Source organism: Bacillus sp. FSL R9-9492 (assembly GCF_038007365.1).
GTDB lineage: Bacteria > Bacillota > Bacilli > Bacillales > Bacillaceae_G > Bacillus_A > Bacillus_A mycoides.
Genome location: NZ_JBBOXC010000001.1, coordinates 3,190,702 through 3,652,074, shown reverse-complemented (window position 1 = coordinate 3,652,074; position 461,373 = coordinate 3,190,702). Strand labels below are relative to the sequence as shown.

Annotated in this window: 408 protein-coding genes, 34 pseudogenes, 4 riboswitches and 1 other annotated feature (2 of these 447 cut by a window edge); of the genes and pseudogenes, 334 read left to right on the top strand and 108 right to left on the bottom strand. The window is 35.0% G+C overall.

The genetic code is table 11. From position 1 onward, the window contains the following. On the bottom strand, positions 1 to 144 hold the 5' end (the start) of the coding sequence (gene plsY, locus MKY70_RS18525) for a glycerol-3-phosphate 1-O-acyltransferase PlsY (RefSeq protein WP_341025481.1). 453 nt of this gene lie to the left of the window's left edge; the window shows 144 of its 597 coding nt (coding positions 1–144); the start codon lies at positions 142 to 144; its stop codon lies off the left edge, out of view. Positions 145 to 369: 225 nt separating this feature from the next. Here plsY (MKY70_RS18525) and MKY70_RS18520 point away from each other — a divergent pair, with 225 nt between their 5' ends. The 8 genes from MKY70_RS18520 (at position 370) to MKY70_RS18485 (ending at position 11,518) form a co-directional block, all read left to right on the top strand. After that, positions 370 to 2,226: an anaerobic ribonucleoside triphosphate reductase gene (locus tag MKY70_RS18520; RefSeq protein WP_341025480.1), complete on the top strand. Its 1,857-nt coding sequence runs from the start codon at positions 370 to 372 to the stop codon at positions 2,224 to 2,226. After that, positions 2,223 to 2,675, top strand: a complete 453-nt coding sequence (nrdG, locus tag MKY70_RS18515) for an anaerobic ribonucleoside-triphosphate reductase activating protein (RefSeq protein ID WP_060750799.1) — start codon at positions 2,223 to 2,225, stop codon at positions 2,673 to 2,675. The genes MKY70_RS18520 and nrdG overlap by 4 nt, the downstream gene beginning before the upstream one ends. A gap of 18 nt (positions 2,676 to 2,693) precedes the next feature. Next, positions 2,694 to 3,371, top strand: a complete 678-nt coding sequence (locus MKY70_RS18510; protein ID WP_002087776.1) for a response regulator transcription factor — start codon at positions 2,694 to 2,696, stop codon at positions 3,369 to 3,371. 203 nt (positions 3,372 to 3,574) lie between these two features. Next, a complete protein-coding gene (locus MKY70_RS18505) occupies positions 3,575 to 4,813 on the top strand; it encodes a S1C family serine protease (protein ID WP_060750798.1) in 1,239 nt (412 codons plus the stop codon). A gap of 70 nt (positions 4,814 to 4,883) precedes the next feature. Next, positions 4,884 to 5,297, top strand: a complete 414-nt coding sequence (locus MKY70_RS18500; protein ID WP_060750797.1) for a CoA-binding protein — start codon at positions 4,884 to 4,886, stop codon at positions 5,295 to 5,297. A 377-nt stretch (positions 5,298 to 5,674) separates the two neighbouring features. Next, positions 5,675 to 7,639 carry a DNA topoisomerase IV subunit B gene (parE, locus tag MKY70_RS18495; protein WP_085312101.1) on the top strand — a complete coding sequence of 655 codons (1,965 nt, stop codon included), beginning with the start codon at positions 5,675 to 5,677 and terminating at the stop codon, positions 7,637 to 7,639. 1 nt (position 7,640) lies between these two features. Further along, positions 7,641 to 10,064 carry a DNA topoisomerase IV subunit A gene (parC, locus tag MKY70_RS18490; protein ID WP_002014315.1) on the top strand — a complete coding sequence of 808 codons (2,424 nt, stop codon included), beginning with the start codon at positions 7,641 to 7,643 and terminating at the stop codon, positions 10,062 to 10,064. A gap of 422 nt (positions 10,065 to 10,486) precedes the next feature. Then, a complete protein-coding gene (locus MKY70_RS18485) occupies positions 10,487 to 11,518 on the top strand; it encodes an oxidoreductase (RefSeq protein WP_341025478.1) in 1,032 nt (343 codons plus the stop codon). Between the two features lie 57 nt (positions 11,519 to 11,575). Here MKY70_RS18485 and MKY70_RS18480 read toward each other — a convergent pair whose 3' ends face one another. Continuing rightward, complete coding sequence (locus MKY70_RS18480) at positions 11,576 to 12,019, bottom strand: VOC family protein (RefSeq protein ID WP_002014318.1); 444 nt, start codon at positions 12,017 to 12,019, stop codon at positions 11,576 to 11,578. Positions 12,020 to 12,078: 59 nt separating this feature from the next. Here MKY70_RS18480 and MKY70_RS18475 point away from each other — a divergent pair, with 59 nt between their 5' ends. Next, entirely contained in the window at positions 12,079 to 13,053 is a 975-nt protein-coding gene (locus MKY70_RS18475; RefSeq protein WP_088031047.1) for a helix-turn-helix transcriptional regulator, read from the top strand. Positions 13,054 to 13,141: 88 nt separating this feature from the next. On the opposite strand, the gene MKY70_RS18470 is transcribed toward MKY70_RS18475, so the two are convergent. Continuing rightward, positions 13,142 to 13,762 (bottom strand): TetR/AcrR family transcriptional regulator, encoded by a 621-nt coding sequence (locus MKY70_RS18470; RefSeq protein WP_341025476.1) that lies wholly within the window; start codon positions 13,760 to 13,762, stop codon positions 13,142 to 13,144. Positions 13,763 to 13,900: 138 nt separating this feature from the next. Here MKY70_RS18470 and MKY70_RS18465 point away from each other — a divergent pair, with 138 nt between their 5' ends. The 12 genes from MKY70_RS18465 to MKY70_RS18410 all read left to right on the top strand — a co-directional run bounded on the left by MKY70_RS18465 (position 13,901) and on the right by MKY70_RS18410 (position 29,702). Further along, positions 13,901 to 14,794 (top strand): ABC transporter ATP-binding protein, encoded by an 894-nt coding sequence (locus MKY70_RS18465; RefSeq protein WP_341025475.1) that lies wholly within the window; start codon positions 13,901 to 13,903, stop codon positions 14,792 to 14,794. After that, positions 14,787 to 15,593 carry an ABC transporter permease subunit gene (locus MKY70_RS18460; RefSeq protein WP_341025474.1) on the top strand — a complete coding sequence of 269 codons (807 nt, stop codon included), beginning with the start codon at positions 14,787 to 14,789 and terminating at the stop codon, positions 15,591 to 15,593. The genes MKY70_RS18465 and MKY70_RS18460 overlap by 8 nt, the downstream gene beginning before the upstream one ends. 280 nt (positions 15,594 to 15,873) lie before the next feature. Continuing rightward, on the top strand, positions 15,874 to 16,431 hold the full coding sequence (locus MKY70_RS18455) for an AAA family ATPase (RefSeq protein ID WP_341074550.1): 558 nt from the start codon (positions 15,874 to 15,876) through the stop codon (positions 16,429 to 16,431). Continuing rightward, complete coding sequence (locus tag MKY70_RS18450; RefSeq protein WP_341074548.1) at positions 16,413 to 18,023, top strand: ATP-dependent nuclease; 1,611 nt, start codon at positions 16,413 to 16,415, stop codon at positions 18,021 to 18,023. Before MKY70_RS18455 ends, MKY70_RS18450 begins: the two co-directional genes overlap by 19 nt. Beyond that, positions 18,005 to 19,963 (top strand): UvrD-helicase domain-containing protein, encoded by a 1,959-nt coding sequence (locus tag MKY70_RS18445; protein ID WP_341074547.1) that lies wholly within the window; start codon positions 18,005 to 18,007, stop codon positions 19,961 to 19,963. The genes MKY70_RS18450 and MKY70_RS18445 overlap by 19 nt, the downstream gene beginning before the upstream one ends. 164 nt (positions 19,964 to 20,127) lie before the next feature. Continuing rightward, entirely contained in the window at positions 20,128 to 20,661 is a 534-nt protein-coding gene (locus tag MKY70_RS18440) for an RNA polymerase sigma factor (protein ID WP_000864747.1), read from the top strand. Positions 20,662 to 20,673: 12 nt separating this feature from the next. Further along, positions 20,674 to 21,672 carry an anti-sigma factor gene (locus MKY70_RS18435; protein WP_341025472.1) on the top strand — a complete coding sequence of 333 codons (999 nt, stop codon included), beginning with the start codon at positions 20,674 to 20,676 and terminating at the stop codon, positions 21,670 to 21,672. A 17-nt stretch (positions 21,673 to 21,689) separates the two neighbouring features. Further along, positions 21,690 to 22,727: an LCP family protein gene (locus tag MKY70_RS18430; RefSeq protein ID WP_088031041.1), complete on the top strand. Its 1,038-nt coding sequence runs from the start codon at positions 21,690 to 21,692 to the stop codon at positions 22,725 to 22,727. 347 nt (positions 22,728 to 23,074) lie between these two features. Further along, complete coding sequence (locus MKY70_RS18425) at positions 23,075 to 24,772, top strand: peptide ABC transporter substrate-binding protein (protein ID WP_002033575.1); 1,698 nt, start codon at positions 23,075 to 23,077, stop codon at positions 24,770 to 24,772. Between the two features lie 281 nt (positions 24,773 to 25,053). Further along, entirely contained in the window at positions 25,054 to 26,769 is a 1,716-nt protein-coding gene (locus MKY70_RS18420; RefSeq protein ID WP_341025470.1) for a peptide ABC transporter substrate-binding protein, read from the top strand. 400 nt (positions 26,770 to 27,169) lie between these two features. Continuing rightward, positions 27,170 to 28,873 (top strand): peptide ABC transporter substrate-binding protein, encoded by a 1,704-nt coding sequence (locus tag MKY70_RS18415; protein WP_002033579.1) that lies wholly within the window; start codon positions 27,170 to 27,172, stop codon positions 28,871 to 28,873. Between the two features lie 109 nt (positions 28,874 to 28,982). Next, a complete protein-coding gene (locus tag MKY70_RS18410) occupies positions 28,983 to 29,702 on the top strand; it encodes a class I SAM-dependent methyltransferase (RefSeq protein ID WP_193652444.1) in 720 nt (239 codons plus the stop codon). Between the two features lie 38 nt (positions 29,703 to 29,740). On the opposite strand, the gene MKY70_RS18405 is transcribed toward MKY70_RS18410, so the two are convergent. Further along, a complete protein-coding gene (locus tag MKY70_RS18405) occupies positions 29,741 to 30,127 on the bottom strand; it encodes a hypothetical protein (protein ID WP_002128474.1) in 387 nt (128 codons plus the stop codon). 136 nt (positions 30,128 to 30,263) lie between these two features. Between MKY70_RS18405 and MKY70_RS18400 the strand changes: the two genes are divergently transcribed. The 9 genes from MKY70_RS18400 (at position 30,264) to MKY70_RS18360 (ending at position 40,986) form a co-directional block, all read left to right on the top strand. Then, positions 30,264 to 30,599 carry a hypothetical protein gene (locus MKY70_RS18400; RefSeq protein ID WP_131245327.1) on the top strand — a complete coding sequence of 112 codons (336 nt, stop codon included), beginning with the start codon at positions 30,264 to 30,266 and terminating at the stop codon, positions 30,597 to 30,599. A 227-nt stretch (positions 30,600 to 30,826) separates the two neighbouring features. Continuing rightward, positions 30,827 to 31,165: a VOC family protein gene (locus MKY70_RS18395; RefSeq protein ID WP_131245328.1), complete on the top strand. Its 339-nt coding sequence runs from the start codon at positions 30,827 to 30,829 to the stop codon at positions 31,163 to 31,165. A 255-nt stretch (positions 31,166 to 31,420) separates the two neighbouring features. Further along, positions 31,421 to 33,517, top strand: coding sequence for a vWA domain-containing protein (locus MKY70_RS18390; protein WP_002128472.1), 2,097 nt, complete (start codon positions 31,421 to 31,423; stop codon positions 33,515 to 33,517). Positions 33,518 to 33,600: 83 nt separating this feature from the next. After that, positions 33,601 to 36,963 (top strand): tubulin-like doman-containing protein, encoded by a 3,363-nt coding sequence (locus MKY70_RS18385; protein ID WP_002087746.1) that lies wholly within the window; start codon positions 33,601 to 33,603, stop codon positions 36,961 to 36,963. Positions 36,964 to 37,020: 57 nt separating this feature from the next. After that, the gene (locus tag MKY70_RS18380) at positions 37,021 to 37,155 is read left to right on the top strand and encodes a hypothetical protein (protein WP_002014348.1); all 135 of its coding nucleotides are present in this window, start codon (positions 37,021 to 37,023) and stop codon (positions 37,153 to 37,155) included. Between the two features lie 73 nt (positions 37,156 to 37,228). Then, positions 37,229 to 37,477: a DUF1294 domain-containing protein gene (locus MKY70_RS18375; protein WP_000871335.1), complete on the top strand. Its 249-nt coding sequence runs from the start codon at positions 37,229 to 37,231 to the stop codon at positions 37,475 to 37,477. A 105-nt stretch (positions 37,478 to 37,582) separates the two neighbouring features. Beyond that, on the top strand, positions 37,583 to 38,524 hold the full coding sequence (gene rarD, locus MKY70_RS18370) for an EamA family transporter RarD (RefSeq protein WP_002014350.1): 942 nt from the start codon (positions 37,583 to 37,585) through the stop codon (positions 38,522 to 38,524). Between the two features lie 80 nt (positions 38,525 to 38,604). Next, positions 38,605 to 39,030 (top strand): divergent PAP2 family protein, encoded by a 426-nt coding sequence (locus tag MKY70_RS18365; protein ID WP_000447809.1) that lies wholly within the window; start codon positions 38,605 to 38,607, stop codon positions 39,028 to 39,030. A gap of 102 nt (positions 39,031 to 39,132) precedes the next feature. After that, positions 39,133 to 40,986: a terpene cyclase/mutase family protein gene (locus MKY70_RS18360; protein WP_341025469.1), complete on the top strand. Its 1,854-nt coding sequence runs from the start codon at positions 39,133 to 39,135 to the stop codon at positions 40,984 to 40,986. Between the two features lie 74 nt (positions 40,987 to 41,060). On the opposite strand, the gene MKY70_RS18355 is transcribed toward MKY70_RS18360, so the two are convergent. Further along, complete coding sequence (locus MKY70_RS18355; RefSeq protein WP_002066466.1) at positions 41,061 to 41,210, bottom strand: YfhD family protein; 150 nt, start codon at positions 41,208 to 41,210, stop codon at positions 41,061 to 41,063. Between the two features lie 133 nt (positions 41,211 to 41,343). Here MKY70_RS18355 and fabG point away from each other — a divergent pair, with 133 nt between their 5' ends. Next, positions 41,344 to 42,084, top strand: coding sequence for a 3-oxoacyl-ACP reductase FabG (gene fabG / locus MKY70_RS18350; protein ID WP_002014354.1), 741 nt, complete (start codon positions 41,344 to 41,346; stop codon positions 42,082 to 42,084). Positions 42,085 to 42,134: 50 nt separating this feature from the next. Here the strand turns inward: fabG and dhaS are convergent, their stop codons facing one another. Beyond that, positions 42,135 to 43,619, bottom strand: a complete 1,485-nt coding sequence (dhaS, locus tag MKY70_RS18345; protein ID WP_341025468.1) for an aldehyde dehydrogenase DhaS — start codon at positions 43,617 to 43,619, stop codon at positions 42,135 to 42,137. Positions 43,620 to 43,891: 272 nt separating this feature from the next. Here dhaS and MKY70_RS18340 point away from each other — a divergent pair, with 272 nt between their 5' ends. From MKY70_RS18340 to MKY70_RS18315, 6 genes are all read left to right on the top strand, one after another. Next, complete coding sequence (locus MKY70_RS18340; RefSeq protein ID WP_002014357.1) at positions 43,892 to 44,170, top strand: YhdT family protein; 279 nt, start codon at positions 43,892 to 43,894, stop codon at positions 44,168 to 44,170. 3 nt (positions 44,171 to 44,173) lie between these two features. After that, a complete protein-coding gene (gene panF / locus MKY70_RS18335; RefSeq protein WP_341074546.1) occupies positions 44,174 to 45,607 on the top strand; it encodes a sodium/pantothenate symporter in 1,434 nt (477 codons plus the stop codon). A gap of 134 nt (positions 45,608 to 45,741) precedes the next feature. Continuing rightward, positions 45,742 to 46,674, top strand: coding sequence for a nucleoside hydrolase (locus MKY70_RS18330; protein WP_044439956.1), 933 nt, complete (start codon positions 45,742 to 45,744; stop codon positions 46,672 to 46,674). 117 nt (positions 46,675 to 46,791) lie between these two features. Then, entirely contained in the window at positions 46,792 to 47,901 is a 1,110-nt protein-coding gene (locus MKY70_RS18325; protein WP_002128464.1) for a serine hydrolase, read from the top strand. Positions 47,902 to 48,002: 101 nt separating this feature from the next. Next, complete coding sequence (argH, locus tag MKY70_RS18320) at positions 48,003 to 49,511, top strand: argininosuccinate lyase (protein ID WP_341025466.1); 1,509 nt, start codon at positions 48,003 to 48,005, stop codon at positions 49,509 to 49,511. Positions 49,512 to 49,577: 66 nt separating this feature from the next. Then, positions 49,578 to 50,411 (top strand): GNAT family N-acetyltransferase, encoded by an 834-nt coding sequence (locus tag MKY70_RS18315; RefSeq protein WP_002014365.1) that lies wholly within the window; start codon positions 49,578 to 49,580, stop codon positions 50,409 to 50,411. A gap of 35 nt (positions 50,412 to 50,446) precedes the next feature. On the opposite strand, the gene MKY70_RS18310 is transcribed toward MKY70_RS18315, so the two are convergent. Then, positions 50,447 to 51,196 (bottom strand): (S)-benzoin forming benzil reductase, encoded by a 750-nt coding sequence (locus MKY70_RS18310; protein WP_341025465.1) that lies wholly within the window; start codon positions 51,194 to 51,196, stop codon positions 50,447 to 50,449. 117 nt (positions 51,197 to 51,313) lie between these two features. Here MKY70_RS18310 and MKY70_RS18305 point away from each other — a divergent pair, with 117 nt between their 5' ends. After that, a complete protein-coding gene (locus MKY70_RS18305) occupies positions 51,314 to 58,786 on the top strand; it encodes a DUF7507 domain-containing protein (RefSeq protein WP_341074545.1) in 7,473 nt (2,490 codons plus the stop codon). Between the two features lie 47 nt (positions 58,787 to 58,833). Here the strand turns inward: MKY70_RS18305 and MKY70_RS18300 are convergent, their stop codons facing one another. Further along, entirely contained in the window at positions 58,834 to 59,391 is a 558-nt protein-coding gene (locus MKY70_RS18300) for a CatB-related O-acetyltransferase (RefSeq protein WP_002128459.1), read from the bottom strand. A gap of 139 nt (positions 59,392 to 59,530) precedes the next feature. Here MKY70_RS18300 and MKY70_RS18295 point away from each other — a divergent pair, with 139 nt between their 5' ends. The 7 genes from MKY70_RS18295 to MKY70_RS18265 all read left to right on the top strand — a co-directional run bounded on the left by MKY70_RS18295 (position 59,531) and on the right by MKY70_RS18265 (position 63,927). After that, complete coding sequence (locus MKY70_RS18295; protein ID WP_044439966.1) at positions 59,531 to 59,872, top strand: ASCH domain-containing protein; 342 nt, start codon at positions 59,531 to 59,533, stop codon at positions 59,870 to 59,872. Beyond that, complete coding sequence (locus tag MKY70_RS18290; RefSeq protein ID WP_341025461.1) at positions 59,869 to 60,264, top strand: NUDIX hydrolase; 396 nt, start codon at positions 59,869 to 59,871, stop codon at positions 60,262 to 60,264. Before MKY70_RS18295 ends, MKY70_RS18290 begins: the two co-directional genes overlap by 4 nt. Before the next feature lie 86 nt (positions 60,265 to 60,350). Further along, complete coding sequence (locus tag MKY70_RS18285) at positions 60,351 to 60,971, top strand: acetate uptake transporter (protein WP_000070943.1); 621 nt, start codon at positions 60,351 to 60,353, stop codon at positions 60,969 to 60,971. 142 nt (positions 60,972 to 61,113) lie between these two features. After that, complete coding sequence (locus MKY70_RS18280; protein WP_001062757.1) at positions 61,114 to 61,557, top strand: flavodoxin; 444 nt, start codon at positions 61,114 to 61,116, stop codon at positions 61,555 to 61,557. Positions 61,558 to 61,573: 16 nt separating this feature from the next. After that, the gene (locus MKY70_RS18275; protein ID WP_061676033.1) at positions 61,574 to 62,473 is read left to right on the top strand and encodes a WD40/YVTN/BNR-like repeat-containing protein; all 900 of its coding nucleotides are present in this window, start codon (positions 61,574 to 61,576) and stop codon (positions 62,471 to 62,473) included. A gap of 218 nt (positions 62,474 to 62,691) precedes the next feature. Next, entirely contained in the window at positions 62,692 to 62,892 is a 201-nt protein-coding gene (gene cspB, locus MKY70_RS18270) for a cold shock-like protein CspB (protein ID WP_001179147.1), read from the top strand. A 189-nt stretch (positions 62,893 to 63,081) separates the two neighbouring features. Further along, the gene (locus tag MKY70_RS18265) at positions 63,082 to 63,927 is read left to right on the top strand and encodes an exonuclease (RefSeq protein ID WP_088031031.1); all 846 of its coding nucleotides are present in this window, start codon (positions 63,082 to 63,084) and stop codon (positions 63,925 to 63,927) included. 291 nt (positions 63,928 to 64,218) lie between these two features. On the opposite strand, the pseudogene MKY70_RS30865 reads toward MKY70_RS18265, so the two are convergent. Then, positions 64,219 to 64,341: pseudogene (locus MKY70_RS30865) on the bottom strand (hypothetical protein); the annotation flags it as partial. Between the two features lie 262 nt (positions 64,342 to 64,603). Between MKY70_RS30865 and MKY70_RS18255 the strand changes: the two are divergent. Further along, complete coding sequence (locus tag MKY70_RS18255; RefSeq protein ID WP_341025459.1) at positions 64,604 to 64,951, top strand: hypothetical protein; 348 nt, start codon at positions 64,604 to 64,606, stop codon at positions 64,949 to 64,951. 460 nt (positions 64,952 to 65,411) lie between these two features. Here MKY70_RS18255 and MKY70_RS18250 read toward each other — a convergent pair whose 3' ends face one another. Both MKY70_RS18250 and MKY70_RS18245 read right to left on the bottom strand, forming a co-directional pair. Further along, entirely contained in the window at positions 65,412 to 66,503 is a 1,092-nt protein-coding gene (locus MKY70_RS18250; protein ID WP_002033604.1) for a DUF3900 domain-containing protein, read from the bottom strand. A 115-nt stretch (positions 66,504 to 66,618) separates the two neighbouring features. After that, positions 66,619 to 66,945, bottom strand: coding sequence for a hypothetical protein (locus MKY70_RS18245; protein WP_002087720.1), 327 nt, complete (start codon positions 66,943 to 66,945; stop codon positions 66,619 to 66,621). A gap of 464 nt (positions 66,946 to 67,409) precedes the next feature. Between MKY70_RS18245 and MKY70_RS18240 the strand changes: the two genes are divergently transcribed. Together MKY70_RS18240 and MKY70_RS18235 are read left to right on the top strand one after the other, a co-directional pair. After that, complete coding sequence (locus MKY70_RS18240) at positions 67,410 to 68,321, top strand: VanW family protein (RefSeq protein WP_341025457.1); 912 nt, start codon at positions 67,410 to 67,412, stop codon at positions 68,319 to 68,321. A gap of 222 nt (positions 68,322 to 68,543) precedes the next feature. After that, entirely contained in the window at positions 68,544 to 69,452 is a 909-nt protein-coding gene (locus tag MKY70_RS18235; protein WP_341025455.1) for a VOC family protein, read from the top strand. 54 nt (positions 69,453 to 69,506) lie between these two features. Here MKY70_RS18235 and MKY70_RS18230 read toward each other — a convergent pair whose 3' ends face one another. After that, complete coding sequence (locus MKY70_RS18230; protein ID WP_060749162.1) at positions 69,507 to 70,025, bottom strand: GNAT family N-acetyltransferase; 519 nt, start codon at positions 70,023 to 70,025, stop codon at positions 69,507 to 69,509. 313 nt (positions 70,026 to 70,338) lie between these two features. Here MKY70_RS18230 and MKY70_RS18225 point away from each other — a divergent pair, with 313 nt between their 5' ends. Next, positions 70,339 to 71,016 carry an MgtC/SapB family protein gene (locus tag MKY70_RS18225; protein ID WP_341025454.1) on the top strand — a complete coding sequence of 226 codons (678 nt, stop codon included), beginning with the start codon at positions 70,339 to 70,341 and terminating at the stop codon, positions 71,014 to 71,016. A 203-nt stretch (positions 71,017 to 71,219) separates the two neighbouring features. Continuing rightward, positions 71,220 to 74,135, top strand: a complete 2,916-nt coding sequence (gene colA / locus MKY70_RS18220; protein ID WP_341025452.1) for a collagenase ColA — start codon at positions 71,220 to 71,222, stop codon at positions 74,133 to 74,135. A 35-nt stretch (positions 74,136 to 74,170) separates the two neighbouring features. Here colA and MKY70_RS18215 read toward each other — a convergent pair whose 3' ends face one another. Then, positions 74,171 to 74,674 (bottom strand): GNAT family N-acetyltransferase, encoded by a 504-nt coding sequence (locus MKY70_RS18215; protein WP_341025450.1) that lies wholly within the window; start codon positions 74,672 to 74,674, stop codon positions 74,171 to 74,173. A 254-nt stretch (positions 74,675 to 74,928) separates the two neighbouring features. Between MKY70_RS18215 and MKY70_RS18210 the strand changes: the two genes are divergently transcribed. From MKY70_RS18210 to MKY70_RS18185, 6 genes are all read left to right on the top strand, one after another. Continuing rightward, on the top strand, positions 74,929 to 75,327 hold the full coding sequence (locus MKY70_RS18210; RefSeq protein WP_002146401.1) for a DUF2871 family protein: 399 nt from the start codon (positions 74,929 to 74,931) through the stop codon (positions 75,325 to 75,327). A 137-nt stretch (positions 75,328 to 75,464) separates the two neighbouring features. After that, positions 75,465 to 76,856 carry an FAD-binding oxidoreductase gene (locus MKY70_RS18205; RefSeq protein WP_088031021.1) on the top strand — a complete coding sequence of 464 codons (1,392 nt, stop codon included), beginning with the start codon at positions 75,465 to 75,467 and terminating at the stop codon, positions 76,854 to 76,856. Positions 76,857 to 76,862: 6 nt separating this feature from the next. Continuing rightward, a complete protein-coding gene (locus MKY70_RS18200; protein ID WP_002146404.1) occupies positions 76,863 to 77,210 on the top strand; it encodes a DUF4260 domain-containing protein in 348 nt (115 codons plus the stop codon). A gap of 24 nt (positions 77,211 to 77,234) precedes the next feature. Next, a complete protein-coding gene (locus MKY70_RS18195; protein ID WP_088031020.1) occupies positions 77,235 to 77,771 on the top strand; it encodes a GrpB family protein in 537 nt (178 codons plus the stop codon). Between the two features lie 212 nt (positions 77,772 to 77,983). Further along, positions 77,984 to 78,589, top strand: a complete 606-nt coding sequence (locus MKY70_RS18190; protein ID WP_088031019.1) for an FMN-binding negative transcriptional regulator — start codon at positions 77,984 to 77,986, stop codon at positions 78,587 to 78,589. 212 nt (positions 78,590 to 78,801) lie between these two features. Next, positions 78,802 to 79,011, top strand: a complete 210-nt coding sequence (locus MKY70_RS18185) for a hypothetical protein (protein ID WP_088031119.1) — start codon at positions 78,802 to 78,804, stop codon at positions 79,009 to 79,011. 46 nt (positions 79,012 to 79,057) lie between these two features. On the opposite strand, the gene MKY70_RS18180 is transcribed toward MKY70_RS18185, so the two are convergent. The 5 genes from MKY70_RS18180 to MKY70_RS18160 all read right to left on the bottom strand — a co-directional run bounded on the left by MKY70_RS18180 (position 79,058) and on the right by MKY70_RS18160 (position 83,618). Continuing rightward, positions 79,058 to 79,246, bottom strand: a complete 189-nt coding sequence (locus tag MKY70_RS18180; RefSeq protein WP_088031018.1) for a Phr family secreted Rap phosphatase inhibitor — start codon at positions 79,244 to 79,246, stop codon at positions 79,058 to 79,060. Beyond that, the gene (locus MKY70_RS18175; protein ID WP_088031017.1) at positions 79,243 to 80,337 is read right to left on the bottom strand and encodes a response regulator aspartate phosphatase; all 1,095 of its coding nucleotides are present in this window, start codon (positions 80,335 to 80,337) and stop codon (positions 79,243 to 79,245) included. Before MKY70_RS18175 ends, MKY70_RS18180 begins: the two co-directional genes overlap by 4 nt. 275 nt (positions 80,338 to 80,612) lie before the next feature. Then, positions 80,613 to 82,079: a protein adenylyltransferase SelO gene (locus MKY70_RS18170; protein WP_088031016.1), complete on the bottom strand. Its 1,467-nt coding sequence runs from the start codon at positions 82,077 to 82,079 to the stop codon at positions 80,613 to 80,615. Between the two features lie 177 nt (positions 82,080 to 82,256). Next, positions 82,257 to 83,255, bottom strand: coding sequence for an NADP-dependent oxidoreductase (locus tag MKY70_RS18165; protein WP_088031015.1), 999 nt, complete (start codon positions 83,253 to 83,255; stop codon positions 82,257 to 82,259). A gap of 18 nt (positions 83,256 to 83,273) precedes the next feature. Then, positions 83,274 to 83,618, bottom strand: a complete 345-nt coding sequence (locus MKY70_RS18160; protein ID WP_088031014.1) for an ArsR/SmtB family transcription factor — start codon at positions 83,616 to 83,618, stop codon at positions 83,274 to 83,276. Between the two features lie 517 nt (positions 83,619 to 84,135). Here MKY70_RS18160 and MKY70_RS18155 point away from each other — a divergent pair. The 9 genes and pseudogenes from MKY70_RS18155 to MKY70_RS18115 all read left to right on the top strand — a co-directional run bounded on the left by MKY70_RS18155 (position 84,136) and on the right by MKY70_RS18115 (position 90,696). Then, positions 84,136 to 85,755, top strand: a complete 1,620-nt coding sequence (locus tag MKY70_RS18155) for an FAD-dependent oxidoreductase (protein WP_341025447.1) — start codon at positions 84,136 to 84,138, stop codon at positions 85,753 to 85,755. A 245-nt stretch (positions 85,756 to 86,000) separates the two neighbouring features. Continuing rightward, positions 86,001 to 86,804 (top strand): hypothetical protein, encoded by an 804-nt coding sequence (locus MKY70_RS18150; protein WP_341025446.1) that lies wholly within the window; start codon positions 86,001 to 86,003, stop codon positions 86,802 to 86,804. Continuing rightward, positions 86,801 to 87,796 carry a WXG100 family type VII secretion target gene (locus MKY70_RS18145; RefSeq protein WP_088031010.1) on the top strand — a complete coding sequence of 332 codons (996 nt, stop codon included), beginning with the start codon at positions 86,801 to 86,803 and terminating at the stop codon, positions 87,794 to 87,796. The genes MKY70_RS18150 and MKY70_RS18145 overlap by 4 nt, the downstream gene beginning before the upstream one ends. Positions 87,797 to 87,812: 16 nt before the next feature. After that, complete coding sequence (locus MKY70_RS18140; protein ID WP_113769616.1) at positions 87,813 to 88,463, top strand: hypothetical protein; 651 nt, start codon at positions 87,813 to 87,815, stop codon at positions 88,461 to 88,463. Between the two features lie 31 nt (positions 88,464 to 88,494). Continuing rightward, on the top strand, positions 88,495 to 88,758 hold the full coding sequence (locus MKY70_RS18135; protein ID WP_088031121.1) for a DUF4176 domain-containing protein: 264 nt from the start codon (positions 88,495 to 88,497) through the stop codon (positions 88,756 to 88,758). 131 nt (positions 88,759 to 88,889) lie between these two features. After that, positions 88,890 to 89,000: pseudogene (locus MKY70_RS18130) on the top strand (type VII secretion protein); the annotation flags it as partial. Positions 89,001 to 89,016: 16 nt separating this feature from the next. Next, positions 89,017 to 89,670, top strand: a complete 654-nt coding sequence (locus tag MKY70_RS18125; RefSeq protein ID WP_341025444.1) for a hypothetical protein — start codon at positions 89,017 to 89,019, stop codon at positions 89,668 to 89,670. After that, positions 89,645 to 90,436 carry a hypothetical protein gene (locus tag MKY70_RS18120; RefSeq protein WP_341025443.1) on the top strand — a complete coding sequence of 264 codons (792 nt, stop codon included), beginning with the start codon at positions 89,645 to 89,647 and terminating at the stop codon, positions 90,434 to 90,436. The genes MKY70_RS18125 and MKY70_RS18120 overlap by 26 nt, the downstream gene beginning before the upstream one ends. Further along, on the top strand, positions 90,433 to 90,696 hold the full coding sequence (locus MKY70_RS18115) for a DUF4176 domain-containing protein (RefSeq protein WP_001088077.1): 264 nt from the start codon (positions 90,433 to 90,435) through the stop codon (positions 90,694 to 90,696). The genes MKY70_RS18120 and MKY70_RS18115 overlap by 4 nt, the downstream gene beginning before the upstream one ends. A gap of 57 nt (positions 90,697 to 90,753) precedes the next feature. Here the strand turns inward: MKY70_RS18115 and MKY70_RS18110 are convergent. The 3 genes and pseudogenes from MKY70_RS18110 to MKY70_RS18100 all read right to left on the bottom strand — a co-directional run. After that, a pseudogene (locus tag MKY70_RS18110) lies at positions 90,754 to 90,993 on the bottom strand (hypothetical protein); the annotation flags it as partial. A gap of 93 nt (positions 90,994 to 91,086) precedes the next feature. Then, the gene (locus tag MKY70_RS18105) at positions 91,087 to 91,575 is read right to left on the bottom strand and encodes a DUF3916 domain-containing protein (RefSeq protein ID WP_341025441.1); all 489 of its coding nucleotides are present in this window, start codon (positions 91,573 to 91,575) and stop codon (positions 91,087 to 91,089) included. 15 nt (positions 91,576 to 91,590) lie between these two features. Continuing rightward, on the bottom strand, positions 91,591 to 92,442 hold the full coding sequence (locus MKY70_RS18100; protein WP_341025440.1) for a LysR family transcriptional regulator: 852 nt from the start codon (positions 92,440 to 92,442) through the stop codon (positions 91,591 to 91,593). 112 nt (positions 92,443 to 92,554) lie between these two features. Here MKY70_RS18100 and MKY70_RS18095 point away from each other — a divergent pair, with 112 nt between their 5' ends. Further along, positions 92,555 to 93,781: an MFS transporter gene (locus MKY70_RS18095; protein ID WP_088032394.1), complete on the top strand. Its 1,227-nt coding sequence runs from the start codon at positions 92,555 to 92,557 to the stop codon at positions 93,779 to 93,781. A gap of 94 nt (positions 93,782 to 93,875) precedes the next feature. On the opposite strand, the gene MKY70_RS18090 is transcribed toward MKY70_RS18095, so the two are convergent. Next, positions 93,876 to 94,103, bottom strand: a complete 228-nt coding sequence (locus tag MKY70_RS18090) for a hypothetical protein (RefSeq protein ID WP_033707062.1) — start codon at positions 94,101 to 94,103, stop codon at positions 93,876 to 93,878. Between the two features lie 281 nt (positions 94,104 to 94,384). On the opposite strand from MKY70_RS18090, the gene MKY70_RS18085 reads away from it, so the two are divergent. The 8 genes and pseudogenes from MKY70_RS18085 to MKY70_RS18050 all read left to right on the top strand — a co-directional run bounded on the left by MKY70_RS18085 (position 94,385) and on the right by MKY70_RS18050 (position 103,657). Next, entirely contained in the window at positions 94,385 to 95,512 is a 1,128-nt protein-coding gene (locus tag MKY70_RS18085) for a serine hydrolase domain-containing protein (protein WP_341025439.1), read from the top strand. A 286-nt stretch (positions 95,513 to 95,798) separates the two neighbouring features. Continuing rightward, positions 95,799 to 96,962: an agmatine deiminase family protein gene (locus tag MKY70_RS18080; RefSeq protein WP_088032389.1), complete on the top strand. Its 1,164-nt coding sequence runs from the start codon at positions 95,799 to 95,801 to the stop codon at positions 96,960 to 96,962. A 133-nt stretch (positions 96,963 to 97,095) separates the two neighbouring features. Beyond that, the gene (gene psiE, locus MKY70_RS18075; RefSeq protein WP_016100895.1) at positions 97,096 to 97,515 is read left to right on the top strand and encodes a phosphate-starvation-inducible protein PsiE; all 420 of its coding nucleotides are present in this window, start codon (positions 97,096 to 97,098) and stop codon (positions 97,513 to 97,515) included. Positions 97,516 to 97,693: 178 nt separating this feature from the next. Further along, positions 97,694 to 98,626 carry a bestrophin family protein gene (locus tag MKY70_RS18070; RefSeq protein ID WP_002087673.1) on the top strand — a complete coding sequence of 311 codons (933 nt, stop codon included), beginning with the start codon at positions 97,694 to 97,696 and terminating at the stop codon, positions 98,624 to 98,626. Between the two features lie 229 nt (positions 98,627 to 98,855). Then, the gene (locus MKY70_RS18065; RefSeq protein WP_088032407.1) at positions 98,856 to 99,833 is read left to right on the top strand and encodes an agmatine deiminase family protein; all 978 of its coding nucleotides are present in this window, start codon (positions 98,856 to 98,858) and stop codon (positions 99,831 to 99,833) included. Positions 99,834 to 99,877: 44 nt separating this feature from the next. Then, positions 99,878 to 100,699: a MerR family transcriptional regulator gene (locus tag MKY70_RS18060; RefSeq protein WP_088032387.1), complete on the top strand. Its 822-nt coding sequence runs from the start codon at positions 99,878 to 99,880 to the stop codon at positions 100,697 to 100,699. 81 nt (positions 100,700 to 100,780) lie between these two features. After that, on the top strand, positions 100,781 to 102,523 hold the full coding sequence (locus tag MKY70_RS18055; RefSeq protein WP_088032385.1) for an amidohydrolase: 1,743 nt from the start codon (positions 100,781 to 100,783) through the stop codon (positions 102,521 to 102,523). Between the two features lie 96 nt (positions 102,524 to 102,619). Then, positions 102,620 to 103,657, top strand: a pseudogene (locus MKY70_RS18050) (agmatine deiminase family protein). A 51-nt stretch (positions 103,658 to 103,708) separates the two neighbouring features. On the opposite strand, the gene pepF reads toward MKY70_RS18050, so the two are convergent. After that, the gene (pepF, locus tag MKY70_RS18045; protein WP_341025436.1) at positions 103,709 to 105,496 is read right to left on the bottom strand and encodes an oligoendopeptidase F; all 1,788 of its coding nucleotides are present in this window, start codon (positions 105,494 to 105,496) and stop codon (positions 103,709 to 103,711) included. A gap of 118 nt (positions 105,497 to 105,614) precedes the next feature. Further along, positions 105,615 to 106,406, bottom strand: a complete 792-nt coding sequence (locus MKY70_RS18040) for an arylamine N-acetyltransferase family protein (RefSeq protein ID WP_088032380.1) — start codon at positions 106,404 to 106,406, stop codon at positions 105,615 to 105,617. Positions 106,407 to 106,622: 216 nt separating this feature from the next. Here MKY70_RS18040 and amyS point away from each other — a divergent pair, with 216 nt between their 5' ends. Further along, the gene (amyS, locus tag MKY70_RS18035) at positions 106,623 to 108,164 is read left to right on the top strand and encodes an alpha-amylase (RefSeq protein WP_088032378.1); all 1,542 of its coding nucleotides are present in this window, start codon (positions 106,623 to 106,625) and stop codon (positions 108,162 to 108,164) included. 92 nt (positions 108,165 to 108,256) lie between these two features. Here amyS and MKY70_RS18030 read toward each other — a convergent pair whose 3' ends face one another. Continuing rightward, a complete protein-coding gene (locus MKY70_RS18030) occupies positions 108,257 to 108,961 on the bottom strand; it encodes an exosporium leader peptide-containing protein (protein ID WP_088032376.1) in 705 nt (234 codons plus the stop codon). Between the two features lie 449 nt (positions 108,962 to 109,410). Between MKY70_RS18030 and MKY70_RS18025 the strand changes: the two genes are divergently transcribed. The 4 genes from MKY70_RS18025 (at position 109,411) to MKY70_RS18010 (ending at position 113,936) form a co-directional block, all read left to right on the top strand. After that, complete coding sequence (locus MKY70_RS18025; protein WP_088032373.1) at positions 109,411 to 110,127, top strand: hypothetical protein; 717 nt, start codon at positions 109,411 to 109,413, stop codon at positions 110,125 to 110,127. 505 nt (positions 110,128 to 110,632) lie between these two features. Next, a complete protein-coding gene (locus MKY70_RS18020) occupies positions 110,633 to 112,534 on the top strand; it encodes an endonuclease MutS2 (protein WP_341025433.1) in 1,902 nt (633 codons plus the stop codon). Positions 112,535 to 112,540: 6 nt separating this feature from the next. Next, positions 112,541 to 113,065: a GNAT family N-acetyltransferase gene (locus MKY70_RS18015; RefSeq protein WP_341025431.1), complete on the top strand. Its 525-nt coding sequence runs from the start codon at positions 112,541 to 112,543 to the stop codon at positions 113,063 to 113,065. Between the two features lie 160 nt (positions 113,066 to 113,225). Continuing rightward, complete coding sequence (locus MKY70_RS18010; protein WP_341025430.1) at positions 113,226 to 113,936, top strand: histidine phosphatase family protein; 711 nt, start codon at positions 113,226 to 113,228, stop codon at positions 113,934 to 113,936. Between the two features lie 65 nt (positions 113,937 to 114,001). On the opposite strand, the gene MKY70_RS18005 is transcribed toward MKY70_RS18010, so the two are convergent. Then, positions 114,002 to 114,967: a quinone oxidoreductase family protein gene (locus MKY70_RS18005; RefSeq protein ID WP_341025429.1), complete on the bottom strand. Its 966-nt coding sequence runs from the start codon at positions 114,965 to 114,967 to the stop codon at positions 114,002 to 114,004. A gap of 122 nt (positions 114,968 to 115,089) precedes the next feature. On the opposite strand from MKY70_RS18005, the gene MKY70_RS18000 reads away from it, so the two are divergent. Further along, positions 115,090 to 115,983 (top strand): LysR family transcriptional regulator, encoded by an 894-nt coding sequence (locus tag MKY70_RS18000; RefSeq protein ID WP_113769628.1) that lies wholly within the window; start codon positions 115,090 to 115,092, stop codon positions 115,981 to 115,983. Positions 115,984 to 116,069: 86 nt separating this feature from the next. Here MKY70_RS18000 and MKY70_RS17995 read toward each other — a convergent pair whose 3' ends face one another. Together MKY70_RS17995 and MKY70_RS17990 are read right to left on the bottom strand one after the other, a co-directional pair. Next, positions 116,070 to 116,603, bottom strand: a complete 534-nt coding sequence (locus MKY70_RS17995) for a GNAT family N-acetyltransferase (RefSeq protein WP_060749130.1) — start codon at positions 116,601 to 116,603, stop codon at positions 116,070 to 116,072. 525 nt (positions 116,604 to 117,128) lie between these two features. After that, positions 117,129 to 117,617 carry a DinB family protein gene (locus MKY70_RS17990; RefSeq protein WP_060749129.1) on the bottom strand — a complete coding sequence of 163 codons (489 nt, stop codon included), beginning with the start codon at positions 117,615 to 117,617 and terminating at the stop codon, positions 117,129 to 117,131. A 194-nt stretch (positions 117,618 to 117,811) separates the two neighbouring features. Here MKY70_RS17990 and MKY70_RS17985 point away from each other — a divergent pair, with 194 nt between their 5' ends. After that, on the top strand, positions 117,812 to 118,267 hold the full coding sequence (locus MKY70_RS17985) for a DinB family protein (protein ID WP_002033453.1): 456 nt from the start codon (positions 117,812 to 117,814) through the stop codon (positions 118,265 to 118,267). Positions 118,268 to 118,546: 279 nt separating this feature from the next. Continuing rightward, positions 118,547 to 119,584, top strand: coding sequence for a DUF4003 domain-containing protein (locus tag MKY70_RS17980; protein ID WP_341025425.1), 1,038 nt, complete (start codon positions 118,547 to 118,549; stop codon positions 119,582 to 119,584). A gap of 189 nt (positions 119,585 to 119,773) precedes the next feature. On the opposite strand, the gene MKY70_RS17975 is transcribed toward MKY70_RS17980, so the two are convergent. Continuing rightward, positions 119,774 to 120,538, bottom strand: coding sequence for a DUF817 domain-containing protein (locus MKY70_RS17975; RefSeq protein ID WP_060749127.1), 765 nt, complete (start codon positions 120,536 to 120,538; stop codon positions 119,774 to 119,776). A gap of 259 nt (positions 120,539 to 120,797) precedes the next feature. Between MKY70_RS17975 and MKY70_RS17970 the strand changes: the two genes are divergently transcribed. From MKY70_RS17970 to MKY70_RS17960, 3 genes are all read left to right on the top strand, one after another. Further along, complete coding sequence (locus MKY70_RS17970; protein ID WP_061675389.1) at positions 120,798 to 121,349, top strand: GNAT family N-acetyltransferase; 552 nt, start codon at positions 120,798 to 120,800, stop codon at positions 121,347 to 121,349. A gap of 79 nt (positions 121,350 to 121,428) precedes the next feature. Next, the gene (locus MKY70_RS17965; RefSeq protein ID WP_061675390.1) at positions 121,429 to 121,788 is read left to right on the top strand and encodes a nuclear transport factor 2 family protein; all 360 of its coding nucleotides are present in this window, start codon (positions 121,429 to 121,431) and stop codon (positions 121,786 to 121,788) included. A 386-nt stretch (positions 121,789 to 122,174) separates the two neighbouring features. Then, complete coding sequence (locus tag MKY70_RS17960; protein WP_002111012.1) at positions 122,175 to 122,402, top strand: hypothetical protein; 228 nt, start codon at positions 122,175 to 122,177, stop codon at positions 122,400 to 122,402. A 170-nt stretch (positions 122,403 to 122,572) separates the two neighbouring features. Here the strand turns inward: MKY70_RS17960 and MKY70_RS17955 are convergent, their stop codons facing one another. Next, positions 122,573 to 123,898, bottom strand: coding sequence for an ArsB/NhaD family transporter (locus MKY70_RS17955; RefSeq protein ID WP_002014220.1), 1,326 nt, complete (start codon positions 123,896 to 123,898; stop codon positions 122,573 to 122,575). 416 nt (positions 123,899 to 124,314) lie between these two features. On the opposite strand from MKY70_RS17955, the gene MKY70_RS17950 reads away from it, so the two are divergent. After that, entirely contained in the window at positions 124,315 to 124,665 is a 351-nt protein-coding gene (locus MKY70_RS17950) for a YojF family protein (protein WP_000407039.1), read from the top strand. Positions 124,666 to 124,680: 15 nt separating this feature from the next. Further along, entirely contained in the window at positions 124,681 to 125,343 is a 663-nt protein-coding gene (gene bshB2, locus MKY70_RS17945) for a bacillithiol biosynthesis deacetylase BshB2 (RefSeq protein ID WP_000439465.1), read from the top strand. Between the two features lie 69 nt (positions 125,344 to 125,412). Here bshB2 and MKY70_RS17940 read toward each other — a convergent pair whose 3' ends face one another. After that, positions 125,413 to 126,645 (bottom strand): MerR family transcriptional regulator, encoded by a 1,233-nt coding sequence (locus MKY70_RS17940; RefSeq protein WP_044438868.1) that lies wholly within the window; start codon positions 126,643 to 126,645, stop codon positions 125,413 to 125,415. 187 nt (positions 126,646 to 126,832) lie between these two features. Between MKY70_RS17940 and MKY70_RS17935 the strand changes: the two genes are divergently transcribed. The 10 genes from MKY70_RS17935 to MKY70_RS17890 all read left to right on the top strand — a co-directional run bounded on the left by MKY70_RS17935 (position 126,833) and on the right by MKY70_RS17890 (position 140,475). Continuing rightward, positions 126,833 to 128,119 (top strand): NAD(P)/FAD-dependent oxidoreductase, encoded by a 1,287-nt coding sequence (locus MKY70_RS17935; protein ID WP_341025422.1) that lies wholly within the window; start codon positions 126,833 to 126,835, stop codon positions 128,117 to 128,119. 13 nt (positions 128,120 to 128,132) lie between these two features. Further along, positions 128,133 to 129,605 carry an aldehyde dehydrogenase family protein gene (locus MKY70_RS17930; protein ID WP_113769632.1) on the top strand — a complete coding sequence of 491 codons (1,473 nt, stop codon included), beginning with the start codon at positions 128,133 to 128,135 and terminating at the stop codon, positions 129,603 to 129,605. Positions 129,606 to 129,650: 45 nt separating this feature from the next. Next, the gene (locus MKY70_RS17925) at positions 129,651 to 131,069 is read left to right on the top strand and encodes an MATE family efflux transporter (protein WP_341025418.1); all 1,419 of its coding nucleotides are present in this window, start codon (positions 129,651 to 129,653) and stop codon (positions 131,067 to 131,069) included. Between the two features lie 50 nt (positions 131,070 to 131,119). Then, complete coding sequence (locus MKY70_RS17920; protein WP_016100916.1) at positions 131,120 to 131,401, top strand: cupin domain-containing protein; 282 nt, start codon at positions 131,120 to 131,122, stop codon at positions 131,399 to 131,401. Positions 131,402 to 131,576: 175 nt separating this feature from the next. Next, the gene (locus MKY70_RS17915; protein WP_044438851.1) at positions 131,577 to 133,037 is read left to right on the top strand and encodes a CoA-acylating methylmalonate-semialdehyde dehydrogenase; all 1,461 of its coding nucleotides are present in this window, start codon (positions 131,577 to 131,579) and stop codon (positions 133,035 to 133,037) included. 30 nt (positions 133,038 to 133,067) lie between these two features. Next, a complete protein-coding gene (locus MKY70_RS17910) occupies positions 133,068 to 134,432 on the top strand; it encodes an aspartate aminotransferase family protein (RefSeq protein ID WP_256486504.1) in 1,365 nt (454 codons plus the stop codon). Between the two features lie 253 nt (positions 134,433 to 134,685). Next, a complete protein-coding gene (locus MKY70_RS17905) occupies positions 134,686 to 136,305 on the top strand; it encodes an amidohydrolase (RefSeq protein WP_088032346.1) in 1,620 nt (539 codons plus the stop codon). A 357-nt stretch (positions 136,306 to 136,662) separates the two neighbouring features. After that, positions 136,663 to 137,862, top strand: coding sequence for a multidrug effflux MFS transporter (locus MKY70_RS17900; protein WP_341025415.1), 1,200 nt, complete (start codon positions 136,663 to 136,665; stop codon positions 137,860 to 137,862). Between the two features lie 137 nt (positions 137,863 to 137,999). Next, complete coding sequence (locus MKY70_RS17895; protein ID WP_088032342.1) at positions 138,000 to 138,548, top strand: hypothetical protein; 549 nt, start codon at positions 138,000 to 138,002, stop codon at positions 138,546 to 138,548. 535 nt (positions 138,549 to 139,083) lie between these two features. Then, complete coding sequence (locus MKY70_RS17890) at positions 139,084 to 140,475, top strand: amino acid permease (RefSeq protein ID WP_113735949.1); 1,392 nt, start codon at positions 139,084 to 139,086, stop codon at positions 140,473 to 140,475. Positions 140,476 to 140,523: 48 nt separating this feature from the next. Here the strand turns inward: MKY70_RS17890 and MKY70_RS17885 are convergent, their stop codons facing one another. After that, entirely contained in the window at positions 140,524 to 141,543 is a 1,020-nt protein-coding gene (locus MKY70_RS17885) for a zinc-binding alcohol dehydrogenase family protein (RefSeq protein ID WP_113735950.1), read from the bottom strand. Positions 141,544 to 141,850: 307 nt separating this feature from the next. Here MKY70_RS17885 and MKY70_RS17880 point away from each other — a divergent pair, with 307 nt between their 5' ends. The 4 genes from MKY70_RS17880 (at position 141,851) to aiiA (ending at position 144,773) form a co-directional block, all read left to right on the top strand. After that, on the top strand, positions 141,851 to 142,180 hold the full coding sequence (locus tag MKY70_RS17880; RefSeq protein ID WP_002165328.1) for a PadR family transcriptional regulator: 330 nt from the start codon (positions 141,851 to 141,853) through the stop codon (positions 142,178 to 142,180). After that, complete coding sequence (locus tag MKY70_RS17875; RefSeq protein WP_088032338.1) at positions 142,167 to 142,730, top strand: HAAS signaling domain-containing protein; 564 nt, start codon at positions 142,167 to 142,169, stop codon at positions 142,728 to 142,730. The genes MKY70_RS17880 and MKY70_RS17875 overlap by 14 nt, the downstream gene beginning before the upstream one ends. After that, positions 142,720 to 143,598: a DUF4097 family beta strand repeat-containing protein gene (locus tag MKY70_RS17870; RefSeq protein ID WP_341025412.1), complete on the top strand. Its 879-nt coding sequence runs from the start codon at positions 142,720 to 142,722 to the stop codon at positions 143,596 to 143,598. The genes MKY70_RS17875 and MKY70_RS17870 overlap by 11 nt, the downstream gene beginning before the upstream one ends. Before the next feature lie 422 nt (positions 143,599 to 144,020). Then, entirely contained in the window at positions 144,021 to 144,773 is a 753-nt protein-coding gene (gene aiiA / locus MKY70_RS17865; RefSeq protein WP_113769640.1) for a quorum-quenching N-acyl homoserine lactonase AiiA, read from the top strand. A gap of 41 nt (positions 144,774 to 144,814) precedes the next feature. On the opposite strand, the gene MKY70_RS17860 is transcribed toward aiiA, so the two are convergent. The 3 genes from MKY70_RS17860 to MKY70_RS17850 all read right to left on the bottom strand — a co-directional run bounded on the left by MKY70_RS17860 (position 144,815) and on the right by MKY70_RS17850 (position 146,323). Further along, positions 144,815 to 145,294, bottom strand: coding sequence for a hypothetical protein (locus MKY70_RS17860; protein WP_341025409.1), 480 nt, complete (start codon positions 145,292 to 145,294; stop codon positions 144,815 to 144,817). 104 nt (positions 145,295 to 145,398) lie between these two features. Next, entirely contained in the window at positions 145,399 to 145,863 is a 465-nt protein-coding gene (locus MKY70_RS17855) for a DMT family transporter (protein WP_113769641.1), read from the bottom strand. A 13-nt stretch (positions 145,864 to 145,876) separates the two neighbouring features. After that, the gene (locus MKY70_RS17850; RefSeq protein WP_060749110.1) at positions 145,877 to 146,323 is read right to left on the bottom strand and encodes a DMT family transporter; all 447 of its coding nucleotides are present in this window, start codon (positions 146,321 to 146,323) and stop codon (positions 145,877 to 145,879) included. 108 nt (positions 146,324 to 146,431) lie between these two features. Between MKY70_RS17850 and yeiL the strand changes: the two genes are divergently transcribed. The 5 genes and pseudogenes from yeiL to MKY70_RS17820 all read left to right on the top strand — a co-directional run bounded on the left by yeiL (position 146,432) and on the right by MKY70_RS17820 (position 149,573). After that, positions 146,432 to 147,124: a transcriptional regulator YeiL gene (gene yeiL, locus MKY70_RS17845; protein WP_088032329.1), complete on the top strand. Its 693-nt coding sequence runs from the start codon at positions 146,432 to 146,434 to the stop codon at positions 147,122 to 147,124. A 13-nt stretch (positions 147,125 to 147,137) separates the two neighbouring features. Further along, a pseudogene (locus MKY70_RS30860) lies at positions 147,138 to 147,641 on the top strand (glyoxalase superfamily protein). 42 nt (positions 147,642 to 147,683) lie between these two features. Continuing rightward, positions 147,684 to 147,861, top strand: a pseudogene (locus tag MKY70_RS17830) (metallophosphoesterase family protein); the annotation flags it as partial. A 131-nt stretch (positions 147,862 to 147,992) separates the two neighbouring features. Further along, positions 147,993 to 149,027, top strand: coding sequence for a flavin-containing monooxygenase (locus tag MKY70_RS17825; protein WP_341025408.1), 1,035 nt, complete (start codon positions 147,993 to 147,995; stop codon positions 149,025 to 149,027). 297 nt (positions 149,028 to 149,324) lie between these two features. Continuing rightward, complete coding sequence (locus tag MKY70_RS17820) at positions 149,325 to 149,573, top strand: hypothetical protein (RefSeq protein ID WP_002087603.1); 249 nt, start codon at positions 149,325 to 149,327, stop codon at positions 149,571 to 149,573. Positions 149,574 to 149,621: 48 nt separating this feature from the next. On the opposite strand, the gene MKY70_RS17815 is transcribed toward MKY70_RS17820, so the two are convergent. Both MKY70_RS17815 and MKY70_RS17810 read right to left on the bottom strand, forming a co-directional pair. Then, complete coding sequence (locus tag MKY70_RS17815) at positions 149,622 to 150,659, bottom strand: serine hydrolase domain-containing protein (protein ID WP_341025407.1); 1,038 nt, start codon at positions 150,657 to 150,659, stop codon at positions 149,622 to 149,624. Positions 150,660 to 150,769: 110 nt separating this feature from the next. After that, positions 150,770 to 150,964 carry a hypothetical protein gene (locus MKY70_RS17810; RefSeq protein WP_002087600.1) on the bottom strand — a complete coding sequence of 65 codons (195 nt, stop codon included), beginning with the start codon at positions 150,962 to 150,964 and terminating at the stop codon, positions 150,770 to 150,772. Positions 150,965 to 151,244: 280 nt separating this feature from the next. Here MKY70_RS17810 and MKY70_RS17805 point away from each other — a divergent pair, with 280 nt between their 5' ends. Then, on the top strand, positions 151,245 to 151,526 hold the full coding sequence (locus tag MKY70_RS17805) for a hypothetical protein (RefSeq protein ID WP_002128376.1): 282 nt from the start codon (positions 151,245 to 151,247) through the stop codon (positions 151,524 to 151,526). A gap of 29 nt (positions 151,527 to 151,555) precedes the next feature. Here MKY70_RS17805 and MKY70_RS17800 read toward each other — a convergent pair whose 3' ends face one another. Further along, a complete protein-coding gene (locus MKY70_RS17800; RefSeq protein ID WP_002190266.1) occupies positions 151,556 to 151,846 on the bottom strand; it encodes a DUF3784 domain-containing protein in 291 nt (96 codons plus the stop codon). 122 nt (positions 151,847 to 151,968) lie between these two features. On the opposite strand from MKY70_RS17800, the gene MKY70_RS17795 reads away from it, so the two are divergent. The 9 genes and pseudogenes from MKY70_RS17795 to MKY70_RS17755 all read left to right on the top strand — a co-directional run bounded on the left by MKY70_RS17795 (position 151,969) and on the right by MKY70_RS17755 (position 160,628). Beyond that, a complete protein-coding gene (locus MKY70_RS17795) occupies positions 151,969 to 152,250 on the top strand; it encodes a MazG nucleotide pyrophosphohydrolase domain-containing protein (RefSeq protein WP_012261329.1) in 282 nt (93 codons plus the stop codon). A 143-nt stretch (positions 152,251 to 152,393) separates the two neighbouring features. Beyond that, positions 152,394 to 153,167 (top strand): BcII family subclass B1 metallo-beta-lactamase, encoded by a 774-nt coding sequence (gene bla2 / locus MKY70_RS17790; protein ID WP_341025404.1) that lies wholly within the window; start codon positions 152,394 to 152,396, stop codon positions 153,165 to 153,167. Between the two features lie 691 nt (positions 153,168 to 153,858). Beyond that, positions 153,859 to 155,145, top strand: coding sequence for a hydroxylamine reductase (gene hcp / locus MKY70_RS17785; RefSeq protein WP_002137545.1), 1,287 nt, complete (start codon positions 153,859 to 153,861; stop codon positions 155,143 to 155,145). 582 nt (positions 155,146 to 155,727) lie between these two features. Beyond that, the gene (locus tag MKY70_RS17780) at positions 155,728 to 156,048 is read left to right on the top strand and encodes a PadR family transcriptional regulator (RefSeq protein WP_002128372.1); all 321 of its coding nucleotides are present in this window, start codon (positions 155,728 to 155,730) and stop codon (positions 156,046 to 156,048) included. A 75-nt stretch (positions 156,049 to 156,123) separates the two neighbouring features. Then, positions 156,124 to 156,465: a DUF1048 domain-containing protein gene (locus MKY70_RS17775; RefSeq protein ID WP_002014108.1), complete on the top strand. Its 342-nt coding sequence runs from the start codon at positions 156,124 to 156,126 to the stop codon at positions 156,463 to 156,465. 168 nt (positions 156,466 to 156,633) lie between these two features. Continuing rightward, positions 156,634 to 157,395: an ABC transporter ATP-binding protein gene (locus tag MKY70_RS17770; protein ID WP_002190261.1), complete on the top strand. Its 762-nt coding sequence runs from the start codon at positions 156,634 to 156,636 to the stop codon at positions 157,393 to 157,395. Further along, positions 157,396 to 158,145, top strand: coding sequence for an ABC transporter permease (locus MKY70_RS17765; RefSeq protein ID WP_002190260.1), 750 nt, complete (start codon positions 157,396 to 157,398; stop codon positions 158,143 to 158,145). An 879-nt stretch (positions 158,146 to 159,024) separates the two neighbouring features. Further along, positions 159,025 to 159,161: pseudogene (locus MKY70_RS17760) on the top strand (L-serine ammonia-lyase, iron-sulfur-dependent, subunit alpha); the annotation flags it as partial. A gap of 147 nt (positions 159,162 to 159,308) precedes the next feature. Continuing rightward, positions 159,309 to 160,628 carry an aromatic amino acid transport family protein gene (locus MKY70_RS17755; protein ID WP_002014103.1) on the top strand — a complete coding sequence of 440 codons (1,320 nt, stop codon included), beginning with the start codon at positions 159,309 to 159,311 and terminating at the stop codon, positions 160,626 to 160,628. Between the two features lie 280 nt (positions 160,629 to 160,908). Here MKY70_RS17755 and MKY70_RS17750 read toward each other — a convergent pair whose 3' ends face one another. Continuing rightward, on the bottom strand, positions 160,909 to 161,871 hold the full coding sequence (locus tag MKY70_RS17750) for a helix-turn-helix transcriptional regulator (protein WP_016105538.1): 963 nt from the start codon (positions 161,869 to 161,871) through the stop codon (positions 160,909 to 160,911). Between the two features lie 110 nt (positions 161,872 to 161,981). On the opposite strand from MKY70_RS17750, the gene MKY70_RS17745 reads away from it, so the two are divergent. The 3 genes from MKY70_RS17745 to MKY70_RS17735 all read left to right on the top strand — a co-directional run bounded on the left by MKY70_RS17745 (position 161,982) and on the right by MKY70_RS17735 (position 163,380). After that, complete coding sequence (locus MKY70_RS17745; protein ID WP_044438798.1) at positions 161,982 to 162,461, top strand: GyrI-like domain-containing protein; 480 nt, start codon at positions 161,982 to 161,984, stop codon at positions 162,459 to 162,461. Then, complete coding sequence (locus MKY70_RS17740) at positions 162,448 to 162,957, top strand: phage tail protein (protein WP_078176688.1); 510 nt, start codon at positions 162,448 to 162,450, stop codon at positions 162,955 to 162,957. The genes MKY70_RS17745 and MKY70_RS17740 overlap by 14 nt, the downstream gene beginning before the upstream one ends. A gap of 165 nt (positions 162,958 to 163,122) precedes the next feature. Then, positions 163,123 to 163,380 (top strand): DUF3963 domain-containing protein, encoded by a 258-nt coding sequence (locus MKY70_RS17735; RefSeq protein WP_033709324.1) that lies wholly within the window; start codon positions 163,123 to 163,125, stop codon positions 163,378 to 163,380. 98 nt (positions 163,381 to 163,478) lie between these two features. On the opposite strand, the gene MKY70_RS17730 is transcribed toward MKY70_RS17735, so the two are convergent. Together MKY70_RS17730 and MKY70_RS17725 are read right to left on the bottom strand one after the other, a co-directional pair. Then, positions 163,479 to 163,703: a hypothetical protein gene (locus MKY70_RS17730; protein WP_002190252.1), complete on the bottom strand. Its 225-nt coding sequence runs from the start codon at positions 163,701 to 163,703 to the stop codon at positions 163,479 to 163,481. A 479-nt stretch (positions 163,704 to 164,182) separates the two neighbouring features. Then, positions 164,183 to 164,941: an NAD-dependent epimerase/dehydratase family protein gene (locus tag MKY70_RS17725; protein WP_061675664.1), complete on the bottom strand. Its 759-nt coding sequence runs from the start codon at positions 164,939 to 164,941 to the stop codon at positions 164,183 to 164,185. Between the two features lie 142 nt (positions 164,942 to 165,083). Between MKY70_RS17725 and MKY70_RS17720 the strand changes: the two genes are divergently transcribed. The 8 genes and pseudogenes from MKY70_RS17720 (at position 165,084) to MKY70_RS17685 (ending at position 172,462) form a co-directional block, all read left to right on the top strand. Further along, positions 165,084 to 165,971: a LysR substrate-binding domain-containing protein gene (locus MKY70_RS17720; protein ID WP_002142572.1), complete on the top strand. Its 888-nt coding sequence runs from the start codon at positions 165,084 to 165,086 to the stop codon at positions 165,969 to 165,971. A gap of 147 nt (positions 165,972 to 166,118) precedes the next feature. Continuing rightward, a pseudogene (locus tag MKY70_RS17715) lies at positions 166,119 to 166,362 on the top strand (GNAT family N-acetyltransferase); the annotation flags it as partial. Between the two features lie 386 nt (positions 166,363 to 166,748). After that, positions 166,749 to 167,423 (top strand): response regulator transcription factor, encoded by a 675-nt coding sequence (locus MKY70_RS17710; protein WP_001142154.1) that lies wholly within the window; start codon positions 166,749 to 166,751, stop codon positions 167,421 to 167,423. Beyond that, positions 167,420 to 168,787 carry a sensor histidine kinase gene (locus MKY70_RS17705; RefSeq protein ID WP_088032320.1) on the top strand — a complete coding sequence of 456 codons (1,368 nt, stop codon included), beginning with the start codon at positions 167,420 to 167,422 and terminating at the stop codon, positions 168,785 to 168,787. The genes MKY70_RS17710 and MKY70_RS17705 overlap by 4 nt, the downstream gene beginning before the upstream one ends. Positions 168,788 to 168,969: 182 nt before the next feature. Continuing rightward, entirely contained in the window at positions 168,970 to 169,950 is a 981-nt protein-coding gene (locus MKY70_RS17700) for an alpha/beta hydrolase (RefSeq protein ID WP_088032318.1), read from the top strand. 293 nt (positions 169,951 to 170,243) lie between these two features. Next, positions 170,244 to 170,339 (top strand): annotated as a pseudogene (locus MKY70_RS17695) (YjcZ family sporulation protein); the annotation flags it as partial. 511 nt (positions 170,340 to 170,850) lie between these two features. Next, positions 170,851 to 171,300: pseudogene (locus tag MKY70_RS17690) on the top strand (lysostaphin resistance A-like protein); the annotation flags it as partial. A gap of 454 nt (positions 171,301 to 171,754) precedes the next feature. Then, positions 171,755 to 172,462: pseudogene (locus MKY70_RS17685) on the top strand (IS6 family transposase). A gap of 243 nt (positions 172,463 to 172,705) precedes the next feature. Here the strand turns inward: MKY70_RS17685 and MKY70_RS17680 are convergent. Beyond that, positions 172,706 to 173,008, bottom strand: coding sequence for a hypothetical protein (locus MKY70_RS17680; protein ID WP_341074542.1), 303 nt, complete (start codon positions 173,006 to 173,008; stop codon positions 172,706 to 172,708). A 413-nt stretch (positions 173,009 to 173,421) separates the two neighbouring features. Here MKY70_RS17680 and MKY70_RS17675 point away from each other — a divergent pair, with 413 nt between their 5' ends. From MKY70_RS17675 to MKY70_RS17650, 6 genes are all read left to right on the top strand, one after another. After that, the gene (locus MKY70_RS17675) at positions 173,422 to 174,636 is read left to right on the top strand and encodes an IS110 family transposase (protein WP_002148946.1); all 1,215 of its coding nucleotides are present in this window, start codon (positions 173,422 to 173,424) and stop codon (positions 174,634 to 174,636) included. A 665-nt stretch (positions 174,637 to 175,301) separates the two neighbouring features. Beyond that, complete coding sequence (locus tag MKY70_RS17670) at positions 175,302 to 175,730, top strand: GNAT family N-acetyltransferase (RefSeq protein ID WP_107888341.1); 429 nt, start codon at positions 175,302 to 175,304, stop codon at positions 175,728 to 175,730. Positions 175,731 to 175,870: 140 nt separating this feature from the next. Then, positions 175,871 to 177,301 (top strand): IS4 family transposase, encoded by a 1,431-nt coding sequence (locus MKY70_RS17665; protein ID WP_341025396.1) that lies wholly within the window; start codon positions 175,871 to 175,873, stop codon positions 177,299 to 177,301. Between the two features lie 329 nt (positions 177,302 to 177,630). Next, positions 177,631 to 178,161 carry an RNA polymerase sigma factor SigX gene (locus MKY70_RS17660; protein ID WP_002190245.1) on the top strand — a complete coding sequence of 177 codons (531 nt, stop codon included), beginning with the start codon at positions 177,631 to 177,633 and terminating at the stop codon, positions 178,159 to 178,161. 3 nt (positions 178,162 to 178,164) lie between these two features. Beyond that, positions 178,165 to 179,142, top strand: coding sequence for a DUF4179 domain-containing protein (locus tag MKY70_RS17655; RefSeq protein ID WP_088032131.1), 978 nt, complete (start codon positions 178,165 to 178,167; stop codon positions 179,140 to 179,142). 800 nt (positions 179,143 to 179,942) lie between these two features. Beyond that, positions 179,943 to 180,380: an NUDIX hydrolase gene (locus MKY70_RS17650; RefSeq protein WP_002066317.1), complete on the top strand. Its 438-nt coding sequence runs from the start codon at positions 179,943 to 179,945 to the stop codon at positions 180,378 to 180,380. A gap of 780 nt (positions 180,381 to 181,160) precedes the next feature. On the opposite strand, the gene MKY70_RS17645 is transcribed toward MKY70_RS17650, so the two are convergent. Next, a complete protein-coding gene (locus MKY70_RS17645; RefSeq protein WP_002035240.1) occupies positions 181,161 to 181,793 on the bottom strand; it encodes a lysozyme family protein in 633 nt (210 codons plus the stop codon). A gap of 1,483 nt (positions 181,794 to 183,276) precedes the next feature. Here MKY70_RS17645 and MKY70_RS17640 point away from each other — a divergent pair. Beyond that, positions 183,277 to 183,438, top strand: coding sequence for a hypothetical protein (locus MKY70_RS17640; RefSeq protein ID WP_162181135.1), 162 nt, complete (start codon positions 183,277 to 183,279; stop codon positions 183,436 to 183,438). A gap of 168 nt (positions 183,439 to 183,606) precedes the next feature. Here the strand turns inward: MKY70_RS17640 and MKY70_RS17635 are convergent, their stop codons facing one another. Continuing rightward, positions 183,607 to 184,863: an ATP-binding protein gene (locus MKY70_RS17635; RefSeq protein WP_088031855.1), complete on the bottom strand. Its 1,257-nt coding sequence runs from the start codon at positions 184,861 to 184,863 to the stop codon at positions 183,607 to 183,609. Positions 184,864 to 185,874: 1,011 nt separating this feature from the next. Between MKY70_RS17635 and MKY70_RS17630 the strand changes: the two genes are divergently transcribed. Continuing rightward, positions 185,875 to 189,156 (top strand): VaFE repeat-containing surface-anchored protein, encoded by a 3,282-nt coding sequence (locus tag MKY70_RS17630; RefSeq protein ID WP_088031854.1) that lies wholly within the window; start codon positions 185,875 to 185,877, stop codon positions 189,154 to 189,156. 513 nt (positions 189,157 to 189,669) lie between these two features. Here MKY70_RS17630 and MKY70_RS17625 read toward each other — a convergent pair. Then, positions 189,670 to 189,924, bottom strand: coding sequence for a SunI/YnzG family protein (locus tag MKY70_RS17625; protein WP_002035246.1), 255 nt, complete (start codon positions 189,922 to 189,924; stop codon positions 189,670 to 189,672). Positions 189,925 to 190,168: 244 nt separating this feature from the next. Between MKY70_RS17625 and MKY70_RS17620 the strand changes: the two genes are divergently transcribed. Both MKY70_RS17620 and MKY70_RS17615 read left to right on the top strand, forming a co-directional pair. After that, entirely contained in the window at positions 190,169 to 190,912 is a 744-nt protein-coding gene (locus tag MKY70_RS17620) for a M15 family metallopeptidase (protein WP_341026404.1), read from the top strand. 1,279 nt (positions 190,913 to 192,191) lie between these two features. After that, positions 192,192 to 192,561: pseudogene (locus MKY70_RS17615) on the top strand (hypothetical protein). Between the two features lie 68 nt (positions 192,562 to 192,629). Here MKY70_RS17615 and MKY70_RS17610 read toward each other — a convergent pair. Further along, on the bottom strand, positions 192,630 to 192,836 hold the full coding sequence (locus MKY70_RS17610) for a hypothetical protein (protein ID WP_000834521.1): 207 nt from the start codon (positions 192,834 to 192,836) through the stop codon (positions 192,630 to 192,632). Positions 192,837 to 193,353: 517 nt separating this feature from the next. On the opposite strand from MKY70_RS17610, the gene sigI reads away from it, so the two are divergent. The 3 genes from sigI (at position 193,354) to MKY70_RS17595 (ending at position 195,891) form a co-directional block, all read left to right on the top strand. Continuing rightward, complete coding sequence (gene sigI / locus MKY70_RS17605) at positions 193,354 to 194,076, top strand: RNA polymerase sigma factor SigI (RefSeq protein ID WP_002128341.1); 723 nt, start codon at positions 193,354 to 193,356, stop codon at positions 194,074 to 194,076. After that, positions 194,069 to 195,463 carry an anti-sigma factor domain-containing protein gene (locus MKY70_RS17600; protein ID WP_341025391.1) on the top strand — a complete coding sequence of 465 codons (1,395 nt, stop codon included), beginning with the start codon at positions 194,069 to 194,071 and terminating at the stop codon, positions 195,461 to 195,463. The genes sigI and MKY70_RS17600 overlap by 8 nt, the downstream gene beginning before the upstream one ends. 161 nt (positions 195,464 to 195,624) lie before the next feature. Beyond that, a complete protein-coding gene (locus MKY70_RS17595) occupies positions 195,625 to 195,891 on the top strand; it encodes an ArsR/SmtB family transcription factor (RefSeq protein ID WP_000661861.1) in 267 nt (88 codons plus the stop codon). A 247-nt stretch (positions 195,892 to 196,138) separates the two neighbouring features. Here the strand turns inward: MKY70_RS17595 and MKY70_RS17590 are convergent, their stop codons facing one another. Continuing rightward, positions 196,139 to 196,462 (bottom strand): winged helix-turn-helix transcriptional regulator, encoded by a 324-nt coding sequence (locus MKY70_RS17590; RefSeq protein WP_002033301.1) that lies wholly within the window; start codon positions 196,460 to 196,462, stop codon positions 196,139 to 196,141. A gap of 124 nt (positions 196,463 to 196,586) precedes the next feature. On the opposite strand from MKY70_RS17590, the gene MKY70_RS17585 reads away from it, so the two are divergent. The 4 genes from MKY70_RS17585 (at position 196,587) to MKY70_RS17570 (ending at position 200,376) form a co-directional block, all read left to right on the top strand. Further along, positions 196,587 to 197,120: an NAD(P)H-dependent oxidoreductase gene (locus MKY70_RS17585; protein WP_088031853.1), complete on the top strand. Its 534-nt coding sequence runs from the start codon at positions 196,587 to 196,589 to the stop codon at positions 197,118 to 197,120. A 134-nt stretch (positions 197,121 to 197,254) separates the two neighbouring features. Next, positions 197,255 to 198,757 (top strand): class I adenylate-forming enzyme family protein, encoded by a 1,503-nt coding sequence (locus MKY70_RS17580; RefSeq protein WP_341025388.1) that lies wholly within the window; start codon positions 197,255 to 197,257, stop codon positions 198,755 to 198,757. 144 nt (positions 198,758 to 198,901) lie between these two features. Next, a complete protein-coding gene (locus MKY70_RS17575; protein ID WP_002190220.1) occupies positions 198,902 to 199,465 on the top strand; it encodes a GNAT family N-acetyltransferase in 564 nt (187 codons plus the stop codon). 11 nt (positions 199,466 to 199,476) lie between these two features. Further along, a complete protein-coding gene (locus MKY70_RS17570) occupies positions 199,477 to 200,376 on the top strand; it encodes a PhzF family phenazine biosynthesis isomerase (protein WP_341025386.1) in 900 nt (299 codons plus the stop codon). A 35-nt stretch (positions 200,377 to 200,411) separates the two neighbouring features. Here the strand turns inward: MKY70_RS17570 and MKY70_RS17565 are convergent, their stop codons facing one another. Continuing rightward, entirely contained in the window at positions 200,412 to 200,621 is a 210-nt protein-coding gene (locus MKY70_RS17565) for a hypothetical protein (RefSeq protein ID WP_000801639.1), read from the bottom strand. Between the two features lie 176 nt (positions 200,622 to 200,797). Here MKY70_RS17565 and MKY70_RS17560 point away from each other — a divergent pair, with 176 nt between their 5' ends. The 5 genes and pseudogenes from MKY70_RS17560 to MKY70_RS17540 all read left to right on the top strand — a co-directional run bounded on the left by MKY70_RS17560 (position 200,798) and on the right by MKY70_RS17540 (position 204,442). Continuing rightward, on the top strand, positions 200,798 to 201,637 hold the full coding sequence (locus tag MKY70_RS17560) for a phosphotransferase (protein WP_078176809.1): 840 nt from the start codon (positions 200,798 to 200,800) through the stop codon (positions 201,635 to 201,637). Positions 201,638 to 201,664: 27 nt separating this feature from the next. Continuing rightward, positions 201,665 to 202,222 carry a DUF7010 family protein gene (locus MKY70_RS17555; RefSeq protein WP_088031848.1) on the top strand — a complete coding sequence of 186 codons (558 nt, stop codon included), beginning with the start codon at positions 201,665 to 201,667 and terminating at the stop codon, positions 202,220 to 202,222. A gap of 29 nt (positions 202,223 to 202,251) precedes the next feature. Next, positions 202,252 to 203,076, top strand: a complete 825-nt coding sequence (locus tag MKY70_RS17550) for an MBL fold metallo-hydrolase (RefSeq protein ID WP_088031847.1) — start codon at positions 202,252 to 202,254, stop codon at positions 203,074 to 203,076. A gap of 16 nt (positions 203,077 to 203,092) precedes the next feature. Beyond that, a pseudogene (locus MKY70_RS17545) lies at positions 203,093 to 203,660 on the top strand (SGNH/GDSL hydrolase family protein). A 305-nt stretch (positions 203,661 to 203,965) separates the two neighbouring features. Beyond that, positions 203,966 to 204,442: a heme-degrading domain-containing protein gene (locus MKY70_RS17540; protein ID WP_002033314.1), complete on the top strand. Its 477-nt coding sequence runs from the start codon at positions 203,966 to 203,968 to the stop codon at positions 204,440 to 204,442. 69 nt (positions 204,443 to 204,511) lie between these two features. Here MKY70_RS17540 and MKY70_RS17535 read toward each other — a convergent pair whose 3' ends face one another. Beyond that, positions 204,512 to 204,685, bottom strand: a complete 174-nt coding sequence (locus MKY70_RS17535) for a DUF1272 domain-containing protein (RefSeq protein ID WP_001162783.1) — start codon at positions 204,683 to 204,685, stop codon at positions 204,512 to 204,514. A 195-nt stretch (positions 204,686 to 204,880) separates the two neighbouring features. Here MKY70_RS17535 and MKY70_RS17530 point away from each other — a divergent pair, with 195 nt between their 5' ends. Continuing rightward, positions 204,881 to 205,702 carry a pentapeptide repeat-containing protein gene (locus MKY70_RS17530; RefSeq protein WP_341025382.1) on the top strand — a complete coding sequence of 274 codons (822 nt, stop codon included), beginning with the start codon at positions 204,881 to 204,883 and terminating at the stop codon, positions 205,700 to 205,702. 108 nt (positions 205,703 to 205,810) lie between these two features. Here the strand turns inward: MKY70_RS17530 and MKY70_RS17525 are convergent, their stop codons facing one another. Further along, on the bottom strand, positions 205,811 to 206,698 hold the full coding sequence (locus MKY70_RS17525) for a DMT family transporter (RefSeq protein WP_341025380.1): 888 nt from the start codon (positions 206,696 to 206,698) through the stop codon (positions 205,811 to 205,813). Positions 206,699 to 207,008: 310 nt separating this feature from the next. On the opposite strand from MKY70_RS17525, the gene MKY70_RS17520 reads away from it, so the two are divergent. The 4 genes from MKY70_RS17520 to MKY70_RS17505 all read left to right on the top strand — a co-directional run bounded on the left by MKY70_RS17520 (position 207,009) and on the right by MKY70_RS17505 (position 210,100). Continuing rightward, positions 207,009 to 207,413 (top strand): MerR family transcriptional regulator, encoded by a 405-nt coding sequence (locus MKY70_RS17520; RefSeq protein WP_012261301.1) that lies wholly within the window; start codon positions 207,009 to 207,011, stop codon positions 207,411 to 207,413. Positions 207,414 to 207,532: 119 nt separating this feature from the next. Beyond that, a complete protein-coding gene (locus MKY70_RS17515; protein ID WP_044443291.1) occupies positions 207,533 to 208,861 on the top strand; it encodes a hemolysin family protein in 1,329 nt (442 codons plus the stop codon). 53 nt (positions 208,862 to 208,914) lie between these two features. Further along, complete coding sequence (locus MKY70_RS17510) at positions 208,915 to 209,328, top strand: ATP synthase subunit I (RefSeq protein WP_002084378.1); 414 nt, start codon at positions 208,915 to 208,917, stop codon at positions 209,326 to 209,328. A 220-nt stretch (positions 209,329 to 209,548) separates the two neighbouring features. Further along, entirely contained in the window at positions 209,549 to 210,100 is a 552-nt protein-coding gene (locus MKY70_RS17505) for a DUF2179 domain-containing protein (RefSeq protein ID WP_002014015.1), read from the top strand. Between the two features lie 143 nt (positions 210,101 to 210,243). Here the strand turns inward: MKY70_RS17505 and MKY70_RS17500 are convergent, their stop codons facing one another. Continuing rightward, positions 210,244 to 210,471: a DUF3923 family protein gene (locus tag MKY70_RS17500; protein ID WP_341025377.1), complete on the bottom strand. Its 228-nt coding sequence runs from the start codon at positions 210,469 to 210,471 to the stop codon at positions 210,244 to 210,246. A 75-nt stretch (positions 210,472 to 210,546) separates the two neighbouring features. After that, a complete protein-coding gene (locus tag MKY70_RS17495) occupies positions 210,547 to 210,927 on the bottom strand; it encodes a hypothetical protein (RefSeq protein WP_002084382.1) in 381 nt (126 codons plus the stop codon). 368 nt (positions 210,928 to 211,295) lie between these two features. On the opposite strand from MKY70_RS17495, the gene MKY70_RS17490 reads away from it, so the two are divergent. Then, positions 211,296 to 212,018 carry a tetratricopeptide repeat protein gene (locus tag MKY70_RS17490; RefSeq protein ID WP_088031841.1) on the top strand — a complete coding sequence of 241 codons (723 nt, stop codon included), beginning with the start codon at positions 211,296 to 211,298 and terminating at the stop codon, positions 212,016 to 212,018. Between the two features lie 82 nt (positions 212,019 to 212,100). Here MKY70_RS17490 and MKY70_RS17485 read toward each other — a convergent pair whose 3' ends face one another. After that, positions 212,101 to 213,297 (bottom strand): MDR family MFS transporter, encoded by a 1,197-nt coding sequence (locus MKY70_RS17485; protein WP_341025375.1) that lies wholly within the window; start codon positions 213,295 to 213,297, stop codon positions 212,101 to 212,103. A 112-nt stretch (positions 213,298 to 213,409) separates the two neighbouring features. Between MKY70_RS17485 and MKY70_RS17480 the strand changes: the two genes are divergently transcribed. The 4 genes and pseudogenes from MKY70_RS17480 (at position 213,410) to MKY70_RS17465 (ending at position 219,937) form a co-directional block, all read left to right on the top strand. Further along, a complete protein-coding gene (locus MKY70_RS17480) occupies positions 213,410 to 213,952 on the top strand; it encodes a CGNR zinc finger domain-containing protein (protein ID WP_140152340.1) in 543 nt (180 codons plus the stop codon). A gap of 41 nt (positions 213,953 to 213,993) precedes the next feature. Next, entirely contained in the window at positions 213,994 to 214,749 is a 756-nt protein-coding gene (locus tag MKY70_RS17475; protein ID WP_044443301.1) for a class I SAM-dependent methyltransferase, read from the top strand. Positions 214,750 to 214,896: 147 nt separating this feature from the next. Continuing rightward, positions 214,897 to 217,404, top strand: coding sequence for a collagen-like protein (locus MKY70_RS17470; RefSeq protein WP_341074540.1), 2,508 nt, complete (start codon positions 214,897 to 214,899; stop codon positions 217,402 to 217,404). A 23-nt stretch (positions 217,405 to 217,427) separates the two neighbouring features. Then, positions 217,428 to 219,937: pseudogene (locus tag MKY70_RS17465) on the top strand (BC_3345 family exosporium-associated protein). 81 nt (positions 219,938 to 220,018) lie between these two features. Here the strand turns inward: MKY70_RS17465 and MKY70_RS17460 are convergent. Together MKY70_RS17460 and MKY70_RS17455 are read right to left on the bottom strand one after the other, a co-directional pair. Next, on the bottom strand, positions 220,019 to 220,162 hold the full coding sequence (locus MKY70_RS17460; protein ID WP_000945246.1) for a hypothetical protein: 144 nt from the start codon (positions 220,160 to 220,162) through the stop codon (positions 220,019 to 220,021). Positions 220,163 to 220,259: 97 nt separating this feature from the next. Next, positions 220,260 to 220,402: riboswitch (cyclic di-AMP (ydaO/yuaA leader) on the bottom strand. A 46-nt stretch (positions 220,403 to 220,448) separates the two neighbouring features. Then, positions 220,449 to 220,901: pseudogene (locus tag MKY70_RS17455) on the bottom strand (GNAT family N-acetyltransferase); the annotation flags it as partial. A 231-nt stretch (positions 220,902 to 221,132) separates the two neighbouring features. On the opposite strand from MKY70_RS17455, the gene MKY70_RS17450 reads away from it, so the two are divergent. Then, positions 221,133 to 221,381: a GlsB/YeaQ/YmgE family stress response membrane protein gene (locus MKY70_RS17450; RefSeq protein WP_060750673.1), complete on the top strand. Its 249-nt coding sequence runs from the start codon at positions 221,133 to 221,135 to the stop codon at positions 221,379 to 221,381. A gap of 64 nt (positions 221,382 to 221,445) precedes the next feature. Beyond that, on the top strand, positions 221,446 to 222,567 hold the full coding sequence (locus MKY70_RS17445; protein WP_002033358.1) for an AI-2E family transporter: 1,122 nt from the start codon (positions 221,446 to 221,448) through the stop codon (positions 222,565 to 222,567). 28 nt (positions 222,568 to 222,595) lie between these two features. Here MKY70_RS17445 and MKY70_RS17440 read toward each other — a convergent pair whose 3' ends face one another. Next, the gene (locus tag MKY70_RS17440) at positions 222,596 to 223,753 is read right to left on the bottom strand and encodes a 1-deoxy-D-xylulose-5-phosphate reductoisomerase (protein WP_113734361.1); all 1,158 of its coding nucleotides are present in this window, start codon (positions 223,751 to 223,753) and stop codon (positions 222,596 to 222,598) included. 135 nt (positions 223,754 to 223,888) lie between these two features. After that, positions 223,889 to 224,095 (top strand) — a binding site (T-box leader). Between the two features lie 44 nt (positions 224,096 to 224,139). Here MKY70_RS17440 and MKY70_RS17435 point away from each other — a divergent pair. Then, positions 224,140 to 225,138 carry a tryptophan--tRNA ligase gene (locus MKY70_RS17435; protein ID WP_341025367.1) on the top strand — a complete coding sequence of 333 codons (999 nt, stop codon included), beginning with the start codon at positions 224,140 to 224,142 and terminating at the stop codon, positions 225,136 to 225,138. Here the strand turns inward: MKY70_RS17435 and MKY70_RS17430 are convergent. Both MKY70_RS17430 and MKY70_RS17425 read right to left on the bottom strand, forming a co-directional pair. Next, positions 225,135 to 225,593 (bottom strand): NUDIX hydrolase, encoded by a 459-nt coding sequence (locus MKY70_RS17430; protein ID WP_088031836.1) that lies wholly within the window; start codon positions 225,591 to 225,593, stop codon positions 225,135 to 225,137. The genes MKY70_RS17435 and MKY70_RS17430 overlap by 4 nt on opposite strands. Before the next feature lie 17 nt (positions 225,594 to 225,610). After that, positions 225,611 to 226,450: a DUF2785 domain-containing protein gene (locus tag MKY70_RS17425; RefSeq protein WP_002013997.1), complete on the bottom strand. Its 840-nt coding sequence runs from the start codon at positions 226,448 to 226,450 to the stop codon at positions 225,611 to 225,613. Between the two features lie 123 nt (positions 226,451 to 226,573). Here MKY70_RS17425 and MKY70_RS17420 point away from each other — a divergent pair, with 123 nt between their 5' ends. From MKY70_RS17420 to MKY70_RS17410, 3 genes are all read left to right on the top strand, one after another. Next, positions 226,574 to 227,296 carry a GNAT family N-acetyltransferase gene (locus tag MKY70_RS17420; RefSeq protein ID WP_002033371.1) on the top strand — a complete coding sequence of 241 codons (723 nt, stop codon included), beginning with the start codon at positions 226,574 to 226,576 and terminating at the stop codon, positions 227,294 to 227,296. Between the two features lie 180 nt (positions 227,297 to 227,476). Next, positions 227,477 to 228,505 (top strand): tyrosine-protein phosphatase, encoded by a 1,029-nt coding sequence (locus MKY70_RS17415; RefSeq protein WP_341025365.1) that lies wholly within the window; start codon positions 227,477 to 227,479, stop codon positions 228,503 to 228,505. Between the two features lie 156 nt (positions 228,506 to 228,661). Then, entirely contained in the window at positions 228,662 to 229,372 is a 711-nt protein-coding gene (locus tag MKY70_RS17410) for a YjjG family noncanonical pyrimidine nucleotidase (RefSeq protein WP_341025363.1), read from the top strand. 426 nt (positions 229,373 to 229,798) lie between these two features. Here MKY70_RS17410 and MKY70_RS17405 read toward each other — a convergent pair whose 3' ends face one another. After that, on the bottom strand, positions 229,799 to 230,296 hold the full coding sequence (locus MKY70_RS17405; protein ID WP_002013992.1) for a DinB family protein: 498 nt from the start codon (positions 230,294 to 230,296) through the stop codon (positions 229,799 to 229,801). Positions 230,297 to 230,832: 536 nt separating this feature from the next. Between MKY70_RS17405 and MKY70_RS17400 the strand changes: the two genes are divergently transcribed. From MKY70_RS17400 to MKY70_RS17385, 4 genes are all read left to right on the top strand, one after another. After that, positions 230,833 to 231,795 carry a tubby C-terminal domain-like protein gene (locus MKY70_RS17400; RefSeq protein ID WP_341025361.1) on the top strand — a complete coding sequence of 321 codons (963 nt, stop codon included), beginning with the start codon at positions 230,833 to 230,835 and terminating at the stop codon, positions 231,793 to 231,795. Positions 231,796 to 232,052: 257 nt separating this feature from the next. Then, positions 232,053 to 232,553, top strand: a complete 501-nt coding sequence (locus MKY70_RS17395; RefSeq protein WP_002013989.1) for a sigma-70 family RNA polymerase sigma factor — start codon at positions 232,053 to 232,055, stop codon at positions 232,551 to 232,553. Beyond that, the gene (locus MKY70_RS17390; protein WP_088031832.1) at positions 232,543 to 233,565 is read left to right on the top strand and encodes an anti-sigma factor; all 1,023 of its coding nucleotides are present in this window, start codon (positions 232,543 to 232,545) and stop codon (positions 233,563 to 233,565) included. Before MKY70_RS17395 ends, MKY70_RS17390 begins: the two co-directional genes overlap by 11 nt. Then, positions 233,547 to 233,858, top strand: coding sequence for a hypothetical protein (locus tag MKY70_RS17385; RefSeq protein ID WP_002128289.1), 312 nt, complete (start codon positions 233,547 to 233,549; stop codon positions 233,856 to 233,858). Before MKY70_RS17390 ends, MKY70_RS17385 begins: the two co-directional genes overlap by 19 nt. Before the next feature lie 174 nt (positions 233,859 to 234,032). Here the strand turns inward: MKY70_RS17385 and MKY70_RS17380 are convergent, their stop codons facing one another. Together MKY70_RS17380 and MKY70_RS17375 are read right to left on the bottom strand one after the other, a co-directional pair. Further along, complete coding sequence (locus MKY70_RS17380) at positions 234,033 to 234,233, bottom strand: helix-turn-helix transcriptional regulator (RefSeq protein WP_002084410.1); 201 nt, start codon at positions 234,231 to 234,233, stop codon at positions 234,033 to 234,035. Beyond that, on the bottom strand, positions 234,221 to 234,580 hold the full coding sequence (locus MKY70_RS17375; protein WP_002066385.1) for a DUF3796 domain-containing protein: 360 nt from the start codon (positions 234,578 to 234,580) through the stop codon (positions 234,221 to 234,223). Before MKY70_RS17375 ends, MKY70_RS17380 begins: the two co-directional genes overlap by 13 nt. Before the next feature lie 334 nt (positions 234,581 to 234,914). Here MKY70_RS17375 and MKY70_RS17370 point away from each other — a divergent pair, with 334 nt between their 5' ends. The 6 genes from MKY70_RS17370 to MKY70_RS17345 all read left to right on the top strand — a co-directional run bounded on the left by MKY70_RS17370 (position 234,915) and on the right by MKY70_RS17345 (position 239,945). After that, on the top strand, positions 234,915 to 235,109 hold the full coding sequence (locus tag MKY70_RS17370) for a hypothetical protein (protein ID WP_002142517.1): 195 nt from the start codon (positions 234,915 to 234,917) through the stop codon (positions 235,107 to 235,109). Between the two features lie 88 nt (positions 235,110 to 235,197). Beyond that, complete coding sequence (locus tag MKY70_RS17365; protein ID WP_002033261.1) at positions 235,198 to 235,923, top strand: ABC transporter ATP-binding protein; 726 nt, start codon at positions 235,198 to 235,200, stop codon at positions 235,921 to 235,923. Further along, positions 235,916 to 237,580 (top strand): putative ABC transporter permease subunit, encoded by a 1,665-nt coding sequence (locus MKY70_RS17360; protein WP_061674351.1) that lies wholly within the window; start codon positions 235,916 to 235,918, stop codon positions 237,578 to 237,580. The genes MKY70_RS17365 and MKY70_RS17360 overlap by 8 nt, the downstream gene beginning before the upstream one ends. A gap of 56 nt (positions 237,581 to 237,636) precedes the next feature. Continuing rightward, a complete protein-coding gene (locus MKY70_RS17355; RefSeq protein WP_002013978.1) occupies positions 237,637 to 238,395 on the top strand; it encodes an SDR family oxidoreductase in 759 nt (252 codons plus the stop codon). A gap of 336 nt (positions 238,396 to 238,731) precedes the next feature. Beyond that, entirely contained in the window at positions 238,732 to 239,418 is a 687-nt protein-coding gene (locus MKY70_RS17350) for a hypothetical protein (RefSeq protein WP_341025358.1), read from the top strand. 374 nt (positions 239,419 to 239,792) lie between these two features. Continuing rightward, positions 239,793 to 239,945, top strand: coding sequence for a hypothetical protein (locus tag MKY70_RS17345; protein WP_002128281.1), 153 nt, complete (start codon positions 239,793 to 239,795; stop codon positions 239,943 to 239,945). Between the two features lie 372 nt (positions 239,946 to 240,317). On the opposite strand, the gene MKY70_RS17340 is transcribed toward MKY70_RS17345, so the two are convergent. Then, positions 240,318 to 240,692 (bottom strand): winged helix-turn-helix transcriptional regulator, encoded by a 375-nt coding sequence (locus tag MKY70_RS17340; protein ID WP_078185441.1) that lies wholly within the window; start codon positions 240,690 to 240,692, stop codon positions 240,318 to 240,320. Between the two features lie 127 nt (positions 240,693 to 240,819). Between MKY70_RS17340 and MKY70_RS17335 the strand changes: the two genes are divergently transcribed. Next, a complete protein-coding gene (locus MKY70_RS17335; RefSeq protein WP_016100992.1) occupies positions 240,820 to 241,500 on the top strand; it encodes an NAD(P)H-dependent oxidoreductase in 681 nt (226 codons plus the stop codon). Between the two features lie 84 nt (positions 241,501 to 241,584). Here the strand turns inward: MKY70_RS17335 and MKY70_RS17330 are convergent, their stop codons facing one another. Next, a complete protein-coding gene (locus tag MKY70_RS17330) occupies positions 241,585 to 243,258 on the bottom strand; it encodes an alkaline phosphatase (RefSeq protein WP_341025356.1) in 1,674 nt (557 codons plus the stop codon). 267 nt (positions 243,259 to 243,525) lie between these two features. On the opposite strand from MKY70_RS17330, the gene MKY70_RS17325 reads away from it, so the two are divergent. Both MKY70_RS17325 and MKY70_RS17320 read left to right on the top strand, forming a co-directional pair. Beyond that, positions 243,526 to 244,578, top strand: coding sequence for a pyruvate kinase (locus MKY70_RS17325; RefSeq protein ID WP_341025354.1), 1,053 nt, complete (start codon positions 243,526 to 243,528; stop codon positions 244,576 to 244,578). A 363-nt stretch (positions 244,579 to 244,941) separates the two neighbouring features. Continuing rightward, positions 244,942 to 245,223: a DUF1292 domain-containing protein gene (locus tag MKY70_RS17320; protein ID WP_002013967.1), complete on the top strand. Its 282-nt coding sequence runs from the start codon at positions 244,942 to 244,944 to the stop codon at positions 245,221 to 245,223. Positions 245,224 to 245,320: 97 nt separating this feature from the next. On the opposite strand, the gene MKY70_RS17315 is transcribed toward MKY70_RS17320, so the two are convergent. Together MKY70_RS17315 and MKY70_RS17310 are read right to left on the bottom strand one after the other, a co-directional pair. After that, positions 245,321 to 245,629: a hypothetical protein gene (locus tag MKY70_RS17315; protein WP_060750686.1), complete on the bottom strand. Its 309-nt coding sequence runs from the start codon at positions 245,627 to 245,629 to the stop codon at positions 245,321 to 245,323. Between the two features lie 167 nt (positions 245,630 to 245,796). Next, positions 245,797 to 247,077: a histidine--tRNA ligase gene (locus tag MKY70_RS17310; RefSeq protein ID WP_088031860.1), complete on the bottom strand. Its 1,281-nt coding sequence runs from the start codon at positions 247,075 to 247,077 to the stop codon at positions 245,797 to 245,799. A 342-nt stretch (positions 247,078 to 247,419) separates the two neighbouring features. Here MKY70_RS17310 and ybaK point away from each other — a divergent pair, with 342 nt between their 5' ends. The 10 genes and pseudogenes from ybaK (at position 247,420) to MKY70_RS17260 (ending at position 255,413) form a co-directional block, all read left to right on the top strand. After that, positions 247,420 to 247,896: a Cys-tRNA(Pro) deacylase gene (gene ybaK / locus MKY70_RS17305; protein WP_088031827.1), complete on the top strand. Its 477-nt coding sequence runs from the start codon at positions 247,420 to 247,422 to the stop codon at positions 247,894 to 247,896. A 506-nt stretch (positions 247,897 to 248,402) separates the two neighbouring features. Further along, positions 248,403 to 248,585: a hypothetical protein gene (locus MKY70_RS17300; protein WP_088031826.1), complete on the top strand. Its 183-nt coding sequence runs from the start codon at positions 248,403 to 248,405 to the stop codon at positions 248,583 to 248,585. A gap of 25 nt (positions 248,586 to 248,610) precedes the next feature. Continuing rightward, positions 248,611 to 249,120: a DUF6141 family protein gene (locus tag MKY70_RS17295; protein ID WP_088031825.1), complete on the top strand. Its 510-nt coding sequence runs from the start codon at positions 248,611 to 248,613 to the stop codon at positions 249,118 to 249,120. Positions 249,121 to 249,507: 387 nt separating this feature from the next. Then, complete coding sequence (locus MKY70_RS17290) at positions 249,508 to 250,083, top strand: TetR/AcrR family transcriptional regulator (RefSeq protein ID WP_341025352.1); 576 nt, start codon at positions 249,508 to 249,510, stop codon at positions 250,081 to 250,083. 49 nt (positions 250,084 to 250,132) lie between these two features. Then, positions 250,133 to 251,353 (top strand): MFS transporter, encoded by a 1,221-nt coding sequence (locus MKY70_RS17285; protein ID WP_088031859.1) that lies wholly within the window; start codon positions 250,133 to 250,135, stop codon positions 251,351 to 251,353. Between the two features lie 127 nt (positions 251,354 to 251,480). Next, positions 251,481 to 251,939 (top strand): DUF2262 domain-containing protein, encoded by a 459-nt coding sequence (locus MKY70_RS17280; protein WP_088031823.1) that lies wholly within the window; start codon positions 251,481 to 251,483, stop codon positions 251,937 to 251,939. 349 nt (positions 251,940 to 252,288) lie between these two features. Then, positions 252,289 to 252,420 (top strand): annotated as a pseudogene (locus MKY70_RS17275) (helix-turn-helix domain-containing protein); the annotation flags it as partial. Then, positions 252,419 to 252,733 (top strand): annotated as a pseudogene (locus MKY70_RS17270) (alpha/beta hydrolase); the annotation flags it as partial. The pseudogenes MKY70_RS17275 and MKY70_RS17270, both read left to right, overlap by 2 nt. 217 nt (positions 252,734 to 252,950) lie before the next feature. Beyond that, a riboswitch (purine riboswitch) is annotated at positions 252,951 to 253,054 on the top strand. A gap of 175 nt (positions 253,055 to 253,229) precedes the next feature. Then, positions 253,230 to 254,111 carry a 5'-methylthioadenosine/S-adenosylhomocysteine nucleosidase gene (locus tag MKY70_RS17265; protein ID WP_088031821.1) on the top strand — a complete coding sequence of 294 codons (882 nt, stop codon included), beginning with the start codon at positions 253,230 to 253,232 and terminating at the stop codon, positions 254,109 to 254,111. Positions 254,112 to 254,585: 474 nt separating this feature from the next. Beyond that, on the top strand, positions 254,586 to 255,413 hold the full coding sequence (locus MKY70_RS17260) for an endonuclease I family protein (protein WP_085311928.1): 828 nt from the start codon (positions 254,586 to 254,588) through the stop codon (positions 255,411 to 255,413). Positions 255,414 to 255,550: 137 nt separating this feature from the next. On the opposite strand, the gene MKY70_RS17255 is transcribed toward MKY70_RS17260, so the two are convergent. After that, the gene (locus tag MKY70_RS17255; protein ID WP_341025350.1) at positions 255,551 to 256,981 is read right to left on the bottom strand and encodes a YfcC family protein; all 1,431 of its coding nucleotides are present in this window, start codon (positions 256,979 to 256,981) and stop codon (positions 255,551 to 255,553) included. A gap of 198 nt (positions 256,982 to 257,179) precedes the next feature. Between MKY70_RS17255 and rraA the strand changes: the two genes are divergently transcribed. The 7 genes from rraA (at position 257,180) to MKY70_RS17220 (ending at position 265,093) form a co-directional block, all read left to right on the top strand. After that, positions 257,180 to 257,665, top strand: coding sequence for a ribonuclease E activity regulator RraA (gene rraA / locus MKY70_RS17250; protein ID WP_341074539.1), 486 nt, complete (start codon positions 257,180 to 257,182; stop codon positions 257,663 to 257,665). Positions 257,666 to 258,171: 506 nt separating this feature from the next. Next, positions 258,172 to 260,025 (top strand): DUF4430 domain-containing protein, encoded by a 1,854-nt coding sequence (locus MKY70_RS17245; RefSeq protein ID WP_341025349.1) that lies wholly within the window; start codon positions 258,172 to 258,174, stop codon positions 260,023 to 260,025. Between the two features lie 123 nt (positions 260,026 to 260,148). Then, positions 260,149 to 260,976: a DUF4430 domain-containing protein gene (locus tag MKY70_RS17240; protein WP_088031818.1), complete on the top strand. Its 828-nt coding sequence runs from the start codon at positions 260,149 to 260,151 to the stop codon at positions 260,974 to 260,976. Positions 260,977 to 260,999: 23 nt separating this feature from the next. Beyond that, a complete protein-coding gene (locus tag MKY70_RS17235) occupies positions 261,000 to 261,878 on the top strand; it encodes an energy-coupling factor transporter transmembrane component T (RefSeq protein WP_033715026.1) in 879 nt (292 codons plus the stop codon). Next, positions 261,851 to 263,512 (top strand): ABC transporter ATP-binding protein, encoded by a 1,662-nt coding sequence (locus tag MKY70_RS17230; RefSeq protein ID WP_140152335.1) that lies wholly within the window; start codon positions 261,851 to 261,853, stop codon positions 263,510 to 263,512. The genes MKY70_RS17235 and MKY70_RS17230 overlap by 28 nt, the downstream gene beginning before the upstream one ends. Then, on the top strand, positions 263,485 to 264,186 hold the full coding sequence (locus tag MKY70_RS17225; protein WP_088031816.1) for an ECF transporter S component: 702 nt from the start codon (positions 263,485 to 263,487) through the stop codon (positions 264,184 to 264,186). The genes MKY70_RS17230 and MKY70_RS17225 overlap by 28 nt, the downstream gene beginning before the upstream one ends. Positions 264,187 to 264,370: 184 nt before the next feature. Next, complete coding sequence (locus MKY70_RS17220) at positions 264,371 to 265,093, top strand: YwiC-like family protein (protein WP_002013933.1); 723 nt, start codon at positions 264,371 to 264,373, stop codon at positions 265,091 to 265,093. A 31-nt stretch (positions 265,094 to 265,124) separates the two neighbouring features. Here the strand turns inward: MKY70_RS17220 and MKY70_RS17215 are convergent, their stop codons facing one another. Further along, on the bottom strand, positions 265,125 to 265,316 hold the full coding sequence (locus MKY70_RS17215; RefSeq protein ID WP_002084448.1) for a hypothetical protein: 192 nt from the start codon (positions 265,314 to 265,316) through the stop codon (positions 265,125 to 265,127). Positions 265,317 to 265,437: 121 nt separating this feature from the next. Then, positions 265,438 to 265,536, top strand: a riboswitch (SAM riboswitch). Positions 265,537 to 265,574: 38 nt separating this feature from the next. Between MKY70_RS17215 and MKY70_RS17210 the strand changes: the two genes are divergently transcribed. The 4 genes and pseudogenes from MKY70_RS17210 to MKY70_RS17195 all read left to right on the top strand — a co-directional run bounded on the left by MKY70_RS17210 (position 265,575) and on the right by MKY70_RS17195 (position 267,478). After that, a complete protein-coding gene (locus MKY70_RS17210; RefSeq protein WP_002110869.1) occupies positions 265,575 to 265,895 on the top strand; it encodes a hypothetical protein in 321 nt (106 codons plus the stop codon). 205 nt (positions 265,896 to 266,100) lie between these two features. Next, positions 266,101 to 266,538, top strand: coding sequence for an SWIM zinc finger family protein (locus MKY70_RS17205; protein ID WP_002066108.1), 438 nt, complete (start codon positions 266,101 to 266,103; stop codon positions 266,536 to 266,538). A gap of 22 nt (positions 266,539 to 266,560) precedes the next feature. Then, positions 266,561 to 267,128: pseudogene (locus MKY70_RS17200) on the top strand (NAD(P)H-dependent oxidoreductase). Further along, a complete protein-coding gene (locus MKY70_RS17195; RefSeq protein WP_341025346.1) occupies positions 267,125 to 267,478 on the top strand; it encodes a group-specific protein in 354 nt (117 codons plus the stop codon). The pseudogene MKY70_RS17200 and the gene MKY70_RS17195 overlap by 4 nt, the downstream one beginning before the upstream one ends. 40 nt (positions 267,479 to 267,518) lie before the next feature. Here MKY70_RS17195 and MKY70_RS17190 read toward each other — a convergent pair whose 3' ends face one another. The 3 genes from MKY70_RS17190 to MKY70_RS17180 form a co-directional block, all read right to left on the bottom strand. Next, complete coding sequence (locus MKY70_RS17190; protein ID WP_002128252.1) at positions 267,519 to 268,865, bottom strand: short-chain fatty acid transporter; 1,347 nt, start codon at positions 268,863 to 268,865, stop codon at positions 267,519 to 267,521. Positions 268,866 to 269,138: 273 nt separating this feature from the next. Beyond that, positions 269,139 to 269,486: a VOC family protein gene (locus MKY70_RS17185; protein ID WP_002033235.1), complete on the bottom strand. Its 348-nt coding sequence runs from the start codon at positions 269,484 to 269,486 to the stop codon at positions 269,139 to 269,141. Between the two features lie 44 nt (positions 269,487 to 269,530). Further along, positions 269,531 to 270,460: a phosphotransferase gene (locus MKY70_RS17180; RefSeq protein ID WP_088031858.1), complete on the bottom strand. Its 930-nt coding sequence runs from the start codon at positions 270,458 to 270,460 to the stop codon at positions 269,531 to 269,533. A 733-nt stretch (positions 270,461 to 271,193) separates the two neighbouring features. Between MKY70_RS17180 and MKY70_RS17175 the strand changes: the two genes are divergently transcribed. Then, positions 271,194 to 272,834 carry a M20 family metallopeptidase gene (locus MKY70_RS17175; RefSeq protein WP_341025343.1) on the top strand — a complete coding sequence of 547 codons (1,641 nt, stop codon included), beginning with the start codon at positions 271,194 to 271,196 and terminating at the stop codon, positions 272,832 to 272,834. A gap of 401 nt (positions 272,835 to 273,235) precedes the next feature. Further along, positions 273,236 to 273,904, top strand: coding sequence for a hypothetical protein (locus MKY70_RS17170; protein WP_003190427.1), 669 nt, complete (start codon positions 273,236 to 273,238; stop codon positions 273,902 to 273,904). A gap of 111 nt (positions 273,905 to 274,015) precedes the next feature. Here MKY70_RS17170 and MKY70_RS17165 read toward each other — a convergent pair. From MKY70_RS17165 to MKY70_RS17155, 3 genes are all read right to left on the bottom strand, one after another. After that, a protein-coding gene (locus tag MKY70_RS17165) for an IS3 family transposase (protein WP_154214651.1) occupies positions 274,016 to 275,211 on the bottom strand; the annotation gives its coding sequence in 2 pieces (ribosomal slippage) (positions 274,016 to 274,905 and positions 274,905 to 275,211; 1,197 coding nt in all). A gap of 284 nt (positions 275,212 to 275,495) precedes the next feature. Next, a complete protein-coding gene (locus MKY70_RS17160) occupies positions 275,496 to 276,059 on the bottom strand; it encodes a GNAT family N-acetyltransferase (protein WP_002142483.1) in 564 nt (187 codons plus the stop codon). A gap of 162 nt (positions 276,060 to 276,221) precedes the next feature. Beyond that, positions 276,222 to 276,371: a hypothetical protein gene (locus tag MKY70_RS17155; RefSeq protein WP_176280917.1), complete on the bottom strand. Its 150-nt coding sequence runs from the start codon at positions 276,369 to 276,371 to the stop codon at positions 276,222 to 276,224. 132 nt (positions 276,372 to 276,503) lie between these two features. On the opposite strand from MKY70_RS17155, the pseudogene MKY70_RS17150 reads away from it, so the two are divergent. The 3 genes and pseudogenes from MKY70_RS17150 to MKY70_RS17140 all read left to right on the top strand — a co-directional run. Then, positions 276,504 to 276,791, top strand: a pseudogene (locus MKY70_RS17150) (uridine kinase); the annotation flags it as partial. A 249-nt stretch (positions 276,792 to 277,040) separates the two neighbouring features. Next, complete coding sequence (locus MKY70_RS17145; RefSeq protein WP_341025341.1) at positions 277,041 to 278,537, top strand: WD40/YVTN/BNR-like repeat-containing protein; 1,497 nt, start codon at positions 277,041 to 277,043, stop codon at positions 278,535 to 278,537. A 263-nt stretch (positions 278,538 to 278,800) separates the two neighbouring features. Further along, positions 278,801 to 279,076, top strand: a complete 276-nt coding sequence (locus tag MKY70_RS17140; protein ID WP_002084476.1) for a hypothetical protein — start codon at positions 278,801 to 278,803, stop codon at positions 279,074 to 279,076. A 385-nt stretch (positions 279,077 to 279,461) separates the two neighbouring features. Here the strand turns inward: MKY70_RS17140 and MKY70_RS17135 are convergent, their stop codons facing one another. Continuing rightward, positions 279,462 to 279,944, bottom strand: a complete 483-nt coding sequence (locus MKY70_RS17135; RefSeq protein ID WP_002128240.1) for a PRK06770 family protein — start codon at positions 279,942 to 279,944, stop codon at positions 279,462 to 279,464. A gap of 245 nt (positions 279,945 to 280,189) precedes the next feature. Between MKY70_RS17135 and MKY70_RS17130 the strand changes: the two are divergent. After that, positions 280,190 to 280,615 (top strand): annotated as a pseudogene (locus MKY70_RS17130) (hypothetical protein). A 169-nt stretch (positions 280,616 to 280,784) separates the two neighbouring features. Beyond that, on the top strand, positions 280,785 to 281,243 hold the full coding sequence (locus MKY70_RS17125; protein ID WP_341025339.1) for a hypothetical protein: 459 nt from the start codon (positions 280,785 to 280,787) through the stop codon (positions 281,241 to 281,243). Positions 281,244 to 281,715: 472 nt separating this feature from the next. Here MKY70_RS17125 and MKY70_RS17120 read toward each other — a convergent pair. Beyond that, positions 281,716 to 281,972, bottom strand: a pseudogene (locus MKY70_RS17120) (IS4 family transposase); the annotation flags it as partial. 366 nt (positions 281,973 to 282,338) lie between these two features. Between MKY70_RS17120 and MKY70_RS17110 the strand changes: the two are divergent. From MKY70_RS17110 to MKY70_RS17095, 4 genes and pseudogenes are all read left to right on the top strand, one after another. Then, the gene (locus MKY70_RS17110; RefSeq protein ID WP_078422362.1) at positions 282,339 to 283,508 is read left to right on the top strand and encodes a serine hydrolase domain-containing protein; all 1,170 of its coding nucleotides are present in this window, start codon (positions 282,339 to 282,341) and stop codon (positions 283,506 to 283,508) included. Between the two features lie 291 nt (positions 283,509 to 283,799). Continuing rightward, positions 283,800 to 284,336, top strand: a pseudogene (locus tag MKY70_RS17105) (thiol-activated cytolysin C-terminal domain-containing protein); the annotation flags it as partial. Positions 284,337 to 284,843: 507 nt separating this feature from the next. After that, on the top strand, positions 284,844 to 286,073 hold the full coding sequence (locus tag MKY70_RS17100; protein ID WP_088035339.1) for a serine hydrolase domain-containing protein: 1,230 nt from the start codon (positions 284,844 to 284,846) through the stop codon (positions 286,071 to 286,073). Positions 286,074 to 286,550: 477 nt separating this feature from the next. Next, positions 286,551 to 287,096, top strand: a pseudogene (locus MKY70_RS17095) (alpha/beta fold hydrolase); the annotation flags it as partial. 391 nt (positions 287,097 to 287,487) lie between these two features. On the opposite strand, the gene plsY (MKY70_RS17090) reads toward MKY70_RS17095, so the two are convergent. Next, a complete protein-coding gene (gene plsY / locus MKY70_RS17090; RefSeq protein WP_098501447.1) occupies positions 287,488 to 288,120 on the bottom strand; it encodes a glycerol-3-phosphate 1-O-acyltransferase PlsY in 633 nt (210 codons plus the stop codon). A 119-nt stretch (positions 288,121 to 288,239) separates the two neighbouring features. Beyond that, positions 288,240 to 288,432: pseudogene (locus tag MKY70_RS17085) on the bottom strand (3-hydroxyacyl-ACP dehydratase FabZ); the annotation flags it as partial. A gap of 67 nt (positions 288,433 to 288,499) precedes the next feature. Here MKY70_RS17085 and MKY70_RS17080 point away from each other — a divergent pair. From MKY70_RS17080 to MKY70_RS17060, 5 genes and pseudogenes are all read left to right on the top strand, one after another. After that, positions 288,500 to 289,489, top strand: coding sequence for a ketoacyl-ACP synthase III (locus tag MKY70_RS17080; RefSeq protein ID WP_341025335.1), 990 nt, complete (start codon positions 288,500 to 288,502; stop codon positions 289,487 to 289,489). A gap of 160 nt (positions 289,490 to 289,649) precedes the next feature. Next, positions 289,650 to 290,297, top strand: a pseudogene (locus tag MKY70_RS17075) (IS4 family transposase); the annotation flags it as partial. A 403-nt stretch (positions 290,298 to 290,700) separates the two neighbouring features. Continuing rightward, the gene (locus tag MKY70_RS17070; protein WP_341025333.1) at positions 290,701 to 290,895 is read left to right on the top strand and encodes a hypothetical protein; all 195 of its coding nucleotides are present in this window, start codon (positions 290,701 to 290,703) and stop codon (positions 290,893 to 290,895) included. A 65-nt stretch (positions 290,896 to 290,960) separates the two neighbouring features. Further along, positions 290,961 to 291,272 (top strand): ArsR/SmtB family transcription factor, encoded by a 312-nt coding sequence (locus tag MKY70_RS17065; RefSeq protein ID WP_002013825.1) that lies wholly within the window; start codon positions 290,961 to 290,963, stop codon positions 291,270 to 291,272. A 120-nt stretch (positions 291,273 to 291,392) separates the two neighbouring features. Further along, positions 291,393 to 292,481 carry a saccharopine dehydrogenase NADP-binding domain-containing protein gene (locus tag MKY70_RS17060; protein WP_060749865.1) on the top strand — a complete coding sequence of 363 codons (1,089 nt, stop codon included), beginning with the start codon at positions 291,393 to 291,395 and terminating at the stop codon, positions 292,479 to 292,481. 316 nt (positions 292,482 to 292,797) lie between these two features. Here MKY70_RS17060 and MKY70_RS17055 read toward each other — a convergent pair whose 3' ends face one another. The 4 genes from MKY70_RS17055 to MKY70_RS17040 all read right to left on the bottom strand — a co-directional run bounded on the left by MKY70_RS17055 (position 292,798) and on the right by MKY70_RS17040 (position 296,322). Next, positions 292,798 to 293,169, bottom strand: coding sequence for a cupredoxin domain-containing protein (locus MKY70_RS17055; protein WP_002013813.1), 372 nt, complete (start codon positions 293,167 to 293,169; stop codon positions 292,798 to 292,800). A 159-nt stretch (positions 293,170 to 293,328) separates the two neighbouring features. Further along, the gene (locus MKY70_RS17050) at positions 293,329 to 294,588 is read right to left on the bottom strand and encodes a serine hydrolase domain-containing protein (protein WP_341025330.1); all 1,260 of its coding nucleotides are present in this window, start codon (positions 294,586 to 294,588) and stop codon (positions 293,329 to 293,331) included. A 99-nt stretch (positions 294,589 to 294,687) separates the two neighbouring features. Continuing rightward, positions 294,688 to 295,887: an MFS transporter gene (locus MKY70_RS17045; protein ID WP_002128166.1), complete on the bottom strand. Its 1,200-nt coding sequence runs from the start codon at positions 295,885 to 295,887 to the stop codon at positions 294,688 to 294,690. A gap of 15 nt (positions 295,888 to 295,902) precedes the next feature. Further along, positions 295,903 to 296,322: a MarR family winged helix-turn-helix transcriptional regulator gene (locus MKY70_RS17040; RefSeq protein WP_002033056.1), complete on the bottom strand. Its 420-nt coding sequence runs from the start codon at positions 296,320 to 296,322 to the stop codon at positions 295,903 to 295,905. Between the two features lie 174 nt (positions 296,323 to 296,496). Here MKY70_RS17040 and phaZ point away from each other — a divergent pair, with 174 nt between their 5' ends. The 10 genes and pseudogenes from phaZ to MKY70_RS16990 all read left to right on the top strand — a co-directional run bounded on the left by phaZ (position 296,497) and on the right by MKY70_RS16990 (position 304,011). Next, positions 296,497 to 297,414, top strand: a complete 918-nt coding sequence (gene phaZ, locus MKY70_RS17035) for an intracellular short-chain-length polyhydroxyalkanoate depolymerase (RefSeq protein ID WP_002013809.1) — start codon at positions 296,497 to 296,499, stop codon at positions 297,412 to 297,414. A gap of 60 nt (positions 297,415 to 297,474) precedes the next feature. Continuing rightward, positions 297,475 to 297,699, top strand: coding sequence for a hypothetical protein (locus tag MKY70_RS17030; RefSeq protein ID WP_044443401.1), 225 nt, complete (start codon positions 297,475 to 297,477; stop codon positions 297,697 to 297,699). A 113-nt stretch (positions 297,700 to 297,812) separates the two neighbouring features. Then, positions 297,813 to 299,009 carry an MFS transporter gene (locus MKY70_RS17025; protein WP_016101024.1) on the top strand — a complete coding sequence of 399 codons (1,197 nt, stop codon included), beginning with the start codon at positions 297,813 to 297,815 and terminating at the stop codon, positions 299,007 to 299,009. After that, a complete protein-coding gene (locus tag MKY70_RS17020) occupies positions 298,993 to 299,193 on the top strand; it encodes an NETI motif-containing protein (protein ID WP_000166302.1) in 201 nt (66 codons plus the stop codon). The genes MKY70_RS17025 and MKY70_RS17020 overlap by 17 nt, the downstream gene beginning before the upstream one ends. Positions 299,194 to 299,387: 194 nt before the next feature. Then, a pseudogene (locus MKY70_RS17015) lies at positions 299,388 to 299,670 on the top strand (DUF817 family protein); the annotation flags it as partial. Between the two features lie 323 nt (positions 299,671 to 299,993). Further along, positions 299,994 to 301,229: a CapA family protein gene (locus MKY70_RS17010; protein WP_063218236.1), complete on the top strand. Its 1,236-nt coding sequence runs from the start codon at positions 299,994 to 299,996 to the stop codon at positions 301,227 to 301,229. 48 nt (positions 301,230 to 301,277) lie between these two features. Beyond that, entirely contained in the window at positions 301,278 to 302,009 is a 732-nt protein-coding gene (locus tag MKY70_RS17005; protein ID WP_341025328.1) for a M15 family metallopeptidase, read from the top strand. 442 nt (positions 302,010 to 302,451) lie between these two features. Beyond that, a pseudogene (locus MKY70_RS17000) lies at positions 302,452 to 302,613 on the top strand (alpha/beta fold hydrolase); the annotation flags it as partial. A gap of 246 nt (positions 302,614 to 302,859) precedes the next feature. Next, positions 302,860 to 303,171, top strand: a complete 312-nt coding sequence (locus MKY70_RS16995; RefSeq protein WP_002190151.1) for a DUF3895 domain-containing protein — start codon at positions 302,860 to 302,862, stop codon at positions 303,169 to 303,171. Between the two features lie 381 nt (positions 303,172 to 303,552). Then, complete coding sequence (locus MKY70_RS16990) at positions 303,553 to 304,011, top strand: hypothetical protein (protein ID WP_088030802.1); 459 nt, start codon at positions 303,553 to 303,555, stop codon at positions 304,009 to 304,011. Positions 304,012 to 304,196: 185 nt separating this feature from the next. On the opposite strand, the gene MKY70_RS16985 is transcribed toward MKY70_RS16990, so the two are convergent. Next, positions 304,197 to 305,429 (bottom strand): MFS transporter, encoded by a 1,233-nt coding sequence (locus MKY70_RS16985; RefSeq protein WP_016101037.1) that lies wholly within the window; start codon positions 305,427 to 305,429, stop codon positions 304,197 to 304,199. 221 nt (positions 305,430 to 305,650) lie between these two features. Here MKY70_RS16985 and MKY70_RS16980 point away from each other — a divergent pair, with 221 nt between their 5' ends. The 10 genes from MKY70_RS16980 (at position 305,651) to MKY70_RS16935 (ending at position 319,185) form a co-directional block, all read left to right on the top strand. Next, the gene (locus MKY70_RS16980; RefSeq protein ID WP_341025326.1) at positions 305,651 to 306,232 is read left to right on the top strand and encodes a TetR/AcrR family transcriptional regulator; all 582 of its coding nucleotides are present in this window, start codon (positions 305,651 to 305,653) and stop codon (positions 306,230 to 306,232) included. A gap of 485 nt (positions 306,233 to 306,717) precedes the next feature. Further along, positions 306,718 to 307,476: a DnaD domain-containing protein gene (locus tag MKY70_RS16975; RefSeq protein ID WP_341025324.1), complete on the top strand. Its 759-nt coding sequence runs from the start codon at positions 306,718 to 306,720 to the stop codon at positions 307,474 to 307,476. A 111-nt stretch (positions 307,477 to 307,587) separates the two neighbouring features. Continuing rightward, positions 307,588 to 311,007 carry a DUF4132 domain-containing protein gene (locus tag MKY70_RS16970; protein WP_341025322.1) on the top strand — a complete coding sequence of 1,140 codons (3,420 nt, stop codon included), beginning with the start codon at positions 307,588 to 307,590 and terminating at the stop codon, positions 311,005 to 311,007. 101 nt (positions 311,008 to 311,108) lie between these two features. Then, on the top strand, positions 311,109 to 313,499 hold the full coding sequence (locus tag MKY70_RS16965) for a penicillin acylase family protein (protein ID WP_341025320.1): 2,391 nt from the start codon (positions 311,109 to 311,111) through the stop codon (positions 313,497 to 313,499). A gap of 137 nt (positions 313,500 to 313,636) precedes the next feature. Further along, positions 313,637 to 314,704: a glycoside hydrolase family 113 gene (locus tag MKY70_RS16960; RefSeq protein ID WP_341025318.1), complete on the top strand. Its 1,068-nt coding sequence runs from the start codon at positions 313,637 to 313,639 to the stop codon at positions 314,702 to 314,704. A gap of 88 nt (positions 314,705 to 314,792) precedes the next feature. After that, a complete protein-coding gene (locus tag MKY70_RS16955) occupies positions 314,793 to 314,984 on the top strand; it encodes a DUF378 domain-containing protein (protein WP_002084566.1) in 192 nt (63 codons plus the stop codon). A gap of 209 nt (positions 314,985 to 315,193) precedes the next feature. Then, the gene (gene serC / locus MKY70_RS16950) at positions 315,194 to 316,276 is read left to right on the top strand and encodes a 3-phosphoserine/phosphohydroxythreonine transaminase (RefSeq protein WP_341025316.1); all 1,083 of its coding nucleotides are present in this window, start codon (positions 315,194 to 315,196) and stop codon (positions 316,274 to 316,276) included. A 12-nt stretch (positions 316,277 to 316,288) separates the two neighbouring features. Beyond that, positions 316,289 to 317,461 (top strand): 3-phosphoglycerate dehydrogenase family protein, encoded by a 1,173-nt coding sequence (locus MKY70_RS16945; RefSeq protein WP_341025315.1) that lies wholly within the window; start codon positions 316,289 to 316,291, stop codon positions 317,459 to 317,461. Between the two features lie 13 nt (positions 317,462 to 317,474). Beyond that, complete coding sequence (locus tag MKY70_RS16940) at positions 317,475 to 318,722, top strand: DUF1015 domain-containing protein (protein WP_113733533.1); 1,248 nt, start codon at positions 317,475 to 317,477, stop codon at positions 318,720 to 318,722. 85 nt (positions 318,723 to 318,807) lie between these two features. Further along, positions 318,808 to 319,185 carry an enoyl-CoA hydratase gene (locus MKY70_RS16935; protein WP_113733534.1) on the top strand — a complete coding sequence of 126 codons (378 nt, stop codon included), beginning with the start codon at positions 318,808 to 318,810 and terminating at the stop codon, positions 319,183 to 319,185. A gap of 230 nt (positions 319,186 to 319,415) precedes the next feature. Here MKY70_RS16935 and MKY70_RS16930 read toward each other — a convergent pair whose 3' ends face one another. Both MKY70_RS16930 and MKY70_RS16925 read right to left on the bottom strand, forming a co-directional pair. After that, positions 319,416 to 319,811, bottom strand: coding sequence for a DUF3224 domain-containing protein (locus tag MKY70_RS16930; protein WP_044443456.1), 396 nt, complete (start codon positions 319,809 to 319,811; stop codon positions 319,416 to 319,418). A gap of 75 nt (positions 319,812 to 319,886) precedes the next feature. Beyond that, positions 319,887 to 320,918, bottom strand: coding sequence for a S66 family peptidase (locus tag MKY70_RS16925; protein WP_341025314.1), 1,032 nt, complete (start codon positions 320,916 to 320,918; stop codon positions 319,887 to 319,889). A 290-nt stretch (positions 320,919 to 321,208) separates the two neighbouring features. Between MKY70_RS16925 and MKY70_RS16920 the strand changes: the two genes are divergently transcribed. After that, complete coding sequence (locus tag MKY70_RS16920; RefSeq protein WP_088030792.1) at positions 321,209 to 321,850, top strand: ATP F0F1 synthase subunit alpha; 642 nt, start codon at positions 321,209 to 321,211, stop codon at positions 321,848 to 321,850. Positions 321,851 to 322,064: 214 nt separating this feature from the next. After that, positions 322,065 to 322,334 (top strand): 2TM domain-containing protein, encoded by a 270-nt coding sequence (locus tag MKY70_RS16915; RefSeq protein WP_000438994.1) that lies wholly within the window; start codon positions 322,065 to 322,067, stop codon positions 322,332 to 322,334. Between the two features lie 700 nt (positions 322,335 to 323,034). Here the strand turns inward: MKY70_RS16915 and MKY70_RS16910 are convergent. Beyond that, complete coding sequence (locus MKY70_RS16910) at positions 323,035 to 324,510, bottom strand: RNA-guided endonuclease TnpB family protein (RefSeq protein ID WP_258397401.1); 1,476 nt, start codon at positions 324,508 to 324,510, stop codon at positions 323,035 to 323,037. Between the two features lie 402 nt (positions 324,511 to 324,912). Here MKY70_RS16910 and MKY70_RS16905 point away from each other — a divergent pair, with 402 nt between their 5' ends. From MKY70_RS16905 to MKY70_RS16890, 4 genes are all read left to right on the top strand, one after another. After that, positions 324,913 to 325,752: a YitT family protein gene (locus MKY70_RS16905; RefSeq protein WP_003190353.1), complete on the top strand. Its 840-nt coding sequence runs from the start codon at positions 324,913 to 324,915 to the stop codon at positions 325,750 to 325,752. A gap of 159 nt (positions 325,753 to 325,911) precedes the next feature. After that, a complete protein-coding gene (locus MKY70_RS16900; protein WP_088030819.1) occupies positions 325,912 to 326,589 on the top strand; it encodes a response regulator transcription factor in 678 nt (225 codons plus the stop codon). 1 nt (position 326,590) lies between these two features. Next, on the top strand, positions 326,591 to 327,967 hold the full coding sequence (locus tag MKY70_RS16895; protein WP_088030820.1) for a sensor histidine kinase: 1,377 nt from the start codon (positions 326,591 to 326,593) through the stop codon (positions 327,965 to 327,967). 237 nt (positions 327,968 to 328,204) lie between these two features. Continuing rightward, positions 328,205 to 328,675, top strand: a complete 471-nt coding sequence (locus MKY70_RS16890; protein WP_002128104.1) for a DinB family protein — start codon at positions 328,205 to 328,207, stop codon at positions 328,673 to 328,675. A gap of 117 nt (positions 328,676 to 328,792) precedes the next feature. On the opposite strand, the gene MKY70_RS16885 is transcribed toward MKY70_RS16890, so the two are convergent. Together MKY70_RS16885 and MKY70_RS16880 are read right to left on the bottom strand one after the other, a co-directional pair. Beyond that, on the bottom strand, positions 328,793 to 330,052 hold the full coding sequence (locus tag MKY70_RS16885) for an MFS transporter (protein WP_088030822.1): 1,260 nt from the start codon (positions 330,050 to 330,052) through the stop codon (positions 328,793 to 328,795). Positions 330,053 to 330,121: 69 nt separating this feature from the next. Beyond that, the gene (locus MKY70_RS16880; RefSeq protein WP_088030823.1) at positions 330,122 to 330,745 is read right to left on the bottom strand and encodes an ArsR/SmtB family transcription factor; all 624 of its coding nucleotides are present in this window, start codon (positions 330,743 to 330,745) and stop codon (positions 330,122 to 330,124) included. A gap of 184 nt (positions 330,746 to 330,929) precedes the next feature. Between MKY70_RS16880 and MKY70_RS16875 the strand changes: the two genes are divergently transcribed. Both MKY70_RS16875 and MKY70_RS16870 read left to right on the top strand, forming a co-directional pair. Beyond that, a complete protein-coding gene (locus tag MKY70_RS16875; protein ID WP_088030824.1) occupies positions 330,930 to 331,994 on the top strand; it encodes an ABC transporter permease in 1,065 nt (354 codons plus the stop codon). Beyond that, the gene (locus MKY70_RS16870; protein WP_088030825.1) at positions 331,994 to 332,665 is read left to right on the top strand and encodes an ABC transporter ATP-binding protein; all 672 of its coding nucleotides are present in this window, start codon (positions 331,994 to 331,996) and stop codon (positions 332,663 to 332,665) included. The genes MKY70_RS16875 and MKY70_RS16870 overlap by 1 nt, the downstream gene beginning before the upstream one ends. Before the next feature lie 73 nt (positions 332,666 to 332,738). On the opposite strand, the gene MKY70_RS16865 is transcribed toward MKY70_RS16870, so the two are convergent. After that, on the bottom strand, positions 332,739 to 333,863 hold the full coding sequence (locus tag MKY70_RS16865) for an LPXTG cell wall anchor domain-containing protein (RefSeq protein ID WP_140152266.1): 1,125 nt from the start codon (positions 333,861 to 333,863) through the stop codon (positions 332,739 to 332,741). A gap of 484 nt (positions 333,864 to 334,347) precedes the next feature. Between MKY70_RS16865 and MKY70_RS16860 the strand changes: the two genes are divergently transcribed. The 5 genes from MKY70_RS16860 (at position 334,348) to MKY70_RS16840 (ending at position 339,183) form a co-directional block, all read left to right on the top strand. Then, positions 334,348 to 335,058: a DsbA family oxidoreductase gene (locus MKY70_RS16860; protein WP_341025311.1), complete on the top strand. Its 711-nt coding sequence runs from the start codon at positions 334,348 to 334,350 to the stop codon at positions 335,056 to 335,058. Positions 335,059 to 335,201: 143 nt separating this feature from the next. Beyond that, a complete protein-coding gene (locus MKY70_RS16855; RefSeq protein ID WP_341026403.1) occupies positions 335,202 to 336,122 on the top strand; it encodes a class I SAM-dependent methyltransferase in 921 nt (306 codons plus the stop codon). A 161-nt stretch (positions 336,123 to 336,283) separates the two neighbouring features. Continuing rightward, positions 336,284 to 337,078, top strand: a complete 795-nt coding sequence (locus MKY70_RS16850; RefSeq protein ID WP_002033099.1) for a MerR family transcriptional regulator — start codon at positions 336,284 to 336,286, stop codon at positions 337,076 to 337,078. A 109-nt stretch (positions 337,079 to 337,187) separates the two neighbouring features. Further along, positions 337,188 to 338,024, top strand: coding sequence for a CPBP family intramembrane glutamic endopeptidase (locus MKY70_RS16845; RefSeq protein ID WP_341025310.1), 837 nt, complete (start codon positions 337,188 to 337,190; stop codon positions 338,022 to 338,024). Further along, positions 337,996 to 339,183, top strand: a complete 1,188-nt coding sequence (locus MKY70_RS16840; protein WP_341025309.1) for an RtcB family protein — start codon at positions 337,996 to 337,998, stop codon at positions 339,181 to 339,183. The genes MKY70_RS16845 and MKY70_RS16840 overlap by 29 nt, the downstream gene beginning before the upstream one ends. A 238-nt stretch (positions 339,184 to 339,421) precedes the next feature. On the opposite strand, the gene MKY70_RS16835 is transcribed toward MKY70_RS16840, so the two are convergent. Next, positions 339,422 to 340,852, bottom strand: coding sequence for an IS4 family transposase (locus MKY70_RS16835; RefSeq protein WP_341026402.1), 1,431 nt, complete (start codon positions 340,850 to 340,852; stop codon positions 339,422 to 339,424). A 233-nt stretch (positions 340,853 to 341,085) separates the two neighbouring features. Here MKY70_RS16835 and MKY70_RS16830 point away from each other — a divergent pair, with 233 nt between their 5' ends. Then, positions 341,086 to 342,006: a Nif3-like dinuclear metal center hexameric protein gene (locus tag MKY70_RS16830; RefSeq protein ID WP_088030830.1), complete on the top strand. Its 921-nt coding sequence runs from the start codon at positions 341,086 to 341,088 to the stop codon at positions 342,004 to 342,006. Between the two features lie 405 nt (positions 342,007 to 342,411). On the opposite strand, the gene MKY70_RS16825 is transcribed toward MKY70_RS16830, so the two are convergent. Beyond that, positions 342,412 to 343,155, bottom strand: coding sequence for a class I SAM-dependent methyltransferase (locus MKY70_RS16825; RefSeq protein WP_341025307.1), 744 nt, complete (start codon positions 343,153 to 343,155; stop codon positions 342,412 to 342,414). 290 nt (positions 343,156 to 343,445) lie between these two features. Here MKY70_RS16825 and MKY70_RS16820 point away from each other — a divergent pair, with 290 nt between their 5' ends. From MKY70_RS16820 to MKY70_RS16785, 8 genes and pseudogenes are all read left to right on the top strand, one after another. Continuing rightward, a complete protein-coding gene (locus tag MKY70_RS16820) occupies positions 343,446 to 344,558 on the top strand; it encodes an aminopeptidase (RefSeq protein ID WP_088030831.1) in 1,113 nt (370 codons plus the stop codon). 399 nt (positions 344,559 to 344,957) lie between these two features. Then, positions 344,958 to 345,158 (top strand): helix-turn-helix transcriptional regulator, encoded by a 201-nt coding sequence (locus MKY70_RS16815; protein ID WP_000903048.1) that lies wholly within the window; start codon positions 344,958 to 344,960, stop codon positions 345,156 to 345,158. 5 nt (positions 345,159 to 345,163) lie between these two features. Beyond that, positions 345,164 to 345,457: a hypothetical protein gene (locus tag MKY70_RS16810; protein ID WP_341025305.1), complete on the top strand. Its 294-nt coding sequence runs from the start codon at positions 345,164 to 345,166 to the stop codon at positions 345,455 to 345,457. Between the two features lie 530 nt (positions 345,458 to 345,987). Further along, a pseudogene (locus MKY70_RS16805) lies at positions 345,988 to 347,528 on the top strand (serine hydrolase domain-containing protein). A gap of 196 nt (positions 347,529 to 347,724) precedes the next feature. Further along, positions 347,725 to 348,963, top strand: a complete 1,239-nt coding sequence (locus MKY70_RS16800) for a DUF4073 domain-containing protein (protein WP_088030834.1) — start codon at positions 347,725 to 347,727, stop codon at positions 348,961 to 348,963. Positions 348,964 to 348,984: 21 nt separating this feature from the next. Next, complete coding sequence (locus MKY70_RS16795; RefSeq protein WP_113709891.1) at positions 348,985 to 349,248, top strand: hypothetical protein; 264 nt, start codon at positions 348,985 to 348,987, stop codon at positions 349,246 to 349,248. Continuing rightward, on the top strand, positions 349,235 to 350,230 hold the full coding sequence (locus tag MKY70_RS16790; RefSeq protein ID WP_088030836.1) for a D-cysteine desulfhydrase: 996 nt from the start codon (positions 349,235 to 349,237) through the stop codon (positions 350,228 to 350,230). The genes MKY70_RS16795 and MKY70_RS16790 overlap by 14 nt, the downstream gene beginning before the upstream one ends. 129 nt (positions 350,231 to 350,359) lie before the next feature. Further along, positions 350,360 to 350,989, top strand: coding sequence for a class I SAM-dependent methyltransferase (locus MKY70_RS16785; protein ID WP_328012164.1), 630 nt, complete (start codon positions 350,360 to 350,362; stop codon positions 350,987 to 350,989). 616 nt (positions 350,990 to 351,605) lie between these two features. On the opposite strand, the gene MKY70_RS16780 is transcribed toward MKY70_RS16785, so the two are convergent. Further along, positions 351,606 to 352,214: a hypothetical protein gene (locus MKY70_RS16780; protein ID WP_341025301.1), complete on the bottom strand. Its 609-nt coding sequence runs from the start codon at positions 352,212 to 352,214 to the stop codon at positions 351,606 to 351,608. Between the two features lie 528 nt (positions 352,215 to 352,742). Between MKY70_RS16780 and MKY70_RS16775 the strand changes: the two genes are divergently transcribed. The 14 genes and pseudogenes from MKY70_RS16775 to MKY70_RS16710 all read left to right on the top strand — a co-directional run. Further along, complete coding sequence (locus tag MKY70_RS16775; RefSeq protein WP_341074537.1) at positions 352,743 to 354,221, top strand: MDR family MFS transporter; 1,479 nt, start codon at positions 352,743 to 352,745, stop codon at positions 354,219 to 354,221. A gap of 554 nt (positions 354,222 to 354,775) precedes the next feature. Next, a complete protein-coding gene (cypD, locus tag MKY70_RS16770; protein WP_341025299.1) occupies positions 354,776 to 357,973 on the top strand; it encodes a bifunctional P-450/NADPH--P450 reductase in 3,198 nt (1,065 codons plus the stop codon). Positions 357,974 to 358,544: 571 nt separating this feature from the next. Then, positions 358,545 to 359,494: pseudogene (bla, locus tag MKY70_RS16765) on the top strand (class A beta-lactamase). A gap of 271 nt (positions 359,495 to 359,765) precedes the next feature. Next, the gene (locus MKY70_RS16760) at positions 359,766 to 360,470 is read left to right on the top strand and encodes a response regulator transcription factor (protein ID WP_341025297.1); all 705 of its coding nucleotides are present in this window, start codon (positions 359,766 to 359,768) and stop codon (positions 360,468 to 360,470) included. Further along, entirely contained in the window at positions 360,470 to 361,456 is a 987-nt protein-coding gene (locus MKY70_RS16755) for a sensor histidine kinase (protein ID WP_341025296.1), read from the top strand. The genes MKY70_RS16760 and MKY70_RS16755 overlap by 1 nt, the downstream gene beginning before the upstream one ends. Positions 361,457 to 361,598: 142 nt before the next feature. Further along, positions 361,599 to 362,369, top strand: coding sequence for an ABC transporter ATP-binding protein (locus MKY70_RS16750; RefSeq protein WP_088030871.1), 771 nt, complete (start codon positions 361,599 to 361,601; stop codon positions 362,367 to 362,369). Continuing rightward, a complete protein-coding gene (locus MKY70_RS16745; protein ID WP_341025294.1) occupies positions 362,344 to 364,314 on the top strand; it encodes an ABC transporter permease in 1,971 nt (656 codons plus the stop codon). Before MKY70_RS16750 ends, MKY70_RS16745 begins: the two co-directional genes overlap by 26 nt. Before the next feature lie 32 nt (positions 364,315 to 364,346). After that, positions 364,347 to 365,084, top strand: coding sequence for a lipoprotein BA_5634 family protein (locus MKY70_RS16740; protein ID WP_341074536.1), 738 nt, complete (start codon positions 364,347 to 364,349; stop codon positions 365,082 to 365,084). A 663-nt stretch (positions 365,085 to 365,747) separates the two neighbouring features. Further along, positions 365,748 to 366,434 carry a response regulator transcription factor gene (locus MKY70_RS16735; RefSeq protein WP_088030845.1) on the top strand — a complete coding sequence of 229 codons (687 nt, stop codon included), beginning with the start codon at positions 365,748 to 365,750 and terminating at the stop codon, positions 366,432 to 366,434. Continuing rightward, the gene (locus MKY70_RS16730; RefSeq protein ID WP_341025289.1) at positions 366,431 to 367,507 is read left to right on the top strand and encodes a HAMP domain-containing sensor histidine kinase; all 1,077 of its coding nucleotides are present in this window, start codon (positions 366,431 to 366,433) and stop codon (positions 367,505 to 367,507) included. The genes MKY70_RS16735 and MKY70_RS16730 overlap by 4 nt, the downstream gene beginning before the upstream one ends. A gap of 250 nt (positions 367,508 to 367,757) precedes the next feature. Continuing rightward, positions 367,758 to 368,519: an ABC transporter ATP-binding protein gene (locus tag MKY70_RS16725; protein ID WP_088030847.1), complete on the top strand. Its 762-nt coding sequence runs from the start codon at positions 367,758 to 367,760 to the stop codon at positions 368,517 to 368,519. Between the two features lie 16 nt (positions 368,520 to 368,535). After that, positions 368,536 to 370,365 (top strand): FtsX-like permease family protein, encoded by a 1,830-nt coding sequence (locus MKY70_RS16720; protein ID WP_088030848.1) that lies wholly within the window; start codon positions 368,536 to 368,538, stop codon positions 370,363 to 370,365. A gap of 165 nt (positions 370,366 to 370,530) precedes the next feature. Then, positions 370,531 to 370,845, top strand: a pseudogene (locus tag MKY70_RS16715) (BBE domain-containing protein); the annotation flags it as partial. A gap of 42 nt (positions 370,846 to 370,887) precedes the next feature. Further along, positions 370,888 to 371,082, top strand: a pseudogene (locus MKY70_RS16710) (alpha/beta hydrolase); the annotation flags it as partial. Between the two features lie 389 nt (positions 371,083 to 371,471). Here the strand turns inward: MKY70_RS16710 and MKY70_RS16705 are convergent. From MKY70_RS16705 to MKY70_RS16695, 3 genes are all read right to left on the bottom strand, one after another. Next, positions 371,472 to 373,259 carry a hybrid sensor histidine kinase/response regulator transcription factor gene (locus MKY70_RS16705; protein ID WP_341025285.1) on the bottom strand — a complete coding sequence of 596 codons (1,788 nt, stop codon included), beginning with the start codon at positions 373,257 to 373,259 and terminating at the stop codon, positions 371,472 to 371,474. 114 nt (positions 373,260 to 373,373) lie between these two features. After that, positions 373,374 to 373,952 carry a sensor domain-containing protein gene (locus MKY70_RS16700; protein ID WP_002168043.1) on the bottom strand — a complete coding sequence of 193 codons (579 nt, stop codon included), beginning with the start codon at positions 373,950 to 373,952 and terminating at the stop codon, positions 373,374 to 373,376. A 203-nt stretch (positions 373,953 to 374,155) separates the two neighbouring features. Continuing rightward, on the bottom strand, positions 374,156 to 375,493 hold the full coding sequence (locus MKY70_RS16695) for an erythromycin esterase family protein (protein ID WP_341026401.1): 1,338 nt from the start codon (positions 375,491 to 375,493) through the stop codon (positions 374,156 to 374,158). A gap of 359 nt (positions 375,494 to 375,852) precedes the next feature. On the opposite strand from MKY70_RS16695, the gene MKY70_RS16690 reads away from it, so the two are divergent. Continuing rightward, complete coding sequence (locus MKY70_RS16690; RefSeq protein ID WP_002128073.1) at positions 375,853 to 376,734, top strand: CPBP family intramembrane glutamic endopeptidase; 882 nt, start codon at positions 375,853 to 375,855, stop codon at positions 376,732 to 376,734. A gap of 1,047 nt (positions 376,735 to 377,781) precedes the next feature. Here MKY70_RS16690 and MKY70_RS16685 read toward each other — a convergent pair. Beyond that, positions 377,782 to 377,925: a hypothetical protein gene (locus MKY70_RS16685; protein ID WP_000132592.1), complete on the bottom strand. Its 144-nt coding sequence runs from the start codon at positions 377,923 to 377,925 to the stop codon at positions 377,782 to 377,784. 480 nt (positions 377,926 to 378,405) lie between these two features. Here MKY70_RS16685 and MKY70_RS16680 point away from each other — a divergent pair, with 480 nt between their 5' ends. The 13 genes from MKY70_RS16680 to MKY70_RS16620 all read left to right on the top strand — a co-directional run bounded on the left by MKY70_RS16680 (position 378,406) and on the right by MKY70_RS16620 (position 399,138). After that, complete coding sequence (locus MKY70_RS16680; protein ID WP_341025282.1) at positions 378,406 to 379,635, top strand: helix-turn-helix domain-containing protein; 1,230 nt, start codon at positions 378,406 to 378,408, stop codon at positions 379,633 to 379,635. Positions 379,636 to 380,985: 1,350 nt separating this feature from the next. Further along, a complete protein-coding gene (gene hblC, locus MKY70_RS16675; RefSeq protein ID WP_341025281.1) occupies positions 380,986 to 382,305 on the top strand; it encodes a hemolytic enterotoxin HBL lytic component L2 in 1,320 nt (439 codons plus the stop codon). Positions 382,306 to 382,366: 61 nt separating this feature from the next. After that, on the top strand, positions 382,367 to 383,587 hold the full coding sequence (gene hblD, locus MKY70_RS16670) for a hemolytic enterotoxin HBL lytic component L1 (RefSeq protein ID WP_002128070.1): 1,221 nt from the start codon (positions 382,367 to 382,369) through the stop codon (positions 383,585 to 383,587). Positions 383,588 to 383,623: 36 nt separating this feature from the next. Next, positions 383,624 to 384,751, top strand: a complete 1,128-nt coding sequence (gene hblA / locus MKY70_RS16665; RefSeq protein ID WP_000591974.1) for a hemolysin BL binding component B — start codon at positions 383,624 to 383,626, stop codon at positions 384,749 to 384,751. A 325-nt stretch (positions 384,752 to 385,076) separates the two neighbouring features. Beyond that, positions 385,077 to 386,474, top strand: coding sequence for a hemolysin BL regulatory component HblB (hblB, locus tag MKY70_RS16660; RefSeq protein WP_341025279.1), 1,398 nt, complete (start codon positions 385,077 to 385,079; stop codon positions 386,472 to 386,474). A 688-nt stretch (positions 386,475 to 387,162) separates the two neighbouring features. Continuing rightward, positions 387,163 to 389,568, top strand: coding sequence for a PAS domain S-box protein (locus MKY70_RS16655; protein WP_341025277.1), 2,406 nt, complete (start codon positions 387,163 to 387,165; stop codon positions 389,566 to 389,568). Between the two features lie 266 nt (positions 389,569 to 389,834). Further along, the gene (locus tag MKY70_RS16650) at positions 389,835 to 392,051 is read left to right on the top strand and encodes a binary toxin-like calcium binding domain-containing protein (RefSeq protein WP_088030857.1); all 2,217 of its coding nucleotides are present in this window, start codon (positions 389,835 to 389,837) and stop codon (positions 392,049 to 392,051) included. 372 nt (positions 392,052 to 392,423) lie between these two features. Continuing rightward, positions 392,424 to 393,137 (top strand): response regulator transcription factor, encoded by a 714-nt coding sequence (locus MKY70_RS16645; RefSeq protein WP_088030858.1) that lies wholly within the window; start codon positions 392,424 to 392,426, stop codon positions 393,135 to 393,137. Next, on the top strand, positions 393,134 to 394,213 hold the full coding sequence (locus tag MKY70_RS16640; protein WP_060749927.1) for a sensor histidine kinase: 1,080 nt from the start codon (positions 393,134 to 393,136) through the stop codon (positions 394,211 to 394,213). Before MKY70_RS16645 ends, MKY70_RS16640 begins: the two co-directional genes overlap by 4 nt. A gap of 76 nt (positions 394,214 to 394,289) precedes the next feature. Continuing rightward, complete coding sequence (locus MKY70_RS16635; protein WP_088030859.1) at positions 394,290 to 394,787, top strand: DM13 domain-containing protein; 498 nt, start codon at positions 394,290 to 394,292, stop codon at positions 394,785 to 394,787. Positions 394,788 to 395,913: 1,126 nt separating this feature from the next. Then, complete coding sequence (gene sdaAB, locus MKY70_RS16630; protein WP_060749929.1) at positions 395,914 to 396,612, top strand: L-serine ammonia-lyase, iron-sulfur-dependent subunit beta; 699 nt, start codon at positions 395,914 to 395,916, stop codon at positions 396,610 to 396,612. 22 nt (positions 396,613 to 396,634) lie between these two features. Further along, entirely contained in the window at positions 396,635 to 397,525 is an 891-nt protein-coding gene (gene sdaAA / locus MKY70_RS16625; RefSeq protein ID WP_002128063.1) for an L-serine ammonia-lyase, iron-sulfur-dependent, subunit alpha, read from the top strand. Positions 397,526 to 397,818: 293 nt separating this feature from the next. Further along, entirely contained in the window at positions 397,819 to 399,138 is a 1,320-nt protein-coding gene (locus MKY70_RS16620) for an aromatic amino acid transport family protein (protein ID WP_341025273.1), read from the top strand. Between the two features lie 105 nt (positions 399,139 to 399,243). On the opposite strand, the pseudogene MKY70_RS16615 reads toward MKY70_RS16620, so the two are convergent. Further along, positions 399,244 to 399,354 (bottom strand): annotated as a pseudogene (locus MKY70_RS16615) (IS6 family transposase); the annotation flags it as partial. 753 nt (positions 399,355 to 400,107) lie between these two features. Between MKY70_RS16615 and MKY70_RS16610 the strand changes: the two are divergent. The 5 genes from MKY70_RS16610 to MKY70_RS16590 all read left to right on the top strand — a co-directional run bounded on the left by MKY70_RS16610 (position 400,108) and on the right by MKY70_RS16590 (position 405,515). Further along, a complete protein-coding gene (locus MKY70_RS16610) occupies positions 400,108 to 401,640 on the top strand; it encodes an alpha/beta hydrolase (protein WP_341025271.1) in 1,533 nt (510 codons plus the stop codon). A 610-nt stretch (positions 401,641 to 402,250) separates the two neighbouring features. Next, on the top strand, positions 402,251 to 403,696 hold the full coding sequence (locus MKY70_RS16605; RefSeq protein WP_113770561.1) for a L,D-transpeptidase family protein: 1,446 nt from the start codon (positions 402,251 to 402,253) through the stop codon (positions 403,694 to 403,696). Between the two features lie 350 nt (positions 403,697 to 404,046). Further along, a complete protein-coding gene (locus MKY70_RS16600; protein ID WP_002017170.1) occupies positions 404,047 to 404,262 on the top strand; it encodes a hypothetical protein in 216 nt (71 codons plus the stop codon). Positions 404,263 to 404,626: 364 nt separating this feature from the next. Beyond that, on the top strand, positions 404,627 to 404,788 hold the full coding sequence (locus MKY70_RS16595) for a hypothetical protein (protein WP_000441003.1): 162 nt from the start codon (positions 404,627 to 404,629) through the stop codon (positions 404,786 to 404,788). A gap of 328 nt (positions 404,789 to 405,116) precedes the next feature. Further along, positions 405,117 to 405,515 (top strand): DUF1259 domain-containing protein, encoded by a 399-nt coding sequence (locus MKY70_RS16590; RefSeq protein WP_341025268.1) that lies wholly within the window; start codon positions 405,117 to 405,119, stop codon positions 405,513 to 405,515. Between the two features lie 236 nt (positions 405,516 to 405,751). Here MKY70_RS16590 and MKY70_RS16585 read toward each other — a convergent pair whose 3' ends face one another. Beyond that, positions 405,752 to 407,125, bottom strand: a complete 1,374-nt coding sequence (locus MKY70_RS16585; RefSeq protein WP_341025265.1) for a sensor histidine kinase — start codon at positions 407,123 to 407,125, stop codon at positions 405,752 to 405,754. Next, positions 407,122 to 407,796: a response regulator transcription factor gene (locus tag MKY70_RS16580; protein ID WP_002128055.1), complete on the bottom strand. Its 675-nt coding sequence runs from the start codon at positions 407,794 to 407,796 to the stop codon at positions 407,122 to 407,124. The genes MKY70_RS16585 and MKY70_RS16580 overlap by 4 nt, the downstream gene beginning before the upstream one ends. Positions 407,797 to 408,092: 296 nt before the next feature. Between MKY70_RS16580 and MKY70_RS16575 the strand changes: the two genes are divergently transcribed. The 3 genes from MKY70_RS16575 to MKY70_RS16565 all read left to right on the top strand — a co-directional run bounded on the left by MKY70_RS16575 (position 408,093) and on the right by MKY70_RS16565 (position 411,141). Continuing rightward, the gene (locus MKY70_RS16575; protein ID WP_002128054.1) at positions 408,093 to 408,563 is read left to right on the top strand and encodes a hypothetical protein; all 471 of its coding nucleotides are present in this window, start codon (positions 408,093 to 408,095) and stop codon (positions 408,561 to 408,563) included. A 20-nt stretch (positions 408,564 to 408,583) separates the two neighbouring features. Beyond that, on the top strand, positions 408,584 to 408,907 hold the full coding sequence (locus MKY70_RS16570) for a PepSY domain-containing protein (RefSeq protein WP_002084636.1): 324 nt from the start codon (positions 408,584 to 408,586) through the stop codon (positions 408,905 to 408,907). 926 nt (positions 408,908 to 409,833) lie between these two features. Then, positions 409,834 to 411,141: a condensation domain-containing protein gene (locus MKY70_RS16565; protein WP_088030865.1), complete on the top strand. Its 1,308-nt coding sequence runs from the start codon at positions 409,834 to 409,836 to the stop codon at positions 411,139 to 411,141. A 227-nt stretch (positions 411,142 to 411,368) separates the two neighbouring features. Here MKY70_RS16565 and MKY70_RS16560 read toward each other — a convergent pair whose 3' ends face one another. Both MKY70_RS16560 and MKY70_RS16555 read right to left on the bottom strand, forming a co-directional pair. Further along, the gene (locus MKY70_RS16560) at positions 411,369 to 411,626 is read right to left on the bottom strand and encodes a hypothetical protein (protein ID WP_412675704.1); all 258 of its coding nucleotides are present in this window, start codon (positions 411,624 to 411,626) and stop codon (positions 411,369 to 411,371) included. A gap of 407 nt (positions 411,627 to 412,033) precedes the next feature. Further along, positions 412,034 to 412,426, bottom strand: coding sequence for a VOC family protein (locus MKY70_RS16555; RefSeq protein WP_001145282.1), 393 nt, complete (start codon positions 412,424 to 412,426; stop codon positions 412,034 to 412,036). A gap of 115 nt (positions 412,427 to 412,541) precedes the next feature. Here MKY70_RS16555 and MKY70_RS16550 point away from each other — a divergent pair, with 115 nt between their 5' ends. Both MKY70_RS16550 and MKY70_RS16545 read left to right on the top strand, forming a co-directional pair. Continuing rightward, positions 412,542 to 414,851 carry an AAA domain-containing protein gene (locus MKY70_RS16550; RefSeq protein ID WP_140152269.1) on the top strand — a complete coding sequence of 770 codons (2,310 nt, stop codon included), beginning with the start codon at positions 412,542 to 412,544 and terminating at the stop codon, positions 414,849 to 414,851. Positions 414,852 to 414,926: 75 nt separating this feature from the next. Continuing rightward, positions 414,927 to 415,028, top strand: a riboswitch (SAM riboswitch). 88 nt (positions 415,029 to 415,116) lie between these two features. Next, positions 415,117 to 416,322: a M20 family metallopeptidase gene (locus tag MKY70_RS16545; protein ID WP_341025261.1), complete on the top strand. Its 1,206-nt coding sequence runs from the start codon at positions 415,117 to 415,119 to the stop codon at positions 416,320 to 416,322. Positions 416,323 to 416,457: 135 nt separating this feature from the next. Here MKY70_RS16545 and MKY70_RS16540 read toward each other — a convergent pair whose 3' ends face one another. Continuing rightward, positions 416,458 to 416,898, bottom strand: a complete 441-nt coding sequence (locus tag MKY70_RS16540; RefSeq protein ID WP_341025258.1) for an Lrp/AsnC family transcriptional regulator — start codon at positions 416,896 to 416,898, stop codon at positions 416,458 to 416,460. A gap of 100 nt (positions 416,899 to 416,998) precedes the next feature. Between MKY70_RS16540 and MKY70_RS16535 the strand changes: the two are divergent. Next, positions 416,999 to 417,205 (top strand): annotated as a pseudogene (locus MKY70_RS16535) (IS6 family transposase); the annotation flags it as partial. 294 nt (positions 417,206 to 417,499) lie between these two features. Here the strand turns inward: MKY70_RS16535 and MKY70_RS16530 are convergent. Both MKY70_RS16530 and MKY70_RS16525 read right to left on the bottom strand, forming a co-directional pair. After that, a complete protein-coding gene (locus tag MKY70_RS16530) occupies positions 417,500 to 419,326 on the bottom strand; it encodes an alpha/beta fold hydrolase (protein WP_341025255.1) in 1,827 nt (608 codons plus the stop codon). 59 nt (positions 419,327 to 419,385) lie between these two features. Further along, positions 419,386 to 419,970, bottom strand: a complete 585-nt coding sequence (locus tag MKY70_RS16525; RefSeq protein WP_060749950.1) for a TetR/AcrR family transcriptional regulator — start codon at positions 419,968 to 419,970, stop codon at positions 419,386 to 419,388. A gap of 673 nt (positions 419,971 to 420,643) precedes the next feature. On the opposite strand from MKY70_RS16525, the gene MKY70_RS16520 reads away from it, so the two are divergent. The 15 genes and pseudogenes from MKY70_RS16520 (at position 420,644) to MKY70_RS30850 (ending at position 435,015) form a co-directional block, all read left to right on the top strand. Further along, positions 420,644 to 421,813 carry a serine hydrolase domain-containing protein gene (locus MKY70_RS16520; RefSeq protein ID WP_341025252.1) on the top strand — a complete coding sequence of 390 codons (1,170 nt, stop codon included), beginning with the start codon at positions 420,644 to 420,646 and terminating at the stop codon, positions 421,811 to 421,813. A 910-nt stretch (positions 421,814 to 422,723) separates the two neighbouring features. Continuing rightward, complete coding sequence (locus tag MKY70_RS16515; protein WP_341025249.1) at positions 422,724 to 423,890, top strand: serine hydrolase domain-containing protein; 1,167 nt, start codon at positions 422,724 to 422,726, stop codon at positions 423,888 to 423,890. Between the two features lie 93 nt (positions 423,891 to 423,983). Beyond that, positions 423,984 to 426,068 carry a serine hydrolase domain-containing protein gene (locus tag MKY70_RS16510; RefSeq protein ID WP_341025246.1) on the top strand — a complete coding sequence of 695 codons (2,085 nt, stop codon included), beginning with the start codon at positions 423,984 to 423,986 and terminating at the stop codon, positions 426,066 to 426,068. Between the two features lie 1,368 nt (positions 426,069 to 427,436). Beyond that, positions 427,437 to 428,057, top strand: a complete 621-nt coding sequence (locus tag MKY70_RS16505) for a DsbA family protein (protein WP_060752024.1) — start codon at positions 427,437 to 427,439, stop codon at positions 428,055 to 428,057. Between the two features lie 292 nt (positions 428,058 to 428,349). Further along, positions 428,350 to 429,171: a cytoplasmic protein gene (locus MKY70_RS16500; RefSeq protein WP_341025243.1), complete on the top strand. Its 822-nt coding sequence runs from the start codon at positions 428,350 to 428,352 to the stop codon at positions 429,169 to 429,171. Between the two features lie 4 nt (positions 429,172 to 429,175). Continuing rightward, positions 429,176 to 429,568: a nuclear transport factor 2 family protein gene (locus MKY70_RS16495; protein WP_341025240.1), complete on the top strand. Its 393-nt coding sequence runs from the start codon at positions 429,176 to 429,178 to the stop codon at positions 429,566 to 429,568. A 141-nt stretch (positions 429,569 to 429,709) separates the two neighbouring features. Further along, positions 429,710 to 430,234 carry a nuclear transport factor 2 family protein gene (locus MKY70_RS16490; RefSeq protein ID WP_341025239.1) on the top strand — a complete coding sequence of 175 codons (525 nt, stop codon included), beginning with the start codon at positions 429,710 to 429,712 and terminating at the stop codon, positions 430,232 to 430,234. Positions 430,235 to 430,607: 373 nt separating this feature from the next. Next, complete coding sequence (gene arsR, locus MKY70_RS16485) at positions 430,608 to 430,913, top strand: arsenical resistance operon transcriptional regulator ArsR (protein WP_000046014.1); 306 nt, start codon at positions 430,608 to 430,610, stop codon at positions 430,911 to 430,913. Between the two features lie 60 nt (positions 430,914 to 430,973). Further along, a complete protein-coding gene (locus MKY70_RS16480; RefSeq protein WP_088031559.1) occupies positions 430,974 to 431,411 on the top strand; it encodes an ArsI/CadI family heavy metal resistance metalloenzyme in 438 nt (145 codons plus the stop codon). Between the two features lie 18 nt (positions 431,412 to 431,429). Then, positions 431,430 to 432,470: an ACR3 family arsenite efflux transporter gene (arsB, locus tag MKY70_RS16475; protein ID WP_113735231.1), complete on the top strand. Its 1,041-nt coding sequence runs from the start codon at positions 431,430 to 431,432 to the stop codon at positions 432,468 to 432,470. A 25-nt stretch (positions 432,471 to 432,495) separates the two neighbouring features. After that, positions 432,496 to 432,900, top strand: a complete 405-nt coding sequence (gene arsC, locus MKY70_RS16470) for an arsenate reductase (thioredoxin) (protein WP_088031557.1) — start codon at positions 432,496 to 432,498, stop codon at positions 432,898 to 432,900. Between the two features lie 278 nt (positions 432,901 to 433,178). Continuing rightward, positions 433,179 to 434,153 (top strand): phosphotransferase enzyme family protein, encoded by a 975-nt coding sequence (locus MKY70_RS16465; protein ID WP_002013620.1) that lies wholly within the window; start codon positions 433,179 to 433,181, stop codon positions 434,151 to 434,153. 63 nt (positions 434,154 to 434,216) lie between these two features. Further along, positions 434,217 to 434,816 carry a DJ-1/PfpI family protein gene (locus tag MKY70_RS16460; RefSeq protein WP_341025233.1) on the top strand — a complete coding sequence of 200 codons (600 nt, stop codon included), beginning with the start codon at positions 434,217 to 434,219 and terminating at the stop codon, positions 434,814 to 434,816. A gap of 17 nt (positions 434,817 to 434,833) precedes the next feature. Continuing rightward, positions 434,834 to 434,980: pseudogene (locus tag MKY70_RS30855) on the top strand (IS3-like element ISBt2 family transposase); the annotation flags it as partial. Then, complete coding sequence (locus MKY70_RS30850; protein ID WP_353825783.1) at positions 434,953 to 435,015, top strand: hypothetical protein; 63 nt, start codon at positions 434,953 to 434,955, stop codon at positions 435,013 to 435,015. The pseudogene MKY70_RS30855 and the gene MKY70_RS30850, both read left to right, overlap by 28 nt. 63 nt (positions 435,016 to 435,078) lie before the next feature. Here MKY70_RS30850 and MKY70_RS16455 read toward each other — a convergent pair whose 3' ends face one another. Beyond that, entirely contained in the window at positions 435,079 to 435,663 is a 585-nt protein-coding gene (locus MKY70_RS16455) for a hypothetical protein (RefSeq protein ID WP_131245547.1), read from the bottom strand. 517 nt (positions 435,664 to 436,180) lie between these two features. On the opposite strand from MKY70_RS16455, the gene menA reads away from it, so the two are divergent. From menA to MKY70_RS16440, 3 genes are all read left to right on the top strand, one after another. Next, the gene (gene menA / locus MKY70_RS16450) at positions 436,181 to 437,092 is read left to right on the top strand and encodes a 1,4-dihydroxy-2-naphthoate polyprenyltransferase (RefSeq protein ID WP_341025231.1); all 912 of its coding nucleotides are present in this window, start codon (positions 436,181 to 436,183) and stop codon (positions 437,090 to 437,092) included. Between the two features lie 379 nt (positions 437,093 to 437,471). After that, positions 437,472 to 438,617 carry a hypothetical protein gene (locus tag MKY70_RS16445; RefSeq protein ID WP_341025229.1) on the top strand — a complete coding sequence of 382 codons (1,146 nt, stop codon included), beginning with the start codon at positions 437,472 to 437,474 and terminating at the stop codon, positions 438,615 to 438,617. A gap of 519 nt (positions 438,618 to 439,136) precedes the next feature. Next, positions 439,137 to 439,847, top strand: coding sequence for an alpha/beta hydrolase (locus tag MKY70_RS16440; RefSeq protein ID WP_341025227.1), 711 nt, complete (start codon positions 439,137 to 439,139; stop codon positions 439,845 to 439,847). 135 nt (positions 439,848 to 439,982) lie between these two features. On the opposite strand, the gene MKY70_RS16435 is transcribed toward MKY70_RS16440, so the two are convergent. Next, positions 439,983 to 440,333 (bottom strand): YxeA family protein, encoded by a 351-nt coding sequence (locus MKY70_RS16435; RefSeq protein WP_341025225.1) that lies wholly within the window; start codon positions 440,331 to 440,333, stop codon positions 439,983 to 439,985. 200 nt (positions 440,334 to 440,533) lie between these two features. On the opposite strand from MKY70_RS16435, the gene MKY70_RS16430 reads away from it, so the two are divergent. From MKY70_RS16430 to ppsA, 3 genes are all read left to right on the top strand, one after another. Continuing rightward, positions 440,534 to 441,799 (top strand): Y-family DNA polymerase, encoded by a 1,266-nt coding sequence (locus tag MKY70_RS16430; RefSeq protein ID WP_341025222.1) that lies wholly within the window; start codon positions 440,534 to 440,536, stop codon positions 441,797 to 441,799. After that, positions 441,796 to 442,137, top strand: coding sequence for a YolD-like family protein (locus tag MKY70_RS16425; protein WP_341025220.1), 342 nt, complete (start codon positions 441,796 to 441,798; stop codon positions 442,135 to 442,137). The genes MKY70_RS16430 and MKY70_RS16425 overlap by 4 nt, the downstream gene beginning before the upstream one ends. Before the next feature lie 130 nt (positions 442,138 to 442,267). Beyond that, positions 442,268 to 444,874 (top strand): phosphoenolpyruvate synthase, encoded by a 2,607-nt coding sequence (gene ppsA / locus MKY70_RS16420; protein ID WP_341025218.1) that lies wholly within the window; start codon positions 442,268 to 442,270, stop codon positions 444,872 to 444,874. A 68-nt stretch (positions 444,875 to 444,942) separates the two neighbouring features. On the opposite strand, the gene MKY70_RS16415 is transcribed toward ppsA, so the two are convergent. Further along, positions 444,943 to 445,560, bottom strand: a complete 618-nt coding sequence (locus tag MKY70_RS16415; RefSeq protein WP_341025216.1) for a TetR/AcrR family transcriptional regulator — start codon at positions 445,558 to 445,560, stop codon at positions 444,943 to 444,945. A 171-nt stretch (positions 445,561 to 445,731) separates the two neighbouring features. Here MKY70_RS16415 and MKY70_RS16410 point away from each other — a divergent pair, with 171 nt between their 5' ends. From MKY70_RS16410 to MKY70_RS16360, 11 genes are all read left to right on the top strand, one after another. After that, positions 445,732 to 446,913 (top strand): YhgE/Pip domain-containing protein, encoded by a 1,182-nt coding sequence (locus MKY70_RS16410; RefSeq protein WP_341025214.1) that lies wholly within the window; start codon positions 445,732 to 445,734, stop codon positions 446,911 to 446,913. 194 nt (positions 446,914 to 447,107) lie between these two features. Continuing rightward, positions 447,108 to 447,542 carry a ferritin-like domain-containing protein gene (locus tag MKY70_RS16405; RefSeq protein WP_341025211.1) on the top strand — a complete coding sequence of 145 codons (435 nt, stop codon included), beginning with the start codon at positions 447,108 to 447,110 and terminating at the stop codon, positions 447,540 to 447,542. 227 nt (positions 447,543 to 447,769) lie between these two features. Further along, the gene (locus MKY70_RS16400) at positions 447,770 to 448,231 is read left to right on the top strand and encodes a DUF2691 family protein (protein ID WP_088031528.1); all 462 of its coding nucleotides are present in this window, start codon (positions 447,770 to 447,772) and stop codon (positions 448,229 to 448,231) included. Between the two features lie 23 nt (positions 448,232 to 448,254). After that, positions 448,255 to 449,133, top strand: coding sequence for an aminoglycoside phosphotransferase family protein (locus tag MKY70_RS16395; RefSeq protein WP_341025209.1), 879 nt, complete (start codon positions 448,255 to 448,257; stop codon positions 449,131 to 449,133). Positions 449,134 to 449,258: 125 nt separating this feature from the next. Continuing rightward, entirely contained in the window at positions 449,259 to 450,587 is a 1,329-nt protein-coding gene (locus MKY70_RS16390) for a YjiH family protein (RefSeq protein WP_341025207.1), read from the top strand. Between the two features lie 794 nt (positions 450,588 to 451,381). Further along, entirely contained in the window at positions 451,382 to 451,726 is a 345-nt protein-coding gene (locus MKY70_RS16385; RefSeq protein WP_341025205.1) for an ArsR/SmtB family transcription factor, read from the top strand. A 29-nt stretch (positions 451,727 to 451,755) separates the two neighbouring features. Further along, complete coding sequence (locus MKY70_RS16380; protein ID WP_002137099.1) at positions 451,756 to 452,271, top strand: SRPBCC family protein; 516 nt, start codon at positions 451,756 to 451,758, stop codon at positions 452,269 to 452,271. Between the two features lie 90 nt (positions 452,272 to 452,361). Continuing rightward, on the top strand, positions 452,362 to 452,742 hold the full coding sequence (locus MKY70_RS16375) for a VOC family protein (RefSeq protein WP_002033018.1): 381 nt from the start codon (positions 452,362 to 452,364) through the stop codon (positions 452,740 to 452,742). 159 nt (positions 452,743 to 452,901) lie between these two features. Then, on the top strand, positions 452,902 to 453,489 hold the full coding sequence (locus tag MKY70_RS16370) for a GNAT family N-acetyltransferase (RefSeq protein WP_002185500.1): 588 nt from the start codon (positions 452,902 to 452,904) through the stop codon (positions 453,487 to 453,489). Positions 453,490 to 453,811: 322 nt separating this feature from the next. Continuing rightward, on the top strand, positions 453,812 to 454,444 hold the full coding sequence (locus tag MKY70_RS16365; RefSeq protein ID WP_002033016.1) for a YdcF family protein: 633 nt from the start codon (positions 453,812 to 453,814) through the stop codon (positions 454,442 to 454,444). 154 nt (positions 454,445 to 454,598) lie between these two features. Then, entirely contained in the window at positions 454,599 to 455,747 is a 1,149-nt protein-coding gene (locus MKY70_RS16360) for an acyl-CoA dehydrogenase family protein (RefSeq protein ID WP_341025201.1), read from the top strand. Positions 455,748 to 455,944: 197 nt separating this feature from the next. Here MKY70_RS16360 and MKY70_RS16355 read toward each other — a convergent pair whose 3' ends face one another. Then, positions 455,945 to 456,415: a DinB family protein gene (locus MKY70_RS16355; RefSeq protein ID WP_016091701.1), complete on the bottom strand. Its 471-nt coding sequence runs from the start codon at positions 456,413 to 456,415 to the stop codon at positions 455,945 to 455,947. 69 nt (positions 456,416 to 456,484) lie between these two features. On the opposite strand from MKY70_RS16355, the gene MKY70_RS16350 reads away from it, so the two are divergent. Then, positions 456,485 to 457,192 (top strand): ArsR/SmtB family transcription factor, encoded by a 708-nt coding sequence (locus tag MKY70_RS16350; protein ID WP_060750355.1) that lies wholly within the window; start codon positions 456,485 to 456,487, stop codon positions 457,190 to 457,192. Between the two features lie 139 nt (positions 457,193 to 457,331). Here MKY70_RS16350 and MKY70_RS16345 read toward each other — a convergent pair whose 3' ends face one another. Then, complete coding sequence (locus tag MKY70_RS16345) at positions 457,332 to 457,805, bottom strand: hypothetical protein (RefSeq protein ID WP_088031523.1); 474 nt, start codon at positions 457,803 to 457,805, stop codon at positions 457,332 to 457,334. Between the two features lie 187 nt (positions 457,806 to 457,992). Here MKY70_RS16345 and MKY70_RS16340 point away from each other — a divergent pair, with 187 nt between their 5' ends. The 5 genes from MKY70_RS16340 to MKY70_RS16320 form a co-directional block, all read left to right on the top strand. Then, positions 457,993 to 458,670 carry a copper homeostasis protein CutC gene (locus tag MKY70_RS16340; protein WP_088031522.1) on the top strand — a complete coding sequence of 226 codons (678 nt, stop codon included), beginning with the start codon at positions 457,993 to 457,995 and terminating at the stop codon, positions 458,668 to 458,670. 23 nt (positions 458,671 to 458,693) lie between these two features. Then, on the top strand, positions 458,694 to 459,245 hold the full coding sequence (lepB, locus tag MKY70_RS16335) for a signal peptidase I (RefSeq protein WP_088031521.1): 552 nt from the start codon (positions 458,694 to 458,696) through the stop codon (positions 459,243 to 459,245). A 154-nt stretch (positions 459,246 to 459,399) separates the two neighbouring features. Continuing rightward, positions 459,400 to 460,152, top strand: a complete 753-nt coding sequence (locus MKY70_RS16330; RefSeq protein WP_341025196.1) for an IclR family transcriptional regulator — start codon at positions 459,400 to 459,402, stop codon at positions 460,150 to 460,152. 14 nt (positions 460,153 to 460,166) lie between these two features. Next, the gene (gene pxpB, locus MKY70_RS16325) at positions 460,167 to 460,880 is read left to right on the top strand and encodes a 5-oxoprolinase subunit PxpB (RefSeq protein ID WP_088031520.1); all 714 of its coding nucleotides are present in this window, start codon (positions 460,167 to 460,169) and stop codon (positions 460,878 to 460,880) included. Next, positions 460,871 to 461,373: the 5' portion of a 5-oxoprolinase subunit C family protein gene (locus tag MKY70_RS16320; protein ID WP_088031519.1), read on the top strand. The gene runs 487 nt beyond the window's last position; only the first 503 of its 990 coding nucleotides appear in the window; the start codon lies at positions 460,871 to 460,873; the stop codon falls past the right edge of the window. The genes pxpB and MKY70_RS16320 overlap by 10 nt, the downstream gene beginning before the upstream one ends.

Genomic DNA, 461,373 nt, shown 5'->3' with positions numbered 1-461,373 from the left:
TGTACGGAATGTATTTGTTCCGCCTAGATTACCACTTCCATGCTCACGAATGTCAATTCCATAGCCAATTTTTCCAACGACTAATGCAAACGGAATCGAGCCAAGTAAGTAGGCAACGATAAATAAAAGATATGTAATAACCATGAGTTCAGTCTCCTTTATACAAATGTGTTGATAAAGGGTAAAAAGAGTTTTTCCCGTTTATTGTACCATACATTTGTAAAGAGCACATTTCTTTTTTATAAATGAAAAAGTCATTAATTTTTAAAAAAACTTTCACAGGAATGTTACATTTTTCACAGGAACAGAAGAACTATATGTTGTATGATTTTAATCAAAAGACAACAACATGTTGGTGGAGGGTTATGAATGTTGAAACAAAATGTACGTGGAGAAGAATTAATGAAAGTATTTGAGACAATTATCCACGGTAATGAACAAGATTTAATGCAGGAAAATGCAAATGTAGATGGTCGATCTCCAATGGGAGTAATGGGAACGTTCGCATCTGAGAGCGCAAAGTATTATGCAGTAGAAAAATTATTATCAGATCAAGTGAAAAAAGCGATAGATCAAAATATATTATATCCACATGATTTAGATTTTTATGCAACAGGAACGACGACTTGTTCGCAAATTCCGTTAGCGCAAATGCTAGCTAACGGTTTTCATACTGGACATGGACATATGAGACAACCGCAAGACATTAAAAGTGCGTTGGCGCTTTCTTCAATTATTTTTCAGGCGAATCAAAATATGCAGCACGGTGGTCAATCGTTTGCACTCTTTGATATTGATTTAGCTCCATATGTGAGAAAAACAGTAAAGAGACATAAAAAACGACTACAGTCATATCCGCTTAAGAAAGAACAAATAGAGGAATTTGCATGGAAAGAGACAGAAAATGATACGTATCAGGCGTGTGAGGCTTTCGTTCATAATTCAAATAGTATGCATAGTAGGGGCGGGGGACAAGTACCATTTATTTCTATTAACTACGGAACAGACACATCGAAAGAGGGAAGACTTTTAATTAAGCAACTTTTAAAAGCGACGCAAGCTGGACTTGGTAAAGGGGAAACACCGATTTTTCCTATTCAAATTTTCAAAATGAAAAAAGGCGTGAACTTTGAAGAGTGTGATCCGAACTATGATTTATTTGAATTAGCGTTAGAAACGACCGCTGAGCGATTATTCCCTAACTTTTCGTTTTTAGATGCTCCGTTTAATGCTGTGCATTATGATGGTCGACCTGAAAGTGAAGTATGTTATATGGGGTGCCGTACTCGTGTTATGTCTAATATACATGGGGAAGAAACAGCAATTGGAAGAGGGAATTTATCGTTTACTTCTATTAATTTAGTGAAATTAGCGCTAATTAGTGGTTCAAAAGAAGCGTTTTTTGAAGCGCTAAGTTATTATTTAGATTTAGGCGTTAAGCAATTATTAGAGAGATTTGCTTATCAATGTACAAAGAGAGCAAGAGATTTTCAGTTCTTATATTCACAAGGTGTATGGCGTGGTGGAGAGACGTTACAACCTGAAGAGGCTGTGGCACCGATTTTGAAACAAGGGACGTTAAGTCTTGGTTTTATCGGTCTTGCAGAATGTTTAGTAGCGTTAACTGGAAAGCATCATGGAGAAAATGAAGAATCGTGGAAGCTTGGATATGAAATTATTTCCTTTATGAGAGAGAGAATGGATAAGGCGATGGAAGAACATCAACTCAATTTCTCTGTAATTGCAACGCCAGCAGAAGGGTTATCAGGAAAGTTTGTGAAGAAAGATAGAGAAGAATTTGGTGAGATTAGCGGTATAACGAACCATAATTACTATACGAATTCATTCCATATTCCAGTTTATTATAACATTCAAGCGATAAATAAAATTCGTTTAGAAGGACCTTTCCATGCCCTATGTAACGGGGGACATATTACGTATATTGAACTAGACGGAGCAGCTATGCATAACAAAAAGGCATTAAAGCAAATTGTGCAAGCGATGGCAGAGAATGGCGTTGGGTACGGTTCAATAAATCATCCTGTTGATCGTTGTAAGTGCTGTAGTTATCACGGAGTTATTGGGAATGAATGTCCAAGCTGTGGAAATGAAGATGAGGATAATATAGAAAGAATTCGCCGTATAACGGGCTATCTTGTAGGAGATATGTCGAAATGGAATAGTGCGAAACGTAGTGAAGAGATGGATCGGGTGAAGCATAAATGAAAGTTATGAATATCATTCATGATAGTGTAGTAGATGGAGACGGGTTGCGGACAGTCGTGTTTTTTGCGGGCTGTCCGCATCGTTGTTTCGGGTGCCATAACCCGAAATCTTGGAATGTTTGCAATGGAACTGAAATGACGGTAGAAGAAATTGTGAAAGAGATTGAAAGTAATTCATTAACAGATGTAACATTTTCAGGTGGAGATCCATTCTTCCAAGCTGCTGAAGTGAAAAAAGTAGCAAAAGCAGTGAAGGATTTGAGAAAAAATCTATGGATTTATACAGGTTACAGGTTAGAAGAGATACAGAGTGCTCAAAATAATGATATGATAGAATTGTTACATTATGGGGATGTTTTGGTCGATGGAAGATTTGAACTTGATAAAAAAGATTTAACACTTCCATTTCGCGGAAGCTCCAATCAACGTATTATTCGATTGAAAGAGTAAAAAGGCGGGATAGATTATATGAATAAAACAGTATTACTTGTTGAAGATGAAAGAAGATTACGTGAAATTGTTAGTGATTATTTTCGTAATGAAGGCTTTGAAGTAATCGAAGCGGAAGATGGAAAAAAAGCGCTAGAATTATTTGCTGAACATACAATTGATTTAATTATGTTAGATATTATGTTACCAGAAATAGATGGTTGGTCTGTTTGTAGACGAATTAGAAAAGAGTCAGCGGTACCAATTATTATGCTGACAGCACGTTCTGATGAGGATGATACATTACTAGGCTTTGAACTAGGTGCAGATGAGTATGTCACAAAACCTTTTAGTCCGAAAGTATTAGTAGCTCGCGCGAAGACGTTATTGAAACGTGCGGATGGAGCGGTAGGAGTATCAGAAGAAAATACTATGTCTTTAGCTGGAATAGAAGTGAATCGACTATCTAGAACAGTTTTAGTAGATGGAGAAGAAATTATATTGACACATAAGGAGTTTGAGCTTCTCGTTTATTTAATGGAGAACAAAGGAATTGTGTTGTCACGCCAACATTTATTAGATCAGTTATGGGGATATGATTACTACGGCGATGACCGAACGGTTGATACACATATTAAAAAACTGCGAAATAAGCTAGGAGATAAGGCGAAGCATATTGGCACTGTTATTCGAGTAGGTTACAAATTTGAAGAATAACCTTTAAGTTACTATGCATCTCGGCTTTGGGATATAGCAAATTTACACTCTCCTTTGTAGGTGGAATGTACAAAAAATACTTTTCTTGTCTACAATGATAGATAGGAGTATTTTTTAAATTGGATTTCACGATGAGTTCACAAGAAGGACACAAACTGTGACTATACTGAAAGTACGAATTCATCAGAGAGGGGAAATAAAAAATGGGATATTACGACGGACCAAATTTGAATGAAGAGCATAGTGAAACGAGAGAAGTGAGAAAATCAGGCAGTAAAAAAGGTTATTTCTTCACAGGTTTAGTGGGAGCTGTAGTCGGGGCGGTTTCGATTAGTTTTGCAGCACCATATATGCCATGGGTGCAAAATAATGGAGCTGCAGTTTCATCATTCAATTCTAATAAACAAGTAGAAGGTACTGTAGTTCCTGTTGTCAATAAATCAAAAAACGAAACTGATTTGCCAGGTATGGTTGAAGGTGCAAAGGATGTTGTTGTTGGTGTAATTAATATGCAACAAAGTATTGATCCGTTTGCAATGCAACCGACAGGTCAAGAACAACAAGCTGGTTCAGGATCAGGTGTTATTTATAAAAAAGCAGGAAATAAAGCATATATCGTAACCAACAACCACGTAGTAGATGGAGCGAATAAACTTGCTGTGAAACTAAGTGATGGAAAGCAAGTTGATGCAAAATTAGTTGGTAAGGATCCTTGGTTAGACTTAGCAGTTGTTGAAATTGACGGATCTACTGTAAATAAAGTTGCAAGTTTAGGTGACTCCAGTAAACTTCGTGCTGGTGAAAAAGCGATTGCAATCGGTAACCCACTTGGATTTGACGGCAGTGTAACGGAAGGTATAATCAGTAGTAAAGAACGCGAAATTCCAGTTGATATTGATGGGGACAAACGCCCAGATTGGCAAGCACAAGTTATTCAAACAGATGCAGCGATTAACCCTGGTAATAGTGGTGGTGCATTATTTAACCAAAACGGTGAAGTAATCGGTATTAACTCAAGTAAAATTGCGCAGCAAGAAGTTGAAGGAATCGGATTTGCAATTCCGATTAATATTGCAAAACCAGTTATCGAATCGCTTGAAAAAGATGGAGTAGTGAAACGTCCAGCTCTTGGAGTAGGTGTCGTTTCATTAGAAGATGTGCAGGCTGCAGTAACCCAATTAAAGGTACCTAAAGAAGTAACAAATGGCGTTGTATTAGGTAAAATTTATCCAATATCACCGGCAGAAAAAGCTGGTTTAGAGCAATATGATGTTGTAGTAGCATTAGATAATCAAAAGGTAGAGAATGCTCTTCAATTCCGTAAATATTTATATGAAAAGAAAAAAGTAGGCGAGAAAGTAGAAGTTACATTCTATCGCAATGGCCAAAAAATGACGAAATCAGCTACATTAGCAGATAATTCAGCTACTAAGAATCAATAAAAGAAAGTCTCTTTCATGTTGAAAGAGACTTTCTTTATCGGATATACTAAAAGAATAGGAGGGATTAATTATGACAATTGAAAACCCAACTCGTACGGAAATTAGTGAAGTATTGAAGAAAAGTAAAACGATTGCAGTTGTTGGATTATCAGATAAGCCAGAACGTACATCGTATATGGTTTCAAAAGCAATGCAAGATGCGGGGTACCATATCATACCAGTAAATCCAACAGTTGATGAAGTGCTTGGAGAAAAGGCGGTTTCTTCACTGACGGATATTAAAGAACATGTTGATATTGTAAATGTATTTCGTCGCTCAGAATTTTTAAAGGACGTTGCAAAAGAGTTTGTAGAGATTGATGCAGATGTTTTCTGGGCACAATTAGGAGTACAAGATGAAGATACATATAAAATTTTACAAGAAAAAGGCTATACTGTAATAATGGATCGTTGTATTAAAGTAGAGCATGCGATGACAAAATAGTATAGATTTTAAAGATAGAAAGATTGATTCAGCCCTCACTATATACATAAGTAGGGCCGATGAACGAGGTGTTCATCATGAGATTTTTTAAAGGCTGTTTTTGGGGATTGTTACTTGTTATCCCGTTTTGGATATTGATCATTTGGATCATGATAAAGGTATGGAATGTATAATGTTGGAATACATATCCATTTCTCGTTGACAAACGATTATTTTTCTGAAATAGTAGCCTAGAGGAATCCTTGTGAAAAAAACAAGGATTTTTCTATTGAAAATGGTATATAAAAGAGATAAGATAACTTGCCAAAACTATAGTCGAGGCGTTATTCTATAATAGAAACATATGTTCTGATTTGATTAGGAAAGGGGCAAGGAGTTTGGCGAAGCATCAGTTCCAATACAATGAAGATGCAATTCAAGTGTTAGAAGGACTTGAAGCCGTTCGAAAACGCCCGGGTATGTATATCGGGAGTACGGATAGCCGTGGATTGCATCATTTAGTATATGAAATAGTAGATAACTCCGTTGATGAAGCATTAGCGGGATTTGGCGACGAAATTTCTGTCGTAATACATAAAGATAATAGTATTAGCGTTATTGATAAAGGGCGAGGAATGCCTACGGGAATGCACAAGCTTGGAAAACCGACACCTGAAGTTATTTTAACTGTACTTCATGCTGGTGGTAAGTTTGGCCAAGGAGGTTATAAAACGAGTGGTGGTTTACACGGTGTTGGGGCATCAGTTGTAAATGCCTTGTCAGAATGGCTAGTAGTAACGATTAAGCGTGATGGTAGCATTTATGAACAACGCTTTGAAAATGGTGGTATTCCTGCAACGACGTTAGAGAAAATCGGGAAAACGAAAGAGTCTGGTACAACGATGCACTTTAAACCAGATACAACTATTTTCAGCACAACGAATTACAACTATGAAACATTATGTGAGAGATTACGTGAATCTGCATTCTTATTAAAAGGAATGAAAATCTCGATAAAAGATGAACGTAATGATTTAGAAGATGTGTTTCATTATGAAACAGGAATTGAGGCTTTCGTTTCATACTTAAACGAAGAGAAAGATTCGATTCATCCAGTTGTATATTTCTCGGGTGAGCAAAATGGAATTGAAGCAGAGTTAGCGTTTCAGTTTAATGATGGTTACTCAGAAAACATTCTTTCGTTTGTAAATAATGTACGTACAAAAGACGGTGGTACACACGAAGCTGGATTTAAAACAGCAATGACACGTGTGTTCAATGAGTATGCTCGTAAAGTTTCTTTATTAAAAGAAAAAGACAAAAATTTAGAGGGTACAGATATTCGAGAAGGATTAGCTTCGATTGTTTCTGTACGTGTACCAGAAGACGTACTCCAGTTTGAAGGACAAACGAAAGGGAAACTAGGTACAAGTGAAGCTCGTTCTTCAATTGATGCAATTGTATCTGAGCATTTAGCTTACTTTTTAGAAGAAAACCCGGATGTAGCTACACTTCTGGTGAGAAAGGCAATTAAAGCAGCACAAGCACGTGAGGCTGCTCGTAAAGCGAGAGAAGAAGCGCGTACTGGTAAGAAGAAGAAAAAATCAGAAGGTACTTTAAGCGGGAAGTTAACACCTGCACAATCACGTAATCCTCAGAAAAACGAATTGTATTTAGTAGAGGGTGACTCGGCTGGTGGTTCAGCAAAGCAAGGGCGAGATCGTCGTTTCCAAGCGGTACTACCATTACGTGGTAAAGTAATTAACACGGAAAAAGCAAAGCTTGCTGATATTTTTAAGAACGAAGAGATCAATACAATTATTTACGCAATTGGCGGTGGCGTAGGGAATGAGTTCGCTGTTGAAGATATTAACTACGATAAAGTTGTTATTATGACCGATGCAGATACGGATGGAGCACATATTCAAGTGTTACTACTGACGTTCTTCTACCGTTATATGAAACCACTTATTGAAGCTGGTAAAGTATTTATCGCACTTCCACCTTTATATAAAGTAAGTAAAGGAAAAGGGAAAAGTGAAGTAATTGAATATGCATGGTCTGATGAAGAATTAGGTGGTGTAACGAAAAAGGTCGGTAAAGGCTACATGTTGCAGCGCTATAAAGGACTTGGCGAAATGAATGCCGATCAATTATGGGAAACAACGATGAACCCTGAAACACGTACGTTAATCCGTGTGAAAATTGACGATGCATCAAGAGCTGAGCGCCGAGTTACGACATTGATGGGGGATAAAGTAGAACCTCGCCGTAAATGGATTGAGCGTAATGTACAATTTGGTATGCAAGAAGAAGGAAATATTTTAGAAAATGAAATGATTATGGAGACGGAGGTGGAATAACATGCAGGCAGAGAAGTTTCATGACCTCCCGCTTGAAGACGTGTTAGGTGACCGCTTTGCACGTTATAGTAAATATATTATTCAAGACCGCGCGCTTCCAGATGCGCGTGACGGTTTAAAACCGGTACAAAGACGTATTTTATATTCTATGTATGTAGAAGGAAACGTACATGATAAAGCGTTTCGTAAATCAGCTAAAACAGTAGGTAATGTTATCGGTAATTATCATCCACATGGTGATTCCTCTGTATATGAGGCGATGGTCCGTTTAAGTCAAACTTGGAAAGTACGTAATGTTTTAGTTGAAATGCACGGAAATAACGGTAGTGTTGATGGGGATCCAGCAGCGGCAATGCGTTATACGGAAGCACGTTTATCACCAATCGCATCTGAGTTATTACGTGATCTTGATAAAGAAACAGTAGAATTCGTGTCAAACTTTGATGATACGAGTGAAGAACCTATTGTATTACCGGCAATGTTCCCGAACTTATTAGTGAACGGATCTACAGGGATTTCCGCTGGTTATGCAACAGAAATTCCACCGCATCATCTTGGAGAAGTAATTGATGCTACAATTATGCGTATCGATCAACCGAATAGTTCTGTGGAGGACTTGTTAACAGTTATTAAAGGACCAGATTTCCCTACAGGTGGTATTATACAAGGGATAGATGGCATTAAAAAAGCGTATGAAACAGGTAAAGGTAAAATTATTATTCGCGGAAAAGCAGAGGTTGAAACGATTCGTGGCGGGAAGCAACAAATCGTTATTACAGAAATTCCGTACGAAGTAAATAAAGCGAATCTTGTTAAGAAAATGGATGAATTACGTATAGATAAAAAGCTAGATGGAATTGCTGAAGTACGTGATGAGACAGATCGTACAGGTCTTCGTATCGTTGTAGAATTAAAAAAAGAAGCGAATGCTGAAGGTATTTTAAATTATTTATATAAAAATACAGATTTACAAATTCCATACAACTTTAATATGGTAGCGATAAATAATCGTCGTCCGACACTTATGACATTACCTAAGATTTTGGATGCATATATTGGACATCAGAAAGAAGTTGTTACAAGACGCTCACAATATGAATTAAGAAAAGCAGAAAATCGTCAGCATATTGTAGAAGGTTTAAAGAAAGCATTATCAATTTTAGATGAAGTGATTGAAACGATCCGTGGGTCTAAAGATAAGCGTAATGCGAAAGATAATTTAAGTGCGAAATTTGGATTTACAGAGGCGCAGTCAGAAGCAATTGTTTCACTGCAATTATATCGTTTAACAAATACAGATATTACAGCGCTAGAGCAAGAAGCAGCGGAACTTAGTAAGAAAATTATAGAGTTACAGTCAATTTTACAAAGTGAAAAAAGACTTTTTCAAGTTATTAAAACAGATTTGAAGAGAGTAAAGAAAACATATAGTGATAATCGCCGTGCGATAATTGAAGAGGAAATTGAAGAAATTAAAATCGATGTGGAAGTTATGATTCCGCAAGAAGATGTCATCGTTACTGTAACGAAAGAAGGCTATGTGAAACGAACAGGTTGGCGTTCGCATAATGCATCGAACGGGAAATACTTCGGTATGAAAGAGGGTGACATCTTACTTGAGCGTTTCGATACAAACACGACAGAAACCGTTCTTTTATTTACGAACAAAGGAAATTATATTTATCTTCCTGTGTATGAAATGCCAGAAATTCGTTGGAAAGATTTAGGTCAACACGTTGCGAATCTTGTTTCACTCGAGCGAGATGAATCGTTAATTTGGGCAACAGTCGTACCGAATTTTGAAGAAGAAAAACGATTTATCGTATTTGTTACACGAAACGGTATGATTAAGAAAACAGAATTGAACCAATATAAAGTGCAGCGTTATTCACGGGCATTCGTTGCTGTAAACTTGAAAAAAGATGATGAAGTTGTTGATATATTTGCGACAGATGGGACAAGTGATATTGTTCTTGCAACACATGGTGCATATGCACTTGTATTCAATGAAGAAGAAGTAAGTCCAGTTGGTGTCAGAGCAGCTGGTGTGAAAGCAATTAATTTAAAAGAAGATGACTATGTTGCTTCTGGTAAACCGTTAAATGGTGAAAAAGATCAACTTATTCTCGTTACGCAGCGAGGTGCTGTGAAACGTATAAAGGCATCGGAAATTGAGAAATCAACGAGGGCGAAGCGAGGCCTTGTAATTTTTAAAGAGTTAAAACGTAATCCGTACCGCATTGTTGGTATTGAAATTGTTCGAGATGATGAATTAGTTTACATGAAGACAGAGAAACACATTGTAGAAGAAATTGATCCGAAAGCGTTTCGAAATAAAGACCGGTATAGTAATGGTAGTTTAGTACTAGATGTTAATGATACTGGTGAAGTAATTGAAACGTGGACAAAGAAAAGAACGGAATAAAGTGAAACTTTAATCAGTGGGGGTTTTTCCATCCCCCACTGATTATTAGCCTTCACCAATCGGGCTTTTACGGGCAGTTGGTCTCCCGCCTAACTCCCTCGCATTCCCCTTATTTTAAGGTGGGAGTCTTACTGCGCGTTAATGCGGGATAAAGGGAGCATCTTGCTATGAATGATAGCAAGATGCTTTTTTCTAAGCAAATCATTATGTATATAAAAATAATCTTGTTATAATAATGAAATGAAATCGTTCTCATAAAGTGAAACTTTAATCAGTGGGGATTTTCTTTATCCCCACTGATTATTAGTTGAACCAATCGGGCTTTTACGAGCAGTTGATTCCTCACCTAATTTCTTTGCTTTCGCTGAATTTTGAGTTAGGAATCTTACTGCCCGTTAAAGCGGGATAAATGGAGGGGCAACATGAAAAAAATAGGTGTAGGGATTGTAGGATTTGGATTTTCTAGTACAACATTTCACATCCCGTTATTACAAACGATAGAAGAATACGATATTCGTGTTATTTTATCATCAAAAGAAGAAGTAGTGAAACAAGCATTACCAAATGCTGAAGTTGTTGGTACAATTGATGAATTAGTAAATCGAGCTGATATTGACTTAGTGGTCATTACTTCGCCGAATACAACCCATTTTCCATATGTAAAAGAAGCAATTGTACACGGTAAGCATGTTGTTGTGGAAAAACCCTTCGTTGTTTCAATTGAAGAAGGAGAAGAACTTATTTCATTAGCGAACCGACATAATGTCGTTTTAAGTGTGTATCATAATCGCCGTTTGGATAATGATTTCTTAACGATAAAGAAATTATTACAAGAAAAAAGAATAGGGAATGTATACGCATATGAAGCGCATTTCGATCGTTTCCGCCCACATGTACGCGATCGCTGGAGAGAAAAGAACTTACCAGGATCAGGTATATTATATGATTTAGGATCGCATTTAATTGACCAAGCATTATCATTATTTGGGAAACCAGATGCGATAAGCGCAGATGTAATAAAACAACGACCAGGTGCAGAAGTGGATGATTACTTCCATGTTGTACTTCACTATGGAGTGAAGCGCGTTATTTTACATAGTAGCAGTTACGTAAAGCAAGCTGGACCACATTTTACACTGCATGGAGATAAAGGTTCTATCGTGAAGTATGGTATGGATTCACAGGAAGAACAATTAAAGACTGGAATGAAGCCAGGGGATAATGGTTATGGAGCAGACTCTGAAGAGAATTTTGCTACTTTAGAAACAGAAGAAAGCTTAGAGCGTATTCCAACAGAAGTCGGCTGCTATGACATGTATTATAAAGGTGTGCGAGATAGCATATTAAATGGTGAAAAACTACCTGTAACTGCTCAAGAAGGTTTAGACGTTATTAAATTGATTCAATTGGCGACTGAAAGTAGTGAAACGGGTAGAGTCATTGCGGTAAAATAAAAAAGACACGAATTTCGTGTCTTTTTTTATTAGGAATATGCGAATATGACTCATTATTTATTTTAGTCGTTTGTCATACATTAATTGGATTTGTATGCCGTAAGGATCTTCAATAATACCATATGCTTCACTAAATATATTTTTTTCTAGTGGAGAGATTATTTTCACATGCTTATCGGAAATTAAATTATTATAAAATCTTTGTATTTCTTCTAAATTAGCACTTTGAATGCAAAGTGACATGTTATTTCCAACGCTATAACGTTCAGTAGGGTTCATTGTATCTTCGGCTATCATTAGCTTTGTATTCCCAATTTGTAAAACAGAGTGGGCAATATGATCTTTATTTTCACTTGTAATTTCAAAAGAACTATCTCTTTTGGCCAGTTCTTCATACGTAACAATCATTAACTTCTTGGCCTCTAAATTACGTGTATAAAAATTAATTGCCTCCTTTGCTTGCCCATTCATTGAAAGAAAAATAGCTATTTCTAATGTCATAAATATATAACTCCTTTATTAGTTAATAATTATAATATAGACTAAAAAGGTTTCAATACATGACACCTTTTATGGAGGGAAATATGAAAAAAACTGAACGAATAAATGATATGCTTATTTTCTTAAATAATAAAAGATATTTTAATTTAAAAGATTTAATGGTTAGATATGATATTTCTAAAAGTACCGCTCTACGAGATATTCAATCATTAGAAGAAATAGGTGTACCAATATATTCTGAACTAGGTAGAAATGGGAGTTATAAAATTATAGAAAATGGTGTGTTATCACCAATATATTTTAGTGTGGATGAAATGTATGCGTTATACTTTTCGATGCTTACATTAAATGGATACAAAACAAAGCCATTTAATATAGAAAGTATTGCGCTTGAAAATAAATTTAAACATGTATTACCTGATAATGTGAGTAAAAATATTTCAATCATGGAACGAACGCTTTCCTTTGAAGTAACAAATCATAGTAACTTTAGTCCGTTCTTAAAAGAACTTTTACAGGGGATTTTTGCTGAGCGAGTTTATCATTTAACATATTTAAAAAAAGATGAGGAGAAAGTATTGGTCGCCCAATTTATTCGAATAGAATCTAAATTTGGCCAGTGGTATGCTAAAATCTTTAATTTTGAGACAAATCATGTTCAAATAATTAGATGTGATAAAATTCTTTCTATTGTGGAAACAAGCAATACTAATTCAAAAAATCTTGAAGAATTGTTAAGTTATCTTACTAATTTTCATAGAAGGCCTGATGCAACTGATTTTATTGTCGTTGTTAATCAAAAAGGAAAAGACATTTTTGATAAAGAGAATTATCCTTCCATGAAGATACAAAAAGAAAACGAAAATTACATTATAACAGGCTATTTTAATAAACAAGAAGTTGATTTTATCTCGAACTATTTTCTGAATTTCGGAGAAACGATTATCTCAATTCAGCCTGTTATGCTAAAAGAGTTAATCTATAATAAGGTATTATCTATAAAGCAGCATTTAACTTCGTTAAGAGAAAATTAGTATTAATAATTTTTTTAACACCAAAAAGCCCTTGAGATTTAAATATCCAAAGGGCTTTTTTTGTGATGGTATTTGTTCTTTAGAAACATTATTTTTCTGGGACGGACAGTCCATAAAAGAACATCGTAACGATATCTTGTATATGTTTTTCGCGATCTCCTTCAAGAAGCTGAGCCCCGAAATCATCACCTAGTTTAGTGAACATTTGAATGTATAGTAACATCATTTCTTTAGTAAGGTGAGGGTTAATTTCATTTTTTTGCTGTGCTTGTTCTAGTATTTCTAAATACCAAGGCAGGATTTTTTCGTTTTGATAACTATAAATAAACTCTCGGAGCTCTTCATCTCTTTGCATCATTTGTAGCAACATATCAGGTTGGAATAACCCGCCAGTATTCATTTTTCTAATGATCATCTTTTGCATCATCTCATGAAAAGGTAATTTTTCTTCTGCAAGTCTTTTATAATATTGAAATTCAGATATTATAAATTCTTGTATAAGCTCCCTAAATAACGCATCTTTACTTCCGAAATGATTATAAATTGTCACTTGAGAAACGTTTGCTTTTTTTGCAATATGTTCTATTTTCACTTCATTAAATCCACGTTCTGAAAATAATGTAAAGGCCGCATCTTTAATGGCACGTTTTTTCTTTTCTTTCACTTTTTCAAAGCCGTTCAATACAATCACCTCATTTAAAATATACAAGAAAAAATAATTGAAAACAATATTTTTGAAATATGGACATATAAATATTTCAAAAAGTTGTTGCGAATATGAAAGATGAGGAGTACAATAATTTTGAAATATCACATGTTAAATATTTCAAAAAAATGAGGTGGACTTATGATTTCAGTTCAAAATGTTACAAAACAGTTTTCAAATGGAAAAGGCTTGTTCAATATTACATTTGAAGTGAAAGAAGGGGAAGTTTTTGGCTACTTAGGACCAAATGGAGCTGGAAAATCAACAACGATTCGTAATTTAATGGGATTTATAAAACCAGCAGCTGGTAAAGCGACAATTTTCGGATTAGATTGTTGGGAAGATGCTGCGAAAATTCAAAGAGAAGTTGGCTATTTACCAGGAGAAATTTCTTTTATTGAAGGAATGAATGGATTAGAATTTTTAAATTTGATGCAAGGAATGCGTGGGTTAAAAAATATAAAAAGACGAGATGAATTGATAGAACGTTTGCAGTTCGATGTGAAAACACCAATTCGAAAAATGTCTAAAGGAATGAAACAAAAAGTAGGTATAGTTGCGGCATTTATGCATGATCCAGAAGTGTTAATTTTAGATGAACCGACATCAGGACTCGATCCACTTATGCAACAAGTATTTATAGATTTAATATTAGAGGAAAAGCAAAGAGGAAAAACAATCCTTATGTCATCACATATTTTCACTGAAATTGAGAGAACTTGTGACAGAGTAGCTATTATTAAAGATGGTTGTCTTGTAACCGTTGAAAATATTCATGATTTACAAGGCATGAGAAGACAGGTGATAGATGTAACAGTATCATCTCAAGAAGAAATCGAGTCTCTTAAACAATGTGATTTGCAATTTGAAGGAGTGAAAGGTAGAGAGGCGTCAATTATTGTGCAAGGAAACTATCAAACTGTTTTACAAATACTTTCAAACTATAATGTAACTGTACTTCAAACGAGAGCGACGGATTTAGAACATTTATTTATGCATTATTACGAGAAGAAAGAAGGGGTAAAGCATGAATAAACAACTATTTTTAGCTAGTTTGAAAGAAACGAAAAAAAGTATATTGAGCTATGCTACTGGTGCAGCTCTTTATTTATGGTTATTAATTTGGATATTCCCATCGATGGTTTCAGCCAAAGGTTTAAATGAATTAATAAGTGCCATGCCTGATAGTGTAAAAAAAATCGTTGGAATGGAAAGTCCGATTCAAAATGTAATGGATTTTTTAGCTGGTGAATATTATAGTCTATTGTTTATTATCATTTTAACAATTTTTTGTGTCACGGTTGCAACGCATTTAATTGCTCGTCATGTAGATAAAGGGGCGATGGCATATTTATTAGCAACACCTGTATCGAGGGTGCAAATTGCAATTACACAAGCTGCTGTTCTCATATTGGGGCTACTAATAATTGTAATTGTTACTTATGTAGCTGGTATATTAGGTGCAGAATGGTTTTTAAAAGATAATAACTTAAATCGAGAATTATTTTTGAAAATAAACATAGTCGGAGGGCTTATATTTTTAGTAGTTAGTGCCTATTCATTTTTCTTTTCTTGTATATGTAATGATGAAGGAAAGGCACTTAGCTACTCAGCCAGTTTAACAATCTTATTTTTCGTATTAGATATGGTAGGGAAATTAAGTGATAAGTTAGAGTGGATGAGAAATATATCTTTATTTACATTGTTTCGTCCGAAAGAAATTGTTGAAGGAACATATAATATATGGCCAGTAAGTATAGGCTTAACTGCTGGAGCACTTTGTATCTTCATAGTAGCAATTGTAGTGTTTAGGAAGAGAGATTTACCGTTGTAAAGTGATTAGGAAAATTAGATAATTTTATCATTTATCGAGTGTAATATGTTTGGAATAATTCATATTACACTTTTTCTATTTACGGTTGCTATTTCATTGACATTGAATGGATTTATTTAATTTTGTGAGAAGAAAGGTTTAATAGTTTCAGGGTTTTAATGTATTTGTAAGCATCATATTACTTTATTAGAATTAATATAACTATATTTCATAATTAATAGTATAATGGTAATGTTTGGGTGTGATTGGTAGTTAAAATGAAATGAGAAGGAGATTATTGATGAAGATTAAAAAAATCAAAGTATCTAACTATAGATTGTTGAAAAATATGATTTTTGATATGGAAGAAAATTTATCTTTGATTATTGGGAAGAATAATTGTGGGAAAACATCGTTGCTTTCTGCGTTTGAAAAGTTTATTGGTGTGAAAGTAGGAGGGAATGAGTTTTGTTATGATGACTTTAATATGGATTTTCAAGAGGAATTATACAGTATAGTGAAATTAAATTCAATTCCAACAGGTCTGAGATTTCCCATGGGAATTAAATTACAGTTATTTATAACTTATGATGAATTTGATAATTTGATAAATATGAGTCAATTAATGATGGACTTAGATCCAGAAAATAACACGATTATCTTATCATTTGAATATACTTTGTCAAATGCTAGTTTAGAGAACTTAATAAATGAATTTAAGGAATATAAAGATAAGAAATTGGAAAAAGTAGAGGAGGATAGGGAATCTTTAGAACAAAATATTTTAAAATTTGGAGAAAATCAGTTGCGTATGATTGGGAAAAGCAAAAGAAAAATGAAGTGGAATTTGTTGATTTAACAAAAAGAAATATTGCTTTAAATAAAATCATTAATTTTAAGACTATAGGTGCTAGAAGAAATATATCGAATAGTAATAATGATCGTACATTATCAGCTTTGTCCTCAAAGTATTATGAAAGCAAAACGGATAGTGAAAAAGGTATAGAGGAAGTTGAAGTATTTAAAGAGACTCTTAGTAAAACTGATAATGAGTTAGATAGTGTGTATAAGCAACTTTTTAAAACAGTTATCGGAAAAGTGAAGCAATTCGGTGGAATTAAAGAAGGGGATTCAAATATAAGGATAGTTTCAACATTGCAACACAAAGAGTTATTAAAAGGGAATACTACGGTAATGTACGAACATTTCGAGAAGCAAACCTTACCTGAGAGTTACAATGGCCTTGGATATTTAAATTTATTAAGCATGATTTTTGAAATTGAACTAATTATTAGTAATTTTCGTAAAGAACATAAAAAAAATGAGATGCCAGCTGATATAAATATATTGTTTATTGAAGAACCAGAGGCTCATACTCATCCACAAATGCAGTATATATTTATTAATAACATAAAAAAGATATTGGAAGAAGCGAGTATTGGTGAAGATGGGAAAACTAAGTTTAATTTACAAACTTTAATTACTACACACTCTGCTCATATAACAAATGCAAGTAATTATAATGATATAAAGTATTTTTATAAAGAAAATAAAAATGAAGTGATTTCAAAAAATCTAAAAGATTTAGAGAAAGAGTATGAAAAAGACGGTGAAGAACAAAATTATAAATTTTTAAAACAATATTTAACAATACATAGATCAGAATTGTTTTTTGCAGATAAGGCTATATTTATAGAAGGAGATACTGAAAGAATTTTATTGCCAGCTATGATGAAGAAAATAGATAATAATTCAGAATATAAAAGCAGTCCACCACTGCACTCTCAGAATATATCAATTTTAGAAGTTGGGGCGTATTCTCACATTTTTGAGAAATTTATCAATTTTATAGGTATCAAGTCATTGATTATTACAGATATTGATTCAGGAAAAAATGTGATAGTGAAAGAAAAAGAAAAAATTGAAAAGTGTAGGGTGTTAGATTCGGATGCTGAACTAACAACAAATTCGTCATTGAAATTCTTTTATAAAAATGGTCTGGAAGAAAACAAGCGGTCTGTAATATATAAAAATGAATTAGATTATTTTAAAAAGCTTTCGTTTAATCAAAAAATATTACAAAAGATTAAAGAAACTAAAAACTGGGAGAAAAGTGAAAAAGGTAATATAGCAATAATTTATCAAACGTCGGAAGAAAACTCGAAAGGTGAAAAATATCACGCAAGGAGCTTTGAAGATGCATTTTTTCATTTGAATAGACAATTTGTTATTGAAAACAAAGAAAATTTCGGTAGTTTAAAGAATATAAAGCGTTTCGAGGATGAGAAAAAAGATGTTTATGATTTATCAGAGGAATGTATAGATAAGAAGCCTTCATTTGCAATGGAAATATTATTAAATAGCAAAATAGATATTGACGGCAATGAGTATAGTAATTGGGAAATACCAAATTATATTAAGGAGGGATTGATATGGTTAAAGTGCAATTAGAAGATGAAATGAGCCAAATATTTCAATGTATCGAATCTAATCAGAACTTTCTTCTTACTGGTGGTGCTGGTAGTGGGAAAACATATTCATTGGTCAATGTGATAAAAAAAATCATTTTTGACAATCCTAGCTTAAAGATAAGTTGTATTACTTATACAAATACTGCTGTAAGAGAAATTGAGGGAAGGATTAACCATGAGAACTTAAGGGTATCAACAATTCACGATTTTTTATGGGATAGTATAAAAAATTTTCAAAAGGAAATGAAGCAGGGATTAATATATTTAATAAATAGTGAGGATTCTAGAATTAAGATACCTAATTATGATGAATTTATTCAGGATTCTAGAATTAAGATACCTAATTATGATGAATTTATTCAGGATTCGTATTTTAATGAACTGGAGAAAGGTATACAATATAAAGAATATAATCAAATTAAAAATGGAATTATTTCGCATGATGAAGTTCTTGAGTTGGCAAATTATATGTTTAAAAAACATCCATTACTATGCGATTTGTTAAAAGATAAATATCAATTTATTTTTATTGATGAGTATCAAGATACCAGTTCGCTAGTAATAGAGATTTTTTTAAAGCATATACGCCAGGGAAAAAAGAGGAATGTTATTGGTTTTTTTGGTGATTCAATGCAGTCTATTTATGATGAAGGGGTTGGCAGTTTAGAAGAATACATTCTTAGTGGAGATGTTCAAGAGATTCAAAAAAAGCAAAATAGAAGGAATCCAAGATTAGTAATTGAATTGGCTAATAAATTAAGAGTAGATAAATTAATTCAAGAACCTTCAAATGATAGACAGGCTCCTAATATGTATAATGGTTTGGTTAAAGAAGGAAATATTAAATTTTTGTATTCATCAGCGAATGATTTAGATGTTGTTAAATCATCAGAATTTTTCGGAGAATGGAATTTTGGTGATCCAAAACAAACTAAAGAATTAAACCTGACTCATAATATAATTGCAAATAAGGCTGGTTTTGCCGAATTGATGGCAATCTACGATAAAGATCCGATTATTTTATTTAAAAATGATATTTTAAATAAAATAAAACAAGATACGAAAGAAAATAAAGAGAAGATATTAAATGATAAAAATATAACTTTTGAAGAAGTTACGAAATTATACCCAATTAAAAATAGGGAAAAACAATTTAAGAAAGAATTAATACAACAAGATCCTGATACTAACGAACTGTATGAACAGTTGAAAAACTGTCCTTTTTCAACTGTTAAAAACATATACTTAAATAAAGATTCCCTTATTGATGATAAAAAACAAAATAGGGATGATGATGGTAAGAGAGGCACAAAGAGAGATAATTTAATTAAACATTTATTTAAAATTCAAACTTTAATTCAGTTATACAAAGAGAAAAAGTATAATGAATTTATTAGAAGAACTGAGTTTTCCATAACTTCTATTTCAAAAAAAAGAGAAATAAAAACTATTATCGATACAATTGAAAAAATGTCAGATCGGACTATAGAAAAGGTAATTAACTTTGCACATGAGAGTGGGTTGTGTAGAAAGGATGATGACTTTACTCGGTTCGTCGAAAATAATAAATACTTGTTCAATAGAGTTAGTAAGGTTAAATATCAAGAGTTTCAAAACTTATTCAAATATTTAGAAGGTTTCACTCCGTTTTCTACACAACATAAGATTAAAGGCGAAGAATTTGATAATGTTCTCGTTATCCTTGATAATGGAAAATGGAATAAATATAATTTTGAATATCTATTTTGTAATAGGATAGATAAAAGAAAAGTATTAGAGCGAAGCCAAAAGATTTTCTATGTGTGCTGCACCAGGGCAAAAGAGAATTTAGTTGTTTTTTATTATAACCCTAATGAAGATGTTATAGAAAAAGCAAAAGAATGGTTTGGAGAAAATAATGTACATAGAATAGAAATGTGACTAGTGTTAAAGAACACTGTATAAGTGATGAAAAAGGTAAACATAAAAGATGTTTGCCTTTTTTATTTGATGTAATATTCGAAAAAATGAACCTTTTTCTAGGCTCACCCGTCTAATACATGTAAAGTTAAATTTGAAGTGAGGCTGAAACAGGAGGACCAATTGTGAAAGTAATTCCTTTATATAAGATGATTGTAAAAGAAGAAACGGATGTTTCTTTAGCAAAAAAGGGTAATCATGAGGCTTTTATGACACTTATACATACAGAAAAAGTAAAGATGTATCGCATTGCGAAGGCGATGTTACGTGATGAGACGAATATAGAGGATGCAATGCAGGCAACAATTTTAAAAGCTTATGAAAATATAAAAAAACTGAAAAAGGAAGAGTTTTTTCAAACGTGGCTAATTAGAATTTTAATAAATGAGTGTAACAATATAATTCGCTCTTATAAAAAAGTAATTGTAATTGAGGATCATGATAGTAATATGGTGGCGTTCGATCGATATGAAGATATTGATCTTTGTAATGCTATTCAGTCTTTAACGGAAGAACTAAGAGCTGTAACTGTACTTTATTATTATGAAGATATGAATCAAGAAAGTATTGCAACGCTTTTAGAAATTCCAAAAGGCACGGTTAAATCAAGATTGTCACGTGCAAGGGAACAATTAGAAGAGCGATTAAAGATGGAGTAGGAGGTGGTTAAAATGGATAAAGAAAAATCATTTGATGAAAAATTAAAAAAGAGAATAGAAAAGGATAATACCGTATTGCCACAGGTACTAAATGAAAAAATTAATGATACACTTCATAATCTTCCTGTAAAAAGAAAGAGTTATAGAGTACATATGATGTTTATTAGTGCCGCTGTTCTAACGCTATCAATTGTATCTATGTCTGAGTTTTCTATACAGAGCTTTGCACAAAATGGAGGGATGTTTAATTACGTAAAGAAGAATGCGTTTTCTGATTATGAGAATGAAGAAGAAATAAAGTCGAACGTCAATTATCCAGATAAGGAAAAGATTCATCAAAAGATGCTTGATTCAATTGATCATTTCCAAAATGTTTCAGGGCAATTCGAAGAATATTCTAGCTCTACAAGAATTGCTACAACATATAAATATGCGATTGATACGGAGAAACAAAGTGGTATTTCATCTAAAGAAGACAAGCTATCGAAAAAAAGCACGATGATTTATAGCGAGGAAGGAAAAAAAGAGTTTAATGATAAGAATAATACGTATAAAGAGACGAGATGGAGTCCAAAAGAAAGAAATAATGAACTATTAAAATTAAGCCCTACGGAAAGGTTATTGAGAAAATCAGGTGAGAAGAAACGGTATGATGACGAATATGTGGGATTCGCTAAGTACAGTATTCAATCAGAATTTGCTGATCTATTAATTCGATATAAAGATTGGAGTTATAAAGAAACGAAGTATCTTGGACTCGATTGCTACAAAATAGAAGGAGTAATAAACATAGAAATGCCTGTAAGTACATCTGAAGATTTGAGTGGGAAATTTGAAATGGTTGTAGAGAAAAATACGGGGATTATGTTGAAGTTCCTTAGTTTCCATGAAGGTATGATTCAATATTCGATTACGACTGAATGGATACAAATAAACAAAGGATTGAAAGAGAATGTATTTCAAAAGGATAGCACTAATTATGAAAAATTGAAAAACATATTAGATGAATAGAAAACGGAGGGAACTATATGGAGAATACCTCTCCTTCAAGAGAAAAGAAAAATAAACGAAAATATAAAAAGACAACGATAATAAGTGTATTGTTAGGAGTATTACTATTTGGCGGAGTTGGGTATGGTGCTTATGTATATATGAAAACTTCTAATCTCGTACAAAAATCTAATTTGAACTTATCGCGTGGTGAAAAATCAAATTTACGTGAGAAAGCTGTAAAGCCAATTACACACAACGTTTCAATGTTAATTATGGGAATTGATGAAAATCAAGAACGGCAAAAGGGGTATAATGGTGCATTTCATACGGATGCATTATTGTTAGTTACGTTTAATAAAGAAGATAAGACAGTGAAGTTAACCAGTATACCACGAGATACATATACATATGTTCCACTCGAAAAGAAAAAAGATAAAATAACACACGCATATGGAAGTGGTTTCGTTAAAAACGGAAAAGATGGAGGCCCACAAGCTTCTGTTGAGGCAGTAGAAAAGTTACTGCAAGTACCGGTAGATTATTTTGTGAAATTTAATTTTGGGTCATTTATTAAAATTGTTGATGGGCTCGATGGTGTTGAGGTAGATGTCCCGGTTGAATTTACTGAACAAAATAGTAAAGATGAACCTGATACGATTCACTTGAAAAAAGGGGTTCAAAAATTAACGGGAGAAGAAGCACTTGCTTTGGCGAGAACTCGTCATATTGATAGTGATGCAATGAGGGGACAGCGCCAACAACTTGTTATTGAGGCGATTTTAAGTAAATTAAAAAATGTAGGGTCTATTACAAAACTGGAGAAAATGGTTGAGGCCGTCGATGGTGATTTTAAAACAAATTTAGCATTGGATGATATTTTATCTTTTTATAAATATGGTTTAGATTGTTCAGTTGAGAAGATGCAACTGAGCGGTGATGATTTATATTTACCAAATGGCCCAAATGGACGGCGTGTATATTATTATAATCCTAATAAAAAAGACTTACAAAATTTGAGTAATACACTCAGAACACATCTTGGATTAAGTGAGAAGCAAATTGAGGGAAATTAAAGCGGATGTTATATCTGCTTTTTTTGTTTTTGTAGGAAAAAGATCTCTGGAATATACATTATTTATTAACGACAATCTACAGTCTATTTATTGGGAAGTATCATTAACACTATTAAATTAGTGTATATGTAACGATAAAAAACGATGTTAAAAAACTATATGGAATTTTTATGAATATTACTGTAAGAAAATAATTTTTTAATAATTTTCAATAATAACACTTTACAAATTTTAAAAAATTAGTAGAATAAGAAGTAGTAAGAATCGTCTGATAAATATATAAAGAAAAACAGAATTATCAGAAAATTCTTAAATAGCTATCGTTTAGAATTAGGGAGGGTACAAAAATGAAAAAGAAAAAAATGAAAAAACTAACAGCAGTTGTAGTACCGGTTTTAGCAATGAGCATGGCATTAACAGCATGTTCTACATCAGGCGGAGATAAAAAGACAAGCACAAACTCAAGTGGAGATAGCAAGTCAGAGGGAAAATTAGCGGCAAAACAAGTGTTGAATCGAACAGTAAACCAAGAGATTCCAACGATGGATTCTTCTAAATCAACAGATACAGTATCATCACAAATGCTAGGGAATACGATGGAAGGATTATATCGTCTGGATAAAGATAATAAGCCTATTCCAGCTGCAGCAGAATCTAGCACGAAAAGTGAAGATGGTAAAAAATATACATTTAAACTGCGTAAAGATGCAAAATGGTCAAATGGAGATCCAGTAACGGCGAAAGATTTCGTATATGCTTGGCAACGTCTATTAGATCCAAAAACAGCTGCTGAGTATGCATTTATCGCATTCCCAATTAAAAATGCAGAAGTGGTTAATAAAGGTGAAAAACCTGTAGCTGAATTAGGAGTGAAAGCGGTAGATGATCTTACGCTTGAAGTTGAATTAGAGCAAGCGGTACCGTACTTCTTAAACTTAGTAGCATTCCCATCGTACTACCCATTAAATGAAAAATTCGTAAAAGAAAAAGGGGAGAAGTTCGGTATAGAGTCTGATACAACAGTTTATAATGGACCGTTCGTTCTTAAAGATTGGAAGCATGAACAAGGATGGCAATTAAAGAAAAATGATCAATATTGGGATAAAAAGACTGTAAAACTTGAAGAAGTTAACTTCAGTGTTGTTAAAGAACCAGCAACTCTTATCAATTTATATGATAGCGGTCAAGTTGACTTTGCTTTATTAACTGGAGAGTTCGTAGATAAATACAGAAATAAGAAAGATGAATTCGGAACATATTCACAAGTGAGTACGTATTTCATTCGTATGAACCAAAAACGTGATGGACAAGATACACCATTAAAGAGTAAAAAGTTACGTGAAGCAATTGCACTATCAGTTGATAAAAAGAATTTAGCAAACGTAATTTTAAATGATGGATCAAAAGAAGCTGACTTCTTAGTACCAAAAGGTTTAGCAACTGGACCAGACGGTAAAGACTTCCAAGAAACGTTTAAAAATGGTTTAAAACCAAATGCTAAAAAAGCTGCTGCAGCTTGGGAAGAAGCGAAAAAAGAGCTAGGTAAAGACCAAGTTACAATTGAATTCTTAAACTATGATACTGGTAATGCGAAAAAAGTTGGAGAATATATTAAGGACCAAATTGAGAAGAACTTAAAAGGTGTAACAGTTAACATTAAACTTCAACCATTTAAGCAAAAACTAAAATTAGAATCTGAGCAACAATATGATATTTCATACGGTGGTTGGAATCCAGATTATGCAGATCCAATGACGTTCTTAGATATGTTTGAGACTGGACATTCTCATAACCAAATGAGCTTCTCTGACGCTAAATATGACGGCATGGTGAAAAAAGCTGGAACGGAATTAATGAGCGATGCGAAGAAACGTTGGGAAGAGTTAGGAAAAGCTGAAAAAACATTACTTGAAGAAGATGTAGCGATTGTACCTTTATACCAACGTGGAGATTCTTATGTTTTACAACCAAATGTAAAAGGTGTAGTAAAACATAATATCAGTCCAGAATTTAGCTTTAAGTGGGCATACGTGACTGAAAAATAATAGAGTTAAAAAAGCATTTCAAAGTAGCTTAGCTACTTTGAAATGCTTTTTTTTAGCTCAGTTAAATAGAGAAGAATAAGGCGTATAGTACGTACATATAGTAGATGGGGGATAAATCATACTAATTTATGAAGATAAAAATCAGAATATTTAAAATAAAACTATTTACAAATACGAAAAATAGAGTAGAATAATATTAGTTATAATTTTCAGAAAATTAATCGTTAGCAAGGGGTCTCTCAAGGGTTGGTAATGTACATATAATTAGGGAGGGTACAAAAATGAAGAGAAAAAAGATGAAAAAGTTAACAGCGGTTGTAGTACCAGTTTTAGCAATGAGTGTTGCATTGACAGCGTGCTCTGGATCAGGTGGGGAGAAGAAAACGACTACTACATCTAATAGTGGGGAAGAAAAAAAAGCTGATATTAAATATGCAGCGAAGCAAGTATTAAATCGTACGGAAAATCAAGAAATTCCGACGATGGACACTTCTAAATCTACTGATACGTTAGGGGCACAAATTTTAGGGAACACAATGGAAGGATTATATCGTCTTGATAAAGATAATAAGCCTATTCCGGCTGCTGCAGAATCAAGTACGAAAAGCGAAGATGGTAAAAAATATACGTTTAAACTGCGTAAAGATGCAAAATGGTCAAATGGAGATCCTGTAACAGCGAAAGATTTCGTATACGGATGGCAGCGCTTACTTGATAAAAACACAGCGGCAGAATATGCGTTTATTGCCTACTATATTAAAAATGCAGAGGCAATTAATAAAGGTGAAAAACCTGCAACGGAATTAGGTGCAAAAGCGGTAGATGATTATACACTTGAAGTAGAATTAGACAAACCAGTACCATATTTCTTAAACTTATTAGCATTCCCGTCATATTATCCTTTAAATGAAAAGTTCGTAAAAGAAAAAGGAGAGAAATTCGGTTTAGAAGCAGATACAACATTGTATAACGGGCCATTTGTAATGGCATCGTGGAAACATGAACAAGGTTGGCAGTTGAAGAAAAATGATAAATATTGGGATAATAAGACTGTGAAATTAGAAGAAATTAATTATAGTGTAGTAAAAGAAGTTGCTACAAAAGTAAATTTATATGATACAGGATCAATTGATTTCACACTACTATCAGGAGAATTCGTAGATAAATATAAATCGAACAAAGATGAATATGGTGAGTATTCAGAAGCAAGTACGTACTTCTTACGTTTAAATCAAAAGCGTAACGGACAAGATACACCGTTAAAGAGTAAAAAGCTTCGTGAAGCAATCGCATTATCCATTGATAAAAAAGGTTTAGCAAACGTTATATTAAATAATGGATCAAAAGCAACGGATCAATTGGTTCCAAAAGGGCTTGCGATAGGGCCGGATGGTAAAGATTATCAAGATACATTTAAAAATGGTCTGAAATATGATGTGAAAAAAGGCGCAGCAGCTTGGGAAGAGGCGAAAAAGGAACTCGGAAAAGATCAAGTTACAATTGAATTACTAAGCTATGATGATGGAACTGCGAAAAAGATTGCCGATTATTTTAAAGATCAAATTGAGAAAAACTTAAAAGGTGTAACAGTTAACACGAAAATTCAGCCATTTAAACAAAAATTAAAATTAGAGTCAGCGCAAGATTATGAAGTTTCGTTTGCAGGTTGGAGCCCAGATTATTCGGATCCAATGACATTTATTGATATGTTTGAATCGAAGAGTCCATATAACCAAATGAGTTATTCAAATCCGAAATACGATGAAATGGTACAAAAAGCAGGTAATGAATTATTGTCTGATCCGAAGAAGCGCTGGGAAACGTTAGGGAAAGCAGAAAAAATATTCCTTGAAGAAGATGCAGGATTAGTTCCTTTATATCAAACAGGAAGAGCGTACGTAATGAAACCGAATGTAAAAGGAATTGTGAAACATAACATTAGTCCAGAATATAGCTTTAAGTGGGCGTATGTAACTGAGGATGGCGGAAAGAAATAACATGAAAGCATTTCAAAAGTGGCTAATATGCTTTTGAAATGCTTTTTTTGTATGAATAGGAGAATAAGGCACATGGAAATTAGAAAGGAGTTCAACAATTGGATAAATAAATGATAGCAGAGATTTCATATTGATGAGAAAAATATAGAACATAGCAATAGAGAAGAATAAGAGGGGATATGTTTACATATAGTAGACGGGGGATAATTCATATAGTAGTAATAGTAAAATAGTAAGTTATTATCATAAAAAAATAAATATTTAGAAAATTTACAAAAATACTTTACAAAACCGAAAAAAATAGTAGAATATTAATTAATAAGAATTTTCTGATAACGAAAGTTAATAGAGAATCTCTAACTGTTAATATCGTACATATAATTGGGGAGGGTACAAAGAAATGAAGAGAAAAAAGATGACAAAATTAACAGCGGTTGTAGCACCAGTTCTAGCAATGAGTATGGCATTAACAGCTTGCTCGGGATCAGGTGGAGAGAAGAAAACAACTACAACGTCTAATGGTGGGGAAGAGAAAAAATCCGATGTAAAATATGCGGCGAAACAAGTACTAAATCGAACGGAAACGAATGAAATTCCAACGATGGATACTTCAAAAAGTACGGATACACTTGGTTCACAAATTTTAGGAAACACGATGGAAGGATTATATCGTCTTGATAAAGATAATAAGCCAATCCCAGCTGCAGCAGAATCTAGCACAAAAAGCGAGGATGGTAAAAAATATACATTCAAGCTACGTAAAGATGCAAAATGGTCAAATGGTGATCCAGTAACTGCAAAAGATTTCGTATTTGCATGGCAACGTCTATTAGATCCAAAAACAGCTGCTGAGTATGCATTTATTACTTACTATATTAAAAATGCAGAAGCGATTAATAAAGGAGAAAAACCTGTAACTGAATTAGGAGTAAAAGCAACCGATGATTATACGCTTGAAGTAGAATTAGAGCAAGCGGTACCATACTTCTTAAACTTAGTGGCATTCCCATCATACTATCCATTAAATGAGAAGTTCGTAAAAGAAAAAGGAGAGAAGTTCGGTTTAGAATCTGATACGACAGTCTATAATGGACCGTTTGTACTTACTGATTGGAAACATGAGCAAGGCTGGAAATTGAAGAAAAATGACCAATATTGGGATAAAAAGACTGTGAAACTAGATGAAATTAATTACAGTGTAGTAAAAGAAGTAGCTACAAGGGTAAATTTATATGATACAGGTGCAATTGATTTCACGCTTTTATCAGGAGAATTCGTTGATAAGTATAGAAATAAAAAAGGTGAGTTTGGAACATATTCAGAACCAAGTACATTTTACTTACGTTTAAATCAAAAGCGTGGTGGTCAAGATACACCACTAAAAAGCAAGAAATTACGTGAAGCAATTGCATTATCGATAGATAAAAAGAATTTAGCAAATGTCATTTTAAATGATGGTTCAAAAGGAGCCGATTATTTAGTTCCGAATGGTTTAGCAGCTGGACCTGACGGTAAAGATTTCCAAGAAACGTTTAAAAATGGTTTGAAACAAGATACTAAAAAGGCTGCGGCTGCATGGGAAGAAGCGAAAAAAGAACTTGGAAAAGATCAGGTGACAATTGAATTACTAAATTATGATACTGGTAATGCGAAAAAAGTTGGAGAGTATGTAAAGGATCAGATTGAGAGAAATTTAAAAGGTGTAACAGTAAATATTAAACTTCAGCCGTTTAAGCAAAAATTAAAATTAGAATCAGAGCAAGAATATGATATCGCATATGGTGGTTGGAGCCCAGATTATGCAGATCCGATGACATACTTAGATATGTTTGAAACAACGAATTCTCAGAATCAAATGAGTTACTCAAATTCAAAATATGATGAAAGTATTAAGAAGAGTAAAACAGAATTAATGTCTGATGCAAAGAAACGTTGGGAAGAGTTAGGGAAGGCAGAAAAAGTGTTACTTGAAGATGATGTAGCACTTGTACCTTTATATCAAAATGCTAGATCATATGTTATGCAACCAAATATAAAGGGAATTGTGAAACATAATATTAGTCCGGAATATAGTTTCAAATGGGCGTATGTAGAAGAGAAATAATAAAAGAAAAAAGCATTTTCAAGTTGCGGTATTATAGCACTTGAAAATGCTTTTTTCTATGCACTTTTCTTCCCTACCCGAATATATAAAATAAAAAAGGGTGAATTCCATGAAACGAAACTCATACATCGATTTTCTAGCTTATTACGGAATTGGGAGTGCTCATCCTGGTGGTTTTACGTTAACAAAACAATTATTATCCCAATTGCCACTTAGACATGGAGCTAGTGTCCTTGAGATAGGTTGTGGGACGGGGAAAACAGCGGCGTATATGACAAAAGAATTGGGTTATAAAGTGACAGCGGTTGAAAAGAATGAAATTATGATTCAAAAAGCGAAAGATAGATGGTTGTTTGATGGTTTAAATATACAATTGATTCAAGGCGATGTAGAAGGGTTACCGTGTTTAAATGATTCTTTTGAGCTTGTACTTGGAGAATCTATACTCGCTTTTACAAATAAAGAAAAGGTTATTTCGGAATGTTATCGTGTATTACAAAAGGATGGGAGACTTGTTGTCATTGAAATGATTACCGAAAAACATATTGAGAAGAAAGAGGAGGAAAAGATTGGACAGTTATACGGTATGAAAGAATTATTAACTGAGAATGAGTGGATTCATTTATTTCAAGCAGCAAATTTTAAAAGAATTACAATTGCCGGTGGCGGAACTATTGCAGAAACAGTTGCAGGACATGTGGAAGAGCCAGAGTGGAATGTATCACCGTTTATTCCAGAAGAATTGTATGAGGCGTGGGTGAAGCACGAACAAGTACTGCTTATGTATCAACATATTTTAGGGCATCGGATTTTTATATGTGAAAAATAGAAAAAGAGTTGGCTAGAGATAGTCAACTCTTTACTATGTTAGATGAAAAATAATGCAGCCAAAGTAATTCCAAAAATAAAGCCAAATCCGAGTTCAAGGCCCCAGCCACCGCCGCCACAACCACCGCAACCACGACCGCCGCATCCACAGCCACTAAATCCACCATCGAATCCACCACCGCATCCAAATCCACAGTTATCACATCTGCTAATACCACCGCAAATATCACATCCGCCGTTTGAATATGCGTTATAGTACCCGAATCCTGTATCAAAAGATGAGCGCTGTTGCATTGGTTCAATCCAAACAGAATCGTTTGTTACATCGATTATTTTGCCTAAGTGAATGCGACCATCACGATCTTCAATTCGAACAACTTTACCGAAATAACGTTGGCATGTATCATAACATCTTTTTCTATGCATGTTCTTTTCTCCTTCCCATTACAGTAATACGATATGTAAGGGGGACAAGTGCGGCTTGTATGAATGACCTACCTATCATAATTGTTATAGGAAAGGGGAAATATATGAAAAGGATATATAGTGAGGAGGAAATGAAATGAAATCTACAGATCAATTTCAGACGTACGAAGTTCCTTGGGAAGAATTTATTGAAGCATTGCGAGGTGAAATGAAGAAGCAAGTAGGAGCGGATATTATAGATACAGTAGTTTGTAATTTGGAAGATGGTTTTGAAGTGTATACATATGTGCAGGGTGATTTGGATTTCGAGTATACAGAAGCTCTTGAACGAAAATATGGGAGTGATGCGAAAATACCTAATTTGTTAACAGTTATGCTGGTATCTAGCATTTATAATACGGGTGAAGAGAATATACGTTTACATGCAGATAATAAAGATAATCCAATTGTTGAGGTATATGTGAAGCAATGAAACACGCTGTGAAAGGCGTGTTTTTTATTTATCCCGCTATTTGCTGGGCAGTAAAATTCCCACCTCAAAATTCGACTGGAGCAAAGAAGGTAGCTGGGAGCCCTGCTGCCCGTAAACGCCCGATTGGTGAGGGCTAATAATCAGTGGGGGATGAACAGAACCCCCACTGATTAAAGTTTCACTTTATATGATAAAATATTAGAAAATTAAGAAAGAAGGTGAGTGAATTGAAAATTAATCATCTTAATTTAACAGTTACAGATGTAACAGCTGCTAGAGAATTTTTAGAAAGGTATTTTGGTTTAACTTGTGGTGGAGCAAGAGGGAATGGCTTCGCAGTTATGCGTGATAATGATGGGTTTATATTAACTTTAATGAAGGGGAAGGAGGTGCGATATCCGAAAACATTTCATGTAGGATTTCCACAAGAAAATGAAGAACAAGTTAATAAAATTAATCAAAGATTGAAGGAAGACGGATTTCCAGTCGAACCTCCTAAACATGCACATGCGTATACGTTTTATGTTGAAGCACCTGGAGGATATACAATTGAAGTGATGTGCTAATTTAAAATCAAACTTTTTGTTAAGAGTTTTTAATTTTAAAAGTAGGAAAAGTCTGTTTTAAGGGTGGAGCTTAAACAGGCTTTTTTACCTATATAATTGGATAGAAAATGCTAGAAGGAATATTACCAAGTTATATATCTATTTACATAATAAAGTTATGGTGCGTTCGTTGTCCTAAAATACAAGTCATATATCTTGTTTCCTCTCATAAATTTAAACATAGGAATTTGTCTACAAAGGTGGCGAAGCCTCATCATGAAAATTCGAATTTGTGCCACGTTCATGCTGTTTCTATTTATATGTTTACCTTTTTCAGTTTTTGCAAAAGGAGAGGAGGCAAAGGAAAGGGTCGTTTCACTTGTATATGATGATTCGGGTAGCATGAGAAATAACGATCGCTGGAAGTATGCCAATTACGCCTTGCAAAGTTTAGTTGCGCTATTAGATGAGAAAGATAAATTTTCTTACGTTCCAATGAGTAAGCCGGATGCTCCATTAAACATTTCATTAACAAAGGATCAAAGGCAAACAGAAATTGAGGGGATTGGGGCGTGGAAAACATATTTAAATACTCCATTTAGCGCAGTAGAAACGGCGATGCAATCTATAAAAAAGGAAGCAGATATAGATGGGAAACGTGAATTTTGGCTTATTGTATTAACTGACGGGGCATTTAATGACTTGGAGAAAGATAAGATTGGCGGAAAAGAACAAATTACACAGAAGTTAGCACAGTTTAAGAAAGAGATGGATTCTAAAAAGATCTCTTTACACCCAGTCTTAATCACGATGGAAGAGGATTTAGGGCAGCAAGAGAAGCTGCAGTTAAATACGTTTAAAGAGATTTGGAAAAAAGAAATGAATGGAGTTGTCATGCCGTCTAGCGGTGAGGATGGTATTGTACAAAGTGTGAATCAAGTGGCAGCATTAGTTGCAAATCGTGATCCATTTTCTTCTGTTGAGTCGATTGTCAAAACGAAAATAGTAGGGAAAAAAGTAGAGATTACAACACCGTTTCCATTAAAGCGTATGACGCTTGTACGACAATCACCTTCTTTGTCTAATTATAAAGTTATGCAACTTTCCAAACCGTTACAATTGCAGTCTTCTTTTTCTATACATGCACCAGGAGAAGCTAAATTATTCGGAAATATAGTGCATGTAAGTACAGCGAACCAGGAAGTGATTAAGCCAGGGACATATACGATAGAAGTGGATCAGGACATTGAGAAAGAGGGATTACAAGTACTTGTTGAACCAGCGCTTAATTATACTGTTTCTACGTACGACAAAGATGATAAAGATAGAAAAAATGTTGAGAAAATGTATGAAGGTGTGACAGCTGTTATTGAAGCGAAACCTACTGAATTACCAATTCAAACTTCTTATTTCGAAGCAGAAGTAGAAATAGATGGAAAGCAGTATCCGATGAAGTGGGATGATAAAAGACATGTGTTTTATTACGAGACACAGGTTGGTAAAGCGTTAGTACGTGGGAAAGTCCATATGAATATAAAGGGATTTTATAGACAGACGAAAGAATTCAAGATTGAACCAGCTGAAAAACCAAAATTAACACTTCAAGCTGTTACGAAAGATTATGAAGAAAAGGTAACAAATTTAGAAAATAGTAAACCATTTATTTTACAGCCCCAGTTAAATGGTAAACCGATGACAGAAGAGGCTGTAAAGAAACTATTAAAATCTACTGGTGTCACATCGAATCAATCGATCAACTATGAATTAAAACAGCATGGTAGTCAAGTTTATGTTTATCCTCGACCTTATTACTCCGACACATTCAATTTTACAGATACCGGCACCGTAGAGGCTACCATCACGATCAATGATTCAACATTACAAGAAGTAAAGGAAAAGATCGTACTGCACATTGAAAATGCGCCGTTTTTTGAGAAGTATGCGCTCATTTTTAAATTTGTAATTCCTATCACTTTATTACTTTTAATAGTAGGAATTATTATTTTAGGATGGATTGTTCGTCCGAGATTTCATAGGAAAGCATTACTATATTACGAATGGGATCAAGAAGTAGCGAAAGATTGGCTTTATCAATCTGAACCAGAGTTACTTAAAAATAAATGGTGGAAGCACTATTTTGGCATTCCATTCCGAGCAGAAAGAAAGACTGTGCAATCTGTAACATTAATAGCGAAAAAAGGATCGAAATCTATATTTGTAGCGAAAGAATCGCAAGTGGTTGGGATGATTATTGATGGGATGTTTATAACAGAGGAAGAGGTAGGAATGGAGCATAAGACGTTGTATCCAAATGAACTTTTAGTAATTGATAGAGGATATGGTAAGGAGATTTACCGGTACGAATGTGAATAGTAGATAGGGTGTAAGAGGGGCGGAGGAGGCCCGGCTCTCTTTATTCTTCTTTTCAAACAAGCAAGAATAGGAAGGTGGTTCACATGACATTACAAGTTCCAACAATTTTAATTGGCTTAGGTGGAATCGGTAGTACTGTCACACATCAAATATATGAAAGATTACCTGAGGAGCGTCGTAAAAAGGTAGCGATGCATGTATTTGATACAGATGTGAATACATTGAGTAAATTTGATCATATTCGGAAGTTTAAGACGCAAACGAGCTCGAGTAAAACACCGAGAGAGTATATTGCGGGAGATCCAACGATTCCAGAGTGGTTTCCGATGGACCCGACTATACTTGATAAACCGTTAACAGAAGGGGCTGGACAGTTACGCGTCATTTCACGGTTAGCGTTACGTGCTGCGATGAAAGAAGATAAACTCACATCGTTTTGGCAAGAAATCGAGAAGATTTTTCCAGTTACAAGTGATCAGACGGAATATGGTGTACGTGTCATTATTGTAACATCACTAGCCGGCGGAACAGGCTCAGGGATGTTTTTACAAATCGCATTATATTTGCGTGAGATGCTCCGGAAGAAATTGCAGCATCATAACATTTTAATTCGCGGTGCGTTTTTAATGCCAGATGTTTTAGTTAAGACGAGAACGGTTAGTGCGAAAGAGTTTGAAACTGTGCAAGCGAATGGTTATGCATCGTTAAAAGAGTTGCACGCTATTACGCTTGGATCGACTGGTGAATTATCAAAACGAGGCGGCGTAACGATTGAATTAGAATATCGTCCTGATCAAGTGGATGAGGACGGAAGAACAAACCATACGATAAAGCAGCATCATTTACCGTACAATTATTGTTTCTTATATGATTATGAAAATTTACATGGGCACCATTTGCACAATTTATCGGATTATATGGAGCAAATGGCAAATACGATTTATTTACAGTTATTTAGTCCAATGTCTGCAAATCATTTTGCGCAAGAAGATAATCAAATTCAGCAATTGGCAGAATCGAGTGGGAAAGGGAGATATTGCGGAGCAGGAACGGCAAAACTTATTTATCCGTATGAGCACGTTTTGAAATACTGTGCTTTAAAATGGGCGGTGCAAGGTTTAGATGAATCTTGGCTTCATTTAGATCAACTGTTTCAAGAAAAAAAGCAAAGATACGACCAAGATGTCAAACGTGGTATGCAGCGTGAAAAGCCAGAGCGCGGGAAAAGTTATTTAGAAGACTTAGAGCATCTTGCTACTCGGCCAGAACAAGCTCATATTTTTTATAGACAAATGTACCATGAAACACGTGAAGGGGCAGAGGGTGGTAAGCTCGGTGTTGCAAAATCAAAATTGTTTTTAGATGCTGTAGAGAGTTACGTACACCGTACAGTGCAAAAAGATGAGGAATTAAACCGCCTGCAGCATGAGTGCAAAATATCGGCTGCGAAGCTTAAAATGATGGAACAAATGAAGGGGGAAGTAGCGAGAGTTGATCATGCGGTTCGTTTATATGCTTATGCCATTCCGAGCCGTGTACATGAGCATGTTACTACCCTTTTATATGACATGATCGAATCAGACCGCTTTACACCGAGTGGCTCAGAAGGACAGTCTTACCAATTAAATACATGGTTTTTAAAGAAAACGGATCCAGTTCATCCAGTTGCAGCACGTTTTATGCTGTATGAAATTCGTAAGCAGTTAGTAGAGAAGATGAATCGACTACATGAAAATAATGAACAAAAGCGTAATTTAATTCAAAACTACGATAAGAAATTTAATGTGAGTAATATTGATGGAACTGTAACGGCTGTTCGCCGCGTTGAAATTGCGCAGCAACAAGGCTGGTTTGGAAAAATGATTAATAATCAGCAGCGTTTGTTTAAAAAAGAATTTGAAGATATTGTAACGCAGTACGTACACAAATTAAGTGAGTATCGTAAAGAAATGTTGTTAGAACTCGTGTATCAATCGCTATACCAAGCAGTTGATAAAATGATTCAATATTGGGAAAGATTCTTTGATAATTTATACGAAACACGTGAAAATTTATTGTTTGAAATCCAAAAGCGAAGCAAGGAATTTGAGGGGAAAACGAACCCGACGAATGTATACGTATTAGCTGAAGAGAAATTGCAAGAAAAGATTTGGCAAGATATGCAGCAACATTTAAATTTAGGTGTATTACCGAAAGATATATCGTCCGAAATTTATATGAGCTTGTACGGGGAATATTGTCGTGATGCGAAAGCCGAAGAAATTCAGTCGAAAAAGGTGGAAGACTTCTATCGTGAACATATATTGAGTTATTGTTATGACGAACTTCAAGTGCGCTATCGTGACAAATTAGAGCTTAATATCGTTGAAGCATTGCGAAAAGAAGCAGATTTCAAGAAGCGTGATCGTGATGAATACGTTCGTGAAAAAATTGAAGATCTTTTCCATTTAGCAAGTCCGTTCGTTCCGAAAGTTTCTCATCATAGAGAATTACAATATTGGGGCGTACATCCATCTTTAAAACAAGAATTGCAAGAAGAGTTATTGCAAGAAATGTTTAAAGAAAAAGATACGGTAAACGAGGCGTTTTCACCATTTGAAGTGATTTGTTATCGTGCTCATTACGGATTATCGCTACAAGATTTTCCTAAGCTTTCATCTGGGCATATTGCAAATGGATTTATGAACGATAAAGGTGATTATTTTCAATCGTATTATCGCCGCGTGAACAAATTAAATAGTAAAAAATCTAGTTTGACGCCGCATCTAGATAAATATTGGCACTTACCAGCCTTTATGCCAGACTTGAATGCAACGCAAACGAAGTTAGATTACGATAAATGTAATCGTGCTCTTCTGTACGCGTATATGTATCGCTGGATTAGCTTAGTTGCTGTTGATGGACAATTCGTGTATCAATATAACGGTGTTGGCCGTAGCTTTTTAATCCAGTCGATGGGGAAAAATATTTCAAGTGAAAGTTATAAGTTGCACAGAGCATTGCTTCATAATCCGTTTATTTATGAAAACATCTTGTCACGATTTGAAGAAGAACAAGAAAAGGCAATGATACAAGGTGGACATTTATATACACATGCATTTGTATTAGGCGCTCAAGATATAAGATGGCTCCGTAAAGAGCATGTTCATAATATTTTAGATATGATTTTAATGTATGACCGTGAGGCAAAATATGACCCGACGTTAGAAGAAACATCTGACGATTTGTTAAGGTTATTCCTTGATGAAATTGAGCTGTATTTCCAAAACTATTACGGAACAGGTGCAGATATGGTTGCGAAGAAAGAGAAAGAGATGTTTATGAAACAATTGTGGGATCGTTCGTATGCGAAAGGGTATGTGGATCCAAATAGTGCGCCTTATAAAAAATGGCAAAATATATTACATGTTCCCGATGAAGAAGAAGTGCCAAAAACGAATGTATAATGAGTGAAAAGGGAATCCTTAAGAATGACAATACAACTTTAGAAATGAGGGATTCCGATGCCGTTTTTAGGTAGTGTATATCAAATATTTGGATTATATCCAGAAATTTATTATGGAATGATTTCAGCGGAAATCGCTGAACAACAAATGGAAGAACAGAAAGAACAAGAAAATCAAGAGACTGAATTATAAAACCATGCAGGCTACTCGCCTGCGTGGTTTTTTCGTGTTACAATAAAGCGAATTTTTTAAGGGAGAGAATAAGATGAAATGGATATACTTTATTATTATTAACGTTATAGCATTTAGTATGATGGGGCTTGATAAGCGAAAAGCAAAGAAAAAGCAGTGGAGAACGCCAGAAAGTACGTTGTTTTTATCAGCTGCAGCTGGAGGAGCGGTTGGAGCTTGGATTGGTATGTATATGTTTCATCATAAGACACATAAAAGTAAATTTGTCTTCGGTATTCCAGTGCTCGTTATTATAACAGTAGGAGTGTTTTTATACATATAAAGGATTTGCAAGAGGAATGTCGAAAGAAATGCAGATTGAATATTGGTAAAGTAAGCATGTGAGACTTTATAATGAAGAAAAAAAGAGAAGAGGAGAAAAAGGAAGATGGGGAGTCAAACAGCAGAGCAAAAGCAGGGGATTATATATGCAGCAGGTGCGTATACGATGTGGGGAGTCCTTCCGATTTATTGGAAATGGGTGGAGGAAGTACCGGCAGATGAAATATTAGCGCATCGCATCGTTTGGGCATTTGTTTTTATGTTGTTAGTTTTAGGAGTAACGAAGAGGTTTCGTCAGTTTGGTGGGGAGTTAGTGGCCCTTTTTAAACGACCTAAATTATTAATGTCATTAACAATTGCTTCGGTACTTATTAGTGGAAACTGGTTTGTATACATATGGGCCGTAAATCATAACCATGTAATCGAAGCAAGTCTTGGGTATTATATTAATCCACTTATAAGTATTTTACTTGGTACAGTTGTTTTAAAAGAGAAGCTTAATTTTTGGCAATATGTTGCGGTTGGTTTAGCTGGATTGGGCGTTGTTATTTTAACGATACGTTTCGGATCAATTCCATGGGTTTCTCTTTCACTTGCTTTTTCATTTGGATTATATGGATTAACGAAAAAATTATTAAATTATGATGCAACAATTGGGCTTACGATGGAAACGATGTTAGTGACGCCATTTGCACTTATATATTTGTTTATGACAGGAGTTCATGGCTTTGGTTCGTTCGGTTCTATTTCGGCAATATCAACGTTTCTTTTAATAGGGGCAGGTATTGTTACAGCGTTACCACTCTTTTATTTTGCTAAAGGAGCACAACTTATTCCGCTCTATATGATAGGATTTTTACAATACATCGCGCCGACTATTAGTTTAATTTTAGGTGTGTTCGTTTTTGGTGAACATTTCACATCTACTCATATGATTGCGTTTTTCTGTATATGGATTGCTTTATTTGTCTTTTCAATGGCGAAAACAAAGTTTCTACTACAGAAGCAACCAAAATTTATTAAAAATAAATCAGCAAAAGTATCATAATGCGTAGTATTTTCTACGCATTTTTCTTTATACTTATATTATATAGAAATTCCATTATAGTCAGTGAGGAGCTGAAAAACATGGAAACAATTTTACATAATGATCCACTTATAGCAGCTATAATTTCTTGGTTTTTAGCACAGTTAACGAAAGTCGTTTTTAAATTAATAAAAACAGGCGAGTTTGATTTTGCTAAGTTCTTTGCTTCAGGTGGAATGCCAAGTTCGCATGCTTCGACTGTTACTGCACTTGCTACAGGTGTCGGAGTGGTGGAAGGTGTGGAGAGTCCAATATTTGCGGTTGCCGCTATTTTTGCCATTATTGTTATGTACGATGCTTCAGGAGTAAGGCTTGCGGTAAGTAAGCAAGCGAAAATATTGAATGATTTTTTTCATGGTAGACAAACAGAATATAAAAAGTTAAATGAGCTCGTTGGACATACACCGTATCAAGTTGTTGTTGGTGCACTATTAGGAATTGTTGTCGGGGTTGGGTATTGTTTGTAAGCAGAATGTGTGTAATGCACGTTCTGCTTTTCTTTGTTTTCATACATATTTAGATGAGTTTTCGAATATCGTATACGGACTTAGAAAGGGTGGGTGAGCGGTGTGCTACTATATGACAAAGTGCATGAGGAGATAGAGCGGAGAACGACTGTACTTCAAACGATGCAAAGGCAAGACGGAACGTGGCAATTTTGTTTTGAAGGAGCTTTGCTAACGGATTGTCATATGATTTTTTTACTCAAATTATTAGGGCGAAATGACGAAATAGAACCGTTTGTGAAAAGGTTAGTATCTCTTCAAACAAATGAAGGGACTTGGAAATTATATGAAGATGAAAAGGGAGGGAATTTATCCGCGACGATTCAAGCATATGCTGCTTTACTTGCTTCGGAAAAATATTCGAAAGAAGATATGAATATGAGGCGAGCTGAAATGTTTATTAAGGAACACGGGGGAGTTTCTCGTGCTCATTTTATGACGAAATTTTTATTAGCGATTCATGGAGAATATGAATTTCCTGCGCTTTTTCACTTTCCAACGCCAATCTTATTTTTACAAGATGACTCCCCCCTCAGTATATTTGGGCTAAGCAGCTCAGCGCGTATACATTTAATTCCGATGATGATTTGTATGAATAAGAGATTCCGTGTAGAGAAAAAGTTATTGCCAAATTTAAATCATATTGCAGGCGGGGGTGGGCAATGGTTTCGAGAGGAGCGGTCTCCGCTGTTTCAATCGTTTTTAGGTGATGTGAAAAAGGTAATATCGTATCCATTATCGTTACATCATAAAGGATACGAAGAAGTAGAGCGCTTTATGAAGGAGCGTATAGATGAAAATGGAACATTATATAGTTACGCCAGTGCTACGTTTTATATGATTTATGCTTTGCTTGCATTAGGGCACTCTATTCAGTCTCCAATTATTGAGAAAGCTGTGACAGGATTAAAATCTTATATATGGAAGATGGACAGAGGAAGTCATTTGCAAAATTCTCCTTCTACCGTATGGGATACCGCTTTACTTAGCTATTCATTGCAAGAAGCTAAAGTTACAAATGAAAATAAGATGATTCAAAGGGCGACGGAGTATTTATTGCAAAAACAACAAACTAAAAAGGTAGATTGGAGCGTACATGCATCATCACTTGTAGCTGGCGGTTGGGGATTTTCAGATGTTAATACGACGATCCCTGATATAGACGATACTACAGCTGCCCTTAGAGCGTTAGCGCGAAGTAGAGGGAGTGATAGAGTAGATGATGCGTGGGGAAGAGGTGTGGAATGGGTAAAAGGATTGCAAAACAATGATGGAGGCTGGGGAGCTTTTGAACGAGGGGTAACGAGCAAGTTACTATCGAATTTGCCGATTGAAAATGCGAGTGATATGATAACCGATCCGTCCACACCAGATATTACAGGTAGGGTGTTAGAATTATTCGGAACGTATGCACCGAATGAGTTGCTTGAAGAGCAAAAAAAGAAAGCTATCAAATGGTTAATGGATGTACAGGAACAGAATGGATCATGGTATGGAAAATGGGGGATATGTTATATATATGGGACATGGGCAACGATGACAGGCTTACGTGCATTAGGAGTGCCTTCTACTCATCCATCGTTGAAAAAAGCAGCTTCATGGCTCGAACATTTGCAGCATGAAGACGGAGGGTGGGGAGAATCCTGTCAAAGTAGTGTAGAGAAAAAATTTATTTCTTTACCTTTTAGTACGCCGTCACAAACAGCGTGGGCACTTGATGCACTCATTTCTTACTACGATCAAGAAACACCGATTATTCGAAAAGGAATTACATATTTGCTCGCGCAGTCTACTATGAATGAAAAATATCCTACTGGTACAGGGTTACCGGGGGGCTTTTATATTCGCTATCATAGTTATGGGCATATATATCCGTTACTTGCTTTAGCGCACTACGTAAAGAAATATAGAAAATAAACCGAGAGATACTCTCGGTTTATTTTGATGGGTAGTAGGTCCCTGTTGAAAAGAATAAGGAACGTTGTAGTTCCTTATTTTTCTGTTGATTGGCGTTTTTGACGTGCATCAGCGGCATTTGCACGTGCGTTTGCTTCTAAGTCATTGTGGTCAGCGAGTTCGCGAGCGAACTCAACATCAATACCATCGGCAGCTTTGTTTCGATTTACATTCTTTTTTTTCATTCGACACAATCTCCTTGTGTTTTATGCGGCGTTGCAAAGTTAGTTTGACACAAATAGACTTTTTTATACAAAGAGGATTTGGAAAGCATAGAGCCGAAATATACAATATAACTAATAGAAATGGGGGATAGAGATGGAATTGTTGAATGGAAAAACAGCTGTTGTAACGGGTGCTGCACAGGGGATTGGAAAAGAAATCGCACGAGTTTTTGCAAAACTAGGGGCCAAAGTATTAATTAGTGATGTAAATGAAGAGAAGCTACAAGAAACGACACGTGAATTATCAGATGAAGGGTATGATGTGAGTTTATATCGATGTGATGTGAGTAATCAAAATGAAGCGAAGTCGTTAATTGAATATGCGGTGCAAAAATTTGGTACATTACATATTTTAGTGAATAACGCTGGGATTACAAAAGATGCAATGTTACATAAGATGGAGAAGTCTGCTTGGGAACAAGTATTACAAGTGAACTTAACTGGCGTTTTTTATTGTATGCAGCCAGCACTTCTTTATATGAGACAACAACAGTATGGACGGATTATTAATATTTCTTCTATTAGTAGGGAAGGAAACATTGGACAAGCAAATTATGCGGCTACAAAAGCAGGGGTTGTAGGCTTAACAAAAACAGCAGCGAAAGAGGTTGGAAGTTTTGGTATTACGTGTAATGCGATTTGTCCAGGGTTTATGGATACTGATATGACAAAAACAATACCGGATAAAGTAAAAGAGAAAATGGTTGGAGCGATTCCAGTTGGAAGAATTGGAACGCCGGAAGATATTGCAAACGCAGCTGCCTTTTTAGCATCAGAGTATGCGTCTTACATTACAGGAGAGGTATTAAATGTGAGCGGTGGGTTGCAAGTGTAAATGAATACATAATGAAAAGAACCTGACCGAGTAGGTCAGGTTCTTTCTCGTTAATTTAAGTTAATCCAAACGCTCTTCACTTCTGTATAGTTGTTCAGCGCGTAAGATCCCATTTCGCGGCCAAGGCCAGATTGTTTAAATCCTCCAAATGGAGATGCTGCATCAAAGACGTTATAACAGTTTACCCATACAGTACCAGCACGTACTTTACTTGCAACATAGTGTGCTGTTTTAACATTTTCTGTCCACACACCAGCCGCTAAGCCGAATTGTGATTTATTTGCACGTTCAATTACTTCATCAATATCGTTAAAAGGTATTGCAGAAATAACTGGACCGAAAATTTCTTCTTTAGCGATTGTCATCTCATCATTTACATCAGCGAATACTGTAGGAGAAACGAAGTAACCTTGATCGAATGGTTTGTTTCCTCCGCAAAGTACTTCAGCACCTTCTGCAATTCCTTTTTCAATATAACCCATTACACGTTTTTGTTGTTCTTCAGAAACAAGAGGTCCGATTGTAGTTTCAGGATTTAGACCAGCGCCTTGATTTAATTTTTTTGAATATAGAACGAGATCAGCCATGACATTATCGTACATTTTCTTCGGAATAAATAAGCGTGACCCAGCACAGCACACTTGTCCTTGGTTAAACATAACACCAGAAAGCGCAGCTGGAATCGCTCGAGATAAGTCAGCGTCTGGTAAAATAATGTTTGGTGATTTACCGCCAAGCTCTAAAGTAACACGTTTCAATGATTCAGATGCTTGTCGCATAATTTGTTTACCGACTGGAGTAGAACCAGTAAATGCAATTTTATCAACGAGTGGATGATTAACAAGTGCTTGTCCAGCTGATTCACCGAATCCAGGAACGATATTAATAACACCTTTCGGGAATCCAGCTTCTTCAATTAATTCAGCTAAGTATAGAGCGGATAGTGGAGTTTGTTCTGCAGGTTTTAAAATGATTGTACATCCTGTAGCAAGCGCAGCTCCCATTTTCCACATTGCCATAAGAAGTGGGAAGTTCCAAGGGATAATTTGACCGACGACACCAACAGCCTCATGGCGTGTATAGTTAAAGTAATCACCGGAAACAGGAATTGTTTGACCAACAATTTTCGTCGCCCAGCCAGCATAATAGCGCATATGCTCAATTGCAAGTGGTATGTCTGCCGCCATTGTTTCACGGATTGGCTTTCCGTTATCTAACGTTTCGAGCTGTGCGAGCTCTTCTTTATGCTCTTCCATTAAATCAGCGAGCTTGTACATAAGACGGCTGCGTTCAGCAGTGCTCATGCGTGACCAAGGACCTTCATCGAAAGCCATTCGAGCAGCTACCACAGCTTTATGAATGTCTTCGCGACCAGCTTCAGCAACGATAGCGAGTGTTTCACCAGTTGCTGGGTTAGGAGTTTTAAATGTTTTTCCGGAAGCGCTTTCAATGAACGCTCCGTTCACATATAGTTTCTTTGTGCCTTGAAGAAATTTCTCTACCTTTTCATGAAGATTTACAGCTAGTTGACTCATTGTATAACCCCCTTGAAAATATAATTTAAACGCAGTACGAGACGGCGTTTATTCCGAAATCAAGGATGTGGGAACTAGATGAAAAGCCTCTACTTAAAATCATAAATAAAAAATGCTGAAAATTCAAATTTCATTTTCGTTACAATTGTAAAAAATATGTAATGAAACATTGTATTCTATATAATTACAAAAAATCCTGCGCGTTTTTGTTTTCTAGTAGGAAAAACTAGAAAAACAGTGGTACAATTATACATCGTGAGAGGAGGGGGAAAATGAAGAATTATCATGATGATCCGCGCTTTCGAGTTGCCCATAGAGAAGCGTTAATTGGTCTTGGATTAGCTATTATTAATTTTATAATATGGTATGGATTTGCTTATGGGCTTGGAAGTAAGGATCCGAGTGAATATACATATGTATTAGGTTTTCCAGCATGGTTTTTTTATAGCTGTATCGTTGGATTTATCGTAATGGTTATTTTGCTTATTTTAGTTGTTCGTTTTTTATTTCAAGATATTTCACTCGATGAGGAAGAAAAAAGTGAGGAATGATAGATGAATTGGTATGTAATAATCCCAATGATAATTTCTTTTATCGTTGTGTTTTTAATTGGTGTATATGCATCAAGACGTGTACAAGCAACCGCTAATAATAAATTTTTACAAGAATATTTTCTTGGTGGGCGTGAACTTGGTGGCTTATTATTAGCTATGACGATGATTGCTACGTACGGTAGTGCAAGTAGCTTTATCGGCGGGCCTGGTATTGCTTACAATATGGGTCTTGGATGGGTGCTGTTATCAGCGATTCAAGTTGTAACAGGATATATCGTTTTAACAGTTATTGGTAAAAAGTTTGCTATTATCGCTAGAAAGAGGGAAGCAATTACGCTTATTGATTATTTAAAGGGCAGATACAATAATAAAGCGGTAGTTGTTCTTTCTGCGTTATGTATTATAATCTTTTTGTTCTCAGCAACAGTAGCCCAGTGGGTTGGCGGCGGACGATTAATTGAGTCGCTAACAGGACTTTCCTACACAACGGCACTATTTTTATTTACATTTTCTGTACTTGTGTATGTGTTAATTGGTGGATTTCGTGCAGTCGCTTTATCAGATACGTTATTAGGAATCATTATGTTAGTCGGAACAACAATCATTTTAATTGCTACTGTCATTGCTGGTGGCGGAGTTGAAAAGATTATGCAGGAACTTATTCAAATTAATCCGAATCTAATAACACCGTTCGGAGCGGATGGAAGTTTAACGAAATCATATGTCACATCATTTTGGATTTTAATTGGGATTGGTGTCGTTGGATTACCGCAAATTAGTGTGCGTGCTATGTCTTATAAAAATTCAAAAGCTATGCACCAAGCATTAATCATTGGAACGGTTGTCGTCGGTACAATTATGATTGGTATGCATTTAACTGGTGTGTTTGCAAGAGTAGTCCTTCCAGGCATAACGGTACCAGATAAAGTAATGCCGCTACTCGCGATGGAAGTGTTGCCACCTTGGTTAGCTGGAGTTTTCTTAGCTGCACCAATGGCAGCGATAATGTCTACTGTAAACTCATTATTATTACTTGTAAGTTCGTCAATTATTAAAGATATATATGTGAACTACATAAATAAAGATGCCGCGGATAGTACGATAAAGAAAGGTAGCCTATTGATTACTGGTATCGTAGGATTACTCGTATATGCTGCCGCTATTAAGCCACCAGACTTTTTAATTTGGTTAAATTTATTTTCTTTCGGTGGTTTAGAAGCAGCGTTCATTTGGCCGATTGTGTTAGGTTTATATTGGAAAAAAGGAAATGCAACTGGAGCTCTCGCATCTATTTTAGTTGGAGTAGGTTCCTATATGTTTATTCACCTTTGCTACCCTAATCCATTCGGTATACATACAGTTGTTTTCCCGATTTGCTTTGCATTTATCTCTTATATAATTGGTAGTATGGTTACGATGAAAAAAGTAGCATAAAAATATAGAAAAACGTAGGAACTTCTAATATGAAGTTCCTACGTTTTTTGTTTATACAAAATTTATCTTTTTTATTCTGTATTCCGTCATGTATTCATAAAGTAATAACAATTGATGGGATGGAGTTGAGGTCTATGAAAAAAATATTATTTTTAGGAGACCCAGGAATTGATGACTCTTTAGCAATTATGTATGGATTATTGCATCCTGATATTGATATTGTTGGAGTAGTAACGGGATATGGGAATGTAACGCAGGAAAAGGCGACGAGTAATGCGGCGTATTTATTGCAAATGGCGGGCCGGGAAGATATACCTGTTATTAATGGAGCGAAAATTCCTTTATCTGGGGAGTTTGTAACATATTATCCGGAAATTCACGGAGCAGATGGCTTAGGACCTATTAAGCCTCCTAAAACTTTTTCTCCCAATATTAAACCTTTTTGTGCATTTTTCGATATCATTGAAAAATATAAAGGAGAACTAATCATTGTTGATGCCGGCAGATCAACAACATTAGCGACGGCCTTTATTTTAGAAAAACCAATGATGAAGTATGTGAAAGAATATTATATAATGGGCGGAGCTTTTTTAATGCCCGGAAATGTTACACCAGTCGCGGAAGCCAATTTTCATGGTGACCCAATTGCATCACAATTAGTTATGCAAAATGCAAAAAATGTGACACTAATACCGCTTAACGTTACATCAGAAGCGATTATTACACCGGAGATGGTGAAATACATTACGAAACATTCTAAAACGAATTTCAAGAAATTAATAGAACCGATTTTCAATTATTATTATAAAGCTTATAAAAATCTGAATCCTAAAATAACAGGGAGCCCAGTGCATGATGTAGTAACGATGATGGTAGCGGCAAATCCATCTATTTTAGATTACGTGTATCGTCGTGTTGATGTAGATACGGTTGGAGTTGCGAAAGGGGAAAGTATCGCTGATTTTCGCCCGCAACCTGAAGCAAAAGCGTTGAAAAATTGGGTTAAAATTGGCTGGTCTTTACATTATAAAAAGTTTCTAGAGGATTTTGTGAAAATTATGACGTAGACATAATAGTAGCATACAAGTTAAAATGATGGAGATGATTGTTTAAATAATCATCTCCATTATTTTGTTTTTAAGAGATAAATAGAGAAGAGTTACACAATAGGAGAGGAATTTTACTTGAAAAAAACTATAGTATGCGCAGTGATTGTGGGTATTTTTGTTTTGCTAATATCAGGTAACTTTTTAGTGAAAAAAGTGTGGAGTTCAAATAATGATGATGCGCAGTACATAGCATCCTTTATTGAAGAACATAAAGATGAAAAGAATAGTGCACTTTTAATAAAAAGAAATGATAAAGTCGTGTATTCTGTAAATCCGGATGTTGTATTGCCAGTTGCTAGTACGATGAAGTTAATTGTGGCGCTTGAATATACGAAACAAGTTACAGAGGGGAAAATCGATCCGTCTAGTTTCGTTTCAATTAATGATGTGAATCGTTATTATGTGCCGGGTACAGATGGTGGTGCACAAGATAGATGGCAAAATTATTTGCAAAAAAAAGAAAAGATAACTGAAGGAGCGGTTTCTTTAGAAGAAGTTGCAAAAGGAATGGTTAAGTTTAGTTCTAATGCAAATACTGAATATTTAATGGAGGTATTAGGATTAGACAATATTAATCGGAATTTACAAAGTTTAGCACTTCCTGCACATCAACCGCTATTTCCGATTGTTTCATCTTTATACATTCCGGGATATTTGCATAAAGAATTACATGTTCCAAAATATAAAATAGAGAAAAAGTTAAAAGAAATGTCTCAAGAGCAATATCGTGAATATGCTATGATTATTCATGAACGCTTAAAAAAGAAGGGACCATTATTACAGAAGGAAATTCCTCTGTATTTAGAGGAACGTTACGACAAAATTTGGTCGGATAGATTGCCGGCTGCTTCCGCTAACGATTATATGGTACTGCTTCAAAAGGCAAATCATCAAGGTGGTCTTACAGAAGCGGAAGAAAAAGTGTGGGCGAATATCGTTGAAACAGATATGAGCGCAAAGAAATATCGTAAAACATTCAGGCATGCTGGACAAAAGAATGGTTATACACCATGGACGGTAACAAAAGCAGTTTATGCAATGGATAAACGCGGAAACTGTACAGAAATTGTTTTCTTGGCAAATAATTTAAATGAAGATGACAGTGCTGAAATACGTAAACATTTAGCAAATCTACACTTTCAAGTGTTGCAAAGTGATAAGTATGATGCGACTTTTATTAAATAAACTCGGTGCTATGAGCGCCGAGTTTATTTTTATGTACAAGCACTTTTTCACCATCCTTGGGTATGATGGGTAGTAACACTTAGGCGAAAGGGGAAAAGGTGATGAAACAGAGTAAAGAAGAGTTTATTAAGAATGAAGGCGCTGATTTCCCTGGGAAAACATATGTAGATTGTGTATTACAGCACGTATTTAATTTTCAGCGTAATTATTTATTAAAAGATATGTTTCAAGTGCATAGGGCACATATTACTATGTTAACTGAAGAGAAGTTAATGAAAAGAGAAGAAGCGAAAGTTATATTAATCGCACTTAAAAAAGTAGAGGGGATTCCAAAGGAGAAGTTGCTATATACAGAGCAACATGAAGATCTTTTTTTCTTAGTTGAACATTTGCTTTCTCAAGAAGCAAAGTGTGAATTTGTAAGTAATATGCATATCGGTAGAAGTAGAAATGATATGGGTGTAACGATGTATCGCATGAGTTTACGGCAATTTATATTGCGGTTAATGGAACATCATTTATTGCTGCAAGAAAGTATGCTGGAGCTCGCCGGTGAACATATGGAAACAATTATGCCCGCGTATACACATACACAACCGGCGCAGCCGACAACATTTGGTCATTATGTTTTGGCAATTTATGATACGATGCAACGAGATTTAGAAAGAATGAAAAAAGCGTATCATCTTTTAAATCATTCTCCAATGGGGGCAGCTGCCCTTTCTACAACAAGCTTCTCAATTAAGAGAAAACGAGTGGCACAGTTACTTGGGTTTACAAATGTAATTGAGAACTCATATGATGCTGTTGCTGGAGCAGATTATTTATTAGAAGTTAGCTCGTTACTAATGGTTATTATGACGAATACGAGTAGATGGATTCATGATTTTTTACTATTAGCGACGAAAGAATATGATGGGATTACTGTAGCGAAGCCATATGTGCAAATAAGTAGTATTATGCCGCAAAAACGAAATCCTGTTTCAATAGAACATGCCCGTGCTATTACGAGTAGTGCTTTAGGGGAAGCATTTACTGTATTTCAAATGATTCATAATACACCATTTGGCGATATTGTCGATACGGAGGATGACTTGCAGCCGTATTTATATAAAGGAATCGAAAAGGCGATTCGTGTTTTTTGTATGATGAACGCAGTTATTCGAACGATGAAAGTAGAAAAGGAAACGTTAAAAAGTCGTTCATATAAACACGCGATTACGATTACAGATTTCGCAGATGTTTTAACAAAAAACTATGAAATACCATTTCGGCATGCACATCATGCAGCAAGTGCGATTGCGAATATGTCTATGCGGCAGAAGAAAGAATTACATGAATTAAATTTCAAAGACATAAATGTATACTTACAAGAAAATTTGAAAGTAAATTTATTAGAAGAAGAGTGGAAAGAAATTATATCACCAGAAGCTTTTATTCAAAAAAGAAATGTATATGGTGGACCGAGTAAAAAAGAGATGGAGCGTATGATTAATAAACGTAAAGAATCGTTTCGAAAAGAAGAAGAGCTATTTGAGAAGGAAAAGAAGAGAGTGTTACATGCTGAAAATGATTTGAACACATTAGTTTCAAATATTATTAAATCGTAAAAGAAGGATTTAATGAATTAATCGCCAATACTTAATGAAACTATAAATAGAGAGAAGAGATTGTCGATGATTCAATTACATGTATATGAAGAGATTCTTAATTTTACAGAAGAGGTTACACCATTTTTAGAGAAGAATGAGCAGGAAAATAATCTCATATTAGGTGTATTACAAATGGTCCAAGAACCGATATTTATAGGAGTAGCAAAACAAGAGGAAGAAATTGCAGCTGTATTTCTTCAAACAGAAGAAAAGAAACAAATAATTGTTGCTACGTCTGAGATTTCGGCAGTAGCTATTAAGGAACTTGCAAAAGAGTTAACGAAAGTATATCCAAATATTCCTGGATTGATTGGTAATAAAAAAATCGTACAGAAATTAGCGGAAGAGATTGCAGTGTTAGAGAATAAGAAAACTAATGTTGCAATGGAGCAAGGTATATATGAATTAAAACAAGTAAAGAAAAAGTGGAACGGAGATGGAATCTTTCGAGAAGTAAGTAGTGATGAGCTAACATTAATAGAGCAGTGGATATATCAATTTTGCGAAGATGTGAAGCTTCCTACTACGAAAGAAGAAGCGAAACAAACTGCTCATACATTAATTACTAATCATCGTCTATTTGGTTTAGAAGTAGACGGGAAGATTGTTTCTGTAGCTGCAAAAACGAGACCGACTACAAACAATATAACAGTTAATTTCGTATATACACCGAAAGAAGCTCGGAAAAAAGGGTACGCATCTAGTTGTGTCGCTGCACTTAGTCAACGTATGTTAGATGAAGGTTACAAAACAACGACATTATATACGGACCTGGCAAATCCAACATCAAATAAAATTTATCAAGAGATTGGTTATGAGAAGATGATGGAGTCTGTACTCATATTTTTAGAGAAATAGAATGAAAAGGCACGCTATTATAGCGTGCCTCTTTGTTATTCATCAATTCGAATTACTTCACCCTGCGGGAAATTCTCAGTTTCTAGTAAGTTACGAATAGCTTTCGCAACATATTCAGGTGACAGTAGCTTTCCTTCTTCTTTTAATGCGGTGAATCGATCTAAGTTAATAAAGTCTTCCTTATTTGTTTCACGAATTTGTGCTTGCATATTTGTATCAACAACACCGGGTGCGAAAGCGACAGTTTTTACAGGATATTCTTTCTCCACTTCTTCAGTAGCTACGCACTGTGTAAACATATTTACACCAGCTTTCGTTGTACAATAAGCTCCCCATCCGAAATAAGGATTTTTTCCTGCTCCAGATGAAATATTTATAATGCGTTTTTCTACTTTCCAGTCTTTCGTATGTTTCATGAAAGTGGAAGTAAGGATCATCGGTGCGATTAAATTAATATGAACGTTCGTAATGAATTGTTCACTTTCTGATTTTTCGATGGGTTTTATTGGTGCAACTGTGCCTGCATTATTAATTAAATGAATCGATGAGACAGTGTCTTTTTGAATAGATGAAAAGACTTCGTTAAAATGAGTTTCTAAATTATGTACATCTTGAAGATCTATGGAATGGAAAATACAATTGCTGTCGTTTTGCTCTGCGAGTTTTGCAAGCTGTTTATTTTCTCTCCTAGAAATAGAGATAACGGTTGTATTTTCTTCTAACAATTGCACGGCGATTGCCTCACCTAAACCTTGTGAAGTTCCTGTTACGATAACGTAGCGCATAGTATATTAAACTCCTCTCCATATATGTGGAATTTTGTTGGACAACGTACATTATATAGTTTGTCTACATTTTATAGTATAGAGCACTTTTTACTATAAATGAAATGAGATGATTGTGTGCCTTTTATGAATCGTTTTACAACAACAGTAACTGGTGCCGTCACGTTCACTGGGAACACGTTGGGACTAAGTCCTACATCACCTGCACCAAACAATAACTTCGGTACGATTGATGTGTTTACAACGATAAATACATCGCTTCAAGTACCTGGATTCCCGGCAGGAACAACGAATGACTGGCCATTAAATTCTTCAAGTGCAATTTTGAACCTTCCAGCAGGGAGTAGTGTTTTATACGCAGAACTAGTATGGGCCGGCACATACCGGACCGATACAGAGGATGTTACAGCATTTTTAAATGATAATATTTCATTTACAACACCAGCAGGAACATTTTCTGTTGCACCAGATCCTGCAACTGCGCAGCAAGGTTCAGTTGGGAACCAGTTTTATTATGTTCGCTCTGCTAATGTAACGAATCTTGTAAGTGCAGGTGGGGCAGGCACATATACAACAGGTACCGTGCCAGCTGCAAGAACTTCAGCTGATCCAACAATCAGTCGTTCAGCTGGCTGGACGCTTGAGGTAGTTTATCAAAATGCAAGTTTACCACTTCGGAATTTGTCAGTATATGCAGGTCAAGAAATTATCGATGCTTCATCCCCGCCAGTTGATGCTACTATTTCAGGGTTTGCTACTCCGGCAACAGGAGCTGTTACAGGAAGAGTGCTCGTAACTGCTCAAGAAGGTGATTCTAACATTGTTGGAGATCAGCTTCGCTTTGGATCGAATGCAAATGCTACAGTCGCATTATTCGGCCCGAGAAACCCCGCGAATAATTTCTTTCAATCACAAATTTGTAATGATAGTGGCAATCTAGATACGAGCGGCACATTTGGAGATTTGAATCAGCCGTTAGGAATCGCTTTAGCGGTCCGAAGACAAGGGTGGGATATTACGAATGTAGATGCCTCATCTTCTTTAGTAAACAATCAAACGTCAGCAACTGTTCGCTTTGTCACAAATGGAGATGGATACGCTGCAGCTGGTTTTGGTGTTCAAATTGATGCGACAGGTCCAATTATTAATCCTGTTAAATCGGTTAATAGAACAGTTGCAGGGGTAGGGGATACTCTCACCTATACGATTACGGTCCCGAACACAGGAACAGGAAGTGCAGAAAACGTTGTATTACAAGATAGTATTCCGAACGGAACGACATTTGTAGCAGGTAGTGTAACGGTAGGTGGAGTAACACAACCGAGTGCGAATCCAGCGAATGGAATTAATTTAGGTACAATCCCAAATAACACGCAAAGAATTGTTACATTTCAAGTTCGAATAACATCGTTCCCGAACCCAAACCCTATTCCAAATCGTGCAATGGTGTCATACCAATTCCGTCCTTTTGTTGGAAGTCCTCCTATCACAAGTACAGCTTCTTCAAATACAGTACAGACGACGGTAAATCGCGCAAATGTAAGTTTGCAAAAATCTGTAGATTTACAGACGGCAACACTTAATGATGTATTAACGTACACAGTTAATGTGACGAATAATGGGAATGTCGCTGCAAATAATGTGATTTTTGTTGATAGTATACCTGCTGGAACAACGTTTGTAACAAATAGTGTTACGGTAAATGGAGTAGCTCGACCAGGAGCGAATCCAGCAAGTAGTATTAATCTTGGAAGTATTAATGCTTCGCAAACGACTGTAGTACGCTTTCAAGTTCGAGTGACATCTAATCCTCTTGTAAATCCAATTCCGAACCGTGCAAGTGCAACGTTTAACTTTATTCCGGTTCCTGGTCAACAACCAGTTTCAGGCCAAGCGACAAGTAATACAGTATTTACTACAATAAATATAGCCGATATAAGAACGAGAAAAACAGTAGATAGAGCTTTTGCGACAATTAATGACGTTCTTACGTATACCGTTACAATTGAAAATACAGGAAATGTACTGGCGACGAACGTTATTTTTCAAGATCCAACCCCAATTGGAACGACTTTTATACCAAATAGTGTAACTGTTGATGGAGTTTCGCAACCTGGGGCAAATCCAGCGACTGGGTTTACGGTAGCGAATATATCTCCAGGTGGAAGTAGAACGGTGACTTTTCAAGTGCGAGTTACATCTACCCCATCAGGAGGCACGATTGCGAATCGCGGTAATGTAGCTGCTAATTTCGTCGTTATTCCGAATCAACCGCCAGTAACGATTAATAGGCAAACGAATACCGTTGTAACACAAGTTAATACAGGTGGTTTAAATGTAATAAAAGAAGTAAATACAGCTCAAGCGGCAGTAGGTGATACTTTAACATACACGATTGCCGTCCAAAATACAGGTAACGTTCCGTTAACAAATGTATTTTTCCAAGACACTACTTCTTCAGCGGTTTCTTTCGTTGCAAACTCTGTAACAATTAATGGAACACCACAAAGTGGACTAAATCCAAATTCAGGATTTTCTCTTCCGAATATCCCTGCGGCTCAGACAGTTGTAGTTACATTTGAAGTATTAATTGAGCAGGATCCGCCAAATGAAGATATTTTAAATCAAGCAAATGTAACAGCAAGTTTTCAAGTGAATCCGAGCGAACCGCCAGTAACAATTAATGTTCCTAGTAACATTGTGAATACAACTGTACAATCAGGGGATTTTGAAGTTGTGAAAGCAGTGAATACGGATGTTGCAACGGTAGGGGATGTTTTAGTATATACAATCGAAGTCATAAATGCAGGTAGTGTACCAGCGACAAATGTATTTTTCCAAGATTCAATTCCGCAAGGGACATTATTTATTGAAAACAGTGTATTTGTTAATGGTGTTTTACAAGAAGGGGCAGATCCAGAACTTGGGTTCCCATTAAATAATTTGCCTACTGGCGCAAGTGTAATTGTTTCGTTTGAAGTATTAATTGATGAAATTCCCCAAGGAAATAATGTCGTAAATAATGCGAATGTAACTGGAGATTTCCTTGTAAATCCAACAGAGCCACCAATTACTGTAACAGTACCAAGTAATACTGTTATGACAGTTGTGAATTCTTCAGGGCTAAATGTAATGAAGAGCGTAAGTGCTAGTGAAGCCGGTGTAGGAGATACGTTAACGTATACAGTTCGTATACAAAATAGTGGAACAGTAGCAGCGACAAATGTATCATTCCTTGATCCGATTCCATCTGGAACAACGTTTGTTGCGAATAGTGTAACAATAAACGGGATATCTCAACCTGGTTTAGATCCGACAACTGGATTTCCGCTTGCTAATATTCCAGTAGGAGGGATGGTAACTGTCACTTTCCAAGTGTTAATCACAAGTGTGCCAGCGAACAGGGTACTTCCGAATAATGCGAATGTAACTGCTGATTTCCAAGTAAGTCCTTTGCAGCCACCAATTACAATTGTAACGATTAGTAATATTGTTGTGACGCGAGTGAATGTAGGATCACTTAATGTAATGAAGAGTGTAAATACACCACAAGCAGGAGTAGGAGATACGTTAACGTATACGATTCTTATTCAAAATACAGGAACTGTTCCTGCAACGAATATTATTTTTCAAGATCCAATTCCGTCTGGTACTGCGTTTGTAGCAAATAGTGTGACAATAAACGGAGTCGTACAGCAAGGCGCGAATCCTATGACAGGTTTTCCAGTACCAAATATTCCAGTCGGGCAAACCGCTACAATTACGTTTCAAGTTACAGTGACGAGTGTTCCAAGTGGAGGGAATATAAGAAATCAATCGAATGTTACTGCAAGTTTCCTTATAAATCCGGCAGGACCTCCTATAACGACTGTTACGAATAGTAATTTTGTAGTGACACAGGTAAATACGGCACAGTTAAATATACAAAAATCTTCATCTGTACAACAAGCAGCACTTGGAGAGACTTACACGTATTCTGTTGTCATTCGAAATAATGGCACAGTACTAGCGACGAATGTTTCTTTCATTGATCCGATTACAACAGAAACAACATTTGTCGCAAATAGTGTAGCGATAAATGGAACGCCTCAACCTGGCTTTGACCCAAATGTTGGTTTCCCGCTCCCTAATATCGCAGCTGGAACATCATTGACAGTAACGTTCCAAGTTACGGTAGTTGTACCGTCTACACGTGGAGCAGTATTAAACACAGCAGCTGCTACAGCCACTTTTTTATTAAATCCTTTACAACCGCCTGTAACAACGACAAATTCAAGTAATACGACAGTAGTTACAATACCGTTACCTCCTCCTGGTGAAGTAACAGCAACAAAAACAGTTGACGTTGCAACTGGAGCGGTTGGGGATGTATTAACGTATACCGTGCTAATTTCAAACGTAGGAATTATACCTGTTACAGATGTGTTCTTCCAAGATGTCATACCAGAAGGAACGACATTTGTAGAAGATAGTGTAACGATAGGTGGGGTGCAGCAACTTGGTTTAAATCCAGAAATAGGATTTACAGTTACCCCATTATTAATTAATGGTGGAAGTATTGAGGTAACGTTCCAAGTGACGATTACAGAAATTCCAGATAATGAAGTCATATTAAATGATGCAGACGTTACATTTACTTCACAACCAAATCCTCAGGAACCACCGATTACGGAAACGATATTAACGAATTTAGTCGTTACGACAATTAATATAGCTTCGATTTTTCCATTAAAATTAGTAGATAAAGAAGTAGCCACTGTAGGAGAAATTTTAACGTATGATGTATTAATCTTTAATTTCGGCACAGTGGCAGCGACCAATGTTAAATTTATCGATACTACTTCCGCCGGTGTAGCATTTGTACCGGGAAGTGTGAGCATAAACGGGGTGCCGGCACCAGGATTAGATCCGTTCATAGGCTTTACAGTTCCAGATATACCTGTAGATGATTTTGTACTTGTCACATACCAAGAGATGGTAACGAGCATACCTCAAGGTGGAACAGTAGTTAACTTTGTGGATGTTACGGCTACATTTGCTGTAAGTGAAACAGAGCCGCCTATAACTGAAACAACGACAAGTAACACGACATTAACGAAAATAAATGAATCTGGTTTGAATGTTTTAAAATCAGTAAGTCAGCCGGTTGTTGCAGTAGGAGATACAATCACATATACCACAGTAGTTCAAAATACGGGAACGGTGACAGCGACGAATGTTCAATATAGTGATGTATTACCTTCCTCTATAACATTCATACCGAACAGTGTAACGATAGACGGTGTGTTACAACCTGGATTCAATCCTAATAATGGATTCCCGCTTCCAGATATAAATCCAGGGGAAAGTGTAGAAGTAACATTCCAAGTAACAGTTGTTAGTGTTCCGTCAAACGGAACAATTGCCAATACGGCAAATGTTACTGGAAGCTTTATATTAGTACCAGGAGAACCACCAGTTATAGTAAATCAGCCAAGTAATACAACACTTACAACTGTAAATAGAGGACGCTTCAATGTTATTAAACAAGTCAATAGAGCTGCTACCTTAGTTGGAGATGTATTAACGTATACAGTGCAAATAACGAATACAGGAACAGTAACAGCTAACGATGTTCAGTTTATTGATACGATTTCAGCAGGAGCGTCATTTGTACCAAATAGTGTAACGGTAAATGGAACTCCGCAACCTGGTTTGAATCCGATTACTGGGTTTGGAATTGGCGATATACTTGTTGGCAATACGACTATAGTGACGTTCCAAGCGACAGTGACAAATATTCCATCTTCAGGAACGATAACGAATGTTGCAAATATAACAGGAAGTTTTACTTTAGTACCAGGAGAACCACCAGTTGTAGTAACAGAGCCGAGTAATACGACAATAACAAGGGTAAATAGAGGGCGATTCAATGTTATAAAAACTGTCAACAAACAGGCGACACGATTAGGAGATACGTTAACGTATAGTGTGCAAGTTACAAATACAGGAACGGTAACAGCGACAAATGTGCAATTTATTGACGTTCCATCACCTAGTTTAGAATTCGTTCCAGGGAGTGTGCAGATAAATGGGATTCCACAAGTAGGTTTAGATCCTTTTGTAGGCTTTTCATTACCGGATCTTGCAGTAGGAGATAGCATACTAATCACATTTGAAGTAAATGTAATCGTAATTCCGCCTTCTAGTAGCATTATGAATACAGCGAGAGTAACTGGAGATTTTGAATTGATTCCAGGAGAACCACCGTTTACAATTACGAATTCAAGTAATACGACAGTCACACCAGTAAATAGAGGCAGTTTAGATATGCTGAAAGAAGTAGATCATTCAATTGTTGGAGTAGGAGAAACGGTAACGTACCGTGTTCGCATATTAAATACTGGTACGGCTGATGCAATGAATGTTCAATTTATTGATGTGTTATCTCCGGAAGCGGCTTTTGTACCAAATAGTGTAACGGTAAATGGAGTAGCACGTCCAGGAGTAAATCCGCAGGTTGGATTTACGATTTTAGACATTTCAGTCGGTGAGACGGCGATTGTAACATATGAAGCTACAATTACAAGTTTTCCAGATGGTGGTACAGTAGTGAACGTTGCTGGAGCATCGGCAGAATATATTTTAGTACCAGGGGAACCGCCAGTTACAGTGATGGACACGAGTAATACAGTTATTGTAACGGTAAATACTGCAATCTTATTTGTTGCAAAAGGAGCAAACTTTGAAGTAGCAATGGTAGGAGATGTTGTCACTTACGGAATTGCTGTTATAAATGATAGTACAGTTCCTGTGACAAATATTATTTTAACAGACATCATTGACCCAAATACGTTATTTATAAATGGCACGGTAACGGTAAATGATGTACCTTTTCCATTTGCCAATCCGAATACCGGTATCCTTTTAGGTGATTTTCAGCCGAATGATGCAGCAATTATTAATTTCCAAGTTGTAATAACAGGAGGGCAAATAAATAACTTAGTAACAAATACTGCTACAGCGAATGGGCTTGCAACTGTAAATCCTAATGAGCCGCCAGTAGTAGTTGAAGGCGATAGTAATACAGTTGTTATCCCGTTTATTCCTCAAAATGTTTCAACAACAGTCGTAAAAACGGCAGATCTTCAATCAGCAACGATAGGCGATGTTATTACGTTTACGACAGTTATTACGAATACGGGGGATACAGCGATACAAAATATTCGTTTTCAAGATATGTTAGATAGTAGTTTTCGATTTGTTCCTGGAAGTGTAACTGTTGATAATACGCCAGTGCCAAATGTAAGCCCAGTATCAGGGTTTCTTATAGGAAGTTTAAATCCAGGTGAAGCACGGACAGTTTCGTTCCAAGTAACAGTTCAGAGTGCACCAAGTGGTTCAGGAAATTATATTAATCAAGCGAGTATTCGCTTCGAACATCAAGTAGGCACAGTATTGCCACCTGTTACACAAATAATAGATAGTAACATAGTTGTCATTCCATTTGTTCCAACGATAGAACAAATTTGTGAAACAAACTTTAATTGTTTAGACGAAATTCCATTTCACTGTTCTCCGTGTAATCAGTTGCGAATAAATAAAAAATAAACACAAAAAGAGCATCCTGAAAGAATAGGATGCTCTTTTTGTTTAGATCAAGTAGCTTCTTCTTCGGGAGAAGTGAAAAATTCGTTGACTTTGTTGGAGAGTAGAAATGGAATAGCTCCTTTTATAACGGAAATGTCCCAGTCCCACCATGCAAGGTTTTCTAGTTTTTCAATGATTTCTTGCGGGAAACGATATCGAACTAGTTTGGCAGGATTACCAGCGACGATTGCATATGGAGGTACGTCTTTTGTAACAACACTCTTGGCCCCGATAATGGCCCCGTTACCAATTGTAACACCAGATAAAATGCAAGATTGATAACCAATCCATACATCATTGCCGACTACGATATCACCTTTTGAAGAAGGATGACCAGTAATGTGTGCTCCTTCTTCGAAGAGGACATTAAATGGATAAGTTGTTATCCAATCAGCACGATGTTCACCTCCAAGTACGAAAACGACTTCTTCTCCTAATGAACAAAACTTACCTATTTTTAATTTTGTTTCATCATTCCAAGAAAAAATAATAGGGCCTACTTTACTGTAAGTATAATCACCGATATCATATTTATTATATTCAGGTTTTTGATTTAAATATAACATACCAATTTTATCATCCTCTCTAAAGAAAGTAATGGATATGGAACATTATATGCAAGGTGAAGTAAGGCGAACTATGTTGTATGAAATAGTAATGTGCAAAAATGTTAGTAGGCAAGATGAATAAAAGGGAGTGAAATGTATGAGATACGAAATGGGATTATATAATAAACCTTTTCAGTCGATTCAATTAGGAAAAAAAGTATATGAAGTACGCTTATACGATAAAAAACGTCAACTTATAAAACAAGACGATGAAATTGTATTTACGAACCTTACGACAGCAGAAACGATGGCTGTAAAAGTAACGGAGATAAAACGATACGAAAGCTTTAAAGCAATGTACGAACAAATTGATAAAAAATTATTTGATTGTGAAGAACTTAGTGTAAAAGAAATGTTAGAAAGTACATACGGAATATATACGAAAGAACAAGAAAAAGAATGGGGAACAGTTGCGATTGGTGTTGAGGTAATAAAGTGAGAAGAAATCGCGGTGCAGCTATAATTATACAAGGTGGTAAAATCGCTCTTATAAAACGTGTTCGAGAAGGTGAGCTGTATTTTGTTTTTCCAGGCGGGGGAATTGAAGAAGGAGAAACGCCTGAAGAAGCAACGAAGCGAGAGGTTTATGAAGAATTAGGGGTACATATACAAGTGGAGCATCGGATTGCAAAGGTGGAGTATAAAGGTACGGAGTATTATTATACTGCCCATATTATAGGTGGAGTTTTCGGAAGTGGTAAAGGCGAGGAGTTCGAGCTGAAAGATAGAGGGAGTTATATTCCTTTATGGATGCGGGTAAATGAGTTGCCAAATTTAAATGTAAAACCTTATGATGTGGCCAAATGTGTATTTGATTATTATGGAATATAAGGTCTGACAACATACAAAAAAAACCATTGACATAGCCTTCTGATTTAAGTATTGTATTCGAGTATGTTTATAATCAGGAGGTTTATATGAGCAATCAAACTACTACACATCATGTGAAAATGACAACAGCAGATCCATCTGGAATCGGTCTATTTGGATTAGCGATGGTAACACTTGTAGCATCATCTCAAAAGTTAGGCTTAACAGATGGCGTTTCACTTGTATTACCATGGGCAATCTTTTTAGGAGGATTTGCACAAATCTTTGCATGCATTCACGATGCAAAGCACAACAATACGTTCGGTACAACAGCATTTGGTGCGTACGGCCTATTTTGGTTAGGTGTTGGAATGACTTGGTTAATTCAACTTGGAGTATTTGGCGAAAAATTAGCCCAAACTGCAGATTCAAAACAGCTCGGTGTAGCCTTTATCGGATACTTGATTTTCACGATCTTTATGACAATTGGTGCAATGGAAACACATAAAGTATTATTTATGATTTTCGTCCTTATTGATTTCTTATTTATCGGTCTTTCATTAAGTACTTTAGGTGTTATGCCGCACGCAATGCATAATTTAGCAGCGTATTCTGAACTATGTATTTCATTATTATCTTTCTATGGTTCAGCAGCAGCTGTGTTAAATACACACTTCGGAAAAGTTGTATTACCAGTTGGAAAACCCTTTGGTATTTTTAAAAAGTAATAAAAAAGAACAGATGATTGTATAGTCATCTGTTCTTTTTTTTATGGAATAAAATAAAATAGCAAAAAATATAATTGAAATTGATTCTCATTATTAATATAATGAGAATGAGAATCAATTATTGTAAGAGGGGGATGCCGAAGTGGCGAAAATTTTAATAGCGTATGCAAGTATGTCAGGGAATACAGAGAGTATTGCTGATTTAATTAAAGTAAGTTTAGATGCCTTTGATCATGAAGTAGTATTGCAAGAGATGGAAGGTATGGATGCTGAAGAATTATTAGCTTATGATGGAATCATTTTAGGATCTTATACGTGGGGTGATGGTGAATTACCATTTGAAGCGGAAGATTTCCATGATGAGTTAGAAAATATAGATTTAACGGGTAAAAAAGTGGCTGTTTTTGGATCAGGTGATACGGCGTATGAACTGTTTTGTGAAGCGGTAACGATATTTGAAGAACGTCTTGTAAAATGCGGGGCAGAACTTGTACAAGAAGGATTGAAAATTGAATTAGCTCCAGAAGATAAAGAAGACGTTGAAAAATGCAGTGATTTTGCAATTGCTTTTGCCGAGAAGTTCTAGGAACGGGAGTGTCAACGTGGAAACAATGTTAAGTGCAACTGCTATTACAAAGTTAAGAGATGGAAAGCTTTTGTTAGCTACTACATATAATGGTTTATTCATTGAAAAAGATGGAGAATGGAAACAGGCTTTAACTGGTTTCCAAAAACGAATTCGAGATTTACATAGTGAAGGTAACGTAGTTTACGGAGTAGGAGACGAAGGAGTTTTTATTCGTAGTATGAATGGTGGAGAAACGTGGACGATCCAGCGCTTTCCAACGAAAGCAACGAGCTGGAATGTATGTAGTAATGAGAATGGAACAGTAATTGCTCATGGAGATAAAACACTATATCATTCTAATGATTTTGGTTCCACATGGGAGATTATTCAGCCATTTCTTAATTACGGTAGTGAGGCACCATCTATTCGATCATTATTTTTATATAAACATTACTTATTTATAGGTACGAAAATACATACTAAATATGGTGGTGTTTGGCTTTTTGATTTAGAGACACGTAAATTAAAAAGGATTAAAATAGCGATGAATCAGATGATTTCTGCGTTGACTATACATAATTCCTATTTAGTAGCGGCAAGTGGATCGTGCAAGGGGATTAGCGGAAATATTTCTTTTTGCAGAATAGATGAGAGTATCGAAAATGATAAAATAGGTTGGCATACATGTCAAAGTGAACAAAAAGCGAGTAGTTATTTAGATTTAAGTGTGGATCAACATGTGTTATATACAACGTCAACGCAAAATAAGGCGGGAATTAGCACTGTTTGCCGTGTGCTTCTTGAAGAAGGAATTGTTACAGTATGTGATTCGGTTAAAGGGCATGGTTGGCGCATTGTTAATGAAAAAGAAGGCTATGTTGTAGCTGGATCAGGTGAATTAAAAACGATGCAGTGGAAAAAAAAAGCTGTATAACTTTAAAAAAACTTTACTTTTATTATATTGGTATGATATAGTTACTTTAAACCATTTTACTTTTAATAATATAGAGATTTAAATGAGCTGTAACTTCCGAGGAGGATAGCAATGTTAAATCTCCTCTGGGGTTGCAGTTTTTTAATATATGATGTATTATTGTAAAGTGGTTGAAAATGAATATGTACATATAGGTACATTGTAGGAGGATTTTTTAAATGCAAAACGGTAAAGTAAAATGGTTTAACGCAGAAAAAGGTTTCGGTTTCATCGAGGTTGAAGGCGGAGAAGACGTATTCGTTCATTTCTCAGCTATCCAAGGCGACGGCTTCAAATCTTTAGAAGAAGGTCAAGAAGTTACTTTCGAAGTAGAACAAGGTAACCGTGGACCTCAAGCTACAAACGTAAACAAGAAGTAATTATGAAAAAAAGAAGGGCTTGCCCTTCTTTTTTTTTGCGTTTTTATTGAATATCCTCCTATGTACATGTAATAATAAGACTGAATTTTTGATTTTTATGCGAAGTTTTTCATGCATAAAGTGCATTAATAAATAAATACTGAAAATAAAGTATGTGTGTGAAAAGGAATTTAGAAAGAGGTAAATAAATTGAAAAACGCTACACACTTCATTGTGTTTGATATTGAAAGGAATTTTAGGCCGTATAAATCAGAAGATCCGTCAGAAATAGTTGATATTGGAGCTGTAAAAATAGATGTGAGTACAATGAAGGTTATTGGAGAATTTTCAGAGTTAGTAAAACCAAGTGCCCCATTAACTCGTCATACAACAAAATTAACTGGAATTACAAAGAAAGATTTAATAGGTGTAGGGAATTTCCCTCAAATTATAGAGAAATTTATTCAGTTCATCGGAGAAGATTCAATATTTGTTTCATGGGGAAAAGAAGATTACCGTTTTCTATCTCAAGATTGTACATTATACGGTGTAGAATGCCCATGTATGGAAAAAGAGAGTAGATTTGATGTGCAAAAATTTGTTTTTCAGGCGTATGAAGAATTATTTGAGCATACACCAAGTTTACAATTTGCAGTGGATCAGCTCGGCTTAACGTGGGAAGGGAAGCAGCACCGGGCTTTAGCAGATGCTGAGAATACAGCAAATATCTTTCTGAAAGTATATGGCGAGAGAGATATTAACAAGCGATACAAGAGATATGGTGAGCTTGAACTTGTAAAGAACGGAAAACTAACAGAAAAAGCGAAAAAAAGGATGCGGAAATGGGTGTTTAAAGAACTGAGAAAAAATACAGAGCGTCCTTTTGTATGGAATGCATTTGAAAGTAGTGACACGTGGGAAAGTATAACGGAAAGATATTATATAAGTGAATCAGCAGTAGAACTTCTGAAAAAACACTTTCCTACTGCGGTGAGAAAAGCGGAGCGGCAGCTTAGGTATTTGGCTGAGATGGAGAAAGTAGTAGAAGAAAGTTAGTAATAAAATTTATTTTATTCATATGTACAACTAGACTTCAGGATTAAGTTGCTGAAGTTTAGTTGGAAAATTCACGGCTTGTCCCGTATTAGGAATGGAGTATTTTATTGTTTTTAGTACGAATGTACAAATTATTTGTTTTCTGAGAAAGATAATGGAGAGTAGTGTGAGGGATAGAACAAAATAGGGAGCAAATTACGCAGAGGATTCAGTATTTAGGGAGAGATAACGTGAATTTCTAGTTTGAAATATAATAGGAATAGCATTGTTTACATTGTTCGAATTAACGAGTTAATATTCACTTTCTGAAAATGGAATATTTAACTTGTTTTCTACAGTACGTAAACGTTGGTTTAAACGGTTCAACCGACGGGTGTGTCGCTCAACTGTATTTTCTAATTGATGAACTCTTTCATTTAAGTTATTCACCTGAAAGTTTAACTTGTTTATTTTTTGTTCAAGTTCGTATATCTTTCTTTCTGATGAATTGTAACACCCCATATAAATCCTCCATTCTATTAAAGTAAGTTTAATCTATAGTAGTATATGTATAAATGAAAGGAAAGGTAACTGAATTTAGAAAAAATGGAAACGCTTAATATATCTTTAAATCGTGGTGTATTAAAGATTAAAATCGAAGAATAAGATAAGAGTTTTATACAAGGGAGGTGTGATAGTGATAGACTTGGATATCAAAGACGTCACCGTAAAGATGGAATTAAACGGGGTCTTTTGGAATGAGGATGGGATCGCTGAAATGACGGTGACTACAAAAGAAGAGCATTCTCTTCTTCTTCGTCTATTAGTTGACTTAGAAAGTAAAACTATTAGGGCGACGAGTGCCGAAATAGTGAATGGATTCTGCCCTCGGTGCAAACAGAAAAGGGACGAATGTAGTGAACTTAATGACTTACAAAACAAAATGGATATTTTAGAAGAAGCTTACGATTGGGTGAGAGAGCATCCAGAATATCGTTTTCAATTATCTTTTTACGAGTACAATAAATTTGAGGTAGTGAAGTGAAATTTTCATTTTAACAACATACATAATGACTAAAAGGAAAAACACCAAAAACTTATAGAAGGACTTGGTCAACTAGAAATATTGAAGTAGATGTCTCTCATGGAAATACGCTTGTACAACAAGGAAGGAATCTGCTTGATTCTACAAGAAATGTCATCTTGGAGCAAAAATATTTTTTAAAAATAAGCATATTTGTTATAAAGAAGAAAAACCGATTCTTAGTAGAATCGGTTTTTAGTATAAATGTCAACTATGTCCCAAATAAAAGAGTGCTTGTTAATAGAGCTCAGTAAAAATAGGTATATGGAAGCATTTATTCAATCCCATTCGGATCATACAATATAACATTAACAGATATACAAGACGGACACGTTACAGCGCATGTTCTTGATACGAAATGTTTTCGATAATAAAAAGACAATGATGGAATTTAACCCGTCATTGTCTTCTTTACATTATTCTATTCAATTTCTCCTGATCCATAGCTATACTGCTGTTTATTCTCAATCCGCTCAATCACATCTTGTAATTCATCTGGCTTCAAAAACTCAATTGGAGAGAAGCCTTTCTCAAACGTAAGTGTATCAGCCTCAATCATTAATACATATCGGTCGTTTACCTTTGCAATATGTATTAGGTCTCCGAAATCAGCAAGCAAAGCCTTCACAGAGATATGATCTGCTTTTAGCTTTAATTCCACTTCAGGGGCGTGCTCGACGATTTGAGCGGTAGCTTCCATTACTTCTTCTGTTGAAAATTGTTCCATAATTTCGCGTTTCGGACTGGCAGCCCATACTTCCATCGCTTGGTCGAACTGTTCACGTTCTTCAGTACCTTCTTCAAATACATCTTCAATTTGGTCGTATACCATGTCCATTACTTGTGTTTTCATAATTTCAGGCATAGAGCGTTCGTATTCGACGAATTTTAAGAAGTCTTCAAAGTAGCGGGCGTGTGATGCTTGGTGTATTTTTAGTTCGCCAGGCTCCACCATACCTTCTTCAGGCATGTATGGGTACTGGATAGATTTCATATTCTTTGTTGTGATGGCCATTTCAACGTTACGAATAAGTGTTGATTCATCAGAAATGGAAGCAACCTTTGGTTCGAAGTCACATTTCATTACGAATACGAATGGATCATCAAAGTATTTGCGTAGTTTTGCTTGAGCGATTAAAAACACACCACCACGTACAGCGCTTGTGTCAAGGTATGTATAAACGAGAGGTTCGCTCATATCTTTGAAGTTTTCTTTTGTTTCTGCAAAGCGAATACGATTAAATAAGTTGTAATGAGGGTTTGAATCGAGTTCATGCCCTTCTTCTACAATAAAGCGACCGATCTTCGTTGGGGCTTGTTCTGTTTTTGCGTGACGTTCTACTTTTCGCTTTGAAATTTTTAATAATTCACCATTCAAAAATTCTTTTAAAGAGCTATCTTCATACTCTTCAGCGTCTAATGTTTGAAAATGTTTATAGCGCTTATCAACTGCTTCACCTTTTCCTTCTACTTGTACTACATAAAAGGAAAGAAAATTTATTTCAAAATCCATATTTATCACCTTGTTTCATTTCATTAACTCTTATCAGTATAGAGATGGAAAAAACTTTCGTCAATTTATATAAGGAAGGGGGAGCCCCTTCCTTATATATTTGTTATTTTCGAAATTAAAATCCGTCTTCTAATGCTGAAAATGGAATATTCAGCCTATTTTCTACTGTACGTAAACGCTGATTTAAGCGGTTTAATCTACGCGTATGACGCTCAACTGTGTTTTCTAGTTGACGTACTCTTTGCTCAAGCTCATTTACTCGTCTTTCTAATTGACGGTTTCCAGTACCAGGGAAAGAGATTGGAAGTTGAAATTGTCGATTTTGATCATATGGATTAACTTGTTCTGTTTGATCTATATATTGTTGGTATTGTGCCTGTAAATCATACTGAGGTTGGTAACCATATTGGTTATATGGATCATAAGGATTGTAGGGATACATAAAAACATCCTCCATTTCTTTATAATAGGTTAAATTCATCATAATGTATGTGCAAAAGCGGAGTAGTGGCACGGCAAATACCTATATACCTGAAGTGAATGATTGTTTTTACCGATAAAAGCTCGGTTTAAGTTGTTAATAATGATCACATATGAGAGAGCGGTATTACGGTTTCTGAAGCATGCAGGTGAATAGAGAGGTGAAATGAAAGGGTTTTACATTTGTATTTCATCTGTTGAATGGTATATACTGGATAGAGATAGGTTACATAAAAGTTACAATCTTATCAAACTCGAAAATTTATATAAATATGTATAGACATTTACAAAAGAAAAGAGTAGTTTTAATAGAGTAAAAAACAACTTGTAACATTTTCTAAATATATTGTAAAATGATTGTAACAAAACATACATAAAAATGAAATATTACATAAGAAATAATGTTGGGGAAAAGGAGAGAGTATATTGTTCCGAAAAATAAAGGGTATATTAGTAGGGGTGCTATGTGTAGCTGTAGTAAGTGGTTGTGGCACAAAAGTAAGTGATGTGGCATTAGTAAGTGATTTTGGTGGGAACGTTGTAGAGGCTAAGGCTGATGTACAGGATTCAATTAGCTTAGTGGATGGGCGTACTGGTACTGAAGTGAAAAAAATAGACTTATCGAGCTTAGGTTATTTTGAAGATGAGGCGAAATTCAAAAAATCGGTAACGAAGGTTGCAGGTGAAGTTGGGAAAAGCGTTGACCAAAAGATGGTTCCTTCACGTATAGCTCCTGATGGATCATGGCAAGAAGGAAAGCCTTCTTTTGAATTAATGGAAAAAGAATTAGTAGATAAATTATTAAACGTTGGTATGTGGGATTCTTCATATCAGTTACCTATCGTTGAGAAAAAGCCTACCGCAACATTAAGTGATGCGCAAGGAAGTGGCACGGTAATTGGTAGATATGAAACGAATTTAGGTGGATCAGCAGGTGGCCGTATTGAGAATATTCGTTTGTCGGCAGCGAGCATAAATGGAGTTGTATTAGCAAAAGGAGACAGTTTCTCTTTTAATGCATTAATCGGTGATACAACGCCAGATAAAGGATATCAATTAGGTAAAGAAATTGTAGATGGTAAATTAGTAGATGGTTATGGTGGTGGCGTTTGTCAAACATCATCAACGCTATACAATGCAGCAGATCAAGCTGGTTTGAAAATGGTAGAGAGAACTACACATTCTAAAACAGTAGGTTATGTCCCTCAGGGAAGAGATGCAACAATTGCTTATCCATATTTAGACTTAGTATTTGAAAATACGAATGATGCTCCTGTTAAGCTTTATATGGGCATTCAAGGCGGAAAGTTAGTTGCTGAAGTACATAAGATGAAATAAATATGTAGTTAAAGGATAAGAAAGTAAAATATTTATAGTTTCTATAATTGAAGCCATCTCTTCTGAATTTCAGAGGAGATGGCTTTTTGTCATTAATGGCCTTCTTAAAAAACTATGAATTCTGATTTTTCTTATTTACATAGTGTGTTTTTAGTTGTATCCTTCATAGTAACGGCGATGTTAGTTTGTTTTGAAATAAAGGATTAGGAGAGGAAGTTATTCATGGTACAAATTCATCCGAAAACACGTATTGGTCATGTCGAATTTAAAGTAAAAGATTTAGAGCGTCAAATTGCTTTTTATGAGAATGTAGTAGGGTTAGAGGTAAGTAAGGAAGAGGGGAATAAAGCATATTTAACAGGAAAAGGTGGTAAGAATACGTTACTTGTTCTTGAGCAGTTGGAAGATGCAGCGCTACAAGAACCGCGTACGACGGGTATATATCACGTTGCCTTTTTAGTTCCGACTCGTGAAGCTTTTGCTTCGGCACTATTTGGTGTTATTCGCAATAAAAAGGTAATTGATAGTCCGGTTGAGCAAGAAGGACGTTATACATATTCAAATGAAATTTTGCCAATTTCAAGATTTAATAGTGCAAGTGATCATACGTATAGTGAGGCGTTTTATTTACAAGATTTAGAGGGGAATGGTATCGAGATTTATGCAGATCGCCCTCGAGGTCAATGGGGAGAAGGGCCAGGGGGAAGTACGCCACTAGATTTAAAAGAACTGGCAACGCTCGTTAATTATGAGTTTGATGGATTACCTGCTGACACTGTCGTTGGGCACGTCCATTTACGAATAGCTGATGTAGAAAAGTCACATGAGTTTTATGTAGATACAGTAGGTTTTGAAGTACAACAGCGTGAAGATGATTGCTTATTTATTTCGGCAGGAGGCTATCATCACCATATTGGTGCAAATACGTGGAACGGGGTAAATAATCCACATCCACCAGCACATGCAACTGGACTAAAAGTGTATACGATAGTACTACCGCATAAAGAAGCGTTAGATGAAGTGAAAGAAAGATTAATAGAAAAACAACATGAAATAAATGAAACTACAAATGGATTTACTGTAGTAGATCCAAGTGGTATTACAGTGCAGTTTGAAATAGAAGCAGTATAAAAGGAAAAAGGAGCCAGAAAGTGTTTAATCACTTTCTGGCTTGTTTTTGATTATTTAGAGCTCAATCCAATACCTTCTCACAACATTCCCATCTTCTTCAGTGAAATCATCATCACGGAGACCGCCGTTATGTAAAATCGTTTTCTCTGAAGCAGTATTCACTTCGTCGCAAACGACAAGTGCTTTCGTGATGTTTAATTCTTTCGTTTTTTCTAATGATAACTCTAGTAACTTTGTAGCATAGCCTTTTCTTCTTTCAGAAGGGCGAATACCATAACCGATATGACCTCCAGCATTAAATAGGTGATTAGTTAAACTATGACGTATATTAACAGCTCCTATAATTCTATTTTCATCTGTAACGAGCCAATACGTAGAGTCTGGTACCCAATTTTCAGGAATATTTATTCCGTTATGTGCGTCGTGTAATTCTTGAATCATTGTCGGAAAATTAGAAGGGTCTTTTGAAATAACCCATGGAATCATCGTTTCACCGCTATCTTTCCATTCGGTATAAAAATCTAAGTATTCTTCTTGTAAATCAGTAGTAGGTGTAAGTAAAGAGACGTTCATTGTAAGTAAGCTCCTTTTATTTATGTTTTATTTCACAAAAATTACGGTATAAAGTGAAAGCGTTTTCTAACTTTCTCAACCTCATTTTATGCAATTCATATGCCATTTTTAACTGAAAATAAGTTAGACGTTGAACTTTAACGGTTTTTTGTATGAGAAGTAGGTTATTTTATTTATGTTAATATTTTAAATATTAACATAAAATCCCTGGAATATTAAATGTATTTTAATAAAATGCTTTTATATCGATGGATAGATGCATGTGATAATTTTTGTTTTATCTCTCTATAATGAATAAAAGGGGGAAGTGCTCGTGAGCTTACATATTGATTTTATTATACGAATCGGTGTTGCTGGTTTGTTAGGGGCGATAATCGGTATTGAAAGGGAAATTCGCTCAAAAGAAGCTGGATTAAAAACACATTTCCTAGTAGCGGTAGGAAGTGCTTTAATAATGGTTGTTTCGAAATATGCCTTTTCAGATATTGTATTTAAAGAACATATGGTTCTTGATCCGAGCCGGATTGCAGCGCAAGTTGTTAGTGGAGTGGGGTTTTTAGGTGCAGGGACAATCATTATTCAAAAGCAGGCAGTGAAAGGGTTAACGACAGCGGCAGGTTTATGGGCTACAGCAGGAATTGGATTAGCAATTGGAGCAGGTATGTATGTAGTAGGGATTGGAGCGATGATTCTCGTTTTAATTGGCTTAGAGATTGTAAGTCGTATTTTTAAGGTGCAATTTTTATTTCCGCAAAATATAACATTGCAAATTTGTATGAATAAACACGAAGCGTTACAACAAATAGTAGAGACGCTACAAGTGAAAGGCATTCCGATACTTTCATATGAAGTTGATGTTTTACAGCAAGAAGCGGGAAAAATCTATAAAGTAGGAATGCAACTAAAAAATATATCGTCAGAAGAAAAGAATGCATTTATTCAGCATATGCAAACATTGCCGGAAATTACGTTTATAAAGTTAAAATCATAGTGTTGAAATAGAGGATAGATGTAGCAGGAATTTCGCTATTATCTATCTTTTTTTGATATAAAATTCACATAAAGTCAAGTGTTAATTTTGCGCGGTATGGATACATGTGTGAACGTTCCCTTCTTTTTTCTCAATACAGAATAAATAGTCAGAATAGTAAAATAATGGAGCGGGACACTAAAAAATGTAAGGTAGGGGAGAGCATGAAAGGCTATTCAAAAAAAGTTTTAGTAGGGGTAAGTTTTGCTAGTTTAATGTTAGGGAGTTTTCAAGGAAGCATATTGGCGAAAGATACTAAGGGAGAGCAAGTTTCATATCGAAATGTGCTAAAAATGGAGCCGGTTGGTGTACAACTGCCAGTGCAAGAGTTAGCTCATTCATCGAAAGTATTAGAAAGCAAGTCTTTTGAGAAAAGGCTACAATTTGCTGATTTATCGCAAAGACCACCTGAAGTAAAAAAGGAAAGTAAGCAATTAGCTGTAGCCAAAACATATACAATTGCTGAATTAAATCAATTAAGCAATCAGCAGTTAGTAGAGTTACTTGTAACAATCGATTGGGAGCAAATTACGGGGCTATTTCAGTTTAATAAGGACAGCCTTGCATTCTATCAAAATGATAGTAGGATGCAGGCGATTATTGATAAATTGAAGCAGCAAGGACAAGCTTATACGAAAGATGATTCAAAAGGGATTGAGACTTTAGTAGAGGTATTACGCTCTGGATTTTATTTAGGTTTTTATAATGCAGAATTAAGTAAACTTAATGAGCGGAGCTATCATGATAAATGCTTACCTGCATTAAAAATGATTGCGAACAATCCAAATTTCAGCCTCGGTACGTTAGAACAAAATAAAGTTGTATCATCATATGGGAAATTAATAGGAAATGCTTCGAGTGATGTGGAAATGATAACATCGGCTGCAAAGATTTTTAAGCAATATAATGATAATTTTTCTACATTGGTAGATAATCTTTCAGCTGGAAATGCGATTTACGATATTATGCAAGGTGTTGATTACGATATTCAATCGTATTTGTACGATACGAGAAAAGCACCGAAAGATACAGTATGGTACCAAAAAATAGATAGTTATATTAATGAGTTAAGTAGATTTGCGTTAATGGGAACGATTACAGAGAAAAACGGATGGCTTATTAATAATGGCATTTATTATACAGGTAGACTCGGCACATTCCATAGTACAGGGACAAAAGGATTACAAGTTGTAACAGATGCGATGAAAATCTATCCTTATTTAGGTGAGCAATATTTCGTAGCAGCTGAGCAAATTACGACGAATTATGGCGGGAAAGATGCAAACGGTAACGTTGTTAATTTAGATCAAATACGAGAAGATGGGAAGAAAAAGTATTTGCCGAAAACGTATACGTTTGATGATGGTGCAATTGTTTTAAAAGCGGGAGATAAAGTGACTGAGGAGAAAGTTAAACGTTTATATTGGGCAGCAAAAGAAGTGAAGGCACAATTCCATCGTACGGTTGAAAGTGACCAACCGTTAGAAAAAGGAAATCCAGATGATGTATTAACGATGGTTATTTATAATAGCCCGGCTGAATATCAATTTAATCGTCAATTGTACGGGTATGAAACGAATAACGGCGGTCTTTATATAGAAGGAACAGGTACGTTCTTTACTTATGAACGTACGCCAGAAGAAAGTATTTATAGTTTAGAAGAATTGTTCCGACATGAATTCACGCATTATTTACAAGGTAGATATGAAGTGCCAGGACTTTGGGGACAAGGTAAGATGTATGAGAATGAGAGATTATCTTGGTTTGAAGAAGGGAATGCTGAGTTTTTTGCAGGTGCAACGAGAACGGACAACGTCGTTCCAAGAAAGAGTATTATAGGAGGACTATCTTCGAATCCCGCAGAACGTTATACCGCAGAGCGAACGTTAAATGCAAAGTATGGAACGTGGGATTTCTATAATTATTCCTTTGCTTTACAATCGTATATGTACAATAAGAGATACGATATGTTTGATAAAGTTCATGATCTTATTAGGAAAAATGATGTAACAGCATATGATGCATATCGCTCTGCTTTAAGTAAAGATGCGAATTTAAATAAAGAGTATCAAGACTATATGCAAATGTTAGTAGACAACCGTGAGAAATATAATGTTCCGTTAGTGTCAGATGATTATTTAGCAACTCATGCACCGAAACCAGTTTCAGATATTGCCGCAGAAATTACAGCGGAAGCAAAATTAAGTAATGTATCAGTAAAGAAAAATAAATCACAATTCTTTAATACATTTACACTGCAAGGAACATATACAGGAACTTCTGCAAAAGGAGAATATGAAGACTGGAAAACAATTACGCAAAATGTAAATGATACGTTAAAACGTTTAAGTGCAAAAGAATGGACAGGCTATAAAACAGTAACAGCTTACTTCGTGAATTACCGTGTAAATGCATCAGGGCAATTTGAATATGATGTTGTGTTCCACGGTATTAATACAGAAGAAGGTGCAGTGAATAAAGCGCCGGTCGCGGTTATAAATGGTCCGTATAGCGGACATACGAATGAAGTAATCTCGTTTAAAAGTGATGGATCAAAAGATGAAGATGGGAAAATTATTTCTTATAAATGGGAGTTCGGTGATGGTACTGTAAGTAATGAACAAAATCCAACTCACGTTTATACAAAAGAAGGAACTTATACAGCAAAATTAACAGTAACAGACGATAAAGGAGCAGCTACTAGTGCTACAACGAGCGTAACAGTTCAAAAGAAAGAAGATAACAGTGTAGAAAAAGAGCCAAATAATTCATTCCAAACGGCGAATAAACTGCAGTTAAATCAAGTTTTACGTGCAAGTTTAGGAAACGGGGATACAAGTGATTTCTTTGAAATAAATATAGAAACTGCGAAAAACCTTCAAATTAATGTAACGAAGGAAAATAATATTGGAGTAAACTGGGTTCTTTATTCAGAAGCAGATTTAAATAATTATGTTACGTATGCACAGCAACAAGGAAATAAATTAGTAGGTAGTTACTATACGTATCCAGGGAAGTACTATTTACATGTATACCAGTATGGTGGTGGAACAGGGAATTATACGGTAGAAGTGAAGTGAAAAAAAGGGTCGCCATTCATGGCGACCCTTTTTTGTTATGCGTTATACCCGAATAATTTTAGATCTTCTCCTGAGTCTGAAATTATTTTTTCGAATCGCAATCCTACTTTTTCTAACAGCGTGCCTGAAGCGACATTATCTATAGAAGTAATTGCTACAATTCGTTTCAGTCCGAGCTTTTGTACACCGTATTCGATTACTGCAGCAGCTGATTCATAGCCGTATCCTTTCGAACGGAATTTTTCTAAAAAGGCAAAGCCGATATCAACATCTTCTAATGAATCTCTTTTAATAAGGCCGCACATACCAATTGGTGTGAGATCTTCTTTTCGTTCAACTAAGTAAAGACCAAAGCCCATTTTATTATACATATCGACGGGTCCATTTAAGATGTATTTTTTTGCATCTTCTAAGTTTTTAATGCCTTTATCACCAATAAATTGAATCCATGCAGGATCATTTACTAATTCAAGAATAAACGGAGCATCTTTTACATCGAGCCAGCGAAGAGTGAGTCTTTCAGTTTCAAGAACTATCAATCTATTGCACCACCTTTAAAAGTTATAACAATTAGTATGGATTGTGCGAAATAAAAGTGCAAGTTATTTTAATTGAGAGTTACTGTTCACATAAAGTTCGATTGTTTTGTATAAAAGGATATTTTATAATTAAGATTGATTGTAAAGAGTGAGATACTTATACAATGACTCCTAGGAAACTAGGAGTTTTTACTATATAACTATCATTATTACTAAATATGACGCACTACACATTCTACTTAAGGAGGTACATAATGAAGAAATTATATAACGCATCGTTTACGTATTTAATTATTGGTTTACTATCAGGAATATTCGCTAGGGAGTATGGGAAATTTAAAGGAATACTAGGATCTACACTATTAAATCTTTTGCATACACATACGTTAGTACTTGGCTTTTTCTTCTTTTTAATTGCTTTAGGATTAGCGAAAGTATTCGCTTTTCATGAAGTGAAAGGGTTTAATAAATGGTTTGTTTTACATAATATCGCATTAACTTTAATGTTAGGATCGCTGGCAGCGAGAGGACTTCTTCAACTAAATGGAGCGGACTTTAAAGGGTTAACTTATATTGTAGGGTTCTCTCATTCTCTGATGGCATTTACTTTAGTTTGGTTTATGATTTTATTGAAAAAATCGTCTAAAATATAGTTTTAAAAAAGAACTTGTAGGGAATACTGCAAGTTCTTTTTTTGTGTATCAAATTTTATAAATTTAACTATTCTGATTATTTCGTATAAAAATGGTATAATTAATGTAAAGTAAATAATATAAAAGGAGAGTATGTAATGGAAATAACAATTGAGCGTTTAGTAAATGAATTAAAGGATGTACTTCCTGAAGATCAAGTAGTGGTTAATAAGACAGTAAGAGAGTTACATAGTAAAGATGAATCTTACCATAACAGTAGTTTACCTGATGTAGTTGTTTTTCCAAAAACGATGGAAGAGGTTAGAGCAATAATGAAAGTAGCGAGTGAGCATAAAAAACCTGTCATTCCATTTGGAGTAGGTTCTAGTTTAGAAGGTCATATAATTCCTTATGAAAAGGGGATTACAGTTGATTTTTCATTAATGAACAAAATACTTGAAATAAGAGAGAAAGATTTTCTTGTGAAAGTACAACCAGGAGTGACTCGTTCTCAGCTCAATAAAGAATTGAAAAAGTACGGTTTGTTTTTTAGTGTAGATCCAGGTGCAGATGCAACGTTAGGTGGAATGGCTGCTACGAATGCAAGCGGAACGACAGCGGTGAGATATGGAGTTATGCGTGATCAAGTTCGTGATTTAGAGGTGGTACTTGCTGATGGACAAGTGATACATACTGGAAATTTAGCGGCGAAGTCATCATCAGGTTATCATTTAAATGGTATTTTCGTAGGGTCAGAGGGCACGCTTGGATGCTTTACAGAGCTAACATTAAAAGTATACGGCATACCAGAACATGTTATGGCTGCGAGAGCATCGTTTCCAACTATAAATGATGCGGTAGAAGCTGTTATTAATATACTGCAAGCTGGTATTCCAATTGCGAGAATAGAGCTTGTTGATGAACTATCTATGAAACAAGTAAATCATTATAACGAAACGAATTACAGAGAAGAACCAACACTGTTTTTAGAGTTTCACGGAAATGAAGCGGGATTAACGCAAGATATCGAGTTTACGAAGGAAATTGTTTTTGATCATAAATGTAAAGAAGTTGCTTTTGAAACTGAAACTGCGGCAAGAAATAAATTATGGGATGCAAGACATAACTTAGCTTATTCTTACGTTCATAGTTACCCTGGTAAAAAGCTAATGAGTACAGATGTATGTGTGCCAATTTCAGAGTTAGCTGGCGCGATTCAAAATGCGAAAGAGACGTTAGATAAGGTGGGCCTTGTTGGTGGTATTCTTGGCCATGTAGGAGACGGGAATTTTCACGTGCTCTTAATGATTGATCCAAATGATAAAGATGAAGTGAAAAAAGCGGACGAAATAAATGAAAGTATTGTACTGTATGCTCTTAAGCGTGGCGGAACTTGTACAGGAGAGCATGGCGTTGGAATAGGAAAGCAGAAGTATCAAGAAGAAGAACATGGTGCGGCATTATTGGTAATGGAGAAAATAAAGAAAGCTCTTGATCCGCAAAATATTTTAAATCCGAATAAAGTTTTCAAGCTAACAGATAAGGAATGATGAATTTTGGAGAAACGAATTATACACTTTGAAGGATTGGTCGTCTTATTAGCTGCGATTTATATATATGCATTATGTGGATTTAGTTGGTTATTATTTATCGTATTACTTTTTGCACCTGATTTAGCAATGGTGGCGTACGCTATTAACAAACGTGTTGGTGCACAAATTTATAATCTATTTCACACATATATCATATCAATATTACTTGTTTTAATAGGGGTCTATTTAAAGGTGGATACGATTTTAATGATTGGTTTAATATGGACAGCACATATTGGAATGGATCGAATGCTTGGGTATGGATTGAAGTATGAAACTGATTTTAAGGATACGCATATTCAGAGGTTATAAAAGTGATTTAAGAAGGGTGGTCAATTGAAACAATTTATTACTATTGAGAAATATAATACACAATGGGAAAGTGAATTTTGTAAATTACAGACGTTGATTAATAACGTAATGGGAGAACTCATTTTTTCTATAGAGCACGTTGGGAGTACATCTGTTAAAGGTCTTGCTTCTAAACCGATATTAGATGTCGATGTTGTAATAGAAGATTATGATGTTTTTCCAAAAGTAATAAAGAGGCTTGAACAGATAGGTTATTTTCACCAAGAAGAGTGGAGTTTTAAGGGGAGAGAAGCCTTTGGGAGAAAGGGTCAATATGTTCCGAGGGATGGGAAGAATACAATTTGGATGGAACATCATTTATATGTATGCGATAAGAATAGTGAAGAGTTAAGAAGACATGTAGCGTTTCGTGAGTATCTTCGTGGAAATCCAAACGTTGTTATTGAATATGGGAAGTTAAAGAAAGAGTTAGCAGAAACGGCGGAAAATCGCTTAAGTTATAGCTTAGGCAAAACGGAATTTATTGAATATGTATTAGAAAAAGCTATGAAGGATAGTTGAATAGAAGAGTTTGTATCAATACGAAAATAGACTAAGGTGGCAGAAATCATATAATGCCACCTATTATTTTTGAAACAAAGGTTTTACTATATGTACTGACCTTATAAAACAATTATCATCTGTCCCTGCCCAATAATAAATTTCATAAATATAATGAGAAATAAGAAGATAAGAAAAGAAAAGAAAAGAAAAGAAAAGAAAAGAGGGAGCTTATGTACATACCAAAATATTTCGCAATACAAGATGAAGAGATGAAGTACGAAATAATTGAACAAAATAGCTTTGCGACATTATTTTCTCAACATAACGGGGAACCATATGCAACGCATTTACCGTTGTTATTAAATAGGGAGACTCTAACTTTACATGGCCATTTCGCACGTCCGAATGAACAGTGGAAAGATAGTGGGAATCAACAAGTACTCGCTATATTCCAAGGGCCACATAGTTACATCTCGCCGTCATGGTATGAAACAAACAATGCAGTGCCAACATGGAACTATGTTGCAGTACATGTATATGGAGAGTTGGAAATTGTTGAAGATGAACAGGAATTAATAGATTCTCTTCAAGATTTAGTACATAAATATGAAGATCCACAGAGCACCTACTCACTTAATGATGTAGACCCGAATTATATGGGAGGATTAAGTAAGGGAATAGTTGGGTTTAAAATAAAGATAAATAAAATAGAAGGAAAAGCGAAGTTAAGTCAAAATCATTCTGTGCAAAGACGGAAATTAGTTGTGGAGGGACTTGAGAAAGTTGGTAGTGAAGGAAGTAGGGGGATTGCAGAATTGATGAAGGAAATAGAGTGAGAGAGAGAATTCATGTGAAATAAAGGGATGGTTCTATTTTTGTAGAAATATATTTTACTTAAAAAACTGCCTCCGTAGCTCTAGAAGGGAAGAGCGCCGGTTCGAATCCCGCCGTGGGTATATAGAAAACCGTATATTAAGAAGTAGCTTGTCTTTGTTATACTCATTTAATGGTAAAATTAAGGTTAATATATTTTATAGGGGGAAACAAACTGGAAGTGCTTTTAGTAGCCACTTTTTCAGCTATTATCATAATGATGACCGTTTTTGTTATAACAAAGGCTTGTTTTACGGGGTACAAGAGGAATGATATATCATTTCGGAATTTTATTTTTTTATCAAGTGTTTCAATTATGATAGGCTGTTTAGTGTTATTTGTACTACCATTTGGCTATGAAAAAATATTCGATTACATTAACTAAATAAGTGCATTTAAAAAGACCTTCTTAATTGAAGGTCTTTCATTTTTTAAAGTGCTTTTTCAGCTGTTGTTGTGTTGTAGTCTTTACTTACGTCAACGGATTGAACAAAGTCAGGTCTTTGTGGTGCCGGGAAATCCGCATGGCCTGCTTGATATGTAAATGAACTATTGAGACCGATAGATACAATACTTAGAACAGATAACCCTAAAACGATAGAACTAATTTTTTTTATCATTTTAATGCCCCTTTCTCAAATGTTTTTTCTTTTGCTTGTAACGCTTTATGAAAATACTCACTTGCTTTTATATGATTATTTTCATCGTAAAGTTTAATGGCTAACTTTTCTGAATATTCTTGAGTGTAGTTATATAAAGATTCTTTGTCGAAATACGTAATTCCTTCAAGAATAATTTTTTCTAAGTCTTCAGTTGACTCGTTATTGTTAAGGGACTCTAAAATTTTAAAGTGAAGCATATATTCTTCATTCTTAAGTTCTGTACAAATTTTCAATCCTTTTTTAATAAATTCTGAAGCGATATTTATTTCACCAAGTTTAGAATGTTCTCTTGCTTGTAAGAAAATTGCTTTAAAATGTGTCGGCATTTTTGTTGTCACTTCAGATAGATGACGAATAGCTAATGTCGATAAGTTTTGGTTAGCATATAGCCATCCTAAGTTATTACGCACTCTTAATAGTAATGATTCTTCATCCTGTTTCTGTAAAATATTGATTGCTGAATTATATTTTTCCTCTGCTTGCTCGTATTGTTTTAAATATACAAATGCTGCACCTAATACGCTTTCACAAGAGGCGACGTTCTTTTCATACCCTACAGCTTTTATGAAGAATTCTTTCGCTTTGGTTGCATATTCAATAGCTTCAATTGGCTGGTAAAAGTGATAATGGAAAATAGCCATTCGATAATTAAATTCACCTTTTTCTAGATCATCAATGGCATTTAGCAGTAGTGTTCCAGCCTTTTCATAATGTTCACTTGCTAAATTATAACTTGTTGTTAAAGTAGCATGAATAGCTTTAAATAAATGATAGTAGTAAGAAAGTGAATGGTTAGATGAGATTGCATAAGAATCTATCTTATCAAAACTATGTTTTGAAATGCTTAAACTATCTGCTAAAACTTTAAATCGAAAGTCTAGTAATGAATGATATAATGCTAAGTTTGCATCTTCTTCAAAGTTTAGTTCCTTTTCCTCAATTTCATGCTTTAAATTCGTTGCCTGTGAAACATCTTGCTTTAGCATAGCTAAATACCAATCATTAAATAGTTTTGTAATTTGTTCATTACCTTGTAGTTGAACGTTCATGAAATCCCCTCACTTTTCGAATATTCTTATAAAACATATTATCAAAAATAACAATATTTAGAAATGGGGTTTTATATTTCTCAATATTTGTTTAGTGGATTTATTATTAAACAAATTGGAATAAAGTTAGTTTTGTTCTTTAGTTTAAGGGAGGGGAGTGTGGAATATAGTAAGGATAACTATAAGATGCTTCAGTCTGTCTTTTTAAAAGGGAAGTGTATAAAAAAGGTGTGTTCATACAATTTGTATGAACACACCTTTTTTATGTTAAATAATCACGTCCCGCAAAAAGTCCTATAAGGGCGATTCGACGGCGCTGGAGGCATGCAGTAATCCGCTTGTTCTTGAGAATATTCATAAGGATTTGCTAAAGCTTGAAGAAGTTTCTCCATTACGCTATAGTCTCCATTTTTAACAGCTGCTTCTAGTGCTTCTTCTACTTTGTGGTTTCGAGGGATGATTACTGGGTTGTTATTTTTCATTAATTTGTATGCATCATCTTTCGATTCTTTTTGTCTTTCTAACCGAGATTGCCATAGCTCGTACCATTCTTTAAATTCAGGACTTTCAAATAAAGGTGCATTTTCTAATGTAGTGTCAGTTAATGCACGGAATGTATTTGTATAATCTGCTTTATATTTTTCCATTGCTTTTAAAAGTTTCTCAATAAGTGATTGATCTTGCTCTTCATTGCTAAATAGTCCTAATTTCTTCTTCATTCCGAGGAACCAATTGTTTTCGTACTGCACGCTAAATTTTGAAATTTCATCTTGGGCAATTTTTAGCGCTGCTTCTTCATCTTCGTGTAGAATCGGCATTAAAGATTCAGCTAATCGTGCAAGGTCCCATGCAGCCATATACGGCTGATTTCCATATGCGTAGCGGCCCTTTACATCAATAGAGCTAAATACTGTTCCTTGGTCATAATTATCCATAAAGGCACAAGGACCGTAATCAATCGTTTCACCGCTAATCGTTATATTGTCAGTGTTCATTACGCCGTGAATGAAGCCGACGAGTTGCCATTTTGCGATAAGGCTTGCTTGTCTCTTAATGACTTCTTGTAGTAGTGCGACATATGGATTTTCAGTAGATTCAACCTCTGGATAATGTCTCTTTATCGTATAATCAGCTAAAGCTATGAGATCCTCGATTGATCCGCGAGCTGCAGCATATTGGAATGTTCCAACGCGTATATGACTGCTTGCAACTCTAGTTAAAATAGCTCCAGGTAACTTCGTTTCGCGATAGATTGGTTCGCCAGTTGAGACTACTGCTAAACTGCGAGTAGTTGGAATATCAAGCGCGTACATCGCTTCACTAATAATATACTCACGTAGCATTGGACCGAGTGCAGCACGACCATCACCGCGGCGTGAATATGGAGTTGGACCGGAACCTTTCAATTGAATATCAAACCGTTCGCCTGAAGGAGTAATTTGTTCTCCAATTAAAAGGGCACGACCATCTCCTAACATGTTGAAATGACCAAATTGGTGCCCAGCATACGCTTGAGCTAGTGGATGAGCTCCTTCTGGAATAGTATTACCAGCTAAAATGGCGATTTCAGCGTCCTTTTTTAGTTCCTCAGGATTAAAGCCAAGAGATATTGCTAAAGAATTATTTAGTTTAATTAACTCCGGTGAGTGTACAGGAGTTGGGGGGATTTCTGTATAAAATGATTGTGGTAAAGTCGTATAACTATTATCTAAATTCCAACCTGCTTCATTATTTTTAGTCATTTTATCTCCTCCTTGTTTATTTTTTTATTATGTATTTGTACGTATGTATTCTTTGTAAAATTAGCTAAAAGTATAATATGATATTTCCCCTTGAAATCTATTGTAAGGACTTCATTGCACTATGTCTATTTAACAGCAAATAATAAAACTCCATTTTTAAAAAATGGAGTTTTATTATTATTTGATTTTTACAATTATCTTTCCTTTTGCTCTTCCGGACTCTGAATATTCCATTGCTTTTTGAGCATCTTCAAAAGGAAAAACTCGATCAATTATAGGTTGGATTTTTCCAGATTCAATATAGTTTGCAATTATACGTAATTGATCCCCACTTGGCTTCATAAATAAAAACGAATATTGTGCATTATGCTTCTTTTCAAGCGCAGTAAGTTTTTTGCTTGCTAATGAAAATAAGAGTGTTTTGAAAAATCCTGAACCATATTCTTTAGCAAATCGGGCATTCGGCATCCCTGAAACGGAAACGATGTTACCGCCGCTTTTTATAATATTGAATGATTTTTCAAGTGTCGTACCGCCGATTGTATCAAATACCGCATCATAATTTTTTAGTATATCTTCAAATTTTTCTGTTTTGTAATTAATAATTTCATCTGCACCAAGAGACTTTACTAAGTTCGCACCAGCTTCACTAGCGGTCGTTGCAACAGTAGCACCCATTATTTTTGCTAACTGAATTGCAAAAGTACCAACACCACCCGATCCAGCGTGAATTAAAATCTTTTGTCCTTTTTGTAAGTGCATGATGTCATGTAATGCTTGGTATGATGTTAAGCCAACAAGTGGAATGGACGCGGCTTCCTCAAAACTTAAATTTTTAGGTTTTAAGGCTATATCATCCTCATGAATGGCTATATATTCCGCAAAAGTACCGATCTTATCTTTTCTTGGACGTGCATATATTTCATCACCAACTTTAAAACGAGTCACTTTTGTACCGACTTTTACAATGACACCAGAAAAGTCATTACCAAGAATAAGGGGCATTTTATATTTAAGTAGCAACTTCACTTTTCCGTCGCGTATTTTAAAATCAATGGGGTTAATGCTAGCTGCATGAATTTCTGCGAGCACCTCATACTCATTTATGTCAGGGGTGGGCATCTCTGTCATACGCATTGGAACTTTCCCATACTTATCAATCACCATTGCTCTCATTTCTTATACCTCCAAATTTCAATAAAAGTTTTGCAGTAGCTTCTCAATATCTAATACAAGATTTTTTAATAATCCTAATTTTGTACGTATGTCAATATAATAAAAGTTCTTTGTACCTTCTTTACGCATTAAAATAATACCAGCTTCTCGTAAAATCTTAAGGTGATGTGATACTGCTGGTCGAGAAAGGTGTGTTTGTTTAGTGATTTCTCCAACACGTAATCCAGTTTGACATTCTGTTTTCATTAGAACTAACAAAATAGCTTGACGTGTTTCATCGCCAATTGCTAATAATACTTTTTGAGAATCAATAAAATCTTTTTTTATAACATTTAATTGTTCTTGTTTATTCATTTCAATCACTTTACCTCCAATAAATTAGTCGAAAGGTTTAAGATGATGAACCATTGTATCGATACGGTAATGCTACATGATTGTTGTATGAGCTGCAATATTGGGAAAGAAAATCGAGACGAATGGAATTTTATGTGTTGAAAATGGTAGGGGATAGAAAAGGGTTACATACCAGAATGGATGAAGTTTTAAAAATAGAAAATGATTTAATAATACGTTGTTTACAGATGATAAAGGGTAAGGATTTTTTTAAAAAATAAGCGGTCGTAACCCTGTATAATTTATAGGGTTATGACCGCTTATAATGTTTTTATTATTTTGGTGTCTACTAAAGTGAGTTCTTTAGTTTTACTCTTTCATACACGCATAATTCAGGCGGACTATAGATGTATGAAAAAGTAAAAGTAATTTGGGGCGTAATCTATCTATATGATAATTTAAAATGAAATATAAGTCTATATCTTTGTTGTTTTTTTGATTATATTTATGTCACTGAGCTCAGAACAATGATGTGGAGGGGAAATATATGAAATCGAATTATATACCAGTTTTAATTGTTGGAGGAGGATTATCAGGATTAGCATCTGCTTTATTCCTTGCAAAACATAAAATTGATTATTTACTGATTGAAAGGCACCCGACTACTGCAATTCATCCAAAAGCAGGTGGAATCACTTTTCGTACGATGGAGTTATTTCGAGAATTAGGTTTAGAACAAAGAATTAAATCAGCGGGTAAAGCATTAGAAAATTGCCGAGGAAGAATAGCAGTTCATACAATAGCTGAGGCGGAAAAGGAAGAATTGGCAAAAATGAGGACCGCTCAGTATGGAAACGATGAAAAGTTACTTCAAAAAATAGAAGAGATTAGTCCATCAAAACAAACGGCTTGTTATCAAATTACTTTAGAAGAGATGATGTTACTAGAAGCGAAAACATTAGGTGGGCAACTATCTTATTATCATGAATTAGTTTCATTTGAACAAAAGGAAAACGGAGTAATAGCAACGATTCGAGATCGTGACACGGAAAAAGAGAGCGTTGTTCATTGTGACTATGTAATTGCAGCAGATGGAGCGAAAAGTAAAATACGTGAGCAGCTAGGGATAAGTACCGAGGGGCGAGGTACAATCGGTGGCTATTATATGAATATTTATTTTGAAGCTGATTTAAGTGAGTTTATACAAGGAGATGCATTTGGTTTTTCTATGGTACTTCATCCGGAGGTTCTTGGTGCGCTCATTCCAGTCGATAACGTAAGAAAATGGATTTATCATGTAGCTTATGATCCAATAAAAGGGGAACGATTAGAGGATTTCTCTATAGAACGCTGTAAACAAATTATTCAAACAGCAATTGGAAGTACAAATGTTGAACCAGAAATATTAAGTGTTTTACCGTGGGAAGCGAGTGAAAGTACAGCGGTAAAATTTCAAGATAATCGCACTTTTTTAGTTGGTGATTCTGCACATATTATGCCGCCAACAGGGGGATTTGGTTCAAATACAGGAATACAAGATGCGCATAATTTAGCTTGGAAATTAGCTGCTGTTATAAAAGGGAAAGCAAAGCCAAAATTGCTAGAAACATATCATGAAGAGAGATATCCAGTTGCAAAATTAACCACGGATTATGCGAGTAGTTTATTATTTCGTGCTGCGAATAGAGAGGTAGGCAGTTTGAATAATATGGACGGCTTAGCTGTAACTGCTGGGTATCAGTATTGTTCACAAGCGATTATAGATAAATGCACTATTCCACATAGAATGGATATCGTAGAGTTTAACGGAAGACCTGGCACGCGAGCACCACACTTTTGGGGAACGTATGATGGAAAAGAAGTTTCGATACTTGATTTATTAGGTAACGATTTTGTGTTATTTACTGGAGTAGAAAATAGTGCTTGGGCCAAAGGTGTACATGATGTTTCATCTAAGCTAAGAGTAAATATAAAAGTGTATCGCGTTGGTTTAAGTGGAGACTTTATTACTCAAGAAGATGTTTTTAATGAAATATATGGGATGGAGAATGGAGGAGCTGTATTAATTAGACCAGATGGCTTTATAGGATGGCGTTCGGAAAAAGAGGTAGTAAATCCAGATGTAGTGCTTGGAGAGGTAATGGATAATTTATTAGGTGACTTTTAAGTAACTACGGAAGTATTGTCCTATATGGGACAATACTTCTATTTTTTTAGCTTACAAAATAAAAATTATGTAGTGAAGAGACATTATTATTATAAAAATATATTTGAATTAATCCCCTTTCTTTTTGTTTTTATTAGAATTTTTTTAGTTTTTAGTTTTAAGTGTTGACTATTACTAGATTGGACCATTTTTTTATTGTATTATATTTCTTAGGGATTACATATTACGCTAGGGAGTGGGACTATTTGACTATTGAACCTCCTATTTTATCAAATAAAGAAGTATATGTATTAACTGGTATGTTTGACCGTGAAACTATGATTGGAATTGAGAACCCCTTTGAAAATTGGTCAGATGAAGAAATAGACAAAGAATTAGATGTAATGCACGAGAATTGGACAAACGAAGAACTGCTCATAATAAAAGAAGATGAAACATTATGCAACAAACAACTTTTAGAATATTTTCGCATTTGTTTAACTACAGGATTTGTTATTGAAGTACAGATAAGTAAAAACAGCGCTTTAGAAAAAAACATTTTCTATTTTAGTGAAAAAAAAGTTATACAAAATGTAATAACAGATGATAACGGTGATAAACAATGTACATTTAAAGAATGCGGGACACCAGATGTAGCTTGGCAATTTATATATCAAGCATTACAGCCTAAAAATACTTTTTCTCGTCCAAATTATACATTTAAAATCCCTTCTTCTGCATATAAAGAAAACATTTTAAATCAATCAAACAAGCAATTAGTAGATTACTTGAAACTTTACTTAGATAATGAAGCTTCCTTAGAGTTAGCAAACATTATACATAATCGTGAAGAGTTAAATACTGTTCAAGTTCATTATTATATAAAGGACTCATGGTCTACAGACTGTATTCAGTTTTTATATAGTCAAAACCAATATTGGCTAATCCAAAAAGTTTTAGATAATGAGCAAACACAAACGAATTTTATTTGCCTTGATACCTTTACAATTACTGAAGAGATAAAGAAAATGGTACTTTATCTTAAATCATTAGGCGGTGAAACAAGGTGAGCGGTGAAATTAAGGTTACTCCTGACCATTTAAGGAAACTGGCTTCTAATATAGAACAAACAGCTCATGAGCTATCTGAAACATATCAACGTATCAATCAGCAGTTATTTGATCTACCTTTCCAAATATCTGGAAGAGATGCTGTGTTAAATCAATCCCAATACGCAGGATCCATGTTAGCTACTATAACGACCGTTTTAAAAGAACATAGTGATTCATTAAGAAAAGCTGCTGATCGTTTTAAGAAGGCTGATCAACAAGAAGTTTCATTTGGAGAAGAAGCAATTGATATAAATTGGTTTGCACCGTTTGGTGGCGATATTGGTGATTGGAAAGATAACCCTGCAGGGTCTTCATTTACTTTACTGGGTACCGTAACGGAAGGTGCAGCTGCCTACAAATTGGCATCTTTACATAATAAAGGCTTGCGTGTAACACCCTACACAGATAGAAAAGGAAAAGAAATGGTAAGATTTCAAAATCGCACCGTACTAAAGGATAAAAATGGACTTAATGTGATAAGGCGTACAAAATTACCTTTAGCCGAAGTAAAGCAAATAGACGATGTAAAAAGGCATGTTTTATCACCAAAAGGATTTCTTAAAGACTCATTGAAATTAAAAACAAATGCTTTAGGCTATGCAGCTATAGGGTGGGATGTAATTAATGATACAAAGGAAAATATTGAAAATAAAGCGTCAAAAACTAAGATAGCTGGTGATATTATTGGTGATGCAGCAATTGGGGTTGGTACAACTGCTGTAAGTGCCTTTGCGGGAGCTCAAGTAGGTGCAGCTGTTGGAACTGTTTTTGGAGGTCCAATCGGAACTGTTGTTGGAGCTTGTTTTGGCTTTGGTGTTTCTATAGGAGCTAGTATAATAACAGATGGAATTAAGTTTAACAAAGGTGATTGGAATCATGATGGTAAACAGGATTCGATAAAAGATAGAGTTAAATCTGGAATCGGAGCAACTTTAGATAAAATTTTTTAGTTTTTGGGAGATTAATATGGAAAAATACCACGGAAAAAGCACAGAACAAATTATTCGGAAATTGATGCCTTACAGTGTTAGATCGAGTGTCATTATGGTGTGGGTAGTTATTAATTTTATGATTTTAACCCCATTTTTATTTCCTCCAACCTTTACTATATACTTATATATAATTTTACCTTTTCTTTTGACTGCTAATATATGGGGGGGATGGGTATTTTTTTGTAAACCAAATGAGCCAAGGTTGGTACACATTTTATATAATGGATTTATGGGAATAACTTTTTCTTTTGGAAGCTTTATAGTGATTCAAAAGATTGCATATACCTTTATTAAAATTGAAACACCTCTGTTTTTTATTGTTACTTTTGTGCTTTACATTTTTACAATTTATAAATTAATTTCTATTGGAATGAAAAGTTTTTTAAGGCGATTAAACAATGAAGAAAATGACAATATAAAAATTTCTCCAATTGTTTATTTATCAGGATTGGGATATATTATTGGACAAATATGTGTAGGTACATTATCACAAAATGCTTTAGCGACGGTCTTAATTTTAGTCTTTTCTTTATTGGCTGTTGTGTCTAGTATATATGGCGTATACATATGTGTATATATTGATTTAAAGAAGCGGGAAACCAAGCTAGATTCCTTAAATTCTTAAAAAAAACAATTAATAAGGAGGAGGCCATACAATGAATTCGCAACTTTTTCCTATAGGCTCTATTGTAATTTTAAAAGAAGGTACAAAGAAAATCATGATTTTTGGGCGGAAACAACAAGTAGAAACGGATGAGGTAAGAAAATTCGATTATATGGGATGTCCTTATCCAGAAGGCTATATTAATCCAGATTTCACTTATTTATTTAATCATGATGATATTCAAGAAGTTGTTTCAACTGGATATGAAGATCAGGAAGAGCGTACTTTCCAAGAAAATGTATTGTCTAAAATATAATAAGAAATAATGTAAAAAAACTGTTTTAACAAGCAGTTTTTTTTTACATTATTTCTTATTAGTGATGCAACAAATGGAACCTTTATTGGAATGAAATAAGCTTGGTTGTTTTTATAGAAATTAATATATAAACTGATGGAATCAAATTTAACAAAGGTGATTGGAATCATGATGGTACACAGGATTCGATAAAAGATAGAGTTAAATCTGGAATCGGAGCAGCTTTAGATAAAATTTTTTAGTTTTTGGGAGATTAATATGGAAAAATACCACGGAAAAAGCACAGAACAAATTATTCAGAAATTGATGCCTGACAGTGTAAGATCGAGTGTCGTTATGGTGTGGGTAGTTATTAATTTTATGATTTTAACCCCATTTTTATTTCCTCCAACCTTTACTATATACTTATATATAATTTTCCCTTTTCTTTTTACTGCTAATATATGGGGGGTATGGGTATTTTTTTGTAAACCAAATGAGCCAAGGTTGGTACACATTTTATATAATGGATTTATGGGAATAACTTTTTCTTTTGGAAGCTTTATAGTGATTCAAAAGATTGCATATACCTTTATTAAAATTGAAACACCTCTGTTTTTTATTGTTACTTTTGTGCTTTACATTTTTACAATTTATAAATTAATTTCTATTGGAATGAAAAGTTTTTTAAGGCGATTAAACAATGAAGAAAATGACAATATAAAAATTTCTCCAATTGTTTATTTATCAGGATTGGGATATATTATTGGACAGATATGTGTAGGTACATTATCACAAAATGGTTTAGCGACGGTCTTAATTTTAGTCTTTTCTTTATTGGCTGTTGTGTTTAGTATATCTGGAGCGTGTATATGGGTATATGTTGATTTGAAGAGGAATGAAATGGATGGGATGCATAATGGACAAATATAATGGAAACAACATAGTTGATTGTATGCGAATATTAATACCATTTGATATAAGGAATGTTGTAGGGGCCTTTGTGTGGGTTATCATGAATTTTATGCTACTTATCATTTTATTCATATTTCCACCGTACAATATATACTCTTACGTAGCTTTACCATTTTATGTGATATGTAATCTATGGGGGATTTGGGTTTCCTTTTATAAGCCTCGGCAGCCTCAATTGCAACATTTACTATATTCTGGATTTGTTTCGTTAAGTATTTCATTTTGTAGTTTTATAGCTGTGCAAAAGTTAGCTTACGAATTCGTAAAAATAGAGTCACCTTTATTTTTTATTCTATCGCTTATTGCATATAGTTTAATTGTTTATAAATCTGAATTATTCTGGATTAAATATTTTACAGCCCGCTTAAGGGGGACAACTGATCAAGATGTGAAAATTCCTAAAATTGTATATTTTTCGGGTTTAGGTTATATGATTGGTCAAGTTATTATTGGGATTTTGAGCCAAAAAGCTATGGCGATTGTGATAATCGTTATTTTTTCATTTATTTCAGTTGTTTTCCTAGCGCTAAGTACACATTTGTATTTTTACTTTGATTTCAAAAAACAATGTATTGCTTCAGGACATTTAAAAAAATTACATTCTCAAAAGAAGCCTAGATTGTCAAGGAAGGAAAGGAGACAATCCACGGCTGCTTCGGGACATGTAAATATACCCTATTCTCAAAAGAAACCTAAACTTACAAGAAAGGAGAAAAGACAATGAATTCGCAACTTTTTCCTATAGGTTCTATTGTAATTTTAAAAGAAGGTACAAAGAAACTCATGATTTTTGGGAGGAAACAACAAGTAGAAACGGATGAGGTAAGGAAGTTCGATTATATGGGGTGTCCTTATCCAGAAGGCTATATGAATCCAGATTTCACATATTTATTTAACCATGATGATATTCAAGAAGTTGTTTCAACAGGATATGAAGATCAAGAAGAACGTACTTTCCAAGAAAATGTATTGTCTAAAATATAATAAGAAATAATGTGAAAAAACTGTTTAAATAAGCAGTTTTTTTTACATTATTCCTTAATTCCAGTTTGGATGTTTCATTCCATGTAAACTAGTACCACCTGTGACGATAATTTGTGCACCTAAACCTTGTTGATAAGCATGTAAAGGAGTTTGCCAATTACCAGGATGGGAACCACCGAAAACGAAAATTGCATCACACTGTTGTGGTGTTGATTCTTTTAGGAAAGCGATTTCGGTTATTTCTTCAATTTGTTTTTTCGTAAGATGTGGGACTTCAGGATATTTAGGGATTACCATATGAAAACCTCCTATATAGTGAAATGTTAAATTCATTATATAGCGATGTTGTTTAGTAGAAAAAGGGAAGTTTTTCATTTGGCAGTTCCCCTTTTATGATAACTCTCCTATAAACAAAAGTTTTCCTTCATCATAAAATCCATCTTCATCCTTGATTATCTCTTGGAAATGCAATGTTTGGACACTGTTAGAAATTGATATTTTCCATTCATGCCCGAAGTCGGAAGCATTGGAGAGGGGAATCCATTTTTGAAATTCGTTATCTCTATTGAAAAAATTTTGAAAGTAGTCATCGTTTTTAAATATGATGATTTGTGAGTTCCATAAGCTTGCTATTTTGATCATAACAACGACTCGATATGTATTTGTATCGTTCGGTTTCATTGTCATTAATTGATTCGCTTGATTTAACAGGGTTTGAATGCACAATCGCTTTACTTTCCTAGGTGTTGTACTAGAATCGATAAAAGCTTGAGAGCCTGGTAAAGGCATATGCCAGTATTCATCGTTATAGAAAGTAGACGGAAATGCTTTAGTAGAGTCTTCAATTCTTTTTATAAGAGTTTTTGTTTTTCGTTTCATTCCGCGTATTTTTTTTCACACATTGTTGATCATCTCCATAAATTTTTGCAAGGCAGCTGAGTGGAAAATATCTTTTCGAATAATAAAGGTAGTAGGAACCTTTCTAAAGTGATTTGGTAATGTATTTAAAGATAAACCATGTTCGTAATCTGGAATAATAGATTTCAGCATAATAGCCGTACCCATACCTGATTTTACACATGCAAGTATTGCTTCAATTGTTCCGAACTCTAGTATTCTTTTAGGTGAAATCCCTTCTTCTTGAAGCCAGTTTTCTAATAGTTTTCTGTAATAACAACCTTGACTAAAAGCGAGTAAATTCAGTTCTTCTATTGTTTTAAAGGAAGATAGAGGAGTCTTGCTAATGAGAACGAGTTCTTCTTCTCGAAATGAAAGTGTATGAAGTTCAGTATGCTGAATATTTCCAGCGATAAGAGCCCCGTCTAGTTTTCGCTCTAAAACGAGCTGAGTTAATTGGTCTGTCGTATTTGTTTCTAGAATCAATTCAACTTCTGGATACTTTTCATAATAGGTCGTTAATATAGGCGGGAGACGAACGGCTGTTGTCGATTCTGTACACCCGATTTTTAACGTGCCTTTTGGCTCGGTTCCGTTACTTTGGACAGCTTGAATGGATTGATCGATTAGATGGATGATTTGTTTTGCATATGTTAATAAAATTTCTCCGTTAGAAGTTAAAGTAACGCCTTTTCCATTTCGATAAAATAAAGGCACACCTAACTCAATTTCTAGTTGTTTTATACGCATCGTTACACCTGATTGTACATAGTTTAAGTTTTTAGCAGCATGAGATATATTTCCTACTGTCGCAACTTCATAAAAAACCGTTAAATCTTTTATGTCCATTTATTATCAACCCGAAAAAGGTATCAATTTTTTTGATGGATTCTATTATTAACACTTATTTTACATGATATCAGAACCTTCATACAATGAAAGGGATATGGGGGAGATAACGTTGATAAGTGAAGAAAAAATTGAAAAGTACAGTAGTTCTAATAAATGGATCATGTTAACTTTGGCAACGGTAGCACAGGCAAGTGCAACACTTATAACATATGGAGTAGGGGTACTCGCTTTATTTTGGAAACAGAAATATGTACTTTCGAATATGCAGGTTGGGTTGTTAATAAGTTCTGTAAATATTGGTCCGCTGTTTTGTATGCTTTTTGCCGGAAGGTTACTTGATCGATATAACGAAAGAATATTAATTGGAGCGAGCACTGTATTACTTGGCGGGGCGCTTTTACTTGCTCATATGGCAAGGGGCTTTATTGGGCTATTATTTGTCCTTCTTTTAATAGGAACTTTTTATAGCGTATCTCAGCCAGGGGGAAGTAAAGTAATCTTGAAATGGTTTCCGAAAGAAATGCGCGGATTAGCTATGGGAATACGGCAAGCTGGTATACCTATTGGCGGGGCATTAGCAGGAGTAACGATCCCTTTGCTTACAATCAAATTTAGTTTATCTTATACGATAAATGTTATTGCAACTATATGTATAATAGGCGGGTTATTGTTTTTCATATTTTATAAGGAATCGTACGTACGAGAACACACGAGCCAAGAAAATGTAAGTATTTCTTTTTGGATGCAGTTAAAAAAGGTAATATGTAAAAAAGAGCTGTATCCAATTTTTATTACAGGTATTTGCATGATTTCTTTACAAATGATATTAGTCGGACATTTTATAAAATTTTTAGTCATTGAAAAATCGATAACACCTATTTTAGCAGGGAAAGTATTTTCAGTTATGCTAGTTGCAGGAATGATTGGGCGAATTATATTAGCTACAATAAGTGATACATATTACAAAGGTGATCGTCGTACACCTTTATTAATAACTGTATGTATATCTTTTTGCTTAATTTTAGTTGTTGTAATGAGTATAAACACAATGACACTTGAGGCATTGTTTGTGATGAGCGTACTGCTAGGGTTCTTTGCGATCGGTTGGTTTAGTCTTTTTATGGTTGAAGTTGCTGAGTCTGCAAGTGAGGAATTGGTAGGCCTAACAGTGAGTTTTGCGCTTACACTTAATCAAATTGCTATTATCTTTGCACCTGCTTTGTTTGGTTATATAGTAGATGGAAAAGGCTACACATATGCATGGATAGGTATAGCTGCATTACTAAGCGTTTCAGCGGTTAATTTATGTAACAGTAAAAGAATATTAAAAACGTAAATCTTTTATGAAGAAAATCTAAAGAAATGTCGTGAGAGTGACATTTCTTTTTTTATATGCTGTATAATCAATTTAGAAATGAGATTGGTTTTCATTAACGCTCATTTCCTCTTTTGAAATTACCTGTAATTTTAGCCATAATAAGCTGTTTTTCTTTTTCGTTACTTGCCCGATTTATTTTGTTTAAAAATTTTTCAGCATCATTTCCTTTTAAAATTATAATCTGTTTTCCGTAATATTCAATTAAAACTATATTGTTTTTTGTTACTCGATAATGAAACATCATATCATCTAAACGATTGCGCTTATCGGTCTTTTTCAAATTAACGCCTCCATTCTTGTTAATGTGTAACGAATGTTACATAAAAAATTAAAATTAAAGTTGGATGTATCCGATTGTAAGGTGGAAATTTTGTGAAAAAGAACTACAATAGAGAGTAGTTAAAATTTGAACGTTAGAAAAAGGAATCTAGTTTACTATGAGGAATAATAGAGTAGATAGATTATAAGATATTTAAAAACTAAAAGATATAGAATAGAATAGAATAGAATAGAATAGAATGGAAAAGTATAAAGTGAAACTAGATAAAAGAGGGTTCCCATATGTTTAAGAAATGGTTAATCGCTTTCTTTGTTTTTGCTATTTTTTGTGGGAGTGTCGCTGCACTCATACATGCAAATAAAGAAAAGAAATACAGTTTGAAGGCATTTTCAAATTTTGAGGATAAAGTTGGAAATGTTCAACCGAAAGTTGATGCGAATCAGCAAAAACGTTATGATATTGCAGCAACGAAACTCGATCAATATTTAAAAGATAAAGGATTTAACGGAACGGTTCTCGTAACGGATAAAAATAATGTGGTTTTACGAAAAGGCTACGGGTATGCGAATATAAAAGATAAAGTTTTAACAACGCCAAGAACAAAATATCGCATCGGTTCCATAACGAAAACAGTAGTTGCAATATCTATATTACAGCTAAGAGAAAAAGGGAAATTGAATATTGAAGACAATGTAAATAAGTATATTCCATCGTTTCCAGCAGATAAAAACATTACGTTACGAAATTTGTTAACACATACGTCCGGGTTACCAGATCAGGGACAAGGTAGTGTTGATGCGGCATCACGTTTAAAGTTAGTAACGTGGATTGGAGCGCAAAAGTTGCAATTTCCTGCAGGGACAGGATGGAAATATACAGATTATAATTATATGGTACTTGCGTATATTGTAGAAAAGATATCGAATAAACCGCTTGCTGAATATGTGAAAGAAAACATTTTTACTCCTGTTGAAATGAATGAATCTGGTATGGGTGCAACTCTCCCTGAAGATATTTTCTTAGCAGAAGGTTACACGAAAAAAGATAATGAGTTAATAGCTGCACCCCGCTTAAAAATGAACTGGCTGTATGGTTGTGGTGAAATGTATACGACCGTTGAAGATATGAAAAGATTAGATGAGGCTATTATGGATGGAAAGCTGATTTCTAAACAAAGCTTATCAGATATGTTTACAGTATCACCTGCGAGAAAATATGGATTTAGCTTCTATATTTACCCAGATTATTATCATAACCACGGTGTATTAGCTGGCTGGAACACTTTTAATAATTTTAACTGGGATAAAAGAACGTTTGTAATATTATTCTCTAACGTACAAAATGGTATGAATGATACATTTAATCAAGAGTTTAGAAAATTAGTGAATGATTTAATAGAAGGAAAATAATTATTTAAAAATCGGTATTGATATAAAATTATCAATACCGATTTTTTTTATTTAGTGAACAAGCATGTATGAGAGGGGATTAGTATTAGAATAAATTTATGAAGGAAGTTAAATGATATGGATGTTAAATATAGGAAGTGTATTTTGTGAATGTCATCTATTTGTATTGAAATTATGTGATTATCATGCGGAAGAATAATTGGTAATTTTTACATTGATGAAAAAGCTTGAGCTTCACACTATGTTAAGCCTTACAGTATTGTAGACATGAACAGGAGGTTGAAAAATGAAAAAAATAGTAAAGTTTTGTTTAATAGCTACATTATCTACAACGATTATTAGTGGATGTTCTTTTGAAGGGAATAATGAAAATGCCAAAGGGAAAGAGAAAGAGGATAAAAAAGTAGAGGTACAGAAAAACGCTGGAAAATATACGATGCCGGATGAAAAAGATAAACATGAAGGTACATGGCTACAATGGCCTCATGAATACACATATGGTCAAGAGTATAAACAAGAAGTTGAACCTATTTGGATTAAGATGGCAAGTGCTTTAACTGAGGGTGAAAAAGTCCACATTGTTGCATATGATGAGGAAGAGAAAAAGCGAATCAATAAGCTTTTAATAGATAAAGGGCTGAATATGGATAAAGTTGATTTCTTTATCGCTCCTACTGATGATGTGTGGGCAAGAGATAGTGGACCGATTTTTGTTTATGACAATAATAAAAATCTGAAAATATTAGATCCAGCATTTAATGGTTGGGGAAAGAAAACTCCATATAAAAATGATGCCCGTATACGTGAGAATGTTAGTAAACAATTAGGGATTGAAAGAATTGATTGGGGGAAATTTGTCCTTGAAGGTGGCGCAATTGAATTAGACAGCAATGGGACTGCTTTATTAACTCGAAGCGCAGTAACGAATAAAAATAGAAATCCTGATTTATCAGAAGCGGAAATTGAAAAATATATAAGTGATCTTGGGGTGACAAACTTTATTTGGTTAGATGGAGTGCCTAATTTAGATATTACTGATTTTCATATTGATGGATTTGCTAAATTCCATGATAAATCTACAATCGTAACGATGGCAGAAGATGACTTGGCTGAATGGGGCTTGTCAAACAAAGATATGGATAAATTGTTAGATGCAAAAAATGCTTCAGGACAGAAATATAAGTACGAATACTTACCGCTTAGTAAAGATAAAGTTACTTTAGAAGGTGGAAAAACTCTAGATTATAAGGGGTCATATATCAATTATTATGTTGGGAATACAGTTATATTGGTGCCTAACTATAATGATCCAAATGACAAAATCGCAAACGATACGATTCAGAAATTATACCCGGATCGTAAAGTAGTGGGAATTGATGTGAGAGAGCTTTATAAAAATGGCGGAATGATCCATTGTGTGACACAGCAACAACCGATTCAATTGAAGTAATCGATTATAGTTTCGTTATTTTGTCTTGTTTTAACATCTGTAACAAGAATGGAATGTATAATTTTAATGTAACGATAATTAAATGAAAGTATATTGTCATTATTGTTTTATATGGAAAAGGAGAAAAATGTTTGTGTTAAAGAATTTTAAAAGAGTATTTTCGTTTTTCCCTATCGTTCTACAGTACATTATAAATGTAGCTTTGATCTGTTTGGGAATTGTTTTAAGTGTGTTTCTTATGAAAGAAGTCATTCAATTTATACAAGAACTTAAATTAAATAGTGAGGAATCTAGTTATCATTTAATTGATAGCATTGTCGTATTCTTTTTATATTTTGAATTCATTGTAATGATTATAAAGTATTTTCAAATGAACTTTCATTTTCCATTACGTTATTTTATATATATAGGTATTACGGCTATTGTTCGTCTAATTATTATAGACCATGATAGTCCAATGGATTCATTGATATATGCTTGCGCGATTCTTGTATTAATTAGTGCTTTATTCATTGCAAATTCTAAAATAATGCGTCGTGATTTAGAAGAGTGAACGTTTGTTGTTTAAATCAAAAAAGATGTTTTATCTTTTGGTAAAAAGGAGTAATAGTATTGAAAGAAATAATCTTAACCAGTTTTATAATAATAGGGTTTATGATTCTACTATTTAATTGTATACTTTCATAATTTAAAAGAATAAAAGGTTAATAAGGAAAGAGGTTTTTGTAAATATGGTTCATTACAATAATCAAAATAGTTTACATCAAATATTTACATTAAAGGGAACAGTTATAAGAGATATTTTCCCGCAAATTTTATTATATATATGTATTTCAACGATAGTAACTGTGATTAATTATTATTATGTAGAAATAAAAATTAATCAAACTCCTTGGGTAATTGTTGGAGGAGCTTTAGGTCTACTGTTAGTTTTTCGTACTAACACTGCCTATGATAGGTATTGGGAAGGTAGAAAGTTATTTGGCACGGTTGGTGCTTGTACTAGAAATTTGGCAGTTAGTTTTTTATGTTATTGGGAGTCTGAAGGGAAAAAGACGGATCAGGAAAAATTAAAATTTTTACATTTGTTAATTGCTTTTCCAAAGATAGCGAAAGGACATTTGAGAGACGAAAAAGATTTATCCGAAATAAAAGCATTGTTTGATATTTGTTCTGAGAAGGAAAAAGAAATGTTGGCTGAGTCTATTCATTTACCGATTAGTATAGTTTTTATGTTAAAAACTATACTATCAAAAGGTTTGAAAACGGGTCAAATTCACCCAAATGCAATAATTAATATGGAAGCTGATTTGAATACTCTGCTTACGGCTGTGGGTGGATGTGATCGGATCAAAACAACGCCTATTCCTTTTGCATATTTTGCTCATATTAAAATTTTACTGCTCATATTTTGCGGGACTTTATCAATTGGTCTTGTTGATAGTCTTGGATGGTTTACAGTACTTGCAACTACGTTCATAAGTTTTGCATTTATAGGGATTGAAGCAATAGGGGTTGAAATTGAGGATCCATTTGGTCAGGATCCAAACGATCTTCCGCTAGAAGGGATTTGCATAGGGGTAGAAACACATTTAGTGAATTTATATAATCAAAACGCCCTGTTAGAAGTAATGGATTTGAATCTTGATAAAAAAATCATCTAATCCGTCATTGTGTACGGCGATTAAAATTTAAAAATCTTGTCAAGAGTCAGTTTATGGCTTAACGACGGCTTTATATTTTTTATATAAATATATAATATTTCTCCGTGCTATAATCCATTCATGAAATGTGCACGTTTCAAAAATTGTAATGAAAAGAGAAATGAATTGGGGAATAGTTAGCTTATTGAAAACAGTTATTCAATCATTATTAAAAAGCGAGGTAAGTAATATGGAACAAAAACATAGTGGCATTATTTTTACTGCAATACCAGATGAATCGAATGAATATTATCGACCATTTTATGAAGACATTATTTATTTTAATGAATACTTAAATGAAAATAAAGCATTTACCGATCAACTTATATCTTTATCTGTTGAAGAGCAAGACTTTCATACAAACTTTTTTGAGTATGATGATATTTGGCTAAGAGATGTTGCACCAGTTGTAACAAATCATCTAGTTAAATTCAAATATCAACCAAATTACTTACCGAAAGATCAAGGACGATATTTAGATCAACAATTTAATAAATGGTTGAAAAAAAACGACTTTGAATATGTGACATCTCCATTGATATTAGACGGTGGAAATCTTATTTGGAATAAAAAAGATACCGTTATATTAACGGAACGCATATTTGATGATAATTATGATTGGACGGAAGAAGAAATTATAGAGCAACTGGAATGGGATTTAGATGTGAGTCGGGTTATTATTATTCCTGCTGAAGAGGGAGATGTACTTGCGCACGCAGACGGAATGGTTAAATTTATTGATGAACATACAATGTTTATTAGTGATTTTTTAGGGGATCATGAATTTAGATATAAGGTTCAAAAGATTATACAAGAGCAAATGCCAGAGGCTGAATTTATAGTTGTTCCTTCGTCATATACAGAGAAGGATCAATACGATGAAGAGATAGCGTCAGCAAAAGGTTTATATATAAATATGTTAGAAACATGTGATACGCTTTACGTTCCTAAGTTTGGATTAGCTAAAGATGAGGAAGTTTTACGATATATTCAACAGCATACTGAGAAACAAGTTATTCAAAGTCATGTAGGAGAAATATCGACAATGGGAGGCGCGATGAATTGTTTAACGTGGTATTGTCCTAGTCATTTGTTACCTTCAAAAATGAAAAGGCTGAACGATCAGAATGAAGGTTCTTCAATCAGAAAAATATTTGATTGGTTTTAATAAATAAGCTTATATATAAGAAAATGTATTCAAGGGGTATTTATATGTATACAATTACTGAATTTTCACGGATTTGTAAAATGAGTACACGAATGTTAAGGCATTATGATAAAGAGGAAATATTGAAACCAGCATATGTGAATCCGGTAAATGGATATAGATATTATGAGCAAGGGCAGCTTGAAATAGCGTTGAAAATTAAAAAGCTAAGGGAGTACAAGTTCCCTTTACCGAAAATTAAAATAATTCTTCAATCATCAGATCAAGATTCATTTATTAAACATATGCAATCGCAAATTATAGAGTTGTCTCATGAGGTGAAACAAAATTTACAGGTTATTTCAGAAATGAATGAAATGGTAAATATGAATCATGGTTTAAATATTGCTCGCCATAGAAGTTACGATATATTAATTGGAATGAGAAATGAAATAACGGTAATTGCTCAAAGACTACAAATAGATATAGATGATATGGATAATTATTTTTATTCCTTATATGAAAAAGTACAAAAAAATAGCTTGCGAATAGTCGGTTCTCCATCCGCAGTTTTTTATGATGAAGAGTATATTCCAAATCACAGTGATATTGAATTAAGAATTCCGGTTATGTATGAGGACAATAAAGGCGTATTACAAGAGTGCGAAATAAAGAAGCTAAATCAGCATCAAATCGTTACTACTATGCATTATGGCAGCTATGACTATATAGGTTATGCTTATATAGCGTTAGAAGAATGGATTGAAAGAAATGGTTATGTAATAAATAATTCACCATATGAGGTCTACATAAAGGGACCTGAATGTGATTGTTTAGTAGAAGAGTATGTCACACAAATTTGTTTTTTAGTTACGAAAATAGAATGAGAATAAGGATTGACATTAACATTATGTCAATCCTTATTCTATTTATGTAAGTAATTCATCATAATAAAAAGGAGAAAGAATATGAAAAGAACAATCATGATTATTTGTCTGATTCTAAGTATGACATGGGTTTCAGCGTGTACTCCTGGAGTAGGAGAAGGTGAGAATGGTAGCTTCGTTCTACCTAATCAGTTGCCAAAAAATGTAGTGTTTAAAAATGGTACAATCTATACTTCAAATGACAAGCAAGACATTGTAGAGGCTGTAGCCGTTAAAGAAGGGGAAATTACATTTGTTGGTTCAAACAAAGATGTAGAAGAATTGATAAATGAAGATACGAAAGTGATAGATTTACAAGGGCGTCAAATACTGCCTGGTTTTGTGGACAATCACAATCATATATTTGAGGCGAAATCACCAGCAGCAGGGAATTGTAGTGTTTCACCGGATGCTGCGCTGCAAGAACAACGCTCGTATTTAAAGGCTTGTAAAAAAGATGTGAAAGATGGTGAATGTATAAGCGGAACAGGATTTAGTTTGGAAGAGCTGTTAAAAGATATGGACGAAAAATCAGAACAACAAACGCCATTACAAGTTCTTGATGAGTTATTTCCTAATAACCCTGTATTAATTATGGAAAGAACTTCTCATTCTGTATGGGTTAACTCAAAAGCATTGGAAGTAGCGGGAATAAATAAAGAGACGAAAGATCCGCAAGGCGGAAGAATCATCCGGGATCCAGAAACAGGAGAACCTTTCGGGCTTCTGTATGATACAGCAGGGGATATCGTGATGGAAAAAGCATGGAATTCCCAGCCCAATCTCTTTGAAAAAAATTATGAAGGTTTGTTAGACGGTTTAGATGAGGTTGCGAAGAATGGTATTACTACAGTCGGCGATGGACGTCTTTATTGGAAACGAGGCTGGTTAGATGTTTGGAATAAAGTTAATGATGAGAAAAAGTTAACGTCGCGAGTAGTACTTCGTCCGTGGGTATATCCGAACTTAAATGAAGCAGAACAAATGGAGTATTTCAAAAAAATTAAGCGTGATGATGTATCATCTCGAATGCTTATTAATCAAGTGAAAATGTATAGTGATGGAATTAGCATTAACAGCACAGCTAAAATACTAGAAAAATATAAATTTGAGTGGTTTAAAGGAACACCGTACGGTTTGAACTATATTCCAGAAGAAAAAATAAAGTGGTGGTTGAGTGAACTCAATAAAATTGGTTACGGTGCACTCATTCATACGATTGGAGATGGCGGGGTAAGAGAGAGTTTAAATGCAATTGAAGCAGCGAAAAAAGAAGGGGCGAATCAGCCTTATACGCTTACGCATGTTGAAATGGTAGAAGATAGTGATATAAATCGTTTTGCTAAGTTAGGTATTAGCGCTGATTTTCAAGTAGGTCATGATTTTGCAGAAGGTCCTAAACAAAGCTGGGCAAGTGCGTATTTTTCAAATCAACAGATGAAACGAATTATGCCGTTAGGACGCATTTGGAAAACAGGAGCAAATGTATCGCTTAGTAGTGATTGGGATGTAAATGAACTAAATCCACTTGTGACAATTTCGAATGCGCTAAGTATTGAAGAGAAAGGCTTATCTGATATATATGCAGCTATTGATGCTTATACAATTAAGCCAGCCAAAGCATTAGGTCTTGATAAAATTACTGGATCGATTGAAGTAGGTAAATCAGCCGATATGGTATTGCTAAATGAAGATATTACTAAAATGAGTGTCGATAAGATTCCGAATGCGAAAGTTTTAGTGACGGTTTTACAAGGAGAAGTAGTGTATCACAAGGGAAAATAAAGAATCGGTTTATGAAGTAGTTAATATATTCCTGTTGACCTTAACACGATGTCAAAGTTTAGACTGAACTTACATTCGAAGAAGGGGTGAACATGTATGAGAAATATGGAAAATAGTTTGTTTTATATGCCAGCTGAGTGGGAAAAACATGAGGGGACATGGCTCCAATGGCCCCATGATAAAGCTCATAGAGGTGAAGGTTACAGATCTAAGCTAGATGATATTTGGGTAACGATGGCAAAGGAGCTTCATTACGGTGAGAATGTGCATATTGTTGTATTTGATGAGGAAGAAAAAGTACATGTCCAATCTAAGTTAATTGAAGCGAATGTAGATATGGATAAAATTGATTTTTTAATTGAAGAAACGGATGATGTTTGGATAAGAGATAATGGACCGATCTTTGTAAAAGATAAGGAAGGCAATCTCTGCTTAACGCACTGGGTATTTAATGGTTGGGGGGATAAATATCTGTATGAAAATGATGCTGTTATTCCGGAAAAAATAAGTGAAATGTATAGCATTCCAAAAGTTAAATCTAGTGTCTGTATAGAAGGTGGAGGAATAGAGATAAATGGAAATGGCGGCAAAAACTTCTATTATAAATGAAAATCGAAATCCTACACTAAATCAGGAAGAGATTGAAATAGAGTTAACGAAGTATTTGGGAGTAACGAATTTTATATGGATAACTGGTATTCGCGGAGAGGATAATTATGATAAAGATACAGATTACCATATTGATGGGGCAGCGCGTTTTGTAAATGAAAATACAATTCTTATGAATATGATCCTTTTGGGGAAGGAGAGTCGTACCTTTTGGAGGCGCAGGAAAAGCATTATCAAGAATTGCGACAAGCGAGAAATATAGATGGAAATCCATTTCAGCTCATCCCAGTACCTGTAACAAGAAAAGTGGTAAATGAGGCAGACTGTAAAGGTTCGTATTTGAACTTTTATATTGGAAATGAAGTTGTATTGGTTCCTATATACGGTGATGAACATGATAAGTTAGGACTTCAAATCATTGAAGGGCAGTTTCCAGGAAGAAGAATTGTCGGTGTTTATGTAAATGAACTGTATGCGTATGGTGGTATGATTCATTGTGTGACGCAGCAACAAGTGAATAAATGAAATGTATATTTTATATGAAAAAGCATGCAGAGTATATACTCTGCATGCTTTTTATAATGCTGAAAATTCTTCAACAAGTGAGCTAAAACGATTTAGTGCACTTTCAATCGGTTCTGGTGTAGTTAAATCAACGCCAGCTTTTTTCAGTAGGTTTAATGGATAGTCAGAACTTCCGCCTTTAAGGAATTCAATATAGTTTTTCTGAGCATTTGGATCACCGCTTAATAATTTATCGGCGATTTGAATGGCAGAAGCGAATCCAGTTGCGTATTTGTATACGTAAAATGGACGGTAGAAATGAGGGATTCTAGACCAGCCATATTTTACTTCTTCGTCAAATACGAGGGAGTCGCCATTATATTCTCTAAATAAGTTTTCGTAAATTTCACTAAAGACTTTGGCATTTAATGGTTTACCTTGTTCGGCCATTTCATGTGTGATTTTTTCGAATTCTGCAAACATGATTTGTGTAAAGAAAGTACCTTTAAAGCTATCGATAAAGTAGTTAATTAAATGATTACGTACGTTCGTTTCTTTTGCTTCTTTTAATAAATAATGAATTAATAACACTTCATTTACTGTAGAAGCGACTTCTGCAACAAAGATAGTATAGTGTGCAGAAATTCTTGGTTGGTATCCGTGTGAGTAATGCGTATGCATACCGTGCCCGCATTCATGAGTAAGGGTGAAAAGGCTATTTAAATCATCATGATGATTTAAAAGAATGAAAGGATGAACACCGTATACACCAAAGTTATAAGCGCCAGAACGTTTTCCTGGTGTTTCTCTCACGTCTATATAGCGTTTATCTTTAAAGTTTTTTAATGTTTCGATATATTCTTTACCTAAAGGAGCTAGTGACGCGATCATTATATCAAACGCTTCGTCGTATGGAATGTCTTGTTTTACACCTTTTACTAAATCAACACTCAAGTCGTATTGTCGTAGTTCATCTACATTTAATTTTTCTTTTCTAAGTTCATTATACGTATGTAATGATTGAATGTTTTTTTTCGTTGTCTCAATTAAATTTTCATATACTTCTTTCGGAACCATGTCGCCAAATAATGATTTTTCTAAAGCTGATGGATATTTTCGTAGCTTTGAGACAGTAACATTGTTTTTAATAGCTGCGGACAAAGTAGAAGCGATAGAATTCTTTAATTGAACGTATGGTTTGTAATAAGCTTTATAGGCTTCTTCACGTTTCTCACGATTCTCATCTTCTATTAGCTTTGAATACATTCCACGTGTTAAGTTTACTTTTTCTCCATCATCAGTAGTCACTTCACCAAAAATTATATCTGCATTATTTAACATGCCAAATGTATGCTGCGGGGAGGAGAGTGCTTCACCCATTTGTGATAAAATCTCTTCTTGGTCTTTATTCAAAACGTGTTTTTTATAACGGTATAACTCAAATAAGTCTTCTTTATAATAGTGTAAGCCTTCTGTTTCTTCTATGTAAGAGTGTAATGTGTTTTCATCTACGCTAAGTAAGAATGGGGAAAAGAAAGATTTAGCCGCACTTACTTTCACGTGTAATTGTGATACTTTATCGACAAGGGATTGAGCGTCAGTATCGCGTGTGTCAAGATCGGATTGTAATCGTGCATAAGCGAACATTAAAGATATTATGCTAGATATTTCTTCACTCTTTGTTAAATAAGCTAATAAACTATTGCCATCGTGAATATTTCCATTAAACTTGTGTAATTCATTCGTTAATACTTCAATTTTATGAAAATCGCTTTCAAAATCTTCAATCGTATGATAAATATCCGTTAAATCCCATTTTTCTTTATCAGCTACTTGTAGTCGATCTTTAAGTTCAGTCATAATCATTTCCTTTCTAAATATGTAGTTATATTCCTATATAACTATGAAATACAACAAATTGCAAAAAATCCCTGCTGGAAAATAAAAAGCCTTGCCGGAAATGGCGAGGCTTTAAAAGTTATAATGTAATGCCGAACGTTGAATGAAGGAGGTTTGTATATTGCTCTTTTGTAATTGTTTCTTTTGTTTTATTTCTATTTTTCGTTACTGTAAGGCTATCTTTTGTTAATGATGCGTGCCCGTCATGAGTAAGTTTTACAACAAGAGGTACTTTGTTAAATGGTGAACCTTCATGTTCAATAATGATTTTTTGTGCTGCATTTGCTTTCGTTTCATCCACTTCTTCCAAGTAAAATGCATAACCTACTGTCCAATCATCAGTAGAAGATTGATCTAGAAACTCATTGCTTTTACGCATTTCTAAAATATAATTACCTTTTTCAGTCGTTTCTTTACGAATACGATAGTCGCCTGTTACAGAATGAACGATCTCACCTGAGAAAGGAACAGGGGAAAGGGGTAAATATGATCCGAAACCTACTTCAATTAAGTAAAGTTCATTATGATGTTGTAAAACAGTTGCGATATGCCCTGAATCTACAGCCCATATAGAATTTGCAGCGTTATAAACTGTTCCTGAAACGAGATGGACATCGAATTTAGAGTCTTTAAGGAAGTAATACATAGCCGGATTCAATTCATAACAAAGGCCGCCACGGTTGTTTATTAAAATTTTTTCTTTTAGATTTTCTTTTGATATTTCTTTAAAGTTGTTTTCGAGAATATTTAAGTTTTCAAAAGGGACAGATTGTGACATTGCATACATAATGTGAGATAAATCTTCAAATGAAACTTTGTGTTTTTCTTCTATATTTAATCTTGCGAAAAATTGTTTTTGAAAGTCGGTCATAGAAATCCCTCCGTTATGCTTTTATAGATAAATTGTAAACAATTTTGAATCCGATGTGAATTTTAAACTATATGGGGTACTTGTGGAATAGTTGAATTCATATTTTGAAAAATAATGTGAGAGATTAAAAGATTGTTACTTTACTAACTGTAGAACGAATATTATAATAACTTTAATGAATTATGCAAACGTTTTCTTGAAGGGGATGGTGTAAATATGTTGAAAAGGATTACGGTAGTCTGTTTATTGTTTATTTTGCTTTTTCCTAATATATATGAGGGAAATAAGGCAGAAGCAGCAAAAGTGAACAATGGAACATTAATGCAGTATTTTGAGTGGTACGCTCCGAATGATGGGAATCATTGGAATCGTTTGCGTTCCGATGCTGAAAGTTTAGCTCATAAAGGAATCACATCTGTATGGATACCACCTGCATATAAAGGGACTTCGCAAAATGATGTAGGGTATGGGGCCTATGATTTATATGATTTAGGGGAGTTCAATCAAAAAGGAACGGTGCGGACGAAATATGGGACAAAAGCACAGTTGAAATCTGCAATTGACGCATTACATAAGCAAAACATCGACGTATACGGTGATGTAGTTATGAATCATAAAGGTGGGGCTGATTATACTGAAACCGTAACAGCTGTTGAGGTAGACCGTAACAATCGAAATATTGAAGTATCAGGTGATTATCAAATTAGTGCATGGACGGGGTTTAATTTTCCAGGGCGCGGAGATGCTTATTCTAATTTCAAATGGAAATGGTATCATTTTGACGGAACGGATTGGGATGAAGGAAGGAAATTAAATCGAATTTATAAATTTAGGGGTGTAGATAAAGCGTGGGATTGGGAAGTGTCTAGCGAAAATGGAAATTATGATTATTTGATGTATGCAGATCTTGATTTTGATCATCCTGATGTTGCGAATGAGATGAAAAATTGGGGAACATGGTATGCGAATGAATTAAATTTAGATGGCTTTCGTTTGGACGCTGTTAAACATATTGATCATGAATATTTACGCGATTGGGTAAATCATGCCAGACAGCAAACGGGGAAAGAAATGTTTACAGTAGCTGAATATTGGCAAAATGATGTTCAGGCTTTAAACAATTATTTAGCGAAAGTCAATTATAATCAATCTGTGTTTGATGCACCGCTTCATTACAATTTTCATTATGCTTCAACAGGAAATGGGAATTATGATATGAGAAATATTTTAAATGGAACAGTAATGAAAAATCACCCTGCACTCGCAGTTACTCTCGTTGAGAATCATGATTCTCAGCCTGGGCAGTCATTGGAATCTGTAGTAAGTCCGTGGTTTAAGCCGCTGGCATATGCATTTATTTTAACTCGTGCAGAGGGCTATCCTTCAGTTTTCTATGGTGATTACTATGGGACAAGCGGAAATAGTAGTTATGAAATTCCAGCGTTAAAAGATAAAATTGATCCAATTTTGACGGCACGAAAAAACTTTGCATATGGTACGCAGCGTGATTATTTAGACCATCCAGATGTGATTGGCTGGACAAGAGAAGGCGATGGTGTACATGCTAATTCTGGTTTAGCGACATTACTCTCGGACGGACCAGGAGGATCAAAGTGGATGGATGTTGGAAAGAATAACGCTGGGGAAGTATGGTACGATATTACGGGTAATCAAACAAATACTGTAACAATTAATAAGGACGGATGGGGGCAGTTCCATGTAAGTGGAGGCTCAGTTTCCATATATGTTCAGCAGTAAATTGGTGATGAAAAGAAGAGGTAGACTGAAATATAAGTTTCCTCTTCTTTTTACATTGTTATCATTCCTAAATCTTTATTTTAATAAATGAACTAGTCGACTTTTGAAACAACAAGAGATGCATTGGAATAAATAATGTCACCTGTGGCTTCTCTTATTCGTACTCGAAGGACATCTCCTTGGTTTAAAGGTAATAGATCAGTTCTAGCGGATGTAGTTCTTACCCCAGAACCACCACCAACTCGTGTTTCAATGGCGAATTGAATGGAATCATTTATTGTAAGGTTTAATATACTAGACGAAATAGCTTGTATCACAAATACAATTGAAAAAGATACAGAGTACACACCAGTGGTATCAATTGTAATGGAGTTGTCTACTGGGGTTAGAGTAGTTCCACTAACAGGTCCTGGAATTGTCAAATTAACATTTGTATTAACTACTGCTGAAAAACCGATACCTACTTCAGAAGTTATTGTTCCAAATACCGGGAGAATTCCTAAACCGGTCGCTCCAGTGGGACCGGTTATTCCGATTCCTGTAGCGCCGGTAGGTCCAGTTATTCCGATTCCAGTAATTCCTGTAACACCAGTAGGACCAGTTATTCCAATTCCAGTAGGTCCTGTAATCCCAGTGGGACCAGTTATTCCAACTCCAGTAAAACCTGTCGCACCGGTAGGTCCTGTGATTCCAGTAGGTCCGGTTGGGAATGTAAATGGTGGAATTGGTGGGAGTGTGGGGCCAATTAAATTTGGTTCAAGAGCAGGTCCATGTAAAATAATATTTTCTTTGCTCATATAGTAACCTCCTATGATTGCTTGTCATAATTATTAAATGTATTAGGGAAAGTAAATGACATTCGCAATAGCGGAGGCGCTTATTTAAATTTTTCGCAACGAAATTAAAGTTATTACTTTAAAGTTGGATACAATAAAAACCGTACTGTGATTGCTATAGAACTAAATATTAGTATGTTTTTAACATGATTTTAATAGATGTTATATTTGCTTTACGATAAAACGATTATATTGTAAAATTACACTATAAGTGTAAAGTGATAATAAATGGGTGTTTTTACACTTGTGGTTATTAGGGCTTTCTAAAGCAAGATGATGAGTTTTTATTATTCAAGTCAGCGAAGACAATTTGATGTAGCGGTTATTAGAAGAAGTTCTTTATATAAATCGTAATTTAAAATCCATAAGGACATTTCTGTATAGGCAGTAGTAGCAAAAGGAGACGCAAGATGAAAAGAACAAAAATGATATATATCATAATGTTTAGTTTATTCCTATTAACATCATGTGATATATCGAATGAAGAAATTGAACAAAAAGCACAAAGTTATACAAAATCGGAGTATGGTATTTCTGTTAAACTAAACCAAGTTGAAACACTGGATAATGGAAAGGATTTCCTTGGTCCAAAGGGACGGATAGCTTTTGTGCAGCAAGTAGATGAACCGTATTTGCAATTTCAACTTTATTTCGATGGACAAATCTCTCCAGAAGTAAATAATGATAACTATAAAATAAAAAAGGAAACAAATGATTTACAAGAAAAATTTAATAAATATTATGGGGAGAAAGGGAATAACACTATAATTAATTTTGATCAAATGCAGACAGGGGATACTGTTTTCGATAAAAATGCTGAGAAAGAAATAGCGAAGAAAAAATTGAAGCAGTATTATACGGCAGTTTTTAGAAGTGATACTGTTTTAGATGTAAATAATCCTTCACATATGGAAAAATTAGCGGAGGCTGCAAGAAGTATTCAGGAATTTAATAAAACAATTGATAATAATAAGAGTAGTGTGGAAGATATAACGATTCAGCTGCCAGACGTTAATAAGGATGTATTAAAAAATATTGCTATAGACTATATATTAACGGCTGAAGATGCGAAAAAGACCCTTGAGAAAAAGGCTAATTATATGAAAGTTTTACAGTCTACAAAATGAAAAAAGCATTATCCGAAAAAATTGACCTTCCTCAGGTGTGAAAGGCAATAGTCTGACACCTTTACTTCTTACAAAACATATAGTATGATGATTTCAGTAAATTAGATTTCAATGACCATAAAATATAAATTAATGAGAGGTGCTTTTTGTGAGTGCGGTAGGTACTAAATAGGAAAAATTTAATGAAATAAATCGGATAAGACTAGGGGATTTTTATGTACATCATACCCCTAACTTTGTCATGTATTTATTTCGATACCTATGAAGATACCTACAATACTTTATAAAGCGTGTAATAAGGGGATTGCCATCTGTTTTTATGGCTTATTTCCTCATATGTTATTACACATGCCTTGTAAATGTAAAAGCTGCGGTATCCCCGCAGCTTTTTTGTATATATTTATGATGTATAAAAATGGTAATTGAATAATGTAGAGCTCATTGGAATCTAATGAGTAGGTATCTTCATTAATGATATAAATCAATCATAGTGAGGAGAAACAAAATGAATAAGATGACTTTTGAAAAGTTACAATATAACGAATTAAAGGAAATAGTGAAATCATATTGTGTAAGTGGATTAGGAAAAGAATTAATAAATAAATTAGAGCCTAGTACGAGTATAAAAGTAGTGAGAAATCGTATAAATGAAACGACAGAAGCACGAGTTATAGTAGATGCGGAAGGGCATGTGCCTTTTTTCGGAATTTCTAATATCGCGAGTACAATTCAAAAATTAGAAAAAGGGATGATTTTAGATCCAGAAGAGTTAGTGAGTGTTTCAGACTTTTTACGTGGATGTAGAAAGATTAAAAAATTTATGTTAGATAAAGAATTCTTTGCGCCAGTATTATCTTCGTATGCAAATTCAATGACTGAATTTAAAAGTATCGAAGAAGAAATTAATTTTTCGATTAAGGGAAATAGCATCGATGCAGCGGCTAGTAAAGAGTTAAAACGAATTCGAAATAATATCGATGCTGTAGATGGAAAAATAAAAGAACGTTTAACGAAGTTTTTAAATAGTGGTGCAAATAAGAAATATATTCAGGAATTCTTTATTAGTAAAAAGGATGATCGCTATACGATTCCGATCAAATCCACCTATAAAAACCAAGTTGCGGGAAGTATTGTTGAAGCATCTGCAAAAGGTTCTACTGTATTTATAGAACCACATACGGTTACAAAGTTAAATGCGGAACTAGCAAGTTGGAAAGCAGAAGAAGCGATGGAAGAGTATCAAATTTTAGCAACTTTATCAGGAATGGTATTAGAAAACATTTATCATATAAAAATTAATATGGAATTGATTAGCCAATATGATATGGTATTTGCGAAAGCGAAGTTTAGTAAATCGATCGATGGAATAGAGCCGAAATTAAACGATCATGGCTACATTCATTTAGTGAATTGTAAGCATCCGCTTTTAAGTGGAAAAGTAGTGCCATTAAACTTTGAAATTGGTCAAGAATACCGTAGTTTAATTATTACTGGGCCGAATGCAGGCGGGAAAACAATTGTGCTAAAAACAATAGGATTGTTAACATTAGCGACGATGTCAGGCCTTCATATCGCTGGAGATAAAGATACAGAAATCGCTATTTTTGAAAATGTGTTTGTAGATATTGGCGATAATCAAAGTATCGAAAATGCACTAAGTACATTCTCGTCTCATATGAAAAATCTTTCTGAGATTATGAGGATGTCAAATAATAATACGTTACTATTGTTTGATGAAATAGGAAGCGGTACAGAACCAAATGAAGGTGCTGCACTTGCGATTTCTATTTTAGAAGAGTTGTATCTTGCGGGATGTATTACAGTTGCGAGTACGCATTACGGAGAAATTAAACGATTCTCAGAAATGCATGATGACTTTATGAATGCAGCGATGCAATTTAATAGTGAAACGTTAGAGCCACTTTATAAATTAGTAATCGGTAAATCAGGGGAAAGTAATGCGCTTTGGATTGCGAATAAAATGAATGTGAGAGAACATGTACTGCAAAGAGCGAAAGAGTATATGGGGAATAAAGAATACGCTATAGAAAAAGTGAATGAAAGTAAAATTAGAAAACCGAAATTAATGCAAGAAAAAAGAGAAGAGTACTATGAATACAAAAAAGGCGACCGTGTGAAATTGTTAGATCATAACGATTTCGGGATTGTATATAAGGAAAAAGATAATTTCTATAATGTCGTTGTATATTATAACGGTGAATTCGTTGAAGTGAATGTAAAACGTATTACTTTAGAGGTAGCGGCGAAAGAATTATACCCAGAAGAATATGATTTAAATACACTATTTGTTGATTATAAAGAAAGAAAAATGCAACACGATATAGAGCGCGGATCGAAAAAAGCGCTTCGTAAAATTGAAAAAGAAATAAGAAAGAATAGAGGATAATATAGAATGGTAACGATTAGACAAGAACAACAAAATGATTATAGTAAGACTGAAGAAGTTGTAAAAGAAGCGTTTTTAAATGAAGAATTCAGTGATAAAACAGAACATGAACTTGTGAGTCGCATTAGAGAATGTGACGGATTTGTTCCAGAATTATCAATCGTTGCAGTAGATGAGGAAATAGTCGGGCACATTATGTTATCAAAAATTACGATAGAACAAGACGGGGCTACTGTAGATTCATTAGCACTTGCACCGGTATCAGTTGCTCCAAGCCATCAGAAAAAAGGAATTGGCGGAAAACTTATCGTAGCTACTTTAGAAAAAGCGAAAGAACTAGGATATGAATCTGTTGTGGTATTAGGGCATCCAGAGTACTATCCGAAATTTGGATTTAAAAAAGCAAGTGATTGGAATATAAAAGCACCATTTGAAGTGCCAGATGAAGTGTTTATGGTGATGGAGCTAAGAGAGAATGCTCTTCAAGGTGTAGAAGGAATTGTACAATATTCGAGTGCTTTTGCTGAGTAGGAGTATCGATTAAGAAATGTAATCATAAAAGATGCTATCTTTTTGTAGGGATATACAGAAAGATAGCTTTTTTTATTAAGGAAATTCACTTACGTATATTTTGCTCAATGAATAATTGAGATGGTAAAATTGATATAGAAATGTAAAGGGAGAGAATAGAATGAAGAAGCGAGAAACAGATAGCAATGAGAATGTAGTTACGTTATATGTTACAAGACACGGTAAAACAATATTAAATACGAATCATCGCGCGCAAGGTTGGGCAGACTCTCCGTTAGTAGAAAAAGGTGTTGAAGTTGCCTCTAATTTAGGAACGGGATTAAAAGATATTCATTTTACGAATGCGTATAGTAGTGATAGTGGCCGAGCGATTGAAACTGCTAATTTAGTATTAAAATATAGTGAGCAATCAAAGTTGAAACTTGAGCAAAGAAAAGATTTACGAGAATTAAATTTTGGTATTTTTGAAGGTGAAAAACTTGAAAATATGTGGGATGTGATTGGAAAAGCTGCGGGCGTTGCATCACCAGAAGAACTCATGAAGTTTTCTATTCAAGAAGTAATTAATCTGATTAGAGCAGCAGACCCTACGAAACAGGCGGAAGATTGGGAATTATTTTCTACTCGTATAAAAGCAGAGATTGATAAAATTAGTGAAGAAGCTGCTGGAAATGGAGGGGGCAACGTTTTAGTTGTAGTTCATGGACTTATGATAACTGCATTAATAGAAATGATAGATCATAGTAAAACAAAACTTGGAGTGGAAAATGCAAGTGTAACGAAAGTTTTATATCAAGATGGGAAGTATACGGTCGAATCGGTTGGAGATATGAGTTATGTTGCAAAAGGGAAAAAAAGTGTGGAAATATAAAAATATCTCAAATAGTAATAAGAAAAGGAAGGTAGAGAAATCTAGCTTCCTTTTCATTTTATGAATTATGGGATTAATAATATCTTTCCTGTACTTTTTCTGCTCTCTAATAATTCATGAGCACGAGCACCGTCTTGTAAAGAGAATGTAGTAGGGCTCGCAATATTTAATTTTCCAGTAGCGATCCAATCAAATAATTGAGTAGAGCGCTTTTTACGTTCTTCATACGTAGTAAGAACGTTCCAAAGGTCTCCGCCAGTTAAAGTTTTTGAAGTATCCATAAGCATACGTGGATCAACTGGTGTAGGATTACCACCGGCCATTCCGTAAAATACGACAGTACCACCAATTTTAGTAGCGCTAAAGCTTTCCGCGAGTGTAGAGCCTACTGATTCATATACAACATTTCCCCCGATACCATTTGTTATTTCAAGTACTTTTGAATGCCATTCTTCAGTATATAAAAATACATGGTCAGCACCAGCTAACGTGGCTACTCTTGCTTTTTCGTTTGATGACGTAAGACTGATTACTTTTCCGCCTTGTAATTTAATCATTTGAATAAGAAGTTGACCAACTCCGCCAGCCGCAGCGTGTACTAGAGCTATATCACCTTGTTTTATTTGATAGCTATCTTTCGTTAAATAATGTGCTGTTAGACCTTGTAATAAGACAGAAGCAGCTGTTTCAAAAGAAATAGAATCTGGAAGCGGAATTGCTTTCTCTGATGGAACAGCAACTAGTTCTGCATTTGCGAATGGAACGTCAGCAAATGCAATACGATCTCCAGGATGGATAGTAGTAACTTCAGCACCTACTTTTTCAACAATCCCAGCTCCTTCATAACCTAATATATAAGGCGGATTGCCAGCGAGATGATAATCGCCGCGGCGTCTATAAATATCAGCGAAATTTAAACCGATTGCTTGCATGCGAACAAGAACTTCATTTGGATTTATGATTGGATCATGTATTTCTTTATATTGTAGTACATCTGGACTTCCAAACTGTTCGAAACAAAGTGCTTTCATATGGAATACCTCCATTTTATTGTTTGTCGATGCTATTTATCATACAATACAAATATCAATAGACAAAGAGGATTATTTCGATGAAATCAATCGGAAATATCGATTGAATAGAGGGATGATAAATGGAAATAAAACAATTAATTACATTTAAGGTAGCCGCAGAGACTTTGAACTTTACCCAAACTGCGAAAAAATTAAACTTTGCCCAATCGAGCGTAACAGCGCAAATTAAAACGTTAGAAGCTGAGCTCGGTACGCCGTTATTTGAGAGATTAGGAAAACGTCTTTTCTTAACTGAAGCAGGAAGGAAGTTTCAACTATATGCTGATAAGATGATTGCACTCAGTAACGAAGCGAAAATGGCTGTGAAAGATGATGAAGAAATAGCTGGTACGTTAACGATTGGTGCACAAGAAAGTCAGTGTACATATAGGCTTCCATCTATATTAAAGAGGTTTAAAGCACAATTTCCACAAATAAAACTTATATTTAAACCAGCGCATTCCAATAAAGATGCGAAGGAACAATTGATGGAGGGGAAAGTAGATCTTGCATTCATTTTGGACGAATGTAAAACGGAAGATGTTTTGCATGTGGAGCCACTTATGAAAGAAGAATTAAAAGTAGTAGCTGCTCCAGGGCATCGTTTACTCGAGCAAACTTCTGTTTCTATAAAAGATTTAGAGAAGGAAACACTTTTATTAACAGAACTAGGGTGTTCATATCGGACTTTATTTGAAGAGTTATTTCGTACTGAAGATGTATATCCGGCAAATAAGATCGAGTTTGTTAGTGTCGAGGCAATTAAACAATGTGTCATTGCAGATTTAGGTATAGCCGTGTTACCAGCTATAGTAGTAGAAAAAGATATACGAGAAGGGACGATAAAAGAGTTACATTTAGAAAATGCAATCTCTCCGATTTATACACAAATCGCTTGGCATAAAGATAAATGGATGACAGCGCCGTTGCAGCAATTTATTGATGTAACGAGGGCGTCTTTTACAAGGGGTTAAGTGGAGAAATATTTGTTTCAAATGAAAGGGAAATAGCATTTTTGTATAGGGAGAACCGATGCTTGAATGAAGTAAGTATCGGTTCTTTATAGTATATTTTTATAATCACTTTTAAGTATGGCCATAATAATTTCATCCGAGCATTTATCGTTATAAAATAAGGATTGACGTAATGTTCCTTCTTTTACAAACCCAACCTTTTCATAAGCTCTAATTCCACGTGAATTATGGCTAAATACTTCTAACTGTAAACGATTTAATGTGAGTTGTTCAAAAACAAAACTTAAAACTATTTTCATAGCTTCAGTCCCGTAGCCTTTTCCTGTTAATGCAATAGAAAGCATCGATATTCTGAATCCTGCTCTTTGATTCTCCTCATCGATATCTAAAATCGACAACTCTCCAATCATTTCGTCAGTGCTTTTTAAACAAATAGCGAAATCATAGCGACTTGAATCATTATTTATATTATCTATATGGATCTTAATTTGCGCTAATGAAAAAGTAGGCTTGGTTCCAGTCATGTATCTTATTTCTTCATCCATTGTACTTTCTAATATAATGGGCGCATCTAGCTTGCAAAGAGGTCTTAAATAAATTCTTTCACTCTCTAATTTCATTATAATTTTCTCCTTAATGTTATTAATCTAAATGGAATAAAAGTTTTATAAATAGTTGAAATTTTTTCGCTTGATTTTTAAAGCAGTTTAACTATGTGTTACAGCAGCACGGTAAGTATATAACTCCTCTTTGAATCATATAAAAACTCCCGGGAATTGTATTTGATGTATTGCTTGAAAAATATGAGTCTTAATCCGATATTACATGGATTTTATAATCGTAGGATATACCTAAAACAAATAATAAAAGTTTTATACACAATAAAATGTACCATTAAAATTTTTAATAATACTGTTACTATTGCTTTTCATTCCACTTTTAAATGAACATGAATTTCGTGTAGATATTAAATTAATCAATACGTACACGACACAAACATAACTAAATATAATAAAAGTCTTCAAGTTTGTGTCGCAAGGAAATTTACAAAACTATAAAACAACATCAAAAGTAATGAAGGGACTTTCCTTTACATAAATAATGTTAGTGACAGTTATAGTAGTTCATTTTTTAGAACAATTGAATTAACAAAGGTCTGTATCAGGAGGTGTGTATCCAAGGTGACGAGCCATTGATACAATTTGTCCTTTATGATGAAACTCATGTGTTTCCGTATGAGTTAAAAGCCATAGTGGAGTTGTGCTCCAAGGTTCTTTTTGCCATTTCACTTCATTTGCTATATTTTCGAGCCAACGGTCATTGTATTCATCTAAAAAACGCATTACAACCTCATCGACTAACTTAAATCTAGCACGAACTTTCTCGACATCTGCATGCTCAATTTCATAATCACTAGCAAATGAAAAATCTGCTCGTTTTTGCTTGAATGCGAATGATCCGAGCCAGTATCGATAGCAATCGGCTACATGAATATGCGTCTTTATAATACTACCGCTTCCGAAATTCGGAACAGTGCTGTGCAATTTTTCTAGTGGGATTTCTTCCAAAAACGAAAATAGAGTTTCTCTTGTAGAGCTAATAAGATTATATTGTTGTTTTAAAATATCTACCATGCCATTACACTCCTCTTTTGTTTACTAAAATATTTGCGCAGTAAGTAATTCTATATTTACGAGGAGTGAACCTTTTTATTAAGCATATAAGGTGTGTTTTTTAATTGTTTCTGATAAATTAAACAAGATGAAACTTTAATAAGTGGAACATTTTTAACTCATAATAAATTGTACATAAAAAAGGAGACGATAAAATGAATAGAATAATTGGTTTAAAACAATTTGAAATAACGCGTGGGGCATTACTTCAATTTATGGAAACGTTAGATGACAAAACTGCGGATACGCAGCCGGAGGGCTTTAACAATACAATTCGCTGGCATATCGGTCATGTGTTAACGGCAGCAGAAGTTTTCATGTTTGGAAAAGAATTTAAACAATTACCAACTGAATATCCAGGTATGTTTGGATATGGTTCAAGACCATCTAAATGGAAAACAGAAGGGCCATCATTAGAAGTGTTAACGGTTCAATTAAAAGAACAAGCGAAGCGCATTCAAGAAATTCCAGCAGAAGCATTTGAAAATAAACTTCCAGAGCCATTTTTAGGGTTGGAAACAGTTGGAGAGCTTTACGGTATGATGCTTTATCATGAAGCAGACCATATTGGGCAAATGAAGGCGATGGAACGTATTATTAAGGCTCTTTAGTTTTGGGTAAAGTTAAATAATATATAGACAAAAAAGGGTAGATAATTTATTATCTATCCTTTTTTGTTGTTGAACTTCTTGAAGGATTAAGGATTATGAACGCTAATCATCGTGATGCTGATGAAGAAGGAAAACCAACCAACCAATTAGGATAAAGAAACATCCTAAATTTTATGGTAGTTATTATTTTTTTTGTATTACTTAATAGAAAAATATTGAAAATAATACAGAAGAAAGTATAAGGTTGCAAAATCTGTATGAAATAGGGTATTCCTAAATATGGAATATACGTATAATAAAAGAGAAGAACTAGAGAAATGGGGGAATACTATGATTACATTGGAACAAAAGTTAGAGCAATACACACATACATATGCACAGTTAAAGGGAGAACTAAAATGGAAAACGAGTGATTCTCGAACAGGTATGATGATTGCTGCTATGTATGCAGGTAGTGATAAACTGTTTGATCTCGGACGTTTTTTAGAAATTAGTAGTTATATTAAGAATCAGGTAGGGATGTTTTCATACTTAAAGTCTTATCATCGCTTTGTGGTGGCCGCAACATTAGATATTCATTTTACAGATTACAAGGAAGCTTTTCAGAGGTTTTTAGATTTATATGAACAATTGGTCGCTGGTGGCTTTAGCCGGAGTATATTTACTTATCTCGCAGCAGCTGTGCTTTTAACAGAAGAAAATGAACAGCATGGCACGCACATTCAGCGTTCGATGCAAGTATATAAACGGATGAAAGAGGATCATCTTTTTCTTACAGGTACAAATGATTATCCACTCGCGGTTTTACTAGCAGGACAATCAGAGAATGTAGAAACACTTATGGACCGAGTAGAACGTCTTTATCAGAAACTAGCGAAAGCTGGTTTGCGTAAAGGGAATGATCTTCAGTTTTTAAGTCATATCCTCTCACTAAAGAAGGATGTCCGTGAAGAAATGTTAGTTGCAACATGTACAAACATATGGAATTTGTTAAAACAAGAAAAGATAAAAGTGAAACAGATGCATTATCCAGCTATCGGGTTACTAGCGTTACTTGAGGATGGAGAAAAAGAGATTCATTCTATTAAAGCGTTGATTGAAAAATTGCAAGGGGAGAAATTTTTCCGTTGGCATACAGATACGAATATTCTTATTGCTATTCAACTGTTCGTAAGTCAGAAAGGTGAGGAAAGTAAAGCTACCAACGCAGGTTTACAAACAATGATAGAAGTCCTCATACAGGCACAACAGGCAGCTATGATGGCAACGATCGCCGCTTCATCTGCAGCAACCTCTTCTGCTAGTAGTAGTTCATAATGTGCAACTGCTTATGCGCTTGTAAATTATGATGAACCTATAACCTCTTTGATGAGAACGGTTTAAAAAATATTAATAAAAAAGGCCCATCACTCTCTAATGAGTGATGGGCTAACTGTTTTTACAGAGTGGATCTTTTATTGGGTAAGGAAGATAAGTTGTTATTTTAATGTTTTTACATAATTAGCATTATCTTTTCGATTCCTTTAAATGTTTGAGTTGTGTAACAATCATAATGCTAATAACAACGAGTAAAAACCATGAGCTAATTTTGCTTAAGTGAACGAGATTCCACGCTTCCTGTTGATTTGGATATTGCCATGCTCCGAAGAAGGTAGCAATGTTTTCTGCAATCCAAATAAAGAAACCGATCAGGAAAAAGGAGAGAACGAGTGGCATTTTATATGTAACGCCTCGTAATGAAAATTCCACAAATGTGCGAAAGAAAACAATGAATAAAATTAAAGTTAATACCCATCTAAAGTCATATAGAAAATGATGTGTAAAAAAATTAAAGTAAATCATTGCTCCTAGAGGTATTGCAAAAATAGCTTTCGGCCAATGATGCATTTGTAAATGCAATCTTCTCCACGCTTGGCATATGTAACTTGCAACACTTGCATACATAAAACCACTGTAAAGCGGAACTCCCAAAATCTTCGAATACGCCTCTTCGGGGTAACTCCATGAACCGAAATGTACTTTATATATTTCTAGCAAAAGGCCGATGAGGTGGAAGACAGTAATTACTTTTAGTTCGTCTTTCGTTTCAAGTCCTGTTTTATACATTATATATTGCATAAGAAGACATACAATGAGTATGAGATCATAGCGATATAACCCTGAGATAGAAATGATTTTTGAAAGGGCTAGTGTTAAAAAAATGACGACTGGGAATAAGCAAGATAATGCTTGTTCGTAAGTAAAATAGAGTAGTTGTTTTACATAAAACATTATTTCACCTTCTGCGAGTTCTTATTTTGATTGAATAATCTGAAGAATAATTAAGTATACTATAGTTCTAAATAATAGAGAACTATAATTGGTTTGTTTAAAAAAACAAAAAAATGTAAAATGAAGTTAATTTAATGTAGAGGAGATGTGCCAATGTCAGCGCTTATTGTAAGTATCCCGTTAAAAAAACAGTTTATGGAACAAGGGGATGAATAGGCTAGAATTATTGTCCCCGCTATTTAAAAAAGGGGAGTTTTAGATGACGATGAATCTTTTTCAAAATAAAACTATTAAATTATCAGCTATTAGAGAAGCAGATGCTGAAGTAATGGCTATGTGGCAAGAGGATAGTGAGTACTTAAGAAATGTAGATACAGACTTGGCATTCCCGCAATCGTTACATGAAATAGCGAGTGATGGGCTATTAAAGGGACGGAGATCGAATAGTGTTTCTTTCATGTTAAGAACAGTTCAAGATGATCGCTTAATTGGTTTTGTTGCAATTCACGGCATAGAGTGGAATAACAGAACAGGTTTATTAGCAATTGGTATAGGAGATGCGAATGATAGAGGGAAGGGATATGGAAGGGAAACAATACACCTTATTCTAAAGTATGCTTTCTATGAATTGAATTTACACCGCATCGGTCTCGATGTTATTTCGTATAATAAATCTGCCATTGCACTATATAAAAAGATGGGTTTTCAGATGGAAGGATGTATGAGGGAAGCAGTTCAAAGAGACGGAAAGTGTTTTGATCGTATGATTATGGGGATATTGCGAGATGAATGGATAGAGCTGCAGAACTAGCAAAAACATACAGAATAATTGTGTAGTGTAGAGTGAAAAGTTGTAATATTTAGGTAATGATGAGCGGAGGAGTGTACTAATGGAAGGTTTATCTTCATTAAGAGAGTGTTTATATCAGCTAGAGGAACGATTACTTAAACCAGGGGTTCGCACATCTCAAAAGGAGCTTAAAAAGATACTTGCCGCTGATTTTTTTGAGTTTGGGAGTTCTGGTAAAGTTTTATATAAAAATGAGGATATCGATAAAAATGGAATTGGTGTGGTAAAAATGACTTTGAGTGATTTTGAAGTACATCCATTATCCAAAGATGTAGCATTAACTACTTATCGAATATTCAATGAAATGAATAATCAACACTCGTTACGTAGTTCGATATGGAAATTTAGAGAAGGAAGATGGCAAATGTATTTTCATCAAGGTACACCTGCTAAATTTTAGTGAAGCTTTTTGTATGAAAAAGAAACTATAAAGAATAGAGTTGTTGAATATATTAGTCCTTTATATATATAAAGGACTAATGAAAGGTGTCTTTCTAAAATATCTAAATTTGTTCTTAAAAGGGTCTTGTTAATAAAGGTACATTCCATATTATATATGTAGTATGCAGGAGATATAACGGTAATTGGCGAAATTTTACAGTGAGCTGATTGAATTTATCCCGCATTAACGGGCAGTAAAATTCCCACCTCAAAATTCAGGTGGAGCAAAGAAGTTAGGTGTGAGATCAACTGCCCGTAAACGCCCGATTGATTCAACTAATAATCAGTGGGGGATGAACAAAAACCCCCCTGATTAAAGTTTCACTTTATAAGGAGTTATGCGAGATGAACTTAGAAAAAAGTAAGCCAGTAAACGAAGAGGTCGCTGAATTAAAAGAACTAATTAAAGAACTACACGGAAGTGTACATCAACTTCAAAGTGAAGTGCAGCAACTAAGGCATGAAAGACCGGTTGTTGAAGTGAGAAAAGGTGTTCAATTATCACCGGCAATCATTGGACAAATTGGTGGTATGATTTTAGGTGGATTAGCAATTATAGGTATATTTTGGTGATGAAAACAGGTATGCGGCGTAGTGCTGCATACCTGTTTTACTGTCGTTATTTGTCGACAAGTCGATATTCGTTGTCGAATCGCCGATATATTTAGAAAATCGCTGATATATTCGGAGAAACGATCGATATATTTTAAAAATCGCCGATATAATTTCATGCAATACAACTTCTACATTAAATAACGTAAATAAATGTAAGCATGTGATAACAATAGCGCAATGATTGTTAAGGGGAAACCGATTTTTAAGAAGTCCATATAAGAGAACCCATGTCCTTCACGTTTTGCAATACCAGCAACGACTACGTTTGCTGATGCTCCAATTAATGTTCCGTTGCCTCCTAGGCAAGCTCCAAGTGATAACGCCCACCATAGTACTTCAATTTGCGGAGAATCGACAGATAGTCCGAGTCCTGTAGCTAAATCTTGAATAAGTGGAATCATCGTTGCGACAAATGGGATGTTATCAATTGTCGCAGATGCGATGCCAGATACCCATAAGATAAGTATAGCAGCGAAACCGATATCGCCATTTGTTACGTCGAGTACTTCTTTTGCGAGTGAAGAAATAAGTCCGATATCAATTAATCCGCCAACGAGAACGAATAGTCCAGCGAAGAAGAAAATTGTTACCCATTCAACGTGGGCAAATACATCTTCAATATCATGTTCTTTCACACCGATTAACATAAGAAGTGTAGCACCTGTCATCGCAATAACGGCAGCGTCTACATGAATAATAGAATGAAGTACAAAGCCTAAAATAGTTAGTCCTAAAATCGTAATGGATTTTAAAAGGAGGCTCTGATCTTTAATATAATCTTTTTCATTTAATGCCATTAGCTTTTCGATTTGCTCAGGCGTTGTTTTTAGTTTGTTGCGATACATGAAGTAAATAATGCCAAGTGTAACGATAGAAATAATGATTACGATTGGAGCTAAGTTTAGTAAAAAGGCATTAAAGTCTAAATGCTTATTAGCTGATCCAATCATAATGTTCGGCGGGTCACCAATTAATGTTGCTGTTCCGCCTATATTTGAAAATAGTACTTCTGAAATTAAATAAGGAACAGGATTTACTTTTAAAATACGTGTAATGGATAGTGTAACAGGTACGATTAATAATACGGTTGTTACGTTGTCCAAAAATGCAGAACCGACAGCAGTTAATAGGGATAGTAATAATAAAATGCGGATTGGTTTTCCGCCAGCTGCTTTTGCTGCTTTTATGGCTACAAATTCAAATACGCCTGATTGACTCGTAATATGTACGAGAATCATCATCCCAATTAAAAGGGTAATCGTTTCCCATTGAATATGCGATGTGAAAGCAGTATGTAAATCTACAATTCCAAAAATAATCATAATAGCAGCACCGAATAGTGCGATTACAGCACGATTCAATTTCTCAGAAATAATAAAACCGTACGTGACTAAAAATACGGCAATTGTAAAATAATATTGCCAATTTGCTACTTCATGTGCTGATTGTTCCAATCATGTCACCTTCTTTAAAGTATGTATTCAATTGTCGAAATGTATATCGCTGTATTAATACGGGATAAAATATATTGTAGCAAATTCAAAAAAGAAAGAAAACTATTTAACAATGTGAAGGAAAAAATGTGATTTTTACATATCATATAAAGTGAAACTTTAATCAGTGGGGGTTTTTGTTCATCCCCCACTGATTATTAGCCCTCACCAATCGGGCATTTACGGATAGTTGATTTCCCACCTAGCTGACGTGTGTTCGCTGGATTTTGGGGTGGGAATCTTACTATCCGTTAATGCGGGATAAAAAATATAAAAAACACAGTGCAAATTATTAGGAAAAGTGGGCGTTGTCCTCTAATATAGAGATAGCAATTTACATTATTTTTGCGTAAAATGGTTTAAAGAGGTGAATTCCGATGGAAATAGTAAAAGATAGTTCTCTTATTCAAAATGAAATTGAACGTTTTGTAAATAAAGATGTATATATTCATTTAGAAACGACGAATGGAGCGTATGCGTCACACTTTAATGAAAAGATGATGACAGTAGGAGCATTCATTCGAAATGCAATTATTCGCTTTGAGCGTGGGAAAATAACTGGAACAAACCCATACCGAGTTGGTTTGAAAATGGATCATGGCTGGGTATATGCAGAAGGCATTACGCACTGGGAAGTAGACGATAAAGAGCGTTTATTACTAGCAGGGCATGATAACCAAGGCCGCTTAGCGGTAGCGCTTGAGCTAAGCTTAACGCCATTTAAGTAAGAAGGAGGGAAACTTATGGAGAGACATGTACTTGTTGTATTTCCGCATCCAGATGATGAAGCATTTGCTGCGGGAGGAACAATTCGCTTATTAACAGATCAAGGAGTACCTGTAACGTACGCATGTGGTACTCTTGGACAAATGGGACGTAACATGGGGAAAAACGTATTTGCTAACCGTGAAACGATTCCAAATATACGTGAAAAAGAATTAAAAGATGCATGTGAAGCGATGGGGATTCAAGATTTAAGAATGCTCGGTTTCCATGATAAAACGTTAGAATTTGAAGATGTTGATTTTGTTGCCGATAAAATCGAAGCGATTATTCAAGAAGTAAATCCATCTCGAATTATTACATTTTATCCAGAACACGGCGTACATCCGGATCATGATGCATTTGGCCGCGCTGTAGTTCGCGCTGTATCACGTATGCCAAAAGAAGAACGTCCAGCCATTCATGCGGTTGCGATTACGAGAAATCGCGAAGCAGTACTCGGTGAACCGGATGTTGTAAATAATATTAGTGAAGTATTTGAACATAAATTAGCTGCACTAGGCGCGCATCGTTCACAAACGGAAGCGATGCTAGAAGAAACGCATGCAAAAATAAAAAACAAAGACGCAGCAACATTAAAATGGCTGCAACTTGAACAGTTTTGGACTTATAAATGGGAGTAGGCTAGAAGGGTACCTTCTAGTAGCTCTTACATAGAAAAAGCGCCGTCACTTGTGATGGCGCTTTTTGTGCTATTGTTTCGTATTAGCCAAATACATGAGCATATGGAATTTTTCGTCTCTTACATGATAATCGAAATAAGGTCCTGGATCTGTACAGTAACCGATATTTTCATTTTGCATGATTTGAAATCCGTTAACTGATAAATTTTCTTCTAAGTATTTTGGATGTAAAATATGCTCATGGGAATTTGGATATAAGGCTGAAATATTTTTCAAGGATTTGGCCGAGTTATCATAATACGAGTATCCACCGACAATTGTTGAACTGTTATGTAAATAGTTTTTTAGAACATGACTTGGGAACTCTGGGTTGAGCAGTGAAAAATCAGTTATTGTAAAACTATCCACAAAAACATCGATGCTAAGCGGTTTCAATGGTAGATTTAAATCGGAATTCAAAATATAAAGGACGCGTGGCTTCGGATTCATACGCTCAATTCTATTTCTCACCTTCTTGAGCATTGCAAGCGAATAGCCACTGAATACATAGTTTGCGCTTGGTTCAAGAACATCGATATATTTGGGTAGTGATACAAAAGCATCAACGTTTGTTTCCACAATTAATTTGTTTTTCAAATCTATATTTTGTAGAACTTTTTGAAATCGAAAATTACTTTTTTCAAATAAGTTAATCATTTTGGGATTGATCTCTTTAATCGTTTCTTTATCGTAAAAATAAGATGGATAAGGAGACGTCTCATACAAGTTCGCGGTAATGATAATACCCTCCTCGATAGCTGCTTCGTATCCACAGCTACAAGTTAAACTCCCCGTGTGAATGTAGACTTTTTTAATCGTTACATCTTTCATTTCAAGTGGAATGCGGCATTTCGGACAATAGAGAAAATTTACAAAGTCAAGCGGGATTCCTGTAATACTTTCTTCTTTGGATGAAGGCGAGCTAGTTTGAACCGCTTTTTCAATCAATTGGATAGCTTTTGATATGTCTTCTTTTTTCTTGGTTAGCTCGTCCTTTTTATCAATGAGCGAGTTGTTGTAGTAGTCGATATCCTCATGGTCCGAGAAGTTTGTGACACGCCGATATGATAAAATTCGTTGGATTTCTATCAATGAAAAATGAAATTTTTTCAGCTCAGTAATAAAAGACATGTCGTCGAAACACAATTGGTTCATTTGATACTGAGTGTTTTTTTTGTCTGGTATTAATAATCCTAGTTCAATGTAATAACGAACGGTATCAGTCGTAACATGAAAAAGCTTCGCAAATGTACCAATTTTCATAGATGTACCCCCTGATTAAAAAAGTGGAGTTACTCCACTTTTTTCACAAAATGAATTAAAAAAACTCTCAAATGGCTATTGACTTGGAGGGAACTCCAAGTCATATTATTAACTTAATAATTTTGAATATTAAGAATATTTTTGACTGTATTGTAACATACATGTCACGAAAGGAGAAGGATTAGCTATGGATAAGATGGATCATATGGATACACTCTCACTATGGGCAGCGACTGCAAACAGATATGACAAAGGAAAACCTCTTGAAGGAAATGAAGAGGCGGATGTTGTCATTATTGGCGCAGGTTTCACAGGTCTTTCTTCTGCATATCATTTGCAAAAGTTAGGGAAGAGTGTCATTGTCCTTGAGCAGGAAACAATCGGATATGGCGCAAGCGGTCGCAACGGCGGGATGGTATTGCCAGGCTATAAGTCAACGATGCAGGAGCTTGCCAAGAAGTATGGTGCCGAAGAGGCGAGGCAGCTTAACGATCTTTCTCTGCTTAGTGTTGAATTAGTTAAAAACATTATTGACGAGCATCAAATCAACTGTAACTTCAGAAAGACAGGTCACATTGTGGCGGCTTACAAAGCCAAGCATTTTGAAGGGTTGAAACTTGAAAGTGAATACTTAAACAAAAATTTTGGATATGAATGTAGCGTGCTTAATCGAAGTCAGTTGCATCAAGAAATTGATTCCCCGCAATATTATGGTTGCTTAGTCGACGACTCGAGTTACTCGTTCCAACCACTGAACTATGCAATTGGTTTGGGAGAAGCAGCTAAATCGATCGGTGCAAAAATCTTTGAGCATTCGAAAGCACTATCTATTGAGTACGGCCGAAATAGTGTGAAAGTTATTACAGAAAAAGGTACTGTTACAGCGAAAGACATTATTGTGGCTACAGATGGTTACTCCGGAAAAATTATGGCTGAATTGAATAAAGGCGTACTGCCAATTTCGGCACGTATTATTGGTACTGAACAGCTTCCAGAATCATTGGTGAATAGCGTCATTCCTAAAGATCGCATGGTTTTTGATACAAGCAGTTTCCTTTACTATTTCAGGCGTACACCAGATAATCGGATCATATTTGGCGGTGGCGATATTCGTCCAAACTTAGGTGATGCTGTTTATCAAAATGTTTACGATGCCATGGTTAAAATAATGCCAAAACTAGAAGGAAGCAAGATTGATTACAGGTGGGGTGGATTTATCGGGGTTACAATTGATACGTTCCCCGTTATCGGTAGATCCAAAGAAGGCGCATATTTTGCAACGGGTTATACGGGGCATGGCGCGTCTCTCTCGACATTGTTTGGTAAGTTATTGGCACAATGGATCGTTACGGGGAGTGCAGGTGGATATCGATTTGAAAAAGAACGCCTCAAATCATTCCCATTCTATAATCAGAAAACGATGCTGGTCAATATAGCACATATTGGTTTCAAACTGGTAGATATTATCGCGTAAAGGAGAGGTGTTTATGAAAATTAACATGTTCATTGACGGGAAATGGGTAGAAGCATTATCGGGTGCTAGACGAAACATTATCAATCCTGCAACCGGAGCGGTTATCGCAACGTCTGCTCATGGATCAGCAGATGATGCGAAGATAGCAATTAAGGCGGCTCGTAAAGCGTTTGATAGCGGGATCTGGTCGGATTTATCGGCTGATGAAAGAGCTGACTATCTATATAAGATTGCAGACCGTCTTGAAGAGAATACAGCTGAAATTGCCCGTTTGGAAACTGCAAATAACGGTAAGGTTATCCGTGCAACAACCTATGTAGATATTCCTGTATCGATTCAATGCTTCCGCTATTATGCTGACTTGATTAAAGGTATGAAAAAGGAATCTTACACTCGTGATGATGCTTCAGAAACGATTATTATTCATGAACCGATTGGTGTTTGTGGACTTATTGTACCTTGGAATTTCCCGCTTATGTTAGCTGTTTGGCAAATTGCTCCTGCACTTGCCGCAGGGAATACAATTGTAATTAAGCCTGCTGACGTCACTCCTGTAAGCGTATTCAAATTATTTGAAATTATCGAAGAGGTTGGACTTCCGGATGGAGTAGCAAACTTAGTATTGGGACCTGGTTCAAAGGTTGGGAATGAGCTTGCAGAGAGCCATGATGTCGACAAAATTGCCTTTACTGGTGGAACAAAAACAGGTCAAAGTATTATGCGCGCAGCTGCAGGAAATATGAAAAAAATCACACTTGAACTAGGTGGTAAATCTCCACTTATTGTGTTCGACGATGTGGATTTTGAAACCGCAGTCGATAATGCGATGTTTGGTATTTTCCACAATGCTGGGCAAGTTTGTTCAGCTGCATCTCGTTTACTTGTACAAGAGACTATTTATGATAAGTTTGTTGAAAGATTGGCCGAGCGTGCGAACAAAATTGTAGTTGGCAACGGGGAAAGTGAGAATATTGAAATGGGAGCTCTCACAAACGAGTCTCATATGAATGAAGTTTTACATTATATTCAGAGAGGAATCGAAGAAGGTGCAAAATTAGTTTGTGGTGGTAAGCGCTTAACAGAAAATGGGCTTGGTCGAGGGTTTTTCATTGCACCAACAATCTTTGCTGATGTAAATGAGAATATGTGTATTGTGAAGGAAGAGATTTTTGGTCCAGTTCTTGTTGTACAGAAATTTAAAGATGAGGAAGATGCCATCCAAAAAGCGAATGATTCCATTTATGGATTAGCCGGTGCTGTATTTACTGAAGATATGGACCGAGCAAAACGTGTTATTAGTAAATTACGTGCGGGAATTACTTGGATTAATAGTTATCATCTCGCTTATGTTGAAGGCCCTTGGGGAGGGTATAAGCAAAGTGGCATCGGCAGAGCGTTAGGTGTTGCCGGACTGGAGCACTTTATGGAAACGAAGCAAATCAATATCCACCAGCATGCAAATCCGGTAGGGTGGTATGCGAATTAATTGAGCAAAACGTGCTATATAAATTATTTGTAAGGGGATATGCTCATGAAAATAGTGGACAACGGTCCGTCATCAAAAATAGAGCAACCAGAAGTAATGAATAAGCCGGTGGATGATTCAGTGCTAGGAACCAAAAGTATTCCGTTACTATATTTACGGTTTGCTTTGGCGGGAATTATGGCTAACGTAATTTTAGGAGTTGTATCGGTTGTTGATGGCTATTTCGTCAGTGGCTTTCAGGAGCTGGAAGTCGAAGGGATCGGAATTGGATTTACGGTCATGGTTATTACCCGTATGATTGGTGTTCTTTTAGGTGTGGGAGCCGGAGCGGTCATTTCACTTCGACTGGGGAAAGGGAAAATCGAAGAAGCTAGAAGTATTATGGGACAAACTTTATGGTTTACTCTTTTCCTGTCTTCTTTGTTAGCTATACTTGGGTTGGTCTTTGAAAATGATATTATGATTTTATTCGGAGCAAGTGATGAAGCACTTCCGTATGCGGTGCAATATAGCCGACTGCTATGGATTTCGTTGCCATTAACGATATTGGCCGTTGTATTAAGTATTTTAGCTAATATTGATGAAAAGCCTATATTATCAATGAACAGTTGGTTAGTCGCAGCGGTTGTTGCTGGGACTATGGAATGGATTATGGTAGTGAAGTATGACATGGGGATGATGGGTTCTTCATGGGCTAATACGATTTCGCAATCGATTCCTGTTCTCCTAATCTTTTATTTCTGGTTGGGTAAAACAAAACTTAAGCCAAAAATGAAAGATATGATGATTAATTTCAAGAAGATTGGTGAAGTGGTTTGGACGGGCTTTGCATCTTTCTCGAGTCAGTTCATGATGTTTATTGCAATTATTTTCACCAACAACTTACTGCAAAGCTACGGTGGTGGTCTGCACGTTGCAGCTTTCACGATTCAAAACGGTTACATTACAAATCTCCTCGCCTTAGCAGCGCTCGGTGGGATGACAGGACTTCAACCGATTATTAGTTATAATTACGGTGCGGGCAACCTTGATCGTGTGAAACAAGCAATTAAGATGGGACTCATTTTTACAGTTTCCTTCTTTGTGATCGTGACAGCCATACTAGTCATTTTTGCAGATCCAATTGTGTCATTTTTTTCCGGTGGTAATCCTGAATTGCAGAAACTTGGCATTTGGACGACAGTTATATTCAATTGTTTGTTTACGCTTAGTGCAGTTAGCCTGCTTATCTCTGGTTATTTCGAATCACAAGAGAGAAACTGGTCCGCAACGTTTATTAGTGTAAGCAAAATATTGTTGTTCATGTTACCGTTTCTATTTATTTTCCCGAAATACTGGGGTGTAGAAGGTGTATGGTACGCTGCTCCTGCTGCAGAAATTCCAGGTGTTCTCATTGCCATATACTTTATGAAAAAAGAGTTTAAACGTTTAAAAAATACAAATGTTAAGACAGTAGATTTATAGACTTATTCCTTCAAAATTACCAATAAGAAAGAGAAAGAGAGAGGATTGTCATGTTTTTTGCGAAAAAACTTACAGTAGAAGAAGCAGAGCAACTAGGTGCCAACGCATGGGAACCATGGGTAGGCGAACCGAATAAAGGAACGTGGCATGTAGAAGAGCAGGAAGTTTTCTATGTGACAGATGGTGAAGTGTTTATTACTGTTGATGGGGAAAAGTATCATATTACAAAGGACTGGATCGTTTCCTTGGCTAAGGACCTTGTTTGTGAATGGGATTGCCCAGTATTTTTGAAAAAGAATTATAAGATGAACCATGAAATCCATCTGAAATAATGTGAACTGGGGAGTGGACAAATGCTAAGCAGATGACTGCTCCTGCGTATTCATTGAATAAGATTAATAATGTTGAAGAAATGTATGTAAATAAGTTTACATACCGTCAAATGAATGCGCTTTCTTTTTAGGGGCGATAACATAGGACGGTTATCTTAAAATAGGAGGCTTCACCATGGTAGTAATGAAAAATGTACAAACGTTGAAAAATTATATTGGCGGACAATGGATAGAATCCACAAGTAAGCAAGTTGAAGATGTACCAAATCCAGCAACAGGAGAGATTATTGCTCGTGTGCCTCTTTCGACTAAAGAAGATTTAGATAGAGCTGTAGCAACTGCGAAAGAAGCATTCAAAACATGGAGAAAGGTCGCTGTGCCTCGGCGTGCTCGGATTCTATTTCGCTATCAACAGCTATTGATTGAAAACTGGGAAGAGTTAGCTAAACTCGTAACCTTGGAAAACGGAAAAAGTTATAAGGAAGCATACGGTGAAGTGCAGCGGGGGATTGAATGTGTTGAATTTGCCGCAGGCGCACCAACTTTAATGATGGGAGAGCAACTTCCCGATATTGCTACTGGTGTTGAATCAGGGATGTATCGTTATCCGATCGGAGTAATCGCAGGAATAACGCCATTTAACTTTCCGATGATGGTGCCATGCTGGATGTTTCCACTCGCGATTGCATGCGGGAATACATTTGTATTAAAACCATCTGAAAGAACACCGCTATTGGCTAATCGCATAGCTGAACTGTTTAAAGAAGCAGGTCTTCCAGATGGAGTACTAAATATTGTGCATGGTGCACATGACGTCGTTAACGGCATTCTTGACAATGAGGATGTGAAAGCTGTATCTTTCGTTGGTTCTCAACCTGTGGCTGAGTATATATATAAAACAGCAGCAGCTAACGGTAAACGTGTACAAGCTCTTGCAGGGGCAAAAAATCATTCGATCGTATTAAAAGATGCGGACCTTAGTTCTACAGTGAAAGAAATTACAAGTGCTGCCTTCGGTTCAGCTGGTGAACGATGCATGGCAGCGGCTGTTGTTGTCGTGGAAGAAGACGTTGCAGATGAGCTCGTTAATAGACTGCTTCAAGAGGCTAATGCAATTACGATTGGTAATGGTCTGGAAGAAGGTGTTTTCCTTGGTCCTGTTATTCGTGAAGGACATAAAGAGCGGACACTCGGATACATTCAATCCGGTGTAGAGCAGGGAGCGACACTTATTCGTGACGGACGTGAAGACGATGTAGCAAACAGCCAAGGTTATTTTGTTGGCCCAACGATTTTTGATAACGTGACACAGGAAATGAAAATCTGGCAAGATGAAATTTTCGCACCGGTTCTTTCTGTAGTACGCGTAAAAGACTTGATGGAAGCGATTCATGTTGCTAATGCATCGCCATTCGCAAATGGTGCATGTCTGTACACAAATAGCGCGAAAGCTATTCGTGAATTCCGTGAAGAAATTGATGCAGGTATGCTTGGGGTTAATCTTGGAGTTCCTGCTCCAATGGCATTCTTTCCGTTCTCAGGTTATAAGAAATCTTTCTATGGTGATCTACATGCAAATGGAAAAGATGGCGTAGAATTCTATACTCGCAAGAAAATGCTTACGGCTCGTTATTGAAAGAGCGATGTAAAACCATAAAAAGATAGAATGGAGCTGGTGATTGTGCAAGCGACGGAGCAAACACAAAGTTTGAAAAAAACAGATGAAAAGTACCTTTGGCATGCGATGAGAGGAGCAGCCCCTAGTCCAACGAATTTAATTATCACAAAAGCAGAAGGGGCATGGGTGACGGATATTGATGGAAACCGTTATTTAGACGGTATGTCTGGTCTTTGGTGTGTGAATGTTGGATACGGCCGAAAAGAGCTTGCAAGAGCGGCGTTTGAACAGCTTGAAGAAATGCCGTATTTCCCTCTGACTCAAAGTCATGTTCCTGCTATTAAATTAGCAGAAAAATTGAATGAATGGCTTGATGATGAATACGTCATTTTCTTTTCTAACAGTGGATCGGAAGCGAATGAAACAGCATTTAAAATTGCTCGTCAATATCATCAACAAAAAGGTGATCATGGACGCTATAAGTTTATTTCTCGCTACCGCGCTTATCACGGTAACACAATGGGAGCTCTTGCAGCAACAGGTCAAGCACAGCGAAAGTATAAATATGAACCACTCGGGCAAGGATTCCTGCATGTAGCACCGCCTGATACGTACCGAAATCCAGAGGATGTTCATACACTGGCAAGTGCTGAGGAAATCGATCGTGTCATGACATGGGAGTTAAGCCAAACAGTAGCCGGTGTGATTATGGAGCCAATCATTACCGGGGGCGGAATTTTAATGCCTCCTGATGGATATATGGGAAAAGTAAAAGAAATTTGCGAGAAGCACGGTGCGTTGCTCATTTGTGATGAAGTTATATGTGGATTTGGCCGGACAGGGAAGCCATTTGGATTTATGAATTATGGCGTCAAACCAGATATCATTACAATGGCAAAAGGTATTACAAGTGCGTATCTTCCTTTGTCAGCAACAGCAGTTAGACGAGAGGTTTATGAGGCATTCGTAGGTAGTGATGATTATGATCGCTTCCGCCATGTAAATACGTTCGGAGGGAATCCTGCTGCTTGCGCTTTAGCTTTGAAGAATTTAGAAATTATGGAGAATGAGAAACTCATTGAACGTTCCAAAGAATTGGGTGAACGACTGTTATATGAGCTAGAGGATGTAAAAGAGCATCCAAACGTAGGGGATGTTCGCGGAAAGGGCCTTCTTTTAGGCATTGAACTAGTGGAAGATAAGCAAACAAAAGAACCGGCTTCCATTGAAAAGATGAACAAAGTCATCAATGCTTGTAAAGAAAAAGGTCTAATTATTGGTAAAAATGGTGACACTGTCGCAGGTTACAATAATATTTTGCAGCTTGCACCTCCATTAAGCATCACAGAAGAAGACTTTACTTTTATCGTTAAAACAATGAAAGAATGTTTATCCCGCATTAACGGGCAGTAAAACTCCCACCTCAAAATGCGGCTGGAGCAAAGAAGTTAGGTGGGAGATCAACTGCCCGTAAAAGCCCGATTGGTTCAACTAATAATCAGTGGGGGATGAACAAAAACCCCCCCACTGATTAAAGTTTCACTTTAGCTCAACTTTAATTAATTATTGATAAATCTTGTTGAAAAGCGGATGAGCCTATTAGAAGATGTAACTTTAAATACTGAATGAATTACTCGAAAAGAGTAATTCCGAAAGGGTTGAGTTTATGAAAGCTGATGTTGTATTGATAAATGGAGAAGTTATTACAGTAGACCAAAAGAATACAGTAGTCGAAGCTGTAGCAATAAAAGATAATCATATCGTAGTTGTTGGCTCAAATCAGGAGGTTAAGAGTTTTATAGGAGAAAATACGGATGTAATTGACCTGCAAGGGAAAACGCTTCTTCCTGGATTCATTGATTCGCATCTTCACATCATTTCTCATGGACTAAATCAGTTGGCTGTCAGTTGTAAAGCTGAACATATTGATTCTATCGATGCTTTATTAGATGATCTGAAAAAGAAGGCCTTAGAAACGCCAAAAGGTGAATGGATACGTGCTTGGGGCTTTAATGAAACCGCTGTGAAGGAAAAGCGTTATCCAACAATTACTGAGTTGGATGGAATTTCAGTTGAACACCCTATTATTATAACTCGTACTTGTCACCACATAAGCGTGGTGAACAGTAAAGCATTAGAAATTGCGCAAATTAACGAGAACACACCGGATACGAATGGGGGAGTTATTGAAAAGAATCAGGCAGGAAGGCTTACAGGAAAGTTAATTGAAGCAGCAAATATGAGTATGAGCGAGGTTGCAAGTTATACAGAAAGTGAAATGATGAAGGCTGTGAAAATTGCATCAGATCATTTCGTTGCAGCTGGCATAACAAGTATACATGACGCAGGTGGAGATGGACCGGAGAGTTTTCGTTTACTACAACGAGCTGTGAAGAGTAGGGATATTCGTGTCCGAATATATGCAATGATATGTCAAATAAATAACTCTCATGAATTTGTTAATAAAATGGTCGAAGCTGGTGTGGTAACTGGTACCGGAGATGAAAGATTCAAAGTCGGACCAGCTAAATTGTTTACAGATGGAAGTAGCACGGGGCCTACAATTGCAACCCGTAAGTCATATTCAAGTGACCCTAACAATTACGGCATTCTTTATTATAGTGAGGAAGAAATCTATAAGGTTTTAGGTGAAGCACATAAAAAAGGCTATCAAATCACTGTACATGCACAAGGTGATAAAGCTATTGAAATGTATTTGAATTGTGTAGAAAGGGCGCTAGAGGAATCACCAAGAAAAAATCACCGTCATCGAATCGAGCATGCGGGAATTTCTTCACCAGATTTACAAGAGAGAATGAAAAAACTCGAGATGATTCCTATTCCAAATCCTCCATTTCCATATGAATTCGGAGAGATATATGTAGAGCACTATGGTGATCGTGTTAATCACATGTACGCTGCTCGTGATTTTATTGATCGTGGCATCATTGCAGCAGGTAGTTCGGATGCACCAGTTACTGACTATAATCCTTTATTAGGAATTCATGTTGCTGTCAATAGAAAAACTAAGTCTGGAATAGAGGTTGGTGCTAATCAATCTATAAGCGTAATGGAAGCTATTAAACTATACACATGGAATGGTGCTTATGCGAGTTTTGAAGAAGAGATAAAAGGAAGCATAGAGGCCGGAAAGTTGGCGGATTTAGTTATATTAAATGAAAGCATTTTAAGTGTCAATCCAAACCAAATTAAAGATTTAAAAGTAGAAACAACAATTATTGATGGTGAAATTATCTATCAAAAAGAACAATCAGTGAAAATTTAGCAATAAAAAAACGCCCCTTCAATTGTGAGAATGATTTTAACAATTGAAGGGGCGTTTCAGTTGTTTAGTTGCGCTTTTTAAATCGTATTAATTTTCCAAGAGAATTGAAAGGATATTCGTCTACTAACAAATATTCAGATTATGAACACTAGAAAACGAACACAACCTATCATATAATTGAAAGACTATATTTTAAAATCAATGTTAATATTACCCTCCTATAAGTATTAACATGCGTAATTGAGGTGTTTTCTTTGTTGTTTTATGATCGAATTTCTATAATGGCCCCTCCTGTTCCATAGCTAAGGAAAGTCTATTCATTTCTGAGATTTTCAAAGTTATAGGAGGGTATTAAAAGTGAAAAAAGTCTCAGTACCATCACTTTGGTTAATGATCATTCTGGTGGCATTTCCACAAATTAGTGAAACAATTTACACACCGTCTTTACCGGATATTTCAAAGGCGTTGCACGTAAGTAATAATGAGGTACAGTTAACGCTTAGTGTTTATTTTGCTGGATTTGCTTTAGGTGTATTTTTTATTGGATGGTTATCAGATATAATTGGTCGTCGCCCAGCAATGTTATTTGGAATTGTAGTATATGGCGCTGGAAGTTTCTTATGCTATATTGCAAATTCTATTGAATTTTTATTGTTTAGTCGTTTTATTCAAGCATTTGGAGCAAGTGCTGGTTCAGTTGTGACACAAACGATTCTTCGTGAAAGTGTAGAGGGGCATAAACGTCATGTTATGTTTGCTCAAATTTCGGCAGTCATTGCTTTTACACCAGCGATAGGTCCACTAATTGGGGGCTTTCTTGATCAAATGTTTGGATTTAAAATAGTATTTTTAAGTTTAGTTGTTATGAGTGTTGGGATTTTGTTATATACGTTTGTTTCTCTTCCGGAAACAAAAACGGAATCAGTAACGGATAAAATAAATGTGTTTTCCGTAGCGAAAAAGTTGATTACAAATCCGAAAGTAGTAACGTATGGATTATTAATTGGAGGAGCAAATGGTGTTTTATTTAGCTACTATGCAGAAGCGCCGTTTATCTTTATTGAATACTTTCAGTTATCGCCTAGTATGTACGGATTTCTAGGAATTGTTGTTGCTTCCGCTTCTATTATTGGAGCGAAAGTTTCAAAGCGGTTACTTGCTACTTATAAACCAGAGAAAATTATATATATCGGTTGTCTTGTAATGACAGGAGGAGCTATCTTCTTAACTGTTATTAATTCATTTGGATCAAATCCAAACATAATATATATGATTGGATTTTTAGTAGCGATGTTTATATTGCTATTAGGAATTGGGGTAGCATTACCTAACTGTTTAAGTTTAGCATTAGTAGATTTTCAAGATGTCATTGGTACTGCGGGAGCATTGTTTAGCTTAGGCTACTATGTAATTGTAACGATGACAATTTGGGGAATGAGTCAGCTGCATACGGGCTCGTTGATGGTGATGCCACTTTATTTTCTTGTTATTGTAGTTATAATGATGGTGTTTACTAAAGTGTTTATTTTAGGTAAACAAACTTCAAAAATGATTTGAATATGAAATTGTAAAAGAGTCTCATTTTTTAATGAGACTCTTTTATATTTTATGAAAATAACTATAGGTATGAATATGTAATTAATGTTAAAATAAAACAAAATTGTATAGTTATAGTTTTTAGGGAGGGTGAAAATATGTTAATGAATTTAGCATGCGCTCTACTAATTATTTCCGGACTTACAGTAGTTATACGAAAAACTTTCATTGTAAACCACTATCTTTGTAATTTAATGGCATTCTTTTGTGCTTATATGACAACATCTTCCTACGTATTAGAGCAACTTTCATTAACAAAAACCATATTGATACTATGTTTGTTGCTGATAACTTTTATTCTTATATACTCACATTTCGAGATTAGAGGGCTAGCTTTTAATGATTATACAGTGTTTAATTTACCTTCTAGCCGAGTGAGTATATTAGTGAAAGACGGGTTAACCGAAGCGAACATAGAATTTACATTGGATAAAAATAATATATATTTATCAGGATCTCCTGTTAAAATTCGAATATTGAATAGACCATTACATACAACTAATATTTTATTTAGAAAATGCCCAGAGGATATAAAGACAAAAATTAAAGGTATTATTAAGGAAAAGATAAAAGCTGAGGAGAAGAGTTTTCCTCTTTCCGGTGTATTGTTGATTGTTTTAAGTGCGGTTATATTTTTCTTAAAGTAGGAGATGGGAAAGAGAATTTTCAGCTGTGATAATGGGATAATTAAGAGAAGTAGAAGTTAGTGACTTTGTAGTTCTACTAATATATTAAATTTCTGCGTGATACGTTAATCGCATGTGTAAGCAATTACAGTACAAACTATAAAGAGTGAAGTATATAAAGTATGAAACCGAGGTAGATAGGATCTCCTCGGTTATTTATATTGTAATAATATTTATACCGGAATCATATTGAATAGATGTATTTTATTGTTAATTTAGTTAAAAATTAATCAAACTAATATATAATAATTTACTGAAAAAATAATTGAACTTTTCAGATAAATGAATTAATATGAAGTGAGCAATTTTAAATTTTATAGAAAATAGGAAGATGAGGGGTTTTGGAAATTTTATAAGAGGCAAAATGAGATTTTAGGATAGCTTTAAAGTTAGTCTAAGATGACGTTTGTTTCATCATTTTCAGGGCCAAACAGGAATTAGGGTACACCATCTTACTTTAAATGCGGCTATGAATCATCTAAGAGGGGGAAATGAAGTGGCAAACAAAGAATTGAAACGAGGTTTAGAAGCACGTCATATTCAAATGATTGCTTTAGGCGGAACAATTGGTGTTGGTTTGTTTATGGGGTCAGCCAGCACGATTAAATGGACAGGTCCGTCAGTAATGCTTGCATATGCAATCGCAGGTGTTTTCATCTTCTTCATTATGCGTGCCATGGGAGAAATGTTGTATATGGAGCCGAGTACAGGTTCATTTGCGACATTTGGTCACAAATATATTCATCCGTTAGCTGGTTATATGACAGCGTGGAGTAACTGGTTCCAGTGGGTTATTGTTGGGATGTCAGAGATTATCGCAGTTGGAGCGTATATGAAATATTGGTTCCCGGATTTACCGGCTTGGATACCTGGTATTATCGCGATGGTTATTCTTGGTGCGGCCAACTTAATTTCTGTTAAGTCATTTGGTGAATTTGAATTTTGGTTTGCGATGATCAAAATCGTTACGATTCTATTAATGATTATTGCGGGATTTGGACTTATTTTCTTTGGAATTGGTAACGGCGGAGAAGCGATTGGCATATCTAACCTCTGGGTAAATGGCGGTTTCTTTACAGGTGGTTTTTCAGGATTCTTCTTTGCATTATCACTTGTAGTTGGAGCGTATCAAGGTGTGGAATTAATCGGGATTACTGCTGGTGAAGCGAAAGATCCGAAGAAGACACTTACTAGAGCAATTCAAAGTACAATTTGGCGTATTTTAATTTTCTATATTGGTGCTATTTTCGTTATTGTAACTGTTTATCCTTGGGATCAATTAAGTTCAATTGGTAGTCCGTTCGTAGCAACTTTTGCGAAAGTTGGTATTACGGCAGCTGCGGGACTTATTAACTTCGTTGTTATTACAGCCGCAATGTCTGGCTGTAACAGTGGTATTTATAGTGCTGGACGTATGCTTTATACACTAGGTGTAAATGGACAAGCACCGAAATACTTTACGAAGATCTCGAATAACGGTGTACCTTTATTCGGTACAGTTGGTGTAATTATCGGTTTAGCGGTTGGTGTTGTTTTAAGTTATATTGCACCAAAAAACTTATTCGTATATGTATATAGTGCGAGTGTACTTCCTGGTATGGTACCATGGTTTGTCATTTTAATTAGTCAAATTCGTTTTAGAAAAGAAAAGGGAGCAGAGATGAAAGACCATCCGTTCAAAATGCCATTTGCTCCTGTTACAAACTATTTAACAATTGCCTTTTTAATTATGGTATTAATCGGAATGTGGTTTAACGATGATACACGTATTTCACTAATTGTAGGTATTGTTTTCTTAGCTATCGTAACAATTAGTTTCTATGCTTTCGGAATAGGGAAACGACCTCCGTTAGACGTTCCAAATGATCAAGAGATTTCAAGTAAATAAAGATAGTAAAAAGTCCGATTTCCCGTTTAGAAATCGGACTTTTTATTATTAAAATTTCTCTACAACGATCTTTCCAATTGTACGCCCACTTTCAAGTTGTGCATGTGCTTTCTTTATGTTTTCAGCGTTAATTGGTGTGAATGTTTCATTTAATGTAGTCTTTAAAATGCCTTCATCTAATAGTTCGCTTACTTTATTTAATAGTTCGTGCTGCGTACTCATATCACCAGTTTCATACATCGCTTTTGTAAACATAAACTCCCAAACGAATGTGGCACTTTTACTTTTTAAAATTCCCATCTCAAGAGGGTGTTCATTTTCTACGATAGAGCAAATTTTCCCTTGTGGTTTAATGATGTCACCCATCGCGTGCCAATGTTGATCAGTATTGTTTAAGCAGAAGATATAATCTACATCTTTTAGCCCAAATTCTAATATTTGATCTTTTAAAGGTTGGTGATGATTAACTATATAATCGGCGCCGAATTTTTCAACCCAGTGTATGGTTTCGTTGCGAGATGCGGTTGCGATTACGTTTAGTCCAGCCCATTTAGCTAACTGAATAGCAATCGAGCCAACACCACCAGCTCCGCCGATAATTAAAATGTTTTTAAATGAATTTTCATCTTTCTTATTATAATCAATCCCTAAACGTTCAAACAAACCTTCCCATGCGGTAATGGCTGTTAAAGGAAGTGCTGCAGATTCAGCATCACTTAACGTTTTTGGTTTTTTACCAACAATTCTTTCATCAACTAAATGGTATTCACTGTATGTACCTTGCCTTGTAATGCTTCCAGCGTAAAACACTTCATCGCCTTCTTTAAATAACGTACAACCATCGCCAGTTTGCACGACAACACCGCTAGCATCCCAGCCAAGTATTTTTGCTATATCTTCTTTTTTATCTTTCGGAGATCGAACTTTTGTATCAACTGGATTAACGGAAATAGCGTTAATCTTTACAAGTATATCTCTTCCTGTGGCAACAGGTCTTTCAACTTCAATATCAATTAAACTGTTTTCTTCTTCAATAGGTAAGTATTCATGTAAACCAATTGCTTTCATTTTTATTCCCTCCATTAAAGTAAGAGTCTTTTTCTCTTTTATTATAGTAGGTAAAGTGTCATTATGTAAAAAAGTTGAGTCCTTTCCATTTTGTTAAAGGCTGGTTTCAGCCTCATTTAGAACTTTGTAAATGGAGAGGAGCCATCGTTTTGATTTTATAAGCGTCGGATGAAAGATATACTTATTTTTCCAGTGTACCTTGCAATGAATAATACCAAGTGTTATATTATACTTGTAGTTACTTATTATAAAACAGTACTAAATAATAAATAGTAGTAGATGCCAATTAGAATAGGGTGAATGAATATTGAATGTACAATTTAAAAAAGGAGTTTTAGAACTTTGTGTTCTGGTCTTACTTGATAAGCAAGACCGTTATGGGTATGAATTAGTTCGAAGTATTTCCAATCAAATTGAAATATCAGAAGGGTCTGTTTATCCTCTACTTCGTAGATTAACTAAAGAAGAATATTTTACAACGTATTTACAGGAGTCTTCAGAAGGGCCTTCAAGGAAGTATTATAAACTGACGGATAAAGGTAGAACGTATTTGTACCAACTTTTGGAGGAATGGAATGAGTTCTCACAAGGTGTCAATCAATTAATAAAAGAAGGTGTACGTAATGACGAAAGATAAATTTTTACAACAATTAAACGTATCTCTAAAAAGATTATCTGAAAAAGAACGTGCAGATATTTTAAAAGATTATGAAGAACATTTTACTTTCGGATTAGAGGAAGGAAAAACTGAAGAAGAAATTACAGCTTCATTAGGTTCGCCAGCTCAAATCGCCAAAGAGTTATTAGCAGGTTATCATATTGAGAAAGTAACAGCGAGTGCAACAACAGGGAATGTTTTTCGGGCAATTTGGGCAGTAATTGGATTAGGTTTTTTCAATTTGTTAATCGTGCTTGGACCTGCAATTACATTAGCGGCATTGATTTTTTCAGGATGGGTTCTAGGAATCTCATTTTTAGGTTCACCATTACTTGTTCTAGTTGACACTATTATACATCCAAATACATTCTTGCTATTTAATCTTTTCGTTTCTTTAGCACTTTGTGGACTTGGATATTTCATTGTAATTGCTATGTTATTTTTAACGAAGCTAGCAAAGAATGGATTTGTTCGTTATTTAAAGTTCAATATAGCACTAGTAAAAGGTGGTTTTAAGCATGATAAATAAAAAGAAACTTTCAATCATTGCAGGTATTATTTTCATTATTGGGATTGTAGGAAGTCTATTCACTTATCGTTCAATTGCCACAGTACCAATTTCAGAAGAAAAGGTCATTAACAATAATAATGTGTCAAGCGTCATTATCGATACGAATAACGTGCGTGTTAACATCAATCCTACAACAGAAAGTAATATGAAAGTAACATTAGATGGGGAAGTTAATCCTAACATAAAAAGAACATTAGCTACGGATGAAAAAGATTCAACGCTTCTCATTTCTTACAAAGAAAAACAACAGAGTTGGTTCAACTTCAACTTCAACATTTCTGAAGTATTGGTCCCATTAACATTAAATGTCTATCTGCCTGAAAAACAATATGATTCATTAAAAATTTCCAATAACAATGGTTACGTTTCTGCAAAACAACAAAATACAACGCATTTTGATATCAATACAAGCAATGGGCGTGTTGAATTAAGAGAGATCAATTCGCAAAAAATTAATGCGGAAACAAATAATGGAAGTATGGAATTTAAAGATATAACGGCGCAAAATATTCATGTGAAATCGAATAATGGACGAATAATGCTAGATCATGTTGAAGGTGAACTAGAAGGGCAATCTAAAAACGGAAGTCTTTCTCTTAAAACAAATGAACTTGATCGAAATCTCAATTTTACGACTCACAATGGCAAGATTAATATTGAAACTGAAAAAGAACCAACTAATGTTCAATTTAATGTCTCTGTCGACAATGGAAAAGCGAATATCCTGAATAAATATAATGGAAATGCAGTTATTGGGAAGGGAGAAAATCAAATTAAATTAAACACACATAACGGAAGTATTTCAGTGAAAAAGCATGGAAACTAAAGTAGCATATTAATCTTGGGAATTTTCGCTCATCACATATAAAGAGCATGCAAATCAATAATAAATAAGCAAAATAGCCGACTCCTTTTTTAAAACATGTAGGTAGTCGGTTATTTTATGTCCAAAATTCGTTTTAACGTCTTGGTTTCGACGACTTAATTCATTCTCTGAAAATATAAAATATATTCTGTTTTCAGAGAATTGAAGTGTTATTATAAGAAAAAGTGATACTTTTATCTTATATACTTAAAGGAGGATTGGATTTCTGCATAGGCTTTCCAGTATCACTGGATTTGGAATGAAAAGTTGTGAACAATTGAAAAGATAATAGTTGAAATAATGAAAGGTGAGAAGGAGTTTATTTCTCATAAGCGAAATATAGTATTGTTTTATCTTAAATTATTTGTAAAGGTGGATACATAATGACAGTAAAGAAGCTTTATTTCGTCCCAGCAGGTCGTTGTATGTTGGATCATTCGTCTGTTAACAGTACATTAACACCAGGAAAATTATTAGACTTACCGGTTTGGTGTTATCTTTTGGAGACTGAAGAAGGACCTATTTTAGTAGATACAGGTATGCCAGAAAGTGCGATTAATAATGAAGGTCTTTTTAACGGTACATTTGTTGAAGGGCAGATTTTACCCAAAATGACTGAAGAAGATAGAATCGTAAATATTTTAAAACGCGTTGGATATGAGCCAGAAGACCTTCTGTATATTATTAGTTCTCACTTACATTTTGATCATGCAGGAGGAAATGGTGCTTTTATAAATACACCGATTATTGTGCAGCGTGCTGAATACGAGGCGGCACAACATAGTGAAGAATATATGAAAGAATGTATCTTGCCAAATTTAAACTACAAAATCATTGAAGGGGATTATGAAGTCGTACCAGGAGTTCAATTATTGTATACACCAGGACATACTCCGGGGCATCAGTCACTATTCATTGAGACAGAGAACTCTGGCCCAGTGTTATTAACGATCGATGCATCGTATACGAAAGAAAATTTTGAAGATGAAGTGCCGTTCGCTGGATTTGATTCGGAATTAGCTTTATCTTCAATTAAACGTTTAAAAGAAGTTGTTAGGAAAGAGAACCCAATTGTTTTCTTTGGACATGATATAGAGCAGGAAAAGAGTTGTAAAGTGTTCCCTGAATATATATAAATAGAAAAAGTCATGGGCCTAGTAGCTCATGACTTTTTCTATTAAATAACCTTTTTAAATAAGTTATATACTTTTTTTGAATTACCTTCATTTAATTGATAATAAGTAAGGTCTACGTCATCAGGAGTGTTTTGATGGGCAATCATAACTTCACTACTGTTGTTATCTACTATCCAAATTAAATATTGTTTATAAGTTCCATCTTGGAAAGTAATCCACATGTTACAATCTACTAAATCAGAACCTTCTTCATCTAGCGTTAAATCGCCTTTTTTTGCTGTATCCATACTGTTAATGAATGTTTTTAATTCATCTGTTTTTGTAAGGAAGATAGATTTTTTTGTCTTAAGCGACTCTACATGTATATCTTTTATTTCCTGCTTTCCTAAAAAAACAGGAGGTGCATTTGAGTCTCTTTGAGTTGAAATAATAGTAGCTTTCTTCTTTGGTTTACTTGCTGTATAGAGATCTTGAATAGATTTTCCAGAGTTTAAAAACCATACGGTTCCAAAAACAATCAATGCGCTACCTATCAATAAAATGATTTTCTTAATAGGGTATTCTCCTCTCTATGGCTTCATGTGAAGAGCTTTTCTATTAATATATGATAGGTAAGCGTAAAGTATTATAGTTGAACGTGGTTATGCTTCACGGTTTTTATAGGGCGATCAACGAGTAAATTGTAAGTGAGCCCTATTAATACGAGAATTCCACCGATAATTTTTCCGGTTGATAGTTCGTGTGACAGGAAGAAATCGATGATAGTCCCCGTAAACAATTGTCCGATAAAGATGAGTAATGTTAAATAAAATGCTGATATTTTAGGAGTAATATAGTTTGATAACGAGATGACGATAACGCCTACTAATCCGCCTAAGTATACAGCGATAGGTATGGATTGTAACGTATGACTAGAAATATACAACGAATCTGAACTGAAAATTAAAAATAACATGGAGAAAAATAATCCAGTAATATAATTGAAAAATGTGCCTTCCCAATTTCCAATTTCCTTTGCTAAATTCGCGTTAATAATTCTAGCAACAACGATAGAAACACCAGCTGAAATAGCGATACAAATATATAACATTTTCTTGCCTCCATTAATAAATTGTCATGACTATAATTCCAGAAGAGATGAATAATAATCCAATTAATTTTTTCTTATCAAACTTCGAAACTTTCATTCCTAATAAACCGAAATGATCAATAACTATGGAAGCGATGGATTGACCAAGTAAGCTTAATGCAATTGTAATAGAGGCACCAAGAGCAGAGAAACTTATATTATTAAAAAGAACAGTGAATACTCCAATTGCCCCAGCACTATATAAAAAAAGTGGAATACCTTTATCAAAATGGATTTTATTTTTGTTAAGGATTAAAACGAAAATAACTGCAATTAAACCGACAAGGTGAATGACAACGCTCGCTGTGTACTTGCCAATTAACTCAGATAAAATCCCATTCAATGGAAGCATAACGGCAATGAGCACACCAATAAAGACAGAAAGAAAGTTATACAATGTAATAGCCCCTTTATATTTCATATTTGTAATGACTGTATCATGCTGAAATTGTGTATTACTATGACATATGTCATAGTGGAAGAAGAAAATTTTGTTTACAATTGGGATGAGTTGTAAAGGTGGGGGACTATGAAGAAAGTATGTAATTCTAATAAATTAGCAGAGTATATGAAACAAAATAATATTGATTCATTTTTTAGTAGTGATATGAAACCATATATGGAACTTATATTTTTTAAAAAGAATGAGTTCATTTGCAGAGAAAACGAAGAGATAGATTATTTATATTTCTTTGTTGAAGGAAAAGCGAAAGCGTTTAACACATTAAGTAACGGGAAATCGGTATTATTATGTTTTTATGATAGTTTGCAGTTACTAGGAGATGTGGAGTTAATTCATTCTCAAAAGACTGCTTCAAACGTACAAGTGATGGCAGATTCGTATTGTGTTGGGCTACCTTTAGGGAAAGTGAGAAACCAATTATTTCATGATGCGAAATTTTTGAGATGTATTTGCGGTTCTTTAGCCCATAAATTAAATCGACTTTCAAAAAATAGTACAATTAATTTACTGTATCCACTTGAAAATCGACTTGCGAGTTACATGTTAGCAGCAGGGGAACGGGCGGTTCAGCACGGAAATAGAATTGTGTTTAGTGGGAATTTAACGGAAATAGCTGAATTGTTAGGGACGAGTTATCGGCATTTATTACGTACATTAAATGTTTTTTGTGATAAAGAAATTATAAAGAAAAGCAGTGGTTGTTTTGAAGTGATGAATGTAGATGTTTTGCGGGAATTGGCGGCGGATGTTTATAAATAGGAGGGGATTATAAATGATTACACCTATATTTAGAATTTTTGATATTGTAAAGGCTCAGTTATTTTACTTTAATTTTTTAGGATTTAAACTGGATTGGGAACATCGGTATGAGGAAAATATGCCATTATATATGCAAATTTCGTTAAATGATACTGTAATACATCTATCCCGCATTAACGGGCAGTAAGACTCCCACCTCAAAATTTGGCGAATGCGAGGAAGTTAGGTGGGAGATAACTGCCCGTAAATGCCCGATTGGTTCAACTAATAATCAGTGGGGGAAGGACACCCCCCCACTGATTAAAGTTTCACTTTATCTGAACATCACGGGGATGCTTCACCAGGCGGTGCAATTCGTGTGAAAATAGAGGATTTAAAAAGTTATTATGCTATTTTATCAAGTAAAGATTATGCGTATTCAAAACCTGATATAGAGAGAACATCTTGGGATACAATTGAATTAACTGTGATTGATCCGTTCTCAAATAGAATTACATTTTATGAGGAAAGGGTTTAGAAATTGAGGTGTTATAAATAATTTATCAAAGTAGGGGTTACAATGAAGAGAAAAATAGCGATGATTTCAGATATTCATGGGAATAGTCACGCTTTAAAGGCGGTATTAAAAGATATTCGAAATGATAATAAATTTAGGTGATAGTGTGTATGGGCCGTTAGATCCTTTGGGGACAATTGAAATATTAATGAGTAACGAGATGATACATATTAAGGGGAGTTTACTTTATAGTGAACTGCTCTTTTTTATTTTGGATAGATATTGAATTATAAAAAAATAAAATGTTATGATTATGGAAACGCATGAACATATGAACATGTATTCATGTGTTTGTGAGAAGGAGGAATTGGAATGAAAGATATAATTATCGTGGGAGCTGGTCAAGCTGGATTAACAATGGGATACTACTTGAAGCAGGAAGGATATAGTTTCTTATTACTTGAGGCGGGAAACCGAATTGGCGATTCTTGGAGAGACCGCTATGATTCTTTGCAGCTCTTCACACCAAGGGAATATAGTAGTTTACCAGGTATGATATTAAAAGGAGAAGGGAGTGGATTTCCATGTAAAGATGAAATTGCAATTTATTTAGAAGAATATGCAAGGTATTTTCAATTGCCGGTACAATTACAGACTCAAGTTTTAAAAATAAGAAAAGAGAAAGAAATATTTGAATTACACACTCCTACAGAAATTTTACAATCGAAAAAAGTTATTATCGCATCAGGTGGTTTTCAGCAACCATTCATCCCCTCATTTTCACAACATCTTTCATCACATATTTTTCAAATACATTCATCACAATATAAATCACCATTACAAATTCCAAAGGGAAAAGTACTTGTAGTAGGTGGTGGGAATTCAGGCATGCAAATAGCAGTAGAACTTGCAAAAACTCATGAAGTTACAATGTCTATAAGTCATCCGTTAACCTTTTTACCGTTATATCTTTTTAGAAAAAGCATTTTTAATTGGTTAGAAAAAATGGGTTTATTGTATGCCGAAATACATACAAAGAGAGGAAGGTGGTTTCAGAAGCGAAAGGATCCCATTTTTGGTTTTGAAGGTAAGGAACTTATTCGTAGTGGAGCAATAAAACTACAGGGAAAAGTGGTAAGTGCATCAGGAAATAATATTATGTTTCAGAATGGTGGCACGTATAGTGCACAAAGTATTATATGGTCAACTGGTTTTGTTCAAGATTATAAATGGATTGAAATAGAAAAGGCAGTGAATATGAATGGATTTCCTAATCATACAATGGGAATGAGTCCAGTAAGAGGATTGTATTATATTGGACTGCCGTGGCAATCTCAAAGGGGTTCTGCGCTTATTTGTGGTGTAGGAAAGGATGCGGTGTATTTGCTTTCTGAAATCAAAAAATAGATCAGTAGCAACAGCTACTGATCATCCATATGTACATGAATTAGGAGAGGTCAAACATTTCAAACGTTTATTAGCTTTAGTATAATAGATTTTCATGAAATAAAAAACTGAAAATTATAATTTTTTTGTTGAGAAAGTTTTTTGTATCGAAATATATAAAAAAACGGGGATTTCTATTGAAAGAAAATATGATATTTATATTTTAGTAAATTATGATATAGTCTATATAAGATTCTTTTCCTTAAATTAGGTTTTTTGTATAGTAATTACATTCGCAGTTGGAAAGGGGAGAAAATTGTGAAGTTTGATGATCAACGTCTACTAGGAATACGATTAGGTTCTGTACTCATAACAGAAGAAAATCAATATTTAGTAATTAAGAAGAAAGATCATTATGCACTATTAAACATACATAATTTAGAATGCACACATGTCGAAGTGCAGTTAGAACATATTGAAGAACTGCTGCATGAAGATTTCCAAGAAAGTATAACTGAAATTATCGCACCAGAACATATTAAAATTGTGGTGAAAAATGTTATATAAAGAAAGAAGCTGGGAGAATCAGCTTCTTTCTTTGTTTTATTTCGTTAATTATAAGGATAACATTTTTAAAATCTCACCAATAATCCCATCCTTTTGATGAACACCTAAATCCGAGTTCGTCATAATAACAGCGCCATTACCTCGGTATGGATTACATACCATCATACATTGAAATCCAACACCCCAGCCAAGTGAATGAATTTGTAAGTCTTCATTAGAATACTCTAGAAAAACACCTAATCCAGTCCATTTGGTGCATCCTTGAGGAGAAATCATATCTTGTACTGTTTTTTGAGAAAGTTCCAGCTTGCTATTTCCCTGTAAGGAATGAATGATTTCAATAATTAAAGTTGATAAGTCAGTTGGTGTTGTCCAAATGCCTGAAGCAGCTGCGAATGGATAAAATGGATACTTCTCATTTGTTACAGTTCCATCTTTATTATGCCCGCAAGCAAAAGCATCGGTTTTATCTATGTCTTCGGGAGAGAAGAGTGTGCTATTTTTCATTTGTAGTGGCTGAAAAATAAATTCTTCAAGTAAAAGGTTGAACGATTTTCCAGTAATATCTTCAAGTAGTTGTTCGATAATACAAAAATTTGCGTCAGAGTAGTGGAATTGGCTTTCTGGTGCATAAGTTACTTCTATAGGTACTGGGCAATATAATGTTTTACCAGCAAGGAGCTCATCCATTTTAGGTAGTCCTTGTGCAAGTGTATAATGTTCAAAACTATTGGGAGGATCAATGATTCCAGATTGGTGACTTAATAAGTTTCGCAGCGTGACTTTTTTCTGTAAAATAAATAGATTGGTAGGGATGTTCCAAGATGTGAGTCTATCATTTACGTCTTCATCTAAATGTACGATTCCTTGATCTGATAACGTTAGTACAAGCATTGAAGTGATGAATTTGCTAATAGAACAAGAATTGAATATGGAATTCGTAGTGACAGTTCTAGTTGTTCCAGATTCAAGTGTTCCGAAAGCAGTAGCTTCATCAAGTTTACCGTCACGTATAATGGCAAAGCTTAACCCTGAAACAGAATATTGGTTCATTTTCTCATATATATTGTTACTTTTTAAGTTCATAGTGACTCCTTTCTTTTAAAAACAGAATATTAACTTTATTATACAGTAGTAAATAGAGAGAAAAGGAAAACACTTCATCTTTTATCGATGAAGTGTTTTCTTAGTTTAAGTTAATTCGAAGTAAATGCTTTAAAAAATTTATCTCTGTACATGTACATAAGCCATGAGGCTGTTATAAAGGAAATAAAGATTTGTTTGTTTTTAATTGGTGCATTGAAAACAAGCCAACCAACTATATCAAATAACAAATGTAGTGCAATTGAAAGAACTACAAATTGTAGTAACGTCTTAAAAAATCTTTTCATAAAGTGTCCCCCTAAAATAAAAGGTTTTATCCCGCATTAACGGGTAGTAAAACTCCCACCTCAAAATTCGACTGGGCAAAGAAGTTAGGTGGGAGTCGGGCTGCCCGTAAACACCCGATTGGTGAAGACTAATAATCAGTGGGGGACGAACAAAACCCCCACTGATTAAAGTTTTACTTTATCAACAATGTTGCATATTACTATTATACATTAAATGTGTCTTGTGGTAAAATTTACATAAGTTACTTGAATAAAACAATGCTAGTGAGGAGGAACAGTCTTGGAATTTTGGATTGTCATACCGATAGCGGCCTTTGGATTTATGTATCTCGCTGAAAAATTAAATAAAATCGAAAAGAAAACAGATACGCGTTTAAAGAGGATGGAAGATAGATTACAATTAATTTCGAAAGAAATGGGAATTGTAGATAGAGAACCTGAAATTAATAAAGAATTACGCCAGCTTGTGGAAGAAGGAAAAACAGTTACAGCAATTAAGAGAGTAAGAGAGGCTTTTGGATTTTCATTGTTAGAAGCGAAGCAATATGTTGATAAGTTATAAAAAAGATCATCCAATTGGATGGTCTTTTTTTACTGAACCATACGTGTATTTACATAAGCAGCGATTATAACGTGGCCAATAATAATGATGGGAAATATAATTTTAACATTAGGAGTAATGAAGACACTGCCAATTGTGGCAATAACACCAGCAATTAAATTATAAAGACCAACTATTTTTGATAACTTCACTTTGTCAGGTACACGGCGTTCATTGAATCCTGATAAGAGCCAAGTGTATTGTTTTACTCCGATGAAATAAGCTAGTGCAAATGAAATGATGGCTAGTATGAATAATGATGGCGAAGCGAAGAGAGTCATTGAGAACACCTCCGTTAAAGGGCTATAAATAAATTATAGTATGAATGTTATAATTTAACAAAATACATTTTTGATTTTAAGTTTATTAAAAATGAGATATTTACGATGAAGGGAGATTACATATGAATATTTCGGAATTCCAGCAATATGTATCGAGTTTCAGTAAAGAAAAAGGATTTCAAGATACAACAATTGAAGAACGTACGATGTATGCGATGGCGGAATTAGGTGAATTAGCGGAAGTTATATTAAAGCGTGATAAAATACAAGATTCGAAAAGAGAGATTGGCTTAGAAATGTTTGATGTAATTTGGAATGTATGTGATTTAGCAAACAAGTTAGAAATTGATTTAGAGAAGGCGTTTGAAGAAAAAATGATGATTAATAAAAAACGTGAATGGTAAAAGAAAAGTTAAAAAGCGCACAAAATTTTGTGCGCTTTTTATTAATGGTATGAAAAATATGTAAAAAAAGATGGAACAAACATTTGAGACGAATTGTCTAATATAGGAAATAACTATTTAGTTTGAAAGAAAGGGTGGAGAAAATGAAAAAGAATATATTATTAAAAGTAGGGGTATGTGTTAGTTTACTAGGAACAATTCAATTTGTTAGCACAATTTCTTCTGTGAAAGCGGAACAAAAGCTAGAGCAAAAAGTAATAAAGAATGAGACAGGAACTATTTCAATTTCTCAGTTAAACAAAAATGTAGGGGTTCATACTGAGTTAGGTTATTTTAATGGAGTAGCAGTTCCATCGAACGGTCTAGTTCTTAACACTTCTAAAGGGTTAGTGCTTGTCGATTCTTCTTGGGATGATAAGTTAACGAAGGAACTAATAGAGATGGTAGAAAAGAAATTTCAGAAGCGCGTAACGGATGTCATTATTACACATGCGCATGCTGATCGAATTGGCGGGATAAAAATGTTGAAAGAAAGAGGCATTAAAGCGCATAGTACAGCATTAACTGCGGAACTAGCAAAGAAAAATGGATATGAGGAGCCACTTGGAGACTTACAAACAATTACAAATTTGAAGTTTGGAAATATAAAAGTAGAAACGTTCTATCCAGGGAAAGGGCATACAGAAGATAATATTGTCGTATGGTTACCGCAATACAACATTTTAGCTGGAGGCTGTTTAGTGAAATCTGCGGAAGCTAAAGATTTAGGGAATGTTGCTGATGCATATGTAAATGAATGGTCGATATCGATTGAGAATGTGTTGAACCGATATGGAAATATGAACTTAGTAGTGCCTGGTCATGGAGAAGTAGGGGACAGAGGATTACTTTTACATACATTGGATTTGTTGAAATAAGAAACTGTGGGAATATAAAAGCGAGGAGAAACAATTTCCTCCTCGCTTTCTTCTAGCTATATTTAAATGCGAAGCTATCAATTACGCCTGCATAAGTTACTGAGATTTTAATTCCAAGTATACAAATACCAGTACCGTCATAATTGCTATAACAACGTAAGTAACATCAAGCATTATAAGTGTCTTTAATGTTTCAGTCATCCTAATTCACCCCTGTTATAAAAATATAACATGACCTCTTATCAATTAAATAAGAGATCATAAAGATAACAATGTACATGAAATTTCTTAAGTAGTTTCTATATAAATATATCATATAAATAATGTAAAAAATGTTAAGATGGTGTAAATGTATTGTAAATAAAGAGGTTTCCTATAAAATCTTTAATCAAAAAATTGATAGTTCTTCAAAATGAAAAAACGCTATTCTTTCTGTTGAATGATAGAAAGAATAGTGTTTTTGTATGCTTATTAGTTGCTAATAGTTCTCTAAATCAATTATCTAGCTATTTGAAGGCATCAACAAAGGTGTCCATTTTTCTGTATGTTTTTTAGTGTCAGTAAAAATATTATGTCAACAATATGAACTGTCACAAATTTATATATATTATTGTGATTGATATCACATCCTTTTTTCCTAATGGGTATTATGCTTGATTTGTAATGAATGATTGGGAGAGGGTGGGATGATATGTTTTGTTATCAATGTGAACAAACGCCAACAGGCGGATGTAAAGTGATGGGTGTTTGTGGTAAGAATGAAACAATTGCAAGTTTACAAGATACGATTGTGTTTGGATTAAAAGGAATAGCTGCTTATCGTACGCATGCTGCGCAGCTAGGGTATACAGATGCATTTGTAGATGCTACAACTCAAGAAGCGCTATATATGACATTAACAAATTCTAACTTTAATGAACAAGAACATATTGATATGGCTATGAAAGTAGGGAAATCGGCTTTACGAGTAATGGAGTTATTAGATGAGGCACATACGAATCACTTTGGTGTTCCGGAGCCTGTTCAAATTACGCAGAACCATGTAGAAGGTAAGGCAATTGTAGTTACTGGTCATAATTTATTTGCATTAGAAGAGTTATTAAAGCAAACAGAAGGAAAAGAAATTAACATTTATACGCATTCTGAAATGCTACCAGCACACGGATATCCACAACTGAAAAAATATAAACATTTAAAAGGAAACATCGGTAAGGCATGGTATGATCAACGACGCCTTTTCGAAAAATTTACAGGTGCCATATTAGCTACAACGAACTGTGTTATGCCAATTAAAGGATCATACTCTGATCGATTCTTTTCATATGATATTGCAGGTTTAGAGGGTGTACAAAAAATTGAAAATGATGATTTTGCACCATTGATTCAAAAAGCGCTTGAACTTCCAGAAGTACATATGGAGTCGGATGAGCAGTTAGTAACAGGGTTTCATCATAATACAGTATTATCATTAGCTCCGGAAATTATTAATGCAGTAAAAGAAGGAAAGATTAAGCGTTTCTTTGTCATCGCAGGTTGTGATGCTCCGGGAAAAGGCGGAGAATATTATCGTGAATTAGCAACGTCGCTTCCGCCAGAAACGGTTATTTTAACAACTTCTTGCGGGAAATTCCGTTTTAATGATGTGAGTTATGGTGTTGTGCCCGGTACGGAGATTCCACGTTACATTGACTTAGGACAATGTAATAATTCAATTTCTACAGTGAAAATAGCGGCCGCTTTAGCTGATGCTTTTCAATGTGAAGTGAATGAATTGCCAGTGAGTATTGTTCTATCATGGTTTGAACAAAAAGCGGTTGCCATTTTACTTGGGCTATTTAGTCTTGGTATTCAAGATATTCGCATTGGTCCAAAGGCACCTGAATTTATTTCACCTGGTGTGCTTGATGTATTACAAGAGACATTCGGTTTAAAACTAATTACAACCGCAGCAGAAGATATGAATATGATGTTATCGTAACAAAAAGGATGTCCTATATGTAGAGTTGACTTTATAAAGAGTTTGTATGTATTCACAAGCTCATGTATTAGATGCACAGGTGCATTAGTAGAAGAACAAAAAAATGATCCGTCTTTTTAATAAGGAGAGCTATCTACATTCATTAACTTCGGAATATTATAACGCCCAAAATAAAAATGCGGAATTTTTGTTTTGGGTATTTCCTTTTCTTAGCTGGATAGGTATGTGGTGAGGTTTCTTAAGAAGAAAATAGGCAGTATCCAATAGATAATAGCGGATTTAAGAAAAAATTTAAAAATCGAGTTGACATTCTATCTACATAGTCATACAATGTAGTGGTAATGAGTAATACTGAATAGCGTAGTTTTTAAAAATATATTCAGTATCCAATAGGCAAAAGCGGATTTAAGAAAAAATTTAAAAATCGAGTTGACATTCCATCTACTTAGTCATACAATGTAGTTGTAATAAGTAATACTGAATAGTGAGGTTTCTCAAAAGCTATTCAGTAAAAATTAGCCTTAGTACTCTGTGATACTGAATATAAGTCAGACAGAATAGGGGGTAAAGGAGGATCAGAATATGGAAAATTTAACTGAAATGCTGAAAGGTTCGCTGGAAGGATGTGTTCTGGAAATCATTAGCCGCCGTGAAACTTATGGCTATGAGATTACCCGCCACCTTAATGAGCTTGGGTTTACTGAAGTCGTGGAAGGAACGGTCTATACCATCCTTGTGCGATTAGAGAAGAAAAAACTTGTGAATATTGAAAAGAAACCGTCAGACATGGGGCCGCCTCGCAAGTTTTATTCACTAAATGAGGATGGCCGTCAGGAGCTTGAATTGTTTTGGAGAAAATGGGATTTTGTATCATCAAAAATTAACGTCTTGAAGTCAAACTAGCCTCATAAGATTAAATATTCGGCCGATATTTTGGGAGTTTCTTGTTCTGCTTTATAAAAAAGGAGGAAAAATAATATGTTGGAAATGTTCAAAAAATTAATTGGTGATAAAAAAGAGTACAAAATGATGATGGCACGGGTTGGAGCTCTGCCAGAGGACTATCAGTTTGTGTTTAAGAAAATTCAAAACTACATGTGGAATTTCTCAGCTGGTAACGGGATGGATATGCTACACATACAGTATGAATTAATCGATTTGTTTGAAGCCGGTGCGGCGGAAGGCAGACAAGTGCTTGAAATCACTGGGGAGGACGTGGCATCCTTTGCTGACGAACTAGTGGCAAATGCTAAAACTTATGTTTCCAAGTATCGTGAAGATTTGAATGAAAGTATCATGAAACAATTGAGAAAAAAATAAATGCAACAGGTAATACCGACTGATTAGCTGGTTACAAATGTGAATTGACGCCATTGCTATTCAGTTATATTTTTAAATCAGTACTAAGTAATACAGATTATCAGTAATACTAAATAGAGGGTGTAGGCAGTCTAGCTTTACAAAACATTTTTTAAGGAGGAAAAAAGTATGACCAATACAGCGATTTCTGTAAAAGGATTAAAAAAATCCTTTAAAGATAAGGAAGTGTTAAAAGGGGTAGATTTTGAAGTGCAGCGTGGCGAAATTTTCGCACTGCTGGGCTCAAATGGAGCGGGCAAGACGACAATAGTCAATATCCTCTCGACGCTGATGAAGCAAGATGGCGGCGAAGTAGGTATTTGTGGTTTTGACGTTCAGCGTCAACCGGATCATGTTCGTCAAAGTATCAGTCTGACAGGGCAGTTTGCAGCTTTAGACGGTATGCTCACGGGGAGAGAAAACTTGATAATGATTGCCAATTTGCGTGGAGTTTCTAGTCCTGCTCAAGTCGCTGATAATTTGCTTGCAAGATTCAGCCTGACTGATGCAGCCAACCAGAGGGCAGACCAGTACTCAGGTGGGATGAAGCGCCGGCTTGATATCGCCATGAGCTTGATTGGGACGCCAGCAGTCATTTTTCTCGATGAACCGACGACAGGGCTTGACCCCGAAGCGCGGATTGAAGTGTGGGATACCGTCAAGGAACTTGCCGGCGGCGGCACAACCATCTTGCTCACGACCCAGTACCTCGAGGAAGCCGAACAACTGGCGGACCGTATCGCTATCTTGCATGGCGGAAAAATTATTAAGACTGGTACTCTTACAGAACTTAAAGAGATGTTCCCGCCAACAAAAGTGGAGTATATCGAGAAGCAGCCGACATTGGAAGAAATTTTCCTTGCGATCATTGGCAAAAAGGAGGAGATGTAAATGAAGAGCAAAACAGGGGTATTATTAGGGCGCTTAATGCGCAACATCATGCGCAGTCCGGATACAATTATTACGGTAGCGATTACGCCGATTATGATGATGCTGTTGTTTGTCTACGTATTTGGCGGCGCCATAAAGACAGGAACGGATAACTACGTCAATTATTTATTGCCGGGAATCTTGCTGATGGCTATCGCATCCGGTGTCGCTTACACTTCCGTACGGTTGTTTACGGATGTAAAGAGCGGGCTGATGGCACGTTTCATTACTATGCCTATCAAGCGTTCGTCGGTATTATGGGCTCACGTATTAACATCACTTGTTGCTAATGTGCTTACTATCGTGGTGGTTATTCTTGTTGCGCTCTTAATGGGCTTCCGTTCCAGTGCTAATATTCTGGATTGGCTCGCGGTAGCTGGAATACTCGGGATGTTTACGCTGGCGCTGACATGGTTGGCTATCATTCCTGGGTTGACAGCGAAGTCTATGGAAGGGGCGACAGCCTACTCGTACCCACTAATTTTTCTGCCCTTTATTAGTTCGGCCTTTGTTCCTACCGAAACTATGCCAAAAATTGTTCGTGCGTTCGCTGAAAACCAGCCTGTGACTTCAATCGTGAATGCGATTCGTGCCCTCTTATATGAAGGGGCTGTTGGCAACGATATTTGGATTGCACTTGCTTGGTGTGTGGGCATTATGGTTATCGCTTACTTCTTCGCCGGCAAAGCATTTAAACGTCAGTTAGGGTAACACCACCAGTTCGGTGCACAATGGCAACTAAACCTTCTGGAATAATATATATATGGGAAAATGGATTTAAATCACATTAATCTTAGTTATTGCTATAATTGTTAGTATTCTTACTGATTACGCAGTTGGTACGTAAGTAGGTTCAGACGTTGAGAAAAATTAGCCTGAGAGAGTTAAAGGGAAGAGATAATATTTTGACCTCAATTCTAATTGCCATATAATAAATGCAATTTCTATACATGAAAAGCCCACCTATTTTCGTAGGTGGGCCATATCTTTATTACACAATTCGAAAGTATACTCTCTTTTTCTAAATATGAAATTATGCATATTTAGAAAAAACTACACTTAATAAATATTACATATAGTAAATGGAAACTTATGGTGTTATTCTTTTGAAAGGCGTAACATGTCAATCATTATAGAAGATGTGGTGGCTCCTTGGCAAAGAAGTTCTTTTTTTCTGAAAAATGAATATTAATTCGATATTAGTTATAATTATTCAGTTAGATGATTTTATGTTTTCTTAATTTATTCCTTTATATCTATAGTGATTATTTATTATAACAGTTTTTACGTCTAAAATAAGATATTTCAGCAAAGGGGAATATAACTATCTTTATAGTGAGTTCCCAATATAATTAACGTGTTAACAAAAATGATATCTGTATTATTTTCCCCTTTTTGCTAACTAATACAGCTTCAAACAATGGACACAATTGCTACATAGCAATTGTAATTTATTATCTATTCATAATTCTGTTTATTCTGTCTTTCTAAAAATAAAAAAATATTAGACTCGTAAATATAAACGTTATAATGAGGGCGTCGAGAGGTAACCGATTACCTACGGAGAAAATATCAAACATTTTTAAATTGGACAGACTGAAACGATTAATTGCAGAAAGGTGTGTGACCAGAGGGGGAATTTCTTCAAAATAGTTTAGTAGCAGCGGACATCGTATTAGCTGGTGTAAACAATATCATCAATGCTGACGAAGTATAGGGTTGGAGGATAAATGCCTCGCACATTAAGAGAGACAGCTTTAGGTGGAATCGTTTACAATATGGTGCATCAAGTAAGCGGTTCATTTTTTAAGAATGGTCTATATTCTTAAGCCTAAAAAGAGACGTAAGAATAGGATACAAGGGGGATTTATTATATGAATGGGAATACTGCAAAAAAAATAGAATTTCAAGCTGAAAATACTGCAGTGAAAAATGAGAAATATCTAGATCCTAAAAAGTGGCATAAACAAGATACTACCTGGGCATTGAGCCTTTTTGGAACAGCAATTGGAGCAGGGGTGCTCTTTTTACCGATTAATGCAGGTTCAGGTGGTTTATTATCATTACTACTAATTACATTGCTTGCATATCCAGTTATGTATTACTCACATAGGGCACTTGCTAAAATGATTTACACTTCTAATTCTGCTGATGAGGGGATTACAGGCACAATAAGAGAGTATTTCGGAAATAAGGCAAGTATCATTTTTAACATCGTATATTTCGGCTCAATTTATACAATCGTATTGATGTATTCGGTTGCGCTTACAAATACCGCAAGTAGTTTTATCGTGCATCAATTGCACATGCCGGAGCCTCCAAGGGCCATTTTATCTCTTGTATTAGTGCTCGGCCTTATTGCTATACTAAATTTTGGTCAAGATATTACTGTGAAAATCATGAGTATGCTCGTATATCCTTTCATAGCTTCTCTACTTTTCATCGCAATATCTTTAATTCCACAGTGGAATACGTCAATGCTTAGCTTTTCAAGTGTTTCTACTGCTTCAACAGGAACAGGATATTTTGGAACGATATTAATGATTCTACCAATCATCGTATTCTCATTTAATCATTCACCTATGATTTCATCATTTGTTGTGAAACAGAAGGCTACGTATGGAATAGAAGCTACTGATGCTAAATGTGCACAAATACAAAAAGTTTGTTATATCATGACATTCGTTGTAGTTATGTTCTTCGTTTGGAGTAGTACACTGAGTTTGACTCCAGAGGATTTAAAAATGGCAAAAGAGCAAAACTTATCAATCCTTTCATATCTTGCTAATGAGCTTAATTCGCCTGTAATCACTATTGCAGCTCCAATCATTGCTTTTGTGGCTATAACTAAGTCTTTCCTTGGCCATTATATAGGAGCATTTGAGGTAATGCGTGACATGATTATTAAGTTCGGTAAAACACGTGGAAAAGTTATTGAAGAAAAAACAATTAAGACAATGATCCTTACTTTTGTTGTATTAACATGCTGGTTTGTCGCTTATACAAATCCAAGTATTCTTGGAATTATTGATTCTCTGAGCGGTCCATTAGTTGCTGCTATCTTATGTCTATTACCGATGTATGCGATTAGTAAAGTACCAGTACTAGCTAAATACAAAGGGAAAATGAGCAATGTATTTGTTATTGTTGTAGGTGTCCTTACTGTTTTAGCAAGTATTAAGTCATTATTCTAAGTCACTATTGTTGGTTTTAGTTCAAAAATAGTGGAATATGAAAAAAGAATGAAAGATCTTATGGATAAGATAAATCCACACTCGAATTTTAACGAAGGTTAAACTCTAATATAAAAAGACATGAACAAAGATTAGTTCATGTCTTTTTTTGTGTTGGCGTTATTCTTAGAAGAGCGTTTAAAGTAGCGGTAGCGAATAAAATGTTTTTACTAGGTATTTAAATAGGGGTAACTGGCATCTAGTCAAACTCAATATTGTTTTGGGTTTAACTGGCCACTGCTTATGGGCAGTATAAACATAATCTCTCTTTTAAACCTTCTAACACTTCTTCAGGAACTTCCCTGATTTTGATATCTTTACCTAGGAAAAGTAGCCAATTTGTTATTTCTATCAATTCATCGAGATTGTTAACATTGATAAAAGTTTTTAGAATGGCTGTGGATTGGTAAGGATTTGTATAGGAAATAGAAATTTTTATAGGATGGTATTTTTTGAACTGGGTAATCGCTTTTGGACCAAGTTCAAGTACAAGGTTGATTGCTTCGTCCTTCTTACTTAGTTTTTCTGAAATTTTTTTCTTACTTAATCTATTTTTCGTCGTATAGGGTTCGACATTAATGAGATGATCGACAAGAAACATCTTCTTTTTTTCTTCTTTTATATCAAAGCCTTCAATTATCCAATGGCTTTTTTCTTGATAAAGGTGTAGTAGATAAATTGGATAAGACTTGGTTTCCTCCTCTTCTTTTACGGTAATCAATAAATGGCTATCCAAAAGAAGGATTTGGATGAGTTTTTCTAACATAGGATGGGGGAGGTCGGAAAGCTCAAGTAGGTCAGGATTATGAGGGTTAGTCCCTTCAAAAAGCAAGATTTGATTTAAAAGAACAAGGTCATCCTGCTGGATTTCTGAGATGAGTCCTAGTAATTTTTCGGCTAAAGACTGACGACTCTTTAGATAGGGAAGTTGTTGATTTCTTGTGGCCATAAAGGCAATAAAAAGAGCTTTGACCTCATTATCAGTAAAGCGAACAACGGGCAGGATAGAGTTATGCATGACAAAATATCCTCCATCCCTGCCAACTTCAGCGACGAGCGGCATCCCCATGGCTTCAATTTCTCTAATGTCTCTAATAGCTGTCGATCGTGAGATGTTAAATTCTCGTATGATTTCAGAAATTGTAAAGTGGGAGCGGTTATTAATGTACCGCATGATCGTATTAATCCGTTCAACTTTTTTCATGTTGGTCTCCTAAACAGTATCATTTTTTGACATGATTTAAAGATATTATAAACTCATCAAGTGAAAAGATAAATCGTTTGATTAATTTAAAAGTGAGGAAGGTTTTAAATATGAAAAATTATACAATAGAAGAAAAAGATAGCTTTATCGTGTTAGGTATTGGAACTGAACTTAAGAGCCACTATACAGACTTTGCGGGCATAAACAAGGAAAAGGCAGACTTTTGGCTGGCCGTCGAACAAGATGGAAGGTTGGACACTTTAAAAGCTTTAGCTACAAATGATTACATTTTTTCTGTGAGTGAAGCGGTGAATAACAAGATGATGTATTATGCTGGTGTCATGACAGAGGCAACGATACAAGAAGAATCTAGAGTTATCCAGTTTCCGAGGGGAGAATACCTAGTAGTTAAAGGTGAAGGCAATACAGCTGAGGAGCTAAGTAATAAGCTTACTGGTATTGCATTTGGTCAAGCATTAGCAGAAGTAAAAGATTTTGCCTATGTTGGTGGGCCAAATACAACAGTTGAGATGGGGCAGCGAAACGGCTCAGTATTTGGTGAAATATGGATTCCAGTTGTTAGGAAGTAAAGTATTAAAAGGAGAGATGGAATTGTCCGATATCGTTGATTTTAAAAACGTAACTACAGCTGGCATGGAGTCTTCACCTGTAGCAGAAGCACTTGCTGGTTTACGTGCCCATGAAGCACGTTACTTTATGAATAAATACAAGCATGAATTTACGGTTGTACCAGCTAGTGAAAGCGAGAAGACTCTTGATTATGTGAACCGCATTTTGAAAGAAGAACGTGATATTGAGTTTGCGGCAAAACCTTTAGAAACATCGTGTTTTCAAGTGGAAAATATTAAATTTGCATATGTCTTCTATGAGGATGGTCTTGCAGTCAACGTCATGTATACGTTGGATAACCCAAAGAAGCGGGCTGTTGGATTTAAGCTTTCTGAGGGAATGGAGATACCAACGGAGTTGGTAGAGAAGTTTAAGTTTGCTAGACAGAAGTCTAAACTTGCTGGAACAATTCGAGGTTCGTTTTTTGTAATTAAAGGAGAATATATTGCAAGTTGAAGAATCAGTCATTTGTTGTATTGAGTTATTCTTTTAAAAGGCGCGATTAAGGCTAACAATCTTGAATTGTTAGCCTTTTTTACATAAGTATAATATTCATAGTCTGCTACACACTATGTTCAGATAAAATAAAACGAAAGGAAATTACTGTAGAGTGGTGGTGGCGTGAGCAAAAAAAGGCTATTTGAGTTATTCTTAGTAACTTTTGCTTTACTATTCCTTCATGTAAGCACATTTACTAATGAAAAATTGAATGATAAATTTGGTAACTTTACCTTCTTTGTTGTATTTCTCATGTTTTATATCAACGTTGCATTTATAAAGCGGTATTTTGATGATATACAAAAGTGGATTCGAAATATCACATTTCTTCTTGCCCTGTTAGTAGTAACTTTAATATCACTATGGATAGGTTACTTTTAAAGCCTTGTGATTAAGGAAATTTTGTTTTGTTATCTTTCCTTAACAACAAACAAGACGCCAACCGGATCATGGTAGCGCCTACGATAAGTACTATTGGTTTAATCATTAACAAGTATATCTGGACCCTTTTTCAACATATACGAGAAACCCGAAATAAATACGATACTAAATATAATAATGGAAGACCACATATTAAAATGAAATTCTTTACCTACAACTAAATAGTAGATGTTATGGACCAAGAAATTAGCACCTATGATAATCCCACCTAACATTGAACTAATTACAAGACTGAGTAAATAAAATTTGAGCTTCTGAAACATTTCCTCTCTACTCCTTTTCTAAAATCAACTTTATTCAGGATGTTTTAGAAAATTATACCATTTATTTTTCTGATATTCTTAAATCTATAATATATTTAAGGTTATTTTAAGAGAAGAAGAATTGCCTACCAAAATGTCCATTTCGAGGTTTCACCAATATGCCCATCAAGCTAATGAAACTAGTATCCCAAAAACAAAAAATGTATATTTTTATCTGGAGATGCCAATTTTCTCGTTTTGGGGATACTATAAAATTTTAGGTTGATAGCCATGTGGTGCTACCCCATTATGTTGAAAAGGAAAAGAACATCTGTGGAACTAGTGGTGACAATAGAGTTGTTCCACAAATGAGGCAGAAGAATAGTGTGCTCTATCTGATAAAATTGGGATATTATGATTATAGAAACTGCAGTTATTGAAAATAGAACAAATAAAAGCTAAATAACAATAATATAATCTCTTTTCTAGATATGCCTTTATCAAGAATCAAAGAACTTAATACCACTTAGTACAAAAGCATCAGAACTTGGGCTATAACCAACTAACTTTCTTGTTCCTTCAATATCAATTCGTTTAAACCTGTTGTTAGATACACCATGTAAAATTGAAAATGGAGGTAAGTTCTTTGCCGTCATCGACTTTAAGAGAAGGTCCATAAAATCTTCTGGGCTTAAGTATGCACTCATATCTCTAGCTGTTAGTGGTTTACCATATGGATTATAATCATCATATGCACCTATACGAATAGCAAGACTTTGTAACCCTTCTTCATAAGCAAAGTAAGAAGCAACAGCCTCTGCGAAACACTTACTTACCCCGTACATATTTTTGGGTCTCGTGGGTGAATAAGCATGTGGTTGATAATCCAAAGGATAGCCTTCAATTGTTTGAGCACTGGAAGCAACTATCACTTTGGATACATTATTATCACTAGCAGCTCTAAAAATATTATAGGTTCCCTTTATATGATTTTCTAATAAGGAGCCATAAAAATCAGCATTTGGCGAAGGATTACCTGCCAAGTGTATAACTATATCTATACCTTTCGTAAATTCTTGACAAGCAGCTAAATCAGAAACATCTAAATATACGATTTCATGATTTGTATCTTTAAAAGTTTCTAAAGCAGATAAGTTAATATCTGCTAGTCGTAACTGGTAATTCCCTTGCTTATCTAGGAATCTTGTAACATCTTGGCCAATCTTACCTGCAGCACCTGTAACTAAAATTTTTTGCATTTCACTTCATCCTTCCATAAAAAATACATCCCTTGTCAAGGGTCATATAATAGAGCATGCACTTATTGTATGTTGGTAATGGCATTAAATAAAACGAAGAAATATAATGGAGACATGAATAAAATTCATGAGGAGGACCATAGTGACTTTAACAAAATATGAAATATTTAACAAAGTGGCAGAACTCAATAGTTTTACAAAAGCTGCAGAAGTGTTAGGTTTCACCCAATCTGCTGTAAGTCATGCAATTAGCAGTTTGGAAAAAGAGTTTTCCTTTCCTTTATTTATTCGTAATCACTCTACTTTAACATTGACCAAAAATGCAGAGGAGCTTTTAATTACCGTTCGGAAAATTTTATACTATAACAACATGCTGAAGCAGGAAGTAGCCGCTATCAATGGGTTCCAAAAAGGAACAGTAAGAGTGGGGGTTTTTTCGAGTATTTCTAAAAACTGGATTCCTGGTATTCTTAAAAAAATGGAGGAAAAGTTTCCAAATATTGAAATCGAATTACTGGAAGGAAACTATGCTGAGGTTGAGAATTGGTTACAAAACGGGAGATTAGATTGTGGATTTATTAATAATGATACTTACTTTGAATCATTTGAAAAATCCTTTGAAATCGTACAATTGAAGAGGGATCGACTTTTATGTGTTGTATCTAACCAATCCCCATTATGTAAGGAAAACCAAGTATCAATGCAACAAATAGAAAATGTACCTTTTATTATGCCAACATATCAGTGTTATGATGATATTCAAAAAATATTTAGGGAGAATAAAGTTAGCCCCAATATTCGATTCGAAAATATGAATGAATACTCAGTGATCTCCATGGTGGAGAATAATCTAGGAATTAGTATATTGCCAGAAATGATTATACCGACATCAAAAATTTCTTTTGCAGCCATTCCACTTGAAAGTGATAGCTATCGAACTATTGGATTAGCTATAAGAAAACCAACCTCACTCGCGACTAAGAAATTTTCTGAGATTACTAAAAGGTGGGTATCATTTGAATCAATTTAATTTTGTCAAAATCTGAGTTATTTAAACTGATATGGTTCTTCTTGAACGGAGCAGATTAATTCAATAAGCAATGAGAAAAAGTTATATATTATGTGTCGATGTAGAACTATAATATACAAAAATCAGGAGGTGATTATATAGTGATATATAAATTGTACGACAGAACACCCTAATAACTTTGACTAATTACTAAACCTATATGAATCTTTATGATGGAATTCACTTAAATTAACAAGTAATGATTTGGAACGAATGTGCAATCAAAGTTGATACGCCATACACATTTGATGAAAAATAATTAGTGAGTATGGGACGTGTTATTTCAGATGATGTAATTACTGGAGTAGTTTGGGGAATATGCGTTCTATCAATCTATCTGTCCGAAGGAATCGCCGCCATGTACAAATCGCGCTGGGCAATTGAATCATTTTTCCGCTGGATTTAGCTGAATTTGAACGTTCCCGTATTGTTTGGCACAACATCCAATGCGTTGTTCAATCAGTTATTCACAGCTATAATTGCCTATGCTTTGCTGAAATTTCTTCGTGCACAAGGCCAAAAGACAAAATAAACGCTTGTCATTTGCAGGTTTCACATGCCTGTTTCTTTGTGAAGCCTTGTCAATTGAGTGGCAAATTAGTTTGAAAGAAACACTTGAATTCTACAGGTCGATAAATCAAGAAACTGTATTACTTTGGTTAATCAACATACGTGTTAATTTATAGTATAATGATTGCTTGAAATAATGCGGTGGAAAACAGGGGAAAGAGGGAACCGATGCCTACTATACTAGTTGCTGACGACGATGCGAACATTCGCGAACTCGTCTGTTTATTTCTACGCAACGACGGATTCGCAACAGCTGAAGCAGCGGACGGCAAGGAAGCACTGGCCGTCTACATCTCAACGAATGTCGATCTTGTCGTACTTGACATTATGATGCCGATTATGGATGGTTGGACGTTAAGCAAGGAGCTCCGAAGAGCCAATCCTGATCTACCTTTACTTATGCTGACTGCGAGAGGAGAAACATGGGAGAAAGTGAAAGGTTTCGAACTTGGGACGGACGATTATTTAACCAAACCATTCGATCCGTTAGAGTTGACGGTTCGTGTTAGGGCACTACTCAAACGATACAAGATTGGCTCCACGCAGACGATCCATTTAGGGAACGTCATCCTTGATCGACAGACCTATAAGGTGATGAAAGGGACGGAGTCGCTTACGTTGCCGCTAAAGGAGTTCGAATTGCTGTATAAGCTCGCTGGAACACCTGGACAAGTCTATACGCGCGTGCAGTTGATCGATCAGATTTGGGGTATCGATTACGCCGGAGATGATCGAACGGTAGACGTACATATTAAACGGCTGCGTGAACGGTTCGCGACAACACCCGATTTTCGGATCGAAACGGTGCGCGGGCTTGGGTATCGGCTTGAGGTTTATGAATGATCAGATCCTTATATATACGTGTTGTCCTGACATTTTTAGTCTCCATCATCGGAGGCACGATCATTTCTTTTTTTGTGTCAACTTGGATATTCGAAGATAAATTGAACGAAAACGCTCAAATCAACTCACGTAACTTTGGCCAAGACATCGTCCGGATTTACAAGACCTTTCCGTTACGTGAAGCGGACTTGTTCGTAAGTGAAATGAAGCAGCTCGATTCTTATTATATTCGAATTTACGAAGCAACGGGTCAGTTCAAGTCTTACGGTAAACTTCACGGACACAAACCTGCGCCTGTGACGATGGAGCAACTAAAGAAAGTATTAGATGGAGGTGTTGTTCAGGACACTCCTAATGGTATTGCCACGGTCCTCTTAGGGTTGCCGTTGAAAACGGAAATGGGAACGAAAGCGATATTTTTGGAAGCGCTCGCCCCTCCTTCAGCCTCTTTTGTCACAAAGTGGGCATTGGTCTTTGCAACATGTTCGTTGATTGCAGGAAGCTTATTGATTCTAGTTGCCTCTGTATTCCTGGTAAGACCGATAAAAAAGCTGACAAAAGCGACCAGGCGGATAGCATCTGGAGATTTCAACGTCAAGTTGAATATTAAGCAAACGAGTGAGCTGGGTACTTTGGCTCGCAGCTTCGAAGAAATGATGCACGATCTGCAGCAACTCGAGCAGATGCGCAGGGAATTCGTAACGAACGTGTCGCACGAGGTTCAGTCTCCGCTCACTTCGATATCCGGTTATGCTCTAGTGCTTAAGCAAGTTGACCTTTCAGAATACGAACGAAGCCGTTATCTTGATATTATCATCGCTGAAGCGAAAAGGATGTCCAAAATGAGCGATAACCTGCTAAAGCTGAGTTTTCTTGAATCGCAGTCAAAGCAACTGCGGCTCGTCACGCTCAGCCTCGATGAACAAATCCGACGGATAATCGTGGCGCTCCAGCCACAATGGTCTGCTCGCGATATACATTTCGAGCTTGATTTACAGACAGTTAAAGTAACGGCTGATCATGACCTGTTAAATCAGGTATGGACGAATATCCTCAGAAATAGCATCAAATTTTCCGAGGATGCCGGCGTGATTAACGTAAGCATCAAACAAGATATCAAAAACGTGACAATCCTAATATCCGACACTGGTATTGGTATTCACCTTGACGACCAGAAGCGTATATTCGAGCGTTTTTTTAAGGCCGATCGTTCCCACAGTCGTAAGTATGACGGAAGTGGTATGGGACTCGCTATCGTTAAACAGATCGTGTCGCTTCATCAAGGTGACATCCGAGTGAAAAGTGAACTTGGTCAAGGAACGACCTTCATTGTCACCTTGCCAATCACTACACCAACAGATTAGTTAGATTCATTCTCTATGCTACGACTCATATGCAAGCTTACTTGCATATAGAGCCGTAGCATTTTTTTGGGCAGTTCATATTCAGTTCATATTGTCGTCATGGTGAGTACATCTTCATTGGTTAAGTTTTCATTACAGGCACATGAAGGAAGGCAAACAGATCAGGACAGGAGAAGATGACAGTGACACAACAAGAGGAAAAGAAAACGCTGAGTGGAATGAAAATAAAGAAAGTGCGAAACATCTTACTTAAAACCATAGGAGCAATCGTTCTAGCCATTGTACTTTTTTTAGGTATTGTTTATATCGTAAATGTGATAAGTAGTCATTCGGAGCAAAAACGAATAGTGCCCTACGGGCAGCACGTATCTGTAGACGGGAAAAACATGAATGTGTTAATTCAAGGCGAGGGCGAGGAAACGATCGTGCTCCTGCCTGGTTATGGAACAGCTACTCCAGGGCTTGATTTTAAGCTTCTTATCGATGAATTATCTCCATTTTACAAAGTTGTTGCGGTAGAGCCTTTCGGTTATGGATTAAGTGATGAAACTGTAAAAGAGCGAACCACGGAGAATATGGTAAGTGAAGTTCATGAAGCTCTACAGCAGCTTAATATTAACAGATACATGCTCATGGGCCACTCCATTACAGGCATTTATGGAATTGATTATGTGAACAAATATCCAAACGAGGTGACTGCATTTGTCGGAATCGATAGCAGTGTTGCAACACAACCGGGTATGGATATCAATTTCCCATTAAAAACGTTTGCATATCTCAAAAAATCAGGTCTCTTAAGATTGGCTATGAAAATCAGTGCTGACCCCTATGCTGGACTGGCATTTGATGAAAAAACCGTAGAGCAAATGAAAATGATTTCGAATAAAAACATGTATAATGAAACAACCTTGAATGAGATGGACCATATTTCGTCTAATTTTAAAGGTGCTCAAGGTTTAATCTTCCCTAAATATCTTCCACTTCTTCTCTTTGTACAAGCGAATAATGAAGATGTAGCAGGATGGATACCTCTGCATGAAGGGCAGATCAAAGACTCGGTACATGGAAAAGTAGTAACCATGGATGGATCACATTATTTACACCATACCAAATTCAAAGAAATCGCTGAAAACGTTAGACTATTTATGAAAGAAGTAAAGTAAGTGTTCAGAGAAAGGTTCATTCGTTATTTTATGCATTTGTCTACAGTCTGCAAGATCATCATTTCGATGGTCTTTTTTATGTCCAAACAGTTGTATATTTCCAAACCAAGATTATACTTTCGCCTGAAAGACATTGGGTTTCATTTTCATATTAACTAACGAGGCAGGTGTGCGGCCGAGCCTAGGTCGCATCATATAACGGGTGGGATTCCCGTCGATTAAGAACTAGCCATTCGCTCGTAGCGAGTCTTGGAGGGCTAAAGGTAACTTTAGTCTTTAAGCGTAGACAGTTAGGTGGCGGATTTGCTTTACTGATCGTTCTATTCATCCTGTTAAACATTATAGGATGTAGTTGTTGGGGCGGCGGTAGCGGCGGATTCGGTTACTAAAAAAAGGGGCACTCATAAGAGTGTCTTTTTTCTCAATATAAGAACTCTAAGAATATGATATTATTTTAATGCAAATTCCCGTTTGTGCAATGAGATAGTAATGCCCAACAAAAAACCCACCTATTTCCGTAGGTGGGCCTTATCTTTATTACACAATATCAAAGTATACTCTCTTTTTCTCGTAAATTTTATGTAATTATACATATTTGTAAAAATTACATAAAATAAATATTACATGTAGTAAAATATAAATTGTGGACACGTTCTATAAAGCTGATTCTCCGATTAGAAGGCGTAACACATCTCAACCATATAGGTGTGGTGTGGCGTTGCTTTAATCTAGCCAAACAAACGATCTCGATTCTCTTGTATTTGTACACTAACAATCTGTTGAAAATAAATGATTCTGTTTTATAGGACGTGTTTACTTAATGTCCAATACATATTATTAAATTAAAGTGGTTCAAGTCGGAGGAAGGCACCTTAGGGTGTCTTTTCTTTATGGGGTCTCACCACATCGGTATCTGACTTATTTTTTATGTTTATCATGCGATTTTTTGTTGTTGCATTTATTGAGGAAATCTTTTTTCGGGGATTTATGCTCAAAATGTTGTTTTCAAAGGGGATAAAAAAATCAGTTTTGATTTCAAGTTTTTTGTTTGGTATCACCCATTTATTACAACTAATTGGTGGGCAGTCTATTGAAGATACCATTTTACAAATCATATATGCATTTTTAGTTGGACTTGTTCTGTCCTTACTTATCGTAAATAAGCAATCAATTATTATCACCATTACTTTCCACACTTTTAATAATTTCTTTAATTTTATGGGGAATGTTCAAGCCTCGTCGCTTTTTGCATATATTATTATTGTAATTTTATTCTTCTACACCATATATTTATGGAAACGTGCTAATAAAAAAGAGTGTATTCGACAGGAAATAAATATAGCAGTTTGAGTTGTGATATTACCTTTTCAGTATAGAGGGCAGCCTGGTACCACAATATTACCTTTAAAGGGGCTTGCTGCATGCTCATCAACTTAAGAGATTAATTATTCCCCTAAAATGAAAAAATACGGTATTCTTTCTGTAGAATCATAGGAAAGGATGGCGTTTTTTTCATTCTAGGGGGCATTTCTTTTTTATTAGCTTGATAGCGATGTGGCGGTACCCCATCGCCATCAACTTAAGCATTTAGGCTATTTTTAAAGTTAAAAGCACGTTACTATTCTTTTATATTAACGAGAAAGAGTGACGTACTTTTTATGCATAATTTCAGTGTACACAATGACATTATTTTTTGCACCAGAACCAAAATAGGTTCTGGTGCAAAAACTCTAAAGCTCTTGCCAGTAATCTCCTAAACTTGGACATACTGATAGTATTACTCTAAAAAAGGTGTGTGATCGGTATGGAAAAGAGAAATTTGTTCAAATGGAAGCATTATCAGCCGGAACTAATCTTATTAACAGTAAGGTGGTACCTAAGGTACAATTTGAGCTTCCGTAACCTGGTGGAAATGATGGAGGAAAGAGGATTATCCATTGCTCACACAACGATTATGCGCTGGGTTCATCAATATGGACCTCAACTAGAAGAGAAAGTACGACATCATCTAAAATCAACAAATGATTCATGGAGAGTCGATGAAACCTATATTAAAGTAAAAGGGCAATGGATGTATTTATATCGTGCCGTTGATTCAGAAGGGAATACCATTGATTTTTATCTAAGTAAATCAAGAGATAAACAAGCCGCCAAGTGTTTTTTCAAGAAAGCCCTGACTTTTTCGTACGTTTCTAAACCTCGCGTGATAACAATAGATAAGAACCCTGCCTATCCTGTAGCAATTTAAGCGTTGAAAGAAGAAAAACATATGCCTGAAGGCATAAAGCTAAGACAAGTTAGATATCTCAATAATATAGTGGAACAAGATCATCGTTTTATTAAGAAACGTGTGCATCCTATGTTGGGGTTTAAGTCATTTAAAACTGCAACTTCTATATTGAGTGGTGTTGAAGCCATGCATATGATTAAAAAAGAACAGATTGATTTACGGGACCAGTCTGTCCAAAATCAGAAAGAATTCATCCATCAATTGTTTGGGCTAACAGCATAAAATACAATTCCGCTCGAAATATATGCGCTATATTCTCTTTTATTTTATCTTTGCACCAGAACCCAAAAAATAACCGTAGATAGTAGCACGAACACTGTTCTTGTTATAATTAATTTTTTTCAGAACGTCTATAATCCTCTTTTAAAAAATATATGTAAATATAATAAAAAACGAATGATTAATAGAAATATTCTACGCCACTCGTTTTTTATCGGACTTCTTTTTACTGTACTTTTATTTTCTTTATGAGTTATTAGAAAAATAATTGTCTATATAAGTCTTTATTTTTTCAAAATCCTTTTCCATAAATAAGATTGCTGGTACTTCAATTATTGGAAGATTATTTTCATTATCAAAAGGTGGACATGGTTTGGGAACTACCAAATAGTCAATTGAGTTTTTATCCCTAATATAATTAATTGAAACATCATAATACTTAGAAAAATATCCCTTCAAATCATCCTGATTCCTTAAAAATGGTAGAGAAAATATTGAACCATAATTTATACCAGCGTCGACAATTAATACAAAGCATATTTTTTTCATGATACACCCTCCTCGTATAATAAGTTTTAAGTTAATAACTGTTCCTTGAAAATTAAATAGTTTTTATCTTCAAGAGCTACATCAAAAAAATGATGTATGGGTAAAATTTAGTCTTGGATAATGGGGGATTTTCCCAGATAATGGAAGTATGGAAATGGATCCATCGGGAATATGCTTACTCCTCCTGTAGTTCGACCACGTTAAAAGACTGTGACCCAGACCAAAATGCACTGCATACGCACAAGCTGTATCGGTTTCCTTCACTTACCTCTCATAGTGGTGGGAGGGCAGCTTAGGTGAAGGCAATCATTGAATACTCATACGCGAGGTTGTGGCTATGTTTTGGACTCTAGGGAGATCCCACAGTATCCAAGCTCATTCCAAATACTATTCAAAGAAAGGAGGTCCTTTCTTTGAGATTATTCGTAGCTATTGATGTAAGCTCTGAAAAACTTGATGTATGTTTTCTTGACAGTCATGACACTGTTTTGAAAGAAATTTGTCTTTCAAACGATGTGAATGGTGCCAACGCCATTAAGGAGGATGTTCTCCATTTTCACCAGTTGTACAACTATGAAAAAATTGTCATTGGCATGGAATCTACTTCCGTCTATAGTTTCCATCCTTCCATGTTCCTAACGGAAGATAAGGATTTGAGGGCTTTAGACGTGGAAGTGGTCGTACAAAATCCAAAAGCCATCCATCGGTATAAAAAACTCTTTGAAGAAGATAAGACCGATAAAATAGATGCTTTCCGTATTGCCGATTTTTTACGAATCGGGCGGTATAATAAGTTTCTTATCAAGGAGGAAAAATACGTTGCCCTTCAACGTTTAACACGATCTAGATATCAACTCGTTCACCAGCAAACAGAATGTAAGCAACACTTTCTGGAGAACCTTTACTACAAATGTAATACGTTATCGAAAGAGTTAAATACCTCTGTTTTTGGTGCGACGATGATGGAAATACTCTCAGATTCCCTTTCGTTGGATGAAATCGCAGAAATGGATCTAGAAGCACTCGCTACTCTTCTTCAGAAAAAGGGGAAAGGACGCTTTAGCGACCCGGAAGATTTAGCGAAAACCATCAAGAAAGCCATACGTGACTCCTACCGACTAGGTAAGGTCGTTCAAGACTCTGTGGACGTTGTATTAGCCACTTATGCACGATTGATTCAAACATTGAAAAAACAAATCAAAGAGATAGAAAAAAGCATTACTGCTTTATTCGAAGCCATTCCAGAAGCGAGATATTTAACAAGTGTTCCAGGCATTGGAGTCGTATACGCCGCGGGAATCATTGCGGAAGTTGGACAAATTGAACGCTTTGAGAACGAAGCACAATTGGCCAAATACACCGGTCTTTACTGGAAAAAATCGCAATCTGGAAACTTTGAATCGGAACGAACACCCATGACACGAACGGGAAACCAGTATCTTCGTTATTACATGGTTGAAGCTGCCAACTCTGTACAACTTCGTGAAGCTACTTACCGTGCTTATTATTTAAAGAAATATGATGAAGTTCCGAAATACAAACATAAAAGAGCCCTTGTCTTAACAGCGAGAAAACTAGTGCGTCTGGTGGATGTGCTACTACGCAACCACCAACTCTACATGCCATAAAGGAGCGTGTAAATCAAGAGCTAACTACTGCTTTTGATATCCTTTCAAGGCGGCTTTAGGGATATGAACAAACATTCATGTTTCCCACCTAAAAATACGAACTAACGTTCTGCGTATTCCTAAGGTTTAGTTTCCTGCGCTCTTTTTTAGAAATTCTTCTCTAGTTTTTATCAATCATATACTTGACTTAATACCACAAGTCTTATTTAACTTTATGTAACCGTTACAATTTATATTGTAACAATAAATTTGCGAAAAAAACATTGAGTTTAAGATAATTTATTTAAAAAATATAGCTTATGGGGTAGCGTCACATCGCTATCAAGCTAAAAAAACAAAATACCCCCTAAAATGAAAAAATACTGTAAAGTGATAATAAAGTTATTAAACTTAGATATAAAAAATACAAGAAATTTGCTACATTGTATCGTAATAAAGCTCCTTAAAGTTGTTTAATTTCTATCCTTTTAAAGGTATTTGTACTCAAAAATCAATAATAAAGTTATTGACTAAATAATAAATATTTAATATTGTAATTCATTTGAATAAATGTTTATTTGGAGGTTTTATTAATGAACATTTTAAGTTCGTGGCTATATAACATGAAAATCATAAAATACTTATTGGGAAGGAGTTGATAATTTAAAACTAAAGGAGAGATATTCATGATATATAGAAAAGCAAATCAAAAAGATTATGATACAATTTTGAATATATGGGAAGAGTCGGTTTTAGCTACTCATCACTTTTTAAGAGATACCGATAGAGAAGAGTTTAAAAAAGAAATACCCTCATATTTCCCACATCTTAATGTCCAGTTATGGTATGAGAAAGAGGATTTAATTGGCTTTTCTGCTATAAATAAACAACACTTAGAAATGTTATTTTTAAAACCTAATAAAATAGGTAAAGGATACGGTAAAGCTATTATTAATTCTTTAATTAATGACTTTGATATTACATCCGTTGATGTAAATAAAGACAATAAGAGTGCAACTAAATTCTATATTAATAATGGCTTTTTTATAGTAAATGAAACGGAAACAGATTCTTCTGGACGTCCATACCCTATATTAGAGCTAAAGTTAAAATAAGGTAAAGGTGGAAATCCTCCCTTATCTTTGATAATTGCACTAAACTGCGCGTTAGTCCAATAAGAATTAAAGAACTTTATTGTAACTTAACAAATACGCTATTCTTTCTGTAGAATCATAGGAAAGGATGGCGTTTTTGTATGTCTATTTCTGTATCTGATGAATTACAGCTATTTGCTCAAGAGATTCAAAGCTTTTTATCTCCAGATGTTTTACGAGACCTTGCTAGAGATGTTGGTTTTGTACAACGAACCAGTAAATACCAGGCAAAAGATTTAGTTGCTTTATGTATATGGATGAGTCAAAATATCGCTACAACCTCTTTAGTTCAATTATCTAGCTGTTTAGAAGCATCCACAGAAGTACTCATCAGTCCCGAAGGACTGAACCAACGGTTTAATACATCAGCCGTTCAGTTTTTACAACATATATTGACTAACCTTCTAAATAAAAAATTAACTTCATCTACGCGAATTTCTTCTCCATACACCTCTGTTTTCAAACGTATTCGTATTTTAGATTCAACTGCATTTCAGCTTCCAGATATATTTTCACCCATTTATCCTGGAGCGGGAGGATGTAGCCATACTGCTGGGATGAAAATTCAACTTGAATATGACCTGTTAAGCGGACAATTCCTACATATCCATACAGGTCCAGGTAAGCAACATGATCGAACCTACGGTTCTCTATGTGTCCCAACTGTGACAGCAAATGATTTATGTATCCGAGATCTCGGGTATTTTCATTTGAAAGATCTTCAACATATACAAGATAAAAAGGCTTATTATATCTCTCGTATCAAGTCAAATACACGTATTTATCAAAAAAATCCCACCCCTGATTATTTTCGAGATGGAAGAATAAAAAAAGGTACGGAATATATACAGATAGATATGGAGGTCTTAATGAACTCTCTTCAGCCAGGACAAACATGTGAAATCTCCGATGCTTATGTAGGAGTGAATGATAAAGTACCAACTCGTGTGATTGTTCATCGACTAACAAAAGAACAACAACAAAAACGATTACAAGATCAAACTGTAAGAGAAAAAAAGAAAGGAATGAAGTATTCTGATCGTAGTAAACGACTTAGTGGTATCAATGTATATATGACAAATACCCCTATAGATCTTGTCCCGATGGGACAAGTACATGATTGGTATTCTTTACGTTGGCAAATCGAGATTTTATTTAAAACGTGGAAATCATTCTTTCATATTCATCATTGTAAAAAGATAAAACGAGAACGCTTGGAATGCCATTTGTATGGACAACTGATTGCCATTCTACTTTGTTCTTCTACTATGTTTCAAATGCGGCAATTACTTCTTATGAAAAAGAAACGAGAACTGAGTGAATATAAGGCCATATATATGATTAAAGATTACTTTCTTCTTCTTTTCCAAGCTATACAGAAAGACACCCAAGAGCTATCAAAGATTCTACTTCGCCTGTTCAAACTCCTACAGCAAAACGGGCGGAAATCTCATCGGTATGAGAAGAAAACAGTCTTTGATATATTAGGTGTCGTTTACAATTGTACCCTGTCTGATGATCAAGCGGCCTAATTCAAAAAATGAAACCCGATAGGGTTTATTTCGCATGCAAATCTTTAAATTCCCTACACTTGGCCTTTAAAAAAAAAGAAACAACCTCTACTATAATTGAAGTTGTATTTTCTTAGCTTGATAGCGATGTGGCGGTACCCCATTAATAGAAAACTACTGCAAGAGTTATAGTTTTATGTTTTCATTTCCCTTTTGGCATTTATCTTTTAATCAGATGAATGCTTTTTTTAGTACATAATAAAAAAATAACCAGAAAAACTGTCACAAAATCCGTTTTTCTGGTTTCTCTATAATACAGGCATCAAATTGAAAGTGAGGTTTAAACTAACATGTTAACCATAGAAAATGAAGAAAGTCATGCTTCTGATATACCTTTTGAAGATTTATTTAAGCAGTACTATGCTTATGCTGTGAAGCAGATTATATGGATTGTTAAAGATCAATCTATCGCTGAAGAGTTAGCACAAGAAGTGTTTTTACAATTATATCGTAGCGACTGGAAAGTAATTGAAAACATACCTGGATGGTTGATTAAATCTTCTACTTATGTAGCTTATAACCATTTGCGATCTGAAAAAAGGCAACAAGCGAAGATTGATAAAGAAATACAATACCATGAAGTACAAAATGTTTCATCATTAGACGATGATTGGATAAGAAAAGAAGAAATTACAAAGGTACAAACGATACTAAATAAAATGAATGATCGAGAACGAACCCTTTTACTAATGAAATTCTCTGGTTTTCAATATAAAGAAATTGCAGAAATACTTCAAATTGAAATATCTTCTATTGGAACATTATTGGTCCGAGCCAAAATGAAATTTCGCAAGATTTATAAACAAATGGAGGAGGCATAACAAATGAAATGTTATGATATCGGATTTATTCAAACATATATTGATGGAGAACTTTCTCATGATATAAGAAAGGAATTCACAAAGCACCTAGATACATGTGAAGCATGCCAAGATTTATTAGTAGAAATTAGTAAATTAAATCAATGGGAAAACGTAATGCTAGATGAAGAATCTGCAAGTTCACCACAAGAAATCAAAATTGATATAGAACAAGCATGGAAAACATTTGAAAGTCGTTCCAAGCTAGACAATGTTTCTAATATAAATCACAAAAAACAACAGAAGAAGGGACTCTTTACAAACATGAGTAAAAAATCAAAACGTTTCATGTATACAGCAGTAGCTGCAGCAGCACTGTTCACAACAGCAATGATTCCACAAGTACAAGTAGCGGCTACAAATGTTGCCTCATATTTTTCTGATGCAATTACAAATGATAAAGTTGTAAATGAAGGAATACAAGATGAAAATGATGTCACACAAGATATGATGAAGAATGGTAAATATATTCCTATTGATGAAAAAATTACAGATCAAGGTATTACTGTACATTTCAAAGAATTATATATCGCAGATTCACGTATATCAGTTCATTATAGAATGGAAAAAGCTGACGGAAGTTTAGTACCATTTGAATTTGATACATCAGGATTAGAGCTCGAAAGTGATGGTAAAATTAATGGGCAACAAGAGGAAAACCCTGAGATTAAACATGAAGGGAGACTATCATTTATCCATGATTCAGATGACCGTCTTCCTTTTGAACTTATGGCAGCAGGTAAAAAATTAAATGATGTAGGCATTCGTGATAATGATAAACCCGAAGGTGTTGCTACATTTGTTATAGTTACTGGAGGAAAAGACGATTTTAAACAGCCCCTTACTTTAGATGTAAATATAAATAGAATTGGAAAAGTAATTGGATCTTGGAAAGGTGAAATTCAAATTGATACTTCACATCTGAAAAATAATACTAATTAAAATGAAAAAAAGAATAGAACAATATGTATCTAATGCTCAGTTTATATGTTTTCTTGTTTTCGTTACATTTATTTCTTATATAGTGTTTACTCTATCTTTTATTTGTGATTTAAGTTTATAACCTTAAATCAATCATTTAAGACCATTACAAGAAAAACCTCCCTAAAAAAGTAGGAAAATAAATAACCGGTCCCTTAACGTATAAGGAATCGGTTATTTTTTATCTAAAATGTGTCTAAACTTACAATTTTCTTTTTTGATATGGTGCCCCTATAGAGAAAGAATTTTTTCGTTTAGGGGGTACTTCAAAACCTTAACTTGATGGCGATGGGGTCCCGCCAACATAACGCGAATTTCGTACGCTAAGGAACTTTTTATTTAAAAAACTTGGTTTTCCGTACATTAAGAGTGTTCCATAAACGGTATTTGATGTTTGATATAAAACTTTGTTTTTGGTAATGAGTTTTTGAACTGAATTTTAAACATATTTCAGTCAGTTTTGATAGATATAAATAAAGTTCCTTAAACGACCGTTTTAGGGACTATTTGGACTGGTTAGTCAACATGTGATACCGCCATCATTTCGAAAAAAAACACGCTAAGCAAATTAAATAAGAAATAAGCAGGTTTTTATCACGTTAAGAGTAAACCTATTTATGAAAAATAAAATTCTTAAAAAATGGAGAGCCGATACCATAAACCTGCATTATTAATGTAGAATTTTGATGTTGGCTCTTTATTTACTAAAATAGCAAGTTAGTGAATAAATTGTTCATATTTTTTCGAGAGGAGGTTAAGCAATGAGAGCGCCGTATCAAGTATTGATATTTCCTTATATAAAAACTGATGATTCCATTCAATATGGCATTTTTAATCGAAGTGATTATGGTTATTGGCAAGGAATAGCTGGTGGTGGAGAAGATGGTGAGACTCCTATTGAATCAGCAAAACGGGAAGCGTTTGAAGAGGCTGGTATTATAAGAGAATGTCCATATATAAAACTAGATTCTGTTTCTTCACTACCAGTAGAGGATGTAGTTGGTGAATTTCTTTGGGGAGAAGATGTTTATGTAATAAAAGAATTTTCTTTTGGAGTTAAAGTTCCTACAAAAAATATTAAATTATCTAAAGAACACTTCAAGTATAAATGGTTGTGCTTTGAGGAAGCCGTAACGCTTTTAAAATGGGATAGTAACAAAACAGCTTTGTGGGAATTAAACAAAAGGCTGTTAAAATAATTTAAGTGTTAGTTAACAAAGCCGATAATAGAAATCACACATTAAACATATATTTATACGCGTTGTTACTACACGCTAAGGAATAGTAATAAAAAGATGATGCCGATAAAACTATATAAAAACCAAAAGAATCCTAAGATGGGGAATGTTTTATGAAAATTAAGCATAGTAAACCTCCTTGGATATATAAAGGATTATAATACATCGTTGGTCTATTTAGAATACTAACCATGAATTGGATGGCATTAGGCATGGTTAAACTAATAGAAATGATACATTAAACGTATTTAATGAGTCTGCTAGGTATAAAGATAATTGATAATCATACAATGATATGGAAGGGCCTTTTCTAACGTGTTAGTTACCTCAACGTATATGTATCTCTTGGCGCCTGGGCGAGGGTGCTTTTTTTATTGCACATTATAATATGGACAAGCATAATATTATGTAACAGGACGAGTTCTTCGTGTCCTATTCAATGCTCAGGATAAACCCCAATTCACATTGAGAGCACCAATAGCGAGGGTGCTCTCTTTTTATTGAATCTACATTTATTTTTATGCCTAATGAATTCGCTAAGTGGATACTATTTCATGTAAAATGGTGATTTTATTTATATTCTGGATAGATTTCTTGCGAAATATGTAACTAGAGCCGTATTTAAATTGAAATATGATACGATAGTTGTATATATACATTTAGATGGTAAGAGGGGATAAAAGTTGATGAAAAACCATATAAAAGTAAATGGAAAACTCCTTCAAACAAATATATACAATTTTAATTTTTTTGGAGGCGTTCTTCAATAAGTTTTGCTTTTTCATTCACTTTTGTTGTATATGTGAAATCACCGTAACAATATGGATATCTAAAATTTTGTTTATTTCCACCACAAGTGTATGTAGCTGGATTCTGATCAACTTTCAACTTAGAAAACTGTTTAGCTGTATCTTCCGAGTGTTGTTTAGCTTCTTGATTGGCAATAAAATCAATATAGCCTGGCCCCATATTATAGCTTTGAATAATTGTATCCATGCTAACACCTTTTTCTTCTCCATATCTATACATTTGAACAAAGTGCTTTACCCCTTGTTTAATGCTCAAGTTTATCTCTTGGATTTCATTTGGCTTTAATCCAAGTGATTCGGAAGATTGCATAGGGTCGTTGCCCTCACCCCTACTCTCGTGGTACATAATTCCTAGTAAAATTGCTGTTTTTTCTCCCAAATTATATTTTTCTAATTCTTTTTTCATGATGGGCTCATATTGCAATAAACGTTCCTCGGTAGCAAACGCTTTATTTTTTTGAGTATTGGTTTTGTCATTAAAATATAGTATCCCGATTATTGTTCCTAACCCTAAAATACTAATAAAGAATAATATAATAGTTTGTACTTTTCTCTTATTCTTCAAATATTACTCCTCCTTTTACAAGAAACCCTATTTTCAATGGTGGCTGGTTATTAAAAAAATTCAATAATTCTCTATTTCCCAGCTTTTTTAGACTCGAAAATTTTTTTCTAAATGCTAAGTTTAATAGAAAAATTTAAAGATAAGGTAAAGATAAGATAAAGATAAAATAAAGTCCATTTTTTAGGGTATCCATTATGTGTTCTAAAGGCTCCAAATTCAAGAGATATATTATCTACATAACCCATAAGAGAGAAGGAGGTAAGCAAAATATCACTTGAAACAGATATAATTCTTTCTTTATTAGATATAAAACTGTGGATGGCCCATCATTCGGAAATTAGTCGCTTAAAAATAAAAAAAAATTAAAATCAGAACCGTACCTCAATAAGTCTTCAAGTGTTAATAAAAGAAAGCTATATAAGGTGAGGGAATAAAGATTCAACACCAATGATTATCAATAATTGAAGTGCTAATGATTATAATAAAAAGAACCTTCAATAGGCTCTTTTTTATAGTTGGTAAATATGTTATCAACAATAGATGGTAATAAAGATAGAAATTTAGACACTTTTTATTAATGGGCTAAGTTTTCTTAGGAAGAAATCTATTTCTCATGACTGATCGCTAGATATAACAGGATATATCATTTATTAATTTGGGTGGGTGATTTAGCTTTTTGAGTTTACCACACTAAAATTTAAATTTTGTTTAGGGACAAAATGTTAAAGTGTTACATTCTGAATTAACAGAAAATTAAAGTGGTAAAAATCCTATTAAATCTTTTATTAGGTAGCTCATATTTCTTTGGCCTTATTTTCATGGTATTACCGAACGTTTATATGTCTCTAAGGGAAAGAAATACTTTAAGTTTTATTACCATCTAATGTTTGATTAAGATGGTAACATGAAAATAAAACGTTTACAACTAGAAAATAAAGAAAAAATATAAAAATTCGACTTTTTTCGACATTACGACTATGAGAGAAAGAATCTAAATTAAGTAAATCTTATATTTAGAGGGGATATTTACCTTATACATAACGGTTAAAACATTTGCAAATGTTTCACGAGTAATTAAAAACGTCGAATATAAAATTATATTGTGACAATTTTAAACGAACATACTTTATAATTCATACTTAGACTAATAAATTAATTACTAATAAATTAAATACGCTATATTTAATAGAGTATAATACGGAATATTTAACTTTAATATTCCATATTATATATAATTATGAATCATTTAACATATTTGTTGCGGGAAATTTTGACATAAGATATTTTAAATATTAAGCACAGAAACATTTCAAAGAAAAAGAGCTATTTTAAAATGTACCCTAAAAACGTTTTTCCTAAAAGTAGTAAGATTTTGCAAAACGTTTCTGTGCCTAATTAGATGAAAATAATATGATAAATTGTTTAAAAGAGATAAAAATAAGTTGCTTTTATGGAGAAATATACATCCCATACTATTAGAGTTATGTCAAATTGTAGTTTGCAAATTACATTTCAAAGTATAAAAGGGGCATTTATTGCAGCTCGAATATCTATTACTGATTTATTGCATAAAAAAGTAGCTGCACAAAAGTACAGCTACTTTTTTCTTGAAAACATTATTATGCAAATAGCATACTTAACGTAAACTTGCGCTTAACGGTACTTGTGAATAAATTGTGAAATTGCTACTCTATGTTTCTAACTAACATTTTTGCACCAGAACCATATAAAAAGAGGACGAATAGTTACGTCTTCTTTTTATATGGTTATATTAGTTACAAAATAATATCATTTAAATAAATCTTCTATTATATTAGCAGGGGATAGTGATAGAAAAGTGTGTTCCTTTTCCTAGTTCACTTTCTATCTCTATATCTCCGTTTAATTCTTTAATAATACTGTACGCAATCATAGTACCAAGGCCAGTACCTTTTTCTGTTGTTGAATAAAATGGCAAGGCAATACGTTTTATTTGTTGGGAAGACATTCCTATTCCTGTATCAATAATATCAATTACAATATTATCTTTTATTTTTTGTATATTTATTTGTAATACGCCACCATTTTTCATAGCCTCAATTCCATTTTGTATGATGTTGGTTAGACATATTTTTAATTTTTCAGTATTAGCATTTATGTAAAGGGAATCTGTTGTAATATGCTGTTTTATTTCAACATTATATGAAAGAGCGAGTGGTGAAATATTATCTTTCACTTGATTTAATATGTAATTAATATCTAGTTCCTCTTTTATAATGTTTTGTGGTTTGGTTAAAGATAAATAGTTATTAATAGTAGATTGTATTTGCTGCATTTCAAGTAACATAATTTCTAAGTACTTATCTTGAGACATCTTAGCACTCTCATCTTCATTTAGTAATTGAGTGAATCCACGTACCGTGGTCAGTGGATTATGAATTTCATGCGCGATCGATGCAGCTAGTTCGCTAGCTATATAAAATTTTTCTGCTCTTTGCATTCTTTCTTTTATTTTATATTTCTCGATCATTCCTTCTATTAAATAAACTGATAATAATACTGTGAAAATATTTATGATTATATAATTGAATAAAAATTCAATGAGAGTAGAGTCAATTTTACCACCTGTATTTATTTGCGTTACAATACCGCAGATAGAAAGGGAAGTTGTACATATCAAAATAAGTAGAATACTTAATAATATCTTCTTTTCCTTGAAATAAGTAGGTGACAAGTAACGAAACATGATTGTAATAACAGAAATAATAGTAAAGATAATAAATGATGGGAAGACTCCGCTTCCACCTAAGTAAAATCTATAAGAAAGATATAAAACTCCAATACAAATAATGCTCTTTGTATTTCCATATAGAAAAACTAATATAATGGGAATAAAACGTAAATCATAAATGAACCCAGCGTGTAAATGAAAAGGAAAAGTCATACAAAAAATAATTGTAATGGAGGAAAGTACAGAAATTAATATATTATTACATGCCATTTTTTCTTTATGTTCTAGCCAAAATACTTGGTAACTAAGGATACAAATAATAATAATAAATGTATTTAATAATAGTGTAGGAATTCCCATAGTTTATACCTCTCTGAGAGTTTGTAAGTAGGATTATGTATGTGTTTAATCTAGGTGTTTGATTTTATTAGATTTTCTATCTTTAAAAAAGAAAAGGAAGGGCACTTGAAAAAGTGCTTTTTTACTATTTATATTAAAATCGATGAGGAAGATAGAAATAAAAAGTTACTTTTACTTATGAACAAAAAAATTGAAAGTAGCCCTTGTATAGGTAAAAGATGAAGAAAATTACTGAAATAGTTACGTTTCTCTGGAGTGAATATTCCGAAAAAACATTGTGTATGGCGAAATCCATTTTATAACCTTCGCCATATTAACATGTAACTTATTAAATTACAAAGAAAAAATTAAAAATTATTATTTTTTTGTAATTTTAATTTATTTAAAAACGTAAAAGTATTCAAGAGGTTACCATTGAGATGCTAGTCTACTTAGACCAATATTCGAACTTCATAATAACGTTGTTACTTTTTTACTAATTTTAGTGTAATTAATTGAAAGTTCAGATGATTATCCACGTACCCCTTTTTTTATATCATTTTATATTAAATACAATGATATTTATTGTCACATAATAATGCAAATTTCCAGTAAACTAATAGAAAAAATCCTATAAAAACATAATTTACCATCTTTTATATAAACATTGCAGGTGTAAATGCAATAAAATTTCATTATTAATACATATATTCAATCTGAAAATATCTGTTTACATATTAAAATATCTTTGTAGTGGTCCTTCATGCCAAGAATCGTTTCCGTACTCCAACTACCGTTATTCTAGTATTTTACCAAGTTTCTTATTTTGTTAAGGTATCCTAATATTGTTACTTTTGTGAAATGGAATGTTTTGATATTATAATTTATAGTGGTTGTTGAGAAAATAAATAATTTGTAAAAATAATATAATATTTGTAACTTTATGTCTTATAATATGAAATATCTTCGTTGTGATTATTTTAAATATTTGAATAATACATCGGGTTCATTTTATCTAGGGAGGTTTTAAAATTGGGGAGAAGAGTTGTTAAAAGAGTTTTTGCATTATTATCAGTACTAGCATTATTCTTTAATGTGTTTCTACCGAAGGCAAATGCGGAGGTTATGACGCATGAAAAGTATTCAATGAACTGGAGTTATAGCAACAGTTTAGGTAAGTACATTCGAACTGAAATTATTAAAAATTCAAGCGGTCAAATTGCTTATTGTTTAACTCTTGGCTTAAAATCACCAAATGGTGAAGATCTTCCTGAAATGGGGAAAACAGATAATGTAGTATATAGGGTTCTATTAAATGGTTTCCCACAAAAAAGTATAGAACAACTGGGAGTAGCTAATAAGAATGAAGCACATTATGCAACTCAGCTTGCGGTTTGGAATGCATTAGGTCAACTTGATGTAAATGAATTAAAGCATGAAAATAAAAATGTTGAAAAAGCGGCTAAGACAATTATTAATGCTGCAAATACAAGTGAAGATACTCAAGATATTTTTATGAATGTGATTCCTGCTGAAAAGCAAAAGGCAGAATTAAAGGGTGAGTTTTTTGAAACAAACCTATACACAGTACAAACAAATGCTAAGAGTGGTTCTTATAAAGTAGTAGCGAAAAATGCACCTAATGGAGTTAAAATTGTTAGTGAAAATGGAGAAGTGAAAGATCAGCTTTCACTTGGGGAAAAATTCCGTATCCAAATTCCTAAAGATACAAAAACAGGTGAATTTAATCTAAGTGTTGCTGCAAATTTAACTAAAGTTCAAGCAATTGCTTATCGCGGTACTGATACTGTTCAGAATGCTACAGTGCTACTAGAAAGAAATGAGGAAAAGCTTAGTAGTGACCTTGCAGTAAATTGGGAAGCTGCTGGTTCTTTAAAAATTAAAAAGGTTGGGGAAAATGGAGAAATATTAGCTGGTGCAGTATTTGAAGTCTTTAATGCAAATAATGAATCAGTTGGAAAAATCACGACGGGTGCTGATGGTACTGCAGAATTAAATAACCTACCAATTGGTACCTACACAGTAAAAGAAATTAAAGCACCAACAGGTTATGTTTCAGGTGATAAACCACAAACTATTGAAGTTAAGACAGGGGAAATAGGAGCTGTTCAAGTAGTAAACAACAAAGTAAAAGGTAACATCGAAATAAAAAAACTTAGTGATTCAGGTAAGATGTTGCCTAATGTTGAATTCACGGTCTTTACTGAAGATGGAAAAGAAGTGAAAAAAGTAGTAACAAAAGAAAATGGAATTGCAAATGTTGATGGTCTTACGTATGGTAAATATTATTTCTTAGAGACAAAAACACCTAATGGATATATTGGAAATAAAACAAAGTATCCTTTTGAAATTAAAGAGCACAATAAAACACTTACTTTTACAGTGGAAAATACAGAAGTGAAAGGTAGTGTGAAATTACTAAAAGTAGATAATGAAGATATCAGTAAAAAATTAGAAGGTGCAGTATTCGAGTTAAAAGATGCAAGCGGGAAAGTAATTGGGGAATATAAGACAGATAAAAATGGTGAAGTTAACGTCAAAGATTTAGCGTATGGTAAATATTCATTTGTAGAAAAGGCTTCTCCAAATGGTTACGTTCTTATTACAGAACCAATTGTGTTCGAAATAAAGGAACACGGAAAAATTATTGAGTTATTAGCAGTTAATCATCTTATCAAAGGTGATCTAGAAATTACAAAAGTTGATGTAGCTGATGGAAACAATAAGCTTCCGAATGCAGAGTTTGCTATTTATAATGAAGCAGGAAAAGAAGTAGTTAAAGGGAAAACAGACGATAAAGGTATCGCGAAGTTTGAAAAGTTACCATTTGGAAAATACACATATAAAGAAACTGTTGCACCAAAAGGTTATGTATTGAATGAAGAAATATTCTCTTTTGAGATCAAAGAGAATGGTCAAATCATTAAACATATTGTCAAAGATGAAAAGATTCCATCAGTAAAAACAACAGCTACTGATAAAACCGATGGTACAAAAGAAATGCACACTTCTAAGTCTGTAACAATCCAAGATAAAGTGGAATACAAAGACCTACAAGTAGGTAAAGAGTACACTTTAAAAGGTAAATTAATGGATAAAGAGACTAATAAACCATTAGTTGTAAATGGTAAAGAAGTAACTGCTGAAACTAAGTTTACACCAAAAGAAGCAAATGGTTCTATTACACTAGATTTCACTTTTGATGCAACTGGTTTAGAAGAAAAAGAAGTAGTAGTATTCGAAGAGTTACTGAAAGACGGAAAAGTTGTTACTACACATGCTGATATCAATGATAAAGGTCAAACAGTTAAGTTCGTTAAGCCATCAGTAAAAACAACTGCTACAAACAAAGCTGATGATGGAAAAGAGATTCATTCAAAGGATTCTATCACTATTCAAGATAAAGTAGAGTATACTAACTTAGTTGTTGGTAAAGAGTACACTGTAAAAGGTAAATTAATGAACAAAGCTATTAACAAACCATTATTAATTGATGGTAAAGAAATAACAGCAGAGACTAAGTTCATTGCAAAAGAAAAGAATGGTTTTGTAACATTAGACTTTACTTTCGTTGGTGCTGAACAGCAAGGAAGAGAAGTAGTTGTGTTTGAAGACTTATTGCATGAAGGTCAAGTAATTGCAACTCACACTGACATTAACGATGTAGGTCAAACAGTTCGATTTGTAGAGCCTTCTATTAAAACGACAGCTACAAACAAAGCTGATGGTTCTAAAGAGTTAGACGCTTCTAAATCTGTAACAATCCAAGATAAAGTGGAATACAAAGACTTAATCGTGGATAAAGAGTACGTTGTAAAAGGCAAACTAATGGATAAAGCAACAAAAAAACCATTATTAGTTGATGATAAAGAAGTAACAGTAGAATCTAAGTTTACTGCAAAAGAAAAAAATGGTTCTATCACACTCGATTTCACATTTAATGCATCTGCATTACAAGGTAAAGAAGTGGTAGTGTTTGAAGAATTGTATCAAGATAATGTCTTGGTTGCTATTCACGTTGACATCGAAGATAAGGGTCAAACGGTGAAATTTAAAGAAGTAAAACCGGAACAACCAAAACCAGAACAGCCGAATCAAGATAAAAATACTCCAACATCAGAGCAACCTAAAGAGCAAGTAAAAGAGCAACCACAATCTAAGAAAGAAATTCAATCTAAAATTGGATGGTTACCGCAAACAGGTGCTGACCTTACAAGTTGGATCTCTATGGCTGCAGGCGCATTACTGTTAATTGTTGGTGGAGTTATTTTCTTAAAACGTAAAAATGCATAAAAATTAAAAAATAAGCACATCTGTTTTTTTACAAGATGTGCTTATTTTTATGTTAATAATTTAGTCCTATTTACAGTATTTTAATCTATTTGATTATTTTTGAGTTGTTGTAATAATTCCCTGTTTTCTTTTCCTTAGCTTCCAAAGTGTCAGCTTCTAAATTCACTGTGAGACAAAATCCCTTAGCTATTTCAAAAGGTCTCATAGAGAACTGGGGGATATAATGCTCTTTTTTTACAAACTGTGTTTTTTCTGCCGTGATAAAGCAACAAATCCTTTCCTGCTATCATTATAGAGATAATTTTATCAAAAAAAGAGAGCGTTATCTCTTCAATTTAGATAAATGGGACACAAAGTAGTATGGTGTGACAGAAGTGGCTTTGGCCTTACTGAAATGTTAAAGGGAATTTTCATTCATATAGATTGTTTTAAAAAAGGTGCGAAGTCAATTCTATGACTTTGCACCTTTTTATTTCACTTGAACTTTGTTTAAGCGCGTTTATCTACTCATTGTTACGCGTGAATTGCGTTTAAAATCGACACTTTATTCGTAGTAAATAATACATAATTTTGTTTTACAGTTCTAATTAATATACGATCAGTTGTCCCATATGCTGTTCCGATACGGATTGCACTTGGTTCTTCAACACCCGCATAGGTAGCATCTTCGGTAACCTCAATCACATCACGTAATGGAATCGTGACCTCCGCAAATTGCCATGAAATAATTAACTCTTCTTTTGTTTTTTTGACATCAATACCTAGCATTATACCAAGACCTTTCTATAATAGAATGCTACACTTCTTATCTTATTATACAAATTTTTAGATTATTTTTCTACATGTATGAATAGAGCTGATATTTTAAGGGTGCCAAAAGAAAGGGAAGATATACTATCAATCTATTAAGGAATACGTTATGAAGAAAAGTTCACAGGGAATTAATATGGATTTGATATGGTTGAAGTATGATGAATGAGTAACAGTAGGAGTTGCAGGAAGGAAATGAATGATGAGACTTAAATTAGTAGGAACCTTAACTTGTATAGTAGTAATGTTAGGTATCTTTATCATTTACACCAATATATCTATTGGTAAAGAACCATATAAGACAAACCATGAAACTAGTGAAAACTCCATAAATAAAAAAAAAAATAGTAAGCAAAATGGGACCTCAAATAAGATAGCAAGTTCCTTTGCTAGTATACAGGCTGTAGTAAATAAGGAATATGGTTTACCCGAAGACTATATGCCAGAGGATTTAGTTGTACCAAATGTACCGTTCTCATTTAGTGGAACGGTAGAAAAGAGTCATCTTCGTAAAGAAGCAGCGGAAGCGTTAGAAAAACTATTCCTTTTAGCTAAGCAAGATGGGATCCAGTTGAATGCTGTTTCAGGATTTCGTTCCTATGAGTATCAAAAAGGTCTGTATGCCAACAATGTTAAAAAGAAAGGGCAAGAGCATACGGATCGCTTCTCTGCAAAGCCAGGGCATAGCGAACATCAAACAGGGTTAACGATGGATGTTTCTTCTAAAAGTGCGAACAATGAACTAGAGCTATCCTTTGCGAATACGAAGGAAGGAAAATGGCTGAAAGAAAACGCGCATCGTGCAGGGTTTATCATTCGTTATCCTAAGGGGAAGGAAAGTATTACGGGTTATGCATATGAACCTTGGCATATTCGCTATGTAGGAGATATTGCTGAAAATATATATAAGGAAAAACTGACTTTAGAAGAATATATGAATCTGTGAAAATAGAATTGAAGAGTTAAACTGTATTCATTGTTTATGAATGCTACTTTTTCTATTAAAAAGCCTAATTTCTCAATGTTTTGTAGAGAAATTAGGTTTTTTCATCACTTCATTAGAGTTTTTTAGGCTTCGTTCGTTGGTATACTTCACACAATATTATAAAGGAAATAGAACTTACTGAAGATAACATATGAATGTTTTATAAATGTATCAAAAAAGTGAACAAAATCGTTATTTTGCACAACAAGGTAGTCAGCGTAATGAAATAACTGCTTGTAAAAAAAGAAGCCCTATAGGAAATATTACAGGGCTTCACCAAGTTGAGTTATGTCGTATTCACAAGGGATTTTAACATGATATTTGTGTTGAATAAACTGGTAAATGTGTCCAAGTGATTTGGAGCTATTTTATAAAAAAAGAGAAGCGCTTAATCAGGACGCTCCTCTTAATGCCAATACACAATAACTATCCCATTATACTGTATAAGCGTAAAATATTTAACAATTATCTTCATGGTAAATATTTCATTTTGTCTTAGTACCTTTAAATCACGAAAAAAGGTTCCGCTGTTTCCAACAGAACCTTTCCTAAAATGGCAAAGAGTAACTCTTACCTTACTCTTTGTTTATATACTACAGGAGTTTTAATGAAAATCCAAGGCTCCTTATATTGAGAAATAAAGAAGAATCATTCTAAAGAATCTTATCTTTTTTCATAAATAAAAGAGCAGCTAGCAAAAACTAACTGCTCAATACAAGGAGATACAGAGAAAACTAAATGGATTTTGGCATACAGCCTATCAACATTATGGACATAATGTTGATTTTTATTCGAAGGAATTCATGTTTTAAAAATCAGATTATGATAGTCGATATTCTCCATATTGACCAGAAAAGAACCAAGAATTCTAGTGAAATTCCAAGTGTTCTTTTCCTAGTTTTTTGAAATTCTTTTACTAAATAGCCAATAGCGCTAATTGCTAGAAGAATGAAAAGAATAAGTTCTAGTGTAACTGGCATTTGATCTACTCCTAATCTATTATTTTAATTTATTATATAACGATTATAAGATATTTTTTTGTGGTTAGTGGTGAGAAATTAAACAAAACCATCTCTTTACGAAAAAAGGTCCTGTTGTCTCCAACAGAACCTTTCCTAAAATGGCAAAGAGTAACTCTTACCTTACTCTTTGTTCATATACTACAGGAGTTTTAATGAAAATCCAAGGCTCCTTATATTGAGAAATAAAGAAGAATCATTTAAATTGTTTTTGAGTAGAAATGAAAATAGGGGTTTGCCTTAAACATTTATTATTAATCAAGAATATGAGTATAGAAACAGGCTTAAATTTTGTAATGGTGGAGGGGATTGTTGTGGACATAACTCAAAGTGTGGTAAGAATAGTGGTTAATGGGAAAGACCTTCCGTTCACTTCAGTTCAAACCTCTGCATGGAATCATGGACCTGTAAATGATTTAATCGTTTCGACGAATCAGAGAGTGAATGAGCTTTATCAATTCATGTGGTCACAAGTACCAGTTACGATCTCGGTGTATTTTCTTCAAGGGGCGGACTTAATGAGATTCGCTAGGATCGCTGGAATTAATGAACGTGTAATGGGAGAATATATATCATTTCATTTGGGGATAAGAAGAATTCAAAGTAGCTTAACAGCTGCTTTTTTATTTTGCATAGAAAAAGGAACCATAATAGGCTCCTTAATTTGATTCAGAAGTTGTGTAGTTTTTCTTGATGATATCTTTTATGTTAATAATTAAGGATATAAGGAATCCAGCAGCTAGGATACCGTTTACCCAGTAATATGTATTCCCGGATGTAAATTTATTATAAAAGGAATCGATATTATAATACACTAAGCCTGCTGAAATGACGGTAGAGATTACTAACGTACCAAAACTTTTCATGACGTCGCCCTCCGATTCTGAAATTTTAGGCTTTTAATACAATTGTACATTTAAATAAAAAGGTTTACAAAGGAATTACCATAAGGAGGAGTTATAACGAGTTTCTTCCAATTGATGGTTTTTATTTTTGAAAAAATAACTATTTTATAAAAAAAAATTTTTTGACCCCCATAAAATTATTTGTCCCTTCGAATATATATAAGTAGAAGAAAACAAATGAAAGAAAAAGCTAAAATTACCAAAAATATAGCGAAGAGTTATTCAAAGATTGCAGCTAAAATAGAAAAGAGCAAGAAGAACAAGTGGTATTGCAAAAGAAAACAAGAAAGTAATACAAAATACAGACTTCACTTTAGTACAAGTGGAAAAAATAGTCATATAAAAAGTCGGCCTCGAAAAATATGAGCACCAGCAAGAAGACAAGCCCAAAGAAAAGTACTAAGAAAATGTGGTTAAATGGTCACTTGTTTAGTGGTCATTTTGCTATTTGAAGCAGAAGGAGGCAGGGAGATTACTAGTGTTGAGTTTAGTAATGAAAATCTTAAAAAAAACGAAAATAGAAGATATCGTATTTAACATACAAAACAACGGAGGAGATAAGGAAGCTTTTATCGTACAGTATCAGCCGTTTATTAGAAAATCAATCTCGTCTGTCTGCCGCAGGTACATTACAGAACAGGATGATGAATATAGTATTGGATTGTTTGCGTTTAACGAAGCAATTGAACAGTATTCATATAAAAAAGGAAAATCTTTTCTAGCGTTTGCTGATCTTCTTATAAAAAGAGATGTAATTGACTATATACGCAAGGAGTCTAAGCATAATCTTGTCTTTTTAAAAGAAGATAAGCAAGAGGAAATATTAGAAATACAAGTATCGCTTACGGAGTATATGAAAGAGATGGAAAATAGTAACCGTAAGGAGGAAATTCTTCATTTTCAAAGTGTGCTAGCTGAGTTTAAAATCACATTTTCAGAGCTTGCTAAGGAATCCCCTAAGCATCGTGATACGCGTGAGCACTTAATAGAAATTGTAAAGATTATTATAAAAGACGAGAAAATGATGGAAGAGCTGTTCCGAAAGAAAAAGTTACCCCTTAAACATATTGAACCACGTGTTAGGGTAAGTCGTAAAACGTTGGAGCGACATCGAAAATACATTATTGCGATGTGTATTATCTTTGCAAACAACTATACATATATTCTGGATTATATAAGAGGGGAGAAGCATGATGAATAAAGGAATTGTGATGGATATAAAGAAACATAACGTAGTTGTTTTAACTCCAAATGGAGAGTTTATTACGTTTAAAAGAAAAGTACACTCTTACATGATTGGAGAGGAAATCTCGTTTAACGAACAAGAGCAAAGAGCACCGCGTTTTTCAATGCCACCTTTCTTAAAGCCTACAACAGTAATTGTTGCTGGTTTTCTATGCGTATTGCTGTTCTTCTACAATCAACCAGAAGAAAAAGTGTTTGCTTATGTCTCAGTTGATATAAATCCAAGTTTAGAGGCGAGCGTAACGGAAGATCTTCGTGTTATAGATTTGCGGGCTTGTAATGATGACGGAAGGCGTATTTTAAAAGAAATGAAAGGGTGGGAAAATAAGCATCTGCAAGATGTGATACGCACTATTATAAAGCAGAGTCAAGAGGATAAGTACTTAACGAATGATAAGCAAGTTATGCTAACAGCTGTTGCAAAGGACAAGTCGCTAGAACCTCAGTTGGAAAAGGCTATGCAAGAATTAAAGAAAGAGTATGAGATAAAACATATTACAGTTGAATATCAAAGCAGTACGATGCAAATGCGGGAGGATGCCAAGAAAGCAGGGGTTGGAACGGGCGTTTATATAGAACAAGAGAATGAGAAGCAAAAATCGCTTACTCCACCTGCACCTCCGTCTAATCAAGAACAACAAAAGTCATCTTCTGATGCATCATCGGACGCATCTCCTGTAAAAGAAGAAAGCAACGAGAAGAAAGAGCATATAGAACAAAAGCAATCTAATGAACAACAACCGAAGCAAATAAAAGAAAATAATGGGAATCAGCAGGAGAACAACGGAAGAGGGTCACAAGGAAATAATGGAAATGGTCAAGGAAACAACGGAAGAGGATCACAAGGAAATAATGGAAATGGTCAAGGAAACAACGGAAGAGAGTCACAAGGAAATAATGGAAATGGTCAAGGAAACAACGGAAGAGGGTCCCAAGGGAATAATGGAAACCAGCAAGGGAACAATGGAAGAGAATCGCAAGGGAATAATGGGCATCAGCAAGAGAATAACGGAAGAGAATCGCAAGGGAATAATGGGCATCAGCAAGAGAATAACGGAAGAGAATCGCAAGGGAATAATGGAAATGGGCAAGGGAACAACGGAAGAGAATCGCAAGGGAATAATGGGAATGGGCAAGGGAACAACGGAAGAGAATCGCAAGGGAATAATGGGAATGGGCAAGGGAATAACGGAAGAGAATCGCAAGGGAATAATGGGAATGGGCAAGGGAACAAAGGAAGAGAATCACAAGGAAATAATGGGAATCAGCAAGAGAACAACGGTAGAGGGTCCCAAGGGAATAATGGACATCAGCAAGAGAACAATGGCAGAGGGTCTCAGTAAGGAAAGCTCCTACCATATAATATTTAGTGAAAGAAAAATCTATAGAATATTGAACGGAGGGGAGATTCCTTCCATCTGAAGATATTTTTTAACATTTTTTTAAAATGACGGACATAAAATCGTATATCCTTTCGAATTATATATAAAAGGGGAGAAAAAATATGAAAGAAATGTATGAAGAAATCACTGAAGTATTGAAGGTATTAGCACATCCTGTCCGTTTATCATTAGTAAAAATAATGCTTGCAAAAGGTCCTATTAACGTAACGACAATGTATGAAACATTACAAATGCCTCAAAGTACAATTAGTCAACATTTATCTAAACTAAAAGCTACAAAGGTCGTTACAGGTACTCGGAAAGGGTTAGAAATTTATTATGAAGTAACAGATAATCGTACAAAAGCGATATTATTAAGCTTGGCTTAAAGGGTAACTGTTTAGATTTCAAAATTAAGTAAGCAATTCAGCGACTATAATTTTCTTATTAACATTAGTCGTATGTGTTGTTGTTTTTAATTTGTTTAATACATTTCTTTATTAGGGTCTTGCCGTATCACTATCAAGCTAAAGTTTAAATGGATTATAAAAATGAAGGTTTTCTTATTAGGGTCTTTTTGTTAGCTTGATAGTGATGTGCCATTCCCACTAGTATGTAAAGAATTTGGTAGTTTTTTTAGTCATGTAATCTTTTGATCTGATGGTCTTTTCCCCATTCAAATAGTTCATCCATAATTTGCATTAAAGATTTTCCATGTTCGCTTATTGTGTACTCAACCTTTGGTGGTACTTCTTGATATACAGTACGATGGATAATCCCATCAGCCTCAAGTTGCCGAAGTTGCTGTGTGAGAACTTTTTGTGTAATGTTTGGAATTTCTCGTTTTATTTCATTTGTTCGCATTTTTCCATCCGCCAAAACACATAAAATATGAATTTTCCATTTTCCACCGATCACGTCGAGTGTCGTTGCGATTGGGCAATTATCATTTTGATTCATATAACACCTCCAAAGGTACTTTAAGGTTCCTATAGCACTTTAAAGTACGTACTTTTCAATTATATGTGACTCATTCATACTAATACTAAAGCGTTTGAATTATTTATAAGGGGGAAGAAAATATATGAAAACACTTGTAATTGTAGCACATCCTGATATTGAAAAGTCTCGAATTAATAAAAGATGGGTAGAAGAACTTGAGAAATATCCAGATGAAATAACGGTGCATGAATTATATAAAGTGGCACCAAATTGGGAATTTAATATTGAAGAAGAACAAAAGCTGTTAGTAGAGCACGACCGATATATATTTCAATTTCCACTCTACTGGTATAGCTCACCACCATTATTAAAAAAATGGTTCGATGATGTATTAACATATGGATTTGCCTACGGATCAAAAGGGGATAAAGTGAAGGGGAAAGAATTTGGTTTAGCTATTTCTATGGGTGGCTTAGAAAAAGACTATAAAAATAGCGGAATTACAATGGATGAATTAACGAAACCATTCCACGCTACAAGCTTATATACAGGAATGGAATTTATACCATCATTTTATTTATATGGAGCAGAATATGAAATCAGTGATGAAGAGATTAATAAAAGTGCACCTGAGTATGTGCAATATGTTATGAATAAGAAGTATTCTAGTATATAAGGAAAAATAGCCATTTACTTGATTAGTAGATGGCTATTTTTTATTTGTTTTATATTCACTAAGTTTAATCTTTAGTAAATTAATAGTTAATCTGGTAAAATAAAAAACCTAACATATATAAAGGGGAGTTTTACTTGAGAACGATGCGACAATTATTACAAAAAAGAGCAATGCAGTCACCAAATTTGGAAGCGCTTATCGGTGGAGAGAAAAGGTATTCGTTTCAGCAGTATAATGAACGAGTAAATCAGCTTGCACATTATTTGTTACATACCGGTGTGAAAAGAGGGGATCGTATAGGAATTCTATGCAAAAATAATCATCCGTTTCCAAGCGTTATGATGGCAAGCTTAAAAATTGGAGCGGTATTTATTCCGCTTAATCATCAGCTTACTGCTTATGAATTAGAATCGATTGTAAAAGAAGCGAGATTAAAAGTATTAGTTATTGATGATGAATTTAGTGAAGTTGTATTAAAGATTAATGCAGTTAAAGAAATTCCTTATGTAATTGAGACGACAAAAGAAGGATTTGGCTCATTTGAATTAAAATTAAAGGAACAGCCAATAACAGATCCGAATGTGGAAGTTCATGAAGATGATGATGCCATTTACTTATTTACTTCAGGAACGACTGGACAGGCAAAAGCATGTGTAATTGGTCATAAAAACTTACATCATTATTTTACTGAAATTGCGGGGCAAAGAGAAATTCCAGCAGGTGAACGCTTTTTATCAGTGCACCCATTGTTTCATATGAGTGGCGTGCTTTCTATTTTAAATTGTATTTATCATGGCGTTACGATGGTCTTTTTAGCTGATTCGAATCCTACTCTTATTTGGGATAAGATTGAAGAAGAGAAAATTACTACAATGCTTGCGTTCCCAGCTGTTTATAGTTACATGCTTGATGAATTAGATAAAAAAGAGCGCAACATTTTGGCCTTTAAAGTAGCGCAAAGTGGTGGTACAAAGGTGCCAGAAACACTCATTCAAAAATATATGGAAAAAGGTATTTATATGGTGCAAGGTTATGGGAGTACAGAAGGTTGGGTAGTAACTTCTTGGCATCCAAATATGGGAAAAGAAAAAATGTCTTCTGTAGGGAAAACTTTGAAACATGTAGAGCTGAAAATTGTTCATCCAGAAACAGGTGATGAGCTAACAACAAATGAAGTTGGAGAGATCCACGTAAGAAGCCCGTACATGTTTAAAGGATATTGGAATAATGAAATGGCGACAAAGAAGGTAGTAAAAGATAATTGGTTTAACATGGGTGATGCCGGTATGATAGATGATGATGGGTTTCTACATATTATGGGAAGATATAAAGACGTTATCGTTCGCGGTGGTGACAACGTATATCCAGATCAAGTAGAAGATGTAATTCATGAAATAAATGGTGTTTTAGAAGTTGCAGTAGTTGGGATTCCAAATGACTTTTGGGGGGAGGTTCCAACAGCTTATATTGTAAAGGATATTCAAACGTCTTTAACAGAAGAAGAGATTATTCAGCATTGTAAAGAAAAACTAGCAAGCTATAAAATACCAGAAGTTGTATTTATGGACGAATTACCGAAAAACGCTTTAGGGAAAGTGTTGAAGAGGGAATTAAGGGATGTTTTTCTTGTGAAATAAAAGGTTATTAAATAATGAAGAATCCAGTTATGTAAAAAGCATAACTGGATTTTTGTTTATAAAAAACATAATGATTTACTAGATTTTGTATTTTGTGTAAGATAATAAAGAATATTCAATTAACAATTAAAGGAAGAGATATAAATGAAGCTGCCACTATTACAAGTAGAGACAGAGAGACTGATTATTCGTCCATTTCAAAAAGAGGATTATGAAAGTTGGTTAGATGGATTCAATAAGAGGTTACCATCTCAATATAAATACGATGATGGCTATCATGACATGTCGTCTTCAACGAAAGAATGGTTTACGGAATGGATAAGAGGATTTGATGAGGCGGCAAGACGGGATGAAATGTACGTTCTAGGTATTTTTCAGAAAGAAGATGGCGCCAATATTGGAAAGCTAGAACTTATAAAAATTTTACGTATGGACTATCAATGGGCGATGATGGGTTACTCTATTCATAATCAACATTGGAAAAATGGATACGGAGCAGAAAGTGTAATAGCTGCGCTGCCGTTATTTTTTAATGGCCTTCAATTTCATAGAATCGAATTACATATACATATCGATAATGAGCCATCTATTCGTCTAGCAGAAAGAGCTGGTTTTTCATTTGAATGTACGAGAGAGGCATTTTCTATGGGGAATGGTAAGTGGGCAGATTTTCTTATTTATTATAAAAATAATGAAACGAACAAATAAGGGGATGAAAAATGAAGACTATAAACGTATTTCATTACGACGCATTTACGAATAAACCAAATATGGGAAATCCAGCAGGTATTGTATTAGAGGCGTATGGATTAACGGAAGAGGACATGCAGCGTATTGCTGAAAAAGTTGGATTTAACGAAACATCTTTCGTTCTTTCTTCAGAAGTAGCAGATATAAGAATGCGCTATTTTACACCAGGGTTTGAAATGGATTTATGTGGTCATGGGACAGTTGGCAATATATATGCCTTGCGTGAAAGAGGTTTATTAGAAGAAAAAACAAACCGTACGATTGAAACGAAGGCAGGTATTTTACCAATACAAATAGGTGCAAATGAAAATGGAGAAACCTTTATTAAAATGAGGCAGGCAGCACCTCAGTTTAAAGATTTTGCAGGTTCAAAAGAAGAATTAGCTCATAGTATCGGGTTAGAAGTAACTGATTTAGATGCAAGTGTACCAATTGTATATGGAAGTACGGGGAACTGGACTGTAATTGTACCGATTAAAAATCTAGATGCATGTGAAAGAATGAAACCTAAAAATGAGGCGTTTCCATCGGTATTAAAAGAAATACCTAAGGCTTCTATCCATCCAGTTTGTCTAGAAACTTATGATGAACAGGTGCAAATGCACGGTCGTCATTTTTCATCACCTTATGCTGGAACGATTGAAGATCCTGTGACAGGAACAGCTTCAGGTGTAATGGGAGCGTATTATGCGACGTATTTGGAGAAAGATTTTGACCATGAATTGGAGTTAATCGTTGAGCAAGGACAGGAAATAAATAAAGATGGTCGTGTAACGGTTTATGTAACGAAAGATTTAGAAAATGAGAAGTTGCAAATAGATATTGCGGGAACAGCGGTGTATGTGAAAGAGTTTGAAGTTTCAATATAAAAGAATGAAGCCCAGTATATAACCTGGACTTCTTCTTACCTGTTCAACACTTCAATATACGAAGCATCCCCAGCTGTTCTAATAGTAGAGCGGAAATTATTGTTTTCTAACGTTTCAGCAACTTGTTTTAATTGCTGTGCATCATCGTGATGAATGAGTAAACTATCTGCACCACTTTCTTCTATATGAATATGCTCAACATTTCCAATCGCTTCATGTATAGCTTTTAAAAATTCAGGTTTCATATTGTCCTCCTAATATGTATGTAACGTTGTTGTTAGTATTTCCTTATTTTTGAAATATAAAAGTAAATGATTTTTTGTTATATTAAGATTTTGGAAGGGGTTTCCTATTCGTTTGTCAAATAATAGTAAAGTTGTCTTTTTAATTGAGGGAATCTTCGGAATTAAAGGGTGAGAGAATGGACATTTCAATAATTGCTGCACAACTAGTTAAGGAGAAAGTTATTTCACATGATCCAAATAGCGTAAAAGCGTTGAACGGAGGAACGACAAGTACTGTATATTTGTTGGACGAAAAATATGTAGTAAAGCTGAATGAAGCGGAAGTAATACGTGAAGAAGCTAATTTTCTCTCATTTTATGAGGAGAATAGTTTATTTTCAAAGCTTTTGTATAAGGAACCTTTACATACATATTTCGTGTATTCTTTCCTTGAAGGTAATACTTCGTGTAAACAAGGATATAAACGAAGTACGCTTCGTACACTTGTAAAAGAAGTTATCAATAAGTATAAAATGGTTCCAGGGGCAGAAGGCTGGGGATGGAAAGAAAGTCCGGTTCAATCTTGGAATGAATTTTTAACGGCAAATGTGATGGAAGCTTATGAAAATGTAAGACGTTACATAAGTGAGGAAGATTATAGAATTGTTCTTAAACTAGCAAATAGGGAAGCCGGAGTAAATCAGCCATTTTTATTACATGGTGATTGCGGATTCCATAACTTTATATTTCAAGAAAATAAGTTATATGGCGTGATAGATCCTTTACCAGTGTTAGGGGATCCTCTATATGATTTAATTTACGCGTTCTGTTCAACTCCGGAAGATTTAACAAAAGAAGTGATTGGTTATGCGATAAAACCATGTATATTTCATAAAAAAGAACGAGATTTATATGAGGAAATAGTCATAGGTTTATATTTGCGTATAGATACATGTTTGAGACACCACCCGAAAGATTTAGAAGATTACTTAGTAGCTTGGCGTTATTGGATGAACGAAATTGAGCCGGCTTTATAGTACAAATAGTTTGGGGGAGATAGTGAAATGAACATAGCAGAAGCAAAACGAGATTTAGCACAAAGAACGAAGAGGGGAATTCCTGTTATAATAGCTGGTATTTTGTTTTGGATTGTAGCGAGTGTAACGGGTATTCTTCTTTCAGAAAAACAAGTTGTGTGGGTGTATTTAATTGGTATGGGCTGTGTATTTCCTTGTGGCTTAATGATAGCTGCTATATTGAAAATTGATATGTTTGCGAAAGGAAATTCGCTAGGGACTTTAGCTGGAATAATTGGTGGGATAAATGTATTAAATATTCCGTTAGTGTTACTTGCATATTTTCAATTTCCAGAATGGTTACCTTTTGTAGTAGCAATGTTAATAGGTGTTCATTTTTTACCATATGTATGGATTTATGAAAGTAAAAGTTATGGTTTTTTATCAGTAGGAACTGTATTAGTAACGTCAGTATGTGGGATTCTTTTTGCGGAAAAAGGATTTATTGTAATTCCTATGGCGGTTACAGTTGTCTACTTTATTACTCTTATAAGCGTATCACTTGAAAATAAAAAAGCAGAAAACTATCAACAAATATCAGCTTAATAAAAAAATAAAGAGATAGGGGAATGACTATGAATAATTTCGTTTGTACAACGTGTGGCGTGCAGTATGCAGCGAGTGTGGAAGAACCGGTAAGTTGTGTTATTTGTGATGAGGAGAGACAATATGTTAATCCGAAAGGGCAGTCTTGGACGAGTTTAGAAAACTTGCAAACGAGTGATACATATAAAAATGAAATTATAGAAGAAGAAAATGGGCTTTATAGTATTACGACAAAACCAGAATTTGCGATCGGTCAAACAGCATTTGTAGTAAAAACAGAGTCATATCGTTTGTTATGGGATTGTATTACTTATTTAGATGACACGACAATTGAGAAGGTAAAAGAGTGGGGCGGATTAGATGCGATTGCACTATCCCATCCGCATTATTATTCAACGCAAGTAGAATGGGCAGAAACATTCGATGTACCAATTTATATACATGAAGACGATAAAGAGTGGGTGATGCGTCCAAGTAGTCGTATTATTTATTGGTCTGGTGAGTCTTTACAATTAGCAGATGGGATTACTGTACATCGTCTCGGAGGGCATTTTAGCGGCGGTTCTGTATTACATTGGGAAGAAGGAAATGATGGGAAAGGTATATTATTAACAGGTGATATCATTCAAGTTGTAGCGGATCAGCAGTGGGTAAGCTTCATGTATAGCTATCCAAACTTAATTCCATTACCGGCGAGAAAAGTTGAGGAAATGGCGAATCGAGTGAAACCGTTACAATTTAATCGTTTATATAATGCTTTTCACCGAGTAGTAAAAGAAAATGCAAATGAGGCAGTGGAACGTTCTGCTGAAAGATATATGAAAGCGATAGAAGGAAAGCTGTTTCATACGTAAAAGGAGTGCTAGATTAATGAAAACGTTAGTATGCTTTGGCGATAGTATTACAGCTGATGAAATATTTTTTGATGGAACACCGAGATTAACACCACGTTTGCAAGAGATGTTTCCAAATTGGAAAGTGGTTAATGCGGGTGTTCCGGGTGATAATACGCTCGATGCGCTACAAAGGATTGAAGAGGATGTATTATCGTATGAACCAGACTTTGTAACAGTTTTTATCGGTACGAATGATTCGGTGTTATTTGATCCAGTTCCATTACAGTCATACAAAGAAAATTTAGAGGGAATTGTAAGTGCGATCTCACCAGGAAAAAGTATTACTTATTAGTCCTGCACCAGTTGATGAAGAAAGACAGCATAATAGAACGAATGAAGTACTCGGCCAATATGCAGACGTGGTTGAGGAAGTGGCGAAAGAAACAGGAAGTCATTTTTTAAATTTGTATGCTGAAATGATTCAAGAACAGCATTATAAAAAATTTGTAGAAGATGATGAAAAAGACGGTTTACACTTTGGACCACAAGGTTATGAGTATTTAGCGAAGTTGATTTGTGAAAAAATAAAAGGGATTCTGTAAGAAGCAAAGCTTGGGCGCTTTGCTTTTTTTGTATTCACATAAGTAAAATATAGTATCTTTTCGCAAGGGCATTGTAGCAAGGCAAAAATGCAAACACCTTAATATATTCTAATTAATCACAGAAATAGACAATTCCTGTACTAAATGTTTAGTACCTATAGCACTTTAAAGTACATACATTTTTAATGTGTTAAATATAATTCATAATAGCACCAGTAAGAAGAAAACAAGCGTTACGGTACTATAGAATCTGGTAATTCTAAAAAATGCCAATGTGGTATAAGACAATTAGGGAGGTTAAAGATATGAGTACTTCAAATTTGAGTGAAATAAGTAAACAAATATTAATAGAGGAGGAAACACTTCAATTTTCCTCTTTTACAAATGAAGATGCCTTGCAATTAGGTTTATATATCGTTGAAACAGCAAAGCGAGAGGGGAAATTGATTGCTGTTGATATAGCCAAAAATGGTGTGCAATTATTTCATTTCAAGATGACGGGGACAACTGAGGAAAATACGAAATGGATTGAGCGTAAAAAACGGGTCGTTTCCCTGCATAATCATAGCTCGTATTATATGCAGATAGAAAGTGAAATAAGCGGAGTTCCATATCATGAAAAATACCGTTTAGATGGCTCGGAATATGCTGCGTTTGGTGGATGTTTTCCTATCCAAATAAAAAATGTAGGGGTTATTGGAATGATAACAGTCTCAGGATTACCACCAGAAGTAGATCATGAATTGGTTATAAGAGCAGTTAAAAATCATTTGAATCAATAATAGAAGTAATTTTAATAGTTAAATAAAAAGGCAAAAATGAACATATTCCTGTTCGTTTTTGCCTTTTTATTATTTCTTTTTCGGCCTACGTACTAACTCACCGCCACAATTCGGGCAAACATTTTGTCTTTCCTCTGTACATGGTGCACAAAATGTACATTCATACACGCATATGTATGCTTCAGAATCAGGCTGAAGGGAATGGTCGCAAATTTGACAGTTTGTTTTCATTTCTAATGCCATCGTAATCCTCCTCGTTATTTGAAAGTTCTTAATTTAATTATAATTAACATTGTAGTGGATGTCCTTTTTAAATGAAAAGAAATAAAAGGATTATGTTGTTGTTTGAAATGAAATAGGTCTATTTATTTTAAAATTGATTATTTAGTGCAGTTGGAATATTATGAAATAGTCAAAGGACAACAGGGGGTATAGATTTTGACTAATCATAACGATCATTTAAAAGCAAACTGCGAAAAATGCTTTGGTTTATGTTGTGTAGCGTTACCGTTCGCAGCATCGGTAGATTTTGCGGTAAATAAAGATGGTGGTAAACCATGTTCCAATTTACAATCAGATTTTAAATGTAGTATACATAAAAATCTTAGAGGAAATGGCTATAAAGGCTGTACAGTATTTGAATGTTTCGGTGCTGGGCAAAAGATTTCTCAAGTTACGTTTAAAGGGATTGATTGGCGGAAAGATGCCGGGCATGCAAGGAAAATGTATGATGCTTTTCCAGTTATGCATCAGCTTCATGAAATGCTTTGGTATTTGAATGAGGCTATTCTTTTAAAGGCGACGCAGTCAATTCATAAAGAATTAAAGGAAGCAATTGAAGAGACAGAGCGACTTTCGAATTTAAGTCCAGATGAGTTAATGGAAATATATGTCCCGGTGCACAGAGCAGAAGTGAACATTCTCCTTTTAGAAACGAGCGAATTAGTATGGAAGGAAATGAATGCTGCGCGTAAGAAACGAATCATTCACCGCGGAGCAGACCTTATGGGAGCGAATCTTAAAAAGAAAAATTTACAGGGAGCGAATTTCAGAGGAGCATATTTAATTGCGGCTAACTTAAATGGTGCAGACCTACGAGGAGCAGATCTTATCGGGGCAGATTTGCGAGATGCAGATATTCGCGGAGCAGACTTTACAAATAGTATTTTTCTTACGCAAGTTCAAATTAATGCGGCGAAAGGGGATAAACATACGAAATTGCCGGAATTGTTATCCCGCCCTGCGCATTGGACTGCGTAAATTGCATGTAGCGGTTTGCAAAGTAATATACCAATTTGCATCGGTTTTCACGACCAAGACCCAATTATGCGAACAGGCAGAGACTAAGTCTCTGCCTGTTTTTTTATACTATTTTTGCTTTTCAAAAGTAGTAATTATAACACTGCATATAATAAGGATACCACCAATGAAAAAGTTACTACTTAACGTCTCATTTAATAGGAGCCAGCCAAGTATTGAACCGACGATAGGTTGGAAGAAGAAAAATAATGAACCGATGCTAGCATCCATTAATTCTAATCCTTTATTCCAAAGAAAAAATGCACCTGCGGTTGAGACGATTCCTAAATAGAGTACGCCTAATAATACGTACATGTTCATATGTTCAATAGGATTTGTTTGGAATTCCCATACCATGCACGGTGTAATGAAAAAGAGTGAAAAGAATATTGCGTACGTTGTAATAATTAAAGATGAAAATCGAGCGGAAGCGATTTTTACATAAATGGATAGTAAAGCCCACGTAATAGCGGCTCCAACTAAAATGATTGTACCGATAAAATAGGAGCCGATTTCAATATCCCATCCGATAACGATAATGACACCGATTGTCGCTATTATAGTTGATAAAAGTCTACGAGCAGTTAGTTTCTCTTTTAAAAGGAGCGCTGCAAATATAACCATAAATGCAGGTGTAGCTGATGTCACTAAGGAGCCTGTATGAGCATCGGATAATTTCGTTCCGATAAATTGACATGTGATCGAAATGAAATACCCGATGAATCCAATCCAAGCGAATAATAGCCAATCTTTTTTGTGTATGGTTACTTTTTTCTTTTTCTTTTTTTCAGTTGTTTTCAAAATCGCATATAAAACAACAAAAGCGATAATAAAGCGTAGCCAAACGAGTGTAAGTGGCGGAATAAAGTCGAGTACGTATTTACTAACGACGTACATACCGCCCCAAATACTTGCTGCTAGTGATAAACATATAGCTCCTAAAATGGTTTGTTTCATTTGAATGACCTCCGTCTATTTTTAGGGTTATGATTTATTCCCTAAGACGAGGCATGGTGCATTTGTTATATGGATGCCCGTCTTAGATTATAGACGGCCTACAGGTTGATCGTTTTCGAATGAAGTGTTGTAGTACATGAACGTAGCCTCCCTTCTTCTTTTAATGATATTATAACTTAATTTTCTGATTATTAAAGAGTGTTATGGAATTGTGCATAAAATGTGAAAAACAAACCGTCACGTTTGACTGTACAGTTTATGTATTGTATGATAATAGTAATATAAACAAGGGGGGAAGATCGTTGGGAAGGTGTATCGAATCGGACAGTTGGCTCTCATGGCTCACGTGTCGAAACGAACGATTGATTATTATACGAATCTAGGAATCTTAAAAGCGGAGCGATCTCAATCTAATTATCGCTATTACGACGAAACAGCATTTGAGACATTACAATTTATTGAGAAGTGCAAAGAAATGCATATGCCGCTTTGTGAGATTAAAGAGAAGATCGAGGAGAAGAAGCTGCTCGGTATCAATGAACACGTTTCGAAACAAGTGAATGAAGTGACAGACCATATTCATAGATTAGAAGCAGAGCTAACGGAGTTAAAGCCTCTTTTAGATGAATTGACTGATTCACAACGTGAAAAAATATCGAAATCTTTATCAGGTCAAACGACAGCTTTAATACAGACACTTGCTCTATTATTATAGAATAAGTGAAATCCGACCTCTTTAATTTTTGTATCGGGCTATGTTTTCTAACGAACAAATAAGAAAACATTATAGTATACAGGAGGTGGACACCTTAGTTTTTTAACTAAGGGGATTCATTGGAAATATTTAATTTAGTCATGGTTGCGATTTTAATCGCATTTACTGGATTTTTCGTAGCAGCAGAGTTTGCGATTGTTAAGATACGTTCAAGTCGCATTGATCAGCTTGTTGCGGAAGGGAAACGCGGTGCGTTAGCAGCGAAAAAGGTAACAACAAATTTAGATGAATATTTATCTGCTTGTCAATTAGGTATTACAGTTACAGCGATGGGATTAGGTTGGTTAGGTGAACCGACAATCGAAAAGTTATTACACCCGTTATTTGAGAAATGGAACGTAAATCCTTCTATCTCATCAGTATTAACTTTTGGTCTTGCTTTTATGCTAATGACATATTTACACGTTGTAGTAGGGGAATTAGCTCCGAAAACGCTGGCAATTCAAAAGGCTGAAAAAGTAACGTTGTTATTGGCAACTCCGTTAATGATGTTCTATAAAATCATGTATCCATTTATTTGGGTATTGAACGGTTCAGCTCGTGTTATAACTGGTTTATTCGGTTTGAAACCAGCTTCTGAACATGAAGTAGCTCATACAGAAGAAGAATTACGTCTTATTCTTTCAGATAGCTATGAAAGTGGCGAAATTAATCAAGCTGAATACAAGTATGTAAATAATATCTTTGAATTTGATAATCGCATCGCGAAAGAGATAATGGTACCGCGTACAGAAATCGTTGGTTTCTATCTTGAAGATTCAGTAGAAGAACACATGAAAGTAATCCAAAATGAACGATACACACGTTATCCGATTTTTGGAGAAGATAAAGATGATATTATCGGTATGGTCAACGTAAAAGATTTCTTTATTCGATATATGAACAACGATCAAGAAGATTTATCATCGATTCGCACGTATATGCGTCCGATTATTGAAGTTATGGAAACGACTCCAATTCATGATTTATTACTGCAAATGCAGAAGAAGCGAATTCCAATGGCTGTTTTATATGATGAGTACGGAGGAACAGCTGGAATTGTAACGCTTGAAGATATATTGGAGGAAATCGTCGGCGAAATTCGTGATGAATATGATGAAGATGAAGCACCACCAATTCAACATGTGAACGAGTATCATAAAATTGTTGATGGAAAAGTGCTTATCTCAGAAGTAAAAGATTTGTTTGGATTACACATTGAAGAAGACGATGTGGATACAATCGGTGGATGGATTATGATGCAAAATCATGAAATCGAAGAAGGACAATACGTTGAAGCAGAAGGCTATGAATTTAAAGTATTAGAAAAAGATGCTTATCAAATTAAACGTGTTGAAATTCAAAAAATGGATCATGAACAAGAACAAGAGAAAGCAGCAACTGTGTAAGTTGCTGCTTTTCTTCTGACACATAATAAAATGTGAAATTAGGAGCGGATATTTTGATTCAAGTAGCCTTACGTGTATATCGATTACAATTGTATACGATCTTTAGTGGTTTACTACTAATGTGGGCGGTTACTCCGTTTGGGAAACAAGTGACAGGGTTCGGTATCGGTTTAGCAGTTAGCGCATATTGTCTTTGGCTATTAGCTCGCAGAGTGGAGAAATTAGGAAGAAGTATTGTGATGAAAGAAAAGGCTCCTGGATTAGGAGTTCTAAACCGATTTGCAGCCGCAATATTAGGGGCTATCATTATGTTTGAAATTGAGCATGAAATGGAAATGTGGGCATTTGGTACTGGAATATTGGGTGGACACTTTTTAATGATTGCGAATTTAGCCTATGCAAATATGCAGCTAGTAAAAGAAGAAGAGAAGCAAAAGGAAAATGCTTCGAAAAACATAGAGCTCTGATGAAAGGGACCTAATCAGGTTCCTTTTTTGCGTTTAAAAATAAATGATATAATACGCATGATTTACTGGTACTTATCGAATTTACGCCAAACATAATACGCTTATTTTTGGGGCATTTCAATAGTATGAAAAAAAATTAAAAAAAATTAAAAAACCCATCGATTTCTAAAGCTTATGTATGTTATCATGACAAAAGAATTTGCGAAAGAGGTGGATACCAATGTTACAAGCTTTACTTATTTTTGTGCTTCAAATTATTTACGTTCCAACTTTAACAATCCGTACGATTTTGCTTGTAAAGAATCAAACAAGATCCGCTGCAGGTGTAGGATTGTTAGAAGGAGCAATTTATATTGTCAGTTTAGGTATTGTGTTTCAAGATTTATCAAATTGGATGAACATTGTTGCCTATGTCATCGGCTTTAGTGCGGGACTATTATTAGGCGGTTATATAGAAAATAAATTAGCAATTGGATATATTACGTATCAAGTTAGTTTGCTAGACCGTTGTAATGAATTAGTAAATGAATTACGCCATTTTGGATTTGGCGTTACAGTATTTGAAGGTGAAGGAATAAATTCTATACGTTATCGCTTAGATATCGTTGCAAAGCGTTCTAGAGAAAAAGAACTGTTAGAAATTATTAATGAAATTGCACCGAAAGCGTTTATGTCTTCTTATGAAATCCGTTCGTTTAAAGGTGGATATTTAACGAAGGCGATGAAAAAGAGAGCATTGTTGAAGAAGAAGAAAGATGAACATGCATCGTAAGAAAAAGGAGTAGTATGGCTTAAAAATAAGTTTATAACCATAATCCTATATGAATACGAAAATGTAAAAGAGAGGAATCTATTTTTAAAAAAATTCCTCTTTTTTTTATGATTTCTCGTATAATTCTAAAAAATTATGTATGATTATTTTTTATTGCTCTTTCTCAAATTAACAATTAGCCATATAGATTGAATAATTATCGGTAATATAAATGCAATTAATAAAACGATAAATGCCACTAATTTAAGCGCTGGTTTTTGAGTAACACCAGCACCATCAACCTCTCTCAGCCAAATGATAGCTGCCAATATCCCAAAAATGGTAATCCAAAATATGTTACCAATCCACCAAAAAATCCATCGTCTTTTCATATTAGCACCTCTTATATTTACCCTCTGTTAAAAGTATATTTTCGGTTGTTATATTTAAATGAAATAACTATAAAACTACTTTTTTTCAACTGTATATCTAACTTGTTTAAAGGTTGCCATGTCTCCATCTTCGTTATCATCTTTCGTTTGCAAAAGTTGAACTCTTGGCTTGTAGTCTGTCCTATGAGCGTGCTCGATATCTTTAATGTTAAGTTTGTAGGATTCACCATTATTTATTTTTTGTTCCAATACTTTTTTATTGGCAACATAAATAAAAGTTACTTTATTTTCATCAATACCTTCAGTCTTAATTTCTAATTCATTATCTTTTGTTGTAATCGTTGGTGTTAATAATTCAATACTGCCGCTTCCGGTTTCTAAAGAATTTTCTACTATAGTTGAACATCCGGATAAAATGATTCCGATGAATAGAAGAACAATTAATTTCTTTTTCATAACATCCCCCAATTTCAAGTGATTTTTGATTTTGGTATTGCTAGACTGCTAGTGTGGAACGTAAATGTTTAGCTAGCACTTTTTCATTGTACCATAATATGTAAATTAAAATAGGTTATATATCCAATTTAAGAGAGGTTGAAAAGTTTACTTATTGTTGAGAATCAGTATTTTACAGTAGGTATTTATTTTCTTTACAAAGCGGTGTTGATAAAATCATTACGAATTGTATATCCAAATATATGATGAAATGTAGACAGGAGAAAGAACTTAATACGAAGCGAACTTATTATTATAGAAATTACAATTTTTGCATATTAAAATAATGATAGGGAATAGATGAATTCATTCACTTCGGAGGTAGTTACTTGAACATTAACGAGAAGGCAATTGAAATGTTTGAACAAAATGAATATGTGGAAGCAATGGAACTGTTTCAACAAGCAGTACATGAATCTAGAGGTGTACAATCTCTCAATAATCTTGCTTGGATGTACTTTTATGAGGAAGAGAATGATGGTAAAGCTCTTGAATTAATAAAAGAAGCTGTTAAGTTGAATCCTTCCTCATACTTTCCTTATAACATCTTAGGGGAAATTTACATGAAACAAGAAAAGTGGGAAGAAGCGAAAGAGAAGTTGGATGCTTTTAACAGGAAATCTGATGATTTTGTAGGAGAAATTAATGTAGCAGATTTATATGTTGAGTTGAATTGCTATAAAGAAGCAATTGAATGGTTCGAAAAGGGATACAAAGAATACTGGAAAAGTCCCAATTGGATTGGTAGATTTGTTTATGCTCTATATAAAGCTAATAATTTCTCCCGTATAAATGAAGTTATACGGGAATCTATCGAAGTGAAGACAGCAGAAATAGAAGATGTTCAGAATGAAGAAGTAGAAGGGAATTGGACAGAAAACGATAAGAAAGAGTTAATTGAGGAATATATAGAAGAGAACAATTGTTATAAAAAAATGATAGAACGTATCGAATCTGGATATGTTCCAGGGTTAGAATTTGAAACTGATTATATAGGGGCTTGCTATTTATTTGGTTGTAAAAGACATAATCATCTTGAATATGAAGAATAAAAAAATTCGACTGTCACATATGATGGTCGAATTTTTTTATTATAGGCTGGTTGTCTAAAGGTCCCATCTCAATTGTAATGTGTTAAAGGTGTTTTGTATTATTACATAGGTATATATCTTCTTTAGGGAATCCTTTTTTTATATTTAAAATATGTAGTGAAATAAAACCAATAAGTCCTATTCCACCGAAAATAAGCCATGGTGTATACATTCCGCTTAAGTTGGCTGTAAAAGATGTACCGGTATAATTACCGATGATAAAACCAAATGCGAGTGATAGTTGATAAAATCCGAAGTAAGTAGCTGTATATGATTCGTTACTGTAATTTGCAATAGCAATATCAGCGTTAGGTAATACGAGTGTTTCGCCAATTGTAAATAAAATTACACAAATAAATAGCCAATATGGGTGTGGAAATAAAGGAATGAGTAAAAAAGAAAAACTCATTAATAAAACACCGTATTTAATAATCGAAAGTGTATTGTATTTATGAAATAGTTTACGAAATAATGCCATAAATATGACGCCTGTTATTGCATTTATCGTAATAACGAGTGTAGCAAGCGGATTGCTATTACTAATGTTTTTCATATGAAGTGGAAGTGCGACAGTAAGCTGAGTAAACATAATATAGAAGAAAATCATGATAAATGAAAACAGAAGAAAAGGCTTGTTTTGTAAGATAGCCTGTATTCCAAATGCAATAGACGTGTTTTCAGTAGTGACTTGGAAGTGATTTTTAAGTAAGTAAAAGATAAAAGCGAATAACAGCATAAGTGATCCTGTTAGAGAGAAAGCATAGATGGGATTGAGTAAGAGTAAGAACCCTCCTGCAATTGGTCCGATTATTGCACCGCAATTAAAACTAAGGTTTAAATATGTAAATAAATTTTTTCTCATATGAGCTGGTTGTGAGCCGAATATGGCACGAGCAGCAGGTTCATAAAATGCAGTTCCGAAGCCAATAAGTGCAGAAGAAATAGAAATTGTATAGAAATCAGAGCATATTCCTAAAGCGATAAATCCGATTCCTCTTAAAAATAATCCGGCTATCATCATAATGATATAGCCTATTTTGTCAGCAATTAATCCTGAGAATAATGGGATAACTCGTGATGTGATTGTCATAACCGTCAAAACTGTTCCTACTTGAACAGCAGAAAAATGAAGAAAGCTTAATAGATAAATAGCTAAAAATGCGTATACTGCAAAATACCCAAAAGACATAAAAAATGAAGAAATAAGCATGAAACGTATCGGTATTGAGAAACTTTTCATAGAACTCCTCCTAATGTTGTAACCGGTAAAATTTTTTAATGGTTAACTATTTTATATTATAATTATACATAAAGTCAGAAAAAAGTAAATTTTAAGAAGAAGGTGGATGGAATTGAATCAAAATGCACCAAATGAATTAGAATATATTCGGGAATTTTTAAATACATGGAAAATACCAAACGATACGAGAGAGCCAATTGACATGCTGCAAACAGAAGAGGATATAAAGCTCTTTATGAAAGAATATTTTCATGAAGAGGTTCCATTTCATACGATAGAGGAATTAAAAAGTTTTCGAGAAGATATTAGGTTAACGGTTGAAGGCGAAGGATCATTGCAAAAGTGGTTAGAGAAATACCCATTTCATGTATATGTAAAGGAAGATATGAAAGGTATTACATATGAGCCTGTGCACGAAGAGAATGTATATACAAAAGTATTAAGCGTTGTTTTAATGGCGATTCAAGAAAATTTGTGGGGAAGGTTAAAAGCATGCCCAGATTGTCGCTGGGTATTTTATGATCATTCGCGAAATGGAAGTAAAAGATGGTGCGGTATGTATGCTGGAGAAACAGGAGGAAGAGCGTGCGGTACGATTGCGAAAGTGAAAAATTACCGGGCGAAGAGAAAAGGGAGATCGGGTTATAATGTGTAATTTATATTAGGGGAAGAAAAGTGGATGGGGGAATGTAGAATATGAAAGGGACACAAATGTTAGCTTTAAATAAAAAGTGTTGGGATACAGTTGCACCTTATTTCTTTCAAGTGGATTGTTTACCGAAATATGGTCCGTATACAGCGTCTGAAGATGAGATTCATTTGTTCGATTCAATTAGAAATAAAAAGGTTCTTGATATTGGATGTGGAAGTGGGCATTCGTTGCAATATATGGCAGAACACGGGGCAGAGGAAGTATGGGGGCTTGATCTTTCAAGTGAACAAATTAAAACAGCGAGTGAAACGTTAAAGTGTTGGAATCCAAAGTTAATATGCGGAGCAATGGAAGAGGAATCGGATATTCCGAAAGGGTATTTTGATATTGTGTACTCCATTTATGCATTAGGTTGGACTTCAGATTTAGGGAAAACGTTAGAGCTGATTTATTCATATGTAAAGCCAGGAGGAAGTTTTATTTTTAGTTGGGAGCATCCAGTGTATTCAAACTTACAGTATGGTACAGAAGAAATTGTTTTAAAGTCTTCATACCATGAGGAAACTCCTATTACGTTTGAAACATTTAAAGGAGAAAATGTACAAGCGACATTATATAAGAGAAAAATAAGTACATACATAAATGAGTTAAATAGAGCGGGATTTACAATTGAGAGAATAGAAGAACCTGAACCATCTAGCTCATTTGATGAAGAACGAGCTGAGCCGTCTACGAAATATTATTCTTTATATAAAGCTAGAATGGTGCCAACGACTTTTATTATTAAGGCGAGAAAGTAAAGTGCTTTATAAAAAGAAGCCTATCATTTCAAATAAATGAAATGATAGGCTTCTTTATTTTTTTAAAAATGAGTTCAGAGGTGTACTTTTCATATAAAAATGCATTTCATATAAAAAGTGTAATTATTTTGGGGAAGGGGGATTGTTGTGCGTCATCATAGAAAGTGCAAAAAATTTGGAGTGGCACTGCCTCTTCCGCTTATAGGAGCAACGGGTCCTACTGGTAATAGTGGTCCAACGGGTCCAACTGGAGGGCATGAAGGTCCGGTCGGGCCTCCGGGAATCACTGGACCTATAGGAGCAACAGGTCCACAAGGTCCTCAAGGTATTCAAGGCATACAAGGTTCGCGAGGAACAACGGGAGCTCAAGGAATACAAGGTGCCATTGGTGATACTGGAGAGCAAGGAATTACTGGTCCGGTCGGCTTACAAGGTCCTCAAGGATTAATTGGAGAGCAAGGCCCTGTTGGCGATATTGGATTACAAGGACTAGAAGGAATACAAGGAATTACAGGCCCTGCTGGTAGTCAAGGTATACAAGGCGCCCAAGGGATACAAGGAGAAATAGGCGAGCGAGGACAAACAGGAGCACAAGGAATGCAAGGTGTGATAGGTGAAGCTGGTATTACAGGTGTAACAGGTCCGCAAGGTCCCCAAGGAGCGCAAGGAATACAAGGGGAGGACGGAACTACAGGTATACAAGGAGAAGAAGGTCCACAAGGCATACAAGGAATTACTGGAGAGCAAGGACACCAAGGTGATCAAGGGATACAAGGTGTAACTGGTCCAACTGGTTCTACTGGAATACAAGGCCCTCAAGGCATAAGCGGAATAAAGGGGATAACAGGTGTAATAGGCCCTCAAGGTCCACAAGGTATTCAAGGGATACAAGGAGTAAGCGGATCAACAGGTTTTCAAGGAGCAAAAGGAGTACGAGGGATAACAGGAGCAACAGGGAGTATTGGTACGCAAGGCCTAGAAGGACCACCGGGTGGTCCGATGGGCACTACTGGTCCAATTGGTCCATCTAGTGGAGTGACAGGTCCATCTGGTCCACCCGGTCCGCCTGGGGGTCCAACGGGTCCAACGGGTGGACCAGGTGCACGGGGTGTAACAGGGGGACCAGGTGCAGTAGGAATACAAGGGTTACAAGGAATAACTGGTCCCACTGGCCCTCAAGGTGTAAGGGGTGCACAAGGTTCTCAAGGAGTAATTGGTGTAGCTGGCGTACAAGGTGCACAAGGTTCTCAAGGTAACCAAGGAATAACAGGAGCAACCGGTGTAGAAGGTGCAATAGGCATACAAGGTCCGCAGGGAGAAATCGGTCCAACTGGTGCAGAAGGTCCTAAAGGTGTGCAAGGAATACAAGGGGTAACAGGTCCAACAGGAGCGCAAGGAATACAAGGGTTACAAGGAATAATAGGTCCCACAGGCACAACAGGAGCGGCAGGAGTCCAAGGACCACAAGGAATACGAGGGGAAACAGGAGCAGTTGGAGCACAAGGTATACAAGGCCCTCAAGGGATAAGAGGGGAAACAGGAGCAGCTGGCGTTCAAGGTCTACAAGGTTCACAAGGAATACAAGGGGAAAATGGATTGACTGGTCCACAAGGTGCTCAAGGTATGCAAGGAGTTCAAGGAATAACAGGTCAGGCAGGAGCAATTGGTTTGCAAGGGTCTCAAGGAATACAAGGTATAGTAGGCCCAACAGGAGCGCAAGGCTCTCAAGGTATGCAAGGAATACAAGGAATAACAGGTCCGGCAGGTGCACAAGGAATTAGAGGTCCCCAAGGGGATTTAGGAGAAAACGGGATAACAGGTCTACAAGGAGTGCAAGGTGCGCAAGGTATTGAGGGACCCGAGGGACCACAAGGAAATGTTGGGGTTACGGGGGAAACTGGAGAAACAGGAGCGACAGGAGAAACAGGGGCGACCGGGGCACAAGGAATACAAGGAGTTCAAGGGATTATAGGTATACAAGGAAGTACAGGAATGACAGGACCTACCGGTGCAACGGGAGTAACCGGAATACAAGGTGCTCAAGGTATTCAAGGTCTGCAAGGCCCAACTGGAGTAAGGGGAATGACAGGGGTTAGTGGTAGTCAAGGGCCAGCCGGAGCGCAAGGTAGTCAAGGGCCGATTGGAGCTGTGGGACCTACCGGAGCCACTGGTAGTATAGGGTCTATAGGTTTCTTAGGAATAGTAGGTGCAACAGGGGCGACTGGTTTACCTAGCGGGGGCGGTTATTTCTTTTCTACTTCAACGAGTGCAATTGCAGCGAATGCGTTAATACCAATTAATTCAGGAGCTACAACTTTTGGTTCTGGTGTCAGTTTAACAAATGCAACAACTGTAACGTTAAGTACGCCGGGAATATATTTAGTAAGCTATTATTTTCAAGGTGATCCAAATGGGGGGAATGAAACGATTTCTGTGAGTCTTACTTTAAATGGAACGCAAGTCGCAGGGAGTTTTATTTTTTATGTTACAGGAGGTACTTTTGTATTAGAACCAGCGATTTCTAATACGATGGTCATTAATGTTGCTTCTTCAAATGCTACTTTATCTTTGCAAAATGGTCCATTAGCTATTGGGCATGTAACGACATTATCTGGTGTGATAACAGCTAGTTTAAATGTATTAAAAATAGTTTGATACGTTAGTCATAATGGGGGGAGATGCTTGTGAAGGATCAAGATAAGTGTAGTAAGTTTCAAGCACCTATTCCTTTTCCGGCGTCAGGTATTACGGGACCAACTGGTCCAACCGGTCCGACAGGTTCTTTAGGTGGACCGACTGGCCCGCAAGGAATACAAGGCGTACAAGGGCCAATTGGTCCAACCGGTCCGGCCGGAATTCAAGGAGTGCAAGGGGTGCAGGGAGAAATCGGTCCAATAGGTCCAACAGGTTTAACTGGGCCACGAGGTTCTCAAGGGAGTCAAGGACTGATGGGGGAACAAGGTCCACAGGGAATTCAAGGTGTTCAAGGTATACAAGGAGAAAGGGGGCCAGCCGGTCCAACCGGAATTCAAGGAATCCAAGGAATACCTGGTCCAATGGGAGAAACAGGTCTAACAGGAATACAAGGCATTCAAGGTATGCAAGGTGAAATTGGTCCAACGGGTCCAACAGGAATACAAGGTATACAAGGAGTGCAAGGCGAATTAGGTCCGACTGGTCCAACAGGAAATACTGGTATACAAGGTATGCAAGGGGATTTAGGGAGTAGTGGTTTACAAGGTGTAACAGGTATACAAGGCATTCAGGGTCCGATTGGTCCAACGGGTCCAACAGGCTCTCAAGGAATTCAAGGGGAACAAGGGCCAATGGGATCAACAGGAGCAACTGGCGTTCAAGGTTTACAAGGGCCACAAGGTGAGATGGGTCTAACTGGTCCAACAGGCTCTCAGGGGATACAAGGAGTGCAAGGTGTAATAGGACCAACAGGAGTAACGGGCTTGCAAGGGGATCCAGGTCCAACAGGCTCAACAGGCTCAACTGGGGGAATCGGCCCAACTGGATCTGCAACGGGTCCAACAGGAGCAACCGGTCCAACCGGTCCGCCAGGAGGCCCAATCGGCCCAACTGGTCCAGCAGGATCTCCAGGAGGTCCAACTGGTCCGACGGGAGCAACTGGGGCAACCGGAGTGACAGGAGCAACTGGGACGACTGGAATCCAAGGCGTACAAGGAGTGATTGGCCCAACCGGAGTAACTGGTTTAACAGGTTTGCAAGGAGTACAGGGACCAATGGGGGCAACTGGTCCAACGGGTGACCAAGGCATTCAAGGTCCGCAAGGAGTAATGGGAGTAACCGGTCCAACTGGATTACAGGGTTTACAAGGAGTACAAGGACCGATAGGAGCAACAGGCCAGGCAGGTCAACAAGGAGTGCAAGGGGCACAAGGTCCAATTGGTCCAACAGGCCCGCAAGGAATACAAGGAATACAAGGTGAGCAAGGAGTAATGGGAGCAACTGGACCAACAGGCTTACAAGGTCTGCAAGGAATCCAAGGTCCACTCGGTCCAACCGGTCCTCAAGGCTTACAAGGAGTGCAAGGGATAAGTGGTATAACAGGTCCAACTGGTCCTCAAGGAATCCAAGGAATACAAGGTCCACAAGGAGATATAGGTCCAACCGGTGCGACTGGAATACAAGGAGTGCAAGGTCCAGAGGGTCCAACTGGTCCAACGGGTGCAACAGGCCCGCAAGGAATTCAGGGAATACAAGGAATTCAGGGGCCAACCGGTCCACAGGGCATTCAAGGTCTTCAAGGAATTCAAGGTCCGATTGGTCCAACAGGCCCAACTGGACCTCAAGGAATACAAGGAATAACCGGATCAACAGGTCCAACCGGTCTAACAGGGGCAACAGGACCGACGGGAGCAACTGGTCCACAAGGAGTGCAAGGAATACAAGGTAAGGGGTAACGGGGCAGGCGGGAGCAACAGGACCGACGGGAGCAACTGGTCCACAAGGAGTGCAAGGAATACAAGGTCCACAAGGTGCCACGGGAGCAACCGGAGCAACCGGTGCAACTGGAGTAACAGGTTCTCAAGGAATTCAAGGAGTGCAAGGTCCACAAGGAGTGACCGGATCGACTGGAGCAACTGGATCGACTGGCTCAACAGGTGCGACTGGACCGACAGGGATACAAGGAATAAGAGGAGTAACCGGTGCAACCGGTTCAACCGGAGTAACGGGTCCAACTGGTGCTACAGGTTCAACTGGATCAACCGGTCCAACTGGATCGTCTGCAATATCAACAGGTGGCGGCTATTTCTTTTCTACCTCAACAAGTACAATTGCAGCAAATGCCAATATTCCAATTAATAGTGGGTCTACCGTATATGGAACAGGTGTATCTTTAACTAGTTCCACAACCGTTACCGTATCTACGCCAGGAATATATTTAGTAAGTTATTATTTTCAAGGTGATGCAAGTGCTGGGAATGAGACAGTATCTGTCAGATTACTATTAAATGGAAGTCAATTAACAGGGAGTTTTATACAAAACGTAACGACATCAACTGTAGTAATCGAGCCAGCCATTTCAAATACGCTTCTTGTGAATGTAGCGAGTGCAAATTCAACATTAGTATTACAAAATGGCCCGTTAGGTGTAGGGCATGTGACCACTATAGCAGGTGCGATTACGGCAAGTTTAAATGTGGTGAGGATATTATAAAAAGTATAGGGAATATAAAAAACACAAGGAATGTCTTTATAGACACACCTTGTGTTTTTTAATATTAAATAAACATTTTCTTTATCTTTTCGGTTGAAAAATATGCTGAAAGAAGTATTTGTGATGTAAGTTATCTACAACTTTATTTGCTTGATATGTGCGGTGTTGTTCGAGTCGAAGTCTTTGCTCCATCATTTTTATTGCGTGATCTGATAAACGTAACATTGTACCAGTCTCCTTTTCTATAAATATAGTTTTCTGATTGATATCGATTCCATATTTATAACTAAGGAGGCAAAGTGTGTAACATAGGCAAAAAGCACCTTCCTCTCCCATTACGCTTACGAGGTTAGCTGTCGGACTCGGGAAGTGAGAGTTTCCCTACTTGAAAAAGATTCGCCCCAAGTAGCATAGCTACAAAAATGGTTCCCCCGCTCCAAAATTTGGACTCAGCAAAAGGTTGTATAAAGTAAAAAATAACATAAATAAATAAATAAGTCAAACTATTTTGTTTTTTCTGTCTTTTAAGTTGCGTAAGAATCATGCCATCAGGTAGTGTTGTATCTGTTACTTCAATGAAGCTGTGTTTTTTATATAATGCCAGAGCTGGAGTATTGGCTTTACCTGTTTGTACAATGTATGTCATTGAAGACGAGAACATGTTAAATATATAAAGTAGCAGTTTCGTTGCGATTCCTTTTTGAAAAAAATCGGGCGATACAACTAATCTGTGGATATCGATTAGTTCTTCTTCTTGTATAAAAGAAATAAAGCCGACGAGTTTATTTTCAGAGAAATATCCATAGAATGTTTCATCACAATTTTGAATATCGTTTACAGTATCATATAAACGAGGTATTGCAGTACTGTTTAAAAAGTCTGCTTCAATTTTATAAGCTGGAATTTGAACATTTAAAATGGATGATGCTACTTCATAAGAAGTGGGAAGTAATTTATGAATCATAGATAATAACGCCTCCTTTAAATATGATATATTAATATAATTGATTTGTGGGTAAGTTTGACAATTTTTTTCTTTTTTGCATATAATATATGTATCTCCATACATAAAATGTTCGTAGGTATATTTCTATAGTAGGATATGGTTAGCGTAGATAAATACGTAATCTTATATAAGAGTTTAGCTACTCTTGTATTTGATAATACAAACTATAATAGAAATGAGGGACTAAAAATGGGATGGATTATCACATTAATAGTTGGTGCTATTATAGGTATAATTGCTAGTTCTATAACGGGTAAAAATTTTCCAGCTGGTATGTTTGGAAATATAATTGCTGGTTTACTAGGAGCTTGGTTAGGTAGTAGATTATTTGGATCTTTTGGGCCATCATTTGGTGGGATTCATGTCGTGCCAGCATTATTAGGTGCAATTGTGTTAATTCTTATTGTATCATTTGTAGTAAAAACTGCAAGAAAATAAAGGCTATTACTGATTGTTTTATAAAGCCCTTTTAGGGCTTTTCCTAATTAGAGAGGTGGTACACTTGGAGAAAGTAAATATAAGAAAAAGAGATAAGTTGAAAAAGTTTTTTAAAGAACAAAATTATTTAGCTGTACTACTTGGATTCGCGTTGCTGTTTGTAAATATATTATTACTTACAAAAATATCATTCGTCTTTACACCGTTCGTCGTATTTTTAAAAACAATCTTTTTCCCAGTATTATTAGCGGGAGTACTATTTTATATATTGCATCCATTCGTTTCTCTTTTAGAAAGAAAAGGTGTGTCGAGAATTGTGTCGATTGCCTCGATATATATAATTGTTCTTGGGTTATTTGTTTTTCTTGCGGTCACGGTTATTCCAATTATTAAAGATCAAGTAAATGCTTTAATAGATAACTTGCCATATTTCGGGCATGAAATCGAAAGGGCAGCACGTAAATTTGGAGAAAGTAATGTAATTGGTAGAATGCAGGAAAGTTTAAATATTGATTTTGCTAATATCGTAAAAGATTCTACAATGAACTTTACAAAATCATTATCATCAGTAACAGGAAATGTAACTGGATTTTTAAGTACAATTACTGAAGTTGTTTTAACATTTGTAATGGTTCCGTTTATTTTGTTCTATCTTTTAAAAGATGGTGAGCAATTACCGAATCATTTTTTAAAGTTTATATCTGAGCAAAGACAACCAGCTGCGAAGAGAATACTAGATGATATGCATTATGCGATTAGTTCGTATATTAGAGGACAAATTATTGTTAGTTTATTTATCGGTATTATGCTATTAATCGGTTATCTTATTATTGGTATTAAATATGCGGTACTACTTGCTATTTTAGCGATGATTGTAAATATCGTTCCGTACGTAGGACCAATCATTGCAATTACACCAGCTTTAATTATCGCATTTATCGACTCGCCATCAATGGTGTTAAAAGTAATTATCGTTATGATGATTGTACAATTAGCAGAAGGTAAATTTATTTCTCCGCAAGTCATGGGGAAAAAGTTAGATATTCACCCGATTACTATTATATTTATCATTTTAACTGCGGGAAATTTATTTGGAATTATGGGGATTATTTTAGCAATTCCAGGGTATGCGATATTAAAAGTTTTAGTTACGCACGGTTATAGATTTGTGAAGTTGAATACGTGAAAAAAGAGCTAAAACAGAGAAACCTGTTTTAGCTCTTTTTCATTAACAATTGATTTGCGTATTGGCGTGCCCATTGATCAGCTTCTAATATATCATCGAGTGAAGGATCTTTTACGTTATGATGAGCTTCAACTGTATTGTAAATTGTTTTTTCGATATCGAAAAATGCAATTTCATTTTTAAGAAATAGTGCATTTGCAATTTCGTTCGCTGCATTTAATACGGCTGGAGTTGTACCGCCAATTTTTCCACATTCAAATGCATATTGTAGACAGGGGAACTTCTCTAAATTTGGTTTTTCAAAATGCAAACTACCAATTTCTAATAAATTTAATCTTTCATAGGATGAAGGTAGTCGAGTAGGGTAGTGAAACGCATATTGAATCGGCATTCTCATATCAGGAGCACCGAGCTGTGCCATGACTGATCCATCAATAAATTCCACTAAAGAGTGGATGATACTTTCTTTATGAATCATAACATCAATTTTTTCATAAGGAATATCGAATAGCCACTTAGCTTCCATCACTTCAAACCCTTTATTCATTAACGTGGCAGAATCTATCGTTAGTTTTGCGCCCATTAACCAGTTTGGGTGTTTTAAAGCATCCTTCGCTTGTAATGTTTTCATTTCTTCACGTGTTTTATCACGAAAAGCGCCGCCAGAAGCTGTAACAATTAATTTTTCGATTTCCTTATTATTTTCCCCATTTAAACATTGGAAAATGGCTGAATGTTCACTATCAACTGGAATTAGGCGGCATCCGTTTTGTTTCGCTAGTTCGGTGACAATATGTCCAGCTGCAACTAAAGTTTCTTTGTTAGCGATAGCGATATCTTTCTTCGCCTTTAATGCTTCAATTGTTGGGAGTAAACCTGAAACACCGACAACTGAACTTAATACAAGATTTGTATCAGGATGGGTAGATACTTCAATTAAACCATCAGTTCCATATGTAATTTTTGTATTTGTTGAAATACGAGAACGTAATGTATCCGCTAATTCTTTTGTCGCTACGCTTACAATACGAGGCTGAAACGATTCGATTTGTTTTTCGAGAAGATCGATATTATAATTCGCGGTTAAACCGACGATTTTAAAATGTTCAGGATGAGCGGAAACGACATCTAATGCAGATGTGCCAATGGATCCTGTTGAACCTAAAATGGATATATATTTTACCATGAAAAAACCTCCAAAGTTGTTTCGAGTATTTCTGCAAACCTATATATTATTAGACAATCAAGGTGGAAATTCCTGCTATATAAAACAGAAGATTAGGGTTTAATTGGAAAGGGAATGTGATAAACTGTAAAAAACGAAAAAGCAATGAAAGAGAAGAGTACATGTTCAAAACTTTTCAGAGAGCTGATATGTGGTGGGAATCAGTAAGGGATGAATATGGAATGGGCTCTGGAGCTTCTAGCTGAAATGAGTAGGCGAAGACGGTTACTTCACGTTAAGAAGTTGAAGTGAGCTATAATATAGCTAATTAAGGTGGTACCGCGGGAGTCTCTCGTCCTTTTTTTAGGATGAGGGGCTCTTTTTATTTTGAGAAAGGAGGAGTTAGGATGAGCGAGAAAATTATGTTAACAGGAATTAAGCCGACAGGTTATCCGCATTTAGGAAATTATATTGGTGCAATTAAACCTGCATTGCAAATGTCAAAAAATAATGAAGGAAAAGCATTGTACTTTATAGCTGATTATCATGCGTTAAATGCAGTGCATGATCCAGAGAAGTTCAGTAGTTATACGAAAGAGGTAGCTGCTACTTGGTTATCACTTGGGCTTGGAGAAGATGTTATTTTTTACCGACAAACGGAAGTGCCGGAAATTCTAGAATTAGCTTGGATATTAGCTTGTCTAACTCCGAAAGGGCTTATGAACCGTGCCCATGCGTATAAGGCGAAGGTAGAGCAAAATAAAGAAGCGGGATTAGAAATTGATGCAGGTGTGAATATGGGATTATATACGTATCCGATTTTAATGGCAGCTGACATATTACTATTTCAAGCTACTCATGTACCAGTTGGAAAAGATCAAATTCAGCATATTGAAATTGCGCGTGATATTGCGGCGTACTTTAATCATACATTCGGCACGACATTTACACTTCCGGAGTATGTCATACAAGAAGAAGGTGCAATATTACCTGGTCTTGATGGAAGAAAAATGAGTAAAAGTTACGGAAATGTGATCCCGTTATTTGCAGAGCAAGAAAAGCTACGAAAGTTAATATTTAAAATCAAAACCGATTCTTCACTTCCAAATGAACCGAAAGAATTGGAAACGTTATTTATGATTTATAAAGAGTTTGCGGCAGAAGATGAAATGCAGTCAATGCGTGAAAAGTATGAAACTGGCATTGGATGGGGCGATGTGAAAAAAGAGTTGTTTCGCGTTGTAGACCGTGAATTAGCGGACTCTCGCGAAAAATACGTTAAGTATATGAATGAGCCTCATTTATTATATGAGGCGTTAGAAAAAGGTGCGGAGAAGGCTCGAGCTATTGCGAAGGTGAATTTAGCAGAAATAAAAAAACGGATTGGATTTGAGAGGGAACGTTAAGCGTTCCCTTGTTTTTGCTGGTAATCTGTAATAATCCTATCAATAACAGGAGGAAGATTACTAGGTAACTCATCTAGCGGAAAGAAGCGCAGTTCTTTCGATTCCGTTTGATCGCATACAAGCTCACCGTGGAATTCTCGGCAAATATAAACAGCGAGTACACCGTGTACTTGATCGCCGTTTGGATAGATTTGAAAGAAATCAGGTCCTGAGTATGTACGGAATAGTTCTGGATTTTTAATGATAAGTCCAGTTTCTTCATATACTTCTCGTTGTAAAGCGTCTTCTAACGTTTCGTTATATTCTAAGGCGCCACCAATAATACCCCAGCGGTTAAAATCTGTACGGAGCTGCAGTAATATTTCATTTTTCTCATTTAATATAATGGCGTGTGATCCGATTAAAATGAGTGGATGATTTCCTACTAGATTTCTCATGTCTTCAATATAGCCCATAATTCTTCTCCTTATATTTAATAATAATTAGGCAGTTCTTTTAACATTTTTTCTGTTTTACGTGCTGTAAATGCTAAGTTATGATCATCTTTTGTTCTAAAAAATAATGTGCGTAAAAAGATTTTAATGTTTGCGCATAAAATACAATACTCATTAAGGGAAAGGCGTTTTCTAATTTGAGGAAGCCTTTTTATTTTTTTATAAATAATTGAAATTAACTCATCTTGCGGGAAGTCATGATATAGCATAGATAGTAACGGTGTAACAATTCGTTCATCTTCATTATTATGAAAAAGATCCGATGGGATGAAAATTTTATTTAATAAACAATGAATTAATTCCTCGTACCATTCAAAGGTCGTATAGGAATTGTGAACAATTTCAGAAAAGGCATCAGATACGTGGGCAAGACAATGAGCCCATCCTTTATTTTCAATATAGCCTCGAAAATCCATTTCTAAGTTTGTGTATGTAATGAGTTTGTTTTTTATTTCTTCGATATCCTCCTCTGTAAAAAAGTAGTGCGAGTTAGCGAATTGGAGTATTAATGCAAGTAATGAAACAGTATAAGAACGTGTGAAAACCCCATCTGTAAGTGGGGAGTGAATGTCACAATATAAATACTCATCACTTAAACAAGTTTGTAGAAGTAATTTCAGTTGATCGTCCATAAGGAATTCATGATGAATGAAATGTGCAAAACATTTATATATAAGTTGGTAACGAACGTAACTATCAGTTGTTCCGATATACTGAAGCATATTGAGCGTTAACTCATTAATATCTATATGTTGCAGTTGCGTATAGTCATTTTGTTGTATAAGCTCTAACTGTTGTTGCAATGCTGTAATATCCAATGGAGAACCTCCTCCGCACTTTAAAGATGCAATGTTTTCTAGTATTCTATATATTCAAGGACAATCCTGCTCATGCAAGGAGAACAAGTAGAAATTCGAGTATGACATAGATGAGGGAAGTATATGATGACTATAGAACAGTTAGAAAAACATTTTAAAATAAGAAAAAATGCTTCTTCTATAATGATAAAAGAAAATGATGCAGAGGTTTTTACAGAAGAGCAATTAGAAGAGATAATGCAATATTGCGTTGCTGAAGCTGAAAAAGATGGAATAGAAGAATTGCAATTTGAAATTTCTTCAAAAAGCCCAAATTATGATGTGTATAAGAAGTGTTTCGAAACGTATTCATTTGAATATATTACTGAAAACATGATTGTATTTAAGGATATATATGAAGTAGAAGATATAGAAAGTGAAATTGATTTTAAGCTTATTGAAGAGATAGGCGAAGCCGCTTTTTATTCACTGTGGAATGAAGTGACGGGAGAACAAATCGATTATGATCAATTTGTAAATACGATGCTACAAGAAATAGGTGGGCAATGGAAAGAACATTGTTTAACAGCAAGTATCGATGAAGAGCCAATAGGAATTGTAATCCCGCATATTGAAAGAGGTACGTTAGAAGAAGGAAAACTTATGTATTTCGCAGTCGCCCCAAATATGCGAAATAAAGGGTATGAAGCAGCATTCTTTACAGGGGCAATGTTTGTCTTAAAAGAAATAGGTGCATCTTATTATATTGGTGAGACAAATGTACAAAACGAGTGGATGAAGGATGTCTTTGAAAAGAACGGATGTCAGCAGCTGAGCTCTACTGAGCGATATGTGAGAAGGTTTTAGAAGGATGGATGGCTTACTCTCTCGAACTCATTTAGCGGGAATCCATGTACAAATTTTGAACAAGTAAAAGAACTTTTTGCATGTTTGTAAGATAAAAAGAAAAATCGAAACGACAAAGTAAGCTTTCCTATAATACAATAGAGAAGGATTAGACTATACGAAGAAAGCGTTGGTGAAAGTATGAAGCAGCAAAGAAATTGGCTACAAGCAACTGTAGAACGAAATGAAGATAATACGTTACATATAAAGTGGGAAAATAATATAGAAGAAGTTCGTATTTATTGGAGTACTTCACCAGATCATATTGAAGAAAATGGAGAATTACTTGTAACAGTAAGTGGGGATGCATGTACAATTGAAAACCCGAGTGAAAATGAGCGTCCATATTTTAGGTTAGTAGGAAGTAATGGACAAGCAGTCACAGTAGCTGAGCGTAGATTACCATTACAAGGTGCGTTTAACTTCCGTGATATGGGAGGATATGAAACGACTGAAGGCCGTAAAGTAAAATGGGGTAAATTGTATCGTTCTGAAGAATTAGCAGGATTAACAGAATGGGATATCGAGTATTTACAGAAGTCGGGTTTAAAGTTAATTTGTGATTACCGTACAGATTTTGAAGTGAAGCATAAGCCGAACCCAAGTGTTACAGGTGCTCGTCAAGTGTGCTTACCAGTTATGCAAGACTTGGCGAAAGACTTGAATATAAATGAATTTTTCCAAGTTGGTGACCTTTCTATGTTAGGGAAACCAGGCGAGTATCTTGTGAAAATGAATCAAGATTTCGTAAGTGGTAATGAAGCATTCGTGAGCTTCTTAAAACTGGCGCAAAACCCGAAAAACTTACCGTTAGTAAACCACTGTACAGCTGGAAAAGACCGTACAGGATTTGGTTCTGCATTATTATTACTTTTACTAGGTATACCGGAAAAAACAGTAATGGAAGACTACTTACTAAGTAACGGTTTCCGTGAAAAGTTAAATGAAAAAATGATGGCCTTTTTAGGTGCGAAATTACAGAACGACGAAAGTAGAGCAATATTAGGTGCAATGTTTGAAGCACGTGCTGAGTATTTACAAGCTGCGATTGATGAAGTTAAAAAGCAATATGGATCAGTTGAAGTATACGCTGAAAAAGCTCTTGGCTTTACGAAAGAATCGTTAGAGGAAATGAAAGTGTTATTGCTAGAAGATAAAGTGAAACTTTAATCAGTGGGGGGGCATCCCCACTGATTATTAGCCTTCACCAATCGGACTGCCCTTAATGCGGGATAAATAATGAGGAGGGAGGCTGATTGGATTAGCCTCCTTTTATTATTGTTGCTATAGTTAAGCTATGAGAAAATAGGAATTGAGGCGAACATCATGAAATACAAAGTAATACTATTCGACGTAGACGATACATTATTAGATTTCCCTGAAACAGAAAGAAACGCATTACATAACGCGTTTGTACAATTTGGCATGCCTACAGGGTATAATGATTATCTTGCAAGTTATAAAGAGATTAGTAATGGATTATGGAGAGATTTAGAGAATAAAATGATTACGCTAAGTGAATTAGCGGTAGATCGATTTAGACAATTATTTGCTCTTCATACTCTAGAAGTAGACGCGCAGCATTTTAGTGACGTATACCTTGAAAACTTAGGAAAAGAAGTACATCTTATAGATGGTGCAGTGCAATTATGTAAGAACCTTCAAGATTGCAAGTTAGGTATCATTACGAATGGATATACAAAAGTGCAACAATCTAGAATTGGAAATTCCCCTTTATGTAACTTCTTTGATCATATTATTATTTCTGAAGAAGTCGGCCATCAAAAACCAGCGCGTGAGATTTTTGATTATGCTTTTGAGAAGTTTGGGATTACGGATAAATCAAGTGTACTAATGGTTGGAGATTCGCTAACTTCTGATATGAAAGGCGGAGAAGATTACGGTATTGATACGTGTTGGTATAATCCGAGTTTAAAAGAGAATACGATGAGTGTTAAGCCGACTTATGAAGTGGAGAACCTGCTACAAATTTTAGAAATTGTGGAAGTGGCGGAAGAAAAGGTAGCTTCATTTTAATAGAGTTAAGATTTTTCGATTAGTTGATATATATTAAGTTACGGTAGATATATTTGAAAAATCGTTCATATAAGTTCATATACTATGATATGGAACAAAAAAAGATGGTACCAAGTCAAAATAATTTTAATGAAAGAAAACAGAAATAACACTAAATAATATATTTAGCTGTTTGTAATTGGTCATTACAAACAGCTAAAAAAAACGATTGCCTCTTAGGATCCAAGCAATCGTTTTTTTATTTTTTTCGGAGATGAAATTTGTATTTTTATACCCTATCTCCATCAAGTTTAAAAAATGTTTGTTCCCCAGTAATGAAAAAAATGAATTTAATTCTCATAAATAACTGTAAAGTGGTAAAAATTTCGTTTTGGGTGTAATTTAAAATCTTAAGTTAATGGGCATGGGGTGGAACCCTTTCCTTGTTTAGACCGGATATCCGCCTGTTGGCGGTGGCCAAGCACTAAATAATCTGCGAATCAGCACAATTTCTCCTAAATGGTAGGAGTTATGAGATGCAATATTCCGTAGAACACCGCCAGGGGTTTCACCAGGCCATTCCTCCAATGTTTTGTCCAATTGAACAGTTTGGGCGATCGTGCATGCCTGTTCAATCCCTTGAAGAAAATACTGAATAATCTGTTGCCACTCTTCCTCACTGCCAGGGCATTCTTCTTCAGGCCAGCTCTCTTTTACATGGGCAGGCAATGCAGGCTTCTTCCCCTGAGCGGATAATAAGAGAAAATCTTGCCAATAGGTCATGTGTTTCACTAATTGATAAATAGAATAAGGCAGTTCCTCTCTGCGTTTTCCCGCAAGCGCCACGTCTATATCCGACAAAGCATTCTTGATGGGAAGATGTCCTCGTTCCCCTCTTAACGATTTTACTAATGCCTGGCTAAACGCTTTATTTGATTGCTCCATAATAACTGACTCCCATCCTGTTTTATTTTCTAATTTGCTGATTTTATGATTCCGTCTTTTTTATATGTACTAAATAAATTATAGAAGCTTTACGACTATTAAGAGAAAGTAAAATAAGGCAAGAATCACTGACTTCTTAACGTACAGGAAATCGTAGGTTTTTATTTAATTAGTACCTTAATGTACAATTGTATTAACAGATAAATCAAAGGTTCGAATGACAACATTCAGGTCTGCGTTAATATCAGCCACTTTTGATTTTAGCTTTTCCGATCCCTCCTGAATTTTATCCAATTGATTTTATTGTGAATGAACTATGAGTTGATTATAATAATTAGAGTGAACTCTAAGTCAAGAAAAAAATAATAAAAGGATAGTTATTCTATTATGAGGGAGTTCGCGAAGCAAAAATAGCGCTACTATACTAAGGTCATTCACGTTTTATAATGCGATAATTAAATATTTATATATACATAGTTTCTCAGAGTGATGCGATGTCATGTATGAGCTGTGTAACAACTAGAGGTGAGTGAAGGATGTTAATGTTTTTATTTGAGTTAGACAAGGCTATCCCGCAGAAGGATGAGTCACGGTATGCCGCTTATGCAAATGGCTTTATTGAAGGGGATTTAACGATTCGCGTGAGTGACAGCGTATTTTTTCAGAAGTCATGCATGAAGGTTGCAGAGCTTGGCATTTATTTAGGACAGTGGATGGAACAAGTGCAACATGGGCAGAAAGAACAATTGAATTATGAAACGAGTGACCGTGAGGAAGTAATTCTCGGATTCGTATATGAAGAGGAAGATCAGTGGAGAGTTTTTTCCAGTTGGCAGCAATTTGAACTTCAAGAGCGTATATCAACTACAACATTAGTAGAGAGCGTTCAACGCTATTTATATGAGCTAAATAAGGAACTGCGCGCGATAGGATATCCTGTGACGTTTGATCAGTACTTAAGAGGAGAGCGAATGATGCAGCTTTCTTATAAACGACTGTGTGATAGTAAAGCGGATACGACTTCAATAGAGGTTTACAATGGAAGCGAAGGAGTAGGCGCAGTACGGGGCTATTATAAAAATACGTTGATGAAAGTGCTAGACTTCATTCCGAAAGTCGGTAGTAATATCATTTATGAAATAAAGGATAGTAAGAACAATATTCGCGTCATTGCAAAGGATGTAAGTAGGCAGCGTCAAAGAAGGATTTTAGTAACGTACATCGATAATAATGATGCAGAGCATGAAATACTTGTATGTGACGGAAAGTTATTAGATGCAAATTTCTTATTTACTTTTACATATAAGACAGAAGAATATGTTGTTCACAAAACTTCAATTGGGCTTGGAAAATTATTACGAAACGGCTATGTAATCGCAGATTGGAATATTCGTCTTGAGGAAGATATGTATTATATCGAGATGGATGTATATGATGAGGATTATATAGAGGATCAATACTTACTGTTAGGTGTATTTCATGCGGTTTTGTATGGGTGATAAATGAAAAGTACTGGTATTCTTCATGGGAAGGATACCGGTATTTTTTATGTGGTTCTGGTGTGAAGATTGCATTTTGTCGCTTTTCTTTTTTTAGAAATTTACAGTTATAACATCTCATATTTTGTTTATAATTGTAAATAGTTATTAAAATGTATAAATGTTATTTCTTTTTTAATAAATAAAAAATATAAAAAGGAAAAATAATGCAACTTTATAACACGCTTATTCGTGTTATATATGAAAGGAGGAGGGGGATGGAAATTGAAGAAATATATAAGGTTTATATAAACGATGTGTACCGGTATTTATTTTCCCTTTCTCGTAGCCATCACGTAGCGGAGGACTTGATGCAGGAGACTTTTTATCGGGCGTATCTTTATCTAGAAGACTATGAAAACCAAAAGGTAAAATCATGGCTTTTTAAAGTGGCATATCATACGTTTATTGATTTTGTAAGGAAAGAGAAAAAAGTATCTTTTGTAGGAACGGAGGAATTAGAGACAATACAAGCAGGGGAATCTACAGAAGAGTATGTAGTCGCAAAAAATAGTTATGAAAAATTAATTCAGATTATTCATACTTTACCAGTGGTAGAGGCACAAGCTATTTTATTATGTGACGTACATCAATTAACGTACGAAGAGGGTGCTACTGTATTAGATTTAAAGGTAAATACTTATAAAAGTCACATATTTCGTGGGAGAAAGAGATTAAAAGAATTGTTAAAGGAGGAAAAGAGTCAAAATGACAAATGATAAACCTCATTCTGAACAAGATGATTATAAAGAATTGTTACAAGAAGCTCTTCATCAAAGACCAGATTCACTTCCTGATGGAAAACAGCAGCAAGTGTTGAAAATAGGTAAAAAAAGAGCTCGAATTACGAATCTGTTGATTGTATTTACTTTTTTATTACTTATTCAACCTATTTTATATATATCTACACTTTTATATTATACATTGGCACCTACAAACGCGATGGAGATACGGAATGTAGTAAATCAAACATTAAGTGTAACAGAACCTAATGTATTTATGAAAGAAAGGGATATGGAGCAAACATTGTTACCGCTTAGTTTACAATTGCATTTTGATTTGTATAAAAGGGTAGGAAAGAAAGATATTCGAATAGGAGAAGAGAAAACAGATTATTTATTAAGTAGAGCAACGAAAGTAAGCCGTGAATATACAACAGATGAAAAAATTCCGGAAGTCCCATATATAGATAACGAGGTATTATCTCATCCTAATAATTATAATGTGTCTTATAATAGTAGCGAGGAAGCTCAGGTATTAAAAGGTCTTCCACAAGAATCTGTTGTAGAAGCATTTGTATCTTTTAGAGAATTATTAAGTGTACAAGAGGTAACGGATACGTTTCCTACTATTGATATTGTTTGGTATGCCGTGAATACAGGATTAGAGGAGAAGCAAAAGAATGATGAGGGTCAGTATGTTGCCCCAATCGGTTTTCCAGCAGATATGATTTCAAGTCCAAGTGGTCCTTTTTTAAGTGACTCACCTCATGAGGAACAATTTATTGATGTGTTAAAGTCATTACGGAAGCATGAAGATTTAGCGGTGAAGCTATCTAGAGCGAAAACATTAGAGTTGTCAAAGCGTATTTCTTTCCTTGAAAAAAATGGGATAAAAACATACGGGGCAGTTGTAACTGGACCTAAAGGAGAAGTTGAAAAATTGATGAGCCATGAAAAAGTTAGAAACTTGAAAGTAGGTGAAGCGAGATTATGGAATTGGCATTCTTAAAAAAAAGAAAGAGTCATATTTATAAACAGGAAACGTGGATGGGTATTATTTCATTAATTATTGCCTTTCTAGCGTTATTGTATTTGAACATTACATTGCTTATTCAAGAAATATTTATAGGCGAAGGTTTTCGAGAAATAGTTGGAGCTGGATTGATGTGTTCAGTCGTAGGCATGCTCACAAAAAGCAAAAGTCGAAAATATGCATTGTGGGCATGTAGTTTATTTGTTTTTATGTTACTGTTTGCTGTATTTGGATTTATGCTAGGTTGGATGATAAGCTTTACGCCATAAATATGTGGAAAAGAGCGAATGTAGATTCGCTCTTTTTTAATGTGTAAAAAGTAAACTAGATAAGAGAAGAACCTATCAAATTTGAAAGGAGAGCACTATGCATCTAGGCTGTGGTTTTGTTGATATGTTTTCCGCTCACGATTCAGTATTATATATTAAACTTGGTGCTCTTTATTAATCCTCAAAAATAAAAACCTCATCAATCGTACTATGTAGTGCCCTCGCTATATCGTGAGCAAGCTGTAAGGAAGGGTTATACTTTCCTTTTTCAAGATGGCTAATCGTTTCACGACGTACACCAACCTTTTTCGCTAAATCTTCCTGCGTCATATGTACTTTGGCACGGTATTCTTTTATCTTCGTTACGAACGCCATGGTGCATCTTCCATTTCATCAACTGGTTTATCGTAAAAGAAGGTAGAGAATCCGAATGTAAGAATGAGTGTGCTGAAAATAAGAGCAATATCAATCTCTTGTAGTGTAGGATTCGGAAATAACATTTCAATAAAGATAATGATAGCTGTTGTTAATATTGTAATAATGAATGCATTTCGGCACGATTTATTGACAATTTGTTCAAAAAGCTCATCGTGATGAACTTTTCTATACGTCGTGAAAAAGGAGAAGAAACAGAACATAGTAAACAATCCTTTTTCATAAAAAAATCCGAGAAACCCAAAGAAACCGAGAAATCCTAAATATTTTATCCAAGTCGTTTTCATGATAGATTCTCCTTTCGATGTTAGAAATAAAGTGAAGGCTAATAATCAGTGTGGGGGTGTTCATCCCCCACTGATTATTAGCCTTCACCAATCGGGCGTTTACGGGCAGCAGGGCTCCCACCTAACTTCTTTGCTCCAGCCGAAATTTGAGGTGGGAGTCTTACTGCCAGTTAATGCGGGATAAATCACTATATGTTATAAATATATCACATATGGAAATTCATAGTAATAATAGTTTTGCGATTTATTTCATAATAATAGTAAAAAAGGTTAAATATTCTGTAAAATAAAAAGGGAAATATCGTAAAATGGATGTAAGGAGGGGGAGGACGAAATGTTAACTGGGATAATGATCGTTATATTACTTGTAGTTATTACTGTAATTGGAACGGTGTTAATTGGGCGAAATGGTGATGCGAATTATAGTAAAGCGACAAAAGGAAATATTAAACGACTTACGATGATTTATATAATACTAGCTGTTGTTTTAATCGTTGGATTAGGAGTTTATATTTATTTTAAAGGTTAAAAAAACTGAAAAATGTAAAAATCTAAAAATATAAGTATGCTATAATGTTAATATAGTTAATTGGTAATTAAGGAAAGGATTGGATGTAATGATCGAAATTTTGAATGTGTCAAAAAGTTATAATGGATCTACCTATGCAGTAAAAGATTTAAGTTTATCTGTACCGAGCGGAGAAATCTTTGGGTTTTTAGGACCGAATGGTGCGGGTAAATCAACGACAATTAAGATGATTACTGGTATTCATGGGGTGGACAAAGGAACCATTACAATCAACGGTAAAGATATTATGAAAAATCCGATGGAAGCGAAGAAAACATTTGGCTATGTTCCAGATAGCCCGGATATGTTTTTACGATTAAAAGGGATTGAATATTTAAACTTTATGGCTGATATGTATGAAGTACCGAAGGAAGTAAGACAAGAACGAATAGAGTCATTAGCGAAGAAGTTTGATCTGTACAATGCTTTATCTGATCAAATTCAAAGTTATTCACACGGTATGAGACAAAAGATTGTTATTATCGGTGTGCTCGTACATGAACCAGATGTGTGGATTTTAGATGAACCGTTAACAGGTCTTGATCCGAAATCTGCATATATTTTAAAAGAAATGATGAGAGAACATGCTGATAAAGGGAAGATTGTATTTTTCTCGACACACGTATTAGAAGTAGCTGAAAAAATATGTGACCGCGTCGCGATTATTAATAAGGGAAATCTTCAGTTTAAAGGGAATTTAAATGAAATGAGAGATCATTTTGAATCCAATGAATCACTTGAAAAAATGTTCTTGGAGATGACGGGCAATGAGTAAAATTTGGACGTTAACGAAAGTATTATTGAAATTAAATTATGCAGATTTCATAACAGATAAAAAGAAAAGATGGGCGTATTTATTTTCATTTGCAGCCATTTTATTTGTAGGTTTTTTAATATTCGGTTCGATGACCCATGGAATATATGAAGGAATGATACACCTCGGACAGGATCCAGGAATTGTTATTGCGATGGGATTAGCAGTTGCTAGTATATGGGTATTTTTGATGAGTATTATGAACATTTTAACAGTGTTTTACTATAGTAATGATGTTGAAATGTTGCTACCGTTACCGTTAAAACCAGCGCAAATTATTTCGGCAAAGTTCTTTACAGTGTTAATTACACAATACGTAATGAGCTCGTTTATTTTATTGCCTATCTTTATTACTTACGGTTTAAAGAGTGGTGCTTTCATTACATATTATATTTATATGATTGTCATTTACTTATTCTTCCCGATCATTCCGCTAGTTTTAGCTTCGTTAATTATGACAATTATTATGAGGTATACGAATATAGCGAAAAATAAAGATCGAGGAAGTATATTTATTGGAATCGTAAGTATACTATTTATCGTCGGAATCAATGTATTTATGCAATGGAGAAATAAAAGTGCAGTATCTGGAGCTGGAGATTCAGTTGCGAATTATCTTACAAATAATCAATCCTCCCTTTTCATACAAATGACAAATTATTTTCCAACTACATATTTTGGTGCAATGGGATTAGTAGAAAATGCATCGTGGAAGGGAATATTATACGTACTAATATACATTCTTATTTCTATCGCATTTTTCGGTTTGTTTTATTACATTGCAGAGCGTACATATTTAAAAGGGGTTATTGGACTTTCAACGAGTACAGCAAAGAAAGAGGTAATTTCAGCAGAAGGTTTACAGAAATCAACAGTACAAAGTTCTCATTTAAAAGCATATGTGAAAAAAGAATTTAAAACGTTATTCCGTACACCACAATTTTTCTTAAACTGTATTGTGCAAACTTTCGTTATGCCAATTATGCTGTTCTTTGTTTTGTTTGTACAAGATGGAAATTTAAAATGGATTACGGAATATATTGATAATCCAGAATCAGCAGGTTTCGCAATTGGTGTTGGCCTTTGTGCATCCTTATTTTTAATGGGGAGTAACGTTATTGCAACAACGTCATTCTCACGAGATGGAAGCTCTTGGTTTGTGAATCGCTACTTACCAGTAAAGGCTTCGGATATCTTTTTTGCGAAAGCGATAACGGCCTGGTTAATTAATGTAGTCATTTTAGGAGTATTCGGTATTACAATGGGAGTTGTAGCAGGTATTTCGCCAGTCTTCATGATACTTTGGTTCTTACTAAGTGCGAACGGTTTATTGTTAATTAATTTAATCGGTACACGCTGGGATGCACAAACTGCAGATATTCATTGGGATACAGAACAGAAATTATTTAAAAGTCGATATACAACTTTGTGGAATTTTTTAGCTAATATTTTAATAGCTTTAGTTATTGTAGCGGGTGTAAGTGTATTATACTTCTTCCTTCAAGTAGGACTTTGGATTATGTTTATCGTTTTATTTGTAATGTTTACGATTGTAAATTATATCTTTATTAAAATTTTAAAATTAGGCGCTGAGCGTATATTGTCAAATATTAATTAAAAAGGTAGATCCTCTGTATTCGTGCAGGGGATTTATCCATAGATGGAGGAGAAAAGGTGAAGAAAATAGCAATTGTAACAGGGGCAACTCGTCTGAATGGAATTGGTGCAGCTGTATGCAAGGTGCTTGCTCAAAATGGGATAGACATTTTTTTCACGTACTGGCCTCGGTATGATAAAGCGATGCCATGGGGAATGAATGATCAAGAGCCCTTTTTGTTGAAAAAGGAAATTGAAAGTTACGGCGTTCGATGTGAAATGGCAGAAATCAACTTATCACAGTCTTATTCGCCTAATCGTGTATTGTATATGGTATCAGAACGTTTAGGGGATCCATCTATTCTTATTAATAATGCGGCGTATTCTACTCCTACGAAAATTGAAGAGTTAGATGTAGAACAGCTAGATAAACATTATACGGTTAATGTTCGTGCTCCTATGCTATTAAGTTCATTATTTATTAAACATTTTTCACTTAAAACGAGTGGAAGTATTATAAATCTTACTTCTGGGCAGTCATTAGGCCCGATGCCAGATGAACTAGCATACGTAGCAACGAAAGGAGCAATAGAAGCATTTACAAAGTCAGTTGCACCAGTTGCTATGGAGAAGGGGATTACAGTCAATGCTGTTGATCCAGGACCAACGAATACAGGATGGATTACAGAGGAATTACAGCATCATTTAGTATGGAAATTCCCGCAAGGAAGAGTTGGAGAACCGGTGGATGCGGCACGCTTAATTGCTTTTTTAGTAAGTGAAGAAGCGAAGTGGGTTACTGGGCAAGTCATTCATTCGAATGGTGGTTATTCATAAAAATATTATGTTAACAATTGTTGAGAAATAAAAAAATTAGTAATTATTTTGTTTTTTGTATAAATAAAATGTCAAGAAAGATAAAAAATTGATAGGGGAGTATGTTGTCATTTGTAGATTGTAAATCTTCATGTGACAACATACTCTTTTTCTTTTGCTACAGAGGAGGAAAATGTAGTAGAAAAAACTCGAATATTAAAATAAATTTATCGTTTTTTGTACGTATTATTATGAAGATTACTGTCGGAAAGATGGTGATTCGTATGAAAAGGGATTTTTTAAGGGGAAATAGAATCGTAAAGAGAAGGACAAAATTGTAAACATAGGGGGATTTTTATGAAAATGAAAAAGGTCGCTATCGCATCAGTAGCAATTGGTACAATGCTTTCAATGGCAGCTTGTAGTACCTTCACAGATAAAGATGAAGCGAAGAAGGATCCAGCAACTGCACAAAATGAAGAGCAATCGAAAACGACAAGTGCAGATGAAGCGTCAAAAACAACGAAAGATACTGAAAAAGACACAAATACTTCTTCGAATGAAAAAACAGATAAGGATGCAAAAAATACAAAGGAATCATCAGGAACAGAAAGTAACGACAAAACAACAAAAGAAAAAGAAACGACAGGAAAAACGAATGATCAAACTACTAGCGGAAAAACAACAGATCAAAGCACAAGTACAAACAATAACGGAAAGACAACGAAAGATCCGAAGAAAAACGTCGCTGTGAAAGCAAATGTAAAAGAAGTCGTTACATTAATTGAAAGCCTAGATAAGCAATTAGCTGCAAATCCTAAATTAGAAACAGTAAATAAACTTGGAAAACAAATTAATGAGAAGTGGGATGTAATTGAAAAAGATATAGAAGCATCACATCCAACTGAATACAAAACAATTGAACAAAGTTTGTATCCATTAATTATAAGAGCGGAGAAAGAAAATATCGATATTAATAAAATGAAGTCATTAACGACGAAAACGAAAAAAGATTTAAATCAATTATTAACGAAGCTTTCATAGTTTCAAAAGCCTACTCGTGTGAGTAGGCCTTTTAGTTTTTTGTACATTCTCGTTGGGTGTTAAGAAATAAAGACTTCATTTAAAAGGAACATCACAATGATAAAAAAGAGTGATAACTATTAAAGATATTTTTTGATAGGAAGTCATATAAAACGCTCCCTTGTATTTATATTTGCAATTTAGTAGTTTTTAAAGTTCATTATTTTCTACACAAATTTCATTTTGTAGAAAAGGGGAATGGATTGATATGTACGATAAAGAGGAAGTTTATGATGAAGAAATTGCACCAGTATCGCAGAAAATCCTAGAAATATGTAAACGAGAAGAACTTCCAATGGTCGCACAATTTTATTTAGCGGAAGAGTCTCCATACAGTGGCTGTTCAACCATTATATTGTTCGTCAGCAATTGTTCAGGGAGAACATAATGAAGAAGAAGGCATTCAGCAGTTACAATCAATTGCTCAAATTATGAAATACGGAACAAATGGACCACCAGTAGTAATGACGGCAATGATTCGAAAATAAAAAAGCAGCTAACAAAAGCTAGCTGCCCGACTCTCCAAGGGGGAACAAGGAGAAAATCTAATGTCATGTATAGTATTGACGGAATATTGAATTTTATTCAAGGAGGGCTTATTTTTAAATGTAATTTAGGGTTGGTTCCAGAAAAGTGACATACCACAAAAATATAAAATTATTAAAAGGACAATTACTATGAAAACAATTAAAGAAACTTTCTTCCATAAATTTTTCATCAGTAGACCTCCTTTATGAAGAATATTGACACTTTTCCAGAATCTGACCCAAATAATCCTTTTACTCAAAAAAAAATCGCCTGTATACTAAGAGGCAATCTTTTTTGAGTTGTTTGTAATGGCTAATTACAGGTTTTAAATACTATTTAGTGTTATCTCTACTTTCCAAAACCTGCTCCATATTATTAGTCGCCCATTCCATCATTAAAAGGATAATTGGACGTAGCGACTCGCCTAGTTCGGTTAGCGAATATTCTACTTTAGGAGGTACTTCACGATATACCTCCCGATGTACGATGCCATCTGCTTCAAGTTCTCTAAGTTGAAGTGTTAACATTCTTTGGGTGATATTAGGTTTTAATCTTTTTAATTCATTAAATCGTTTCTTACCATCTAATAAATGATAAAGAATAACACCTTTCCATTTCCCGCCAATAACCTCGACGATAGCTTCTACTGGACAAGAATATTTATTTAAAAATGGATAATTTACATCATCTTCTTTTGAACTAATCATAAAAAGACTCTCCCTTAACAATAGTATCTTTTTTGATACTATAGCACATAAATGTGCGTACTTGTATCATTGTTACTTTAAAAATATAATTTGGTTAAATAATAATTTAATGAAAAGGGGATCTTTTATGACTAACACAAAACAAAATACAAAACAAAAAATTATTGAGGCTTTTAACTTTAGACATGCATGTAAAGAATTTGATCCTATGAAGAAAATTTCAGAAGATGATTTTAAATTTATTTTAGAAACAGGAAGATTATCTCCTTCTTCTTTTGGATATGAGCCTTGGAAATTTATTGTGGTACAAAATAAAGAATTAAGAGAAAAACTATTACCATATTCATGGGGAGCAGGTGGGCAACTTTCAACAGCAAGTCATTTTGTCATTGTTCTTTCAAGAAACATCAAAGATATGCACTATGATGCAGAGTATATTCAGCATATGATGAAAGATATTATTGGATTGCCTGAAGAAGCCCAACAAATGAGATATGAATTCTTCAAAAAATTCCAAGAATCGGATTTTAAATTGTTAGACTCCGAACGTGCTGTATTTGATTGGTCATCAAAGCAATCTTATATTGCTTTAGCTAATATGATGACTAGTGCAGCTCAAATCGGTATTGATTCTTGTCCAATGGAAGGATTCGATAAAGAAAAAGTAGATTCTTTACTTCGTCAAGAAGGAATTTTAAAAGATGATAATCTTGAGGTATCAGTTATGGTTGCATTTGGATACCGTAAAGGAGAACCACAATTTAATAAAACAAGACAAACTATGGATACTATTGTTGAATGGATTTAATAAGATAAATTTGTATCCATATAACGAAAAAAACGCTACCCTGTCTATAGAAAGGATAGCGTTTTTTTATGTCTGTTTTTAAATTTAGCGAGAATGCTTTGTGAATAGTTGAATTGCTTTTTCAGGGACATAGAATTTCCCGTTGCTTTCTACAACGATGCCTCCTAATTCATAATCTTTCCCACCAATATAGATAATGTTTTTATTAACAAACAATTTGGCCTCCGTATTATTGCGTTTTACTACAAGCACCGGGTTTCGTACATCTTTTTTGTCAATCGTTACAGTTGCACCAATTTGTTTAAAGGATGTTTCAGCATCTAAGAATAATTTCTTAGTTAATTCTTCTAATTGAAAGCCCATTGCTTTAGCCATTATTTTCGCAATGTCTGTATTTTGGACTAAACCGTATGGCTTTTGAGGACCGTAAGAGTATAAGAATACATCTTCACCCGTATGACCACCAGTTGTAAAACCGATGTTCGCACGGTTGGCCAATAATTTAGTAAAGATTGGACCTACATCAGTTTTCTTTTGTGCAGCTTTTAACAGCTCTTTTTCATTATCAGTTAGGTCGTCTAAACCGTAAAGTGCAGCGACCTCTTTTATATTAGATAAATCATCTTTTAGTTTATTTGTAGCACCTTCAAGTGTCATTTTCGCCTTTTTCAGTGGGGCAATGTAAGCTGATACTGGTGTAGTATCATAGCCTTTTGTGGTATTGCTGTTACCAATGGAAATACCGCTATTACCATGATCCGCTAAAGCAATGACCATAGTGTTACCGTCTTTCTTCGCAAATTCTAATGCTTCTGTAACTGCATCATCAAATGCCAATACATCGCTAATCATCCCGATTGGGTCATTTGCATGTGCTGCCCAATCTGCCTTACTACCTTCTACAAATAAGAAGAAACCATCTTTATCTTTTGATAATGTTTGAATTGCTTTTCTCGTCATCTGGGAAAGAGTTGGCTGCTTAGGATTGGTTATTCTACGATCCATATCGAACGCAAGGGCAGTATTAGAGAAAGAACCCCAGATTTTCTTTGATTTGGAGTTTAATAACGCATCTTTTGTTTCGACAAAGTCATACCCTTTGTCTTGAATCACTTTTACTAAATCTTCGTTGTCTTTACGAATTCCGTTGCTTGTCGTAGGCTGAAGTGCTGCTTTTCCACCACCTAATACAACTTCTATATTTTGATAAACTTGCTGTTCACCAAGTACTTCGAAATCTTTACGGTTAACGTGGTGGGCAGAGAAACTAGCAGGAGTAGCATGCTGAATTTCTGATGTAGCAATGATTCCTGTCGCGCGGCCGGAACTTTTTGCGCCTTCTAAGACGTTGGCAACTGGACGAAACTTGCATTCTTCTTTAACTGGTTCTAAGCCAGGTGAATTCACAACAGAAGGTAATACGCCCACGTAGCCGGAATTTGATTTATTTCCTGTCGCTAAAGCTGTGGCTGCTGGTGCAGAGTCCGTAATAGCTGATTCTGCGGAATACGTACGAACACCTCCGGATACAATTTGATCTAGTGCAAGAGGTGAACCTTTATACCAGCGGGCTAATGTTGTAGCAGAAGAACTTGTCCCATCTATAACCATGAAAATCACATTTTTAGGTTGCTTTCCTGCTTTTTTCACCTCAGCTTTTACCTCGTTATCGTTCATTATGCTTCCTGTTGCTAATGTAAATAGTGCTACCGTTCCCGCTAATGTTAGTCCCATTATTTTTTTTCGAAGAGTAGTCATTGTGGTTCCTCCATAGGTCGTTTTCGATATCCCAATCTAACGTTCGTATGTAAACAAGATTTCTTATTAGTAGTACCCCATTGCAACGAAACTAACAATAACGATTGAGTCAAAATGTTGGGCACAAAAAGTTAAATTAAAGCTATTTCTTCAGCAAAATATTCTCTTCATATAAAACCTCTTTGCACCCTTAGTTACACGGTCTTTCCTATAAAAAGAATCTTCTCTTTATTTTATGGGAAACATTTAAAAAAGGATGGTGGGGACATGACAATTGATCGAGTTTGTACAATTGGGCCAGCGAGTAATAATGAAGAAACGTTAGCGCAGTTAATAAACAATGGTATGAAAATTGTTCGGTTAAATTTATCACATGGTACGCATGAAAGTCATAAAGACATCATTCGTTTAGTAAAATCGTTAGACGATTCTATTAAAATTCTAGGGGATGTACAAGGTCCTAAAATAAGATTGGGTGAAATGAAAGAGGAACAAATTACACTTGAAGCAGGGGAGTTATTTACTTTACATACCAATCCAGTTCAAGGGAATAAAGAAGAAGCAAGTTTTGATTATGTAGGGATCGCGAATGACGTGAAAGTTGGAAGTAGAATTCTTATTAATGATGGAGAAGTTGAGTTAATCGTTGAAAAGATAAGTTCGGAAAAAATAGAAACAAGAATAAAAACAGGTGGAAATATTTCCTCTCATAAAGGGGTGAACTTACCAGGTACAATTGTTAGTTTGCCAGCTATTACGGAGAAAGATAAAAAAGATATTCAATTTCTTCTAGAAGAGGAAGTTGATTTTATTGCGTGTTCTTTCGTTCGAAAACCTAGTCATATAAAGGAAATACGAAGTTTTATACATGAACATAAAGAAACTTCCCCAAATTTAATTGCAAAAATAGAAACGATGGAAGCAATCGAGAATTTTCAAGACATATGCAAAGAAGTGGATGGCATTATGATCGCAAGGGGAGATTTAGGTGTGGAATTGCCGTATCAATTTATTCCACTGTTACAAAAAATGATGATTCGTGAGTGCAATCGAACGAATACATATGTCATTACAGCGACACAAATGCTTCAATCTATGGTAGATCATTCTATTCCTACAAGAGCTGAGGTGACAGATGTATTTCAAGCTGTATTGGACGGAACGAATGCTGTTATGCTTTCTGCTGAAAGTGCGTCAGGAGATCATCCAATCGAAAGTGTGAAAACATTACGTCTCGTTTCTGAATTCGCTGAGCATGTGAAAAAAGATGGGCCTTTTGCGATGAAAGATGTATTGGAATTGCTGCATAAGTCTCTTTAGTTTATATAGAAGGATTTATCTCTCATCCTAAAAACGTACGGAAAGGAATCAGGATAGGAGGTGCAATTTTAGTATTTACTTACAGATTGACAGGTGGCATTCCAGCTGCCTATATGAAAGAATCATTATGGAACATGGAGGCCTTTCGGAAATCTAAAGAAGGATTTTAAATTAATTAATCCAATTATCTCATTTAAAATATGTTCATTCCTATTCATAAATGATATCCTTATAGTTGAATACTTTTGCTGAATCAGCAAGAATTTGTTATTCTTTCTGTATGAATTCAACTTTTTTATGGAAAGATATGTTAGTAAGTGTGCAATTTGAACGTTTTATTTTTTAGAGTATGATAGGAGGAGAATGAATATGGAAGCAATTGAAGTAGGCGAAATTTTTAGTCTTACCGATGAGAATAATGAAGAACAGGAAGTTGAAGTGCTTGGAGCGATGGATGTCGAAGGTGCAGAATACATTGCGGTTGCCTTTGTAGAAGACATTCAAACAGAAACTGAGGAAGACATTGATATCTTCTTTTTAAAAGTAGAAGAAGATAATGAATTCTCATACATAGAGAATGACGAGGAATTTGAAAAAGTATCTGCGGCGTTCGAGAAGATTATGGACGAGCAAGAACAAGAATAATAATAAAAAGAGTTAGAAAAAAGAGGGAGATGCATATCTGCCCTCTTTTTTTGTATATGGTTGAAAAATCTTTCTCTAATTTCTGTTTTTCAATCCACTATGAATCATAAACTTCTTTTGTGTTTGTGGAAGCTGCATCTAATAGAAGGAAAATCGACGCTATAATATGTATAGCGATTTGTATATAGGGAAAGAAAGCAACTAGAATAGTGAGGATTCCTATATAATTAGCATAGCCTTTCATACCTTCCTTTTTAGCTAATACAATAGTGATGATATGTAAAGTAATTACTATAAAAAACGGTATCCCGGATAAGTCAACTAGCCCTTGAAATAGATAACAAGGAATTAATAATAGATGGGAAATACCTGTAGTCCACTTTAAAGCTTTTACGACTGCCTTCAAAGTAAATTCCTCCTAAATAAGTCAATATGAATATATTACCAAATATAGTGGGCGAGTGGATATGTTTTTTGTTAATCACATTTTTGGGGTCTTGATAATTATATTATGTAAACTGTTAGGATTTTATTTCTTCACTAGAAAAACCACCCACATGAGGGTGGTTCGTATTATAAATAATTACTTAAAGAAGAAAGGGGAACCTTTAGTTCACTACCTTCCTTCATATTTCGCAGCACAACTGTTTCTGTAGATAGTTCCTCTTCACCAATTATAAGCACATAAGGGATATTTTCTTTATTTGCATAGTTTAGGGCACGTTTCAATTTACGTCCGGCTAGTTCAAGTTCGACTTTTAAGGAAGTAGTAGAGCGCAATTGCTTTGCAATTTGTAAACATTGTAATTCTGTCCCGAGTGGAATGATAAAAAGATCTGCTGTAGATGCTATCTTTTCTTGTTTTTGAAGTGCTGTATAAATAACATCTAAACCGAATGAAATCCCTACAGTTGGATAGCTCATATTATCACCACGGAAGGCTCCGATAATATTATCGTAACGACCACCGCTACCAATGCTAGATGTAATCGTGCCGTCTTTTAGAAAGATTTCATACACAGTGCCTGTATACATTGTGAGTCCTCTTGCTAAAAACGGATTGAATATTGTATTTTCATTTATTCCGAGAGCGAGTAAGTATTGCTGTAATTGTTGCAATTCGTTTACTCCATCGGTAACAAGTGTATTATTGAAAGTTTCTTTAAAGTCGGCAATAGTAAGTTTTAGGCAGGATAAAACGGTATTACATATTGTATCGGCCATTTCTACAGAAATTCCACGCTCCAATACATCTTTTCGTACACCATCAATCCCAATCTTTTCGATTTTATCCAATGATAAAATTACGTCATTCGTTAAATCAGTAGGGATATTAATAGACTGGAGAATACCGTTTAATAATTTTCGATTATTATATTGAATTGTTACTTCTAAGTTTAACGTTCGGAGTAGTTCAAACGCCATGCTCATGAGTTCAGCTTCTGCCATGACAGACTCTACACCAACTATATCAACATCACATTGAATAAATTCACGAAATCTCCCTTGTTTAATTGGACCATCTCGAAATACTTTCCCAATTTCATAACGTTTAAAAGGGAGGCGAATATTTGGATTCATCGCGACGACTTTGGCGAATGGAATAGTTAAATCGTAACGTAAGGCAAGCTCACGTTTTCCTTGATCTTGAAGTGTATATATTTCTTTTAAAATTTCATCACCACCACCGTATTTGTATGACATAAGATCATACATATTTAACGTTGGTGTTTCTAAAGGTTTACATCCATATCGTTCAAATGTATCTTCACACGCTCTTTTAATTTTATTCCGCAGCACTTGCTCCTCGGGTAAATAGTCTTTTGTTCCTTTTACATTTTTCATTTCCACTATAATCACTCCTCTTTTAAATTAAAAAAAGCTATGCAGGTATAAAAATACCCACATAGCTTTATGAACGCTTCGTGGGTCAACAGGAAAAGCCCTGTACCCACGAAGAAAAATTTTTCTTCGGATACACGGCGTTACGTATGATGATGAAGTTGGAAAGAAGTATTAAAAGTTCGCATTAAAAATCTCTCCTTAACATAAGTTTTTCCAAATTATATCAGATGAATTTGGAAATATCAATATTTTCAGTTTTGAAGAATACGTGAAGTTATGTAGGAGAAATTGAAAAGAGTGTATAATAAAAGAAAACTTAATAATATGAAATAACTTTTTAAGGAGAACACTATGAAAAAAGATAAAACAAATGCGATGCGAATATTAGATAAAGAAAAAATTGAATATTCGATGATGTCATATGATCCGGACGATGGGAAAATTGATGGCGTATCAGTTGCTGGGAAAATTGGTAGAGAAGTGAGAGAGGTATATAAAACGCTTGTCGCTCAAGGGAATAGTAAGGATTATCATGTGTTCATTATCCCAGTAGATGAGGAACTAAATTTAAAAGCAGCCGCAAAGGCGGTCGGTGAAAAGAAGATAGAAATGATTCCTGTTAAAGATATTACGAAAGTTTCAGGGTATATTCGCGGCGGTTGTTCACCAGTAGGAATGAAGAAGTTATTTTCTACATGTATTGATGCGAGTGCTCAATCGCTTGAAAAGATCATTGTAAGTGGCGGGAAAATTGGAGTACAAATTGAGCTTAAAGTTGATGACTTGGCGAAAGTGACGAGAGCGCAGTTTGGTGAAATAACGAAATAAGTATACATAGGAAAAGAAGTTCTAATTTTATTAAATTTAGATAAAGATTTATAGGATAATTAGTCCATTATGAGGGCGAATTATCCTTTTTTATTTACATAATGAATGAAATAAAAAGAGATTGAATTTTTAGTTTAATAAGTATAATATGGATGTGTAATTTTAATCATTTGTTTGGCTAATCCAGTAACAAATAAGAACCCTAAAACCGTGCCAGTATAGGAGGGTATAAATATATATAGATTCATAGAACTAAAAAAGAAGGTTCCCTCGTGAGAGTAGGGTTCTCCTTTTTTCTTGCTACTGATAATAGGACGTTATGTTAACCGAATATGTATACAATATTCAACCGAAAACAAACAACATATCACCTCTCTCAAATGGTAAAATAGGGAAAAAGGATATTCTAAACAATACCTTTAGAAACCACTATTTATCACATAGGAGTTACCGAAAAAAAGAGATGAAAAAGAAAAGAAAAAAAGTAAAGTAAAGGGGGGCCATAAGTGAAATATATTAATGGATTGTACATATCACTTATATTGATGATGTTCATTAATTTACTTAATATTATAATGTTTGATAATAAATACTCAGGGATAACAATGTATATCTCTTCCGTTATATTCACAATTGGAAGCGCATTTTTCATAAATGCAAAACGGCTTAAAATTAGTGAGAAAAAATAAAACATTTAGGATGTGACAATCATTAATGAAACAACAAGAACAAGTTATCTTTCGTGAAGTTCAGCGATCCCCAATTTGGGTATGGATACTCATATTAGGGATCGCCATACTGATGTGGTATGGATTCATTCAACAAATTATTCTTGATACCCCGTTTGGAGATAAACCAGCTCCTAATGGTATATTAATTGTTTTGTGGTTGTTTTTCGGAATTGCCTTTCCTATATTAATGCTTGGAGTATTGAAACTGATCATTGAGGTCCGTGAAAAAGGTCTTTATGTTCGTTTTGTTCCTTTTCATTCTCAATATAAGCAGTACCTTTTCAAAAATATACATCATTATGAATGCATTACTTACAGTCCACTAAAACGATTTGGGGGATGGGGAATTCGTTTTAACCTTAAGAATGAAAAAGCCTATAACATGAATGGAAATAAAGGTATAGAGTTAAAGTTGAAATATAACACAGTGGTAATCGGCACTCAAAAACCAGACGAATTAAAAAAAGCACTGGACTCAGTACAAAAATTATAATGAAAATTAAACTTCAACAAATGGGCACAATTCAAGAATTTTTACTAGGTATATCTACTTTAAAAATAAATTTAATCTACTTTCGATATCGAAAATTATGTAAATAATCTGGTCACTGGATTTTCATAGAAAACTGTAGTGAGATGAAATATTTGATTTTGAAGCACTTCAAAATCTCAGCTAGATGGCTATGTATCGGTCCCCCACAATAAAAAGGCAGGAGCATATCAAATATGTTCCTGCCTTTGATTTTAGAGAGCATTTTCAGCATGATATTTATATAAACCTTTAAAGCGTCTTCTAACGGAAGAGTTAATTTCGAAATATTTTGTGGACTTATCGTTCCGAAAAATTTATACTAAATTATATAATAGGGGGTGTTGTTAATTGGGGAGAAAGATTAGTTTTAATAAAGAACATGCTTTAAATAAAGCGATGCATTTATTTTGGGAGAAAGGTTATGATGCTACATATATATCAGACCTTATTGAAACGATGGGCATAAGTCGCTCTACTCTCTACGATAGTTTTGGAGATAAGGATGCACTATTTAAACTAGTTTTGGAACATTATAAAAATTACGGCTCTCAAAAGAGAAATTTACTTTTTAGTGGTATAAACACAAAAGCATCACTTCAATCCTTTTTTTATCAACATATTGAAAAATGTTATTCAGATGAAATTCCAAAAGGTTGTATTATAACTAATTCTTCTCTGCTTATTGGACAAATTGATCCTGCCATAGAAGAAATACTTATAAATGATTTTAATGAACTTGAAAAAGTATTTAAGCGAGTTATCGAAGAAGGAAAAAAGAAAGGCGAGATTTCACAAGAGGCTGATACTGAATTAGTTGCATATTCTTTATTAAGTTTAAACCACAGCTTGAATATAATGTCCAAATATAAAAAAGAAAAAAATTTAGCCTATCGCCTAGTGGATAAGACTATTGCAGACCTATAGTCTTTCTTTTTTTAATGATTTAGGAATGAACGTTCCAAAAAAGAAAGGAATGGTAAAGTTGAATAACAAGACAAATTTTCTAATATTTATTTTAGCGATTAGTTGTGGCTCACTTGCTGCAAATATTTATTATGCGCAACCAATTGTACAATTCATTGCAAAGGACTTGAATATCTCCTCTGATTTATCTGGATCGCTCACTACTTTTACGCAAATTGGGTATGGATTAGGATTGTTTTTTATCGTACCAATGGCAGATTTATTTAAAAGTAAGAAAATAATAGGGGGTCTTATCGGGCTTACTATTCTTTCATTAATTGGTGCGTTAATTTCGACAAATGGAATTGTTTTTTTACTATTAACAACTATAATTGGCATTGGAGTCTGTGCGGCTCAAATGTTAGTTCCGCTAACAATGAGGATTGTGCCTATTGAAGAGACTGGGAAATATGTCGGAAAAGTAATGAGTGGTTTATTGATTGGCATTATGATTGCTCGCCCATTATCTATCGGAATAGCTGACTGGTTCGGGTGGAGAATGGTATTCCTTTTTTCATTAATAGTCTTAGTTGTTATCTTACTGTTAATTATAAAATTTTTACCCGACTATGAAGTGGTATCAACTAGTAACATGCGATATCAAAATTTAATAGCTTCTATGGTAAAACTATTAATACATACTTCATCGTTACAACAAAGAGCTTTTTATCACGCATGTTTATTCGCGACATTTAGTCTTTATTGGACAGTTATTCCAATTTTATTAAGGTCAGAACCATTACATTACTTAAATAATGAAATTGCATTGTTTGGCTTTGTTGCAATAGCTGGAGCTTTATTAACTCCTACTATTGGTAAAATAGCAGATAAAGGTTATATTTTTACAATGACTAATGTATCAATGGCGCTTGTATTATTATCAATCATACTATTATTTTTTGTTCAAAATCATTCACTATTTAGTATGATATTAATACTTATCTCAGGCGTTTGCATCGATATTGGTGTAGCAGGAAATTTATTATTAGGTCAAAAAGTTATCTTTAGTTTGAATCCCGAGATAAGAAACAGACTGAATGGATTATATATGACCATCTTCTTTTTGGGGGGAGCCGTTGGTTCATGGGTTGGAAGTTATACGTACTATAAATTTAATAGTGAAGTAACTTTACTCATTGGAGCAGCTTTTCCTTTAATCGCCTTATTTGTTCATTTCATAAAGAATAATACAAAAAAATTATCGAAAACCAAAAGTGAGTTCATATCATGACTATTTATGTCTCTAAAAAGTCAGGGTTAAAATCTAGTTTGGGATACCTTTGATGGGAAAGGGGATCTTCACATGCCCATCAAGCTAATTAAAGTTTCTTTTTCACAGATAGAAAGGAAATGAAATCATGGAAAAATCAATAAAAAGTGAATTAATTGGAATGTTTATCTTTAATGAAACTTTTCATACATATGAACAAAACGAAGGAAAAGTACATTGGGGATTGGATATTGGAAAAGAGCTTGTACATGTACATGAAATGATGAAAAGAGCAGAAAAGCTTTATATATGTTTAGAAGAATTTGATAAAAAAGCTAAGGTCGCTATAGCGGAAGAATTAATAGAGTATAAAAATGATTGTTGGCCTGAATATGATGAGAATGATGAACATTTAGATTGGGATGCTGTAGATGCAGGCGAATATGATATGACGAAAGAAACATTTGAGCAATCTATTACTCTTATGGACATTGTAATTAGAGAAAATGATATATATTGCGAATATAATGATGGAGATGTATTTGGTGGACATAGAATCCATGCTTCTTTTGACAATGAGTACAATTTATTAGATGCAGAGATTTAGTTTTGAGCGGTGAAAGTAAAAAGGATTGATTACTATAATCAATCCTTTTTGTCATTATTATAAGATAACGGTGAAATACTAGGTAGAGAGTTGCATAGTTTTAACGTATTATCCGAAAGGAGTCTCCTTCCTGGGGCGTGTGAAAGGCGATAGTCTAGCGGTAGGTGGGAGATGAATTTCGGTTTGGTGTAGCCAAACATTTGGTTTTCCTATTTATTTCGCCCTTGATATAATCAGTCTTATAAGAGGTAACGTTTGGTATAACAATGAAAGTAGATAATAATCTTTTAGGTTGTGTGATTACCGTCATAGCGTATGGGAAATGAAGCGAAAAATGAGGTGAATGGATATGGCAAAGCAGAATAAGGCGTACAAATTTCGTCTGTATCCCACAGAAGAACAAGCACATCTCATACGTAAAACGTTCGGATGTATACGCTTTGTGTATAATAAAATGCTGGCTGAACGGAAAGAACTATATTTATAAAGATTTAAAACAAGTAACATGTCCAGTACTAGCAATCGCTGGTGATAAAGACATTCAGGCTGATCCAGAAAAAGCGAAGCGAATTGGTCATTATGTGAAAGGTGATTCTGAGGTACATGTAGTAAAAAATATGGATCATAGTTTAAAAAGTTTTGAAAGAGATTTTAAAGTATTAGAGCTTCAAAAGAACTATAAAGAGGGAGCGGGAAAGCCGCTTCACCCGATGCTAGAAGAAATAATTGTGAATTGGATAAGTGCGAATTTTATCTCGCAATATGAGGGGAATAAGACTTCCAGCTCAATATAAGGCGGAAGTGAGGAAAATCAATTGTTGATACAAGGTCGGTTGTTGGAGGCGGATTTAGTTTAGCATTTGGATTGTAAATTTTTTTGTGATATTTTCCATTTCAAAATGGGGTATACGATTAATTAACCTATTAAAAACGAACATTAAAAATATTTTTAATAAAAACGTTCACTTTTAGATTGCGTGCACACTAAAAGTTTGATATATTACCAATATAATAATTTTACACATCATCACTCGTATATACTCGGTAATATGGTCCGAGCGTTTCTACCTAGTTCCCAATGAAAGAACTGGACTACGGGTTAAAGTATTCGGTCGTTCGGTGTATTGAGCCGCTACTGATCTATAATTTAGCATTGGCCTCATCTTTTGCTTAATTAACTTTGACTACCGTAGTTCTAGAAAGTAGAGATTTTTCTACAATTTCTAGAGCTTTTTTCTTTGGAACAAAACTCCGAGTATATGAAACAACAAGAGAAAGAGGAGATTATTTATGAAGAAAAACCCGTTAAAAAAATATGCTTCCCTAGCAACTACTATCGCATTGTCATTCGCAATACTTGCAGGATGTAATGCTAGTCCAAAACAAGTAGCTGAGGCAAAAAGCAATCAAAACCCTATCTTAATTCAAGGCCCAATGCCAATAGAAGCTGAAAAATTTGCAAAAAGGTTAAAAAATGTGAAAGAAGAAAAATCTGGGAGTTTTGTATTTTATAAAGGAACTGTAGATAATTATCCTGTAATCGTTGCGAAAACAGGTAAAGGAATGGAAAATACAGCAGCCGCTACAGCAGTGGCTATTGAAAAATATAAGCCTATAGCGATTATTAACCAAGGAACATCAGGTGGACATGATCCTAATTTAAATGTATTTGATATTGTTTTAGGAAAGAAAGTCGCGAATATAGGTTCATTAAAAACAACAAATATGGATGAGAACCAAGGGATTGAGCCGGCAAAATGGATATCTATGGACTTAATGGCTTCTGAAGGGAGTGCAGGAGAAGATCCAAATGCTGAGAAAATCCGATACTACGAGGGAGATAAGGATTTACTTGCAGCAGCTAATGCAGTAAAAGACAAGTATACAAAAGGTAAAGTGGTGGAAGGTACTATAGGTTCAGCAGACGTTTGGAATAATGAAGTTGATAGAATTAAGTGGTTCCATACAAAATACGGTACATCTGTAGAAGAAATGGAAGGCGCTGCTGCAGCACAAATCGCAAAAGCTTATGACGTACCATTTTTAGGGATTCGAGTATTATCTAACAATAAAACAAACGGCGGAAAATATAACCCAAATACCGCAGCGGCAAATCAAGAATATGTATATGAAGTAGTTAAAAAGTATATAGATTCGATGCCAAATAAATAGTAGTAGTTCTGTCTCAATATAAAAATGTTATCATTACTGCACAATGTGTTGTGAACTCAGAATTACCAAAGTTTCTTTAATTAAAATAGATTGGTGCCTTACATGGTATCCAATCTATTTTTGTACTTATTCTACAGAGGAAGAAGGGTTTTACACAAAAAATAAAGACAGTTATAGAAAAAAGAAAAGTCGAACGATTTATCAAATATGCATAATTGCATAAAAAAATTGAAATTTATAAGTTAACATTAAACTACTTTTTAATTGTAAAGAATATTTTAATAATCTTTACTAGAGAAGGATATTCCTTGTGAAAAGTAGATAAACAAAAAGTGTGGAAATAATACAGACTCAATAGAGTTTTGTATTAAATAAAAAGAAAAGGATGGGTATGGCTTTCTAAAAGTTTTTGGGGGCTAGAAAGCATTTTTTAGTTAATAGCTTCAAATTATATTTTAAAGGGGAAATGGGTATATGAAGTTTAGAAATACAAGGCTTGCTATGGTTACACTATCTTCATTTTTTATTTTAGGTACTGCATCTCTATCATTCACAGATATCATACACGGTGAAGTAGCTTCTGCATCACCACAAGAGATTATTGTAAAAAGCTATGACGATACATATTATAATAATGCAATAGGAAAAATGGGTTTAGAATTAAAGAAGGAACTTCATAATATTATTGATGATCATACAAAGTTATCATACAGTGCGGTTTGGGAAGCACTAAGAGATACTGATGAAGATCCAAATAATAAAAACAATGTGCTACTCTTATATACTGGGCGTTCGCAAGGGAAACTTACGAATGGTTCAGGAGTTGATAATTGGAACCGAGAGCATGTTTGGGCAAAATCACACGGTGATTTTGGAACGGCTGCAGGAGCTGGAACAGATTTGCATCATTTAAGAGCGACGGATGTATCTGTAAATAGCTCACGTGGAAATCTGGATTTTGATAATGGTGGTGTGAATCATTCAGAAGCGACAGAATGTAAGTACGATAGTGATTCTTGGGAACCTCGTGATAGTGTAAAAGGAGATATCGCTAGAATGCTATTTTACATGGCTGTTCGTTATGAAGGAGACAACGGCGAAATAGACTTAGAATTAAATGAAAAGGTGAATAACAATAAAGATCCATACATGGGTAAACTATCCGTTTTACTAAAATGGAATGAACAAGACCCGGTAGATGATTTAGAGCGAAAGCGTAATGAAGTGATTTTTACGAAATATCAACATAATCGTAATCCTTTTATTGATCATCCGGAATGGGTAAATAAAATTTGGAATTAAAATATTTAAAGGTATTTTACTTTGAGAGAAGGGATTGATCACTATGATCAATCCCTGTTTATATCTATACTAGAATAAGTGATTTTTATAGGATTGGAGAATAGATATTTTATTAAGTTAAGTATAATATGAGTCTTTTAATACGGTCCCCACTCAATATTCACGCCAACAATAAGAAAAATAAGTCCAATGATAAACCAAATGAATGCAAGTGGAGCCATGAAGCGAATCCATTTTCCATAAGAAATGCCGCTCGCTGCGAGAACGCCCATTAAAACACCGGAAGTTGGATTGAGGCAGTTCACTACACCTTCTCCAAGCATAACAGCCTGTACTGTAACTTGGCGTGTAATATGCATGAAATCGGCTAATGGAGCTAATATCGGAATGAAAATAACAGATTCTCCTGTCCCGGATGAAATGAGGAAATGTAATGCGGCACTACTTACATACATGCCGAGAACGCCAAATACAGGGCTATGTCCTTCGAGAGACTGTGCGAGTTGATTAACGATTGTATCAAGTAATTTGCCTTGTTCTAAAATGATTGAAATACAACGAGCCATTCCGACGATCAAAGCACCGTATATGAGATTTTGGCAGCCTGCTAGAAAAGTAGAAGCGATATCGTTTGCTTTCATACCACCCATTATTCCTGCTGTAATTGCTATGAAAATAAAAGTAGCGGTCATTTCTGCGTCTGTCCAATGTAGACGAAAAGCGCCTATTAAAAATACAATTAATGATAAAGCCGAAACGAGTAAAATTAATTTATGACGTATTGTCCAAGGAACTTCAGTTTTCTCAACTTCTTTCTCACTTGAAAGAGCATTACTTGGAAACCAGTTGTCACCGAGAATGCTTCTTTTATTCGATTTTTTCAAACGTTTTACGTACCAATTAATATATAAAATGGTGGCAATTAAAAAAGAGATATAAATTGCCGTACGTAAACCAATTCCTGAAAACATCGGGAGTTCTGCGATTTTTTGTGAAATGCCTAAAGGTGAGGGAGATAAAATAGTAGCATTAAAACCAGCATAAGTGCCTAAATAAATAATTGCTACGCCGACGATAGCGTCCCATTTTAATGTGCGTGCAACGATGATGCCGATGGGGATAAAGCCGATAACTGAGTTCACGATAATACCGGTCGTTCCGAGAATAGAAAAGAGTGCGGCGACAATACAAATGAAAAGTAATTGCTGATTCCGAAATTTGTTAATTACATGATAGATTAAACCGTCAAGAGCACCTGTTTTTTCAAGAATTGCAATGGCTCCACCTGTAAATAAAATTAAGAAGATGATAGGAGCAGCAAGTGTCATTCCTTTTTCAATAGCGGTAAAAAAAGAAACAAACCCTACCGGCGATTGTGGAACAGAATGATAACTTCCTGGTATTGTCGTTGTAACAGTACCGTTTGTAACTCTTTTAAATTCTCCAGCAGGAACGAAATATGTAGCTATTGCACAAAGTAAAGCAATAAAAAATAGTAGTACGTACGCGTCAGGCATTTTAAACTTTCGTTTACTAGGCTGTTTTTTTGCCTCGGTCTGTAATTGCATAAAACACCTCCTTTTTCACTTTATTAATTTTTAATATTCTGAAATTTATCCGTGAAATAGATTATAATAAAGGTGGCTTCTTAAGGCAATAGTTTTTCTGTCCTTTTCTTACACATACAAATTGTTGCAACATTAGACAGGGAAACGAAAAAAATCCAAGAATATGTAATATAAAAGGAAAAGAAAAGAGGGAAAGAGATGTGGAAAACTACGGATCTATGTGATGAATTTGAAAAGGAATTACAAATATGTCGCCAGTCTTTTCGGTCTTTCGGGAAGAAAGAACAATTCTATGGAAAAATCGCAACGGTAAAAGTGAAGGATGATAATGTACTAGTAAAAGAGGGGTTACAAACACTGCCAGAAGGAACAGTATTAGTTGTTGATAGCGGAGCTTCTATAAATTGCGCGTTACTCGGTGATAATTTAGCAGCTATTGCGGAAGAAAGAAATTTGGCAGGAATTATTGTAAATGGATATGTTCGTGATTCTAGTGAATTAAAAAATATTAATATTGGTATTTTAGCGTTAGGGACGATGCCAAATAGAAGTGTAAAAGAAGGAAAAGGAGAGCGAAATATTTCATTGCAATTTGGTGAAGTCGAATGGAAACCGAATGAATATGTTTATGTAGATGAAGATGGAATTATAGTTAGTGATAAAAGCTTACATAGTGAGGGATGACTTCTAATAATGGAAGGCTATTAAGCTATTATTCTTAGAAAATAAATCCGATAAAGCATGGACAAAATTCTTTGTCAATAGTAAAATAATACAGAATTTAAAAATTACAGAATGTATAGGTTTATCGATTTAAGATAAAGTGAAACTTTAATCAGTGGGGATTTTGTTCATCCCCACTGATTATTAGCCTTCACCAATCGGGCATTTACGGGCAGTTGATCCCCACCTAACTTCTTTGCTTTCGCTGAATTTGAGGTGGGGGTCTTACTGCTCGGCGAATAGCGGGATGACTTGAAAAGGGAGTAAATTTTGCCTAGAAAAGTGAATGTTATCACAATGGTGCGTTCATAAACGAAATTATTTTTCCTATACAAATATAGCCGCGAATAATGCGGGTAGGAGGTGTTGTACATTTTTGTTCGACACTTACAAAAAGAGAGTGTCAACCGCATACCCTTAAAGGGTCTTTTTTTGTGTGAATGTTAGTAAAGGGAGGGAATTTTGGGATGGCAATGTTAAAGAAATGGCTGCTTACATCATTAATGGCAGTGGCACTTGTATTTGTTTCTTTTGCGAATACAGTACATATTACGTTTGCTGAAGGAAAGACAGCGAAACTTGCAATTATTGGTGAATCACAAAAAGGAATTATGTTATGTCCAAAAGAAGTTTCCATTGAAGATGGAGAAACAGCTTTTAGTTTGCTACAAAAAGTTATGGGTGACAAAGTAACATCTGAAAGTATGTCATTTGGAACGTATATAAAGGGCATCGATGGATTAATGGCCGGAGCAACGAGCGGTTGGTTGTATGATGTAAATGATAAATCTGCAGAAGTTGGGGCGGATAGTTATAAATTAGAGTCTGGGGATGTTGTTGCATTTCGTTACGTTGCAGACTGGAGCAATATGAGTCAACAAACGTTGCAACAAACGTTAGATAAATTGGGTGCTTGTAAAACGGACGATCCTAACGGTGAAACAACACCAGGAGACAAAGACGGTAAACCAACAGGTGAAACAACACCAGGAGACAAAGACGGTAAACCAACAGGTGAAACAACACCAGGAGACAAAGACGGTAAACCGACAGGTGGAACAACATCAGGAGACAAAGATGGTAAACCGACAGGCGAAACAGCATCAGGAGACAAAGATGGTAAACCGGCAGGCGAAACAACATCAGGAACAACAAATGGTGAAACAACAGAGCAACCAAAGCAAGAAAAAGTTGAAATTCCAGCAGCACAATTAAACGAAGCGATTTCTAAAACGTCAGAAAAGATGTTACAAGATGGAATTGGTAGTGATTGGGTTGCGATTGGACTTGCTCGTTCAGGTGTAAATGTTCCGCTTGAAACGAAAATAAACTATGTTAAGCCAGTAGCTGAAAAGGTTAAGAAGCGTTTAAATCGTTTTTCAGCAACAGATTTAGCTAGAACGATTATTATGATGAATGCAATGAATGTTGATCCTACAAAGGTAGAGGGACAAAATTTAGTACAAAATTTATTTGAATCAGATAAAGTGAATTCTGTTACAGGATACGCATTTACATTACTTGCATTAGATACAAAGAAATATGAGATTCCGGCCGAAGCAAAATGGAATCGAGCTGCTTTAGTACAAGCACTTTTACAAGCGCAGCATACAGACGGTGGCTGGACATATGATAGTTCAAGTAGTAAAGAAAGTGCTAGTAACGTTGATGTAACAAGTATGGTATTAGCAGCATTAGCTCCTTATCAAGATCAAGCAGATGTAAAGCCAGCTATTCAAAAAGCTGTTGATTATTTATACAAGCAGCAGCTAGGTAATGGTGGTTTTACCGCTGATGGACAAGAGAATTCTAATAGTACTGCACAAGCAATTATTGGACTATCGCTAGTTAAAGATGTAGATCACGATCGTCTTAATAAAGCAGTACAAAATTTAATGTCATACCAGCTTCCAAATGGTGAGTTTAAATGGTTACCAAGTGATCAAAAAGGTAGCGGAATGGCTACAGAGCAAGCATTTTTAGCTTTACTTCAGTTTAAAGATCTTGGAAAATCGATTTATGATTGGTCAAATGTAGTAGAGAATGAAATTGATACGAAACCAATTGTAGAGCCAGAGACAACTGTAGAAGAAAAAGAAGTTGTAGAACAGCCGAAACAACAAGAAGAGTTACAAGAACAACCAAAAGATGAAAATCTAAAAGTTGTTGTAGATAACGAACGAGTTAATAAAGAAACAAACAAGAATAAGAATCAATTACCACAAACAGGAGCATCTTCTCATAGTGCAGCAACACAAGTAGGTATGGGTGTATTATGTATCGCTTCTGCATATGTATTATGGAGACGTAAAGCAGCTTAACAAAAATTAGGAGCAATCATTTGCTCCTAATTTTATTATAAAAGTGAGGGCTAATAATGAGTGGGGATGAACAAAATCTCCACTCATTAAAGTTTCACTTTAATATGAAAGGTGAGGGACAGCATGAGTAAGATGAAATGGTTCATTTCTTTAGTTCTTTCATTGGGATTATTAGCCGGATGTGAAGAAACGGCTGTAAAACCTGAGAAGAAGGCAGAACCGAAGCAAGAAGAGCAAAAAGAAGTAGCGAAACAGGAAGAACAAAAAGATGTACCGAAACCAGAAGAGAAGCAAGCTGAACCGGAACAGAAACAACAAGAAGAGCAGAAAGATAAACAAGAACAAAAAGTAGAAGAGAAACCGAAAGAAGAAAAAGCGCAGGAACAACCTGAAGTAAAGAAAGAAGAGAAACCAAAGGAACAGCCTGCTGCAAATAAACAACCAGAGCAACAAAAAGTACAAGAAGAGAAACCTCAGCAACAGAAAGCGCCAGAAGTAAAAGAAGAAGCAAAGGTTGTTAATCAGCCGAAAGAAACACCAAAGCAGGAGCAAAAGGAAGATCCGAATAAAGAGGAGAAAACGATACCGACTCCGGCAGTACCAACTCCTGAACCACAAAAACCAGATCCGGTACCAGTACCGAAACCGCAATCGAAACAAGTTACTATCTCCGTAAAAGGTCATGAAGGATACTTATTAGGTGCGAAGAAGGTTGATGTACAAGAAGGCGACACTGTTTATAGTGTGCTAACGGGCACAGGATTAGAGATTGATGCAATGGGATCTAAAGGTGATATTTATGTAAAAGGTATTAATGATTTATACGAGAAAGATATTACTGCTACTAGTGGATGGAAATATCGTGTGAACGGTGCTTTTCCAAACTATAGTGCTGGTGTAGTTAAAGTAAAACCAGGCGATACAATCGAGTGGGTGTTTGTATTAAAATAGGAAAGGATCTTCGGTAAAGGACTATGAAAATAAGCTTTTCTTCTTTACATCCTTTTGTTAATTTTTTCTATTATATTGGGGTGATGATACTATGTATGATGTGTCTTCATCCTCTTTTTTTAATTGGAGCGATTATACTAATTGTAATCTTAAATATAGTACAGGGAAATGGTGAGAAAATCAGAAAGATGTTACCTAGTACTATCGTATTCTTTTTGATGGTTATTTTATTTAACTCTTTATTAACGCATAGAGGAGCGACTACGTTATTTTATTTAGGAGATAGCCGGATTAAGCTTGAGGCCTGTATGTATGGACTTGTTATGGGTTTATTATTAGTTGCGATTATGTTTACGTTTGCTTCTTATAACGATATTATTTCGAGTCATAAATTTTTATATTTATTTTCAAGAATTTCACCGAAAGTAGCATTGTTAACGATGATTACAGTGAGGTTTGTTCCTTTGTTTATTAGGCGGTTAAAGAAAATTACACTCGTCCAAAAAACGAAAGGTGTGCAATTAGATTCAGGTTCACTCATTGAGCGTATAAAAAATGGAATGAAATTACTGCAAGTGTTATTAGTTTGTTCGTTAGAAGATGCACTACAAACAGCAGATTCTATGCAAGCTCGTGGGTTTGGTGTAACGAAACGTACGACTTATATTCGGTATAGAATGGAAAGACGCGATTGGTACACGCTAAGTTATTTAAGTATTCTATTTATAGCCTCATTCATATTTAGTTATTATGGCGGAGGGAAATTGATTATCTATCCGAAAGTGGAATCAATACTGTTCCAGCAATACGATGGAATTATGTTTATATTATTTATGATGTTTGTTAGTTTACCAATTATGATGGAAGGAAGGGAATGGATATGGTGGCGCATGCAGAAATGAAGAATTTATCATTTATATATACTGATGAAAATGAAGAAGCGTTACAGCATATTTCTCTTTCTGTTCAAAAAGGAGAATTTATAGTACTTGCTGGCGGTTCAGGTTCTGGGAAGACAACTTTATTAAAACATTTTAAAAAGGAGTTACTTCCAATTGGTACGCGTTCTGGACATACATATTATGATGGTGCTTTATTAGAAGATGTACCAGATTTATTATCTGCACAAGAAATTGGTATGGTATTTCAAAATCCAGAAAATCAGCTCGTAATGGATACAGTTATTCAAGAATTAGCATTCTCTTTAGAAAATATCGGATTACCATCACATATTATTCAAAAAAGAATAGCGGAGCTCATTAGCTTTTTAGGATTTCAAGATTTATTACATCAATCTGTTCATACTTTATCTGGTGGTCAAAAACAACTTGTAAATTTAGCTGCGGTGTTAGTCATGCAGCCGAAACTATTATTACTGGATGAACCGACAGCACAACTAGATCCGATTGCTGCGAAAGAGTTTTTAGGATTATTAAAACGTATTAATGAAGAACTTGGAATTACGATTATTTTAAGTGAACATCGTTTAGATGAAGTTATACCGCTCGCAACACGCGTTGTTTGTATGGATAATGGCAGAATCATTTATGATGGTACTTCTAAAAGTGTGATAGCGAACATGTGGGAAGTAGAAAAGTTTCGTCCATTCATTCCGCAAATTCCAAGATTGTTTTTAGAGTGGAATGTGAAAGAGATTCCATTTACAGTGCGAGAAGCACAAATGAAAATGAATGATTTTTCAGCGATATCATATAGGAATGGGCAAGTAGAACAATGTGAGAAGCGAGATGTAATTTTAAGTGCAGAACATATATCTTTTCAATATGAAAAAAATAGTCCACTTATTTTACGAGATTTAACAGTGAACATCGAAAAGGGAAAATGGACAGCTCTAGTTGGGAAAAACGGAACCGGGAAGTCTACACTGTTAACGATTTTAGCAGGATTGCAAAAAGCTAGAAGAGGTAAGGTAAAGTGGAATGGGGAAGTGGTACATAAAATTGATTCGAAAGAACGATTTAAAAGTATAGGGTACGTATCGCAACATCCGTACTATCATTTTACTTTTGATACAGTATGGGAAGAGGTTTATGAGCGTGCGCGTGAATTATATGGTGAAGAGGGAAAAACAATAGCAGAAGAAATGTTGAAAAAGTTCTGGTTAGATTCACTTAAAGAGCGCCATCCACATGATTGTAGCGGCGGAGAGCAACAATTACTCGCATTATGTACAACGTTATTATCAAAGCCAACTTTATTATTACTCGATGAGCCGACAAAGGGACTAGATCCATGGAAAAAGGAAAGAGTAGGAGAGCTATTTAAACAGTTGCAAAAAGAAGGTACAACAATTGTAATGGCAACGCATGATATTGAGTTTGCAGCGAAATACGTTGATCAGTGCATGATGTTATTTGACGGGAAAGTCATTATGAATGATGCACCGAAAGAGTTCTTTAGTGGTAACTTCTTTTATACAACATCTATTAATCGATTCATCCGTAGAGAGTTGCCATTTGCATTAACGTGGGAGGATGTGTACGAAGCGTGTCCAAACGATATGTTGCATTCATAATATTTATTTTTGCTGTTGTAATATGTACACTACTCTTTACGACTTTTATTATGGACGGGTATTACATGGTAAGTAGTTTGTTTTTATTAGCTGTCATTATGTTACCTTTCTATGTTCGTTTTGAAAGGAAGGCGTTTGTTTCACGTGAAATTGTTATCGTTGCTGTGTTAGCGGCGATTGCAGCGGTTAGCCGGGTACCATTTTCTATTTTACCAAGTGTACAACCGACTTCTTTTGTCATTATCGTTTCTGCAATTGTTTTTGGAAGTGAAACTGGCTTTATGATTGGGGCAACGGCGGCTATTGTATCTAATATTTTTTTAGGACAAGGTCCGTGGACGCCGTGGCAAATGTTCTCTTGGGGCATGATCGGGTTTATAGCTGGACTATTACGTAATACATTTTTAATGAAAAAACTGTGGGGAAGACTGTTGTACGGATTTGCCGTTGGATTTCTATTTGGCTGGATTATGAATTTTTGGGGTCTTCTTGGTTTTATACAGGAAGCAACGTGGGAAACAGTTATTGCTTACTATGTCGCAAGTTTTTCTTTCGATCTTAGTCATGCGATATCGAATGTTATTTTCCTTCTGCTATTTAGTACGTCATGGATTACGATCCTCACAAGATTTAAAAAGAAATACGGTATATTAGATGAGCATAACGTGACATAGAAAAGCATACTCATATAAGGTAGGGTCGCGACTTACATATTCGTTTGCCTCTTTCATGCTTCTTACATATTGTAAGAAGCATTTTTTATTGTCAAAAAATAGATTCAATATATATCCGTTATTATATGAAATTATTTGTATAATAGTAGGTGAGAATTATTTTCAAGAGGGAGGTGTATAGTTAATGAAGTTAGTTATTCCGAAGCAACATGGAGCATGGGCGATGCTTGTCATACCATTTCTATTAAGTGTATTACTTGGTAAACCTACTTTTTATCATATCCCACTGTTTTTAGCCTGGTTCTTTATCTATCTAGCCACTTATCCATTTCTCATGTACATAAGGCAAAGACGAAAAAAAGAATTTCTACACGCTGCAATTGTTTATTTTATCATTGCATTTATATTTGGGATGATTTCTTTATTATATGAATGGCGAATTCTTTTATTCGCAGTATTAATGATTCCATTGTTTATTGTAAATATGTATTACGCTCGTCAAAAAAATGAACGAGCATTACTAAATGATGTTTGTGCGATTATAGTGTTTTGTATAGGTGGTTTAATCAGTTATTATTTCTCCGTGAAATTCATAGATAAAACAGCATTATTCATTGCGCTTATTTCATTTCTATATTTTTTAGGAAGTACGTTTTATGTAAAAACGATGATTCGTGAAAAAAATAATCCGAAGTATCGTTTTATATCTTGGGGATACCATATTGTATTAACGGTAATTGTATTTGCTATAAATCCATGGTGTTCACTCATATTTGTACCAAGTGTAATTCGGGCCATTATGTTGTACGGCAAAAAGATTTCTATATTAAAAGTAGGGATTTTAGAAATTGTTAATTCTGTATATTTTTTAATAATAACGGTAATAATGATGAAGTATGCCATTTGAAACAAACTTCCCATCTTTTGATGGGAAGTTTTCATTCTTGTTCTAAAATGTGAACGGTGTAATCGCAACGTTGAAGAGCTTGCTCTACAGCGTAAAGGGATTGTTCAATACGTGCGCGATTAAAATCTTCTTCAACAGTCTGTAATGCATCTTCTAAACAATGTTTCGCTTCTTGTAAGGAATGAAAAGAATCTTGTACGTATCCACGAGCATTCTTTTTCAAAGTAGTAGCCTCCTTTTGTACATCTTTTTGTAGTATGAACAATAAAGAAGAAAATATAATTTTTTATATTTATTTGACAATTATAATAAAATTACGTATAGTTAAATTTAAAGTGAATATTTTCTTATCCAGAGAGGTGGAGGGACTGGCCCGATGAAACCCAGCAACCGCGATGCAGGTGCTAATTCCAGCAGAACATATTTGTTCTGGGAGATAAGACGAAGATATACGTAACTTCTTCTTATCGGAGAGGTTTTTTTGTTGCAAAAAAACCGATTACGAAAACATATAATAAGAAGAAAGGGGTTGCGAAGTACTGTGACACTCGAAAAATACGTAAAACTGCGTAGTACAGTTTATGAATATATGATAGAGCAAGATAAGCCAATATCATTGTTAGATATTCAAGAACATATCGTTTCGCATCATGAAGGAAAATTCACTAAAAAAATGTTACATCAATTTTATTTATCAAGACTATTAGATGAACTCAAACTGGATGGGAAAATTACTTTAGCTGATGATGAATATCGCTATGCTGAAAAAGGGGTATTTTATAAAGCGGGAAAAGGGAGCTGAGCTCTCTTTTTTTTGAAGTATGTAGAGTAAAAGACTGCTAAAGCAGCCTGATACAAGGGAATGGTGTTGAGTGTGTAGTGTCAAAGATTGAATGTGCCTGAAAGAGGCACTTCATATCGGCTGCAAATGAAAAGAGACACCTCCGCCGAATAGGTGTCAGTCGTTTTGTCACGTAGACTCGCTACTTGACAGTTATTAGAATAACATGCAGGATTTTGGAAGTCAAAAGGGAATTAGAGGAAGAGGTGTTGTGATGTATGCATACTTATTAAAAGATATAATGAAATGGATTCCAAAGTACATTATAGATAGAGGATATGAATATTATGAAGAGGGACATGTAGAAGATGTTGAAATACACGACAAGAAAGTATTTGCTTTCGTTACTGGAAATGCAGGGAATTATGAAGTGATTATTGATCTTGAAGATTTTGCAGAAAGTAGCTGCGAGTGTCCTTATGAAAATTATTGTAAACATATGGCGGCAGTTGTGTATGAAATTCAAGGTGCTGGTGAGAGTACAGTTAAAGAGCAATTGAAAGGTTTAGAAAAAGAAGAGTTACTAACAGTATTAAATCGTTTGTTACAAAGTTCGAAAAATGTGCAAATTGTAGAGAAGATGTTAAAGAAGGAGAAACTTTAACTAAAGAGGGAGTTGTTTTGTAGTGAACGTACTAATTATATATGCTCATCCTAATCCTTCAAGCTTTAATGGGGCAATTTTAGAGCATGTGCAAAAAGGACTTGAGGAAACAAATCATTCTGTTACGCTACTTGATTTATATAAAGAACAATTTGATCCAGTGCTTGTATTTAATGAAGAGAAGAAAAGACGTGATTTACTAAATGAAGAAGCGATATAGAGAATTAGTGGGGAAAGCGGATATTCTTCTTTTCATATATCCGATATGGTGGTGGGGCATGCCTGCTATTTTAAAAGGATTTATCGATCGTATTTTTGTAGCTGGATTTGCTTATAAATATGAGGGGTCATTACCGAAAGGCTTATTTAAAGGAAAGAAAGCATGGGTTATTAATACGTTAGACTCACCGTTATGGTACGTGGCCCTATTATATCGATCAGCGGATTGGATTATGATGAAAAGAGGGGTTTTACGTTTTTGTGGTATTCGCAATATAAAACGTTCTACTTTTCAATCTGTGAAAACGAGTAAACTAGAGAAGCGTGAAAAGTGGCTATTACAAATAGAAGAAGCGGCTCGTACATTATGAATGAAATCGATCGTATTATAAAGTGTTGCAATTATGATGACGAACTTTTGCGTACGTATATTAATTGTTTAGTCCAATTGAAGAAATACAGCGAAACGTTTCAACAAATTCAAATACAATTAAGAAATGATTATTTAATAAGAGGGATTTGTGAAAGAGAAGTTGATGAGGTAATAAAGGGAAGTAAAGAATATGAAACGTATGTGCTCCCTAAAGTATTGCAGTGGAATTTCCTTAAGAACAATCCTCATATGATTGAAAAAGTATGTGAAGATTTGTTTACATATGAAGCATTAAATCATGCAGAGGTAGAGTGGAGGAAGGTAATAAGCTGTATAGATAACGAATGATTTATTATATAAAAAAGCTAGTATAAAACTAGCTTTTCGTTTAAATAAATAAGAAACATAGACTAATGATAAATCCTGCATATAGTAAGTTAACAACACAAAATCCCATAATATCACGCGCGCTTAAACCAGCTATCGCTAATGCCGGTAATGCCCAGAAAGGTTGAATTAAATTTGTCCAAGCATCGCCCCATGCAATTGCCATCGCTGTTTTCGCGGCAGGTACACCAAGTTCAGCGCCAGCTGGAATCATAATTGGTGCTTGCACTGCCCATTGACCGCCTCCAGATGGAACGAAAATATTTACAATGCCAGCACTTAAAAATGTAAAGAGCGGGAATGTGGTTTCATTTGAAATACTAATAAAGAAAGTAGAAATAGCTCCTCCAAGCGAAAGACCTTCACTATTTACTCCAATCATCATCCCCATAATTCCAGCATAGAACGGAAACTGAAGTAAAATACCTGAAGCACTCTTAGTTGAGTCAGAGAAAGCGCGAATATATTGAATCGGAGTACGGTGGAAAATAAGACCGGCAATTAATAACATAAAAATAACGATATCAAGTGTAAGGTTAAAGCCTTTCGTACTAAAATAGTTAAAAATATAAATAAGACCTAATAATCCGATGCAAAGTGTAATAATCATACTATTTTCCATTTTTTCAGCGAACGTATTGTTCCCTACTTCTTGAGCGGCAGCTTCTTCATGGAATACGCTAGGATCTACAGTTATCGTATGTTTTTCATCTGGATGCATGGCCCGGTTAATGAGAGGCATCGTAACGAGAAAAATAATAACTGGCACGAGTGCGTATGGTGAGAATAACGTTTCTGTTATTGGAATCGCTTCTTTAATACTTCCAGCTGTCGTTTTAATTAACGTTTCGCCGCCAGTTGCTAACGTAAGAGGGATAGAAGCAGAAAGGCCTGCATGCCAAATGAGAAATCCAGAGTAGGAAGAAGCAATTGCTAACCTATAATCTAATCCTTCTAACTGTCTGGCCACTTCTTTTGCATATAAAACCGATACAACAATACCAAATCCCCAGTTTATGTATGCTCCTAGTAAACTTACGATTGAAATAGCAATAATACCTTGTCCATTTGTTTTCGGTAATTTCGCTGCTCTCGTTAATCCTTTTTTAATAAGAGGAGCGTTTGCTAATGCAGATCCTGTCACGAGTACAAGAGCCATTTGCATAGAAAAAGCGAGAAGTCCCCAAATTCCATTACCCCAGTGATTAATCATTTCTACAGGTGTTTGGCTCGTTGCAAACATACCGAAGAAGATAACGAAAACAGTTAATAAACATGATAAAATAAACGGTTCTGGTAAGAAACGCTGCACAAGGGCAACACATCCATTTGTAAATGAACGAAACAAAATAGCTCAACCTCCTTATGTATATTTATTACAATTATTCGAGGTTGTTTGAGTAATATCCTTTAATATATGGAAAATTCAGATATTAAAGATGGTTGTAATTTATTGATAGATTGATATTATTAATAAATGGATAGGCTTATACTAAGTTGGATAGATTAAAAAAGTGCACCTCCGATTGTTAGACTGTGTCTAATAAACGGAGGTGCACTTTTTTATTTACCTTATTGAACTAAAGCATCTGTTAGCTGAATAGCAAATGATTAAAATCCACTATTTCTCCCAAAGCTCAATCAATCGCCCTTCAGGATCTTTAATCCAAATAAACTTTCCAAATTCACTAATCTCTTCTTTCTTTTCAAGAGGTACGCCAATTTGTTCAAGATGCTGAATAGTCTCGTTTAGATTATGTACTTGGAAATTTAACATCACTTGTTGTTCTGTAGGAAAATAACTATCATTCTCGGCAAAGAAAGAAAAGATAGTCTCAGTTCCTAATTCGGGTTTAATCACAGTCCCGTTCCAATTTTCTATTTCAATCTTCAACACTTCACTGTACCATTTTTTTATAACATCAAGATTTTTAGTTCTCCAAAATATTCCTCCGAAACCTTTTATCATTGTATTTAACTCCTATCTATCTTTAAATTTTTAATGACATAAGTTCAACCTTCAATAAAACGCAGTGCACAACGGGAATGGTGATCGGTTAGATCTTTTGCAAATTGTTGATTCGGAAATCCTCTGTGAAGCAATCTCAACCCGCCTGAAGTTAAGGATATATGATGATGGAATCGATAGAATAACATCCTGTTGGGGTCGAGAGTATCATTCTTTAAATATCGATAATAATCCCCAAATCGAAACTGCAAAAAACTGTGCTCATGCTCAATATCAAAGAACTCGGCGCCTTCGATATCAATCAAATAAGGTTCTAGTTTGTCATTAATTAATACATGATCAGGGCCGAGTTCCCCATGTATAAATCCATAACGACTTCTTGGTTCAATTTTTGATTCAAGCTCGTACAATGTATCGAGTAGATTGCTATGACTAGCCCTGATGCTGTCAATATGTTGGCATGCGTAATCTAAATCTCTTTTTGCATTCTTTATTTGCAAGTGATGACATTTTTCCGTGTTGATCCCACTTTGATTCGCTTTCCCATGAGTAAGTCTCTCGTTGGCATGCATGTCTGCCAGCATATCTCCTATCCGCTGAAACACTTTATCTTTAACATATGAATCGGAATGTTGAAAATAAACTTCTGCCTTTTGTCCATTTACATATTCAACGAGAGCATAATCATAAGGATAACGGTTTCTTTCCTTATTCAGATCATATAGAAGGGGAGTTTGAATTCCTTGTTGGATTAAATACTTGTTATTTAATTCAAATAAATCACTACTATAGGAGTGCTCATGTATATCTCGGTTTGCTATTTCTTCTTGAAAATAATTCATGGTAAGATCCCAAACATACAGAACGCAGGAAAATCCATTGCTGCAGTCAATCTTATAGACTACCTTTTGTGCACCGCCATGCATTTTCGTTACACTAGAAACCAAATAACTGGTACCAAAGACTTTTTGCATATACTCCTGTAAATCAGATTGATCAAGGTGACAAGTGATTCTCAATGAATAACACCCCTTTTCTTAGGTTTTGCTGTCAATCAAACTATATAAACAATCTAACCAAAAGTATAGATTGTTTATTTATAATTTGTTATGATGTTAAATTGGGTCTGGAAAAATAGTCATATAAAAACCCGTTGGAGCTCCAATGGTTTTTTTGATGAAATCATTCTTACTTCTCAAATACCTCGCCACACAAAAACTAAAAATGTATTACAATGAATGAATCTATACGATTTTCAATCCTTCTTCTTTTCACTAACTTTACCATTATTTTTAATTGAGTATTACTGCCCCGTCAGTTTAAGTAAAAAACCTTCACAATCTCAATGATATATTCAAACTCGAATAATCTAATTTCCTGAAAACGTTCCTCAATAATCTGGCCCTTTAGTGGAGTAACTTTATTGCTACTCAGCAGTTTCTTAATCCGCCTTTCAGTTCAGATCTTCTTTTCACAAACATCTCTTTAGATAAACAGATCCAAAGGGACGTCTGTTTTATAAACACCGTGACTTTATTTAAAAGCGATATTAAACATATTCTTCAAATCCTGGAAGCATATGTTTGCCGCAAATAAAAAGAACCATAAGCTTACCAAACGGCAAAATTATAATTTTGATTGCTGTCGTCATTTTTTATTCATATATTGGAAATGAATTTCATAATGCGGAAAAATAGGGGGATTTATATGTCAAAGTGGCAATCTAAAGAACAATTGGTTCAATTATTAAGCAATCTTGTTGAAATTCCTAGTATTACAGGTTCAGAAGCTGAAGTTATATTGCCAGACTTTGTTGTAGAACAACTATCTGATTTACAGTATTTCAAACAAAATCCGCATCATTTACAAAAAAATCCGACGGGAGATGGAAGACATTTTGTTACAGCTCTAGTAAAGAAAAGCGATAGTACGAAAAATACCGTAATTCTTGTTAGTCACTTTGATGTTGTAGATGTACAAGATTACGGAGTGTGGAAAGAAGATGCATTTAACCCTAAAAAGTTAACATCTATGTTTTATTCTCATAAAGATGAGCTACCAGATCATGTACGTGAAGATATTGAACAAGGAGATTGGCTATTTGGTAGAGGAACGATGGACATGAAATGTGGTCTAGCTTTACAAATGGCGATGGTTGAGCAAGCTTGTGAAGGAAGATTTGATGGGAATGTTCTTTTATTGGCCGTTCCAGATGAAGAAGTGAACTCTGTAGGGATGAGAGCTGCTGTTCCAAGATTATTAGACTTAGCAAAAGAACATGACTTAGAGTATAAAACGGTCCTAAATTCAGAGCCTATGTTTTCAAGACATCCTGGTGACCAAAATAAGTACATTTATACTGGTTCTATTGGTAAAGTGTTACCTGGTTTCCTTTGCTATGGAAAAGAGACACATGTAGGCGAACCTTTTGCAGGATTAAATGGGAGCTATATGGCTGCATTATTAACAGCTGAATTAGAGTTGAATACGGACCTTTGTGATATTGTAGAAGGGGAAGCGAGTCCACCACCAACTAACTTGCTTCAAAGAGATTTAAAGGAGGATTATTCTGTACAAATTCCTCATCGTGCTGTCACATTATTTAATTTGTTTTTACTAGAAAAAACGATGACAGATGTAGTTTCATTGTTACGCCAAAAAGTAACGAAAGTAGCAGAGAAAATCGAAGAATCATATGAGGAGCGAGCGTATCATTTTTCTAAGTATAATCCGTTCATACCGCCGAATCTTAAAGTAAATGTATTAACGTATGAAGAGCTTATCGCTTATGCAATTGAACAACATGGAAGAGAAAAAATAGATGAAATTCAATCCGATATTATAAAAAATAGAGAAGATAAAGATGATCGTGCAGTAACTATTGATTTAGTAGACAAATTATCTATCTTATGTAAAGAAAAGGCTCCAATGATTGTACTTTTCTTTGCGCCGCCATACTATCCAGCTGTGAGTTCACGCAACAATCCTTTAATTAAAGAGGTAGTTGTAGAAATGGAAAAGTATGCCCACTATAATCATAGCATTACATTTGAAAACCAAAATTATTTTGGAGGAATTTCAGATTTAAGCTATGTGGGCTTACAAAACCCATTAGATTCAATGAGTTCTCTTGTAGACAATATGCCATTATGGGATAAAGGTTATTCGATTCCACTAGAGGAATTAGAAGAGTTTGACGTTCCAGTATTAAATATGGGACCGGTAGGAAAAGATGCACATCAATGGACGGAGCGTCTGGACGTAAATTACGCATTTGAAACGTTATTAGATATGTTACCTATATGTATTGAAAAACTACTTGTTTCTAATAAAGTTACACAGTCATAGTGTTTGCATAAGAGCGAGAAAAGGACCGTAGTGATACGGTCTTTTTTTCGTAATGAATAGTTTGAAACCTTAGATTTATGAAATTGTGATGTAAGAATTCTCCTTAAAATAGATTCGCAATAAACTATTTAGAGAGAGTAGATATGGCTTGTACACTTTTTGTAACGGTATTTGCTGAGTTTTTGTATAATATAATTATGTGAAGTTAACATAACTTATTGTATCAATAATATATATTTGCGTAGAATATCCATTTTAAGGTTTTGAGGTCCCCCCTAAATGAAAAATTTATTTCTCTAAAGTTAGTTACTTAGTGAAGTTTGCTCATTTTTTCGTATTAGGGAAGAAGGTACTCCTTAACTTGATGGGTATGGGGTAGTACCCCTTGTAGCAAAACCGGAGTGGAAATGATGAGTATAAATAGTTTTGTGAGATTGATAAAGGACGAATTATTAAAAGAGGTAAGCATAAGAAGTGAGGATGAATTCGAGCCTATAGTAGTTAAAGATATTCCTAGACTTTGGAAGTGTTTAGGGACAGGTAATTATGCCGCAGTATTTATGCACAAAGAATACAAAGATTGGGTAGTGAAAGTTTACGCGCGAGAAGGAGAAGGAATTGAAAAAGAGTCAGAAGTATACCGAAGAATCGGAAATCATCCTTCTTATTCGAATCTTATATATAAAGGAGAAAATTTCATAGTATTGAAACGTTTAAAAGAAATTACCTTATACGATGCTATCCATAAGGGGATTAAAATTCCTAAGCAGGTAATCCTTGATATCAATGAAGCTATAGAGTATGCAAGGGAGCAAGGATTAACTCCTTGTGATGTTCACGGAAAAAATGTGATGATGGAAAATGGAAGGGGATATGTAGTCGATGTATCTGATTTCTTAAAAACAAAAGAAGATAGTAAGTGGAGAGACTTAGAAAAGGCATATTTCACCTTTTACTTGCCTTTCATTTATAAATTGCCTTTCCCTGTTAAAATACCGTATTTCATGTTAAACATTGTTCGACGTTCATATAGAAAATATAAGAAGCTTAAAAAGAAATTCAAATTGTAAAAGGACCACATACTTATCTTTAGGTTAGATAAGTGAACCACTAGTAAACAAAAGGACCGTACATTTTAGATATGTGGTCTTATCCCTGTCAAGTAGACAGTATTAAAAAGACTAAGCAGCCATCGAGATTCGATATTCTATCGGAGCTCGATGGTTGAGTCGTTTTTGGAACCGTTTATAGTTATAAAAGTAAATATATTCTTCAATTGCTTGTATTAAATCTTCTTCTGTTTTAAAATGATTCAAATACAACATCTCCGATTTAAAATGGGAGAAAAATGACTCGATACAGGCATTATCATGGCAGTTTCCTTTGCGAGAGTGGCTGCCAATGATACCTAAATCTAAAAGTCGTTTGTTGTAGGCATGAGATGTGTACTGGAATCCCTGATCTGAATGGAGAATGGTTCCACGCACATCTCTTTTTTGTGCCAACATTTCAATTGTATCTAATACAAGTTCATTATCATTGCGCTTGGATATTTTCCAAGAAACAACTTCGTTATTATAAATATCTTGGACAACAGAAAGATACCGAAATCCCTCTTGGAATCGTAGGTACGTAATATCTGTAACAAGTGCTTCATTTTGTTGACGATCTTTAAATTCACGGTTTAAAACATTCGGAAAAACATTGGAATAGTTCCCTTTAAAGAAGCGACGCTTCTTTCGAATAATAGATTGAATGTTGAGCTCGCTCATTAAGCGATATACTTTTTTATGATTTATAAAATATCCTTCTTCCTGTAAAGCGATTTTCATACGTGGATAACCATATTCCTTGTGCTTTACATGAATAGATTGTATTACTTTTTTTAATCGTTTTTCGGATGCTAGTCGCATGTTTTTCATGCCTTTTGTATGAATCCACTTATAGTAACTTGAACGATGTACACCAGCAAATTTCGTAAGCCACCTAACTGGATATTTCCCCTTTAATGATTCAATGATATGATATCTCTCTTTATATTTTAGTACGCCTCCATTTACAGATTTGGATATTGCTTTTTTAAATATTCAACCTGAGCCTTATAGTAGTCGCGTTCCTCTTCAACGGTATTGAAATGAACACGTTTGCCTTTTAGAGGATTTGGTATCCCTTTCATTCCACTGTTTTTTCCACGTGTATCTGTAATTTCACCACATTCTTTATATTTTTTCACCCAATTTTTAAGTTGAGTAGAACTTCTAAGCTGATATTTTTCCTTTATCGTATTGTAACTTCCTTCTCCGTTTAAATAACTTTGAACAGCTGATAACTTTAATTCTTCTGAATATATATTAAAAGTTAAGCCTTTTTTAGTCATGAAAAATCCCCTCCAAGTAATAGTGTAACATCCATGTATGTACATGGTCTTTTTACACTGTCTACCTAAAGGGGATAATATCATATGTCTAATATGTACGGTCCTAATTTTATAACTTCATGAAGTAATTTATTTATAAAATGATTGTAACAATAGAATATACCCATTTCAGTACATTTCATTTTAAACATAGTGATGTACTATAGTTCTAAACAAATCACAATAATGGATTAGAAGGGGAATAAACTATGTACACAGACGCAATTGAGTATTAAAATTTCAATCTAATTTACCTTTGCATAGATGCAGGTATCAGTTAGTTCTTTACCGTCAGCTGAAAGATCTTCATTACGTAATATCCCTTCAAGCTCAAAACCTAGTTTTTCAGGGATCGTACGACTTTTAGTGTTAGTAGATTCACAGCGTATTTCAATCCTTCTAAATTTGAGTAACTGAAATCCAAGGTTTGTTAACTCACTTACTACCTCTGTCATATATCCATTGCCACTAAATTGCGTATTAATCCAGTATCCAATTTCACATTTAGAAATTTTCCAATTAATTCCGTGAAGGCTAGCAGTTCCAATAAAATCATTAGTATCCTTATGATAGATAAGATAGCGAAAGCTTTCTCTTTTCAAAAAATCTATATGGGCATTTCTCAGGAGAATTTCCGTTTCTTCAACAGTAGGAATTGACTGAAATAAAAGCAACCATTGTTTTAACTCATTAATTGAATCCTTAATAGCTTGGTGTACGACATTCCCGTCACCAGCTTGAAGTGGTGCTCGAAGAATTAGTCTGTCTGTTTCTATTTGTAACGGAACATCTAATAAAATAGAATTCATATCATTTCTCCTCTCGAAAACTTTAAATTATGACAGAATGAAACTTATATAATAAAAAAACTTTCACCCCAAGGAAATAATTCTTGAGGACGAGAGTTGCAATTTCGTGGTACCACCTCAGTTGGTTGATATGTCACCATATCAATCTCTTCGGGTACGTTATTATGATAAATAAATTAAAAAACACCCTATCTCACTAACAGGAGATCCCGTCACAGCAGCACTATAAATTATTATAGAACCGTGCGAAGCTCCTATTCTTTCTTCATTAAGAACTTGATATTTAGCAATACAGTAAAGTTTATCTCCCATAAAGGGGCCTCCCAAAAATTAGTAAACAATAAATATATATTCAATTAATCACTTAGAAATCCCTTTTCACATATTGAGAACCAAACTGCCAGTTGGTACAAAAAATGGTTACCGAAGCAGCCTTAGGTTATTCAACTAATGATTGTAGAAGGAATGAGTGTCGCATTTATTAATCCCGATTTATTTGATTTAAAAATTTACTTCTATGCAGATGGTGAAACAGAATTAATGAGAAGGTCTAGCCGCGATATTGCTGAAAGGAGAGCCGATATCAATTATTTAAGGCGGTCTCATGCAGAACGTCGGATTCAGTACGAAGTGTTTATGCATCCATACAGTCAATGTTTTGATATTATTATCAAAAATTCCGATGAAGCAATATGTCTAGAAAAAAATACATTTGAGTTTTATAGAGTTTAAATGCAAATACTCTATTTGTTATGTTTATTATGAGGGTTCATTTTCATTATTTGGCTCCCAAATGAAGCAACTTTAGTATTCACTCAAAAATCCATTGTCTATGAAACAACTAAATTTTTAAACGGCTTTAATAGACAACTGCCATTTACATAGACAGATGTCTATTGTATTTTTGGCGGCAAGATTAAATAGCTTTTTTGTTACTTTACAATAAAGTATACTTAATATCAGTAATTCATATAATTAGGAGTGATTTCTATATTTAGGGAAAATGCAAAAAGGTTATTTCTGTCATTAGTAACAAATCCAATACTAATAATTGTATACGGCATTTTTTGTTATGAGTTAGCCTTATACTGTAAGTACGGAAGGATGAATTATAATATTTATATTTTGTTATTATGTATAGTACTTTTTATATCTATGACTACATTTACTACAATGCGGGTGATAAAAAATAGAGAATATGAATCTAAAAAATTAACTAATTCAATAGCATGGAGATCCATTTCTATTATCATTATTGTTGCAATTACATCATTTTATGGGATGCAGATTTATAAAAGTGCAATAAATTACAATGGCAAATTGGCATGGTTTATAGAAAGGTTAAAACATGAAAGGTCAGTTAAACTTAAACATAATAATATATATAAATCTGGAGTAGCAGGTATTTTTGAAGATATAAATAAAAAACATTCTTTGCCAAAGAAATTGTATATGGCAACTGATTTTGATCTTACATTTCATTCAGATGGAACAATCACAGCGTTTGATACATTTGTTTATGGGAAAAATGTTGATGGGAAAGAAGAAACTTATTTAATCTCTTATAATAAGAAGAAATCAGAAGATATTACTATAATACGAGACGGGTATGCAAAGCCTGATTATGATGATGATAAATTAGTAGAACCTTTAATTAAAACGGTTAAGGCGATTCCAGTTAAGCAGACGGTTAGAAAGTGGAATGAAAGTAAGTATGGGTTGATTTATTATGGAAAAAGAAATTGGGGATCCAATACAGAGGGAATTATTAATATTACTGAGGATGGTAAGGGGCAGAGTCTTAAAGAAGCAGCTTCTGAAATCATTGGATATACTGTATCTATATTTGTCCCTGGAAAAGAGAAAGAGCTAGTACCTGCTAGATATAACTTAATATGTGACGCAAGTTGGAGTAAATCAAAGACGCCTCCAAATGAAGATAGGCTTAAAGAGAAGAAACAACAAGATTTAAAGAATGAAAAAGAACAGTTTTTCCTATCAAAAGAAGTTGGTTATAAACTAAATATGACAGATAAAGCATTAGGGAGCGCCTTTTATTCATTAAGCAAGACTAGTGATGAAGGGGAAACATGGGAGGTTATCAATCCAGACCCATTTAATAGGGGGATTGGTAGTGTATCAGGAATCACTTTTATAAATGATAAACTTGGGTTTTTAGGAGCAGTTAGACCTTCTGGTAATGAGGGAGAGTTATACCGCACAGATGATGGGGGGGTATCTTTCAAAAAGGTAGAATATCCGCCGCATGAAGTCAAATTAGATCATACACAGTCCACAATAAGTCCTTTTGATTCTCCTAGTATGCCATATGAGAAAGATGGGGTTTTTAATATGTTAGTGGGACAAGGGGCAGATGGAGACTACAATGGCGATAGTAGTGCACTTTATCAATCAAAAGATAACGGAGAGACATGGGAATTTGTAGAAGAAGTGAAAAAGAAGCCCGTAAATCTTTAGATGATCTTAAGGCTTGGATACAATAATCTGACCTATTAAAATCTCAAAAGGATTTTTTTGATACGTTACCTGAAAAAGAAGCAAGTATCTCTAAACTAGAGGAAAGTAAAAAATAAAGAAAAGAGGTTGCCCAAAAGTAACTATTCAGCGACTTTTGGGACAACCTCTTCTTTTTGTTGTATATTTTTAAGAAAATTTAGAATAAAATAAAAATATAACCATCTACCTATTATTCACTAATGAAAAGAAAAGGGGGTAGCGAAATGCAACTGAAGTATGGGAAGCACATTAATATATTATCTATTGTTCTAACTTTGTTCTCTTTTTCCGTAATTGTAAGTTTCTCTACCTGGTTGAGTGGATATTCAATTCCCAACCTTTCTACAATGCTTAAGGTAACAATGTGGAGTGCATTTATTCTTGGAATTATAGGGTTTAGACAAGAGAAAAGCGCACTAGCGATTATAATTATGGGAATATGTGCCTTTGCTCTAGTCGTTCTATATACTTATGCGGTTATAAGTTTTCTTGAGCATTAAACACAAAAAAAAGAAACGAACATTTTTGTTCGTTTCTTTTTTTGGGGGATGATTATTATAAAATAGCCTCTTCTAATGATTGAGTGCTGAATCCAAGAATTGATTTTTGAGTGTTATTCTCATGATCTTTTACAATGATATATGGAACGCCCTGTACGTTAAAGAATTCAAACTCTTCTTTTCCTTCTGGGGTATTAGAGGGGTACCACCCACATTTTTTACTGAAAAAGAAATTGTATTTATAAAGCGAAAAAAACGCTATTCTTTTTGTAACAATATACAGAAACGCCATCCTTTCCTATGATTCTACAGAAAGAATAGCGTATTTTTTCATTTTAGGGGGCATTTCTTTTTATTAGTTTGATAGCGAGGTGACGATACCCCTTTATTGTTTTTCAGACTTCGCTTGTTCTAAAATGTATGCTTCTTCTTGTTCCGGTGTCGCTAATTCGTATGCTTTACCAGTGCTGCTATTGTCCCATTCCCATAATAAATTATGCTCCTCAACCGATTGAGAGAAATCGCCTTCATACCAACGAACCAAAATCTTAAGGTACTGTTCTTTATGTTGTAAGGTTCCACTATTACTTTCATCAATCGCTTGACGTACTTTTTCGATGTTTTCTGGAGTCATTTTGATAAATCCTTGCTTTTCGTGGGATAATACTTTTTGATGAGTCATTTTGTGCATTGCATTGATTATATGACGATCAGAGTTGAGGTCAAGTATTACCTCTTCCCCTTTAATTCTCTCAGTCTGCTTTTCCTTAACGTCTGAACCTGCATACGTACCGACTTTGTAGCCAGTAAAAATACCAACTGCTATAGCAATAACTAAGGTTGATGTGATTTTAATCCACTTTTTCAAACCTCTTACCCCCCTTTTATTGAAGTGTACCATAAAAGAAGAACTGTATGCCCATATCTATCTGTGAGGTCTACATAACGTATCATTATCAATAGTCAACGATGTATAAAATTTTCGTTATGGGGGTAGTTAAAAATATTAGCTTGATAGCGATGTGGCGGTACCCCTTAATGGGCATCTTTTCATATTCAGTAATAAATTTCATAGTATACTAATATTTAGGTATTTATATTGGGAGGATTAAAATGATGAAGAAATCAGTATTAGCAGTTGGTTTATCGGTTGCAATGTTAGCGGCTTGCGGCGAAAAAGAAGTGGTTCAAAAAGAGAAGCCAAAAGCACAACAAACAACTGCGAAAACAGAACAACCAAAAGATTAGCAAACACGAATGATGAAAAGTTTTGAACGTAGAACCAAAGAAATTAAAGAATATTTCGGCGGTACTGTTACAGCGGGTGAATTAAAAAAAGAAAATAACTTGTATGTCTTATATGTTTTCGTTGACAAAACAGCATTGTCAAATGCAGACGAAGGCCTACGGGAAAATTTCGGCTACAGAACGAGAACAAAGTTAAAAGACGCCGTTGCGCAGAGTGGCTTGCAAGAATACGGCAAAACAACCATAAGATACTTCACATCAGACAATAAAACAGAAATTGAATTTGAATAAGTATTCCTGCGGGAGTGCTTTTTTATTTTATTTGCAGGAAATTATCACCATTTGTCGAATTATATAAGCTGAAGGGTGATAAAAATGAGACATAGAAATCTTTTTATGCTGGCAATGAATACGTAAAAACAAAAACATTCACTTATAACGGTTAATAGGAGGAATTATCATGAAAAAATTAGCTACAATTACATTAACAGTAGCTTTAGCTTTAGGCGGTTTGACGGTTATGAACATTAACACACCTGAAGCACAAGCAAGTGAAGATTGTCATTACATCTGTGGTCCTAGCGAAACGGTGAATGGTGTTACAGTTCAAGTTCACGCTACGGAATACACTTTTGGTGGAAACGTAATTGCAAGAATTACAAATAACCGAGCTGAGGACATTCATTATAATGTCAGAATCGAAAAGAAATATGGAGACAACTGGGGAGAATATGATACTTTCTTCCATTGGCAAAATCAATGGGTTCCAGCTGGAGCAAATGATGAAATTTCAACTTTCACAGGATATGGAGAAAACATTTACGACAATGGAACATACCGTTATAAAGTTGAAATTGTAAGTGCTGACGGTTCTGTAGATACAATTTACACTGCAGCAATGACGGTAACAGGGCGATAGCTCATGATTGAGCTTCATTATTTATGATTGTATTTTCAATAATATCATTGATAATTGCGTTGATATTATTATTAAAATAAGCTCTTCGGAGCTTATTTTTTTATATAAAAATTGAATATTAATATTCTATTATTGAGTTTTATCCTCTGTTCATAAACATAAGATTTTCTGGACAGATGTCTCTTAACGTACAGAAAACGCTTAAAATATGTCCGGATTGTGTCTAAACGTACAATTTTCCCGAAATGGTATGGTGAGACCACATCCATCAACTTAAGAAAAGTAAACACCCCAAAAACAAAAAAATGAGCTGACTTCTCAAAAAAACTAACTGTAGAGAAAGAAAATTTTCATTTAGGGGGTACTTCAAAACCTTAGCTTAATGGGCTTTTTTCTTTTTTCTAAAGATCCAGTGTAAGTTCTTTAAATATTTTCATACCAGATAAACCCTATTGGGTTTTAATTTTTTGGATTACGCTACATGCTTGTGAGGCATAGAAAGGTTATATACGACGCCTAAGATATCAAAGACGGTTTCTTCTCATACCTATGGGATTTTCGTCCGTTTTTCTGTAAGAGATCAAACAGACGAAACAATATCTTTGTTAATTCTTTGGTGTCTTTTTGTAGAGATTCATAAATAAGTAGAAAATAATCTTTTATGATATAAATCGTTTTATATTCGCTTAATTCTCGTTTTTTCTTGATGAGAATTAATTGGCAGATTTGAGACACAGAAGCTATTTTGAACGTAAGGGATTTGTAAGGAATAGGTAAGGAAAAAGAGATTTTCATTGTGTATGATGAAAATATAAAGAAGCATGAAAGGAGGAACAGATATAACTTATATATGAAAAACAAACCAGTTAATAAGAGCGTTTCATGGAAAAGAAATAATTTCTGAGGTTAACATACATGCAAAAAGAGGGATTTACCGTTTATTAGGACAGAATGGAGCTTGTAAAAATAATCATTATGAAGATGATTACGAATTCAATGTTGACTTTTTGTCATCGGTAGAGATGATAGCTGTGTGGTGAGTATGAAATATCAAGCAACCACCTATACAATATGAATAGAGGAGAGGAATGCCTTATGAAAACACGTAGTCAAATTACATTTGCAAGTCTTGCCCTTTTAATAGCTGGAAGTTCCCTGTTATATACAACGCCAGCCTCAATTGTAAAAGCAGAGCCCACTCAAAATGTATCTAGTTCGTTACAAACAAGCACTCAACGAGATCGTACTTCCGTCAAGCAAGCAATGCGGGATACATTGCAACTTGGATACCCGGGGATACTTGCTAAAACTTCTGAGGGTGGAAAAACGTGGAGTTATGCCGCTGGGATAGCGGATCTGAGAACCAAGAAACCAATGAAAACAGATTTTCGCTTTCGCATTGGCAGTGTGACGAAGACGTTCACAGCAACGGTTGTACTTCAATTAGTCGGAGAGAACCGCTTGAATCTAGACGACTACATCGAAAAATGGTTGCCTGGTGTCATTCAAGGAAACGGATATGATGGTAACCAGATTACTATCCGGCAGATATTGAACCATACAAGTGGTATCGCTGAATACTCAAGGTCAAAAGACGCTGACTTTACGGATACAAAAAAATCGTATACGGCTGAAGAGTTAGTGAAGATGGGGATTTCTCTGCCCCCAGACTTTGCCCCAGGAAAGGGCTGGTCTTATTCAAACACAGGATATGTATTACTAGGTATTCTTATTGAAAAAGTAACCGGAAACAGCTATGCGGAAGAGATTGAAAGTCGGATTATTGAACCGCTTGAATTGTCGAATACATTCCTACCTGGCAATTCAAGCGTTATTCCAGGCACCAAGCATGCCCGTGGATATGTCCAACCAGACGGAGTAAGTGAGCTAAAAGACGTTACTTATTATAACCCAAGTGCAGGTAGCTCAGCTGGAGATATGATTTCTACTGCTGACGACTTAAATAAATTCTTCTCTTACTTGCTCGGGGGTAAATTACTGAAAGAACAGCAACTAAAACAAATGCTTACTACAGTTCCTACAGGAAAAGAAGGAATCGATGGATATGGTCTTGGAATCTATGAAACTAAGCTTCCAAACGATGTCTCGATATGGGGACACACAGGTGGCATTCTAGGGTTTACTACTCTTGTTGGAGGTAAACTTGGAGGCAAGCATACGTTGGTCGTCAATTGGAATAGTTTGGGTAGAGCTGACAGTCCTAATCCTTTTAAAAATATTTTACTTGCTGAATTTGGTAAGTAGGTAAAAAGGAAAAAAATTTTTCATAGTTTTCATAGTTAAAAATATACTTTTCTAGTTCAAAAGCCCCAACTTATTTTCAAAAAAATTTGGGGCTTTTTTTGTTTTGGTGGCGTTTATTCTTCTTAAATTGATAGATATGTATGGTGACTCCTATATGTAATATTGCATATAAGAATGTTTTGATAAAAATGAAAGCGCTTACCGCAATAGAAACATAAAGATAAATCACATCTTAGCAACAACAAAAGAGGAGGAAATAATATGGAAATCGCAATGGCAGTTTTGAAATTTTTAGGTGGAGATTCAAAAGAGCATAACAAGGTTGTTACAAAAGATTTTAATGAAATACGAAATATCATTAAAGATAATACAGAATTAAGTCTTAAAAATCCAGCATACCCAATTTCATATACAAGCACTTTCTTAAAAGATAATTCAACTGTGGCTGTTCATAACAATACAGATTATATTGAGACTACAACTACAGAATATTCAAGTGCTAAAATGACGCTTGATCATTACGGTGCATATGTTGCTCAATTTGATGTATCTTGGGATGAATTCTCATATGATCAAAATGGGAAAGAAGTACTAACACATAAAACTTGGGAAGGAAGCGGTAGAGACAAAACTGCTCATTTCTCTACAGTCATACTACTTCCACCGAATTCAAAAAATGTAAAAGTCATAGCGAGAGAATGTACAGGTCTTGCATGGGAATGGTGGAGAACAATTATTAATGAACAAAATGTTCCGTTAACAAATGAAATAAAGGTTTCAATTGGAGGAACAACATTATACCCAACTGCTAATATTAATCATAATTAAAGGCAACGTATACGTCCGAAGCGCCCTGTTTACAGGGCGCTTTTTTACTTAGTTGAAAGTATATCGGCGTTTTTTAAATATATCATAATCAATTCGCGAATCTTATAATCATATTTTTAATGGCTGCATGAATGTTTTCAATGATTTCATTCCTTATTATTAAATCTCCATAAATTTAAATTAGCCTATCTTTATTAATTCATTATGTATCAGCATTTGGATTTTTTATAAAGAAAGGGCACTATCATCAAAGTGCCTCTTCTTACTTAATCTACAATGGGATAGCAACACATCGCCATCCTTTCTGTATATTTCTACAAAAAGAATAACGTTCTCTGTGAATTATGGATATAAATTTATCTTAGGTTGATAGTGATGTATGATGCCTCCATATACATAAATACATTTTGTCGAAATTATTAAAAAGGGGAATTTTTCTATTTGAAGAACTAATAATTGATTGTCAATATGTATTAGAAATCTCAATCTAAACTAAAGGAGAACAAAATGGGACAAAACAATAAAGGCTTTTCTGAAACAGGATTGCGCAAAATGCGCAATGTACTGGCGCAGCATGTCGATTCTGGAAAGATTCCTGGGCTCGTCGCCTTAGTCAGCCGAAACGGGGAGACGCACGTCGAAGCGCTTGGAACAATGAGGCATGATGGTGGCGCACCAATGCGTCGGGACACGATCTTTCGATTGGCGTCCACTAGCAAGCCGATCGCAGTTTCACCAGTAATGGTTCTGCTCGACGAGTGCAAACTGCATTTAGACGACCCAGTAGACAAATGGCTGCCCGAACTCGCTGACCGGCAGGTGTTGAAACAGCCCGATGGTCCACTGGAAGAGACCGTCCCAGCACGGCGTCCTATCACTGTACGAGACCTGTTGACCTCCACATTCGGTCTCGGAGTGGATCTCACGTTGATGGGTTCTCCGATCATGAAAGCGTTCTTCGAGAGTGGGATATTCGACACGCCAGGGCAGGATATGCCCGATCCAGATGAGTTTATGTGTCGCCTAGGTGCACTTCCGCTAAGCTACCAGCCCGGAGAGCGGTGGCAGTATCATATCAGTATTGAAGTGCTCGGCATTCTTGTTGCCAGGGTCACGGGTCAGACATTCGAGTCGTTCCTGCGCGAACGCATATTCGATCCGCTGGGAATGAAGGACACTGGTTTCTACGTGCCTGAGCTTAAGATTGACCGGCTTCCACCTGCCTTCAACCCAGATCCGCAGACAGGTGAGTTCATCGTGTGGGATGAGGGTACAGGCGGACGTTACAGCAAACCTCCAGCATTTCAAGCAGGCGGTGGTGGGCTGCTCGCAACCATCGACGATTATCACGCGTATTTGCAGATGCTGTTGAACAAAGGGATGCACGGAACCAAACGGATTCTGTCTAGGCCCGCAGTCCAGCTGATGACCACCAACCGTCTTACTCCTGAACAACAAGTATACCGAGACGATTTGGCCAAAAACAACGTCCATTTGTCGTTTGGACAAGGGATACAAGGTGGCTGGGGCTTTGGGATGGGGGTGCGTACCTATCTTGGAGACTACGCGTCTATCGGTCAATTCGGCTGGGATGGCGGAACTGGCACTACAGCTTACGCTGATCCAGACAAACAGTTTATTGGAATTCTGTTCACCCAGGTTGGGATGTCAACTCCGGCCCCATCGCATCTTATCCAAGACTTCTGGACCACGGTCTACCAAGCAATCGAAGACTGAAACCGAACTTAGGTATTGTTTAAAGGAAAACTCCAAGACAAATTATACGCATGATGGCCACCATCAACACCATGGTTAAAAGCTATGGCAGGACGGGAAGTGTTGGAAGTACTACGAGAACAGTTTGGGATTATTAATAAGAGTCAAATAAAAAATCCTCTTGGATGCAAGAGGATTTTTTTTATTGGGAATAGTAAGGATGAGGGGAGGTGCATTACATATGGGAAAAGGTAGAAGTAATAATGCTGGTAAAAAGCAACCGAATTTCGATGATTCATCTAATTTCGCTAAACAAAGCCAACCGACAGAAAAGAAGAAGAAATAAGAAAAGGATCTCTCTTTATCAAGAGAGATCCTTTTTTAAATATATTGACGTTTCAGCACAACATATCGATTGCTTAACCAAATAGTCATAAATACAAGGCTTAAACTCCTGCGAATGGAAGCCAATTTAATATTATTGTCCTGCTTTTTCTAATGGGTGGAATGATTGCTCAAATTGTAGCCTTGAGGAACCCTCAGCGAGTTCTAAGTATAACTTTGATTGCATCAAGTATTTTTGGCTCTGAAGACAACAAACGGAATTTGCCTCCGATCGATGAGAAGATACTCACTTACCATGCTAATGGGGCCAAACTAAATTGGTCGGATGAAGAATCTGTTGCAAATTACTTGGTTACAGGATCAGTGTTACTCTGTGGTTCAAAGCATAAGTTCGATGAGAAGAGGGCTTATAAGCAGGTAGAAAAAGAAATAAAACGAGCAAATAACCTACTCAGTATGTTTAATCACTCACTTCTTAAAGGCGATGATTCTTATGAGGGGAAGTTAAAAGAAATTAATATACCTACTCTGGTTATCCACGGTACAGAAGATACAGTGCTTCCATACGAGCATGGTCTTGCTCTTGTTAATGGAATTCCCCATGCTGTATTACTAACCGAAGGATCGGGGCACGAGATTCATTGCGACGATTGGGTTCATATAATCAGCGCTATTTCGAACCATATTTCACTCTTATAATCATTATAGGAATCGCATAAAACAAAAACACTTGGAAAAAGGGCCACAATTGAATTTGTAACCCTTTTTTTCTATTGAAAATCAGTTTTGGAGCTGTTACTCAATTATAGAATATTAATACTCAGTGATTGATAATTCTGTCTTGTAAGGGGTAGTACCACATCGCTATCAAGCTAAGGTTTTGAAGTAACCCCTAAACGAAAATTTTGTGTTTTTATAGCACCGAAGTTCATTTTTATCGTTTTTGGGGCAACCTGTTCTGTTAGGTTGATAGGCATGTGGCGGTACGCCATAAAGTACATTTTTCTTGAATGGCTCCAAAAGTAAAGAATCGTTGCCGTACCTCTTAGACGGTTAACTAAACCTGATTTTTTTCATTTTAACGACATGCTCAACGCCGCAGAAAAATAAGTTTATTTTCTGTTCCTGAAAGTAGCCTTTTTATATTTTCCATATGCCTGAAAATAACCATAAACGCCATTAGGAATGCAAATATATAAAAATATAAGGTATTCCCAAAAACAGGAATAAATGAAATGACCGCAACAAGCAATGTAGCACATATTGTACCTAAAGAGACATAACGGGTTAAAGCTACTATTATCACAAAAAAGCCAAGGCATAAAAGGGCCATAACCCAGTCAATCATAAACAGCACAGCCACTGCTGTAAGTGCTCCCTTTCCCCCTTTAAACCCAAAATATACCGGCCAGTTATGCCCTATAACCGCCCCTGCGCCTGCCGCTAAAAGGCTTACGCAATCTTTAGCCTCTCCCGAATAAAAGTAAACGCTAAGGAACAAGCCTATATAACAAGCAATTATCCCTTTTAATATATCTCCCGCAAGAACAAACACCGCAGCAGATTTCCCAAGTACTCTCAGAGTATTGGTAAGCCCGGCGCTTTTGCTTCCATGGCTTCTTATGTCTTTTCCGTATATTCTCCCTACAATCACCGCTGTATTAAGGCTGCCTAAAAGGTAGCCCAAAGCTAAGGCCGCAAAAATCTTTAAAATATCAATCATCACTCTTCTCCCTTTAAATTATTCTAAATTTCTTTTATTTCTCCATTAATACAGTGTTTTAGCATTGGCCTTCTCCAGAAAACTTTTCAATAAACTCCTACTTTTTTTATTCATGTTAAAAGGGCATCTACAATAAGGATACTGATAATAGCTGAATAATCAGAAAAAATGAGTGGCAAAAAACCCTTCATTAGTCACAACATTTTTGATCCAAACTGCACGCTTTCCTTCTTCTACTTCAATGATCCGATCTATTAATAAAAGGGGGTAACGATGGGGAATAATTTCTTTAATTTGTTGAATGTTGACAATATTTAGAACCTAGTACTATTATTTGATTATATAACTAAGTGTAAAAATAATAAAGGGGGATAAATGTATGCAATCAAAAGCAAGAATTACAGCTATCGGTACCTATGTACCTGAAAAAAAGCTGACCAATGATGATTTAGAAAAACTAGTAGATACAAATGATGCATGGATTGTACAAAGAACTGGGATGAAGGAAAGAAGAATTGCTGGTGATAACGAATATGCCTCTACATTAGCTTTTAAAGCTATTGAAAACTTAGTGGAACGTTATCATAAAAGTCTTGTCGACGTGGATTGTATTCTCGTTTCAACAACTACGCCTGACTACACTTTTCCAAGTGTAGCCTGCCAAATACAAGAGCATTTTAATATTCAGCATACAGGCGCTGTTGATTTCAATGCGACTTGTGCTGGTTTTACATATGGATTACATCTGGCGAATGGTTTAATTACATCTGGTCTTCATCGCAAGATTTTAATTGTAACGACAGAAACCTTATCTAAGATTACAGACTATACAGATCGAACTACATGTATCTTATTTGGAGATGGAGCCGCAGCTGTTTTAGTAGAGAAAGATGAAGAAGTGTCTAGCTTTATAGCTACCCATATTGGGACAAATGGGGAAGGAGGTATGCATGTATATCGTGAAAATTTATCTACTACCATGTTTGGAAATCCTTTAAAAACACATGGGAAAATAGTTCAAAATGGAAGAGAAGTATATAAGTGGGCAGCACGGACACTACCAATTGGTATTAAAGAATTGTTATGTCAAGCAGAGTTACAACTGGATGAGGTGAACTGGTTTGTTCCACATAGTGCTAATTTGCGAATGATTGAATCTATATGTGAAAAATCAGGTGTCCCACTGGATAAAACATTAACGAGTGTAACATACATGGGGAATACTTCTTCCGTCTCCATTCCATTGGCATTAGACATAGGTATGAACGAAGGAAAGGTGAAAAACGGGGACACTCTCTTACTCTATGGGTTTGGAGGAGGTCTTACACACGCTGGACATATCATTAAATGGCATTTAGCAAAGGAATAGGAGATGAAATATTCAATAGTAACATAAACGTATTTTATTACATTAAAAATCTTTATAGGGATTCCGTCCCATCGCTATAAAGCTAAGTTTTTACACTACCCATAAAGCAAAAAAGGCGTTATCCTTTCTGTAGAATCATAGGAAAGGATGGCGTTTTTGTATGTCTATTTCTGTATCTGATGAATTACAACTATTTGCACAGGAAATTCAGAGTCTTGTATCCCCAAATACCTTACAGGATCTTGCTAGAGATGTTGGCTTTGTACAGCGAACAAGTAAGTATCAAGCACAAGATTTAGTAGCTTTATGCGTATGGATAAGCCAAGGTGTAGCGAAAACTTCCTTAACCCAACTTTGCAACTGTTTAGAAGCATCAACAGCGATACTTATCAGTCCTGAAGGACTGAATCAACGATTTAACGCCACAGCTGTGCAGTTTCTCCAACAAGTATTAGCCAAATTTCTTGACCAAAAGCTATCTTCATCTATGCTTTTTTCTTCGCCATATACTTCTATTTTTAAGCGTATTCGTATCTTAGATTCAACTGCATTTCAACTTCCAGATGTATTTTCATCGAATTATCCAGGTGCAGGAGGTTGCAGCCATAAGGCTGGCGTGAAAATCCAACTTGAATATGACCTTTTAAGTGGACAGTTCCTTCATATTCATACAGGAACAGGTAAACAACATGATCGAACCTACGGTTCTTTGTGCGTTCCGACAATGAAAGCAAATGACCTGTGTATCCGAGATTTAGGTTATTTTCATCTCAAAGATCTTCAACATATACATGATAAGAAAGCCTATTGCCATCAAGGTAAGAAATTCGTAGTTACATAAAACGAAATAAGGAGCTAAATTCTTATAAATCACTAGCCTTAGAGAAGTGATTTTTTCGTTCTGGGGCATTTATTTTTCTTAAGTTGATGGATGTGTGGCGGTAACCCATGCCCATCAACTTAAGGGATATTTTTATACAAAATGCGATTTTTTCACGTAGTATTTTATTATCGTTTATAGATGGTATAAAAGTAGGTATTTCAAATAAACCCTGACGGGTTTGAATCTTTTTACTATGCTACCTGATAAGTAGAAGTGGTATACTCATAGACAACACCCAAAATATCAAAGACTGTCTTTTTCTCATAACAGTGGAACTTTCGCCCGTTTTTCTGTAGGAGGATAAACAGGAAAAGCAGGATCACTTGAGTTGGAAGCTTTTGATACAATCCGATATAGGCTTCGTGAATTTCATGGGTTTTCCCTGGTTGTAGCTGGAATGGATTTGGAAATTGTTACAGGAAAAAGACCCGCCATTCTTACAAATCTGGAAAATCGAAAATGGCTGTTTATGAAACTTTCTATATTTATACTTAAAGTTGGTGCTACTTCTTTATTGCATTAGATAGTAATGTAATTTATAATACGTTTAAATGATTAAATTCTTAAACGGAAGGTAATGTTAGCCAAATGAACTGTAATGATAAAGTAATGCATATTTTAGAAAATTTAAGACCATGTTTTCAAGGGTTGGGAGATCCAACTCGTCAGCAAATTGTATCACTTTTAATTGATAAAGATAGCTTGAATGTGACGCAAATTGCGGAGAATATTCCCATGTCAAGACCTACTGTATCTCATCATTTGAAAATATTGAAACAATCAGGGTTACTTCAAGTTCAGAAAAAAGGCACTGAAATGTATTATTGTCTTGAATTTAATGAAACAATAAATCTTTTAAAAGAACTGGTTTCTTTAGTTGAAGATGAATGTAAGAACTAGGTACTCGTTTATAGTTTAGGGACACCTTTTGTCCCTTTTTTTAGCGATAATATGTTAAAAAGTTTAAGTTTTTAATCATTTAAACTTATAATCTCACACTAATTAAAATGGAGGTTTCAGATGAATAAAAAAACAGTATTAATTGTTGGTGGGTATGGAGTTGTTGGTAGTCAAATTGCTCGAATTTTACATGATCGACATCCTGATTTGGAAATTAGATTAGGAGGAAGAACCTTAGGGAAAGCGTTACCTTTTGAATCAGAGAGAGTAAAAATAGTCAAGGTAGACAACACAACAGATGATCCCTTAAGAAATTTGGATGATAATTTCACATTAGTTGTTAATGCGGTTAATGATCCTCAAGATAGACTACTCCTATCTGCAGTTCGAAAAAAAATTCCATTGGTTGACATTACTCGTTGGACTGAACGCTTTAAGAGTTCTATTGATCGATTAAAAAATGTTGAGGTGCAATCCCCTGTTGTATTAGCTTCAGGGTGGATGGGGGGGACAGCAGCCCTTTTTTCTAAAATTTATTCAAAAGATCTTCAAGAGGTTACGGTTGATATCAACGCACTATATTCTCTTCAAGACAAAGCAGGACCAAATTCAACAGCGTATATGGACCGGTTAACTATTCCGTTTGAAGTCAAAGCTCGAGAGGGAATGCGACAGGCTTATCCAATGACTAATCCAATCAAAGTCCGCTTTCCCAACGGTTATATAACCAAATGTTATCGTTTGGATACTCCCGATCACGTAACCCTGCCAGAATCAATTCATGCTGTTTCGACTAACTTTCGTATTGCTTTTGATAGTAAAATCTCTACATATGGACTGGTTTCTCTGGTGAATACAGGGATTTGGAAAATGATTAGCGGAGAAAAATTTACCGATTTACGTAAAAATATTCTCTATAAACCTGGAAGGGGAAGTGCACATAACATAGTTATTCACCTTAAAGGTTATGATGCTACTGGTGTATTGCATAGACGATGTGTGAACATATCAGATCCGTTAGGACAGACACATCTTACTGCTTTAGGAGCAGCTGTCCAAGCAGAGAATATTCTACAAACATCTGATATTGTGGTTCTGGATTCTAAAATTTACTTTCCAGAAAATCTATTAGATTTGGGTGTGAATGCATGTGCAATTTTAGACTTTTATAGAGAATATGGAGTTAATATTACGACAGAAAATATATAAAAGGTACCGTTCTATTCGTGTGACCCCTAGTACACATATGGCTATCAAGCTAATAAATACAAATATATCCAAAAAAGAGAGGATATGCATCTTCATGAGAAAATGTACATTCTCTCTTTTTGCGGTGTTATAAAATTCTTAAGTTGATGGGTATGGGATAGCACCAACAAAACACAAATTTCGTACGCTACGACAGCGTAACGATTTTATGCTGCCCGTAAAAAACTGATTAGTGAGAGCTCATAATCTGCGGGGGAGGGAAACCCCCGCGAATTTAAGTTTCACTTTATAAAAAAGTAAGGGCCGGTACCGCTTGTTATTTGACTATTACTTTCCCATCCATTCCTTTCAAGTAGTGGAACCGACATATTAGTTCATATGTACCGGGAGTTTCAGGTTTTACGGTAATTGTTATTTCTTTTCCTGACGGGACTTCGGCGTCAATTCCGAGTTTTTTCACCGTAAAGGTATGTTCTCTATTTCCTTTGTTTTTCAATAGCAACGTCGTCGTTTTCCCAACCGGAACAGTGATGATACTCGGATTAAAGTAATCATCATTCAATTCAACCTCAATAGGCTGTCTCACAACATCGGATTCGGCAAATACACGGAGCGAACCTAAAGTAGTCATAACTACAATCATCGCAAGTGAAATGATTAATCCAGTTAATAGCTTTTTCACAGACATTCACATTCCCTCCTTTCCTAAGCACTAGTGTTTTCAAATTACTAAAATATTATCAATATAAATGGGGTTTAGGCGTGGCTTAAATAGTAATTCTTTCGGCAACTCCTACTAACCAAGTACTAACTGGAATAGGATTTGGGTAAATAAAAAAAGCCTCCACTACTGTGGAAGCCTCTCCAAATGATGTGCAATATCAATATACATATCGGAATAAACCGAATGGATTTCATTACTAGGCGCAGCGTTAGAAGAGAAGTGGACGATTACCATACTTGCTTTCGGATCAATGTAAAGAGTTTGTCCGTAACTGCCTAACACTTCGAAAGCACCTTGTTCATTGTGCGGAATCCACCATTGATTATGATAAGAAATGGAAGCACCATGACCAATTGCGAGCTCACCTTCTTGTACATTTTTCACACTTTCTGTAATAGAAGAAGGGACGATTTGTTTTCCGCTATATTGACCATTATTTAATAGTAATTGTCCGAACCTCGCCATATCTCTAGCAGTTGCATTTAAGCCAGCGCTTGCTTGTTCTACTTTCGTTTCATCTGTAACGTAATACGCGTTTTCTTCCATACCAATTTGAGACCAAATTCGTTCGCTTACATTTTCAGCTAACGATTTCCCTGTAATCGTTCGGATAATCCAAGCGAGTGTTTCAGTTGATCCGTTATTGTAAGAAAAAGCTGAACCAGGTGGTGCAGTTTCTTCTGCTTCTAGTAACATATCATAAATTTTCATAGGACCCTCGTAATTTTTACCTCGGGGTAAAATATTACTAGCTAAATATAGTTGTGCATCTTGATTTTCTAGTCCTAGCTGCATATATCCGTGAGTAGGGTATTCAGCGGAAACTTGCATGTCCAGTAATTGCTGAAGTGTTGCTTTTCCAAACGGTGTATTTTTTAATTCTTTTATGTAAGTGTCAGCTGTTTTCTCTACATCAATAAGATTTTCTTCAGCGAGAGATTGTATGATTGCACCAGTAAACACCTTTGCTAATGATGCCATTCCATGAGGTTCACTCTCGTTATATCCATTGAAATATCGTTCATAAACAAGTTGACCATTATGTACAACGACAAAAGCATCTGTTTTGTTTTCGTCTAAAAGTTTTTTTAGAGGAGTCGTATTTCCAAATCTACGCTCCACAGCAAAATCGTCTAAGTTTTGTAACGCGGTAGGGAAGGGAGCAACTTGGTCAGGGATGTTTTTTACTTCATTTATTAAAGTGAATTCTTTCATATGTGTATACGACCAGCGTAAGTAAGGATCGTCCAACCAGTTTTCTTTTGTGACATTTGCTTTAGTGGGGGTCGTTTTATTATTTTTAAAAAAAGTAAACCCAAGCCCTGTAACTACGAATATTAATACTAGTAACAGTAATAGCAGGGGAGATTTCTTTACATTCATATAGGTACCTCCTTTAGTTTCTATTATAAGTATACGCTCGTCTTAAAATAAATACAAAATAAGGAAAGTAAACGGGTAAGTTTACTTTCCTTATGAACGTTAAGCAGATATTTGTCCGTCTGTACTTTGTTTCTTGAATTTTTGTTTTCGTCCGTGTAATCCATAATATAGAAGTAAAGTGAACGCAACGATAATAGCTGCGATAAAATACATATTATGATAACTTGATTTGGCAGCGACTATACCTAAAATGAAAGAACCGAAGCCAATGCCACTATCAAAGAACGAGTAGTAAGTAGCTGTCGCAGAACCACGTCGATGGTTTGGAGCGGCAGAAATTGCAATCGTTTGGAAACTTGGAATTAATGTTCCGTATCCTAAACCGATTAACATACCTGCGCCAAGGAACCAAAATGAAGTTTGCGCTTGGCTTAAAATGAACATCCCAATTGTGAAAATAATAATAGCGGGATAAATAAGTACATTTTCACCGAAACGATCAAATATTTTCCCTGTAAATGGACGAGAAATGACCACAACAAGTGCGTATAAAATAAAGAAGTAACTTGCAATTTCGCTTAAACCGAGCTCTTTCGCATAAATAGGAATAAAGGATAAAATGCCACTATAAGAAAAGGCTAAAACAAATCCTGTTAGAGCGATTGGAATAGAAGATGGTTCAATTAAGTCTTTCCATTTCATTTTTTCTCGTTTTTGTTTGTTTACTGGTGCTTCATGCGGAATATTGACTAGTAATCCTAATAAAAATGCGAGTAATGAAAATACTGAACAAACGATAAATAGTACAGTAAATGAAAAATGAGAAATAATTGTTAAACCTAAAAAAGGACCAATTACCATCGGTAGACTCATAAATACGCCGTAATAAGCAAGTGCTTCGCCGCGTCTATGAGCTGGTGCTACATCAGTTACAATTGTTCCAGTTGCTGTCGTTGCCATTCCGAATCCAATACCATGTAAGAAGCGAAGGGCAAGTAATAAAAATAAACTTTGCGTACCGAAATACATAACAGTAGCGGCTAAAAATAGTGAAAGTGAAATAAATAATATTTTCTTTCTTCCTAAATCATCGAGCCATTTTCCTGTGAATGGTCTACATAAAACAGATGAAATAAGAAAAACAGTTGCAACTAAACCAATTTCCTCAGGTTTTCCTTTTAGGCTGTCTATAACATAGACAGGCAGAGTAGTCATAAGCATGTAAAATGTTAAAAAGAGAAACAGACTACTAAAACAAGTTCCGAGGAAATCCTTCGTCCAAAGTTTTTCACTTTGCATCGTCATCCCTCCATATTAATGATCTAAATTTTTGATAATTTGTTGTAACAATTGAAAAGCTTCATGTAAGTCTTCTTCTTTAATACCTTCTAGCGTCTTTTCTTCAAAGGAATCAACTTCTTCTTGCCATACTGGAATCATTTTTAGTGCAGTATCAGATAATGAAATCAACTTTTCACGGCGATCTTTTCCTTCAGTACGAATAATCCAGCCCATCGTTTCCATACGTGTTAACGTACGAGTCATCGTTGGTGATTCAACATTTAAATATTGACATAATTCTGTTTGGGTACAAGATCCAGTTTGATTAATGCGGAAAATAACAGCCCATTGCGCACTAAATAATCCTGTTGGAGATACACGTTCATTAAATTTTTTCGTAAACTTACGAGAAGTTTGACTGACAATGTGGAAAAAATGTTGTTTTTCGTCCATGTATTTTGATCCTTTCAAATTAGTTACCTAGCTAACTATATACTTTTTTATAATAATTGTCTAGTAATAGACATGTTGAGTTATGTAAAAATTTCGTATAGGCTTTATGTTGAGAACATACATTCTGTATGTTATTCTTTAAGTAAGTAAAGAATTTTCTTTCTATTAAATAGAATGGGGGAACTTGTGATGATTAAGCCTGCAACAATGGAGTTTGTTTCACTATCGAACGGAGAAACGATTGCGTATCAGGAAGTTGGAAGGCAAAATACAGAAATTCTTGTACTCATTCACGGGAACATGACATCGTCACAACACTGGGATTTAGTTATTGAAAAGTTGCAAGATCAATACCATATTTACGCTCTTGATTTAAGAGGATTTGGCCAATCAACATATAATCAATCGATAGATTCATTACAAGACTTTGCAAGAGATGTAAAACTATTTATCGATCAATTAAAACTAGAAAAATTTTCATTAATGGGCTGGTCAATGGGCGGTGGTGTTGCGATGCAATTTACAGCGAATCATCCAACATTTGTCGAAAAGTTGATTTTAGTAGAATCAGTGGGAATGAAGGGATATCCAATTTTTAAAAAAGATATTAACGGGCAACCGATCGTATCAAGTTTAGTAAAGACGAAAGAAGAAATCGCGCAAGATCCCGTACAAATTGCTCCAGTGCTAGATGCGATAAAAAATATGAATAAATTATATTACCGTACAGTATGGAATCTATTAATATATACACATAATCAACCTGAACCGGATCGTTATGAAAAGTATTTAGATGATATGTTAACGCAACGTAATTTCGTAGATGTGAATTATGCGCTCATTACATTTAATATTTCGGATGAACATAACGGGGTTGTAGAGGGAAATAAGCAAATTCATCATATTAAAGCTCCAACACTCGTCATACAAGGTGACAGAGATTACGTCGTACCGCAAGTAGTCGGTGAGGAATTAGCAAAACATTTGCCAAATGCAGAGTTGAAGATATTAGAAGATTGCGGACACTCACCGTTTATAGATTGTTTAGATGTATTTATAAAACATGTAGAGGATTGGTTAGACAATAAATAATTCCCGAAATATAAAACTTGCATATACTATAGCATTTGTATGTATAAGGGGAGAGAGTCAATGCATAATCCATTTTTAATATATCATTCTCCATATAATGATCATCAATATATAAAAATGATTATAAATCCGATGTATATGCAAGTTTCACCAGCTGTAGTTCCTTTGCAAGTGCAGCAATCAATGGTCCATACACATCCGATTTTATTTGGGTCTTCATTTTATGAAAATCCATATTTTAAGCATTTTCATTACCATGTGAAAGCACAAGTTTGGGAAGGATAAGAAGCTAAAAGGTTCATTCTTTTAGCTTCTTTTTTATTATGAATATTCGTACACGCATTTGAAGAAACAGTTTATAATGAAAAGTGGAAAGCGTGAGAAGGAGAGGGAAAGGGATATCGATGCGTTTTACTTTTTGGATTATGGTTGGGATAGTGGCGATTTCAGGTTTGTCACAAGGGATGCTTTTACCTGCCATTGCAATGATTTTTGAACAAGAAGGGGTTAGTTCAAGTATTAACGGTATTCATGCGACGGCATTATATATTGGGATATTAGTTATTTCACCGTTTCTTGAAAAACCGATGCAAAAGTTTGGAATGAAGCCAATTATCGTTATTGGTGGGTTTCTCGTTATTATTTCATTATTCTTTTTTACACAAACTTTTTCATTTTGGGTATGGTTCGTTCTTAGATTTCTAGTTGGAGTCGGAGATCATATGCTTCATGTCGGAACACAAACATGGATTACGACAACATCAGACCCGAGTAAAATAGGTAGACAAGTATCGATATACGGTGTATTCTTCGGAATTGGTTTCGCAGTTGGCCCGTATTTAGCAAGCACTGTTCAGTACGGTCTTGCAACACCATTTATCGTATCTACTATACTTTGCTTAATAGGATGGCTTTTACTACTACCAACGAAAAATGCATTTCCAGCACAAGATGAGGCAAAAACTGAAAGTAAATCATCCTTTTCTCGTTATAAACAAGTCGTTGGATTAGCTTGGATTGCGCTAATTGGTCCGCTCGCATACGGCGTACTTGAAGCGATGTTAAATAGTAACTTACCAGTATACGCACTTCGCAAAGGATGGTCTGTATCGGAAGTTTCCTTCTTATTACCAGCATTCGCAGTTGGGGGCATTATTACACAAATCCCGCTCGGTATATTAAGTGATAAATACGGGAGAGACCGTATTTTAACGTGGACGTTCAGTGTAAGTACGGGCATTTTCCTACTTGCAGCAGTATTTGATCAATATTACTGGATCGTCTTTGCATGTATGCTTATAGCAGGTATGGTCATTGGCTCGTGCTTCTCACTAGGGCTTGGATTTATGACAGATTTATTACCGAGACACTTACTACCAGCGGGTAATATATTATCCGGAATCGCCTTTAGTATAGGAAGTATTATGGGACCTGTATTAGGAGGCGTATTTATAGAAAAAATACAGTATACAAGCTTTTTTATTGCGGTTATGATTATAATGGGAATTCTCGCAATGGTATATATGGTCTACATGAAGAATCAATTCGCATCAAGAAAAATAGAAAGTAGGTTAGGGCATGACAAAACAACCTAATAAAAAGAAATTTGAAGTACTCGAAAACGAAACAATTACAGACTGCTTAGCGCGTATGGAACAAGAAGGATATGCACCGTCTCGTCGCATGGAAGAACCAATCTTTCATGAAGTGAAGAAAGACGGAAAAACAGAAGTTGAACCATGCGGTAGAAAAATTGTTTTTGAGGGGAAATTGAAGTAATCAAATAACAGATTTTCTTTTTGATACAGAACAAGCCATCCAATTCATCCTCTATGAATTGGATGGCTTGTTTTTTTACACTTGATCAGTGAAGGAAAATATATTTTCTGGGAAGAACGAAAAGACATGCCCAATTCTTCTAAATCCTGTTTTCTAGACTGTAGCTTCATGTAGAAAACTTTGCAACAGAGCCTTTATTTATTGTTTTTGCTAAAACTTATGTACAATTCACAGTGCGAAACAACACATATAAAATGCCACTTCCTTTTTCATTTCTCCTAATTGGCTTCTTTATATGGATCGCAGAAAATATTGCTACTTTTTTCGTATATTGATAAAATAAGTTCTTGGGTCTTATTTGTTGTTATCAGTATAATGATTGTCGCTCAACTTAAAGAAATTAGTTACACAGATTTCGCACTATCTAAAGAGGGGACGGCAGCGATTCCCTCTTTTTGGAGCCACTCACAAACGTAAAGCAAGAGAGGAGGCTATATGAACTATTCTCCTCTCTTGTTTAGATTAACCAGCTACTACAATTGGAACAGGTATATCAAGTTCAATATCTGGAGGATGTTGATTGGAACCTAGTCGACATCCTGGTGGATAATGTTTTTCTAGCAATCTATCAATTCTGATGGAATCGATAGATTGTTAGAAAGTGGAAAAAAATATCCGTATATTCCGAAGCAGATGTAACAGAGTGTCCTTCCATAATTAAGTGTAAAACCAAAATACGTTGTTTTAAAAAGTTATTTGTTAGAACTGGTTATAAGTAATAAAACAGAAAAGAGGATTACATGTTACATAATTTACAGAGAAGTAAAAGAATTTTTTTATTATGTCTTATTTTTTTAGTGCTTTTAACCGCTTGTGGTAATACGGATGTTAAGACATCTAAAGCTTCATTACCACCGGCTCAATCAAATATAGATAAATCCTTAAAAGCACCAAATTGGGTAGATAAAAGTCCTATTCAACAATCTCCTAATTTTACGGAAGATAAAAAAGTAAAATCGGTTGTGAATTTAATAGCAACGGGTGATAATTTATACCATGACGCAGTAATTAAAGATGGCAAACAAAAAGACGGTTCATATGATTATAACTATATTTATGAAAATATCAAAAAAGCTGTTAAATCAAGTGATCTTGCTATAGTGAACCAGGAGACCCCGATTGCAGGAAATAATTTAAAAGTACAGGGATATCCTACTTTCAATACACCTGAAGAAGTAGGTCAATCTTTAGTGGATACTGGATTCAATATAGTGACTCAAGCGACAAATCACGCTATGGATATGGGTATTAAAGGTGTTGCGAATACAAGAGAATACTGGAAGAAATATCCGGATGTTATCCCGGTAGGCATTAATGAGAGTCAAAACGAGCGCAATGAAATAAAAACGATTACAAAAAATGGGATTCGTTTTGCATTACTTAATTATACATATGGTACGAATGGAATTAAAATTCCAGCTGATAAGTCTTGGGCATTAAATTTAATTGATAAAAAAGCGATACAAAATGATGTGGAAAAGGCAAAGAGTAGTTCTGATATGGTGATTGTTATGGTGCATTGGGGAGTTGAATATACCTCTACACCTTCAAAACAACAAAAAGAAGTTGCTCAATATTTAACAGATTTAGGTGTAGATGTAGTAATTGGAAATCATCCACATGTAATTCAACCAATTGAGTGGAAACAAAATAAAGATGGACATCAAACGCTAATCTATTATTCTCTTGGAAATCTTATTTCTGCTCAAGAAAAATTAGAAACATTGGTTGGAGGATTATCTTATATACAATTTGTTAAGTATGAAGATAAAACTTTTGGTATACGACAAGCGGCACTCGTACCGACAGTAACCGACTATGCTGATGGTAAGAAACAATTTAAAATTCAATTTTTAAAAGATTATTCGGATGAAAATTCTAAAAATCATGGGATTAAAAAATTTGTAGGTCCCGTTTCTTTGAAGGATTTCAAGGATATTCCTAGAGATGTGTTGGGAAATTGGTATAAAGACTAATAAACAAAAAGGGAATGAGATACAATTAAAAAATTTATAATTTTAGCATTGGTATTGACATTGGGATGGAGCCTTGCTGCTTGTAGTGGAAAACAAACATCTCAGGAAACTACTAATAATAACGATGAAAATAAAAATGAGATAAATGCGAATAAAAAAGATGTTTTACCTATCTCTGATCTTAATGATTGGAGAATTATTCTTGTAAATAGAGAACATATGCTATCAAAGGAACTAGGGATTGAATTAACAAGTATCACTCAAAATGCTAAGCCAAATATGAAAATCGATAGCAGAATTGCAACTTCCTATCAGGATATGGTAACAGCTGCAAAAAAAGAGGGAATCAATCTTTATTTAAGATCAGGTTATCGAGCTATAAAATTACAACAAACTTATTATGATGCTTCAGTTAAAAGCTATAAATCTCAAGGTTTGTCGGATAAAGAGGCTAGTGCTAAGGCATTGGAATATCTTCAGTATCCTGGTGCAAGTGAACATCATACTGGATTAGCGTTAGACATTATTTCAGTTGAATGGCAGAATACTGTAGAAGATTTAAATGCAAAATTTGAAACGACTGATGCATTCAAATGGTTAGATAAGAATGCTGCAGAGTATGGGTTTATTCTCCGCTATCCAAAAGATAAAGAGAATATTACTGGCATTAAGTATGAGCCATGGCATTATCGTTACGTAGGAAAAGAAGTTGCTGTTTATCTAAAAGAAAAAGGATTAACTTTAGAAGAGTATTGCGAAAAAATTAAGTCTAGCAAGTAAAAATACACTTGGATTCTATTAAAAAGCCATATCTGGTGGAAGTATTAACCTTCCTCCTAGTATTGCGAAAACGGTGTATGATAATTTGAGCACGTATGAACCAGTTATCGTGTGAAAAGATATATGTATCAAGAAATTAAATTTATAAAAGAAGCAGTGAAAAAGGATCTGATATTCATATCAGATCCTTTTTCATTCGTAACATAGAATAGTTGATTACTGTATCTGCTTAACTAGGCTTTAGAGACTGCCTACTTTCCAGATGCTACAATATTAACCTCGCCATCTTTTTTGTTTTGGATGTTAGCTTTTCTTAGCTTGATAGACATGTGGAGGTAGCCCAAACACTGCGATTGGTAGTGTTTTTTATTTGTTAGCATCTTACAAATTTTGTTAAGATGAAATAGTTGGTGTAGGGAAAATATTTTAGGAGCTGAATAGGGTGAAGAGATATTTTGTTAATAATCGACATAAGAAAGTACACATCACAGAATGGGGTAATAAGAAAAATCCGGTTATCTTTTGTTTACATGGGTTAGGTGGCTCTAGTCTTACTTTTATAGAAGTGGCTGACAAACTAAAAGATGAGTATAGATTTGTTACATGTTTTGTGCAACTAACAAATCAGATGATGTTCACTATTGCTTTCATTTCTGCAATAACGAATTCAATAGATGATAGAACGTATATTTGGTATAATTGAAACATACTACTTAAAATGATGCACATGAGTTATAAAATTTATGTAAAGAGGTAAGGACTACATAACAATAACTAAATTTAAAAGTTCTAGTACATATAAGATTCAGTTCATGTTAAGCAAATTCATTATCAGAAAGGAAAAGATGTAATGAATCAAATTTCATTTGAAGATTTATTTGAAGAGGAAAAAGAAACGGTGGAGGTAGCTGAGATACCAGTACCTTTATCGCCATTGCAACAAGATATATTGGGATTATTTAATTCTGAAGAAATAAGTGCACTTGAGCTATGTGAACAATTAGTACGAGCTGGTAAAATACCCGATGAAAGATTCACTACGAATAAGCCGAAAGCATATGGACAAGTATGCTTACTATTAGAAGGTTTTGTTAAAGAAGGAAAGCTGGTTTTTGTCAAAAGTGATGAGAAAAGAGATAGGGTATATAAAGTGAAACTTTAATCAGTGGGGGGCATCCCCCACTGATTATTAGCCTACACCAATCGGGCGTTTACGGGCAGCTATTCTCCCACCTAACTTCTTTGCTCCAGCCGAATTTTGAGGTGGGAGTCTTACTGCCCACAAATAGCGGGATAAAATGAAAGAAGAAGTTTCTAACACATAAGTTGTACAGGGTATAGTAAAGAAATAAGGATGAAGCATCATTAAGCATGTAAAGAAAAGTTAAAGTTATGTAGGGACTAGGTTTAAACGGCCTAGTCCCTTATATAAGTGGGAAATGTAAATAATATTTTTTGTTTGGCTTTTTCTTCGCGTTGCTATGTTATCCTTTAATAAAGCGATAAATGAAACTAAAACTTAATCACGTGAGGTTAGTTTTAAATGATAAAGAAATTTACTAGAGTAGTATTAACTGCAGTTATGCCAATCGGTCTTATTACCGGTTGTGGGACTACTGAAAAAACTGAAGTACAAGAGCCGAAAGCGGTACAAGCGGAGAAAAAGGATTATACGGATTACTCATATGGTAGCAAAGGTATATTAGTAAGCGGCAAAGCGAAAGAACGTCAACAATACGAGATTGGGTATATGGATGATAACAAGTTAATTGGGATCGATGAAAATATTGAGGACTGTATTATTTTAGATAATAAAGATGAAGCAGGTTACATTTGGAAACAAATAGAGCGCGGATCTATTATTGAAGTGCAATACGGTAAGGACCGCAACGACATCGTAGGCGTACAATTAGTAGGAGATCGTGAGCCATACGAAATTAGTGACAAGTTTGATCGAAATACGATAAACGAGATTGTTGGAAAAGTTAAAGGTAATTTGTAATAGATGTATTTTGCTAGTATATGATCTATTATCATGACATGGCGAATCGCATACATAAAATTTGAAATCAACGGCATTTTTAATATGAAAATGCCGTTGATTTATTTTAAAAAGTAAATGGTATTCTATAATCTTGTAGAAAAATACGTATTAAAAAATGCACTAATAAATTATTCCCCTTTTATTTATGACGATCGCCGTAAGGTCATTGCCCAAAATAAAAGAGCACAAGCACTAACGGATGCACCTAATATACAAACTCCGTTCCATCCGTAGCTTGCATAAATGTTTGTGGAAAGAATTGCACCTGTTGCACTGCCGATAGAATAAAAAATCATGTAACTGGCAGTGAGGCGACTTCTCGCTTCTGGACGCACTGTGAAAAGTATACTTTGATTGGTGACATGTACAGCTTGCACAGCTAAATCTAAAAGGATAACACCGATAACTAGTAGGAATAGAGAATGGTTCATTAATTTAATTAGGAGCCATGAAAGTAATAATAAGGATAAGGCTATGCCAGTAGTTCTCTCTCCGAATCCGCGATCAGCAAGTTGTCCGGCTTTAGTGGCAGCTAATGCACCAGCAACTCCAGCAAGACCAAATGCTCCGATAGCTGTATGTGATAGATTATATGGTGCAACACTTAGAGGTAAAACTAATGAAGTCCATAAAATACTGAATGAAGTAAAAATAAGCAATGCTAATATTCCGCGAATACGTAAGATCCTTTCTTCTACAAATAATAAGAGAACAGAACGTAATAATTTACGATAGGTCATAGCTGTTTTTTTATGTTCAAGACTAGGTAAATTACGATATAACAAACCAATTACGAAGAGCATAAGTACAGCAGAGGTGAGATAAACGGAACGCCATCCCGCTAGATCTGTTAATGTTCCGGCAAATGTACGTGCAAGTAGAATTCCTATTACGACACCACTCGTGACGAAACCTACTATTCGCCCACGGTCTTTTGGGTTAGCTAAAATGGATGCGTATGCGACGAGTGTCTGCGTAACAGTCGCAAGAATTCCGACTAAGGCCATACCTATAAAAAGTACGGTACTGGAAGGAGCGACTCCGACCACAATTAAAGCGAAAACGGATAAAAGCATTTGAACAATGATAAGTCTTTTTTGGTTTAACAAATCACCAAGTGGAACTAATAAAAGTAATCCGAGTGCATAACAAACTTGAGTAATCGTAATAACGACACCAATAGTTGAATGGTTGATCTTAAACGCATTTGATAAAGAATCAAGTAGAGGATGAGCGAAGTATATATTCGCCACAGCCATCCCGCAAGCTATTGAAAATAATAGAGTTATATAGCGGGGCATGATTGTATTGATAGGTGATTGGAACTGATCATTATTCTGTGTAAGAGCAGCTGTCATTTTTTCTTTAGTATCCATAATATCATCTCCTTTTGTTATTAAAATAATGTACCGAACGGTATGTTATTTCGTAAGTCAAATATAATCAGGGATAAGTTACTATGTCAAGTGAATTGTAAATTAAATTCAGTTTCTTTTGACATATCATTTATAATTTAATACGATATATAATATACTGATTAGTACATAAAAACGTGATTTATAATTTAGAAAACAGGTGAAAAAAGAGGAGGGGTTAAATGGCTCGACTACGTGAATTTGATAAAGAAAAAGCTTTAGATGCTGCTATGCAACTTTTTTGGGAGAAAGGATACGCTGCTACTTCATTAAGTGATCTAACTGCTAAAATGGAAATACAAAGACCGAGTTTATATGCAGCATTTGGTGATAAAGAAGGGCTGTTTGAAGCTGCATTACGGAGATACACGAATTTACACGCAGCTAGCATTCGAACAAAACTTCAAAAAGAACAATCTGTAAAAGAGGCCATTCGTATATTTTTTGAAAATATGGTGGAAGAGGAATATAAAAAAGAATCAAATAAAGGCTGTTTTTGTATTAACACAATGGTTGAGATTGCCCCTCATAATGAAAAATTTGAAGTGCTGACTAGAGAACATCAAATGTATCTTTCAGTTATATTTCAAGAATTAATTACTAAAGGCATTCAGTCTGGAGAACTGCAAAGTGATGTGAATGCTAAAGCATTGGCACAAACGCTAGTCACTTCATTAATTGGATTAACGGTGTTAATGAAATCTCGCCCAGAACGTTCATTTGTAGATAATTCGGTATGTATCATATTATCGTTACTAAAATAAATGTAACAGAATTGTATTTCAATCAACTATGTCGATTATAGACACTTTTATTTATAAGCTTTTAACTTTAAGCACTGAATTGTCTACGAAGGCAACAAGTGCTTTTTATTTTCGTGTAAATATGAGCAGGTGAATCATAATGGTTGTCTGCAATATATGAAGATTGTTGGAGACATTTGTAATTAGGCATCGGATAAGAGATGAATGAAAACACTATATAAGCCCCTTCAAAGCCCCTTATAAGCACCTACCAAGTAATAAATCACTAAGAAAAAGAAAAAGAAAAAACAAAAACAAAAACAAAAACAAAAACAAAAACAAAAACAAAAACAACTACAAGAACAAAAAAGCGCGAAAAAATAAAACCGTCGTTGTAGTAGTTAAAAAAATTTGGAATTCAAATGCAAAAACAAAGCCCTCATTCCTATATGTATATTGAAGGATTGAAATTTGCCTTTTTATGAATAAAAGGAGGTGGGAAACATATGGCGGTGTACCGTAATGTGCAGGTGAACTTTTGGCAAGATGAATTTATTTTAGATTTAACGCCAGAAGAGCGTTATTTTTACATATATTTGTTAACTGGTACGAAAACGAAGCAATGTGGAATTTACATATTACCGAAGCGTTTGGCAGAGCTTGAAACTGGTTACAGTATGGAGACTGTTGAGAAGTTATTGAACCGGTTTGTGGAATACGGGAAGATTTTATATGATGCGGAAACGAAAGAGTTATTCATTATAAATTGGTTACACTATAATCCTATTTTTAATGCGAACATAGAGAAATGTGTATTACGTGAGCTGAAAATGGTGAAAAGTAAAGAGTTCCTACATAAGTTTTTACGTAAATGTCTTGAAGAAGAATGCAAGATTCCGTTATTACTTCAGTATTTTGGTATGCCAGAGGAAGAGATTGATAGTAATTCACATCAAGTAATTATTCAAGAGAAGGAAGAGGTAGAAAGAGTAGAGGATGCCACTCCGCATAGTGAAGTTTATAAATTTTACGAACAAAACATTAGTAGTCTATCTCCATATATCGCGAAGGAATTAAAGGAATGGATGCAAAGAGTTTCAGGAGATAAAGTACTAGAGGTACTTAAAATTGCGTTTGAAAATAATAAGGGGACACTTGCTTATGTGAAGGGGATTTTGAGGAATTGGTGTAGCGAATATAGTGGAGAAAAGTGTGTAATGGGAAGTTTAGAGAGAAGGAGAAGTGTTTTGAGTAGTGTTTTTTAATTTACATAAATTTAATACAGAATATACGTTCGTATACAGTGGGTTGTATGCTATACTACAATTAAATAAGGGTATTTTTATAATAGATAAAAAGATGCGGGGGAACAAAGTTTGACTACTAATACATCTCATTTGTTTCAATATATTCATATGACAGAAGAACAGGAACAATTATCATCACGTTATTTAGAAACGAGAGAAGAAGAGGTTTTAAATAATATTCAACTAACGACAATTAGAGATCAAAAAAGAGGCGATTTTGCCGAGCGATTTATAAATGATTTTAGAAAAGTATATAAACAAGATCCGGATTTCTTTCGGTTATTTTATTATTTGCTAGGGGAGCAATTGTTAAATGTTCTTATAATAAGGTTTAAATATGTGAATTTTTCTAATATGAAGGTTTATTTAGAAAAAAGTGAACTTCCTTTGGAGAAACTTGTAGCAAGTGCATGCAAATATTTATCCAATATTTCAAGTTATGTGGATGAAGCGTATGTTTTTCTTAGAGAATTAATAAGCGAGAATCCGAACTATATAGAAGAGCAGTTGTCAGCTTTATCAATAAAGCAGCAATTATCGCTACTTCTTGTAATGTTTGAAGTAGATTATGAGAGATTCCGTACATATAGCTCTTTATTGGACGAGAGATTAGAAGAACATGCTGAATTTATATTGAATTTGAATGGAGAAAAGGAAAAGGTTGAAGCTGTTGAACGGTATATAAAAGGTGAAAGTGATAGGGAATTATTTGTAGGTGGGGCTTTACCAGAATATATTTGGCGGCTATTATTTAGTATTCATAAGTATTCAAATGTTGCGAGGCGATATGTTGAAATATTAGCGAAGAGAAACGTTTGGGGTTTTATGAACCATGCTACGCGTTACATGTGTCAAGCTCTCGGTCAGCTTCAAAACTACAAAAGAACAGGTAGTGTAAATAAGAAAACATATGATGAAATTCAAAGTTTTTGTAAACAGTTTTGGATTTCTGAGGAAAGATTTTTTGCGCACCGTCTGAGGCAACATGATTTAAATAATGAAGAATTTTGTAAGACGTATGAATATGAATTGCTATGCTTCATGGCGAAAGAAAATCCTAAATTTGTTCAACGTACTTTGCATTATTTAAGTAAAATTAATTATCTCATCATCGCACGAATGTTAGCTGAAAAAGGACATGAGCTAAATAGAGGGAAAATGCGAGAAGAATTTTTTGTGGCTGCTTTGCAAATTAAATTGTCTACAGTGCGGGATACATATCGTGATTATTTAATAGGGAAAGTGTCATTTGAGGATATGAAGCAAATACTTAAAAATCCTAAGTATAGAAGTATGTATTGGGGGATGCCAGTATTAGAGGTTGCACTCCTTTGGGATGTAGATGATGTAGCGAAGAGGGAAGCTGTACTTACACTGCAATTCGGAGATGAATATAACGTTAATTTATACGAACTTCTGTACGAATGTTCTGTCAGAGGGATAGAACCGAAACAAGTATTAGAAGATCTTCTTTCGTATGGATTAAGTCAGGAAAAGCTTATCACTTATGCAGTTGAACAAGCTGCATGCTACAGTGAAGAGAGAAACAAGGCGAAGGAAGCGCTCGTTCATGTCATTGTAAAAGAACAAGCATACATAATTGAACGATTTGATGAATATTCTGCTGTGGCCAAAGCGTATATTTTAGAAGAGTTAGCAAAGGATAACATGATTAAAATGCGTCCCATTTTGATCAAATGCTTAGGAGATTCATCTAAAAAAATGCGCGAGTCTGTAGTGGAAATTCTTTCGAAAGATGAAGGAGCTGCGGCAAATGTAGCAGCTGAACTTCATAATAAAAAGAAAATTGTTCGTGAAAGTGTGATGAAAATACTACTAGAGTATAAGGTTAGGAAATATATACAACTGGTACAGGAAGCTTTACAAGAAAAGAAGAATGCTTCTTTTGTTGAGAAATTTGCTCCGTTACTTGAAGTGGGTGAAGATTCAGAAAATATAGAAGAACTTTGTAGTCGTATAGTAACGGAACAAAAAAGAAATTCATTTGTGCAATGGATTGGGAACGAACCACAAATTCGTCTTCGTAATTCAAATGAAATAGCCGATGTAAAACTTCCGCTAGCATATGTAAATCAGTATGTATCAGATTCCGTTATTGAGAAGAAAGATGCGGCTGAAGTAATTAGTACTATTTTGAATGAACAAGACTTGAAGGAATATGTACAAGAAATATATCAAGTATGGATTTCTCAAGATGCAGATGTGAAGAAACGTGGTATTCTTTCGTTATATGGGATGTATAGTGATGATAAAATGGTCGGTATACTTAAAAAGCAAATTGATGAATGGGTGCTTGATATGAGAGGAAAGATTGCAGCAGATGCTGTTCGGGCTCTAGGGTTGTCCTCATCTAAGCTTGCACTTGTGTCTATTCATGCGATGGCATTTAAATATAAGCATAAGTTAGTGCGTAATGCGGCAAAAGAAGCACTAAGTCTTGCTGCGAAAACACGTGGTATAACAGAAGAAGAGTTGGAAGATCAATTGGTACCAAACCTTGGTTTCAATATACGTTGTGAAAAGAAGATTGATTTTGGAAATAGATGTTTTACTGCTATTTTAACTTCAGATTCAAAAATTGAATTAGCGACAGAAGAAGGAAAACGTATGAAGTCACTTCCAAAGCCAAATGCAAAAGATGATGTAGAAAAAGCTGAAGAAGCTAAGAAAGAGTTAGCCGCTTTAAAGAAAGAGCTTCGAAGTGCTCTTTCCATGCAGAAACAACGTTTGGAAACTGCTCTATCACTAAAGCGCTATTGGTCATACGATACGTGGAAGCCGGTATTTATGGAAAATCCAATTATGAAGCAATTTGCCATTTCACTTGTTTGGGGTGAATATACGGAAGGAAAGTTGCTGAGAACGTTCCGTTGTGTGGAGGATGATATGTTTTATTCAATGATAGGAGAGCATCATGAGCTTTCACCTGGAACTGTTATTGGTTTAATTCATCCGTTAGAATTATCCGAGGTGGAAAAGGAAGTGTGGAAAGAGCAACTGACAAATTCCGGAATTGTTCAGCCATTCCTACAAATTGAACGGCCAGTGTTTGTAGTAGAGGAAAATGATAAGATTGATGTTGAGAGATTTGGCGGTATTTTACTAAATGGTCGCTCGTTATTCGGTAAGATGACGAAACTTGGATGGACTCGCGGATCGGTTCAAGATGGCGGTGTTTATTATACGTTTTATAAAGAAGACACTAGAACTGGAGTAGGAGCGGAACTTTCATTTAGCGGAGCGCCAATTGGATATGAAGGTGAAGAAGATGTATGTGTATTTGAAATTCAATTTTATAAGGCAGGCAAAGTGAACCGCGGTTCATATGAATACGACGAAATTGATGATGAGAGACGCATTGTACCAAAACAAGTAGATAAGCGCTTCTTTAGTGAAATGTTATATGATGTGCAATTAGCGACCGATTCAAATCTTGGTCATAATGAAAGCTGGCGTAGCGGACGATAAGAAAAACCCCCTTCATTGATAGGAAAATGAAGGGGGTTTTTCAATTTTTCTAAAAGGTTCTTTCACAATAGAAGCGAATAGATTGAGAGAGGAGGGATTGTATGGAAGTCGTCATAAAAAAGAAACGAAATAGGGGAAAAAGAATTTTTATTTGGTCTAGTAGTATCGTTCTTTTTTTGTTTATTTGCGCTATGATTTTTTTGAACATATATACGCTTAGTTCTGTGCCAAAGATAGATGGAACGATAAAACTTGAGGATTTACAACATGCTGTTGCGGTGAAACGAGATAGTAAAGGTGTACCACATATTAAAGCGGAAAATGCGCATGATTTATATTTCTCGCAAGGGTATGTACAAGCGCAAGATCGTTTGTTTCAAATGGATTTAAGTAGAAGACAAGCTTCTGGTATGTTAAGTGAAGTTGTAGGGGAAGCAGCTGTTGATCGAGATAAATTGTTTCGAACGCTCGGTTTACGGCGAGCAGCCGAAGCGTCTGTTAGTCAATATGATGGAGAAGCGAAATATGCCCTGCAGTCATTTGCTGATGGGGTGAATACTTTTATACGTGAGGCAAAAGAGGAAAAGAAATTGCCGGTTGAGTTTACTTTATTAGGCTATGAACCTGCTGAATGGTCAATCGTGGATTCTTTAACGATTGGAAAGTATATGGCGTTTGATTTAGGAGGACATTGGCACGGACAAGCATTTCGATATTGGGCGCTGAAAAATTTACCGAAAGAGCAAGCAAATGAGCTATTTCCTACATATCCGAAAGATGCGCCTAGATTGCTAGCTGAATTGAAAAATACAAATGTGGATGTAGCACAAAGTTTTTCAAAGACAGTTATTCCACCAGAGTTTAACGGTAGTAATAACTGGGTTGTGAGTGGTGAAAAGAGTGTATCTGGTAAGCCGATTTTAGCGGATGATCCTCATTTATCTCTTGCGACACCTTCTATTTGGTATCAATCGCAACTTGAAATGAAAGATTTACATGTGAGTGGCGTTATTTTCGCAGGAGTACCAGGCGTTATATTAGGACACAATGACAAAATAGCATGGGGCGTTACGAATACAGGTCCTGATGTGCAAGATTTATATATTGAGAAGCGAAATCCTAATAATGAAAATGAATTTTTGTATAACGATAAATGGGAAAAGGCTACGGTTGTTGATGAATCTATTAAAGTAAAAGGCGGGAAAACAATTCCGTATAACGTTACGGTTACGAGGCATGGTCCAGTTATTTCAGAGTTTGCGGATAAAGGAAAAGAGAAAACAAAAACAGTATTCGCTTTGAAATGGACTGCTTTGGAGCCTTCCGCTGAATTAAAGGCTGTATTAAATATGAATAAGGCGAAAGATTGGAATGAGTTTGAAACGGCTCTTCAAGATTTTCATACACCAACTCAAAACTTTGTGTTTGCATCAAATGACGGAACCATTGCTTACAAAGCGAATGGAAATATACCAGTGCGTAAAAAAGGTGATGGTAGTTTGCCAGTGCCAGGATGGACAGATGAATATGAATGGGAAGGGTATATTCCGTTTGATCAGCTACCGAAAGTAATAAATCCAAAACAAGGGTTTATTTCAACTGCAAATAATAAAATTGTTGATGATAATTATCCGTACCATATCAGTAATACGTGGGCGCAACCCTACAGGCAAATGCGTATTCAAGAGTTTTTGCAAGAGAAGGATAAGTATACGGTAAAAGATTTAGAAGAGTTACAGATGGATCAAAAAAATTTATACGGGAAAGAATTTGCTCCTATATTTTTAAAAGAGTTAAATAAAGCATCTTTAAATGAAGTAGAGAAAGAAGGCGTAAAACAATTAACAAAGTGGAATTTTTACGATAGTAAAGATGAAGCTGCACCATTAATATTCCATTTGTTAATGAAAGAGATTTCGAATACGCTATTTTCAAAAGAAATACCGAAAGATGTGATGGAGTTATTTGAAGGGAAGTCACAAGTAGTTGATGAATTGATTCGAAAAGAAGTAGCAGGAGAAAATAGCGCTTGGTTTACGAAGTACGGAGGGTTCACGAAAGTTGTGCATACATCGTACGAGAATGTAATGAAAAAATTACAGAAGGAATATGGACCTGATGTTGCAGAGTGGAAGTGGGGCGATTACCATCAACTTGCTTTTACACATCCGATTTCGAGATCATCTAGTATGTTAGCATTACTTGCATTTAATCGTGAGAAACCAGTTCCAATTGGCGGAAGCCAAGTTACCGTTCAAGCAGCAAGTTACGGAGATAACGGTATTGTCAATCACGGAGCTTCTTGGCGATTCGTTATTGATACGAAAGATATGTCAAACGGTTATCATATCGTAGGGCCAGGACAATCGGGACATTTTAGAAGCGATTGGTATCATGATCAAATAGATGATTGGGTGAACGGTGATTATCATACGACTACACTTAATACAGATGGGATAGAAGGGAAAGTGTTAAATTTAGTCCCTAAATAATGTGTAGATATTTTGAGATGGAATGGTTTGTAAAGGAGCGGGAGAACCGCTCTTTTTTTGAATTATTTTTCTTATGGAATATATGTGAAACATTGTATAGAATAAGCAAGAATGCCAAACAATATAGGGGGAAACTTGTGAAGAAAAGTAAGAGTTTAGTAAGTATTTTAGGAGTGTGTATCATGTTGTTTTCTTTTTGTTTCCAGGGAAATATACAGGCGGATGTAAATACTGTTCAATCTGGAAAAATAAAATCAGGAAACGTAACGGTATGGGAAGTAGGCAATGTAGCGAAAGTGTTAGCAGATGTAGAGCGCTTGAATTTAAATACGGTGAATGTACCGATTCAAGTAGATATTCCGGATGTGAATTCGGCTAATATGGTAATTAATCAGGCGCAAAAGAAACAAGCTATTATTTTAATTCAAGAATTATTAAAGCGTAATATACAAGTTATAGTGGAGCCGTTTCCGTTTATTCAGCAAGGAAATATTGGAGAAACAGAGTGGAACCCTAGTAATATTAACGATTTCTTCTGGAATTGGAAAACGGTTGTTTTACAAGATATTTTTAATTCCATTACAAGTAAGTACAATGTTTATGGGCTGAAAATCGCTTCTAATTTCGTTAATATGGAATATGCAGAAGGATATTGGAATGATACGATTAATTTTGTTCGCCAGCAGTATAAAGGAAATGTTTTGTATCAAATGAACTGGTGGTTAACTGCAAGTTGGGATCCTTCCTTTGAGGCGAAATTTGAAGAGAAAATAAATCGCCCGTATTTAAAAAAGGTGGACATTGTAAGTATTGATAGTTGGTTTGAAGTTTCAGGAAAAAGAAATCCATCATACGAAGAAGTAAAACAAAGCTTATTTGCGACGACAGTATACAATCGTGGCCAAAGTGTCGTTCAGCAACTTGAGACATTACATAAAACAACAGGAAAGCCAGTTTATTTTGGTGGATTTAACGTTCCAGCACGCGAACTTGGATTACAAAGCCCGTGGAACCCAGATGTTACGAATGTGTTTTCGAAAGATGTACAACTTAACGGGTGGCGTGCTTACCGAGATGTATTAGAAGCGAAGCCATATTTTAAAGGTTTTTCAATTTGGTTTATCGGATCTAATGATAGTAATCATTCATATCAAATACATAGTAAAGAAGCAGAGACAGTTATTAATGGCTGGTATCGAAAATAAATTTTATAAAATAGGTAAGTTTTAGAATCTATTACATATATTTTAGTGAAAGGCCTTTCACCATCTTATCACCTAGGGGGCAATCATAATGAAATTTTTGTCATACCTTACAGTAATTTTGGTGATTCTTGGCGGTTTGAATTGGTTGTTTGTGGCGTTAGATTATAATGTAGTTGAGAAATGGTTTGGTTCTATGCCGGCGCTTGTGGATACTATTTATTGGCTCTTTGGTCTTTCAGCTATTTATCAAATTTTCGATCGGTTCTTTACGAGTAAGTAGCTATTATACTTAATTACTAGAGTGTTAAGTACGATTATGTACTTAACACTTTTTTGTATGTTTATAAAAAGCAGGGTGCACATGCAAGCGATTCCATTGCGTCTTGCACCGTAATAACGGAAAACAAATTGACCGTGTATTGTATATAGGTTATAATTCAGAAAGTTTAAAAAATAATAAAAATGAGAAATAGGGAGGTTATCTGGGTGATGGAGAGAGTGTATAATTTTTCAGCAGGACCATCTATACTCCCTTTGCCAGTTTTAGAGAAAGTGCAAAAGGAGCTTGTAAATTATAACGGGACAGGCATGTCTGTTATGGAAATGAGCCATAGATCTTCTTATTTCCAAAGTATTATTGATGAAGCAAGTAGCTTACTTCGTGAATTAATGAACATTCCTGATGGGTATGAAGTTTTATTTTTACAGGGTGGTGCGTCATTACAATTTTCTATGATACCGTTAAATTTAATGAGTACGTATAAAAAAGCTGGGTACGTACTGACAGGTTCATGGTCTAAAAAGGCGCTGCAAGAAGCCGGAAAAGTAGGAGAAGTACAAGTGATTGCTTCTTCTGAAAAAGATAAGTTTACTACGATTCCTAAAATGGATGATTTACCAAAGGATGAAGAACTAGATTATGTACATATTACAACGAACAATACAATTGAGGGGACAAAATATGTGGATATTCCACATTTAGAAAGAGTGCCGCTCGTTGCGGATATGTCCTCAAATATTTTATCAGAACAATATGATGTTACGAAGTTTGGTCTCATATATGCGGGTGCGCAAAAGAATTTAGGGCCAGCGGGTTTAACGATTGTAATTATAAAAAGAGATTTAATTGGCAGTGCAAATAGTGCTTGTCCTACGATGTTAAACTATGAAACTTACAGTAAAAATAACTCCCTATATAATACACCGCCATCCTTTAGTATTTATGTAGCAAAACTTGTACTAGAGTGGTTGAAAGAACAAGGCGGGGTATCTGCGATTGAAGAACAGAATAGAATGAAATCTTCACTTCTTTACAATTTTTTAGATGAATCTAAATTGTTTACTTCACCAGTTGATCCCACGTATCGGTCACTTATGAATATTCCGTTTACAACACCGTCAGAAGAGCTTAACAATCAGTTTTTACAAAAATCGAAAGAGCGCGGTTTCGTTACGCTAAAGGGACATCGTTCAGTCGGCGGTATGCGCGCTAGTGTTTACAATGCGATGCCAACCCAAGGTGTACAAGAATTAGTAGACTATATGAAGGAATTTGAGCTTGAAAATAGATAGGGAGATGGGGATATGTTTCGTGTTCAGACGTTAAATCAAATTGCCGAAAAGGGTTTGCAAATTTTTGATGGGAATCGCTATGAAATTGGAGACAAAGTAGGTCATCCAGATGGTATTTTACTTCGCAGCTATTCTTTACATCAAGAAGAGTTTTCAGAAGATTTAAAGGCGATTGCAAGAGCTGGTGCCGGTGTAAATAATATTCCTGTTGAGCGTTGTACGGAAAAAGGGATTGTAGTATTTAATACGCCAGGGGCTAATGCGAATGCAGTGAAGGAACTTATTATCGCAAGCCTTATTATGTCTTCCCGTAATATTATAAACGGAGTGAGCTGGACGAAAGAGTTGGATGGAGAAGAAGTACCACAGCTTGTTGAAGCAGGGAAGAAGCAATTCGTTGGATCAGAAATTGCAGGGAAACGTTTAGGTGTTATCGGTCTTGGCGCAATCGGTGCTTTAGTTGCGAACGATGCGTTATCTTTAGGGATGGACGTTGTTGGCTACGACCCGTATATATCAGTTGAAACAGCATGGCGTCTTTCTACGCAAGTACAAAGAGCGTTTAGCCTAGATGAAATCTTTGCAACGTGTGATTATATTACACTTCATATTCCTCTTACGAACCAAACGAAGGGGATTATTGGTGAACACGCTATAGAGACGATGAAAAAAGGAATGCGTCTATTCAATTTCTCAAGAGGAGAACTTGTAGATGAAAAAGTCCTTCAAAAAGCGTTAGAAGAAGATATTATTACACATTACGTAACAGATTTCCCGAATGAAGATGTTATAAAGATGAAAAATGTAACAGCAACGCCTCATCTTGGTGCATCTACGTCTGAATCTGAAGAAAATTGTGCAGTAATGGCTGCACGTCAATTACGTGAATATTTAGAGACAGGTAATATTCGTAATTCAGTAAACTATCCAAACGTAGAACTTCCGTACATTGGAAAAAAACGAATTACAATTATGCATCAAAACGTTCCGAACATGGTAGGACAAATTACAGGATGCTTAGCAGAACATCATATTAATATTGCGGATATGATTAATCGTAGTAAACATTCTTGGGCGTACACAATGATTGATATTGATAACGGAATTGATGATATAATAAAAGAGAATATTGTGGAAAATATAAGCAAAATCACAGGTGTTGTAGCTGTTCGAATGATTGTGTAAAGGAGAGAGAAATTTGGCAAAAATCCGACCGTTTCGTGCTATTCGTCCAGTAGAAGGAAAAGCAGCACAAGTAGCAGCTTTACCGTATGACGTATTAAATAGTGAAGAGGCAAGAGAAGTTGTAAAAGGGAATCCATATTCTTTCTTACACGTTGATAAAGCAGAAATTGATTTAGACCCGGCACTTTCACCGTACGATGATCGCGTATATGAAAAAGCGGGTGAAAATTTAAAGCAATTTATACAAGAAGAAGTGTTCGTTCAAGATGAGGAGCCAGCGCTTTACATTTATGAACTGACGATGCAAGGAAGAACGCAGTCAGGCCTTGTCGTTTGTACATCGATTGACGAGTATGAAGATGATACAATTAAAAAACATGAAAGAACGCGTCATGAAAAAGAACTTGATCGTATTCGCCACGTAGATGTGTGTGATGCAAATACGGGGCCTATCTTTTTAACGTATCGTACGAAAGAAGATGTGAAACGTATCATTGCAAGCTGGAAAGAAGAACATGCGCCAATCTTTACATTTACAGCAGAAGATGGTGTGGAGCATGTTGCGTGGAAAATAGCTGATGAAGAAGTAATTGCAAATTTAGTAAACGCATTTGAAGATATTCCTAGTCTTTACATTGCAGATGGACATCACCGCTCTGCATCAGCTGCAAAAGTAGGACTAATGCGAAGAGAGCAATATCCGAATTACACAGGAGAAGAGGAATTCAATTTCTTCCTATCTGTTTTATTCCCTCATGATGAATTATCAATTTGGGACTATAACCGGGTTGTGAAAGATTTAAATGGTTTATCAGTCGAGCAGTTTTTAAAGCAAATTACGCAGTACTTTTATGTAGAAGAAGCAAATGGTTCTCCGTATAAACCAAATGAACCAAAATCATTTGGCATGTATGTAAACGAGAAGTGGTATAAGCTCACTGTGAAAGAGGAAACGTTTGATGCGAATGATCTCGTTAAAGGTTTAGATGTATCTATTCTGCAAGATCATTTATTAAGCCAAGTACTTGAAATACATGATCCACGATCTGATTCACGCATTGATTTTGTCGGAGGAATCCGCGGATTAGAAGAACTAGAACGCCTTGTAAATAGCGGTGAATATAAAGCAGCGTTTTCATTATATCCGACATCAATGGAAGCTTTATTATCAATCGCAGACGCTGGAGAAATTATGCCACCAAAATCAACGTGGTTTGAACCAAAACTGCGCAGTGGGTTGTTTGTTCATTCGTTAAAATAAATATAGACTTCTTTAGATTGAAAAACCGAAATGATTATAGTTTCGGTTTTTCTTATGTTAAAAGTGTTTTTGAGGAGGGGTATCGATGAAACTGCAAGTAGGCGAAAAAATCACCTTTGAGCGAACTTTTACAAAAGAAGATGTTGTTTTATTTACAGAAGTATCTAAAGATGAAGGTGTTCATCATGTTACACCAGATGAGCAGGGGAGATTTGTTGTACAAGGGCTGTTAACATCAACGCTGCCTACAAAAATTGGCGGTGACTATAACGTACTAGCTCGCAAGATGGATTTTGAATTTTTACGTCCTGTTTTTAGCGGTGATACAATTCGTTGTGACGTAACTATTGAACAATTTGAACCCGATGAAAAACATCGCACAAAAATTATTGCGATGTTTATATGTAGGAATCAACTGGAAAAGGAAGTGTTGAAGGGAAGTTTTTCGGGGATTATTCTTTAGTTAGTAGAAAAAGTAATGAATAGGTGGGGGGCCATGTCACTCGGGCTTAGATTTTTAATTCCACCATAACGAAAGTTTTATGCATTGCTGAATACTGATAATAAAACGTTATGTAATATACTCTGTTCTTTTCTTAACTAATAGAAGAATAGTTGAATAAGCTCGTCAACAAAAAGGACATTCCTAGTATTACAAGAAATGTCCTTTCCACTAATTTATAGGATACTTTGCTAAAATTCAAACTCTAAAATCAGTTTACTAGTTTGACCTGTAAACTGATAATTATAGGACCCTCTCAGACTTTCTAAGTTACCAGTAGCTTTAATAATTGTTCCTGGGGAATCTAGATTTCCTTTATCAAATATTCCTTGCTCTATAGCTGTAAATGTCCCTTGTTGCCCCTTATAAATTCCTTCAAAGTGTAAAAATCCAGAAATTTTAGCAGTAGCCAAGTGACCATCATTTATATTTGAGTCTAAATAATATAATAAGTATTCAACAAAAGCTTTTCCTTTTAATTCACCATCAATATCATATTCAACATGGGCAATATTAATAGGGAAATCTTTTCTAGTATCATCGATTAGTTTTTCATCCCATTTACTTACTGTAAATGTTACTTCCATAAACGTAATCTCCCTCCAATTATATACTTTTAAAAAGTATCAATTCACAGTCATATCTCATAGGAGTGTTTTTATTTATTCCACGCCACTCTCTAAAATAGAAAAGGATACATTTTCACAATCAATTTCTGCCATCGCACCGTAAGGTAAAATAAACTTCGGCTCGGTATGGCCAAAATTTAAATTATAAAGAATCGGTAAATCTTCTAAATTATGTTCTTTCATTACTTGCAGTATTTCGTGTTTATATTCTTCATAATACATTTCGTCTTTTGGTTTACCAAAAATGATGCCCCTTGCTTTTTGCAGAATGCCTTGTGCTGCATAATTTCGTAACCAATACTTTATATAGCTTGGTTCTGGATGGTCTTCAGAAGTTTCAAAGAAAAGGATACGATTCTCCCAATATTTTTTCTCAGGCCAAAGCTCCGTTCCTTTTGCAAATTCCAATACTTCTATACAACCACCAATTAAGCGTCCTTGTATGGTAGTAGAGCCTTGAAGTAGTTCATAGCCATTGTTTTGTTGCATCGTACGCTTTGTATCTTTATTTACCTCTATCCATTCTAAACGCTCACTTGTCCATTCATGAGCTGGTTGAATCTCGCCAATTGTCTCATTTGAAAAGAGAATCCGATTTACCATTTCAACTGTATATGGATCCATCTCTATATTTTCGGCAAAATCGGTCAAAATTGCTGGACCGTATAAAGAGGAAAGACCTGCTTTATGGCAAAATAAATGTGAAATAGTAACGTCAGAGTATCCCATAAAAATTTTCGGGTTTTCACGTATTACATTAAAATCTATATAAGGAAGTAAGCGAATGCTATCTTCACCGCCAATATTCGCAATAATTGCTTTCACGCGCGTATCTTTAAATGCTGTCATTAAATCTTCCGCACGAGCCTCTGGGTTGTTATAAAGGTATTCGCTACCTTTTAAGCTATTTGGCATTGGAATAACCGTAAGACCAAAAACTTCTTCTAATCTTTTTACTCCTTGCTCATATCGCCATCTTATTTCAGAATCGCCTGCGCCTCCCCATGAAGGGCTTACTGTTGCTACGATATCTCCTGCCTGTAACCTCTTTGGTTTTATTAACATGTTAACACCGCTCCTACATAATGTAATGGACTACGACTATACAAACTGTAGCTTTGAAAAAACATGATGCATCACATTAATTTCTGCGTTATCAATCCGTTTACCTGCTGGTATTCAAGAATTTAGCACTCGTGTTGAATATAGGAATAATCGATTTATATTTGAAAATCACAGTATGCAACATTGCATAAGAAAGATGGTTGCTATTTTCTATAACCTGTAACTATAATAGTTACAGATTGGTCGTATCCAATCAAAAAATATAATCATCATGAATGGAGAGGTTACATATGGGTATGAAAAAATTAATTTTAGCAGGTGCTTTAGGGATCGCAGCATTATCAGGAACGAATTTACCAGGATTAGAACTATCAAAAGCGAGTGCCGCTTCTATTGAATCAAATTTCTCGACGTTAGAAGGGCGAGTAGTAGAAGTGGATAACGGTGTAATTGTTGTAAAATCTAAGCAATATGAGGAACTTGTTAGTGTGTATATTGATTCATTTTCAAATGTGAAAGTAGGGGATGAAGTAAAAGCTACTGGATCTATGATGCGTAATTTTACGGAATATATGATTGCAAATACAGTTGAAAATACGTCAAATAAATTAGGTATGCACATGAAAGAAGACGGTTCTCCTGATTATGTAATTGGGGAAGTATCAAAAATAGGAACGATTGAAGATGAGGGGAACGGTTCTACTAAATATGTTGTAGTGCAGTATCCATCAGTAAATGGGAAGAAAGCTATTATTGAAGTGTACTTAACTAAAGGACAAGTATTTAATACGGGTGAGAAAGTAAAAATTGATATGAAGTATGTAGGCTGGGGCGGAATTTCTATTAACTACAACACAACGGATCATATCGAAAAAGTTCATGAAGTAAAGAGCAACGTTGAAAATAATGAGGATGTATGGATCTGGTCTTAATAAGGCGAGTATAAGTCGTTATTTGCAATTTACTCCAAACAATAAATGTAAAAACTAAATGTATCATGCAGTACCCATCAAATTATCATGTGTATGACAATTTGATGGGTATTTTTTATTTTGTGTTTTTTGAGAATAAGGGATTTTCGATTAGAATATGATGTTTAAATCGGAGCGAGTTTAAAAAATACAATATTGAAAGAGGTGTTTAAGGGTGGAGCGAGATGAGAATTATTTACGAGCTAAAAAAAGGGTGGAGAATTTAAAAGCGTTTTACATTCATTTAACGGTCTATATACTAGTTAATTTGATGCTTTTTTTTATAAATATAAGCTCTGATTCAAGTAAATTATGGTTTTTATATCCACTGGGAGGTTGGGGGATCGGTATCGTTATACACGGTTTGACAACTTTTCCATTTGGGATATTCGGAAAAGAGTGGGAAGAACGAAAGATTAAAGAATATATGGAGAAAGATAAGTAAATCTTTTTCTGCAATGTATGAATATAAAATACAATAGCAAGTATCTTTTAGAACATAGCATGTTTATAAAAACTAAACTTAAATTTGCTGGAGAAGAATCCATTTTGATGAAACTTTCTTTCGAAGCTACATTAATAAGTGTGGGGAGACGGAAGGTAGAATCCACTTAGGAGGATATCAGTTGGAATTAGTGATGATAGTAATAGAAATCTACAAATTGAAATAGTAATCAATGCCGAGGTATAAGCGGGGAGAAAATGACATATAAATCTCTGTGATCACATGCTTGATGCGAAGTTTATTCTATAGCTTCGCCTATTTGCTTTGTATTCGAAGTTTGTGCGAGTGAGTATTCATATTCATTTTTAAGCGTCAATTGCATGTGAAATCAAAACTTTATTTGTAGTACATAGTCAACTACCCCCACTGAGATGAAGCGTTTCGGTGGGGGCTTGAGTTAGAACACTAGGTCTTTTCATCTATCGCTAGACAGTTTGACGCTCTAGCACTCATGCCACCTTATGGTAACACCCCAAGTATGTTTTTGGTTGGTACTGGCAACGAACTATTGTTTTCCCACTTGCACCACCCTTTCGAAAAAGAGCAGTTCTTCCTTATGGAAGAAGCCACCACTCAGATGACTCCGGCGTGTGCTACAAGCCCCGACAAGTCGAGTACACATGGATGGTTGACGCACCCACTAAGCTATGCGCGAAGCAACAGCCTTACGTTTTTGCACTTCTAATAGAATCGGCGTTTTCACTTTGAGATTGTCATCCAATTCTACAACTCTTGATTTTTGCAATGTATTCAATGCACCATTGATATCAGCATGGATACATGTTCCTGTTTTACTTCGATACAGACCACGAGTGATTCGTTTGCCACTAAAGCGATAATGCGTCCTATCGTCCTTAGACCAAACAGGAACCCTATCTTTATCAAGAAAACTAGCTTTTGAAGTATAGCTTTCTTCTTGTTTTAAAAATCGGATGCCTTCTTTTACACATTTATTCTCAATTGCTGCAAGCAGTTTATGAAATGGGATTTGAACAAATGTTTGATTATTCCTTTTTCCCATATCAGATTTTTGTTTCCAACCAGCGTTATACCCTACGACAACTGTATCTATGTTGCATGCTTTCACTTTTTTAAACAACAAGCCTACAGTTTGTGAAATGTAACCATTTATTTGTCGTTCTCGTTTATGCCAAAGTGCGGCCATTTTGTTCGTTACAACACGTTTTGAAAGTCCGTTTTCCACATTTTTTTGCTTCAGATTACCTATCATTTTGTTGAAGTACTGGTTAATGGATTTTAGTTTTTTTCCATCAATTAAAAATGCATCACCTGTATTTGTTACGCAACTTAATAATCTGTCTACCCCTAAATCGCAACTCAAAGCGTTACTAGTAGTCGTGGATTGTTTCTTCATTTGAGAAAGGTGCATTTCATATGTGTAATGCACCTCAAAGAACCGACCTTTTTGCTTCGGTACAATTTCAATGTAGGAGATTTGTTTATTTATTAAATTTTTAGGCATACGTATTTTTATGGAACCGAATTTTTTTCTGAATGCAACGTTCATCGGAATGATCCAATACCCGTTATCATCCACTTTTGGAACTTGATAGATTTCAATAATTCGTTTGTCAGTTGAACGAGAATAATTCGGAAACTTTGGACGACCTGTGAAGGTGTCAGGTTTTTTCTTCCACTGTTCCAATGCTTTAAAAAAGCTCTTCACTTCTGTAAATAAGGCTCTACGAATCGCTTGAACAGAGTTGGATTGAATGCCCCAGTAGTTCCTATCGGTTTGCATGGCAGTGTCCACTTCTTTTACAGTAGCCATTTTATTATGGTTCAAATAACTTTGTTTAATCGTGTACAATCCAACATTTCGCAACGCTTTTGAACTATGTGACATGCGTTGCAGTAAGCGGAATTCTTTAGCCGTAAGGCAAGCTCGTCCGATATTCTGTTTCTGCGTGAATCGTTGCATGTTTTCTCTTTTCTTTTGTTTACGTAATACTTTCACTGCTTTCTTTTTAACCATCGTTTTCACCACCTTTCTTAGAGAGTTCATTAAAATTATTTTTGACAAATCAATATTTGGAACGAAACGGAACAAAATATGAACATGTTCTTCATCGTAATTCCATTCTTCTACAGTAATTCCTTTTGGCTCAAGTGACCGAATGATTATTATCCAATTTCGTTGTCTTACGATATATTCCCTCCTTATCTAAGGGCAGATTATATCGTAAAACAAAAAACGAATGTTCGTAACCGAAAATTGTTATGAACGAAACAAAAGAGTTCAGTCTACCTTCTGACGGCAATTCATCCCCACCTGAATTGTTGGGTTTCACCCCTAACACAATTAAGATGGAGTCTTCTTGCCGAAAAGGATAAATAAAGTTGTTACCCTTTTTAAATTACATGTGGATATAGAATAAAGTTGATTTATCATCCTATATTAAAATAAAAATAAACCACTGTTCGATTTGAATATTCCACGATATAATGGTGAGAGTTTATGACAGAATAAATATTTACATAAGAAGTGAGGTACTGTATGAAAAAAAGAACGACAGACATTATTTTTATTATTATTGGTGCATTTCTTTTTGCGTTAGGTGTCAATTTGTTTGTTATCCCGAACGAGTTTGGTGAGGGTGGGGTAACAGGTATCACGATTATTACGTACTATTTATTTGAATGGTCCCCAGGCTTAGTTAACTTAATTTTAAATGCGATTTTGTTAATAGCTGGTTATAAATTTTTAAATAAGATTACAACAATTTATACGATTATCGCTGTAGTTACGAACTCGCTATTCCTTCATTTGACAGAAGGCTGGACTATTACTTCAGATGAAATGCTCGTAAATGCCATTTTCGGAGGAATATTTATAGGATGCGGGATTGGTCTAATCATTCGTGTTGGCGGAACAACAGCAGGTACTACCATCTTAGCAAGGATGACGCATAAATATTTAGGATGGAGCATTAGCTATGGTTTACTGTTCTTCGATTTAATTGTTGCGTTTTCATCTTATTTCATCATTGGTGCAGAAAAACTGATGATAACAATTATTATGCTATATGTAGCAACGAAAGTGATGGAGTTTGTAATTGAAGGTTTAAATCCGAAGAAAGCCATTACGATTATTTCTGATAACCCGAATGAAATTGCCGGGAAGGTGACTACCTTAATGGGCAGAGGGGTTACCGTGTATTCAGGTCATGGCTATTACACGAAAACTCCGAAGGAAATTCTTTATATTGTTATTAATAAGCAAGAAGTAGTGAAGCTAAAACGGATTGTTCAAACTACGGATCCGGCTGCGTTCATCGCTATACACGATGTTCGTGATGTGTTCGGAGAAGGATTTGTTGATATTTCTAAAGCTTAGTAAGAGTAGAAATTGTTTTTATTAAAATAATCTTAATACTAAAACGAAAGAATCTATTTTGAATAATTTTTTTCAAAATAGATTCTTTTTCTTTTTCTTGCAAAAAATCCAATTGTTTCTTAATGTAAGAATGTAGAAGGATGAACAAGAGAGGGTTTAATGAAGATGATACATATTTTATTAGCTGATGATGATAAACATATTAGAGAGTTATTGCATTACCATTTACAAAAAGAGGGCTTTAAAGTTTTTGAAGCGGAAGATGGAAGGGTAGCGCAAGGCGTATTAGAGAAAGAAAATATTCATCTTGCGATAGTAGACATTATGATGCCGTTTGTTGATGGCTATACGTTATGCGAAGAAATCCGGAAGTATCATGATATTCCTGTTATTTTATTAACGGCGAAAGATCAGTTAGTGGATAAAGAAAAAGGATTCATTTCTGGTACGGACGATTATATTGTAAAACCATTTGAACCGGCTGAAGTAATTTTTCGTATGAAAGCTTTATTACGTCGTTATCAAATGCTGAGTGCTGACATTATAACACTACACGGAACGACAATTGATCGAAAAGGTGTCGAAGTAAAGTGTAACGGTCAGACGATTTTGCTTCCATTAAAGGAATTTGAATTATTATCACAACTTGCTAGTTATCCTGGAAGAACCTTTTCAAGAGAAGAATTAATTGAATTAGTATGGGGAATGGATTTTGAAGGAGATGAACGAACAGTTGACGTTCATGTGAAGCGACTGAGAGATCGTTTTTCAAAACGAACAGATGATTTTCAAATTACGACAGTACGCGGACTCGGTTATAAGTTGGAGTTGAAATAAAATGAAATCACTATATTCTAGATTTGTTTTTATGACAGTCGGTATTATGCTTCTTAGTAGTATTATCGGTTTTTTATTAACGAACGTATATTATCAAGTGAAGTTAAAACCGTACAATAGTGAAAAGATTTTAATGTATGCTAAAGAAGTAAAATCATTATATGAAAAGCAAAGTGAAGAGAATAAAGAGGCATACTTACAGTCTATTGCGAAGTTAGGGTATGAAATTTATATTGTAGATGACGAAAATCATGGAAAGCGTATTGGGAATGCGTTTCGTAAGATAACAATTAGTGATGATACCGTTCATAAAGTATTGCAAGGTGAAACGTTTAATGGCGTTTCCACATATCCAACCCGCTTGTTTATTACAGGATTTTTCGATAATGAATTAATTAATAGTGTCGGTGTACCGCTAAAACACGATGATAAACAGTACGCTTTATTCATTCGCCCTGACATTCAGCAACAATTCGGCGAGATGAGAATTTTTCTAGCGGTATTACTTGGTTTCATCGTTGTATTAAGTATCATTTTTATAGCGATTGCAGCAGGGTATATTGTTCGTCCTATTCGAACATTTACGAAAGCGACTCAAAAGATTGCAAGTGGTGAATATGATATCGAATTAGATGAAAATCGAAAAGATGAAATTGGTACACTAGCGACTAATTTTCAAAAGATGACAAAGAGCATTAAAGAATTAGACCAAATGAGACAAGAGTTCGTTTCTAACGTTTCTCATGAATTCCAATCTCCACTTTCTTCGATACAAGGTTTTTCGAAAACATTACAATCGGAGAATATGAGTGAAGAGGAAAGAAAACGTTACTTGAAAATTATTGAGGGTGAAAGTAAGCGGATGTCTAGTTTATGTAAACAGTTACTTACGCTAGCTTCTTTAGATAAAGAAGAGAAAGTGTTGCAAATAAAAGAATTCAATCTACAGAAGCAAATTAAAGACGTCATTTTTATGCTCGAATGGAAATGGCGTGAAAAAGATATCGCCGTTGAATTTGATGTGCCGGACATATTTATAGAAGGTGATGAAAACCTACTACATCAAGTATGGAGTAATATTTTTACGAATAGCATTAAGTTTTCAAACGATGGCGGAACCGTTGAATTTGTTGTAGAAGAATTAGAATCCAGTATTGTTATTTCTATATCAGACAACGGAATTGGTATGGAACAAGAAGAAATGGATCGTATATTTGATCGTTTTTACAAAGTAGATACGGCAAGGGCAAGAAACATAGAAGGTAGTGGTTTAGGGTTATCGATCGTGCAGAAAATTGTTGAACTTCATAATGGAAACGTTTCGGTATATAGCACGAAAGGGGAAGGGACGACTGTTCGGGTTGAGCTTCCGAAATAGATGGAAAGGAAGAGGCTGTTTTTAGAACAGCCTCTTCTTATTTTTGTCAATTGGTCAATATATTATCACTTACGTGTAAAGTGATAAAAAGTTGTTTGAAAAAATGCGAGTCATTCTATTTCACAATTGGGTCAGTTTGTGGAATAAGATTAGCAGGAAGTTTATTTAAAAATGTAGAATCTCTACAGAGTTATAAGGATTTTATTGAAACTTTAACTATTTAGGGAGGCGATTACTTTGAAACGAATTGACTTGTTTTTAAACGGACTAGATTCCACATTCGATAAAGAGAGTTGGTATGCACCGTTTAAACATGCTATAGAAGGACTTACAGCCGAACAGGCTATCTGGAAACCATATGGAGAGGCAACTAAAACCATTTGGGAGAACGTTAATCATCTCATTTATTACAAAGAGAGACTTGCTGCAAACTTGGAAGACCGTGAATGGATACATAATCTCGACGGTGATGAAACCTTTTATCTTACCAATCAATCTAATGATGATAAGGAATGGAAGAAAGTCGTTGAACGTTGTGAAAATGCCCAACGTAATTTAAGACAGGCATTGAGTGCAATTTCCGAAAAAGAACTTGAGCAAAATTCACTTGAGGGGAAATTACTGGACATTATGCTTCATGATGCTTATCATACAGGTCAAATTATTCAATTAAGGAAAATGCAGGGGTCTTGGCCATCAAATCGATAATTGAACGTTTTAGTTGGTGCTATTGTTATATTTTTAGTGAGGTATTTTACATTCAAAATTAAATAACTATAATTATAACCCCGTCTCAAATTTAGAACGGGGTTAAATTTGTTCCTGCTATAAAGCCGCACCTTTCCCGCGCTCTTCCTTAAACCGAAGCCCAAAAGTATCCGCTGTAATTTCATCAGCTTTCGGCAATGAACGTAATTTCGGATGAAGTAGCCATACGAGAGAAATGAATAAAATTCCGATGCTAGCGAGCGCGAAAATGAGTTGGCTACTAAATACATTTGCGGTGTATCCGCCAATTAAAGAGCCGAACGGCATAGCGATTGTACCCATGCTTCGTGTGACTGAATTGATGCGTCCAAGATATTGATTTGGAATTAAAGTTTGACTAATTGTCGCAAATAATATGTTGGTCGCACCAATTGGTATCCAAGCTAAGCCGAATAAAAAAATTGATAACCATTGAAACGGTACAAACGTAGAGAGAAACCAAAAGAAAGCGCTAGTCGCAAAGCTAATAATGGAGACATGGCTAATATTATGTTTACCAACCCATGAACTGAATAGTGCTCCAATTAAACTACCGGCGGATATAGCGGCTAAAAAGAAACCGTATAATTTAACCCCTCCTAAAGAATCGGCGAAAGAAGGGAGTATTGCCATCGTCATACCGATTGAAAAATTAGCGACAACTGAACCGATTAAGAAGATGCCCATTAATGAACGAAAGACGATTGAAAAGCCTTCTTTTAAATCAGAGAAATATTGCTTTGTTGAAAGTGATGTGCCTGTTTCGGTTTGTTTCGGCATTTTTAATGAAATAAACAAAATCGCAGTAATCGCGAATGTGAAAGAGTCGATTATATATAAAGTGATTGCGCCAAGTAATGCTACTAATATTCCGGAAAGAGTTGTACAAACTAAATCAATGCCTTGATAAGCAAAGGAAAAGAGTGAGTTTCCCTTTAATAATTGTGTTTTATGCAGTAGAAGTGGTAAAGCTTTTGATTGTGCGGGATAGGCGAATTGTTCGATAAAGGCTACGATGGGCATAATGATGAGTAGTAGTTGAACTGTTAATAGATCGAAGTAGTGTGTAATAGGAATGATTAATATAAGAATGCATTGCAGGACTTGTGTGATTACAAGGGTGTTTTTGATTGACCATCTATCAACGAATGGACCGGTAAGAAATTGTAATGCAGAAGGTAATAATGTAAGGAAACCAGCCAATCCAGAATAAAAAGGATCACCACTCAGCTCATATACGAGCCACATCGCTGCTACATAATACAAACTATCTCCTATGTTTGTAAAAATTCTCCCTAAAAATAGTAAGAGGAAATTCCGTTTTTTTAATATGTCCACTTTATCTACTCCTTTATAAAAAATTTATTCGGTAAAATAAATTTGACCGTTTATGTAAAAAAAATCGCATTACGATTTTTCTTCTTTTTTTACAAATTGCTGCATTGTTCTCTCAGCGATTTGAAGTGCAGTAGTAGAAATATAATAAGCTTTACTATTTGGATCTTTATCCGCACTTTTTGTGATTTCGTTTAATTCAGCCATTAATTCATGAAACTTTTTCACCCACACTTGAAATTGTTCTGGCGTAGCATCAAATTCCCAGCAGGATGAAACGTAATTCCACTCAGCTGGGTCTTCACTTGCATTTCGTAATGTAAAAGCTTCTTCTGGTGCAGCGAGAATATGGCTTTTCGTTCTTTCCGTCATTTGTAAAAAGATTTGGCGACCTGATTCGCTTAATATTTCTAAATGAGGTAATAGGTCCGCGGCAGGGGTAAATCCTTTAGCGACAGATTGATAAAACTTTTGAACGATGCCATTCTTTTCTTCTGTATATACGATTTCTATAAAACCATTCTTCTCCAATTCTTTTAAATGATAATGAATTTTCGCCCTTGAAATGCCGAATTTCTCAGATAGCAGTTGTCCTGTATAAGGACGTTCGCATAGACGCATCATCATTTCGGCACGTAGTGGATCGCTTATTGCTTTTAGTTGGCTATAAGTAGTTAGTGTTAACACGGGCTTCAAAATGATCAACTCCTCAAATTAAATTACTCGGTCAAGATTATTTGACTGAATTGTATCAAGGATTTCATTTGTTTTCAATACTTTCTGAAAATTTAATCTTTCTTCTGTAATCTTCTGTTCATATTCCGTTCATATTTCTTTTTTATGATAAGTGCATAGAAAGTAATAGGAAGGAGCGAGCGAAATGTTTTTAGCTCTGCGTGAATTAAAACAATCAAAATTAAGATATGGATTAATCGGACTTATTATGGTGTTATTATCATTTTTAGTCCTTGTAATTTCAGGATTAGCAAATGGATTATCATATGATAATGCTTCATCGATTCAAAATATGGAGGCAAATAAATTTGTACTAGCGGATGATGCGGAAAATAAATTACTTCGTTCACAAATTAAGAAAGAAGATGTAGATAACGTAGTAAATCAAGCAGGCGAGAAAGAGGCAGTTCCGTTTCGTGTGAAAGTTTCAACTTATGAAAAGAAAGATAGTTCGAAAAAAGTTGATGTCGCTATTTTCTCAAGTGAACGTGATTCATTTTTAGAACCGAAAATTGTAAAAGGTGAGAAATTAGGTACAGCAAACAACGAAATGGTTGCTGATGAATCAATTAAAGAAAAAGGAATTGATATTGGGGATACAATTATTGATCCTGTTTCAAAGAAAGAATTTACAATCGTTGGATTTACGAAAGATCAAATGTTTAGCCATACACCAGTCGTTTATGTAAATGAAGACGTATGGGGTGCTATTTCACAACCAAACCAAAAAGATTATAGTGCAATTGCGCTTAATACAGATAAAGAAATTAAAAATGCACATGTTATCGACAAAAAAGAAGTACTGCAAAGTATTCCAGGATTTAAAGAAGAACAAGGAACATTAACGATGATCATTGCGTTCTTACTTGTTATCGCTGCGTTACTGATCGGTGTATTCTTCTACGTAATTACATTGCAAAAAACACAGCAATTAGGTGTACTAAAAGCAATCGGTACGAAAAATTCTTATTTAGCAAATAGCTTAGTCGTGCAGGCGTTATTCTTATCAGTCGTTGCGATGATAATCAGTATAGTTCTTGTACAAGGATTAGAACAAATTTTACCAGCGGGTATGCCGTTCTTATTAACAACACCGATGATTGCACAATATGCAGCAATCTTTATCGTCATTAGTATTTTAGGAACACTTATTTCGTTATATCAAGTATTAAAAGTTGATGCATTAGAAGCAATTGGAGGCGGGATGTAATGACTTCATTATTAAAATTAGACAAAGTAAGTAAAGTGTACGGAGAAGGGAATACAGAAGTAACAGCCCTTCATCCGATGTCGCTTGATGTGAAAGCTGGAGAATTTATCGGAATCGTCGGTCCTTCTGGATCAGGGAAAAGTACGTTATTATCAATCGCAGGTGCTTTACTATCACCGTCAAAAGGGGATATTTACATTCGTGAGCAAAATATTACGAAGTTATCAGAAAAGGAAATGACAGACATTCGTTTGAAAAAAATCGGCTTCATTTTCCAGTTCGCAAATCTTGTTCCATATTTAAATGTAAAAGAACAATTGCTTTACATTGCAAAGCTAAAAAAAGAAAACAAACAAGAATCTGAAAAGCGTGCGGATCACTTGCTAGCAGCATTTGGATTATCTGAAAGAAAAACTCATTATCCAAATCAACTATCGGGCGGGGAAAAACAAAGGGTAGCAATCACTCGTGCTTTCATGAACAACCCAGATTTAATATTAGCGGATGAACCAACTGCAAGCTTAGACTCAAAACGCGCACGTGAAGTTGTGGAAATGATGAAACGTGAAGTGAAAGAAAGTCAAAAAGCAGCAATTATGATTACACATGATGAAAGAATGCTTGATGTATGTGATCGTATATTGACGCTTAGAGATGGGAAGTTAATATAAAGAAAAAAGGCCAACCGTACATATATGTGCAGTTGGCCTTTTTATAGAATATATTAAGATAGTTATAATAGCATTATTTTGAGAAAAGCATTTTAATTTTGTTGCGCGTTAATAATAAAAGTCCACCTATAATTGATAACATTCCAAGTGGCACGCTACTTGATTGCTCACTACCAGCGTTAGGAAGTTCTCTAGCATTGTTTTTCGCTGGAACAGTAGTATTGTTATTATTTGCTGTCGTTTGTTTAGGTTGTGATACTTCACTGATTTTGTTATCTACATTTTGCTTCGTTGTATGCAACTCAGCTAATTTGTCGTCAATTTTTTTCTCAGTATGTTTAAAATCGTTTATTTTAATATCTAAGTCTTGTTTTTTCTTTGTTAAATCGTCTGAAACAGTTTGTTTCGCTTGTTTCATTTCGTTTATTTTATTTAGTAAGTCTTGTCTAGCTTCTTGTAATTCAGCTAGTTTGTTTTTTACATCTTGTTTAGCTAGTTCTAAGTTAGCGGAAAGACTATCTAAATTGCCTTTAATTTTCTTAAGTTCTTCTAATGTGTTACCTGTATTTGGCTTATTTTCTTTAATTTCAGCAAGTTTGTCCTCAGCAGTTTGTTTCGCTTTCTTTAACTCAGCTAATTTGTCATCTACCTGTTTTTTTACTTCCTTAAGCTCATTAACCTTTGCATCGATATTTTCTTTATGCTGCTTAATTTCATTCACTTTTTCATCAACAGTTTGTTTATGTTCTTTAATCTCATTAACCTTTTCATCAACAGTTTGCTTATGCTCTTTAATTTCAGCAACTTTTTCATCTACTTGCTTTTTATGCTCTTTAATTTCAGCGATTTTATCTTCGGCGATTTGTTTGTCTTGCTGAAGTTTTGCATCTAACTCTTGTTTATGTTGTTTAATCTCGCCAATTTTTTCATCTGCAACTTGTTTACGTTCATGTAGTTCATTTACCTTTGTATCAACATTTTCCTTAACTTGGTTAAGTTCATTTAATGTTTGATCCACATTTTCTTTGTGCTGCTGCAATTTCGCATCTAACTCTTGTTTATGTTGCTTAATTTCAGCTAATCGATCTCCCGTACTTTGCTGGGGAGTAGCCTCATTTACTTCTGCATGAGTAGGGGTAGATCCCGCAATCATTGCTAGAGCTAGTGTAGACGCAGCAATTGTTTGTTTTGTTTTCATATTTTTGTACCTCTTTTCTTTCATATACATGAGCTGTTTTGTGTAAAATTGAGCATATAGAAGTAGATTATTTTATTATTATATACCATGTTCGGCGCCTAGAGGAAGTATTTGCATAATAATCTATGATTATGTAATTATTAAACTTCCTAATTTAGTTATGGAGTAGGGGACTACAAGGCCATTCTTTACAATTATCAATGTACGAAGAGTAGGATTTCAGCAAATACATCCTTCCATTTCGGCTTCTGTTGAGAAAACAGTCCTATATTCAGTTGCGGAGCTAAAGCCCTAGTGATAAAAATATAAAATATAGCGAAACGAAAAATCTACTTCTTTTTATATCTTTTTTAATTATTTGCACTAGAACCAATAAACTCTCAAATAAAGTCAATTAAGTTGACTTTATTTGAGAGTTTATTGTACTATGCATAATATAGTCAATCAAGTTGAGACGCGGTTGCAGTATGAAGGAGGTTTTCAAATGAAAGTGGAAGTGTGGTCAGACATTGCTTGTCCATTCTGTTATATTGGGAAACGTCGTATCGAAGCAGGACTTGAGCAATTTGTCCATAAAGATCAAGTGCAAATTGTTTACAAAAGCTTTCAATTGAATGAAAACGCGAAGAAAGATACGGAGTATGATGCGTATGATGCGCTTTCTGCCAGATCTGGAATGAGCCGGGAAGCAGCAAAGGAGATACACGAGAAGCTTGCCAAACAGGCTGAAGTAGATGGATTGGACCTAAGATTTGATACGCTTCAGCTGACAAATACGTTAGATGCTCACCGTCTGCTTCACTTTGCGGCGCAGCATGGCAAAAATAATGAGGTAGTCGAGCTGTTGTTCAAAGTTTATTTTACCGAATGCAAGCATGTCGGCCATCATGAAACGTTGATTGCGATTGCTGCCGAAGCAGGGCTTGATCCAAAATCTACAGAGGAGATGCTGGTAAGCGATCAGTTCATCGATGAAGTGCGGGCGGATCATCTCGAGGGTGTTCGTTTGGGTGTAAGTGGCGTACCGTTTTACGTCATCGATCGTAAATATGTTGTTTCCGGCGCGCAGCCGGCGAATGTGTTTCTCGAAGCGCTTGAGAAAACATGGGCTGAATCACAGTCACTGGCCGTGCTGAATACTACTTCAGCCGAAGCCGGTCCAGTTTGCGAGAATGGCGTTTGCAAGAACGAGTAGTTTCGATTTTGAGCGATTAGAAAGACGTAAAACTTGACAAAAAAACTTATTTATTCTATAATTTACCGATATAAAAATAAGGTGTATAATAGGGTTCTCCTGGCCAGGGGAACCCTATTTTTGTTGTGAAAATGAAGGAGTGTATGTGCGTGAAACAAGGTGAATCAAGTATAACGTCGTTAGTATCAGCTTTCGGAAGGGCGTATCATAGTGAATTTGATAGTTCTAAAATCTTTGATGATTATGTAGCTAAAGATCTTATTTCACAAAAAGAACGTAATGATATTGAAACGAACATGGTTCAAGGAATACATTTTTTCAATAAAGACATTGCACAGCAGTTTCAAGACAATCCGAAAGAAATTTTAAAATGGATTACACAAGTTCAATTATCACCAACACCTTTGGCACGCGCGGCATATTGTGAAAGAGTATTACTACATGAGATTACATTAGGAGCAAAACAATACGTCATACTCGGTGCAGGCTTAGATACGTTCAGTTTCAGACATCGAGAATTAGAGAATGAAATAGAAATATTTGAAGTGGATCATCCTTCTACGCAAGCGTTTAAAATACAAAGAGTGAAAGAAGCAGAGTATGAAATTCCAAACAATCTTCATTTTGTTTCGATGGATTTTACTAAAGGTTTCTCGAAGCAAACATTAGTAAATGAAGGATTTGAAAATAAAAAGACTTTCTTTAGCCTATTAGGTGTTACGTACTATTTAACGAAAGAGGAGCTTTCTAGTTTAATAGAACGTTTATTTGCGATGGTTCCAGAGGGAAGTTCTATCGTTTTTGACTATCCAGATGAAAACTTATTTACGGAAAATGGATTGTCCAATCGAGTTGAAAATATGGTGAAAATGGCTGCAGTAGGCGGAGAACCGATGAAATCGTGTTTTTCTTATACCGAAATGGAAGCACTGTTAGAGAAGGCGGGCTTACTCATTTATGAGCACTTAGCACCAAAGGATATTCATACATTATATTTTGAAGGACGAAACGATTATTTAAAAGCTTTTGAGACGGTGCATTATGTACATGCGGTGAAGAAGTAGAGAATTAGTAGGCATGGGGAGAAATCTCTGTGTCTTTTTTTGTGGGAAAAAGGAAATGGGGTGTAGTGATGGGAAGTATTAATTGGAAGGAGAATTCGATAGTTTAAAGAATACGCAGTATGAATGTAAAAGATTAAGTAGCAATGCTAAAGGAGAACATAATGTACACAATTGGACAAGTTGCTAAATTTTTAGATGTATCTAGAGATACTTTGAAATTTTATGAGGAAAAAGATTTGGTCAAGCCAAAGCAAAATATTGAGAATGGGTATAGAAAATATAATCATTTTGATATATATGATATAACAACGGTCAATTTCTATAGGGAAATGGATATCGAAATAAAAAAGATTCAAGAATTAAGAAAAAGTAAGAGTATAGAGGGAATAAAATCATTGTTGGAAGAGAAAGAAAAAGAAGTTTTAAAGGAGATAGAGTATAAAAAGCTTCTTTTAAAAAAACTTCAAATTGTAAAAGAAGATTGCGAAAAAACAAAGCAATTCTTAGGGAAATACGTAGTAAAAGAAATGAAGCCTTTAGAAGTAAACGGAGAAATAGAGCATTATACTGCGTATGAGGAATATGAATCTTTGAAAAAGAACACTGACAGCTTAAAAAAAGCAGTTACTCTAACATCTTTACGTAGAGTTATAAGTTTTAATGAAGAAGGTATTATAGAAGATAAATTTATTATTGTAAGAAAAGTAGAGGACTTTGATAAAGAATTAGAAGGTGAAATTCTATCTCATCCAAAATGTATTTATACAGTTATTGAAGATGGAAGATGGTCAACTGGTGGGAAAAGTATTGATCGTAATGTGGAGTCCAGTTTAAGAAAAGTTGCAATAGAACAAGGGTATGAACTTTTGGGGCTAGTGTATATAAATATATTACTTACCACGTATGAAGATGAACTTGAGCGTATATTTTTAGAGATTTATGCACCTGTAAAATAATGCAGACATGTATTGACCTGTGAGTAGCCCTCAGGTTTAAGCTGGAAGTATCCGTAAATATAAATACTATTATGTTTACGAAATACTTAGTTTGAAATGGGGATTGTGCATGAACAGGGAAAAGAAACTAAAAAAACCAGTAGCGAGTTTTATTGTACTAACCAATATCATTTTTCTGCCACTTTTTTTGCTTGTAGGAGCTATAAGTATGTTGGGATTCCCTGCATGGTTTTTTGATGTAATGTTTTGTATATCGTCTTGGTCCTCAACTTTTGCTTTTGCTGTGCTATTTAAAAAAATCTATCCAGGGCAGAGTTTTATACAATTTGTAAAAGAAAAGTTCAAGAATAAACTTAAAGTGTCTGTAATTCTTATTGTGAGTATGATTCAAACCTTCATATTTTTAATGATTTTGTTTATCGTGTCTAAAAATAGTGAAGTAGACTCTATTTTTACTGTCTCTTCATGGGGAATGCTAATCTATTTCTTTGTTAAAAACTTTCTTGCGGGGCCATTGGGAGAAGAAATAGGATGGAGAGGTTTTGCACAAATTGAACTCCAAAAGAGGCATTCACCATTAAAAGCTTCGCTAATTATAGGATTTTGGTGGGGGACGTGGCATCTACCTATATGGTTTACTACAGGATTTGTAGGAATTGATTTATTTAAATATATTTTATTTTTTATGATTTCTATCATATCCATTAAAATTGTCATGACAGCATTCTATAACTTAAATCAAAATTTAATCATTCCAATCATTATCCACCAATTCTTTAATTTTTTTATCGGCATAATAAACGGGAATTTAATCGATTTAATTATGTATAACGCGATTTTTTATTTAGTAGTTGCAGTTTTTATGATTGTTATAAATCCAAAGAGAGTACTGTATGGAAGGAAAGGGGAAATAAAAGATGTTGAAATTACAAGGAAAATACAATGAAGCGAAAGTATTTACTACTAACGTAGAAGAGACAGCAGCAGGTCAAATTATTGATCTTTGTAACCAAGAATTCGTAAAGGATAGCAAGATTCGTATTATGCCAGATACACATGCGGGAGCAGGGTGTACTATTGGGACAACAATGACAATTCAAGATAAAATCGTTCCTAATCTAGTAGGGGTAGATATTGGTTGTGGCATGGAAGTAGTAGTAATCGACAAGAAAAAAGAAGAAATCAACTTCGATCACTTAGACGAAACGATACGTAAATTTGTCCCAAGTGGTTTTAGTATTCGAGATAAGGAACATCGATTTTCAAAAATGATTGATTTTGATAGTGTAAGAGCTCCATTCACATTACAACGTGCTCAAAAGAGTATTGGTACGCTTGGTGGGGGAAATCATTTTGTCGAACTGAATGAGGATGATAAGGGGAATGTATTCATTGTCATTCATAGTGGTTCTCGTAATTTAGGTAAACAAATAGCAGAGTATTATCAAAACCTTGCTTATGAGCAACTTATCAACGTTAAATCTATTAAAGAGGAAATCATTGAACGTTTAACAAAAGAAGGCAGACAAAAAGAAATACATGAAGCTATACGTGGAATTAAGAGACCGACGATTCGCAAAGAGTTAGCTTATTTAGAAGGACAAGGATTTAAAGATTACATGAATGATATGAAGATTGCTCAAAAATATGCGGAGTTAAATCGTAAAGCAATGATGGATGAAATCGTCACTAGAATGGATTGGAAAGTAAAAGATCAATTCACTACAATTCATAACTACATCGATATGGAAAATATGATTTTACGAAAAGGTGCTATTTCAGCTCAGAAAGATGAAAGAGTAATCATTCCAATTAACATGAGAGACGGTTCAATCATTGCATTGGGTAAAGGAAATCCAGATTGGAACTTTTCTGGACCGCATGGAGCGGGGCGCATTATGAGCCGTAAGAAAGCTAAAGAATTACTTAACTTAGAGGATTTTCAAAATACAATGAAATCAGTTTGGACTACATCTGTTGCAGAAAGTACTTTAGATGAAGCTCCAATGGTATATAAGCCAATAGATGAAATTGTTGAGAATACAAAAGAAACAATTGATATCAAACATATTATTAAGCCGATTTACAATTTTAAGGCTAATTAAAAGATGAGTAACCTGTATTGTAATGAAATATAGTATTGGAAAGTGGTCAGTATATTACTATTGGGAGTAGAGTAGGAGGATTATGAAAAATAATGTAAATGTTTATATAGGGGTAGCAGCGCATGTCCATCAAGCTAACCAAGTAACTTACTAGATATGAAACGATCCTTGGTTCAAAACTAGTAAGTGATAGAAAAGTAGGCATGCTAAAGAAGCCTATTAAAACGTGATTTTTTCGCTAGGCAGCTTGTCTATGCTTCACCGTCGTTTTATACACAATCCCTAGAATATCAAAGACGGTCATCTTCTTATACCGATGACATTTACGACCGTTCTTTTTGAGTAGCAGATAAAGACGATGCAGGATTTTTAAAAGTTCTTCTGTGCCAACGGCTATCGCTTGAAACAGTAACGGAAAGTAATCTTTAATCATATAAATCGCTTTGTATTCACTCAGCTCATGCTTTGTCTTTTCAAGCAGAAACTGTCGCATTTGAAACATCGTAGAAGAACAGAGGAGAATGCCGATGAGTTGTCCATATAAATGGCACTCTAGGCGTTCTCTTTTAATATTTTTACATTCATCAATTTCAAAAAATGATTTCCACGTTTTAAACAAAATTTCAATCTGCCAACGAAGTGAATACAATGAGTGCACGTAGTTCGTTGGTACTCCTTCTAGAGACGTGTTCGTGATATATACATTCATACCCATTAAACGTTTACTTTTATCCTTCATGACAATGCCTTTTTTCTTTTCACGTATCGCTTGGTTTTTCAGACGTGTTTGCGTTTGCTCATCGGTTAAACGATGGATAATGACACGTGCTGGAAGCTTCTGATTTTGGCCAATGTATGCCTCAGGGATTTCTATCGTTTCACCTGGGATTAGACCCGACATCATTTGTGTCATATCAAGCTGGATGTATTCTGTTTGCTTTTTTAACGTGCCGTTGTTGAAGTATTGTGGCTCAAGGTTCTTGATATAAATGCGTGTATTGAGCTTCAACCGCGAGATATAGTAAGCCTCTTTCTCATGAATAGTTTGTAAGTCTCCTAAATCGAAGTAACCAAGATCACGTAAACATAGATCGCCCGCCTCTACGGTTTCAAGGCAGATGGTACCGTATGTTTTATCATTATTCTTTCCTGGTCCAAGCTGCACGTTAAGAAATTGACCACTAAGTAAATCATATTCCAATTGGATTTTCACGCCTGCCGTATTACTACTCCCGCCTGAACCTTGATAGTTAGTGGCGAAATGATCAGGCAGTTGAAACACTGTCGCATCTAAAATACGGATACGATTGAAAGTAGAGATCATTTGTGCAGAAAGCGAGTGATTTGAACAGAGTTTTTGTGTGAGAAGGGAAGTAAAGACTTCTCGAAGAAATGCGACGGCTGCTGGATTAAAGCGTTGATTCAATCCTTCAGAGCTCATAAGTACCCCAGTGGAAACTTCTAACTGACTGCACAATTGTGTAAGTGATGTGCTAGCAATTTCTTGACTAAGCCATACGCAAAGGGCAATGAGTTCTTTTGCTTGATACTTACTAGATCGCTGTACAAAGCCAACTTGTTTGGCAATATCTTGTAGGGCCACTGGAGATAAAAAGTATTGTAGCTCTTGAGCGAAAAGATTCAATCTATTTGAAATGATAGGATTCATCAAAACGCCATCCTTTCTTATAAACTGTTTACAATAAGCATAGCGTTTTTTCATTTTGAAGGTATGATTTTAACTTTGCTTGATGGGAATGTGGAGGGACCACTTTAAACAACAGGAGTGATTTTTTCATGAGGAAAAATGAATTTTTATGTTAAAATATTTAAAAGAATATAATAATTGTTATTTTTCTAACCGTTTGTATTGAATTATAAAATTTTTGGGGGAATAATTTTATGGTTAAACTAAGTGAAATAGTGTCTAAACTGGACACTGAACTTGATATAAAATCATTTGGGAAGGATTCTGCTTTCAGTCAATTCATACCAATGGTCTATGAACCTTTAAAGTTTGACTGGAAATCAGTTTTTGAAAAAGACTTTGTGGAATTATTTAATGGTCTAATGTTAAAAGGGGATGCAAATGTAAAGAAAATTTTTCTTGCCGTTTTCCCTACAGATGAAGTGTTGGAACGTTTTATAGAAGAAAGTAATAGCGGAGACTTACTTTTTATGCACCATCCCTTATTGATGGAATGTGGAGATCCAAAAGGAGCATGGGGCAAAGGCTTTGTTCCTATAAAAGAAAAATACATTAAACAAATAAAAGAAAAGGAATTATCATTCTATACATGCCATGTACCGATGGATTATCATGCCAATTTAGGTACAAGTGTAGCTATTGCTAAACAATTAAATGCAGAAATTATTGATGGGTTTTTAACAAGTTCTATAAATAAAGAAGACCTAGTTCTAATTTGTAACATTGAAGAAAAGAGTACAAATGAACTAACTTCTCACTTAAAAGAAATATTCGATATTCCATATGTTGATTTTGAAGGTAAGAACATAAATAACGTAAAGAAAATAGCTATCGTTGCAGGTTGTGGCGACAAAGTAAGTTGGATGGAGGAAGCTGAAAAAAGAGGAGTTCAAGCTTATATCACTGGCGAAATCCATTGCCATATTGATAACCAATATGGTAAACAAAGATACAAACAAATGATGGATTATGTTTCTAATACTTCGATGTCTTTAATCGGTGTTTCCCATTCTGCGTCAGAATATCTTGTCCATAAAACATTGATGAAGGAATGGTTTGAGAATAACTTTGATATTGAAACAGTTTTAATTCCACAGGAAAAATGGTGGTTATAAAGTTATTAAGTGATATTTAAAAGAGCTTGGGAATTCAAGCTCTTTTTTGCGAATTTAGCTGAGAATTATATCGTGAAAACTAGGTGTTTTAGTCTGTGCTTCTTGCTGAAGTTTTAAGTTTAGCATCCGAAAAATGAAAAAAACAAGCGGAATTATCATAAATAACTGTAAAAAAGTAAAATTCTCGTTATGGGGGTGTCTTAAAATCTTAGCTTGATGGGCATGGGGTAGCAGCGGCTATAAGCATTTTTATCCTTTCTATAATTTTCCTTTATTTTAATCCTTACAGTAATCAAATCACTGTGAATTTTCTGCGTGAAGTATAAAAAACAGCCATTCCTTAGTGAAACGGCTGTTTTCGTAATTCAATAAAATCTCCCAGATTGCGGTAGATATTTTTAAATATTATTTTGTTTTTTTTGACTTGATTATAATAAAAGATGGACTTCGCGATTCGTTTATTAAATCTGGCATTATCTCTATCCCTGCCAAAGTTGATTGTGGCTCGATTATTTTATCCAGCGAAAGCCCGTGTTCAATCAAAGTATTTATTAATGTGGCAACAGTTCTATGATAAATAACCACACTATCGTCAACAAACCAGTTGTGTACTCTGATTCCTTCTTCTTGATAATTATCTAATGCCCAGTGTGATGTATTACCATCCTCAGTTTTTATCCAATGGTTGCTTCCTTTGCGAGCTGTTGCTATTGGATGTTCGGTTGAAAAGATAAATTCACCACTGCTTTTTAATAGTTCATTAATCTTTTGAATCATTGCCGAGTAATCTTCAATGTAATGTATAGAGAGGGAACTTATAATCAGGTCGAACTTTTGATTGGTTAGTCCCATATCCTCCATAGGAAGACACATAAATTCTATGTTATCATCCTGATTTAACTTTTTAGCACGTTCAATCATATTTTGGGATATGTCTACACCTATTACGTTTTTTGCACCATTTTCTATACAATACTTTGAAAAATGACCATCACCGCAACCCAAGTCTAATACCGATTTTCCTTTCAAACACAGAATTAATGATTTGATTGCTGGCTGTTCTATGAAGTCATTAGCGTTTATTCCACTTTCACGCAATGCTGTGTAGTTTTTGAAGAAATTCGGATTATCGTAAATATTTTGTTTCACTTACATCACTCCTCAGATAAGGTTTTCATAGATTAAGCTGACTTCTGTTTCCAAATTATCATACTAACCATAAAAATTTTGTCATCCTTTTATTATAGTAATGGTTTTTAGGAAGATATCTCGAACTCAATACTTTCACAATCCTGCCCGTTTGCTGAATAATCTGCTGTAAATACTATACCGTATTAAGAAAATTAACCTTTATTTTAATTATAAGCAACAACCTTTACGAAAAGAGCCTTTTATTTTTTATTAAGCTATTGAAACGATAGTGAAGGGACGAGAGCGTAATGAAGCGAGAACTATCGAAATTAGCGGATGTACTAGTCAATCATTCGACTAAAGTGCAGCGTGGTGATCAAGTGTTAATTCAAAGTGTTACTGAAATAGACCCTATGGTAGTTCGCGAAATTATTAAGTCGGTGGAAAAAGCAGGGGGATATGCGCATGTATCAATGCGCGATGTTTCTGTTACGAGGCAATTGATTTTGTCAGGGTCTGAAGAACAATTTAAGTTATTTGCAGATTGGGAATGTTATCGCTTAAGTAAGATGCAAGTATATATTAATCTCCGTAGCCCTAGAAATGCATATGAATTAGCAGATGTGCCAGCAGAAAAAATGAAATTATATCAAAAGATATTTGGAAAGGCTCATAGTGAAGCTGTATATAAAACGAGATGGGTGACAACTCGCATTCCGAATGCGGCTTCTGCGCAAGAAGCAAATATGAGCACGGAGGCTTATGAAAAATTTTATTATGATGTATGTACGCTAGATTACAACAACATGTCGAAAGCCATGGAGCCATTAAAAGAATTAATGGAAAAGACAAAACGAGTGAGGATTATGGGAGAAGGGACGGATTTGGAGTTTTCAATTGAAGGAATAGGCGTTTTAAAGGGGGATGGTACGGATAATATCCCTGATGGCGAAATATATACAGCACCTGTTAAAGATTCTGTAAATGGAGTAATAACGTTTAACACAGTATCTATTCAACAAGGTTATGCATTTCAAAATATAAAGTTACATGTTAGACAAGGGAAAATACTAGGGGCATATGCAAATGATACAGAGCGAATGAATCGAATTCTTGATACGGATGAGGGAGCAAGATATATTGGAGAATTTGCACTAGCTTTTAATCCTTATATATTACACCCGATGAATAATACGTTATTCGATGAAAAAATAAATGGTAGTTATCATGTAGCAATTGGAGATTCGTTACAAGGTGCAGACAATGGGAATAAATCAGCAATACATTGGGATTTAGTAAACATTCAAAGAACAGAGTATGGCGGGGGTGAAATTTGGTTTGATGACGTACTGATAAGAAAAGATGGACGTTTTATTTTACCGGAGTTGTTAGGATTAAATGAAGAGAATTTGAAAAGGTAAAGTGCTTTATTGAAATTGTGTAAAGGAGATTAAAACCCGCCATAACAAACTAAAAAATTCATTGTATAAAGTTACATTTATTTAATGTAAATGATAGCTAGATTGGCGCGGCTCGGTAATTGTTGAGTGAAATAAGCCAAAATCTCTTGAAAAACACTTGATTTTTTACTACATCAATCTTTACAATCCCTCCATATAATGTGAATAGAACTAGCACTTATTTAGAAGCCTTTGAAACAGTGCATTATGTACATGCGGTGAAGAAGTGGAGGATTAGTAGGCATGGGGAGAAATCTCTGTGTATTTTTTTATGCGTATTTTTAATTTTAAAAACAATTTGTAAAAAATATTTTACAAATTGTAAGAAATAAATTACAATTATCTCAAGAGGTGTTACTATTGTTACATAATAAAATTGTAGTTTGTCGAGCAGAAAAAGGTTGGACCCAAGAAGAATTGGCAACAAGAGTGGGAGTTAGTCGTCAAACTATCGCTACTCTTGAAAAGAATAAATATAACCCTTCTCTAATTCTTGCCTTTAAAATCGCAAATGCATTTGAAAAGCCGTTAACCGACGTATTTGATTATCTAGAGGAGTGATACATATGTTGTTGTTAAAAATTTTATTATTTGGTTTAATAGTGATAAGTAAGATGTATGTAATAAAATTTCAATCAAGTGATGAAGCAAATGACGAAAGAGGAAGAGAAATTCTATATAAAACAAATAATGTTTTGTACAATATTTTATATTTAGGTATCCTTACCATTATTGTTTTACAATTAATTGATATTATTCCTTTGAAATTTCTACCTGATTTGTTGTTATATTTTGCGCTTTCATTAAGTGTGTTAGGCAGTATTTTTATATTTATCAATAGAAACAGGAAAAATTACTAATATGTATTAAGTATTTTATCTTGTTCTGTTAGGAAATTGAACAACATGTTTCTTTAAAAAGTGAAATTTCTATTTTAAACATGAAGGAATATAGTTAAACTAATAGCTGTGTTTATTTAAGTAGGCTACATAAAATAATTAATCTTCTTCATAAAAAATTAAGGAATCCAAAATGTGTGGGTTTCTTCTTTTTATAAAATAAATATTTGCAGCAATACTTTGGTCAAATTTTAATTAAAACTAAAATTCACCTTTTCTATTATAAATTTTTGTAGTGTGGAAATATAGCTATTAGATCACCAAACTAGTATTTTTGGGGCATTAACTTAAACAATAAATAACTTCATGTCTATCTTGTTGATGAAATTCATTGCCCTCGGATAAAGGATAGTAAAACCCCTGAATAATTAGTTATATTGATTTTTATTACAATTTTGTAAGGTTAAGTAATAAAAATCGATAGAACGGGATATTAGAATGGGATACTCTGATTGATGAGTAGAATATTCTGAAAAAAAGGGGTGGAGCAAATGAAGAATAGAAAAAAGTATCGATAATATGCAAAAGTATTTTATGTTTAATGATTTGTATATTCATTACGAATGAAGCATGGTTTACAAATGTGGTGAGGGCAGAATCAGGCACGTTGACTGATAGGAGTATAGAGGATTTCAAAAAAAAGCTGGATGAACAGGTCCCAAAATGGCAGGAGAATTATGGGGTACCAGGGGTTGCGATAGGGATTGTACATGAGGGGCGTATTGCTTATACACTTAACTACGGTTATGTAGATAAAAAGACAAAAAAAGCGGTGAGTGATGACACTTTGTTTCAAGCTGGTTCCATATCTAAAAGCCTTACAGCGTGGGGAATCTTGCATCTTGTAGATGAAGGTCGTTTATCACTAGATGATCCCGTTGGAAAATATCTGACCAAATGGAAATTACCTAATTCAGAGTTTAATAATAATGAAGTCACGATAAGAAGATTATTAAGTCATACAGCAGGACTGTCTGCACATAAAGGATACCTTGGGGTTGCACCAGGGAAAAATCTTAATTCTATCGAGGAGTCTCTGTCTGGAAAAGGATGGCTTAATGAACAAGTGGAGGTTACCAATAAACCAGGTTCAGAAACAATTTACTCTGGTGGCGGATATACAATTTTACAACTTGTAATTGAAGAGGTTACCGGAATACCTTTTGATCGTTATATGGAAGAACAAATTATGAAACCTTTAGGAATGAAATCTAGTTCATTCTTACAACGCCCTGAAAATCATAACCTTGCGAAAGCTTATGGATATTTTGGAGAGGAGCTCCCTAGTTACCAATTTACCGAACAGGCTGCTGCAGGTCTCAAGACAAATGTTACGGATATGATGACATTGATACTTGCAAGTATGGATACAAATAATAAAGGGAATGGTGTCATCAAAAGTGAACGTGTTATGGAAATGCAAAAGCCAGTATTAGGGGAGAATGGTTTAGGTATATTTGAAAAAAAACTATCTAATCAATGGAAATTACTTTATCATTCTGGTGACAATCGAGGCTGGCATTCTTTTTATGGTTTCATTCCTAATACAAAGGATGGATTGGTAATCCTTACAAATGGTGAAGGTGGTATAGACTTACGACAGGATATTTACCACGCATGGATGGAATATGAAACTGGAAAATTACCTGAAAGTTACTTCTCTCTAGCTGAGCAGAGAAAAAGTAATTCCATTACATCAATTGTTATTGGAGCCACACTTAGTGTATATTTACTGCTATTTGTGATTAGATTGTACAAGAGTAGAAGAACTTTCATTTTTAAGCAAGAGAAGAAATCCTACATCGGATTAGTAGTTAGGACATTTTTACTTATTATTACTGCTATTCTCGTTTTTTGTGCTGCCTATTTGTGGAGAGTTTTCAGCTTGAATTCCGGTAATACAATAAATTTTATTCTAATAATGGTATGGATTATAACATTATTAATTAGTGGATTTTTCCCGAAAATTAGAAGTAATAAAAAACAACGTATAAAACTAAAAGATTTAACATCAAAATTTACATTTATGTAATGTTAAAGGTTAGAAAGCTAGATTGGCGTGAATCGCTAATTGTGGTTTGCAAACAACGACAAAATCTCTTAAAAAACACTTAACTTTTAACTCCATCTATCTTTACAATCCCTCCCTATAATGTGAATTGGACAAGCATCTAAGAGAAAGCAGAACATGTCAGTTTATACATTTTATTATTAGGGGGAGAAATTGTATGAAAAAGATAGTTGCTTCGTTAGCCATTATGGCAGTGTTATTACCAACGTTTTCGATAAATGCTGAGGGGAAAGAACAAGCACAAGCACGAAAAACAGCGACGTTGTTTAATGTAATTAGTGACATTCAAGGGGATTTATCGGATTTTGATCATGTATTAAAAGATATGAACAAAGTGACACCGCTATCTAGAGCACTTATTATGAATGGGGATATAACGCCAGAAGGACAGCAGTCACAATATGATGATGTGAAGCGTGTGTTAAACAAAAATAAGCATCCGGAAAATGTATGGTCGGCTATTGGGAACCATGAGTTTTACGCTGGGAAATGGACAGCTGATGGAAAGTTATCTCAAAGTACATGGCCAAACGGTGTAGCAGAAGATACGCTATTTAATCGATATTTGAAATTTAGCGGACAAGAAAAGGTGTACCATAAAAAAGAATTAGATGGTTATCCACTATTATTTTTAGGGACAGAAAAATATATGAGGTACCATGATTCAAAAATGTCAGATCAAGTGTACTTAAGTGAGGAACAATTAGGTTGGCTGAAACAAAATTTAGAAGACTACAGTCAAAAAGATAAAAATAAGCCGATTTTTATTTTTTCTCACCACGTTTTACCTGATTCTGTATCTGGTTCAAGACAATCACCGTATTTAAATGACTATTTAAACGTGGATAAATTGTACGATATATTAAAAGATTACCCGCAAGTTGTCTTTTTCACGAGCCATACGCACTGGGATTTAAATTTACCAGACTGGGCTGGTAAAAAGAAAATTGCAGGCGGAGATGAAAAAGGATTTACAGTTGTAAATACGGGCGGCATTGAAACAGGATGGAGATCAGCTGGTCCAAATGGCGGCGAGATTCATGCTCCGGATGGATCTTCTTTTAAACAAGGGTTGCAAGTGAAAGCATATGGTAACGATGTTGTCGTAACGGCTTACGATTATAAACGTGATAAAGGTATAAAGAACTTATTAATTAGTGATGCAAAAATTGCACAAATGGCACCAGATGTAACGGCTGATGATAGTAAAAACGTAATCGTTGGTGCAACAGAGTATATGGAGTACAATGTAGAAGGAACGAATGAGTGGTACACGTACAATAAAGCGAATCCTCCAAAATTTGATGGGAACAAAATTGTATACGTACGCCATAAAGGCGAAATGAATTTAGAGCCAGGATTAACGCAGCTTCTTCGTTTTTCGGTAAATAAGTGATTGGTAAGGGCCTACTTCTTAATGAGTGGGCTCTTTTTATTTTGTCGTTTTTTATCGGCAAGTCGATATATTTTAAGTATCGGTCGATATAATTTGAGAATCGCTGATATAAATTTCATGTACCGTATTGAAGTTAAAATCGTTAATGCAATTTCATGCACCGAAACGAAATTCCCTACATTTTTAATCCAGAAAGGTGACTTCATCATTTTTCCATGTAATAATAGTATGGTTACATTTACTGTGAAAGAGTATAAAAGGAGCGTTATTGATGAATTTAGCTAAATTTCCGAGAAAAAAATATACAGAATCATATACACCAATTGAAAAATTAAACAATTTTTCTGAAGTACTTGGTGGGCCGACTATTTATTTTAAACGAGATGATTTACTTGGTTTAACAGCTGGCGGTAATAAGACGAGAAAGTTAGAGTTTCTAGTTGCGGATGCACAGGAAAAGGGTGCAGATACGTTAATTACAGCTGGCGGTATTCAGTCCAACCATTGCCGTCTAACACTTGCAGCTGCGGTAAAAGAGAAAATGAAATGTATTCTTGTGTTAGAAGAAGGGCTTGAGCCAGAAGCAAAGCCAGACTTTAATGGAAACTATTTCTTATATCATTTATTAGGTGCTGAAAATGTAATTGTTGTGCCGAACGGAACAGACCTTATGGAAGAGATGCATAAAGTAGCGAAAGAAGTAAGTGAAAAAGGTAATACACCATATGTAATTCCAGTTGGTGGATCAAATCCTACTGGCGCAATGGGTTACATTGCTTGTGCGCAAGAAATTATGGCTCAATCATTCGAGCAAGGAATTGATTTCAGTTCAGTTGTTTGTGTAAGTGGTAGCGCTGGTATGCATGCTGGTTTAATTACTGGTTTTTCCGGAACGCAAAGCAAAATTCCTGTAATCGGAATTAACGTAAGTAGAGGAAAAGCTGAGCAAGAAGAGAAAGTAGCAAAACTTGTAGATGAAACTTCAGCTCACGTAGGTATTCCAAACTCTATTTCACGCGAAGCAGTTACATGCTTTGATGAATATGTAGGACCAGGATACGCTTTACCAACACCAGAAATGGTTGAAGCAGTACAGTTACTTGCGAAAACTGAAGGTATTTTACTTGACCCAGTTTATACAGGTAAAGCAGTAGCAGGATTAATTGATTTAATTAGAAAAGGAAAATTTACTAAAGAAGACAACATTTTATTCGTACATTCAGGTGGTTCACCAGCTTTATATGCGAATACGTCTCTATTTGCGTAAGTGTAAAAAGCATTGGGTATCCAATGCTTTTTGTTTTGAATTAATGTTGAAATTTGATACAATTTCGTGAATATGCGATGAGTTTTCAACATTCAACGGTAAACAACGATATATAAAGGAGATTGATGTATGACAGAATTTTGGGAAGCAAGTTTTATAGAAAATCAAATGATGTGGGGATTTGAAGCTGCAGATTCCGCAATTTTGACGAAGGATTTTTTCCTTGAAAAGAAAGTGAAGGATATATTGATTCCTGGTATTGGATATGGAAGAAATGCAAAGGTTTTTATTGATAACGAAATACATGTAACAGGTATTGAAATTTCAAAAACAGCGATCGAATTGGCGAGGGAAAATGAAATTAATGCCAATTTATTCCATGGTTCAGTTACGGATATGCCTTTTGATAACAAACTGTATGATGGCATATTTTCTTATGCACTTATTCATTTGTTGAATAAGGATGAGAGAGAGAAGTTTATTAAAGATTGTTATAGTCAGTTAAAACCAAACGGATATATGATTTTTACTACTATTTCTAAAGATGCCCCAATGTTTGGGAAGGGGAAACAACTTGGTAAAGACTACTTCGAGATAATGGAAGGGGTAAAAATGTATTTTTATGATGTTGACTCGGTACAACAAGACTTTGGAAAATATGGACTGATGGAAACTACGGAAATTGTGGAGCCACATAAAAATATGGCAAGTAAACCTCCATTTAAATTTATAATGATCAAATGTCAAAAAACACTATAATTACAATTGTGTGAAAAATAGTGAGATATTCACTAATTTTTATTTTACGTGAAATGGTAACCGAACCAAAGGGAAAATAAAATAATTGCTGTATTAAATAACGTAAAGGTTAAACCGATGATAGATAAAATTTTCTTTTCGGTACGACTACAAAATGAGATAACCGCTAATATAATTGCTATAACAGCAAAAGTTACTATGAAATATGCGAAAGGAACTACGTAATCTACTCCAACTCTTTCTAAAATAGGGAGAAAGAGATTAATATTTTGTTTGCTTCACTTTTTTTGGGCACTCTACAGCTAGATGGTGTTACTGACACGTACAAGTTATCAACAATCTTTATGTTGAAAGAATCTTAGCGTACGAAATTCGCGTTTTGTTGGTGCGACCACATCTCTATTAAGCTAACAGATGCAATCACCTTCAACTATCCCTTATCAGATACAAGGTAACAGATGTTTTTATAATTTGAAAGACGAGGAAACGAACTTGGAGGGAGTATTGGAAGCATACAATAAATACATTGAGGGGGCATGTTTGAGAAGATTAAATCAATGGAAAAGGAAATGATTCTTAAGTCTGGGCTATGGACCTATCCTCCCGTTCTAATTAACTAAAAGAAGAACTTCCCCATACCGATTAGACTACTAAGCATTCCTATTCCATTCATGGTGCCTTTTCCTACTGTAAGTAAGTTTCCAAGCATTCCTGCCTGACCGTTACCTCCGTTATTCCACCATCCCATGGGACTTACCTGTCCTCCCCATCCTGGAGGGTTTCCAAAAACACCCGAGTTATTGGTACTAAAGTTAAAAGCCTTGGCTGGCGGCGATAGTAAAGCGGCAAGATGCCCTTGTGCGAACATCCCTGTATGATTGAATGGTTGAGCCCAAGGGAAGGGGGGTTTTTGAAAATTGAAACCTGAACCTGCATGGCCTGATAATGGAGCCCAATTAGCAGGATGTCCTTGGGGCATCATCCCCGCATAATTGTTTGGCTGGCCCCAAGAAAAGGGGGAGGGCTGGGGATTGAAACCCGTATAATCGGCTGATGAATCCCAACCAACTGGATAGACTCGATAACTCCAATTCCCAGGAATCTTCAAACCATTCATTCCTTCAGCTTTAGTTATTTGGAGCTGTGAATATAATGATGCCATTGAAATTTGGTTATTATATTGTTCCCCGTTTCCCTTTGAATTCAAATACCAATATTGGTGCATACGCTTATTCCCCTCACTTTAAAAATGTAATGTTAGACTTAGCCTATGTAATATTCTTTTTTATGGATAGTTACATAACTAGATCTACAAGCCCGTATTTAAAGGAATGGGTGCGTGGTCTTGTTGATTTATCCCGATATTTGTGGGCAGTAAGACCCCCGCCTCAAAATTCAGCGAAAGCAAAGAAGTTAGATGGGGGTTGGGCTGCCTGTAAAAGCCCCACTGATTAAAGTTTCACTTTATTTTAGAAGAGGATTTTCAGTTGCTCCTTTTGTTTATTTCAGGCCTAATTTAATTTCCGTTAACAAACGTGTTTATATATTCATTCAAAATCTTATTTAAATGTTTATAAAGGTTTAATCAATAAAAAAGATTTTAAAATGTTATGTTGAGCAAATGGAATTGCTAAAAAGAGAATATCCATTCGAAGAGTTTGGCAAAATACTGCAAGGATAATGTATTCATGTACAGATATGCAAATGATTTAAACTAATCAATGAAATTTATAATGAAGGAGCAAATAAATATATGAGTGAAACATTACATATAAGAAAACCACCATATTTAATGCTTGTAATCCTTTTTATTGGGGCATTTGTTTCATTTCTAAATAACTCGCTTTTAAATGTAGCCTTGCCATCAATAATGAAGGATTTAGATATTAAAGATTATTCAACGATCCAGTGGCTTTCTACAGGGTATATGCTTGTAAGTGGTATATTAATTCCGGCATCAGCATTTTTAATAACCCGCTTCTCAAATAGGAGCTTATTTATTACATCTATGGTGATTTTTATTCTTGGTACTGCCTTAGCGGCTTTAGCGCCGAACTTTGGTTTATTACTTACTGGCCGGATGGTTCAAGCAGCAGGTTCTTCAGTCATGGGGCCTTTGTTAATGAATATTATGCTAGTAAGCTTCCCAAGAGAAAAACGGGGAACAGCAATGGGGATTTTTGGATTAGTTATGATTACAGCTCCAGCAATTGGACCGACACTATCAGGTTATATTGTAGAGTATTATGACTGGCGTTTGCTTTTTGAAATGATTTTACCGTTAGCGATTATTAGCTTACTGTTAGGGATTTGGAAATCTGAGAATGTCATGAAACAAAACAAAAATGCAAAACTTGATTATCTCTCATTACTATTATCTTCTATCGGTTTTGGCGGTTTGTTATATGGGTTCAGTTCTGCAAGCTCAGATGGTTGGACGGATAAAGTTGTCTTAACAACTTTAATCATAGGCTCTATTGCCCTAATTACTTTCATTGTCCGTCAATTAAAAATGAATGAACCGTTATTGGATTTACGTGTTTACAAGTACCCAATGTTTGCACTTGCGTCTGTAATTGCAATTGTCAACGCGGTGGCCATGTTTTCGGGTATGATTTTAACACCAGCTTATGTACAAAACGTCCGTGGCATTTCGCCGCTGAACTCTGGGCTGATGATGCTTCCAGGTGCGGTAATAATGGGGGTTATGTCACCAATAACAGGTAAACTATTTGATAAATATGGCCCTCGGATTCTTGGCATAGTAGGACTTTCCATTACAGCTGTTTCAACTTATATGTTGGCAAACCTGCAAATCGACTCTAGTCACACACATATTATTCTTATTTACACACTGCGGATGTTTGGGATGGCGATGGTGATGATGCCGCTTATGACAAATGGCCTTAATCAATTGCCAACTCGCTTAAATCCGCACGGTACGGCTGTTAATAATACAGCTCAACAAGTGTCTGGTTCGATTGGTACTGCTATTCTTGTTACGATTATGAATTCTGTAACAACAACAAAAGCTGAAAGTCTAATGTCTGATGTAGATCCAACAACCTTCACAGAAGCTACGAAGGCAATAGTAACTCAGAAGGCTTTATTATCTGGAATTCAATATTCATTCTATGTAGCGCTTGGCATGAACGTTGTTGCACTACTATTAGTTTTTTTCGTTAAACGTGTAGATACAAGCGCGGAAGCTGTCGAGAGGTTAAATCGGTAGGGAAAAATAAAACTCTAGATAATGATTCCTACAAGTTTTTTTGCTGCTAAGGCGCCGGTATTTAAAGCTGGAAAAGAACTAAAAGAAGCAGTGAAATAATTATATAGTGAAAGAGGACCTGATGTTCATATCAGGTCCTCTTTCATTAGTAACACGGTATACTTGCTTATCGTATTGGTTTAACTAAACTACTGATTTTTCGAATACTACAATCTTAAGCTCGTCACCTTCTTTATTTTGAGGTGTTTTAGTAGAAAATTAATCAAAATGAGCGTTTTATAAACAAATACAAGAGATGACATCCGTTTGCAATTTCTCATAAACGTTAATAATTCGCTTCATTTTAAGTTAGTATTTTTTCTGCAAGTTATAAATCTAATGCCAACAAACAACTTAGATTACCAACTTTATAAGCAATATCATAATCATGAATAGTTAGGGAAAAGATAAAATAAGGTAATCAATTACATATCTTTATCCCAGGCGATTAATTGCTATCTCCTCTTTATTGAATGGGATATTTTATTTCATGCTTTTTTGAAAGGGTGTTTTTAATGGAAAAAAAAGTATCTGCCATTCCTCAGCCGAAAACATATGGACCGCTGGGGAATCTCCCATTAATCGATAAAAATAAACCGACTCTATCGTTTATCAAACTGGCGGAAGAGTATGGTCCCATTTTTCGAATTCAAACTCTAAGTGATGCCATAATTGTTGTTTCCGGACATGAACTGGTAGCAGAAGTCTGTGACGAAACACGGTTCGATAAAAGTATAGAGGGTGCTTTAGCAAAGGTTCGTGCTTTTGCTGGGGACGGATTATTTACAAGTGAGACTCACGAGCCTAACTGGAAAAAAGCTCATAATATTTTGATGCCTACATTCAGCCAACGGGCAATGAAAGATTACCATGCCATGATGGTTGATATTGCCGTACAACTCGTTCAAAAATGGGCACGACTTAATCCAAATGAAAATGTGGATGTTCCGGAGGATATGACCCGCCTTACATTGGATACAATTGGTCTATGTGGTTTTAATTACCGATTTAATAGCTTTTATCGTGAAACATCTCATCCTTTTATCACTAGCATGAGCCGTGCTCTAGATGAGGCGATGCACCAATTACAGCGACTGGATATAGAAGATAAACTCATGTGGAGAACGAAACGTCAATTTCAGCATGATATTCAATCCATGTTTTCTTTAGTAGATAATATTATTGCTGAACGTAAAAGGAATGGAAATCAGGAAGAAAATGATTTACTTTCCCGTATGTTAAATGTGCAGGATCCGGAAACTGGTGAAAAATTAGATGATGAAAATATTCGTTTTCAAATTATCACTTTTTTAATAGCTGGGCATGAGACAACAAGCGGATTGTTATCTTTTGCAATCTATTTTTTATTAAAGAATCCGGATAAGTTGAAAAAAGCCTATGAAGAAGTAGATCGGGTTTTGACAGATCCTACTCCAACATACCAACAAGTTATGGAACTTAAGTATATCCGGATGATTTTAAATGAATCGCTACGTCTATGGCCTACTGCTCCAGCATTCAGTCTCTATGCAAAAGAAGATACAGTGATTGGTGGGAAATACCCAATTAAGAAAGGAGAAGATCGTATTTCTGTTCTTATTCCACAGCTACATAGGGATAAAGACGCATGGGGAGACAATGTGGAAGAATTTCAACCTGAACGATTTGAAGAGCCGGATAAGGTTCCTCATCATGCTTATAAGCCATTTGGAAATGGTCAACGAGCATGTATCGGTATGCAGTTTGCACTTCATGAAGCCACTCTCGTAATGGGAATGCTTCTTCAACATTTTGAATTAATCGATTATCAAAACTATCAGCTGGACGTAAAACAAACATTAACGCTAAAGCCCGGTGATTTTAAGATTAGGATTCTACCCCGAAATCAAACTATCAGCCATCCTACTGTTCTTGCACCTATAGAGGAGAAGCTGAAAACTCATGAAATCAAGCAGCAAGTTCAGAAGACTCCTTCTATTATTGGAGCCGATAATCTTTCGCTTCTTGTTCTGTATGGCTCGGATACAGGGGTAGCAGAAGGTATTGCAAGAGAACTAGCAGATACAGCTAGTTTAGAAGGTGTTCAAACGGAAGTAGTAGCTCTTAACGATCGAATTGGAAGTCTGCCAAAAGAAGGAGCGGTTCTTATTGTAACTTCTTCTTATAATGGAAAGCCACCAAGTAATGCAGGGCAGTTTGTGCAGTGGTTGGTGGAATTAAAGCCGGATGAGCTAAAAGGTGTTCAATACGCAGTTTTTGGTTGTGGAGATCATAATTGGGCTAGTACTTATCAGCGGATTCCAAGATACATTGATGAGCAAATGGCTCAAAAAGGAGCAACAAGATTTTCTAAACGCGGAGAAGCGGATGCAAGTGGTGATTTCGAGGAACAACTCGAGCAATGGAAACAAAGCATGTGGTCTGATGCGATGAAGGCATTTGGATTGGAACTCAATAAAAATATGGAAAAAGAGCGCAGTACTTTGAGTCTACAATTTGTCAGTCGTCTTGGAGGATCTCCTCTTGCGCGAACATATGAAGCAGTTTATGCATCTATATTGGAAAATCGTGAACTCCAATCATCCAGCAGTGATAGAAGCACGCGACATATTGAGATATCCTTGCCAGAAGGCGCTACGTATCAAGAAGGAGACCACCTTGGGGTGCTGCCAATTAATAGCCAGAAAAATGTCAACCGAATTTTAAAACGCTTTGGATTAAACGGGAAGGATCAAGTCATACTGAGCGCAAGTGGGCGCAGTGTAAATCACATACCTTTAGACAGTCCTGTTAGTTTATTTGACCTTCTTAGTTATAGTATCGAAGTTCAAGAAGCAGCCACTCGGGCACAAATACGAGAAATGGTGACATTCACAGTATGTCCTCCTCATAAAAAGGAATTGGAATCATTATTGGAAGAGGGAGTTTATCATGAACAAATATTAAAAAAACGTATTTCAATGTTGGATCTTCTTGAAAAGTATGAGGCTTGTGAAATCCGATTTGAACGCTTTTTAGAACTTCTTCCTGCGCTCAAACCGCGTTACTATTCTATTTCAAGCTCTCCACTCGTTGCACAGGATCGTCTGAGCATTACGGTTGGTGTTGTTAATGCGCCTGCATGGAGTGGGGAAGGGACATATGAAGGAGTCGCTTCTAATTATTTAGCTCAGCGTCATAATAAAGATGAGATTATCTGTTTCATTCGAACGCCACAATCAAGCTTTCAATTACCTGAAAATCCAGAAACACCAATTATTATGGTTGGGCCAGGTACTGGAATTGCACCATTCCGTGGATTCTTACAAGCGCGTCGTGTTCAAAAGCAAAAAGGTATTAACTTAGGACAAGCGCATTTATATTTTGGTTGCCGTCATCCTGAAAAGGATTATCTCTATCGTACAGAACTAGAAAATGATGAAAGAGATGGATTGATTTCTTTACACACAGCTTTTTCTCGCCTAGAAGGAAATCCGAAAACATATGTACAGCATTTAATAAAACAAGATAGAACCAATTTAATTTCGTTATTAGATAATGGAGCTCATCTTTATATATGTGGTGATGGAAGTAAAATGGCTCCGGATGTAGAAGATACCCTTTGTCAAGCATATCAAGAAATTCATGAAGTCAGTGAACAAGAAGCAAGGAATTGGTTGGATCGTGTGCAAGATGAAGGGCGATACGGAAAAGATGTTTGGACTGGAATATAAAGTATTCTTAATTAGATAAGTAATACTTAACTAATGAACTTCTTTCGACTAAGTGTTACTTTAAAAAATAAACTTATTTATAAAAATCCCGTATTTTTTATGGAATACGGGATTTTCCTGTTTTTTAATAAGCTGGACTGATATTGTAGAAAAAGAAAAAATCTTATATGAAACCAAAGCTATATAATCTTAGCTTGAAGGGCACGGTGTTAATCAATTTCTTGACACGATTTGAAATTTATAATATAAAACTTTGCGCACTGGCTAAACAGTTTTTAGCACAGTGTCAAATCGCTGGGGGGAATTTATCAAATTAGGTATACCTTCTATAGCCTATGGAATGAATTTTGCCGTCGAAAAATAATAGGTAATTCATTTGACAATTAGATGGAACAAACTTGTTACTTAGGTTGTCTATTAAGTATACGTATAAAACAGGTGTTCATGATAGTTCGCTCATTTTATGAAAAGTGAGATGCAAGAAGATTGATATCCGATACACTCTTTAATTGTATCGATATGTATAACACCTAGACAAAAACCATATATTCTTGAAAGAGGTTGAAAATGTATGATAGTCTTAAACAAGTTTTTTAACATTTTACATTACAAAAAGATGGTACCTGTATTATTTCTTTCATGTGCAACGCTTATAGGCTGTTCCGATAGTAATACTCAATCTGAATCCCTAAACAAACGAAACAAACAAATCAAATCAAACAAGAAAATATTGGTAATGATTCTTTTGCTAAACTTGAAAAAGAATTTGATGCTAAACTCGGTATTTATGCATTGGACACTGATACGAATCAAACCGTTACGTATCAATCAGATAAACGGTTTGCATACGCATCGACCCACAAAGCTTTAGCTGTGGGAGTACTTTTACAAAAGAAATCAATAGAAGATCTAAATCAAAGAGTTTTGTATACTCGTCAAGATCTTGTTAATTACAATCCAATTACAGAAAAGTATGTTGATACAGGTATGACTCTGAAAGAGCTTGCAGATGCTTCCCTTCGATATAGTGATAATACTGCACAAAATCTTATTCTTAAACAATTAGGTGGACCTAGTGAATTCAAAAAATCACTGAGAGAAGTAGGAGATACCGTTACAAATCCTGAACGTTTTGAACCAGAATTAAACGAAGTGCATCCAGGAGACGCCCATGATACTAGTACCCCAAAGGCATTAGCTACTAGTCTTCAGGCTTTTGCGCTAGGAGATGTACTTTCAACTGAGAAACGGGATTTATTAATAGATTGGATGAAAAGGAATACTACGGGAGACAACTTAATTCGTGCTGGAGTTCCAGGAGGATGGGAAGTAGCTGATAAGACTGGCTCGGGATCTTATGGAACCAGAAATGATATCGCAATTATTTGGCCACCAAATAAAAAGCCAATTGTTCTTGCGATACTTTCTAATCATGATAAAGAGGATGCTAAATATGATGATAAGCTTATTGCAGAAGCAACCAAAATAGCGTTAGATGCTTTAAAAGCGACAAATAAATAATAATAGTAATTAGTTATTAAAATTTCCCCGTTTTTCCGTCACAAAACTGTGACGGTCTTTTTGTGTATTTTAAAAGGAATCGACTTAAGTAAAGAAAAAAGATAGAAACAATCCCTATTGAATTTATTAATTAAGTAACAGTAAATATACGCTTTATTGGATACTTATTGCATTTGAGAGGGTAGGTAAGATATCATCTTTTTTACATAAGTAAAATATTAAATAGTAAATGAACTTTAAAAATTGCGCCTAAATTAAAGGAGAGTACGTTATGAATACAATCATGATTGTAGAAGATGATATGAAAATTGCTGAATTACTGGGAACTCATATAAAAAAATATGGATACCAAAGTGTTATTATAGAGGATTTTGAAAATATCTTAGAAATATTTCAAGAGATAAAACCAGATTTAGTGCTATTAGATGTAAATTTACCAAATTTTGATGGTTATTATTGGTGTCGCCAAATACGAGCTATTTCTACTTGTCCAATTGTATTTCTATCTGCAAGGAGTGGAGAGATGGATCAAGTTATGGCTTTAGAGAATGGTGGTGATGATTATATTACGAAACCTTTTTATTATGAAGTTGTAATGTCTAAAATCCGTAGTCAACTCAGAAGAGCATACGGTGAATATGCTCCTAAAGTAAAAGAACGAATAGTTGAGCAATCAGGGTTAGTCCTGTTCCCAGAAAGAATGGAACTTCAACTAAATGATAAGACAATTTTACTTACTAGAAAAGAAACAACTTTATTAGAAATATTGATAACAAAGTCACCGCTCCTTGTAAAACGTGAAGTGATTTTAGAACAACTATGGGATAGTTCATATATAGACGAAAATACATTGAGTGTAAATATAGGTAGAATTAGAAGGAAACTGCAAGATTTAGGTATTGAAAATGCACTGGAGACAGTTCGTGGTGCTGGATATCGTTTGCATGCTACTTGGGAGAAGGAAGGAAAGGAATAATGAAATTATTTTTACAAGAACATATTCCACTCATTTGTTATACATTTTCCCAATTGCTTATCATTCTTTTTATATATTGGTTTGATGGTTATCCACATATTTTGACAGCATTATATTCTGTATTTTTGGGTGTTTTTTTATTAATGGGTTATTTAATATATCGCTATTATAGTCATCGTGCATTCTACAAGCGTCTATCAACACCAATGGAAGCTTTAAATGAATCAATAAAAGATAGTGATTTGACTCCCTTATCAATGGCCTTAGAAACATTACTACAAACTCAATATCAATATTATCAAAACCAATTAAAAAAATGGGAACGAAAACAACAAGAACAAATGATTTTTATGAATCAATGGGTTCATCAAATGAAAACACCTCTTTCTGTTATTGAGTTAATTACACAAGATGCAGATGACTCTCGATTTGACAGTATTAATGAAGAAACGGAAAGAATCAAAAAAGGATTAGAAATGGTCTTATATGTTGCTCGTTTAGAAACATTTGAACAGGATTTTCATGTGGACAGATTGCAGTTATTGGAAATGATTGATTCTGCTATTCATGAAAATAAACGTCTATTTATACGTAGTTATGTGTATCCAGAGGTAAAAGTAGATCCGAATCTTATTGTAGAAACAGATAAGAAATGGTTTCGATTTATACTCAATCAAGTACTGTTAAATGCAATTAAATATTCATCAAGTAAGCAAGAAAAAGTAATAGTATCGGCGTGTTCAAAAGGACGAGCAATTATTTTGGAAGTAAAAGATCATGGGGTTGGTATTCCTACTGCTGATTTACCACGTGTTTTCAATCCATTTTATACTGGAGAAAATGGTAGGAAATTTAAAGAGTCTACGGGAATGGGATTATATCTTGTTAAAGAAGTATGTGAAAAATTAAATCATAAGATTGAGCTAGAATCTGAGGTAGGTAAGGGAACAAAAGTTAGAATCATATTCCCGTATGCATCTCGTTAACCGATGAAAGGTATACTTTTCATCGGTTTTTCTTTTGAATCTTACAAACTTGTTAGATAACTGTTAGGGAAATCGATATGAGACATACTATATATAGGTTACACTTCATGTATCGAAAAGAGAAATGGAAGGTGAAATACTTGTGGAGATACTACATGTTTCAGATTTAGGGAAGGTTTATCCTGGGAAAATTTCTTATACAGCATTATCCCATATTGATTTAAAAATAAACAAAGGTGAATTTGTAGGAATTATGGGACCATCTGGGAGTGGTAAAACAACGCTATTAAATATGGTTTCTACTATAGATGCTCCAACATCAGGAGAAGTATTAATTCATGGAGAAAATCCATATCTGTTATCCCCAGATCAGTTGTCTTTATTTCGAAGACGTGAATTAGGGTTTGTTTTTCAATCATTTAATCTCCTTAATACATTGACAGTGAAAGAAAATATTGTTCTTCCACTTACGCTTGATGGTGTAAGCCCTAGAGAAATGGAAGGTAAAGTGGAAGCTATTGCTGAAAAACTAGGGATAACTGAAATATTAGATAAACGTACGTATGAAATTTCTGGTGGGCAGGCACAAAGAACTGCAATCGCACGTGCTACTATTCATAATCCGAAATTATTACTTGCGGATGAGCCTACAGGAAATCTGGATTCAAAATCTGCTAGTGATGTGATGGCATTATTGACGAAGCTTAATAAAGAAAATAGCACAACGATGATGTTAGTGACACATGATGCAATGGCTGCAAGTTATTGTGATCGGATTGTGTTTATCAAAGATGGACAGTTATACAATGAGATTTATTGTGGAGATAATCGCAAAGTATTCTATCAAAAAATTCTAGAGGTTTTAGCATTATTAGGAGGAAATGCAAATGACTTTTCGACAGTTCGCGTTTAATAACATCATTCGAAGTAAAAGAACATATTTGGCCCATTTTTTAAGTAGTACGTTTGCTATTATGATTTTCTTTACTTATGCTTTACTTGCATTTCATCCTAATTTACAAGGCGATCTTGCTACTAGTGTAACAATCAATACATTTGCAAAGTCAGGATTACAGATATCGCAGGGGTTAATATTTTTCTTCTCATTCTTCTTTATCCTATATTCTGTAAGTGCATTTTTAAAAACAAGAAAAAAAGATTTTGGAATTCTAATGCTACATGGGATGTCACGTTCACAGTTGAATAAATTAGTATTTATTGAAAATATAATAATTGGAATTGCTTCTATTTTAACAGGAATTACAATTGGAATGGCGTTCTCTAAGTTTATCTTAATTATGAGCAACAATCTGCTAATGATTGATAAAGGACTCCCATTTTACATGCCATTTAAAGCAATTGGGATAACATTTGGAGCATTCTTCTTACTATTTTTATTTATTTCACTTTTCACTTCTCGACTAGTGAATGTAAAGCAATTAGTAGAATTGATAAAAGCAGAAGAAAAGCCAAAGCCTGAACCAAAAGCATCCTTTTGGCTATCTTTATTTGCGCTTATTTGTATTGGATTAGGATATACAGCTGTTTTCCATAGTGTTAACGCAATTCATTACAAGGATGTAAAATATGTGTTATTCATGATGGCGACAGGGGTGAGCTTTGTTGTACTTGGAACGTACTTCTTATTTACACAGCTCAGTGTGTATGTGTTACGTGTATTAAAGAAAAGGGAAAATATTTTCTTTAAGAAAACAAACATACTCACCATCTCAGATTTAGTGTATCAATTAAAAGATAATGCAAAAATGTTTTTTATGGTCACTATTATATCTGCTGTTGCCTTCACTGCAGTGGGAACTTGTATGGGATTAGGTAACTCATCCATGGCTGAATCAAATAGTCCCTTTGCATTTTCTTATAAGTCTTATAATAATAATCCTTTAGAAAAAGAGCATTTAAAAAGAATAGAAAGCGAACTCAATAATGGTGGGTTTAAATTCAAACAAGTAGCTTATTCCATAAAACAAATTCCAGATACCCTTTATAACAGCAATGTATTATTAAGCGTTATAAAAATAAGTGATTACAATAGGTTAGCAGAATCATTTGATTTTGAAAAAGAAAGCTTAAAAGATCAAAATAGTAGTTTTGTCATTCCTTCAAAAAAAGTCACTAATACAAAATCTAATCAAAATGACTTTCAATTGTTGCATGAAAATATAAAAAAAGATATGCATGTAGATAAAATACTAACTCCGAAAGAACTACAAGATACAACCGTCACCATAATTATTGTACCAGACGCTGTATATAACCAAATGATAGTGGATCCAGAGAATTACCATGGTGAATCCACCATTACTGGTTTTATTGTGAAGGATTGGGAGAAAACGAAAAAAGTTGCTGAAAAAATCGTGACTACTCTTCAAAAAGATAATGAAGGTATACATGAGCCTGTATTATACAACGAACAATATAAATTTTCTTCATTAATATCTACATGGATTGTGATGAAACAAGGTTTTGGACTTGCATCCATCATGAGTGTATTAATAGGAATTGTTTTCTTTACGTTTGCTGCAAGCTTTTTATATTTCCGATTATACACAGACTTAGAACGAAATCAGCAGCAATATAAAATGATAGCAAAAGTTGGTTTAAGTAAACCTGAATTAAAGAAAATTGTGTCACGTCAACTTGCACTTTTATTCTTTTTACCAATTATAATTGCTATTGCACATAGTGCGGTTGCTTTTATGGCCCTACAAAATTTAGCCGATTTTTCAGTCTTGGGTAGTTCAATTATGGTATTGATTTGTTTCTTAGTTATGCAAATTATATACTTTTACTTTGTTCGATCTCAATACTTGAAAAAAATGTATAAAAAGATTTTTTAATTCAAATATAAATAAAAGAAGGAGAATAAAGATTGAAAAAAAGAATTGGATTATTAATAGTAGCTAGTATTTCGATTACCATGTTAGGAGGATGTTCATTATTTGGTGCAAAAGACTCTCCGGCAAATGGAATTTCAATAGAAGTAGGAGAGATAAACGAACAAGCAAGAAACTCTATAATAGACTTGTACAAAGATATAACAACCTCGCAAGACTTATATCAATTAAAAGAAGGGACTATAGATAATAACAAGCTTGAAATTAAGCTCCCGACTAATTTTGGAGGTGATAGCGCTACTAGTAATTTATTATTTATAAGTAGAACGACTGCTGAGCAAATGAATAAAAAAGGGCTCATACGTGAAAGAGATAATAACGAGGGGCTTACATCATCAGTCTCTATTAATTCGTTACCAAAAATAGAAAAAGATGAAACTATCTTATTTGCAAATAAAGAATATAAAGACTTGAAAGAACTAACATTTGATGAGAAAAAAATGAATGTTCAATATAAAGGGGATGTATGGCTATCTCCACATCGTGGTGGATCCAACATAATCCTATTAATTGTAGATGATACATTATTTAAAGAAATAAATGGGCAAGAAAAAACTAGACAAATTCTATCTTTTAATAAATCTTTTGGGAATCTTAATTTAGTCAATCAAGGGAAAGCACCAGAATTAAGTAAGGAAATAAATAAAGTGAATACGGCTTTAGGTACTCAGGAAAAAGGAGCCGTCAATTTTGTAAATATTAAAGAAAAGTAAAAAAATTACGTCTATATGGGTAGAAATCGGCCACCATCAAGTTAAGAAAAATAAATAAACCAAAACGAAAAACCTCACTTCTTATCTGAAAAAAGATGAAAAGTGAGGTTTTTTGCTTAGCATGGTAATGTTCCAAAAATGCTGATGGTATTACATGTCTATCAAGCTAAGATTAGATTTTTTATCAAATTCCATTTTTCGTTGCTGTAGCCCTATTAACGTTTCTGCTCCGTTACTATACAAACTCAAATTTCTTCCTCATCTTATAGTGGAACAAATTTATTACTTAGATTGTCTATTAAATGTAATCCAAAAACTTAGTGTTCAAACTTGATACATTGAATTTTACATTGTAAAATATGGGCCAAGTACAGGTGCATTCATAGAAAAATTAATTAAAAGAAGCAATCTCAAGACTATTATTTTATTAGCGGAAAATAACAAGGAATTTTATTTATTATTTAAAGCAAAATTTAAAGAAGAAGGAAACTTGTTATTTGTATATAGATTAGCAGTGAAAATTGAACAGTATATTAAGATAATAATATTGATTATGTTTATTCTTGTCTTCTGTTTGCAAGTTTACAATAAAGAGAAGTTAGAAATGTTTCACCTGCTTATACCTTTAGTTGTTCAATACGATAAAAAATGTGGAGGAATAATATGGAGTCAAAAATTCTTATTGTTGATGATGATAAAGAGATTAGAAATCTTATCTCTGTTTATTTGGAAAATGAAGGTCTGAAAACTCAAAAAGCTGAAGATGCTATGGAAGCTTTACAACTGTTAGAAGAAAAGGAATTTGATCTTATTATTTTAGATATTATGATGCCAAATATGGATGGTATTGAAGTTTGTATGAAGATTAGGGAAGATCGTAATATGCCTATCATTATGCTATCTGCAAAATCTGAGGATATAGACAAAATTCAGGGTCTAGCCTCTGGTGCAGATGATTATTTATCAAAACCGTTTAACCCACTAGAATTAATCGCTAGGGTAAAATCCCAATTAAGAAGGTTTAAAAAATACAATACGTCAATAGAACATAATAAAAGCATTCTAGAAATTGGTGACTTAACCGTGAATACAGATACTTGTCAAGTATGGGTAAGAGGAAAAGAAACAAGGTTAACTCCAAAAGAGTTTGCTATTCTCGAACTACTTGCCCGCAACAAAGGCATTGTCCTGAGTGTAGCGAAAATATATGAAGCAGTTTGGAAAGAGGTTTTTTATAAATCAGACAATACCGTCATGGTGCATATTACAAAAATAAGAGACAAAATTGAAGAAGATTCTAAACATCCCATTTATATTAAAACTGTTTGGGGAATTGGATATAAAATATGAAGAATGTTAGTTTTAGAAATAAGATCATTATAAAACTTCTTGGTGCTGTAGCAGTTAGTTTTTTTATTTCATTTGGTTTAACAATCCTCATTTTGGCATACGTCATAGATCCATTATTTAAAAAACACGAAGAATTTGGTATGTTTGAATTCAATTTGGCATTGTTGTTCTTATTCGCGTTCGCAATCTTTAACTTTATAATAATTTTTTTATTATTGGTTCGAAAGAAAATAGTTTTTTTGAAGCTTATTTCGGATAGTGTGAATGATATTGCAAATGGAAAACTGGGTTTGACAATTGGGATTAAGGGGAAGGACGAATTGACCCAACTTGCTCAAAATATCAACTATATGTCCAAGGAATTGGAAAATACATTTGAACAAGAAAGACGATTAGAACGTACAAAAAATGAACTTATAACTAATGTATCTCATGACTTACGCACACCGTTAACATCTATTATTGGCTATATAGATTTATTAAAAAGAGGGCAATACAACAGTAAAACACAATTACAGGAATACCTTGAAACTACTTATTCAAAGTCACAGAGACTGAAATATTTAATTGATGAGCTGTTTGAATATACTCGTTTATCAGGCATAGATGCTAAGTTAAATCTTAATGAAGTTGATTTATCAGGTTTGTTGGAGCAAATAGTTGGAGAATACATTCCTATATTTGAAAAGGAAAGCTTAATCGTTCAAAAATCAATCACACAAGAAACAATACCTATCTTCATAGATGCAGAAAAAATGGTACGTGTATATGAAAATCTGTTTATGAATGCGATAAAGTACAGCATGAAACCATCCGAATTATCCGTATGTCTTGAACTAATAGATAACAAAGCAATTTTGAAAGTATCAAATAAAGTCGAGAGGCCGCCTGTTAGCGACCCTAATAAATTGTTTGAAAGATTTTTCAGGGGTGATAAGGCAAGAAAAAATGATCAAGGAAATGGACTGGGACTTGCTATCTCAAAAAGAATTGTTGAACTTCATCATGGTAATATACATGCAGAATATAAAGATGGCTGGATGTCCTTTATTGTTGAACATCCAATTAGATAGAAAGCTTATGGAACTACAGGTTCCATAAGCTTTTTTTTTATAAAACTTAAGAATTCTTAAGGATTTTACGGGGTGTTTCCTAATTTTCATAGTTTATCATGGGTGTATTCAAAGTGATGAGGTGAGCAAAGAAGATAGAAGGAAAGATTTCATTGTAGCTTCAGGGTGGATGTAACATGACTATTTTGTTAGTAGTAAACAAACATAGTAGCTAATTGTAATGAAATAAAAAAAACGTAGGAGGATATAAATGATAAAACCAGTTGTAGATGTAAAAAACATTCAAAAATTATACGGTAAAAAAGGTGAGAATCAATCACACGCGTTAAAAGGTGTATCATTCTCAATTCAAGAGGGAGAGTTTGTTGGTATTATGGGGCCTTCTGGTTCTGGTAAAACAACATTATTAAATGTAATTTCAACGTTAGACACAGCAACGGGCGGCATTGTTCAAATTGCAGGTACGGATATAACGAAAATGAAACAAGGTGAGCTTTCTGATTTCCGTTCGCAAAAATTAGGATTCATTTTCCAAGACTTCAACTTATTAGAGAATTTATCTATCTATGAAAATATCGCACTTCCACTTTCACTTCAAGGTGTTTCATCTCGTAATATTGGAAAGCAAGTAGAAAAAGTAGCTGATATGTTAGGCATTACAGCTATACTTCAAAAGTACCCTTCTGAAGTATCTGGTGGACAAAAGCAACGTTCCGCAGCAGCACGTGCGTTAGTTCATGAACCAGCAATTATTTTGGGAGACGAGCCGACTGGAGCTCTAGATTCTAAAAATGCAACGAGTTTACTTGATGCCATGACAAGCTTAAATAAAGAGCAAGGTGTATCCATTATGATGGTTACGCATGATCCTTACAGCGCAAGTTACTGTCAGCGTATTTTATTCATTCAAGATGGTGAGTTATATAAAGAAATTCATCGCGGTGGTACCCGTGAAGAATTCTATAAAGAAATTTTAGACGTGCTTGCAAACTTAGGCACACAAAAAGCGTAAGGAAGGAAGTTCAATCATGTTATTTAAGCTTTCTATGTCAGGCCTAAAAAGTAAATTCCAAGATTACATTGTTTTACTTGTTGGTCTTATTGTCTCTATTTCAACTTTTTATATGTTTCAAACGCTAGCATCCAATAAAACGTTCCTTGAATCTAACTCTTCTATTAGGGATATTGTGTCTGTCTTTAAAATTGGTTCCTTTTTGTTAGCGGTTATCACATTTTTCTATATTTTATATGCAAACTCTTTCTTATCAGCTCTTCGTCAAAAAGAGTTTGGTATGTATATGATGTTAGGAGCAAAAAAGCATAAAGTTACCTTACTAATGTTCATTGAAACAATCATATTAGGTGCCACATCTCTTTTGATTGGAATTACAATTGGTGTAGGACTTGCAGAAGGTATCGGTCAGCTATTAATGAAAGAACTCGAGTTTGCTGGCGAAGGTTATAAAGCATTTTATCTGCCATCTATAACTATTACTTGCGTCTTCTTCTTTGCACTCTTTGTATTATCTGCAATTATGAATAGTATTAAATTATCTCGTATTTCTGTACTGCAACTTGTACATGCAGATGAACAAACAGAACGTGTTGCCATAAAAGGAAAAATGACAGTTGTAATTGCATTCCTTGGTATTCTTTTATTAGGTATTGGTTATGCATCACTGATTTATATGTCATATGCAAATCCGCTAATTGCTTTGGGATTAATGGCCGTTGGATTAATCACAGCAACCGTTGGTACTTACCTTATATTTGGATCACTTCTCCCAGTTATGATTAACAAGCTAAAGAGTAATAAAAAACGTAGTGAAAAAGGCCTCAATGCTTTTACTTTTGCACAATTAAATTTCCGCATTAATGGTCTAACAAATGTGCTTGCAACAGTAGCAATCTTAGTGGCTCTTGGTGCTGGTGGAATTGCTTGTGGTATGGCATTTAAAAACAATATCCTAAAAATGACAGATCAAATACAAATTTACGATTCAGTCATTCATAATCCAACTGCGGAAGAAAAGACAATTTTGGGTAGTATCTTATTTCAAGAAAAGCTTGAATATCATTACAAAGTGGATGATAAGTATGTTTATTATCTTAAAGAAGATGTAGAGAAAAATCGCCCTTTCATAAAAGGTATGAAAATGGAGAAAGTTTCAGAGGAAATACCAATTGGTGCATTTTCAATAAAACGAGTTAAAGGAGAGACAGATACAAAACAATGGATCCAGGCTTTCAGAACGATCCAACCAAATTATTTGTATCCTGATTATGAAATAAAAATTGTAGATCAAAACATATACGATGGGTTGAAGGGTAAAGAAAGTACTGTGTTTATGGGGAAAACAGATGATTTTGGATCATACATAAAAGAATGGAAAAAACTTGATGAATTACAGATAGCAAAATATAAAAATGTGAAAGTGGAAGAATTGGATAGTAAGTATCAAACATATATTATGAGTCGTGATTTTGCCAGCGGACTAATGTTTATGGGTTTTTTCGTTGGAATTGCATTTTTAGCAATGATGGCAAGTTGTTTAATGTTTAAAGTTCTGTCGGGAGCATCAAAAGATGTAGCACGTTATCAAATGCTTCGTAAAATTGGTGTCCGCCGAGAATTATTAACAAAATCAATTTATAAAGAGTTATTCTTCATATTCTTATTCCCAGCAATTGTGGGGATTACTCACATATTAGTTGGTATGAACATGTTTGGATCTCTTTTAATCGATCCGTACTTTCGTATTTGGTTACCACTTGTTATTTTTGTAGTAATTTACTCGATTTATTACTTGATTACAGTTCAATTATATAAAGGAATTGTACTCCCGAAAAAAGATTAATGTAATGATGTTATTTATACGAAGTATCAACATAATCGGCCCCCGTTTTATTGCTTATACTGAATGGGTACAAGAAATTTAGAAATAATAGATGGACGAGCACTACGGTCCATAAACTAGTTATTTTAGATTTTAAATTAAAAATTTATCTTTTATCTAAGAAGGGGCACTGTTTCTGCAGTACCAGAGGAAGCAACTGCTTATTTTTATCGAAAAGCTCTAATGAATATGGTGTTATTTTCCACTTGGGAAAAACCTGAGGGAGCTGCACAAGGGATTCGTTGGGTAGAAGCTTTTCGTCACGCGTTGATTCCTTTTACAAAAGGTGTCTATGTTAACACACCTGATCTCTCAATGAAAGATTGGTCAGATTTATATTATGGTGAAAACTGCAAACGATTGACTCAAGTGAAGGCTAAATACGAACCAGAAGATATTTTCAATTTTCCACAAAGCATTCCACCTGTTTATAAAAAATAGAAATCCTTTGTCGGCCTTAAATTTTGCAATTTATAAAGAATGATAGATAATCCTTTTTGGAAAGAACAATTAAAAGAGCGAGATAACATTGATTATCGACTATATCCAAAGTTAAATCACTTCTTTACAGAAGGAGATGGAGAGTCAAGTAAACCTGATGAATATTATAGTCCTGCTAATATCCCTGAGTATGTTATAAATGATATTGCTATTTGGGTGCAAGGAAGATCGAAATGAAATTAGCAACTATATTTTTAAATAGCTATTTTCAGAGACAGCTAGTGAATTAGGGGCATTTGGCTTAGAGGAATGCTCACATGAAAATAGTTCTGTAGGTGGAGAAATTACGAGATAATTATTTCGAATTAGAAAGGAATAATTATCAGATGAAAAGACCTGAAACTGTCTTCCGTATAGCAATAATAAAGACGTGTAATTCCAATATAGACAACAATAGCGTTATTACATATTGAATGTAGTAACGCTATTTAAAGTTTATTAAAACAGGATTTATCTTTCTAAAATTATCTATCAAAAATGATATTCAATAAAATTCGTAGTTTTATCCTTTACGGCATCTTGTAACTACAGCTTACTTAGCTCTAAAGAAACAACAAACATTTTTCTTATTCAATAACTCCAATTTCTAGAGCCTTCTGGACAGCTTCTTCCTTGTTACGCACCCCTAACTTTGTGTAAGCCGAGGAAGCATAGTTCCTGACTGTACCACTCGACAAATATAACCTTGAAGCTATTGTAGTGTATCGGAGTCCTTTTGCTACTAGCTGCAATATTTCTATCTCTCTGGTTGTTAGCTCATAAGCAGTAGCTTTTGATTGTGGTGTCTCGATTTGCTCATCAAACTTCTCAAATATTTTGTGAGACATCCCCTGATCAATCAGTGTCCCACCTTTGTGAATAAGTCGGATCGTATTAGCTAGCTCCAACGTTTCAATAGATTTGAGTAAAAAACCATCCGCACCGTTGCGAAGCGATTCCAACGCCTGTTCGGTATCCTGAAACGTTGTAAAAATCAATACGCGGATATGTGGCCATTGTTGCTTTATCTTTTTGGTTGCTTCGACTCCATCCATGTGCTGCATATCTAAATCCATAAGTACAACGTGGGGTTGAAGGCGCCCACACAAATCGATGGCTTGATTGCCATCCTCAGCCAAACCGACTACATTTAAATCTTCATATCTATCGAGTAGTGTCCTCAAACTTTCCCGAACAAATGGCTGGTCGTCTACAATTAACAAACGAATAAGTCCATCTCTTATTTCAGTTTGTCGCGGTATGGTACATGTAACAAGCATTCCTTCCTCTGGCTTTGTATATACAGACAATTGACCTTGTAAATTCATTGCCCGCTCTTTCATAGCATTCATACCGAAGCCTTCCTGCCATTCTACATTTCCCTTTCCATTATCTTGCACTTCCAGCCTCGTATATTGTTGTTCAAACTGCAATGAAACTATAATTTCAGTCCCCTGACCATGACGTACTGCATTCGTAAGGGACTCTTGTAAGCAACGAATAAACGCTATCTTCGCTTGCCGAGACAGTTCGTATTCTTCTCCGAATGCTCGAAAGCTTACATTCACCCGAGCGTGCTCCTGAAATTCGGCTCCAAGATTTTGTAGAGATTGAATCAAGGAAGGCGATTGACACGGAGACTCCATTTGATGTAGGTAACCTCTCACGTCCTCGATGCTTTTACGTCCCATTTCAAGCAGAGAATCTAGCCTCTGAATACCCATTTCGGTAGCAAGCTCGGTGCGCAACGTTTCCATCCCCATAATAATAGAAGTATAAGCGTGACCAACTGTATCATGAAGCTCGCTCGACAGCCTGTTTCGTTCCTCTGCCAGTGTAATGCGTTCGATTTGAGACATATATTGCTCAAGTACCGCGTTTTGTTTACGAATCGCTTCATTTTGTTTATGATTGACGATTAATAAATGAAAAGCGAATCCCATTACATATGCGAATCCATAATAGGTGACCATAACCCAATAGCTATTACTTGGCGCAACTGCATAAAAAATTCCAGTTGTTATAAAAACTGTTGTTGGAGCTGTCCAATAATAGGACGAATGCTTACTATTCGCAGCGATAAGAAATACCGATATAAGAAATGTGTTGTAAGCTTCCGGAAATAAAGAGGTTAAATATATAGACAGTCCACCATATAGCAGTATTTCTGTGAACAAGTAATATTTATAATTGAACAGTAAGGCTACCCATGGAATAGAGAAGGCAACAACCTCCCAAAGAATAATAATCCAAAGTGGCAATGTTAAACCATCCTGAAAATTTAATGTAGCTAGGATGATAGACACACTAGCAATTAGACGGACCCCTAACATAATCCAATCATACCAAAACCAATACTTAACCATATCTAACAAGTTATTTACCCCCTAAGTAGCCTACCTTTTTACTTCTTATATTATAAATTAATCCTTTATGCATTGTTATACTTTTTAATTTTACACTGCGATCCTCTCACAGACTGCAAACTTCTATCGATTTAGTTGCCGAATCATACTACGTGTATAACCACCAAATTTCTTTGTCAAACCATCTACTATTCTAATACTTATGGCGATAGACACTATACCCATAGACATGACAAAGAGTGACTTGGAAAAAGTATCTATCTGTATGAAAATAATATTCATATCGATGTATCGATACAGTAGTGGTGCCAACAGGAACATAAGTGGCATTATATAAAAAATGATTACACTAATGAGACTGAAAATGCCAATCACAAATTTCTGCATTAACCAAAAGACAGCAGACCAGGTGCGACGATCCGTAAGTCCTAATTTCACCTGAGCCCAGTTTGATGTATCCGTTGTTATACTTCTATCGTAAGAGTCAGTCGAAATATCGGTATAAATTTTCGTCTGTATACGCTCGAATTGGATAAAAGGTGTGGTAGTCTGTAGTACTCGTATAACTAATGGAATCCCAACTACCGTAAATGAAAGGGTGAAACTGAATAGCAAAGCTATTAGGTAAAAACAAAAATAAAACAATCCTGTAACGAAAGTTAGCAATAAAAAATAACCATTCTGGATGAATCTTGATTTCATAAAGTTCATCGCTCCTCTCTGTGTAATAACCGCATCATACTGCTTTTTTTGTCAAATTCACCAGTGTAAAAATGTCATATGACATTTTTAAATGATGCTAAAAAGGGGAGAGTAACCTACTTCTGGTTAAAAAAGATGCTTATATTAATCTCCATAAAACAATCCCGTTCTTGCAGATGCAAGAACGGGATTGTTTTGTACTTTTATTTAATATGAGATGGACTTGTTTTTCGAATGTGAAAAATAATATCAAATTGCTCACGCAATGAAGTATCAAAGTATAACGAACCGTTCGGGAGGAGTTGTCCCCCAATACTCAGTAATGGCCTTTTTTCTCTAACCCATTTATCTGCTTGCCCTTTAAGGTGACGGTTATCTAACAAAAACATTTTATACGGGACTTTTCCAAGGGTATAATTGAAACTATTTACATCTTGTGGAATAGTATCCGTTGCAATCTTACCTCCGGTGGAAGGATTATATTCGCTGTATAATGTGAATTTCCCCTCCGTAGTTGTACTACCAATTGTGACATAATTATTCTCTAAACGTTCCTTCAAAAACTGCCCCGCAGCATAAGGATATAATTTCTCATCGATAATTCCTTTAGCTATATGAATATTGTGTCCCCATACCATAGTTTTACCACCCAATGTCTCTTGTGCCCACATTGCTTGATCGGCCATGTATTGCTCATGTAGCTTTATCATACTTGGATAGTCATTAGGAAGCAGCATTGTGGTGAATTTCTCTATTGCATTCGCTGTTGCTTTTACCCAGATGTACTCGGATGAAACTATTTCTGTGTTTGCCTGCCCATTCTCATCTTTAAGTAATTGGGCTACTTTCTCAGCGTTTGCCTTGAACTTTTTTTTCATTTCAGGAGCAAGCGTCATGTATTCCTGTACACTTCCAGTGAAAGATGACAGTTCTTTATAATTTTCTTCTACTTCTGCCAGCAAATCTGGTCGATGCAGCTTTACATAATCAATTACTTTATTAAAGACACTTTGGTCCAGCGTCTTTAAGTCTAGTCCAATAAATTGGATCTTTTTTTTATTGGAAGGATTAGCATTATAATCCTTCATCCATTCAATCATGGCAATAATTTCATCAGTAGGATATAACAATTTTAAAAATTCCCTAGGGTTTCCTTTTCCTGTTTGGATATATTCATTTAGTTTTAAGCCGTTTCCCCAATCTTCTTCCATTCCAAAATTCGTAAAACCCATCTCAGTAACCAAATATTTCACAAGGCGAAATTTTATGGTGAAAATTTCAGAGCTTCCATGAGTATTCTCTCCTAATCCTACATATTGTGCGCTCCCAATCATGTTCTTAAGTGGTTTTAAATCCTCAAATGATTTTGACGGTTCTATCGTTCTTAATGGGTTAGCCTGTGATTGTATTGATTTAACTATATTTTTTTGGATTGATTGGCCTGAATTTTCGACTGCTACTGTTTGAGCCTTTCCTACTTCTCCACATCCTGTGACTAATAAAGCTGTACTAACCATTGCAACCATTCTTTTCTTATTCATTTTTTCCACCTCAATTGAATTATTTTCAAAAGCAAGATTGATCCATGTACTTGCACGAATCAATCGCCTTAATTCAATTTTCATCTATTCCATATCATATTTTCTAGTTACATATTGTCATAAGATTTTTTGACACAGGTCATTGGCTAATCATTACACTTTCGTACTATCGGTTATGACAACTTATGAATAATAATTACATTATTGAATCGCAAGTAAGACGAGATTATGAATTTGAGAGGGGTTTTAAAGATGGATTAATCTATATGCCAAAATATTTTCATTCTAAGTTGAATTTGTTGAAATGACAGGAAGTCGGTTCGATAAACAAATTAATAAAAGGGGAAGGGCGGATTACAATGATATTACATGCAGAATCATGCCGCAATAAAGATAAAGTCCAACGTGCAAAAAGAGGACTTCGACTCTTTTTAACTATCTTGTTCATTACTTCTATTATTCTAAATTTAGTAGTAATGATTACTAAAAGTATGCCGCTTATTGTGGTATATATGTTTACCCCAGCATTTTCTTCTATTTTGACTCGCATAATACTGAAAGAAGGTTTTAAAGATGTATCTTTTAGTCTCGGTAACTTAAAGATATGGAAGGGAATTGGTCTTGCTCTGCTAATACCTATGATTATTTGTGGAATTACTTATTCTATCGCCTGGTTGAGCGGAATTGCGAAGTTTCAGCATCCCGAAGGTGGTATGTTAGAACCAATCTACAATATACTTGGACTTCAGTATCTATCGGCACCATTCAGTTTCATTTATCTAGTAATATTGAGCGGCATTTTAGGAAGTTTGCTTAACTTAATCCCAGTTTTGGGAGAAGAAATGGGCTGGCGAGGTTATATGCTCACAAGGCTAGTCGATGCAGAGTTTTCACGGCCCATCCTTATTAGTGGATTGATTTGGGCAACGTGGCATGTTCCAATTGTTATTGCTGGTCTATATGTAGAGGGACCATCTGTCTTTCTTTCAGTACTTGGCATCTATTTTTGTATTGTGCCATTCAGTTATATTACAGCTTATTTACGACTTATCACAGGTAGCATTTGGCCTTCGGTTATCATCCATACTACTTGGAATGCCATTATTCAAGGACCTTTCGCACGTGCAAGTACAGGATATCAAACTGAGATTTGGATTGGAGAATCTGGCTTGATAACCGCCCTTATTATCTTGATTACGGCAATAATTGTGTCTCGGATAATAAGATTTACTAAATATTGATTTTTCACATAAATTTTAAAAAAATGATTGTGAATCAGAAAAACGGACTCTCAGATTGCTTTTTAAGGGTTTTTAGTGGTCATGTGAATGTCATACGTATCGATAAGGGTTAAATTTCACACGATTAAAAACAGGGTGTTTAAACGGTATTTTGTTTTTATTCGTAATTTTAAATCTGAAATACTGAAGCCAATGTAATACAATTTCATTGGCTTCAGTATTTTGATTCTTAACTAAAAATAGAGTGGGAAATTAAGGGTGTCATATATATTAATTAAAAGTAGCATACAAAGAATGCTTAAGTGACATTTCTTTTGTTATAGAATAAACAAATCCTGATATTGCAGTAACTATTATTTTGAGGTCAATTTACAGTGAAATAAGTGTCTAATGTCTACTATTACTTTGGATTTATGTTACTGCACCTCTTAATTAGAGGTGTTGTTTTTGTTAATTAATAGCCATTGTACTTAGAAAATAAATAATATGTTTATGTGATGGAGTAATAAAGCTAGGTAGCATAAAGACTGATACTACAAAGATTAACAACATATAAAAAAATTATTTATATGTTGTGTCACCGCTGCTATTCCTAATAATTTTGGAATCTATTTATTTCTTCCGCTTTTGCGGAAACTAAAACTAATGTTGCGACCAGTAATATAGTGCCAATTAGATAAAAATAGTTGGACCTATATCGTCAGTATTTTTAATATTCCATTCGCTTTTTGTGTTTTCTATTTTTATTTTTGTACTGATGATAAGAACTTTCCCTCAATTAGATCTTTAAATAACGTAGACCTATTTGGTGCTTGAATTTCTTCCAACGTGAATTTTTCGAAGCATAGTGGTTCAGAAATAGCTTTATCATTTTCATCTGCTGTTAAATTTTCGACTTCTTTATTATCTTTGTCAAAAATTTGGAATACAGCAGTTTATCAGTTTTATATTCGAATTTGCAGCATCCACTTTTTTAATCTCAGTTTGTCCAAGTGCTTGAATTTTTGGCTGTTAGTTCTTACGGTGATACAGTATCTCCTTGGACTTTCACTGTATTTTTAATCTTTTTTCCAGCTTGTCCCTCGCATGGAGTACCATTGTATGCCACTCTGTATGTGTCACATCCCAAAATTCTTCGTTTTCTTTTCCTACATTAAATTTACTTTTGTCTGTATCGAATGTATCTGTCACTGTTTAGCCTACTATTTGTAATGTACCTGGGGCATATTCTAGTTCGTCTGGCAATGTATCCGCAAAGGCTAGATTTTTCGCAGGATTAGCAAGAAGCTATTACTTACTAGAGTTGTATACTCCAATCATCCCTTGTTTCTGTATTTTGTAGGTTCTTCACTGTTTTCTCAAGTTCTATGATTAGATCTTGGAGAATTAAGAAACGACCTCAGCTCATTTCATTGTCGTTTAGAAAATTATAAGAAAAGAATCTATTTCTTTCACACTTTTCCTAACTACTCTGATATTTAGATGCTACTTACAAATAAATAATATATGATTTTCATAAAAAAAATATAGTAATATTTTGTCGTAAATTGTACTAATTTGATATTTTATAGTAATATTTTGTCGTGAGTTATACCTGACGGAAAATGATTTATGAACCTATACAGGAACGATGTAAAAATTTATCAGTAATCTAATTAAGAGGAGAAGGTAATGAATAATTCTATCGATATACAACACGTGTGTGATCTCGCACATAAAGCCTTTAATGTACCTGTTCACATTTTATCCACAGACAAAAAAATCTTATATCATTCTAATTCTGAGGATATTTGTAGTCCTTTTTATTCTTCTAAAGAAGAACATCTTAGTGACATTTATCAAGAAAATGATCCCTATAATTTGCCACTTTTCAGATGTAACAGTTATCTTGAAAATTTCATCCTAATTCATATAGAAAATCATGATTATATAAAAGGGACTATAATAATTGGCCCCACTATATATCCAAAGGGATCGGATGATGTAACCTTTAAACTTCGAAAAGAATTTAACTCAAATAATAATATTCAAGAAAGACTAACCTATTTTCAATCCCTACCTGAGGTTAAAAAAACTTCTTTAATTGATATGGGAATTTTATTGCATTACATGATTTTCAATGAAAAGTTAGATGTTGATATTGTTGTAGAAAAAAATAAAGTGTTAGAGGAAGTTCCCTATAAAATTGTGAAACCTGATCTATATATTTTAAAACGTCAACAAAATAAACCAAAAACTCACAACATGGCATTAGTACATAATTATTTTTCAGCAATCAAAGAGGGAAATAAAAAGAAGTTGTTGCAATATATGTATGCAGTTTCGCAGGAAGATACTGAATTAATTTTAACAGCGGATCCACTCAGAAACCAAAAAAACCATGGGATTATTGCGATTACTTTAGCTACTCGATATGCGATAGAAGGTAATCTCCCACCAGACATTGCTTTTGCTCTTAGTATTTTGTATATCCAAACTATGGAACAACTAGATAACGTGGACTCTGTAAGGCGATTGTCAGGAGATGCTTTACGTACTTTTGCAGATCGGGTGAAAGAATTCAATGCGCAAAAATTTTCAAATGCGGTTACTACATGTATGAATCATATTAGTAAAAATGTTTACGATGGAATATCTCTCAATGAACTCGCTAATCATTTGGATATTACCCCTACTTATTTATCTAAATTATTTAAAAAAGAAGTGGGGATTCCTTTAAGTGAATTTATTCAAAGGGAACGAGTGGAAGAAGCAAAAAAATTATTAACACTCACTACATATCCACTATCAGATATTTGTGCCTGGCTTAATTTTAACGACCAAAGTTATTTTACAAGGGTTTTCAAAAAATCAACTAACATGACACCTAGACAGTATCGTGAAAAATATACCGTAATATAAGCTTAGTATCAGTTTCTTGTGAAAAAACTTTAATATACGCGCAAGTAACTCTAAAACTTGAGCATACTGTTTCTTTTACTCTAGAAAGGGTATGTGATTGATCTAGAAAAGGAATATGTATTCAAATAGATCTTGAAGAGTCCATGAAACATTTAGTGAAGCCAAAGGACAAGGGTAAGATTTATAACATGTTGTTAATTTTAAAGAGTACACTATCCATTATTTTTCTAAGGAGACAAAAAAACAGAAGGCCGCCAAGGTTCTTTTCGAGAAAGCTTTGCGGCTTTTTTTATATTTTAAAACCCATGGTTATAACGAGGAATAAGTTTATAGATTAATATCTTCATGTTAAGTATTTAATAATGGTGATATTAGGGACTATTACATAAAGTTTAACAATATAACATATATCACTTGATATATCTATAGTATATGCAATTATACATAACCAAATAAAGGGAAAAAAGTATAAAAAAACCTATTAAATTATTCTATAAGTATTTTTTTAAAAATAAAATTGCTTGGTTGAGCTAAAATGGTTATTTATTAACCGTATACACTTTAATTTGTAATCATTACAATTACAGAGCTGTAATTCCTAGTTAATTATATCGGTATAATTTTTCAGGCTCGTATTTTTACTTAATAGTTAAATTATCGAGCTCAATCGACAAAATTTTGCTATTTACGCATTGGAAATTTAATGTTTTAATGAACAACATAACTGGTATGACCACACAGAAGGGAGAAGAGCAAGCTAATAGAGGTTATTAAATTTGCAAGTAACATTATGTTGTGAATAATTTTCTTAATAATCAGTTTATTTTTTAAGGTATTTAGAATCTCAAAAGTAGTATTTTTGTAAAAATGGGTTTTAAGTTTCTACATAGCAAAAGTGAATTTATTCCGCAATAAAAGTATAAGCAATGTACAGTATAATTTCATCTTTTGTAGTCTTGTAAGGCTATTGCTGACAAAACTAAAAACCATATTATGAAATTGATATTAAAAAAAGGTCATGACAGGATTAACTCTAGAAGCAATGGTTATCTATCTTCACGGATCTGTAAGTTAAACAGCAGCTCTAAGGGGGAAATAATATTTTACTACTCATTGGGCAGCTAATTCAAATATAGCTGATGAATTTTTATCGTTTACTATTTGAAAAATAGAGTATCTAAATGAGAGGGAAGTAAAATCCTTAGATCCTTTTAGAAGTAAATAATAACGATAACACCCTATCCGAAAGACTTCCCATTCCCCATGCGTGTGCAAGGAGAGAGCCTAGCGCTAGGGCGTACAAGTTATATGAATCAAGTTATAAAAAACAATGGTAAAGGAGTGTACGGAATGAAAAATAAAATAATGACAGGATTTTTAATAACATCCATTGTAACTGGAGCAACTATTCCTATCAATACTCTCGCAGCACCAATCGTTCAAGCAGAAACTCAACAGGAAAGCATGGATATTTCTTCATCATTACGAAAATTAGGTGCGCAATCTAAATTAATCCAAACGTATATTGATCAATCTTTAATGAGTCCTAATGTACAGCTAGAGGAAGTCCCAGCTTTAAATACCAATCAATTCCTAATTAAACAAGATATGAAGGAATGGTCATCGGAACTCTATCCACAGTTAATTCTATTAAATTCAAAAAGTAAAGGATTTGTAACGAAATTTAATAGCTATTACCCGACATTAAAATCGTATGTAGACAATAAAGAAGATAGAGAAGGGTTTTCGGATAGACTTGAAGTTCTTCAAGAAATGGCTATGACGAATCAAGAAAATGCGCAACGACAAATTAATGAATTAACAGATCTTAAATTACAGCTTGATAAAAAATTAAAAGATTTCGATACTAATGTGGCAACTGCGCAAGGCATATTAGGTACAGATGGAACAGGAAAAATAGATCAGTTAAAAAATGAAATATTAAATACCAAAAAAGCAATTCAAAATGATTTACAACAAATTGCATTAATACCAGGAGCTTTAAATGAGCAGGGATTTGCTATATTCAAAGAAGTTTATAGTCTTTCAAAAGAAATTATTGAACCGGCTGCTCAAGCAGGGATGGCAGCGTATAACAAAGGAAAAGAAATTAACAACTCTATTCTAGAAGCGGAGAAAAAAGCGGCGCAAGAAGCGACAGAACAAGGTAAAACTGCTCTAGAGATTGAATCGGCCAAAAAAGCAGCTCGTGAAGCAATTGAGAAAAGCAAACAAGGTGAAATAGCTGCAGCTGCAGCCGCAAAAACGCAAGAATATGACCTGATGAAAGCCATTGATACTGAAAAGATTAAGAAAACATTTGGTGTCTTCGCAGAAGTAAATAAACTAACAGCAGAGCAGCGAGCATATTTAGATGACTTAGAGAAACAAAACCAAAAAGTATATGATTTAACAACGAAACTATCAATAGCAGATTTACAAAAATCAATGCTTCTTCTTTCACAAAATGATTTGCATACGTTTGCAAACCAAGTAGATGTAGAACTTGACCTACTAAAGCGCTATAAAGAAGATTTGGATCTAATAAAAAATAACATTACAAAATTATCTACTAATGTTGATGCAACTAACGAGCAGTCTCAAAAAGATACATTAAGACAATTAAAAAATGTAATAAGTTACCTTGAAGAACAGGTATATAAATTTTAATATTACGTTTTTTAAAAAACTATAAAGATTATAAGAATCTAGCGAAAGAAGGAGAATAGTTATGAAAAAATTCCCATTCAAAGTGCTAACTTTAGCCACTCTGGCAACGGTTATAACTGCTACTACTGGTAACACTATTCATGCATTTGCACAAGAAACGACCGCTCAAGAACAAAAAGTAGGCAATTATGCTTTAGGTCCCGAGGGACTGAAGAAAGCATTGGCTGAAACAGGGTCTCATATTCTTGTAATGGATTTGTACGCAAAAACAATGATTAAGCAACCGAATGTAAATTTATCTAATATCGATTTAGGATCAGAAGGAGGGGAGTTGCTCAAAAATATTCACCTTAATCAAGAACTGTCACGAATCAATGCGAATTATTGGTTAGATAAAGCGAAGCCACAGATTCAAAAAACAGCTCGTAATATTGTAAATTACGATGAACAATTTCAAAATTATTACGACACTTTAGTAGATACTGTACAAAAGAAAGATAAGGCAGGTCTAAAAGAGGGCATAAGTGATTTAATTACTACAATTAATACAAATTCAAAAGAGGTTACAGATGTAATTAAGATGCTACAAGACTTCAAAGGGAAACTATATCAAAATTCTACAGATTTTAAAAATAATGTTGGTGGTCCAGATGGCAAAGGTGGATTAACTGCAATATTAGCAGGTCAACAGGCAACGATTCCGCAACTTCAAGCTGAAATTGAGCAACTTCGTTCTACTCAGAAAAAACATTTTGATGATGTATTAGCATGGTCAATTGGTGGTGGATTGGGAGCAGCTATTTTAGTTATTGCAGCTATTGGAGGAGCAGTTGTAATTGTTGTAACTGGTGGTACAGCAACACCAGCTGTTGTTGGTGGACTTTCAGCTCTTGGAGCAGCTGGTATCGGTCTAGGAACTGCGGCGGGTGTCACGGCATCTAAGCATATGGACTCCTATAACGAAATTTCTAACAAAATCGGAGAATTAAGTATGAAAGCAGATCGTGCTAATCAAGCAGTTCTTTCGCTTACTAACGCGAAAGAAACATTGGCATATCTATATCAGACTGTAGATCAAGCGATATTATCTCTAACAAATATTCAAAAGCAATGGAATACAATGGGCGCAAATTATACAGATTTACTGGATAATATCGATTCTATGCAAGACCACAAATTCTCTTTAATACCGGATGATTTAAAAGCTGCTAAAGAAAGTTGGAATGATATTCATAAAGATGCAGAATTCATTTCAAAAGATATTGCTTTTAAACAGGAATAGAACTGAAAATTAAAACCTAAATTGGAGGAAAATGAAATGATAAAAAAAATCCCTTACAAATTACTCGCTGTATCGACGTTATTAACTATTACAACCGCTAATGTAGTTTCACCAGTAACAACTTTTGCAAGTGAAATTGAACAAACGAACAATGGAGATACGGCTCTTTCTGCAAATGAAGCGAGAATGAAAGAGACCTTGCAAAAGGCCGGTTTATTTGCAAAATCTATGAATGCCTATTCTTATATGTTAATTAAAAATCCAGATGTGAACTTTGAAGGAATTACTATTAATGGATATGTGGATTTACCTGGTAGAATTGTACAAGATCAAAAGAATGCAAGAGCACATGCTGTTACTTGGGATACAAAAGTAAAAAAACAGCTTTTAGATACATTGACTGGTATTGTTGAATATGATACAACATTTGACAATTATTATGAAACAATGGTAGAGGCGATTAATACAGGGGATGGAGAAACTTTAAAAGAAGGGATTACAGATTTACGAGGTGAAATTCAACAAAATCAAAAGGTTGCACAACAACTAATAGAAGAATTAACTAAATTAAGAGACTCTATTGGACAAGATGTTAGAGCATTTGGAAGCAATAAAGATCTCTTGCAGTCGATTTTAAAAAACCAAGGTGCAGATGTTGAAGCCGATCAAAAGCGTCTAGAAGAAGTATTAGGATCAGTAAACTATTATAAACAATTAGAATCTGATGGGTTTAATGTAATGAAGGGTGCTATTTTGGGTCTACCGATAATTGGCGGTATTATAGTGGGAGTAGCAAGAGATAATTTAGGTAAGTTAGAGCCTTTATTAGCAGAATTACGTCAGACCGTGGATTATAAAGTAACATTAAATCGCGTAGTTGGAGTTGCTTATAGTAATATTAATGAAATGCACAAGGCACTTGATGATGCTATTAACGCTCTTACTTATATGTCCACGCAGTGGCATGATTTAGATTCTCAATATTCGGGCGTTCTAGGGCATATTGAGAATGCAGCTCAAAAAGCGGATCAAAATAAATTTAAATTCTTAAAACCTAATTTAAATGCAGCGAAAGACAGTTGGAAAACATTAAGAACAGATGCTGTTACATTAAAAGAAGGGATAAAGGAATTAAAAGTGGAAACTGTTACTCCACAAAAATAGGGAAATATTAATTCTGTTGCAAAGTGAACCATAACATAGAGAGTCTATGATTACACTGTTAAACAGTAAAGCGATAATTAATAAATCCTTATATATTAAAAAGGCGGAGTCTCATTAAAGACTTCGCCTTTCACTTATATATAAGTTTTATCCAAATAAAAAGATAGCCATGTAGTTTACTTGTTTTTAAAAATTTGTAACAGAATCGATTAATAGGGGACAGTTTATATAGATTCGCTTAATAATATCGGATCTATGCAACTACATCGTCTTTTAATAAGAATAGGACTTGAAATCATACTCTATACAGGAGGAATAAGAAAAGATGAAAAAAAACCCTTATAAAATACTGGCTGTATCAGCATTTTTAATTATGACAACTACCTATGCAGTCGCACCAGTAGCAACCTTTGCAATTGAAACTGAACAAACGAACACTGGAGATATGTCTCTTTCAGCAAATGAAGAAAAGATGAAAAAAACTGTACAAGATGCTGGGTTATTTGCAAAAGCTATGAATGAATATTCTTATTTGCTAATTAATAATCCGGATGTGAGTTTTGAAGGAATTTCTATTAATGGGTATGCAGATTTACCTAGTAAAATTGTACAGGATCAAAAGAATGCAAGAGCACATGCTGTTACATGGAATACAAAAGTAAAAAAACAGCTTTTAGATACATTGACCGGCATTATTGAATACGATACAAAGTTTGAAAATTATTATGAAACATTAGTAGAGGCGATCAACAATGGAAATGGGGATACTTTAAAAAAGGGGATTACTGATTTAAGGGGGGGAATTCAACGAAACCAAAAGTCTGCAAAAGCATTAATAGAAGAATTAACTAAATTTAAAAACGCTATTGGAGAAGATGTTAGAGTATTTGGAAGCCATAAAGAGACCTTGCAATCGATTTTAAAAAACCAAGGAGCTGATGTGGAGACTGATCAAAAGCGTTTAGATGAAGTTTTAGGACAAGTAAACTATTATAAGAAATTAGAATCTGATGGATTAATAATGGTGAAAATACCTTTTATCCCCACGCTTATTTCTGGTGGCATAATGATAGGTACTGCTAGAGATAATTTAGGTCGATTAGAGCCTGCTTTAGCAGAATTACGTAAAACTGTTGATTATAAAATTACATTAAATCGTGTAGTCGGAGTTGCATTTCATAATATTAGTGATATGCATAGTACGATTGATAGTGCTATTACTGCTCTTACTTATATGTCCACACAATGGGATGATTTAGACTCTCAATATTCGGGCGTACTGGGGCATATTGATAAAGCTGATGAAAAAGCTGATCAAAATAGATATAAATTTTTAAAGCCTAACTTGAATTCAGCTAAAGATAGTTGGAAAACATTAAGAACAGATGTTGTCACATTACTAGAAGGCATAAAAATTGCAGAGAAGAAAGAACAGGATTTTATGAATCTACTTCGTCCATCAAACGTTTTTTACTTTTATAAAAAAATCCATAACGCATACACTTTTGAAATAAAGACTGGAACAAATGCACCAAATGCGTCTTATAAAGTTATGAATTTAACTAAAAACACTGTTCATCATATGTGGAGTGGAGGTGCTAATACAAGCATGTGGGCTGACTGGCTTTCATTCAATCCAAATGATGAATTTGCGGTGGTAGCAGTAGTGGATGGGAAAGAATATGTTGTGTATAAAGACAAAGTAGAAAATATAATGAACTGAACCCAAAAAAATGCATTAATTGGGGATGGTACACATCGCTATCAAGCTAAGAAAAACAAATACCCCCAGAACGAAATTTTGTGCTAACTTTTAACAGAAAAGCTCATTTTTTCGTTTTGGGGTGAATCTATTTTCTTAAGTTGATGGGCATGGGGATGGTACACTAAACTAGACACCAAGTTAAGTGAAAAATTGAACGGCATAAGGCTCCTTATTTCCTAGAACACCTAGCTAAAGCAAAAGAATTTGTACAGCAAAAAAGTGAATATTGAATCAAGGTGCTGGTTGCTTTATGTGTATGGCTTAACCAAAAGATTGCAAATACATTAAAAGAGCAACTTGTAATAAAGATATTGCAATATTTTTAAAGCGAAAAGCCGAAATTGAGGAATTTGAAGAATTGTAATAGTGAAGGAATTGATTAATTTATAAAAAACATAGGAATTAAATATTCCTACGTTTTTTTGTGCATAACATTTAAATAAAAAGAGAGAATTAACACCTTATTTTTGGGGTGTTTGAAGGTTCAAATGGAAGATTCCCTGGTTTTCGATTTGAATCAATATGATACTATTTACATGTACTGTCATGTAGGGAATTATATTTTTTACACCTGAACTGTTTGTACTATTTGTAGGATTTTCTGTTTTTTTGTCGAATATATCTTTAATGCAAGGAGGGACATTACATGATTATTAAAGACTATTTCATCAATCTTTCTATTTTTTCTTTATTAGTTAGCGCAGCGATATTTATTCAAGTGTTTTTGATTCATTCCAGGCGATATTTCGAAAAATTCTATGGAGGGATTATTGCAGTTACTTTGATGCTCTTTTCTTTTCCATACATGGGATTTTCCTACGATCTTCGAGTTGTTCCTCTTATTCTATCTTTTATTTACTTTGGTCGCATTGCTGGTTGGATTACATTAATTAGCATTATTATAATGCGTATCTTTTACATTGGAGGTTACTGGGAACCTCCTGTGATTGCTTATTTAGGTTTGGGTATCCTATTTGTTACTTTTAAAACATATTTTAAAAACCTTCATCCTTTTAAAAGTGCATCTTTATATTTTTCTGTTTTTGTCGGAATAAAGTGGTTAGTTGGTGTATTCTTTAATACTAAGTTACTTTACACTGGAGGCTTATTATATATAGCTTTAGGGCTTTTAATTGGGCTATTTCTTATGGAAGCCTACCAGAGATTATATTATTTAACACAGGACTTATCTAAAATGAATCGAGAATTAAAAAAATCCAAGCAAGAACTCACAGATACCGTACATGAGCTTCAAGGAGGGATTTTTAAATTTAAAAAAGTGGGTAAGCACTTTATACACACTTTATGTGATGGACAGTTTTATTATCAAAAAGGATTTTATTCTGAACAGGTGGTAGGGAAAAGCTTACGGACTATTGAGGCTTCTATTGTTCCACCACATTTAGTTCCACAATTGATGAAGTATTATCTTCAGGCATGGGAAGGGAAAGAAATTATATTCGAATTACCCTGGCCAGATGATAAAACGATTATTCTTATTGCACTTAGGCCGATTAAACGAAATGGACAAGTTATGGAAGTTGTTGGTTCTATAGTCGATATAACCGAAAGGAAAAAGGTAGAATCAGAATTAAGAGCTACCAAAGAATTACTAGAATCATTTATAAAGCATAATGTAGATGCTATTACCATTTCTGATCGAGAAGGGCATATTTTACAAGCAAATAAAGCTTATGAAAAGATATTTGGATGGTCATTACAAGAAATCATAGGTAAGAGATTACCCTGTGTACCAGATTTCTTAATGGAAGAATCACTTAAAAATATTCAGAAAATTCTAACAGGGGAATCCGTAGTTACCAGATTAGAAACTGTTAGACGACGTAACGATGGAAGTCTTCTTGATGTCAGTCTGACAGTTTCTCCTATACTAGACGTAAGAGGAAATGTGATAGCTTTATCTGCAATATGTAGAGACATCTCTGAAAGAAAACAAGCAGAAAGAGAACGACATCGATTACACCAACAATTAAAAGATAGTGAAATGAAGTACCGTGCACTAATCGAACAAGCAACTGATGCAGTATATGTAGTAGAGCTGAATGAAAATCATGTTCCAAGTCGATTCATTGAGGTAAACCCTGTTGGTTGTAAAAGATTTGGATATAGTAGAGAAGAGCTGCTCTCGTTACCATTTCCAAATGTAGTACCACAAGATTCTAAAATGATTGTAAGGTTGTTAAAAAGAATTAGAGAGGGACAAACTTCCTTCACTTTGCAAGATGAATATGTTTTTCCAACAGGAAAAATAATAACAACTGAGTTTAGTGTCCGTGTTTTTAACTTAAATGGTAAAAAAGTTTTCCTAAGTATTTCTCGTGATATCACTGAACGGCTAAAAACAGAAGAATTACTACGGAAATCTGAAAAACTTGCTGTCGTAGGACAATTAGCGACTGCAATGGCTCATGAAATTAATAATCCATTAACCGCAATGAAAGGGTTTATGCAATTACTAAAATCAACGGAAACTGAGAATAATCGGGGTTATATAAATATAGTATCATCAGAGATTGAGCGTATAGAAAGTATTACTAATGAATTTATGGCGGTAGCCAAACCACAGGTGGTAAAGATACAACCTAATGATATTAGTGTGCTAATGGATCAAGTTTTAATGCTACTGCAACCTCAAGCAATGATGAATAATATAAAAATTAGAATTGATTTTACACCTGGTATTCCACTGATTCCATGTGAAGGAAATCAATTAAAACAAGTATTTGTTAATATTATAAAAAATGCAATTGAATCCATGCCAACAGGAGGAGAAATTTTGATTCAATTTGATAAACTTGATAATAATCAAATAAGGATTCGCTTTATCGATCAAGGATGTGGGATTCCAAAAGAACGTATACCATATTTAGGAGAACCTTTTTACAGTATTAAGGAAGAGGGAATCGGCTTAGGATTAATGGTCTGTTATAAAATTATTGAAACACACCAGGGGAAGGTATTTATTGAGAGTGAAGTGAATAAGGGGACTATAGTTGAAGTCACTCTCCCAATTTGCACACTTCAAAATTAATACATTCTTTTACTGAAATTTTATAAGTTAGTGAGCAGTTAGCTTTGGCTAGCTGCTTTTTTGTATATATTGTAATCGATTCTTCATATTACGGCTTTTTGATGTTTCATATATAGATTTTATAAACTCTGTAAGTGTTTTGTAATATTTACGAGAGACTTTTTTAACAGTTATGAGAGAGAAAAGAAAGATTTGTTATATATGATGAAATTAATCTTACTAGTAGGTGTTCTAATGGACCTAGAAACCAAGGAGGAAAAATAACAATGAAACAATTGAAGCCAGCAATTAGTGTATTAGGTAGTGTATCGATGGCACTGACTTTAGCATCTCCTGCTTTAGCAGATGTAAAACAACCGAATCCAGGAGGTACAGTTGAAATATTCAAAGAGAATGCAAATGTAAAAAAAGAAGATAAGAATTTCACGCTCGGATCTGATGGGGAAATAGGTTCACTCATTACACAAAACATTGAAATGGCAAACAACGATTGGGATAAAGATGGTATTTCCAACGACTTAGAGATTAATGGATATAAAATTGAATTCAATTCACAAACTGGAAAAAATGAAGCGAAAGCATGGGATCCCGAGAAGGATAAAGGGAAACCAAAATTTATATCGAATCCTATGAATGCAAATACGGATGGTGATCCTTTTACTGATATGTATGAGGTTGAGAATTATAACAACGATTCTGATACTAATTTCAATCCGATAGTTGCCAACATGCCGAATTTGCAAATTGGTGTCAAACGAATTGAAGTAATTCCTATTGCAACCATTACGGATAATAATGGCGGATCAGTTAGTAGAGGATGGGAAAAAAGTGTATCTACACAACATTCATTTAATGTAGGTTTAAGTGGTTCAGGTGGTGTAGAAGGCTCAGCAGCTGGTCCTGTTCCTTCCGGAAGTGTTTCAGCAAATGTGGGATACGGATATTCAAAAACAACTACGGAAACGGAGAGTTATACAAATAATTTTGATTGGTCTACTGCAACAACTGTGGATACAGCGAACGCAGCAAAATTACGGGTACATTTGGAATATAAGAATGTAGGAACAGCATCCGCTGAAAATGTTTCGCCTCATTTTAATATTCGTTTAGGAAACAAAATTATTAATACTGTAAAGGCAACACAAGATCGTTATAAAGCAAACTATTTAAGTACAGAAAAAGGTGGACGGAATAAAACAGAAGTAGTAATTGACAGTTTAGAAGGACAAGCAGATGCGAATATTGTCTTATCTTTGGATGAATTGAAAGCTGTTGAACAAGGGGAACTTCTTTCGATTGAAGTTTTACCTACAAGTACAATGGATTTATCTATTGAAAAAGGTGAAGAAATTATGCATTTGGGGGATTCAGGGAGATATGAGTCTAGAGTAAATGCAGCTACTGAACAATTAGAAACAGATATAGGAAATATACCAAAGTTTAGGGTATATACTCCTAAAGACAAATCTCTTGCTGATAAGCCAGTTTTATCCTATAACGAAGTTTTTCAACAGGTAAATATAGATACGAAAAAAGTAAATCATATTGTAAACAAGGCTAAAAGTACTAATAACGTATCATTGGTTTCAGCTAATAATGGAACTGATGCATTGAACGATTTAAAAGCGGGACAGGGAGATCGCGGTTATTTACATAAAGACTCTGTACACGGAGCTTTTGCAAAGCTACAGCAACCAACATTAGTAGAAGGTAGTTATGATTCTGTGACGCAAAAGATTAGGGCAACAATTTTACCTGGTTTATTTGGAGTGAGTAAAGATATTCCTACTACTTATAGTAAGAAATGGAATGCTCCGTCACAAACAGTAACACTGGTTAAACGTGAAAATGGATTTACATATGAGTCTAGAGAAAATATACACCCTATTAAATCTGAAATTGCTGCGCACAGAAAAGTTACATTTGAAATCAATGACGCACACAATCTAACGCCTACACAAAAGATTGATACTGAAATTAAAGCTAATAAAGAATTTGAAGATTATGTAGTAGATAATTCAGGTGAATTTGTTACAGAAGGAGTTCCTTATACCGTGGCTTCATATGGAAATACAGCTTATTTGGGAAGTCATCATGCAGGGAATAAATGGGAGTATCTTTGGGCTGAAAAATCTAGCGATGAAAAAGTGAATGTAATTATTGAAAGAGTAGGTCAACCTAAACCTGGAAAACCAATTAAAAAGGATGAAGAGGTATTAATTAAATTTCAAAATCCTATTTATTCAGATTATGCATATTTAAAACTTCAAGATAGTTATATCCATTTAGATCAAAAACAGAACGCAAGTACTTTTAAATTTAATCATGCATATCCAAAGAATTTCACTGGACACCATAAGCAATGGAACATACTATCTAATGGTAATAAGTTAAAGGTAGGATATTTAATCGATTATATGAAATATGGTAATGGAGAGAATAGGACTGATACTATAGCATGGAATCTATCAAGAGTTCAGTAATAGGTAACAGTTCTGTTGCTAAGTTTGGAAAGAGAACTGGAAATGAATTGAATCCGAAAAGTTAGATACAATAATTTAGGTTACTAATAAGGAATGAGTTCGATGTTGAATCGGACTCATTCCTTTTAATTTATATAATTTAGAAACTACTATTTTAAATACTTATCTAGTCATATAAGTAATCAAATGTTAAGATTACTATCTGTATTACATGATTTATTTTCCGAATTTTCATTCGTTTCGAGGGTGAAATGTGGAATTCTGATTTATTTATGTGATTAGTTTTTATATCTTTACCTATAAAGATATTTTTATTGGATAATAGAAAAAATAAATTTTTTGTTATTGGTGAAAAAGAAGTGAGGATAGTATATGAAGAAAAGAATTTTAATCGTAGAAGATGAAGAAAATATTCGAGAAGTATGCAAACGGTATTTAGAAAGAGAAGAATATGAAGTTTATACCGCTGTAAATGGTAAAGAAGGTTGGGATTTATTTCTTACACATCAACCAGATTTAATTATATTAGATTTGATGATGCCAAAAAAAGATGGATGGGAATTATGCGAGGAAATTCGTCAACAATCAAATGTCCCTATTATTATGTTAACTGCTAAGGGAGAGGAAAGGGATCGAATTTTAGGCTTAACAATGGGGGCAGATGATTATTTAACAAAGCCATTTTCCCCTCGTGAATTAGTATTAAGGATTCAAATTATACTAAGAAGAGGAAGCCATGTACAAATACAAGCGAAAGAATCCTTATTGGAAGTGATAGAGTTTCCAGATTTAAAAATATATCCAAAGACAAGATATGTACTTGTTTGTAATAAGGAAGTGGAGTTAACGGTGAAAGAGTTTGAGGTACTTTATCTCATGGCAAAGCATCCAAAACAAGTATTTTCTCGCTCGCAGCTTCTTGAATTAATTTGGGATTTTGGACATGAAGGAGCATCAAACACAGTTACCGTGTTAGTGAGTCGTTTACGTGAAAAGCTCGAGAAGCATACGATAAAGAATCGTTGGATTCATACGGTTTGGGGTATAGGATATCGCTTTGAGCCAAATGGAGGAAATGAAACATGAGATTACGTATTCAATTGTTACTCATGAATCTATTAAGTACTAGTATTATGGTAATTGCTATATGGTATAGTGATACGAAAATGTTACTTGAACCGGAACAAACGCGGTTATTAACAGTAATTGCATTTGTGGCATTCATTATTTCAACGTTTATTTATTGGTTAATGACACGTCCTATCATGAGATCTATACAAAATTTAATAAAATTGACGAAACAATTTAGTGATAGACACTTTGAAACGATGTATATAATTGGGCAAGAACCACGTGAGTTTAAAGAATTGGCAACAGCCTTTCAACAGATGGCAAAAAAATTAGAAGAAGGGTTTACTAAGTTAGAGGAACAGGAAAACTCTCGTAAGGAGCTAATTACCAATATCTCACACGACTTACGAACACCTATGACTAGCATGCAAATGATGATAGAAGCATTACAAGATAACCTGATTGAAGATCCTGAAATGAAAAAGCAATACTTAGCAACGGTTTTAAAAGAAATAGAAAGATTAAATGGATTAATTAACGACTTATTTGATCTTTCAAAGTTAGAGTTTGAGCAAGTAGATTTTCACCCAAGTTTCACACATTTAGATAAAGTTCTATTAGATGTATTAGAGTCACATTCTGTCTTATTAGGAGACAAACAAATCCATGTGCAATTGGATGTCCCTGATACATTACCTCGACTTTTGATTATGCCTTGTAAAATAGAAAGGGTCATAGGTAATTTATTACATAATGCAATTCGATATTCTCCTATCTCTGGAACAATTGAATTGACTGTAGTGGAAAATAAACCAACTCAACAGGTCCAATTCACTTTGCGGGATGAAGGAATGGGAATTTCTCCAAATGATCAATTACGCGTATTTGAACGTTTTTTTAGAACAGATCGATCAAGAAGTTCACAATCTGGAGGTTCCGGACTTGGATTAGCTATTGCAAAATCATTGATTGAAATGCACAAAGGGGAAATTGGTGTAAGGAATCGCGCAGATGGTAAGCAGGGAAGTGAATTTTGGTTCACTCTTCCCATCACATCAGTAAAAAATAAGACGGCTGAAAGACTTTTGTAACATTTACGTTAGAAAAATGAAAGACCTTCTTGTTAACATACTACTACACAGTATGTTACAGGAGGTTTTTTACTTTATGAAAAGAAAATATGTATGGCTTATAGGTGGTTTGATAATTGTATTGGGGATTTTATGGTCATTGTTCCGACCAGAGAAATTATTTATTGATAAGCACGTAAATGAATCATTGTCACAAGCAGAGATACAATCAACTGAAGTAAGGCAACAAAGTGATCGAGTAATAAGGGAAGGTCAGTTTCAAAACGGTGTCCATGAAACAACTGGAACGGCAAAAATTTACCAATTAGCGGATGGAAAACGTGTTTTACGACTTTCTGATTTTGCAACATCTAATGGGCCAGATGTACGAGTTGTATTAGTTCCTACAAATCGTTTGAAAAATAATGAAGACGTGAAAAACTATCAGTATATTGAATTAGGAAAATTAAAGGGAAATAAAGGAGACCAAAACTACGAAATTCCTGAAGGGATAGATGTAAGTGAATATGGTTCGGTTTCTGTTTGGTGTAAAAGATTTAATGAAAACTTTGGTGCGGTTTATTTTAATAATTAAATATGAACTTAAAATTTCCTCTTACAGGCAAAATTCATCGGGGTAATGATAATAGTTGCAGCGGACTTAGTTGCTAAGAAGGGCACTCATAAGAGTGTTTTTTTCATATTCTTCAATATTTGTATATTTTAGAGCTATTGGACGTTTACGGAGAGATTTTATTTAGTGTGGAAGCGTACTGTCTGTGAATAGAAGGATGAATAATATGTTACAGGAAAACATAACTCTTTTATAACTTGATTTTGAAGGAACATATACTTTTTTCATTTATCGGCTTGTAAAGAAGTATGGAAATTAAAGTTTATAATTTAAAAGTCAGCTTAAAGATGCAATAAGCAATTTGAATAGTAATCTTAAGTAAATAAAAAAGAGAGAGGAGCATCGATGAGCTCTTCTCTCTTTTTAAATCTAATTAGGGTTTCCATAACTGTAAAGGGGATGGTGTAAATTGTTGGATATTACCAAAATATTACTTTAAGTTAAGATTATAAAAAAAAGAAGTTCCTTTTTTCTGAAAAATAAATATTAATGCAAAATTAATGATTAATATTCAAAAATGATTTTATAGTTCATTAATTTATTACTTGCTATCTATATTAATCATTTATTGCAACAGCTTTCATGTCCAAAATTAAATGTTTCAACAAAGGATAATATAAGTATCATTATAATGATTTTCCAATATAATCAATGTGTTAATGAAAGGAACTCTGTGTTATTTTTGCTTTTCTACTAACTAATACAGCTTCAAACAAAGGACACAATTGCTACATGCTAAGTGTAATCTATTACCCATTCAAGATTCTGTTTATTCAATCTTTCTAAAAATAAAAAAATATTGTACTCATAAATATACAAGCTATAATGAGGGCGTCGAGAAAGAATTTATTACCTCTAGAGAAAGTATCAAACCTAGTTTTTTTGCAAAAATCCTAATGACATTGTAAATAACCTTTTAAATTTGGACATACTGACATGATTACTCTAAGAAAGGTATGTGATCAAAAGGAAAAGTGTATTTGACACGAGAATGAAAGCGTATTCAATAAGGTCTTGTTTTGAATCAGTCATTTTAGTAACTTAGATTCAACTGCAATTAAAAATAATAAATTATGGGGGTGCTTATATGAACATGAATGTAGCATCTATTAAAGAAAAAAAGGTTGTTAAATACAAAAGTTGTTTTGATGTGATTGGGCCCATAATGATAGGTCCTTCAAGTTCACATACTGCAGGTGCTTTGGCTATTGGAACAGTAGCCAATAAATTATTTCAAGGTCTTCCAAAAAAAGTCGTGGTAAGGTATTATGAATCATTTGCTGAAACCCATAAAGGACATGGAACTGATTTTGCGATTATTGCTGGGATACTAGGATTTGCAGCCGATGACAGCAAAGTGCCAGATGCTATTAAAATAGCAGAATCTAAAGGAATCGACATTACCTTTATTGAAAAAGCGGGTGATAGTCCTGCTGATCATCCAAATACGGCAGATGTATATTTAGAGGATGAAAGTCGAAGTATTAGAACGATGGGTATTTCTGTCGGCGGTGGATTAATTGAAATCAAACATGTTGAAATTGACGGATTTAGTTTAGATCTGCAGGGGCCATTGCCAGTCATTATTGCAATTTCCGAAAGAGCTGACTTTGAATTTGTCTTACGCAGGATCTTTAAACAATATGATGTAGAAATTAATAACTTTCATAGTTTAGAAGGAAATAGGAAATATTTATATGCATTCGCATTGGATTCGCTATTGCCTGGTAATCTCCAGGAGGAATTAGGAAATTTAAGCAATATAGCTAAGCTCATTATTCTTTAGTTACATTAGGGAGTGAAAAAATATGTATATGGCCATAAAAGAAATTGTGGATGCAGCTAATAAAAGCCAAAAGACAATTTATGAATTAGCAATTGAACAGGAAATTGAACAAACTAAATCTACTTATGAAGAAGTTTGGAGTAAAATGGAACGAAATTTAGCGACTATGCAAAATGCTATAAATAAAAGTATCGAGGGCGACGGTGTATTTTCTCCAACTGGTTTAACCGGAGGTGATGCTGTTAAAATTAAAAACTATCGAGAAAATAGGAAAACCCTTTCTGGAGATTTGATGGTGTTAGGGATCCAAAGTGCTATCGGTGTTAATGAAGTAAATGCTGCATTAGGAGCTATTTGTGCAACTCCAACAGCAGGTGCGAGTGGGACGATTCCGGGAGTCCTATTTAGTATTAAAGATACGTTGCAGTTAAGTCATGAAGATATGATTCATTTTCTATTTACTTCAGCGTTATTTGGAACGATAGTCGCAAACAACGCTTGTATTTCAGGAGCGTACGGAGGATGTCAAGCTGAAGTAGGCAGTGCCTCAGCGATGGCGGCTGCAGCTGCGGTAGAAGCTGCAGGTGGAACGCCACAGCAATCTTCTGTAGCTTTTTCGATTGCATTACAAAATTTACTCGGTTTAGTTTGTGATCCGGTCGCTGGCTTGGTAGAAATTCCTTGTGTAAAGAGAAACGCCATTGGAACGGCAAATGCTTTAGCAGCAGCGGACATCGCATTAGCCGGCGTAAACAATATCATCAATGCTGACGAAGTTATTGAAGCGATGTATAGAGTTGGAAGACAAATGCCTCGCGAATTAAGAGAGACAGGTTTAGGTGGAATTGCAGCTACACCTACAGGGATTGCCATTAAAAATAAAATCTTTGGAGAGAAACAATCAAATCAATGAACAATTATCGGGTATATTGTGAAATAGTTAACAATCTATTCTCTATTGCTCGCCTAAGGATGTCTGTATATTGGGGGAATTACTAATAAAATATACCACTATATAATTGGGATATTTTATAATTTGTAACAACCCCGTCAGGTTGATGCTTCGCCAATTTTTTGATTTTGATTAACTTAGAAGAAGGATATACGATGTGGCGCACTTTATAAGAAATTCATTTTTCAAGAACGGTCTATATTCCGATGCCTTAAATAGAGAAGTAAGAATAGAAAACTAGGAGGAATTATTATATGAATGGGAATACTGCAAAAAACATAGAATTTCAAGTTGATAATACTGCAGTAAAAAATGAGAAATATCTAGACCCTAAAAAGTGGCATAAACAGGATACTACCTGGGCATTGAGTCTATTTGGAACAGCAATTGGAGCAGGAGTACTCTTCTTACCTATTAATGCAGGTTCAGGTGGTTTATTATCATTGCTGCTAATTACCATACTTGCATATCCTGTTATGTATTACTCACATAGGGCGCTTGCTAAAATGATATACGCTTCTAATTCTGCTGATGAGGGGATTACAGGTACAATAAGAGAGTATTTCGGAAATAAGGCAAGTATAATTTTTAACATAGTATATTTCGTTTCAATTTATACGATCGTGCTGATGTATTCGGTTGCACTTACAAATACTGCAAGTAGTTTTATTGTGCATCAATTGCACATGCCGGAGCCTCCAAGGGCCATTTTATCGCTTGTATTAGTACTCGGTCTTATCGCTATACTAAATTTTGGTCAAGATATTACTGTAAAGATAATGAGCATGCTAGTATATCCTTTCATTGTGTCTCTACTTTTTATCGCAATATCTTTAATTCCACAGTGGAATACGTCAATGCTAAGTTTTTCAAGTGTTTCTACTGCTTCAACTGGAACAGGATATTTTGGAACAATATGGATGGTACTACCAATCATAGTATTCTCGTTTAATCATTCTCCTATGATTTCGTCATTCGTTATGAAACAGAGAGCTACGTATGGAATAGATGCTACTGATGCCAAGTGTGCTCAAATACAAAAAGTTTGTTATATCATGACATTCGTTGTTGTTATGTTCTTTGTTTGGAGCAGTACTTTAAGTTTGACTCCAGATGATCTTAAGGTGGCAAAAGAACAGAACTTGTCAATCCTATCATATCTTGCTAATGAGCTTAATTCGCCAGTAATTACTATTGCGGCTCCTATCATTGCGTTTGTGGCTATTACAAAGTCTTTCCTTGGCCATTATATAGGAGCGTATGAGGTAATGCGTGACATGATTATCAAGTCCGGTAAAAAACGTGGGAAAGATATAGGAGAAAAAACAGTTAAGACAATGATTCTTACTTTTGTCGTATTAACATGTTGGTATGTTGCTTATGCAAATCCAAGTATTCTTGGAATCATTGATGCCCTTAGCGGTCCGTTAGTTGCTGCTATCTTATGTCTATTACCAATGTATGCAATTCGTAAAGTGCCTGTACTAGCTAAATATAGAGGGAAGATGAGCAATGTATTTGTTATTGTTATAGGTATCCTTACTGTCCTAGCGAGTATTAAGTCGTTATTCTAATTTACTATTGTTAGTTCTGATGCAAAAATAGTGGGATATGAAAAAAGAATGAAAAATTCCTAGCGGAACTGAATTAAATATTATTAAACCAGAGCGATTATGGTATTGGACAAACTTTTCCCCTTGGGGAGTTTGTCCTTTTTTGATTATAAGCATAACTTCTATTCCAGCAATCACTTTCTTAGCTGTTTGTAATGAGTTTAATTCAATCATATTATGGTGCCAATTAATGTACATCAAGCTAGTATTTTGAAAGAAACCTTCTTATTTTTCGTTCTGGAGAATATCCGTTTCTTAAGTTAATGGTTTTGAAGTCACCCTTAAATGAAAATTTTCTGTCTCTACATTTAGTTATTTTGAGAAGTCAGCTCATTTTTTGTTTTGAGGCGTTTCTTTTTCTTAAACTGTTGGATATGAGTACCCTCTAGTATAAATTTTACTATTGAAACAAGTGATTTTAACAACGTTAGGAGTGTTCCAGACAGCACAATGTAATTTGTGTTACATAGCAAGAAAAATAATCAAAATTTAAAGCGAGAAAAAGAAGCACCAAAGCAAATAACATCGGTGTTTCTTTTTTTGCGCTTTCGGGCACAGAGGTTCCTACAGCACTATTATAAAAGCGATTCTGGATGTAAGGGATTTGTAAGGAATAGGTAAGGAAAAAGAGATTTTCATTGTATACGATAAAAATATAAAGTAGCGCGAAGGGGGAAACAGGTACGACTTATATATGAAAAAAAAACCAGTGAAAAGAGTGTTTTAAAGAAAAGAAGTAATTTCTAGAGTTAACATACATGTGGAAAAAGAGGGAGAAGGCATTTTATATTAAAGTTTGTTTATAATAGCTTTTTAACCTGTTAGGGGGATCGTAAAGTAAATTATTAATTACCTTGAAAATTTCTATTTCCTTATAGTACTAGGCATGCTGTATTAAAAATTTTAATTGTGAAGGGAGAATTAATAAATATGAGCACGAAAAAAAGAATAGGGAGTAAGTTATTACTTGTCAGTGCAATTTGTGCGATAACTATTCCTTCGGTTTCATATGCGGAGGAAGTAATTTCACCTGAAAATTTCGAGGATTATTCAAACTTGTTCGAGGGACGGAATAAGGACGTGTTGAAAACAAGTTTATATCCAAATACATACAATAGCCCCTTCAGCCACCCATTTAAATCGACATTAAAGGAAACAAACACAAATATAAAAAAAATAGACAATATTGAAGATGAAAATCCTGTTATATCTACTACTCTTTCATTTATCCGTTCTATGCATGCTGAAGATTATAAATCTGCATTTGGTTTAACTTCTCGATCATTACAGAAAATAATATCCAAAAAATGGCTGAAGAACTATTGGGAGGAACTTCCTACGCAATTACAAAAAGGTTCTTTTATAGAAATTGGAGAAGTTACACAAAAAGAGACAAATTCTGTTCATACAAATGTAGAGATTAAATTAGTTTTTGAACAAATTACTGTACCTTTACTAATAAAACTAGATCCATCTGGAAAAATAGATGATTTTCAACTCAGTATGTCGTTTAGTCCTGTTGCAGATCGGCCATCATATAGTAAGCCTGAATCATTTATTGATAAAGAAGTAGTAGTTGGAAGTGGTGCATTTCCATTACCAGGAACATTATCTATTCCAAAGGGAAAGGGTCCTTTTCCAGCGGTTATTCTTGTTCATGGAGCTGGAGCAGCCGATCAGGATTCAGCAACGTATGCTTTAAAACCATTTCGCGATTTAGCTGAAGGTCTTGCCTCGAAAGGAATTGCTGTCCTTCGCTATAATAAACGAACCTATGAACATGGATTGAAAACAGAACTTAGTCCTTTTTATACAGTTGATAAAGAGACAACAGATGATGCTCTTTTGGTGACTCATTTTCTTCAAAATGAACCTATGATAGATAAGAATCAAATTTATATTCTTGGTCATAGTCAAGGTGGAATGATGATTCCGAGGATAATTGAAAAAGATCAAAAGCAAAATATTGCTGGGGCAATTGTGATGGGAGGAGCGGCCCAGGCATTCACAGACAATGTTTTAGATCAACTTGAGTATCGTCTTTCTATTGGAGAAATGAAACCAGAAGAATATAAATTTTACAAATCGCAATTTGAATTATTAAAGGATCCTAATTTCTCTAGTCAGAATCCTCCAAAGGATTTTTCTTTAGGACCACCAGTATATTGGGATTCTATCCGTAAAATTAAAGCAGCAGAAATGTCAAAAGAACAAAAAACACCGCTTCTTATTCTCCAAGGAGAAAGAGACAATCGAGTTCCATCAAAAATTGAAATTCCTTTTTGGAAAGAACAATTAAAAGAGCGAGATAACATTGATTATCGACTATATCCAAAGTTAAATCACTTCTTTACAGAAGGAGATGGAGAGTCAAGTAAACCTGATGAATATTATAGTCCTGCTAATATCCCTGAGTATGTTATAAATGATATTGCTACTTGGGTGCAAGGAAGATTGAAATAAAATTAGCAACTATATTTTTAAATAGCTATTTTCAGTTCTTAATATATATATATATATATATATAATTATATTATGATGTAAATGACTATAACGAACGGAGTAAAGTTTCTTATTCAAATACTTTAGATTCTCATACCTGGGGGCATCATCCATGCTAGCGTCTTAATATTTGGAAGTATATACAAATACTCTAAACGAAAAAACGGTATTCTTTCTATCTAAGATGTAGAAGGACTATCGTTTATTTTTTTTGAAATGTAAAAAATTTAACATTAATAACAGAATTATATAAACTAATAATGTAAAAGTTTTTGGCAAAATTAGGGGTGATGTTCATAAAAATGGAGAACATACTTCGTATTTTACGTAAAGAGAAAAAGCTTTCCCAAGAGATTTAGCTAAATCCCTTGGTGTAACAGTTGATTAAAGTTTCACTTTATTACTTGTAAAGGGTTATTCAATGTATCGTACTATTGAAAAATCCGAATTTAATTAATTAAATGAGATAAAATCTTTTTAAAAATAATGAAATTTTAGGAAAAATAAGGTACACTAGTCAATGGTTTTAGTTTAAAATCGATTGACGTTAATGTATACGGGGGAAAGATTGATGAACAATAATCCAATAAATGAATCAGTTGAAGAAGTTGAGAGAAAACGAGTAAGATCAAGCAAACGTTTTATAAATTGGAAGCTTATTGCAGCGGGTGTTGGTGTAATTGTACTTCTCATTGGAGGAATGAGTTATTATCAGGCAACTCACTTCAATTCAAATGTTACGATTAATGACACAAAAGTCGGTGGTCTGAACGCTGATCAGGCAATACAGAAATTAAAAACATCTGGACTAGCAAACAAAGTCTATGTCGATCAACAACAAATTTTAGATGAAAAAGAGACAAAAACAGAACTTACGGAAAAAGATTTGCCTCAAGTTAAGAAACTATTAAAAAGCCAGTGGACATTTTTCCCTTCCTCAAAGGAAAAAAATTATTCAGTGCTACCGGAAAAGGCGGATCAGTATCGTAGTGAAACGATGAAAAAACTTGTAGAAGAAAAGCTCATCTCTATGAATGAAAAATTACAAGCGCCTCAAGATGCTATGGCGAAGCTTGAACAAGGAAAAGTTGTTATTTCGAAGAGCGTTGATGGAAAACAGTATGACGTTACTAGTCTACTGAAAGATTACGACAAGCAGAAGTATAAAAGTGAAATTCATCTGAAGTCTACATACATACAGCCTATTAAAGAAGACGATCCGATTGTCAAAAAAGAGGAGAAAGCACTACAGAATCTTCTTGGGCAGTCCGTTGAGTATAAAGTGCAGAATGAAGTGTATCCTTTAAAAGCGAAAGATTTAATTCAGAATGCCTCTATGTCAAAGGATATGAAAGTTACAATCGATGCGAGCGACATTAAGAATAAGATTGCTGAAATTAATAATGCTAAATCAACATTAAATAAAAATTTCAGCTTTAAAACCCATTCCGGTTCGGTCATATCAGTAAAAGGACAAGGCTACGGCTGGGCACTAGATGTTGAAAAAGAAACAAAACAAGTTCAACAAGCTTTTGAAAAGGGTGAAAAATCGCTATCTGCTTCTAATATCCATGGAAATGGTTGGGAGAAGGAAGGTATCGGTTATGAAACAACATCGAATAATGGCATCGGAGACACGTATGCGGAAGTTTCAATTGCAGATCAACAAATTTGGATTTATAAAGATGGGAAATTAGTCGTCACAACAAATGTAGTAACTGGTAAACATAGCACGAGTGAAGATACATCACCAGGTGTGTGGTACGTTCTATATAAACGAACACCATACACTCTGAAAGGCAGCGCAGTAGGTAAAGCTGATTATGCAGTTAAGGTAGATTACTGGGTTCCATTCACAAATAGCGGCCAAGGATTCCATGATGCAGGCTGGCGAAAAGACTGGGCAAATAATGCTTATTTAACAGGGGGATCAGGCGGGTGTGTAAACCTTCTTCCTAATGTTGCAAAAACTGTATATGATAGTTTGAACACTAATGATCCAGTTATTGTGTACTAGAAAATAGCTACGTATCAAGAAATAAATAAAGCAGGAAATCTTATCTGATGGTACATGAAAAAACACCTCTTGAATTCGCATATTTAGTGTGCAAATTCAATGGAGGTGTTTTTTGTTTGAAAACAAGAGTTCATTGCCTATAAGAAACGAAGTAGAAAGAGATTGAGATGATAAATAGATATTCAAATAGTCAATAAAATTGACACTGAATATCATTTTCATTTATTATGAAATCGTCGCATGTAATTGGACATGATTTTTGTGAAAAAGTTTACTTTTTTATTAATATAATAGATTTCTATTAAGGTGTCCCATTTAAGAATTTAAGCGTAGGAAAGGGTAAAATAAAAATGAACTGGAAAAAAGGCGGATTATGGATTATTATTTTTTTCATTGTAAAAGGTACGATTTCTACACTTTTAATAGTTACAGGTGCTAAATATTTTGATTTATCATTTATGCAACTTTTCGTACTAATACTGATCTTATTACTGATTTCTCTCATAAGTCGAAAATTGCTGCATAGACATAAACAAAACAAAAAGCAAAAAGAGCTAAATATATAATGAAGCCCCAGAGACCTTTGGATTTCTGGGGTTTTACTATATATTTAGCTTCTTACTATTTGTGGAAAGTAAAACTCCCAGCTCAAAATTTAGGTGGTACAGAAGTTTGTTGGGAGCTGATTAAAGTTTCACTTTATTTCATAGCGCATGATCTATTTTGATTAATTGTCAGGTTTTTATGTATCCTCTAATGACAAGGTTAAATCCTTTCAAATCGGTCAATCACCGTTTTTTTGAATTCACTAAAAGTGGCTGAACCTATGCAGAATAACGATACCATCTCTAGCAAAATAATTAACTATCTCATGCAAGAAAGTTAGGCTAGTTAATCGCATATGTTTTATTGAAGGGATGTGATTGAATTATGGAACGGCCGAATTGGGGAATTGGAGGATTAGTATTCGTTGGCTGCATGTTTCTTGGCGGAGGAGTGGGATCTATATTAGGTGATACTCATGCTGGATGGCTAATAGGGATGGGTGCTGGATTTATTGGGATGGCTTTAACGAGACTGATCAGAAAGTAATATAACGGGATTCTTCTTCGGGTAAATAAGGAAATATGTATGTAAGTAATTCATGGTATAAGAGCTCTATAAGTTATAGTTAGAAGTTTCTCTTTTCTAAATTTCTCCATACATAGATATGATTCTCAAGTCGGAGGAGGGCACCTTAGGGTGTCTTTTTTATGCTCTCTAAAAATGTCTTAACATATATAGCCGAGTTAATTCAAATAATCAAGAATAATTGAGCTAATAGATTTCGTTAGATTGCCATTATCTTTTTTGTAATAGAATAGATTCATTACCGTTTCAGACCGATGTATTCATTCATAACCTAACAGTAAAAGGGGGGATGATTAAAGGCATGGCGATTAATGATGAATTAATTTGTCAACAGTTTGCAAGAATTATCGGCGGCCAAGAAGGATTCGCCGGTGGAAAATGCGTGGCAACAATAAATCGGGATGAAATACAAGCGACAATCTTAGGAAAACGTTTTAGAGTAACAACTTCCTTCTCATTCGAATCACGAGATAATAAAACTGGACGGGCATTATGTCTAGGGCGGGTAGCACTCTTACAAAAGGAAGTCACTGAATTTGTTGCTATAATTATTAAACAAGGAATAATCGTTTCGTCTATACACAATGAGTGGTTATGTGATGATCCAAATTTAATTTACGTTAATATCGAAGACGTTGATGATCCACTAATTTTCGCAAGGAAAGTCAGAAGAGCGTTCTGCAATTAACCAATTTTTTTAGTTAAATGAGTGATTGTGTTGATTAGAATATTTCAGATTGTTGAATGGTATACTTGGAAAATAGATTTAAGTAGATGGTTTTATAAAATCTCATATATAGCTAAAAAGATTAACTCCATTTTGATCGCTTTTTTTCAAAATGGAGTTTTTATATTTACTTTTAAATAAGGACTGAAGAGAGCTTTTTAATCAATCTTTATTCTAAAGCTAAAACCGAGCATACATTATGCTCGGTTTTCAATAGGTAGTTTAAATGTAAAAGTACTGCCTTCTCCTAATTCACTTTCAACGGTAATTTCTCCTCCGTGTAGTTCTATAATCCATTTTACCATCGACAATCCTAAACCTGTGTTTCCATTGTTTGAAGATGTTCGTGCTGCGTCAACTCGATAGAAGCGGTCCCATATTTTCGCAATATGTTGCTCGCTGATGCCTATGCCATTATCGGAGACCTTACCTATTATGTTGGTTTCATCCCGGAACAGTTGCATATTCACAGTGCCGTTCGCTTTGCTATAAGCAATCGCATTCGTTAGTAAATTCATTAATAAACGCATCATCAATGTTTGATCTGCTTTAATAAACAGGTCTTCCTCTATATGTGTTGTTATATTAATCGAATCTTCTTGAACCATTAATGAAAGCTCTTCTACAACGATTTCCGTTAATTCACTCATATTGATACATTCAAATTGAAAAGTATTATGCTTTTCTTGGTCAACTCGTGCTAATAATAAGAGTTGCGAGATTAACGTGGACATTTTACGCGATTGCCTTAAAATTACTTCTAACGATTCTTCCATTTCTTTCGAATTATTCTTCTGCGATAAAGCGTATTCGCATTGCGAAATAATAACAGATGTTGGTGTTCTTAATTCATGAGATGCGTCAGATGTAAATTGTTTTTCACTTTCGAATGATGTCTCCAATCGCTCAAACATTTTGTCAAAGGTTTGTGCTAAATGATACATTTCGTCTTTCGATGACCCTTGTAAATTAATTCTCTTCGAAAGGTCTTTACCATCACCAATTTCACTGGCTGAATCACTCATTTGTTGCACAGGTCGAAACGCTCTTTGCGTAATAAAATATCCTCCCACTGCCGCAATGAGAATAAGTAATGGAAATGAGATGAGTGTTACCACAATAAGCGTATTCATGGTCGATGATAATTGATTCATGGTCATTATGCCACGAACCCAGACTTGCTCATCGCCGCCTACATTATGAAGAAAATCATATACTATCCATTCCTTATTACCGTCTTTAATGGTTTGTATTTCATCGGATTTAAGCGATACCTTTTTATTAAAGGTTGTTGGATTATGTCCTGCCAGCAGCTCACCTTGTTTACTATAAATGATGATATTTACTCCATCTTCTAAGGCTTCAAATTCATCGTCAATCTTTAACTGTCCATGCTTATATTCGATATCTTCAATGCTTTCTTTTACTGTGCTCTTCAATTGATTTTTCATATTAAAGAGCACAACTTTATCTGAAGAAGTTAAAATAAAAGCTAACACGAGTGCCATAATAATTACAACTAGCCCCGTATACCATAGGGTCACTCTCATTTTTATTGATAGTCTTTTCATGATTCAACTCGCAATACGTAACCAGTGCCTCGTACAGTATGAATTAACTTCGTTTCAAACTGGCTATCAATTTTTTTACGAAGGTATCGGACGTAAACATCAATAATATTCGAGCCACCTTCATAGTCGTAATTCCACACATGTTGCTCAATTTTATCTCGTGTCAACACAACTTCTTTATTACGAATCATATATTCTAAAATAGCAAATTCTTTACTGGAAAGATTGATAACTTGATCTCCTCTTGTTACTTTATGCATATTGCAATCCACCACTAGGTCAGCGATTTCAAACACATTAGATGTATTTCCTGTTTTTCTTCGCATCAACACTCGAATTCTTGCTAACAGCTCATCAAAAGCAAAGGGCTTTACTAAATAATCGTCCGCACCTAAGTCGAGTCCTGTTACGCGATCATCAATTGTATCTTTAGCTGTAAGAAGCAAGACAGGAGTTGTATTATTGTCCGCACGTAATCTTTGTAATACTTGTAAACCATCTATTCCGGGAATCATAATGTCAAGCACAATCAAATCGTAGGTAGCCATGCTTATATAATCCAAAGCATCTTCTCCATTCCCACATCCATCGACACTATAATATTCTGCATTTAATCGTTTTACCAATATATTTTGTAAGTCTTTTTCATCTTCGACAATAAGAACTCGCATTAACATTCTCCTTTTCTTCTTATTTATATGTATCACTATAATTTCAAAACATTAAAGAAAGATTAGAAACTATTTAATTATATCATTTTATCCCGCATTAACGGGCAGTAAGACTCCTACCTCAAAATTCGGCGAATGCGAGAGAGTTAGGTGGGAGCCCTGCTGCCCGTAAAAGCCCGATTGGTGAGGGCTGATTAAAGTTTCACTTTATTTTTTTGCACATTAATCTTCCTTTAATGTTTGTTCAGTAATATAAGGACATGGATAAGGTGCACATGTAAAGGGAGGAGAACATAATGGGAAAATGGATGATGATTGGAGCAATGTCTTGTTTATTCTTAACAGCTTGTTCTACTCAAGCTGATAACGATACAGAAATACAACAACTGAAAGTAGAAAACGATACATCACAAAAAGAAGGTACGCAACTACAACAAGAACCACACAAAACAGGGCCTGCTATGAATGATACTAAGCAAACACAAGATTTCAAAAACGAAGTCACATCTATTGTAGAAAAGGCAAATAATACGAAACCAGTTGGAGCAAAAGAAGATAACTTAAATACGTACTTAGCAGCAAAAAAAGAAATTGACCAATTAGATGACAAGATAGATCTATCTGATGATCAGCTAGAAGCAGATTTTCACGCTGGAACGATAACTGTTGAACAATATCAAATACAAGAAAGAGAACAAGATATACTTGAAGATCAATTAGAGCAAGCAGAAAATGTACTTGAAGCAAGATTTGGAATAAATGATTAATTATTAAGGAGTGGATGGAAATGTTAAAACATAAAAAGAAAATAATTATAAGTGTAATTGCTATTTTAGTAAGTGGTATTGCTATTGTTGGTGGATATTATGGTATGGGCTACAATTATGCGAAAAAGAATGAAAACTATACAGAGAAACAGGTTCGTGAAATTTCTTTAGCTCATACAAATGGAGAAATTATTAATGTGAAAAAAGAATTCGAATTAGAAGATGACAACTTAGCACAATCTAAATTTGAATATGAAGTGGAAATCAAGACACCTGAGAATCTATTAAATATTTTAAAGGTTAGTGCTAGAACAGGCACAATAGAAATCAATAAGGAAGATTAAAAAAATTGACAAATAAAATATCACGTATTTTAAAAAACTTCTAACAAAATTTGTTAGAAGTTTTTTCACGTTTATACTCTACTATTCTAAAGGGGGACTTGCTACATCGCTATCAAGTTAAGAAATACACTCATCTAAAAACAAAAATATAGACTGTATTCATCATTTTCTACTCCTCACAAAATGATTGTTTCTTAATCTGGGTGAATTTTTAGGTTGAAGGTTACGGTTCTTCAAACCGTTGCTGCACTTGCGAAAAAAGGGGCCAAAATTCCGGCTCCTTTTTTTCGCTATTTGCGTGGCAGTAAAACTCCCACCTCAAAATTCAGCTGGAACAAAGAAGTTAGGTGAGAGCCCTGCTGCCCGTAAACACCCGATTGGGAAGGCTAATAATCAGTTGGGATGAACAAAACCCCCTACTGATTAAAGTTTCACTTTATGAAGACCTAGTTAGTTTGGAAGTTTGAAAATGATGAGGTGATACAAGTGCAAACAGGAGTTATTTGTAAACAATGTAATAATGAATACAAACATCTAAAGCAATATGATAAAAGGTTGGTGGTCCTCCATGCCCATCAACCTTTTATTATGAAGTAACACCTAAACGTATTATATTATTGTTTTTTATTAAAAAACATAAAAATAATTTATTTCTATTGATAATTACCAAACATAATTGTAAAATGTTTGTATATATATAAACTAAATAGACTTTCGTTTGATTTTATAGAGGAAGATAGTAAGTGTTAATAATAATAAAATAATGGTTATATCACCTACAAAGAGCCGTAAAAAGAATGGAACCAGTACGGAAAAGATACTTTTGTGAAAAATTCAAAAAATAATAATTATTTACTCTTGAAGAAAATTTACAACCATATGGAGAATAAGGTTATACAAAAAAGTCTTAAAAGGGGGACGAAATTATGGAACAAAGAAAGTTTTCAGTAACACCTCAAGATCGAATGAATTATGTATTAGGTCTTTATTCTGCAGATCAACAAATTAATACAGTTCTTTATTTTCCTGTAGGTATATCAAAGGAAATACTTGAACAATCAGTAAGGATAACGTTACAATTGCAGCCGGTTTTGAACAGCCGGTTTGTAGAAAATGATATCCCTTACTGGGAGGAACATTCATCTGCCACTAACTCACCTATTTGCCTTTTTGCAGAAGGAAATAATCAAGAACTTGAAATAATGGCAATAGACTTTATTAAGGAACCCGGTGATCGTATTCAGGGGCCTATGGTTCAAACAAAATTATTACGAGGCACTACAACAGATATGTTAGTTGTGAAATTATCTCATCTATGTTCAGATGGCGCAGGGGTCAAGGAATATATTAATTTGCTTGGAGCAATTTATACTAAACTTTCCTTGGGACAATCTAAGAATCAAATTATGAAGGAATTTGGTGAGGGAAATGAGAGTTTTCGAGATCAATCACATGTATTCAAATATGCTGGAATATCGGACATAAAAAGCGCGTATCGTCCTAACCAAGAACAACAGGCATCGTTATGGTCTTTTCCATCTCAACCCAACAAAAATAAATCCCCTCAAATGTCCGTACGGCGGTTGAGCCATGAGCAATCTCTACGTCTAACCCAATGGACAAAAGCACAACAGGCTACCTTGAATGATGTAATCATGACTGCATACTTCCGAGCTTTATCACATTTCACTGTGTATGCAGAACCTCGCACCGCAGAAAAAATGATCGGTTTAACAATTGATTTACGTCGATATCTGCCTAATTATACAACTGGTGCTATTTGCAACTTATCCGGCATGGAAATGCCAGTGATTAAAATGGAGGATAATGAATCATTTAATCAGACTCTCGTTCGAATTAAACAATCAATGGATAAAATAAAGTCTCAAAATCCAGGTCTGTCTTCAGCAGCAGGAATGGAGCTACTGGCAGGTATGAAGCTATCTGTGGTGAAGGAAATGTATAATCAGCAATACGAGCAGGCTTTACAGATGGGGATGGCGTTGCCGTTACTGACAAATTTCGGGGTGATCGCTGATGAACCTATTCAGTTTGGTGAAGTTCAAGCTGAGGACGGGTATATGACATCACCCATTATGTATGCGCCATTCTTTTCAATGGGTGCAAGCTTTTATAATGGAAGACTTACATTTACGATTGGTTATCATACACCGGATACATCAAAAGAAAAGGTAGACAAATTTTTAGAAAGTGTTGTTAATCAACTATCATAAATAAAAGAGAATATAGCGCGAAAATTTCTAGCGGAATTGTATTTTAGTGGCTCGTCCCCATGTTCATCAAGCTAATATTTTGAAGTATCCCTAAAACGAAAATTTTATATCACTACAACAGTTATTTATGAGAATTCAGGTCATTTTTTTCGTTTTGGGGTATTCGCTTTTCTTAGCTTGATGGTTATGGGCGGTACCCCAGTAAAGAAAGAAATAGGGAAAATACCCTATTTCTTTTTATTTCTATAATAAAATATAATTATTAGGTCCAAAGTAATGATAATAATTAGAAGTAATACTTCTATAAGTGCTTCCGTTTTCCTATGCTGCAAAGACTTTATAAAGAAATCCCATTCTGTTTCATAGGGAGGCTCTGCCCAATTTCGTTGCAGTCCTACATAAATTCCATTTAAGAAAAAGACGATACTTAATAGAATCCTTCCAATAAATACGGCAACTATTTTTATCCCGCTATTTGTGGGCAATAAAACTCCCACCTCAAAATTCAGCTGGAGCAAAGAAGTTAGGTGGGAGTCGGGCTGCCCGTAAAAGCCCGATTGGTGAGGGCTAATAATCAGTGGGGATGAACAAAACCCCCACTGATTAAAGTTTCACTTTAAATTCCAATGCTTTATCTTAATTACATACAGGATTGGAAATAGTATAAGTACCCAAAAGACAATAATATAGATTGTATTTATCATTCTTTACTCCTAACAAAATGATTGTTTTTTTATAGGTGAGTTTTCGGATTGAAGGTGTGTTTTATTGTTATTGGTTGCGCACTTGCAAAAATAAGGGCCGGAATTCCGGCTCTTTTTTATCCCACAAAAGCCCGATTGGTGTGGGATAAAAAAGGAGGAATGGACACCCACCTGATTAAAGTTTCACTTTATCTCTCCGTCTCAAAAAACTCAATCCACTCTCCGTCAGGGCCAGCGAAGAATATGTAACGTGTTCCATCTGGTAATGTTTCGATTTCTTCTCCTAGTAAAAACGTTACTCCATGTTTTTGTATCCTTTTGATTTCATCCTCTAATGAATCCACTTTAAAACAAATGTGATGTACTTTTCCTTCTGCCGGAAGGGAAGAGTTGTAACCTTCAATTAGTTCAAGTATCGTTTCTTTAGATTCTTCCACACCTAAAAAAGCGAGTTTTAAGTCTGGATTTGGATGTCCCATACGTTTAATGAGTTGTAAGCCGACTACTTCTTCATAAAATGAGATAGATGTTTCTAAGTTTGCAACCATAAGTCCAACGTGTTCTATTCTTCTAACTGGCATGTAGATTCCTTCCTTCTTTCTGAAAATTATATACAATATATTATTGAAAATTAAGAAAATAAGCAAGATAAAAACCTTACAAATTTTAGCGTGTTATATGGTATAGTGAGAAAGTATGTTTGGGGAGAAGGAAGGAGATTATACGATGAATACACCTACTCAAACTCCTTCATTATCGGCAACGATGAAAGAGTGGCATTATGCATTAGCGTATGAAATTAAACATTGGAAAACGATAGGTGGTAGTAAAATTTCTATCATGAACGGTCGTTTTTTATATACAGATTATGAAAGTACAGTATACGTATTTCAGCTTATTTCGGAAGTAAGCTTACCTGAAGGTTCACCAATTCGAATTGAGTTCGATGGTGAGGAAGCGACGGGGGAAGTATTATCTGTACATGGATTAGAAATAGAACTGAAATTAAATGATTATATACAAGGTGAAATACGAGAAGCGGTTTTATACAGTGAACCGTGGCAATTGTTAGAACAACTACAAGAGCGATTGAAAGAGGCACATAAAGATAAGCTAAAACGTAATCGTATAAAGCGTCTTGTTGATGGGACGAGCAGTCCGAAACATATTGAAAAGATGAAAAATACGAAAAATGAATTGGCGTATCGTTCTTTTTACAATCCAACAACGTACGTGTGGGGACCACCGGGAACAGGGAAGTCTTACAATTTATCGCGTATTATTTCTGCTCATTATCAAAAAGGAAAATCGGTACTTGTGTTAGCTCATAGTAATGCGGCAGTTGACGTATTAATGAGTGAAGTAACGAAGCAAATTGAGAAGAAGAAGAAATGGACGCCTGGAGAAATTGTTCGTTACGGTTATAGTCAACATGAACATATACGAAATCATGAAACGTTACTTGCATCGAAGTTAGTTGAAACGACGAATGGATCTTGGGGAGAAGAAAGACTCTATTTAGAAGAGACACGACAAGATCTTCGTGAAAAGATTTTATCATATAAAGCGACTTCTGCTGATAAGAAGCGTATACAAGAGATTGAAAGTGATCTTCGAAAGCAAAAAGCGAAAATTAAAGAAGTAGAAAAAGAATACATTGAAAATGCGAAAGTAATCGGTGCGACTTTATCGAAATGTGCAATTGATTCACTTATTTATGAGCGTACATTTGATTTAGTTGTCGTAGATGAAGTAAGTATGGCTTATGTTCCGCAAATCGCATTAGCTGCTTCACTTGGGAAACGTATTGTCGTTTGTGGTGACTTTTTACAGTTACCTCCGATTGCGATGGCGAACCATGAACTCGTTCGAAAATGGCTCGGTGAAGATATGTTTTATCATGCAGGGATTGTTGATTCTGTAAATAAATCAGAAGCACATCCGAACCTTTTTATGCTGCAGGAGCAAAGACGTATGCATACGGATATATCGAAGTTTACGAATTCATTTATTTATAAAAACAGAGTATACGATCATCCATCTGTTTCAGAGCGTAAAGAACTTGCGAAACTGCAACCGTTCGCAAATGAGGCGAGTGTTTTATTTGATACGAGCTTAATGGGAGCCTTTTCTTTAAAAGACGCTGCTTCCGGTTCTCGTTTTAATATTATGTCTGGTTTAGTAGCGATGCAAATGATGTTAATTGGATTGTTAGACGGTGTTCAATCTATCGGTGTAGTTACGCCTTACAGGGCACAGTCCCGCTTTTTATCAACGTGCATTAGAGAAATGTTGCAGAGAACGAAATATCAAAACATACCAGTTTTAGCGGCGACGGTTCATAAATTCCAAGGTTCTGAAAGAGATATGATGATATTTGATACGGTTGATAGTTATCCGCAAGAACGACCTGGCGTGTTATTCTTTGACCATAAAAATCATCGCCTCGTCAACGTTGCAGTGACAAGGGCGAGAGGGAAGTTCATTCAATTATCAGATTGCCATTATATGCGTAAAAACCTTTCGAAAAAACAAGCGTTATCACAATTAACAGCTCATATAGAACGTCACGGAGATGTATATGATCGCACGACATCAAGACAATTGTGGGAGCGGAAAATTTCGAAACGTTTACGCTGGTTTATGGAAATGAATCTTGAAGAGCCGAAAGGGTTATTGAAAGATATTTTAGCCGCAAAACGAAAAATTATTATTTCACTTCCAAGTACAAAGCAAGTGGATAAGCGAGTCTGGCAAGCGTTAATGCGTACAAATGCGCAAATAACAGTGTATAGTGATGGACCAGTTCCGTTAAAAAATGTAAAGTTACAAAGACAAAATAAAGCATTCCCGTTTATCGTAATCGATGATGAAATCTTTTGGGCAGGAGCACCTCTTACATCTCAAATGATGTTTGAAGGTAGTATGGAATTTCCGTACATATGTGCAAGATTACAAGCACCTGAAACAATTGGCGTATTAAAAGGGTTTTTAGATATTCGGTAAATTCAGATAGGAATTCCTTGACTTTTGCCTGGAATGAACTTAGAATGAAAATAATTTAATATAATTTTATGAAAATTCTTATCACGAGAGGTTGAGGGACTGGCCCTATGACACCTCGGCAGCGGATTCTTTATGAATACTGTGCCAATTCCAGCAAGGTAACTTGAAAGATAAGAAAGAAGCTCATTTTGACTGTATATACAGAAGCCTCTTTCTATCTTTTAGAAAGAGGCTTTTTTACGTGAAAATAAAAGGAGGAAGAAAAATGGGAGCGACAGGAGTAACGTCACAAAGAAAAACAATTGAAGAGAGTATAGAAAGAAATAAGGAAAAGTACATAGAAACAAGTCATAATATTCATGCGAATCCGGAGATTGGTAACCAAGAATTTTACGCATCAAGAACGTTAAGTTTGTTGTTAGGAAGCGCAGGATTTCAGTTGCAGCACAATATAGCTGGTCATGAAACAGGGTTTATCGCGCGAAAAAGTTCCGGGAAACAAGGACCAGTTATCGCATTTTTAGCTGAGTATGATGCTTTACCAGGACTCGGTCATGCGTGTGGTCACAATTTAATCGGAACAATTAGCGTTGCAGCAGCGATCGCGTTATCAGAAACGCTTGAGGAAATCGGCGGAGAAGTTGTCGTGTTCGGAACACCAGCAGAAGAGGGCGGGCCAAATGGTAGCGCAAAATCGAGTTATGTGAAAGCTGGCTTATTTAAAAACATTGATGCGGCGCTTATGATTCATCCGAGCGGAAAAACAGCTCCAACGAGTCCATCATTAGCGGTCGATCCACTTGATTTTCATTTTTACGGGAAAACAGCTCATGCAGCAGCCTCACCAGAAGAAGGAATTAACGCATTAGATGCGATTATCCAGCTGTATAACAGTATTAATGCACTTCGCCAACAACTCCCATCAGATGTGAAAATTCACGGAGTTATTACTGAAGGTGGGAAAGCACCTAACATTATTCCGGATTATGCTGCGGCACGCTTCTTCATCCGTGCTGCAACGAGAAAAAGATGTGCGGAAGTAACAGAAAAAGTAAGAAATATTGCACAAGGGGCAGCGTTAGCAACAGGCACAAAAGTGAAAATTCATCAATTCCAAAATGAAATTGATGAATTGCTCGTGACAAAAACATTTAATGACGTCGTAGCCGAAGAGTTAGAACTACAAGGTGAAGAGGTAAACCGTAAAGAAAGAGTAGGAATCGGCTCAACGGATGCAGGAAATGTAAGCCAAGTTGTACCGACAATTCATCCGTACATTAAAATCGGTCCAGATGACTTAATTGCGCATACGAATGAATTTAGAGAAGCAGCACGTTCAGAATTAGGAGATAAAGCACTAATTACATCCGCAAAAGCACTAGCAAATACGGCGTATCGATTAATTACGGAAGAAGGGCTGTTAGAGAAGGTGAAAGAGGAGTTTAGAGATGTGCGGAAGAATCAGGGATAGGGAAGAAGGAGAATTATACTCGGGATTTTTTAGTAGGAAATCGAATGAAAAAAGAACCAGCCTATGGCTGGTTTTATTATATTATAAAAGGATTTTTCCACATACACTTCATATTTCTACCTTAGTATCCTCTTATCAGAACGACAATTTCTCTTCAAATTCACTCTTTAAAACAATTAAAGGAGATGATAATCCAAATTGCATTAAAGAGTCTAAAAATGCAGTGAGAGAATCCATCGAATCGCTCATGACTTTCATCATATAATTAAATTCCCCGCTAATTCGATATAAATCTGTTACTTCAGGAGCAGCATTACAATATTGGATAAAATCAGAGCATTGACTCGTTTTGAACATAATGAATGCTTGGATGTTTTTATTAATTTTGGAAGGCTCAAATTTCGTTCGGTAAGCAGCTATAACCCCTTGATCTTCAAGTTTGTTAATGCGTTCTTTTACAGCAGGCTGCGTCATGGATATAATACGTCCTATTTCTGAAACAGAAATTCTCGCATTTTCATACAACAAGTTCATAATTTTATGGTCAATTTCATCTAGTTTTACTGCGTTTTGCATTGTGTAGCCTCCTTGCTTTATTTTCTAAAGTGAATCGTAAAGTTGCAAAATTTTCTACATGAAGCTACACTCTAGAAAACAGGATCTAGGGGAATCAGACATGAGATATTTTAAAGGAAAACAATTCAAGAAAGATGTTATTTTAGTAGTTGTCGGCTACTACTGCCGTTTTTCTTTCGGTTATCGTGATGTATCTGAAATCCTGAAAGAACGTGGTATTTCAGTGCAACCAACAACCATCATGCGATGGATTCATAAATATGGCAATCCCATCTATCGAATTTGGAAAGTAAAAAATAAATCTGCACGCTTATGAAACCATTCATACCCTATATAAACAAAGGCGAAGTCTTCAAAGAGACTCCGCTTTTCAACGTACAATGAACTTCAACAATTACTAGCTACTTCCTAAACATTGTTCTGCATTTACCAACCTGTTTATGCTTTTTTCAAACTTTGCAACAGAACCAGTTTAACCATCATCATGTTCATGGAACTTTAGGTTATTTAAGTTCAGTTGAGTTCAGAAAACGAGCCCTTAAAAAAGCAGTCTGAATTTGTGTTGACAATCACACCTCCATCAATACTATCAAAAGAACCTTTATACTGTTACAGCTTGAGAAATCCATTGAGCAGTTAGTTCAGGAGATTCAACAGGAAACTGATGACCGTACTGAATACGTGTAATATCCAAGTGTTCAAACTGCTTTGGGACATGATGATCCTTGTCCAAAGCTCCCCATAGTATCTTAATTTTCCTCTTATCCCATGTCTCGGGATTTAACTGGATGGATTTTGATATAGTTAAGCAAGACATGACCGTAGCGTTAGTTTTGCGTATACGGGGGGATTTTAAATCACGGACCACAGAATGAGCGTAATTACTCAATAACTGACTGGATGTTCTGAAGCTATTGGTTTGAAGTAACTCTTTTTCCAAACGGGCGGGCTCCATATATTTTAGAACGAAACTTGTAATACGTCGAAATCTATATTTAGGTTGGATAGGATGCAGTACTGGCTGCAATAAAATGAGTTGTTTGATCAGTGAGGGCAGCCGTTCCATCACTTGAGCCGCAATCAATCCGCCAAATGAATGCCCCACTAATATAACGGGTCTGTTCAACTCAGTGATCATAGTGGAAATGCTCTCTACATAGCCTTCTATCACAGAAGGATTATGGTGATAAGGGGTACGCCCAAATCCAGGTAAATCTACGAACCAAGTATTTAAACCGCTTAAAAATTGTGAGAGGGGCAAAAGGGCATCGGCATTGCTGAACGTCCCATGAAGAAAAATAATAGGTGTTTCATTCCTATCTTTCTCTAGCGAAACTAAGTTAGCTCTTCTTCGTTGACTAAAATCTTTCTGCTCATTTTGATTTAGGCCTAAATGATTTAACCGATAATCCAAATCACTAATGATAAAAGGGAGCGTGGACGGAACTACGAATGAATTTCTGCCGTTCCTTTGTTCTATTTCTAATTTACTGTAAACAGGGAATTCCGACTTAACAAGAAAACTCATGGATTCTTTAGGAATACCAAGCATCTTATCAGCACCCATTCTAAGCACAGTTTTCAATAACGGAAGCGGTATAGTTCCTAACGGATTTGTTGTCTGCAATTCGTGTGCCATGAGTTTGATGAAAGTTCGGATCGACGGACTTTCTTGCTTAGAATCTAAAAGATAGTAGGTATTGCTTGATAACCCTTCTGTATTAACAAGTTTTGAAATAAACGAAGCCACATGGTCAATATGAACCATTGGTAACCAATAATCGTCGCCGCCTGGAACAAGCGGCATAAGATTTCGCCTTACGGCATCGACTAAGATACTAAGGCCTCCAATCTGTTCTGTTTTCCCTGAGAAGGAGTCTCCGACGATTACACTAGGATTAACAGTAGATAAGGGAATGCTCATGTTATGAAGAGATTTTCGTATATAAGAGTCGGCTAAAAACTTCATTTTTTCATAAGGCGGTTGATTGTCCAGCAAATGATCTAGATCCAACAATGCATTTTGTTCATGATAGGGACTCATAAAGCCTGCGACATGGATAAAATGCTTTAATTCTTTTTCAGCGTGGATATCCAGTGCTAGCCGAACAAGGGATTTTGCAGGGGTGAGGAAAGACTGCTCAGCTTCAATGAGGTTCAACTCAATATTCATTGGACCTCCTGCGTGAATAATTAGATCAGTTGCAAGTAATTGTTTGTAGCTGTCATCACTTAAACCTAATCGAGGCTGCGTTAGATCACCGATAACAGGAACAATGTTGTTCTGTTGATCGGGTGCCAGTTGATTGATGATGGTAAGAAGACGATTTTTTTGACGTACAAGTGCATAAATCTGATGCTGAGAAGCTAACTCAGCGATTAAATGACGTCCAATATAACCAGTTCCGCCGGTCATGAAGATATTCATAATAAAAACACTCCTTTATTATTTTATAGTACTAACTAGTACTAATATATCTAAAAATATTACTTTAGCATGGAAGCTAAAGTAGGAAATAAATTTTTGATCATATCTTGGTTGTTAGAAGCTTGAGCCAAGAAGAGAGCACCCTCAATAGAGGAGACAATCAACATAGCTGTTTGTTTAACGGGCAGCTCTTTCTTTAGTTCTTGTCGTGCAATCCCTTGGGCTAAAATCAATTCAACACCATGCAGCTGTTTTTCAAAAAAACTCTTGATTCTATCTCTAATTTCAACCGCGTCAATAGGCGTCTGTGTATACAGAGTCAGGAAAGGACAACCGCCAAGGTAGTTATTTTGTTCAATAGTATCGCTTAAAATGTGGAGTACCGCTTCTAATTTCTCTTGAACGGTGAGCTCAGTTTGAGACACAATATAATTAATTCGCTGCTCGTAATGTGCTATCAACTGATTAACAATAGCGAGTAGCAGCTCCTCCTTGCTCTTAAAATAATAATAAATGTTCGTTTTTGAAACTTTGCTATGTGCGACTATGTCGTCCATGCTTGTTGCTAGAAAACCTTTAGTAAGAAACAATGTAAAAGCGGATTGCAGAGCAATATCTTTATTAGTAAGTGTATTTTTTTTCATATTAGTACTATACAGTACTACAAATGGAGAGTCAAGGGAATGATTGATGAAATGCATAGGGGTTCGACCGCACATCCATCAACTTAAGAAAAGTAAACATCCCAAAAACAAAAAAATGAGCTACCTTCTCAAAGTAACTAACTGTAGAGAAAGAAAAAGTTCATTTAGTGGGTACTTCAAAACCTTAGCTTGATTGCGATGGGGTCACCATATCAAAAAAAAAGAAAATTGTGCGTTTAGACATATTTTTCAACCGCTTCCTGTACGTTAAGGGACTCGTTATTTTTTTTACAGTTTTTTATTATGAAATTCTAAATAACTAATTATAATAGGTGAAAAAAACGATCAATAGTTGGGGGACGGAAAGGATTCGAATTTACATTCTTTCTCAATACATATTATGGATAAATAAAGTAAAATATGGGTTGGGGTTATGTCTCATGTTGTGTTAATCCTAACAATAACTAAGGGTACATAATATGCTTTCATACCTTTGAATGATTTTGTTATAGGAGGGATGGAGATTTAAATGGCTCGAATTGTTGGTATTGATAGATACCTTTGTACTGGGGCTTTAATCTATATGCGTGAGGGCCTTTCCCTAAGTCTTGTCAGGAAGTAAGGAACAATAAGCAAACACTGATATAATATGAATAGAGAAGAGGAATGCCTTATGAAAATACGTAGTCAAATTACATGTGCAAGTCTGGCCCTTTTAATAGCTGGAAGTTCCCTGTTATATACAACACCAACCTCAATTGTAAAAGCAGAGCCCACTCAAAATGTATCTAGTTCGTTACAAACAAATACTCAACGAGATCGTACTTCCGTCAAGCAAGCAATGCGGGATACATTGCAACTTGGATATCCGGGGATACTTGCTAAAACTTCTGAGGGTGGAAAAACGTGGGGGTATGCCGCTGGAATAGCGGATCTGAGAACCAAGAAACCAATGAAAACAGATTTTCGCTTTCGCATTGGGAGTGTGACGAAGACGTTCACCGCAACAGTTGTACTTCAATTAGCTGGAGAGAATCGCCTGAATCTAGACGATTACATCGAAGACTGGTTGCCTGGTGTCATTCAAGGAAATGGATATGATGGTAACAAGATTACTATCCGGCATATATTGAACCATACAAGTGGTATCGCTGAATACTCAAGGTCAAAAGACGCTGATTTTACGGATACAAAAAAATCGTATACGGCTGAAGAGTTAGTGAAGATGGGGATTTCTTTGCCCCCAGACTTTGACCCAGGAAAGGGCTGGTCTTATTCAAACACAGGATACGTATTACTGGGTATTCTTATTGAAAAAGTAACCAGAAACAGCTATGCGGAAGAGATTGAAAATCGGATTATTGAACCACTTGAATTGTCGAATACATTCCTACCTGGCAATTCAAGCGTTATTCCAGGCACCAACCATGCCCGTGGATATGATCAACCAGACAGAGCAAGTGAGCTAAAAGACGTTACTTATTATAACCCAAGTGCAGGTAGCTCTGCTGGAGATATGATTTCTACTGCTGACGACTTAAACAAATTCTTCTCTTACTTGCTCGGTGGCAAATTACTAAAAGAACAACAACTAAAACAAATGCTTACTACAGTTCCTACAGGAAGAGAAGGAATCGATGGATATGGTCTTGGAATCTATGAAACTAAGCTTCCAAGCGGTGTCTCGATATGGGGACACACAGGTGGCATTCTAGGGTTTACTACTCTTGTTGGAGGTACACTTGGAGGCAAGCATACGTTGGTCGTCAATTGGAACAGTTTGGGTAGAGCTGACAGTCCTAATCCTTTTAAAAATATTTTACTTGCTGAATTTAGCAAGTAGGAAAAAAGGAAAAATTTATCGTAGTTTTCATAGTTAAAAATATACTTTTCTGGTTCAAAAGCCCCAACTTATTTTCGAGAAAAATTTGGGGCTTTTTTTGTTTTGGTGGCGTTTATTCTCCTTAAGTTGATGGATGTGGGGTAGCACCACATTACTATCAAGCTAAGGTTTTAATATATCTCCTAAATGAACATTTTCTTTTTCTACAGGTAGTTACTTTGAGAAGGTAGCTTATTTTTTCGTTTTGAGGGCGTTTATTTTTCTTAAGCTGATGGATATGGAGTATCCGCCCTAAGTTAAATAAATTTCGACTTAAAAACAAGTGATTTTAACAACGTTAGGAGTGTTTCATGCAGCACAATGTCATTTTTGTTGTATTGCAAGAAGAAAAATTACATTAGAAAAGAGCCAGAATTCATCCTGTTAAGGGTAAATCGACTCTTAATATTTAAAAGGATGGAAAAAAGAAACACAGAAGTAAAAAACCTCTGTGTTTCTTTTTGATTAATATATTTACTGAACTTTCCGGCACAGATGCTCCTTCTATCCTATTATAAAAGCGATTTTGAACGTAAGTAATTTGTAAGAAATGGGTAAGAAAAAAGAAATTTTCATTGTGTATGATAAAAATATAAAGAGGCGTGAAAGGCGGAACAGATATGACTTATATATGAAAAACAGACCAGTAACAAGAGTGTTTCAAGGAAAAGAAGTAATTTATGTGGTTAACATATATGTGGAAAAAGAGGGATTTACCCAGGACAGAATGACGTTTGTAAAAATAATAATTATGAAGATGATTACGAATTCAATGTTGACCTTTTTTCATTGGTGGAGATGGTAGTTGTGTGGTTAATACGAAATAGCAAGAAACCACCTATACAATATGAATAGAGGAGAGGAATGCCCTATGAAAATACGTAGTCAAATTACATTTGCAAGTCTTGCCCTTTTAATAGCTGGAAGTTCCCTGTTATACACAACGCCAACCTTAATTGTAAAAGCAGAACCTACTCAAAGTGTATCTAGTTCGTTACAAACAAGTACTCAACGAGATCGTAATTCTGTCAAGCAAGCAGTGCGGGATACATTGCAACTTGGATTTCCGGGGATACTTGCTAAAACTTCTGAGGGTGGAAAAACATGGAGTTATGCCGCTGGGGTAGCGAATCTGAGCAGCAAGAAACCAATGAAAACAGATTTTCGCTTTCGCATTGGTAGCGTGACGAAGACGTTCACGGCAACAGTTGTACTTCAATTAGCCGAAGAGAACCGCTTGAATCTAGACGACTCTATTGAAAAATGGTTGCCTGGTGTCGTTCAAGGAAACGGGTATGATGATAAACAGATTACTATCCGGCAATTATTGAACCACACAAGTGGTATCGCTGAATACACAAGGTCAAAAAGTTTTAATCTTATGGATACTAAAAAATCGTATAGGGCTGAAGAATTAGTAAAGATGGGGATTTCGATGCCCCCAAATTTTGCTCCAGGAAAGAGCTGGTCTTATTCAAATACAGGATACGTATTACTAGGGATCCTTATTGAAACAGTAACCGGGAACAGCTATGCGGAAGAGATTGAAAATCGGATTATTGAACCGCTTGAATTATCGAATACATTCTTACCTGGCAATTCAAGCGTGATTCCAGGAACCAAGCATGCCCGTGGATATATCCAACTAGACGGAGCAAGTGAGCCAAAAGATGTTACTTATTATAACCCAAGTATGGGGAGCTCGGCTGGAGATATGATTTCTACTGCTGATGATTTAAACAAATTCTTCTCTTACTTACTAGGGGGTAAATTACTAAAAGAACAGCAACTAAAACAAATGCTTACTACAGTTCCAACAGGAGAAGCTGCACTTGGCAGATATGGTCTTGGAATCTATGAAACTAAGCTTCCAAACGGTGTCTCAATATGGGGACACGGAGGTAGCATTCCAGGGTTTGTTACTTTTGCTGGAGGCACACTTGGAGGCAAGCATACATTAGCTGTCAATTTGAACAGCCTTAATGCTGATAGTCCTGATCCTTTTAAAAATATTTTACTTGCTGAATTTAGCAAGTAGGCCAAAAGGAAGAACGGATAAATTTTATCATATTTTCATAGTTAAACAAATAAATGATGAAATTGATCACTTATCTAAGGAGGCAATTCCCTCATGAAAAATAAACTAACTGGTGTATTAGCCGCTACATTAGCGCTAACTATGATTCTACCAACAGGGGCGAAAGCATTTTCTGACAGTAAGACTACAGTTGTATCTAACGCAGAAGTAGTTAGCCAAGAGCTGAAGAAGATTGCAGCAGAGAAGGCTGCGCTACTCACGAAGTCCCATGGGACGACTAGCGTGCAGTATGCGCTAATTGATAATGGCAAGCTTACTTTGTCGGGGCAGGCTGGAAAGAACGATATGGAAGGGGAACAGCCACTAACCAAAGATACTCTATACGGGATTGGTTCAGTCAGTAAAATGTATGCAACAGCGGCTGTAATGAAATTGGTCGACGAAGGAAAAGTCGATTTGGATGCTCCTGTGGTCAACTATGTTCCTGATTTTAAGATGAAAGATGTGCGGTACAAACGCATTACCCCGCGTATGTTGTTGAATCACTCCTCCGGCTTGCAAGGTTCAACGTTAAGTAATGCATTTTTATTTAACGATAATGATACCTATTCCCATGATTTCTTGTTGCAGCAATTGTCCAACCAGAGCCTGAAAGCAGACCCTGGCGCGTTCTCGGTATACTGCAACGATGGCTTTACGCTGGCCGAAATTTTGGTGGAAAGAGTCAGCGGTATGAGCTTTACCGAATTTCTACATCAACGGTTTACAGAACCCTTAAAGATGAATCATACAAAAACGCCCCAGGACAAATGGAGAGACGAAAAACGGGCTGGGCTTTATTTTCCGGCGTACCAAGGGCAGCTTCCAATTGAATCTGTGAATGTGATTGGTACGGGAGGGGTCTCTTCCACGGCAGAAGATATGGTACGATTCTCACAATTATTTATGGGACAGGGAAAAGGGATCCTCTCTGATAAGGTAGTCAAGGCGATGGAGCAAGAGGAATATAAAAAAGGAATGTGGCCGGGGGATGGAGATAATATTTTTAACTATGGTCTTGGCTGGGATAGTGTGAAACTATACCCATTCAGTGAATATGGGATAAAAGGCTTGGCTAAGGGCGGCGACACGGCACTGCAACATGCTATACTGGTCGTGCTTCCGGAACAGAAAATGGCAGCCGCTGTGTTGTCATCCGGTGGACGAAGCTCTACAAATCAACTGCTGGCAACGGAATTGCTGCTCGCCGCGCTTAAAGAGAAGGGTACAATTAAGAACATCAAGCCTAACAAATCTTTTGGCAAGCCGGTCAAGGTCAAGATGCCTCAAGACGTGGCAAAGAAAGCGGGCTTTTATGGCAATAGCGAAACTCATTTCAAAATTGAAATTACGAAGAATGGAGAACTGTTCTTACCATCTAATCAAGAAGAAAAATATGTATATACTGCGGATGGAAGCTTTATTAATGAGAAGGGTACTTCTAAGCTCAACTTTGTCACCGAGAAGAATGGAAGAACTTATTTGAGGGAGAGCACATATAAATCGACACCAGACTTAGGGCAAGGTGCGATGACTCACTATTTAGCAGAGAAACTAGAAGACAATGTGCTATCGAAGAAAACCGCTGCCGCATGGGCGAAGCGGGAAGGTGTTAAGTTCTATCTTGTGAATGAGAAATTTAGTTCTATTGAATATCTCGTACAACCGAAACTTATTACCACACAAATTACTCGTAAGGAAGGCCTGGCGGGCTATTGGGGGGGCAGAAAAATTACAGGTCCGAACACCGCGACGCATCAGCTCCAGATCCCCGTGATGAATGGCCGTGATACGACGGAAACGCATTTCTATACAGAAGGCGGCAATGAATATATGGAAATGGCCGGGTTGTTATACGTAAGTGGAACCAACGTAAAACCACTTGATGCTGGCCAATCATCCAAAGTTACACTGCAAGCAAATGGGCATGCTAAATGGTTTACGATCCCGCAAGCGGCAGCAGGAAAAAGGATGACCGTGACATTGCCATCGAAGGGTGCGTTCGCGGTGTATGATGAGAATGGAGTATGCGTCAACTTTACCATCGTGAGCGGCAATAACAAAGTAAAACTGCCGAAGAATGGAACGGTTGTAATTGCTGGGGCACCGAACTCAGAATTTGCAATTACGTTGAACTAGCTACAATTCAAGATGGACTTCAACAAAACCAGTACGACATAGGAACGGTGTTTTGCTGGTTTTTTTGTATTTACATATTTATCTTTAAGAAGAGAATTTCAACGAATAATATCACGCTCAAACTCTGCAAAAACAGCTATCAAACCAATTCAGGGAAATCATCATTTGCTCCATTAATCTTCTTGATGTAAATACGTTCGCAGCCGGTATTATGATGTACAAGCCATATACGATACAGGAATTATCCGAGGTGTTTCAGCTACTAAGTTTACGTCATATGGCACACTCACACGTCAACAGGCAGCACTTATGTTAGAACGAACTCTAGAATATCTAGGTGTAGAAAAAGAGTCAAATATAGGGCCCTACCACATCGCTATCAAGCTAAGAAAAGTAAATACCCAAATAGTAAAATTGAGATCCCCAGAGTAAAAATCATTGTTTTTGGGTAGCATAAAACCTTAGTATGTTAGCGATGTGATGCTAACCCAAATTTGAACCCTATTCCTCAATGAATCAAACAATTTAACATGGTAAAAGTATATTTGGATGAGAGTCCAATACTTACTATTGAAATTGTGATGGTTCACGTTGGAAGAAGGCACTTTAGGGTGTCTTTTCTTTATGAAAAAAATTCCCGCACAATGTACAGGGATAAAAAATTATAAGTCATGGTGGGACAGTTCCTGTTTTAGTTAATCAGGTAGTTTCTATTAAAGGTAAAAACAAAATGTAATGCTTTGAAAAAAACTATGTACTAGAACTGGTACTCTGTCGGTAAGCCATGAAAGAGGTACTTATATTATTTGTTTTGTAAATTATCTTGAATTTGTTGTTCCATATTTACTAGTGATGTTTTTAGGGGATTACTAAGCTTTTTAACAAATTTAAGAACAAGAAGCCAGTTTTTAATAATAGAATTCTAAAAGCGTTAGGGTAGAAATTTATTGTTTTTGTTAAAAAAGAATTGACTTCTACTATAGTTGTAACTAATATGGTTACATAAGGTTGTAATCGAATTAGTTACAACTTATGGCTATTTAAAGTGAAAATAAGGTTTATATATTTAATTAAGGATGGTAGTCCACATGTTATCGCCCGGTGTAGAAAGTTACTAACATATTTAAATCAAGATATATTCCGAATTTTAGTATCTTCTATTTTGGAGCAATGATGTGCAGCGCTATCTTTCATTAGAAATCTTATCTAATCTTTTTGGGAAAGGGTTAGTTTTGAAAAATATAGTAAGGTAACTCAAAAAAGAACAAGATATAAAAAAGATGTACTTATTTATATAAACCAGAAAGTTAGCTGAGAATTTTAAGTGGTAGCTGAGCTGGATAATAAAAATAAAGGTAGGAGATTTAAATGGAGACGAAACAAGATAACCTTATTTATGTATGGGACGCTTATTGTGGATGGTGCTATGGCTTTTCAGAAAGTATTAAAGGGTTTTACAAAAACCACACTGAAATGCCGTTAACAGTTTTATGTGGAGGGTTATTTTTAGATAATTTACCAATTAAAAATTTCTCATATATAGAAGAGGGAAATAAAAGAATTAATCAACTTACAGGTGCAAAATTTGGTCCTTCATATCAAAAATTGGTGGAAGAAGGTACTTTTAAAATGAATTCGAAAGATGCTGCAATTGGCTTTTCAGCTTTACGCTCATTAGCACCAGACCGTTTGTTAGAATTCACTGCGGCTATGCAAAAAGCGTTTTATTATGAGGGACAAAGTCTAAGTGATCCTGAAACATATCGTAAGATTGCAATCGAGCATGGTTTGGACCCTGAACAAGTACTAGAACGTTTAAACGCTCAAGAAACAATAATAGATGTCCAAAACGATTTCAATAAAGTGCGACAGCTTGGTGTTAATAGTTATCCTTCATTACTTTTACAAAAGGATAATCAAATTATCCCTATTGGTGGTGGGGTAATGACGCCAGATAAAATTGAAGCGCGTTTTAAAAATTTATATTAATGAATTTTAAGTTACAGTATATAACATTTAACGTTTTAAAAAAGACTAGAATTGGATGGACTTAAACCTTTTTATAACAGTCGGTTTCAATTTATTTTTTAAAAGAGTCCAAATTTAATTTTACTATCAGCTATAGTAGCAAACATGTTAGCTTACGCCAACCGACATTCATCTCTCGCCTATTTGCTGGTGCTATCACACTTTCAGGTAAATTGAAGAGGGAGCTTCTGTCGGAACAAGATAAAAACATGTTAACTAGTAAATAACTTTAACAAAAGGAGAATAACATTCTATGTTTAAAACAATTGATACAAATCAAAAAGATGTGAAATTGACGGTGTTTAGTTCAGACGAAAAAAGTTTTATGGTCACTGCAACCTTAGTTGAGAAAGCGGGACATGCATTTTTAATAAACTCAAAATTTACTCAATTTGATTCGAAAGAAATTGTTGAGTATCTGAAAAAAAACGACTTATCTTTAGATAAAATCTTTATTATTCATGGGGATCCTGATTACTACTTTGGATTAGAAAGTATTAAGGCTGCTTACCCAGAAGCTATAGCGTATGCTACAGAGTCTACTGTTGAACATATTGTTCATTCTGTCTTAGGTAAATTAAAAGTTTGGAAAGGCGCCCTAGGAGAAAACGCACCAAGCAACGTAGTATTACCTCAAGTGTTTAAAGAAAAAACGATTGATTTTCAGGGGTTAACATTTGAACTAGTAGGCTTAGATCATTACAGAACTAGCTTATTTAATAAAGAGCTAAAATTATTAATTGGTGGTATTGATGTATTTAACGAAATACATGTATTCTTAGCGGATACTAGCTCAAAAGCAGCAATGGAGGCATGGATTGAAAACTTGAAAGTATTACAAGCATTAAATGCTGACATAATTGTACCTAGCCATGGATCAATTGAAAAATCTTTAAATAATCAGGCACTTACTGCAACTATGGATTACCTAAGAACTGCGGTTCAAGCTTCTGAGGAAAGTAAAACTTCAAAAGATTTTGTAGCGAAACTTGATGCAGCATATCCAGGCTATGCAAATAAAGGTGTATTAGAATTAAGTGCAAAAGTTGTAACAAAAGAAATGCCTTGGGGTTAATACAATGAATAAATATCAAAAACTATTACATGAAACGTATGTGTTAACTGGCGAAGGGAAATTGGATGCGTTCAAAACGTATTTAAGTGAAAATGTATCTTGGACAGAAGCTGCTGGGTTTCCATATGCAGGTACTTATATAGGTCCAGATGAAGTAGTGAAAAATGTACATGAACGTCTTGGCACGGAATGGGATAACTATAGCGCTAAAGATGAAATTTATACATTTAATAACAATACTGTTATCGTTTATGGAAAATATAGTGGAACATATAAAGATACAGGGAAATCGTTCATAGCAGATTTTTGTCATCTGTATGAGTTTGATGAGAACGATAAGGTTAAGAAGTTTATTCAAATTGTGGACAGTGCAACTGTTAATGAGGTATTAAGTTAGAGTTATTAGTTTCTAACATGCCTTGTATAAGGGGTAGTGTTAAGATAAACGAAATTTCCTCACATTACATTTTTGGGAAGGTTTCTACTTCTCAAGCGTGTTATGGAAGATAACTTATATGATTAGAAGAGGTAGGCATAAATGAAATTAGAGAAAAATTTAATAGTAATAATTATTTCTGTGTTTATTTTAGGAATTGTGTCGACTTTGATATTTCAAGCTTCCACCGGTAATAACAAAGGAAACTCAATAAAGAGTGAGAATGTTGCCTCAGTATCAAAAGAAGCGACAAAAAATGAAAAGAATAAAAAGATGGTAGTTGATTTCTATAATGAAGTTTTTAACAAACATAATATCGATATTATCCCTAAATATGTAAGTGAAGATTATCAGCAACATAATCCTTTTGTTGCTGATGGACGAAAAGCCTTCATGGATTTCTTTAAAGAGGATTTTGTTAAAAATCCTAATTCCTTTGCAGAGATTAAACGAGTAGTAGTAGAAGGAGATACAGTTGCTCTTCATGTACATTCTCGTACTAATTCTCAAGATAAGGGAGTTGCTATAGTCGATATATTTCGTATAAAGAATGGTAAGATTGTCGAACACTGGGATGTAATTCAAGAGATTCCAAATGAGGCAGCTAATGATAATACTATGTTTTAGACAGAAGGTATATTCAATTGTTAGTGATGTATAGAATCTAGAAATTATAAAATGAAGGGGATGTCCTGGGTATACTACTAGGACATATCTTTTTGTTTTAACGAGATTTAATATATTATCATTTGTAGAGTGCTTACTTCATATGTCTTCTGATAACTTACCCCTGAAACTGCACCATGTTAATATTAAATTATCGTATTAATTTGTAAGAAAGCTATTTTATATTGAGCAAGAAAAAGTATTCAAGTATAGATTTTGAAGAGGAAGTTTTTTTGATAAATCAAAAAAACTTGATGAACTAGTTGCATATAGAACTCATCTGCGTATATACTATAAATATCAAAAAAAGTTGATGAAGGGAGAGTGAACTACAGTGGCACAAGATTTTCAGCTCTATGAGAAAAAATTTAAAGCGTTGGCTGATCAGAAACGGTTAGAGATTATGTATGAACTTTGCCAGCGGGGTCAGACTTGTGTATGTGATTTAACGGAGATTTTTGAAATGACGCAATCTAAGTTGTCCTATCATTTAAAGATTTTATTAGATGCAGGTTTAATTGTAAAAGAAACAAAAGGTACGTGGAGTTATTATGATTTAAATGATGCGGAAGTAAATAATTTATTATCAGAAGAATTATGCTGTATCTTTAGAAAAACAGGCAAAGGTAGTTGCTGTTAAAATTTTGCACTATTAATCAAAAAAAATTGATTAATAGTATTTAAAGAGGAGGAATAAGCTATGAGATATGTTCACGTTGGTATAAATGTTACGGATTTAGAGAAGTCTATTCAATTTTACGAAAAGGTATTTGGTGTGTCACCAGTTAAGGTGAAAATGGATTATGCAAAATTTTTATTAGAGACGCCAGGACTTAATTTCACGCTGAACGTGCGAGATGAAGTTAAAGGAAATCAGGTAAATCATTTTGGTTTTCAAGTGGATACAGCTGAAGAAATTACATTACATAAAGAAAGATTAGAAAAAGAAGGTTTCTTTGCGCGTGATGAGATGGATACAACTTGTTGCTATGCGGTTCAAGATAAGTTTTGGGTAACGGATCCTGATGGGAACGAGTGGGAATTCTTTTATACAAAAGCACATAGTGATGTTCATAAAATTGAAGATCCATCTTGTTGCACGACTTCTAACGTAGTAGATAAAAATTCTTGTTGTTAATAGGAGATGGAAAATAAAATGAAACGTTTATCTTTTCTAGATCGATATTTAACACTATGGATTTTTCTAGCTATGGCTGTTGGGATTGGTTTAGGGTTTGTGTTTCCTAGTGTAGTAGACGGATTAAATACATTACAAGTTGGAACGACGTCCATCCCGCTCGCTGTTGGTTTAATTGTCATGATGTATCCACCGTTGGCGAAAGTTCGTTACGAGGAAATGGGCCGGGTATTTAAAGATGTAAAAGTATTGGTTTTATCTTTAGTGCAAAACTGGATTATTGGTCCTGTACTTATGTTTGTTTTAGCAATTATTTTTCTTCCAGATAAGCCAGAATACATGGTCGGGCTCATTATGATTGGTTTAGCACGTTGTATTGCAATGGTAATTGTTTGGAACGATCTAGCAGATGGGGATAAAGAGTATGCGGCAGGTTTAGTAGCTTTTAACTCGGTATTCCAAATGTTATTCTTCTCCGTTTATGCATACGTGTTTGTAACAGTCATTCCAGAATGGTTAGGAATTGAAGGGGCTATTGTCGATATTACAATGGTAGAAGTAGCGAAATCAGTATTTATCTATTTGGGAATTCCTTTTATAGCAGGTATGTTAACACGCTTTGTACTAGTTAAGTTAAAAGGAAGACAATGGTATGAAAAGGTGTTTATACCTAAGATTAGTCCACTTACATTACTTGCATTATTATTTACAATCATCGTTATGTTCTCTTTAAAAGGGGAAATGATTGTTAGCGTACCACTAGATGTAGTAAGAATAGCAATTCCGTTATTAATCTATTTTATTGTGATGTTTTTTGTTTCTTTCTTTATGGGAAGAAAAATTGGTGCAAACTATCGGGTGACTACAACGTTAGCATTTACAGCAGGTAGTAATAACTTTGAGTTAGCAATTGCTGTAGCAGTTGGTGTATTTGGTATTCATTCGGGTGCAGCATTTGCAGCTGTTATCGGACCGTTAGTGGAAGTACCTGTAATGATTGCCCTTGTAAACGTCGCTTTTTGGTTTAAGCGTAAATATTTTAATGATCAATCAGTATAATTTAAAAATAAAGGCGGAAAACAACATGAAAAACAAAAAGACAATCTATTTCTTATGCACAGGAAATTCATGCAGAAGCCAAATGGCAGAAGCATGGGGCAAACAATATTTAGGCGATAAGTGGAATATCTATTCTGCAGGAATCGAAGCACACGGAGTAAATCCAAATGCCATTAAAGCGATGAAAGAAGTAAATATCGACATAACAGATCAAACATCAGATATAATTGATGTAAATATTTTAAATAACGCTGATTTAGTTGTTACCCTTTGTAGTCATGCGGATTCTGTTTGCCCTTCGACACCTCCGCACGTAAATCGTGTTCACTGGGGATTTGATGACCCGGCAGGAAAAGAATGGTCTGAATTTCAACGTGTTCGCGATGAAATTGGGGAACGTATAAAACGATTTTCTGAAACAGGGGAGTAAATAAAGGAAAGAGCCAATCTTCTATCGTATAGGGGATTGGCTCTTTTTCTATACATAGTCACTACTGCATTGGTTTACAACAACTATCTCAACGAATGCAGAATATTATGTAAGAATGATATAGTTAGAATGGTAGTCTGTCTCTATTAAATTTATATATAGAAAAAAACACTATTGGTAATTAACAATGAATAAAATTTTGGTTTTTAGAGTAATCGAGATAGTAATCATAAAAAATAGCGTGTAATAAAAATTTTTTCACATGAAAGGAAAAAAGGGTGAAACACATAATAAAAGACGTATTAATAAATTATTTTAAAGAAATTCATTCACTAGCAGTGGAAGAAGAGCTACATAAAAATAGCTGGAATACAGATTTACACTATAAAATTATGGTGAATGGAAAGCGATATTCCGCACGGTTTATCAATAGCAAGCGAACAATCAATCCAGCTTTTGGGGCGTTATCAAACGAACAACTGATAGAGCAAGTACGTTTTACGTATTATTTACGCGAGCATGGAGTCCTTTTTATGCAAATTAATAAAAATAGGTCAGGGGAGTCATTTACATTAGTCGCTTGGAATGATGAACAATACCGATTTATATTGTCTAATTGGATTGAAGGAGAACATATTACACTCTGTACAGAAGCTATCGCAGAAGCATTTGGAAAGGAAGCAAGAAAGGTTCATGATATTTCTAGTGCATTTCAAAGCGCGATTTTTCAGAAGAAATCTCATTTGGATGGGTATGTTGAGTTTATTAATATGTTAGAAAGCAAGACAAGCGCATGTAAGGAATTGCGGGAGTATATAGATCTTGCTAAATATCATATAGACTGCGCATATACGAGTGAATTAGAGTTTATTGTACAAACAGACTTAAATCCTTTGAATGTTTTATGGGGCTCAAGTCAACAGGTAAAAGGAATTGTAGATTTTGAATCTATTAGTTATGTTGACCGTATTGAAGGGTTAGCCTTTTTAATAAAATGGTACTCTCGAACGAAAGGAATACAGTCGCATAAAGTATGTCCGGAAGTTGCTAGAGCATTTTTAGAAGGGTATAAAGCTAATAACATTTTAACTTCAAATGATTATAAAAGACTTTCTTCGTTGCTATGGTTATCCGGTAGTTTAAATTGGAACTTCGTTAAAAAGACGATGAGTCTATTAGGTGACGGGAGAGAATTAGAGGAACATTTGAAAGTTTATAGAGTAAGGGGAGAAAGGTTGTCTTCATTGTTTTAATTTGTAGATAACATTTCTTCTCTTTTGGGATTTATAAAACAAAGCATATGAGGTGTTCTAAAAATGAAAATACAAATTGTATTGTTTGACGGATTCGGAGAGCTTGTCTCCTTTGCACCTTTTGAGGTATTGAAAAGAGCGATAGAAGAAGGGGCTCCGTTTACGGTTGAATTAGTTTCTAGTGAACCAAAACAAGAGGTTACTACTTCGTTTGGAGTTACGGTTAAACTACATGATTTTTTACGAATGGATAATCGTCCAGATTTGTTAATTGTATCTGGTGGTGGCTGGAATCATAAAGCTGAACATGGGGCACGAAAGCAAGCAGAGATTGGAACTTTGACCAAAATGATTAGAGAGATGCACGATGAAGGAACAATTGTTGCTGGAGTTTGTACAGGAGGTATGTTACTAGCTGTATCCGGTATATTGAATGATAAAAAGGCAACAATGCATCATTTGGCGCAAAATGAAATTAGTCAATATGGAGCAGAACTTCTTCATTACAGAATTATGGATCAAGGCGATATTATTACTGCAAGAGGAGTTACTTCAGGGATTGATTTAGGTCTTTGGATCACGGAAAGGTTTGCAAGTCCCAAAATTGCAGCTGCTGTTGAATATAGAATGGAATACGAGAGGCGAGATGTTGTGTGGAGTTAATTTGAATTCTTTTTCATTTGAAGACAAGAGTTCATTACTCTGAAGAAATAAAGTGGAAAGTGATTCAAATGAAAAAGAATGGGTATTCAAATCGTACCATTATAGAGACACTTGGAATTAAAAATACTACAATTATGTGCGAATTCAAGAAAAATCAAAAGACCTATCCCCTAAAGAATATAGAGAACAGGTGGTTTAGGTATTTTGATATGTGTTCCGATTTTGGGGGTCACTTCAAAAAAAGATAAGTGCTTTTTATTTTTTAGCAACCAGGTAAAACAATCTCCACATTAAAATCAAAATATATATAAGAACTATCTCGACGAATGCTTACTAAAGTTGCTGTACCATTTACTTGTGAAAGTCCATTTACACATAATAGAGGTAAAGATCCATCACAGTTATAGCAAAGAACATTGTTTATTTGTACAACATCATTTAAATATGCACTAAATCCTGTTCTTGGACCTGTACATGGAAAAAATTGAGCTGGAAATCCAAAATAGAATGGTAAATTTCCAACTGCAGTAATTTGAGATACAGAAACATTACATTCTATAACACCACAAGGAGTAGTTACAGATGCTTGAGCATCACATTGAGCAACATTAAGTTTTAAATAAAATGGATCTGTAATTACAGGGAAAGTATCACCAACATGTAATGGCTCTGAAAAAATAATTGATGAAGGGTTACTCGTACCGGCCGTTAATCTAATTGTCCCAGAAGTATTTATGACGTTTTGACAAGGAGTAGAACAGTCTAATAATTGTTCTACATCTGATGTACTTTCATTATCTATCTGAATTTTTTCAGAAGTGTTTAAAACTTGATTTAATTCCTCCATTTTTTCACACACCTTTAATTCATTTTTAATCTACCTTAATAAAAAATGAAATTAAATAAGAATTAGTACATGTATCACTTATTTTTGGATGTGAGGTATTAGTTCCTAAATAAAATTTTTCTTTTTCTGCAGTGGATTCCTTATAAAATGAAATCAATCATAGAGTGCCTTGCTCCGACTTGAACAATCTTAATTTTACATCACATCGCTATCAAGCTAAGAAAATAGAGCTACCTCCAGAATGAGGTTTTGCCCTAACTTGCAATAAAAAAGCTCATTTTTTTGTTTAAGGTGGATCTGTTTTCTTAAGTTGATGAGGTGACGGTACCACATTTAAAGAAATTTAGTTTTGTTAGCTTAATAGTAATTCAACTTTTAATTTTTCACTTTACTATTATTAGATTTGTTAGAAGGGGTATCATTTATTTGATATAATTAATGGATGTGAATCAAGAAATAGAAAGAAAGATACTTCTAGTGATTTTATACTTAAAATGTAGGGAGATTAAACAGAGTTATGGGGAATGAAAAAGAAATTAGTTCCGCTAAATTAATATGGAAGATGACGCGCCCACATACATTAACGGCGACGTTTTCTCCTGTAATTTTAGGGACAGTGGCATCACTTTACGTTGCAGAAATTCATTGGCTTTTATTTATTGCGATGATGGTTGCATGTTTAGCGTTGCAAATAGCAACGAATTTATTTAATGAGTACTATGATTTCAAACGTGGATTAGATACCGCTGATTCTGTTGGCATCGGTGGTGGAATTGTCCGTCATGGATTGAAACCAAAAAATGTTTTAACAGTTGCGCTTTTATTGTATGTGGTAGCAGCATTTATTGGCATTTATATTTGTATGAATAGCAGCTGGTGGTTAGTCGTTATTGGTTTAATTGGGATGGCGGTTGGCTACTTATATACAGGTGGTCCATTACCAATTGCGTACACTCCATTTGGAGAATTAGTTTCTGGATTGTTAATGGGGACATGTTTTGTACTTATTGCTTTCTTTATTCAAACGAATACGATAACGATTGAAAGTGTATTGATTTCCATTCCAATTGGAATTTTAGTCGGTGCAATTAACATGTCGAATAACATCCGAGATATCGAAGAAGATATTAAAGGTGGAAGAAAGACATTAGTAATCCTACTTGGGAGAGAGAAAGCAGTAGTAACATTAGCTGTAGCCTTTTTCATTGCTTATTTCTGGATTGCCGTAATTGTGTTGATGGGTTATATAAGCCCTTGGGCATTAGTTATGTTCCTAGGTTTGAAAAAGCCAATCTCTGCAATTCAAAGTTTCCAAAAAGGGGCAAAGGATCCCGGGTATATGCGTATCGCAATGAAATCAACAGCGATGACAAATACGATTTTTGGCTTCTTATTATCAGCAGGACTATTAATTAGTTACTGGTTTTAAATGAAAAATATTTTTAAGTGACTAAACCCCAATTTCTCAATTTTAATATAGAGAGATTGGGGTTTTTATTTTTTGTTAGTGGTACCCAATCACTATCAAGCTAAGAAAATCTCATTCTGAAGAAAACAAAATATTTATCAGCAATTACCTTTAGTACACTTAGCCACTTCATAGCTGTGTTTATAGCTGGATTGTTTTTTACATAGGTAAAAACAGATAAACTCAAACTCTGTCATTAATGTCTTTGACCGTATTTGTGATTTTTTGTAAAATGATATATAGAAAAATTGTGAATATACAGGTAATATGTGGGTAATAGTTTCTAATAAATTTTCGCATGGAATTTTATAAATAAAGGGGCAGGAGGAAAGGATCTTATATGGGAAACAGGACATTCTTGAGCGTTACAAATGCCGATACAGATTTGGTCAATTATGAGAATACAGCTTTCGAGACGAATAATTTTCTGGCTCCGGTATGGTTTTGTCTGGTCAGTCAAGAGCAATTCCAGCGCTATAGCAGGCAGCTTATGCAAGCTTGGAGCAAGATTCAACCTTATATGGATCAACCGGATACGGAGGAGTTGCCTGAGTGGGAATGCTTTTCTAAAGCGTTCCAATGGCAGATTCCATGGGAGGATGCTGCAGAGCAGATACGTCTGAGCTTACCAGTCACACTGGCCCATTTCCCCTCGCTAGCTGCTCCTGTGCATGAGTGGCTAGAAACTTTATCGACCCATGTACAGCAACATTCTGCTGCTGTTATTCATCTGGATCTTTCGCAATATTTCTCGTTCACGGGAGACCCCGCTCTTTATTTGAAAGATATTCAAGAATACGTTATCCTCTGGCAGTCGCCGTATCTCTCGCAGGAGAAAATCTGGCAGGAAGCAGCCGATAATTTCTATATGCTGAGTGGGGAGCATCTGCCGTGGAGAGAATGTACGGTAGCTCAACCGGAGCTTGCTTCGGAAATTCAGCCAACGCAGTCCGTTTTTCTAATACTTGGAAACAACCAGCCCAAATGGCGGCAGGAGCTCTATATATGGTTGCTCGCGATTCTGTCCGCAGCCCTTTTTCTTACAGTCTATGTCAATACCTCCAGTGGTTGGTTGTCGATGCTAGCTTTCCTCATCCCTTCTCTATCTATCATTTTGTGGAATATGGTTATTGGTCTGAAAAAAAATTCTTATCATCGGTTGGAAACGGCTACGACCTTGAATAGGAACAGTTCTTCCTCTTATGCTGTGTTCAGGATTAAGTATTTCGATGGGCATTCACCTATTAGGGTAGATGGCATAGAAATTGGCTCTTCAGAGGATAAATCATTACCTGACCGTATCCCTTGGTTGCAAATTATGCAAGCGAAGGTATTTTCATCTCATGAGATTGAGCTTATGATTTCTACTAAAACTTCACCAGTTTCTAAAGTGCAACTTCATTTGAAACTGGATGAACAGATGATAGCTAAAGATACCGTATCAGCGGTTAATGCCATTGTGTTGGCTCATAAAATATCCGTTTAACTGCAATTTTGCCCTCAACTAGAAAGCTGTTTTTACAGTAGGCAGTATTGGTTTTAAATTCTATACTTGTTAAAAAAGTAATTTTAAAGGACGAAAATCATATATAAAATTCGAATTAAAAGACTAGTAAAATTCTAGTCTTTTTATTTCCAAACTTCCCTAATGGTGTGCACTAGACATACTCCTCAACTTAAGAACTCAAATAAAATGAACATACCAAATAAACCTTAATCAAACCAATTTTAAAAATGATGTAATTTTCTTTTGTGAGCTCTCTATACTAGTTAAATTTTATCGTTAAGACGCAAGGAATGGACGAATCTTTAAGGAATATGAACAATACCTAATAGTTATTTCAGCTGTTAAACTAAGTTCCATTAAACATATAGTGTTTAATTTTTACAAAATAGCATCGAGGGATCGTATTATTTTTTCTAAACTTATTAGTTAAGATTATTCGACAATCATATTAATAATAATTAAAGTATAGAATATACACATCTTAAGGAGGGCATATATGTGAAGAAATGGATCAAAATTGTTCTGTACTCTTTACTAGGTATTTTAATTATGGGAAGTATTACTTTTTTGACTTGGTCTCAGTTTACTTACAAACCAACTAAGGAGGCCTTGTCGTTAGTAGATGATAAAAAAGATGAAGAGAATATAGTATTTGGACAGAAAGATGCTAAAATAGGGATTGTTTTTTATCAAGGTGCTAAAGTAGAAGTTGAGTCTTATAGTTACTTGGGGGAAGCTCTTGCAAAAGATGGGCATTTTGTAGTAATGCCTAAGTTACCGTTAAACTTAGCGATACTTGGAACAAATGTAGTAGACAGTATAATTGAAAAGTATCCTGAAGTTCAAAAATGGTATGTTGCTGGGCATTCAATGGGTGGAGCTATGATTTCTAAGTATGCCTTTCACCATGAAGAAAGGGTAGACGGGATAATTCTCTTAGGCTCTTATCCTGCAGATGATTTCTCTACCAAACTGATTCCAATGTTATCAATTTATGGGGAAGTAGATGGCTTAGCAACTGTAGAAAAAATAAAGAACAGTAAAAAGTTAATGTCAAAGAATACAACCATGCACATGATAAAAGGGGGGAATCATGCTAATTTTGGCATGTATGGTGAGCAAAAAGGTGATAATTCCAGTTTAATTACGTCAAAAGCACAACGAGATGAAACAGTGAAAGTAATTGAACAATGGTTATTAAAACAATGATAACTAATTTAATAAATTTACCGAAAGAAATCTCCTTCCTCTAGCGTGTTAAGGGCGATGGCCCAATGGTAGGTGGAAGAAAGAGGTAATCAAGAGCCAACTCATACGAGTAGGCTCTTTCGTTTATACACTATATTACAATTTCCCCCTTATTTTCTCTGGAATATCCTTTTCAGAAATAACATCGTAAGAATAGACATACTTTCCTTTCACATGAATCTTTAAGTAAGTTTTTCTTATGAAATCATTAGGAGTGTTAGTTCCTACTGTATATTCTTTCTCATTCCTTGATTCATCAACGCCTTTTAGTGAGTACATAGCTCTTCCTTTATGATGATAATCCGGAACGCCATATCCTTTCGCAATGGCGTATACATTTTTTTCTTCAGCAATCGGATTAAATCTGTCCAAATCCCCGCGTAATATGAAAGGTAGTAAGTATATAGGGAGGCTTATTCCTATTATGCAAAGTACAAATTTCTTCATAATTGTTTCTCCTTTTATGTATTTACATTTTCAGTATAGAAAAAACTTCTTATGAATATAGAGGGGAATTTCTTAAGTTTTTCTTAAAAAAATTTTTAAAGTAAGGTTATTTTAACCAAAATTTTCATGAAAATACCTTCAAAAAGAACGTTAGTTCGTATATAATAAGAACGAACGTTCTTTTGTTGGGAGTGATAACCTTGTATGATTATTCTCTTTTACCGAATCGCATTATTTTATGTGTAGATCTTCGTAGCTTTTATGCAAGCGTATCATGCATTAAAAAAGGACTTGATCCACGATATACAAAATTGGCTGTCGTAGGAGATGTAAACCGTAGTGGATCAATCGTATTAGCGGCAACACCGCCATTAAAAGCGTTAGGAATTAAGAAAATGGCACGGTTGTACGAAATACCGAAGCGGCCAGATATTATTATTGTGAATCCGATTATGCATACGTATGTGAAATGTTCAAATTACATAACGGGCTTAGCTTTACAGTATGTTGCGCCGGAAGATTTTCATCAATATAGTATCGATGAGTTTTTCATGGATATGACTGCAAGTATTCATTTATTTGCGAGTAATCCGTGCGAATTCGCATTAAAGTTCAAGCGAGAAATATATGAACGTACACGGATCGAAAGTACGATTGGTATTGGTCCGAATTTATTATTGAGTAAAGTAGCGATGGATGTTGAGGCAAAAAAGAATAAAGATGGAATAGAACAGTGGACGTATGACGATATACCCGAGAAGTTATGGAGTATTAGACCGCTCAGTAAATTTTGGGGTATATCGTATAAAACTGAAATGAAATTGAATCGAAAAGGTATACATACAATTGGAGAATTAGCTCAGTATCCTTTGAAATATTTAAAGCAATCTTTCGGTGTAATAGGGGAAGAATTACATCTACATAGTAACGGGATTGATTTTAGCAGAATAGCAGAGAAATACGTTCCAGCGACAACATCTATAGCGAAAAGCCAAATATTATTACGGGATTATTCGATAGAAGAGTTCATCGTTATTTTATTAGAGCATGTAGAAGAAGTTTGTTATAGGTTGAGAAGGGAAAAGAAATACGCGCAAACGATTCATTTTTCAGTCGGGTATAGCAAGGAATATGGCGGGGGAATAAGAAAGGCACATACGTTAAATAGAGCAACCAATTTAACGATGGATATTTATAATGTTTGTACATATTTTTTATACGAACGGCATACAGGAGAGCCGATTCGCTCGATAAGTCTTTCCTTAACAAATTTAATACATGAAGGAGAAGAGCAAATTTCGCTTTTCGATAACATTATACAAAGAGAAAAAGAAATGAGATTAACGAAGGTTATGGACGAAATTCGAACACGATTTGGTAAGAACAGTATTTTACGTGGGATTTCTTACACAAGCGTCGCAACAGCAAGATACAGAAACACATTATTAGGAGGGCACAAATCGTGAGAAATGCTAATATGCCAAAAGGAAGAGGAATGGTAAAGTGGCAACCGTTTGCTAGTATGCCAGAGCAGTTCGTCTGTATTAAAGAAATGATACAGGAGCAAACAAAAGTCCCGCGTCCAATTTTAACGCAAGATGCAAAAGAAAGGATTGAAAATAAGCTGTTAATTTCATATTTAGGTGAAGAAGAGGTTTTACTTACATATTATAAAGAGGGCTATCTATATAAAAATTACATAACAGTAGCTGATATAAATCCATTAAATAAGACGATTACTTGTACCGATGCTTTTCATAATCAAAGGATGTTTAAGTTTGATGATGTAATTGAAGTGAATTAGAGGGGGAGAAATAAAAAATCATCTCTTCCTAACTTAATTATATCATGTAAATCAAGTTCAAAATAGACTGTTTATTCTCATTTACTACTGCTACAATCAAGAACACATGCACAGTAAGGAGAGATGTTAAATGAGTTCTTTCGTTCTCGATTTTCAGGAAATAGAAAAAACGCAGCTTTCGCTCGTTGGCGGAAAAGGATTGAATTTAGGGGCATTATCAAATATTCAAGGGATACAAGTGCCAGAAGGGTTTTGTGTTACAACGATAGGGTATGAAAAGGCCATCGAGCAAAATGACGAGCTTCAAACTTTGTTGCAGCAGCTAACAAAGTTGAAAATGGAAGAGCGAGCCCAAATTGGTGGAATTAGTAAGAAGATTAGAGAAGTCATTATGGCAGTAGAAATCCCTTCTGAAGTAGTGGAAGCGGTAGCTCATTATCTCTCACGTTTTGGAAATGAACATGCGTATGCCGTGCGTTCTAGTGCTACGGCTGAAGATTTACCATATGCCTCGTTTGCTGGTCAACAAGATACGTATTTAAATATTATCGGTAAAGAAGCGATTTTGCAGCATGTAAGAAAGTGCTGGGCTTCTTTATTTACAGAGCGAGCAGTTATGTACCGCATGCAAAATGATTTTGAACATAATCAAGTTTCTATATGTGTTGTCGTTCAAAAAATGGTTTTCCCTGAGGCTTCGGGAATTTTATTTACTGCTGATCCGGTTACTTCTAACCGAAAGGTAGTATCAATTGATGCCAGTTTTGGACTTGGTGAGGCGTTAGTATCAGGACTGGTCTCTGCCGATAATTATAAAGTAAAAGAAGGCGAAATTACTGGAAAGATGATAGCAACTAAAAAATTAGCTATTTATGCTTTAAAAGAGGGCGGAACGGAGACGAAACAGGTTGATCTGGCTCAGCAAAAAATTCAAACATTGTCTGAACAACAAATTTTACAACTAGCACAGATTGGAAGACAGATTGAAGCTTATTTTGGTTGTCCGCAAGATATTGAATGGTGTTTAGTGGATGATACATTTTATATTGTCCAAAGTCGCCCAATCACGACTTTATATCCAATACCAAAAGTAAATGATGGGGAAAATCATGTGTATGTATCGGTTGGTCACCAGCAAATGATGACCGATCCCTTGAAGCCATTAGGAATGTCTTTATTCCAGTTAACATCTTTTGGACAAAGGTTTCAAGCTGGAGGAAGGTTGTTTGTTGATGTCGCACAAAGATTGGCTTCGCCTACTAGTAGAGAACTTTTATTAAATATGATAGGGAATTCGGAACCGCTTATTAAAGATGCATTAACGACTGTAGTCGAGCGAGATGATTTTATTACATTGTTACCAGATGATGAAAAAGAAAAGAGTGTTGGTAAAAGTGGACCACCTGCAAGTTCGCAACCACAAGTCGAAAACAATCCAGCAATCGTTACGGATTTAATAGAAATGAATCAAGCATCAATTGAAGAGTTAAAACGAAACATGCAAACGAAATCAGGATCAGATGTACTTGATTTTATTTTGGAAGATATCCAGCAATTAAAGAAAATATTATTTCACCCGCAAAGTATGGCTGTAATTATGGCAGGTATGGATGCTTCAACATGGATCAATGAAAAGATGGAGCAATGGCTAAGTGAAAAAAATGTAGCTGACACGCTTTCACAATCTGTACAAAATAATATTACGTCAGAAATGGGGCTAGCATTACTCGATGTTGCAGATGTGATTCGGCCGTATCCAGAAGTCATTGAGTATTTACAGCATATAGAAGATGATAGCTTTTTAAATGAACTAGTTACGTTTAAAGGCGGAGAAAAAGCTCGAGATGCAATCGATGCTTTTCTAAATAAATACGGAATGAGATGCAGCGGAGAAATCGACATTACGAAAACGCGCTGGAGTGAAAAGCCAACAACCATTATCCCAATGATTTTAAATAATATAAGAGACTTTGAAGCTGGCGCTAGTAAACGGAAGTTTGAAGAAGGGTTGCAAGAAGCTTTGAAAAAAGAAGAGGAGTTAGTAGATCGATTGCAGCATTTGCCGGATGGTAAACAAAAAGTAGAAGAGACGAAGCGAATGATTCGTAACATCCGGAATTTTATCGGTTATCGTGAATATCCAAAATATGGTATGATTAATCGCTATTTCATATATAAGCAGGCAATATTGAAAGAAGCCGAGCAACTTGTGCAGAGCGGTGTCATTCATGTAGTCGATGATATATACTATCTAACTTTTGAAGAACTTCACGAAGTCGTCCGCACGAAAAAACTAGATTACGAGCTTATTCATAAACAAAAAAATGATTACAAACTATATGAAAAACTAATACCTCCGCGTGTAATGACGTCTGATGGAGAAATCATTACAGGTAAATATAAACGAGAAAACCTCCCAGCAGATGCGATTGTAGGTTTGCCTGTTTCTTCAGGAGTTATAGAGGGAAGAGCACGCGTTATTTTAAACATGGAAGAAGCGAATTTAGAAGAGGGAGATATATTAGTTACTGCTTTTACTGATCCTGGCTGGACACCATTGTTTGTGTCTATAAAAGGGTTAGTCACCGAAGTTGGCGGACTGATGACACATGGAGCAGTTATTGCACGTGAATATGGATTACCAGCAGTCGTCGGAGTAGAGAATGCTACGAAACTAATAAAAGACGGTCAACGAATTCGGGTACATGGAACGGAAGGGTATATCGAGATACTGTAGTTGTGCTTCAAATGAATAAAAAGATCATCCGCTATATGTAGTGGATGATCTTTTTATTTTGCAACAGCTCACTTCTTTAAGCCAGCTGCATAGAAAGGTCCATGAACGGCGATTGTTGATAAAATACGAGCAATTTCCTCCGGTTTTTCTTTTTGTCCATTATTTAACCATTGTTGAATGACACCTATATGAGCAGATGCCATATAAGAAGCTAAGTATTGGCTTGGGACAAGTAAATTCTCCTTATTAATGAGAGGACCATTCGTATCTTCAAATAGTGTTTTCCACATAAAGTCTTTCAGTTTCGTTTGGAAAGATAAATCTCCTTTTGGGCTTAGTACAGCTTTCATAAAATCACTATTTTCATTTAGAAATTCAAGGATAGAAGTGATAAGTACAAACGGCGTTGTCGGAGAAGGATTTGATCCAAGTTCAGCAATAACTTCCGGGAATTTCTGTTTGGCAATGTTAGAAAACTCATGCATAATTTCCTCTTGGCATTTCGTCATTAAATCAAATTTATCTTGATAGTGAGCATAAAAAGTACCACGATTTATGTTTGCTTTCGTAGTAATATCTTTCACTGTAATGGCGTCAAAACCTTTTTCTTCAATTAACTCCACCAATGCATTTCGTATGGCAGTTTTCGTACGAACAACACGTAAATCTAAATTACTATTGCGCAAAGCATGTCCCTCCTTAATTTTTTCCAACACATTTAAAGAAAGTGTCTTATAACCGACACATTCACGAATTTTGATTATTGTATAAGGTTTAACTTAAACATATAATTCGAAATATAAATAAACAACACGTTGTTGGTTATTATAAATCAAATTAAAGGAGGAGAAAAGAAAATGTTTAAAAACAAACTTTTATTATTATCACCAGTTATTGCACTACTTGTTGTTTTTATTTTTTCATTAACATTATTTCCAACCGTTCAACCTAAGCCGAAAAACTTACCAATCGCAATTGTGAATGAGGATCAAGGAGTAGAAATTCCGAATCAAGCTAAAATGAATATGGGGCAAACGATTGTTGATAATATGAAAAAGACATCAAAATCAGATGAAGAACCTGCGGTGAAGTGGGTAGAAGTGAAAAATAAAGAAGCAGTTCAAAAAGGCTTAAATAATCAAGAGTATTATGCAGCATTAGTCATTCCGAAAGATTTTAGTACAAAGCAGGCGTCATTACGAACACCACAGCCATCTTCGCCAGAGTTAGAAATATTCATAAATCAAGGAATGAATACAGCGGCTTCAACTATGGCAGGGCAAATGTTAAATGGAGTAGTTGATAATATGAACAATAACGTTCGTACTCAGCTACTAGAGGGATTTAAAGCAAAAGGTACTACTTTAACAACGGATCAAGTTTCGAAATTAGTAACACCTATTACGAAGAAAGTGACAAATGTAAATGAAATCGGCAAAAATAGTGCGAACGGTAACTCGCCAATGTCTTTATTCCAGCCGTTATGGATTGCAAGTTTAGCGAGCGCAGCAATTATCTTTATTGCGATAAATAAAATGCCAGTAGGTACAAGAAAAGAAAACTTCTCATTGAAACTAAAGCAAATAGTAACAGGCGCAATTGCTGCACTTGTAATTGGATTTGGTCTTACATGGATAGCGGATGGAATGGTAGGACTAAACATTTCAAATTTCACCGATACGGCACTGTTTTTATCTATTACGTCTTTTAGTTTCTTCTTAATGATTTCGGCGGTCCTTTCATTAGTTGGACTAAAGGGTATAGGTATATTCGCTCTATTACTTTTCTTTGGGGCACCGCTATTAGCATTAGCGCCTGAAATGATGCCCTCGTTTTATCAAGATTGGATTTACTCTTGGTTACCAATGAGATTCATGATAGAAGGTCTCAGGGAAATATTCTTCTTTGGGAAAGGGTTAACTTGGAATGCTCCTCTTACTATACTCGTTTGGATTGGTGTAGTAAGCATGGTTATCATACTTGGAACAGCTTTAAAACGTAGTGCAGTAAAGGGGCATAAAACGGAATTAAATGCTTAAAAATAAAAACCGTTTCACTCGTAGTGAAACGGTTTTTTGTGATGCAATCGATAGGGAAATAATTCAATGATAGATAGGCTTTTTCGATGTTTTAAAGGTGAGTGAAGAACTAGTATTTGCTGTCCCTTTATATATACATGCTCCTACTATTTCAAAATGCATAAAATGTTATGCGAAATAATGGAGGGGATACGATGTATAATTCGAATTATGATGATTGGTATAGACAGAATGATAAGCTAATTAGTGATATTGAAAAAGCTATAAACGGAGAGTATAGCGCTATAAGCTGCTATACAAAATTAGCTAACATGGCTCCAAATCAAGTAGAACAAAAACAAATTCTTGAAATCCGTAATGATGAAATAAGGCATTTTCATCATTTTGTACAAATCTATACGAATTTAACTGGCAGACAGCCGAAACCACAGATTACGGAAAATTGCCCTAATACGTACTTACAGGGATTAGAGTTCGCTATACAAGATGAGCAAAAGACCGTAGATTTTTACTTGGAAATTTCAGATGAAGCAGCAGATGCATCTATGAAAGAGTTATTGCGCAGAATAGCAGCAGATGAACAAAATCATGCGGTGTGGTTTTTATATTATTTTGTGAAGTCGAAGTGAGTGTTCAAAATGAATGGCTGATGTGCTGAACATATTAGAAATTATTTTAAAACGCGGTGCAATAATTGAATGGAAAACTTAAATATAAGTAGAAAGAAACCGTTTCATAAGTAGTGGGACGGTTTCTTTCGCGGTGAAATACAAGTTACATAGGTATCGACAAAATATAGTAGTTGAATTAGGTATATAATGTATGGAACGAAAATAAATAAGCTAGGAGCAAACAAATGAAAAGAGGAATTACAGTAGATATTCCAAATGAAAATGATAATTTACTTTGGAAAGTGTTAAAGCCGTTTGATATTTCTTCATTTGATTGGTGGGTGGGGAGTGAGGAGTCATACTTAGTAGCACGTGGTGGATTGGATGAGGCATTATTTCCAGAAGAACCAAGTATAGTGGAAGGATCAGATTTGAAAAGATTATTTAAAGACAATATATATTATGTTATTTTTGCAGATTTAAAAGCGTATCCAAAAGGAGAGGAAGTAGTAGATATTGAAACATATGAAGAATTTAAAGAGAGTAAGTGTGAATTAGTTTTACTAGTTGCGGATTGTACATACGTCACAGTTTACGCTAAAGACCAAAAAGCAATCAAATCGTTGTATGAAAATGCACAGAATCAAGGTTATTATGTTGAATATGTTACAGACGAAAATGACGGTAGAACGCGTTTATCCGTGTGATAGGTATATAAAGGGGGAAGTAAATGAATTATATTAATGCTGATTTAGTTAAAAGGTTAATAGGGGCACAATTTCCAGAATGGGCGCACTTAGAAGTGAAACGGGTAAAATTTAGCGGACATGATAATAGAACGTTTCATTTAGGGGACGAGATGAGTGTCAGATTACCAAGTGATGTAGCATATGCACCGCAAGTAGAGAAAGAAAACACTTGGTTACCTATATTAAGTAAGGGACTTTCTTTACAAATTTCTGCACCAATTGCGAAAGGGAATCCGACTGAAGAGTATCCGTGGCCTTGGTCTATTAATAAGTGGATCGAGGGAGAGACAGTCACGAAAGAAAATGTTCGTGACTTAGATGAATTTGCGGCGGACTTAGGCTCGTTTTTAATAGAGTTACAATCAATTGATGCGAGTAACGGGCCAATAGCTGGAGAACATAATTTTTACCGAGGCGGGCTTATATCTGTATACGATGAAGAAGCGAGAGTGGCTATTGAAAATAATAAGGATGTTTTTGATGAGACATTATTAAAGCATCTTTGGGATTTAACACTTAGGTCAACATGGGATAGCAAACCAGTTTGGGTTCATGGAGATGTAGCGCCAGGGAACTTACTTGTTAAAGAGGGAAAGCTTTGTGCCGTAATTGATTTTGGTATTTTAGGAGTAGGAGATCCTGCTTGTGATGCAGCGATGGCATGGACGTTTTTTGATAAGAATAGTAGAAACGTATTTAAAGAAGTATTGCGCATAGATGAAGAAACGTGGAATAGGGCGAGAGGATGGGCGCTTTGGAAGGCGTTAATTACATATGATGCGAATAGGGATAGTAATAAAAAAGTGGCAGAAGAATCTTATCGTGTAATTCAAGTAATTGTGGATGATTATAAGAGGTAATAGAAAAAGCTTATTTTGATTGTATATTTCAAAATAGGCTTTTTTGCATGATTAAATATTCAGAATCAAAAGAAGGAATCCGACGTTATTATACAGAATGTTCAGATAATAGGAGGTGTCTAATTTTGAGTGAAATTGAGTTAAAAAGTAATGTAATTAAGACAGGGCGAGAGAAGGGGATTATACTTCGGTTTATACTCGCAAGTTTAGTAGGTGTGTTTATGTTTTTCGTACCAGTTACGATAAACGGTGCTTCGTCTATTATGATTGATCATATCGTATCGTGGATAAGAGCTACGGTTCCTTCGGTAGTACCTTATTATGCACTGCTTGTTATGGTAATTGGTGCGATTTATCCATTTTATACGAAGAAGTGGAATGCATCTATCGTAGACATTTGTTTTTCTATTTTAAAAGTAGTAGGTGTTGTTTTTGGCATATTATATTGTTTGAAAGTAGGACCAGCTTGGTTCTTTGCGCCAGATGTTGGACCGTTTTTGTATGAGAAGTTAGTTATATCAGTAAGTTTACTCGTACCAATTGGTTCGGCATTTTTAGCGTTATTAGTCGGGTACGGATTACTTGAATTTATCGGTACGTTTTGCCGTCCAATTATGAGACCTTTATGGAAAACACCAGGACGGTCAGCAATTGATGCGGTCGCTTCCTTTGTGGGGAGTTATTCGCTTGCACTTCTTATTACGAATCGCGTGTATAAAGAAGGAAAGTATACGACAAAAGAAGCAGCAATTATCGCTACAGGTTTTTCTACAGTATCCGCAACATTTATGATCATCATCGCAAAAACATTAGACATTATGTATTTATGGAATGTTTATTTTTGGACTACTCTTGTTGTAACATTCATCGTGACCGCTATCACCGTAAGAATCCCGCCTCTTAGTAGAAAACCAGATACATATATTACGAAAGAAGGGTTCCCAGAGCCAGTTTATAAAGAGAAAATGTTAGAGCGAGCTTGGGAAGATGCATTAGAAGTATCGAAATCTGCGCCAAGTATTATGAAAAATATCGCAGTGAATTTGAAAGATGGATTCATTATGACGATGGGGATTTTACCATCAATTATGTCAGTAGGATTAATTGGTATCGTCTTAGCAAAGTTTACGCCAATATTTGATTGGATTAGTTATATTTTCTATCCGTTTACATGGCTATTACAATTACCAGAAGCAGAACTAGCTGCTAAAGCGGCATCCGTTGGTATCGCAGAAATGTTTTTACCTTCTCTTTTAGTTGTAAGTGCACCAATTGTGACAAAGTTTGTCATTGCGGTTGTTTCGGTATCATCTATATTGTTTTTCTCAGCTTCCATTCCTTGTATTTTATCGACAGACATTCCGTTAAAAGTATCGGAACTTATTATTCTCTATGTACAAAGAACGATATTAACGTTGCTAATTATTACGCCGATTGCTTATTTGTTGCTTTAAACATGTAGCGTTAAGTTTCTGAAGTTATGCCATTTTCTGATTATTCAAATCAAAAAATGGCATAACGTTAATTATGTTCCAAAGTAACTCTAGATGATTTTTTCATAAATAACGTATGAGCTAAGTATATAATCATACCAATATGTCTGATTAAAACTCCTGCGAGTAGAACAACTCCGCTTACTTTTATCCATAGGGCTAAAACTGAACCTAATGTAGGTAACCATAGCGCCGTGCACCATTGTATTTGTGGTACTAGTTACTCTTCCCATTAATCTTACAGGGGGGATTTGAAGTAAGTAACTATAGTATACAGAGATAGAAGTGATAAAAATACCAATAAAAACCAAAATGATTAACCATAAAAATAATTGCTCGATAAAAGGCCGAACCGTTTAAGATATTCATTTTGTTTATTGTATTTCCCCATTTTCCAATGGTTATAGCTCCGACTAAAGCACCTAATCTATCAAATAAAAATATGACAAAAAATATTATAGCGTAAAATAGTATTAAAAGTGTTAAAGCTTTCTTGGACCAAATAAAAACAAAGCCTTCGCGGAAATCGTTCCAAAACCCACTGACTAAAGCATCACTTTATCGTAAAACATAGGCTTGTGAAATGTTTTTAATCCATTTTTATTATTAAGTAACGATTTGGTATTACTTTAGTTTTCGAATATCCCTTGACGGGAATATTCCTATTTGGTTATAATCGATTCAACAGGAAAAAAATATTAGTGATGATATTGATGTGTTATAACCGGAGACCATCACTTAACGAGGTGAGTGATATGTCGGGGAAAATTCCGGGCGTGAATATGACGACGTTGAGCGCTTTATCTGAACCGAATCGTATGAATATCGTTGAACTCTTGCGTGACGGTCCCTTAACCGTTGGGGAAATCGCCGAACATTTGGGATTAAGGCAACCACAAACTTCGAAACACCTAAAAGTGTTAAGCGATACAGGGATTGTGGAAGTGCAGGCTGAAGCTAATCGCCGGATTTACAAGCTCCGACCTGAGCCTTTCGAAGCACTTGATTGTTGGGTGCAGTCATTTAAGCGTGTGATGGAAGAGAGATTCGATAATTTAGATGAGTATTTGAAGGAATTGCAAAACAAGGAAAAGTTATAAAATCAGTTCATATTTAAGGAGGAATTAACATGTCAAACAATACAATGGTATCAAGAGTAGAGAACGATCGGGTATTAGTACTGGAGCGCGTTTTCGATGCACCGCGTGATCTTGTATTCAGTATGTTTAAAGAAGCAGAGCATTTGAAACATTGGTGGGGACCAAGGGGCTGGGAAATTCCAGCATGCACTGTCGACTTCCGTCCGGGAGGCGTTTGGCATTACTGTATGAAGTGTGTCGATCAGAACCTGGGGCAATTTTTTGGTATGGAATCATGGGGGAAAGCAGTTTATAAAGAGATTATTGAGCCAGAGAAAATTGTCTACACCGATTACTTTTCGGATGCTGAAGGCAATGTAAATGATTCTATGCCGTCAACCGAGATGACATTGGAATTCATCGATTTAGGTGGAAAGACAAAGCTAATAAACCGTGCTGAATATGTTTCCGAAGAAGCTCTTAAGACTGTTATGGACATGGGCATGCTACAAGGTATCACCGAAACTTGGGATCGTTTGAACGAGCGATTGGAGTCGCTGAAATAGATTTTTGTACCGCAACTTTATTTTCGGTGATAATTAGGTGTAAGTGTATGGAGTTTAATAAAAATTGTTTATAAAGGAGCGTTAAAATAAATGATTAATAATGTTGGTCAAATCATGTTGTATGTAAATAACCAAGATGAAGTGAAGGAATTCTGGACAGAAAAAGTAGGATTTATTGTAATTTCAGAGGAAGATAACGGTCAAGGAATGCGATGGATTGAAATTGCTCCAACTAAAGAAGCTGAAACAAGTATTATTCTCCATAATAAGGAGCTAATTGCTAAAATGCAGCCGGAGTTAAATCTTGGTACACCTTCTTTAATGTTCTTCTCAAAAGAATTCGATCGTTTATATAGTGATTTAGTAAACAAAAACGTTACAGTCGGAGAAATTGTAAATATGCCTTCAGGTAGAATATTTAATTTTGCAGATAGCGAAAATAATTATTTTGCGGTAATGGAAAAGAAGTAAATTTCAATTCAATTTATGAGTGCGATGCTTGAATAAAGGCATCGCATTTTTTATTTTAAAGATATATTTTATTCCTTAACATAAATATAATTATATGTTCTTATATAACGATTAAACAGTAATAGAGTATGATATAGTTACAACAAAGGGGGCTTACAAATGGAAATTATTCACGAAAGAGCAAAGTTACGGTTAATGGATAGCAATGATGTCGAAAAAATGTTTTCAATCGTGGAAGGAAATCGAGATATTTGGGCGTATTTAATCTCTAAAATGGATACTGTTCAAGATATGCAGCAATATGTTCAAAAGGCGATAAAAGCTTATGGGGCAGGGAAGGATTTGCCATTTGTTGTTGTTGATCAAAAGACAAATGAAATAGTAGGGAGTACACGCTTATATAACATTTCAGTTGAAGATAAGACGGTGGAATTAGGGAAAACGTGGTATGACCCAAGTGTGCAACGTACGAGTATGAATACGGAATGTAAGTACATGTTATTACAATATGCTTTTGAAAAGTTGCATATGCGGAGGGTACAAATTAAGACGGATGCACGAAATGAAAAAGCACAAAGAGCAATTGAAAGACTCGGCGCAGTAAAAGAGGGTGTACTTAGAAACGAAAGAAAATTGCCGAGTGGACATGTTAGAGATGCAGTTGTATACAGTGTAATTGCAAATGAATGGCCAGCTGTAAAGGAACGGTTATTAGAAAAATTAGAATCGTATAAAGAAAAACGATAATTCATATTAAGAAAGGTGTATTGATCGTCTAGTTGAAAAATATACCTTTTTTCTTACAAAATAGTTACTTCTTTTGTTTCATCATTCCATTATGATAAAAAATTCGTTACAATGTAGTTGTATGGTAATAAACTTATAAATTACAAAAACGTAATGAAAACCGCAAACGAAAAATGAATTGATAATCCTCAATTTTAAATGAAAACCCTTTAATACATATATATAACAAGAAAAATTCCTTCTTTTAAACAAATTCAAACAAAATGATTTGATATATACGTTTTTATATAGAAGTATGGATGATGTACGGAGGCAGTTATAAATGAAAGAAAATAAGAAAAGTAAGAAAAGAAGAATCTTGCAAGTATTCTTGCTTATGATTTGTTCTATTATTTTATATGTAAGTTATGCAGCTTACGATATTTGGAGTTATCGCTTTAAAACAGATGATGGTGTGAAGACAGATGCTGGTATCGTGCTGGGAGCAGCTTCATGGAACGGAAAACCATCTCCTGTATTTAAAGAAAGAATTAATCATGCAATTTCCTTATATAAGAACGGTAATATTAAAAAGATTATTTTCACAGGTGGTACAAAGTTTGAGGCAGAGCTTGAGGAAGCGCGTACTGCTAGAGTGTATGCACTGAAACATGGTGTGAAAGAAGAGGATATTCTAATTGAAACAAAATCCCTTTTCACAGAGGACAATTTAAAGAATGCAAAGCAAGTTGGAATAGAGAACGGAATACGCACATATACGATTGTGAGTGATCCACTTCATATGAAACGTGCAATGAAAATTGCAAAACATATTAAAATTGAAGCGTATGCATCACCAACTCCAACGTCAGCGTATAAAACGTTAGATACAGAAATCCCTTTCTTTTTTAAAGAATTATGCTCGTATATTGGATATGTAACCTCTTTGCCATTAAAGGCATTGAAAGGGGATTAATATAAGAAAAGAACCTATCTTTTTTATAGGAACTTTTCTTATTGTTCAAAAGCATTGTATTTTTATCGGAATAGTGAAACAATAGAGAAGTAACTTCATATAATCATAATGACAAAATGAACGGTTTATGAATCGGACATAAAGGAGATTATGTATGGCACTCTCATTTGTTGAAACAGAAGAACAATCTTTAGTTATTGAACAAATAAATAAATTGATTCCGAAGTTCATGGAAAGGGAGCATCAACTAAGTGAATTAGGATCATTTCCGTATGAAAATATTAATAATTTGAAAGATATCGGATATACGAAATTAACGTTGCCAAAAGAATGGGGAGGCAATGCGATTTCTTTATATGACTTCGTTTTATTTCAAGAGAAAATAGCAGAAGGCTGCGGTGCTACCGCATTATCGATTGGATGGCACCTTGGCATTGTAAAGGAATTAGCTGAAAATCGTTCTTGGAATGAGGAAATGTTCACTTGGTTTTGTGAAGAAGTACGTAATGGTGCGCTTTTTAATCGAGCAGCGACAGAGCCGAATACAGGTAGTCCTACTCGCGGTGGGAAACCAGAGACGTTAGCTGTCAAAAAAGGTGAGAAGTGGATTATAAATGGAAGAAAAACGTTTACGACAATGGCACCAGTACTTGATTATTTTATCATTTCAGCAAGTATTGAAGGCCAGGAAGATATCGGAGAGTTTGTCATTCCAAAGAATACGCAAGGCGTGACAATTGAAGAAACGTGGGATAGCATCGCAATGCGAGGAACTGCGAGCCATGATCTCGTTTTACAAAATGTAGAGATACCAGATCGCTTTTTCACTGATATAAAGGGTTCAAAAGTTAAAGCTAAGGGTATTGGCTGGTTGCTACATATACCAGCATGTTATTTAGGAATTGCACAATCAGCAAGAAATTATGCAGTTCAGTTTGCGGTATCATACAAGCCAAACAGTTTAAATCATTCTATAAGTTTATTACCGAATGTTAGAAGGTTAGTTGGAGAATTAGAACTTGAGCTTATGCAAGCTCGTGTCTTTTTATATCAAATTGCGAAAAAATACGATGAGGCAGAAGATAAATTATCATTGCAAGCCGAACTTGCGGCAGTGAAATACGCGGTAACAAATGCGGCGATATCTATTGTAGATAAAGCAATGCGTATTGTCGGGGCGAAAAGTTTATCAGAAAAAAATCCGCTTCATCGTTATTATTTAAACGTAAGAGCAGGACTACACAATCCGCCGATGGATGATGCAACACTATCTATGCTGGCGGATGCGGCGTTTCGGTCGTAGTTTTTTAAACTTACATTTTATTGTCTATGGACAATATAGTTGTTTTGAAAGCACGTGTTTGATTAGTAATCGAACACGTGCTTTTTATGTGTACGACGTACCAAATTGAGATGTAGATTTTTAATATAAATGGTTATCATGATTTTGGATTGTTATTGGCTGAAAGAATATTTATTGCAATGTTAGTTTGGCAACTTTTAATCCCAAATTAAAGGCCTTTCCAAGTTTATCATTCGTAAATATTGTAAAAATTGACCTGCATGGACTGCATCATGATAGGCAATTCGTAATAGCATGTCGCCTAAATATCTTTGATAGCCAACATCGCTTCGATCAATAAGTCTTGAGTCTAGCTCTGCTATGCTTATTGATTGAACATATTCTATGAAGTCAGTAAAGTATGATTGTGCCAATTCAATTTCTTTTTTTACACAAGTAATTGGCTCGTCATCATATGGGATATGTATGTCATTTATTGAGCCATTGTTTTTTAAAATCATATGATAGTAAAAAGTTGAGCTCCATACATGACGAATCATCTCACCAAAAGACATAGCCTCATTATCAGGCTTCCAATTAAGAAAATTATCGGGAAGAGAATTCCATAATTTTTCTGAGCGCCTTCTCGTTTCTTTCAAATTTAATATACTAAGATCAATTGCATTCATAATAAATTCTCCTTTACTATTAAACTTAAAATAATTGTATCAATTTAACAGTTAGGGTATCATCGAAATATGAATGTATATCCGAATATCTCATATATAGCTAAATTAATTGCTGAACCTACAAGAGCAATCATCTTAGATTGTCTAATGAATAATCAGGCACTACCTGCTAGCGAATTGGCTTATATGGCAAAAGTGTCACATCCAACGATTAGTTCTCATCTTTCTAAATTAGTAGAGGGGAATCTACTTACAGTTGAACAACATGGTAGACATCGTTATTATCGACTTGCTAATCAAGAGGTAGCAGAAGTTATTGAAAAGTTAGGGACAATCGCACCAACAGTTGAAGTTCGCTCTTTAAAACAATCGGATCAACTAAAACAAGTTCGCTATGCTCGAACTTGTTATGATCATCTTGCAGGCAAGCTCGGTGTAGAGATAGCTGAAAAATTACTAGATAGGGAATTTATAATTTTAGAGGACGGAGAATATATTGTAACGGAACAAGGTAAGGAGTGGTTTCTGAATTTTGGAATAAATATTGATAAGGCCGATATAAAAAGGAGGGTATTTGCAAAACCTTGTCTTGATTGGAGTGAACGACGCTACCATATTTCTGGTTGGTTAGGATCTGCAATAGCAAAACTGTTTTTTGAACAGGAATGGATTACAAAAACGGATAAGAATCGAGCCGTTCATCTTACAAAAAAAGGTGTAAAGTTATTGGAAGATCAATTAGGCATTGATATGAAAACTGAGGAAAGAAACGCTTGAAATTATAAAAGTCCGTCAAAATGACGGACTTTTTCATTGGGTGAGTTTAGATTCGATGTAAGTAAGTATTAGACTGAAATATGTTTAAACATCCATCTTCGCTTTTAGCGATATACTCTCCATTATATTACTTTTTGCATTATTCCGGTTGCAACTCAAGCCTCATATTACTCTCAGATCCATCTTCATTATAAGCGGATAAATAATAGTACCCTGGCTCAGGAGAGGTAACTAATGAACGCAAAGTAAATGTTTTACCTTCATTTGGTTTTATTGTATGTCTTACTAGTTTCTCTTCATCTTTTGATTTGATTGAATATGTAAATGCATTTGTACCGGTATTTTCAACTGTGACTTTTAGGTCACCGAGACCACTAAAGTCAAATCCAGTACCCATGTCCCCGCGGAATGTATGTGTATTGTTAAATGAAGATGAATGAAAGGTTTGAAATTCTTCTTTATTGCTTGATGAAAGGGTAATCGTTTCTGTTTCTATACTTGAAGTTGAGGAATCTAGTTTTGTATTTGGTTTTGTTAATAAAGTAATCGCGCAAAGTGATGCAATTACAATAAATGAACTAGAGATAACGAACCGTTTTTTTGTAAGAATCATATATTTATTTCCTTTTATAATAATATAAGAATGCATAATTTTAAGAAAACCATAACATATATGATATTTATTATCAATTCAATAAATCTTTCTTTTCATTCTTCTTTTTGTAGTTTTATAGTGGAATGCTATGTTTCTTATTTCACCTACTGTATAATAAGAAAAAAGTACGAAAAGAGGTTATCTCATGCTAGAGGTTATTGCAACTTGTTTAGAAGATGTGAAGCGAATTGAAAAGGCTGGTGGAAATCGAATTGAACTCATTTCATCATATACAGAAGGTGGTTTAACACCGAGCTATGCTTTTATAAAAAAAGCAGTAGAAGCAGTGCAAATACCAGTTCATGTTATGATTCGTCCGCATGCGAAGTCTTTTACATATACGGAAGAAGAAATTGAAATGATGAAAGAAGATATTGTAGTTGCTCAAAATCTTGGAGCTGCTGGTGTTGTATTAGGTGTGTTAAATGAACAAAATGAAGTTGATGAAGAGAAATTAGTAGATTTATTATCTGTTGTAGATGGAATAAATGTAACGTATCACCGTGCGATAGATGATACAGAAAATCCAGTAGAAGCGATGAAAGTTTTGAAGAAATTCAATAAAGTTACTCACGTTTTAACTTCAGGCGGACAAGGAAATGTAGTAGATAATATTCCGGTTCTTGCAGCAATGCAAAAGGAAAGTGAAGGGAATATACAGCTTGTTGTCGGAAGCGGAGTAACGAAAAAGAATGTAAAACAATTGCTAGATGAAACTGGAATTACGCAGGCGCATGTAGGTACAGCGGTTAGAGAAGGTAAGTCATGTTTTTCTGAGATTGACCTAAAGTTAGTACAAGAATTAGTTGAAATAATAAAGTAAGTATTTAAGAAAGAGGAGAAACGATGAAGACAAGTACGAAGAAAGAATTGATCTCATGGATTAAAACGATAGGTATTACCCTTGCGATTGCCTTTATCGTTCGTGGGGTGCTATTTACGCCGTCATTAGTACAAGGTGAGTCGATGATGCCAACTTTAGAAAATAATGAGCGAGTTCTCGTTAATAAGATTGGTTATAGTATAAGCGGGTTAGACCGTTTTGATGTTATCGTCTTCCACGGAAAAGAAGGGTACGACTTAGTAAAACGAGTAATTGGTTTACCAGGTGATACAGTTGAGTATAAAAATGATGTTTTATACGTAAACGGAAAAGCGATGGAAGAACCGTATTTAAAAGAATTTAAAGAAAAGGCATCAGGTCGTGTATTAACTCCTGATTTTACGTTAGAACAAATCACAGGGAAAACGAAAGTGCCAGAGGGCCAAGTGTTTGTTTTAGGAGATAATCGTGAAGTATCTAAAGACGGTCGTATGTTTGGATTTATTTCAGAAGATGAAATTGTCGGAAAAGGACAAGCTGTTTTCTGGCCGTTGAAACAAGTAAGAGCATTATAAACAAAAAGTATGGGAGAAATATAATCTTCCATACTTTTTTTATTTGTGAAAAAAATATTGATAGAATTGAAAGAATATTTTATAATTTTAAATTATATGTTTGTTTCGAAAAACGGAATTATAGTTCCGAAATTCGGAACAAAAAGGAGATAGGATGAGTATAAATAAAACGGCAGTTAAGACAATGGATATTTTGGAGTTGTTTTATGAGCATGAAGAGCTAAGTTTAACAGAGATGGTTCAGCTTACGAATATGCCGAAAACATCTGTTTATCGTTTAATTGGCTCGTTAGAAGAAATGGATTTTTTACAAAAAACAGAAAAGGGAAAGTATCGTCTCGGAGTCGTTTTTTTACGATTTGGTCAACTTGTTTCACAAAGATTATCCGTAAGAAATATTGCGATACCTTATATGAAAGAGCTTAGAGATAGTTTAGGGCAAGCAGTAAATTTAATTATTCAAGATGGTAACGATGCAATTTATGTTGAGAAGATGGAAGGAGCTCAGCCAGTACGTGTTTATACGGCGGTTGGAAGAAGAGCACCACTGTATGCGGGTGCATGTCCGAGAATTTTACTATCGTATTTTTCTGAGGAAGAGAAAAGAAAGTACGTAGAGGAAACGGATTTAAAGCAGTTTGCAGATGGAACGATCGTGAATAAGGAGCATTTACTAGAAGTGTTACATATAGCAAAACAAGCTGGATATACAATTAGTTATTCTGAATTAGAAAATCATACAGCGGCTATAGCAGCTCCAATTTTTGCAAGTGATGGAACGGTTGTAGCCGGCATTAGTATTTCGGGATTAGCAATTGAGTATAGCGAAAGTAACATTTCATATTTTACTGCGAAAGTGAAAGAAACAGCATACCGCATTTCGAAAGAACTCGGCTTTTTGGCATAGAAAGAGGGAGTGGGATGAAATTTTCTGCGTTAGGGGATCAAGCAATTATTGTTACATTTGGTGAAGAAATTGGGATGGATATATATGAAAAAGTGCAACGACTATTTCAAGCACTGCAGCAACATCCGTTTGCAGGAATGGTTGAATGCGTTCCGTCGTTTACTTCATTAGCGGTGTACTACAATTTGTACGAAGTATGGATGAAAAATGATAGAAATATAAGACCATATGATTATGTTTGCCAGTATATACGGGAGCTGTGTGATTCATATAAAGAAGAAGTGAACCGAGATGTGAAACATATTTCTATACCAGTGTGTTACGGGGGAGAATATGGACCAGATTTAGAAGAGGTTGCGCATTATCAAGGATTACAAGTAGAGGATGTTATTCGAATACATAGTGAAACAACATATTTCGTGTATATGTTAGGCTTTACGCCTGGCTTCCCTTATTTAGGGGGATTATCAAAAGAACTAGAAACACCTAGAAAAGAAACACCACGGTTACAAATCGCTCCTGGTTCAGTAGGGATTGGCGGAAATCAAACGGGTATTTATCCGCTTGAAACACCAGGAGGCTGGAATATTATCGGCCGAACACCTATTTCTCTGTTTAATCCAAAAGAAGAAACACCAACATATATTCAAAGTGGTATGTATTTACGATTTATACCAATAACAAAGGAAGAGTACGTATCGCTTGAGGGGGCTAAAGAATGGATGTAGAGATTTTGCATGCAGGAATGTTTACAACAGTCCAAGATTTAGGGCGATTTCATTATCAACAATACGGTGTACCTGTTGGCGGTGCTATGGATAAAAGTGCGCTCAGGATGATTAATATGTTAGTAGGTAATGAGGAGAATGAGGCTGGACTCGAAATTACAATAATGGGACCTAAATTGTTAATAAAGAAAACGACTTTGCTTGCGATTGGCGGTGCGGATATGGAACCGTTATTAAATGGAGAACGCATTCCATTATGGCGCCCTATATTAGCTGAAGAAGGAAGCATGCTATGCCTCGGAAAAGCGAAAAGCGGTTGCAGAGCATATGTGACTTTTGCGGGCGGTATAAATATTGATCGTACGATGGGAAGTAAAAGTACTTACATACGTGCTGCTCTTGGCGGTATTGAAGGGAGAATGCTGAAAAAAGGAGATTATTTTCAAATTGGTACAGGGGCAGAAGTTGCAAGTCGTTTCATTCAAAATTTACA

Coding starts and splice junctions, on each gene's coding strand:
- MKY70_RS18520 (WP_341025480.1), top strand. CDS start 370: ATGTTGAAACAAAATGTACGTGGAGAAGAATTAATGAAAGTATTTGAG.
- nrdG (WP_060750799.1), top strand. CDS start 2,223: ATGAAAGTTATGAATATCATTCATGATAGTGTAGTAGATGGAGACGGG.
- MKY70_RS18510 (WP_002087776.1), top strand. CDS start 2,694: ATGAATAAAACAGTATTACTTGTTGAAGATGAAAGAAGATTACGTGAA.
- MKY70_RS18505 (WP_060750798.1), top strand. CDS start 3,575: ATGGGATATTACGACGGACCAAATTTGAATGAAGAGCATAGTGAAACG.
- MKY70_RS18500 (WP_060750797.1), top strand. CDS start 4,884: ATGACAATTGAAAACCCAACTCGTACGGAAATTAGTGAAGTATTGAAG.
- parC (WP_002014315.1), top strand. CDS start 7,641: ATGCAGGCAGAGAAGTTTCATGACCTCCCGCTTGAAGACGTGTTAGGT.
- MKY70_RS18485 (WP_341025478.1), top strand. CDS start 10,487: ATGAAAAAAATAGGTGTAGGGATTGTAGGATTTGGATTTTCTAGTACA.
- MKY70_RS18480 (WP_002014318.1), bottom strand. CDS start 12,019: ATGACATTAGAAATAGCTATTTTTCTTTCAATGAATGGGCAAGCAAAG.
- MKY70_RS18475 (WP_088031047.1), top strand. CDS start 12,079: ATGACACCTTTTATGGAGGGAAATATGAAAAAAACTGAACGAATAAAT.
- MKY70_RS18465 (WP_341025475.1), top strand. CDS start 13,901: ATGATTTCAGTTCAAAATGTTACAAAACAGTTTTCAAATGGAAAAGGC.
- MKY70_RS18460 (WP_341025474.1), top strand. CDS start 14,787: ATGAATAAACAACTATTTTTAGCTAGTTTGAAAGAAACGAAAAAAAGT.
- MKY70_RS18455 (WP_341074550.1), top strand. CDS start 15,874: ATGAAGATTAAAAAAATCAAAGTATCTAACTATAGATTGTTGAAAAAT.
- MKY70_RS18445 (WP_341074547.1), top strand. CDS start 18,005: ATGGTTAAAGTGCAATTAGAAGATGAAATGAGCCAAATATTTCAATGT.
- MKY70_RS18435 (WP_341025472.1), top strand. CDS start 20,674: ATGGATAAAGAAAAATCATTTGATGAAAAATTAAAAAAGAGAATAGAA.
- MKY70_RS18430 (WP_088031041.1), top strand. CDS start 21,690: ATGGAGAATACCTCTCCTTCAAGAGAAAAGAAAAATAAACGAAAATAT.
- MKY70_RS18425 (WP_002033575.1), top strand. CDS start 23,075: ATGAAAAAGAAAAAAATGAAAAAACTAACAGCAGTTGTAGTACCGGTT.
- MKY70_RS18420 (WP_341025470.1), top strand. CDS start 25,054: ATGAAGAGAAAAAAGATGAAAAAGTTAACAGCGGTTGTAGTACCAGTT.
- MKY70_RS18415 (WP_002033579.1), top strand. CDS start 27,170: ATGAAGAGAAAAAAGATGACAAAATTAACAGCGGTTGTAGCACCAGTT.
- MKY70_RS18410 (WP_193652444.1), top strand. CDS start 28,983: ATGAAACGAAACTCATACATCGATTTTCTAGCTTATTACGGAATTGGG.
- MKY70_RS18405 (WP_002128474.1), bottom strand. CDS start 30,127: ATGCATAGAAAAAGATGTTATGATACATGCCAACGTTATTTCGGTAAA.
- MKY70_RS18400 (WP_131245327.1), top strand. CDS start 30,264: ATGAAATCTACAGATCAATTTCAGACGTACGAAGTTCCTTGGGAAGAA.
- MKY70_RS18390 (WP_002128472.1), top strand. CDS start 31,421: ATGAAAATTCGAATTTGTGCCACGTTCATGCTGTTTCTATTTATATGT.
- MKY70_RS18385 (WP_002087746.1), top strand. CDS start 33,601: ATGACATTACAAGTTCCAACAATTTTAATTGGCTTAGGTGGAATCGGT.
- MKY70_RS18380 (WP_002014348.1), top strand. CDS start 37,021: ATGCCGTTTTTAGGTAGTGTATATCAAATATTTGGATTATATCCAGAA.
- MKY70_RS18375 (WP_000871335.1), top strand. CDS start 37,229: ATGAAATGGATATACTTTATTATTATTAACGTTATAGCATTTAGTATG.
- rarD (WP_002014350.1), top strand. CDS start 37,583: ATGGGGAGTCAAACAGCAGAGCAAAAGCAGGGGATTATATATGCAGCA.
- MKY70_RS18365 (WP_000447809.1), top strand. CDS start 38,605: ATGGAAACAATTTTACATAATGATCCACTTATAGCAGCTATAATTTCT.
- MKY70_RS18355 (WP_002066466.1), bottom strand. CDS start 41,210: ATGAAAAAAAAGAATGTAAATCGAAACAAAGCTGCCGATGGTATTGAT.
- fabG (WP_002014354.1), top strand. CDS start 41,344: ATGGAATTGTTGAATGGAAAAACAGCTGTTGTAACGGGTGCTGCACAG.
- dhaS (WP_341025468.1), bottom strand. CDS start 43,619: ATGAGTCAACTAGCTGTAAATCTTCATGAAAAGGTAGAGAAATTTCTT.
- MKY70_RS18340 (WP_002014357.1), top strand. CDS start 43,892: ATGAAGAATTATCATGATGATCCGCGCTTTCGAGTTGCCCATAGAGAA.
- panF (WP_341074546.1), top strand. CDS start 44,174: ATGAATTGGTATGTAATAATCCCAATGATAATTTCTTTTATCGTTGTG.
- MKY70_RS18330 (WP_044439956.1), top strand. CDS start 45,742: ATGAAAAAAATATTATTTTTAGGAGACCCAGGAATTGATGACTCTTTA.
- argH (WP_341025466.1), top strand. CDS start 48,003: ATGAAACAGAGTAAAGAAGAGTTTATTAAGAATGAAGGCGCTGATTTC.
- MKY70_RS18315 (WP_002014365.1), top strand. CDS start 49,578: ATGATTCAATTACATGTATATGAAGAGATTCTTAATTTTACAGAAGAG.
- MKY70_RS18310 (WP_341025465.1), bottom strand. CDS start 51,196: ATGCGCTACGTTATCGTAACAGGAACTTCACAAGGTTTAGGTGAGGCA.
- MKY70_RS18300 (WP_002128459.1), bottom strand. CDS start 59,391: ATGTTATATTTAAATCAAAAACCTGAATATAATAAATATGATATCGGT.
- MKY70_RS18295 (WP_044439966.1), top strand. CDS start 59,531: ATGAGATACGAAATGGGATTATATAATAAACCTTTTCAGTCGATTCAA.
- MKY70_RS18285 (WP_000070943.1), top strand. CDS start 60,351: ATGAGCAATCAAACTACTACACATCATGTGAAAATGACAACAGCAGAT.
- cspB (WP_001179147.1), top strand. CDS start 62,692: ATGCAAAACGGTAAAGTAAAATGGTTTAACGCAGAAAAAGGTTTCGGT.
- MKY70_RS18250 (WP_002033604.1), bottom strand. CDS start 66,503: ATGGATTTTGAAATAAATTTTCTTTCCTTTTATGTAGTACAAGTAGAA.
- MKY70_RS18245 (WP_002087720.1), bottom strand. CDS start 66,945: ATGTATCCCTACAATCCTTATGATCCATATAACCAATATGGTTACCAA.
- MKY70_RS18235 (WP_341025455.1), top strand. CDS start 68,544: ATGGTACAAATTCATCCGAAAACACGTATTGGTCATGTCGAATTTAAA.
- MKY70_RS18230 (WP_060749162.1), bottom strand. CDS start 70,025: ATGAACGTCTCTTTACTTACACCTACTACTGATTTACAAGAAGAATAC.
- colA (WP_341025452.1), top strand. CDS start 71,220: ATGAAAGGCTATTCAAAAAAAGTTTTAGTAGGGGTAAGTTTTGCTAGT.
- MKY70_RS18210 (WP_002146401.1), top strand. CDS start 74,929: ATGAAGAAATTATATAACGCATCGTTTACGTATTTAATTATTGGTTTA.
- MKY70_RS18205 (WP_088031021.1), top strand. CDS start 75,465: ATGGAAATAACAATTGAGCGTTTAGTAAATGAATTAAAGGATGTACTT.
- MKY70_RS18190 (WP_088031019.1), top strand. CDS start 77,984: ATGTACATACCAAAATATTTCGCAATACAAGATGAAGAGATGAAGTAC.
- MKY70_RS18180 (WP_088031018.1), bottom strand. CDS start 79,246: ATGATAAAAAAAATTAGTTCTATCGTTTTAGGGTTATCTGTTCTAAGT.
- MKY70_RS18175 (WP_088031017.1), bottom strand. CDS start 80,337: ATGAACGTTCAACTACAAGGTAATGAACAAATTACAAAACTATTTAAT.
- MKY70_RS18170 (WP_088031016.1), bottom strand. CDS start 82,079: ATGACTAAAAATAATGAAGCAGGTTGGAATTTAGATAATAGTTATACG.
- MKY70_RS18165 (WP_088031015.1), bottom strand. CDS start 83,255: ATGAGAGCAATGGTGATTGATAAGTATGGGAAAGTTCCAATGCGTATG.
- MKY70_RS18155 (WP_341025447.1), top strand. CDS start 84,136: ATGAAATCGAATTATATACCAGTTTTAATTGTTGGAGGAGGATTATCA.
- MKY70_RS18140 (WP_113769616.1), top strand. CDS start 87,813: ATGGAAAAATACCACGGAAAAAGCACAGAACAAATTATTCGGAAATTG.
- MKY70_RS18135 (WP_088031121.1), top strand. CDS start 88,495: ATGAATTCGCAACTTTTTCCTATAGGCTCTATTGTAATTTTAAAAGAA.
- MKY70_RS18125 (WP_341025444.1), top strand. CDS start 89,017: ATGGAAAAATACCACGGAAAAAGCACAGAACAAATTATTCAGAAATTG.
- MKY70_RS18120 (WP_341025443.1), top strand. CDS start 89,645: ATGGGATGCATAATGGACAAATATAATGGAAACAACATAGTTGATTGT.
- MKY70_RS18115 (WP_001088077.1), top strand. CDS start 90,433: ATGAATTCGCAACTTTTTCCTATAGGTTCTATTGTAATTTTAAAAGAA.
- MKY70_RS18105 (WP_341025441.1), bottom strand. CDS start 91,575: ATGAAACGAAAAACAAAAACTCTTATAAAAAGAATTGAAGACTCTACT.
- MKY70_RS18100 (WP_341025440.1), bottom strand. CDS start 92,442: ATGGACATAAAAGATTTAACGGTTTTTTATGAAGTTGCGACAGTAGGA.
- MKY70_RS18085 (WP_341025439.1), top strand. CDS start 94,385: ATGTTTAAGAAATGGTTAATCGCTTTCTTTGTTTTTGCTATTTTTTGT.
- MKY70_RS18080 (WP_088032389.1), top strand. CDS start 95,799: ATGAAAAAAATAGTAAAGTTTTGTTTAATAGCTACATTATCTACAACG.
- MKY70_RS18070 (WP_002087673.1), top strand. CDS start 97,694: ATGGTTCATTACAATAATCAAAATAGTTTACATCAAATATTTACATTA.
- MKY70_RS18065 (WP_088032407.1), top strand. CDS start 98,856: ATGGAACAAAAACATAGTGGCATTATTTTTACTGCAATACCAGATGAA.
- MKY70_RS18060 (WP_088032387.1), top strand. CDS start 99,878: ATGTATACAATTACTGAATTTTCACGGATTTGTAAAATGAGTACACGA.
- MKY70_RS18055 (WP_088032385.1), top strand. CDS start 100,781: ATGAAAAGAACAATCATGATTATTTGTCTGATTCTAAGTATGACATGG.
- pepF (WP_341025436.1), bottom strand. CDS start 105,496: ATGACTGAACTTAAAGATCGACTACAAGTAGCTGATAAAGAAAAATGG.
- MKY70_RS18040 (WP_088032380.1), bottom strand. CDS start 106,406: ATGACCGACTTTCAAAAACAATTTTTCGCAAGATTAAATATAGAAGAA.
- amyS (WP_088032378.1), top strand. CDS start 106,623: ATGTTGAAAAGGATTACGGTAGTCTGTTTATTGTTTATTTTGCTTTTT.
- MKY70_RS18030 (WP_088032376.1), bottom strand. CDS start 108,961: ATGAGCAAAGAAAATATTATTTTACATGGACCTGCTCTTGAACCAAAT.
- MKY70_RS18025 (WP_088032373.1), top strand. CDS start 109,411: ATGAAAAGAACAAAAATGATATATATCATAATGTTTAGTTTATTCCTA.
- MKY70_RS18020 (WP_341025433.1), top strand. CDS start 110,633: ATGAATAAGATGACTTTTGAAAAGTTACAATATAACGAATTAAAGGAA.
- MKY70_RS18015 (WP_341025431.1), top strand. CDS start 112,541: ATGGTAACGATTAGACAAGAACAACAAAATGATTATAGTAAGACTGAA.
- MKY70_RS18010 (WP_341025430.1), top strand. CDS start 113,226: ATGAAGAAGCGAGAAACAGATAGCAATGAGAATGTAGTTACGTTATAT.
- MKY70_RS18005 (WP_341025429.1), bottom strand. CDS start 114,967: ATGAAAGCACTTTGTTTCGAACAGTTTGGAAGTCCAGATGTACTACAA.
- MKY70_RS18000 (WP_113769628.1), top strand. CDS start 115,090: ATGGAAATAAAACAATTAATTACATTTAAGGTAGCCGCAGAGACTTTG.
- MKY70_RS17995 (WP_060749130.1), bottom strand. CDS start 116,603: ATGAAATTAGAGAGTGAAAGAATTTATTTAAGACCTCTTTGCAAGCTA.
- MKY70_RS17990 (WP_060749129.1), bottom strand. CDS start 117,617: ATGGTAGATATTTTAAAACAACAATATAATCTTATTAGCTCTACAAGA.
- MKY70_RS17985 (WP_002033453.1), top strand. CDS start 117,812: ATGAATAGAATAATTGGTTTAAAACAATTTGAAATAACGCGTGGGGCA.
- MKY70_RS17980 (WP_341025425.1), top strand. CDS start 118,547: ATGGAATATACGTATAATAAAAGAGAAGAACTAGAGAAATGGGGGAAT.
- MKY70_RS17975 (WP_060749127.1), bottom strand. CDS start 120,538: ATGTTTTATGTAAAACAACTACTCTATTTTACTTACGAACAAGCATTA.
- MKY70_RS17970 (WP_061675389.1), top strand. CDS start 120,798: ATGACGATGAATCTTTTTCAAAATAAAACTATTAAATTATCAGCTATT.
- MKY70_RS17965 (WP_061675390.1), top strand. CDS start 121,429: ATGGAAGGTTTATCTTCATTAAGAGAGTGTTTATATCAGCTAGAGGAA.
- MKY70_RS17960 (WP_002111012.1), top strand. CDS start 122,175: ATGAACTTAGAAAAAAGTAAGCCAGTAAACGAAGAGGTCGCTGAATTA.
- MKY70_RS17950 (WP_000407039.1), top strand. CDS start 124,315: ATGGAAATAGTAAAAGATAGTTCTCTTATTCAAAATGAAATTGAACGT.
- bshB2 (WP_000439465.1), top strand. CDS start 124,681: ATGGAGAGACATGTACTTGTTGTATTTCCGCATCCAGATGATGAAGCA.
- MKY70_RS17940 (WP_044438868.1), bottom strand. CDS start 126,645: ATGAAAATTGGTACATTTGCGAAGCTTTTTCATGTTACGACTGATACC.
- MKY70_RS17935 (WP_341025422.1), top strand. CDS start 126,833: ATGGATAAGATGGATCATATGGATACACTCTCACTATGGGCAGCGACT.
- MKY70_RS17930 (WP_113769632.1), top strand. CDS start 128,133: ATGAAAATTAACATGTTCATTGACGGGAAATGGGTAGAAGCATTATCG.
- MKY70_RS17925 (WP_341025418.1), top strand. CDS start 129,651: ATGAAAATAGTGGACAACGGTCCGTCATCAAAAATAGAGCAACCAGAA.
- MKY70_RS17920 (WP_016100916.1), top strand. CDS start 131,120: ATGTTTTTTGCGAAAAAACTTACAGTAGAAGAAGCAGAGCAACTAGGT.
- MKY70_RS17915 (WP_044438851.1), top strand. CDS start 131,577: ATGGTAGTAATGAAAAATGTACAAACGTTGAAAAATTATATTGGCGGA.
- MKY70_RS17910 (WP_256486504.1), top strand. CDS start 133,068: ATGGAGCTGGTGATTGTGCAAGCGACGGAGCAAACACAAAGTTTGAAA.
- MKY70_RS17905 (WP_088032346.1), top strand. CDS start 134,686: ATGAAAGCTGATGTTGTATTGATAAATGGAGAAGTTATTACAGTAGAC.
- MKY70_RS17895 (WP_088032342.1), top strand. CDS start 138,000: ATGTTAATGAATTTAGCATGCGCTCTACTAATTATTTCCGGACTTACA.
- MKY70_RS17885 (WP_113735950.1), bottom strand. CDS start 141,543: ATGAAAGCAATTGGTTTACATGAATACTTACCTATTGAAGAAGAAAAC.
- MKY70_RS17875 (WP_088032338.1), top strand. CDS start 142,167: ATGACGAAAGATAAATTTTTACAACAATTAAACGTATCTCTAAAAAGA.
- MKY70_RS17870 (WP_341025412.1), top strand. CDS start 142,720: ATGATAAATAAAAAGAAACTTTCAATCATTGCAGGTATTATTTTCATT.
- aiiA (WP_113769640.1), top strand. CDS start 144,021: ATGACAGTAAAGAAGCTTTATTTCGTCCCAGCAGGTCGTTGTATGTTG.
- MKY70_RS17855 (WP_113769641.1), bottom strand. CDS start 145,863: ATGTTATATATTTGTATCGCTATTTCAGCTGGTGTTTCTATCGTTGTT.
- MKY70_RS17850 (WP_060749110.1), bottom strand. CDS start 146,323: ATGAAATATAAAGGGGCTATTACATTGTATAACTTTCTTTCTGTCTTT.
- yeiL (WP_088032329.1), top strand. CDS start 146,432: ATGAAGAAAGTATGTAATTCTAATAAATTAGCAGAGTATATGAAACAA.
- MKY70_RS17825 (WP_341025408.1), top strand. CDS start 147,993: ATGAAAGATATAATTATCGTGGGAGCTGGTCAAGCTGGATTAACAATG.
- MKY70_RS17815 (WP_341025407.1), bottom strand. CDS start 150,659: ATGAACTTAAAAAGTAACAATATATATGAGAAAATGAACCAATATTCT.
- MKY70_RS17810 (WP_002087600.1), bottom strand. CDS start 150,964: ATGAAAAGATTTTTTAAGACGTTACTACAATTTGTAGTTCTTTCAATT.
- MKY70_RS17800 (WP_002190266.1), bottom strand. CDS start 151,846: ATGACTCTCTTCGCTTCGCCATCATTATTCATACTAGCCATCATTTCA.
- MKY70_RS17795 (WP_012261329.1), top strand. CDS start 151,969: ATGAATATTTCGGAATTCCAGCAATATGTATCGAGTTTCAGTAAAGAA.
- bla2 (WP_341025404.1), top strand. CDS start 152,394: ATGAAAAAGAATATATTATTAAAAGTAGGGGTATGTGTTAGTTTACTA.
- hcp (WP_002137545.1), top strand. CDS start 153,859: ATGTTTTGTTATCAATGTGAACAAACGCCAACAGGCGGATGTAAAGTG.
- MKY70_RS17780 (WP_002128372.1), top strand. CDS start 155,728: ATGGAAAATTTAACTGAAATGCTGAAAGGTTCGCTGGAAGGATGTGTT.
- MKY70_RS17775 (WP_002014108.1), top strand. CDS start 156,124: ATGTTGGAAATGTTCAAAAAATTAATTGGTGATAAAAAAGAGTACAAA.
- MKY70_RS17770 (WP_002190261.1), top strand. CDS start 156,634: ATGACCAATACAGCGATTTCTGTAAAAGGATTAAAAAAATCCTTTAAA.
- MKY70_RS17765 (WP_002190260.1), top strand. CDS start 157,396: ATGAAGAGCAAAACAGGGGTATTATTAGGGCGCTTAATGCGCAACATC.
- MKY70_RS17755 (WP_002014103.1), top strand. CDS start 159,309: ATGAATGGGAATACTGCAAAAAAAATAGAATTTCAAGCTGAAAATACT.
- MKY70_RS17750 (WP_016105538.1), bottom strand. CDS start 161,871: ATGAAAAAAGTTGAACGGATTAATACGATCATGCGGTACATTAATAAC.
- MKY70_RS17745 (WP_044438798.1), top strand. CDS start 161,982: ATGAAAAATTATACAATAGAAGAAAAAGATAGCTTTATCGTGTTAGGT.
- MKY70_RS17730 (WP_002190252.1), bottom strand. CDS start 163,703: ATGTTTCAGAAGCTCAAATTTTATTTACTCAGTCTTGTAATTAGTTCA.
- MKY70_RS17725 (WP_061675664.1), bottom strand. CDS start 164,941: ATGCAAAAAATTTTAGTTACAGGTGCTGCAGGTAAGATTGGCCAAGAT.
- MKY70_RS17710 (WP_001142154.1), top strand. CDS start 166,749: ATGCCTACTATACTAGTTGCTGACGACGATGCGAACATTCGCGAACTC.
- MKY70_RS17705 (WP_088032320.1), top strand. CDS start 167,420: ATGATCAGATCCTTATATATACGTGTTGTCCTGACATTTTTAGTCTCC.
- MKY70_RS17680 (WP_341074542.1), bottom strand. CDS start 173,008: ATGAAAAAAATATGCTTTGTATTAATTGTCGACGCTGGTATAAATTAT.
- MKY70_RS17670 (WP_107888341.1), top strand. CDS start 175,302: ATGATATATAGAAAAGCAAATCAAAAAGATTATGATACAATTTTGAAT.
- MKY70_RS17665 (WP_341025396.1), top strand. CDS start 175,871: ATGTCTATTTCTGTATCTGATGAATTACAGCTATTTGCTCAAGAGATT.
- MKY70_RS17660 (WP_002190245.1), top strand. CDS start 177,631: ATGTTAACCATAGAAAATGAAGAAAGTCATGCTTCTGATATACCTTTT.
- MKY70_RS17655 (WP_088032131.1), top strand. CDS start 178,165: ATGAAATGTTATGATATCGGATTTATTCAAACATATATTGATGGAGAA.
- MKY70_RS17650 (WP_002066317.1), top strand. CDS start 179,943: ATGAGAGCGCCGTATCAAGTATTGATATTTCCTTATATAAAAACTGAT.
- MKY70_RS17640 (WP_162181135.1), top strand. CDS start 183,277: ATGTCAAATTGTAGTTTGCAAATTACATTTCAAAGTATAAAAGGGGCA.
- MKY70_RS17635 (WP_088031855.1), bottom strand. CDS start 184,863: ATGGGAATTCCTACACTATTATTAAATACATTTATTATTATTATTTGT.
- MKY70_RS17625 (WP_002035246.1), bottom strand. CDS start 189,924: ATGCTAGGTATTGATGTCAAAAAAACAAAAGAAGAGTTAATTATTTCA.
- MKY70_RS17620 (WP_341026404.1), top strand. CDS start 190,169: ATGAGACTTAAATTAGTAGGAACCTTAACTTGTATAGTAGTAATGTTA.
- MKY70_RS17610 (WP_000834521.1), bottom strand. CDS start 192,836: ATGAAAAGTTTTGGTACGTTAGTAATCTCTACCGTCATTTCAGCAGGC.
- MKY70_RS17600 (WP_341025391.1), top strand. CDS start 194,069: ATGAATAAAGGAATTGTGATGGATATAAAGAAACATAACGTAGTTGTT.
- MKY70_RS17595 (WP_000661861.1), top strand. CDS start 195,625: ATGAAAGAAATGTATGAAGAAATCACTGAAGTATTGAAGGTATTAGCA.
- MKY70_RS17590 (WP_002033301.1), bottom strand. CDS start 196,462: ATGAATCAAAATGATAATTGCCCAATCGCAACGACACTCGACGTGATC.
- MKY70_RS17585 (WP_088031853.1), top strand. CDS start 196,587: ATGAAAACACTTGTAATTGTAGCACATCCTGATATTGAAAAGTCTCGA.
- MKY70_RS17575 (WP_002190220.1), top strand. CDS start 198,902: ATGAAGCTGCCACTATTACAAGTAGAGACAGAGAGACTGATTATTCGT.
- MKY70_RS17570 (WP_341025386.1), top strand. CDS start 199,477: ATGAAGACTATAAACGTATTTCATTACGACGCATTTACGAATAAACCA.
- MKY70_RS17565 (WP_000801639.1), bottom strand. CDS start 200,621: ATGAAACCTGAATTTTTAAAAGCTATACATGAAGCGATTGGAAATGTT.
- MKY70_RS17560 (WP_078176809.1), top strand. CDS start 200,798: ATGGACATTTCAATAATTGCTGCACAACTAGTTAAGGAGAAAGTTATT.
- MKY70_RS17555 (WP_088031848.1), top strand. CDS start 201,665: ATGAACATAGCAGAAGCAAAACGAGATTTAGCACAAAGAACGAAGAGG.
- MKY70_RS17550 (WP_088031847.1), top strand. CDS start 202,252: ATGAATAATTTCGTTTGTACAACGTGTGGCGTGCAGTATGCAGCGAGT.
- MKY70_RS17540 (WP_002033314.1), top strand. CDS start 203,966: ATGAGTACTTCAAATTTGAGTGAAATAAGTAAACAAATATTAATAGAG.
- MKY70_RS17535 (WP_001162783.1), bottom strand. CDS start 204,685: ATGGCATTAGAAATGAAAACAAACTGTCAAATTTGCGACCATTCCCTT.
- MKY70_RS17525 (WP_341025380.1), bottom strand. CDS start 206,698: ATGAAACAAACCATTTTAGGAGCTATATGTTTATCACTAGCAGCAAGT.
- MKY70_RS17505 (WP_002014015.1), top strand. CDS start 209,549: ATGTTACAAGCTTTACTTATTTTTGTGCTTCAAATTATTTACGTTCCA.
- MKY70_RS17500 (WP_341025377.1), bottom strand. CDS start 210,471: ATGAAAAGACGATGGATTTTTTGGTGGATTGGTAACATATTTTGGATT.
- MKY70_RS17495 (WP_002084382.1), bottom strand. CDS start 210,927: ATGAAAAAGAAATTAATTGTTCTTCTATTCATCGGAATCATTTTATCC.
- MKY70_RS17485 (WP_341025375.1), bottom strand. CDS start 213,297: ATGAAAAGTTTCTCAATACCGATACGTTTCATGCTTATTTCTTCATTT.
- MKY70_RS17475 (WP_044443301.1), top strand. CDS start 213,994: ATGAAAGGGACACAAATGTTAGCTTTAAATAAAAAGTGTTGGGATACA.
- MKY70_RS17460 (WP_000945246.1), bottom strand. CDS start 220,162: ATGTTACGTTTATCAGATCACGCAATAAAAATGATGGAGCAAAGACTT.
- MKY70_RS17450 (WP_060750673.1), top strand. CDS start 221,133: ATGGGATGGATTATCACATTAATAGTTGGTGCTATTATAGGTATAATT.
- MKY70_RS17440 (WP_113734361.1), bottom strand. CDS start 223,753: ATGGTAAAATATATATCCATTTTAGGTTCAACAGGATCCATTGGCACA.
- MKY70_RS17435 (WP_341025367.1), top strand. CDS start 224,140: ATGAGCGAGAAAATTATGTTAACAGGAATTAAGCCGACAGGTTATCCG.
- MKY70_RS17430 (WP_088031836.1), bottom strand. CDS start 225,593: ATGGGCTATATTGAAGACATGAGAAATCTAGTAGGAAATCATCCACTC.
- MKY70_RS17420 (WP_002033371.1), top strand. CDS start 226,574: ATGATGACTATAGAACAGTTAGAAAAACATTTTAAAATAAGAAAAAAT.
- MKY70_RS17415 (WP_341025365.1), top strand. CDS start 227,477: ATGAAGCAGCAAAGAAATTGGCTACAAGCAACTGTAGAACGAAATGAA.
- MKY70_RS17410 (WP_341025363.1), top strand. CDS start 228,662: ATGAAATACAAAGTAATACTATTCGACGTAGACGATACATTATTAGAT.
- MKY70_RS17405 (WP_002013992.1), bottom strand. CDS start 230,296: ATGGAGCAATCAAATAAAGCGTTTAGCCAGGCATTAGTAAAATCGTTA.
- MKY70_RS17400 (WP_341025361.1), top strand. CDS start 230,833: ATGTTAATGTTTTTATTTGAGTTAGACAAGGCTATCCCGCAGAAGGAT.
- MKY70_RS17395 (WP_002013989.1), top strand. CDS start 232,053: ATGGAAATTGAAGAAATATATAAGGTTTATATAAACGATGTGTACCGG.
- MKY70_RS17390 (WP_088031832.1), top strand. CDS start 232,543: ATGACAAATGATAAACCTCATTCTGAACAAGATGATTATAAAGAATTG.
- MKY70_RS17385 (WP_002128289.1), top strand. CDS start 233,547: ATGGAATTGGCATTCTTAAAAAAAAGAAAGAGTCATATTTATAAACAG.
- MKY70_RS17380 (WP_002084410.1), bottom strand. CDS start 234,233: ATGGCGTTCGTAACGAAGATAAAAGAATACCGTGCCAAAGTACATATG.
- MKY70_RS17375 (WP_002066385.1), bottom strand. CDS start 234,580: ATGAAAACGACTTGGATAAAATATTTAGGATTTCTCGGTTTCTTTGGG.
- MKY70_RS17370 (WP_002142517.1), top strand. CDS start 234,915: ATGTTAACTGGGATAATGATCGTTATATTACTTGTAGTTATTACTGTA.
- MKY70_RS17365 (WP_002033261.1), top strand. CDS start 235,198: ATGATCGAAATTTTGAATGTGTCAAAAAGTTATAATGGATCTACCTAT.
- MKY70_RS17360 (WP_061674351.1), top strand. CDS start 235,916: ATGAGTAAAATTTGGACGTTAACGAAAGTATTATTGAAATTAAATTAT.
- MKY70_RS17350 (WP_341025358.1), top strand. CDS start 238,732: ATGAAAATGAAAAAGGTCGCTATCGCATCAGTAGCAATTGGTACAATG.
- MKY70_RS17340 (WP_078185441.1), bottom strand. CDS start 240,692: ATGATTAGTTCAAAAGAAGATGATGTAAATTATCCATTTTTAAATAAA.
- MKY70_RS17335 (WP_016100992.1), top strand. CDS start 240,820: ATGACTAACACAAAACAAAATACAAAACAAAAAATTATTGAGGCTTTT.
- MKY70_RS17330 (WP_341025356.1), bottom strand. CDS start 243,258: ATGACTACTCTTCGAAAAAAAATAATGGGACTAACATTAGCGGGAACG.
- MKY70_RS17325 (WP_341025354.1), top strand. CDS start 243,526: ATGACAATTGATCGAGTTTGTACAATTGGGCCAGCGAGTAATAATGAA.
- MKY70_RS17320 (WP_002013967.1), top strand. CDS start 244,942: ATGAATATGGAAGCAATTGAAGTAGGCGAAATTTTTAGTCTTACCGAT.
- ybaK (WP_088031827.1), top strand. CDS start 247,420: ATGAAAAAAGATAAAACAAATGCGATGCGAATATTAGATAAAGAAAAA.
- MKY70_RS17295 (WP_088031825.1), top strand. CDS start 248,611: ATGAAACAACAAGAACAAGTTATCTTTCGTGAAGTTCAGCGATCCCCA.
- MKY70_RS17285 (WP_088031859.1), top strand. CDS start 250,133: ATGGTAAAGTTGAATAACAAGACAAATTTTCTAATATTTATTTTAGCG.
- MKY70_RS17280 (WP_088031823.1), top strand. CDS start 251,481: ATGGAAAAATCAATAAAAAGTGAATTAATTGGAATGTTTATCTTTAAT.
- MKY70_RS17265 (WP_088031821.1), top strand. CDS start 253,230: ATGAAGAAAAACCCGTTAAAAAAATATGCTTCCCTAGCAACTACTATC.
- MKY70_RS17260 (WP_085311928.1), top strand. CDS start 254,586: ATGAAGTTTAGAAATACAAGGCTTGCTATGGTTACACTATCTTCATTT.
- MKY70_RS17255 (WP_341025350.1), bottom strand. CDS start 256,981: ATGCAATTACAGACCGAGGCAAAAAAACAGCCTAGTAAACGAAAGTTT.
- rraA (WP_341074539.1), top strand. CDS start 257,180: ATGTGGAAAACTACGGATCTATGTGATGAATTTGAAAAGGAATTACAA.
- MKY70_RS17245 (WP_341025349.1), top strand. CDS start 258,172: ATGGCAATGTTAAAGAAATGGCTGCTTACATCATTAATGGCAGTGGCA.
- MKY70_RS17240 (WP_088031818.1), top strand. CDS start 260,149: ATGAGTAAGATGAAATGGTTCATTTCTTTAGTTCTTTCATTGGGATTA.
- MKY70_RS17235 (WP_033715026.1), top strand. CDS start 261,000: ATGAAAATAAGCTTTTCTTCTTTACATCCTTTTGTTAATTTTTTCTAT.
- MKY70_RS17230 (WP_140152335.1), top strand. CDS start 261,851: ATGGATATGGTGGCGCATGCAGAAATGAAGAATTTATCATTTATATAT.
- MKY70_RS17220 (WP_002013933.1), top strand. CDS start 264,371: ATGAAGTTAGTTATTCCGAAGCAACATGGAGCATGGGCGATGCTTGTC.
- MKY70_RS17205 (WP_002066108.1), top strand. CDS start 266,101: ATGCAGGATTTTGGAAGTCAAAAGGGAATTAGAGGAAGAGGTGTTGTG.
- MKY70_RS17195 (WP_341025346.1), top strand. CDS start 267,125: ATGAATGAAATCGATCGTATTATAAAGTGTTGCAATTATGATGACGAA.
- MKY70_RS17185 (WP_002033235.1), bottom strand. CDS start 269,486: ATGATAAAAGGTTTCGGAGGAATATTTTGGAGAACTAAAAATCTTGAT.
- MKY70_RS17180 (WP_088031858.1), bottom strand. CDS start 270,460: ATGCAAAAAGTCTTTGGTACCAGTTATTTGGTTTCTAGTGTAACGAAA.
- MKY70_RS17175 (WP_341025343.1), top strand. CDS start 271,194: ATGTCAAAGTGGCAATCTAAAGAACAATTGGTTCAATTATTAAGCAAT.
- MKY70_RS17160 (WP_002142483.1), bottom strand. CDS start 276,059: ATGAATTCTATTTTATTAGATGTTCCGTTACAAATAGAAACAGACAGA.
- MKY70_RS17155 (WP_176280917.1), bottom strand. CDS start 276,371: ATGGGAGATAAACTTTACTGTATTGCTAAATATCAAGTTCTTAATGAA.
- MKY70_RS17140 (WP_002084476.1), top strand. CDS start 278,801: ATGCAACTGAAGTATGGGAAGCACATTAATATATTATCTATTGTTCTA.
- MKY70_RS17125 (WP_341025339.1), top strand. CDS start 280,785: ATGAAAAAATTAGCTACAATTACATTAACAGTAGCTTTAGCTTTAGGC.
- MKY70_RS17110 (WP_078422362.1), top strand. CDS start 282,339: ATGAAAACACGTAGTCAAATTACATTTGCAAGTCTTGCCCTTTTAATA.
- MKY70_RS17100 (WP_088035339.1), top strand. CDS start 284,844: ATGGGACAAAACAATAAAGGCTTTTCTGAAACAGGATTGCGCAAAATG.
- plsY (WP_098501447.1), bottom strand. CDS start 288,120: ATGATTGATATTTTAAAGATTTTTGCGGCCTTAGCTTTGGGCTACCTT.
- MKY70_RS17080 (WP_341025335.1), top strand. CDS start 288,500: ATGCAATCAAAAGCAAGAATTACAGCTATCGGTACCTATGTACCTGAA.
- MKY70_RS17065 (WP_002013825.1), top strand. CDS start 290,961: ATGAACTGTAATGATAAAGTAATGCATATTTTAGAAAATTTAAGACCA.
- MKY70_RS17060 (WP_060749865.1), top strand. CDS start 291,393: ATGAATAAAAAAACAGTATTAATTGTTGGTGGGTATGGAGTTGTTGGT.
- MKY70_RS17055 (WP_002013813.1), bottom strand. CDS start 293,169: ATGTCTGTGAAAAAGCTATTAACTGGATTAATCATTTCACTTGCGATG.
- MKY70_RS17050 (WP_341025330.1), bottom strand. CDS start 294,588: ATGAATGTAAAGAAATCTCCCCTGCTATTACTGTTACTAGTATTAATA.
- MKY70_RS17045 (WP_002128166.1), bottom strand. CDS start 295,887: ATGCAAAGTGAAAAACTTTGGACGAAGGATTTCCTCGGAACTTGTTTT.
- MKY70_RS17040 (WP_002033056.1), bottom strand. CDS start 296,322: ATGGACGAAAAACAACATTTTTTCCACATTGTCAGTCAAACTTCTCGT.
- phaZ (WP_002013809.1), top strand. CDS start 296,497: ATGGGGGAACTTGTGATGATTAAGCCTGCAACAATGGAGTTTGTTTCA.
- MKY70_RS17030 (WP_044443401.1), top strand. CDS start 297,475: ATGCATAATCCATTTTTAATATATCATTCTCCATATAATGATCATCAA.
- MKY70_RS17020 (WP_000166302.1), top strand. CDS start 298,993: ATGACAAAACAACCTAATAAAAAGAAATTTGAAGTACTCGAAAACGAA.
- MKY70_RS17010 (WP_063218236.1), top strand. CDS start 299,994: ATGTTACATAATTTACAGAGAAGTAAAAGAATTTTTTTATTATGTCTT.
- MKY70_RS16995 (WP_002190151.1), top strand. CDS start 302,860: ATGAATCAAATTTCATTTGAAGATTTATTTGAAGAGGAAAAAGAAACG.
- MKY70_RS16990 (WP_088030802.1), top strand. CDS start 303,553: ATGATAAAGAAATTTACTAGAGTAGTATTAACTGCAGTTATGCCAATC.
- MKY70_RS16985 (WP_016101037.1), bottom strand. CDS start 305,429: ATGGATACTAAAGAAAAAATGACAGCTGCTCTTACACAGAATAATGAT.
- MKY70_RS16980 (WP_341025326.1), top strand. CDS start 305,651: ATGGCTCGACTACGTGAATTTGATAAAGAAAAAGCTTTAGATGCTGCT.
- MKY70_RS16975 (WP_341025324.1), top strand. CDS start 306,718: ATGGCGGTGTACCGTAATGTGCAGGTGAACTTTTGGCAAGATGAATTT.
- MKY70_RS16965 (WP_341025320.1), top strand. CDS start 311,109: ATGGAAGTCGTCATAAAAAAGAAACGAAATAGGGGAAAAAGAATTTTT.
- MKY70_RS16955 (WP_002084566.1), top strand. CDS start 314,793: ATGAAATTTTTGTCATACCTTACAGTAATTTTGGTGATTCTTGGCGGT.
- serC (WP_341025316.1), top strand. CDS start 315,194: ATGGAGAGAGTGTATAATTTTTCAGCAGGACCATCTATACTCCCTTTG.
- MKY70_RS16945 (WP_341025315.1), top strand. CDS start 316,289: ATGTTTCGTGTTCAGACGTTAAATCAAATTGCCGAAAAGGGTTTGCAA.
- MKY70_RS16935 (WP_113733534.1), top strand. CDS start 318,808: ATGAAACTGCAAGTAGGCGAAAAAATCACCTTTGAGCGAACTTTTACA.
- MKY70_RS16930 (WP_044443456.1), bottom strand. CDS start 319,811: ATGGAAGTAACATTTACAGTAAGTAAATGGGATGAAAAACTAATCGAT.
- MKY70_RS16925 (WP_341025314.1), bottom strand. CDS start 320,918: ATGTTAATAAAACCAAAGAGGTTACAGGCAGGAGATATCGTAGCAACA.
- MKY70_RS16920 (WP_088030792.1), top strand. CDS start 321,209: ATGGGTATGAAAAAATTAATTTTAGCAGGTGCTTTAGGGATCGCAGCA.
- MKY70_RS16905 (WP_003190353.1), top strand. CDS start 324,913: ATGAAAAAAAGAACGACAGACATTATTTTTATTATTATTGGTGCATTT.
- MKY70_RS16900 (WP_088030819.1), top strand. CDS start 325,912: ATGAAGATGATACATATTTTATTAGCTGATGATGATAAACATATTAGA.
- MKY70_RS16895 (WP_088030820.1), top strand. CDS start 326,591: ATGAAATCACTATATTCTAGATTTGTTTTTATGACAGTCGGTATTATG.
- MKY70_RS16875 (WP_088030824.1), top strand. CDS start 330,930: ATGTTTTTAGCTCTGCGTGAATTAAAACAATCAAAATTAAGATATGGA.
- MKY70_RS16870 (WP_088030825.1), top strand. CDS start 331,994: ATGACTTCATTATTAAAATTAGACAAAGTAAGTAAAGTGTACGGAGAA.
- MKY70_RS16865 (WP_140152266.1), bottom strand. CDS start 333,863: ATGAAAACAAAACAAACAATTGCTGCGTCTACACTAGCTCTAGCAATG.
- MKY70_RS16860 (WP_341025311.1), top strand. CDS start 334,348: ATGAAAGTGGAAGTGTGGTCAGACATTGCTTGTCCATTCTGTTATATT.
- MKY70_RS16855 (WP_341026403.1), top strand. CDS start 335,202: ATGTGCGTGAAACAAGGTGAATCAAGTATAACGTCGTTAGTATCAGCT.
- MKY70_RS16850 (WP_002033099.1), top strand. CDS start 336,284: ATGTACACAATTGGACAAGTTGCTAAATTTTTAGATGTATCTAGAGAT.
- MKY70_RS16845 (WP_341025310.1), top strand. CDS start 337,188: ATGAACAGGGAAAAGAAACTAAAAAAACCAGTAGCGAGTTTTATTGTA.
- MKY70_RS16840 (WP_341025309.1), top strand. CDS start 337,996: ATGTTGAAATTACAAGGAAAATACAATGAAGCGAAAGTATTTACTACT.
- MKY70_RS16835 (WP_341026402.1), bottom strand. CDS start 340,852: ATGAATCCTATCATTTCAAATAGATTGAATCTTTTCGCTCAAGAGCTA.
- MKY70_RS16830 (WP_088030830.1), top strand. CDS start 341,086: ATGGTTAAACTAAGTGAAATAGTGTCTAAACTGGACACTGAACTTGAT.
- MKY70_RS16820 (WP_088030831.1), top strand. CDS start 343,446: ATGAAGCGAGAACTATCGAAATTAGCGGATGTACTAGTCAATCATTCG.
- MKY70_RS16810 (WP_341025305.1), top strand. CDS start 345,164: ATGTTGTTGTTAAAAATTTTATTATTTGGTTTAATAGTGATAAGTAAG.
- MKY70_RS16800 (WP_088030834.1), top strand. CDS start 347,725: ATGAAAAAGATAGTTGCTTCGTTAGCCATTATGGCAGTGTTATTACCA.
- MKY70_RS16795 (WP_113709891.1), top strand. CDS start 348,985: ATGAGTGGGCTCTTTTTATTTTGTCGTTTTTTATCGGCAAGTCGATAT.
- MKY70_RS16790 (WP_088030836.1), top strand. CDS start 349,235: ATGAATTTAGCTAAATTTCCGAGAAAAAAATATACAGAATCATATACA.
- MKY70_RS16785 (WP_328012164.1), top strand. CDS start 350,360: ATGACAGAATTTTGGGAAGCAAGTTTTATAGAAAATCAAATGATGTGG.
- MKY70_RS16780 (WP_341025301.1), bottom strand. CDS start 352,214: ATGCACCAATATTGGTATTTGAATTCAAAGGGAAACGGGGAACAATAT.
- MKY70_RS16775 (WP_341074537.1), top strand. CDS start 352,743: ATGAGTGAAACATTACATATAAGAAAACCACCATATTTAATGCTTGTA.
- cypD (WP_341025299.1), top strand. CDS start 354,776: ATGGAAAAAAAAGTATCTGCCATTCCTCAGCCGAAAACATATGGACCG.
- MKY70_RS16760 (WP_341025297.1), top strand. CDS start 359,766: ATGAATACAATCATGATTGTAGAAGATGATATGAAAATTGCTGAATTA.
- MKY70_RS16755 (WP_341025296.1), top strand. CDS start 360,470: ATGAAATTATTTTTACAAGAACATATTCCACTCATTTGTTATACATTT.
- MKY70_RS16745 (WP_341025294.1), top strand. CDS start 362,344: ATGACTTTTCGACAGTTCGCGTTTAATAACATCATTCGAAGTAAAAGA.
- MKY70_RS16735 (WP_088030845.1), top strand. CDS start 365,748: ATGGAGTCAAAAATTCTTATTGTTGATGATGATAAAGAGATTAGAAAT.
- MKY70_RS16730 (WP_341025289.1), top strand. CDS start 366,431: ATGAAGAATGTTAGTTTTAGAAATAAGATCATTATAAAACTTCTTGGT.
- MKY70_RS16725 (WP_088030847.1), top strand. CDS start 367,758: ATGATAAAACCAGTTGTAGATGTAAAAAACATTCAAAAATTATACGGT.
- MKY70_RS16720 (WP_088030848.1), top strand. CDS start 368,536: ATGTTATTTAAGCTTTCTATGTCAGGCCTAAAAAGTAAATTCCAAGAT.
- MKY70_RS16700 (WP_002168043.1), bottom strand. CDS start 373,952: ATGAAATCAAGATTCATCCAGAATGGTTATTTTTTATTGCTAACTTTC.
- MKY70_RS16695 (WP_341026401.1), bottom strand. CDS start 375,493: ATGAATAAGAAAAGAATGGTTGCAATGGTTAGTACAGCTTTATTAGTC.
- MKY70_RS16690 (WP_002128073.1), top strand. CDS start 375,853: ATGATATTACATGCAGAATCATGCCGCAATAAAGATAAAGTCCAACGT.
- MKY70_RS16680 (WP_341025282.1), top strand. CDS start 378,406: ATGAATAATTCTATCGATATACAACACGTGTGTGATCTCGCACATAAA.
- hblC (WP_341025281.1), top strand. CDS start 380,986: ATGAAAAATAAAATAATGACAGGATTTTTAATAACATCCATTGTAACT.
- hblD (WP_002128070.1), top strand. CDS start 382,367: ATGAAAAAATTCCCATTCAAAGTGCTAACTTTAGCCACTCTGGCAACG.
- hblA (WP_000591974.1), top strand. CDS start 383,624: ATGATAAAAAAAATCCCTTACAAATTACTCGCTGTATCGACGTTATTA.
- hblB (WP_341025279.1), top strand. CDS start 385,077: ATGAAAAAAAACCCTTATAAAATACTGGCTGTATCAGCATTTTTAATT.
- MKY70_RS16655 (WP_341025277.1), top strand. CDS start 387,163: ATGATTATTAAAGACTATTTCATCAATCTTTCTATTTTTTCTTTATTA.
- MKY70_RS16650 (WP_088030857.1), top strand. CDS start 389,835: ATGAAACAATTGAAGCCAGCAATTAGTGTATTAGGTAGTGTATCGATG.
- MKY70_RS16645 (WP_088030858.1), top strand. CDS start 392,424: ATGAAGAAAAGAATTTTAATCGTAGAAGATGAAGAAAATATTCGAGAA.
- MKY70_RS16640 (WP_060749927.1), top strand. CDS start 393,134: ATGAGATTACGTATTCAATTGTTACTCATGAATCTATTAAGTACTAGT.
- MKY70_RS16635 (WP_088030859.1), top strand. CDS start 394,290: ATGAAAAGAAAATATGTATGGCTTATAGGTGGTTTGATAATTGTATTG.
- sdaAB (WP_060749929.1), top strand. CDS start 395,914: ATGAACATGAATGTAGCATCTATTAAAGAAAAAAAGGTTGTTAAATAC.
- sdaAA (WP_002128063.1), top strand. CDS start 396,635: ATGTATATGGCCATAAAAGAAATTGTGGATGCAGCTAATAAAAGCCAA.
- MKY70_RS16620 (WP_341025273.1), top strand. CDS start 397,819: ATGAATGGGAATACTGCAAAAAACATAGAATTTCAAGTTGATAATACT.
- MKY70_RS16610 (WP_341025271.1), top strand. CDS start 400,108: ATGAGCACGAAAAAAAGAATAGGGAGTAAGTTATTACTTGTCAGTGCA.
- MKY70_RS16605 (WP_113770561.1), top strand. CDS start 402,251: ATGAACAATAATCCAATAAATGAATCAGTTGAAGAAGTTGAGAGAAAA.
- MKY70_RS16600 (WP_002017170.1), top strand. CDS start 404,047: ATGAACTGGAAAAAAGGCGGATTATGGATTATTATTTTTTTCATTGTA.
- MKY70_RS16595 (WP_000441003.1), top strand. CDS start 404,627: ATGGAACGGCCGAATTGGGGAATTGGAGGATTAGTATTCGTTGGCTGC.
- MKY70_RS16590 (WP_341025268.1), top strand. CDS start 405,117: ATGATTAAAGGCATGGCGATTAATGATGAATTAATTTGTCAACAGTTT.
- MKY70_RS16585 (WP_341025265.1), bottom strand. CDS start 407,125: ATGAAAAGACTATCAATAAAAATGAGAGTGACCCTATGGTATACGGGG.
- MKY70_RS16580 (WP_002128055.1), bottom strand. CDS start 407,796: ATGCGAGTTCTTATTGTCGAAGATGAAAAAGACTTACAAAATATATTG.
- MKY70_RS16575 (WP_002128054.1), top strand. CDS start 408,093: ATGGGAAAATGGATGATGATTGGAGCAATGTCTTGTTTATTCTTAACA.
- MKY70_RS16570 (WP_002084636.1), top strand. CDS start 408,584: ATGTTAAAACATAAAAAGAAAATAATTATAAGTGTAATTGCTATTTTA.
- MKY70_RS16565 (WP_088030865.1), top strand. CDS start 409,834: ATGGAACAAAGAAAGTTTTCAGTAACACCTCAAGATCGAATGAATTAT.
- MKY70_RS16555 (WP_001145282.1), bottom strand. CDS start 412,426: ATGCCAGTTAGAAGAATAGAACACGTTGGACTTATGGTTGCAAACTTA.
- MKY70_RS16550 (WP_140152269.1), top strand. CDS start 412,542: ATGTTTGGGGAGAAGGAAGGAGATTATACGATGAATACACCTACTCAA.
- MKY70_RS16545 (WP_341025261.1), top strand. CDS start 415,117: ATGGGAGCGACAGGAGTAACGTCACAAAGAAAAACAATTGAAGAGAGT.
- MKY70_RS16540 (WP_341025258.1), bottom strand. CDS start 416,898: ATGCAAAACGCAGTAAAACTAGATGAAATTGACCATAAAATTATGAAC.
- MKY70_RS16530 (WP_341025255.1), bottom strand. CDS start 419,326: ATGAATATCTTCATGACCGGCGGAACTGGTTATATTGGACGTCATTTA.
- MKY70_RS16525 (WP_060749950.1), bottom strand. CDS start 419,970: ATGAAAAAAAATACACTTACTAATAAAGATATTGCTCTGCAATCCGCT.
- MKY70_RS16520 (WP_341025252.1), top strand. CDS start 420,644: ATGAAAATACGTAGTCAAATTACATGTGCAAGTCTGGCCCTTTTAATA.
- MKY70_RS16515 (WP_341025249.1), top strand. CDS start 422,724: ATGAAAATACGTAGTCAAATTACATTTGCAAGTCTTGCCCTTTTAATA.
- MKY70_RS16510 (WP_341025246.1), top strand. CDS start 423,984: ATGAAAAATAAACTAACTGGTGTATTAGCCGCTACATTAGCGCTAACT.
- MKY70_RS16505 (WP_060752024.1), top strand. CDS start 427,437: ATGGAGACGAAACAAGATAACCTTATTTATGTATGGGACGCTTATTGT.
- MKY70_RS16500 (WP_341025243.1), top strand. CDS start 428,350: ATGTTTAAAACAATTGATACAAATCAAAAAGATGTGAAATTGACGGTG.
- MKY70_RS16495 (WP_341025240.1), top strand. CDS start 429,176: ATGAATAAATATCAAAAACTATTACATGAAACGTATGTGTTAACTGGC.
- MKY70_RS16490 (WP_341025239.1), top strand. CDS start 429,710: ATGAAATTAGAGAAAAATTTAATAGTAATAATTATTTCTGTGTTTATT.
- MKY70_RS16480 (WP_088031559.1), top strand. CDS start 430,974: ATGAGATATGTTCACGTTGGTATAAATGTTACGGATTTAGAGAAGTCT.
- arsB (WP_113735231.1), top strand. CDS start 431,430: ATGAAACGTTTATCTTTTCTAGATCGATATTTAACACTATGGATTTTT.
- arsC (WP_088031557.1), top strand. CDS start 432,496: ATGAAAAACAAAAAGACAATCTATTTCTTATGCACAGGAAATTCATGC.
- MKY70_RS16460 (WP_341025233.1), top strand. CDS start 434,217: ATGAAAATACAAATTGTATTGTTTGACGGATTCGGAGAGCTTGTCTCC.
- MKY70_RS16455 (WP_131245547.1), bottom strand. CDS start 435,663: ATGGAGGAATTAAATCAAGTTTTAAACACTTCTGAAAAAATTCAGATA.
- menA (WP_341025231.1), top strand. CDS start 436,181: ATGGGGAATGAAAAAGAAATTAGTTCCGCTAAATTAATATGGAAGATG.
- MKY70_RS16445 (WP_341025229.1), top strand. CDS start 437,472: ATGGGAAACAGGACATTCTTGAGCGTTACAAATGCCGATACAGATTTG.
- MKY70_RS16435 (WP_341025225.1), bottom strand. CDS start 440,333: ATGAAGAAATTTGTACTTTGCATAATAGGAATAAGCCTCCCTATATAC.
- ppsA (WP_341025218.1), top strand. CDS start 442,268: ATGAGTTCTTTCGTTCTCGATTTTCAGGAAATAGAAAAAACGCAGCTT.
- MKY70_RS16410 (WP_341025214.1), top strand. CDS start 445,732: ATGTTTAAAAACAAACTTTTATTATTATCACCAGTTATTGCACTACTT.
- MKY70_RS16405 (WP_341025211.1), top strand. CDS start 447,108: ATGTATAATTCGAATTATGATGATTGGTATAGACAGAATGATAAGCTA.
- MKY70_RS16400 (WP_088031528.1), top strand. CDS start 447,770: ATGAAAAGAGGAATTACAGTAGATATTCCAAATGAAAATGATAATTTA.
- MKY70_RS16395 (WP_341025209.1), top strand. CDS start 448,255: ATGAATTATATTAATGCTGATTTAGTTAAAAGGTTAATAGGGGCACAA.
- MKY70_RS16385 (WP_341025205.1), top strand. CDS start 451,382: ATGTCGGGGAAAATTCCGGGCGTGAATATGACGACGTTGAGCGCTTTA.
- MKY70_RS16380 (WP_002137099.1), top strand. CDS start 451,756: ATGTCAAACAATACAATGGTATCAAGAGTAGAGAACGATCGGGTATTA.
- MKY70_RS16375 (WP_002033018.1), top strand. CDS start 452,362: ATGATTAATAATGTTGGTCAAATCATGTTGTATGTAAATAACCAAGAT.
- MKY70_RS16370 (WP_002185500.1), top strand. CDS start 452,902: ATGGAAATTATTCACGAAAGAGCAAAGTTACGGTTAATGGATAGCAAT.
- MKY70_RS16365 (WP_002033016.1), top strand. CDS start 453,812: ATGAAAGAAAATAAGAAAAGTAAGAAAAGAAGAATCTTGCAAGTATTC.
- MKY70_RS16360 (WP_341025201.1), top strand. CDS start 454,599: ATGGCACTCTCATTTGTTGAAACAGAAGAACAATCTTTAGTTATTGAA.
- MKY70_RS16355 (WP_016091701.1), bottom strand. CDS start 456,415: ATGAATGCAATTGATCTTAGTATATTAAATTTGAAAGAAACGAGAAGG.
- MKY70_RS16350 (WP_060750355.1), top strand. CDS start 456,485: ATGAATGTATATCCGAATATCTCATATATAGCTAAATTAATTGCTGAA.
- MKY70_RS16345 (WP_088031523.1), bottom strand. CDS start 457,805: ATGATTCTTACAAAAAAACGGTTCGTTATCTCTAGTTCATTTATTGTA.
- MKY70_RS16340 (WP_088031522.1), top strand. CDS start 457,993: ATGCTAGAGGTTATTGCAACTTGTTTAGAAGATGTGAAGCGAATTGAA.
- lepB (WP_088031521.1), top strand. CDS start 458,694: ATGAAGACAAGTACGAAGAAAGAATTGATCTCATGGATTAAAACGATA.
- MKY70_RS16330 (WP_341025196.1), top strand. CDS start 459,400: ATGAGTATAAATAAAACGGCAGTTAAGACAATGGATATTTTGGAGTTG.
- pxpB (WP_088031520.1), top strand. CDS start 460,167: ATGAAATTTTCTGCGTTAGGGGATCAAGCAATTATTGTTACATTTGGT.